The sequence below is a fragment of the Streptomyces sp. R41 genome (assembly GCF_041053055.1).
In the GTDB taxonomy this organism is placed as follows: Bacteria; Actinomycetota; Actinomycetes; order Streptomycetales; family Streptomycetaceae; genus Streptomyces.
In genome coordinates, this window is record NZ_CP163443.1 from 9,974,735 (window position 1) to 10,428,095 (window position 453,361).

The 453,361-nt window shown below is 69.9% G+C and carries 416 protein-coding genes, 20 pseudogenes and 1 riboswitch (2 of these 437 cut by a window edge); of the genes and pseudogenes, 226 read left to right on the forward strand and 210 right to left on the reverse strand.

Annotation, left to right across the window (positions count from 1 at the left end; translation table 11 throughout):
* A protein-coding gene (locus tag AB5J53_RS45395) for an APC family permease (protein WP_369251413.1) crosses the window boundary here: on the reverse strand, positions 1-414 show its 5' portion. 1,080 nt of this gene lie to the left of the window's left edge; only the first 414 of its 1,494 coding nucleotides appear in the window; it begins with the start codon at positions 412-414; its stop codon lies off the left edge, out of view.
* 118 nt (positions 415-532) lie between these two features.
* Between AB5J53_RS45395 and AB5J53_RS45400 the strand changes: the two genes are divergently transcribed.
* The 3 genes from AB5J53_RS45400 (at position 533) to AB5J53_RS45410 (ending at position 2,319) form a co-directional block, all read left to right on the forward strand.
* On the forward strand, positions 533-1,297 hold the full coding sequence (locus AB5J53_RS45400) for a TetR/AcrR family transcriptional regulator (RefSeq protein ID WP_369251414.1): 765 nt from the start codon (positions 533-535) through the stop codon (positions 1,295-1,297).
* Positions 1,298-1,379: 82 nt separating this feature from the next.
* Positions 1,380-1,841 carry a pyridoxamine 5'-phosphate oxidase family protein gene (locus AB5J53_RS45405; protein WP_369251415.1) on the forward strand — a complete coding sequence of 154 codons (462 nt, stop codon included), beginning with the start codon at positions 1,380-1,382 and terminating at the stop codon, positions 1,839-1,841.
* 82 nt (positions 1,842-1,923) lie between these two features.
* Positions 1,924-2,319, forward strand: a complete 396-nt coding sequence (locus AB5J53_RS45410) for a VOC family protein (protein WP_369251416.1) — start codon at positions 1,924-1,926, stop codon at positions 2,317-2,319.
* Between the two features lie 29 nt (positions 2,320-2,348).
* Here AB5J53_RS45410 and AB5J53_RS45415 read toward each other — a convergent pair whose 3' ends face one another.
* Positions 2,349-2,654: a DUF4235 domain-containing protein gene (locus AB5J53_RS45415; RefSeq protein WP_369251417.1), complete on the reverse strand. Its 306-nt coding sequence runs from the start codon at positions 2,652-2,654 to the stop codon at positions 2,349-2,351.
* A 218-nt stretch (positions 2,655-2,872) separates the two neighbouring features.
* Between AB5J53_RS45415 and AB5J53_RS45420 the strand changes: the two genes are divergently transcribed.
* Positions 2,873-3,868 carry a cation diffusion facilitator family transporter gene (locus tag AB5J53_RS45420; protein ID WP_369251418.1) on the forward strand — a complete coding sequence of 332 codons (996 nt, stop codon included), beginning with the start codon at positions 2,873-2,875 and terminating at the stop codon, positions 3,866-3,868.
* 195 nt (positions 3,869-4,063) lie between these two features.
* Here the strand turns inward: AB5J53_RS45420 and AB5J53_RS45425 are convergent, their stop codons facing one another.
* Positions 4,064-4,696 carry a response regulator gene (locus AB5J53_RS45425; protein WP_369251419.1) on the reverse strand — a complete coding sequence of 211 codons (633 nt, stop codon included), beginning with the start codon at positions 4,694-4,696 and terminating at the stop codon, positions 4,064-4,066.
* Complete coding sequence (locus tag AB5J53_RS45430) at positions 4,684-6,642, reverse strand: histidine kinase (RefSeq protein ID WP_369251420.1); 1,959 nt, start codon at positions 6,640-6,642, stop codon at positions 4,684-4,686. The genes AB5J53_RS45425 and AB5J53_RS45430 overlap by 13 nt, the downstream gene beginning before the upstream one ends.
* Before the next feature lie 142 nt (positions 6,643-6,784).
* On the opposite strand from AB5J53_RS45430, the gene AB5J53_RS45435 reads away from it, so the two are divergent.
* A complete protein-coding gene (locus AB5J53_RS45435; protein ID WP_369251421.1) occupies positions 6,785-7,474 on the forward strand; it encodes a DUF4386 family protein in 690 nt (229 codons plus the stop codon).
* Positions 7,475-7,553: 79 nt separating this feature from the next.
* Here the strand turns inward: AB5J53_RS45435 and AB5J53_RS45440 are convergent, their stop codons facing one another.
* Positions 7,554-7,997 carry a nitroreductase family deazaflavin-dependent oxidoreductase gene (locus tag AB5J53_RS45440; RefSeq protein ID WP_369251422.1) on the reverse strand — a complete coding sequence of 148 codons (444 nt, stop codon included), beginning with the start codon at positions 7,995-7,997 and terminating at the stop codon, positions 7,554-7,556.
* 163 nt (positions 7,998-8,160) lie between these two features.
* Between AB5J53_RS45440 and AB5J53_RS45445 the strand changes: the two genes are divergently transcribed.
* Complete coding sequence (locus AB5J53_RS45445; protein WP_369251423.1) at positions 8,161-8,652, forward strand: nuclear transport factor 2 family protein; 492 nt, start codon at positions 8,161-8,163, stop codon at positions 8,650-8,652.
* On the opposite strand, the pseudogene AB5J53_RS45450 reads toward AB5J53_RS45445, so the two are convergent.
* Positions 8,621-9,081 (reverse strand): annotated as a pseudogene (locus AB5J53_RS45450) (carboxymuconolactone decarboxylase family protein). The gene AB5J53_RS45445 and the pseudogene AB5J53_RS45450 sit on opposite strands and share 32 nt — an antisense overlap.
* A 128-nt stretch (positions 9,082-9,209) precedes the next feature.
* On the reverse strand, positions 9,210-9,842 hold the full coding sequence (locus AB5J53_RS45455) for a LysE family transporter (RefSeq protein ID WP_369251424.1): 633 nt from the start codon (positions 9,840-9,842) through the stop codon (positions 9,210-9,212).
* A gap of 358 nt (positions 9,843-10,200) precedes the next feature.
* Here AB5J53_RS45455 and AB5J53_RS45460 point away from each other — a divergent pair, with 358 nt between their 5' ends.
* Positions 10,201-11,418, forward strand: a complete 1,218-nt coding sequence (locus AB5J53_RS45460; protein ID WP_369251425.1) for a cytochrome P450 — start codon at positions 10,201-10,203, stop codon at positions 11,416-11,418.
* Between the two features lie 18 nt (positions 11,419-11,436).
* Complete coding sequence (locus AB5J53_RS45465; RefSeq protein ID WP_369252875.1) at positions 11,437-11,631, forward strand: ferredoxin; 195 nt, start codon at positions 11,437-11,439, stop codon at positions 11,629-11,631.
* 75 nt (positions 11,632-11,706) lie between these two features.
* Here AB5J53_RS45465 and AB5J53_RS45470 read toward each other — a convergent pair whose 3' ends face one another.
* Positions 11,707-12,591: a sigma-70 family RNA polymerase sigma factor gene (locus tag AB5J53_RS45470; protein ID WP_369251426.1), complete on the reverse strand. Its 885-nt coding sequence runs from the start codon at positions 12,589-12,591 to the stop codon at positions 11,707-11,709.
* 81 nt (positions 12,592-12,672) lie between these two features.
* Between AB5J53_RS45470 and AB5J53_RS45475 the strand changes: the two genes are divergently transcribed.
* The gene (locus tag AB5J53_RS45475; protein WP_369251427.1) at positions 12,673-13,365 is read left to right on the forward strand and encodes an FMN-dependent NADH-azoreductase; all 693 of its coding nucleotides are present in this window, start codon (positions 12,673-12,675) and stop codon (positions 13,363-13,365) included.
* A gap of 18 nt (positions 13,366-13,383) precedes the next feature.
* Here the strand turns inward: AB5J53_RS45475 and AB5J53_RS45480 are convergent, their stop codons facing one another.
* On the reverse strand, positions 13,384-13,962 hold the full coding sequence (locus AB5J53_RS45480; protein WP_369251428.1) for a TetR/AcrR family transcriptional regulator: 579 nt from the start codon (positions 13,960-13,962) through the stop codon (positions 13,384-13,386).
* A 134-nt stretch (positions 13,963-14,096) separates the two neighbouring features.
* Between AB5J53_RS45480 and AB5J53_RS45485 the strand changes: the two genes are divergently transcribed.
* Together AB5J53_RS45485 and AB5J53_RS45490 are read left to right on the forward strand one after the other, a co-directional pair.
* Complete coding sequence (locus AB5J53_RS45485; RefSeq protein ID WP_369251429.1) at positions 14,097-14,555, forward strand: nuclear transport factor 2 family protein; 459 nt, start codon at positions 14,097-14,099, stop codon at positions 14,553-14,555.
* Between the two features lie 46 nt (positions 14,556-14,601).
* Positions 14,602-15,135, forward strand: a complete 534-nt coding sequence (locus tag AB5J53_RS45490; protein WP_369251430.1) for a flavoprotein — start codon at positions 14,602-14,604, stop codon at positions 15,133-15,135.
* Between the two features lie 32 nt (positions 15,136-15,167).
* On the opposite strand, the gene AB5J53_RS45495 is transcribed toward AB5J53_RS45490, so the two are convergent.
* Both AB5J53_RS45495 and AB5J53_RS45500 read right to left on the reverse strand, forming a co-directional pair.
* Positions 15,168-16,715 (reverse strand): phospholipid carrier-dependent glycosyltransferase, encoded by a 1,548-nt coding sequence (locus AB5J53_RS45495; RefSeq protein WP_369252877.1) that lies wholly within the window; start codon positions 16,713-16,715, stop codon positions 15,168-15,170.
* Positions 16,716-17,125: 410 nt separating this feature from the next.
* On the reverse strand, positions 17,126-17,551 hold the full coding sequence (locus AB5J53_RS45500) for an organic hydroperoxide resistance protein (protein ID WP_369251431.1): 426 nt from the start codon (positions 17,549-17,551) through the stop codon (positions 17,126-17,128).
* Positions 17,552-17,804: 253 nt separating this feature from the next.
* On the opposite strand from AB5J53_RS45500, the gene AB5J53_RS45505 reads away from it, so the two are divergent.
* On the forward strand, positions 17,805-18,857 hold the full coding sequence (locus AB5J53_RS45505) for an alpha/beta fold hydrolase (RefSeq protein ID WP_369251432.1): 1,053 nt from the start codon (positions 17,805-17,807) through the stop codon (positions 18,855-18,857).
* A 135-nt stretch (positions 18,858-18,992) separates the two neighbouring features.
* A complete protein-coding gene (locus AB5J53_RS45510) occupies positions 18,993-19,553 on the forward strand; it encodes an ABATE domain-containing protein (RefSeq protein WP_369251433.1) in 561 nt (186 codons plus the stop codon).
* Between the two features lie 11 nt (positions 19,554-19,564).
* Here the strand turns inward: AB5J53_RS45510 and AB5J53_RS45515 are convergent, their stop codons facing one another.
* Positions 19,565-20,194: a TetR/AcrR family transcriptional regulator gene (locus AB5J53_RS45515; protein WP_369251434.1), complete on the reverse strand. Its 630-nt coding sequence runs from the start codon at positions 20,192-20,194 to the stop codon at positions 19,565-19,567.
* Positions 20,195-20,302: 108 nt separating this feature from the next.
* Here AB5J53_RS45515 and AB5J53_RS45520 point away from each other — a divergent pair, with 108 nt between their 5' ends.
* A complete protein-coding gene (locus AB5J53_RS45520) occupies positions 20,303-21,073 on the forward strand; it encodes an SDR family NAD(P)-dependent oxidoreductase (protein WP_369251435.1) in 771 nt (256 codons plus the stop codon).
* A 250-nt stretch (positions 21,074-21,323) separates the two neighbouring features.
* Here AB5J53_RS45520 and AB5J53_RS45525 read toward each other — a convergent pair whose 3' ends face one another.
* From AB5J53_RS45525 to AB5J53_RS45560, 8 genes are all read right to left on the reverse strand, one after another.
* Positions 21,324-22,061: an HAD family hydrolase gene (locus AB5J53_RS45525; RefSeq protein ID WP_369251436.1), complete on the reverse strand. Its 738-nt coding sequence runs from the start codon at positions 22,059-22,061 to the stop codon at positions 21,324-21,326.
* Positions 22,058-22,861 carry a DeoR/GlpR family DNA-binding transcription regulator gene (locus AB5J53_RS45530; RefSeq protein ID WP_369251437.1) on the reverse strand — a complete coding sequence of 268 codons (804 nt, stop codon included), beginning with the start codon at positions 22,859-22,861 and terminating at the stop codon, positions 22,058-22,060. The genes AB5J53_RS45525 and AB5J53_RS45530 overlap by 4 nt, the downstream gene beginning before the upstream one ends.
* Before the next feature lie 144 nt (positions 22,862-23,005).
* The gene (locus AB5J53_RS45535; protein WP_369251438.1) at positions 23,006-24,040 is read right to left on the reverse strand and encodes a zinc-binding dehydrogenase; all 1,035 of its coding nucleotides are present in this window, start codon (positions 24,038-24,040) and stop codon (positions 23,006-23,008) included.
* A 29-nt stretch (positions 24,041-24,069) separates the two neighbouring features.
* Positions 24,070-25,077, reverse strand: a complete 1,008-nt coding sequence (locus AB5J53_RS45540; protein WP_369251439.1) for a zinc-dependent alcohol dehydrogenase family protein — start codon at positions 25,075-25,077, stop codon at positions 24,070-24,072.
* On the reverse strand, positions 25,074-25,874 hold the full coding sequence (locus AB5J53_RS45545) for a carbohydrate ABC transporter permease (protein ID WP_369252879.1): 801 nt from the start codon (positions 25,872-25,874) through the stop codon (positions 25,074-25,076). The genes AB5J53_RS45540 and AB5J53_RS45545 overlap by 4 nt, the downstream gene beginning before the upstream one ends.
* Positions 25,875-26,166: 292 nt before the next feature.
* Positions 26,167-27,045, reverse strand: a complete 879-nt coding sequence (locus AB5J53_RS45550; protein ID WP_369251440.1) for a hypothetical protein — start codon at positions 27,043-27,045, stop codon at positions 26,167-26,169.
* A gap of 282 nt (positions 27,046-27,327) precedes the next feature.
* Entirely contained in the window at positions 27,328-28,857 is a 1,530-nt protein-coding gene (locus tag AB5J53_RS45555; RefSeq protein ID WP_369251441.1) for an APC family permease, read from the reverse strand.
* Between the two features lie 865 nt (positions 28,858-29,722).
* Entirely contained in the window at positions 29,723-30,388 is a 666-nt protein-coding gene (locus tag AB5J53_RS45560) for a class I SAM-dependent methyltransferase (RefSeq protein ID WP_369251442.1), read from the reverse strand.
* A 68-nt stretch (positions 30,389-30,456) separates the two neighbouring features.
* On the opposite strand from AB5J53_RS45560, the gene AB5J53_RS45565 reads away from it, so the two are divergent.
* From AB5J53_RS45565 to AB5J53_RS45585, 5 genes are all read left to right on the forward strand, one after another.
* Positions 30,457-30,705 carry a transposase gene (locus AB5J53_RS45565; RefSeq protein WP_369251443.1) on the forward strand — a complete coding sequence of 83 codons (249 nt, stop codon included), beginning with the start codon at positions 30,457-30,459 and terminating at the stop codon, positions 30,703-30,705.
* Between the two features lie 176 nt (positions 30,706-30,881).
* Positions 30,882-31,853 carry a nitronate monooxygenase gene (locus AB5J53_RS45570; RefSeq protein WP_369251444.1) on the forward strand — a complete coding sequence of 324 codons (972 nt, stop codon included), beginning with the start codon at positions 30,882-30,884 and terminating at the stop codon, positions 31,851-31,853.
* A 191-nt stretch (positions 31,854-32,044) separates the two neighbouring features.
* Complete coding sequence (locus AB5J53_RS45575; protein ID WP_369251445.1) at positions 32,045-32,857, forward strand: class I SAM-dependent methyltransferase; 813 nt, start codon at positions 32,045-32,047, stop codon at positions 32,855-32,857.
* 155 nt (positions 32,858-33,012) lie between these two features.
* Positions 33,013-33,156, forward strand: coding sequence for a hypothetical protein (locus tag AB5J53_RS45580; RefSeq protein ID WP_369251446.1), 144 nt, complete (start codon positions 33,013-33,015; stop codon positions 33,154-33,156).
* Between the two features lie 177 nt (positions 33,157-33,333).
* Positions 33,334-34,494 carry a hypothetical protein gene (locus tag AB5J53_RS45585; protein ID WP_369251447.1) on the forward strand — a complete coding sequence of 387 codons (1,161 nt, stop codon included), beginning with the start codon at positions 33,334-33,336 and terminating at the stop codon, positions 34,492-34,494.
* Positions 34,495-34,881: 387 nt separating this feature from the next.
* Here AB5J53_RS45585 and AB5J53_RS45590 read toward each other — a convergent pair whose 3' ends face one another.
* The 3 genes from AB5J53_RS45590 to AB5J53_RS45600 form a co-directional block, all read right to left on the reverse strand.
* Complete coding sequence (locus AB5J53_RS45590) at positions 34,882-35,187, reverse strand: DUF2716 domain-containing protein (protein ID WP_369251448.1); 306 nt, start codon at positions 35,185-35,187, stop codon at positions 34,882-34,884.
* A gap of 497 nt (positions 35,188-35,684) precedes the next feature.
* Positions 35,685-36,350 (reverse strand): histidine phosphatase family protein, encoded by a 666-nt coding sequence (locus AB5J53_RS45595; RefSeq protein ID WP_369251449.1) that lies wholly within the window; start codon positions 36,348-36,350, stop codon positions 35,685-35,687.
* Between the two features lie 142 nt (positions 36,351-36,492).
* The gene (locus AB5J53_RS45600; protein ID WP_369251450.1) at positions 36,493-37,728 is read right to left on the reverse strand and encodes a DUF418 domain-containing protein; all 1,236 of its coding nucleotides are present in this window, start codon (positions 37,726-37,728) and stop codon (positions 36,493-36,495) included.
* Positions 37,729-37,902: 174 nt separating this feature from the next.
* On the opposite strand from AB5J53_RS45600, the gene AB5J53_RS45605 reads away from it, so the two are divergent.
* A complete protein-coding gene (locus tag AB5J53_RS45605; RefSeq protein WP_369251451.1) occupies positions 37,903-38,568 on the forward strand; it encodes a response regulator in 666 nt (221 codons plus the stop codon).
* The gene (locus AB5J53_RS45610; protein ID WP_369251452.1) at positions 38,565-39,668 is read left to right on the forward strand and encodes a sensor histidine kinase; all 1,104 of its coding nucleotides are present in this window, start codon (positions 38,565-38,567) and stop codon (positions 39,666-39,668) included. Before AB5J53_RS45605 ends, AB5J53_RS45610 begins: the two co-directional genes overlap by 4 nt.
* Positions 39,669-39,846: 178 nt before the next feature.
* Here AB5J53_RS45610 and AB5J53_RS45615 read toward each other — a convergent pair whose 3' ends face one another.
* Positions 39,847-40,047: a hypothetical protein gene (locus AB5J53_RS45615; RefSeq protein WP_369251453.1), complete on the reverse strand. Its 201-nt coding sequence runs from the start codon at positions 40,045-40,047 to the stop codon at positions 39,847-39,849.
* An 11-nt stretch (positions 40,048-40,058) separates the two neighbouring features.
* Positions 40,059-41,006, reverse strand: a complete 948-nt coding sequence (locus AB5J53_RS45620; protein WP_369251454.1) for an endo alpha-1,4 polygalactosaminidase — start codon at positions 41,004-41,006, stop codon at positions 40,059-40,061.
* A gap of 284 nt (positions 41,007-41,290) precedes the next feature.
* Here AB5J53_RS45620 and AB5J53_RS45625 point away from each other — a divergent pair, with 284 nt between their 5' ends.
* The 3 genes from AB5J53_RS45625 to AB5J53_RS45635 are packed head-to-tail and all read left to right on the forward strand — an operon-like array spanning position 41,291 to position 45,609.
* Positions 41,291-41,896 carry an NADPH-dependent F420 reductase gene (locus tag AB5J53_RS45625; protein WP_369251455.1) on the forward strand — a complete coding sequence of 202 codons (606 nt, stop codon included), beginning with the start codon at positions 41,291-41,293 and terminating at the stop codon, positions 41,894-41,896.
* Positions 41,897-41,917: 21 nt separating this feature from the next.
* Complete coding sequence (locus AB5J53_RS45630; RefSeq protein WP_369251456.1) at positions 41,918-42,829, forward strand: alpha/beta fold hydrolase; 912 nt, start codon at positions 41,918-41,920, stop codon at positions 42,827-42,829.
* The gene (locus tag AB5J53_RS45635; RefSeq protein ID WP_369251457.1) at positions 42,826-45,609 is read left to right on the forward strand and encodes an AAA family ATPase; all 2,784 of its coding nucleotides are present in this window, start codon (positions 42,826-42,828) and stop codon (positions 45,607-45,609) included. Before AB5J53_RS45630 ends, AB5J53_RS45635 begins: the two co-directional genes overlap by 4 nt.
* 9 nt (positions 45,610-45,618) lie before the next feature.
* Here AB5J53_RS45635 and AB5J53_RS45640 read toward each other — a convergent pair whose 3' ends face one another.
* Positions 45,619-46,422, reverse strand: a complete 804-nt coding sequence (locus AB5J53_RS45640) for a phytanoyl-CoA dioxygenase family protein (RefSeq protein WP_369251458.1) — start codon at positions 46,420-46,422, stop codon at positions 45,619-45,621.
* A 64-nt stretch (positions 46,423-46,486) separates the two neighbouring features.
* Here AB5J53_RS45640 and AB5J53_RS45645 point away from each other — a divergent pair, with 64 nt between their 5' ends.
* Entirely contained in the window at positions 46,487-47,428 is a 942-nt protein-coding gene (locus AB5J53_RS45645) for a helix-turn-helix domain-containing protein (RefSeq protein WP_369251459.1), read from the forward strand.
* Here the strand turns inward: AB5J53_RS45645 and AB5J53_RS45650 are convergent.
* From AB5J53_RS45650 to AB5J53_RS45660, 3 genes are all read right to left on the reverse strand, one after another.
* The gene (locus AB5J53_RS45650) at positions 47,394-47,882 is read right to left on the reverse strand and encodes a universal stress protein (RefSeq protein ID WP_369251460.1); all 489 of its coding nucleotides are present in this window, start codon (positions 47,880-47,882) and stop codon (positions 47,394-47,396) included. The genes AB5J53_RS45645 and AB5J53_RS45650 overlap by 35 nt on opposite strands.
* Before the next feature lie 5 nt (positions 47,883-47,887).
* Entirely contained in the window at positions 47,888-49,108 is a 1,221-nt protein-coding gene (locus AB5J53_RS45655; RefSeq protein ID WP_369252881.1) for an arsenic transporter, read from the reverse strand.
* Positions 49,109-49,327: 219 nt separating this feature from the next.
* Entirely contained in the window at positions 49,328-51,706 is a 2,379-nt protein-coding gene (locus tag AB5J53_RS45660; protein ID WP_369251461.1) for a SpoIIE family protein phosphatase, read from the reverse strand.
* Positions 51,707-51,960: 254 nt separating this feature from the next.
* Here AB5J53_RS45660 and AB5J53_RS45665 point away from each other — a divergent pair, with 254 nt between their 5' ends.
* Positions 51,961-55,056, forward strand: coding sequence for a glycoside hydrolase family 2 TIM barrel-domain containing protein (locus AB5J53_RS45665; RefSeq protein ID WP_369251462.1), 3,096 nt, complete (start codon positions 51,961-51,963; stop codon positions 55,054-55,056).
* On the opposite strand, the gene AB5J53_RS45670 is transcribed toward AB5J53_RS45665, so the two are convergent.
* Entirely contained in the window at positions 54,967-56,526 is a 1,560-nt protein-coding gene (locus AB5J53_RS45670; protein ID WP_369252883.1) for a cytochrome bc complex cytochrome b subunit, read from the reverse strand. The two genes, AB5J53_RS45665 and AB5J53_RS45670, sit on opposite strands and share 90 nt — an antisense overlap.
* 56 nt (positions 56,527-56,582) lie before the next feature.
* Positions 56,583-57,623, reverse strand: coding sequence for an RNA polymerase sigma factor SigJ (gene sigJ, locus AB5J53_RS45675; protein ID WP_369251463.1), 1,041 nt, complete (start codon positions 57,621-57,623; stop codon positions 56,583-56,585).
* A gap of 172 nt (positions 57,624-57,795) precedes the next feature.
* On the opposite strand from sigJ (AB5J53_RS45675), the gene AB5J53_RS45680 reads away from it, so the two are divergent.
* Together AB5J53_RS45680 and AB5J53_RS45685 are read left to right on the forward strand one after the other, a co-directional pair.
* Positions 57,796-59,409: an MFS transporter gene (locus AB5J53_RS45680; RefSeq protein ID WP_369251464.1), complete on the forward strand. Its 1,614-nt coding sequence runs from the start codon at positions 57,796-57,798 to the stop codon at positions 59,407-59,409.
* A complete protein-coding gene (locus AB5J53_RS45685; protein ID WP_369251465.1) occupies positions 59,406-60,014 on the forward strand; it encodes a hemerythrin domain-containing protein in 609 nt (202 codons plus the stop codon). Before AB5J53_RS45680 ends, AB5J53_RS45685 begins: the two co-directional genes overlap by 4 nt.
* A gap of 32 nt (positions 60,015-60,046) precedes the next feature.
* Here the strand turns inward: AB5J53_RS45685 and AB5J53_RS45690 are convergent, their stop codons facing one another.
* Both AB5J53_RS45690 and AB5J53_RS45695 read right to left on the reverse strand, forming a co-directional pair.
* Positions 60,047-60,505, reverse strand: coding sequence for an SRPBCC family protein (locus tag AB5J53_RS45690; protein WP_369251466.1), 459 nt, complete (start codon positions 60,503-60,505; stop codon positions 60,047-60,049).
* Entirely contained in the window at positions 60,502-60,813 is a 312-nt protein-coding gene (locus tag AB5J53_RS45695) for an ArsR/SmtB family transcription factor (RefSeq protein WP_369251467.1), read from the reverse strand. Before AB5J53_RS45695 ends, AB5J53_RS45690 begins: the two co-directional genes overlap by 4 nt.
* Before the next feature lie 128 nt (positions 60,814-60,941).
* On the opposite strand from AB5J53_RS45695, the gene AB5J53_RS45700 reads away from it, so the two are divergent.
* The 3 genes from AB5J53_RS45700 to AB5J53_RS45710 all read left to right on the forward strand — a co-directional run bounded on the left by AB5J53_RS45700 (position 60,942) and on the right by AB5J53_RS45710 (position 62,342).
* Positions 60,942-61,358, forward strand: coding sequence for an SRPBCC domain-containing protein (locus AB5J53_RS45700; RefSeq protein ID WP_369251468.1), 417 nt, complete (start codon positions 60,942-60,944; stop codon positions 61,356-61,358).
* A 97-nt stretch (positions 61,359-61,455) separates the two neighbouring features.
* On the forward strand, positions 61,456-62,028 hold the full coding sequence (locus AB5J53_RS45705) for a TIGR03086 family metal-binding protein (RefSeq protein ID WP_369251469.1): 573 nt from the start codon (positions 61,456-61,458) through the stop codon (positions 62,026-62,028).
* A complete protein-coding gene (locus tag AB5J53_RS45710; RefSeq protein ID WP_369251470.1) occupies positions 62,028-62,342 on the forward strand; it encodes a hypothetical protein in 315 nt (104 codons plus the stop codon). The genes AB5J53_RS45705 and AB5J53_RS45710 overlap by 1 nt, the downstream gene beginning before the upstream one ends.
* A 33-nt stretch (positions 62,343-62,375) precedes the next feature.
* Here AB5J53_RS45710 and AB5J53_RS45715 read toward each other — a convergent pair whose 3' ends face one another.
* Positions 62,376-62,855 (reverse strand): MarR family winged helix-turn-helix transcriptional regulator, encoded by a 480-nt coding sequence (locus AB5J53_RS45715; protein ID WP_369251471.1) that lies wholly within the window; start codon positions 62,853-62,855, stop codon positions 62,376-62,378.
* Positions 62,856-62,991: 136 nt separating this feature from the next.
* On the opposite strand from AB5J53_RS45715, the gene AB5J53_RS45720 reads away from it, so the two are divergent.
* The 4 genes from AB5J53_RS45720 to AB5J53_RS45735 all read left to right on the forward strand — a co-directional run bounded on the left by AB5J53_RS45720 (position 62,992) and on the right by AB5J53_RS45735 (position 67,660).
* Positions 62,992-64,023, forward strand: coding sequence for a zinc-binding dehydrogenase (locus tag AB5J53_RS45720; protein ID WP_369251472.1), 1,032 nt, complete (start codon positions 62,992-62,994; stop codon positions 64,021-64,023).
* Between the two features lie 96 nt (positions 64,024-64,119).
* Complete coding sequence (locus AB5J53_RS45725; RefSeq protein WP_099501331.1) at positions 64,120-64,365, forward strand: hypothetical protein; 246 nt, start codon at positions 64,120-64,122, stop codon at positions 64,363-64,365.
* A gap of 3 nt (positions 64,366-64,368) precedes the next feature.
* Entirely contained in the window at positions 64,369-64,746 is a 378-nt protein-coding gene (locus AB5J53_RS45730) for a toxin Doc (RefSeq protein ID WP_075028158.1), read from the forward strand.
* A gap of 1,033 nt (positions 64,747-65,779) precedes the next feature.
* Positions 65,780-67,660 carry an RICIN domain-containing protein gene (locus AB5J53_RS45735; protein WP_369251473.1) on the forward strand — a complete coding sequence of 627 codons (1,881 nt, stop codon included), beginning with the start codon at positions 65,780-65,782 and terminating at the stop codon, positions 67,658-67,660.
* Between the two features lie 2 nt (positions 67,661-67,662).
* On the opposite strand, the gene AB5J53_RS45740 is transcribed toward AB5J53_RS45735, so the two are convergent.
* Together AB5J53_RS45740 and AB5J53_RS45745 are read right to left on the reverse strand one after the other, a co-directional pair.
* A complete protein-coding gene (locus AB5J53_RS45740) occupies positions 67,663-68,640 on the reverse strand; it encodes a 2-hydroxyacid dehydrogenase (protein WP_369251474.1) in 978 nt (325 codons plus the stop codon).
* The gene (locus AB5J53_RS45745; RefSeq protein WP_369251475.1) at positions 68,637-69,806 is read right to left on the reverse strand and encodes a lactate 2-monooxygenase; all 1,170 of its coding nucleotides are present in this window, start codon (positions 69,804-69,806) and stop codon (positions 68,637-68,639) included. Before AB5J53_RS45745 ends, AB5J53_RS45740 begins: the two co-directional genes overlap by 4 nt.
* Before the next feature lie 113 nt (positions 69,807-69,919).
* Here AB5J53_RS45745 and AB5J53_RS45750 point away from each other — a divergent pair, with 113 nt between their 5' ends.
* Positions 69,920-71,110 (forward strand): PucR family transcriptional regulator, encoded by a 1,191-nt coding sequence (locus AB5J53_RS45750; protein ID WP_369251476.1) that lies wholly within the window; start codon positions 69,920-69,922, stop codon positions 71,108-71,110.
* 27 nt (positions 71,111-71,137) lie between these two features.
* On the opposite strand, the gene AB5J53_RS45755 is transcribed toward AB5J53_RS45750, so the two are convergent.
* Positions 71,138-71,569 (reverse strand): PPOX class F420-dependent oxidoreductase, encoded by a 432-nt coding sequence (locus AB5J53_RS45755; RefSeq protein WP_369251477.1) that lies wholly within the window; start codon positions 71,567-71,569, stop codon positions 71,138-71,140.
* Positions 71,570-71,788: 219 nt separating this feature from the next.
* On the opposite strand from AB5J53_RS45755, the gene AB5J53_RS45760 reads away from it, so the two are divergent.
* Positions 71,789-73,012, forward strand: a complete 1,224-nt coding sequence (locus AB5J53_RS45760; protein ID WP_369251478.1) for an MFS transporter — start codon at positions 71,789-71,791, stop codon at positions 73,010-73,012.
* Here AB5J53_RS45760 and AB5J53_RS45765 read toward each other — a convergent pair.
* From AB5J53_RS45765 to AB5J53_RS45785, 5 genes are all read right to left on the reverse strand, one after another.
* Positions 73,009-73,557 (reverse strand): hypothetical protein, encoded by a 549-nt coding sequence (locus AB5J53_RS45765; RefSeq protein ID WP_369251479.1) that lies wholly within the window; start codon positions 73,555-73,557, stop codon positions 73,009-73,011. The genes AB5J53_RS45760 and AB5J53_RS45765 overlap by 4 nt on opposite strands.
* A complete protein-coding gene (locus tag AB5J53_RS45770) occupies positions 73,554-73,853 on the reverse strand; it encodes a metal-binding protein (RefSeq protein WP_369251480.1) in 300 nt (99 codons plus the stop codon). The genes AB5J53_RS45765 and AB5J53_RS45770 overlap by 4 nt, the downstream gene beginning before the upstream one ends.
* Positions 73,850-74,581, reverse strand: a complete 732-nt coding sequence (locus AB5J53_RS45775; protein ID WP_369251481.1) for a 2OG-Fe(II) oxygenase — start codon at positions 74,579-74,581, stop codon at positions 73,850-73,852. The genes AB5J53_RS45770 and AB5J53_RS45775 overlap by 4 nt, the downstream gene beginning before the upstream one ends.
* 74 nt (positions 74,582-74,655) lie before the next feature.
* Positions 74,656-75,168, reverse strand: coding sequence for a methylated-DNA--[protein]-cysteine S-methyltransferase (locus AB5J53_RS45780; protein ID WP_369251482.1), 513 nt, complete (start codon positions 75,166-75,168; stop codon positions 74,656-74,658).
* A gap of 140 nt (positions 75,169-75,308) precedes the next feature.
* On the reverse strand, positions 75,309-75,830 hold the full coding sequence (locus AB5J53_RS45785) for a methylated-DNA--[protein]-cysteine S-methyltransferase (protein WP_369251483.1): 522 nt from the start codon (positions 75,828-75,830) through the stop codon (positions 75,309-75,311).
* Positions 75,831-75,860: 30 nt separating this feature from the next.
* Here AB5J53_RS45785 and AB5J53_RS45790 point away from each other — a divergent pair, with 30 nt between their 5' ends.
* Both AB5J53_RS45790 and AB5J53_RS45795 read left to right on the forward strand, forming a co-directional pair.
* Complete coding sequence (locus AB5J53_RS45790) at positions 75,861-75,995, forward strand: hypothetical protein (protein ID WP_369251484.1); 135 nt, start codon at positions 75,861-75,863, stop codon at positions 75,993-75,995.
* Positions 75,996-76,231: 236 nt separating this feature from the next.
* Positions 76,232-77,413 carry an aminotransferase class V-fold PLP-dependent enzyme gene (locus tag AB5J53_RS45795; protein WP_369251485.1) on the forward strand — a complete coding sequence of 394 codons (1,182 nt, stop codon included), beginning with the start codon at positions 76,232-76,234 and terminating at the stop codon, positions 77,411-77,413.
* 61 nt (positions 77,414-77,474) lie between these two features.
* Here AB5J53_RS45795 and AB5J53_RS45800 read toward each other — a convergent pair whose 3' ends face one another.
* The 5 genes from AB5J53_RS45800 to AB5J53_RS45820 form a co-directional block, all read right to left on the reverse strand.
* Entirely contained in the window at positions 77,475-78,155 is a 681-nt protein-coding gene (locus AB5J53_RS45800) for a cyclase family protein (RefSeq protein WP_369251486.1), read from the reverse strand.
* Positions 78,156-78,178: 23 nt separating this feature from the next.
* Positions 78,179-79,762 (reverse strand): cytosine permease, encoded by a 1,584-nt coding sequence (locus AB5J53_RS45805; RefSeq protein WP_369251487.1) that lies wholly within the window; start codon positions 79,760-79,762, stop codon positions 78,179-78,181.
* A gap of 224 nt (positions 79,763-79,986) precedes the next feature.
* A complete protein-coding gene (locus AB5J53_RS45810) occupies positions 79,987-80,484 on the reverse strand; it encodes a TIGR03668 family PPOX class F420-dependent oxidoreductase (protein WP_369251488.1) in 498 nt (165 codons plus the stop codon).
* Positions 80,485-80,517: 33 nt separating this feature from the next.
* Entirely contained in the window at positions 80,518-81,345 is an 828-nt protein-coding gene (locus AB5J53_RS45815; protein WP_369251489.1) for an LLM class F420-dependent oxidoreductase, read from the reverse strand.
* A gap of 51 nt (positions 81,346-81,396) precedes the next feature.
* A complete protein-coding gene (locus AB5J53_RS45820) occupies positions 81,397-81,948 on the reverse strand; it encodes a hypothetical protein (protein ID WP_369251490.1) in 552 nt (183 codons plus the stop codon).
* A gap of 309 nt (positions 81,949-82,257) precedes the next feature.
* On the opposite strand from AB5J53_RS45820, the gene AB5J53_RS45825 reads away from it, so the two are divergent.
* A complete protein-coding gene (locus AB5J53_RS45825) occupies positions 82,258-82,692 on the forward strand; it encodes a protease inhibitor (RefSeq protein ID WP_369251491.1) in 435 nt (144 codons plus the stop codon).
* Between the two features lie 177 nt (positions 82,693-82,869).
* Here AB5J53_RS45825 and AB5J53_RS45830 read toward each other — a convergent pair whose 3' ends face one another.
* The 3 genes from AB5J53_RS45830 to AB5J53_RS45840 form a co-directional block, all read right to left on the reverse strand.
* Positions 82,870-83,262, reverse strand: a complete 393-nt coding sequence (locus AB5J53_RS45830; RefSeq protein WP_369251492.1) for an STAS domain-containing protein — start codon at positions 83,260-83,262, stop codon at positions 82,870-82,872.
* Between the two features lie 231 nt (positions 83,263-83,493).
* Positions 83,494-84,504 (reverse strand): Ppx/GppA family phosphatase, encoded by a 1,011-nt coding sequence (locus AB5J53_RS45835; protein WP_369251493.1) that lies wholly within the window; start codon positions 84,502-84,504, stop codon positions 83,494-83,496.
* A 199-nt stretch (positions 84,505-84,703) separates the two neighbouring features.
* Positions 84,704-85,201 (reverse strand): isoprenylcysteine carboxylmethyltransferase family protein, encoded by a 498-nt coding sequence (locus AB5J53_RS45840; RefSeq protein ID WP_369251494.1) that lies wholly within the window; start codon positions 85,199-85,201, stop codon positions 84,704-84,706.
* Between the two features lie 264 nt (positions 85,202-85,465).
* On the opposite strand from AB5J53_RS45840, the gene AB5J53_RS45845 reads away from it, so the two are divergent.
* Positions 85,466-87,064 carry a bifunctional phosphatase PAP2/diacylglycerol kinase family protein gene (locus AB5J53_RS45845; RefSeq protein WP_369251495.1) on the forward strand — a complete coding sequence of 533 codons (1,599 nt, stop codon included), beginning with the start codon at positions 85,466-85,468 and terminating at the stop codon, positions 87,062-87,064.
* A gap of 64 nt (positions 87,065-87,128) precedes the next feature.
* Here AB5J53_RS45845 and AB5J53_RS45850 read toward each other — a convergent pair whose 3' ends face one another.
* Positions 87,129-88,640 carry an MFS transporter gene (locus AB5J53_RS45850; RefSeq protein ID WP_369251496.1) on the reverse strand — a complete coding sequence of 504 codons (1,512 nt, stop codon included), beginning with the start codon at positions 88,638-88,640 and terminating at the stop codon, positions 87,129-87,131.
* Positions 88,641-88,850: 210 nt separating this feature from the next.
* Between AB5J53_RS45850 and AB5J53_RS45855 the strand changes: the two genes are divergently transcribed.
* Positions 88,851-89,288 (forward strand): ArsR/SmtB family transcription factor, encoded by a 438-nt coding sequence (locus tag AB5J53_RS45855; RefSeq protein ID WP_369251497.1) that lies wholly within the window; start codon positions 88,851-88,853, stop codon positions 89,286-89,288.
* Between the two features lie 6 nt (positions 89,289-89,294).
* A complete protein-coding gene (locus AB5J53_RS45860) occupies positions 89,295-89,831 on the forward strand; it encodes an SRPBCC family protein (RefSeq protein ID WP_369251498.1) in 537 nt (178 codons plus the stop codon).
* 4 nt (positions 89,832-89,835) lie between these two features.
* Here AB5J53_RS45860 and AB5J53_RS45865 read toward each other — a convergent pair whose 3' ends face one another.
* The 5 genes from AB5J53_RS45865 to AB5J53_RS45885 all read right to left on the reverse strand — a co-directional run bounded on the left by AB5J53_RS45865 (position 89,836) and on the right by AB5J53_RS45885 (position 96,894).
* Positions 89,836-92,664: an NHLP bacteriocin export ABC transporter permease/ATPase subunit gene (locus AB5J53_RS45865; protein WP_369251499.1), complete on the reverse strand. Its 2,829-nt coding sequence runs from the start codon at positions 92,662-92,664 to the stop codon at positions 89,836-89,838.
* Position 92,665: 1 nt separating this feature from the next.
* Positions 92,666-94,888, reverse strand: a complete 2,223-nt coding sequence (locus AB5J53_RS45870; protein ID WP_369251500.1) for an NHLP family bacteriocin export ABC transporter peptidase/permease/ATPase subunit — start codon at positions 94,886-94,888, stop codon at positions 92,666-92,668.
* Positions 94,885-95,694, reverse strand: coding sequence for an HlyD family efflux transporter periplasmic adaptor subunit (locus AB5J53_RS45875; protein WP_369251501.1), 810 nt, complete (start codon positions 95,692-95,694; stop codon positions 94,885-94,887). The genes AB5J53_RS45870 and AB5J53_RS45875 overlap by 4 nt, the downstream gene beginning before the upstream one ends.
* A gap of 90 nt (positions 95,695-95,784) precedes the next feature.
* A complete protein-coding gene (locus tag AB5J53_RS45880; RefSeq protein ID WP_362023982.1) occupies positions 95,785-96,000 on the reverse strand; it encodes a type A2 lantipeptide in 216 nt (71 codons plus the stop codon).
* A gap of 480 nt (positions 96,001-96,480) precedes the next feature.
* Complete coding sequence (locus AB5J53_RS45885; RefSeq protein ID WP_369251502.1) at positions 96,481-96,894, reverse strand: PaaI family thioesterase; 414 nt, start codon at positions 96,892-96,894, stop codon at positions 96,481-96,483.
* Between the two features lie 194 nt (positions 96,895-97,088).
* Between AB5J53_RS45885 and AB5J53_RS45890 the strand changes: the two genes are divergently transcribed.
* The gene (locus AB5J53_RS45890; protein ID WP_369251503.1) at positions 97,089-98,444 is read left to right on the forward strand and encodes a S1 family peptidase; all 1,356 of its coding nucleotides are present in this window, start codon (positions 97,089-97,091) and stop codon (positions 98,442-98,444) included.
* 185 nt (positions 98,445-98,629) lie between these two features.
* On the opposite strand, the gene AB5J53_RS45895 is transcribed toward AB5J53_RS45890, so the two are convergent.
* On the reverse strand, positions 98,630-100,789 hold the full coding sequence (locus AB5J53_RS45895) for a SpoIIE family protein phosphatase (RefSeq protein WP_369251504.1): 2,160 nt from the start codon (positions 100,787-100,789) through the stop codon (positions 98,630-98,632).
* A 221-nt stretch (positions 100,790-101,010) separates the two neighbouring features.
* On the opposite strand from AB5J53_RS45895, the gene AB5J53_RS45900 reads away from it, so the two are divergent.
* The 3 genes from AB5J53_RS45900 to AB5J53_RS45910 all read left to right on the forward strand — a co-directional run bounded on the left by AB5J53_RS45900 (position 101,011) and on the right by AB5J53_RS45910 (position 104,965).
* Complete coding sequence (locus AB5J53_RS45900; RefSeq protein ID WP_369251505.1) at positions 101,011-103,443, forward strand: SpoIIE family protein phosphatase; 2,433 nt, start codon at positions 101,011-101,013, stop codon at positions 103,441-103,443.
* A gap of 64 nt (positions 103,444-103,507) precedes the next feature.
* Positions 103,508-104,014 carry a metallophosphoesterase gene (locus AB5J53_RS45905; RefSeq protein ID WP_369251506.1) on the forward strand — a complete coding sequence of 169 codons (507 nt, stop codon included), beginning with the start codon at positions 103,508-103,510 and terminating at the stop codon, positions 104,012-104,014.
* 33 nt (positions 104,015-104,047) lie between these two features.
* The gene (locus AB5J53_RS45910) at positions 104,048-104,965 is read left to right on the forward strand and encodes an aminoglycoside phosphotransferase family protein (RefSeq protein WP_369251507.1); all 918 of its coding nucleotides are present in this window, start codon (positions 104,048-104,050) and stop codon (positions 104,963-104,965) included.
* 5 nt (positions 104,966-104,970) lie between these two features.
* Here the strand turns inward: AB5J53_RS45910 and AB5J53_RS45915 are convergent, their stop codons facing one another.
* The 7 genes from AB5J53_RS45915 to AB5J53_RS45945 form a co-directional block, all read right to left on the reverse strand.
* Entirely contained in the window at positions 104,971-105,648 is a 678-nt protein-coding gene (locus AB5J53_RS45915) for an SRPBCC family protein (protein WP_369251508.1), read from the reverse strand.
* Between the two features lie 69 nt (positions 105,649-105,717).
* On the reverse strand, positions 105,718-106,836 hold the full coding sequence (locus AB5J53_RS45920) for an XdhC family protein (RefSeq protein ID WP_369251509.1): 1,119 nt from the start codon (positions 106,834-106,836) through the stop codon (positions 105,718-105,720).
* Positions 106,837-106,941: 105 nt separating this feature from the next.
* Positions 106,942-108,063 (reverse strand): VWA domain-containing protein, encoded by a 1,122-nt coding sequence (locus tag AB5J53_RS45925; protein WP_369251510.1) that lies wholly within the window; start codon positions 108,061-108,063, stop codon positions 106,942-106,944.
* A gap of 4 nt (positions 108,064-108,067) precedes the next feature.
* Positions 108,068-108,958, reverse strand: a complete 891-nt coding sequence (locus tag AB5J53_RS45930; RefSeq protein WP_369251511.1) for an AAA family ATPase — start codon at positions 108,956-108,958, stop codon at positions 108,068-108,070.
* A gap of 16 nt (positions 108,959-108,974) precedes the next feature.
* Positions 108,975-109,829 carry a xanthine dehydrogenase family protein subunit M gene (locus AB5J53_RS45935; RefSeq protein ID WP_369251512.1) on the reverse strand — a complete coding sequence of 285 codons (855 nt, stop codon included), beginning with the start codon at positions 109,827-109,829 and terminating at the stop codon, positions 108,975-108,977.
* The gene (locus tag AB5J53_RS45940) at positions 109,826-112,207 is read right to left on the reverse strand and encodes a xanthine dehydrogenase family protein molybdopterin-binding subunit (RefSeq protein WP_369251513.1); all 2,382 of its coding nucleotides are present in this window, start codon (positions 112,205-112,207) and stop codon (positions 109,826-109,828) included. The genes AB5J53_RS45935 and AB5J53_RS45940 overlap by 4 nt, the downstream gene beginning before the upstream one ends.
* Positions 112,204-112,674: a (2Fe-2S)-binding protein gene (locus AB5J53_RS45945; RefSeq protein WP_369251514.1), complete on the reverse strand. Its 471-nt coding sequence runs from the start codon at positions 112,672-112,674 to the stop codon at positions 112,204-112,206. The genes AB5J53_RS45940 and AB5J53_RS45945 overlap by 4 nt, the downstream gene beginning before the upstream one ends.
* 247 nt (positions 112,675-112,921) lie before the next feature.
* Between AB5J53_RS45945 and AB5J53_RS45950 the strand changes: the two genes are divergently transcribed.
* Both AB5J53_RS45950 and AB5J53_RS45955 read left to right on the forward strand, forming a co-directional pair.
* Positions 112,922-114,901, forward strand: coding sequence for a GTP-binding protein (locus AB5J53_RS45950; RefSeq protein ID WP_369251515.1), 1,980 nt, complete (start codon positions 112,922-112,924; stop codon positions 114,899-114,901).
* Between the two features lie 105 nt (positions 114,902-115,006).
* Positions 115,007-116,875 carry an endoglycosylceramidase gene (locus tag AB5J53_RS45955; RefSeq protein ID WP_369251516.1) on the forward strand — a complete coding sequence of 623 codons (1,869 nt, stop codon included), beginning with the start codon at positions 115,007-115,009 and terminating at the stop codon, positions 116,873-116,875.
* Here the strand turns inward: AB5J53_RS45955 and AB5J53_RS45960 are convergent.
* Positions 116,868-118,133 carry a YncE family protein gene (locus tag AB5J53_RS45960; RefSeq protein ID WP_369251517.1) on the reverse strand — a complete coding sequence of 422 codons (1,266 nt, stop codon included), beginning with the start codon at positions 118,131-118,133 and terminating at the stop codon, positions 116,868-116,870. The genes AB5J53_RS45955 and AB5J53_RS45960 overlap by 8 nt on opposite strands.
* Positions 118,134-118,328: 195 nt before the next feature.
* Between AB5J53_RS45960 and AB5J53_RS45965 the strand changes: the two genes are divergently transcribed.
* Positions 118,329-118,982 (forward strand): TetR/AcrR family transcriptional regulator, encoded by a 654-nt coding sequence (locus AB5J53_RS45965; RefSeq protein ID WP_369251518.1) that lies wholly within the window; start codon positions 118,329-118,331, stop codon positions 118,980-118,982.
* A gap of 168 nt (positions 118,983-119,150) precedes the next feature.
* On the opposite strand, the gene AB5J53_RS45970 is transcribed toward AB5J53_RS45965, so the two are convergent.
* Positions 119,151-120,383 carry a glycosyltransferase gene (locus AB5J53_RS45970; RefSeq protein WP_369252885.1) on the reverse strand — a complete coding sequence of 411 codons (1,233 nt, stop codon included), beginning with the start codon at positions 120,381-120,383 and terminating at the stop codon, positions 119,151-119,153.
* Between the two features lie 238 nt (positions 120,384-120,621).
* Between AB5J53_RS45970 and AB5J53_RS45975 the strand changes: the two genes are divergently transcribed.
* On the forward strand, positions 120,622-121,635 hold the full coding sequence (locus AB5J53_RS45975) for a polyprenyl synthetase family protein (RefSeq protein WP_369251519.1): 1,014 nt from the start codon (positions 120,622-120,624) through the stop codon (positions 121,633-121,635).
* Between the two features lie 10 nt (positions 121,636-121,645).
* On the opposite strand, the gene AB5J53_RS45980 is transcribed toward AB5J53_RS45975, so the two are convergent.
* A complete protein-coding gene (locus AB5J53_RS45980; protein WP_369251520.1) occupies positions 121,646-121,999 on the reverse strand; it encodes a hypothetical protein in 354 nt (117 codons plus the stop codon).
* Positions 121,996-123,336 (reverse strand): annotated as a pseudogene (locus tag AB5J53_RS45985) (cbb3-type cytochrome c oxidase subunit I); the annotation flags it as partial. The gene AB5J53_RS45980 and the pseudogene AB5J53_RS45985, both read right to left, overlap by 4 nt.
* A gap of 62 nt (positions 123,337-123,398) precedes the next feature.
* On the opposite strand from AB5J53_RS45985, the gene AB5J53_RS45990 reads away from it, so the two are divergent.
* The 3 genes from AB5J53_RS45990 to AB5J53_RS46000 all read left to right on the forward strand — a co-directional run bounded on the left by AB5J53_RS45990 (position 123,399) and on the right by AB5J53_RS46000 (position 124,991).
* Positions 123,399-123,938, forward strand: a complete 540-nt coding sequence (locus tag AB5J53_RS45990; RefSeq protein ID WP_369244355.1) for a winged helix-turn-helix domain-containing protein — start codon at positions 123,399-123,401, stop codon at positions 123,936-123,938.
* On the forward strand, positions 123,935-124,501 hold the full coding sequence (locus tag AB5J53_RS45995) for a transposase (RefSeq protein WP_369252050.1): 567 nt from the start codon (positions 123,935-123,937) through the stop codon (positions 124,499-124,501). Before AB5J53_RS45990 ends, AB5J53_RS45995 begins: the two co-directional genes overlap by 4 nt.
* A gap of 94 nt (positions 124,502-124,595) precedes the next feature.
* Entirely contained in the window at positions 124,596-124,991 is a 396-nt protein-coding gene (locus AB5J53_RS46000) for a hypothetical protein (RefSeq protein ID WP_369244356.1), read from the forward strand.
* 125 nt (positions 124,992-125,116) lie between these two features.
* On the opposite strand, the pseudogene AB5J53_RS46005 reads toward AB5J53_RS46000, so the two are convergent.
* A pseudogene (locus AB5J53_RS46005) lies at positions 125,117-125,473 on the reverse strand (cbb3-type cytochrome c oxidase subunit I); the annotation flags it as partial.
* A 105-nt stretch (positions 125,474-125,578) separates the two neighbouring features.
* Between AB5J53_RS46005 and AB5J53_RS46010 the strand changes: the two are divergent.
* Entirely contained in the window at positions 125,579-126,142 is a 564-nt protein-coding gene (locus tag AB5J53_RS46010) for an RNA polymerase sigma factor (protein WP_369251521.1), read from the forward strand.
* On the forward strand, positions 126,135-127,109 hold the full coding sequence (locus AB5J53_RS46015; protein ID WP_369251522.1) for a CU044_5270 family protein: 975 nt from the start codon (positions 126,135-126,137) through the stop codon (positions 127,107-127,109). The genes AB5J53_RS46010 and AB5J53_RS46015 overlap by 8 nt, the downstream gene beginning before the upstream one ends.
* Positions 127,110-127,119: 10 nt before the next feature.
* On the opposite strand, the gene AB5J53_RS46020 is transcribed toward AB5J53_RS46015, so the two are convergent.
* The 4 genes from AB5J53_RS46020 to AB5J53_RS46035 all read right to left on the reverse strand — a co-directional run bounded on the left by AB5J53_RS46020 (position 127,120) and on the right by AB5J53_RS46035 (position 132,121).
* Positions 127,120-127,968 carry a bifunctional 5,10-methylenetetrahydrofolate dehydrogenase/5,10-methenyltetrahydrofolate cyclohydrolase gene (locus AB5J53_RS46020; RefSeq protein WP_369251523.1) on the reverse strand — a complete coding sequence of 283 codons (849 nt, stop codon included), beginning with the start codon at positions 127,966-127,968 and terminating at the stop codon, positions 127,120-127,122.
* Between the two features lie 23 nt (positions 127,969-127,991).
* Positions 127,992-128,078: riboswitch (ZMP/ZTP riboswitch) on the reverse strand.
* 255 nt (positions 128,079-128,333) lie between these two features.
* Entirely contained in the window at positions 128,334-130,562 is a 2,229-nt protein-coding gene (locus tag AB5J53_RS46025; protein WP_369251524.1) for a molybdopterin cofactor-binding domain-containing protein, read from the reverse strand.
* Between the two features lie 9 nt (positions 130,563-130,571).
* Positions 130,572-131,555: a xanthine dehydrogenase family protein subunit M gene (locus AB5J53_RS46030; RefSeq protein WP_369251525.1), complete on the reverse strand. Its 984-nt coding sequence runs from the start codon at positions 131,553-131,555 to the stop codon at positions 130,572-130,574.
* Positions 131,552-132,121: a 2Fe-2S iron-sulfur cluster-binding protein gene (locus AB5J53_RS46035; protein ID WP_369251526.1), complete on the reverse strand. Its 570-nt coding sequence runs from the start codon at positions 132,119-132,121 to the stop codon at positions 131,552-131,554. Before AB5J53_RS46035 ends, AB5J53_RS46030 begins: the two co-directional genes overlap by 4 nt.
* A gap of 136 nt (positions 132,122-132,257) precedes the next feature.
* Here AB5J53_RS46035 and AB5J53_RS46040 point away from each other — a divergent pair.
* Positions 132,258-132,584, forward strand: a pseudogene (locus AB5J53_RS46040) (MarR family winged helix-turn-helix transcriptional regulator); the annotation flags it as partial.
* 24 nt (positions 132,585-132,608) lie between these two features.
* Here AB5J53_RS46040 and AB5J53_RS46045 read toward each other — a convergent pair.
* Positions 132,609-132,974, reverse strand: coding sequence for a nuclear transport factor 2 family protein (locus AB5J53_RS46045; RefSeq protein WP_369251527.1), 366 nt, complete (start codon positions 132,972-132,974; stop codon positions 132,609-132,611).
* Positions 132,975-133,145: 171 nt separating this feature from the next.
* On the opposite strand from AB5J53_RS46045, the gene AB5J53_RS46050 reads away from it, so the two are divergent.
* Entirely contained in the window at positions 133,146-133,439 is a 294-nt protein-coding gene (locus AB5J53_RS46050; RefSeq protein ID WP_369251528.1) for a hypothetical protein, read from the forward strand.
* A 69-nt stretch (positions 133,440-133,508) separates the two neighbouring features.
* Here the strand turns inward: AB5J53_RS46050 and AB5J53_RS46055 are convergent, their stop codons facing one another.
* Together AB5J53_RS46055 and AB5J53_RS46060 are read right to left on the reverse strand one after the other, a co-directional pair.
* Entirely contained in the window at positions 133,509-134,873 is a 1,365-nt protein-coding gene (locus AB5J53_RS46055) for an MFS transporter (protein WP_369251529.1), read from the reverse strand.
* A gap of 114 nt (positions 134,874-134,987) precedes the next feature.
* Entirely contained in the window at positions 134,988-135,896 is a 909-nt protein-coding gene (locus tag AB5J53_RS46060) for a helix-turn-helix transcriptional regulator (protein WP_369251530.1), read from the reverse strand.
* A gap of 117 nt (positions 135,897-136,013) precedes the next feature.
* Here AB5J53_RS46060 and AB5J53_RS46065 point away from each other — a divergent pair, with 117 nt between their 5' ends.
* Positions 136,014-136,883 carry a prolyl oligopeptidase family serine peptidase gene (locus AB5J53_RS46065; RefSeq protein ID WP_369251531.1) on the forward strand — a complete coding sequence of 290 codons (870 nt, stop codon included), beginning with the start codon at positions 136,014-136,016 and terminating at the stop codon, positions 136,881-136,883.
* A gap of 4 nt (positions 136,884-136,887) precedes the next feature.
* On the opposite strand, the gene AB5J53_RS46070 is transcribed toward AB5J53_RS46065, so the two are convergent.
* Entirely contained in the window at positions 136,888-138,642 is a 1,755-nt protein-coding gene (locus tag AB5J53_RS46070) for an ABC transporter ATP-binding protein (protein WP_369251532.1), read from the reverse strand.
* A gap of 21 nt (positions 138,643-138,663) precedes the next feature.
* Here AB5J53_RS46070 and AB5J53_RS46075 point away from each other — a divergent pair, with 21 nt between their 5' ends.
* The 4 genes from AB5J53_RS46075 (at position 138,664) to AB5J53_RS46090 (ending at position 141,780) form a co-directional block, all read left to right on the forward strand.
* Complete coding sequence (locus tag AB5J53_RS46075) at positions 138,664-138,981, forward strand: glycosyltransferase (protein ID WP_369251533.1); 318 nt, start codon at positions 138,664-138,666, stop codon at positions 138,979-138,981.
* A 41-nt stretch (positions 138,982-139,022) separates the two neighbouring features.
* Complete coding sequence (locus tag AB5J53_RS46080; protein WP_369251534.1) at positions 139,023-140,108, forward strand: S-(hydroxymethyl)mycothiol dehydrogenase; 1,086 nt, start codon at positions 139,023-139,025, stop codon at positions 140,106-140,108.
* A complete protein-coding gene (locus tag AB5J53_RS46085) occupies positions 140,108-140,737 on the forward strand; it encodes an MBL fold metallo-hydrolase (RefSeq protein WP_369251535.1) in 630 nt (209 codons plus the stop codon). Before AB5J53_RS46080 ends, AB5J53_RS46085 begins: the two co-directional genes overlap by 1 nt.
* 128 nt (positions 140,738-140,865) lie before the next feature.
* On the forward strand, positions 140,866-141,780 hold the full coding sequence (locus tag AB5J53_RS46090) for an SDR family oxidoreductase (protein WP_369251536.1): 915 nt from the start codon (positions 140,866-140,868) through the stop codon (positions 141,778-141,780).
* Positions 141,781-141,782: 2 nt separating this feature from the next.
* On the opposite strand, the gene AB5J53_RS46095 is transcribed toward AB5J53_RS46090, so the two are convergent.
* Positions 141,783-142,319: a hypothetical protein gene (locus AB5J53_RS46095; protein ID WP_369251537.1), complete on the reverse strand. Its 537-nt coding sequence runs from the start codon at positions 142,317-142,319 to the stop codon at positions 141,783-141,785.
* A 50-nt stretch (positions 142,320-142,369) separates the two neighbouring features.
* Between AB5J53_RS46095 and AB5J53_RS46100 the strand changes: the two genes are divergently transcribed.
* Positions 142,370-143,167, forward strand: coding sequence for an SDR family NAD(P)-dependent oxidoreductase (locus AB5J53_RS46100; protein ID WP_369251538.1), 798 nt, complete (start codon positions 142,370-142,372; stop codon positions 143,165-143,167).
* Here the strand turns inward: AB5J53_RS46100 and AB5J53_RS46105 are convergent.
* Complete coding sequence (locus AB5J53_RS46105; RefSeq protein ID WP_369251539.1) at positions 143,145-144,539, reverse strand: aspartate aminotransferase family protein; 1,395 nt, start codon at positions 144,537-144,539, stop codon at positions 143,145-143,147. The two genes, AB5J53_RS46100 and AB5J53_RS46105, sit on opposite strands and share 23 nt — an antisense overlap.
* Positions 144,540-144,599: 60 nt before the next feature.
* Between AB5J53_RS46105 and AB5J53_RS46110 the strand changes: the two genes are divergently transcribed.
* Both AB5J53_RS46110 and AB5J53_RS46115 read left to right on the forward strand, forming a co-directional pair.
* A complete protein-coding gene (locus AB5J53_RS46110; protein WP_369251540.1) occupies positions 144,600-145,976 on the forward strand; it encodes a PLP-dependent aminotransferase family protein in 1,377 nt (458 codons plus the stop codon).
* A 135-nt stretch (positions 145,977-146,111) separates the two neighbouring features.
* Complete coding sequence (locus AB5J53_RS46115; protein WP_369251541.1) at positions 146,112-146,807, forward strand: L,D-transpeptidase family protein; 696 nt, start codon at positions 146,112-146,114, stop codon at positions 146,805-146,807.
* A 30-nt stretch (positions 146,808-146,837) separates the two neighbouring features.
* On the opposite strand, the gene AB5J53_RS46120 is transcribed toward AB5J53_RS46115, so the two are convergent.
* Genes AB5J53_RS46120 through AB5J53_RS46135 form a run of 4 tightly spaced genes read right to left on the reverse strand, consistent with a single transcriptional unit; the run spans position 146,838 to position 151,304 of the window.
* Positions 146,838-148,040 (reverse strand): Gfo/Idh/MocA family protein, encoded by a 1,203-nt coding sequence (locus tag AB5J53_RS46120; protein ID WP_369251542.1) that lies wholly within the window; start codon positions 148,038-148,040, stop codon positions 146,838-146,840.
* A 14-nt stretch (positions 148,041-148,054) separates the two neighbouring features.
* Positions 148,055-149,398, reverse strand: a complete 1,344-nt coding sequence (locus AB5J53_RS46125) for a sugar ABC transporter substrate-binding protein (protein ID WP_369251543.1) — start codon at positions 149,396-149,398, stop codon at positions 148,055-148,057.
* Between the two features lie 10 nt (positions 149,399-149,408).
* On the reverse strand, positions 149,409-150,326 hold the full coding sequence (locus tag AB5J53_RS46130) for a carbohydrate ABC transporter permease (protein WP_369251544.1): 918 nt from the start codon (positions 150,324-150,326) through the stop codon (positions 149,409-149,411).
* A 15-nt stretch (positions 150,327-150,341) separates the two neighbouring features.
* Positions 150,342-151,304, reverse strand: a complete 963-nt coding sequence (locus AB5J53_RS46135; RefSeq protein ID WP_369251545.1) for a carbohydrate ABC transporter permease — start codon at positions 151,302-151,304, stop codon at positions 150,342-150,344.
* Between the two features lie 165 nt (positions 151,305-151,469).
* Between AB5J53_RS46135 and AB5J53_RS46140 the strand changes: the two genes are divergently transcribed.
* Positions 151,470-152,630 carry an ROK family protein gene (locus AB5J53_RS46140; RefSeq protein ID WP_369251546.1) on the forward strand — a complete coding sequence of 387 codons (1,161 nt, stop codon included), beginning with the start codon at positions 151,470-151,472 and terminating at the stop codon, positions 152,628-152,630.
* Between the two features lie 71 nt (positions 152,631-152,701).
* Positions 152,702-152,890, forward strand: a complete 189-nt coding sequence (locus tag AB5J53_RS46145; protein WP_369251547.1) for a hypothetical protein — start codon at positions 152,702-152,704, stop codon at positions 152,888-152,890.
* Between the two features lie 111 nt (positions 152,891-153,001).
* Here the strand turns inward: AB5J53_RS46145 and AB5J53_RS46150 are convergent, their stop codons facing one another.
* Positions 153,002-154,387: a S1 family peptidase gene (locus AB5J53_RS46150; RefSeq protein WP_369251548.1), complete on the reverse strand. Its 1,386-nt coding sequence runs from the start codon at positions 154,385-154,387 to the stop codon at positions 153,002-153,004.
* Between the two features lie 140 nt (positions 154,388-154,527).
* Between AB5J53_RS46150 and AB5J53_RS46155 the strand changes: the two genes are divergently transcribed.
* A complete protein-coding gene (locus AB5J53_RS46155) occupies positions 154,528-155,289 on the forward strand; it encodes a type 1 glutamine amidotransferase domain-containing protein (RefSeq protein WP_369251549.1) in 762 nt (253 codons plus the stop codon).
* 28 nt (positions 155,290-155,317) lie between these two features.
* On the opposite strand, the gene AB5J53_RS46160 is transcribed toward AB5J53_RS46155, so the two are convergent.
* Positions 155,318-156,664 (reverse strand): NAD(P)/FAD-dependent oxidoreductase, encoded by a 1,347-nt coding sequence (locus AB5J53_RS46160; RefSeq protein WP_369251550.1) that lies wholly within the window; start codon positions 156,662-156,664, stop codon positions 155,318-155,320.
* Between the two features lie 232 nt (positions 156,665-156,896).
* Here AB5J53_RS46160 and AB5J53_RS46165 point away from each other — a divergent pair, with 232 nt between their 5' ends.
* Positions 156,897-157,532: an HAD family acid phosphatase gene (locus AB5J53_RS46165; RefSeq protein ID WP_369251551.1), complete on the forward strand. Its 636-nt coding sequence runs from the start codon at positions 156,897-156,899 to the stop codon at positions 157,530-157,532.
* A gap of 55 nt (positions 157,533-157,587) precedes the next feature.
* Positions 157,588-157,965 (forward strand): PPOX class F420-dependent oxidoreductase, encoded by a 378-nt coding sequence (locus tag AB5J53_RS46170; RefSeq protein ID WP_369251552.1) that lies wholly within the window; start codon positions 157,588-157,590, stop codon positions 157,963-157,965.
* A gap of 35 nt (positions 157,966-158,000) precedes the next feature.
* Here the strand turns inward: AB5J53_RS46170 and AB5J53_RS46175 are convergent, their stop codons facing one another.
* On the reverse strand, positions 158,001-158,282 hold the full coding sequence (locus AB5J53_RS46175) for a hypothetical protein (protein WP_369251553.1): 282 nt from the start codon (positions 158,280-158,282) through the stop codon (positions 158,001-158,003).
* A 458-nt stretch (positions 158,283-158,740) separates the two neighbouring features.
* Here AB5J53_RS46175 and AB5J53_RS46180 point away from each other — a divergent pair, with 458 nt between their 5' ends.
* Complete coding sequence (locus tag AB5J53_RS46180) at positions 158,741-159,265, forward strand: hypothetical protein (protein WP_369251554.1); 525 nt, start codon at positions 158,741-158,743, stop codon at positions 159,263-159,265.
* Between the two features lie 43 nt (positions 159,266-159,308).
* Here AB5J53_RS46180 and AB5J53_RS46185 read toward each other — a convergent pair whose 3' ends face one another.
* Complete coding sequence (locus tag AB5J53_RS46185; RefSeq protein WP_369251555.1) at positions 159,309-159,524, reverse strand: alkylphosphonate utilization protein; 216 nt, start codon at positions 159,522-159,524, stop codon at positions 159,309-159,311.
* A gap of 162 nt (positions 159,525-159,686) precedes the next feature.
* On the opposite strand from AB5J53_RS46185, the gene AB5J53_RS46190 reads away from it, so the two are divergent.
* The 7 genes and pseudogenes from AB5J53_RS46190 (at position 159,687) to AB5J53_RS46220 (ending at position 165,721) form a co-directional block, all read left to right on the forward strand.
* Entirely contained in the window at positions 159,687-160,028 is a 342-nt protein-coding gene (locus tag AB5J53_RS46190) for an ArsR/SmtB family transcription factor (protein ID WP_369251556.1), read from the forward strand.
* Positions 160,025-161,242, forward strand: a pseudogene (locus AB5J53_RS46195) (SulP family inorganic anion transporter); the annotation flags it as partial. The gene AB5J53_RS46190 and the pseudogene AB5J53_RS46195, both read left to right, overlap by 4 nt.
* A gap of 217 nt (positions 161,243-161,459) precedes the next feature.
* Entirely contained in the window at positions 161,460-162,614 is a 1,155-nt protein-coding gene (locus AB5J53_RS46200; RefSeq protein ID WP_369244394.1) for an RNA-guided endonuclease InsQ/TnpB family protein, read from the forward strand.
* Between the two features lie 76 nt (positions 162,615-162,690).
* Complete coding sequence (locus AB5J53_RS46205) at positions 162,691-163,089, forward strand: anti-sigma factor antagonist (protein ID WP_369251557.1); 399 nt, start codon at positions 162,691-162,693, stop codon at positions 163,087-163,089.
* Positions 163,090-163,235: 146 nt separating this feature from the next.
* On the forward strand, positions 163,236-163,586 hold the full coding sequence (locus tag AB5J53_RS46210; protein WP_369251558.1) for an ArsR/SmtB family transcription factor: 351 nt from the start codon (positions 163,236-163,238) through the stop codon (positions 163,584-163,586).
* A gap of 317 nt (positions 163,587-163,903) precedes the next feature.
* Positions 163,904-164,884 carry a polysaccharide lyase family 1 protein gene (locus AB5J53_RS46215; protein WP_369252887.1) on the forward strand — a complete coding sequence of 327 codons (981 nt, stop codon included), beginning with the start codon at positions 163,904-163,906 and terminating at the stop codon, positions 164,882-164,884.
* Between the two features lie 30 nt (positions 164,885-164,914).
* Complete coding sequence (locus AB5J53_RS46220; protein WP_369251559.1) at positions 164,915-165,721, forward strand: pectate lyase; 807 nt, start codon at positions 164,915-164,917, stop codon at positions 165,719-165,721.
* A gap of 81 nt (positions 165,722-165,802) precedes the next feature.
* On the opposite strand, the gene AB5J53_RS46225 is transcribed toward AB5J53_RS46220, so the two are convergent.
* The 5 genes from AB5J53_RS46225 to AB5J53_RS46245 all read right to left on the reverse strand — a co-directional run bounded on the left by AB5J53_RS46225 (position 165,803) and on the right by AB5J53_RS46245 (position 170,156).
* On the reverse strand, positions 165,803-166,099 hold the full coding sequence (locus AB5J53_RS46225) for a hypothetical protein (RefSeq protein ID WP_369251560.1): 297 nt from the start codon (positions 166,097-166,099) through the stop codon (positions 165,803-165,805).
* On the reverse strand, positions 166,096-166,311 hold the full coding sequence (locus AB5J53_RS46230; protein ID WP_369251561.1) for a hypothetical protein: 216 nt from the start codon (positions 166,309-166,311) through the stop codon (positions 166,096-166,098). The genes AB5J53_RS46225 and AB5J53_RS46230 overlap by 4 nt, the downstream gene beginning before the upstream one ends.
* Positions 166,312-166,434: 123 nt before the next feature.
* The gene (locus AB5J53_RS46235; protein WP_369251562.1) at positions 166,435-167,436 is read right to left on the reverse strand and encodes an NAD(P)-dependent oxidoreductase; all 1,002 of its coding nucleotides are present in this window, start codon (positions 167,434-167,436) and stop codon (positions 166,435-166,437) included.
* Between the two features lie 92 nt (positions 167,437-167,528).
* The gene (locus AB5J53_RS46240; RefSeq protein WP_369252889.1) at positions 167,529-169,169 is read right to left on the reverse strand and encodes a SpoIIE family protein phosphatase; all 1,641 of its coding nucleotides are present in this window, start codon (positions 169,167-169,169) and stop codon (positions 167,529-167,531) included.
* Positions 169,170-169,475: 306 nt separating this feature from the next.
* Positions 169,476-170,156, reverse strand: a complete 681-nt coding sequence (locus tag AB5J53_RS46245) for a class I SAM-dependent methyltransferase (protein WP_369251563.1) — start codon at positions 170,154-170,156, stop codon at positions 169,476-169,478.
* A 232-nt stretch (positions 170,157-170,388) separates the two neighbouring features.
* Here AB5J53_RS46245 and AB5J53_RS46250 point away from each other — a divergent pair.
* Positions 170,389-170,505 (forward strand): annotated as a pseudogene (locus AB5J53_RS46250) (aldehyde dehydrogenase family protein); the annotation flags it as partial.
* A gap of 55 nt (positions 170,506-170,560) precedes the next feature.
* Positions 170,561-171,655, forward strand: a complete 1,095-nt coding sequence (locus AB5J53_RS46255) for an NAD-dependent epimerase/dehydratase family protein (RefSeq protein WP_369251564.1) — start codon at positions 170,561-170,563, stop codon at positions 171,653-171,655.
* A 48-nt stretch (positions 171,656-171,703) separates the two neighbouring features.
* Here AB5J53_RS46255 and sigJ (AB5J53_RS46260) read toward each other — a convergent pair whose 3' ends face one another.
* The 6 genes from sigJ (AB5J53_RS46260) to AB5J53_RS46285 all read right to left on the reverse strand — a co-directional run bounded on the left by sigJ (AB5J53_RS46260) (position 171,704) and on the right by AB5J53_RS46285 (position 177,123).
* On the reverse strand, positions 171,704-172,636 hold the full coding sequence (sigJ, locus tag AB5J53_RS46260) for an RNA polymerase sigma factor SigJ (RefSeq protein WP_369251565.1): 933 nt from the start codon (positions 172,634-172,636) through the stop codon (positions 171,704-171,706).
* Positions 172,637-172,643: 7 nt separating this feature from the next.
* Positions 172,644-173,396 carry an SDR family oxidoreductase gene (locus tag AB5J53_RS46265; protein ID WP_369251566.1) on the reverse strand — a complete coding sequence of 251 codons (753 nt, stop codon included), beginning with the start codon at positions 173,394-173,396 and terminating at the stop codon, positions 172,644-172,646.
* 37 nt (positions 173,397-173,433) lie between these two features.
* A complete protein-coding gene (locus AB5J53_RS46270; protein WP_369251567.1) occupies positions 173,434-173,859 on the reverse strand; it encodes a hypothetical protein in 426 nt (141 codons plus the stop codon).
* Positions 173,860-173,864: 5 nt separating this feature from the next.
* Positions 173,865-175,595, reverse strand: a complete 1,731-nt coding sequence (locus AB5J53_RS46275; RefSeq protein ID WP_369251568.1) for an FAD-dependent monooxygenase — start codon at positions 175,593-175,595, stop codon at positions 173,865-173,867.
* Between the two features lie 317 nt (positions 175,596-175,912).
* Positions 175,913-176,293 carry a Zn-ribbon domain-containing OB-fold protein gene (locus AB5J53_RS46280; protein WP_369252891.1) on the reverse strand — a complete coding sequence of 127 codons (381 nt, stop codon included), beginning with the start codon at positions 176,291-176,293 and terminating at the stop codon, positions 175,913-175,915.
* A gap of 161 nt (positions 176,294-176,454) precedes the next feature.
* Positions 176,455-177,123 (reverse strand): TetR family transcriptional regulator, encoded by a 669-nt coding sequence (locus tag AB5J53_RS46285; RefSeq protein WP_369252893.1) that lies wholly within the window; start codon positions 177,121-177,123, stop codon positions 176,455-176,457.
* 462 nt (positions 177,124-177,585) lie between these two features.
* Between AB5J53_RS46285 and AB5J53_RS46290 the strand changes: the two genes are divergently transcribed.
* Positions 177,586-178,512 (forward strand): LAETG motif-containing sortase-dependent surface protein, encoded by a 927-nt coding sequence (locus AB5J53_RS46290; protein ID WP_369251569.1) that lies wholly within the window; start codon positions 177,586-177,588, stop codon positions 178,510-178,512.
* Positions 178,513-178,711: 199 nt separating this feature from the next.
* Here the strand turns inward: AB5J53_RS46290 and AB5J53_RS46295 are convergent, their stop codons facing one another.
* Positions 178,712-178,894, reverse strand: coding sequence for a hypothetical protein (locus tag AB5J53_RS46295; RefSeq protein WP_369251570.1), 183 nt, complete (start codon positions 178,892-178,894; stop codon positions 178,712-178,714).
* Positions 178,895-178,897: 3 nt separating this feature from the next.
* On the opposite strand from AB5J53_RS46295, the gene AB5J53_RS46300 reads away from it, so the two are divergent.
* Positions 178,898-179,452, forward strand: a complete 555-nt coding sequence (locus AB5J53_RS46300) for a hypothetical protein (protein ID WP_369251571.1) — start codon at positions 178,898-178,900, stop codon at positions 179,450-179,452.
* A 13-nt stretch (positions 179,453-179,465) separates the two neighbouring features.
* On the opposite strand, the gene AB5J53_RS46305 is transcribed toward AB5J53_RS46300, so the two are convergent.
* Both AB5J53_RS46305 and AB5J53_RS46310 read right to left on the reverse strand, forming a co-directional pair.
* Positions 179,466-179,822: a luciferase family protein gene (locus tag AB5J53_RS46305; RefSeq protein WP_369251572.1), complete on the reverse strand. Its 357-nt coding sequence runs from the start codon at positions 179,820-179,822 to the stop codon at positions 179,466-179,468.
* A 136-nt stretch (positions 179,823-179,958) separates the two neighbouring features.
* A pseudogene (locus tag AB5J53_RS46310) lies at positions 179,959-180,507 on the reverse strand (cytochrome P450); the annotation flags it as partial.
* A gap of 381 nt (positions 180,508-180,888) precedes the next feature.
* Here AB5J53_RS46310 and AB5J53_RS46315 point away from each other — a divergent pair.
* Together AB5J53_RS46315 and AB5J53_RS46320 are read left to right on the forward strand one after the other, a co-directional pair.
* Positions 180,889-181,515 carry an SDR family NAD(P)-dependent oxidoreductase gene (locus AB5J53_RS46315; RefSeq protein WP_369251573.1) on the forward strand — a complete coding sequence of 209 codons (627 nt, stop codon included), beginning with the start codon at positions 180,889-180,891 and terminating at the stop codon, positions 181,513-181,515.
* Positions 181,516-181,678: 163 nt separating this feature from the next.
* On the forward strand, positions 181,679-183,181 hold the full coding sequence (locus tag AB5J53_RS46320) for an amino acid permease (protein ID WP_369252895.1): 1,503 nt from the start codon (positions 181,679-181,681) through the stop codon (positions 183,179-183,181).
* Between the two features lie 72 nt (positions 183,182-183,253).
* Here the strand turns inward: AB5J53_RS46320 and AB5J53_RS46325 are convergent, their stop codons facing one another.
* On the reverse strand, positions 183,254-183,934 hold the full coding sequence (locus AB5J53_RS46325; protein ID WP_369251574.1) for a DUF6445 family protein: 681 nt from the start codon (positions 183,932-183,934) through the stop codon (positions 183,254-183,256).
* Between the two features lie 191 nt (positions 183,935-184,125).
* Between AB5J53_RS46325 and rpmF the strand changes: the two genes are divergently transcribed.
* The 3 genes from rpmF to AB5J53_RS46340 are packed head-to-tail and all read left to right on the forward strand — an operon-like array spanning position 184,126 to position 185,666.
* Complete coding sequence (gene rpmF / locus AB5J53_RS46330) at positions 184,126-184,296, forward strand: 50S ribosomal protein L32 (protein ID WP_369251575.1); 171 nt, start codon at positions 184,126-184,128, stop codon at positions 184,294-184,296.
* A 1-nt stretch (position 184,297) separates the two neighbouring features.
* Entirely contained in the window at positions 184,298-185,254 is a 957-nt protein-coding gene (locus AB5J53_RS46335) for an ATP-binding protein (RefSeq protein WP_369251576.1), read from the forward strand.
* Positions 185,255-185,273: 19 nt separating this feature from the next.
* On the forward strand, positions 185,274-185,666 hold the full coding sequence (locus AB5J53_RS46340; RefSeq protein WP_369251577.1) for an SCO5389 family protein: 393 nt from the start codon (positions 185,274-185,276) through the stop codon (positions 185,664-185,666).
* Between the two features lie 32 nt (positions 185,667-185,698).
* Here AB5J53_RS46340 and AB5J53_RS46345 read toward each other — a convergent pair whose 3' ends face one another.
* On the reverse strand, positions 185,699-188,161 hold the full coding sequence (locus AB5J53_RS46345; RefSeq protein WP_369251578.1) for a SpoIIE family protein phosphatase: 2,463 nt from the start codon (positions 188,159-188,161) through the stop codon (positions 185,699-185,701).
* A gap of 206 nt (positions 188,162-188,367) precedes the next feature.
* Between AB5J53_RS46345 and AB5J53_RS46350 the strand changes: the two genes are divergently transcribed.
* From AB5J53_RS46350 to AB5J53_RS46380, 7 genes and pseudogenes are all read left to right on the forward strand, one after another.
* On the forward strand, positions 188,368-189,459 hold the full coding sequence (locus tag AB5J53_RS46350; RefSeq protein WP_369251579.1) for a substrate-binding domain-containing protein: 1,092 nt from the start codon (positions 188,368-188,370) through the stop codon (positions 189,457-189,459).
* Positions 189,460-189,574: 115 nt separating this feature from the next.
* Entirely contained in the window at positions 189,575-190,882 is a 1,308-nt protein-coding gene (locus tag AB5J53_RS46355) for an ABC transporter substrate-binding protein (protein ID WP_369251580.1), read from the forward strand.
* A 151-nt stretch (positions 190,883-191,033) separates the two neighbouring features.
* A complete protein-coding gene (locus AB5J53_RS46360) occupies positions 191,034-191,996 on the forward strand; it encodes a carbohydrate ABC transporter permease (protein ID WP_369251581.1) in 963 nt (320 codons plus the stop codon).
* The gene (locus tag AB5J53_RS46365) at positions 191,993-192,913 is read left to right on the forward strand and encodes a carbohydrate ABC transporter permease (protein ID WP_369251582.1); all 921 of its coding nucleotides are present in this window, start codon (positions 191,993-191,995) and stop codon (positions 192,911-192,913) included. The genes AB5J53_RS46360 and AB5J53_RS46365 overlap by 4 nt, the downstream gene beginning before the upstream one ends.
* A gap of 2 nt (positions 192,914-192,915) precedes the next feature.
* Positions 192,916-193,971 (forward strand): hydroxyacid dehydrogenase, encoded by a 1,056-nt coding sequence (locus AB5J53_RS46370; RefSeq protein WP_369251583.1) that lies wholly within the window; start codon positions 192,916-192,918, stop codon positions 193,969-193,971.
* A gap of 13 nt (positions 193,972-193,984) precedes the next feature.
* Complete coding sequence (locus AB5J53_RS46375; protein ID WP_369251584.1) at positions 193,985-196,858, forward strand: glycoside hydrolase family 2 TIM barrel-domain containing protein; 2,874 nt, start codon at positions 193,985-193,987, stop codon at positions 196,856-196,858.
* Positions 196,859-196,908: 50 nt separating this feature from the next.
* Positions 196,909-197,730: pseudogene (locus AB5J53_RS46380) on the forward strand (alkaline phosphatase family protein); the annotation flags it as partial.
* A gap of 116 nt (positions 197,731-197,846) precedes the next feature.
* On the opposite strand, the gene AB5J53_RS46385 reads toward AB5J53_RS46380, so the two are convergent.
* The 3 genes from AB5J53_RS46385 to AB5J53_RS46395 form a co-directional block, all read right to left on the reverse strand.
* The gene (locus AB5J53_RS46385; RefSeq protein WP_369251585.1) at positions 197,847-198,272 is read right to left on the reverse strand and encodes a VOC family protein; all 426 of its coding nucleotides are present in this window, start codon (positions 198,270-198,272) and stop codon (positions 197,847-197,849) included.
* 222 nt (positions 198,273-198,494) lie between these two features.
* Positions 198,495-198,884, reverse strand: coding sequence for a VOC family protein (locus AB5J53_RS46390; protein ID WP_369251586.1), 390 nt, complete (start codon positions 198,882-198,884; stop codon positions 198,495-198,497).
* Between the two features lie 45 nt (positions 198,885-198,929).
* On the reverse strand, positions 198,930-199,124 hold the full coding sequence (locus tag AB5J53_RS46395; protein ID WP_369251587.1) for an integrase core domain-containing protein: 195 nt from the start codon (positions 199,122-199,124) through the stop codon (positions 198,930-198,932).
* A 472-nt stretch (positions 199,125-199,596) separates the two neighbouring features.
* Between AB5J53_RS46395 and AB5J53_RS46400 the strand changes: the two genes are divergently transcribed.
* On the forward strand, positions 199,597-199,821 hold the full coding sequence (locus AB5J53_RS46400; RefSeq protein ID WP_369251588.1) for a hypothetical protein: 225 nt from the start codon (positions 199,597-199,599) through the stop codon (positions 199,819-199,821).
* Between the two features lie 41 nt (positions 199,822-199,862).
* Here AB5J53_RS46400 and AB5J53_RS46405 read toward each other — a convergent pair whose 3' ends face one another.
* Positions 199,863-202,319, reverse strand: coding sequence for a polysaccharide lyase 8 family protein (locus AB5J53_RS46405; RefSeq protein ID WP_369251589.1), 2,457 nt, complete (start codon positions 202,317-202,319; stop codon positions 199,863-199,865).
* A 164-nt stretch (positions 202,320-202,483) separates the two neighbouring features.
* Between AB5J53_RS46405 and AB5J53_RS46410 the strand changes: the two genes are divergently transcribed.
* Entirely contained in the window at positions 202,484-203,221 is a 738-nt protein-coding gene (locus AB5J53_RS46410; protein ID WP_369251590.1) for a peptidoglycan-binding protein, read from the forward strand.
* Between the two features lie 167 nt (positions 203,222-203,388).
* Here the strand turns inward: AB5J53_RS46410 and AB5J53_RS46415 are convergent, their stop codons facing one another.
* Positions 203,389-204,252 (reverse strand): alpha/beta fold hydrolase, encoded by an 864-nt coding sequence (locus tag AB5J53_RS46415; RefSeq protein WP_369251591.1) that lies wholly within the window; start codon positions 204,250-204,252, stop codon positions 203,389-203,391.
* Between the two features lie 199 nt (positions 204,253-204,451).
* Here AB5J53_RS46415 and AB5J53_RS46420 point away from each other — a divergent pair, with 199 nt between their 5' ends.
* Positions 204,452-204,751 carry a hypothetical protein gene (locus AB5J53_RS46420; protein WP_369251592.1) on the forward strand — a complete coding sequence of 100 codons (300 nt, stop codon included), beginning with the start codon at positions 204,452-204,454 and terminating at the stop codon, positions 204,749-204,751.
* Positions 204,742-204,945 carry a DUF418 domain-containing protein gene (locus AB5J53_RS46425; protein WP_369251593.1) on the forward strand — a complete coding sequence of 68 codons (204 nt, stop codon included), beginning with the start codon at positions 204,742-204,744 and terminating at the stop codon, positions 204,943-204,945. Before AB5J53_RS46420 ends, AB5J53_RS46425 begins: the two co-directional genes overlap by 10 nt.
* A gap of 196 nt (positions 204,946-205,141) precedes the next feature.
* On the opposite strand, the gene AB5J53_RS46430 is transcribed toward AB5J53_RS46425, so the two are convergent.
* The 3 genes from AB5J53_RS46430 to AB5J53_RS46440 form a co-directional block, all read right to left on the reverse strand.
* Positions 205,142-205,642: a methylated-DNA--[protein]-cysteine S-methyltransferase gene (locus tag AB5J53_RS46430; RefSeq protein ID WP_369251594.1), complete on the reverse strand. Its 501-nt coding sequence runs from the start codon at positions 205,640-205,642 to the stop codon at positions 205,142-205,144.
* 168 nt (positions 205,643-205,810) lie between these two features.
* Positions 205,811-207,751, reverse strand: a complete 1,941-nt coding sequence (locus AB5J53_RS46435) for a phosphatase PAP2 family protein (RefSeq protein ID WP_369251595.1) — start codon at positions 207,749-207,751, stop codon at positions 205,811-205,813.
* Positions 207,752-207,932: 181 nt separating this feature from the next.
* Positions 207,933-208,832 (reverse strand): N-acetylglucosamine kinase, encoded by a 900-nt coding sequence (locus AB5J53_RS46440; RefSeq protein ID WP_369251596.1) that lies wholly within the window; start codon positions 208,830-208,832, stop codon positions 207,933-207,935.
* Positions 208,833-209,146: 314 nt separating this feature from the next.
* On the opposite strand from AB5J53_RS46440, the gene AB5J53_RS46445 reads away from it, so the two are divergent.
* The 5 genes from AB5J53_RS46445 to AB5J53_RS46465 all read left to right on the forward strand — a co-directional run bounded on the left by AB5J53_RS46445 (position 209,147) and on the right by AB5J53_RS46465 (position 215,643).
* Entirely contained in the window at positions 209,147-210,280 is a 1,134-nt protein-coding gene (locus tag AB5J53_RS46445; protein ID WP_369251597.1) for an ROK family transcriptional regulator, read from the forward strand.
* A 271-nt stretch (positions 210,281-210,551) separates the two neighbouring features.
* Positions 210,552-211,883 (forward strand): ABC transporter substrate-binding protein, encoded by a 1,332-nt coding sequence (locus AB5J53_RS46450; protein ID WP_369251598.1) that lies wholly within the window; start codon positions 210,552-210,554, stop codon positions 211,881-211,883.
* Between the two features lie 45 nt (positions 211,884-211,928).
* Positions 211,929-212,906, forward strand: coding sequence for a carbohydrate ABC transporter permease (locus AB5J53_RS46455; RefSeq protein WP_369251599.1), 978 nt, complete (start codon positions 211,929-211,931; stop codon positions 212,904-212,906).
* 19 nt (positions 212,907-212,925) lie between these two features.
* Positions 212,926-213,804 carry a carbohydrate ABC transporter permease gene (locus AB5J53_RS46460; RefSeq protein WP_369251600.1) on the forward strand — a complete coding sequence of 293 codons (879 nt, stop codon included), beginning with the start codon at positions 212,926-212,928 and terminating at the stop codon, positions 213,802-213,804.
* A 6-nt stretch (positions 213,805-213,810) separates the two neighbouring features.
* Positions 213,811-215,643, forward strand: coding sequence for a hypothetical protein (locus tag AB5J53_RS46465; protein ID WP_369251601.1), 1,833 nt, complete (start codon positions 213,811-213,813; stop codon positions 215,641-215,643).
* On the opposite strand, the gene AB5J53_RS46470 is transcribed toward AB5J53_RS46465, so the two are convergent.
* On the reverse strand, positions 215,573-216,268 hold the full coding sequence (locus tag AB5J53_RS46470) for a nucleoside/nucleotide kinase family protein (protein ID WP_369252897.1): 696 nt from the start codon (positions 216,266-216,268) through the stop codon (positions 215,573-215,575). The genes AB5J53_RS46465 and AB5J53_RS46470 overlap by 71 nt on opposite strands.
* A 50-nt stretch (positions 216,269-216,318) precedes the next feature.
* The gene (locus AB5J53_RS46475) at positions 216,319-216,639 is read right to left on the reverse strand and encodes a DUF6191 domain-containing protein (protein ID WP_369251602.1); all 321 of its coding nucleotides are present in this window, start codon (positions 216,637-216,639) and stop codon (positions 216,319-216,321) included.
* 64 nt (positions 216,640-216,703) lie between these two features.
* Between AB5J53_RS46475 and AB5J53_RS46480 the strand changes: the two genes are divergently transcribed.
* The 3 genes from AB5J53_RS46480 (at position 216,704) to AB5J53_RS46490 (ending at position 220,256) form a co-directional block, all read left to right on the forward strand.
* Positions 216,704-217,102, forward strand: a complete 399-nt coding sequence (locus AB5J53_RS46480; RefSeq protein WP_369251603.1) for an SgcJ/EcaC family oxidoreductase — start codon at positions 216,704-216,706, stop codon at positions 217,100-217,102.
* A gap of 71 nt (positions 217,103-217,173) precedes the next feature.
* On the forward strand, positions 217,174-217,914 hold the full coding sequence (locus tag AB5J53_RS46485; RefSeq protein WP_369251604.1) for an HAD family hydrolase: 741 nt from the start codon (positions 217,174-217,176) through the stop codon (positions 217,912-217,914).
* Positions 217,911-220,256, forward strand: coding sequence for a glycoside hydrolase family 65 protein (locus AB5J53_RS46490; protein WP_369251605.1), 2,346 nt, complete (start codon positions 217,911-217,913; stop codon positions 220,254-220,256). The genes AB5J53_RS46485 and AB5J53_RS46490 overlap by 4 nt, the downstream gene beginning before the upstream one ends.
* Before the next feature lie 16 nt (positions 220,257-220,272).
* Here the strand turns inward: AB5J53_RS46490 and AB5J53_RS46495 are convergent, their stop codons facing one another.
* The 6 genes from AB5J53_RS46495 to AB5J53_RS46520 all read right to left on the reverse strand — a co-directional run bounded on the left by AB5J53_RS46495 (position 220,273) and on the right by AB5J53_RS46520 (position 226,211).
* Positions 220,273-221,520, reverse strand: a complete 1,248-nt coding sequence (locus tag AB5J53_RS46495) for a serine hydrolase domain-containing protein (RefSeq protein WP_369251606.1) — start codon at positions 221,518-221,520, stop codon at positions 220,273-220,275.
* Between the two features lie 188 nt (positions 221,521-221,708).
* The gene (locus AB5J53_RS46500; protein WP_369251607.1) at positions 221,709-223,073 is read right to left on the reverse strand and encodes a CAP domain-containing protein; all 1,365 of its coding nucleotides are present in this window, start codon (positions 223,071-223,073) and stop codon (positions 221,709-221,711) included.
* A gap of 35 nt (positions 223,074-223,108) precedes the next feature.
* Positions 223,109-223,423, reverse strand: coding sequence for a DUF1232 domain-containing protein (locus AB5J53_RS46505; RefSeq protein ID WP_369251608.1), 315 nt, complete (start codon positions 223,421-223,423; stop codon positions 223,109-223,111).
* 99 nt (positions 223,424-223,522) lie between these two features.
* A complete protein-coding gene (locus tag AB5J53_RS46510) occupies positions 223,523-224,434 on the reverse strand; it encodes an MBL fold metallo-hydrolase (protein WP_369251609.1) in 912 nt (303 codons plus the stop codon).
* Between the two features lie 52 nt (positions 224,435-224,486).
* Positions 224,487-224,864 carry a hypothetical protein gene (locus AB5J53_RS46515; RefSeq protein WP_369251610.1) on the reverse strand — a complete coding sequence of 126 codons (378 nt, stop codon included), beginning with the start codon at positions 224,862-224,864 and terminating at the stop codon, positions 224,487-224,489.
* 423 nt (positions 224,865-225,287) lie between these two features.
* Positions 225,288-226,211, reverse strand: a complete 924-nt coding sequence (locus tag AB5J53_RS46520; protein WP_369251611.1) for a MurR/RpiR family transcriptional regulator — start codon at positions 226,209-226,211, stop codon at positions 225,288-225,290.
* Between the two features lie 186 nt (positions 226,212-226,397).
* On the opposite strand from AB5J53_RS46520, the gene AB5J53_RS46525 reads away from it, so the two are divergent.
* Together AB5J53_RS46525 and AB5J53_RS46530 are read left to right on the forward strand one after the other, a co-directional pair.
* Positions 226,398-226,796, forward strand: coding sequence for a hypothetical protein (locus AB5J53_RS46525; protein WP_369251612.1), 399 nt, complete (start codon positions 226,398-226,400; stop codon positions 226,794-226,796).
* A complete protein-coding gene (locus AB5J53_RS46530; RefSeq protein WP_369251613.1) occupies positions 226,793-227,632 on the forward strand; it encodes a DUF1206 domain-containing protein in 840 nt (279 codons plus the stop codon). Before AB5J53_RS46525 ends, AB5J53_RS46530 begins: the two co-directional genes overlap by 4 nt.
* 392 nt (positions 227,633-228,024) lie before the next feature.
* On the opposite strand, the pseudogene AB5J53_RS46535 reads toward AB5J53_RS46530, so the two are convergent.
* From AB5J53_RS46535 to AB5J53_RS46560, 6 genes and pseudogenes are all read right to left on the reverse strand, one after another.
* Positions 228,025-229,775: pseudogene (locus AB5J53_RS46535) on the reverse strand (RICIN domain-containing protein).
* A 201-nt stretch (positions 229,776-229,976) separates the two neighbouring features.
* Positions 229,977-232,160: a beta-galactosidase gene (locus AB5J53_RS46540; protein WP_369251614.1), complete on the reverse strand. Its 2,184-nt coding sequence runs from the start codon at positions 232,158-232,160 to the stop codon at positions 229,977-229,979.
* A 49-nt stretch (positions 232,161-232,209) separates the two neighbouring features.
* Positions 232,210-233,091, reverse strand: coding sequence for a carbohydrate ABC transporter permease (locus tag AB5J53_RS46545; RefSeq protein WP_369252899.1), 882 nt, complete (start codon positions 233,089-233,091; stop codon positions 232,210-232,212).
* A 65-nt stretch (positions 233,092-233,156) separates the two neighbouring features.
* Entirely contained in the window at positions 233,157-234,101 is a 945-nt protein-coding gene (locus tag AB5J53_RS46550) for a carbohydrate ABC transporter permease (protein WP_369251615.1), read from the reverse strand.
* Positions 234,102-234,183: 82 nt separating this feature from the next.
* The gene (locus AB5J53_RS46555) at positions 234,184-235,569 is read right to left on the reverse strand and encodes an ABC transporter substrate-binding protein (RefSeq protein ID WP_369251616.1); all 1,386 of its coding nucleotides are present in this window, start codon (positions 235,567-235,569) and stop codon (positions 234,184-234,186) included.
* 413 nt (positions 235,570-235,982) lie between these two features.
* Positions 235,983-237,050 (reverse strand): LacI family DNA-binding transcriptional regulator, encoded by a 1,068-nt coding sequence (locus AB5J53_RS46560; protein ID WP_369252901.1) that lies wholly within the window; start codon positions 237,048-237,050, stop codon positions 235,983-235,985.
* A 448-nt stretch (positions 237,051-237,498) separates the two neighbouring features.
* On the opposite strand from AB5J53_RS46560, the gene AB5J53_RS46565 reads away from it, so the two are divergent.
* The gene (locus AB5J53_RS46565) at positions 237,499-238,647 is read left to right on the forward strand and encodes a glycoside hydrolase family 88 protein (protein WP_369251617.1); all 1,149 of its coding nucleotides are present in this window, start codon (positions 237,499-237,501) and stop codon (positions 238,645-238,647) included.
* Positions 238,648-238,708: 61 nt separating this feature from the next.
* Here AB5J53_RS46565 and AB5J53_RS46570 read toward each other — a convergent pair whose 3' ends face one another.
* The 5 genes from AB5J53_RS46570 to AB5J53_RS46590 form a co-directional block, all read right to left on the reverse strand.
* Entirely contained in the window at positions 238,709-240,001 is a 1,293-nt protein-coding gene (locus tag AB5J53_RS46570; RefSeq protein ID WP_369251618.1) for a ThuA domain-containing protein, read from the reverse strand.
* A gap of 26 nt (positions 240,002-240,027) precedes the next feature.
* Complete coding sequence (locus AB5J53_RS46575) at positions 240,028-242,157, reverse strand: RICIN domain-containing protein (protein WP_369251619.1); 2,130 nt, start codon at positions 242,155-242,157, stop codon at positions 240,028-240,030.
* 121 nt (positions 242,158-242,278) lie between these two features.
* Positions 242,279-243,658 (reverse strand): ricin-type beta-trefoil lectin domain protein, encoded by a 1,380-nt coding sequence (locus tag AB5J53_RS46580; RefSeq protein WP_369251620.1) that lies wholly within the window; start codon positions 243,656-243,658, stop codon positions 242,279-242,281.
* Between the two features lie 365 nt (positions 243,659-244,023).
* Positions 244,024-244,542: a DUF2231 domain-containing protein gene (locus AB5J53_RS46585; protein ID WP_369251621.1), complete on the reverse strand. Its 519-nt coding sequence runs from the start codon at positions 244,540-244,542 to the stop codon at positions 244,024-244,026.
* Between the two features lie 182 nt (positions 244,543-244,724).
* Positions 244,725-246,452, reverse strand: coding sequence for a cholesterol oxidase substrate-binding domain-containing protein (locus tag AB5J53_RS46590; RefSeq protein ID WP_369251622.1), 1,728 nt, complete (start codon positions 246,450-246,452; stop codon positions 244,725-244,727).
* 159 nt (positions 246,453-246,611) lie between these two features.
* Between AB5J53_RS46590 and AB5J53_RS46595 the strand changes: the two genes are divergently transcribed.
* Positions 246,612-247,595, forward strand: a complete 984-nt coding sequence (locus AB5J53_RS46595; RefSeq protein WP_369251623.1) for an aldo/keto reductase — start codon at positions 246,612-246,614, stop codon at positions 247,593-247,595.
* Positions 247,596-247,658: 63 nt separating this feature from the next.
* On the opposite strand, the gene AB5J53_RS46600 is transcribed toward AB5J53_RS46595, so the two are convergent.
* On the reverse strand, positions 247,659-248,336 hold the full coding sequence (locus AB5J53_RS46600; RefSeq protein ID WP_369251624.1) for a DUF2238 domain-containing protein: 678 nt from the start codon (positions 248,334-248,336) through the stop codon (positions 247,659-247,661).
* Between the two features lie 151 nt (positions 248,337-248,487).
* Here AB5J53_RS46600 and AB5J53_RS46605 point away from each other — a divergent pair, with 151 nt between their 5' ends.
* The 3 genes from AB5J53_RS46605 to AB5J53_RS46615 all read left to right on the forward strand — a co-directional run bounded on the left by AB5J53_RS46605 (position 248,488) and on the right by AB5J53_RS46615 (position 253,234).
* On the forward strand, positions 248,488-249,195 hold the full coding sequence (locus AB5J53_RS46605; protein WP_369251625.1) for a TetR/AcrR family transcriptional regulator: 708 nt from the start codon (positions 248,488-248,490) through the stop codon (positions 249,193-249,195).
* Between the two features lie 79 nt (positions 249,196-249,274).
* Positions 249,275-250,429, forward strand: a complete 1,155-nt coding sequence (locus tag AB5J53_RS46610; protein WP_369251626.1) for an FAD-dependent oxidoreductase — start codon at positions 249,275-249,277, stop codon at positions 250,427-250,429.
* 375 nt (positions 250,430-250,804) lie between these two features.
* Positions 250,805-253,234, forward strand: a complete 2,430-nt coding sequence (locus AB5J53_RS46615; protein WP_369251627.1) for a GH92 family glycosyl hydrolase — start codon at positions 250,805-250,807, stop codon at positions 253,232-253,234.
* A gap of 206 nt (positions 253,235-253,440) precedes the next feature.
* Here AB5J53_RS46615 and AB5J53_RS46620 read toward each other — a convergent pair whose 3' ends face one another.
* Positions 253,441-254,364 (reverse strand): LysR family transcriptional regulator, encoded by a 924-nt coding sequence (locus AB5J53_RS46620; RefSeq protein WP_369251628.1) that lies wholly within the window; start codon positions 254,362-254,364, stop codon positions 253,441-253,443.
* A 71-nt stretch (positions 254,365-254,435) separates the two neighbouring features.
* On the opposite strand from AB5J53_RS46620, the gene AB5J53_RS46625 reads away from it, so the two are divergent.
* The 6 genes from AB5J53_RS46625 (at position 254,436) to AB5J53_RS46650 (ending at position 263,469) form a co-directional block, all read left to right on the forward strand.
* Positions 254,436-255,323, forward strand: a complete 888-nt coding sequence (locus tag AB5J53_RS46625; RefSeq protein ID WP_369251629.1) for an SDR family NAD(P)-dependent oxidoreductase — start codon at positions 254,436-254,438, stop codon at positions 255,321-255,323.
* 1,023 nt (positions 255,324-256,346) lie between these two features.
* Positions 256,347-257,456 carry a PLP-dependent cysteine synthase family protein gene (locus AB5J53_RS46630; RefSeq protein WP_369251630.1) on the forward strand — a complete coding sequence of 370 codons (1,110 nt, stop codon included), beginning with the start codon at positions 256,347-256,349 and terminating at the stop codon, positions 257,454-257,456.
* On the forward strand, positions 257,453-258,823 hold the full coding sequence (locus AB5J53_RS46635) for an MFS transporter (RefSeq protein WP_369251631.1): 1,371 nt from the start codon (positions 257,453-257,455) through the stop codon (positions 258,821-258,823). The genes AB5J53_RS46630 and AB5J53_RS46635 overlap by 4 nt, the downstream gene beginning before the upstream one ends.
* 195 nt (positions 258,824-259,018) lie before the next feature.
* Entirely contained in the window at positions 259,019-259,210 is a 192-nt protein-coding gene (gene tgmA, locus AB5J53_RS46640) for a putative ATP-grasp-modified RiPP (RefSeq protein ID WP_369251632.1), read from the forward strand.
* A 15-nt stretch (positions 259,211-259,225) separates the two neighbouring features.
* Positions 259,226-260,179 (forward strand): ATP-grasp ribosomal peptide maturase, encoded by a 954-nt coding sequence (gene tgmB / locus AB5J53_RS46645; RefSeq protein ID WP_369251633.1) that lies wholly within the window; start codon positions 259,226-259,228, stop codon positions 260,177-260,179.
* A 101-nt stretch (positions 260,180-260,280) separates the two neighbouring features.
* A complete protein-coding gene (locus AB5J53_RS46650; protein ID WP_369251634.1) occupies positions 260,281-263,469 on the forward strand; it encodes an amidohydrolase family protein in 3,189 nt (1,062 codons plus the stop codon).
* 97 nt (positions 263,470-263,566) lie between these two features.
* Here AB5J53_RS46650 and AB5J53_RS46655 read toward each other — a convergent pair whose 3' ends face one another.
* From AB5J53_RS46655 to AB5J53_RS46665, 3 genes are all read right to left on the reverse strand, one after another.
* Positions 263,567-265,168, reverse strand: coding sequence for a serine/threonine protein kinase (locus tag AB5J53_RS46655; protein WP_369251635.1), 1,602 nt, complete (start codon positions 265,166-265,168; stop codon positions 263,567-263,569).
* Between the two features lie 160 nt (positions 265,169-265,328).
* Positions 265,329-266,540, reverse strand: coding sequence for a 4-hydroxybenzoate 3-monooxygenase (locus AB5J53_RS46660; RefSeq protein WP_369251636.1), 1,212 nt, complete (start codon positions 266,538-266,540; stop codon positions 265,329-265,331).
* 93 nt (positions 266,541-266,633) lie between these two features.
* Positions 266,634-267,605 carry an LLM class F420-dependent oxidoreductase gene (locus tag AB5J53_RS46665; RefSeq protein WP_369251637.1) on the reverse strand — a complete coding sequence of 324 codons (972 nt, stop codon included), beginning with the start codon at positions 267,603-267,605 and terminating at the stop codon, positions 266,634-266,636.
* Between the two features lie 163 nt (positions 267,606-267,768).
* On the opposite strand from AB5J53_RS46665, the gene AB5J53_RS46670 reads away from it, so the two are divergent.
* The gene (locus AB5J53_RS46670; RefSeq protein ID WP_369251638.1) at positions 267,769-269,208 is read left to right on the forward strand and encodes a serine hydrolase domain-containing protein; all 1,440 of its coding nucleotides are present in this window, start codon (positions 267,769-267,771) and stop codon (positions 269,206-269,208) included.
* A gap of 157 nt (positions 269,209-269,365) precedes the next feature.
* Positions 269,366-269,833 carry a hypothetical protein gene (locus AB5J53_RS46675; RefSeq protein WP_369251639.1) on the forward strand — a complete coding sequence of 156 codons (468 nt, stop codon included), beginning with the start codon at positions 269,366-269,368 and terminating at the stop codon, positions 269,831-269,833.
* Here the strand turns inward: AB5J53_RS46675 and AB5J53_RS46680 are convergent.
* Positions 269,820-270,104 (reverse strand): hypothetical protein, encoded by a 285-nt coding sequence (locus tag AB5J53_RS46680; protein ID WP_369251640.1) that lies wholly within the window; start codon positions 270,102-270,104, stop codon positions 269,820-269,822. The two genes, AB5J53_RS46675 and AB5J53_RS46680, sit on opposite strands and share 14 nt — an antisense overlap.
* A 197-nt stretch (positions 270,105-270,301) precedes the next feature.
* Positions 270,302-270,517: a hypothetical protein gene (locus AB5J53_RS46685; protein ID WP_369251641.1), complete on the reverse strand. Its 216-nt coding sequence runs from the start codon at positions 270,515-270,517 to the stop codon at positions 270,302-270,304.
* Positions 270,518-270,751: 234 nt separating this feature from the next.
* Here AB5J53_RS46685 and AB5J53_RS46690 point away from each other — a divergent pair, with 234 nt between their 5' ends.
* The 3 genes from AB5J53_RS46690 (at position 270,752) to AB5J53_RS46700 (ending at position 271,987) form a co-directional block, all read left to right on the forward strand.
* The gene (locus AB5J53_RS46690; protein ID WP_369251642.1) at positions 270,752-271,111 is read left to right on the forward strand and encodes a DUF308 domain-containing protein; all 360 of its coding nucleotides are present in this window, start codon (positions 270,752-270,754) and stop codon (positions 271,109-271,111) included.
* On the forward strand, positions 271,084-271,404 hold the full coding sequence (locus AB5J53_RS46695; protein ID WP_369251643.1) for a DUF308 domain-containing protein: 321 nt from the start codon (positions 271,084-271,086) through the stop codon (positions 271,402-271,404). Before AB5J53_RS46690 ends, AB5J53_RS46695 begins: the two co-directional genes overlap by 28 nt.
* A 91-nt stretch (positions 271,405-271,495) precedes the next feature.
* Positions 271,496-271,987, forward strand: coding sequence for a VOC family protein (locus AB5J53_RS46700; protein WP_369251644.1), 492 nt, complete (start codon positions 271,496-271,498; stop codon positions 271,985-271,987).
* A gap of 100 nt (positions 271,988-272,087) precedes the next feature.
* On the opposite strand, the gene AB5J53_RS46705 is transcribed toward AB5J53_RS46700, so the two are convergent.
* The 11 genes from AB5J53_RS46705 to AB5J53_RS46755 form a co-directional block, all read right to left on the reverse strand.
* Positions 272,088-273,047 (reverse strand): threonine/serine dehydratase, encoded by a 960-nt coding sequence (locus AB5J53_RS46705; protein ID WP_369252903.1) that lies wholly within the window; start codon positions 273,045-273,047, stop codon positions 272,088-272,090.
* 75 nt (positions 273,048-273,122) lie between these two features.
* A complete protein-coding gene (locus AB5J53_RS46710) occupies positions 273,123-273,473 on the reverse strand; it encodes a UBP-type zinc finger domain-containing protein (protein WP_369251645.1) in 351 nt (116 codons plus the stop codon).
* Positions 273,470-274,912, reverse strand: coding sequence for an ATP-binding protein (locus AB5J53_RS46715; protein WP_369251646.1), 1,443 nt, complete (start codon positions 274,910-274,912; stop codon positions 273,470-273,472). The genes AB5J53_RS46710 and AB5J53_RS46715 overlap by 4 nt, the downstream gene beginning before the upstream one ends.
* Positions 274,909-276,585, reverse strand: coding sequence for an FAD-dependent oxidoreductase (locus AB5J53_RS46720; RefSeq protein WP_369251647.1), 1,677 nt, complete (start codon positions 276,583-276,585; stop codon positions 274,909-274,911). Before AB5J53_RS46720 ends, AB5J53_RS46715 begins: the two co-directional genes overlap by 4 nt.
* Before the next feature lie 122 nt (positions 276,586-276,707).
* Complete coding sequence (locus tag AB5J53_RS46725; RefSeq protein WP_369251648.1) at positions 276,708-277,958, reverse strand: DUF4032 domain-containing protein; 1,251 nt, start codon at positions 277,956-277,958, stop codon at positions 276,708-276,710.
* Between the two features lie 72 nt (positions 277,959-278,030).
* Complete coding sequence (locus AB5J53_RS46730) at positions 278,031-278,855, reverse strand: amidohydrolase family protein (protein WP_369251649.1); 825 nt, start codon at positions 278,853-278,855, stop codon at positions 278,031-278,033.
* A gap of 73 nt (positions 278,856-278,928) precedes the next feature.
* Positions 278,929-279,735 (reverse strand): N-formylglutamate amidohydrolase, encoded by an 807-nt coding sequence (locus AB5J53_RS46735; protein ID WP_369251650.1) that lies wholly within the window; start codon positions 279,733-279,735, stop codon positions 278,929-278,931.
* A gap of 67 nt (positions 279,736-279,802) precedes the next feature.
* Positions 279,803-280,255, reverse strand: coding sequence for a Crp/Fnr family transcriptional regulator (locus AB5J53_RS46740; protein ID WP_369251651.1), 453 nt, complete (start codon positions 280,253-280,255; stop codon positions 279,803-279,805).
* Positions 280,256-280,331: 76 nt separating this feature from the next.
* Positions 280,332-280,796: a hypothetical protein gene (locus AB5J53_RS46745; RefSeq protein ID WP_369251652.1), complete on the reverse strand. Its 465-nt coding sequence runs from the start codon at positions 280,794-280,796 to the stop codon at positions 280,332-280,334.
* Between the two features lie 35 nt (positions 280,797-280,831).
* On the reverse strand, positions 280,832-281,635 hold the full coding sequence (locus AB5J53_RS46750) for a VOC family protein (protein ID WP_369251653.1): 804 nt from the start codon (positions 281,633-281,635) through the stop codon (positions 280,832-280,834).
* A gap of 196 nt (positions 281,636-281,831) precedes the next feature.
* Positions 281,832-282,047 carry a DUF4177 domain-containing protein gene (locus AB5J53_RS46755; protein ID WP_369251654.1) on the reverse strand — a complete coding sequence of 72 codons (216 nt, stop codon included), beginning with the start codon at positions 282,045-282,047 and terminating at the stop codon, positions 281,832-281,834.
* A gap of 222 nt (positions 282,048-282,269) precedes the next feature.
* On the opposite strand from AB5J53_RS46755, the gene AB5J53_RS46760 reads away from it, so the two are divergent.
* Complete coding sequence (locus tag AB5J53_RS46760) at positions 282,270-283,892, forward strand: aminotransferase class V-fold PLP-dependent enzyme (RefSeq protein ID WP_369251655.1); 1,623 nt, start codon at positions 282,270-282,272, stop codon at positions 283,890-283,892.
* Between the two features lie 125 nt (positions 283,893-284,017).
* On the opposite strand, the gene AB5J53_RS46765 is transcribed toward AB5J53_RS46760, so the two are convergent.
* Positions 284,018-284,851, reverse strand: a complete 834-nt coding sequence (locus tag AB5J53_RS46765; protein ID WP_369251656.1) for an ABC transporter permease — start codon at positions 284,849-284,851, stop codon at positions 284,018-284,020.
* A complete protein-coding gene (locus AB5J53_RS46770; protein WP_369251657.1) occupies positions 284,770-285,726 on the reverse strand; it encodes an ABC transporter ATP-binding protein in 957 nt (318 codons plus the stop codon). Before AB5J53_RS46770 ends, AB5J53_RS46765 begins: the two co-directional genes overlap by 82 nt.
* A 165-nt stretch (positions 285,727-285,891) precedes the next feature.
* Here AB5J53_RS46770 and AB5J53_RS46775 point away from each other — a divergent pair, with 165 nt between their 5' ends.
* The 3 genes from AB5J53_RS46775 to AB5J53_RS46785 all read left to right on the forward strand — a co-directional run bounded on the left by AB5J53_RS46775 (position 285,892) and on the right by AB5J53_RS46785 (position 289,223).
* The gene (locus AB5J53_RS46775; protein ID WP_369251658.1) at positions 285,892-286,521 is read left to right on the forward strand and encodes a DUF6629 family protein; all 630 of its coding nucleotides are present in this window, start codon (positions 285,892-285,894) and stop codon (positions 286,519-286,521) included.
* 162 nt (positions 286,522-286,683) lie between these two features.
* Positions 286,684-287,382: a response regulator transcription factor gene (locus AB5J53_RS46780; RefSeq protein WP_369251659.1), complete on the forward strand. Its 699-nt coding sequence runs from the start codon at positions 286,684-286,686 to the stop codon at positions 287,380-287,382.
* Positions 287,379-289,223 carry a sensor histidine kinase gene (locus tag AB5J53_RS46785; protein ID WP_369251660.1) on the forward strand — a complete coding sequence of 615 codons (1,845 nt, stop codon included), beginning with the start codon at positions 287,379-287,381 and terminating at the stop codon, positions 289,221-289,223. The genes AB5J53_RS46780 and AB5J53_RS46785 overlap by 4 nt, the downstream gene beginning before the upstream one ends.
* A gap of 214 nt (positions 289,224-289,437) precedes the next feature.
* Here the strand turns inward: AB5J53_RS46785 and AB5J53_RS46790 are convergent, their stop codons facing one another.
* On the reverse strand, positions 289,438-291,339 hold the full coding sequence (locus AB5J53_RS46790; RefSeq protein ID WP_369251661.1) for a long-chain fatty acid--CoA ligase: 1,902 nt from the start codon (positions 291,337-291,339) through the stop codon (positions 289,438-289,440).
* Positions 291,340-291,621: 282 nt separating this feature from the next.
* Positions 291,622-292,071, reverse strand: coding sequence for a hypothetical protein (locus tag AB5J53_RS46795; RefSeq protein ID WP_369252905.1), 450 nt, complete (start codon positions 292,069-292,071; stop codon positions 291,622-291,624).
* Between the two features lie 278 nt (positions 292,072-292,349).
* Here AB5J53_RS46795 and sthA point away from each other — a divergent pair, with 278 nt between their 5' ends.
* Together sthA and AB5J53_RS46805 are read left to right on the forward strand one after the other, a co-directional pair.
* Positions 292,350-293,753 carry a Si-specific NAD(P)(+) transhydrogenase gene (sthA, locus tag AB5J53_RS46800; RefSeq protein ID WP_369251662.1) on the forward strand — a complete coding sequence of 468 codons (1,404 nt, stop codon included), beginning with the start codon at positions 292,350-292,352 and terminating at the stop codon, positions 293,751-293,753.
* A gap of 214 nt (positions 293,754-293,967) precedes the next feature.
* Positions 293,968-295,230 carry an epoxide hydrolase family protein gene (locus AB5J53_RS46805; RefSeq protein ID WP_369251663.1) on the forward strand — a complete coding sequence of 421 codons (1,263 nt, stop codon included), beginning with the start codon at positions 293,968-293,970 and terminating at the stop codon, positions 295,228-295,230.
* A 24-nt stretch (positions 295,231-295,254) separates the two neighbouring features.
* On the opposite strand, the gene AB5J53_RS46810 is transcribed toward AB5J53_RS46805, so the two are convergent.
* From AB5J53_RS46810 to AB5J53_RS46825, 4 genes are all read right to left on the reverse strand, one after another.
* Entirely contained in the window at positions 295,255-296,274 is a 1,020-nt protein-coding gene (locus tag AB5J53_RS46810; protein WP_369251664.1) for an LLM class flavin-dependent oxidoreductase, read from the reverse strand.
* 287 nt (positions 296,275-296,561) lie between these two features.
* A complete protein-coding gene (locus tag AB5J53_RS46815; RefSeq protein WP_369251665.1) occupies positions 296,562-296,930 on the reverse strand; it encodes a low affinity iron permease family protein in 369 nt (122 codons plus the stop codon).
* Between the two features lie 229 nt (positions 296,931-297,159).
* Positions 297,160-297,336: a CsbD family protein gene (locus AB5J53_RS46820; RefSeq protein WP_369251666.1), complete on the reverse strand. Its 177-nt coding sequence runs from the start codon at positions 297,334-297,336 to the stop codon at positions 297,160-297,162.
* A 285-nt stretch (positions 297,337-297,621) separates the two neighbouring features.
* Positions 297,622-300,408 (reverse strand): alpha/beta hydrolase family protein, encoded by a 2,787-nt coding sequence (locus tag AB5J53_RS46825; RefSeq protein ID WP_369251667.1) that lies wholly within the window; start codon positions 300,406-300,408, stop codon positions 297,622-297,624.
* A gap of 568 nt (positions 300,409-300,976) precedes the next feature.
* Here AB5J53_RS46825 and fusA point away from each other — a divergent pair.
* Positions 300,977-303,076, forward strand: coding sequence for an elongation factor G (gene fusA / locus AB5J53_RS46830; protein WP_369251668.1), 2,100 nt, complete (start codon positions 300,977-300,979; stop codon positions 303,074-303,076).
* A 255-nt stretch (positions 303,077-303,331) separates the two neighbouring features.
* Here the strand turns inward: fusA and AB5J53_RS46835 are convergent, their stop codons facing one another.
* Complete coding sequence (locus AB5J53_RS46835) at positions 303,332-304,432, reverse strand: hypothetical protein (RefSeq protein ID WP_369251669.1); 1,101 nt, start codon at positions 304,430-304,432, stop codon at positions 303,332-303,334.
* A 352-nt stretch (positions 304,433-304,784) separates the two neighbouring features.
* On the opposite strand from AB5J53_RS46835, the gene AB5J53_RS46840 reads away from it, so the two are divergent.
* From AB5J53_RS46840 to glpK, 3 genes are all read left to right on the forward strand, one after another.
* Complete coding sequence (locus tag AB5J53_RS46840) at positions 304,785-305,216, forward strand: hypothetical protein (protein WP_369251670.1); 432 nt, start codon at positions 304,785-304,787, stop codon at positions 305,214-305,216.
* 218 nt (positions 305,217-305,434) lie between these two features.
* A complete protein-coding gene (locus AB5J53_RS46845; RefSeq protein ID WP_369251671.1) occupies positions 305,435-306,280 on the forward strand; it encodes an MIP/aquaporin family protein in 846 nt (281 codons plus the stop codon).
* Positions 306,281-306,304: 24 nt separating this feature from the next.
* Positions 306,305-307,822: a glycerol kinase GlpK gene (glpK, locus tag AB5J53_RS46850; RefSeq protein ID WP_369251672.1), complete on the forward strand. Its 1,518-nt coding sequence runs from the start codon at positions 306,305-306,307 to the stop codon at positions 307,820-307,822.
* A gap of 79 nt (positions 307,823-307,901) precedes the next feature.
* Here glpK and AB5J53_RS46855 read toward each other — a convergent pair whose 3' ends face one another.
* Together AB5J53_RS46855 and AB5J53_RS46860 are read right to left on the reverse strand one after the other, a co-directional pair.
* Entirely contained in the window at positions 307,902-309,065 is a 1,164-nt protein-coding gene (locus AB5J53_RS46855; protein WP_369251673.1) for a PP2C family protein-serine/threonine phosphatase, read from the reverse strand.
* A gap of 188 nt (positions 309,066-309,253) precedes the next feature.
* Complete coding sequence (locus AB5J53_RS46860; RefSeq protein WP_369251674.1) at positions 309,254-309,439, reverse strand: hypothetical protein; 186 nt, start codon at positions 309,437-309,439, stop codon at positions 309,254-309,256.
* A gap of 410 nt (positions 309,440-309,849) precedes the next feature.
* Between AB5J53_RS46860 and AB5J53_RS46865 the strand changes: the two genes are divergently transcribed.
* A complete protein-coding gene (locus AB5J53_RS46865) occupies positions 309,850-310,614 on the forward strand; it encodes a YqjF family protein (RefSeq protein ID WP_369251675.1) in 765 nt (254 codons plus the stop codon).
* A 288-nt stretch (positions 310,615-310,902) separates the two neighbouring features.
* Here AB5J53_RS46865 and AB5J53_RS46870 read toward each other — a convergent pair whose 3' ends face one another.
* Complete coding sequence (locus AB5J53_RS46870) at positions 310,903-311,958, reverse strand: glycoside hydrolase family 5 protein (RefSeq protein ID WP_369251676.1); 1,056 nt, start codon at positions 311,956-311,958, stop codon at positions 310,903-310,905.
* Between the two features lie 730 nt (positions 311,959-312,688).
* Here AB5J53_RS46870 and AB5J53_RS46875 point away from each other — a divergent pair.
* The 5 genes from AB5J53_RS46875 (at position 312,689) to ykgO (ending at position 315,440) form a co-directional block, all read left to right on the forward strand.
* Positions 312,689-313,738 carry a permease gene (locus AB5J53_RS46875; RefSeq protein WP_369251677.1) on the forward strand — a complete coding sequence of 350 codons (1,050 nt, stop codon included), beginning with the start codon at positions 312,689-312,691 and terminating at the stop codon, positions 313,736-313,738.
* Positions 313,735-314,529, forward strand: coding sequence for a TIGR03943 family protein (locus AB5J53_RS46880; RefSeq protein WP_369251678.1), 795 nt, complete (start codon positions 313,735-313,737; stop codon positions 314,527-314,529). The genes AB5J53_RS46875 and AB5J53_RS46880 overlap by 4 nt, the downstream gene beginning before the upstream one ends.
* Before the next feature lie 280 nt (positions 314,530-314,809).
* Positions 314,810-314,974, forward strand: coding sequence for a 50S ribosomal protein L33 (gene rpmG, locus AB5J53_RS46885; protein ID WP_369251679.1), 165 nt, complete (start codon positions 314,810-314,812; stop codon positions 314,972-314,974).
* 47 nt (positions 314,975-315,021) lie between these two features.
* Positions 315,022-315,282, forward strand: a complete 261-nt coding sequence (locus AB5J53_RS46890; protein WP_369251680.1) for a type B 50S ribosomal protein L31 — start codon at positions 315,022-315,024, stop codon at positions 315,280-315,282.
* A 35-nt stretch (positions 315,283-315,317) separates the two neighbouring features.
* On the forward strand, positions 315,318-315,440 hold the full coding sequence (gene ykgO / locus AB5J53_RS46895; RefSeq protein WP_369251681.1) for a type B 50S ribosomal protein L36: 123 nt from the start codon (positions 315,318-315,320) through the stop codon (positions 315,438-315,440).
* 119 nt (positions 315,441-315,559) lie between these two features.
* Here the strand turns inward: ykgO and AB5J53_RS46900 are convergent, their stop codons facing one another.
* From AB5J53_RS46900 to AB5J53_RS46910, 3 genes are all read right to left on the reverse strand, one after another.
* Positions 315,560-316,405, reverse strand: coding sequence for a DUF817 domain-containing protein (locus AB5J53_RS46900; protein WP_369251682.1), 846 nt, complete (start codon positions 316,403-316,405; stop codon positions 315,560-315,562).
* Complete coding sequence (locus AB5J53_RS46905; protein WP_369251683.1) at positions 316,402-316,560, reverse strand: hypothetical protein; 159 nt, start codon at positions 316,558-316,560, stop codon at positions 316,402-316,404. Before AB5J53_RS46905 ends, AB5J53_RS46900 begins: the two co-directional genes overlap by 4 nt.
* A gap of 109 nt (positions 316,561-316,669) precedes the next feature.
* Positions 316,670-318,208: a carboxylesterase/lipase family protein gene (locus tag AB5J53_RS46910; protein ID WP_369251684.1), complete on the reverse strand. Its 1,539-nt coding sequence runs from the start codon at positions 318,206-318,208 to the stop codon at positions 316,670-316,672.
* Between the two features lie 148 nt (positions 318,209-318,356).
* Here AB5J53_RS46910 and AB5J53_RS46915 point away from each other — a divergent pair, with 148 nt between their 5' ends.
* Positions 318,357-318,518, forward strand: a complete 162-nt coding sequence (locus tag AB5J53_RS46915) for a recombinase family protein (protein ID WP_369251685.1) — start codon at positions 318,357-318,359, stop codon at positions 318,516-318,518.
* Positions 318,519-318,582: 64 nt separating this feature from the next.
* On the opposite strand, the gene AB5J53_RS46920 is transcribed toward AB5J53_RS46915, so the two are convergent.
* Both AB5J53_RS46920 and AB5J53_RS46925 read right to left on the reverse strand, forming a co-directional pair.
* The gene (locus tag AB5J53_RS46920; protein ID WP_369251686.1) at positions 318,583-319,104 is read right to left on the reverse strand and encodes an HPP family protein; all 522 of its coding nucleotides are present in this window, start codon (positions 319,102-319,104) and stop codon (positions 318,583-318,585) included.
* Between the two features lie 433 nt (positions 319,105-319,537).
* Positions 319,538-320,527: an aldo/keto reductase gene (locus tag AB5J53_RS46925; protein ID WP_369251687.1), complete on the reverse strand. Its 990-nt coding sequence runs from the start codon at positions 320,525-320,527 to the stop codon at positions 319,538-319,540.
* A gap of 440 nt (positions 320,528-320,967) precedes the next feature.
* Between AB5J53_RS46925 and AB5J53_RS46930 the strand changes: the two genes are divergently transcribed.
* Positions 320,968-321,315 carry a hypothetical protein gene (locus tag AB5J53_RS46930; RefSeq protein WP_369251688.1) on the forward strand — a complete coding sequence of 116 codons (348 nt, stop codon included), beginning with the start codon at positions 320,968-320,970 and terminating at the stop codon, positions 321,313-321,315.
* 367 nt (positions 321,316-321,682) lie between these two features.
* Here AB5J53_RS46930 and AB5J53_RS46935 read toward each other — a convergent pair whose 3' ends face one another.
* Positions 321,683-324,412: a SpoIIE family protein phosphatase gene (locus AB5J53_RS46935; protein WP_369252907.1), complete on the reverse strand. Its 2,730-nt coding sequence runs from the start codon at positions 324,410-324,412 to the stop codon at positions 321,683-321,685.
* 394 nt (positions 324,413-324,806) lie between these two features.
* Here AB5J53_RS46935 and AB5J53_RS46940 point away from each other — a divergent pair, with 394 nt between their 5' ends.
* Both AB5J53_RS46940 and AB5J53_RS46945 read left to right on the forward strand, forming a co-directional pair.
* Entirely contained in the window at positions 324,807-325,925 is a 1,119-nt protein-coding gene (locus AB5J53_RS46940; RefSeq protein WP_369251689.1) for a PP2C family protein-serine/threonine phosphatase, read from the forward strand.
* 401 nt (positions 325,926-326,326) lie between these two features.
* The gene (locus AB5J53_RS46945; RefSeq protein ID WP_369251690.1) at positions 326,327-326,938 is read left to right on the forward strand and encodes a hypothetical protein; all 612 of its coding nucleotides are present in this window, start codon (positions 326,327-326,329) and stop codon (positions 326,936-326,938) included.
* A 263-nt stretch (positions 326,939-327,201) separates the two neighbouring features.
* Here the strand turns inward: AB5J53_RS46945 and AB5J53_RS46950 are convergent, their stop codons facing one another.
* A complete protein-coding gene (locus tag AB5J53_RS46950) occupies positions 327,202-328,092 on the reverse strand; it encodes an NAD(P)H-binding protein (protein WP_369251691.1) in 891 nt (296 codons plus the stop codon).
* 124 nt (positions 328,093-328,216) lie between these two features.
* Between AB5J53_RS46950 and AB5J53_RS46955 the strand changes: the two genes are divergently transcribed.
* Entirely contained in the window at positions 328,217-329,062 is an 846-nt protein-coding gene (locus tag AB5J53_RS46955; protein WP_369251693.1) for a LysR family transcriptional regulator, read from the forward strand.
* Positions 329,063-329,557: 495 nt separating this feature from the next.
* Positions 329,558-332,020, forward strand: coding sequence for a SpoIIE family protein phosphatase (locus AB5J53_RS46960; protein ID WP_369251695.1), 2,463 nt, complete (start codon positions 329,558-329,560; stop codon positions 332,018-332,020).
* Between the two features lie 165 nt (positions 332,021-332,185).
* Here the strand turns inward: AB5J53_RS46960 and AB5J53_RS46965 are convergent, their stop codons facing one another.
* On the reverse strand, positions 332,186-333,370 hold the full coding sequence (locus AB5J53_RS46965) for a PP2C family protein-serine/threonine phosphatase (RefSeq protein WP_369251697.1): 1,185 nt from the start codon (positions 333,368-333,370) through the stop codon (positions 332,186-332,188).
* A 303-nt stretch (positions 333,371-333,673) separates the two neighbouring features.
* Here AB5J53_RS46965 and AB5J53_RS46970 point away from each other — a divergent pair, with 303 nt between their 5' ends.
* Complete coding sequence (locus AB5J53_RS46970) at positions 333,674-334,603, forward strand: hypothetical protein (protein WP_369251699.1); 930 nt, start codon at positions 333,674-333,676, stop codon at positions 334,601-334,603.
* A gap of 250 nt (positions 334,604-334,853) precedes the next feature.
* Here the strand turns inward: AB5J53_RS46970 and AB5J53_RS46975 are convergent, their stop codons facing one another.
* Entirely contained in the window at positions 334,854-335,573 is a 720-nt protein-coding gene (locus AB5J53_RS46975) for an SDR family oxidoreductase (protein WP_369251701.1), read from the reverse strand.
* A gap of 305 nt (positions 335,574-335,878) precedes the next feature.
* Here AB5J53_RS46975 and AB5J53_RS46980 point away from each other — a divergent pair, with 305 nt between their 5' ends.
* The 20 genes from AB5J53_RS46980 to AB5J53_RS47075 all read left to right on the forward strand — a co-directional run bounded on the left by AB5J53_RS46980 (position 335,879) and on the right by AB5J53_RS47075 (position 355,789).
* A complete protein-coding gene (locus AB5J53_RS46980; RefSeq protein ID WP_369251703.1) occupies positions 335,879-336,193 on the forward strand; it encodes a DUF6400 family protein in 315 nt (104 codons plus the stop codon).
* Positions 336,180-336,431, forward strand: a complete 252-nt coding sequence (locus AB5J53_RS46985; protein WP_369251705.1) for a hypothetical protein — start codon at positions 336,180-336,182, stop codon at positions 336,429-336,431. The genes AB5J53_RS46980 and AB5J53_RS46985 overlap by 14 nt, the downstream gene beginning before the upstream one ends.
* Before the next feature lie 445 nt (positions 336,432-336,876).
* Positions 336,877-338,658 carry an enoyl-CoA hydratase-related protein gene (locus AB5J53_RS46990; RefSeq protein ID WP_369252909.1) on the forward strand — a complete coding sequence of 594 codons (1,782 nt, stop codon included), beginning with the start codon at positions 336,877-336,879 and terminating at the stop codon, positions 338,656-338,658.
* A 64-nt stretch (positions 338,659-338,722) separates the two neighbouring features.
* Entirely contained in the window at positions 338,723-339,811 is a 1,089-nt protein-coding gene (locus tag AB5J53_RS46995) for a hydrogenase expression protein HypE (RefSeq protein WP_369251707.1), read from the forward strand.
* 82 nt (positions 339,812-339,893) lie between these two features.
* The gene (locus tag AB5J53_RS47000; RefSeq protein WP_369251709.1) at positions 339,894-341,678 is read left to right on the forward strand and encodes a nickel-dependent hydrogenase large subunit; all 1,785 of its coding nucleotides are present in this window, start codon (positions 339,894-339,896) and stop codon (positions 341,676-341,678) included.
* Positions 341,675-342,208, forward strand: coding sequence for a hypothetical protein (locus AB5J53_RS47005; protein WP_369251711.1), 534 nt, complete (start codon positions 341,675-341,677; stop codon positions 342,206-342,208). The genes AB5J53_RS47000 and AB5J53_RS47005 overlap by 4 nt, the downstream gene beginning before the upstream one ends.
* Positions 342,208-342,876, forward strand: coding sequence for a DUF5947 family protein (locus AB5J53_RS47010; protein WP_369251713.1), 669 nt, complete (start codon positions 342,208-342,210; stop codon positions 342,874-342,876). The genes AB5J53_RS47005 and AB5J53_RS47010 overlap by 1 nt, the downstream gene beginning before the upstream one ends.
* Positions 342,873-343,565 (forward strand): DUF6084 family protein, encoded by a 693-nt coding sequence (locus tag AB5J53_RS47015; RefSeq protein WP_369251715.1) that lies wholly within the window; start codon positions 342,873-342,875, stop codon positions 343,563-343,565. Before AB5J53_RS47010 ends, AB5J53_RS47015 begins: the two co-directional genes overlap by 4 nt.
* Positions 343,562-344,989, forward strand: coding sequence for a hypothetical protein (locus tag AB5J53_RS47020; RefSeq protein WP_369251717.1), 1,428 nt, complete (start codon positions 343,562-343,564; stop codon positions 344,987-344,989). The genes AB5J53_RS47015 and AB5J53_RS47020 overlap by 4 nt, the downstream gene beginning before the upstream one ends.
* Positions 344,986-345,537: a hydrogenase maturation protease gene (locus tag AB5J53_RS47025; protein WP_369251719.1), complete on the forward strand. Its 552-nt coding sequence runs from the start codon at positions 344,986-344,988 to the stop codon at positions 345,535-345,537. Before AB5J53_RS47020 ends, AB5J53_RS47025 begins: the two co-directional genes overlap by 4 nt.
* A 248-nt stretch (positions 345,538-345,785) precedes the next feature.
* A complete protein-coding gene (locus AB5J53_RS47030; protein ID WP_369251721.1) occupies positions 345,786-346,181 on the forward strand; it encodes a hydrogenase maturation nickel metallochaperone HypA in 396 nt (131 codons plus the stop codon).
* A gap of 3 nt (positions 346,182-346,184) precedes the next feature.
* Complete coding sequence (gene hypB / locus AB5J53_RS47035; RefSeq protein WP_369251723.1) at positions 346,185-346,955, forward strand: hydrogenase nickel incorporation protein HypB; 771 nt, start codon at positions 346,185-346,187, stop codon at positions 346,953-346,955.
* 35 nt (positions 346,956-346,990) lie between these two features.
* Positions 346,991-349,342 (forward strand): carbamoyltransferase HypF, encoded by a 2,352-nt coding sequence (gene hypF / locus AB5J53_RS47040; RefSeq protein ID WP_369252911.1) that lies wholly within the window; start codon positions 346,991-346,993, stop codon positions 349,340-349,342.
* Positions 349,343-349,383: 41 nt separating this feature from the next.
* Positions 349,384-349,704: a HypC/HybG/HupF family hydrogenase formation chaperone gene (locus AB5J53_RS47045; protein ID WP_369251725.1), complete on the forward strand. Its 321-nt coding sequence runs from the start codon at positions 349,384-349,386 to the stop codon at positions 349,702-349,704.
* Positions 349,701-350,828 carry a hydrogenase formation protein HypD gene (hypD, locus tag AB5J53_RS47050; RefSeq protein WP_369251727.1) on the forward strand — a complete coding sequence of 376 codons (1,128 nt, stop codon included), beginning with the start codon at positions 349,701-349,703 and terminating at the stop codon, positions 350,826-350,828. The genes AB5J53_RS47045 and hypD overlap by 4 nt, the downstream gene beginning before the upstream one ends.
* Positions 350,821-351,900, forward strand: coding sequence for a hydrogenase expression/formation protein HypE (gene hypE, locus AB5J53_RS47055; protein WP_369251729.1), 1,080 nt, complete (start codon positions 350,821-350,823; stop codon positions 351,898-351,900). Before hypD ends, hypE begins: the two co-directional genes overlap by 8 nt.
* 667 nt (positions 351,901-352,567) lie before the next feature.
* Positions 352,568-353,806 carry a sensor histidine kinase gene (locus AB5J53_RS47060; protein WP_369251731.1) on the forward strand — a complete coding sequence of 413 codons (1,239 nt, stop codon included), beginning with the start codon at positions 352,568-352,570 and terminating at the stop codon, positions 353,804-353,806.
* Positions 353,778-354,473 carry a response regulator gene (locus tag AB5J53_RS47065; protein ID WP_369251733.1) on the forward strand — a complete coding sequence of 232 codons (696 nt, stop codon included), beginning with the start codon at positions 353,778-353,780 and terminating at the stop codon, positions 354,471-354,473. The genes AB5J53_RS47060 and AB5J53_RS47065 overlap by 29 nt, the downstream gene beginning before the upstream one ends.
* 147 nt (positions 354,474-354,620) lie before the next feature.
* The gene (locus AB5J53_RS47070) at positions 354,621-354,998 is read left to right on the forward strand and encodes a zf-HC2 domain-containing protein (protein WP_369251735.1); all 378 of its coding nucleotides are present in this window, start codon (positions 354,621-354,623) and stop codon (positions 354,996-354,998) included.
* A gap of 419 nt (positions 354,999-355,417) precedes the next feature.
* Positions 355,418-355,789 (forward strand): acetyl-CoA synthetase, encoded by a 372-nt coding sequence (locus AB5J53_RS47075; RefSeq protein ID WP_369251737.1) that lies wholly within the window; start codon positions 355,418-355,420, stop codon positions 355,787-355,789.
* Positions 355,790-355,954: 165 nt separating this feature from the next.
* Here AB5J53_RS47075 and AB5J53_RS47080 read toward each other — a convergent pair whose 3' ends face one another.
* A complete protein-coding gene (locus tag AB5J53_RS47080; protein ID WP_369252967.1) occupies positions 355,955-356,218 on the reverse strand; it encodes a hypothetical protein in 264 nt (87 codons plus the stop codon).
* Positions 356,219-356,640: 422 nt separating this feature from the next.
* On the opposite strand from AB5J53_RS47080, the gene AB5J53_RS47085 reads away from it, so the two are divergent.
* From AB5J53_RS47085 to AB5J53_RS47095, 3 genes are all read left to right on the forward strand, one after another.
* The gene (locus AB5J53_RS47085) at positions 356,641-356,862 is read left to right on the forward strand and encodes a hypothetical protein (protein ID WP_369251739.1); all 222 of its coding nucleotides are present in this window, start codon (positions 356,641-356,643) and stop codon (positions 356,860-356,862) included.
* Between the two features lie 197 nt (positions 356,863-357,059).
* A complete protein-coding gene (locus AB5J53_RS47090) occupies positions 357,060-357,182 on the forward strand; it encodes a hypothetical protein (RefSeq protein WP_369251741.1) in 123 nt (40 codons plus the stop codon).
* A 336-nt stretch (positions 357,183-357,518) separates the two neighbouring features.
* Entirely contained in the window at positions 357,519-358,583 is a 1,065-nt protein-coding gene (locus tag AB5J53_RS47095; protein ID WP_369252913.1) for a LacI family DNA-binding transcriptional regulator, read from the forward strand.
* Here the strand turns inward: AB5J53_RS47095 and AB5J53_RS47100 are convergent.
* Genes AB5J53_RS47100 through AB5J53_RS47115 form a run of 4 tightly spaced genes read right to left on the reverse strand, consistent with a single transcriptional unit; the run spans position 358,546 to position 363,156 of the window.
* The gene (locus AB5J53_RS47100; protein ID WP_369251743.1) at positions 358,546-359,934 is read right to left on the reverse strand and encodes a glycoside hydrolase family 32 protein; all 1,389 of its coding nucleotides are present in this window, start codon (positions 359,932-359,934) and stop codon (positions 358,546-358,548) included. The genes AB5J53_RS47095 and AB5J53_RS47100 overlap by 38 nt on opposite strands.
* Positions 359,931-360,785, reverse strand: coding sequence for a carbohydrate ABC transporter permease (locus AB5J53_RS47105; protein WP_369251745.1), 855 nt, complete (start codon positions 360,783-360,785; stop codon positions 359,931-359,933). The genes AB5J53_RS47100 and AB5J53_RS47105 overlap by 4 nt, the downstream gene beginning before the upstream one ends.
* A gap of 14 nt (positions 360,786-360,799) precedes the next feature.
* Complete coding sequence (locus AB5J53_RS47110; RefSeq protein WP_369251747.1) at positions 360,800-361,750, reverse strand: carbohydrate ABC transporter permease; 951 nt, start codon at positions 361,748-361,750, stop codon at positions 360,800-360,802.
* On the reverse strand, positions 361,747-363,156 hold the full coding sequence (locus tag AB5J53_RS47115) for an extracellular solute-binding protein (protein ID WP_369251749.1): 1,410 nt from the start codon (positions 363,154-363,156) through the stop codon (positions 361,747-361,749). The genes AB5J53_RS47110 and AB5J53_RS47115 overlap by 4 nt, the downstream gene beginning before the upstream one ends.
* A gap of 168 nt (positions 363,157-363,324) precedes the next feature.
* Between AB5J53_RS47115 and AB5J53_RS47120 the strand changes: the two genes are divergently transcribed.
* Positions 363,325-364,869 (forward strand): glycoside hydrolase family 32 protein, encoded by a 1,545-nt coding sequence (locus AB5J53_RS47120; protein WP_369251751.1) that lies wholly within the window; start codon positions 363,325-363,327, stop codon positions 364,867-364,869.
* Here AB5J53_RS47120 and AB5J53_RS47125 read toward each other — a convergent pair.
* The gene (locus AB5J53_RS47125; RefSeq protein WP_369251753.1) at positions 364,859-365,224 is read right to left on the reverse strand and encodes a hypothetical protein; all 366 of its coding nucleotides are present in this window, start codon (positions 365,222-365,224) and stop codon (positions 364,859-364,861) included. The two genes, AB5J53_RS47120 and AB5J53_RS47125, sit on opposite strands and share 11 nt — an antisense overlap.
* A 275-nt stretch (positions 365,225-365,499) precedes the next feature.
* Here AB5J53_RS47125 and AB5J53_RS47130 point away from each other — a divergent pair, with 275 nt between their 5' ends.
* From AB5J53_RS47130 to AB5J53_RS47155, 6 genes are all read left to right on the forward strand, one after another.
* Entirely contained in the window at positions 365,500-365,778 is a 279-nt protein-coding gene (locus tag AB5J53_RS47130) for a carboxypeptidase-like regulatory domain-containing protein (RefSeq protein ID WP_369251755.1), read from the forward strand.
* The gene (locus tag AB5J53_RS47135) at positions 365,775-366,326 is read left to right on the forward strand and encodes a MarR family winged helix-turn-helix transcriptional regulator (RefSeq protein ID WP_369251757.1); all 552 of its coding nucleotides are present in this window, start codon (positions 365,775-365,777) and stop codon (positions 366,324-366,326) included. The genes AB5J53_RS47130 and AB5J53_RS47135 overlap by 4 nt, the downstream gene beginning before the upstream one ends.
* A gap of 163 nt (positions 366,327-366,489) precedes the next feature.
* Positions 366,490-366,945, forward strand: coding sequence for a universal stress protein (locus tag AB5J53_RS47140; RefSeq protein WP_369251759.1), 456 nt, complete (start codon positions 366,490-366,492; stop codon positions 366,943-366,945).
* Positions 366,946-367,452: 507 nt separating this feature from the next.
* The gene (locus AB5J53_RS47145; protein WP_369251761.1) at positions 367,453-368,052 is read left to right on the forward strand and encodes a sulfite oxidase-like oxidoreductase; all 600 of its coding nucleotides are present in this window, start codon (positions 367,453-367,455) and stop codon (positions 368,050-368,052) included.
* A 2-nt stretch (positions 368,053-368,054) separates the two neighbouring features.
* Positions 368,055-368,765, forward strand: a complete 711-nt coding sequence (locus AB5J53_RS47150) for a ferredoxin reductase (RefSeq protein ID WP_369251763.1) — start codon at positions 368,055-368,057, stop codon at positions 368,763-368,765.
* Positions 368,766-368,796: 31 nt separating this feature from the next.
* Entirely contained in the window at positions 368,797-369,069 is a 273-nt protein-coding gene (locus tag AB5J53_RS47155; RefSeq protein WP_369251765.1) for a DUF6510 family protein, read from the forward strand.
* Positions 369,070-369,130: 61 nt separating this feature from the next.
* Here the strand turns inward: AB5J53_RS47155 and AB5J53_RS47160 are convergent, their stop codons facing one another.
* The 3 genes and pseudogenes from AB5J53_RS47160 to AB5J53_RS47170 all read right to left on the reverse strand — a co-directional run bounded on the left by AB5J53_RS47160 (position 369,131) and on the right by AB5J53_RS47170 (position 371,710).
* Positions 369,131-370,339 (reverse strand): carbohydrate-binding protein, encoded by a 1,209-nt coding sequence (locus tag AB5J53_RS47160; protein WP_369251767.1) that lies wholly within the window; start codon positions 370,337-370,339, stop codon positions 369,131-369,133.
* Positions 370,340-370,769: 430 nt separating this feature from the next.
* A pseudogene (locus AB5J53_RS47165) lies at positions 370,770-370,971 on the reverse strand (WYL domain-containing protein); the annotation flags it as partial.
* A gap of 4 nt (positions 370,972-370,975) precedes the next feature.
* Complete coding sequence (locus tag AB5J53_RS47170) at positions 370,976-371,710, reverse strand: DUF899 domain-containing protein (RefSeq protein WP_369251769.1); 735 nt, start codon at positions 371,708-371,710, stop codon at positions 370,976-370,978.
* A gap of 407 nt (positions 371,711-372,117) precedes the next feature.
* Here AB5J53_RS47170 and AB5J53_RS47175 point away from each other — a divergent pair, with 407 nt between their 5' ends.
* The gene (locus AB5J53_RS47175) at positions 372,118-372,570 is read left to right on the forward strand and encodes a flavodoxin family protein (protein WP_369251771.1); all 453 of its coding nucleotides are present in this window, start codon (positions 372,118-372,120) and stop codon (positions 372,568-372,570) included.
* A gap of 665 nt (positions 372,571-373,235) precedes the next feature.
* Here the strand turns inward: AB5J53_RS47175 and AB5J53_RS47180 are convergent.
* Entirely contained in the window at positions 373,236-374,141 is a 906-nt protein-coding gene (locus AB5J53_RS47180; RefSeq protein WP_369251773.1) for a serine hydrolase, read from the reverse strand.
* 387 nt (positions 374,142-374,528) lie between these two features.
* Between AB5J53_RS47180 and AB5J53_RS47185 the strand changes: the two genes are divergently transcribed.
* Positions 374,529-375,125 carry a hypothetical protein gene (locus tag AB5J53_RS47185; protein WP_369251775.1) on the forward strand — a complete coding sequence of 199 codons (597 nt, stop codon included), beginning with the start codon at positions 374,529-374,531 and terminating at the stop codon, positions 375,123-375,125.
* A 179-nt stretch (positions 375,126-375,304) separates the two neighbouring features.
* Here AB5J53_RS47185 and AB5J53_RS47190 read toward each other — a convergent pair whose 3' ends face one another.
* Positions 375,305-375,508 (reverse strand): cold-shock protein, encoded by a 204-nt coding sequence (locus AB5J53_RS47190; protein ID WP_369251777.1) that lies wholly within the window; start codon positions 375,506-375,508, stop codon positions 375,305-375,307.
* Positions 375,509-375,714: 206 nt separating this feature from the next.
* Here AB5J53_RS47190 and AB5J53_RS47195 point away from each other — a divergent pair, with 206 nt between their 5' ends.
* Positions 375,715-375,861, forward strand: a complete 147-nt coding sequence (locus tag AB5J53_RS47195) for a hypothetical protein (RefSeq protein WP_369251779.1) — start codon at positions 375,715-375,717, stop codon at positions 375,859-375,861.
* Positions 375,862-375,872: 11 nt separating this feature from the next.
* On the opposite strand, the gene AB5J53_RS47200 is transcribed toward AB5J53_RS47195, so the two are convergent.
* Complete coding sequence (locus AB5J53_RS47200) at positions 375,873-376,865, reverse strand: aldo/keto reductase (RefSeq protein ID WP_369251781.1); 993 nt, start codon at positions 376,863-376,865, stop codon at positions 375,873-375,875.
* Positions 376,866-377,013: 148 nt separating this feature from the next.
* Between AB5J53_RS47200 and AB5J53_RS47205 the strand changes: the two are divergent.
* A pseudogene (locus tag AB5J53_RS47205) lies at positions 377,014-377,262 on the forward strand (Tn3 family transposase); the annotation flags it as partial.
* A gap of 13 nt (positions 377,263-377,275) precedes the next feature.
* Here AB5J53_RS47205 and AB5J53_RS47210 read toward each other — a convergent pair.
* Complete coding sequence (locus AB5J53_RS47210) at positions 377,276-377,749, reverse strand: carboxymuconolactone decarboxylase family protein (protein ID WP_369251783.1); 474 nt, start codon at positions 377,747-377,749, stop codon at positions 377,276-377,278.
* A 523-nt stretch (positions 377,750-378,272) separates the two neighbouring features.
* Between AB5J53_RS47210 and AB5J53_RS47215 the strand changes: the two genes are divergently transcribed.
* The 4 genes and pseudogenes from AB5J53_RS47215 to AB5J53_RS47230 all read left to right on the forward strand — a co-directional run bounded on the left by AB5J53_RS47215 (position 378,273) and on the right by AB5J53_RS47230 (position 381,102).
* Positions 378,273-379,232, forward strand: a complete 960-nt coding sequence (locus tag AB5J53_RS47215; RefSeq protein WP_369251785.1) for an NAD-dependent epimerase/dehydratase family protein — start codon at positions 378,273-378,275, stop codon at positions 379,230-379,232.
* Positions 379,229-380,149, forward strand: a complete 921-nt coding sequence (locus AB5J53_RS47220; RefSeq protein ID WP_369251787.1) for an RNA polymerase sigma-70 factor — start codon at positions 379,229-379,231, stop codon at positions 380,147-380,149. The genes AB5J53_RS47215 and AB5J53_RS47220 overlap by 4 nt, the downstream gene beginning before the upstream one ends.
* Positions 380,150-380,330: 181 nt before the next feature.
* Positions 380,331-380,525 (forward strand): annotated as a pseudogene (locus tag AB5J53_RS47225) (hypothetical protein); the annotation flags it as partial.
* Positions 380,526-380,568: 43 nt separating this feature from the next.
* Positions 380,569-381,102, forward strand: coding sequence for a putative immunity protein (locus AB5J53_RS47230; protein ID WP_369251789.1), 534 nt, complete (start codon positions 380,569-380,571; stop codon positions 381,100-381,102).
* 428 nt (positions 381,103-381,530) lie between these two features.
* On the opposite strand, the gene AB5J53_RS47235 is transcribed toward AB5J53_RS47230, so the two are convergent.
* The gene (locus AB5J53_RS47235; RefSeq protein ID WP_369251791.1) at positions 381,531-382,262 is read right to left on the reverse strand and encodes an SDR family oxidoreductase; all 732 of its coding nucleotides are present in this window, start codon (positions 382,260-382,262) and stop codon (positions 381,531-381,533) included.
* A 152-nt stretch (positions 382,263-382,414) separates the two neighbouring features.
* On the opposite strand from AB5J53_RS47235, the gene AB5J53_RS47240 reads away from it, so the two are divergent.
* From AB5J53_RS47240 to AB5J53_RS47295, 12 genes are all read left to right on the forward strand, one after another.
* Positions 382,415-382,891, forward strand: coding sequence for an Rrf2 family transcriptional regulator (locus AB5J53_RS47240; protein ID WP_369252915.1), 477 nt, complete (start codon positions 382,415-382,417; stop codon positions 382,889-382,891).
* Between the two features lie 309 nt (positions 382,892-383,200).
* Positions 383,201-384,070, forward strand: coding sequence for a helix-turn-helix domain-containing protein (locus AB5J53_RS47245; RefSeq protein ID WP_369251793.1), 870 nt, complete (start codon positions 383,201-383,203; stop codon positions 384,068-384,070).
* Positions 384,071-384,275: 205 nt separating this feature from the next.
* A complete protein-coding gene (locus AB5J53_RS47250; RefSeq protein ID WP_369251795.1) occupies positions 384,276-386,216 on the forward strand; it encodes a maleylacetate reductase and hydroxyquinol 1,2-dioxygenase domain-containing protein in 1,941 nt (646 codons plus the stop codon).
* Positions 386,217-386,230: 14 nt separating this feature from the next.
* A complete protein-coding gene (locus AB5J53_RS47255; RefSeq protein WP_369251797.1) occupies positions 386,231-387,994 on the forward strand; it encodes an FAD-dependent oxidoreductase in 1,764 nt (587 codons plus the stop codon).
* 8 nt (positions 387,995-388,002) lie between these two features.
* The gene (locus tag AB5J53_RS47260; protein WP_369251799.1) at positions 388,003-388,761 is read left to right on the forward strand and encodes a CoA transferase subunit A; all 759 of its coding nucleotides are present in this window, start codon (positions 388,003-388,005) and stop codon (positions 388,759-388,761) included.
* A gap of 40 nt (positions 388,762-388,801) precedes the next feature.
* Complete coding sequence (locus AB5J53_RS47265) at positions 388,802-389,464, forward strand: CoA transferase subunit B (RefSeq protein WP_369251801.1); 663 nt, start codon at positions 388,802-388,804, stop codon at positions 389,462-389,464.
* Positions 389,464-390,654 carry an acetyl-CoA C-acyltransferase gene (locus AB5J53_RS47270; protein ID WP_369251803.1) on the forward strand — a complete coding sequence of 397 codons (1,191 nt, stop codon included), beginning with the start codon at positions 389,464-389,466 and terminating at the stop codon, positions 390,652-390,654. The genes AB5J53_RS47265 and AB5J53_RS47270 overlap by 1 nt, the downstream gene beginning before the upstream one ends.
* Positions 390,655-390,844: 190 nt before the next feature.
* Positions 390,845-391,297, forward strand: coding sequence for an SRPBCC family protein (locus AB5J53_RS47275; protein WP_369252917.1), 453 nt, complete (start codon positions 390,845-390,847; stop codon positions 391,295-391,297).
* Positions 391,294-391,647 (forward strand): ArsR/SmtB family transcription factor, encoded by a 354-nt coding sequence (locus tag AB5J53_RS47280; protein ID WP_369251805.1) that lies wholly within the window; start codon positions 391,294-391,296, stop codon positions 391,645-391,647. Before AB5J53_RS47275 ends, AB5J53_RS47280 begins: the two co-directional genes overlap by 4 nt.
* 47 nt (positions 391,648-391,694) lie before the next feature.
* Entirely contained in the window at positions 391,695-392,138 is a 444-nt protein-coding gene (locus tag AB5J53_RS47285; RefSeq protein WP_369251806.1) for an SRPBCC domain-containing protein, read from the forward strand.
* A gap of 127 nt (positions 392,139-392,265) precedes the next feature.
* Positions 392,266-393,678, forward strand: coding sequence for an alpha/beta hydrolase family protein (locus AB5J53_RS47290; protein ID WP_369251808.1), 1,413 nt, complete (start codon positions 392,266-392,268; stop codon positions 393,676-393,678).
* A 294-nt stretch (positions 393,679-393,972) separates the two neighbouring features.
* On the forward strand, positions 393,973-394,953 hold the full coding sequence (locus AB5J53_RS47295; protein ID WP_369251810.1) for a phosphotransferase enzyme family protein: 981 nt from the start codon (positions 393,973-393,975) through the stop codon (positions 394,951-394,953).
* 177 nt (positions 394,954-395,130) lie between these two features.
* Here the strand turns inward: AB5J53_RS47295 and AB5J53_RS47300 are convergent, their stop codons facing one another.
* Entirely contained in the window at positions 395,131-395,709 is a 579-nt protein-coding gene (locus AB5J53_RS47300; RefSeq protein WP_369251812.1) for a TetR/AcrR family transcriptional regulator, read from the reverse strand.
* Between the two features lie 162 nt (positions 395,710-395,871).
* Here AB5J53_RS47300 and AB5J53_RS47305 point away from each other — a divergent pair, with 162 nt between their 5' ends.
* The 3 genes and pseudogenes from AB5J53_RS47305 to AB5J53_RS47315 all read left to right on the forward strand — a co-directional run bounded on the left by AB5J53_RS47305 (position 395,872) and on the right by AB5J53_RS47315 (position 399,318).
* Entirely contained in the window at positions 395,872-396,918 is a 1,047-nt protein-coding gene (locus AB5J53_RS47305; protein WP_369251814.1) for a hypothetical protein, read from the forward strand.
* 79 nt (positions 396,919-396,997) lie between these two features.
* Complete coding sequence (locus tag AB5J53_RS47310; protein WP_369251816.1) at positions 396,998-397,903, forward strand: NmrA family NAD(P)-binding protein; 906 nt, start codon at positions 396,998-397,000, stop codon at positions 397,901-397,903.
* Between the two features lie 411 nt (positions 397,904-398,314).
* Positions 398,315-399,318 (forward strand): annotated as a pseudogene (locus AB5J53_RS47315) (IS5 family transposase).
* A gap of 67 nt (positions 399,319-399,385) precedes the next feature.
* Here the strand turns inward: AB5J53_RS47315 and AB5J53_RS47320 are convergent.
* The gene (locus AB5J53_RS47320) at positions 399,386-401,656 is read right to left on the reverse strand and encodes an MMPL family transporter (RefSeq protein ID WP_369251818.1); all 2,271 of its coding nucleotides are present in this window, start codon (positions 401,654-401,656) and stop codon (positions 399,386-399,388) included.
* A gap of 175 nt (positions 401,657-401,831) precedes the next feature.
* On the opposite strand from AB5J53_RS47320, the gene AB5J53_RS47325 reads away from it, so the two are divergent.
* Positions 401,832-403,004: a sensor histidine kinase gene (locus AB5J53_RS47325; protein ID WP_369251820.1), complete on the forward strand. Its 1,173-nt coding sequence runs from the start codon at positions 401,832-401,834 to the stop codon at positions 403,002-403,004.
* Positions 402,979-403,641, forward strand: coding sequence for a response regulator transcription factor (locus AB5J53_RS47330; protein WP_147977719.1), 663 nt, complete (start codon positions 402,979-402,981; stop codon positions 403,639-403,641). Before AB5J53_RS47325 ends, AB5J53_RS47330 begins: the two co-directional genes overlap by 26 nt.
* A gap of 617 nt (positions 403,642-404,258) precedes the next feature.
* On the opposite strand, the gene AB5J53_RS47335 is transcribed toward AB5J53_RS47330, so the two are convergent.
* The gene (locus AB5J53_RS47335; RefSeq protein ID WP_369251823.1) at positions 404,259-405,491 is read right to left on the reverse strand and encodes an FAD-dependent oxidoreductase; all 1,233 of its coding nucleotides are present in this window, start codon (positions 405,489-405,491) and stop codon (positions 404,259-404,261) included.
* Positions 405,492-405,597: 106 nt separating this feature from the next.
* Here AB5J53_RS47335 and AB5J53_RS47340 point away from each other — a divergent pair, with 106 nt between their 5' ends.
* A complete protein-coding gene (locus AB5J53_RS47340; protein WP_369251825.1) occupies positions 405,598-406,824 on the forward strand; it encodes a cytochrome P450 in 1,227 nt (408 codons plus the stop codon).
* Positions 406,825-406,852: 28 nt separating this feature from the next.
* Positions 406,853-406,963 (forward strand): annotated as a pseudogene (locus tag AB5J53_RS47345) (leucine zipper domain-containing protein); the annotation flags it as partial.
* Positions 406,964-407,453: 490 nt separating this feature from the next.
* Here the strand turns inward: AB5J53_RS47345 and AB5J53_RS47350 are convergent.
* The gene (locus tag AB5J53_RS47350) at positions 407,454-407,624 is read right to left on the reverse strand and encodes a hypothetical protein (RefSeq protein WP_369251827.1); all 171 of its coding nucleotides are present in this window, start codon (positions 407,622-407,624) and stop codon (positions 407,454-407,456) included.
* Between the two features lie 505 nt (positions 407,625-408,129).
* Here AB5J53_RS47350 and AB5J53_RS47355 point away from each other — a divergent pair.
* The 3 genes from AB5J53_RS47355 (at position 408,130) to AB5J53_RS47365 (ending at position 412,475) form a co-directional block, all read left to right on the forward strand.
* Positions 408,130-408,384 (forward strand): hypothetical protein, encoded by a 255-nt coding sequence (locus tag AB5J53_RS47355; protein ID WP_369251829.1) that lies wholly within the window; start codon positions 408,130-408,132, stop codon positions 408,382-408,384.
* A 247-nt stretch (positions 408,385-408,631) separates the two neighbouring features.
* Positions 408,632-409,648 carry a DNA-directed RNA polymerase subunit alpha gene (locus tag AB5J53_RS47360; RefSeq protein WP_369251831.1) on the forward strand — a complete coding sequence of 339 codons (1,017 nt, stop codon included), beginning with the start codon at positions 408,632-408,634 and terminating at the stop codon, positions 409,646-409,648.
* Between the two features lie 442 nt (positions 409,649-410,090).
* Positions 410,091-412,475, forward strand: a complete 2,385-nt coding sequence (locus AB5J53_RS47365; RefSeq protein ID WP_369251833.1) for a transposase — start codon at positions 410,091-410,093, stop codon at positions 412,473-412,475.
* 310 nt (positions 412,476-412,785) lie between these two features.
* On the opposite strand, the gene AB5J53_RS47370 is transcribed toward AB5J53_RS47365, so the two are convergent.
* Both AB5J53_RS47370 and AB5J53_RS47375 read right to left on the reverse strand, forming a co-directional pair.
* On the reverse strand, positions 412,786-413,382 hold the full coding sequence (locus AB5J53_RS47370) for an NADPH-dependent F420 reductase (protein WP_369251835.1): 597 nt from the start codon (positions 413,380-413,382) through the stop codon (positions 412,786-412,788).
* Positions 413,383-413,422: 40 nt separating this feature from the next.
* The gene (locus tag AB5J53_RS47375) at positions 413,423-414,241 is read right to left on the reverse strand and encodes an inositol monophosphatase (protein WP_369251837.1); all 819 of its coding nucleotides are present in this window, start codon (positions 414,239-414,241) and stop codon (positions 413,423-413,425) included.
* A 139-nt stretch (positions 414,242-414,380) separates the two neighbouring features.
* Here AB5J53_RS47375 and AB5J53_RS47380 point away from each other — a divergent pair, with 139 nt between their 5' ends.
* A complete protein-coding gene (locus AB5J53_RS47380; RefSeq protein WP_369251839.1) occupies positions 414,381-415,286 on the forward strand; it encodes a LysR family transcriptional regulator in 906 nt (301 codons plus the stop codon).
* Between the two features lie 135 nt (positions 415,287-415,421).
* A pseudogene (locus AB5J53_RS47385) lies at positions 415,422-415,604 on the forward strand (hypothetical protein); the annotation flags it as partial.
* Between the two features lie 52 nt (positions 415,605-415,656).
* On the opposite strand, the gene AB5J53_RS47390 reads toward AB5J53_RS47385, so the two are convergent.
* Positions 415,657-416,790, reverse strand: a complete 1,134-nt coding sequence (locus tag AB5J53_RS47390) for an FAD-dependent oxidoreductase (RefSeq protein WP_369251841.1) — start codon at positions 416,788-416,790, stop codon at positions 415,657-415,659.
* Positions 416,791-416,902: 112 nt separating this feature from the next.
* Between AB5J53_RS47390 and AB5J53_RS47395 the strand changes: the two genes are divergently transcribed.
* The 3 genes from AB5J53_RS47395 to AB5J53_RS47405 all read left to right on the forward strand — a co-directional run bounded on the left by AB5J53_RS47395 (position 416,903) and on the right by AB5J53_RS47405 (position 419,377).
* Complete coding sequence (locus AB5J53_RS47395) at positions 416,903-417,631, forward strand: TetR/AcrR family transcriptional regulator (protein WP_369251843.1); 729 nt, start codon at positions 416,903-416,905, stop codon at positions 417,629-417,631.
* 497 nt (positions 417,632-418,128) lie between these two features.
* A complete protein-coding gene (locus AB5J53_RS47400) occupies positions 418,129-418,449 on the forward strand; it encodes a hypothetical protein (protein ID WP_369251845.1) in 321 nt (106 codons plus the stop codon).
* Positions 418,450-419,092: 643 nt separating this feature from the next.
* A complete protein-coding gene (locus AB5J53_RS47405; protein WP_369252919.1) occupies positions 419,093-419,377 on the forward strand; it encodes a hypothetical protein in 285 nt (94 codons plus the stop codon).
* Here AB5J53_RS47405 and AB5J53_RS47410 read toward each other — a convergent pair.
* A pseudogene (locus AB5J53_RS47410) lies at positions 419,374-419,466 on the reverse strand (transposase family protein); the annotation flags it as partial. The gene AB5J53_RS47405 and the pseudogene AB5J53_RS47410 overlap by 4 nt on opposite strands.
* Before the next feature lie 9 nt (positions 419,467-419,475).
* Here AB5J53_RS47410 and AB5J53_RS47415 point away from each other — a divergent pair.
* A pseudogene (locus AB5J53_RS47415) lies at positions 419,476-419,658 on the forward strand (kinase); the annotation flags it as partial.
* Here AB5J53_RS47415 and AB5J53_RS47420 read toward each other — a convergent pair.
* The 3 genes and pseudogenes from AB5J53_RS47420 to AB5J53_RS47430 form a co-directional block, all read right to left on the reverse strand.
* A pseudogene (locus AB5J53_RS47420) lies at positions 419,659-420,237 on the reverse strand (class F sortase); the annotation flags it as partial.
* Positions 420,238-420,409: 172 nt separating this feature from the next.
* Complete coding sequence (locus AB5J53_RS47425) at positions 420,410-420,850, reverse strand: sortase (RefSeq protein WP_369251847.1); 441 nt, start codon at positions 420,848-420,850, stop codon at positions 420,410-420,412.
* A 561-nt stretch (positions 420,851-421,411) separates the two neighbouring features.
* Complete coding sequence (locus AB5J53_RS47430; protein ID WP_369251849.1) at positions 421,412-422,050, reverse strand: HD domain-containing protein; 639 nt, start codon at positions 422,048-422,050, stop codon at positions 421,412-421,414.
* A gap of 111 nt (positions 422,051-422,161) precedes the next feature.
* Between AB5J53_RS47430 and AB5J53_RS47435 the strand changes: the two genes are divergently transcribed.
* Positions 422,162-423,130: a GlxA family transcriptional regulator gene (locus AB5J53_RS47435; RefSeq protein ID WP_369251851.1), complete on the forward strand. Its 969-nt coding sequence runs from the start codon at positions 422,162-422,164 to the stop codon at positions 423,128-423,130.
* Positions 423,131-424,040: 910 nt separating this feature from the next.
* Here the strand turns inward: AB5J53_RS47435 and AB5J53_RS47440 are convergent.
* Positions 424,041-424,655 (reverse strand): ATP-binding protein, encoded by a 615-nt coding sequence (locus AB5J53_RS47440; protein ID WP_369251853.1) that lies wholly within the window; start codon positions 424,653-424,655, stop codon positions 424,041-424,043.
* Between the two features lie 199 nt (positions 424,656-424,854).
* Here AB5J53_RS47440 and AB5J53_RS47445 point away from each other — a divergent pair, with 199 nt between their 5' ends.
* Both AB5J53_RS47445 and AB5J53_RS47450 read left to right on the forward strand, forming a co-directional pair.
* Positions 424,855-425,085 carry a DUF397 domain-containing protein gene (locus AB5J53_RS47445; RefSeq protein ID WP_369251855.1) on the forward strand — a complete coding sequence of 77 codons (231 nt, stop codon included), beginning with the start codon at positions 424,855-424,857 and terminating at the stop codon, positions 425,083-425,085.
* A 98-nt stretch (positions 425,086-425,183) separates the two neighbouring features.
* Complete coding sequence (locus AB5J53_RS47450) at positions 425,184-426,104, forward strand: helix-turn-helix domain-containing protein (RefSeq protein ID WP_369251857.1); 921 nt, start codon at positions 425,184-425,186, stop codon at positions 426,102-426,104.
* 44 nt (positions 426,105-426,148) lie between these two features.
* Here the strand turns inward: AB5J53_RS47450 and AB5J53_RS47455 are convergent, their stop codons facing one another.
* On the reverse strand, positions 426,149-426,967 hold the full coding sequence (locus tag AB5J53_RS47455) for an SAM-dependent methyltransferase (protein WP_369252921.1): 819 nt from the start codon (positions 426,965-426,967) through the stop codon (positions 426,149-426,151).
* Between the two features lie 631 nt (positions 426,968-427,598).
* On the opposite strand from AB5J53_RS47455, the gene AB5J53_RS47460 reads away from it, so the two are divergent.
* Complete coding sequence (locus tag AB5J53_RS47460; protein ID WP_369251859.1) at positions 427,599-427,826, forward strand: hypothetical protein; 228 nt, start codon at positions 427,599-427,601, stop codon at positions 427,824-427,826.
* A 31-nt stretch (positions 427,827-427,857) separates the two neighbouring features.
* Here the strand turns inward: AB5J53_RS47460 and AB5J53_RS47465 are convergent, their stop codons facing one another.
* Together AB5J53_RS47465 and AB5J53_RS47470 are read right to left on the reverse strand one after the other, a co-directional pair.
* Positions 427,858-428,067, reverse strand: coding sequence for a hypothetical protein (locus AB5J53_RS47465; protein WP_369252969.1), 210 nt, complete (start codon positions 428,065-428,067; stop codon positions 427,858-427,860).
* Positions 428,068-428,089: 22 nt separating this feature from the next.
* Positions 428,090-428,305 (reverse strand): annotated as a pseudogene (locus AB5J53_RS47470) (hypothetical protein); the annotation flags it as partial.
* Between the two features lie 19 nt (positions 428,306-428,324).
* Between AB5J53_RS47470 and AB5J53_RS47475 the strand changes: the two are divergent.
* The gene (locus AB5J53_RS47475) at positions 428,325-428,471 is read left to right on the forward strand and encodes a hypothetical protein (RefSeq protein WP_369252971.1); all 147 of its coding nucleotides are present in this window, start codon (positions 428,325-428,327) and stop codon (positions 428,469-428,471) included.
* 465 nt (positions 428,472-428,936) lie between these two features.
* On the opposite strand, the gene sbnA is transcribed toward AB5J53_RS47475, so the two are convergent.
* Positions 428,937-429,923, reverse strand: a complete 987-nt coding sequence (gene sbnA, locus AB5J53_RS47480; protein WP_369251861.1) for a 2,3-diaminopropionate biosynthesis protein SbnA — start codon at positions 429,921-429,923, stop codon at positions 428,937-428,939.
* 653 nt (positions 429,924-430,576) lie between these two features.
* Between sbnA and AB5J53_RS47485 the strand changes: the two genes are divergently transcribed.
* The 4 genes and pseudogenes from AB5J53_RS47485 (at position 430,577) to sbnB (ending at position 437,780) form a co-directional block, all read left to right on the forward strand.
* Positions 430,577-433,135 (forward strand): Pls/PosA family non-ribosomal peptide synthetase, encoded by a 2,559-nt coding sequence (locus AB5J53_RS47485; protein ID WP_369252923.1) that lies wholly within the window; start codon positions 430,577-430,579, stop codon positions 433,133-433,135.
* Positions 433,136-433,171: 36 nt separating this feature from the next.
* Positions 433,172-435,646, forward strand: a pseudogene (locus tag AB5J53_RS47490) (amino acid adenylation domain-containing protein); the annotation flags it as partial.
* A gap of 62 nt (positions 435,647-435,708) precedes the next feature.
* The gene (locus AB5J53_RS47495; protein WP_369251863.1) at positions 435,709-436,713 is read left to right on the forward strand and encodes a TauD/TfdA family dioxygenase; all 1,005 of its coding nucleotides are present in this window, start codon (positions 435,709-435,711) and stop codon (positions 436,711-436,713) included.
* On the forward strand, positions 436,710-437,780 hold the full coding sequence (gene sbnB, locus AB5J53_RS47500) for a 2,3-diaminopropionate biosynthesis protein SbnB (RefSeq protein WP_369251865.1): 1,071 nt from the start codon (positions 436,710-436,712) through the stop codon (positions 437,778-437,780). The genes AB5J53_RS47495 and sbnB overlap by 4 nt, the downstream gene beginning before the upstream one ends.
* A 276-nt stretch (positions 437,781-438,056) precedes the next feature.
* On the opposite strand, the gene AB5J53_RS47505 is transcribed toward sbnB, so the two are convergent.
* From AB5J53_RS47505 to AB5J53_RS47515, 3 genes are all read right to left on the reverse strand, one after another.
* Positions 438,057-438,266 carry a hypothetical protein gene (locus AB5J53_RS47505; protein ID WP_369251867.1) on the reverse strand — a complete coding sequence of 70 codons (210 nt, stop codon included), beginning with the start codon at positions 438,264-438,266 and terminating at the stop codon, positions 438,057-438,059.
* Positions 438,263-438,892 (reverse strand): hypothetical protein, encoded by a 630-nt coding sequence (locus tag AB5J53_RS47510; protein WP_369251869.1) that lies wholly within the window; start codon positions 438,890-438,892, stop codon positions 438,263-438,265. Before AB5J53_RS47510 ends, AB5J53_RS47505 begins: the two co-directional genes overlap by 4 nt.
* A gap of 331 nt (positions 438,893-439,223) precedes the next feature.
* On the reverse strand, positions 439,224-439,817 hold the full coding sequence (locus AB5J53_RS47515; protein WP_369251871.1) for a dihydrofolate reductase family protein: 594 nt from the start codon (positions 439,815-439,817) through the stop codon (positions 439,224-439,226).
* Between the two features lie 153 nt (positions 439,818-439,970).
* Between AB5J53_RS47515 and AB5J53_RS47520 the strand changes: the two genes are divergently transcribed.
* Positions 439,971-440,981, forward strand: a complete 1,011-nt coding sequence (locus AB5J53_RS47520; RefSeq protein WP_369251873.1) for a sigma-70 family RNA polymerase sigma factor — start codon at positions 439,971-439,973, stop codon at positions 440,979-440,981.
* 180 nt (positions 440,982-441,161) lie between these two features.
* Here AB5J53_RS47520 and AB5J53_RS47525 read toward each other — a convergent pair whose 3' ends face one another.
* The 7 genes from AB5J53_RS47525 to AB5J53_RS47555 form a co-directional block, all read right to left on the reverse strand.
* Positions 441,162-443,153 carry an acetoacetate--CoA ligase gene (locus AB5J53_RS47525; protein WP_369251875.1) on the reverse strand — a complete coding sequence of 664 codons (1,992 nt, stop codon included), beginning with the start codon at positions 443,151-443,153 and terminating at the stop codon, positions 441,162-441,164.
* Between the two features lie 30 nt (positions 443,154-443,183).
* Entirely contained in the window at positions 443,184-443,762 is a 579-nt protein-coding gene (locus tag AB5J53_RS47530; protein ID WP_369251877.1) for an RBBP9/YdeN family alpha/beta hydrolase, read from the reverse strand.
* Positions 443,759-445,108, reverse strand: coding sequence for an MFS transporter (locus tag AB5J53_RS47535; protein ID WP_369251879.1), 1,350 nt, complete (start codon positions 445,106-445,108; stop codon positions 443,759-443,761). Before AB5J53_RS47535 ends, AB5J53_RS47530 begins: the two co-directional genes overlap by 4 nt.
* A gap of 31 nt (positions 445,109-445,139) precedes the next feature.
* Entirely contained in the window at positions 445,140-446,054 is a 915-nt protein-coding gene (locus AB5J53_RS47540) for a TauD/TfdA dioxygenase family protein (protein WP_369251881.1), read from the reverse strand.
* A 39-nt stretch (positions 446,055-446,093) separates the two neighbouring features.
* Positions 446,094-447,068 (reverse strand): quinone oxidoreductase, encoded by a 975-nt coding sequence (locus AB5J53_RS47545; protein WP_369251883.1) that lies wholly within the window; start codon positions 447,066-447,068, stop codon positions 446,094-446,096.
* Between the two features lie 106 nt (positions 447,069-447,174).
* A complete protein-coding gene (locus tag AB5J53_RS47550) occupies positions 447,175-448,227 on the reverse strand; it encodes a 3-keto-5-aminohexanoate cleavage protein (RefSeq protein ID WP_369251885.1) in 1,053 nt (350 codons plus the stop codon).
* A 336-nt stretch (positions 448,228-448,563) separates the two neighbouring features.
* Complete coding sequence (locus AB5J53_RS47555; protein ID WP_369251887.1) at positions 448,564-449,574, reverse strand: AraC family transcriptional regulator ligand-binding domain-containing protein; 1,011 nt, start codon at positions 449,572-449,574, stop codon at positions 448,564-448,566.
* 164 nt (positions 449,575-449,738) lie between these two features.
* Between AB5J53_RS47555 and AB5J53_RS47560 the strand changes: the two genes are divergently transcribed.
* Together AB5J53_RS47560 and AB5J53_RS47565 are read left to right on the forward strand one after the other, a co-directional pair.
* The gene (locus AB5J53_RS47560; RefSeq protein WP_369251889.1) at positions 449,739-450,851 is read left to right on the forward strand and encodes a TauD/TfdA family dioxygenase; all 1,113 of its coding nucleotides are present in this window, start codon (positions 449,739-449,741) and stop codon (positions 450,849-450,851) included.
* A complete protein-coding gene (locus AB5J53_RS47565; protein WP_369251891.1) occupies positions 450,848-452,341 on the forward strand; it encodes a long-chain fatty acid--CoA ligase in 1,494 nt (497 codons plus the stop codon). Before AB5J53_RS47560 ends, AB5J53_RS47565 begins: the two co-directional genes overlap by 4 nt.
* Positions 452,342-452,690: 349 nt before the next feature.
* On the opposite strand, the gene AB5J53_RS47570 is transcribed toward AB5J53_RS47565, so the two are convergent.
* Positions 452,691-453,361 carry the 3' portion of an SAM-dependent methyltransferase gene (locus AB5J53_RS47570; protein ID WP_369251893.1) on the reverse strand. Its footprint extends 151 nt past the window's final position, so only the last 671 of its 822 coding nucleotides appear in the window; its start codon lies beyond the right edge, outside the window; the stop codon is at positions 452,691-452,693.

Sequence of the window (453,361 nt, forward strand, 5' to 3'; positions counted from 1 at the left end):
GAGCGCGAGGCCCGCCACCTCGTGCAGCCCCGCCTCACCGGCGAGCTGGAGCATCGCCGAACCGGTCACGGCCGTGGTGTACGCGAGGAACGCCACGGTGGCCACGATGTTCACCCAGCCGACCAGGAAACCGAGCCACGGAGTGAGCGAACGGCCCACCCACACATAGCCGTTGCCCGCGTTCGGCTCGACCCGGTTCAGCCGGGAGTAGGCGCCCGCGATCCCCAGGATCGGCAGGAACGCCAGCAGCATGATGGCGGGCAGATGCAGCCCGACCACCCCGGCCGTCACGCCGAGACCGATGCCGATGCTCGTGGTCGCCGCCGTACTCGAGGCGGCGATCGCGACGCCGTCGACGACGCCGAGGGTCTTGCGCAGGGACGGGGGATCCGCACCGTACGGCTTCTGCGTCATGGCCTGCTCCGATCGCACCCGGGGCCTGATTCCGGCCCGATGACCGGAAATGAAACTGCCCGGGCCCTTAACAGGTCAACGCTGTTGACATAAGGTGCCCGCACCGGAGGGAGAGCCCATGACGCCCACGAACGACCGAGTCGTCCCGCCCGCCGCCCGCCGGCGCAGACGCCCCACCAAGACGGGCGTCGTACTCTCCGAGGAACTGATCGTCGAGACGGCGCTGCGGCTGCTCAAGGAGCACGGCGCCGACGCCCTCACCGTCCGCCGCCTGGGCCTCGCCCTGGGCGCCGACCCCAGCGCCCTGTACCGGTACTTCCGCGACACCGACGACCTGCTGCTCGCCATCGCCGACGAACTCATCGGCCGTACGCTGCGCACCTGGCACCCCACCGGAGACTGGCGGGCCGACCTGCGGGACCTCGGCCTGCGGATGCACTCCGGTTCCCTCGCGCATCCACAGGCCGCGGTGCTCAGCTCCTACCGCGTGACGGGCCGGGTCCACGAGATCGAGGCCGTCGAGACGATCCTCGGCGTGCTGCGCGGCGCCGGCTTCCCCGACCCCGAGGCCGTACGGATCTACCACGCGTTCGTCGACCAGGCGCTGGCCTTCGCGGCGCTCGACGCGGCGAGCGTCGCCCTTCCCCGGGCCGCCCGCGAGGCGGAGGCGGGGGTGTGGCGGGCGACGTACGCCCGGCTGCCCTCCGACACGCACCCGCACATCGCGGCGACGGCCCGCCACCTGGTGAGGGACATGCGGCACAGCGCGTATCCGGCGGCGCTGGACATGCTGTTGACCGCTGCGGCTGCCCGGCTCGAGGAGCTCAAGGAGGAAGGGAACGCACAGACGCTGCCTGTGAGAACGCCCGGCGCGTCACACTGAGGAGCGCTCAGACGTCATCCCCGTAGAGCTGTCCGTATGACCGCGCCTTTTCGTACGACGCCCACCAGGAGGCCGCCCGACCATGAACCCGCCCGCCCGCACCACGAAGCAGCGCAAGCTGGATACGCTCAACCGGCTGGAGAACGACGAGGACGCGTGGGTGTCCACGGCCGACGGCGACGGGGGACCGCCGTATCTGATTCCGCTGTCCTTCCTCTGGGACGGGTCGACCCTGCTGCTGGCCACCCCGGCCGCCAGTCCGACCGGCCGGAACCTGCGGACGACCGGAAAGGCGCGCCTCGGCATCGGCCCGACCCGTGACGTGGTCATTGTCGAGGGCACCGCGGAGACGCTGGAACCGGCCGAGCTGCCGGACGGAGTCGGCGACGCCTTCGCCGAGAAGACCGGCTTCGACCCGCGTCAACTCACCGCCGCGTACCTCTACTTCCGCATCACCCCGCGGCGCGTACAGGCCTGGCGCGAGGCCAACGAGATCTCCGGACGCGACCTCATGCGCGACGGCGCGTGGGTGGTGGCCGACTGAAATCGCCGGACGGGGTACCCGGTAGCGCGGGGCAGTCGGCGGCAGGAGGCCGCCCGCGCCCGGGAACCCGTACGGAGGACACATGGCACTGGTCACGGCAGGCGTCGTCGTGCTGGACTGCGCCGAGCCCGAGAAGCTCGCCACCTTCTACAAGGACCTGCTCGAAGCCGAGGAGACGGGCGCGACCGCGAACCGCGTGGAGATCAGGGGTGCCGACGGCATGCGGATGGCGTTTCGTCGCGACGTGACGGCGACGCCGCCGAGCTGGCCGCGCCCCGAGAACGCCCTCCAGGTCCATCTGGACTTCCATGTGTCGGACCTGGACGAGGCGGAACGCCGGGTCGTCGGCCTCGGCGGCCGCCCCCTCGAGACCAAGGACGCGGCCGGCCCGTACGAGGAACGCGGCTACGCCGACCCGGCCGGACACTCCTTCACGCTGCGCCGGGCGATGCGCCCGACAGCGCCCAAGCAGGGCTGACTTCTCCCGGGCTTCGCTCTCGGCGGGCTTCACTCCCGGCCGCCCTTGTCCGAGGAAGGCCACACCCCCGTGGAGCGCTCGATGGCCTTCGCGCCCGTGCGGTCCACCGCGCTGCGCACGACCGCGAAGATCGCTCCCTGGAGGGCGGCGGCGAGCAGCACCTCGCCCCAGCCGCGGTCCTGGTCCAGCGCGTCCGGCGCGTCCTCCTCGTGACGTATCGCCTTCCAGGTCTGCTGGAAGGCGAGTCCCGCGAGGGCACCGCCCGCCCAGCTCAGCACCAAGCCCAGAGGCTTGTAGGCGAGGGGGAGTTTGAGCTTCTTCCGCTTCTGGGACACCTGGTCTCCTTTGCCTCTCCGGTCAGGGACGCCCCGCGCCGGAACCTCTCCACCCTCCGGCACCGGTCGCGGCGCGGTCCCGTCGACGGTGTCACCGAATCCGGGCGTCTGGTAGAGGTCGCGAGCGTACGCCCACAGCGCCTGGTGCCCCGGAGAGCATCCCCCGATTCCCGCCGTCTGCACGGTGTGAGTCGGGCGGGCCTGGGAAACCGGGCGGTGTGGGCAGCGACTCGACGGACCGGCCGAACCGGTCGGACCGAAGGACCCGCGTCACCGTCTTGGTGGCCCTGGGCGCCAACCTGCTGATCGCCGTCGCCAAGACGGTCGGCGGCCTCATCGCGGGCTCGCCCGCGCTGCTCTCGGAGGCGGCGCACTCCGTGGCCGACAGCACGAACGAGGTGTTCCTTCTGGCCGCGCTGCGGCGCAGCCGCCGCCCCGCCGACCGACAGCATCCGTTCGGTTACGGCAAGGAGCGGTTCTTCTGGTCCCTGCTCGCGGCCGTCGGCATCTTCGTGATGGGCGGCTGTTTCTCCTTCTTCCAGGGCTTCGAGGCCCTCAGGCACGGCGCCGAGGAGTCGTTCCACGGCTATGTGGCGGGACTCGTGGTCCTCGCTGTGGCCTTCCTCGCCGAAGGTGCCTCGCTGCTGCGCGCGCTGCACCAGGTGCACCAGCAGGGCGGTACGGGCGGCATACGGGATCCCGCGCTGCGCACGGTCGTCGCCGAGGACGGCACGGCGGTGCTCGGCGTGACCCTCGCGGGCGTCGGCATGGCGCTGCACATGGTCACGGGTCAGGTCGCGTGGGAGGCCTCCGCATCCCTGGCCATCGGGGTGCTGCTCGTGTACGTCGCCTACCGGCTTGGCCGTGACGCCCGCGACCAGCTGATCGGGCAGGCCGCCGACGAGGAGCAGAGCCGCAGGATCCGCGCCCTGCTGGAGGCGCAGCCCGAGATCGACAGCGTGGAGGCGCTGCTGACCATGCAACTGGGCCTCGACTCGACCCTGGTGGCCGCCCGGATCGACCTCGTCCCGGGTATCGACAGCGAGGAGGTCGAAGACGTCGCCGTCCGCATCAAGCGCTCCGTCGCCCACACCGTCCAGGAGGCCGACCAGATCTTCCTCGACATCACCGACGCACCGACGGCACGGGCGGCCGCGCGGGGCGACGCGGCAGGGGGAAGCCCCGCCGCGACGGGGGAGCGCGGCGGGGCCTGACGCTCGGGTGCCCGGGGGGCGGCGGATCATGCGCGCGAAACCCGAGGAAATTTTCGGCGGCCCGGAATGTTCATGGCCGACGGCTCGGGAACCGCGTGTCGTGGGAGGCGCTCCTTGCTCGCGATCCGCACGCCGTGAGTGCAAACCTGCGGCTCGGTACCCCACCCCGCGCGAAGTGCCGACCGCTCGGCCCCCTCACCCCGTGAGATACGCCAGCACCGCCAGCACCCGCCGATTGTGCTCCTCGCCCGTCGCGAGCCCGAGCTTCGCCATGATCGAGCCGACATGGGTCTCCACGGTCCGCTCGGTGAGCCACAGCCGCCGAGCGATGCCCAGGTTGGTGCGTCCCTCGGCCATCAGCCCGAGCACCTCCGCCTCGCGGGCGGTGAGGGAGGCGAGGGGATCCCGGTGCGCGCCGATCATCCGGGAGACCACCTCGGGGTCGAGGGCGGAGCCGCCGGCGGCGACCCGCCGCAGCGCTTCCAGGAAGTCCTCGACATCGAAGACGCGGTCCTTGAGGAGATAGCCGAACCGTCCCTGCGCGACCAGTTCCACCGCGTTGCGGGTCTCGATGTGCTGCGAGAGGAGCACGATGCCCAACTCGGGAAACTCGTCGCGCACCCGCCGCGCTGCCCGCGCCCCGTCGTCCGTGAGATCCGGCGGCATCCGGATGTCGATGACGGCCAGATCGGGCCGCGCCTCGGCCACGGCGGCCACCAGCGAGGGGGCGTCCCCCGCCCGCCCGACGATCTCGTGCCCCGCGTCCGCGAGCAGCCGCGCGAGTCCTTCCCTGAAGAGCGCCGAGTCCTCGCCGATCACGATACGCATGGCAGCACCGCCTCCACGGTCGTCCCGGCACCGGCCCCGCTGGTGATGTGCAGCCGCCCGCCGAGCGCGGCCACCCGATCGGTCAGACCCGAAAGTCCGGAGCCCGTACGGGGGTTGGCTCCGCCCCGCCCGTCGTCGCGCACGGTCACGCGCACCGCGCCGTCCGCGTCCTCGCGTACGACGACTCCGATGCTCGCGGCCTGTGCGTGCTTCACCGCGTTGGTGACGGCCTCGCTCGCGACGAAGTACGCGGTCGTCGCGACGTCGTCGGGCAGCGCCCGTCCGTCGAGCCGCCAGTCCAGCCGCACCGGCGCCCGCGCGGCGAGCGCCTCCAGCGCGGGGCCCAGTCCGTCGTCCAGCGAGCTGGGCCGCAGGCCGTGCGCCAGCTCGCGCAACTCCGCGACGGCGGTGCCGAGTTCGGCCACGGCCTGGTCGAGCAGCCCGTCCACGTCGACCGTGCCGTCGTCGAGGTGGCGCTGGGCGAGCCGCAGCGCCATGCCGAGCGTGACGAGCCGTGACTGGGCGCCGTCGTGCAAGTCCCGCTCCAGGCGTCGCCGTTCGCGGTACCCGGCGCGCAGCAGCCGGCTCCGGCTGGCCTCCACCTCGCCGAGCGCGCCCGCGAGTTCGGCCCGCAACCGTACCGTCTCCACGAGCGAGGCACAGGCGGTGGCGACCTCGCGCGGACACGGCCCGTCGATCACGCCGATCACCCGCCCCCCGGCCCGGACGTCGAGACCCCCCGCGAGCCGTACCCCGTCGGTGTCCCTGAACTCCGTTCCGCCCGGCAGCAGATACCCCACGCGCAGCCCGGGAGCCCGCAGCGCGCCCCGCAGCACCTCCTCCAACTGCTCGGGGTGCGCCCGCCCTTCGTGCACCGAGCGTTCCAGCGACCGTACGGCGGCCAGCGCGGCCTGGCGCACGGGATAGAAACGCCGGTCCACCCGGCGACGTACCCGGTTCTTGACGGGCACGAGGACCACGGCGACCAGCGCGGTCACGGCGGACGCCACGACGGCACTGCCCCGGCCGAGCGCGAGCCCACCGGACGCGGACGCCGCGCTGTACACGGCGAGCAGCCCCGCCGTGACCACGGCCCAGGTGACCACCGCGCTGGCGGCGCGGTCGACGTCGTACAGGTCGTGCCGCAGGATCGCCAGCGCGGTCAGCGACGGCACGCCGAGATAGAGCGCGAGGAGCCCCAGCCAGATGAGGACGCCGACCTCGCCGAACAGCAGGTAGTCCGTCCAGCAGAACAACAGCGTGCCCGGGAGCGCGACCGCGCCGAGGGCGAACCACTTCACCTGGGCCCGCTGCACCGGTTCGGCCGTGCGGTAGCGGCGCCGCATCACCAGCATCGAGGCGACGAGCAGCACCATGAGCAGCCCGAGCGAGGCGTACGCCACCCACATCAGCGAAGGGGGCACCGTCGGCAGTGGGTGCCCGAAGTCCTCGAAGGGCGGGTCGTACGGGGTGGGGTCGAGTGCGGCGAGCACGTCGAAGACGACCGGGTCGAGCAGGACTCCGTACAGCACCAGGCGCGGGAAGCGGCCGGCCGGCAGACGTCCGTCCGGGAAGACCAGCACGAGGAGCATGACCGGCACGTACCACAACGTCCAGAGACCGGCGCTGAGTTGGTGGACGGCCTCGGCGCCGGGCAGCAGACGCGAGCGGTCGACGCTCACGGAGCCGTGGGTGTCGCTGAGCATGATCAGCGGGGGTACGAGGCCGATGAGCGTGAGCAGGAAGCCGACCGGGTTGGCCGGACGGCGGCCGGACACGAACAGGCCGAGGCCGGTCGAGAAGGCCCCCACCACGGCCGCTCCGACGACGGTGAGCACGTCCCCGGCGGCGGGGTCCGGATCCAGGAACAGCAGCGCGCAGCCCCCTGCGGCCACGAGCGCCGTCGACGACGCGGTGACCAGGGAGAGTCGGCGGGGCCAGGGCATGCGCTCACGGTAGGACCGGAGGGCGCGCGTCGGTATCCGTACTGACACGCAGGATCTGCCCGTGGCAGCTCCGATGTGGCGCCAACCCGCCTCGCGCGACAGTGCGGTGACGCACCATCACGTCGGACGTCGGGAGACCGCCATGACCGCCCACACCACCACCGCAGAACGCCCCGCGCACACCCTGCCCTCGCCCCGACTGCGGCCCTTCGCCACGCTCGCCCTGGTCGCGGTCGTCGTCGGACAGGTGATGAACTTCCTGCTCACCTGGCTGGCACCGGGCGGGGACCCCAGCAACGGCAACTCGTACGACAAGGTCGCCGACAACCGCGGCGCCTTCTGGACGCTCTACGCCTACGGAGGCGTGGGCATCGCCGTGTTCACCGTCGGCCTCGCGGTCGCCGTCTGCATACTGGTGCGCGAACGCGGTGCCGTACTCGCCCGGATCGGCTCCGTGGTCGCGGTGCTCTCGGGGATGTTCCTGGCCGCGGGACTGGCCTCGATCGCCGCCGTGTACTCGTACGCGACCGACACCGCCGCCCTCAACGAGCCGGCCGGACGCGCCTTCGTGCACTACGTCAATGCCCACGACGGCCAAGTCATGGGCCTGGTGGCCCCTGGCGCACTGGCCACCCTTCTGGCGACGCTTCTCATCACCGCAGCCCTGCTGCGCTCGCGCGTGCTCCCGTGGTGGATCTCGGTGCTGTTCCTCGTCGGCGGCCCGCTGGGCTTCGTCTTCTCGTCGGGGACGTCGGGAGCGGTGGCGGCGCTGCCGGGCGCGGTGTCGGCGATTCTGATCGCCGCGCACGCGTGGCGGCGCACTGCCGCCTGACCAGGGGGAGTGGCCCGCACCGGCGCGGGGGGCCGGTGCGGGCCACCGCTGTGCGTGTGCGCCCGTCAGTCGGCCGGTGTCAGTCGGTCGGCTCCAGTACGAAGACGGGGATCTCCCGGTCGGTCTTCTTCTGGTAGTCGGCGTACGGGGGATACGCGGCGACCGCGCGCTCCCACCACAGGGCCTTCTCCTCGCCGGTGATCTCACGGGCGATCAGTTCCTGGCGCACGGGCCCGTCCTGAAGCTCCACGTGCGGATCGGACTTGACGTTGAAGTACCAGACCGGGTGCTTGGGGGCTCCGCCCAGTGAGGCGACCACCGCGTACCGGCCCTCGTGCTCGACACGCATCAGAGGGGTCTTGCGGATCTTGCCGCTCTTGGCGCCACGGGTCGTGAGAATGATGACGGGCAGACCCGTGTCCATCAGGGTCGTCCCCTTGGTGCCGCCGGAGCTCTCGTACAGCTCCACCTGATCCCGCACCCACTGCGTCGGGCTGGGTTCGTACTCGCCCTCAAGAGGCATGACTTCCGTCCCATCGTCGCGTCGTACTGGTCGTGTCTCGGCACGATTCAACACCAGGGCGGACTCGAAACTTCCGCACCAATACCTCGCGTGTAATCGCGTGCCGAGGACACGTGCGGCACGGTGGAGCCGTTCCGCACACCGACGACGAAGGGGCGGCTCCATGTCCGTATCCACCGATGACCCCTCGACGACGCGCGCCGTGGCCGAGGAGTTGCTGCGCCGGATGGGGGAGGGCGATCCCGAGTGGATCGCCGAGCTGTACGCGGAGCGGAGCGACTGGAAACTGAGCTGGCCTCAGGACGAGCACGGGCGCGCGGCGACCCCGTGGATCCGCCACCGCTCCACACGGGCCGACGCCGCGGCCCACTACCGTGCACTGGCCGAGCACCATGTGCCCGGACGGGCGGCCACCGAGATCGAGCGGATCCTCGTCGACGGCGACGAGGCCGTCGTCCTCGGGGAGATCCGCCAGACGGCCGCGCCGACCGGGCGCGCCTACCGCGCCCGGTTCGCCCTGCACCTCACCATCGAGAACGGCCTGGTCGTACGCCACCACGTGTACGAGGACAGCCTGGCCGTGGCCCGTGCGTTCGGGTCCGGCGCCGACTCGGACGGAGCGCTCAGCCCCACGTCGCCCCGGCCGGCTCCTTGATCGTCGCGTTGAGCCGGTTGAAGAAGTTCGTCGTCGCGATCCAGAGGATGAGCGCCGCGAGCTGCTGCTCGTCGTAGTGGTCGGCGACCTCGTCCCACAGCTCGTCGCGGACCGCGTCGCGGAGCGGTCGTTCAGCCGGGTCATCTCCTCGGCCAGCGCCAGCGCGGCCCGCTCGGCATCCGAGTAGTACGGCGCCTCGCGCCAGGCCGCGACGGACCACAGGCGCTCGTCCGTCAGGCCCGCCTTCTGCCCGCCCCGCCCACCGGCGTCGACACAGGCGCTGCACCCATTGATCTGGCTGGCTCGCAGGTGCACGAGCTCCAGGGTCTGCTGGGGGACTCCGCCCTTGCTGGTGGCCTTGTACAGGCCCTGGATCGCCTCCATGGCGCCAGGAAGGATCATCGCCGGGTTCTTCATCCGTGCCTGCATGACGGTCTCCTCGAGAGTTCGCAGCGTTTCTGCTCTGTCACCGCACCGGTTTCTGCGCTGTCACTGCACTGACGGAGCCCGGCGGGGAAATGTGACAGGCCCGGCGAGGAGAACCGACAGATGCTCCGTCATCGCGGCGCCACCAGCATCCGTACGGCCAGCAGCGTGATCACGACGCTCGACGCGAGCGCCGTCACCAGCCGTCCCCGACGCCCCGTCAGGGCACGGCCGAGCAGTGCGCCGCCCCCGGCGAGCAGGATTTGCCAGCTCGCGGACGCGACGAAGGCGGCGAGGACGAACACCCCCTGCTCCAAGGGGCGCCCCGCCTCGGCGGTACGGCTGCCGAGCACCAGCGCGGCGAAGTAGATCACCGTGGTGGGGTTGAGCAGGGTGATCCCGAGCAGCGCCAGATACGCGCGCGCCGGGCGGTGCGGATCCTGTCCGGAGCGGGCGGCGAGCCGTCGCCCGCGGTACTGGCGGAACGCGGTGACCGCGCCCCGTGTCGCCAGCGCGGCCAGCACCAGTCCCGAGGCCCAGCGCAGCGGGAGCAGGATCGGCTGCAGCGCGGCAGCGAGCGCCGAACCGCCGAGCGCGGCGACCAGGGCGTACAGCCCGTCGGCGGTCGCCACCCCCAGCGCCGCGCAGACGCCGATGCGCAGGGATGTACGAGCGGTGAGGGAGACGAGGTAGGTCGCGACCGCTCCGACGGGCACGGCGATGCCGAAGCCCGCGAGAAGCCCCGCGACGAGCGCGGCGGTCACGACCGGGGAAGCGCAGGCCTCCGCGGTCGGCCGGGCTGCTGCTGGACCCGCACCGGAGTAGCGGCGGTGGAGGTCAGCGTCAGGAAGGCTTCGATCGTGGACATGGGCAGATCCTGGGGCCACCGGATTTGCCCACGCAAGCGAATTACCGCGGAGCTACGCTGGAGGAGATCAAGCCATGTGTGCCGCCACCTGGGCGACGACACGCATGGGAAACCCGAGGAACTCGGCGGCGGTCCCCCCACGCTTCGGCCAGATCGCGCGTCCGGCGCATCTGGCCGAACTTTGTGTGGTCGTCTAGGTGCCTGGGGCATCTAATGAAGATCGGCAAGAGGGAACCAGCGCTTGCGAGGTCACCATGACAGAGCCCCTCACGACTGAACCCCCCACCACGGAACCGATTGCCTTCCCCCAGGACCGTACGTGTCCCTACCACCCGCCCACCGCCTACGACCCCTTGCGCGAGGCGCGCCCGCTCTCGCGGATCTCCCTGTTCGACGGGCGCGCCGTGTGGGTGGTCACCGGCCACGCCACCGCCCGTGAACTCCTCGCCGACCCGCGCCTGTCGTCGGACCGCACCCTGCCCGCCTTCCCGGCGCCCACGGAGCGGTTCGCGGCGGTCCGCAACCGCCGCGTCGCGCTGCTCGGACTCGACGACCCCGAGCACCGCGTCCAACGCCGCATGCTGGTCCCGAGCTTCACCCTCAAGCGGGTCGCCACGCTGCGCCCCCGCATCCAGGAGACCGTCGACCGCCTCCTCGACCGGATGGCGGAGCAGGGCCCGCCGGCCGACCTGGTGAACGCCTTCGCGCTGCCGGTGCCCTCCATGGTGATCTGCGCCCTGCTCGGCGTCCCATACGCCGACCACGACTTCTTCGAGGAAAAGTCCCGCAGACTGCTGCGCGGCCCCACCGCGGCCGACATCGAGAACGCGCGCGACGAGCTGGACGCGTACTTCGGCTCGTTGATCGACCGCAAGCAACAGGAGCCGGGCGACGGACTCCTCGACGAGCTCATCCACGATCAGCTGCGCGAGGGCACGGTGGACCGCGAGGAGCTGATCTCACTGGCCACCATCCTGCTCGTCGCCGGGCACGAAACGACGGCGAACATGATCTCGCTCGGTACGTTCACCCTGCTGAGGCACCCGGAACAGCTGGCCGAGCTACGCGCTGAGCCGACGCTGATGCCCGCCGCCGTCGAGGAGCTGCTGCGCTTCCTGTCCATCGCGGACGGGCTGCTGCGGGTCGCCACCGAGGACATCGAGGTGGCCGGGAAGACGATCCGCGCCGACGAGGGCGTGATCTTCTCGACCTCCGTCATCAACCGCGACGCGCACACCTTCCCCGAACCGGACGCCCTGGACTGGCACCGCTCGGCCCGCCAGCACATAGCGTTCGGCTTCGGCATCCATCAGTGCCTGGGTCAGAACCTCGCCCGGGCCGAGATGGAGATCGCGCTGCCGTCGCTCTTCGACCGGTTCCCCGGGCTGCGGCTCGCCGCACCGGTCGACGACATTCCCTTCAAACCCGGAGACACGATCCAGGGGATGCTGGAACTCCCCCTGACCTGGTAAAAGGCTGCGGCCATGAGCATCGACATCTCCATCGACAAGGACGTCTGCATCGGCGCGGGCCAGTGCGCCCTCACCGCCCCGGGCGTCTTCACCCAGGACGACGACGGCTTCAGCGAGCTGCTGCCGGGCCGCGAGGACGGCGGCGGCGACCCGATGGTGCGGGAGGCGGCCCGGGCCTGCCCGGTCGGCGCCATCACCGTTTCCGAGACCTGAAAGCCGGGCGGGACCTGTCAGCCCAGCGGGACCTGAAAGTCCTGCGGGACCTGAAAGTCCTGCGAGGCCTGAAGGTCACTTGTCCAGGACAGCCAGATCGAGGCGGCGCAGGCGTACGGGGTCGGCGATCACCTCGTACGCCGTGATCCGCTCGCCCTCGACCGTGAGGGTGAGGGCGATCAGCAGCCGGCCGCGCGGGGCGACGACCAGGCCCACCTTTCCGTCGACCAGTGCCAGTGCCGCATGGCGCGCCCGCTCCCGCAGGAGCACCGTCTCCTCCGCCACGGCCCGCGCACCGCGGACCTCCGTCGCCGTGCCCGCCGGCACGGCGACGGGGTCCGCCCGACGGACGACATCGGGGTCGAGCACCGCGAGCAGCGCGCCGAGATCACCGCCCCGGGCGGCCGTGAGGAAGGCGTCGACGACGTGCCGGTGCCGGTCGAGCTCCGCGCCGGACACCGCCGGCGTGCCCCGCACCTTGAGGCGCGCACGGCTGGCGAGCTTCTTGGCGGCCACCCGCGAGCGGCCCACCACCGGAGCGACCTCCTCGAAGGGCACCGCGAACATGTCGTGCAGCACGAACGCGATCCGCTCGGCCGGGCTCAGCGTGTCGAGGACCACGAGCAGCGCCAGTCCCACGGAGTCGACCAGCAGGGCCTCGTCCGCGGGATCGCCCGCGTCGTCGGCCTCCCCGATCCGGTCCGGGATCCGCTGCCCGACGAGCTCCTCCCGCCGCGAGGCGCGGGAGCGCAGCATGTCCAGGCACACCCGGGACACCACCGTCCGCAGCCAGCCGGTCAGATTCTCGACCTCGGCGGCGTCGACACGGCCCAGCCGCAGCCAGGTCTCCTGGACGGCGTCCTCCGCCTCGCTGAGCGAACCGAGCATCCGGTAGGCGACCGCCCGCAACTGACCGCGGTGCGCCTCGAACCGCCGCGCCAGCTCGTCGTGCCCGTCCATGGGTCACCTTTCCTCGTCGCGTTCCGTCACTCCTATGACGTACACGATCAAGTCGAGGTGACACAGACGATGCACACGTCGATGAGCCAGTCGCAGGGTGCGACCCTGCTCCATCTGGATTCCAGCGTCAGCCGCTCCACCGACTCGGTGAGCAGGCAGCTGACCGCGCTGTTCGCGGACGCCTGGAGCGAGGCGCACGGCACGGACGGATACCGCCATCGCGACCTGTCCGCCGATCCCGTACCGCTGATCGGGCCGGCCTACGCGGCCCTCGGCCAGCGTGTGGAGCGCCAGGGTGTCGTCCCGCCGAGCAAGGTGGCCGCGCTGGTCGAGGGCGCGGCCGAGGAACGGGAATGGGCGCTCACCCGCCCGCTGATCACCGAACTGCTGGCCGCGGACACGGTGTTGCTCGGCGTCCCGATGTACAACTTCTCGGTCCCCGCCACGCTGAAGGCGTGGATCGACCGGGTGTCCTTCCCCGGCGCGTTCACCGACCCGGACAGCGGGGAGAGCCTGCTGCGGGACACGCGCGTGGTGGTGGTCATGGCGCGCGGCGGCGGCTACGGTCCCGGCACGCCCCGGGAAGGGTTCGACTACCAAACCCCTTATCTGCGGGCGTACTTCGGCAACCTCGGCGTCGCCGACGAGCATCTGCATCTGGTGGCCGCCGAGTTGACCCGGGCGGAGGACATCCCCCACCTGGCGGGCTTCAAGGGGCTTGCGGCGACCTCGCTGGCGGCGGCACGGGCGGAGGTGGCGGCGCTGGCTGCCTGAGCGGTGTAAGCGGACGCCCTATCGCCGGGCTTCCACCAGCGCTCGTGCCGCTTCCGCCGCTTGCTCGGCAGGCTCCGTGGTCCGCGTGATGCCCGCGGTGACCATGGCGCCCTCGGCGAGCAGATACAGGTGGTCCGCGAGCGGGGAGGGAAGCCCGGCGTCGGCCACCAGCCCCCGCAGATATTCCTTGAACGCCCTTTTGTGGGCGCGGACTTGGGCGGTCACGCGAGGCGAGGTGGCGCCCAGTTCCCCGTAGGAGTTGATCCAGGCGCACCCTCGGAAGTCGGGCTCCGCGAACCACTGTCGCAGCCAGTCGAAGACGGCCTGGATCCGCTCCTCGGGATCCTCGCACCGGTCCACGTGGTCGGCCAGTCGCTGTCGCCAGCGGATGTCGCGCCGCTCCAGGTAGGCCTCGACGAGTTGCTCCTTGGCCGGGAACAGCTGGTAGAGCCGCTTGAGCGAGACGCCGGACGCGCCGCGGATGTCGTCCATGCCGACGGTCTGTATACCGCGCCCGTAGAACAGCTCCTCCGCGGCGTCGAGCGCCTGTTCCCGAGCGAGGGCCAGGGCCTGGTCCCGGGCGGCCGTGCTGTCCATACGGGGGACTCCTTGACGTGAGAACGGTCGTTCTCTATGGTAGCAGTCATGACGGAGAACGCTCGTTCTCTCTCACTCTGGATTGTCGAGACCGCCGAGAACACTGCCGACACTGCCGAGAGCAAGGAATCGCCATGACCGACCGCCCGCCCCTGCCGCCGTTCACCCGTGAGACCGCCGCCCAGAAGGTCCAGGCCGCCGAGGACGCCTGGAACACCCGCGACCCCCACAAGGTCTCGCTCGCCTACTCCGAGGACTCGATCTGGCGCAACCGCGACACCTTTGTCACGGGCCGCGCCGAGATCGTGGAACTCCTGACCGCGAAGTGGGCGCGCGAGCACGAGTACGCCCTGCGCAAGGACCTCTGGGCGTTCGACGGCAATCGCATCGCCGTCCGCTTCCAGTACGAGTCCCGCGATGCCGACGGCCAGTGGTGGCGGTCGTACGGCAATGAGCTGTGGGAGTTCGACGAGCACGGTCTGATGACGCGGCGCGAGGCCAGCATCAACGACGTACGGATCGAGGAGAAGGAGCGCAGGATCTTCGGCCCGCGTCCGCAGGCGGAGCGCGGGGACACTTTCCCGGTCCAGTAGAAATCCCCGACTCAGTGGAAGCCCGTGTGTTCATTAGGGTTCCCGGGTGAGCGAACATGCCGAAAAGCCCTTCCTCTACGTCGTCGTCTGCGCGGCGGGCATCGCCGAGGACATCAGCAAACTGATCACCGCGGCCCAGGAGCGGAAGTGGGAGGTCGGCGTCATCGCCACCCCGCAGGGCCTCGGCTTCATCGACGCGACGGCCGTCGAGGCGCGGACCGGCCGCCCGATCCGGTCCGCCTGGAGGTCCCCCGGCGACCCGCGTCCCTTCCCGGCCCCGGACGCGGTGGCCGTCGCACCGGCCACCTTCAACACCGTCAACAAGTGGGCGGCCGGGATATCCGACACCCTCGCCCTGGGAACCCTGTGCGAGGCGTACGGCCTCGGCGTCCCGATCGCCGTACTGCCGTGCGTGAACGAGGCGTTGGCGGCCCACCCCGTCTACCGCGCGAGTGTCGAGCGGCTGCGCGGGATGGGTGTCCGGTTCGGTGACCCGTACTCCGGGGAGCCGCAACAGGACGGCGGGCGCGCGGAGTTCCACTGGGAGCGGGTGCTGGACCTGCTCACTCCTGGCAGCTGACGGCGGGTCGGGGGCGCAGGAACCCGCTTGGCCTAGGGCCGACGGAAGATCGTGATCGAGTGGCCGACCTCGTCGATCGGCGTGCTGGTGGCGAGCAGCGCCGCCAGCCGGCCGTCGGCCTTGGCGATCGAGGAGTCGGACACGACAAGCAGCCCGTGCACCTCGCCCGGTGGTGCCTTGCGTGGGTCGGCCGCGTCGATGCCGTAGTACGACGGCACACCGGCGCCCTTGTAGACGAGCCAGACGTCTTCGTGCGGGTAGCGCCGGTCCAGGCGGTCGGCGAGCCGGCCCAGGTCCTGTCCCCAGTCGACGTTCGAGTCGTGCAGTCGTAGGTGGGTCTTCGCAGGTCCGCCGAACGCTTCGTTGGAGTACGGCAGGTAGTACGGGTAGGCGAGCAGCGAGCTCACGGCGACGAACAGGACCAGCGCCGCCGTGGCGAGGTGGGCCCACCGCCGCCGCAGTGCGACGACACCGGCCGCCGCGACCGCGAGGAACACCGGTACGGACAGGGCGTAGCGCACGCCGAGGTCACGGGAGCCGTGCATCGCCGCGGCCAGCAGCACGGCCGGGGGGATGAGAACGTAGGGGGCGGCGGCCCGCAGCCGGGGGACGGCGGCCATCGCGACGGCACCGGCGAGCCACAGCGCCAGCATGCCCAGTGGCGTTTTCACCAGCAGTGCGGCCGGCAGGTAGTACCAGAGCGACCCGCGGTAGAGCCGGCCGAAGAGAAAGCCTCCCCACGTCGCGTTCTCGAAGCCGAACTGGACGCGCATCCCGTCCCGGTACGGCTGCGGGAAGGGCAGCCAGTCGATGAGCAGCCCGCGCAGTCCGTGGACCGCCGGGAGGTCGGCCGGCGCTGTCCAGCGCAGCCGCGGGTCGACGGCGAGGTAGCTGGCCCACACGACGACGAGAGCCACCAACGCCGTGCCGGCCGCGGCCGCCGCGCCGAGCCGAACCTTCCTGACCACGCTGAGGTCGCGCCCGTGCCACACGGACACCACCGCCAGGAGCAGCAGCACCGGAACGGCCGGAAGCGTGCTCATCTTCGTGGCCACCGCCGCGCCGAGCGCCGCCCCGGCGAGCGGCAGATGGAGGAGCGGACGCCGCCGCGCCCGCCACAGCAGCCACACCGACGTCAGCAGGAAACCCGACGCCGGTACGTCGAGCGTGGCCAGCGAGCCGTGCGCGATGACGTCCGGCGAGAACGCGTACAGGGCGAGGGCCACCAACCCGCCCGCGGAGCCGACGAGTTCGCGCGCGAAGGCGAGGACGACAAGGCCGAACAGCAACGTCAGCACGATCACCGGCAGTCGCGCCCACAGCATCACCCGCCCCGGATCGTTGCCCGACTCGTACAGCAGCCGCCGCCCGAGCGCCGTCTGATCACCCGTGAAGCCGGCGTCCAGATGCGGATGGGCGAACACCAGCCCGCTCGCGATGATCAGCTTGCCCAGGGGCGGATGCTCGGGGTTGTAGCGCAGACTGTGCTGCTGCACGTAGACCGTCGCCGTACCCGCGTACACGGGTTCGTCGATGGTGGGGGTCTGCTCCACGGCCGTCGTGACCATCGCGATCGCCATCTCGGCCAGCAGCGCGACCACGGCCACCACGAACACCCACCGCCGGTGCCGCCGAAGCCACTTCAATCGCCTCGACGGCTCCACGCTGCTCACCGGCACGCGGTCCCCGTGCCTGCTGGCCATGAATGTCGGCATGCCCTTTGTTACGTCCGCTCCGTACGAGCCTGCTCATCCGGTGGGACCCCACTTCGGGCGCACGTTCATCCGCCGAGTCGAATCCGCAAACCTGTCACGATCATCCGGCCGGAAGCACGACAGGGGAGTCCTGAGTATGCACCGCCACAGGTCGGGGTCCGTACGAACCACGACATCTGTCGTCGCGCCGGCCCTGGTCGAGCGGTTCAGGCAGCGGAAGTGCCCACCTGCCGGCGGTTACGGCACCGAAGTCTTCTGCGACCCGGCAGGTCCCCTTAGACAGCGGTGGCGTTGACGGTGACCGGGATGTTGCCGCGTGTGGCCTTGGAGTAGGGGCAGATTCGATGGGCGGCGGCGCCCAGTTCCGTGGCGGTTTCCTCGTCGACGCCGCCGAGCTCGACGTTGAGAACGGCAGCCAGGCCGAACTCACCGTCGTCACCGTGATTGAGCGAGATCTCGGCGGTGATGGCGGTGCTCGCCAGCCTGATCTTGCGCTCCGCGGCGGCGCGGCGCACGGCGCCCAGGAAACAGGCGGCCCAGCCCGCCGCGAACAGCTGCTCGGGGTTGGTGGCGTTGCCGGCACCTCCCAGCTCCTTCGGGATGGCCAGAGTGGTCTGCAGAAGTCCGTCCTCGGACTGGACGCGGCCGCCGTTGCGGCCCTCCCCGTCGACGTTCACGACGGCGGTGTAGCTGACTGCCATGACTGCTCCCTCTTTCGCGTCACCGGTTCAGGTGGTGACTGGATACTTGCAGCTTCTTGCGTCACTGGTCAAGACGGTGACGAAAACGGGATCTGAGTCGAACGCGGTGCCCTTTGGCTATGTGTTGAGCAGGTGCCATGGGAGCTAGGGGGTGGGCAGCGAAGTCGTCGTCACCGGGTTGACCGGTGACGACCTTTGTGTGACAGTCAGTCATCGCACAAGCCGGTACACGCAGACGCGCGGAGGGGTTCACATGATCAACAGGCGTAGTTTCAGCAAGGCTCTGGGGCTGGGCACGGGCGCGGCCGCCGTTTCACTGAGCGGCCTGCAGGCCGCGTCCGCCGTCCCCCGGAGCGCATCCGCGGCGTCGACCGTTCCCATGGTCACCCCCGGCGCGCACACCACGTTTGCGCAGCTGAAGCAGATCAGGGCCGGCCTGCTGAACGTCGGTTACGCCGAACTCGGCCCCGCCCACGGCCCCGCGGTCATCTGCCTGCATGGATGGCCGTACGACATCCACAGCTACGTCGACGTCGCCCCGTTGCTGGCCGAAGAGGGCTACCGGGTGATCGTCCCGTATCTGCGCGGCCACGGCGCGACGCGCTTCCTCTCCGACCGGACGATCCGCAATGCCCAGCAGTCGGCCATCGCCCTCGACATCATCGCCCTGATGGACGCCCTGAAGATCGAGAGGGCCGTGCTGGCCGGCTTCGACTGGGGCTCGCGCACCGCCGACATCATCGCCGCACTCTGGCCCGAACGCTGCAAGGCCCTCGTGTCGGTGAGCGGCTACCTCGTCACCAACCGCGCGGCCAACCTGAAGCCGCTGGCCCCCAAGGCCGAACATACCTGGTGGTACCAGTACTACTTCGCCACCGAGCGAGGCCGGCTCGCCATGGAGGACAAGACCCTGCGCCACGACCTGACCAGGCTCGTCTGGGACACCGTGTCCCCGACGTGGGACTTCGACGACGCCACGTTCGAGCGCACCGCGGCAGCCTTCGACAACCCCGACTACGCGGCCGTCGTCATCCACAACTACCGCTGGCGGCTGAGTCTCGCCGACGGGGAGCGCCGCTACGACGGCCTCGAGAAGCGGCTCGCCACGCGACCGGTCATCGAGGTGCCCACCATCACCCTCGACCCCGAGCGGGATCCCTTCACCGCTCCGGGCGACGGAGCCTCGTACCGGGACAGGTTCACGGGAAAGTACGAGCACCGCACTCTTACGGGCATCGGCCACAACCTGCCGCAGGAGGCACCCACCGCCTTCGCCCAGGCCGTCATCGACGTGGACCGGTTCTGACCCCTCGGGGGCTCTCAGTCGCCTTCTTGGCAGGTGACTGACCCGTTCCATCAAAGTCCAAACGGAGTGCGACCATGGAAAGCCAGAACACCGCGGACGGCGCTGCGGACCGCAGTCACCTGTCAGAATGGTGACGTGAAACTCGACCATGTCTTCGTTTGCGGAGACCCGGCGCTGGACTTCGCCGCCACGCTCCGAGCACGCCGTACGGTGCGCTTCGAGATGTTCGCAGCGCCCGACAGTCTGAACGCTTGGTACGTGGAGTCCGGCATCGTCGATGCGGTCTCCCCCAGTCAGGAAGCCGACGTCGAGCAGGCGACGACCGTACGGGAAGCCATCTACCAACTGGTCACCGCCCGTCGGCTCGGGGAGGAGTGCGACGGGGCGGCGCTGACCGTGGTCAACAACGCGGCACGCAAGCCGCCCGCGGTGCCGCAGCTGACTCCGTCGGGGCGATGGACGCAGGCGACGCCGGAAGAAGCCCTTTCCCTGGTGACGCGCCATGCCATCGAGCTCCTGAGCGGGCCGGACGTACCCCTGCTCAAGGAGTGCGGCAACCCGGAGTGCACGCGCACCTACATCGACCGCTCGCGGGGCATGCGCCGGCAGTGGTGCGGGATGGAGTCATGCGGCAACAAGATCAAGGCAGCCGCGTACCGGGCCCGCAAAAAGACCGCGCCCGCGGCGGCCCACTGACCGCGAGACCGTCAGGTCCGTACCGGCCTATGTGCCGTCGGCACACTCGCCGTCGCGCGCAGATGCTCGATCCCGGTGTCGAGCGCCGCCTTGAGGTGGGTCGAGTCGCCCGTGGACATCATGATGGTCACGCCTCCCTGGATGCCCGCCAGCAGTGCGGCGGCCGTCCGGTCCACATCGAGGGCCGGCGACACCAGCCCGTTTGTCTGAAGGGCGCGCATACCGCGGGCGAGTTGCTCCTGCCATTGACGCATCAGCTCCGTCACGATCGCCCGTGCACCGGGCCGGGACCGCCCGACCTGCAGGAACAGTGCCCCCAACGGGCAGTTGTCGCCCTGGATTTCATAGCGCTCCACCACAACATCCCGCCACTGCTGCCAGGACTCCCACGAGTCCAGCCGCCCCAGATGCGGCTGCTGGTCCTCCAGGACACGGTCCGCCTCGAACTGGGCCACCGCCAGCAGCAGTTCGTCCTTGCCGTCGGGGAAGTAGTGGAAGAGCTGGCTCTTGCTCGTGCCGGTGCGGCTGCGGATGTCGTCGAGTGTCGTGAAGGCGACACCCTGCTCGCGCAGCACCTCGGCCGCCCCCTCGACGATGCGGGCTCGTGTGGCGCGGCCCTTCGCGGTCGGCGCGTTCGGCATCCGGCCTCCTCTCCTCCTCCGCCTCGGCGGACTTTCATTCTGGACTTGCGGGTCCATTTTCCACGACGCACAGTTGTCCGCACACTGCGAGACAAGGGAGATCGCGTCATGGGTGAACGACTGCGGAACAAGACGGCGCTGGTCACGGGGTCGACCAGCAATATCGGGCAGGCGATCGCCGAAGCGTTCGCCGCCGAGGGGGCACACGTCATCGTGTCCGGGCGCAACCGGGAACGAGGGGCACAGGTCGTCGAAGGGATCCGTGCATCCGGCGGCCGGGCCGATTTCCTGGCGGCGGACCTCGACGGCAGCGTGGAGGCTTCCCGAGACCTGGCCCATCGGGCCCGTGAGACCTTGGGCGGGCGGATCGACATCCTGGTGAACAACGCCGGCATCTACCCGGCCCCCGGCACCACCGACACCGACGAGAAGACGTTCGACAAGGTCTACGGAGTGAACGTGAAGGCGCCGTTCTTCCTCACTGCTGCCGTCGTCCCGGTCATGACGGAGTCCGGTGGCGGGGCGATCGTCAACCTCGGCTCGTGGATCGCGCGCCTGGGCGTTCCTCTCGGCGCGCTCTACAGCTCCACCAAGGGAGCCATGGAGACGCTCACGCGGGCATGGGCCGCGGAGTTCGGCCCGATGGGCGTGCGAGTGAACGCCGTCTCGCCCGGCGTGATCCTGCCCCCCGCTCCGGAAGGCGGCGAGCCCCATCCGGGCGAGATCATGATGAAGGGCACCCCGGCCGGCGACGTCGGCACGCCGGACGCCATCGCGCATGCCGTGGTCTGGCTGGCCAGTGACGAAGCGGCCTTCGTGCACGGAACCGTGGTGGACGTCGACGGGGGCAGGACAGGGGTCGCCGTCATCGCCGCGTAGCGTGCGGATCCGGAGCCTTCCCGTCTCTGCCGCGCTTGCCGTCGGCGGCTCACGCCAGGCGTGTCATCTGTCGGACACCCCCGTGTTGGCCCCCCAGCTTGGGAAGCTCGGATGATCCAGAGGCGGGAGCCTTGCTGATCTGCGGCGGAACGGTGCTGGCGTCCGATGGCCGCGGACTGCGTTCCCCGGTATCCCAAGGGATCCCTTGGGATACCGGGGTGGGACCGTGCGCTGGCGCCGACCACTGCTGTCAGGTCACCAGCCGCAGCACGTCCGTCAGGCCGCGCTCGCCGGTGCGGTGTTCCGCCGGCAGGATGTAGGTGCGCAGGCCGCAGGCGGTCGCGCCGCCGTCGCGGACCGGGTTGTCGCCGACCATGAGGGTGGCGCGAGGGTCGGTGCCGAGGTCGGCGCAGGCTTTGAGGAAGAGCTGCGGGTCGGGCTTTTCGCGGCCCTGCTCGTAGGAGATGACGCAGGTGTCGATCAAAGCGTCCAGCCCGTGGTGGGCGAGGTGGGTGCGCAGGTCCCAGGCGAAGTCGCTGACGATGGCGATGCTCAGTCCGCGTTCGCGCAGGGCGCGCAGGACGGGTTCGGTGTCGGGATAGGGGACCCAGGCGTCCGGGGCGGTGAGTTCCCGGTAGGCGGCCTCCTCCGCGCCGCGCAGGAAGTCCACCTGCTCCCACCAGCCCCGCATGGCGCGGCGGTGCTGGTCGGAAGTGAGGTCCCGGCCTTCTTGGAGGGCGACGACGGAGGGCAGCCGGAAGGCCGCGCGCAACTGGTCGCAGATCTCGGCCACCGCGCCGGGCTCTTCCAACACGGCGAGGCGGCCGCACGCGGCGCCCACCCGGTGCAGCCACGTCTCCAGGTCGATCATCTGGAAGATGGTGTTGCTGAAGTCGAACAGCACGGCCTGGACCGGGGGCACGGGCGCGGCCATCTCGGCGTCGCTGGGGTGGAAGGCGCTCGGTGTTTCGAACAGGGTATGGATCACAGGGAGGGCTCTTCGGGTTCGACCGTCTCGACGGGGACTCCGAGTTCGCGTATGGCCGCGAGTTCCGCCTCGGGGGTGCCGGTGTCGGTGATGACGGCGTGGTAGTCGGCCACGGTGCCGTACGCGTACGTGGCGGCGCCGAACTTGGAGTGGTCCGCGAGGAGCAGCGCCTGTTCGGCGGAGGCGAGCATGGCCAGCTTCACCTCGACGTAGTCGTTCAGGGGGTGGAAGAGACGGCCCTCCAGGACGGCGGTGGCGGACATCAGGGCGACGTCGGCCCGTATCCGGGACAGAGCGCGCGTGACGGTGGGACCGGTGCAGGAGTTGAAGTCGCCGCCGTAGTGGCCGCCCAGCAGGGTGACGCTCACGCCGGGCGCGGACCCGAGACGCTGCGCGAGGCCGACGGAGTTGGTGACGACGTGGAGCTGGTCCAGCCGGGCCAGCGCGGGCACCAGGGGGAACAGGGTGGTCGAGTCGTCCATCAGCACCGTGCTGCCCGGCCTGATCCGCTCGGCGACGGCGGCGCACAGCGCGTTCTTGGCCGCGAGTGCGCTGTTCTCACGGAAGCGGGTGGCCGTCTCCATGGTGAGGGCTGGGAAGGCGACGGCCCGTCCACGCTCCTTGCGCAGCAGATGCCGCCCGGCGAGGTCGTCCAGGTCCCGGTGCATGGTCATCAGACTGACGTCGAAGTGCTGGGCGAGGTCGTCGATGCGGGTCTCGCCGTGTTCGGCGACGTACCGCAGCACGGCCTGGCGCCGCTCCTCGACGGCGGCCTGTGACAGTCGCGTACGGGCGGTCACAGCGCCCCTCCTTCCCGGTTGCTCCGGTCTCGCAGTTTCGCACACGGGCCGGTGGGGTCCGGGGCCCGTCCGGCCCCCGGACCTCGGGTCTGCCGTGCGGCGACGGCTGCGGCGTACGACGTACATACCTGTGCGGCCGCGGGCCTATTGACCGTCAACCGTGACCAGCACCTTGACCTGCTCGGGGTCGACGGATGCGGCGAAAGCCTTGGCGGCGTCCTCCAGCGGATAGGTGGCGGTGACGATCTCGGCGGTGTCGACGGCACCCGAGGCGATCAGGGACATCGCGTTGCGGTAGTCCTCGCCGGTGTACATCAGGGTGCCCTCGATACGGATCTCCCGGTCCTGGACCAGGTCCAGACGGATCGGGGTGGGGCCGGCGGCGCCCACACCCACCACCACGATGCGGCCGCCCTTGGCCACCAGCTCGGTGGCCTGGGCCATGGACTGCTCCCGCGACACGCAGTCGAAGACGACGTCGACCGGACCGCCGAGCGCCGCGTGGGCCTGCTCGACCAGGTCGGGGGCGTCGGCGGGCAGGGCCATGTCGGCGCCGAGGCGCAGCGCCCTCTGCCGCTTGCCGTCCAGCAGGTCGGTGACGGCGATCCGGGCGGCGCCCGCGTGCCGGGCGGCGAGGAGGGTGAGCAGGCCGATGGGGCCGGCGCCGAATACCGCGACCGTGCGGCCGGTGAGATCACCGGCCTTCGCCACGGCGTGCACCGGGGTGGCCAGGGGCTCGACGAGGGCGGCCTCGATGTCGGTCATGCCGTCGGGGACGCGGTGGACGCGGTCGGCCGGGATGGTGAACAGGTCGGTCATGGCGCCGGGCGTCTGGCAGCCGAAGACCTTCAGCTCCTGGCAGATGTTGTAGCGGCCGGAGCGGCACTGGGGGCACCGGCCGCAGTACAGGTTGGGTTCGATGATCACCCGGTCGCCGGGCGCGAAATCCTCGGCTCCCCTCCCTGGCGCGGCGACGACACCCACCGCCTCGTGACCCGGGCGGTAAGGGAGGTCTATGAAGGGATGGTGGCCGGCCGCCGCATGGGTGTCGGAGCCGCACACCCCGACGACCGTGGTGCGGACGAGGAGTTCGTCGTCCTCGGGAACGGGTGCGGGCACCTGCTCGATGGTGATGTCGTCGAGAGAGCGGACGAGAACGCGGCGAATCTGCTCGGTCATGGTGGCGGAGTTCCGTTCGGTTCGGGCGTTCACGCGGTGGCGAGGCCGGGCTGGATCTGGATCTTGCGGCCGAGGCCCGCCTGGAAGCGGGCGATCGCGTCCGGGAACGCCGCCAGGGGGAGGCGGTCGCTGATGAAGACGTCCGGGTCGATGACGCCGGTGGCGAAGAGGTCCGCGGCGCGTTCGAAGCTGTGCAGGACGGCCATGGAGCCGGTGATCGTGATCTCCTGGTTGTAGATCTTGTACGGCTCGACGGTCGCGCGGGCGGCGGGGGAGGCGGCCGGGAACTGCAGGTACGTACCGCCCTTGCCGACCCGGCCGAGGGCGTCCTGGATGGCCTGGGCGTTGCCGGTGGCGTCGACGACCAGATCCCAGCCGTAGGGCGGTCGGTCGAGCTCGTCGGCGGACGTGGCACCGGCGGAGCAACCCAACTGCCGTGCCGTGGCCAGGCGTTCGGCGTTGATGTCGACGACGTCGACGCTCGCGGCGCCGGTGGCCTTGGCGAGCTGAAGCATCATCAGCCCCATGGTTCCGGTGCCGTAGACGAGCACGCGGGAGGCGAGACGGCTGCGCAGGACGTCGTAGCCGCGTACCGCACAGGACAGCGGTTCGATCAGGGCCGCGTCCTCGGTGCGTACGCCGTCGGGGAGCAGCACGCAGTTGGCGACCGGCGCGGCCACGAACTCGGCGGCGGCGCCGGGGTGGGTGACGCCGATGGCCGCGTACCGCTCGCACAGGTTGTTACGGCCGAGGCGGCAGTAGTGGCACTCGGAGCAGTACAGGTTCGGGTCGACCGCGACGCGGGCGCCCACCGTCACCTCGGTCACCCGGGAGCCGACGGCGACGACTTCCCCGGCGAACTCGTGGCCGGGGACGATCGGCAGGCTGGGCGCGTGCTCGCCCTGCAGGATGTGCAGGTCGGTACCGCACAGCCCGCACGCGGTCACCTGGACGACGACCTCGCGGGGGCCGGGGGCCGGGTCGTCGACGGTGGCGAGTTCCACCTTGGCCGGTGCCGCGATGACGGCCGCCCTCACTTCACGGCTCCCAGGGACAGGCCGCGGACGAGTTTGTCCTGGGCGGCGAATCCGGCGATGAGGACGGGCAGCGACACCAGTGTGGCCGCCGCGCACAGCCGGGCCAGGAACAGGCCCTCGTTGGTGATGAAGCCGACGAGGAAGACCGGTGCGGTGGACGCCTGTGTCGCGGTGAGGTTGACGGCGAACATGAACTCGTTCCAGCTGAAGATGAAGCAGATCAGTGAGGTGGCGGCGAGTCCGGGCATGGCGACCGGTGCGAAGACCCGCCAGAGGACGGTGAGGAGGCCCGCGCCGTCGACCTCGGCCGCCTCCAGGATTTCCTTGGGGACCTCGGCGAGGAAGGAGCGCATCATCCACACCGCGATCGGAAGGTTCATGGCGGTGTAGAGGACGATCAGCGTCCATACGTTGTCCAGCATCCCGATGTCCTTGACGATCAGATACACCGGCAGCAGGGCCGCGATGGCCGGCAGGAACTTCGTTGAGAGGAAGAAGAACATCACGTCGGTCCACTTCTCGACCGGCTTGATGGACAGCGCGTAGGCCGTCGGCACCGCCAGCAGGAGGACCAGCAGGGTCGAAATGACGCTGGCCATGGCCGAGTTGAGGAGGAAGGGGGTGATGTCCCGGCTGAACAGCAGTTTGTACTGGTCGAAGGTGAGCGGGGCGAAGGGGGTCGGCGGGTTGGTCGCCGCGTCCGCCTCCTGGTGGAAGGAGGTGAGCACCATCCACGCCACCGGCGCGAAGAACGCCAGCGTGGCCAGCCAGGCGACGAAGGTCCACAGGGGCGACAGCCGGGGCGCACCGGACGATCAGGTCGGCGAGCTGCGTGCCTGCGGGGGTGCCGACCGGGAGCGCGACAGGTGTGAACTCCCTGCCATCGGACGCCGATCGGCAGATCCTTTCGCCGGCCCGCCCGGCAGCCGGGTCGATCCGGTTATCGGGCTGGGATGCCAGCACCGGGGCAGAGGCGTCACGTTGCGAGGCCGCCGGCGGTGAGGGGGTATTGCACCGTCCGTTGTGCAGGAAGCCACCTGGCTCCACGGAGCGAACAGTCCTATCGCGACGCAGTGGGCGCCGCCGGGCTCACAGGTCGGCGAAGTTCAGGGCGACAACCGCGGGGGTGTTGCTGCTGGTATACCCGTCACGCACCGGCTGCTGGGTGCGGAAGCTGTCCGGCGTCCACCACAGCCGCTCGTCGCCGTACGCCCCCTTCCACACCATCACGACGCGTTTGTCCAGTCGCCCCAGCGCGGGGCCGTGGCTGGACCGGCCGATGGCGAGCTGCTGGGCCGACCAACCGCCGTTGCCGTAGCCGGCCCGCCAGAGCCTGTCGTCGTCGCCGGAACCCTTCCACGCCATCACCAGAACCGCGCCGTTCGAGGCCAGCGCCGGACCGTGGGTCGAACCGCCGGGAAACGCCTTCGGCGCGGTCCAGGACTGGCCGTCGTACGTGCACCAGTAGAGGTTCTGATTGCCGCCGGAACCCTTCCACGCCATGACGAGGCGGCCGTCGTGCTGGGCCAGCGCCGGCCCGTGGCTCGAGCTCGCCGTCCCGTCGCCGGCCAGCTGCTGCGGGGTCCAGCCGCCGGGCCCGAGCACGGAGTACCAGATGTGCTCGTCCTGGCCGGCCCCGCGCCACGCCATGACCACCCGCTCGCCGAGCACACCGAGTGCCGGCCGGTCTTCGGTGCGGGGCACCCCGGTCGGAAGGGACTGATCGCCCCAGACATCGCCGGTGAAGTTCGCCCCGGCGGTCCAGATCCGGTTGTCGTTGTCCGCTCCCCGCCATGCGGCGCGGATCCCGTGCCCGAGTGGCTCGACCACCGCGGCGATCCCGCGGCTGCCGGCGAACCAGCTCACCCGCCGGGCGTTGTTGAAGTCCGTGCCATGGTCGTTGCGCGCCGAGTAGATGCCCTGGTCTGAGCCGTGTCCTTTCCAGATCACGAATGCGCGGTCGTTCACGTTTCCCCCAAAACGTTGCGCCAGTGATGATCAGTGCGAATCGGACAGCAGAAGCCTGGGAATCGTAGGGCTCCGGTCCTGTCTGAGCAAGGCGTTGACGGGCATATCGACCAGCCGTTGCCGCTCGCTGGTCGACATGCCCGTCCATTTCGGGAGCGTGCCGTGTGGCTCCTCGATTCACATGACCGGTCGTCAGGCGGCTGTATGACTCAGCTCTTTTCGACCTCGCCAGGGGTGCTGACGCGGGGCACCCCTGGCTGAGCCGGGCGGAGGCGCTGTGTGCTACTCCTCGGCGGCAAGTGAAGCACGGGTCGGCTTGCCCAGTGCCCAGAAGAGCACGCCGAGGAGCATGAAGCCGACGAGCGGGACGGCCTCCGTCAGCAGGTACTTCCAGCGCTCGCCGTAACTCCAGCCGTCCGGCGCGTAGTCGGAGCCGAACCAGTGGTCGCCGAGTCCGGGGGCGACCAGCTGCACGCTGGCGAACAGGACGAGCAGGGTGAGCACCACGCTGATGGTGCGGGGGAAGGGCGCCTTGTACGGGCGGGGGACGTCCGGGGCCTTGCGGCGCAGTACGGCGAGGGCCGGGAAGATGCCCAGGTAGCTGACGAGGGTGGTGGAGACGGCTAGGCCGAGGACGGCGCCGAAGAGCTTGGCGGCACTGCCGTCGGTCAGTTCGTGGGCCAGCACCAGGACGACGGTGGAGACCACGCCGCTGAGGATGTTGACCCGTACCGGGGTGCCGAACCGACTGGAGATGACGCCGAGGAACCGGGGCGCGGCGCCGTCATAGCCGGAGACGGCGAGGGCGCGGTCGGAGCCCATGACCCAAGTGACGCCGGAGGACAGCACCGTGAGGATGAACATGATCGCGGCGAGGTCCCCGAGCAGGCTGCCCGCGCCGCTGAGCGTGGCGGTGCCGTCGGCGGCGACGTGGCCGCCGTACACGGTGAAGACCTGCCGGATCGCGTCGATGAATCCGCCGAGGCCGGTAATGGCCTTGACTGGCAGGACGAGCAGGATGCCGAGGATCGGCAGCGCGTACAGCAGAACGGCGAGGAAGGCGCTGCGGAAGATGGCGAAGGGCACGTCCTTCTGGGCGTCGGTCATCTCGTCGCCCGCGGTGTTGGGCAGCTCGAAACCGACATAGTTGAACATCAGGACGGGAACCAGGCCGACGAATCCCACGTACGTCGGGGAGAAGTCGCCGATCCCGAATCCGTGCAGGCCGTGCTTGATGCCGTACACCACGACGGTGACGGTGAAGAGGCCGAGGAGGACGAAACGGCTCCAGGCGCCCACGGTGGGAATCCACTTGCCGACGTCGAAGGAGAGGATCGCGGCGAGCACGCCCACCCAGACGAACACGAGGGTGAAGGCGTAGAAGGCCGGGGTGCACAGGTCCTTACCGTCGTTGAAGAAGGTGGTGTAGGCCGTGACGGCGGAGACGGAGAGCGTGCCGCCGAGCCACACCGGATTGGTGATCCAGTACAGGAAGTTGTTGACGGCACCGGTGAGGCGCCCGAAGGCCCGGCTGGTCCAGATGTAGGGACCGCCCTCGTCGGAGAACGCGGCCCCGAGTTCGGCGGTCAGCAGCGCGGAGGGCACGAAGAACACGACGGCCAGCACGATGAGCCAGGTGAACGCCTCGGCACCGGACGAGGCCACGGTGCCGATGGTGTCCACGCCGACGATGGTGCAGAGGAGGAAGAAAAGGATGTCGAAGCGGCCGAAGTGCTTGCGCAGCTTCTGTCGCTCCGTCTGGGCTGCTGCCGACGTGTCTGCCGGCTCGTAAGTTATTTGGTCAGCGGCCACCGGGAGCTCCTGCGTGCTCGTGGTACGGGCGGGATCCGGCCAATGATCGCCGCCGCCGCAAAAGCCCACAAGCGTTCGTGTACAAGTCTTGACCATCGCTTCTTCGCCCGAATGCAACGGAAACCGCACCGAAACATGGGAGTGACAGCAGCAACCGTTGCCCAGGGCTGCTGTTACCCCTGATTCCGTTTTATGAGAGTGGCAGCGCGAGTCGCTCCGGGACGTCTCAGGACCGGGAGACGGCAAGTGACAGCCGCCGAGCCACGGCAGGATCGCCTTGTGCGGCCGTCGGCGCGTCAGGTGATGCTGGGGTCCCCGATCCGACCACTCGTCGTGCTGATGCGGAGATGGCGAAGACCGGCCGGTTGGGCCCGTGGGGGGGGCAAACGTCGGCGCAGGGGAGCGGATCTCCCGTCTGTATCGCTCCTCACGCCGCGCACTGACGTCCTGCCCGTCGCTCATAGGATCTAATGGGGCTGCCGCGCGCGGGGCAAACACATACCGGTGGTCACCGGTCGACGGCTCCGCAACGAATCCGCGCGGCTCCCGACTCCGGATGGTTGTGCATGCCTGACTCTCCTTACCGCGATCCCGCGCGTCCCGTACAGAACGCATCAGGCTCGCCGGCTGTGCCGCAGTACAGTGATCTGTTTCTCCAGCCGCGCTACACCGTCGACCTGTCGCCCCTGGAAGACGAGGAAGACACGTTCTCTCCGCCTCCGCCCGCACAACGGCGGCGCGGCACAACCCGAAGCCGTTGACTGCCGCCTGTCCTGCCCCGCCAAGCCCGGCGATCTCCCGTACCGGCTGCGCCATCCGGGGGCTGCCGTAGACGGTGACGCCCGGCGCCGACTGTCTGACGGCGTCAGCGGGGCAGGGTCTGGGTGATGCGCCACAGGCGACGGGGCAGGTCACCTTCCTCGAACGCGTGGACCTCTTCCAAGCTCCAGCCGTCGGCGAGGGCCTCGACCAGATCGCGAGGGAAGAAGTGCACGGCAAAGCCGCCGTGTTCGTAGATGTCGTCGCCATGGGAGGTTCCGGCGCCGTAGTGGGCGTCTCCGGTATGGCGGACGGTGTAGACGAAAACGCCGCCCGGCCGCAGAACTCGGCGGATCTCGCCGACCGCAGCATGGATCTCCCCGGTGGACAGCGCCATGCACAGCAGCATGTGCGCGAAGACCGCGTCCACCGAGTCGTCGGGCAGCGGCAGGGGCTCACGCACGTCGTGCACCACGGTGGTGACCCGCCCGGCGACGCCCTGGTCCCGGGCGGAGCCGCGCAGCTGCTCCAGGCCGACCGGGCTGAAGTCGGTGGCCCGGACGGTGAAGCCCTCGCGTGCGAAGTACAGGGCGTCGCGGCCGTGGCCGGCGCCCAGCTCCAGCACATCGGTTGCCCCGACCGCTCGGAAGACGGCGGCGGCGTGGACCGCGGGGGCGGAGGGTTGCTCGCCGTACATGCCCGGGTGGGCGGTATACGTCTGCTGCCAGTGCGCCCGCTGGGCCTCGCCCAACTCCTGCCCGTCGTCCGCCACGGTTGTCCGCCTCTCGGTTCTCTGCGCAGGTCAGCCTTGGAGGGCATCTGATCTACGTAGTTGGTGCTTTGGGATGTTCTTGCAAGCCGCATCTGATCATGGACACCCTCGGCCTGGTCCTGGCCGTCATTGACACGGCCGCATCGGTTCACGACTCGACAGGCGGTAGGCAGTTGCCGACCGAGCCGACGGCGGCCCGTCCGCCTGTGACGAAGGTCTGGGCCGACGGGGGTTATCAGGGGCGTGTGTCCAACCACGGTGCCGCGTTGGGGATCTGGCTGGAGGTCGTCAAGCGGCCCTCGGCCACCCGCCGCTGAACTGCTGGGCGAGTTGGGGGAGATGCCGTCGGCGCGTTGACGCCGTGAGTATCGGTGGCCCGTTGTGTTCCCCGCTCGCGGCCACTTGGCGGGGAGCCATCTGGCCGTGAATGTGCACAGTGAGTGATTCGTGTGGCAAGAGTCCTGAGGGCTGCTCCTCGGTGACGGCCAGGGTCATGATGGTGGTCATGACGTTGGCGACGGGGTTCACGAAGTTGTTCGGTGTGCGGCATCCGATCGCGCTGGCGCCGATGGGGGGTTCGGCCGGTGGCGAGCTGGCGGCGGCTGTCTCGCGCGGCGGCGGGCTAGGGCTGCTGGGTGCCGGGAATGGGGATCCGGACTGGCTGGCCCGTGAGCTTCCCATCGTGAGCCGGGGCACCGGGCCTTGGGGTGTCGGTTTCCAGACCTGGGCGATCGACGCGGGCGTGGTGGAGCGGGTGCTGGAGCACAGTCCGCGGGCGGTGATGTTGTCGTTCGGGGATCCGAGCCCGTTCGCCGAGCGCATCCGCCAGGCAGGTGCGGCGCTGATCGTTCAGGTCACCGACCTGGAGGAAGCGCGGCAGGCGGTGGACCTGGGCGCCGACGTCATCGTGGCGCAGGGCACTGAAAGCGGTGGCCATGGAGCCCGGCATGGACGCTCGACCTTGCCGTTCGTGCCGCTGGTGGTGGACCTGGCGGCACCCGTGCCGGTGCTGGCGGCCGGCGGGATCGCCGACGGCCGCGGTGTGGCCGCGGCCCTGGCCCTGGGGGCCGCGGGCGCGGTCATCGGAACCCGCTTCCAGGCCACGGCAGAGGCCCTGGTCCATCCGTCGATCGCCACCGCGCTCGTCGAGGGACGCGGACAGGACACCGAGCGCAACCGCGTCCTGGACATCGCCCGCAGCTCCCAGTGGCCCTCGCGGTACACCGCTCGCACCCTGGGCCATCGCTACCTTGACCAATGGCGCGGCCGGGAAGCGGAACTCGCCGCCGATCGCCAGGCGCAACGGGCATATCAAGAAGATGTGGCACGGGGAGAGGTGCCCCCGCTGCCGGTCTGGGCCGGCGAGGCGGTCGACCTCATCACCGACCTGCCCCCCGCCGCCGATCTCGTCGTCGCCCTGGCCGCCCAGGCCGAGGACGCCCTGAAGCGAGCGGGAAGACACTGACCGAAACGCCCGCCAGGCTCGGGCACGGCCGGTCCCCACCGCCCACGGGCCATCCGGCAGTTGGTGGAGCTGTCCCCGCACATGCGTCCGGAGTCGGAATTTCGAGAGCCGTTCGAGCTGTTGGTGGCCACCGAATGGGTGGCGTCCGGCAGCGTAGTGCGCCAGTCCGCCGCCATGTATCGTCCGGATTCATGGGTGACCTGGCAGGGCGCTGGCGGGAGTTGAACAAGGCGTACTGGGACGAGCGGGTGCCCATTCATCTGAGCGGGGCCTTCTACGACATGGAGGGGTTCCGCGCCCGGCCCGATTCGCTGAAGGACTTCGAGACGGCCGAGGTGGGGGATGTCAGGGGCAAGCGCCTGATCCATCTGCAGTGCCACTTCGGTCGGGACACGCTGTCGTGGGCGGCACGGGGAGCACAGGTCACCGGGCTGGACTTCTCTCCACCCGCGATCGAAGCGGCTTCACTACTTGCGACCGAACTCGGCATCGACGCACGCTTTCTGACCGCGGACGTCTACGACGCGGTCTCGGTGGTCGAGGGGGAGACCTTCGACATTGTCTACGCCAGCTTCGGGGCGCTGAACTGGCTTCCGGACATCAGCCGCTGGGCGTCGGTGGTCGCTGAACTACTCGCTCCCGCTGGGTGCCTGTACCTCGCGGAGTTCCATCCCTTCAGCTTCGTCCTCGACGACGAGACCGGAAGCACGGTCACGCACGACTACTTCGATGAAGGTCCGGAGGTCTCGGGAGGCCCTGGCACCTACGCCGACGAGTCGGCCATGACCGAGCACGACGAGACCGTCGAGTGGCGGCACAGTCTGTCGACCGTCGTCTCGGCGATCGCCGGAGCTGGGCTACGGATCCGGTTCCTCCACGAGCACGACCACACCTTCTACCTCCAACGCCAGTCGCTTGAGCGCCACGACGGCGACATCTACCGGCATCCTGAGGGCGCTCCGCGCATCCCTCTCACCTATTCGATCCGCGCCGAGAAGGCTTGAACCACTCGATCCAGCGCGGACCGGATATGCGGGGCCGTGCTCGGACAGATGTGAAGCCCCTGGTAGGACAGGTCTCTCCCACAAGATCGTCTGCTGAGCCAGAGGCCTCACTTCGGTCACCTGTGCTGCCACGCTCGGCGTCCCACGCCACGTGTATGACGCACGTGATACTCGACGGCACGCTGATCGAGTCCGGCCGCCTCGCCGGGGTCCGCGGCAACGGCGACGACCTGTGGTCGTCCATAGGCCATGGACTTCACGGACAGCGACGGGATCTCCTGGAGACGCAATCCGGCTGAGCTGCTTCGGATCGAGCGGCATCCGGGCCAACTGGCGTCCACGCGCTACACCATCCGGTGGCTTATGACCGCCGCAGCGTTATGCATGTAAACCGATTTCCTATTCATTCCACTATCCAGCTCTTGGTGCTGACCAACCGTCACGATCCCTGAACCAAGTCGAGGAGAGTGGAGAAATTGACGACATCGCCGCGATGGCGATCTGTTCTGGCGTCAGCCGCCGTGGCTGCTGCCGCGCTCGCTGCAGCCCCGCTGGCGAACGCGGGGACCGCCTACGCTCAGGACCACACCACTCCGCACCCGCCGTATCCGGAGAAGCTTGCTCACCCGGCGTATCCGGAGAAGCCCGCCTACCCGATGAAGCCTGCGTATCCGGAGAAGCCCGCGTATCCGGCGAGGCCGGAGAAGCCTGCCTATCCGGAGAAGCCCGCGTATCCGGCGTATCCGGAGAGGCCCGCTTACCCTCAGAAGCCCGCGTATCCGGCGAGGCCGGAGAAGCCTGCCTACCCGGAGAAGCCCGCGTATCCGGCGTATCCGGAGAGGCCCGCTTACCCGGAGAAGCCCGCCTACCCGGCGAGGCCGGAGAAGCCTGCCTATCCGGAAAAGCCCGCGTATCCGGCGTATCCGGAGAAGCCTGCCTATCCGGAGAAGCCTGCGTATCCGGCGAGGCCGGAGAAGCCTGCTTACCCGGAGAAGCCCGCGTATCCGGCGTATCCGGAGAGGCCTGCTTACCCGGAGAAGCCTGCGTATCCGGCGAGGCCGGAGAAGCCTGCTTACCCGGAGAAGCCCGCGTATCCGGCGTATCCGGAGAGGCCTGCTTACCCGGAGAAGCCTGCGTATCCGGCGAGGCCGGAGAAGCCCGCTTACCCGGAGAAGCCTGCCTACCCGGCGTATCCGGAGAAGCCTGCTTACCCGGAGAAGCCCGCGTATCCGGCGAGGCCGGAGAAGCCTGCCTATCCGGAGAAGCCCGCGTATCCGGCGTATCCGGCGAAGCCTGCCTACCCGGAGAAGCCCGCGTACCCGGCGAGGCCGGAGAAGCCTGCTTACCCGGAGAAGCCCGCGTATCCGGCGTATCCGGAGAAGCCTGCCTACCCGGAGAAGCCCGCGTACCCGGCGAGGCCGGAGAAGCCTGCCTATCCGGAGAAGCCCGCGTATCCGGCGTATCCGGAGAAGCCCGCCTACCCGGAGAAGCCTGCCTACCCGGCGAGGCCGGAGAAGCCTGCTTACCCGGAGAAGCCCGCGTATCCGGCGTATCCGGAGAAGCCCGCCTACCCCGAGAAGCCGTCGAAACCGCACCATCCGCACGAAGAGAAGCCGGAGCACGGGCACGGCTGGTAGCACTCGCGAACACCGGTGACAACGAAAAGGAGAAGCTGATCCTGGGTGGTGTGGCCGTCGGCGGTCTCGGCGAGAAGTGCGGCGAAGGCCAGGTCTGGTCCCTGCGCGGCACGGCCACCGGCCCGACGACGGGTGGACTCTCCTTCGGCCCGGCGGCTACCGGGATCTCACGATGGGCAGCCCGCGGTACGGCTCGGACCTCAACAGCCGAGGTCGGCCGACGCTTCCGTGGCCGCCGCCGGGAAACCCGGGAAACCCCCGGAGGGTCCCCGGGCGGGCCCTGACGGTCCCTTGGGGGATGTCACAGGTCGGTGGTGTGCCGGGCCCGAACACCGGGCCCGGCACACCACTGTCCGGGACCAGGTACGGTCGATGACGTGGCTGGATTCAGGATCGGACGCGGGGACCGGGACGACCGCGCCCCGCAAGCACAGCAGGCGCCCCAGGGACCGTCGTACGGGCAGCCCGGTCAGTCAGACCCTGTTCGACAAGCGTGACGAAGCGTTCGAGACGCACATAGCCCGGGTCTTCATCCAGCGACGCCAGGCTCCATGTGATCGAGTCCGCCAGCTCCTTGATAGCGGGCCACTTGGCCGGGTCAACACTCTGACGGAACGCGAACTCCGCGTAGAAGCGGTCGCAGACACTTCGGTACTCGGCTTCCGGCAACTCGGTTACAGACTCGCTCTTCACACGCGGAGACTACTGAGCGAGCCCAACATGACCCCGTGGAGGTGCATCTCTCGCGAGATCGCTGACAGAACCTTGAAAATCCCCACCTCCTTCCCAGGGCCGTGGTCGATGTACGTCCTCAACGCCCGCTGGACGCAGATGTAACTGCCCGTTGCCGGCGACGCGCTGCATGTGGCCGGAGGCGCCGCCTCCGTCCCGGAACTCCAGCCTGCTCCTCACGACCGCCGCCTGCTGTGGGGGTGGTTACGGATCTCGATGTTGCAGTCGGTAGCCTTCGAGTAGTCCCTGGGGGTCACGGCGGCGCTTTGCCGGGCAGCGCCGCGCACACGTCGGCAGGAAGTCGAGGGCCACCACCCGGACCGAGCGACGCGTCGAGCAAGACCGGATCAGTGAGCCGCCCGGAACCGCCCGGAGCCGTCCCTGAGGACCGGGCCGAGGGCCCTGTTCTCCGGGCCGCTCAGCCTGTTCGCGCTTGTCCGACCGGTGTGGCCGGGGGGTCACACCCGGGCGATGAGGTCGTACCGCTCGTCGCGCACCGCGTCGCCCAGCAGGAGCACAGTGTGACCCTGTGCAGCGTCACGAGGCAGTACGAAAGGCACTGCGCGACTGGTGCCGGCTCCTTCAGCGGTGACGTGGCCGGGCCGAACGTGCCAGCGGCCACCACGCAATGTGAGGGAGACCGCGGACAGGGGTGGCACCTCGAAATGCCAGAAGGCTGTTGCTGGTGCGGACAGGGCATGGACGAGCGAGGCCCGGACAACGGCTGGTTCGGTGATGACCAATGCGCGGCCCGTGTCAGACGGCACACTGCTCAGCCACTCGGCGGTCCGACGGCAGAGCCGGCGTACGGACTCGCCTCCGGGCGGCGCGGCATCCGGGTCGGTAAGCCAGGCCGCGTACCTATAGGGGTCGTCCGCGGCGACTTCGCCGAGCGTGCGGCCGCGCCACACGCCGTAGTCGAAGTCGCGCAGTGCGGGCTCGAGCGTGGTCTCCAGGCCGAGAGCACCTGCGGTCTGCGCGCAGCGGGTCGACGGTGCGCGGATGGCCAGCGAGTACGGGGGGAGCGTTGCGCGGGCGGTACGTGCCTCACGCAGGCCGCGCTCGCTGAGGAGACCGTCACCGAAGACCGCATCCCTGGTGGTGTCCCCGGCTGGCGTGCACATGAATGTCAGGCTGACTGACATCGGCTTGCCTCCTTCCTGGCCCGGCATGACGCCGGATGGGGCGAGGCCGTCGAAACCGTGGGTGCCGTGGAATCGTCGGCGCAAGTTGTGTCCCGTAAGGGCTTTGGTCGTCCGCCGCCGGTCAGTTGATCAGTCGGGCGGGTGTGGTGACGGCGTGCAGCATGTATTCCAGTGGTCCTCGCCGGAAGGTCCGGGTCCAGGCGAGGGCCAGCAGCATGGCAGTTGCGGCGAAGCAGACGAGGGCCGTCAGGGCAGCGGAGGTCGGCAGGTCGTCGATGCCCAGGGCCTTGATGGCGATGATGTGGCCGGCGTAGGCGGTCAGGGAGACCGAGCCGACCGCGATGACGGGCGTGGCAAGCCACCGCAGGCGCGCCGACCGGTCCGTCGCGATGAGGCAGGCGGCGAGGACCACGAGGCCGACGCCGGTGTTGCCCAGGATCGACCATGTCGTCTGGCTGTGCGGCGCGGCCACCAGCAGCCAGTCCGGGGTACTGGTGGTGGGGTCGCCCACGGCGTCGGACCACCAGGCCGATGCGGCCGACCCGCCGTCCGTCGTTGCGCTCACGGCGGCCTGCGCGCCCGGGACCAGGTGCAGGGCTAGCCAAGACCCGCCGTAGCCGAATGTGGCCAGCGCGCCTCCGACGAGGGCGAGCTTGGCGTGTATGCCGGGCCGGGTGAGGTCGAGTCGGGCCACCGCCATTCCGGCGATGACGAAGGGCAGCCAGGTCAGTACCGGGTACTCGCCGGTGGTGAACAATTCGACGATCCCGTCCGAACCGGTGATCCGGGACAGCGGATCGTGGGCGATGACGGCATCGGCCCAGCTTCCGCCCTGGACCGCAGTCTGAAGCAGATACAAGACCTGGGGCAGTACGAGCGCGGTCGCCGCGGCGATGACGGCCAGGGTGAGAGCCCGCAGCCGGTACAGCGGAAGGGCGAGGACGAAGACCATTCCGTAAGCGGCAAGGATCACGTCGACCTGGGTGTCCAGGGAGGTCAGGGCGTATCCCAGGGCAATCAGGGCGGCGGAGCGGATCAGTACCCTGCCCATGGCCTGCCGCCCTGCGCGCCCGGTCCGCGGCTGCGGGCGGCCGGTGAGAAGGACAAGGGTGAACCCGGCAAGCAGAGCGAACAGGGCAGAGGACCGGCCACGTGCCACCTCCATCGCCCAGCCCAGCGGGCCGCCGACCGAGGGGTCGGGGCCGATGTGGGCTGCGTACATGCCGAAAACCGCCAGGCCGCGGGCCAGGTCCAGGCCGATCAGCCGTCCTGCTGACGACGTACGGGAGCGGAAGGGGCCGGCCCGGGCAGCGGATGCCGCCCGGGATGGCCCAGCCTCTGGCACGTCGTGTGTCATGTGATCCAGGGTCGGAGACGCTGCCGGTCAAAACTATCCGGCAGGTGTCCGGAACCGCCCCGCCGACTGGCTGGCACAGCCCCCGCCACCCGGCCGGATCGGATGTCCGAAGAGTGCAGGGTGTCCCTCGGCGTGGTACGAATCGGACAGTGGTCCGAAGCGAGTGGAGCACGCGTGATCCGGGTATTGGTGGTCGACGACGAGGCCCTGATTCGTACGGGTTTTCAGCACATCCTCGACACGGCGGACGACATCGAGGTCGTGGCGGCGGTTCCCGGCGGCCAGGCGCTTGAGACGGCGCAGAAGACACGTCCTGATGTCGTGCTGCTGGACATCCGGATGCCGGACGTCGACGGCCTCACCGTCCTGGCGGGCCTCCGCCTGCTGCCCCATCCTCCGGTGGTGGCCATGCTCACGACGTTCGACATGGACGAATACGTGGCCACGGCGCTTCGCTCGGGCGCCGCGGGCTTCCTGCTCAAGGACACCGACCCCGAGGGACTCCCGTTCCTGGTGCGGGCCCTGGCCGACGGCGGCACCGTACTGTCGTCCAAGGTCACCCGGACGGTCGTGGACCGCTACCTGAACTCCGGCCCCCAGGAACCCGCTGCCCGCAGCCTCGACCAGCTCACCGACCGCGAGCGCGCCGTACTCGTCCTCATCGCCGAGGGACTGTCCAACACCGACATCGGCACACGGATGCACCTGAGCACCGGCACGGTCAAGGACCATGTGAGCGCCATCCTCACCAAACTGGAGGTGGACGGACGCGTCCAGGCCGCCCTGCTCGCCGAACGGGCCGGCCTTCTCAAACCGCCGCGGGACCAGGAGCGGGGATGATCCCCCGCCGCCTGCAAGGCCCGCTGCTGGACACCGTCGTCGTCGCGGTCGTTCTGATCGACGTCTGGGTCCATTTCGTCACGGACGAGCCGCTGCGCATGGCGTGCGCCGTGGCCGCCGCGTTCGCTCTTGTGCTGCGCCGTCGCCTGCCGCTGCTGACCTTCCTGCTCACCCTGCCCGCCGTCCTGTTCTCCGACGCGATCCTCGCCGCGCTGGCCGCGCTGTACACACTCGCCTCACTCACCCGCCACCGCTCCCTGCTGGCCGTCTGCGCTGCGGCGTTCACGATCAGCGACATGACTTCATGGCCGTCGCCGAACTTCGACTTCACGGCCTCCTCGACCCTCATCACTCTGGGTTACACCGCCGCGACGGCGGCCGCTCCTGTCTTCCTGGGCCAACTCGTCCAGGCCCGACGTGATCTGTCGCTCCGGATCGCCGAGATCTCCGAGGCGCGCGACAACGAGCGGCTGCTGACCGCCCAGACCGTACTGGCCAAAGAACGCGCGCAGCTCGCCCGGGAGATGCATGACGTGGTCTCCCACCAGGTCAGCCTGATTGCGGTGCGGGCCGGAGCACTCCAGGTCGGCACCCGGGACGCCGAAGTCAAAGAAGCCGCCGCCACCATCCGGCGGCTGAGCGTGCAGACCCTGGACGAACTGCGGCACATGGTCAGCGTCCTGCGCGCCTCCGGCGGTCGCCCCACGGAATTGACACCGCAGCCGTCCCTGGCCGACCTCGAGCGGCTGGTCACCAACAGCGGCATCGAGGCCGAGCTCCAGGCGGACATGCCTGACGACCTGCCGCCCACGGTCCAGCGCGCCATCTACCGTGCCGTCCAAGAAGCACTGACCAACACACGCAAGCACGCCCCCGGCACCACCGCGACGGTACGCATCAGCCACGAGGACGGCGCCGTCCGTGCCACCGTCACCAATACCGCACCGACCCGGCCCCCTCTCCCGCTGCCCAGCGCCCACCACGGGCTGGTCGGCCTGCGTCAGCGCGCCGCACTCCTCGGTGGCACCGTCACCTCCGGCCCAACGCCCGACGGCGGCTACGAACTGCGCCTGGAGCTCCCCTCGGAAGGCACGTCGTGACGGACTGCTGGCCACCGCCTCGGCCGAAGCAGCCGAGCAAGACGTCGAAACCATTCAGTCCAGCGAAATCTCCCCATCCGGCAGCCCTGGGGTAGAGCTGGAGGCGCTCCGCCGTCAGCGGCCCAGCTCCGCCCGCTGTTGCGGCTGGAGGAGCTCACCGTGGGCGCGCACGCGGCCGTTACGCGGATGCGTCCGGTTGAACTCGGGCCACCAGCGCCTCCACGGCTTTCTTGTCGGTGTCGTTCTGGCCGTGCCACAGCCCGATGGTGACCTTGCCGGTGCCGCCCACGCCGTCGGAGGCGTCACCGGCGCAGGCGGCGAGGAGTGGTGCGGCGGCCGCGCCGACAAGCAGAGTGCGGCGTGCGATCGCTGAAGTCATCACGCTTCCCGTCAGCGGGTCCTGCGGACGTAGCCGGCGCTGCCGGGCGTCGACACCATCACATCCCGGCGCACGATGCTCAGCCGGTCGCCGAAGCCCGAACGGGCCTTGCGCAGACCGCTGTCGGTGTACTCGATGACGACCACCCGGTCGTGGAAAGCCTTCGCGTACTCGCCGCACTCGTCGTACTCGCCGCACTCCTCCGCCACCGCGAAGTCGAGCTCGGTCCGGGCCCTGAGCCCCGCCAGCTCCACGGTGTTCTTCTGGCCGATGGCAAGGTGCCGGGCGTGCGCGTGCGTCGAGAGCAGGGTGATGAACGCGGTGGCGTCGTCGGCGGTCAGCAGGTGCCGGGAGCGCGTGTAGCTGTCGTAGTTGTCCGGCTCGACGGCGTCGAAGCCCTTGTCGGCGCAGCCGTCGATCCACCGGTTGATCCGCGCGGCCACCCGCCGGCGCTTGACCGGCGTGCTGATGTCGAGCAGCGCCTCGCCCCAGTCGCGGTCGACCACGACCTTGCCGTGCGCGTCCCGCAGCAGCAGGTCGGCGGGCCACTCCTTCCGCTCGTCGGGCTGTGTCTGGAAGGCGTTGACGTAGCAGATGTTGTAGAGGCCGGGCGCGGGGGACGCGGCACGGTCGCGGCTGACGATGCGGACACCGGAGGGCGGGGGATAGGCGCCGCCGATCTGGTAGTCGAAGCCGGCGTGCAGCGGCGGGAGTTCGACACCCCTCGGGGCCGAGCCGGGCTTCGGTTTCGAAGAGGTGGCCGGGGCCGTGGAGGACGCCGGCGAGGGGGCCGGGCCCTTGGACGGCGACGACGTGGCCGGAGCGCGGGAGGACCCGGACGGGCGGTGCGGCGAGGCTCCGGTGTCCCTCCCCGAACCGCAGCCGGCCAGCGTCAGGAGGCTCGCCAGGACAACGGCTGTCCCCAGACCTCCGACGCGGGAACCACGCTTGACGGGCATGTCCGCTCCATCAATCGCGAGTACGACCCCGCCTCGGACGCTTCCCGCGATCCTGGCGACTTTGGCCGGACTTGAACCGAGTCCGCTACCGGCTGGGCGCACCTCTGCGTGCCGGGTCGCCCCACGGCACGCCATGATCAAAGCGTGTGGGCACGCGCACGTCAAGGGCTCGCCGTTCAGAACGGAGGCCGGTCACACGACAGATGCCCGACTCCGGGCCGGGGTCCGATGCTGGCCGAGGCGCGGATCCAGAACACGGGCACATCGAGGAAAGCAGGCACTCCATGCCCATCGGAATCATCGGTGCCGGAGCCATCGGGCAGGCACTCGCCGGGCGGTTCGTGGCCGCGGGCGAGCAGGTCGTCATCAGCAACAGCCGTGGCCCGCGGTCCCTGCGGGGCCTCGCCTCCTCGATGGGGCCGGGGCTCAGGCCCGCCACCGTCGGCGAGTCGGCCGACGAGGAGATCGTCGTCCTCGCCGTGCCATGGCGACGGCTGCGCGAGGCGGTGGCAGCGGCGGACGTGCCCGACTGGCAGGAGCGGATCGTCATCGACACCACCAACCCGCTCGGCCCACCCGACTTCGAGGCCGCCGCCCTCGGCGGCCGCACCTCCAGCGAGCTCGTCTCCGACCTGGTGCAGGGCGCCCGGCTGGTGAAGGCCTTCAACACGCTGACGCCGGACGTGCTCGGAGCCGACCCCCGGACCCCGGCCGGACGGCGGGTGATCTTCCTCTCAGGGAACCACGCCGGCGCCAACGAGCGCATAGCGCGGCTGGCCGGGCGGGTGGGCTGGGCAGCCGTCGACCTCGGCCCCCTGGCGTCCGGCGGACGGCTGCAGCAGTTCCCCGGTGGACCCCTGCCCACGCTCAATCTCCTCATGGAACCCTGATCCGAGCTCTATTGTCAGGACATGACCGGAGACCGCATCGCACTGGCCGTCCACGACCACGGGGGCGACGGCCCGCCCCTGCTTCTTCTCCACGGCGCGGGACGCACCCTTGCCGACTGGGCTGCCGTCGCCCCGTTCCTCGTACCCCACCACCGGGTACTCGCCGTGGACCTCCGCGGACACGGTCTCTCACCGTCCGGCACCTGGGACTTCCCCCACGTGCTCGCAGACATCGAGGCGGTATTGGAGGAGCACGCAATCCCCGGCGCGCTGCCCGTCGGACACTCCCTCGGCGGGATGATCGCCGTGCTCCACGCGCTGCAGCACCCGGAGGTCACGCCCGGCGCGGTGAACCTCGACGGATACGCGTGGGGCCGCCTCGACCAGTACGTGGGGCTGGAGCCGGCGTACGTCGAGGAGCGGCTCACCGAGGTGCGGAAGCTGGCGGCGACGGTGTCGGGCGAGCCTCTTCCCGCCGAGGGGCTGAAGGCAGTGCTCGCTCAGCAGCGCGCGATGTCCGAACAACTGGGCATCCCCTACGAGCTGTTGGAAGCCGGCGTCCTGCGTTCCATGCGCGAAAGACCGGACGGGCGGCTGGAGTTGGGGCCGGAGCGCGAGCACGCGCTCGAGATGCTGGACGCGATCGACTCGCTCGACCTCTTCGCGCTCTTCCACCAGGTGCCCGTACCGCTGCTGCTCGGGCGCGCGCTGCGGCCCCTGCCGCCGGTCCCCGGCATGGACTGGCTCGACGAGCTGATGGCGGCGTACGCCAAGGGACTCGCCCGAGACCTCGCTCGCCTCGCCGACGAACGCGCCGAGGTGACGGTCGCCGAGATCGACGGCACCCACGCGATGCTCCTGGAGAACCCCCGGGCGGTCGCCGACGCGATCCTCGGCTTCACCTCCCAGACGATTCCCGGGGCCACCGCATGACGCCGGCCGGTGACGAGTGGATCGTCGGGCGAGACCATGAACTGGCCCTGCTGGCCCGTCTGGTGGACGAGCTCGCGGCGGGGGAGACGGACTCCCTCGTGATGGCGGGCGGCCCCGGCGCGGGCAAGAGCGTCCTGCTGGACGCCGCGGCCCGGATCGCCCGGCGGGCGGGGGTGCGGGTGCTGCGCTGCCGCGGCAGCGAGGGCGAGTCCGGCCTGGCGTTCGCCGGACTGCATCAGCTGCTGCGGCCCGTCCTGGACCTGGCCGATGGGCTTCCCCTACGCCAACGGGCCGCGCTGCTCGGCGTGTTCGGACTCGACGACGGTACGGAGACGGCGCCCGACCCGCTGTTGACCGCGCTCGGCGCCCTGACCCTGCTCTCCGACGCCGCCGGGCAAGACCCCCTGCTGCTCGTGGTCGATGACGCGCACTGGCTGGACCTCGGCACACTTGACGCCCTCGCCTTCGTCGCCCGACGCCTCGAAGGCGAGCCGGTGGCCCTGCTTCTGGCCGCCCGCGACACCGTCGTACCGGAGCAATTCGCCCGAGAAGTACGCCGGTTGACCGTGGAGCCGCTCGACCCCGCGGCAGCCGGACGGCTCCTCGACCTGCAGCCCCAGCCACCGGCCGGACGAGCCCGCTCCCGCATCCTCGAACAGGCTGCGGGCGTCCCCCTGGCCCTCGTCGAACTCGCCCGGGCCGTGGGACGCGACCCCGCCGCGGCCGAGGACGGAGCACTGCCCCTCACCGACCGCCTTGAGGCCATATTCGCGGCGGACCTCCCCGAACTCCCGAAGAGCACAAGGCAATTGCTGCTCCTCGCCGCCGCCGCGGAGAGCGCCGAACTGCCCGTCATCCTCTCCGCGGCCGGTGATTCCACGACCCCCGACGACTGGCTCCCCGCCGAGCGCGCCGGACTCGTCCGCATCGACGACGACCACATCCGCTTCCGACACCCGCTGATCCGCTCCGCCGTCTACCAGGCCGCGACCTACGCGGAACGCCACACGGCCCATCGCGCTCTCGCCGACGTGCTCGTCGCTGACCCCGACCGCCGTGCCTGGCATCATGCGGCCGCCGTGTCAGGGGTGGACGAGGAAGCCGCCCGTGAACTGGAGGACAGCGCGGCACGGGCACAGCGCCGCGGCGGCTACGCGGCCGCGGCCACCGCCCTCGAACGCGCGGCCCGGCTCAGCCCCGACCCCGCCGTCCGCGCACGGCGCCTGGTGCGCGCCGCGACCATGGCGATGTACGCCGGTCATCCGCGCTGGGTCGGCGAGATCAGCGCCCGGGTCGCCACCCTCACCGACGACCCCGAGGTTCTTGCCGAGGCCTCGTTGCGAGCGGGCTGGGCGCTCGCCGTCACCACCCAGTTCGCGAGCTCGCTCGGCTTCCTGCTGCCGGTCGCCGAGGCCGCGGTCGAGTCGAACCCCGGCCTCGCCCTCGACGCCGTCAGCACGGCCACCACTCCCGCGTACAACTCGGGGGCGCCGGAGCACCGCGAGACGATCCTGCGGATCGTGGAGCGCGTGCCGCCCCAGGAGGACGAGACGGGCCGCCTCTGGGCCCTGGCGGGCTGCGATCCCGTCCGGAACCGCACACGGGCCCTCGACCTGCTCGCGGCCACCTGGAGCGAACCCCCACCGGAACCCGGTTCGGGGCACGAAGGCGACCTCCCACTGTCCCGTATGGTCGTCTCGGGCGGCGCCGCCTGGGTGCTCGACGAGACGGCCGAGGCGATACGACTGCTCGGCGCGGCCCTGGAGCATCTGCGGCGCTCCCCGACCGCCGGGGCGAACGCGACCGTCGCCCAGGCGCTCGCGCTGGCCCTCTACGAGAGCGGAGCCTGGGCGGAGTGCCGCAGCGCGCTCGACGAGGCGTACCGCACGGCCGCCGAAGCGGGCCTGGAGAACGTGGCGGTCGGCTCGCCCGTCCTGCGCGCCACCCTGCTCGCCCTGCGCGGCGACACCGAAGCGGCCCGCGCGGCCGTGCAGCGCGCCGCCCACGGCATCGACCTGCCCAACTGCCGCAGCCTGCACGTGCGCACGCACTACGCACTGGGCGCCGCCGCGCTCGCCGAGGGCGACCACGCGGCGGCGTACGACCGCTTCCGCGCCGTCTACACGCAGGAACCGGAGCCCGCGCCCCTGCACTTCCACGCCTCCGACTACTACCTCGCCGACCTCGCCGCGGCCGCCGTACGCACCGGACGGACCGAAGACGCGCGGCTCGTCCTCGACGCGGCAGTCCGGCGCCTCGCGGCGGGCGAGGTGTCCGCACGGCTCGACGCGATCGTGCACCGGGCCCGCGCGCTGCTGGCCGAACCTGACGACGCCGAACGGCACTTCGTCGCGGCGCTCGCCGATCCGGCGGGCGACCAGTGGCCCTTCGAACGGGCCCAGGTCCGCCTCGACTACGCCGAGTGGCTGCGCCGTCGGCGCCGTGCGGTGGCGGCGCGTCCGCTGCTCGGCGCGGCGCTCGACGTCTTCGATCGGCTCGGCGCGCGCCCGTGGAGCGAACGCGCCCGCGCGGAACTCCGCGCCGCGGGCGTGACCCCCGGCGCCTCGCCGACCACGTCCCTCGACGCGCTCTCCGAACTGACCTCGCAGCAGCTCCAGATCGCCCGCCTCGCGGCCGGGGGCCTCACCAACCGCGAGATCGGCGAACGCATCTTCCTCTCCCCGCGCACGGTCGGCTTCCACCTGTACCGGATCTTCCCCAAGCTCGGCATCACGTCCCGCGCCCAACTCCGGGACGCGCTGCCGGAGGCGCCGGAGTGAGCGGTGCGCTCAGTGGGGACCACTCGCCGCGAACTCCGTGCCGCACGGCCCCGCGCCCTCGCTCTCGGGCAGGGCGACGGGGTCCCCGCTCATCGTCAGCGTCCGGTAGAAGCCGCCGATGCGCTCGGTGGAGCGGCCGACGTAATGGCCGATGAAGGAGCGGCGGAAGCGGTCGGGGCTGCGGTTGGGGCCGGAGCCGTGTACGAGGCTGCCGTTGAAGAACAGGACGTCGCCCGGTTCCATGTCGACCGGTACGGAGGTGAGGCCGGGCGGCGGCGGAACGTACTCGCGTGCGAAGGACAGGGCCGCGTCCGCCTCCTCCGGGCAGAACAGGTCCATGCGGTGCGTGCCCGGCACGACCTCCAGACCGCCGTTCTCGCGGTCGATCGCGTCGCAGGCGATCCAGGCGGCCACACAGGTACCCGGCTCGACGCGCAGATAGAAGTTGTCCTGGTGCAGTGCCTGACCACGGGCGCCGGGTGGCTTGAAGTAGAACATGCTCTGCGCGGCGAGGGGTTCCTCGCCCAGCAGGGTCTCCAGGATGTTCCGCAGCCTCGGATCGAGGAGGCAGCGCCGGGACATTGCGTTGATGCGGTGCGGGTGCAGGACGCGGGGATGGGCGTGCAGCGGATCGGCCGGCCCGTCGGTCTCTGCGGCGCGCGGTTCGAAATGTCCGGGGATCGGCCCGGCGGCGTGCAGCGTCGTGAACTCGGCGCAGAGTGCGTCGATCTCGGCGCGGGCGAACAGTCCGCGCACCACCGCGAATCCGCTCTCCTCGAACTGCCGAAGGCCGTCCCTGTCCGTGACTGTCATCCGACCGCCCCTTCTCGCCGGTGTCCCAGGTGCCTCACGCTAGGTCGGTGCGCCTTTCGGGAGGATGCCTGTGCGTGCTGACGAGTTGTCCAAGGCTGCTGTTCCGTCGCCGCCGCCCGGCCTGGTGACCATCGGACGCTTCGACCAACGGCCGGGATACGCCGTCAACCGGCCGCGCGGGGCGGACAGCTGGCTGTTCACCTGGACGACGGGCGGACGCGGGCGGCTCGCACAAGGAGCGTCGCACGTGGTGGCCGGAGCCGGCGATCTCGTGGTCCTTGGGCCCGGAGTGGCGCACCGGTACGCCGTCGAACCCGGCGCCGGGCACTGGGCGTTCTGGTGGGTGCACTGCCAGGCCAGGGCGGCCTGGTCGGGATGGCTGCGGCCGTACGCTCTCGATCACGGGCTGTACGTCGTCGGACCCGCGCCGAGCCAGGGACGTACCCGGCGGAGCGAGGACCGGATCGATGCCGCCTTCCGCCGGATGCTCGCCGACGCCCGCTGGACGGGAGACGGCCCGCCGCCGGGCCCCGCGGAGCCCACCGACGGCGAGGTCGCCGTCGCGCACGGCACCGCCGCCCGCGAGCTGACCCTCTGCTCCCTGGAGGAGGTCGTCCTGCTCACCACCGCGCGGGCGGAGCGGCGCCGACCCGACCTCGACGCGCGCATCCGGCGGGCCGAGTCCCTGATCGCGGCCGACCCGAGCGCGCCGCACACCGTACGGTCGCTCGCCGGCGCCGTCTCCCTCTCACCGTCACGTTTCGCCCACCTCTTCACCGAGCAGCTCGGCCGCTCCCCGATGCGCGCCGTGCGCGACGCCCGGCTGCTGCACGCGGCCCGGCTGCTGGAAGCCACCGAACTCCCGGTGGAGCGGGTCGCTGCGGCCTCCGGCTTCACCAGCGCCTTCCACTTCAACCGGGTCTTCCGACAGCGCTACGGCACACCGCCGGGCGCCTACCGGAGCGGAACCGCTAGGGGTGAGGGGGAGGGGGCGGGATGGTCGTGACGTCCGGCGCCGCTTCGGGCCAGACCAGCAGCACCGGGCAGGGCGCGTGGTCGACGACGAACCGTCCGGCCCGTCCCAGACTGTGCGGTCCGAGACGGGTGCGGTCGCCGTCGCGGGCCAGCACGAGCAGGTCGGCGCCCTCGGCGGCGGCGACCACCTCCCGCTCGACACGCCCGGCCCGCTCAACGCGCGCGCTGGGGCGGCCCAGCCGTTCGGCTGCCGCGTCGAGGAGCTGCGCGGCCGAGGTGGTGCCGAGGGTTTCCAGCCGGTCACCGGGGTCGGGCTCGGAGTGTCCGCGACCGAGCAGGCCTGCGAAGGCGCCGTGCGCCAGGCCGGGCACGCCGGGTTCGGCGACGTGCAGCAGGACCACGTCCGTCGCGTGCGGCGCGTGCGTGCCCACGGCGTCCACGCACGCGGGCCATGTTCCCTCGACCAGCCAGACGATCACCCGCATGCCCATCAGCCTCCGATGACGTGGAGCGAGAACCACAGTGCCAGCACGGCAGGGACCAGTGCGGCAGGCACGGCGATCAGACCGAGCCGGGTGAACTCCTTGAGGTCGACGCCGTGTTCGTGTTGGTGCACGATACGCCGCCACAGCAGGGTGGCCAGGGAGCCCGCGTAGGTCAGATTGGGGCCGATGTTGACCCCCAGCAGCACGGCCAGCACCGCGCCGGGGCCGGACACCGCGGCCAGCGGCAGCAGGACGAGGACCGCGGGCAGGTTGTTGATCAGATTGGCGAGCACGGCGGCGAGAGCCGCGATGCCGAGCAGCGCGGGCAGGCTGCTGCCGTTGGGGAGCAGATGGTCGAGGGCGTCGGCGAGCCCGTTGTCGACCACCGCCCGTACGACGATGCCCAGCGCGAGGACGAAGGCGAGGAACGACGGCGCGGCGGCCCGTACCACGGTCAGCGCAGTGGTGCGGCGCCGGACGAGAGCGCGGGTGGCGAGCACGAGCGCCCCAGCCGCCGCGGACCACGCCGGATCGATGCCGAGCGCCGAGGCGACGACGAACCCCGCCAGCGTGCAGCCCACGGTGATCAGAGCGAACAGCGGTACGTCCGGCGGCTCGTCGGCACCCGGTGTTGGCGCCGCCACGCCCAGTTCGTGGGCGAAGAAGCGGCGGAAGACCAGGTACTCGGCGCCGATCGCGACCAGCCACGGGAGGACCATCAGCGCGGCGAACCGGGTGAAGCTCAGACCGCTGGTCGTGAACGCGAGCAGATTGGTGAGATTGGAGACCGGCAGGAGCAGCGAGGCCGTGTTCGAGAGGTGGGTGCAGGCGTACACATGCGGTTTGGGGCGGGCGCCCATCCGCGCCGCGGTGGCGAACACGACGGGTGTGAGCAGGACGATGGTCGCGTCCAGGCTGAGCACCGCCGTGATCGCCGAGGCGAGCGCGAAGACGGCGGTCAGCAGTCGGCCGGGCTGCCCCGCCGCCCAGCGGGCCATCCACACTCCACAGGCCTGGAAAAGTCCCTCGTCGTCGCAGAACCGGGCCAGGACGAGGACCGCCGCCAGGAATCCGATCACCGGCCCCAGATGGCCGGCCTCCGCGCGCACGTGGTCCCAGGAGATCGCGCCGGTGACCACGAGCAGACCGGCGGCCGGAACCGCCACGACCGCCTCGGGCCAGTTGAAGGGGCGGATCACCGCGCAGAGGAGCACCGCGACGAGCAGAACGACGGAGAGGGCTTCGGCGAGCGGGGTGTTGGGGGAGGCGGAGACGGTTTCTGCGAGCGGGGTGCTGAGGGGGGCGGCAACGGTTTCGGCGAGCGGGGTGTTCCGCGCGGCGGAGAGGCCTTGGGCGAGCAGGGTGTTCAGGGTTCGACCCTCCGGGGGTGATCGTGGCGCCCGTCCATCACATCAGACGCCGGGCCGGCCGCCCCGCCGAGGCCGTCAGTCCTCGCCGAGCAGCGACATCTCCGCCCAGATGGTCTTGCCCTCGGCGGTGTGCCGACTCCCCCAGCGCTGGGTGAGCTGGGCGACGAGAAGCAGTCCGCGGCCGCCCTCGTCGTAGGTCTTCGCCCGGCGCAGATGCGGGGCGGTGTGGCTGCTGTCGGAGACCTCGAAGATCAGGGTCCTGGCATCGTGAATGAGGCGCAGCCGTATGGGCGGCTCGCCGTACCGGATCGCGTTGGTGACCAGTTCGCTCACCACGAGTTCGGCTGTGAACGTCGCCTCGCTCAGCCCCCAGACGTCCAGCTGATCCGCCACCTGCTTGCGGATCGGCGCGACGAGGGCGGGGTCGGCGGGAATGTCCCAGGTCGCCACCTGGGAGGGAGGCAGGCCGTGTGTGCGGGCGAGCAGCAGGGCGATGTCGTCCGGGGCACCGCCGACCGGAAGCAGCGCCTGCAGGATCGCATGACACGCCCATTCCAGGGACTGGGACGACTGCTCCAGGGCTCGGGACAGCAGCTGGTGGGCGACGTCGAGATCCCGCCCGCGGCTCTCGATCAGCCCGTTGGTGTACAGCGCCAGCACCGTGCCCTCGCGCAGCTCGAGTTCCACGGACTCGAACGGCAGGCCGCCCAGGCCCAACGGCGGTCCGGCCGGGAGCTCGATCTGCCGGGGCGGACCGTCCGGAGGGACGATGTACGGCGCCGGATGCCCTGCCCGGGCGAAGGTGGAGCGCCGGGAGACCGGGTCGTACACCGCGTACAGGCAGGTGGCGCCGACCTCCCCGGTGGTGCCTTCGACCCCGGCATCCTCGGACAGCCGCACGACGAGGTCGTCCAGGTGTGTGAGCAGCTCGTCCGGGGCCAGATCGATGTCGGCGAGCGTGCGGACGGCGGTGCGCAGCCGCCCCATGGTCGCCGAGGCCTGGATGCCGTGGCCGACGACGTCGCCGACGACCATGGCGACCCGCATGCCGGACAGCGGGATCACGTCGAACCAGTCGCCGCCCACCCCGGCACGCGCCGCGGGCAAGTAGCGCGAGGCCGCCTCCAGCGCCGCCGTCCGGGGCAGTGACTGGGGGAGCAGGCTGCGCTGCAGGGCCAGGGCGGTCTCACGCTCGCGGGAGAAACGCCGGGCGTTGTCGATGCAGACGGCGGCCCTGGCCGTGACCTCCTCGGCGAGCAGGACGTCGTCGTAGGTGAAAGAACCGGGCTGCCGGAACCGGGTGAGCACCGCGACGCCCAGGGTCTGGCCCCGGGCCCGGATGGGCACCGACATGGTGGCGTGGATGCCGTACTTCGCGATGCGCTCGCTCCTGCGTTTGTCCCAGGCCAGCCATTCCTCCAGCGAGGTGGTCGCGTCCGGCGCCACGATCGTCCGGCCGGCGATCAGGGAGTCGGCCTGCGGTGAGGAGGCGGGGTAGACGTCGACCGCGCCGAGTGTGACGACCGCCTCGGGGGAGCCCGGGTTCACCGATCGATGGGCCGCGCGGCGGAGCGTGATCGGGGTGCTCGGCGGCTCGGAGTGGTGCTCACCCCCGTGCTCGGGCGGATCGAGCAGGTCGACGCTGACGAAGTCGGCGAGTGTGGGCACGCAGACATCGGCGAGCTCCTGCGCCGTTCGGGTGACGTCGAGGGTGCTGCCGATGCGCACACTGGCCTCGTTGACCAGTTGCAGCCGCTCCCGGGCCCGGTACTGCTCGGTGAAGTCGTGCGCGGCCAGGCACACGCCGCGCACGCGACCGTCGGCGTCGGTGAGCGGGGCGATCCGCGCCATCCAGGCGTGCGGGCGGTCCCTACCGCCCGTGCGCATGTACACCTCCACATCGCGCCCCTCGCCCGAGACGAGCACGCCGTACAGGTTCTCCTCGAGCCGCTCGCTCTCCCGCTGGCCGCCTATCTCGGAGATCCGCAGACCCCGGACGCGGGCCTCCGGGAGACCGATCACCTCGGCCATCGCGTCGTTGATCCCGTACAGGCGCAGCCGTTCGTCGTAGATCGCCATGGCGCACGGCGACTGCGTGAGCACGGCCCTGATCAGCGGGTCGTCGTAGGCGCGCCGGTCCTCGCCCTCGAGCGGGGTGACCAAGAGCCATTCGCCCTTCGTTTCCCTGCGATGAGCGAGCAGCCACACGGAGAGGGTGCGTCCGTCGCGGTGACGCAGGGGAAGGGTGCCGCTCCAGCGGTTACCGGTGGGTTCGGACAGCACTGACTCGCCCGAACCGGGGTCCAGCAGGTCCGCCGCGGGGCGGCCCTCGACCTCCTCCGGCGCGTACCCCAGCAATCGGCGGGCCCCCTCGTTCCAGAGGACCAGGGTGCCGTTCCCGTCGATGACTGCCCGTGCCGTGGCGGCCTCGTCGAGGGGGTGGACCGGGCTCATCGTCGCCACTCCATTGCGCACACTGACAGTGAACAAGCGCGTCACTCGGGTTCCAGCCTAGTGGCTGGGCGCCCTGCGCACCCTGGAACCAGGACGCCGACGCGGCACATCCGCAAGGTGGGTTTTCGGCCGAAGTGAGGTGCGGGGCGGAAGTGAGTGCCGCACCCTTGACGGCCGTGTGTGTCACCCCGTCAGAATCTGTTTGTTCACGATCAGTTGTGATTACTTATGGGCCCTGATGATGGAGAGCCGCCATGACGGTCACTCGAAGATCGGTATTGATCGCAGGAACGGCCGTACCCGCGGCCGGCGCACTCTCGGGCGCCGCCGACGCCTGGGCGGCGCCCTTTGGGCGAGCCCCGGGGCGACGCACGGTCGAGCTGCGCGACGGCTGGCGCTTCGCGCTGGTCAACCCGGGCGGCATCACCGACCCCACGGGCGCGTACGAGGGCGCGGCGCAGCCCGGCTACGACGACTCGGCGTGGCGCCAGGTGGCGGTACCCCACGACTGGAGCATCGAGCAGACACCCACCACGGAGCACGGCACCACCAGCGGCACCGGCTTCTTCCCCGGCGGCCTCGGCTGGTACCGCACCGCCTTCACCCTGCCGCCCGCCCTCGTCGGCAAGCGGATCTCCGTGGAGTTCGACGGCGTCTACATGGACGCGTACGTGTACTGCAACGGCAAGGAGGTCGGCCGCCACCCCTACGGATACACGGGGTTCGCCTTCGACCTCACCGACCTGCTGCACACGGACGGCACCACCGTCAACGTCATCGCGGTCAAGGTCCAGAACCAGCTCCCCAGCAGCCGCTGGTACTCGGGCAGCGGCATCTACCGCGAGGCCCGCCTGGTCGTCACCGAGCCGGTGCACGTCCGTCGGTGGGGTACGTACGTCACGACGCCGGACATCACGGCGGAGCGGGCGGCCGTACGGGTGCGAACGACCGTCGTCAACGAAGCCGGTACCTCTGCCGACGTCCAGGTGGCATCACGGATCGTCGACCCCGACGGCCGTACGGCCGCCCGTACGGTCACCACGGTCACGGTCGGCGACCAGGTGGACGAGACCCATGAACTCACCGTCGAGAAGCCGAAGTTGTGGGACTTCGCGACCCCCGACCACCGTTACACCGTGGAGACGGAGCTGCGCGTCGGCGGCGAGACCGTCGACACCTACCGCACCCCCTTCGGCATCCGGCAGTTCCGCTTCGACCCGGACGAGGGCTTCCACCTCAACGGCGCCTACGCCAAGATCAAGGGTGTCGACCTGCACCACGACCAGGGCGCGCTCGGGGCGGCGATCAGCATCGACGCCGTACGCCGGCAGATGACCATCATGAAGTCGATGGGCGTCAACGCCTTCCGGACCTCCCACAATCCGCCCTCACCGCAGATGATCCAGGTCTGCGAGGAACTGGGCATCGTGATGATGGTGGAGGCGTTCGACTGCTGGCGGACGGGCAAGACGACCTACGACTACGGCCGGTTCTTCGACGAGTGGTGCGAGAAGGACACCACCGAGATGGTCCTCGCGGCCCGCAACTCGCCCGCCGTGGTCCTGTGGTCCATCGGCAACGAGGTCCCCGACTCCACGTCCACCGCCGGGCTCGCCATGGCCGACCGGATCATCGGCGCCATCAAGGCCGTGGACGACACCCGACCGCTGGTCATCGGGTCCGACAAGTACCGCCGCGTCCCCGCGAAGGGCTCCGCGGCCGACCTCATGCTCGCCAAGCTGGACGGGCTCGGCCTCAACTACAACACCGCCAAGTCGGTGGACGCCCTGCACGCCGCCTATCCCCACCTGTTCCTCTTCGAGTCGGAGTCGTCGTCCGAGACCTCGACCCGCTCGACGTACCAGGAACCGGAGCACCTCAACACCGGTGAGAATCACACCCCCGGCAAGCGCGCGACCTCCTCGTACGACAACAACCTCGCCTCCTGGACGATGAGCGGCGAGTACGGGCACAAGAAGGACCGGGACCGGAAGTGGTTCGCCGGCCAGTTCCTGTGGTCGGGCATCGACTACATCGGCGAGCCCACGCCCTACGACGTCTTCCCGGTGAAGGCATCCTTCTTCGGCGCGGTCGACACGGCCGGCTTCCCCAAGGACATGTACCACCTGTTCAAGAGCCAGTGGACGGACGAGCCCATGGTCCATCTGCTGCCCATGAGCTGGAACCACGAGGCGGGGGACACGGTCGAGGTCTGGGCCTACGCGAACGTCGACACCGTCGAGCTGTTCCTCAACGGCAAGTCCCTGGGCACCCGGGGGTTCGACACCAAGAGGACCGCCGACGGGCGCCCTTACCTGGAGACCACGGAGGCGACCGGCGATGACAAGACCTTCACCGGCGGCCCCTATCCCGGGAGTTACACCAGCCCGAACGGCAGCGCGGGCAAGCTGCACCTCAGCTGGAAAGTGCCGTACGAACCAGGTGAGTTGAAGGCGGTCGCCCGCCGTGACGGCAAGGCGGTGGCGACGGACGTCCTGCGCACCGCCGGGGCGCCCCGTGCGATACGCCTCACGGCGGACCGCAAGACGTCGGCGGCGGACGGCCGTTCACTGTTGTTCGTGACCGCGGAGGTGGTCGACGCCCACGGTGTCGTGGTGCCCGACGCCGAAGACCTGCTCACGTTCGAGGTGGCGGGCGGCTCGCTCGCCGGTCTCGACAACGGCCGGGAGGAGAGCGCCGAGCGCTATCAGGCCAGTACCCGAACCGCCTTCCACGGCAAGGCGCTCGCGATCGTCCGGTCCGGGACGAAGGCGGGCACCTTGAAGGTGACCGCCCGCGGTGAAGGACTGCGCGCGGCCTCCACGACCGTACGCACCACCCCCGCCGAGTCGAAGGCGGCCACTCCGCCGACGGCGTTCAAGCCCGACCACCCCGCGGCCCCGAACTACCCGTACGCGGACGCCAGTTACTCCGGCCGCACCGACACCCTGCCCGCCGCCATGCTCGACGGCGACGCGGCCACCGGCTGGTCCAACGCCTTCTACAAGTCGGCGACGGCCCTGCTGCCCGCGTTCAACGGAGCCCGTCCCGAGGACTGGGTCTCGGTCACCTGGGCGCGCCAGCGCACCGTCGACCGGGTCGAGGTCTCCTTCACCGTCGACGCGACGCACGCCCTGCCCGCGTCGGTCGAGGTCTCGGTCTGGGACGGCAAGGAGTATGTGCCGGTGAAGGACGCGGCCATCGACTGGGCCACCGCGTCCGACACGCCCACGGTGATCACCTTCGACGCGGTACGCGGCTCACGGCTCCGTCTCCTCATGACCAGCGGGCACCCGGGTGCCGCCGACGGCGGGCTGCGGATCAGCCGCCTGGAGGTCCCGGTCGGCTGACGGCAGCCGTCGCGTGTGCTCGGTCAGCGTGTGCAGTTCGGCACGGCTGAGCGGGCGGTGCACCTCGACGTACTCGCCGTGCGGCAGGCGTTTGATCACGCCCGTCGCACGGCCGTGCGCCACCAGTTCGCGATCCCGCCGCTGCAGTCCCAGGCAGATGCGGCGGGTCACCACGAAGACGACGACCGGCACCACGAACAGGGCGGTCCGCACGGTCCAGGTCACGGTGTTGATCGACAGATGGAAGCGTGTCGCCACGATGTCGTTGCCGCCGCCCGCGAGCAGGATCAGATAGAGGCTGATCCATGCCGTCCCGAGCGACGTACGGATCGGCCGGTTGCGCGGGCGGTCCAGCAGATGGTGCTCGCGCCGGTCCTTGGTCACCCACGCCTCCACGAACGGGTAGACACCGATGGCGACGAGGAGCAGCGGGAAGACGACGACGGGGATGAGTACGCCGAGCACGAGCGTGTGCCCCGCCACGGTGATCTCCCAGCCCGGCATGACACGGACCAGCCCCTCCGCGAAGCCCAGGTACCAGTCCGGCTGAGCGCCCGTCGACACCTGGTCGGCGCGGTAAGGGCCGTACGCCCAGACCGGGTTGATGGTCGCGACCGCCGAGATCAGCGCGATGACGCCGAACACCAGGAAGAAGAAGCCGCCCGCCTTCGCCATGTAGACCGGCATGAACGGGGTGCCCACGACGTTGCGTTCGGTCTTTCCCGGTCCGCCGAACTGCGTGTGCTTGTGATAGACGACCAGGATCAGATGGGCGACGACGAGTGCCGCCATGATGCCCGGAATCAGCAGGACGTGCAGTGAGTAGAAACGGGCCACGATGTCATGACCGGGGAACTCCCCGCCGAAGAGGAAGAACGACAGATAGGTGCCGACGATCGGCATCGACAGCAGGGCCCCGTCCACGAACCGCAGCCCGGTGCCCGACAGCAGATCGTCCGGCAGCGAGTAGCCGAACAGGCCCTCGAACATGCCGAGGAGCAGCAGTGTCCAGCCGAACAGCCAGTTCACCTCGCGGGGCCTGCGGAACGAGCCCGTGAAGAAGTGCCGCATCATGTGCGTCAGCATCCCGGCGAGGAAGATCAGCGCGGCCCAGTGGTGGATCTGCCGGATCAGCAGCCCGCCGCGCACGTCGAAGCTGATGTCCAGCGTGGAGGCGTAAGCCTCCGACATGCGGATGCCGTTCAGCGGGACGTAACTGCCGTGGTAGACCACCTCGTTCATCGACGGGTGGAAGAACAGCGTGAGATAGACGCCGGTGAGGACGAGGACGACGAAGCTGTACAGGCATATCTCACCCAGCAGGAAGGACCAGTGGTCCGGGAAGACCTTGCGCAGGTACTGCTTGCCGAGCGAGTAGACGCCGAGACGGCCGTCGAACCAGTCGGCCACCCGCTCGCCGGACGACGCCTTCTCGGCTGTGCCCGCGCCCGAGGACGGCTTCTCGGCCATGCGCTCGCCGGACGACGCTTTCCCGGGTGGGCGCGAGGCGGGCCCTTCGACGGTGGTCACGGGTGCTCTCCCTCCGGCTCCTCGGCGCCCTCGTCCCTTCGTACGTGCGCGAGCTTCTCGGGATTGGTGACGATGTAGACGTCGGACACCCGCTCGCCGTCCGGGGTGAGGTCCATGACCATGACGGCGTACGGGGACTCGCCCTCGAAGATCACCGCGGAGTCGTCGCCGTTGACGCGGCGATAGCGGATGTCGAGGTTCGTCGCGCGGCGCGTGGCATAGCCGGCGAACAGGCGTGCCGCCTTGTCCCGGCCGTGCACAGGGCGCAGCCCGGCCGAGCGGGCCTTGCCGCCGCCGTCCGTCCACACCGTCACGTCCGGCGCGAGGATCTCCATCAGCGCGGCGATGTCACCGCCGAGCGCGGCCTCCACGAAGCGTTCGGTCGCCTGCCGGCGTACGCGGGGATGGGCCCGGTACAGCGGACGGCGGGCGTGGACGTGCTCACGGGCGCGGTGCGCGAGCTGGCGCACCGCGGCGGGGCTGCGGTCGAGGACCTCCGCGATCTCGGTGTGCGGGTAGCCGAACACCTCGTTGAGGACGAACACCGCCCGCTCCAGCGGGGTCAGCGACTCCAGGACCACGAGCATCGCGAGCGACACCGACTCGGCCCGCAGGGTCCGGTCGTCGGCGGAGCCGGCGGGGGCGGGTTCGTCGAGCAGGGGCTCCGGCAGCCAGGGGCCGACGTACGTCTCGCGGCGGCGGGTGATGGCGGCACGGCGCGCCAGCGCGTGGTTCACGGCGATGCGGACGAGATAGGCGCGCGGGTTGGTGATTCCGTCGAGCGGAGAGCGGTCGGCGCGGCCCTGCCAGGACAGCCAGGTCTCCTGGAGCACGTCGTCGGTGTCCGCGACGCTGCCGAGCATGTTGTAGACGATCGCGAACAGCAGCTCGCGGTGGTCGACGAAGACCTGCGTCGCGCCATCGCTCCGGGACGTCGCGCCGTCGCTCCGGGACGTCGCGCCATCGCTCCCGGACGTCGCGGCGACGCCGCCGGATGCCGTGCCATTGGTGGTCCCGGACACGGGGCTTTCGGACATGCCTTGCCTCCCTTGTTGCGCTCACTACTGCGAGGGGAAAAGGGGGCCCGAATGTGACATCGGACGACGAAATGTGACGTAGGTCTCAGGGGGCTTCCTGCGCGTCACACCGGCCGTCGCGGCCGCCCTCTTGAACGCGAGTCCGATGTTTCGGCACAAGGAGACACACATCGTGTTCAAGAAATGGCACGGCAACCCATGGGCGATCCTCATCACGCTCTCCCTGGGTTTCTTCATGACGCTGCTCGATCTGACGATCGTGAACATCGCGATCCCCGACATGGGGCAGGATCTGGACGCCTCCCTCGACGAGATCCTGTGGGTCGTCAACGCCTACTCCCTCGCCCTGGCCGTCCTGCTGATCACCGCGGGCCGCCTCGGTGACCTGCGCGGCAAGCGCAACCTGTTCATCGCGGGCGTCGCGCTGTTCACGCTCGCCAGCCTGGCCTGTGGCCTGGCCCAGGACCCGGCTCAGCTGATCGGCTTCCGCGCGGTGCAGGGCCTCGGCGCGGCGCTGCTCATGCCGCAGACCCTGTCGATCATCGCCGAGGTGTTCCCGGCCGACCGGCGCGGCGCCGCGATGGGCGTGTGGGGCGCGGTCGCGGGCATCTCCGGCGCCCTGGGCCCGATCATCGGGGGCGCGCTGATCAACCGTCTCGACTGGCGGTGGATCTTCTTCGTCAATCTGCCGCTCGGGGTGCTGGTACTGGGGCTCGCCGTGGCGATCATTCCCGCTTCCCGGCGCACGGTACGGCACCGCTTCGACACCTTCGGCGTGCTGCTCGCCTCAAGTGCCCTGTTCTGCCTGGCCTTCGCTCTGACGGAGGGGCAGCGCTACGACTGGAACGGCTGGATCTGGGCGCTGTTCGGCGCGGCGGTCCTGCTCTTCGCCGGTTTCCTGGGGCACGAGCGCGGCCAGCAGGCCGGCGACCCGCTCGTCCCGTTCTCGCTCTTCAAGGACCGCAACTTCACCTTCATCAACTTCGTGGGCATCACCGTGTCGTTCGGCGTCATCGGGATGTTCCTGCCGCTGACGATCTATCTGCAGTCCGTCCTCGGCTTCAGCGCCCTCAAGTCCGGGCTGGTCCTGCTGCCCCTCGCGCTCGGCTCATTCGTGATGGCCGGGCCCGCCGGAGTCCTCGCGGACAAGATCGGCGGCAAGTTCATCCTGATGACCGGGCTGCTCGCCTGGGCGGCCGCGCTGATCTGGATCGTGGCCGCGGCCGACGTCGGATCGAGCTGGACGGCGGTCGCCTTCCCGCTCTTCCTGGCCGGACTGGGCGCCGGCTGCACCTTCGCGCCGATGGCCACGGAGGTCATGCGCAACGTACCCGCACGCCTGTCCGGTGCCGCCTCTGGCGTCAACAACGCGCTGCGGCAGGTCGGTTCGGTGCTCGCGGGCGCCGTCGTCGGCGCCGTGCTCCAGGCCCAGCTCGCGAGCTCGCTCACCGACCAGGCGCGGCAGCGCGCCGGACAGCTCCCCGCCGCCTACCGCGACGGCTTCGTCGCCGCCTTCTCCAAGGCGGAGTCCGACGTGAACGCCCGGCAGTCGGCCGGTACTCCGTCCGGGGTGCCGCACGACGTCGCCGACCGCATGCGAGAGCTCGGCGGCCAGGTATTCGGCCACGGCTTCGTGGACGCGATGGGTCCCGCGATCCTCGTCTCCGCCCTGGTCCTGCTGGCCGGCGCGCTCGCCTGCCTTGCCGTACGCCGTCACCGCGGGCCGTCCGCCAACCCGCACGCCCTGCCCGTGTACGAACCCGAACTGGAGGATGCCACCTCATGAGCATCGACCTCACCGCCATGTACGCCTCCCACGACGCGTTCCGGCGCGACCTGGTACGTCTCGGCAAGGCCGCGGCGGACGGCACCGCCTTCACCCCCCAAGTCCGCGCCGGCTGGGACAACTTCACCCACCAGCTGCACATCCACCACACCGCCGAGGACAGCGACCTGTGGCCCCGGGTGCAGCGCAAGGTCGAGGGCCGGCCCAAGGACATCGCCCTCCTCGCGGAGATGGAGGCGGAGCACGCCCGCCTCGACCCGCAGCTCACCGCCGTCGACGCGGCCCTCAGGAACCGGTCGGCCGAACTCGCCGAACTCGTCCACGCGTTGGCCACGACCCTCGACGACCACCTCGCGCACGAGGAGGCGAGCGCCCTGCCGCTCATCCAGGAGGTGCTGACGCCCGCGGACTGGGGTGCCTTCACCGGACGTATCCGCGAGACGCAGGGCCTGCGCGGGGCGGCCGTCTTCGTGCCGTGGATCGTCGACGGCATCCCGCCCGCCGACCGCGCCGCGTTCCTCGGCGCGCTGCCCCCGCCCGTCCGCGTCCTCAACCGCCTGTTCTGGGAGGCGGGTTACCGCAGGCGCGGGCTGTGGCGAACCTGACCGGGCGCTCGGCGGCCCTCGTCCGTGGGCGCTCAGGCGGGCTTCGGTTCCATCCAGCTGTCCGGGCCGGGGTCACCGCCGGGCGCCCGTACGGCGAGCCGGTCGAGGTAATGGTCCCAGCCCTCCTGGTGCGGCTCGCGGGCCGGCTCGGGCAGGCCGGAGTGGGTGAGCGTGAGCAGCGTGCCGTCCGGTTCGGGGGCGAAAGTGACCTCGACCCGGCTGCTGCCGGGCGGCACCGGGTCGCCCTCGTTCTCCCAGCCCCAGGTGAAGACGATCCGGGTGTACGGCTCGACCTCCTCGAAGCGTCCGGAAGCGGTGGCGTCGCCGACGACTCGCATCCGGTACGCGCCGCCGGGCGTCGGGTCGAGCGTGCCCTCGATGCCTTGCCAGGACAGCCATCGCTCGGTGTCGGTGAAGAAGGAGAACACGGTCTCCGGGCGGGCCTTGATGTGCCGCTGTACGACGACGGAGCCGTCGGGGGTGATGGTCACTTCTGCTCCTCCTCCCGCTCGGCCTGTTCGGCGAGCGCGGCCAGGGCGTCCAGGGAGTCGCCCCACGTGGACTCCAGGTAGGCAGCCAGCGGTCCCATCCCAGCACGGTCCGCGCGGTAGTACCGCTTGGTGCCGTCCTTTCGGACGACGACCAGGCCCGCCTCGCGGAGCACCTTCAGATGCTGGGAGACCGCGCCGAAGGTGACGTCGAAGCGCTCGGCGATCTCTCCGGCCGACAGCTCCTCGTGCCACACGAGCTGCAGAATCGCCCGCCGCCGCGGCTCACTGATCGCCTTCACCTGATCCACGCTGCTTATTTTAGTCACGGCTTTAACTTGCGCCGCGTTCGGGCTTATTTTAGTGTCGACTAAAGGAAGAGCTTCGGGGCATTCCCGGACACTCACGAAAGATCTTGACGATCCCGAGAGGACATCCGATGCCCGACATCGCGATGCAGCTGACCATCGAGGCCGAGGCGGACACCGTCCGCGCGGCCATCACCACCGAGACCGGCGTACGTGGCTGGTTCACGGCGGACGCCGAGATAGGGGAGGGTGTCGGCGCGGAGCACGCGCTGAGCTTCCCCGGTGTGCCGGAGCCCTGGCGGCTGCGGATCACCGACTCAGGCGACCGGCGCCTGGTGCTGGCGGGGGAGAACGGCCCGTGGGCCGGCACCACGCAGACCTACGAGATCCTCGACGTCCCGGAGGGCGGTGTCCTGCTGCGCTTCACGCACGCTGGATTCCCGGCGCAGGACGAGGCCTATCGCAACTTCACCTACGGATGGGCCACCAAGTTCACGGCGCTCAAGTCGTACGCGGAGACGGGCAAGGCCGATCCCTTTTTCGGCTGAGCCGGGTCTGTCCTTGTAAGCCATCCCTTTCCGTGTAAGCCGTCCCTTTCCGTCTTCTCTATGACGGTCCAAACCCTTCTGAACGGGAGCACCTCTGATGAACGCCACTCCCGCCGAACTCACCGACCAGCTCGCCCGTGCCGCCCGCAATCTGCAGGCGTACGCCCAGCAGCCCGCCCTCACCGGCAAGCGTGAACTCCCCACGCCCTGCTCCGGCTTCGACGTCCACCGGCTCAGCGAGCACCTGCTCGGCGCGCTCGTCATGGGCGGATACGCCGCAGCGAAGGAGCCGCTGCCCGCCGACGCCCCGATCACTCTGACGGAGGCGCCCTGGGTGGCCTTCCCGCCGCTCGTCGACCGGCTCGCCGCCGCCTGGGCCGAGCCGGGCGCCTGGGAAGGGGAGACACCCTTCGCGTCGAGCACCTACCCGGCGCCCTTCGCCGGGATGATCACCATCATGGAGCTGACCGTGCACGGCTGGGACCTCGCCGCCGCCACCGGTCAGTCGTTCACGGCCGACGACGACGTGGTCGCCACCGCGACTGCCATCGCCGGACAGATCGCCGAGGGCGCCCGCGCAGGCGGAGCCTTCGGCCCGGAGGCCGAACCCGCCGCCGATGCCACCCCGCTGGAGCGGCTGCTCGCCCTCACCGGACGGAAGGTCGCCTGATGGCGGACGCGGACCAGTTGTTCGCGCGTCTGGCCGAAGACCTCGAACCACGCGGGGCGAAGCTCTCCAAGATGTTCGGGATGCCCTGCCTCAAGGACCCGAACGGCAAGGCGTTCGTCGGCCTCCACAAGGGCGAACTGGTCGTCCGCCTGCACCGGGACACCCCCGAACACGCCGAGGCCCTCGCCCTCGCCGGCGCGCACCTCTTCGACCCCATGGGCGGTCGCCCGATGAAGGACTGGATCTGTGTGCCGCTCGCCGCGTCGGCGCACTGGCTGCCCCTGACGGAGGCGGCGCGCGCCCAGCCACGCTGAGTCCGGACGCGACGCCGCCCGGCGCGGGGCCCGCTAGGGTGCTCCGGTCGGGGCTGTGGCGCGCCCCGCGCGCAGGGCCACCGCCTCGCCCGCGCTCTGGCCCGCCACCAAGGTGCGCAGGAAGGCGAGCACCGCGTCGACGTCGTGACCGGCCGCCGCGGTCTCGATGCGGGCGTGCAGTTCCGTCTCGACGGCGGCCACCGCGCGGGCCGTCTCATGGCCCGCGGGAGTGAGCGTCAGCTCCACATGACGCCGGTCGTGGCTGCCCTCCTCGCGGCGTACGAGTCCCGCGGTCACCAGGCGGTCCACCAGACGGCTGGGATTGCCGCCGCTCTCGCACACCAGCAGGGCCCCGAGTCCGGACATGCTGAGCGGCTGCCGCTCCGAGAGGAGCCGCAACACCTCGGCCTGGGCGGGCGTCACCCCCAACGGGCGCAGCCCTTGGGCGAGTTGGCGATTTCCCTCACGCTGCGCGGCCAGGATGAGGAAGCGGACTTCTTCGGCCGGCTCCATCGTGCTGCACTCCCGGATCGATAGACGACGGAACTACGTTACACGGCACCTATTCACTCCGCCGTTGCCCCGGGGCCTGGTCGGACCAATATATGTCGTGTAACTTAATGACACGACACAGGAAACGGTGAGGTTCATGAGCGAGATCGCGTACCGAAAGATCGTCGTGGAGCGGTTCGGCGGCACCGAGACCATGCGGCCCGTCGAGGCCACCCTGGCGGAGCCGCCGCCGGGGTATGCCCGACTGAAGGTGCTGGCCTCCGGAGTGGGTTTCACGGACCTGATGGCACGTTCGGGCGACTATCTGCTGCAGCGCAAGGTGCCCTTCACGCCCGGCTACGAACTCGTCGGCGAGATCGTGGACTTCACGCCCGACGGCCCCCGGCCGGCCGGGCTCCGGGAGGGTGCGCGCGTCGCGGGCGCCCTGACGAAGATGGCCGCGTACACCGAGTACATCTGCCTGCCGCTGTGGCAGCTCGTCCCGCTGCCCGACGGTCTCGACCCGGTCCTGGCCGCCGCGATCCCGCTCGACCACCTGACAGCACTCAGTGTTCTGGAGACCCACGGCCGTCTCGTGGCCGGGGAAACGGTGCTCATCCAGGGTGCGAGCGGGGGAGTGGGGCAAGCGCTCAGCCGCCTCGGTGCGCTGCGCGGACTTCGGATGTACGGCACCGCCTCGGCGCCCGGTGCCGAGGAACTGCTCGCCCAGCACGGCGTGACCTTGATCGACTATCGTCGGCAGGACTTCGAGGCGGTCCTGCGCGAGCGCGAACCGGGCGGTGTCCAGGCGGTGTTCGACCACATCGGCGGGGCCGGGCTGCGCAAGGCGTACCGCGTCCTGTCGCCCGGGGGAGTGCTGGTCAGCTACGCGTTTTCGGGCCGCCCGGGACGCATGGTCGGCGACACCGTGCGGGGCGCGGCACGCGTGAAGCTGATGAATCTGCGGCCGGGCCGGCGCACCGCGCTGAGCATGGTGCCGGCCGAGATCAAGGGCGATCACGCCTGGTACCGGGCGGGTCTGGAGCGCGTGCTCGACATGGCGGCGCGCGGTGAGATCGCGCCGCGGATCGGTTCCGTCCACCCGCTGATGAAGGCCGCCGACGTGCATGCCGCGCTGGAAAGGCGGGAGATCACCGGGAAAGCGGTCCTGGTGACGGACCAGGCGTGACGGACTGGGGTGTGCCTCCGTTGGTTTGGTACCGCCCTGCACTGCCCTTGAACTGGGAGTATTTACGGGTAAGTACCCGCGCGGTACCGTGAGGGCATGCCAGCTCTCAACGTGGAGTTCAGCGACCGCGAGCTAGAGGACCTGCGGCAGATAGCCAAGGAGCGCGGTACGTCGATGAAGGCCCTGGTGCGGGAGGCGGCCGCGGCCGACATCGTGCGGCACCGGGCGCTGCAGGAAGGCGCGGAGGTGTTCCGCCGGTTCTTCGCCGCGCACGCGGACGAGTTCGCCGCCGCCTTCCCGGAGGACGAGCCACCCGCCAAGGGCGAGGGGCGGGTCGCCTGACCGATGGCTCCCGTCATCCATATCGACGTGCCCTGGCTGCTCCAGCGCCACGAAGAGGTACTGCCCGACCAGCCCACGGTCAACGACTTCTCGGCGCTCGTCGCCGCCGTGGCCCGCCACCGCGTCGACCCGCCCAGGCTCGGCGTCGACTCCGACCCGGCCTGGCGCGCCGCCGCGCTCCTGCACACCCTTGCCCTGCTGAAGCCGTTACCGGCGGCAAACGCCCGCTTCGCCTGCTCGGCGGCGGTCGCGTACATGTTCGTCAGCGGCGTCGGCATCGACCCGCCGTACGGCGCCCTCGTCGATCTCGCCCGCGATCTGATCTCCGGCAAGACGGACGTCTACGGCGCGGCCGACCGGCTGCGCTCCTGGCAGATCTGAAAGAGCGTCCCCATATGGGGTCGTTGTCACCAGGCCGTTGTCACCGGATGACCCGTGGTGCGCGCGGGTTGCGGGCGGCGGTGAGGGCGTGCCCCGCGATCGCACGGTGCCGCCGGCGATGGGCAGGGGGGCCGGCCGTGAACAAGGCCTCGTCGAACGCCTGTCCATCGATGGGCTTCCTGCCGACCGACAGGGTGCTGACCACCGCGGTCGTACCGGGTGGGCGACCAGCCGGTCGGGCTCCCGGTCTCGAAGCCGCCGTAGCCCAATCGGCCTGAACTCGTGGCCCTCCCGGCCGGCGTGAGAATCCCTGGCGCAGGCAGCCGCGGTGCCCTACGACAGCCGCCGTACCCACGGCCAGGTCCGATGTCCGTGGAACCCGAAGCGGCGTCCTGCGTTCTGGCGAGCTTCGCCCACGGCCGACCGACGAACGTGACCACCGGCAACGCCGTCACGGCGGGGCCCAATTGCGGTACGCCGTCCAGCCTCGCGCCATCCGTCCGGAAGTCCGGCAAGGGGCCCCGCCCTCGGGGCCGCCGACCGAGGGCGGGAGGATCGGGGCCGGCGGCCGGTTTCGCGCGGGAGAGCCGCCGTCCTGCGCGGGGCCTCCGAGAAGGGCCGGTTCCAGTGGACTACGCAGCCCCGTGTGCCGGGAGCGTGCGCGGGCCGCCGGCGTGTGCGCGCGGTTCACACGGGGCGCATCGAATTTCGAAAGTCGGTGCGAGTGGCGCGAGTTGCCGCAGGATCTGACTTTATTTCAATGATGCAGATGTTGCTCAAGTGCCTTGTTGGTCATGAGCGTGTTGTGCGAGGGTGAACATCCTGCGCAGGGTCAATGACCGGGTCTGAATCGCCGTTCGTTATTCCGGTCCGTCGTCGAGCTCATGAGGCTCTTGACCGACGGTCGCCGTACGGTCTTCGCCCCCGACCGTTTTCCCGGCGCTCCGTCAAAAAGGTACGCACCAATCAGGGCTCCTTTTCGGCGGACAAGAACTTCTGTGTGCCACCTTGCACCTTGGAAGGAACCCGCTCAGTGCACACCCCCCACCCCCCTCGTCCCCCTTATCCGCCCAGTGGCGTTCCCGGCGAATCCGACGAGAGTCTCGCCGCCCTGCTGAGAGGCCGGCCGGAGAGCGATGCCGCCCATCCCGTCGCCCTGTTGATGGCCCGGCACTGGCAGCCGACGTACGACTACGCGGTCATCTGCCTCGCTTCCTCTGCGAACGTCGCCTCCATGGTCGCCGCGACCTCCTTCCACCGGATGCTCGATCGTCTCGTACAAGGGGAGTCCGGTCTCGCGCTCCGGCCCCAACTCCTCGTGACGGTAAGGGACACCGTCAAGGAGTGGTCCCCGGACGATCGGATATCCGGTGTTCTGCCGGACTTGAGGAAACCCGCCGGAGGCCGCGGTATGCGCGCGGCGAAGTCCATGACGGCCGAAAATCGGAAGCTCGCCGAGCGCGCATTCCACGGCCTCCCGGCACTCGCCCGGTGCTTGCTGTGGCACACCGAGGTCGAGGCCGAGCCCATATCCGTACCAGCCGGTCTGTCGGGCATGGATACCGACATAGCGTCGGCGGCTCTGGAGCAGGCCCGCGAGCAATTCCGGGAAGGCTGTGTACGCGCCCACCGGGAACTCGCGCCGAGCAAGGAATGCGGCTTCCACAACCGGTTGCTGGACGTACCGATTCGCCGCGGCGGCGCCTTGCTGCCCGATGTCCAAGAGCATCTGATGGAGTGCCCGTACTGTCGTTACGCGGCCGAGCAGCTCAGCCATTTCGAGGGCGGGCTGGGCGTGCTGCTCGCCGAGTCGGTACTCGGCTGGGGCGCACGGCGGTATCTCGACTCCCGTCCAGGACGCGCGGGGCGAGCTGTGCGCCCCCGGGGCGGATCCCCCTTCGCCGGCAGGCGGCAGGGGAGTGGCGGCGGTCCCGGCAGCGGCGGCCGTCCGGGAAGCGGTGGACGTCATCGCCTGCTGTCCCAGATCCCCGCTCCGCGCCGTCGCGCGGCCCAGCCGGGGCAGCGGCCCCCGAAGGCCCTGCTCACCGGGGCGGGCCTGTCGGCCGCCCTGCTCGTGACCGTCCTCGCCACCAGCCTGTGGTCCCACGACGACGGCGGCGCCGACCCCACGGCCTCCACCGGCGCGAGCAGCAGCCGCACCCTGTCACCCACCCCCGGCTCCCAGGCCCCGCCCGCCGTGTCCTCGCCGCCCACCTCGGCCGGACTCCCGACGACCACCGAGCAGACCCGGCTGCGCAACCTCGCCGCCGATCTGTGCCTCGACATCCGGGGCGGCACGGCGAAGGCGGGCGCCGAGACCAAGCTGGCGGTGTGCTCGTCCGCCTGGACCCAGCAGTGGTCCTACGAGGGAGACGGTCTGCTGCGCAGCATCGCCAACCCCGAGCTGTGCCTCGACTCGCACGCTGACAACGGTGTCGTCTTCCTGGACCGCTGTGCCGCCAAGAGCGCGGCCCGCGGCGACGACGAGCGCTACGACCTCACCGTGCGGGGCGAGTTGCTGCCCCGATGGAACGACGGACTCGCCGTCGCTCCCGCGTCCACCGACCCCGACGCCGACATCGTCGTGAAGGTGCGCGACGGCTCCGATCTGCAGCGGTGGCGGACCGACGCGGCCTCGGCCGGCCCCCAGTCGCTGTCGATCGCGGGCACGACCAGCCCCTCGACACAGCCCGCCGGCGACCCGCCCTCGGCCGACAGCACGCCCGAGGCGCCCGGCGAGCCGCAGGACGAGCAGCCGACGGGCGTGCCCGATGCCTCGGAGGCCACTCCGTCGGACACTTACCAGGAGCCGCGCGCCGTGGCCGTCAGCGACGACGACGGCGACGCGAGCCCGGCGCCCGCGTTGCCGCTGCCCCTGCAACTCCCCGACGTCGCTGCGGGAGTTGGGCTGTGACGCTACGAGACGACATCGCGCGGCGGTTTGCCGGCCACGAAATCGGCGGCGTTCTGGACGGCCGCCAGCGCGATCCGTACGAGCGTCTCGCGCGTCACGCCCGCGACATGCGGTGAGAGCACCACGTTCGGGGCCTTGAGCAACCGCAGGGCCTCGGTGGGCGGTTCGGGGTCGAACACGTCGATGCCCGCTCCGGCCAGGGCGCCCGCCTCCAGCGCGTCCGCGAGGGCGTCCTGGTCGATCAGGGCGCCCCGCGCGGTGTTGATCACGAACGCGGTCGGCTTGAGGAGCGCGAGCCGCTCGGCGTTCAGCAGGTGCCGGGTGTCATCCGTGAGCGGCGCGTGCAGCGTGATGTAGTCCGACGTGCGCAGCAGTTCATCGAGCTCGACATGGCGCGCACCGCCGAGCCGAGCCGCCGTCTCCGCGTCGACGGGCTGCGGACCGGCGTACACGATATTCATGTCGAACACGACCGCGCGGCGGCCGACTTCCTCGCCGATGTGCCCGAGTCCGACGATGCCGAGCGTCTTGCCGGACAGTTCGGTGATGGACTGCTGCAGTCGCGGCAGCGCCCAGTCGGCGTCGACGAGCGCGGTGTGCGCCGGCACCAGCTGCTTGGCGAGGGCCAGCATCAGTGCGAAGGTCTGCTCGGCGACATTCTGCTTCTCGGCGCCACTGGAACCGATGTTGCAGACGGGCACGCCCTTGGCGCGCGCCGCGTCCAGGTCGACGTAGTCGAAGCCGTGACTGGCGCACTGGATGAGTTCCAGGTCCGGTGCGGCGGCGATGTGTTCGGCGGTCACCGGGCCGAGTCCGGTGATGATGACGTGCGCCTCGCGCAGCGCGGCGGGATCCTCGCCGGTCGCCTCCACGACGGTGACGTGGGCCTGCCCGGGGAAGACGGTGGCGAGCGCCGCGCCCGCCGTGCGGCCCCCGACGTGCGGCGAGACGACGGCCAGGACGTTCTTCGTGTCGGTCATGCGGATTCCTCGATCAGGTCGTCGGAGCCGATGGTGGCGGGACTGGCATGCCCGGACAGGGCGAGCGTGAGGTCGAACTCGGCGAGCAGACAGCGGATGACGTGCTCGACGCCCGCCTGCCCGTCGAGGCCGAGTCCGTAGGCGTACGGGCGTCCGACGAGGACGGCCTGGGCACCGAGCGCGAGCGCCTTGAAGATGTCGTCGCCCGTACGGATCCCGCTGTCGAAGAGGACGGTCAGCCGGTCGCCCGCCGCCTCGACGACGCGGGGCAGCGCGTCGGCGGCCGCGACCGACCCCGCCACCTGTCGGCCACCGTGGTTGGAGACGACCACACCGTCCATTCCGGCGCTGGCGGCACGGCGGGCGTCGTCCGGGTGCAGGATCCCCTTGAGGACGATCGGCCCCTCCCAGTTCTCCCGCAGGAACTCCAGGTCCGGCCAGGTCTTGCCGGGGTCCGCGAACATGCCGACGAAGTGCATCACGGCCGCGTTCGGGTCCTCGTGCACCGGCTTGGCCAGGCCCGCCTGGAACGCCGGGTCGGTGAAGTAGTTGGCGGTGCCGACGCCGTGCAGGAACGGCAGATACGCCTGGTCCAGGTCGCGCGGGCGCCAGGCCAGCAAGGGAGTGTCGAGGGTGACGAGCAGCGCGGTGAACCCGGCCGCCTTCGCCCGGTTCAGGAAGCTCCGGGTGACCTCGCGGTCCTTCGCCCAGTACAGCTGGAACCAGCGCTCCGCGTCACCCATCGCCTCCGCGACCTGCTCCATGGGGGTGCTGGAGGCCGACGACAGGATGTACGGGACGCCCTGCGCCGCCGCGGCCCGCGCGGCGGCGGACTCCGCGTCCGGGTGCATGATCGACAGCACGCCCACCGGAGCGAGCGCCAGCGGCGCGGGCAGCGGACGCCCCAACACCTCGACGGACAGGTCGCGTTCGTGCACATCGCGCAGCATGCGCGGCACGATCCGGCGCCGGTCGAGGGCGGCCCGGTTGGCGCGCGCGGTACTGCCGTTGCCCGCGCTGCCCGCCACATAGCCGACCGGACCGGGCCCGAGCCGCTGCTCGGTGAGCTCCTCCAGCCGCGTCAGATCGGTGGGCAGCCGCGGCACGGCGCCCGTCATTCCGTTCAGATAGATCTCGTACTGGAAGTCGGCCCAATGCTTCGCCATCCGTACGTCCCGCCTCTCGTCCCTGAGACCGCGCTGTACGACGTCGATCCTGGCGACTGTGACAAGGTCCGTCCACTGTGGTGCGCACATCGCGCGGCTGGGATTATCACCCTGTGACAAGCAAGCCCGCACAAGGCCCTGCCGAAGCCAGGGAGCGCATCTGGCAGGAGATGATCGCCGATCCGCGTGTCGTGGAGGCGATCGTCGCCGCGGTGCACGAACAGGTCCCGGTGTACGCCGCGCTCGACGACAGCCGGCTGCCGGAGGTACGGGCCATCGCGGCCTGGGGGCTGGAGCGGCTGTTGCACCTCTGGGCGACCGACGGCACGCTGGAACCCGCCGATCTCAGGCGCTTCCGGGGCATCGCCGCGGCCCGCGCGGCCGACGGACGCCCCGTGCAGGCGGTGCTGCGCGCCTACCGGGTGGCGGGGACCGTCCTCACGGACGAGATCGCGGCCCGCGCGCCCCGACTCACCGCCGAGGACGCCTTCGCGCTCGCCCGGATGCTGCTGACCACGCTCGACACGCTCTCCGAGGAGATGGCCACGGCGTACGCCGCGACCAGCGAAGACCTCACAGGGGACCGCGACCGCGCACTGCGACTGCTGCTCGACGACCTGATCGCCGGGCGGCACGCCTCCGTGGGCGCGCTGACGGACCGATCGGCCCGGCTCGGCATCCAACTGCCGGACCCGTACTGCTTGTTGGTGGCGGAGCCGGTCGGCGCGGACCGCCCCGACATGGCGCACGACGCGGCGGCGGGACTGCTCGACGCGCTGGCCGTTCCGGGCGGCGAGGTCACCTCATTGGCGACGGTACGCGGCTCCCGTGCCGTCCTGCTGCTGCCGGCCGGAGCGGCCGCCGGGGCGGGAGCGGTCCTGGGCGCGCGGTCCTGGCGGGGTTGCGCGATCACCGGTGAGAGCCTGGACCGGGTCGCCGTCGCCCACCGCCTCGCCGCCGACGCCCTCGACACGGCACCCGCCCACGCCCACCGACCGGGCCGCCTCCTCACCGACGCCGACGCACACGTCCTCGCTCTGCTCGCCGGGCACCCGGCCGCCGCGCCGGACCACATCGCCCGCCTGGTCCTCGGCCCCCTCACCGACCCGGGCCGGCAGCACCTCCTGGAGGCGCTCACCGCATACATCGACACGGGCTCGGCGAACGCCGCCGCCCGCGAACTGCACCTCCACGCCCAGTCCCTGCGCTACCGCCTGCGCCGCATCCACGAACTGACGGGCCGCGATCCCCGCGACCCCTGGCAACGGCTGACGCTGGACATCGCTCGCACGGTCAGGCCCTGACACCTCGCGGGGGTGCACGGACAGGACCTAGTCACCGGACGGGGTCTCGTGGACCGTCCGCCGCGACGGGTACCACTCCTTGCCCGCCGGGCGGCCTTCCAGGTTCCAACTCCAGGAGACCGTCGGCGTGATGCGCATATAGAGGCCCGGGCCGACCATCCCCACGCGCTCGACCGGCTCTTCGGCGCGGCCGTAGACCCGTACGCCTCGGGCGATGAACGGGTCGAGGGACACCAGATCGTCGATGACGAGGGCCACCTCGTGGTGGCCAGCCATGACATTGCGGAACTTGCGGGTTCCGGCGACGGCCGCGCCGGTCCCGCCTACCCAGAAGTACGTGCCGTCGTACTCGAAGGCGAGCGGCACCACATCGGGCTGCCGACCGTCGGGAGCCAGCGTGGCGACACGGGTGAGCGGCTGTGACCGCATGTAGGCGATCTCCTCGTCGGTGAACGACATGACATCCTCCGGGCGTACGGGCGAAGGGGGGCCTCCACCGTCCATACGAACGGCGACCGTCCGGATCGACACGATCCGACATGCCCGGAGGGGAAATCCGACAGCCGGTGCGCCGCGCGAGGCCGTGCGTCGAAGTAATCGCAAGAGCCTTGTTATTGAAAGTAATATGCAACAAGCTGGTGCGGCCCTTACCGCCTGCCCAGGACGCGGAGCCATGTCATGCCCCACCTGATGCCGAACGCTGGACCACAGCGCGTCATCGCCGTCTCGAACTTCGTCTACACCGTCGGCAGCGGCCTCTTTCTGACCGCCGGGGTGCTGTACTTCACCCAGGCGGTGCACCTTCCGGCCGGCCAGGTGGGGCTCGGACTGGGCATCGCCGGTTTCGTCTCGCTGGCCGCGGGCATCGCCGTCGGCCATCTCGCCGACACGCACGGAGCACGCGGCGTCTACGCGACCACTCTTGTCGTCCAGGCGCTGGCAACGGCGGGCTTCGTGCTGGCGGACAGCTTCTGGCCGTTCGTCCTTACGGTGTGCACCGCCACCGGGGCCAAGGCGGCCGGACTGGCCGCACGCAGTCCGCTCATCAGGCACTACGGAGGGGACCGGCCGCAGGAGTTCCGTTCCTACCTCCGGGCTGTCAGCAACGTCGGCATCTCCTTCGGTGCCCTGCTGGCGGGCTGGGCCGTCCAGGTGGGCACGCTCACCGCCTACCAGCTGCTGGTCGTCGGCAACGCGATCGCCTTCGCGGCCTCCGCGGCGGTCCTGGTCCTCCTGCCGCCGGTCACGCCCGCGCCCACCGTCGGCGGCCCACGCTGGATCGCACTGCGGGACCGGCCGTACCTGCTGATCACCGCCCTCGACGGCATCATGGCCATCCAGTTCAAGGTACTCACCGTGGCCATTCCGCTCTGGCTGGTCACGGCCACCACGGCACCGCGCTGGCTCGTTTCGGGCACCATGCTCATCAACACGGTCCTTGTCATCGCGGTTCAGGTACGAGCCGGCCGCTCCATCGATTCCCCCGCCGCCGGCGGAGGCGCCTACCGTCGATCAGGCCTGGCCTTCCTCGTCTCCTGCTCGCTGATCTCGTTGTCCGCGGGGATACCGACGTGGGCCGCCGCAACGCTGCTCATGACCGCGGTGATCATCCATACGGTCGGCGAACTATGGCACTCCGCCGCGGGCTTCGAGGTGTCCTTCGCCCTCGCTCCGCAGTACGCCACCGGCCAGTACCTCGGCGTGTTCGGCCTGGGCGCCGGCCTGGCCGAGGCCCTCGGCCCCACCCTGCTCATCTCGCTCTGCATCACCTGGGGCCGCCCCGGCTGGTACGTCGTAGGAGCGTTGTTCGCTCTCACGGGCCTGGCGGCACCGCTCGCCGTCCGCTGGGCACAACGCCGGCAGCACGCCCGGCAGCCGCCTCCGGAAGCCGCGTGGGTCTAGGGCAGGACCTGGGTGACCCAGTCGCGATCGATGTGCCAGGTGGTGCCGTCGGTGTTCGCGCCGCGCAGGCCGTGCAGGGTGCGGGCGCCCGCGAGTGCCGGGACGCGGGAGTCGCCGAGTGCGGCGAAGGCGTACGTGCGCCGAGGGTCCCAGTCGGTGGAGTGGCGCAGACGGCGGGCCAGTTGGGCGAAGCCGAGCGGGGCGGCCGCGATCACCCAGGCGTCCGGCGCCTGGGCGGTGAGGCGCTGGGCGGGCCGCAGCCAGGAGGCGGCCTGCTCGGGCCAGTCCACGATCGCGAGGACGTCCTTGCCGGCCACCCTCCACACGGCGGTGAACGCCTTGGCGGCCGCACGGGAAGCGGCGTCGCGGCTGTGACCGATGGCGATGGACTGGACACGCGAGCGCGGCCCGGTGAGCAGGGCGAGCAGCGCGGTGAGTTCCGCGTCGGTGTGGGAGGGCGGGACGGGCAGGTCGCCGAGCGCGGCCAGTTCGGTGGGTTCGATCAGCGGCGAAACGGACTCGTCCGCGCTGCGGAAGGTGTTCATGACGTGCTGCCCTTCCGGCTCTTGTGGGCGGCTTTCCACCGCTGGTATTTGGCGGGCAGGCACACCGCGCACGGCCGGTACCCGGCGGCGATCGCGGTGCCTTCGTCGGCGAAGAAGACCCGGTACCGCACGTAGCGGCCGCGGGCCATCGCACACAGCGCCGAAGGGCAGTCCAGGAGCCCGTACAACTTTCCGCGCCGATGCCCGCCGAGCGTGCCCGGCGTGCCGCTCCGGCACGGCTTGTTGTCGGGGCCGCGCAGCGTGTACGTGGGCTGCCCGCTTGTCCGGTCGGTCATGTGGCGTCGTGAAAGACGAGGCCGAGGGTGTGCCGCCGACCGGAGCGGACGGTGCTCACCCCGTGTCGCACGGGGCCGATGGACCAGCCGCGCTGGGAGGCGACGGGCCGGTCGCGAGTGGTGAAGATCAGCCCGTGACCCCGCGGCAGCGTGGTGGAGGATCCGCGGGACTGGGCGCGGGGGCGCTGCTCGGTCATGATGAACTCACCGCCGCTGTAGTCGACTCCGGGTGCGTCGAGGCCGATGACGACCTGGAGCGGGAAGACGGCATCGCCGAACACATCGCGGTGCAGGGCGTTCCAGTCTCCGGCCCCGTAACGCAGCAGGATCTGCGCGGACTTGGCCTGTCCGGCCTCATGGCAGTGCGCCAACCACTCCCGCAGGCTGTCCGGCCAGGGTGATGGCTGACCGAGCTTGGCGGCCCAGTCCCGCGCGATGGGCAACAGGTGCGGGTAGAGCGCTTCCCTCAACTTCCCGACAGCATCCGGTAGTTCGTGAGTGAAGTAGCGGTACTGTCCGGAGCCGAACCGGTGGCGGGCCATGTCGACGGTGGTGCGGAAGCGCTCCGGCTCGTCATAGAGGCCTGCCATCGCCGTGCACTCGTCGGGGGTGAGCAGCCTGCCGGTGAGGGCGTGGCCGTACTCGTTGACCTCCGCGGTCAGTGCGTCCCAGTCCTGCGAGTCGACCCGCTCGGTGAGCGTGCCCGCAGGTTGAGTGGTGTCGATCATGGTGCCCTCCGGGGAGGTGGAAGCCGCAGGGCCGCTTTTGTGATGTTGCGAGCCCTGCGACTGATGGGGGCCGGTCATGCGGCCTGACGGACGTTCTCGAGGTCCAGCAGCCGCCGCTTGCGCTCCAGGCCGCCGGCGTAGCCGGTCAGCGCACCGCTGCTGCCCAGCACGCGGTGACAGGGGCGGACGACGAGCAGCGGATTCGCGCCGATCGCGGTGCCCACCGCGCGCGAGGCCGAGCGTGGGATGCCGACGCGGTCGGCGACCTGCGCGTAGGTGAGGGTGGTGCCGTGGTCGATGCCGATGCCCTCCAGGGCCTGCCACACCTGCTGCTGGAAGGGCGTGCCGCTGGTGGTGTACTCGATGTCGAAGCGGGTGAGCTTGCCGTCGAAGTACGAGCCGAGTTGGCGGATGATGTCGGCGAAGGCTTCGGTGTCCTCGCGCCAGTCGCGCTGGACGGTGACGCCGCGCTTCTGGCCGGGCATCGACAGCGAGGTGAGCGCCGTGCCGCCCTTCGCGGTCGCCGACTCCTCGCCCACCAGCAGGAGTTCACCCAGTGGGCTGTCGAGCGTCGCGTAGATAGTCATGACTCTTCCTTCTTGTTGCTGTTTCTGGCTACATGCACGAGTCTGCGGCTCGTGCGGCGTCATGTCTGGCGGCATTCGGACGTCATATTTCCGCTGGCGTGACGGTGCGCAGGCCACACCCTCGGCTCGACGGGGGTGGTTCAGCCGAGCGGCAGCTGAGGCGGCAGCGCGCCTTCGAGGACGAGGAGTTGCTCCTTGCGCTCCACGCCGCCGGCGTAGCCCTTGAGAGTGCCGTCCGCCCCGATGACACGGTGGCACGGGCGCACCACCAGCAGGGGGTTCTGCCCGATCGCGATGCCCAGGTCCTTGACCTCGGCGCGGGGGATGCCGAGTTGCTCGGCGATTTTGCCGTAGGTGGTGGTGGCGCCGTACGCAATCGCCTCCAGCGCTTTCCACACCCGCTGCTGGAAGGCGTTGCCGCGGGCGGTGAACTCGATGTCGAACGCCGTGAGTTCACCGGCGAAGTAGGCACTGAGCTGCCGCTCGATCTCGGTGAAGGCGTGCGGGGCGTGTGTCCAGTCGTCGCGCACCCTGGCCCGGTTGCGCTGCCCGGTCATGGACAGCGAGGCCAGCGCGGTACCGCCCTTCGCGGTCTGCGACGCCTCGCCCACCAGCAGCAGTTCGCCGAGCGGGCTGAGGAGCGTCGCGTAGAGGGTGTTCATAGTTCTCCTTTCACCCTCCATGCTGCGGGGGTGCGATGCCATGCGCTGGCGGTATTCGGACGTCACACTGCGGTGGCGGTGGCGGTGGCGGTGGCGGTGGCGGTGGCGGTGGCGGTGGCGGTGGCGGTGGCCGGTCGGACCGGCTGTGTCGCGCCCGATGTGTGAAGTGTGGAAAGGAAACTGCCCATTGTCTGGCCGGCGTGCCGACGGTTTCCATCACCCAAGGGCTCCCGGACAGGTCGGACAGCCCTTGGACGGCGGCTCCCGCAGCGGCGCGCCGACCTCGGACACCAGCAAGGTCAGTTGCTGGGAGACGGCGGACGGGCTGCACGACATGGCGGACGGCGCTTTGGGAACGTAAGAGAGGCAAGCGAATCTCGGGCAGATGGGAAATCACCGGCATGGACATCGACGCGCTCCGCAAGGACACCCCGGGCACGGCGAACCGCGTCCACCTCAACAACGCCGGGGCCGGTTTGCTCTCCCGGCAGACCCTCGAGGCGATGACCTCCCATCTGGAGCTCGAAGCGGCCATCGGCGGATACGAGGCGGCAGGCCAGGAGCGGGAGAGAATCGACGGCACCTACACGAACATCGCCCGGCTGGTGGGCGGACGGGCTGACGAGATCGCGCTGTTCGACAACTCCACCCACGCGTGGAACGCCGCCTTCTACTCCATGACCTTCGAGCCCGGCGACCGCATCCTGACCGGCCGGGCCGAGTACGGCAGCAATGTGCTGGCCTACCTGCAGGTCGCCCAGCGGACCGGCGCCGAGATCGTCGTGGTCCCCGACGACGAGTCCGGACAGCTCGACACTGCGGCCCTGGCCAACCTGATCGACGAGCGCACCAAGCTGGTCGGCGTCAGCCACATCCCCACCAGCGGCGGCCTGATCAACCCGGCGGCCGACATCGGCAGGATCGCTCGGGCGGCCGGCGTGCCCTTCCTGCTGGACGCCACACAGTCCGTGGGGCAACTCCCCGTCGACGTCGCCGAGATCGGCTGCGACATGCTCACCGCCACCGGCCGCAAGTTCCTGCGCGGACCGCGAGGAATCGGCTTCCTGTGGGTTCGCCCGGAGGCCCTGGAGTACCTCGACCCGTTCGTCACCGAGATCGAGGCCGCCACCTGGGACGGCGATCGTGGCTTCACCTGGCACGACGGCGCGCGGCGCTTCGCGACCTGGGAGGTGAGCTACGCCAACGTCCTCGGGCTGGACGCGGCCGTGGTCCAGGCCCTTGACCTCGGCCTGGACCAGATCGGCAAGCGAGCCGTCGCCCTCGGCGCGTACCTGCGCGACCGGCTTGAGGCGTTGCCCGGCGTCACCACGTACGACCTGGGCCGGGACCGGTGTGCCATCGTGACCGCCAAGGTCGACGCCGTACCCACGGCCGACGTCGCCTCGGCACTCGCGCAGCGCGGCATCAATGTCACCACGACATTCCCTGAACACACTCAGTTCGACACCGAGAACCGGGGCGTCCACCCCCTGGTGCGCCTCTCCCCGCACTACTACAACACCGATGGCGAACTCGACCGGGCTGTCGAGGTCTTCGCCGAACTCGCCCACGCGGCCGGCTGACCGAGTGCCATGTCCCATTGGTCGCAACTGTTAGGGATACGACACACCGTGCCAGGGGCGCCTACGCCAACCCCGCCCGGCCCCCGATGCGTGCCGTCGCCCGGACCGGGGCTCCGTCCGCCCCGGGCAGGTGCAGCGGGAAGAGGAACACCTCCACCAGGCTGCCCGCAGCCTGCGCGTCGGCGACGTGGCCTAGATGCGTCAGGTTCTCGGCGATCACGCCTTCCGTGCCGCACAGGATGCGGTGGGCCGGAAGATCGGTGCCGCCCGTGGGGTCCACGCTCAGCGCGTCGATGCCGACGGTGCGGACGCCCGCGTTGACGACGGCCTGGGCCGCCTCGGGTGTGAGCCAGGGATGCGCCAGGTAGTGGTCCGTTCCCCAGTACGCCGACCAGCCGGTGGCCAGCAGGAGGATCGCGCCGGGCCACAGGCGCAGGAGGGCCAGCGCGGGCGCGAGCAGGTCGGGGGTGATCGGGGCCCGCGCCGGGAGGCCGCGGACGTCGGCGACGACCGCGGGCCCCGCGAACCGCTCCAGCGGCAGTTCGTCCAACGTGGGCCATGCCTCGTCCACGTGGTACGGCGCGTCGACATGCGTTCCGGACTGCGAACCCATGTGCAGCCGCAGGACGTTGACGCCGTGCTCGGCGACCCGCAGCGCGCGGTCCACTTCCACCTGCGGGTCACCGGGATAGACGGGCATCCCGGTGACCAGGGGGACGGAGAGATCGAGCCAGGACTCCATCACATTCATGTCCTTCGCGGGCTTCAGTTGCTCTCGACGGCGAGCACCGGCTGCGTGCCGTCGGTCTCCGTGCCGGGGCCGGTGATCGGCGGCACCGGCACGTCGACCGTACGGGCCAGCCGCGCACCCTCGGGTCCGTAGACGGCCCGGGGTTCGGGGAAGAGCCGCAGCAGGGCCAGGAACAGGACGGCGGCGACGGCCAGCGACAGCGGCAGGCTGATGTCGATGCCGTTCGCCAGGTCGCCCAGCGGACCGACGAACTGCCCGGGGATGTTGGTGAACAGCACACCGATCACCGCGGACACCCACCAGGCGGTCATGCCCCGCCAGTTCCAGCCGTGTGTGAACCAGTAACGGCCGCCGCGCTGGCGGCGGTTGAAGACCTGGAGCGCGTCCGGGTCGTACCAGCCGCGCCGGGTGTAGAAGCCGAGGATCATCACGACCATCCACGGAGTCGTGCAGGTGATGATCATCGTGGCGAACGTCGAGATGGACTGCACCAGGTCGAAGCCGAAGCGCCCGACGAAGATGAACGCGATCGACAACACGCCGACCAGGAAGGTCGCCTGGACCCGCGACAGACGCGGGAACACCGACGAGAAGTCCAGCCCGGTTCCGTACAGCGACGTCGTTCCGGTCGACATGCCGCCGATCAGCGCGAGCAGACACACCGGCAGGAAGAACCAGCTCGGCGAGATGGCCAGCAGCCCGCCCACGAAGTCGGGGGCGGCCGGGTCGACGTACTTCGGAGCCTTGGTCGCGATGATGCTCGCGGTCGCGAGTCCGAAGACGAACGGCAGCAGGGTCGCGATCTGGGAGAGGAACGCGGCGCCGACGACCTTGCGGCGCGGCGCGTTCGCCGGGATGTAGCGCGACCAGTCGCCCAGGAAGGCGCCGAAGGAGACCGGGTTCGACAGCACGATCAGCGCCGAGCCGATGAAGGAGGGCCAGAACAGCGCCTGCGTCGCCGAGTCGGCGGAGGCCGTGAAGACACCGGCGTACGACGGGTCGAAGTCGCCGGCGAAGGCGATCGCGCCGAGCAGGAACAGCACGGTCGCCGAGGTCACCGCGATCTTGTTGACGAACAGCATGAACCGGAAGCCGTACACGCACACCGCGAGCACCAGAGCGCCGAACAGTGCGTACGCGACGACGTACGACAGCGTGCTGCGCTCCAGGCCGAACAGCCGGTGCGCGCCGCCGACCAGGGCGTCGCCGGAGCTCCACACCGAGATCGAGAAGAACGCGATGGCCGTGAGAAGCGAGAGGAACGAGCCGACGACTCGGCCGTGCACACCCAGGTGCGCGGAGGAGGCGACCGCGTTGTTCGTGCCGTTGACCGGGCCGAACACCGCCATCGGGCACAGGATCAGCGCGCCGACGACGACTCCGAGGAGTGTCGCCGCGAGCCCCTGCCAGAAGGAGAGGCCGAAGAGGATGGGGAAGGCCCCCAGGACGCAGGTGGAGAAGGTGTTCGCACCGCCGAAGGCGACCCTGAACAGGTCGAGCGGCGATGCGGTGCGGTCGGCGTCGGGGATGCGCTCGACGCCGTAGGTCTCCACCTCGGTGAGGGACGGCGACGCTGTGGCGGGGGAGTTCTCGGACAAGGGGGCTCCAGCGAAGTGCCTGTATCGGAAGGGCGATGGAGCGCGTCGTGGCGCCGGGGAGGGATGGCCGGTTGTCGCTGCTGGGGTGTGCGGCGTGAGCGGATGCCGTCCTTGTGGGATCTGCCGACGCTATGGCGGTGCGGCCGCCTCGCAACAGGAGGCGAATCATCCATCTTTCCCGCCCGAGATGGAGGATTGGTCCACCGGGTGGGATGGTCGGCGGCTCAGCCGGGCCGGTCGGCCTCCCGTGCGGCGCGCCAGCCGTGCCACCGGTGGACGGTGATCGCGATCACCGGGCCGTCCGGTGGCTGCGAGCGGTACGGCGCGTACTTCTCCCGCAGCAGGGCGATCGCCGCGGCGTACTCGTCCCGGACGCGGAACTCCGACGCGTCGGGCGGCAGGATACGGGCGTCGCCGTCCGCCCGTACCCACCACAGCCGGTCCCAGTCCTCGTCGTACGCGTCCACGAGCAGGCAGACGGCCGGGTGGGCGGCGATGTTGCGCAGCCGCTTCAGTCGCGCTGATCTCTTGGGCTTCCGGTCGACGGCGGTGACGATCTCATCGCCGCGCCGCGCGAAATCGCCGTACCGCGCGCAGACGCCGTGCTGCGCGAACACGACCGGCACCAAGTGGGGGCGCCCCTCGGCGTCCACCGTCGCCAGGCGCGCCACCCGTGCCGTCAGAAACCGGCGGCGCGCCTCGTCCTCGTCCATGTCCGGCACGGTGGGCTCCGTATCCCCGGCGACCGGGCGCGGTCAGCGGTAGGCGGACGCGGCTTCGGCCAGCTCGTCCAGCGTGCCCAGCGTCTGGTCCTTCGGCCGGGTCGGCAGATAGAGCAGTACGCGTTCGACGCCGAGTTCCGCGTAGATGTCGAGGGACTCACGGTCGTGCCGGGCCGCGTACACCACCACGGCCGGCCGGTCACCGGCGATCTCGCGCATGCGGTCGATCCGCGCGCCGAGCTCCTTGGGCGGTACGCCGCTGGGCATCCACGCCGTCCCGTACTCGGCGACGCGGGCGAAGGCGCGGTCGCTGTTGCCGCCGACCCAGAGCGGTGGGTACGGCTGCTGGACCGGCTTGGGCCAGCTGTAGACCGGGTCGAAGTCGACGAACTCGCCGTGGAACCCGGCCTCGTCCTTGGTCCACAGTTCGATGATCGCGCGGATCCGCTCGTCCATCAGTCGGCCGCGCTTGGCCGGATCCGTCCCGTGGTTGCGCATCTCCTCCCGGTTCCAGCCGGCGCCGACACCGAACACGGCACGGCCGCCGGAGACCAGATCGAGGCTGGCCACTTCCTTCGCGGTGATGATCGGATCACGCTCGACCACCAGCGCGATCCCGGTGCCCAGGAGCAGTTCGCGGGTCACGGAGGCGACCGCGGCGAGTGCCACGAACGGGTCGAGCGTGCGGTAGTACACGCGCGGCAGATCACCCCCTGCCGGGTACGGCGTCTCCCGCTTCACCGGAATGTGCGTGTGCTCGGCCAGCAGCAGCGCGTCGAACCCGCGCTCCTCCAGGGCCGGTCCGAGCGCCGCCGGACCGATGCCCTCGTCGGTGAGAAACGTCGACACCCCGAACTTCATTCGCGACCACCTCGTCTCGTCGGCACCTTGGTGCCAGTGTGGCGCGGTTCGTCACTCCTCGTCGGACGGAGCGTCTTCCGGTTCGGCGTCGGGGCCCTGTGCCCGGACCCGCTGGACGTGCTCGAGTGAGTCGCGCAGCTCGGTGAGCCAGTCGTCGGTGTGCCGCTGCACGAGGCGTACGCACCAGGCGAGGGCGTCGCTGCGGCTGCGGGCGACACCGGCGGCGACGAGGGTGTCGAGGACCTGGCGTTCGGGCTGGCGCAACCGGGTCATGACCGGCGCGGCGATGTGCGTGAACAGCGCGCGCTCGTCGCCGCACTCCACACCCCAGGAGACCTTCTTGCGGAACCGGTGCTCGGCCTCGCGCGCCACCGCGACCCGGCTCTCGCGGGTGCGCTCCCGGAATTCCTGGATGCGTGACTGGACGGCCGCCTCCTTCTCGGCGTCCGAGGCGCCTTCGGTGAGCCGGGGCTCGGGGATGCGGCCGATGACCGTGATCTCCTCACGGTCGACCGTCACCTCCGCGAGGCTCTCGAAGAGATCGTCGGGCAAGCGGCCGGCGAACCAGCCGCGCAGCTTCTCGTGCTGCTCCGTTGTAATCATGTAATCACCATTACTCCGTTGCTCGGCATATGCAAGGGCCTCCGCCATGGGCTGAAGCGGAATGTTTCAGGCCTATTGCCGAGCCAGGGGAATCCGGCCAGGAAGGCGCTTCCTGTGATCAACAACCGCCCAGTTCTGGGGCTTGAACTTTCGAATTCCGTAACTTCGCGCCACTGTTTCAACACTCAAAGTTACCGAAACGCATGGGGTCGATGTGTGTTTCCGGTGCGGACTCGGCAGACTCGCGCTCGCCGATCCGGCAATCAACCGAGCCGGTATGGCATTCAATCGAGCGGAAGGATGCACACAATGCCGACCACCGCGCGCTGGGCAGCGACTCTCACCCTGACGGCCACCGCCGTCTGTGGACCCATGGTCGGGTCCGCCCACGCGGCCCCGAGCCTCGGTCCGTCCGGGCTCTACGCCCCCTCGGCCCTGGTGCTCACCACCGGCCACGGCAACAGCGCGGCCACCGTCACTCCGGAACGGGCGGTCACCCTGAACTGCGCCCCGACCGCCTCCGGCACCCACCCCGCCGCCGGCCTGGCCTGCGCCGAACTCCGTGGAGCCGGCGGCGACTTCGACGCCTTGACCGTCAGAGACGGGGCCTTCTGTACGAAGCAGTTCGACCCCGTGGTCGTCACCGTCGACGGCGTCTGGCAGGGCAAGCGCGTCTCGTACGAGCGCACCTTCGCCAACGAGTGCGTGAAGAACTCCTACGGGATGACGGTCTTCACGTTCTGAGGGACCGGGATCGCGCGGTTCTCGTGAACGTCGATCGAGGTCCGTAACTGGGGAGTGCGGGCCCCGTCGCGGGGCGCCACGCGATTTCGCACCGGGGGTCGGCCGGACAGAGTGGGGCTGTCGGCCGGCCCTCGGCATTTGTATGTGCTCTTCGCGTTGCCTTTTGCGGCAGGTCTGTCAGGGCGGTTCCGGCAGCGGTGGGAAACGGTCGAGCAGGCCCGAGGCGTGCAGCAGACGGTGGATGCGAGGGTGGTCGCAGACGATGCGGAGGCGCCCGCCACGTTCCCGCGCTCGGGTGTCCGCGCGGCACAGCACCCGCAGGCCGGAGCAGTCGAAGAAGTCGACCCGGCGCAGATCGACCAGCACGTCCGGCCCGGGGCCGGTGGTAGCGGCCACCAGGTGCTCGGCCAGGAAATCCGCCGTCGCGATGTCCATCTCGCCGCAGACCTCGACCACGGTGAACGAGCCGCGCCGAAAGCTCCTTGCGTAGGCATTGGCCGGAGGCGGCCCGGATTCGGCAGCCGTGCCCTCGGGAGGATCGGCGGCACGATCGCGGGACTCCGGCGGCATGGTGGCTCCACCTCGGCGGGGGAGGGGCTGTTCGATCTCGGTAATTACCCCGACACGGCCGGAACCATCCACACGGCGCCGCCCTCAAGATCTGGTTCACTCGACCAGGTGAATTCAGCGGCGGATGTATTGACTCTCGAAGGCGCTACCGCCTCGACAAGCCCTGTTCAAGCAGCTGTTGTTGCGGTGGAGACCGGGAGGGATCGGGAAGGGTGCCTCGGAGGCATCCGCTCAGCGCACCGGGGTCGCGATGCGCAGATGGGCCCCACCGGACGGCTGCGCGGCCTCGTCGCTGTGCCGGGTGATGTCCGCCCACCACGAACCGCCCTCCTCCATGTGCCGCAGCAGGATGCCCTCGCGGATGGCCCAGGGGCAGATGGAGACCTTCTTCAGGCCCGTCAGTTTCATCGCCGTGTGCCCGACCACCGCACCGGCCAGGCTCTGGGCGGCCCGTGGCGCCGAGATGCCCGGCAGCAGCGCACGCTCCGCGGCCGTGAGCCGGGCCAGGCGGTCGAGTGAGCCGCGTAAGTCCGCCCGGTGCAACTCCCGTTCCACGAACGGGCCGTGACGTCCGGGCGATGCGCCGCACAACCGCGCCAGCTGCTGGAAGGTCCGTGAGGTCGCCACGGCGGTGCGCGGCCCCTCCCACCGGATCCGTGCGGCCACGTCCCGCAGCTGATGGCGTACGTTGCGGCGCAGCGCCTTGACGCTCTCCTCCGACGGCGGGTCCTGGCCCTCGAAGAACTCGCGGGTGAGCCGGCCCGCGCCGAGCGGCAGCGACGCCACGAAGTCCGGCAGCCTGCCCCGGCCGAACGCAACCTCCAGCGAACCGCCGCCGATGTCGAGGAGCGCGAGTGGCCCCGAACGCCAGCCCATCCAGCGGCGCGCCCCGAGGAACGTGAGCTCGGCCTCCACCTCGCCCGGCAGAGTGCACAGCCGCACTCCGGTCTCCGCGCGTACGGCGCGCAGCACCTCCTGACGGTTCGGGGCGTTGCGCACCACGGTGGTCGCGAAGGCCAACGGGCCCGCCGCGCCCCATCGTTGGGCCATGCCGCCCGCCGCACGCACAGCCTCGACCAGTTGCCCCACCGCCTCGTCGGGGATCGGGCCACCGTGCGCCATCCGCTCGGACAGTCGCAGCCGCCACTTGGCGGTGTGCACCGGCAGCGGCAGCCCGCCCTCGGCATCCGCCACCACGAGCCGCACCGTGTTCGACCCCACATCCAGCACACTCACCCGCATGCCGCTGCATGTACCCCCGGTGCTCCAGCGGCACGCCCCGCGTGCACCTTCGCGCCGTGCGAGCTGCGGATCGCGGAGATGCGATCGTCCTCGCCGCCGGCCCGGGGGCCGGCTCCCCGCTGGACACCCGTCTCCCGCCCGCCGTGCCCTGGCTCGTCCTCGCCGCGATCCCCCTGATGCCGATCGCGCCGCTGCCGTGTCACTCCGGGGCGCGCCAGGGGCGGAGCCTGGGCCACCAGCCGGGCACCGCTCGTCGGTAGCGCTCGTACTCCGCGCCGAATCTGTCGATCAGTTCCGGTTCCTCGTACCAGCGCGCGAACGCCGCCATCACGAGCCCCGCGATCGCGCCGTACCCCAGGAGTACCGGCCGGGCGAGCAGCAGGGCCTGCCCGGCGATCGCCGCGACGACGGCCACGTACATCGGATTGCGGACATGCCGGTAGAGCCCGCCCACGACCAGGTGCTCCGTGGGCGCGACCGGCGCCGGGGTGCCGAGGCCCTCGGCGACGAACCGCGCGAAGGCGGACAGCAGGACCACCGCGCCCGCGACCAGTGGCACCAAGCCCAGCACGCGCACGGGCAGCCACCAGTGGCCGGCCCGCCAGCCGGTCAGCCACCAGGGGAGGAGGACGGCCACGGTGCCGGGAGCGAGCACCAGGAAGAGCGAGCTGCCGACCGCCGCCGCGGATCTGCGCATACGGCCACCATGGCGGCTGCGCGGCACGACGTAAACGGGCGCGGTCGGCGGGCGGCCGGTCACTGACCAGTGGCGCCGGCGGGCAGTCGGTCACCGGCGTCGGCGGACAGCCCGTGACCGGCGTGTGCCGCCGGTCGGCAGCCCCTCTCCGGCCTTCGCCGGCCGGAGCGGACACGTCGCTGACATGCGCCGCCCGGAGCAGACACGTCACCGGTCCGAGTCGCCCGGGATGCCGACGCGGCCCAGGACCCGTAGCGATGGAGCATGCGTGTACTCGGCGAGCTGGACCAGCGGCTGTTCACACGGGTGGCCGCCGCGCGGGTGCCCGGAGCCGATCCGGCGCTGCGGCGGCTCAGCCACTCCGCCGACCACGGGCGCCTGTGGCTGGGAACGGCGGCCGGGCTCGCGGCGATCGGCGGACACCGGGCCAGAAGAGCGGCACTGCGCGGTGTGGGCTCGCTCGCCCTGGCCTCGCTGACCGTCAACACCGTCGTGAAGTGGAGCGCCCGGCGCCCCCGCCCGCTGCTGGACCTCGTACCGCAGATCCGGCACCTCAGGCATCAGCCGCAGACCACGTCCTTCCCTTCCGGGCACTCCGCCTCCGCCGCGGCCTTCGCCACCGCAGTGGCCCTGGAGTCCACCCGCTACGGCGCCATGGTCGCGCCACTCGCCGCCACGGTCGCCTTCTCACGCGTCTACGTGGGCGTGCACTACCCGGGGGACGTGCTGGCCGGTGTGGCGATCGGGGCCGGAGCCGCCGCGCTCACCTGCCGTTGGTGGCCACCGCGCGCGACTGCCCCGGAGCGGGAACGCCCCGCGGCACACGCGCCCGCGCTGCCCCGTGGCGAGGGACTGGTCGTCTTCGTCAACAGCCGGGCCGGCACCGGCGCGCCCGCCGCGCCGTTGCCGCACGTCGAGCGGCTGCGCGCACTGCTGCCCGGGGCCGAGCTGATCGAGCGCGGCCCCGGCGACGACTTCGCCGCGCTGCTCGCCGAGGCCGCCGACCGGGCCTCGAGGGCGGGCGGCGCGCTGGGCGTGTGCGGAGGCGACGGCAGCGTCAACGCCGCGGCCCGTGCGGCGGCCGAACGGGGGCTCGCGCTGGCGGTGTTCCCCGGCGGCACCCTCAATCACTTCGCCCAGGACGTGGGCGTACCCGACTTCGAGGACACCGCCGTCGCGGTCGCCCAGGGCGAGGCGGTGGCCGTGGACTTCGGTGTGGCGAGATCGGGGGCCGGGCAGGACGTGCGGTTCCTCAACACCTTCAGCATCGGCCTCTACCCCGAACTCGTCCGGCTGCGCGAGCATTTGGAGGAGCGGTGGGGCAAGTGGCCCGCCGCGGCCTTCGCTCTCATCCGGGTGCTGCGCACCGCGACCCCCATCGAGCTGAGCGTCAACGGTCACCCGCGCCGGCTGTGGCTGCTCTTCGCGGGCAACGGCCGCTACGTGCCCGAGGGCTTCGCCCCTGCCTTCCGGCCGCGCCTGGACGACGGACTGCTCGACCTGCGGCTGGTCGACGGCGACCACCGGCTCGCGCGCACCCGCGTCATCGCCTCCGCGCTCGTCGGGGGGCTCCGCCACTCCCGGGTGTACAGCGCCGAACACGTCCCGTGGGTGCAGTTGGAGGGTCTCGCCGGTGCGGACAGCCTCGCGTACGACGGTGAAGTCGCCGTCGGCTCATCGGAGTTGAGGCTGGAGAAGGCGCACCGGGCCCTCGTCGTGTACCGGCCCGCGCAGCCGCAGAACGAGCTGGCTCAGCAGGCCCGCCTGGCCGCCGACACGGCCCGGTACCGGAGACGGACGAGACAGTCCGCCACTGGAGACGCGGGAGACGCCGGAGGTGCCGGAGACGCCGGACAAGGATGAGGGGCCGCCGTCTCCCTGCAGACGGCGGCCCCTCGGCCTGGCGGGTGATCGGATCAGGAGCCGGTCACATGTGGACGACCGGAGCGGCGTCCGCACCGTTCTCGGCCCGCTCCAGCTTCCCGCGGCGGTAGAGCAGGAAGCCGATCAGCGCGCCCGCGACGAAGAAGCCGGCCGACCACCAGAAGGCGGTGGTGTAGCTCTCGATCGTCGACTGGGCCTGGACCAGCTTGTCGGTCGCGTCCTTGCCGGACAGATAGCTCGTCGCGGCGCTCGCGGCGAGAGTGTTCAGCAGCGCCGTACCGATCGAACCGCCCACCTGCTGCATGGTGTTGACGGTCGCGGAGGCGACACCGGCGTCCTCCGGGGCGATTCCGCTGGTGGCCAGCGACATGGCCGGCGGCATCACGATGCCGAGGCCCGCGCCGATCAGGAGCAACTGCGGCAGTACGTCGGTCGAGAAGGACGAGTCGAGGCCGATGCCGGTCAGCCATGCCATGCCCACCGCGGCGATCGCGAAGCCCGCGGGGATGACGGCCTTCGGCCCGATCCGCGGCACCAGCATCGTGGTGGAGACCTGGGCCATGACCATCAGGGCCGCCATCATCGGCAGGAAGGCGACGCCGGTCCTGGTCGGACTGAAGCCCAGGTTCAGCTGCAGGTAGTAGGTGAGGAAGAGGAAGACGCCGAACATGCCCGCGCCGGTGATCAGGACGGTGAGGAACGAGGCGGCGCGGTTGCGGTCGAGCAGTACGCGCATGGGCAGCAGCGGGTGCTTGGCCCGGGTCTGCCACCAGGTGAACGCGGTCAGCAGGACACCGCCCGCGGCCAGGAAGCCCCAGGTGGCGGGCGAACTCCAGTCGTGCGTCTCGGCGTTGGAGAAGCCGTAGACCAGGGCGAAGAGACCGGAGGAGACCAGCAGCGTGCCCGGCAGGTCGAGCTTGGAGTTCGCCGCGTCACGGTGATTGGTCAGCAGCACCCAGCCACCGGCGAAGGCGACGATCGCGAAGACGATGTTGACGAACAGTGTCCAGCGCCAGTCGAGCGCGTCGGTCAGCACACCGCCGAGCAGCAGACCCACCGCGCCACCGGCGCCGGCGATCGCGCCGTACACGCTGAACGCCTTGGCGCGTTCCCTGGCGTCGGTGAAGGTCGTGTTCAGCAGCGAGAGCGCGGCGGGCGCGAGGAGCGCGCCGAAGACGCCCTGGAGGGCGCGGGCGGTGACCAGCATCCCGAAGCTGGTGGACGCGCCACCGAGCACGGAGGCCGCGGCGAAACCGGCGACACCGATCAGGAAGGCGGGCTTGCGCCCGAAGAGGTCCGCGATGCGCCCGCCGAGCAGGAGGAGCGAGGCGAAGGCCAGGGAGTACGCGGTGACGATCCACTGCCGGTTGCCGTCGGAGAAGCCCAGATCCGCCTGGGCGGACGGCAGGGCGATGTTCACGATGGTGGCGTCGAGGACCACCATCAGCTGCGCGATGCCGATGATCGCGAGGATCAGCCAGCGCCGCTTCGACGCCTCTGCGGGCGGTGCGTCGACCGCGCCCGCTCGGGTGCCGTCGGTCAGGGTCTGAGACATGGGAGAACCACTCCAGGGAAGTCGCTCAGGGAAACGGACGTCGCTCGAGGTAACACGTACGTAAACGAAACTGTTTCGTACACATCGAGCCTAGACCACCCTCAGCGAAACGGCAACGTTTCGCTGAGGGTGCGGGTGAGGCGCCCGTCACACCTGCCGACGCCCGCGTATTCCTTGACGGGAATATAACTGCAGAGGCATATTGGAGCCATGTCCGACGCCTCTCTCTGGGCCGCGCTCGCCGACTCGCACCGCCGCGCGATCGTCGCGCTGCTCCTGGAGCGGCCGCGAGCCGTCGGTGAGATCGTCGAGGCGTGCGGTCTGAGTCAGCCGAGCACCTCGAAGCATCTGCGAGTGCTGCGGGACGCGGGACTCGTGCGGGTACGGCAGGACGCGCAGCGCCGTGTCTACGCCCTCGACCCCGCGCCGATCGCCGTGCTCGACGCCTGGCTGGCCCCGTACCGCAAGCTGTGGAACGAGAGCCTCGACGCCCTCGGCCGTCGCCTGGACGAGGCGGTGGGGGAGCCGTCGGACGACCCCGAAGGACTCTTCGCGAACGCCGAAGGACTCTTCCCGAACACCGAAGAATTCTTCCCGATCGACGAAGAGCCCCTCCTGAACGACGAAGCCCCCTCCCCGAAGGACTGAGCCGCCATGTCCGCCGAACCCATCGCCCTGACGGGCACCTACCTCACCCTCGACGACGGGCGCCCCGCCGTCCGCTTCAGCCGGACCTACGACCACCCCGTCGACCGCGTCTGGCAGTTCGTGACCGACCCGGACGAGCTGGCCGAGTGGTTCCCGTCCCGCGCCGAGATCGAACTGCGGCCCGGCGGCACCATCACGTTCAGCGGCGATCCGAACATGGAGGAGTCGACGGGGCGCGTCATCGCGGTCGACGCGCCGCGCCACCTCTCCGTCGAATGGGGCGGCGACGAGCTGCACTTCGACCTCGAAGCCCTGGACGAGAAGCGCACGCACTTCACGCTGACCAACGTGCTGGTGGCGGAGAACACCGCCGCGCGCAACGGGGCGGGCTGGGAGGTGTGCCTGGCAGCCCTCGACGCGAAGGCGCGGGGCGAGCGCTTCGAAGGCCCGCACGCCGGTGCCGGTGCGCCCTGGAAGGAGATCTATCGCGGCTACATCGAGGCCGGCGTCCCCTCGGGCGCACCGGTCCCGGGCCTCGACTGACCGCTCACCGCATCTGCCGCCGCACCAGCTCGTGCAGCCGCCCGCCCGTGTCCGCCAACAGCTGCGCGGGCGGGCCCTGCTGGGCGACCCGGCCGTCCTCCATCACGATCACACGGTCCGCGTCCATCACCGTGGACAGGCGGTGCGCGATCACGACCCTTGTGGCGTTGAGCGCCCGGGTGCTCTCGATGACCGTGCGCTGCGTCTCGTTGTCCAGGGCACTGGTCGCCTCGTCGAAGAAGAGGATGCGAGGGCGGCGGATCAGCGCCTGGGCGATCATCAGACGCTGGCGCTGACCGCCGGAGATCGCACCGCTGCCCGAGACGATCGTGTGCAGACCCATCGGCATGCGCTTGATGTCCTCGGCCAGGCCCGCCATCTCGGCCGCCGCCATCGCCTCCTCGGGGGTGTACGGCTCGGTGCCGCAGATGCAGTCCAGGATCGAGCCGGTGAACGGCTGCGCGTGCTGGAGCACCACACCGCACTGACGGCGTACGGCGGACTGGTCGAGGGCCGCCAGATCCTGGCCGTCGTACAGCACGCTGCCCGAGACCGGCTTGTCGAAGCCGATGAGCAGCCGTAGCAGCGTGGACTTGCCGCAGCCGCTGGGGCCGACGATCGCCACGAACTCGCCCGGCCTGATGTCGAACGACACGTCGTCGAGGACGAGCGGGCCGTCGTCGGTGTACCGGAAGGAGAGCCGTCGGGCCTCGATGCCGCCGGACAGGATGCCCGGACGGGTGCTCGCCACGCGTACCTCGGGCGTCGCGTCGAGCACCGGCCTGATCTCCTCGAACATCGGCAGCGCGGCCGCCGCCGAGACGAACGCGCCGGTGATCTGGGTGACCGAGGTCAGCAGCATCGTCATCGACGTGTTGAAGGTGAGGAAGTCCGCGGCCGACAGCGAGCCGTGCGCCGGGCCCGCCAGCAGCATGAACATCAGCAGGGAACAGAGCGGCAGATACACCGCGCCCATCACCGTGGTGAGGTTCTTGATGCGGCCGACCTTCTGCTGGAGCTCACGGCTGCGCGCGAACTCGCTCGCCCAGGCGGCGTACGCGTAGTTCTCGGCCGCCGCGACCCGCAGCTTGGGCAGTCCGCGCAGGGTCTGGAAGGCCTGGTTGTTCAGCTTGTTGCTGAGCACGACAAGCCGTCGCTGCCAGCGCACCTGCCACAGGCCGAGGCCCAGGAACACGGCGGCGATGACGACGAGCATGCCGATCGCGGCCAGCGCCATCGGCACGCTGTACCAGAACAGCAGCCCCAGGTTCATCGCGCCGACCGTGCCCGCCTGCGCGACCGTCGGGCCGACACCGGCGAGGAGCCGGCGGATCGCGCTGATGCCCATGGCGGCACTGGCGAGTTCACCGGTCGAGCGGGAGGTGAAGAACTTGGTCGGCAGCCTGAGCAGCCGGTCCCACACGGCCGGTTGGAGGGTGGCCTCGATCCGGCCCTCCATCCGCAGCATCGTGAGGTTCTGCAGCAGCATGAACGCCGCCGACACGATGCTGGTGATCATGATGGCCAGGCAGACCTGCACGATGAGGCCGTGCTGGGCCCTCGGCACGTACTCGCCGAGCACCTTGCCGGTGGCGATCGGCACCAGCGCGCCGATCGCGACGGTCACCAGACCGCTGATCGCGAGGTTGCGCAAGTCGCCACCTGTGCCCTGAAGGCAGAAGCGCAGCAGCCGCAGCGGGCTCAGCTTCCGCTCGGGCAGCGGACGGTAGAACATCACGGCCCGCGGCTCGAACTCCGCCGCGTTCGCCTTCTCGACCGGCGTCTCGCGCCCCGAGGACGGCTGCACGGCCACATATCCGCCGCGCCGCCACAGCAGCGCGACCGGCGCACCGGACACGGCCCGGTGGCCGATCAGCGGACCGATGTTGTCGCGCCACCAGCGCCCGTCGAGGCGTACGGCACGGGTGCGGACGCGCGAGGCGAGCGCGATCCGTTCGACCGGGTCGAGCCGGTCGCTCTCCGTCCCGCTCTGCGCGGACTCCGCGAGAGTGATCCCGGCCTCGCGCGCGACCAGCTTGCACGCCGCGTACGAGGCGTCCGCGTCGGCCGCTGTGGGGCGCTTGGCCGACGACTTGCCGATGGAGGCGAGCAGGGTCCGGTCGGCCTGGGCGCGGACGGCCTCACCCGCCTTGATGCCGGCCGCCGTACGGTCCTCGTGGCTGGCCTCCAGCTGCTCGATCCAGCGGTCGAGCGTGGTCAGCAGCCGGTACTGCTGATCGACCATGCCCTGCCAGACACCGGAGTCCATCAGCAGATCGGCTGCCGCTTCCGCGCCGTACAGCGAGCCGTACTGCACACTGCCCGGCGGCACCTGCATCCAGAAGACGTCGTCGTCCGTGAGCGCGGCGGCGTTCTCCGTGGCCATCGGAGCCTGGAACAGAACGGAGAGGCTACGGCCGACGCCGAGGGCGAGGGCGTACTCCAGCGGGCTCGACGTCGGCGGAACGTACTGGGGGTTGCCGTAATCGTCGTACGACCAGGTCTCGGTGTTGACCGGCTGGTACAGCTCGCGCAGCACGATCCGGTGCACCACGCAGTCGCGCAGCGGCCGTCCCACGAGCGTGTGTTGGGGTCCCGCGACCGGGCCGAGGAGAAGGGAGCCCGCCTCGAGGCGGCCGAGGTGGTGCCAGTGGCCCTGCTGGGCGGCGTCGACCGCGAACAGGTCCATGGCGCCCGCCGCGACGAGCCAGAGGACTTGCGGGCCTTCCAGATCGAGGCGGTTGAGGCCGGAGCAGTCGATCGGCGTGCCCATACCGCCGAGCGCGCCGAGGACGAGGTCTCCCTCGTGAACGCCCTCGTGAACCGTGGTCATCTCATCGCTCCTTGACCAGCTCGGCGTACGGGCCGCCGGCCGCCACCAGGGCGTCGTGCCGCCCGCGTTCCACGATCGTGCCGTGCTGAAGTACGACGATCTCGTCGCTGTCGCGCACCGTGCTGAGCCGGTGCGCGATCACGACACAGGCGCAGCCGCGCTTGCGCAGGTTGTCCATGACGGTCTGCTCGGTCTCCGCGTCCAGCGCGCTGGTCACCTCGTCGAGCACGAGGATGCTGGGCCTGCGGACCAACGCCCGTGCGATCTCCAGCCGTTGACGCTGGCCACCGGAGAAGTTGCGCCCGTCCTGCTCGACCTGGCTGTGGATGCCGCCGGGGCGGCGCATGACCACGTCGTACAGCGCCGCGTCCTCAAGGGCCGCGACCACGGCGTCGTCCGGGATCGACGGGTCCCACAGCGCGATGTTGTCGCGGACCGTTCCCTCGAAGAGGAAGACGTCCTGGTCGACGAAGGAGACCGAGGCCGCGAGGGCGCCGCGCGGGATGTCCTCCAGGCGCTGTCCGTCGATACGGATCGTGCCTTCCCAGGGGGCGTACAGGCCCGAAATCAGCCTGGAGACCGTGGACTTGCCGCTGCCCGAGCCGCCGACAAGGGCGACCTGCTGCCCCGGGCCGACCGTCAGCGAGAAGCCGGTGAGGAGCGGCTTGTCGAGCGGGCTGTAGCCGAACGTGATGTTCTCCAGCTCGACATGGCCGTGCAGACGGCGGGTGGACTCGCCGGTGCCGGAACGGGCGTAGAGCGGGTCGGCCTGGAAGTTCTCGACGTCCTTGAGGCGGGCGACATCGGCCGCGAAGTCCTGGATGCGGCCCGCGACCCCGTTGAGGCGGGTGATCGGCGCGGTGAAGCGGGTGACGAGGGCCTGGAAGGCGACCAGCAGACCCACCGAGATGTGCCCCTCGATGGCGCGCATACCGCCGATCCACAGGATCAGCGCCGAGTTGAGCGTGGCGAGCGTCGGCGCGACCACGCCCAGCCAGGCGCTGGGCACACCGAGGCGCTGCTGCTCCTCCAGAGTGGTGGCGTGCTGTCCCGCCCACTTGCGGAAGTAGCCGTCCTCGCCGCCGGTGGCCTTCATCGTCTCGATCAGCTGGAGTCCGGTGTAGGCCGTGTTGGTGAGCCGGGCGGTGTCCGCGCGCAGCTTCGCGGTGCGGGTCGCGCGCAGCCGGATCACCACCCGCATGGCCACCACGTTGAGCAGCGCGACGCCGATGCCCACGGCGGTGAGCTGCGGGTCGTAGGTGTAGAGCAGCACGGCGTAGAGCACGACCACGACCGCGTCCACACCGGCCGCCGCGAGATCGCGGGCCAGGGTCTCGGCCACGGCGTCGTTCGACTGGAGCCGCTGCACCAGGTCGGCCGGGCTGCGCTGGGAGAAGAACGTCACCGGCAGCCGCAGCAGATGCCGCAGGAAGCGGGCGCTGGAGAGCGTCGAGGAGATGATGCGGCCGCGCAGCAGATTCGCCTGCTGCAACCAGGTCAGCACCACCGTGAGCAGCACGGAGGCACCCATCGACGCGAACAGCACGCCGAGCAGCGAGCTCTGGCCACCGATCAGATACTGGTCGATGTACGTCCGGCTGAGCGCGGGCACCGCCGCGCCGACCGCCACCAGCAGCAGACTCGCCAGCACCGCTGCGGGCATGGTGCCCGACGTGCCGCGCAGCCGGGCCGGCATGGCGCCCAGGACCCCCGGTTTGCGGCCGCCCTTGCGGAAGTCGGGCCCCGGCTCCATGACCAGGACGACCCCGGTGAAGCTCGTGTCGAAGTCCTCCATCGGCACGAAACGGCGGCCCTTGCCGGGGTCGTTGATGTGCACGCCGCGTCGTCCGAAGCGGCGCCCCATGCCGTCGTACACGACATAGTGGTTGAACTCCCAGAACAGGATCGCGGGCGCCCTCACCTCGGCGAGCGCGGCCGTGTCCATCTGCATGCCCTTGGCCGTCAGGCCGTAACTGCGCGCCGCCTTCAACAGGTTGCTGGCGCGTGAGCCGTCCCGCGAGACACCGCACGCGATGCGCAGCTCTTCGAGCGGGATGTGCCGGCCGTAGTGGCCGAGGACCATGGCGAGGGAGGCCGCGCCGCACTCGACGGCCTCCATCTGGAGCACGGTGGGCGTGCGGACGGTCTTCCGCCTGCCCTTGGGAACCGTGCGCTTCGGTGGGGCGGCCCGGCGTCTGCCCCGGGTGTCGTGTGCGGTGGTCACGGCAGGAGCCAATCGATGGGGCGCTGATCGGCCATGCGGATCGAACCCGTGGCCAGGGTCATGGAGGTGAGCGCGAACGGCGGCCCGTCAGCCGAGGACCACTTGAGGCCGCTCTTCGTGCCGGAGGAGCGGTCGAGGCGGACCAGGACGGCCACCGGCCTGCCCTTCTTGGTGAACTGCTCGCCCAGTTGGCTGTCACCGAGGAAGGAGGCGATCTGCTGCTGGGTCTGCACGGTCCGGTCGACCGACTTCACATGGCCGCGCAGCACCCCGTACTGCTGGGTCGGCACCGACTGGACGGTGAGGTCGACGGCGGCGTTCGCGGGAATCGTGGAGGCGTTCTCGGCGGGGACGTACACGGTCGCGTACAGCGGATCGTCGGCATGCGCGACTTTTTCCACGGCGGCGACATTCGCGCCGGTCGAGATGATCGCGCCGATGGTGGCGGCGAGCGCGGTGATGCGGCCGGCGGCGACCGTCCGGACGACGGCCGTTTCCCCTTGCGCCGTACGGACCTTCAGTACGGGGGCGTTCGCGGCGAGCCGTTCGCCCTCCTTGGCGAGGACCGCGGTGACCTGCCCCGCGACGGGGCTCTGCAGGACGTAACTGCCCTCCCCGTGCGTGAGGATGGCGGGTGCGCCGACCGTGGACGCGACGGTGCCCGTCACGGCCCACACCGACGCGGCCGCCATGACGACGACCGTCACGGACAGCACGAGCCAGCCCTGAGGGCGGGCGAAGCGCACCGGAAGGTCCAGCTCTTCGGGTGATTGCAGCTTGGCGAGGGCCTGTTGGCGGAACTGCACGGGACTTCCCTCACCTGTTCGAGAGATTTACGACATCCGAGAGTCCCGGAACCGGGAAGCGGTTCCGGGACTCAACGGCATGAAATGCGATCAGAGACCGGCAACCAGGCCGGTGACCGGGGCGGTGTTCAGGCCGGTCACACCCTCGACGGTGCCGACGGCCGTGCCCACGAGGCCGGAGACCGGGGCAACGCTGTCGACCAGGCCGGTGACGGTGCCAACGGCGTTCAGCGACAGGCCGCCGGAGACGTTGTCGAGGTCGGCGTCCGAGATCTCAGCGGTCTCAACACGGGGGGTGGAGTTCATGGTGGAACTTCCCTTCGTCTGGATATTTCATAAGGGGGGAGCGGCCCCCTCTGGGGGACAGATGACGGCCGCCACCGCGAGCGCGCGGCGCCCGTTTCCGGGAGCCTTGGTGCGACCCCCGCGGTGCAACGGATCAAAGCACGCCCGCATGGCGCGTATCCAATCAACCAGGGCTCTCACCTGGGCACTTGAGCACTTCCACCGTCCAACCGTGCAGGCGTGCACACGTCTTTGCGGCGACTTCTTCACATGCTGCGCGGCATCGGTTCGTGCGCACCCTTGCCGACCCGGGATCGAATGGGACAGTCCCGTCGCAATGGCGCGGAGGGGGGCGCGCGACTGTGCAGATCTGTCGCGCGCCGTGGCTTCGTTGCGTATTCGATGTGCAGATTCGCTGAAGCCAGGATTCCGTTCTTGGTCGGGAACGGACCGTTACCGATCAGTAGCGGACTGTGTCGTGCGCGGAGGTGCGCGGACCGCTCAGCCCAGGAGCGCGTACACCGTGCTCGCCCGCGCCGCGATCTCCTGCGACCCCTCGGCGGTCATGGTGATGTCCGCGAAGGCCATCCGGCGGCCCAACTTGGTGAGGACCGCCTCGACCAGCACGTCCGCGTCCGTCACCGCCCGCTGGAAGCTGGTGGACTGCTGGACGGTGGTCATGGGCACGAAGGCGCCGCGCGCCGCGGACACCGCGATCACGGTCGCCGTGTCGGCCGCGGCCATCAGCGCCTGGCCGGACAGCGAGCCGCCCTCCCGGGCGAGTCGCGCGGACCACGGCAGCCGCAGGACGGCGCGCTGGTCACCCAACTCCACCACGGACAGGCCGAGGTCGAGCACCCAGGGGGCGAAGTGGTCGGCGAGGATCTTGTCGGCTTCGGCGAGGTTCAGCGTCATACGAGGCATTGTTCCCCGGTCACTCGGCACAAGGGCGGGATTGCCTGGTAATCCATGCCTTTCGCCGAGGTAACTCCTGCCTTTCTTAAAGGCAGTTGAACAACCCACGTGGCTCACGCGTATCAACAACCATCCAGGCGCCCCCAGTCAGCTGCCGGACGGCGGCATCGACCCCGTCCCCAGGAGGTCAAGAGTTGAGTCACAAACGGATACCCAAGCGCAAGGCCGCCCTCGCGGCAGGAAGCGTGGCGGCGCTCGGAGCGGCGGCACTTCTGCTGCCCAATGCCAACGCGTCCCAGACGAACTCGGACGACGCCACCCCGAAGACGTTCAAGGCGACCGATGTCGCGGACGTCGCCTCGCAGCTCGCCTCCCAGTTGGGTGACGCCTTCGCCGGGTCGTACTACGACGGCTCGAAGCAGCAGCTCATCATCAACGTCGTCGGCGACAACAGCAATGTCGTCAACCAGATCGAGAAGGCCGGCGCCGTCGCCAACGAGGTGCAGAACAGCACCTCCACGCTCCAGGCCGCCGCCAAGACGCTGAAGACGGACGCGACGATCCCGGGCACGGCGTGGGCCGTCGACCCGAAGACCAACAAGATCCAAGTCACCGCCGACAGCACGGTCACGGGTGCCAAGTGGAACAAGCTGACGTCGACCGTCGACTCGCTCGGTTCCGGTGTGGCAGCCGTCAAGAAGTCCGCCGGCACGTTCAAGACGTTCGTGTCGGGCGGTGACGCCATCTTCGCCCAGGCGAACGGCGGCGGCGTCCGCTGCTCCCTCGGCTTCAACGTCACCGCGAGCGACGGCAGCCCCGCCTTCCTCACCGCCGGGCACTGCGGTGTCGCGGCCGCCCAGTGGTCGGACTCGCAGGACGGCCAACCGATCGCGACCGTCGACCAGGCAACCTTCCCCGGTGCCGGCGACTTCTCACTCGTGAAGTACGACGACCCCAACACGCAGGCGCCGAGCGAGGTCAACGTCGGCAACGGGCAGACCGTCCAGATCACCCAGGCGGCGGAGGCCACGGTCGGTCAGCAGGTCCTCCGGATGGGCAGCACCACCGGTCTGCACGATGGTTCGGTCACGGGTCTCGACGCCACCGTCAACTTCCAGAGTGAAACCGACCCCAACGGTGTCGACACCGTCACCGGTCTCATCCAGACCGACGTCTGCGCCGAGGCGGGCGACAGTGGCGGCTCCCTGTTCACCCAGGACGGCAGCGCGATCGGCCTGACCTCGGGCGGCAGCGGCGACTGCACCACCGGCGGTGAGACCTTCTTCCAGCCCGTCACGACCGCGCTGGCAGCGGTCGGTGCGACGCTCGGCGCGGGAGACGCAGGGGCAGGGGCCGGGGCCGGGGCCGGGGCCGGCGACGACGGCGCGGCCGACCCGAGCGCCGGCGCCAGCGACCCGGCGGGCGCGGGCGACCAGGCCGGTGGCGCCGACGATCAGGCCGGTGGCGCCGCGGACCCGAGCGGAGCCGCGGACGACCAGTCCGGCACCGGCGTGGACGACGGCTCGGGCCTGGTGACCACCACCCCCTGACGGCCGGTCACCAAGAACCACTGACCCGGCCGCGGAACAGCGGTCCCGGTCGGCAGTGGACGGGTCCGGCCCTCCGGCGGGAGGGCCGGACCGCCCGGCGTACGGACCGCCCGGCGTACGGACCGCCCGGCGTACGGACCGCCCGGCGTACGGACCGCCCCCCCCGGGCGGCGCCCGAGGCCTGTTCAGTCGTGTGGGCACGCCCGCAGCAGGAGCAGCGCGACATCGTCGGGCCGCTCCTGCGTCGCCGTCTCGCCATGCTGTACGAGGCTGTCGGCCAGCGTGTCCAGGGGCTGGTCGCCGGTCTCGGCGAGCTGCCGGCCGAGGTCGGCGAGGGCGTCCTCGATGTCGACGCCGGGGGACTCGATCAGACCGTCGGTATAGAGGGCGAGCACGGAGCCGGGGGTGAACGGCACCTCGGTCGTCGGATACGTGGCCGACGCGTCGATCCCGAGCAGCGGCCCGCCCGCCAGGTCGAGCACCCTGACCTTGCCGTCCGGCCGCCGCAGCAACGGCGGCGGGTGGCCCGCGCGCGCCATGACGGCCACCTCGCGCGCGGGGTCGAGACGCAGATACAGACAGCTGGCGAAGAGGTCGGTGCCCAGATCGATCAACAGGCGGTTGGTGCTGCGCATCACTTCCTCCGGTGACTGACCGACGGTCGTGTACGCCCGTACTGCGGTGCGGATCTGCCCCATCAGGCCCGCCGCCGTCACGTTGTGGCCCTGCACGTCGCCGATCACCGCCGCGGCCCGGCCGCGCGAGGGCATCAGGTCGTAGAAGTCCCCGCCGATGTCCATGCCCTGCGAGGCCGGGAGATAACGCGCGGCCGCCTCGATCGAGGGCAGCGACGGCAGCGAGTGCGGCAGCAGCGCGGCCTGCAGACCGTGCGCCAGCTTGAACTTGGCGTCGTAGAGGAGGGCACGCTCCAGCGCCTGCGCGATCAGCCCGCCCAGACTCGTCAGGACGGCACGCTCATCGGCGGGGAAGGCGTGCGGCTGCGCGTACGCCAGGACGCAGGTGCCCACCGGCCGCCCGGACGCGATGAGCGGCAGATACGCCCACGCGGCCATGCCGTCCGGTGTCGCGTTCCGGGACGGGTAGACGCGCTCCAGCTGCTGAAGCGAGTCGAAGAAGGCGGGAACGCCGGAGTTCAGCGCATGGGTACCAGGAGTCTGCGCGCTGAGCGGCATCCCGTCGAAGCGCTCCACGATGTGCGCGTCCGGATACCCCCGATGCCCGAGCACATGGAGGCGCCCGGCCTGCGTGCCGAGGACGACCAGGGCCTGGCTGCCGACGGCGGGCGCGATCTCGTCCGCGACCAGCTGCACCACGTCCTGCACGCCCGCCGCCTCCGTGAGCGCGCTCGCCAGACTCAGCACATGGGAGATGGTCACCAGGCGAGGGGTGTCGTCACCGCGCTGCGGCTCGGTACGCGTCATCTCGGCCACCGCCCGGGCCCGCGAGATGCGCACGCTCAGCCCGTTCGTACTGGGATAGAGGCGGAACGACAGCCAGTCGCCGGGCGGCCGCAGCGCCACGAACGAGGTCACCTGCTGGCTGAGCAGCGCGGCACGGTAGCGGTCCTCGTAGACGGGGTCGTTGAGCCAGGGCACCGCCGCCCACAGCTGGGTGCCCAGCAGTGCGCTGACCGGGACGCCGAGCAGCTCGGCCGTCGCCGTGTTCGCGTAGCTGATCCGCCCGTACAGATCCAGCGCGCACAGCCCGTACGGCAGCCGCGCCGCCATCCGCGCGGCCTCCACCGTGCCGAGTGTGCCGGCCACGGTCGCTGCGGCGGCGGGTGCCAGCAGGTCCGGCTCGGGGTGTACGGGACGATGCTCCTCGGCGGCCCGTTCCAGGCGCAGCGCGAGCCGGTCGCAGGCCGCGGTGAGATGGTCGCGTTCCCGGTCGGACAGCTCCGGCGGGTGCGAGCCGGGCCAGGTCACGAAGACGGCGCCGTACGCCTTGTTCGCGGTCGCCACGGGGAGCGCCGCCAGCGCGAAGGGATAGGGGAGCACCACGGCGATCCGCGGATAGCGGCTGGCCATCTGCTCCTCGCCGCTGACCCAGATCAGCCGCCGCTCCCGTACCGCCTCGGCCACCGGGATCGGCGCGCTCAGCCCCACCCGCTCCCACGGCGCGGCGAAGGCCCTGGGCAGCCCCGCCATGACCGCCATCTCCAGGACCGGCTCGCGGGGCGCCAGCAGATAGACCGCGCCGGAGTGGGCGTGGACGTCGTCCATCATCGCGGCCAGCGTCAGCGACAGCAGCGGCCGTCCGACCGGCGCCGGTCGACCCCCCGCCGGCGCCTGCCCGGACCCCTGCCAGTCGGACACGCCGACCACCTCCTCGCAGGGCCGCGCGACGGATCCCAGGGATCAAGGCTCTCTCCTGGCGGCCCTTCCCGCACGGCGAGCGGACCCGTCGTACGCGCCGCACGGTGGAAGACCCCCCGGGGTCCCCCGACGCTCGGATACCACGCCGTGACAGCGATGTCGCAGGCCCGACAGGCTCGGAACGGTCACAGGGGCTGCGCGAGCGTCCCGGAAGCGCTGTAATTGCGGACGTGGTCAGTGAGGGCGCGGCGGAACGCAGAACGAGAACGCTGCGTGCCGAACTTGCCCTCAAGACGCTCACCACGGACCTGGACCCGCGCGAGCGGCTGCGCCGCGTCCTGGAACAGGCGCTCGTCTTCACCAGCGTGACCCTCGCCGCGGTGTACTCACCGAGCGAGAGCGGCGACGAACTGCACCTGGCCGAGTCCGCCGGGCTGCCGAGGACGCTGTACGGGCTGCGCGACAGCTATCCCCTCTCCGGCGGGTCCCCCGCGGCGGACGCCCACCGCTCGGGCCGGCCGCTGTGGCACGGCCCCGAGGAGCTCGGCCGCTGGACGGACGCCCGGCGGCTGCCGTCGCAGGAGTTCTCGCTGGGCGTGCTGCCGCTGCGGGACGACGGTTGCCTGGTAGCCGTCACCGAGAACCCGGGCGGCTTCGGTTCCGAGGACCGGGAGTATCTGGGCCTGCTCGCCGAGGCCGTCGTCTGCCCCTCGCCCGCCGAGGCGCAGGACACCGAGGCCCTGCCCGCCAGCTCCTTCAGCCTCGCCATGGACACCGGGCAGGTCGAGGTCGACGACGAGATGCTGGAGCTGTTCGGTCTCAGCCCGGACGACTTCGACGGCAAGGTGGAGACGCTGCTGTCGATGACGGTGCCCGAGGACCTCCCCTCGCTGATGTCCGCGGTGGAGCCGGACCACATGTCCGTCGGCGACCGTGAGCTGGAGTTCCGGATTCTGGGGCCCTCCGGCGGGCAGAAGTGGCTGCGTCTGCGCGCCCGCCTGCTGCCCGGCATCGAAGGCCGGCCCGCACGACTCGTCGGCACGGTGTCCGAGGCTTCGAAGCTGCGCACCGGCGTCAATGACGTGGCGCGCGTCCAGCGGCTCGCCACCGCCCTCGCCACCGTGGGCACCGTCCGCGATGTGGGCCGCGCCGTGGTCACCGCCCTCCGCAAGCCCCTCCAGGCCGACCGGATCGCCCTCGCCGAACTGGAGGGCGACCGACTCGTCGTCACGGTCCTGGACCCGCCGGAGCCCGAGGCCTGGCCCGAGCTGTGGCGCACCGAATGGCGCTCGGAATGGCCCGACGCACCCGTCCGGGCCATGCCGACGCTCGCCGCGGCCCTCAGCGAGGGGCGCTCCGCCATCTGGCCCGCCGGGGCGCCCCTGGAACCCGCTCTCGCCGAGGTGGGCCCCGGCGGCCTCGCCGTCCTGCCGCTGCCCGCCGGCGGACGGATGGCCGGCGCGTGCCTGATCGGCTGGGACACCCCGCACGACTTCGGCCCCGACGAACGCACCCTGCTCACCGCCGCCGCGGCGCTCACGGGCCAGGCCCTGGTGCGCGCCCACGCCTTCGACGCCGAACACGAGCTCATCGGCATGCTCCAGCGCTCTCTGCTCCCACGCCGGCTGCCTCGGCTGCCCGGCGCGGTCGCCGTCGCCCGCTATCTGCCGACCACGGCCGGTCTGGAGGTCGGCGGCGACTGGTACGACGTGATCCCGCTGCCCGGCAATCATGTCGCCCTCGTCATCGGCGACGTCCAGGGACACAACGCCTCGGCCGCGACCCTCATGGGCCAGATGCGTACGGCTCTGCGCGCCTACGCCATCGAAGGGCATCCTCCCGACGTGGTGGTCTCGCACGCCAACCGTCTCCTCATGGACCTCGAGACGGACCTCTTCGCCACCTGCTGCTACGTTGACGTGGACATGGAGGAGGGCTCCGCCTGGTACGTCCGCGCCGGACATCTGCCGCCGGTGCTGCGTCACCCGGACGGCCGCACGGAGATCCTCGAGTCGGACGGCGGGCCGCCGCTCGGCGTCGTCACCCAGGCCGACTTCCCCATGAGCCCGCTGCGGCTCCAGCCCGGCTCGATCGTGGCCCTGACCACGGACGGTCTCGTCGAGTCCGTCGAGGTCGACATCGAGGACGGCCTGAACCGGCTCGCCTCGGAGCTGGCGGCCTCCGACCCCGCCCACCTCGGACTCGTGGCCGACGGACTGCTCACGAGCGCCAACCGCAGCGACGACGTGGCCCTGCTCCTGATGCGCTACGACGGCCTGGCGACGCGTCCGCTCCGCGAGAGCTGGACCGTCTGGCGCGTCCCCGAGGCGGTCCGGCACGCCCGCCGCTTCACCAGGCGCACGCTGCGCACCTGGGGCGTGAGCGACAACCTGGACGCCGTACTCCTCGTCGTCTCCGAGCTCGTCACCAACGCCCTCGTGCACACCGACGGCCAGGTCCGGATGGACCTCACCCTGATCAACCACCGTCTGCGGGTCGCGGTCGCCGACAACTCGCCGCGCTCGCCGATCAAGCCCACCAGCATCGGCTGGGAGGCCACCGGCGGCCGCGGCATCCTCCTGGTCGAGGCCATGTCGGCGGCCTGGGGGACGGTGCCGGTGAGCGGCGGGAAGCAGGTGTGGAGCGAGGTCCTGCTGGAGTGACCGCGTGCGCGGTCGGGCCATGGGCGCGCGACGCGGAATCGTGGGGGAGTGACACCCTGAGGGTGTGCGTCTGCTGCTGATGTCCGACACCCACCTCCCGAAGCGGGCCAGGCAACTGCCTGCCCAGCTCCTTACCGAACTCCCGCTCGCCGACGTGGTCATCCACGCGGGCGACTGGGTGGACACCGCCACTCTCGACCTGCTGGAGGACCGCTCCCGCGCGGTCGTCGGCGTGTACGGCAACAACGACGGTCCGGCACTGCGCGCCCGCCTTCCCGAGGTCGCCCGCGCCGAACTGGGCGGCCTGCGCCTCGGAGTCGTCCACGACACCGGTGCCGCCCAGGGCCGCGAGCACCGCTGCGCCGAGCGCTTCCCCGACCTCGACGTCCTGGTCTTCGGGCACAGCCACATCCCCTGGGACACGACGACGGAGACCGGCCTGCGCCTCCTCAACCCCGGCTCGCCGACCGACCGCCGCCGCCAGCCCCACTGCACGTACATGACCGCGACAGCGGCGGACGGCCGGCTCACCGATGTGACACTGCACCGACTGCCGCCGCGGACCGGCTAATCGACTGGACGGCCGGCACCCGCTCCCACTGAGATGGACGGCGTGTTGATCGACGCCGATCTCGTACGCCGTCTGCTGGCGGCGCAGTTCCCCCAGTGGGCCGAACTGCCCCTGTCGCCCGTCCCGTTGTCGGGCATGGACAACGCCACCTTCCGGCTGGGCGACGACCTGTCCGTACGGCTGCCGCGCTACTCCCACTGGGTCGGCCAGGTGGAACGCGAGCACACATGGCTGCCGCGTCTCGCGCCGCACCTGCCGCTGCCCGTGTCCGAACCACTGGTGAAGGGAGAGCCGGGGGAGGGATACCCCTACCCCTGGTCCGTCTACCGATGGCTGGAGGGGGAGACGGCCACGACGCAGGGCCTGGCCGATCCGGTCGGAGCGGCCGTGCAGCTCGCCGAGTTCATCACCGCACTGCAGAGGCTCGACGCCTCCGGCGGTCCCGGCCCCGAGCCGAGCAACGCGTTCCGCGGTGTGCCGATGGGGGACGCGCGGGACTCCCTGGCCGCCGACGCACGCGTCCGCCCCAAGATCGAGGCGCTCAAGGGCATGGTCGACACCGACGCGGTGACGGAGGTGTGGGAAGCGGCGCTCGCGGCGCCGGCCTGGGACGCTCCGCCGGTGTGGATCCACGGCGACCTGGCGACCGGCAATCTCCTCGCCGTCGACGGCCGGTTGAGCGCGGTCATCGATTTCGGAACGCTCGCCGTGGGCGACCCGGCCGTCGATCTGCTGCCCGCGTGGATGTTCCTGCCCGCCCGGGCACGCGGCGCCTTCCGTGCCGCGCTCGATCTGGACGACGCGACATGGGCCCGGGGTCGCGGCTGGGCGCTCGCCGGATCCCTGCCCGTGTCGGACGATCCGTTCTTCCAGAAGGATCCGGCTCGGGTGACCGTGGCGCTGCACCACCTGGAGCAGGTGATCGCCGATCACCGCGACGCGGCCGGCTGACCGGCTCAGGGGCGCCGACGGCGTCGTAGGCGCAAGAACACCAGCGCCGCGGCGACGGCCGCGGCGAGCGCCACGCCCAACCGCTTGGCGACCGGTACCCCCGCCGTCCGGAGCAGGTCGATCGGCTCAGCCTCGGAACGCACCGAAACCGAAGGCTCGTGGAGCAGCTCGGATTCTTCGAGGCGGACGGGCTCCTCTGCTCGTGCCTCGGGTCGGTGGGACGCTTCCTCGGGCCGGCCCGATTCTTCGAGGCGCTCGGAGAGACAGTCCGCGAATTGCCCGACCAGCTTGTCGCCCACCTCCGCCATGACTCCGCGCCCGAACTGCGCCGGACGCCCCGTCACCGTCAGATCGGTGTCAACCGACACGGCCGTGCCGCCGTCGCGTTCGGCGAGTGTGCCCGTGACCCTGGCCCGCGCCGTGCCCTGGCCGCGTGACTCCTTGCCGCTCGCGATCAGCACCATCCGGTGCACCGTCTCGTCCTGCTCCTCGAAGACGGCGGTGCCCCGGTACGTCAGCGTGATCGGGCCCACCTTCACCTTCACCGAGCCGGTCACGGTCTTGCCGTCGTAGTCCTCGACCGTCGCGCCCGGCATGCAGGGGGCGACCCGCTCGATGTCGAGGAGCACCTGCCAGGCGTCCTCGACCGGGACGGGGACCGTGAACTCGTGGTGCAGATCCATCATTTCCTCCTGGGTCGAGCTGGCCGGCAGACTCCTGGATCGGGCTCCTGCGACTGCTCCTGGATGGGACTACCTCGGATGGATCGCCCCGCCCGTGGCTGACAGGGGCGCTCCGCTGCCGCCCCACCGCAGCGCGACGATCTCCGCGGCGACCGACACAGCGACTTCCTCGGGCGTACGGGCCCCGAGGTCGAGCCCGACGGGCGAGCGCAGCCGGGACAGATCACGCTCCGAGAGACCGGCGTCGGTCAGCCGTTTCATCCGCTCGTCGTGCGTACGACGGCTGCCCATCGCCCCGATGTACGCGGCCGGGCGGCGCAGAGCCTCCTCCAGCAGGGGCACGTCGAACTTCGGGTCGTGGGTGAGAACGCAGATCACGGTGCGCGCGTCGGTCGTCGTACCGCCCAGATAGCGGTGCGGCCAGTCGACGACGACCTCCACGCCCTCCGGGAACCGTTTCGGTGTGGCGAAGACCGGCCGGGCGTCGCACACCGTGACCCGGTAGCCCAGGAAGGCGCCGATCCTGGCCACCGCGGCCGCGTAGTCGATCGCGCCGAAGACCAGCATCCGGGGCGGTGGCGCGAAGGAGTTGAGGAAGACCGTGACCGCGTCTTCGCGGCGCTCGCCGTGCGGCCCGTAGTGCCGCCGGATCGTGGCGCCCTGGGCCAGCTCGCCGCGCGCGTCGGCGGCGACGGCGACGTCCAGACCCGTCGATCCGAGGGAGCCCGACACCCCACCGGACGGCCCCGACTCCTCGTCCGGCCACACGGCGAGCGTGGCCCCGAGCGGCGCCGGTCCGTCGATCACCGTCGCCACCGTCACCGGGCGGCCCGCGGCCACCGACTCGGCCACCGCACCGAAGGACGGGTCGTCGGCGGGGGACACCCGGCGGACGAGCAGCGTGATCTCCCCGCCGCAGGTGAGCCCGACGGCGAAGGCGTCCTCGTCGCTGTACCCGAAGGTCTCCAAACGTGCCTCGCCGGACTCCACGACCTCCTGGGCCAGCTCGAAGACCGCGCCCTCCACACAGCCGCCGGACACACTGCCCACGACCTCGTCGGCCGGGCCCACGGCCATGGCCGCGCCCGGGTCGCGGGGCGTGCTGCGGCTCACCGTCACCACCGTGGCGAGCCCGAACGGCGACCCCGCCGCGTACCACTGGTTCAGCGCCGGGAGGATGTCACGCATCGCTCGCTCCCTTCACCGCGGGGTGCGTCTGCCTCAAGGGTCCGCCCTTTCCGTAGGGGCCGGTGCTCCTCAAGGCCCCGCCCTCTTCGCAGGATCCCGTTCTCCTCAAGGGTCCGCTCCTCTCACCACCGCCGCCAGACGCTCCAGCGCGGCCAGGCTGTGCCCCTCGACGAAGGCGTCCACGCTCGGCAGCGCCGCCGCCATCCCGCCGGCCAGGGGTGCGTAGCCGGGGCGGGCCTTGCGCGGATTGGCCCAGATCACCCGGTGCGCGAGCCGGTGCAAGCGTCGCATCTGTGCCGCGAGCAGAGCCGGATCGCCACGCTCCCAGCCGTCCGAGAGCACCACCACGACCGCGCCGCGCGCCATGCCCCGCCGGCCCCAGCGGTCCAGGAAGCCGCGCAGCATCTCGCCGAGCCGGGTGCCGCCGCGCCAGTCGGGGACCGCCGCCGCCAGTGCCGCCATGGCCGCGTCGGGGTCGCGGTGCGCGAGCTCGCGGGTCACCCGGGTCAGCCGGGTGCCGATGGTGAACACCTCCGTGCCGGTGCCGTGCGAGGCCGCGTGCGCGAACCGCAGCAGCGCGTCCGCGTACGGGGCCATCGAGCCGCTCACATCCACGAGCAGCACGACCCGGCGCGGGCGCTCGGCCCTGTCGTGCAGCCGCAGCCGGGCCGGCTCACCGCCGCGCCGCAGCATCTCCCGTACGGTGCGCCCCGGATCCACGCTGCCACGCCGAGCCGGGTGCCGCCGCGCGGAGCGCCGCACCTCGCCGCGCAGCCGGAACGCGGCCAGCAGCCGCCGCAGTTGCTCCCGCTCGGCCGCGGTGAGCCCGGCGAAGTCGCGGTGGCGCAGCACGTCGGTGGAGCTGGCGAGCGTGGCCGTCGGTACGGCGTCCTCCCGGGCCTGGGTCGCCGTGGGAGGAACGGGACCGGCGTCGCGGACGACCATGCGCAGCCGTGGCGCGGGCGTGGACCGCGGCGGGGCGCCTTCCGCCTTCGCGCCGAAGTAGGCCGCGAAGACCCGTTCGTAGCGTTCGAGATCGTCCTGGCTCCCGCACAGGGTGAGCCGTCCCGCCCAGTACACATCGGATCGCACGCCTGGGTCGAGGAGACCGAGCGCGCCGAGGAAGGCCTGCACGCGGTCGGGCGCGGCGTCGACACCGGCCGTGCGCAGGGCTCGGGCGAACCCGACCAGGACGGCGGACGCGTCGATGGTGTCCTCGCGTCCCATGCTGCTACGCCCCCCGGGCGGAAAGGATCGACGTCAGGTCGAGACCCCGGGCACGCTCGGCGTCCTCCCGGTACTTCAGTACCGACCCCAGCGTGGCCACCGCCAGCTCGGCGTCCACCTCGGTCGCACCAAGGGCGTGCAGGGCCTCGGCCCAGTCGATCGTCTCGGCCACGCCGGGCGGTTTGAGCAGGTCCTCGCCGCGCAGGGCCTGGACGAGCGCGGTGACCTGCTCGGCGAGCCGTTCGGTGACCTCCGGCAGCCTCCGTCTCACGATGGCGAGTTCGCGGGCGAAGCCGGGGTGGTCGAACCAGTGGTAGAGACAGCGCCGCTTCAGCGCGTCGTGCACCTCGCGGGTGCGGTTGGAGGTGAGGACCACGACCGGTGGCGACTTCGCGCGCAGCGTGCCCAGTTCGGGGATCGTGACCGCGTACTCCGACAGCAGTTCCAGCAGGAACGCCTCGAACTCGTCGTCCGCGCGGTCCACTTCGTCGACGAGCAGCACCGACGGATGGGTCTCCAGGGCCTGCAGGAGGGGCCGGGTGATGAGGAACCGCCGGTCGTACAGCTCGCCTTCGAGCCGGTCGGCGTCCGTGACGCCCGCCGCCTCGGCGGCCCGCAGGTGCAGGAGCTGGCGCGGAAAGTCCCAGTCGTACAGGGCCTGCGACGCGTCGATGCCCTCGTAGCACTGCAGCCGGATCAGCGGAGCGCCGGTCGCCTCGGCGAGGGCGGACGCGAGCGCGGTCTTGCCCACGCCCGCGTCGCCCTCGCAGAAGATCGGCCGGTGCAGCCGCAGCGCCAGGAAGCAGGCCACGGCCAGCCCGTCGTCGACGAGGTACCCCGTCTTCTCCAGGCGGGCCCGCACCTCGTCCGGACCGCTCAAGCCGTCCACGGCCATATCGGTGATGGGCTCCTCACCCCATCCCGCCGGCGGCCAGCACCGCCCGCTTGGTCAGGACCTGGGCGAGGTGCGCGCGGTAGGCGGGTGAGCCCGACGGATCGGACGACGGGTGTGTCCCGTCCGCCGCCACCTCGGCGGCCCGCTGCACCGCGCCCGGCGCCGCGGCGCCCACGAGCGCCTCCTCGGTGGCCCCGGCACGCAGCGGCGTCGAGCCCATGTTCGTCAGCCCGATCCGGGCCTCGGCGATGTGCCCGTTGTCGCGCCGCACCAGCGCCGCCACGCCGACCACGGCCCAGGCCTGCGCGACGCGTTGGAACTTCTCGTAGTGGAAACCCCAGCCGCCGACCGTCGGGATCTCCACCTCCACCAGAAGCTCGTCCGGCCGCAGTGCTGTCTGCAGATAGTCCACGAAGAACTCGCGCGCCGGGATGGCGCGCCGCCCCGCCGGCCCCTCCGCGATCAGCGTCGCGTCGAGCGCGAGGATCACGGAGGGCAGGTCACCGGCCGGATCGGCGTGCGCGAGCGAGCCGCCGAGGGTGCCGCGATGGCGTACGGCGGGATCGGCGACCGTCGCCGTGGCCGCCGCGAGCAGCCCGGCGTGCCGGCGTACCCGTGGGTCGCGGATGACGTCATGGTGCGAGGTCATCGCGCCGATGATCAGCGTGCCCTCGTCCTCGCGGATCCCGCGCAGCTCCGGAATCCGGCCGACGTCGACGACCAGTTCGGGAAAGGCGAGCCGCAGCCGGAGCAACGGCAGCAGGCTCTGCCCGCCGGCCAGCACCTTCGCGTCCTCGCCCGCGTCCGCGAGGGTGCGCACGGCCTCCTCGACGCTCGCGGGCCTGGCGTACTCGAATGCCGGGGGAATCATGCTGAGCCGTCCTTTCCGGAACGAGCCTGCTCGATGGCCTCCCAGACCCGCTGAGGCGTACAGGGCATCGCCAGCTCGGTCACCCCCAGCGGGCGCAGCGCGTCCACGATCGCGTTGACGACCGCGGGCGTCGAGGCGATGGTGCCCGCCTCGCCGACTCCCTTGGCACCCAAGGGATTCGAGGTGGCCGGCGTCTCCGTCCGGTCCGTCACGAACTCGGGCAGATCGGCAGCCGAGGGCACCAGATAGTCGGCCATCGTGCCCGACACCAGGTTGCCCTCGTCGTCGTACACCGCCTCCTCGTACAGCGCCTGCGCGATGCCCTGCGCGACCCCGCCGTGCACCTGCCCCTCGACGATCATCGGGTTGATGACACGGCCGACGTCGTCGACGCAGACGTACGAGCGGATGGTGGTCCGTCCGGTCTCGGTGTCGACCTCGACGGCGCACAGGTGGGTGCCGTGCGGGTAGGAGAAGTTCTCCGGGTCGACCAGGTGCTCGGCGTTGATGGTGGGTTCCATGCCGTCGGGCAGGTCGTGCGAGGAGAACGTCTCGAAGGCGATCTCCTGGATGGTCTTGCGCGCCTCGGGCGAGCCCTTCACGGAGAACACGCCGTGCGTGAACTCCAGGTCGTGCTCGCTCGCTTCGAGCAGGTGCGCGGCCACCTTCCGCGCCTTCTCCACCACCTTCTGGGCGGCGTGATGCACGGCCGCCCCGCCGACGACGAGCGACCGCGAGCCGTAGGTGTCCATGCCCTGCGGCGCCGCCTTGGTGTCGCCGTGCAGCACCTCGACGTCCTCGAAGGGCACCCCCAGCACGTCGGAGGCGATCTGGCTCCAGCAGGTCACATGCCCCTGCCCGTGCGGGCTGGTGCCGGTGACCACCTCGACCTTGCCGGTGGGCAGCATACGGATGCTCGCCGCCTCCCAGCCACCGGCCGCGTACCGCAGATCCCGCAGCACCCGGCTCGGCGCGAGCCCGCACATCTCGGTGTACGTGGACACACCGATGCCGAGGCGCACCACGTCGTCGTGCTCGTTGCGCTTCTGCTGCTCGGAGCGCAGTTCGTCGTACCCGAAGAGCGCGAGCGCCTTGTCGGTGGCGGCCTCGTAGTTGCCGCTGTCGTACGTCAGTCCCGCGACGGCCGTGTACGGGAACTCCTCGTGACGGATCCAGTTGCGCCGCCTGAGCTCGATCGGATCCAGGCCGAGTTCGACGGCCAGCTCGTCCATGATCCGTTCGATGGCGTACGTCGCCTCGGGGCGTCCGGCGCCGCGGTAGGCGTCCGTGGGCGTCCTGGTCGTGAAGACGCCGGTGCAGGTGAAGTCGTACGCGTCCATCTTGTAGATCGCCGGATACATGAAGGCGCCCAGGATCGGGATGCCCGGAGTCACGAGCATGAGGTACGCGCCCATGTCGGCCAGCAGATCGACCTTGAGACCGAGCAGCTTGCCCTCGTTGGTGGCGGCGACCTCGATGTCCTGGATCATCCCGCGTCCGTGATGGGTGGCGAGATACCCCTCGGACCGCGACTCGGTCCACTTCACCGGGCGGCCGAGCCGCCTCGCCACGGCGAGCGCGAGGGCCTCCTCGCCGTACACCTGGAGTTTGGAACCGAAGCCGCCGCCCACGTCGGGGGCGATCACCCGCAGCTTGTGCTCGGGGACGCCGGTGACCATGGAGAGCATGATCCGCAGGATGTGCGGGATCTGGGTGGCGGAGTAGACGGTGTACTCGCCGGAGGCGGCCAGCGGCGTCACGACCACCGCCCGTGGTTCCATCGCGTTGGGGATGAGCCGCTGCTGGACGTATCGGCGCTTGAGGACCACATCCGCGCGCTCCCGGACCGGGGCGTAGTCCTCGCCGGTGGCGAGGGGCCAGTCGTAGCAGCGGTTGGTGCCCTTGTCGGAATGGACCAGCGGGGCGTCCTCGGCGAGGGCGGCCTCCAGGTCGAGGACCGGGGGCAGCGGCGTGTAGTCGACCTCGATGGCTTCCAGGGCGTCGGCGGCGGCGTACCGGTCGCGGGCCACCACGACGGCCACCGGGTCGCCGGCGTAGCGGACTTCGTCGACCGCGATCGGCGGGTGGTCGGGGAGGACGATGTCCTCGGTGACGGGCCAGGCGCACGGCAGGGAGCCGAGGCCTTCGGCGAGGTCACGGCCGCTGAACGCGGCGACCACGCCGGGGCGTTCGCGCGCGGGTGCCACGTCGACCCGGTCGATGCGGGCGTGCGCCATGGGGCTGCGCAGGATCGCCAGGTGCAGCAGTCCGTTGACGCTGATGTTGTCCGTCCAGTTGGTCTGGCCGGTGACGAGTCGGGCGTCCTCCTTGCGCGGCCGGGAGCGGCCGACCTCGCGCTCGGTGACCTGGTCGGTCATGTCGTGACCTCCTGCCCGGAGGCGGCCAGGACCGCGCGCACGATGTTCTGGTAGCCGGTGCACCGGCAGAGGTTGCCCTCCAGGGCCTCACGCACTTCGTCCGAGGTCGGGTCGGGGTTCTCCCGGAGCAGATCCCGGGCGGCCATGATCATTCCCGGTGTGCAGTAGCCACACTGCAGGGCGTGCCGCTCGTGGAACGCCGTCTGCAGCGGATGCCACTCCCCGTCCCGGGCGAGCCCCTGGACCGTCGTCACTTCGCTCCCGTCGGCCTGGACGGCGAGCACCGAGCAGCTCTTGACGCTCTCCCCGTCGAGGTCGACCGTGCAGGCCCCGCAGTTCGACGTGTCGCAGCCGATGGGGGTGCCGGTCAGGCCCAGGCGGTCTCGCAGGTAGTGGACCAGGAGGAGGCGGGGTTCGACCTCGTCCTCGTACGTGGTGCCGTCCACCTTCACCGATATACGGGTCATGTGCCCTCCCAGAGAGCCAGGTGAGGGGTATCAGCCATTTTACGTGACGTGCGTCACTCTAGGGCCGAGCGTCGAGGGGGGCGAGCGGTGCGGCACGCATTTGTTGAGCGTTAATCCGTTGCTGTCGCACGCCGCCGACTGCTGCACTACGGGGGACGCGTCCACCAAGATCGAGGAGCAGCAATGCGCACACCGCTCATGTCCACCCAGGAAGGAATCACTCCCACTTCAAAGGACATGACGCCCGGTGCATATGCTCAACCTGGGAATTCTGGCGCACGTAGACTCCGGTAAGACAAGCCTGACCGAGCGGCTGCTGCACTCGGTCGGGGTCATCGACGAGATCGGCAGCGTCGACGACGGAAACACCCAGACCGATTCCCTCGCGCTCGAACGACAGCGTGGCATCACGATCAAATCCGCCGTCGTCTCCTTCGCGATCGACGACATCACCGTCAACCTGATCGACACCCCCGGCCACCCGGACTTCATCGCCGAGGTGGAGCGGGTGCTCAGCGTGCTCGACGGCGCCGTACTCGTCGTCTCGGCCGTGGAGGGCGTACAGGCGCAGACTCGTGTGCTGATGCGGACGCTCCAGCGGCTGCGGATTCCCACGCTCGTCTTCGTGAACAAGATCGACCGCGGCGGAGCGCAGTACGACCGTGTACTTGAGGGCATCTCCACGCGGCTCACCCCGGCGATCGTCCCGATGGGCCAGGTGGGTGAACCGGGCACGCGGGACGCTCGCTTCACCCCGTTCGACGACGCCGGGCTCCAGGCGTCCCTCCTCGATCCGCTCGCCGAGCACGACGACGACCTGCTGGCCGCGTACGGCCGGGTGTCGTACGACCGGCTCCGCGCCGCTCTTGTGCGGCAGACCGGGGAGGCCCTGGTGCACCCCGTGTTCTTCGGCTCGGCCATGACGGGAGCGGGCATCGCGGAACTGATCTCCGGGATCAAGGAGTTGCTGCCCTCGGCCGAGGGCGATGCCGATGGTCCGGTCTCGGGCACCGTCTTCAAGGTCGAGCGCGGACCCGCGGGGGAGAAGATCGCGTACGCGCGGATGTTCTCCGGGACACTGCGGACGCGCGACCGGTTGACCCTCCGCGACGGTGCGGAGGGCAAGGTCACCGCGATCAGCGTCTTCGACCAGGGCTCGGCCGCCCGGGAGGAGGCCGTGGCGGCGGGGCGGATCGGCAAACTCTGGGGGCTGAGCGACATCCGCGTCGGCGACATGATCGGCGCACCGCGGAAATCGCCGATCGAGGAGCACTATTTCTCCCCGCCGACGCTCGAAACCGTCGTCGTCCCGTGTCATTCGGCCGACAAGGGCGCCCTGCATGTCGCGCTGACTCAACTCGCCGAACAGGACCCGTTGATCAATCTTCGGCACGACGAAGTGCGCAAGGAGATCTCCGTGTCGCTCTACGGCGAGGTGCAGAAGGAGGTCATCCAGGCGACGCTGGCGGACGAGTTCGGTATGGACGTCATGTTCCGCGAGACGACGCCCCTGTGCATCGAACGGCCCGTGGGCACCGGTGCGGCGGTCGAGTTCAACAAGAAGGACGCCAATCCGTTTCTCGCGACCGTCGGACTGCGCATCGATCCGGCGCCGGTCGATTCCGGTGTGGAATTCCGGCTGGAGGTCGAACTGGGGGCGATGCCGTACGCGTTCTTCAAGGCGGTCGAGGACACCGTGAAGGAGACGCTGGGGCAGGGAATCCACGGATGGCAGGTCACCGACTGCACGGTCACCATGACCCATTCCGGCTATTCACCACGGCAGAGCCACGCCCACCAGGGCTTCGACAAGAGCATGTCCAGCACCGGAGCCGACTTCCGGGGCCTGACACCGCTGGTGGTGATGAGCGCGCTCCGGGAGGCGGGCAGCCAGGTGTACGAGCCGATGCACCGGTTCCGTCTGGAGGCCCCGGCGGACACACTCGCGGCGGTGCTGCCCGTGCTCGCCCAACAGCGCGCCGTGTCGCAGACCACGGAAATTCGCGGCGCCTCATGTGTGCTGGAGGGCGTCGTCCCGGTCGCCCACGTGCATGAACTGGAGCGACAGCTACCGGGGTTGACGCGCGGCGAGGGCGAGCTGGAGTGCGCCTTCGACCACTACGCGCCGGTCGTGCGAGGCACGGTCCCGGACCGGCCGCGGACCGACCTCAACCCGCTCGACCGGAAGGAGTACCTGCTGAACGTGACGCGACGGGTCGGCAGTTGAGATCTATGGGGCGTACGAGGCCCATGAGACGGATGGAAGAAGTAGAAACTTACTCATAAGTCAGAACCATTGACGCGTCCTGATGCGAACGGGACTGTAGTGGACATGTCGAAGTTACGTGCGCGTCTGCTCGGCGTTCTCGTGCTGATCACCGGCCTGCTGACGGCCGCGGGCACACAGCCCGCGGCCGCCGACCCCCTCCCCGACTCGCTGTGGTTCGACACCCAGGCGTCGACCACGCTCACCGTCGCGAACGGTCGTTTCACCGACGGCCTCGGCCGCGAGGTCGTGCTGCGCGGCTACAACGTCTCCGGCGAAACGAAGCTGGAGGAGAACAGCGGGCTGCCCTTCGCCTCGGTCGCCGACGCCAAGAAGTCCGCGACCGCGCTGCGCGCCCTCGGCGGTGGCAACTCCGTGCGTTTCCTGCTCTCCTGGGCGCACGCCGAACCCGTACGCGGACAGGTCGACACCGCCTATCTCGCCGCGGCCACCGACCAGTTGCGCGCCTTCCTCGACGTGGGAATTCGCGTGTACCCCGACTTCCACCAGGACCTCTACTCCCGTTATCTCTTCAACACGGGCAGTTGGTACAGCGGCGACGGCGCCCCCAAGTGGGCTGTGGACGCGGGCAATTACCCCCAGGAGTCGTGCGGGATCTGTCTCTTCTGGGGCCAGAACATCACCCAGAACGGGGCCGTCAAGCAGGCGTCGTACGACTTCTGGCACAACGCCTACGGTGTCCAGGGCGCCTTCCTCGACACGGCCCAGGCCACCATGACGTACGTCAAACAGCACCTCACCACCGCCCAATTCGCGGGCGTCGTCGGCTTCGACCCCTTCAATGAGCCGTACGCGGGCAGCTACGACTCCGGGCAGACCAGCCGCACGTGGGAGCGAGACGTCCTCTGGCCCTTCTATGTGAAGTTCCGGGCCCGCATGGACGCGGCCGGCTGGCAGGGCAAGCCCGCCTTCGTCGAACCGAACCTCTTCTGGAACGCCAATATCGACTCCCAGAAGCAGGAAGGCGGCCTGCTGGACGCGGGCACGCTGGGCTCGCGCTATGTGTTCAACACCCACTTCTACGACCAGAAGGCGATCTCGGGCATCCTCATGTGGGGCAAGGCGGGGGACGGCCAGTACGCCACCGACTTCGGGACGGTACGCGACCGGGCCTCGGCGGCGGGGACGACGGCGATCGTCAGCGAATTCGGCCACCCGCTCTCCGGAACGGTCTCGGACAAGGCCCCGACGGTCGTCAAGGCGATGTACCAGGCCCTCGACTCCCGGTTGCCGGGCTCCAGTTGGTGGTCGAAGGCGGCATCCTCCGGACCCGTCCTCTCCGGGGCCCAGTGGCAGTGGGACATCTACAACGGCCGCCACCACGAGCTGATGAACGACAACCCCGACAAGGTCCTGACCTCCGGCGACGCCTGGAACGACGAGGACCTCTCCGCCGTACGCCTGGACGACTCGGGCACCGCCGCCCTGCGCCAGGACGCGCGCCTTCTGGACCGGCTCTACCCCAGCGCCACCGCGGGCACCACGGTCGCCTTCACCTACGAGGACCGCTCACGTGACGGCTCCACCACGCTGACCTGGAATCCGATCCCGTCGTCTCTGCCGCATGTCTCCCAGCTGGTGGGAGCGGGCCAGTACGGGCTGCTGCTCTGGCGCTCCGACGGCAGCGCGGCCCCCACGGAACTCCACCTGCCGGCGTCCTTCCCGACCTCGGCCACGACGGTGGTGTCCGACCTCGGGGCGACGATCTCCCCGCCCGCCTACACCACGACCACCCCGATCGCGGTGGCCCCCGAGCCGGGCGGCACCGGCAGCCGCCGTCTGCTGCTCACCGCACCGGGCTCGGGGACTCTGCACTACGCGCTGGTCACCAACGGGGCGACGGCGCCGTCCGCCGATCTGTTGAGCGCGGCGCGGACCGAACTGGCGTCGTGGGCCGCGACGGCGGTCAACTAGCCGAAGGGCCCGTCCAGTTCGCCCCCACATGGCCGAGACGAACGCGCTGGGGGTGGTCGCCGACCGGCACCGACACCGTCTTCTGCCCGGTGGCGAACTCGATGGCGGTGACCTGGTCGGCGCCGCTCTCGGAGACGATGCAGTCCTTGCCGTCGCCGCTGACGGTCGCCCAGTACGGCTTGGAGGCGGTGACGAGCGGCCCCTCCTGGAGGGTGGCCCGGTCGACGACGGTCGCGTAGTCGTCCATCGTCCCGGCGACGCACAGCTTCGTCCCGGCCGGGTTCATCGAAATGCCGTGATGGCGGGAGTCGTTGACCCAGGTCGTGCGGTCGGTGCTGGTCGCCGGGTTCTTCGGCAGGGTCTTGACCCGGGTGATCTTGTCGGAGGCGACGTCGTACTCGAGGAAGCCGTTGAAGAACGACACCTGGAAGTACAGCTTGGACTCGTCGGGGCTGAAGACGGCGGGCCGGACCGCGTCGGAGTAGTCCGTGAGACCGATCGCGTCGAGCCGTTGCCGCATGTCGATCACCTTGACCTGCTTGAAGGTGGTCGCGTCGACGACGGTGATGTGCCGGTCGCCCTTCGTCCAGTCCAGCCACGGTTCGTCGAGAGCGGTGTTGACGTCACCGATCGCCATGTTCCAGATGTACTTGCCGTCGCGGGTGAAGATGTTCTCGTGCGGCTTGTCGCCGGTGGCGAAGGAGCCGAGCTGCTTGCCAGTGTTGATGTCCAGGACGTGCACGGTGTTCGCGGTCGAGGCCGAGACCGCGACGCGGGTGCCGTCGGGGGAGACCGCCATGTGGTCGGAGCGATAACCGGACACGGGGAAGCGCCAGTTGATGTGTCCGCTGGCGAGGTCGATCGAGACGACGTCCGCGAAGCTCGGACGGGACACGACCACCGACGTGCCGTCGGGGGTGGAGTACATGTCGTCGACGAACTGGTCGTGGCCCTCGCCGACCCCGTTGCGGATGGCCATGAAGTAGGCCCACTTGATCGGATCGGCGTTGATCGCGGCCAGCCGTTCGTCCTTGTCCGGGATGACGTTGATCCGGCCGATCTTCGCGAAGTCGCCGGTGGACTTGATGACGTCCGCGGTGCCGTCCCAGTTGTTGCCGACGAACATCACCTCGCGCAGATCGGCGGCGGCCTGTGCGGTGGCGGCGGTCGCCGTGCCGCCGAGGGTGAGGGCGAGGGCGGCGGCGAGGGAACAGAGGTGTCTGGGTCTGAGAGCAGACCTGGTGGGCCGGACAGACATGGTGGGTCCTTGTCGTAGGCGGGGGGTGCGAGTGCCGAGGGCATGACAAGAGATGGCGACGGGAAATCTGAACACGACCGCGTTCAGAATGACTTACTGGAAAGTAAGGAGGGGGCGGCTCTCTCCACAAGGGTCCGTACACGACAAAATCGTCGGAGGGTCGAACAGTTCGTCGGACCGGCAAGGGAGGAACGTGTGGCGGGCAGGCTCAAACAGCCGACCGGCCGTTACGGGGGCAGGACCGCCGAGGAGCGGCAGGCCGAGCGGCGCGCACGCTTCCTGGACGCCGCGCTCCAACTCTTCGGCGACAGCCCCGGGTTCCGGTCCACCACCGTCGCGTCGCTGAGCGAGGCGGCGGGTCTGTCGACGCGGCAGTTCTACGAGGAGTTCCGCACCCTCGAAGACGTCCTCGCCGCGCTGCACCTCCAGGTCAACGACTGGGCCGAGGAAGCGGCTCTGGCCGCGCTCGCCGACGCGCAGGACTTGCCGCTCGCCGAGCGCGCCACCGCGATCTTCCGCGCCTACGCCGCGAACGTGACGAGCGATCCGCGGCGGATCCGCATCACCTTCGTCGAAATCATCGGCGTCAGCCCGCGGTTGGAGGAGCAGCGTCTCGCTCGCCGGGCCCGGTGGGTCGACTTCATCTGCGCCGAGGCGGCGGTGGCCGCCGCCCGGGGCGAGGCGGCTCCGCGCGACTATCGCATCGCGGCGACCGCGTTCATCGGCAGCGTGAATGGACTTCTGCACGACTGGCGTGCCGGGTGGGTGGACGCGACGCTCGATGAGGTGGTGGAGGAGTTGGTGCGGCAGCTGTTGGGGATCTTGCGGCCGGAGGGGTGGTGCGGGTAGTCGTTTTTCGCCCCCGCCCCCAGACCCGCTGCTCCTCAAACGCCGGAGGGGCCGATTTCAGCCCGTCCGGCGTCTGAGGACGAGCCCGCCAAGGCCGATGGGGGCTTGGGGGCGGAGCCCCCAAGGTCGGGAATGGGCAGGGGTTGAGGGGGCGGAAAACTCCTCACCTCAGCCCGACACCCGGTGCACCGCCTCGGCCACCGGGCCCACCCCGTCCTCGGCCCGGATCCGCGCAGCCAGAGCCTGCGCCCGCCGCCTGTACGAGGGGTCCGTTGTCGCCCCTACGAGAGCGGACGTCAGCCGAGCGGCACTGAGCGCCCGCAGCGGCACGGCCCCCGGCGACACGCCGAGGGACACGAGCCGGTTGGCCCAGAACCCCTCGTCGAACTGGATCGGCACGGGCACGGCCGGCACCCCGGCCCGCAACCCGGCCGCCGTCGTCCCCGCCCCCGCGTGATGGACTACCGCGGCCATCCGCGGAAAGAGCACGGAGTGCGGCACCTCGCCGACCGTGAACATGTCGTCCCCGGTGGCCCGGAGTTCGCCCCAGCCCCGCTGAATCACCCCGCGCAGCCCGCTCGCCCGCAGGGCGCGTACGACCTCTGCGCTGAGCCGCTCGGGATCGGGCACGGTGGCACTGCCCAGGCCCACGAAGACCGGGGGAGGCCCGGCGTCGAGGAAGTCCCGCAGCGCGGAGGGCAGTTGGGCGTCCGTGCCGTCGTAGGGCCACCAGTACCCGGTGACATCGAGGCCGGGCCGCCAGTCGCGGGGGCGGCGCACCACGAGGGGGCTGAATCCATGGTGCACGGGCCAGCCCTGCCGCTCACGGGCGCGGCGCGCGGCGCCGGGGCCGATGCGCGGCAGGCCGAGCCGGGCCCGCAGGGTGTGCACGGTCTCCGCGAAGACCCGCTCGACGGCCATGTTCACGCCGTGCCCGGCCGCCCGGTTCACCGCGGGCCCCCATGAGCGCACGCCGGTCACCGGAGGCGCGAACTCCCTTGTCGGGGCGAGTGGTTGGAGATAGACACCCATGCTGGGCAGCGACAGCCCTTCGGCGACGGCATGCCCGAGTGGCCCCAGGGAACTGGACAGCAGGAGAACGTCACTGGAGTGAGCGGCCTCGATCAGATCGTCGGTCATCCGCCCGACGAGCGCCCGCGCCATCTCGACGACCCGGATGAGCTTCCCGGCGCCGGTGGTACTGCGGTGCAGCCCCTGCCCACGCTCGGATTCCAGCTCCGCGCGGGGATCCACGGGCAGCGCGTGAAATCCCACGCCCGAACCGGCCACCAGCGGCTCGAAACACCCGTGCGTCACCAGAGTGACCTGGTGCCCGGCCCGGACCAGGCCGTGCCCGAGCCCGGTGTACGGCGCCACATCGCCCCGCGATCCCGCGGACATGATCGCAACTCGCACGACGGTCAGTATGCCCGGGTTCACGGCCGGTGGCCCGCGGCTGTGCGACTCGTTTTCGCGTCCAGGGCGTTCCGGCGGCGAGCGTCGCCCCACGAGTGGCGACGGTCGTATCCGGCGCCGCGTCGGCGGGCACACTGACTTACGGTGATCCGGTCATGGCCGGAAATCGCTCTAGCTCACTTCAAGCCAGAATGATCGAATCGATGCTCGATTGATCTCGAGGGTGGGGTGGGGCTACGTGAAATCGATATCGTACTTGGATCTGCATCGCCGGGTTTCCGCGGATATCGAGGCGGAGACGGAATCCGCGCTCGAACGACTTGGCCCCTCGGCGAAATCCGTCAGGGCGACCGTCGCCAAACTGCTGGAGCACCGCACGTTCACATACCCCCTGTCGGTGCTGCCGATGATCGTCCATGCCGTGGAGACCGGCACGCCCGAACCTGCTGTTCCGCTGGCTGTCGTGCATGAGCTCTGGTGGACCTCGGCGTGCTATCTCGACGATCTCGCCGATGGGCAGGGCGCGTTCGTCGCCGGTGACCTCAGCGAGAGCGAGGCTCTGCTCGCCGCCGTCATCAGCGGAAATCCACTGCCGCTTCTGGTCGTTCAGTCTCCCCGGATTCCCGAATCGGTGCGCGGCGTTCTGTCGGCCGAGACCGTGAAGTGCTGGATCCTCGCGACCGAGGGCCAGTTGAGTGACCTTCGCGGAGATGTGGCCGCCACGACGCGTGATGCGGTGGTCACGGCGTACAGAGGGAAATCGGGTGCCCCCTTCAGCATGGTCACGGCCATGGCTGCCGAACTGGCGGGCGTTGAGAAGGGGAGAGTGGAGCTCTGGCGCGAGTTCGGCAATGTCTTCGGCATCCTGTGGCAGATCTTCAACGACCAGGAAGACATCCTGTCCGGCCGCAATGAAGACCTCCTGAACGGCACGGTGACCTACCTCCTGGCGTGCGCCCTCGAGGAGGCGGCTCCTCAGTCCACGGAGCGGGTTCTGGAGCTTCATTCCGCCGCGAGGAATTCTCGGCACGCCCGCGCGGAACTCACCGACGTACTTCTCTCACCTGCCGTTCTTCGCCGGTATGAGAAGGACATCAACGAGTTCCGCGACGAAGCACGCCGCATTCTGGACGAATTGGGCGGTGAGGCGGCGTATCTGTCCGCGCTGCGGCACCTCGTGGACGAATCCTCCCGGATGCTGCTCCAGACCGATCCCACCGACTCCGGCGCGGTGTAGAAGTGCCGAGCTAGCCGCTCGACACGGTCGTCACTACGGCCGCAGCCAGTACGAGGGCGGCGCCGAACAGAAATCCCGCGCACAGCCGCCGTCGAAGCGAGCGGTACCGCTCCTCGTACTCCGCCCGCAGTTCCCTGCCGCGTTGGGCGGTGCGCTCCCAGGAAAGCCGGGTGAGCGCAAGGTAGTTCTCCTGGAAGCGTGCCTCTACCTCCTCCCGCTGGGAGTCCGTCAGCCAGGCCAGCGAGCGTGTGAAACGGGCGGCTTCGGCGCGTCCCTCGGCGCGGGTGGCCTCGATGAGCAGATGGCCTTCGAGCTCGCTGATCAGGGCCCCCGCCTCCAGGGGACGGTCGTCCATCGCGGTCATCGGAGCTCCTTTGTGGCCGTCACCAACTGTGGGCCCGCGGCGGTGATTTCGGGGTGGTGCAGGTCGAAGGCCGGGGACTCGGAGCGGATGCGCGGGAGGGTGAGGAAGTTGTGCCGCGGTGGCGGGCACGAAGTGGCCCACTCCAGCGAACGGCCGTACCCCCATGGGTCGTCGACCTCGATCTTCTCGCCGTACTTGGCGGTCTTCCAGATGTTGTAGAAGAACGGCAGGAGCGAGAGGCCGAGCAGGAAGGAGGAAATGGTCGACACCGTGTTGAGTGTGGTGAGGCCCTCCACGGCCAGGTAGTCGGGAATCCGGCGCTGCATTCCATTGGCGCCCAGCCAGTGCTGGACGAGGAATGTGCCGTGGAAGCCCACGAACAGCGTCCAGAAGGTGATCTTTCCGAGGCGTTCGTCGAGCATCTTGCCGGTGAACTTCGGCCACCAGAAGTGGAATCCGGAGAACATCGCGAAGACGACCGTACCGAAGATCACGTAGTGGAAGTGCGCCACCACGAAGTACGAGTCCGAGACGGGGAAGTCCATCGGCGGCGAGGCGAGCATCACGCCGGTCAGACCCCCGAAGACGAACGTGACCAGGAAGCCGGTGGCCCACAGCATCGGGGTCTCGAAGGACAAGGACCCCTGCCACATCGTGCCGATCCAGTTGAAGAACTTCACGCCCGTAGGCACGGCGATCAGGAAGGTCATGAAGGAGAAGAAGGGGAGCAATACGCCGCCGGTGACGTACATGTGGTGGGCCCATACGGTCACGGACAGCCCCGCGATCGCGATCGTCGCACCGATGAGACCCATGTAGCCGAACATCGGCTTGCGCGAGAACACCGGAATGACCTCACTGATGATGCCGAAGAACGGCAGCGCGATGATGTACACCTCTGGATGGCCGAAGAACCAGAAGAGGTGTTGCCAGAGCAAGGCTCCGCCATTTGCCGCATCGAAGATGTGGGCGCCGAACTTGCGGTCCGCCTCCAGGGCGAACAGCGCGGCCGCGAGGACCGGGAAGGCCAGCAGGACCAGCACACCGGTCAGCAGCACGTTCCACACGAAGATCGGCATACGGAACATCGTCATGCCGGGAGCGCGCATGCAGATGATGGTCGTGATGAAGTTGACCGAGCCGAGGATCGTGCCGAAGCCGGAGAAGGCCAGACCCATGATCCACATGTCGGCGCCGATGCCCGGCGAATGCACGGCGTCGGACAGGGGCGCATACGCGAACCATCCGAAATCGGCGGCTCCTTGGGGAGTCAGAAACCCGCCGACGGCAATCAATGAGCCGAAGAGATAGAGCCAATACGCCAGCATCTGAACCTGAAAGCGTGATGTCGGTCCCGTTCGTCGGACATCGGGCCCTCCGAGCCGGTAGTCCAGTGCGGGTGAGGTATGCACAGGGCGGCGGGTTGACCGACGCTGGGAGGACAGCGCGGGAGCGTTTGCGGCTGCAGGCCGTCGAGCGTTTCGAGGGCGGGCAGAAGAACGCGGAGATCGCGGTCGCGTTGCGGGTGAGCCTGCGTTCGGTGGAGCGGTGGCGCCGGGCTTGGCGCGAGCAGGGCGAGGCCGGCGTGCTGTCGAAGGGCTCGCCGGGGCGCTCGAAGCTCAGCGAAGCCCAGGTCGTGAGACTGGAACGGGAGTTGGAGCGCGGTCCGCTGGCTCATGGGTGGGTGGATCAGCGGTGGACGTTGGCGCGGATCAAGACGTTGATCGGTCGGTTGTTCCACGTCTCCTACACCGTCGAGGGCACCTGGCAGCTGCTGCGGCGGCACGGTTGGTCATGGCAGCAGCCCACGCGGCGGGCGATCGAGCGTGACGATGACGCGGTCGAGGTGTGGAAGAAGGAGATCTGGCCGCGGGTAAGAGCACCGCGGCGGAGCGCGGCGCCTACCTGGTCTTCGAGGACGAGGCCGGGCAGTCGATGACTCCGCCGCGAGCCAGGACCTGGGGCCGAGTCGGCCAGACACCGGTCGTACGAGTGCGCGGCCGCGGTTCCGGACGGGTGTCGATGGCCGGGATGACCTGCTACAAGCCCGGCGAGCGATCCCGGCTGATCTACGCGATCCGCGAGTACCGGGGCCGCAAGGGCGAGCCGAAGGGGTTCGGGTGGCGCGACTTCCGCGACCTCATCGTCCGTGCTCACATCCAGCTCGGCACCCCGATCGTGCTCGTGTGGGACAACGTACGCCTCCACCTGACCGCTGGCATGAAGGACTTCATCGCCGCGAACTCCGACTGGCTCATCGTGTTCCAGCTGCCGACCTACGCCCCTGATCTGAACCCGACCGAGGGCATCTGGTCGCTGGTGAAGCGCGACCTCGGCAACCTCGCGGCCGCCGACCTCGGCCAGATCACCCGCGCGGTCAAGCGCAAGCTCAAGATGTTGCAGTACAGGCCGCAGGTGATTGACGGCTGCTTCGCAGAAACGGGACTGAGGTTCAGCGAAGCACCCTCGACCGCTGCCCCCGCCTTCGCGACGACGCGGTGAGCGTGCCCATCTTGATCCTGGGCGGCCGGGATGGGCATGGGCAGGGGTAGCGTGTCGTCGTCGTAGAACGACGTGGGCACCAGGGAGGTCTCGGATGCGGGCGGACTATCGCAGCTTGCCGGGCTTCGAGAAGATCCAGCTCGAGGGCAGCTACGTGTTGGGGATCGAAGCCCGCCCGGGGAAGCTGATGTTCAGGCTGGACCTGATGCTCGATCCAGGGCATCCCAACTTCGGCCCGCCGCTGGGAGACGATCGGGCCTGCTTCCGTCCGGCTCTGCTCTGTTTCGACGCCGTCCGCGGCCTCACCTGGACTGACCAGGGGACTCCGCCGGCCCGGGATGCGAGCGGGGAGATCGACTACGGCACCATCGACGAGTTCACGTGGATCGCCGGGGAGTTCGCGCTCGTCGGAGACTGGGGCCGAATTCAGGTGAACTCCCATCAGACCCCGAAGCTGGAGATCGAAGTCGTCCACGGCCCGCGGCCATGACCGCTCCCGGGTGTCTCCGTGTCGGCCAGCCCACCGCCCGGCGCCACTCGTAGATCGTTGAGCTACCGCACCAACACGCGCGCGTCGGCTGGGTGATCGTCACCGACATCACGCTTTCAAGTTCAGATGTTGAGCCGCGGGAACGCCACATCGGGCGCGCCGATCTGCAACGGCATGATCCAGTTCGCGAAGCCGGCGAAAAGCGGGGTGGCGAACATCAGCAGCATCACGGTGCCGTGCATCGTGAAGGCCTGATTGAACTGCTCGTTCGACATGATCTGCAGTCCCGGCCGGGCCAGTTCGGCGCGCATCAGCAGCGCCATGACCCCGCCGACGCAGAAGAACCCGAACGACGTGACCAGATACAGCGTGCCGATCGTCTTGTGGTCGGTGGTGGTCAGCCACTTCACCGCGGCGAGTCCAGGACGCCGCGCACGCACGGGAGGGGGTGCGGGCGGCGCGGTAACAGTGTTGCTCTCCATGCCCCGCCTGTGTCCGGCGCCCGCCCCACCGTCACACTGGAGCGGAGCGACGAGCGTCACATCGGCGGGTGTGACGATCACGAACCTGCCGGACACCTACGGATTATGAGCAACGACGAGACCTTCGCCGCTGCCTATCGCGAGCACTACTGGGCGGTCAGCCGCTACGTTGCGCGGCGACTGGACGGCCGGAGCAGCGATGTCGAGGAGGTGGTGGCGGAGGTCTTCACCGTCGCCTGGCGGCGGCGGTCCGACCTCCCGCCGTCCCCCCTTCCCTGGCTGTACGGCGTGGCACGTCACTGTCTGGCCAATGCCGTACGCGGCTACGGGCGCCGCCGCAGGCTCGTCGACCGGCTCGGCAACGACGAGAGCGCGCACGGCAAGCAGGTGGTGGCGGGCCCCGACTCCGAGTCGCCGGGCGACTGGGTGCACGAGGCCCTGGCCCGGCTCTCCCCGGCCGACCAGGAAGTGCTGCGGCTGACGGCCTGGGAGGAGCTCGGCATCGACGAGGTCGCCGTCGCCCTCGGCTGCGGCAGCCGCGCCGCGGCGATGCGTCTGCACCGTGCCCGCCGCCGGCTCAGAGCCGAGATCGACCGCCTGCAGATCACCGTGGCCGCCGGCACCGAAACGCCCCGCCGCGACACCCCGAAGGAGCACGGCCATGGCTGACGAACTCGAATTGCTGCGCCGCGCCAACCCGGTGCCGTCCGCCGACCCGCGCTTCCACGAACGCCCGCTGGACCAGCACGCCGAGCGCCGCCTCAACCACCTGCTGCACAGCGCGCGCCCCCGCCCTTGGCGCCGCTGGGTCTGGAGCGCCGGGACCGCGGCGGCCGTCGGCATGGTCGTCCTCGCCCTCACGCTGTCGGGATCGACCACCACCCCCGCCGTGGCCGCCCCGCGCGCGCTGGTCGTCGAGGCGGGCTCCGCCCCCGTACCCCTGGACCGGCTCGCCGACCGCGCGGCGGCATCCGACAGCTCGCTCCCGCTGCTCCAGGGCACCCACGTCCAGACCTGGAGCCTGGGCATGACCTCAGGACCCGAGGCCCGGCCGCCGATCACGCTCCCCGAGGAACGCGTCGTCCGCTGGAAGTCCGACGGCAGTCACACCGAACTCGTCGTGGCGACCGACCCGCGCCACCCGGGCAGGCCGGTCATCACCGACGCCGGCCCCGTCCCGCGCACGGTCGAGGACGGCCATGTCCTCAGCAGGCAGACGTACCCACCCAGTTGGAGCGACGCACCGCCCCAGGCGCGACCGCCGCACGACGCCGAGCGGCTGCGCGCCTATCTTGAGGAGATCGACCCGATCGAGGCGATGGACACGCCGCAACTCCTTGACGCCGTCGCCCAGTTGCTGGACCACTGGACGCTCGGTGCCCGCGAGACCGCCGCGCTGACCCGTGTCCTCGCCGACGCGAAGGGCCTGCGCCCGGCCGGAGCGGTCACCGATCGGCTGGGCCGCCAGGGGCAGGCGTACGTGTACGACGACAAGGCCCACTCAGGCCGCAGGATGCTGATCCTGGACCCGGCGACCGGAGCCGTTCTCGGCCTTGAGGACACGGTCACCAAGGCCGATCCCGAGTTCGGCGTCAAGGCCGGGGACGTGATGTCGTACAGAGCCTGGATGCGCTGAACCGGGAACGTCAGACGCCGAGTTGGAGCTCGGCCCCCGTGACGGTCTGCTCCAGCAGGACCGCGATCGTCATGGGGCCGACGCCACCCGGCACGGGCGTGATCAGCCCGGCCCGGGTGACGGCGGTGTCGAAGTCGACGTCGCCGACGTTCCCAGGGTTGTAGCCCGCGTCGATCACGACGGCTCCCGGCTTGATGTCCTCGCCGCGGATCAGCCGGGGGCGTCCCACGGCGGCCACCACGATGTCCGCCTCGCGCACCACCGAGGACAGATCCGTCGTACGCGAATGGCAGTACGTCACCGTCGCGTCGCGCCCGAGCAGCAGCATGCCGACCGGCTTGCCGAGGATCGCGCTGCGGCCCACGACGACGGCCCGCCGGCTGGCCGGGTCCACGTCGTACTCGTCGAGGAGCCGCATGATGCCGCCGGGCGTGCAGGACACGAAGCCGGGCAGGCCGTAGCTCATCGCCGAATAGGAGCTCAGCGTCACACCGTCGACATCCTTCTCAGGGGCGATGGCCTCGAACGCCGCGCGCTCGTCGATGTGCGGTCCGACCGGGTGCTGGAGCAGGATGCCGTGCACGGTCGGGTCGCCGGAGAGGGCTTCGAGCGTGGCGACCAGTTCGGCCGTCGTGGTGTGGGCGGGCAGGGCGACGTGCCGCGACTCGATGCCGGCCTTGCGGCTGCGGTTCTGCTTCATCCGCACGTAGGTGACCGAGGCGGGATCCTCGCCGACCAGCACCGTCGCCAGACACGGAGCCGCACCCGTACGGTCCTTGAGGTCGGCCGCACGCTTGGCGGTCTCCTCGACGATGCGGCGGGCGAGACCGGCGCCGTCCATGAGCTGGGCCTGGGACATGTGCTCCTCCTGAGCGCTGCTGACACAATCGCCCAGGCGCGCGGCAAAGACCCCTTCGTCGGACCGCTCCCCGGTGGTACTCCACCTCAGCGCCAGTCACGGCCCGCCGACCAGGGTAGCTCGTACGATTACCGGCTCGAACCGCCCCCCGAAGGTGGTGCCGTGGGGTCGGCGCCGGTCAGGAACCCGTCGGCCTGCGCCTCGGTCGTCACGGCTCCGCCGGCTCCGGCCCAGCGGGCGCTCTCCCGGGCCGGTTGGCAGCGGAACTCGGCCGGAGCCGGGCCCAGCGGTGCGAGCGACGACGATGGGGCCGTACACCGCCGCCTCACGCCAACTGGCCGGTCAATGGCACTGTCGTCGAAGCGTCAGGTGTCCATCGGTGGTAGACCGGGCAACACCTTCTCCAGGGTGATGGGGAAGTCGCGCACGCGCACCCCGGTGGCGTTGAACACCGCGTTCGCGACCGCCGCACCGGCCCCGCAGATGCCCAACTCACCGACGCCCTTCGCGCCCAGGACGTTGGCCTTGTCGTCGTACCCGTCGAGGACGACGGCGTCGACGTCGGGGATGTCGGCGTGGACCGGCACCAGATATTGCGCGAGATCCCGGTTGACGAAGGCGCCGGATCGCGGGTCCACGACGGCCTCTTCTTCGAGGGCCGCGCCGGCTCCCCAGACCATGCCCCCGATCAGCTGCGAGCGGGCCGTCTTCGCGTTGAGCACGCGGCCCACCGAGAAGACGCCGAGCATCCGCCGCAGACGGATCTCGGCGGTGTCCGCGTCGACCCCCACTTCGGCGAAATGGGCCCCGTAGGTGTTGATCGAATAGGCCGTGTAATTCGGATCGTCGCCCATGAAGCGGGTCCCGCCCTCTGCCTCCACACCTGCCGGATGGTTGCGTGCGACGATCTCACTCAGCGCCTCGGACGCGCCACCGATACTCACGTTGCCATCGGAGATCACGGCGTCTGCCGGGTCCAGGCCATGCAGCGGAGAGCGCGTGTCGTCGCGCGCCGCGGCCAGGAGCTGCTTGCGCAGGGTCATACACGCACCATGCACCGCATTGCTCGAGTTGGTGGCGCCCCACGAGCCGCCGGACCCCCAGCTGGTGGGAAACTCGGAACGCCCGAGCTCGATCCGCACCCGATCGGGCGGCAGTCCGAGCCCGTCGGCCGCGACCTGGGTCAGGACCGTGTACGTGCCCGTGCCGAGGTCGGTCATGTCCGTCTGGACGACGGCGGTGCCGTCCGCCTCCAACCGCACCCGCACCGCTGTCGGCCCCTGGAAGTGCCCGCGGATGGCCGCCGACATGCCGTAGCCGACCAGCCACCGCCCGTCGCGCACACTCGCCGGGGTGGCGGGGCGGTGCTCCCAGCCGAACCGGCGCGCGCCCTCGCGCAGGCACTCCACCAGGTGCCGGTCGCTGTACGGCACGTCTCGCTCGGGATCGACGGTGGGCTCGTTGCAGATCCGCAGCTCGACCGGGTCCATCCCGAGCGCATGGGCCAGCTCGTCCATCGCCGACTCGACCGCCAGCATGCCCGGTGCTTCGCCCGGCGCGCGTACGTCCGACCCGGGCGGCAGATCGAGCGGCGCCAGCCGGTGGCTGGTCAACCGGTGGGGCGCGGCGTAGAGGCTGCGGGTCGTGGCGGCGGTCTGCTCGGCGTACTCCACGTCGGGGTTGGTGTGCATGGTGACGTCATGGGCGATCGCGGTCAGCCGTCCGTCCTGCTCCGCGCCCAGTCGAACCCGCTGCCTGGATGTGGGACGGTTGCCGACGAGCTGGAAGATCTGCTGCCGGGTCATTGCGACCTTGACCGGTTGGCGCAACTCGCGAGCGGCGAGCGCCGCCAGGATCGTCTCGGAGTGGATGCCCAGCTTGGAACCGAATCCCCCGCCGACGAAGGGGGTGACGATGTGAACCCGCTCCGGGTCGATCCGAAGCGTGCCGGCGACCGAGGCCCGCGCCGCGTCGACGATCTGGCAGCTGACGTAGACGACCAGGTCCTCGTCGCGCGGTTCCACCAGACACGCGTGCGGTTCCATCGGCATCGAGAATTCGTACGGCGTCGTGTACTGCTGGTCGACCTTGACCGCCGCGCTGTCGAACCCGGCATCGAAATCGCCCACCGCAGTGTTGGTGGGGAGACCGGCATTGACCACTTTCGGGATGTACACCTCATCTTCCTGCTCGGCGAAGTTGAAACGTCCCCGGCCACCGGCGTATTCGACTTCGACCAGATCGGCTGCCGCTCGGGCCTGTTCGAGGGTCGTGGCGACGACGAGTGCCACCGGCTCGCCGTAATAGTGAATGTCGGGGCTGGTCAGCACCGGCTGTGCACGCCAGTATTCGAACGTAATGGACTCATCACGGACACCCTGCGCCGGGGCATTGTGATGGGTCATCACCATCTTTACGCCGGGCGCGCGTTCGGCGCTCTCGGTGTCGATCCGGGTGATGCGGCCTTTGCCGATCGTTGCGCCGACGATGAACCCGTAGAGCGGTTGGCCGGCCTCCCAATGCTCGTAGGCGTAGGTGGCCCGGCCGGCGACCTTCAACGGGCCGTCGACGCGGTTCAAGGCTTGCCCGATCATGTCGCCTCCTCAGCTCGACTGGGCCGCTTGCGCGAGCGTTCGGCACAGCGTGCGCTTGGCCAGCTCGATCTTGAAGTCGTTGTGCCCCTGCCCCACGGCGTCGCGCATCGCCGCCTCGGTGGCGGCGCGATAGGTGGCCATCGTGGCCGGACGGCCGGTCAACGCGGCCTCCGCCTCGAAGGACCGCCACGGCTTGTGCGCCACACCGCCGAACGCCACCCGTGCCTCACCGATCGTTCCCTGATCTGCCGAGACGACAGCCGCCACGGAGACCAGCGCGAACTCGTAGGACGCCCGATCGCGCACCTTGCGGTAGATCTGCCGGCCGGGCGGGGACGCGGGCAGGATCACGCCCGTGATCATCTCGCCAGGCCGCAACACGGTCTCGATGTGCGGCGTATCGCCCGGCAGCCGGTAGAAGTCCGTGATGACGACGCGGCGTACCGACTCGTCGGCGTCGAGCAGCTCGATCTCCGCCTCCAACGCGGTCATCGCGACGGCCATGTCCGAAGGATGGGTGGCGATGCAGGAGTTGCTGGCGCCGAGAATCGCGTGTATCCGGTTGAACCCGCCGATCGCCGAGCATCCCGACCCGGGATTGCGCTTGTTGCAGCCCGCAGCGGTGTCGTAGAAGTAAGGGCAGCGAGTGCGCTGCAACAGATTTCCCCCGGTGGACGCTTTGTTGCGCAACTGGCCCGAGGCGCCGGCCACCAGCGCCTGCGACAGCACCGGATAGCGGGTGCGCACTCGGGCATCGGCGGCCACGTCGGAATTCGCCGCCTGGGCGCCGATGCGCAGTCCGCCGTCCGGCAGCTCCTCGATGTCCCGCAACGGAAGCCGACTGATGTCGACCAGATGGCTGGGATGCTCGATGTCGAGTTTCATCAGATCGAGCAGATTGGTGCCGCCACTGATGAACTTGGCGCCGGTTCTGGACACCGCGGCGACAGCGGCCTGTGCGTCGCTCGCTCGCTCGTAAGTGAAGGACCTCATTCCAGGCCGCCCCTCGCGATGCCGCGGATCGCCGCGATGATGTTCGGATAGGCGGCGCATCGACAGATGTTGCCGCTCATCCGCTCGCGGATCTCCTCATCGGTCAACGCGATGCGCGGCGAGGCCACGTCAGCGGTGGCGTGACTGGGCCAACCCGCCTCGACCTCGGCGAGCATGCCGACTGCCGAACAGATCTGGCCGGGAGTGCAGTAGCCGCATTGGAAGCCGTCACGCTCAACGAAGGCGCGTTGCATGGGGTGCTGGGCATCGGGATCGCCCAGGCCTTCGATCGTCACGATCTCGTCGTCCTCATGCATCACGGCCAGCGTCAAACAGGAGTTGACGCGCCGGCCGTTGATCAGCACCGTGCAGGCGCCGCACTGTCCGTGATCGCACCCCTTCTTGGTCCCGCTCAGGCGCAGATGCTCGCGCAGGGCGTCGAGCAGCGAGGTCCGCGGATCCACCTCGAGCCGCCGCATCTGATCGTTGACGCTCAACGTGATCACCGAGAGTTGGGCCATCTCGCCCTGGCTCAGCCCCGCGGCGCCCGTGTCCGAAGCGCTCATCACAGCCCGCCTTCCTCGCTAGGCGCGGGTGTCACCCGGATATGCGTCGCCGCTGTCGGGCGCGCTCCTTCGTCCCCAGGCTCTCGCACAAACTTGACCGTCGCACCGCGAGAGCTTCTTCGGTGAGGCGAGCCCGTCGCAGCTCGCCGACGTGCTCGGACTGACCCGGGGCGTCCTGTCTGCGCGGCTCGGGCCGCTGGACGAGGCGGGGCTGATCAGCCGTGTGAATGAGCGAGGGGACCGTCGCCGCGTACGGCTCACCGACGCCGGATTCGACGCCTTCGAGCGGCATGCGGTGTCGGAGGACGAGGGTGAGAACGCACTGCTCGCAGTGCTGAGCCCAGCAGAGAAGCGGTGGCTCGCAGACCTGCTGCGGAAACTGGTCGTGGCAGCCGAGTCCGGCGCGGACGCGACCGGCCCATTGCCGCACCCGCCGAAAAGGTCCAGGTCACACGGGACCTGACCTGGACCCTCGGCCAGTTCCTTCCTACTCGTCCCATGCCTGGAGCAGTGTCTGTTCGACGATCTTGCCGTTGCGCAGCGACATCATCGAAGCTGCCAGCACCCGCACACCGTCCGGGTACTCGCAGGACTCGGTGAACGCGACGTGGTCGCCCTGGATGACGCACTCTTCCAGCTTGTGTGTCATGTCCCGGCTGTAGACGTCGTTGAGCATGTCGGCTATCTCGCCGCGACCGTGTTTGACCATCGGGTGGCTGGGCTGGGTGTTGCGGTCGATGATGCGTAGTTCCGCGTCGTCCGCGTAGAGCGACAGCAGATCTGCCGCGCTGTGTCCTTCTATGCCCCGGCGTAGCACTTCGGTGTCGAAGGCGGGGGCTGCCGCGGTGCCCATGGTGACCTCCTTGGAAGGCCGCGGCCCAGCGAGGAGTGGGCCGCGAAGGGCCTCTCCTCCGAGACTCCTCCGACGCGGGGCACACGGCAAGCGGAGCGGCCCGATGCGCCTGACGGGTGAGCGGTGGAGGAGGCCCGTGTCCGTCGGGGGCCCGGGTCCGTTGCTGAAAGCATGATCTCAACACGACGTATGGTCGCCGCCGTTGGCCTCGCCATCGGTGTCACCGGCCTTGCCGCGCCGATGGCGAGCGCGGCGGGCTCCGAGGCCCAGGACGCGGGGAAGCTGAACCCGATGACCCAGCTCGACTCCCTCGCGCTGAGCGGCATTCCCGCGGAGCGCCAGGGTGAATTCCCACTGCCCTCCCGCCAGCTGGCAGGACTCGACCGTCTGACCGAACTGAACGAGTTGCGCCCGGTGACCGACTTGCTCGCGCCGGCCACCGGGCTGCTCTCGGGCATTGGTTAAGACGCACCACACGGGTCGGTAGGGCGAGCCCCGGCAGAACATCGACGTTCTGCCGGGGCTCGCCGTCTCTTACGCGTCGGCCGCGACGACGACGGCTGCCGAGGTCCGCTCCCGCCGGCTCGTGCGCCGGGCCAGCGGTACGAGCGCTATCGCCGCCGCGCCGAGCAGCCCGGCCAGGGCGAAGGTGGTGAAGCCCCAGCTCTGGTTGCCGTTCGCGGCGAGCGAGCCGATCAGCCAGGGCCCGACGACGGCGCCGGTCCGGCCGACCCCGGTGACCAGGCCGAGCCCGGCCGCGCGCTCGCTCTCGCGGTAGACGGTGTTGGCGGCGGCGTACACCATCACCTGCGCGCTGAAGAGCCAGATGCCCGTGACCGCGACCACGGCGTACGTCACTCCCAGCGGGAGATGTGCCTTGAGCAGCAGCGCTCCGGCCGCGGTGAGGACGAACCAGACCGCCGAGACGCGGACGGCGCCGAAGCGGTCGGCGGTGCGGCCCGCGATCAGCAGGCCCACGATGCCGCCCGCGTTGATGACGAGGAGGAAGCTCACCGAGGAGCTGAGGCCGTAGCCGGAGGCGCGCATCATCTGCGGCAGCCAGGTGCTGACGCCGTACACGAGCAGCAGACCCGAGAAGGAGGCCACCCAGAGCAGGGGAGTGGCCCAGCGCGACTCGGGACGGAAGAGCGCCTGGACCGCGGCGAGCCTGCCCTTGGCGCCCGCTGCCGGAGCGGCGACCGGGGTGGGGCGGGACAGACCGTAGCGGTCGGCGACGGCGTCGGCCTTCGCCCGTTCACCGCGGGCGAGCAGCACACCGGGCGACTCGGGCAGCAAGTTCAGCAGCAGCGGTACGGCGATCACGGCGGGCAGCACGCCTGCCCAGAACACCCAGCGCCAGCCCGCCGTCGGCGCGAGCGTCAGCCCGAGCGTCGTGGCGAGCATGCCGCCCGCGTGGTACGAGGTCATCAGCAATCCGGTGGTGAGCGCCGCGCGGCGCGGCGGAGCGAACTCCATGACCATGGCCAGGCACAGCGGCATCAGGCCGCCGAGCCCGAGCCCCGCGATGAACCGGCCCGTTCCGAACAGCGTGGGGTCCCCGGCCGACGCGCAGATCGCGGAGCCGACCGAGAAAAGCGTCACGCTGGCGACGAGCATCGGGCGGCGACCCAGCCAGTCGGTGATGTTTCCGGCGGTCAGTGCGCCGATGAGCATGCCGAACGTCGTCCAGCTGCCGATCGTGCCCGCGCTCGCCGGCGTCAGTCCGAGCCCGGAGTCGTCGAGCATGTGCGGCATGACCGCGCCGTAGATGTTGACGTCCATGCCGTCGAAGAAGACGGACATCCAGCACAGCGCCAGGACAGGGAAGACGGTGCGGAAGGTGTGCGGCGGGCGATCGGGTGACGGGTGCTGCGCACCGGATATACCGGGAGAAATCATGTTCAAGTCCCTGGAAAGCGAGCGGGCTCGTTCGCATAGTGAAGTTGTGTTCACTGGATGAATGGCATGAGTGTCGGGGTGGGACGCGCGGGTGTCAATGGTTCGGGCCCAGCGCTACCGGAGGCCGTCGGCTCGTCCGCGTACGGCACCGCGGAACGCGATGGGGGCCTGTCCGGCGCGCTGGTGGAAGTACTTGGCGAAATTCGTGGCGCTGGAAAATCCCAGCTGGGCGGCGATACGGGCGGCGGCCAGGTCGGTGTGTGCCAGTAGCCGCTTGGCCTCCAGGACGACCCGGCGGTCGATGAACTCCTTGGCGCCGACGCCCGCCGCCTCGAGGGTGGCCCGGGACAGTGTGCGGGTGGAGTACCCGAGCGCGGCGGCGTAGTCGTCCACGCGGTGCGTCCGGGCGAAGTCCCGTTCGACGGCGGCACGGAAGCGCAGGAAGGTCTCGCTCGGCCCATCGGCCGGGCCGCCGGGCACCTCCAGATGAGCCACGCGCAGAACCAGGACGTCCAGGAGATGGCGCAGTACGGCGACATGCGCGTCGAGCGGCAGCCGCCCCCGGGCCCGGAACTCGCGCTCCAGGTGCGTCGCCGCGAGGCGCAGCGCCTCGGCGTCCTCGGCCGCCGGGGTGCGCAGCACGGGCGCCTCCGGATCGTCCACCCGGGCCGCACCGACGGTGGCCGGGTCCGGGAAGTCCCGCTCGAAGACGATCAGGATGCCCTCGGCCTTCTCCAGGTCGCCCCACTGGAGCACCTGACCGGGGCGCACCCACAGCCATGAGTCCGGGTCGAGGACGTACTCCGTGAAGTCCACGGTCTGCCGCAGCGCGCCGGAGGTGAGCGTGAGCACGTGGTGAAAGCCGGGGCGCTGCGGCGCGCCGAGATCCACCCCGCGGCCGTCGGCCCTGGAACGCAGGTCGGCCAGCGAGATCACTTCCAGGCCCGCCGGAGTGCCGACCGGCGCCGCGAACGCGACCTCGGGGATGGCCTGCCCGGCCGAGTGTCGGTTTTTGACCATCATCAGTCGCCTGTGTATCCGGGTCGGACGTACCTCCCCGCCTAGTTTGGAGTGGTCGCCGAGTGGACGACCGCCCGTCGTGGCGGAAAGAGAGCATCACCATAGAAGGAGAGCTGATCCATGGCCAAGGAACTCAAGGACATCGCATACGGCGACGGACTCGACGGCCGACTGATCGACCTGTACGTCCCGGACGGTGACGGCCCCTGGCCGCTGGTGATCTGGAGCCGCGGCTCGGGCTGGCTCGCCGACTCCGGGCGGGACGACGCCGAGGTGGTCGCCCGGCGGCTGAATCCGCGTGGCTTCGCCGTGGCCGGGCTCGCCATCCGCTCCAGCGCGCAGACCGTCTTCCCCGGACAACTGCGCGACATCGAAGAGGCGATCCGCCATCTCCGGACGCACTCCACGTCGTACGGCCTCGACCCCGATCGCATAGGGATGTTCGGCGAGTCCTCGGGCGGCTGGGCCGCGGCGCTGACCGCGCTGACCGTCGACGGCATCCGCGCCGCCGTACCCGTGTACCCGCCGACCGACCTGCTGAGCATGGACGAGCAGATGCTCCCCGGCACGCTCCAGGAGTTCACGCGCTTCCCCGGCAGCCCGTACGGCCATGACGACCCCGAGTCCGCGGAGTCCCGCCTGCTCGGCGGCCCCCTCCAGGAGCGGCCCGAACTCGCCCGCAGCGCAAGTCCGGTGACGTACGTCGGCGAGGACGCCCCGCCCTTCCTGATCCTGCACGGAAAGGCCGACCGTATCGTCCCCTACGGCCAGGGCGAACTCTTCTACGAGGCGCTCGCGAAGGCGGGCGCCGACGTCGAGCTGATCACCCTGCCGCACGCCGACCACGGCCCGTGGAACGACTTCCTGACCGACCCCACCGTGAAGCGGGACGCGTTCACGGTCTCCTCACGCGAGGGCAAGGAGACCGAGGCGCGGCCGTGCGATCCGACCTGGGATACCGTCGTCGACTTCTTCCACCGGCACCTCTAGGCGATCAGCCGGCGGTCGCGAGGAACTGCGTCGCGGCCAGTTCGGCGTAGAGCGGGTCCGCGGCCACGAGTTCGCGGTGGGTGCCCACGGCGCGGACGCGGCCCGCGTCCATGACCACGATGCGGTCGGCCATCGTGACGGTGGACAGCCGGTGCGCGACCACGAGGACCGTGGTCGTGCGGGCCACATCGGCGACCGTGTCGCGAAGCGCGGCTTCGTTGACGGCGTCGAGCTGCGAGGTGGCCTCGTCGAGGAGCAGCAGCCGGGGGCGGCGCAGCAGGGCGCGGGCGATGGCGACGCGCTGGCGCTCGCCGCCCGACAGCTTGGTGCCGCGGTGGCCGACGAGCGTGTCCAGGCCGCGCGGCAGGCGGGCGATCAGGCCGTCGAGTCGGGTCGTCTTCAACACACGGGTGAGGTCCGTGTCGTCGGCGTCCGGATTGCCGAGCAGCAGGTTGTCGCGGAGCGAGCCCGACAGCACGGGGGCGTCCTGCTCCACATAGCCGATGGCGGAGCGGAGTTGGGGCAGATCCCAGCGCTCCAGTTCACGGCCGTCGAGCGTGATGACGCCCGCCTCGGGGTCGTAGAACCGCTCGATGAGCGAGAAGACAGTGGTTTTGCCCGCCCCGGAAGGGCCGACGAACGCGGTCATGCCGCGGGCCGGGACGGCGAAGGTCACACCGTGATGGACATACGGCAGATCGTCGGCGTAGCGGAAGCGGACGTCCTCGAAGGCGAGCGCGGCGGGCTCGGCGCCCGGAGTCGGCAACGGGGCGGGCAGGGCCGCCGGTTCGGCGGGCAGCCGCAGCGCCTCCTGGATCCGGGTGAGCGCGGCGGCACCGGTCTGGTACTGCGTGATCGCGCCGACCACCTGCTGGATGGGCGACATCAGATAGAACACGTAGAGGAGGAAGGCGACCAGCGTGCCCACGTCGATCGAGCCGGTCGCGACCCGCGCGCCGCCCACCGCGAGGACCGTGATGAAGGCGATCTGCATTGCCAGACCGGCCGTATTGCCCGCGGCCGCGGACCACTTGGCGGCCCGCACGCTCTGCCGCCACGACTCCTCGGCCGCCGCGTGGATGGTCTGCTCCTCACGGTGCTCGGCACCGGACGCCTTGACCGTGCGCAGGGCGCCGAGGATCCGTTCCAGCGAGGCGCCCATCACGCCGACGGCGTCCTGTGCCTGCTTGCTCGCCCGGTTGATGCGCGGCACGATCACGCCGAGCACGGTGCCCGCGCAGAGAATCACCCCCAGGGTGACGCCGAGCAGCACCCAGTCCACCAGCCCCATCATCACGACCGTCGCGACGAGAGTGAGGCCGCCGGTGCCCAGGCCGACGAGGGAATCGGTGGTGACCTCACGCAGCAGGGTCGTGTCCGAGGTGATCCGGGCCATCAGGTCGCCGGGCTCGCTGCGGTCCACGGCCGGTATGCGCAGCCGCAGCAGATACGACGACAGCGCGCGCCGCGCACCGAGCACCACCGACTCGGCGGTGCGCCGCAGCACATACGAACCCAGCGCCCCCACCGCCGCGTTGGTGACCACCAGCACCGCCATGCCGAGCAGCGCGCGCCCGATGGGCCGGTCGTGCGACAGGTCGTCGATGAGCCCCCGCGCCACCAGCGGCAGCACCAGGCCGGTGGCCCCGGTCGCGAGTGCCAGCAGCGCACCCGCCAGCAGCGCCCGTCGATGCGGTCGTACGTACCCGAGCAGCAGGCGCCACGTGGGCACGACGGGCTCGGCGTCGGTGAGGCTCACGGCGCTCCTTGCGGGAGTTCGGTGCGGAGCATTCAGGCTACGTGGGCGCGGGGTCGGACCGAGACCGCCGGCGTCAAGGGGGGCTTCGGGCTCGCCGCGATGGAGGCGCTCGCCGCGGGCGTCCCGCTGGTCGTGCGAGATCTGCCGGTCCTGCGCGAGGTGTTCGGCCCGGCCGCCCGTTTCGCGGACACCCCTGAGGGCCTCGCCGCGGCACTCGGCCGCGCCCTCACCTCCTACGATCCGGTGCGCGCGGCGGCCGGCAGGCGGCTGGCCGCCCGGCACACCCGGGGCGAGGCCACCGAGCGCCACCTGGCCTTCTACCGGTCGGTCACACCGTAGGGTCGGTTGACGGAACGTCGACCTACGGAAGGGCTCATCACATGGCGCAGGAAGTACGGGGCGTGATCGCACCGGGCAAGAACGAGCCGGTGCGCGTCGAGACCATCGTCGTGCCGGATCCAGGGCCGGGAGAGGCCGTGGTGCGGATCCAGGCGTGCGGGGTCTGCCACACCGACCTGCACTACAAACAGGGCGGCATCAACGACGACTTCCCGTTCCTGCTCGGCCACGAGGCGGCCGGCATCGTGGAGTCGGTCGGCGACGGTGTCACGGACGTCGCACCCGGCGACTTCGTCGTCCTCAACTGGCGCGCGGTGTGCGGGCAGTGCCGGGCCTGTCTGCGCGGGCGGCCCTGGTACTGCTTCAACACGCACAACGCGCGGCAGAAGATGACCCTCACGGACGGCACGGAGCTGTCCCCGGCCCTTGGCATCGGTGCCTTCGCCGAGAAGACGCTGGTCGCCGCGGGACAGTGCACCAAGGTCGACCCGGCCGTCTCCCCGGCGGTGGCCGGGCTCCTCGGCTGTGGAGTGATGGCCGGGATCGGGGCCGCCATCAACACCGGGAACGTCGGCCGGGGCGACACGGTCGCCGTCATCGGCTGCGGTGGTGTCGGCGACGCGGCGATCGCCGGGTCCCGTCTCGCCGGCGCGGCGAAGATCATCGCCGTGGACATCGACGACCGGAAGCTGACGACCGCGGAGAAGATCGGCGCGACCCACACCGTCAACTCCCGGCAGACCGACCCCGTCGAGGCCATCCGCGAGCTCACCGGCGGCTTCGGCGCGGATGTCGTGATCGAGGCCGTGGGCCGTCCGGAGACGTACAAGCAGGCCTTCTACGCCCGTGACCTGGCGGGCACGGTCGTGCTCGTGGGCGTACCCACGCCGGACATGAAGCTCGAGCTGCCGCTGATCGACGTCTTCGGACGCGGCGGCGCCCTCAAGTCGTCCTGGTACGGCGACTGCCTGCCCACCCGCGACTTCCCGATGCTGATCGATCTGCATCTCCAGGGACGCCTCGACCTGGACGCGTTCGTGAGCGAGACGATCGCCCTGGACGAGATCGAGCCCGCCTTCGAGCGGATGCACCACGGCGATGTGCTGCGCTCGGTGGTGGTGCTCTGATGACCGCGCGCATCGAGCACCTCGTCACCTCGGGGACGTTCTCGCTCGACGGCGGCAGCTGGGAGGTCGAGAACAACGTCTGGATCGTCGGCGACGACCACGAGGCCGTCGTGATCGACGCCGCCCATGACGCCGACGCCATCGCCGAGGCGGTGGGGGACCGGCGGCTGCTGGCGATCGTGTGCACACACGCTCACAACGATCACATCGACGCCGCTCCCGCCCTCGCCGAGCGCACCGGCGCCACGATCTGGCTGCACCCCGACGACCTGTCGCTGTGGAAGATGACCCACCCCGACCGCCTCCCGGACGCCTGGCTGCAGGACGGCCAGGTGATCGAGGCGGCCGGCGCCGACCTGACCGTCCTGCACACCCCGGGACACGCCCCGGGCGCGGTCTGCCTGTACGACCCCGGCCTGGGCACCGTCTTCACGGGCGACACGCTCTTCAAGGGCGGCCCGGGAGCCACCGGCCGCTCCTTCTCCCACTTCCCGACGATCGTCGAGTCGATCCGCGAGCGCCTGCTGGGCCTGCCGGCCGACACGGTCGTCCGTACGGGGCACGGGGACTCGACCACGATCGGGGCCGAGGCGCCGCACCTGAAGGAGTGGATCGCGCGCGGCCACTGACGCCGACGCGCCGGGACACGACTGAACGGACCGAAGAAACCTGACAGAAGATGTCCGACTTCCGGGAGACGCTCGGAGCAACCACCGACGGGAAGGCACCGTCGGTTTAACGAGCACGGAGGTCGGACATGTCAGGGCCGCTGGAAGGCAAGGTCGCACTGGTCGCGGGGGCGACTCGCGGAGCGGGCCGCGGGATCGCGGTGGAGCTCGGCGCGGCCGGTGCGACCGTTTATGTGACGGGGCGCAGTACGCGCGAGCGGCGTTCGGAGTACGACCGTCCGGAGACCGTGGAGGACACCGCGGACCTGGTCACGGCGGCGGGGGGCCGGGGCATCGCGGTCCCCACCGACCATCTCGTCCCGTCGAAGGTCGAGGCCCTGGTTACCCGCATCGCCGACGAACAGGGCCGGCTCGACGTCCTGGTCAACGACATCTGGGGCGGCGAAAAGCTCTTCGAGTGGGACACCCCGGTCTGGGAGCACGACCTCGACAACGGCCTCAGGCTGCTGCGCCTCGCGGTCGAGACGCACGCGATCACCAACCACCACGCGCTGCCCCTGCTGCTGCGTCATCCGGGCGGCCTGGTCGTCGAGATGACCGACGGCACCGCCGAGTACAACCGGAGCACCTACCGCGTCTCGTTCTTCTACGACCTCGCCAAGTCGTCCGTCCTGCGCATGGCGTTCGCCCTCGGACAGGAAGTCGGCCCGCGCGGAGCCACCGCCGTGGCGCTCACCCCTGGATGGCTGCGCTCCGAGATGATGCTCGACAACTACGGCGTCACCGAGGAGAACTGGCGCGACGCGCTGGAGCGCTCCCCGCACTTCGGTATCTCCGAGACGCCGTACTACGTCGGGCGAGCCGTCGCCGCCCTCGCCGCCGACCCGGACGTCGCGCGCTGGAACGGCGACTCGCTGTCCAGCGGGCAGCTCGCCCAGGTGTACGGCTTCACCGACCGCGACGGCAGCCGCCCGGACGCCTGGCGCTACCTCGTCGAGGTCCAGGACGCGGGCAAGCCGGCGGATACGACGGGGTACCGGTGAGCTCAGGTGTGATGCACCGGCGGCAGCGGCCAGCGCGCGGAGTGGCCCGGCGGCAGCGCCAGATCGTCCCGCACGGCCGCGTAGTAGCCCTCGCGCCCGGCGCGCTGCCGCTCCAGCAGGGCCTGCCAGGCCTCCGGGTCACGCGTCCCCTCGCGCAGGAACTGCTCCATCTCCATCACCCTGACCACCCACACCCGGGCCCGCTCCACCACCTCCGGACTGCCCAGCAGGATCAGCGCCTCCCCGGAAGGATCCCGCGCGACGGTGGCCTCGGCCAGCAGCGGCGCGGCCTCCTGCGGGGACAAGGGGTGCGGGTGCGGGTCGTTGCCCAGGTACGACGCCACCCGGTACGTCAGAGTGACGCTCTTCTTCAGCGACCGCGCGTAGTCGGCGTACACCGAAAGCCGCCGTTCCTCCCAGCGGGCCGCCCGCTCCCTGCGGAACCGGGCCTGATCGCCCCGCACGATCGCCAGATACGAACCGAGGGCACCGATGACCACGCCGATCAGCGCCGGGAGTTGTTGTACGAACGCGGACATGCGCGCACGGTATCTGTCCTCGGGACGATCATGGCAGTACCTTCCCTGCCATGACTGCGATGAGGCGATTCGAGGGACACGGAGTTCTGATCACGGGCGCGGCTCGCGGCATCGGCGCGGCCACCGCCCACCGGCTGGCCGAGGAAGGTGCTCAAGTACTCGTCACCGACGTGGACTTGGCCGAGGCGGAGAAGACAGCGGCTTCGATCCGTGAACTCGGCGGGCGGGCCGAGGCGTTGGGGTGCGACGTGGGCGAGCGTGCACAGGTCGAACGGGCCGTCGCGTACGCCGTGAACGCCTTCGGCTCGATCGACGTCCTGGTCAACAACGCGTGCTGGTGCACGCCCGACGCGCCGCTCTTCGAGGACGAGCCGGACGAGGTGTGGGCCCGCGACCTCGACATCACGCTGACCGGCGCCTACCGCTGCGCCCGAGCAGCGCTCCCGCACCTCGCGGCCTCCGGTCGCGGCGCCATCGTCAGCATCGGCTCCGTCAACGGCCTCCAGGACTTCGGCAACCACGCGTACAGCGCGGCCAAGGCGGGTCTCATGTCACTGACCCGCACCCTTGCGGGGCACGCCGCCGAGCGTGGCGTGCGCGTCAACCTGGTGGCGCCGGGCACGGTCCGCACCACGGCCTGGGAAGGCCGTGAGGACGATCTCGCCCTGGTCTCGGACGTCTATCCGCTGGGGCGGGTCGGCGAGCCGGAGGACATCGCTGCAGCCGTCGCCTTCCTCGCCTCCCGGGACGCTGCCTGGATCACCGGGACGACCCTGTGCGTCGACGGGGGCCTGCTGGCGGTCAACACCGGTTTCCGGCAGACGGTCAAGCGCCACAAGAGCGTCTGATGGCGTCGAAGACGCGGTCCAAGTCCTCTTCAGTGGTACGCCAGTTGCTGAACGCCGCCCGCAGCGCGTGCGTCCCGCCGTAGAACGTCGGCGTCACGAAGGCCTCGCCCGAGGCGGCGACCGCGTGGGCCAGCGCGTGCACCCGCTCCTCGCTGGGCTCGTCGGCGAGCGTGAAGCAGGCGACGTTGAGCCGCACGGGCGCCAGGAGCCGCACCTGAGGAATCTCCTCCGAGATCCGCTTGCCCAGCCGCCGGGCGAGCGCCACGTTCCGCTCGACGATCTCGCGGTGCCCCTCGCGCCCGTACGCCGTGAGGGAGAACCAGGCCGGGAGCGCGCGCAGCCGACGGGAGTTCTCCGGAGTGAGGTGCAGGAAGTCGGGGTCGCCGCCGGGCAGTCCCAGATACGGTGACGCGTTGTGGAAGACCCGGACCTGGAGGTCCTGGCGCCGGGTGAACTGGACGGCCGCGTCGTAGGGGACGTTCAGCCACTTGTGCAGGTCGACACAGACGGAGTCGGCCGCGTCCAGGCCCTCGACGAGATGCGCGTACGAGGGTGACAGCGCGGCGAAGCCGCCGAACGCGGCGTCCACGTGCAGCCAGAAGTCGTACCGTTCCTTGAGCGAGGCGATGGCCCGCAGATCGTCGAAGTCGACGGTGTTCACGGTCCCGGCGTTCGCCACGACCACGGCCGGCTGTCCGTCGAGCGCGTCGAGGGCGGCGGCGAGCCGCTCGACGTCGACGGCCTCCCGGTTCCCGGACAGCACCGGCACCGGACGCAGCCGGTCCCGCCCGAGGCCGAGCACGGACAGTGCCTTGGCGACGCTGGAGTGCGGGCTGCCCGAGAGCACGTCGACCGGACCGAGCGCGCCGACGCCCTCCCGCGACACCGACACACCTTGGCGCTCACCGAGCCACTCCCGCGCGATCGCCAGGCCCACCGTGTTGGAGACGGTCGCCCCGCTCACGAACGCACCGCTGTGCGCCTCGCTCAGCCCGAACAGCTGGCGCAGCCAGCCCAGCGTCTCGTGCTCCAGGGCGGACGCGGACGAGCCACCGCTGCCGGACACGTTCTGGTCGTACGCGCTGGTCAGCCAGTCCCCGGTGAGCGAGGCAGGGGTCGCGCCACCGGTGACGAAGCCGAGGTAACGCGGGCCCGCGGAGCCGGAGAACCCCGGCGACCAGCGCTCGGCGAACCGCGCCAGCGCACCCTCGGCACCCGCTCCCTCGATGGGAAGGGGCTCCGGGGCGGGCGCTTTGTCGAGGCGGGCGACGCGGCGTTCGTCGAGACCGCTCATCTCCCGCGCGGCGAAATCTCGGGCGGACTGCAGGAGCGCGGGGAGCCGGTGGAGGTCGTCGGCGAGAGTGGGGTGCATGGCGGCAGCGTAGGCGGGCGGCCGGCGGAAATCCTGGTCCACTTGAGGGAAACTGGACCAATGCAGAGGGGATTCGCCGCCGCGCTCGGCACCTGGCGCACGAAAGAGGGGCCGCTCGCGCGGTCGCTGTCCGCCGCGGTACGCGAGGCGGTGGTCGACGGCCGTCTCCCCGCCGGAACCCGGCTGCCCTCCGAGCGGGAACTCGCCCGCACCCTCGACCTCAGCCGCGGCACCGTCGTCACCGCCCTCACCCTGCTGCGGGACGACGGCTGGCTGCACACCCGGCACGGCAGCGGCAGTGTCGTACGGCTTCCCGCGCGTCTCACCGAGCGCACCACACCGTGGTCACTGGACCGGGGCGGATCGGGTGACGCGGACCTCGACCTGACGCTCGCCGTCACGGCGGCGCCCCACGAGGCCTACCTCGCCGCACTGGGCCGGGCCGTCGAGCGCAGCGCGGCCCTGCTGGTCGACTCGGGGGTGGCGACACCGGGGTTGCCCCACCTGCGTGAGCTCCTCGCCGAGCGGTACACACGCTCGGGCCTGGCAACCCGCCCCGAGCAGATCCTCGTCACCTCGGGCGCGCAGGCCGCGCTGACGCTGCTCCTCGACCACCTGCACACCGATCGCAGAGCGCCGGTCGTGGTGGAGAGCCCCACCTATCCGGGGGCGCTCGCCATCCTCCGACGGCGCCGGGCCCGCCTGCTGCCCGTCCCGGTGACGGCCGCGCACGGCTGGGACACGGAGCGTCTCGCCGAGGCCGTACGCGGACAGGGGCCCCAACTCGCCTATCTCATCCCCGACTTCCACAACCCCACCGGTGCGCACATGACCGCCCCGACCCGGGCCGCGGTCGGCGCCCTCGCCGAGCGCCACGCGCTGACCGTCGTCGTCGACGAGACCATGCGCGACCTGGACCTGCGGACGCCGCCCCGACCGGGGCCCCATCTCCGCGGAGCACGAGTGATCCAGATCGGCTCGGCGAGCAAGGTGCTGTGGAGCGGCCTGCGGGTCGGCTGGATCCGGGCGGGCGGGGACCTCGTACGCGAGCTGGTGCGCAATCCGCTGCAGCCGCAGTTGTCGCCGCCGCCGCTGGAGCAGCTGATCGCCGCCGAGCTGTTCGGTGACGGCCTGGACGAGGTCCTCGCCGACCGCCGGACCCGCCTTCGGGCTCAGCGCGACCATCTGGCCGGACTCCTCGCGGAGACGGAGGCCGGATGGACCTTCACCGTGCCGAACGGCGGGCTGTCGATCTGGCTGCACCTCGGTCCGACCACGACGGCGACGGAGCTGGCGGCGCGCGCCGCGGCTCGGGGTCTCGCGGTCTCGCCCGGCCCGTTGTTCGCCGCCGACCGCGCGACCCTGGCCCACCATCTGCGTCTGCCGTTCACGGCCACGCCGGACGTGCTCACGCGGGCCGTGGCGCTGCTGCGGTAGCCGCGTGGAGGAATCCGCGCGGCCGGCCGGTGAATGTCACCGTTTGGTCGCAGCCCGATCACCCGTACAACGCACACCCCCCGACGCGGGTCTACCAGGCAGGAAACGCGAGAAGCATGAGAGGGAAGGCCCGCCATGGGGGACATACGCAGACGAGGCGCCGTCGCGCTCGGGATCACCGGACTGGTCGCACCGCTGACCCTCGCGCTGGGCACGACGCCCGCGCAGGCCGCGAGCTGTACGACACAGACCGGCCCGTATCAGAAGCAGGTGGAGAAGTTCCTCGGCCGACCGGTCGACGGACGGCAGTCCTCCGCCGACTGCCAGGCGATCCAGGCCTTCCAGACCAAGCACGGCATCACCCCGAACATCGGGTACGCGGGACCCGTCACGTGGGGCGTGATGGACCTGATGAACAAGCAGAAGGCCGTCGGCAGCAACCCCAACAGGAACGGCACGTGCCCGGTCAACAAGGGCCGCATCGCCTGCGTCAACCTGACGCTCCAGCTCAGCTGGATCCAGGACGGCAGCACCCTCGTCTACGGGCCGGTGCCGGTCCGCACCGGGCGTGACGGATACGAGACCCGTACCGGCCTGAAGAAGATCTACTGGCGGGACATCGACCACGTCTCGACCATCTACAACGTGCCCATGCCCTACAGCCAGTTCTTCGACGGCGGCCAGGCCTTCCACTCGGTCGGCGTCAGCATGTGGAACCCGCCCGGCTCGCACGGCTGCGTCAACATGACCACGGCCACCGCGAAGAAGTACTGGTCGCTGCTGAAGACCGGCGACGACGTGTTCGTGTACGGCCGCAAGCCGGGCACCTGACGGCGCCCGGCTCCCCAACGGGCCGAAACGTTACGCCTCCGGAGCGTCCCCGAAGTCCGGGATCTCCAGCCTGACCCCGCCCTGCCGCGCCGACTCGTGCGCGACGATGCCCGGCAGGGTGTAGCGGGCCGCGACCCACGCGTTCACCGACGGCACTGTCCGGGTGTTGACCGCGGTCACGAAGTCGTCCACCAGGAAGTGGTGGCTGCCCTCGTGCCCGTTGTGGAGCTGGTCGAACTCCCGGGGCAGCCGCGCCCGGTCGTGCACCGGCGCCGATCCGGACGTGAAGGCGGCCCGCAGCGCGGGCGCGATGTGCTGGAGCGACGGGTCGTCGGGCGCCAGTGTCGGCTTGGGCTCCAGCAGTTCGGTGATGTCCTTCACCCCCTTCTTGTCCTGCCAGAAACTCACCGTCGCGAGCTGCTCCATGCTGGCGTCCGTGCCGAAGAACCGGAATCGTGACTCCCTGATGTGCGAGGGATAGCCGACGCGGCGGAACTCGTTGGTACGGAACGAGCCGCCGCCCGCCACCTCGAACAGCGCGGTGGCATTGGAGAAGTCATTGCCGAACTGGCTGATCTCCTTGTCGAACACGCCGTCCCCGCGCTCGTCGCGCACCCCGATCGCGGAGACGCTCACCGCGTGCGTCCGCCACGCCCCGAGCACCCCGCCCACCGAGTGCGTCGGGTACAGCAGCGGGGGATAGCTGGCGGTCGCCTTCCAGTTCTCTCCGCCGCTGTACTGGTACGCCTCGTAGAACCCGAGATCCATGTCGTGGACGTAGTCGCCCTCGGCGTAGAAGAGCCGTCCGAAGGCGCCCTCGGCGATCTGGTTGCGGGCATGGACCGTCGCCGGGTTGTACTGGCTGGTCTCGCCCATCATGTACGTCAGCCCGGTCGCCCGTACGGTGTCGATGATCGCCGCGATCTCCTGCGTACTGATCGCCATCGGCACCGCCGAGTACACATGCTTACCGGCGTTCAGCCCCTGGAGCACCAATGGCCCATGGGTCCAGCGCTGGGTGAAGATCGCGACGGCGTCCACCGCCGGCGACTCCAGCATCGCCTCGTACGAGGGAAAGGTGCCCGACAGCCCTTCGGCGGCCGCCAGTTCGTCGGCGCGCTCGGGGAGCAGATCGGTGACGTGGACATCGCCGACGCCTGGATGGGCGAGGAACAGCTTGGCGAACTGGCCGGAGAACTGCCCGGCGCCGACGATGCCGAGAGAGAACGTCATGGAGACAGCATCCTTCACTGGTCGAGAATGAGATTGATCTGGCTGTTGGTCCTGCTCAGCCCGCTGACCGGCGCGTCATTGGCGAAGACGTCCTGCATCGCGGGATGCATCAGCGCGTAGACGTCCGCCGCGTAGTTGGTGATCGGGTAGGAGAAGGTCGTGAAGTCCTTCTTGTCGGCGACCGGCCGGGTGAAGGCCGTGACGTCGATACCCTTCTTCTTGTAGGCGGCGACCGCGGCCTTCGTGCCGTCGGGTGTCGCGGGGAAGACGATCCCGTAGGAGCCGACCGTCTTCTGGCACGCGTCCGAGGCCAGATACGCCACCCACTTCTTCGCGCCCTTCTTGTCGCGGGCGTTCTTGGTGATCGAGTCGGCGAGGCCGTTCATCATGGTCGAGCGTTTGCCGGTGGGGCCGACGGGGGTGAAGGCGGTGCCGACATCGAGGCCCTTGGCCCCGTAGTACGTGGAGATCATCCAGGCACCGTCGAAGGCTGCCGCCGCCTTGCCGGAGGCGAGCTGTGCGTTGGCCGGGTTGGCGCCCTCGCTGTAGTCCGTGAAGGGCGCCAGATATCCCTTCTTCGCCAGGCCGAAGTACCACTGGACGACGGACTGGAAGGTCTTGCTGTCGTAGTGGTAGGTGGTGCCCCACCGCTTCTTGTCCGTATAGGTCCAGCCGGCGGAGCCCGTGAAGGGGCTCCACTGGGTCTGGCCGTCGCCGTCGCCCGCGCCGCCGGTGGCCAGCCCGTACACCTTGACGTGGTGCTTGTCGAAGCCGGGTTCGTCGCCCCGCCTGCCGTTCTGGTCGACGGTGAGATGCGCGATGGCTTTCTCGAAGGTGCCGCCGTCCTTCGGGTTCCAGGAGAGGCTGTTGAGTCGTCCGGCGGAGATTCCGGCCGCCCTGGCCATCTTCCGGTTGTAGAAGAGGGCGACGGTGTCCCAGTCCTTCGGGGCGCCGTAGCGGTGGCCGTCCTGGCCGGTCCAGTTGGCGGCGAGCCCGGACTGGTAGGCGGAGTCGTCGATGTCCAGGCCGTCCAGTGGCTCCAGAACCTTGAGGTCGGCGAACTGGCCGAACTTCTGGATGTGGTCGGTGAACACGTCCGGCTGGGTGCCGGCGATGAAGCTCGCGGTGAGCTTGGTCCAGTAGTCGTTCCAGCCCATCTGGGTGATCTTGACGTGCAGACCCGGGTTCTCCTTCTCGAAGCCCTTCGCGCACGCCTGGTAGGCGGGCAGCTGGTTGGCGTCCCACAGCCAGTACGTCACCGTGTTCGCGGACGAACCCGCCGAGCCGCCCTTCGCGCACCCGCTCACCAGGGACAGCGCCAGCGCTCCGGTCAGCGCCACGACCGTACGAAATCGCATTCCTGTCCCCTTACTTGATCCCGGTGAAGCCGATGGAGCCGACGATGCGCCGCGCGAAGAGGCCGAAGAGAACAAGCATCGGAAGCGCCGCGATGAGCGTCGCCGCCATCAGCCCCGACCAGTCCGTGCCGGTCTGCGGGGTCTGCGCCCGGAAGACGGCCAGCGCCACGGTGAGCACACGCGAGCTGTCGCTGTACGACACCATCAGCGGCCAGAAGTAGTCGTTCCAGGAGGTGATGTACGTCAGGACGGCCAGGGTGAGAACCGGCGTGGACGCCATCGGCAGCAGCACCCGGAAGAAGATCCGCACCTTCCCGGCGCCGTCGAGCAGGGCCGCCTCCTCGACCTCGCGCGGCACGTTCATGAAGAACTGCCGCAGGAAGAACACCGCGAACGGAGTCATGAACATCGTCGGCAGGGCGATTCCCAACAGTGTGTCCACCAGGCCGAGTTGCTTGATCAGCACGAAGTTCGGCAGCAGGGTGAAGATCGCCGGCACCATGAGCCCGGCCAGGAACAGCCCGAACACCTTGTCCCGGCCGCGCCACCTCAGTCGCGCGAAGGCGTACGCGGCCATCGAGGAGAAGAAGATCTGGCAGACGGTGATCAGCGTCGAAACGATCACCGAGTTGAGCAGATAGCGCCAGAACTTAAGGCCTCCGCCCGAACCGCCCTGCGCGATCGCCTCCTTGGTGGACTGGACGCCCAGGGCCCGTGCGAAGCCGCCGCCGGTGAAGTCCACGGGCAGGGGATTGCCGGGGTCGGCGGTGAGCGCCGCGTTGGAGGAGAGCGCGGTGCGCAGGATCCAGTAGAACGGCAGCAGGGTGATCAGCACGATCGCGGCCATCACCGTCCACGCCGCGGCCCGCCCGAGGGAAGGCCTGCGCCGGATCGGTCGTACACGGGTCGTCGTTGTCACGGCAGCCATGGCGACTCCTCCCGCTCAGCCGAGGTCGGTGTGGCCGGCCTGGGTGAGCCGGTACTGGACGAAGGTGATCGCGCTGAGCACGACCAGCAGGGCGACGGACATCGCCGAGGCGTAGCCGAACTGGAAGCGGCCGAAAGCCGAGCCGTAGATGTAGTACTGGAGCACGTTGGTCGCGTTGGCGGGACCGCCCGCGGTCGTTACCGCGACTGTGTCGAACACCTGGAACGAACCGATCACCGTCATGATCAGAACGACCGCGAGCACCGGCCGCAGCAGCGGCATGGTGATCCGCCAGAACATCCGCCACTCGCTCGCCCCGTCGACCTTGGCCGCCTCGTACATGTCGTTCGGGATCGCCTGCAGACCCGCGAAGAGCAGCAGCGCGGTATAGCCGACGTGCCGCCACACGTTGATCAGAGCGATCGTCGGGATCGCCCAGGTCTCGTCCGCCAGGAACGGGATGCGGTCGAAGCCGAGGCCCTGGAGGATCTCGTTGCCGATACCGAGCTGGGTGTCGAGCATCCAGAGCCAGACGATGCCCGCGACCACGTTCGACATCAGATACGGCGTCAGCACGATTCCGCGCAGCACCGCCGACTGGGTGAGCCGCTGGAGCAGCACGGCGATGGCGAGGGCCGAGACCGTCTGCACGCCGATGTTGATGAACACGTACTCGACCGTGACCTTCAACGAGTCCCAGAAGATGGGGTCGTTGACCATGCGTGTGTAGTTGTCGAGGCCGACCCATCGCGCGGGAGTGAGCAGATTGAAGCGGGTGAAGCTCAGGTAGATGCCCCGCAGCGTCGGCCAGAGCAGGAACACCAGGAAGCCCAGCATGGCCGGGGCGATGAACAGGGCCGCGAGGGGCCCGTCGCCCTGGCCCTCACGTGCTCGGGCCCTACGGCTCTTCGGCTCGGTCTGTGCCCTCTCGGCGCCGCGCAGTGGCAGACGCGATGGAGGGCTGGAGGCGACGGTCATCGGGAGACTCCCTCGGCTGCGGCTCGTCCTCGGGTCACTTACTTTTGACGCGAAAGAATCCTGGCGTCAAGAGTCGTGCACACATCTTCTCAATGGCAGGATCGAGGCATAGAGTGGCGTTATTACTTCCAACGCAAAAGAAAATCTTGTGGGAGTCTGACGGTCATGACCACACTTGCCGCCAGCTGGCTGCCGCTGAGTCCGGGGGAACGTGCGGTGGCGATCGAGGTGCTCGTCCACGGCCCGCTGTCGCGCAGCGAGATCGCGCGCCGGCTGGACCTCTCGGCGGGCAGTCTCACCCGGCTGACCAAGCCGCTGATCGAATCGGGCCTGCTCGTCGAGGCGGCCGAGGACCCCGTGCCCCCCGAGGTGCGTCAGGGGCGGCCCTCACAACCCCTCGACATCGTCGCCGAGTCCCGTTCCTTCGCGGGGTTCAAGATCACCGAGGACATGGTCTACGGCGTCGTCACGACCCTCAGGAGCGACATCGTGGCGCGGCACGACCGTCCGCTCACCACGCACGACCCGGACCAAGTGGCCGACCTGCTACGGGAGATGACGGACGAGTTCACGCGCGACTTTCCCGCGCTGGCCGGAATCGGCATCGGCGTGGGCGGCCGGGTCGAGAAGCGGGCCCTCGTTGCCGAGTCGGCCTTCCTCGACTGGCACGAAGTCCCGCTCGCCCAACTCGTCGAGGAACGCACCGGGTTGCCCGCGGTCCTCGAGAACGACGTCGCCGCCCTGGTCGAGGCCGAGATCTGGTTCGGTGCCGGTCGCGGTCTCGACCGCTTCGCGGTCCTCACCATCGGCGCCGGACTTGGCTACGGCCTCGTCCTCGGCGGCAGCCGGGTCGCCTCCGCCGAGGACGGCCGGGGCGTCGGCTGCCGCTGGATGGTGAACCCCAACGGTCCGCTCACCCCCGAGGGTGAGCGCGGCAGCGCCATCTCCCTGCTCACCATTCCCAGCATCCGCTACCAGGTCCGTGCCGCGACCGGCCACGACATGACGTACGAGGAGATCCTCGCCCTCGCCGCCGAGGGCCACCCCATGGCCTCCCGCGTCGTCGACGACGCGGCGCACGCGCTCGGCACCCTCGTCGCGCAGATCGCCAACTTCGCCATGCCCCAGAAGATCCTCCTCGCCGGAGAGGGTGTCGGCCTCGTCGACGTGGCGGGCCCGCTCGTCGAGGAGACCATCCGCGCGAACCGGCATCCACTGGCGGATCCGGTCAACCTGGAGACGAAGGTGTCTGACTTCCATGACTGGGCGCGCGGGGCCGCGGTGTTGGCGATCCAGGTACTGGTGCTGGGGACCGCGGACGTGTAAGTGATGAGCTTCACGGTCCGTAATGTCGTCCGGCGTACCTTTACTCACATCGTCTTCACGCCAAGGCCCGTATGCTTCACACCATGTCCACCACTCCTGAAGCCGACTCCGAGCGCTCCGCCGCCGAGGTCAACGAGGAGATCCGGGCCCTCTGGTTCCGGGCCGGCGGGACGCTGAGCATGGAGGAGCGGCGGGAGTACCAGCGGCTCGTCCTGGAGTGGTCGGAAGCCTCTCCGCAGTCACCCACCCAGGCGGCGTGACGACAGTCACCCGACCCGGGCGACCTGACGACGCTCGCTCACCTGGCGGCGTGACGCTCCGGGGCTCAGCCTCCGCTCTCCGGGCCCCGATGAGCCGCCGTCCTCGATAGCTCAGCCCCAACTCTGCGAATACTGCCGTCGATAGGCCTTGCGGTCCTGTTCCGTACGGATATAGCGCGTCGCCACCAGCGCGATCAGACTTCCCGCGACGACCAGCAGTCCAGGGCCGACGTTCCTCGGGTTCGTGAGCCGGGAGACGAGCGTCTCGGCGTCTCCGGTCGTCCCCACCGGCTCGACAGCGCCCGGTGCGGCGGAGCCCGGCGCGACCGCGGCTCCCTGCGAGGCCGAGACCGACGGCGCGGGGGAGGCCTGAGCCGGGGAACTGGCGGAGGCCTGCGGCTGTCCCGCGAGCTGCACACCCAGCGCAGTCAGGGCCTTGGTGACCGGCTGGAAGAATGTCGTACCGCCTGACGTGCAGTCCCCGTTGCCTCCCGAGGTCACCCCGAGCGCGATGCCCTCGGAGAACAACGGGCCGCCGCTGTCGCCGGGTTCGGCGCACACCGTGGTCTCGACGAGCCCGGTGACCGTGCCCTCCGGATAGTTGACCGTCGCGTTGAGCGCCGTCACCTTCCCGTCGTGCAGCCCACTGGTGCTGCCGCTGCGGAAGACCCGCTGGCCGACGGTGGGATCGGCGGCGCCCGTGATCCGTACGCCGTTTCCGCCACCGATGGCCACGACATTCGCCCCCGCCGTGGTCTGCTGACCGTTGTCGTACTGCACGAGGGAGAAGTCGCTGCCGGGGAACGCCGTGGTGACGGTCCGGCCCACCTGCTTCGAGCCCTGGTTGTCGGCGAACCAGACGGACCCGGCAGGACCGCAGTGCCCGGCCGTGAGGATGAACTCACTCTGCCCGTTGGTCACATTGAAGCCCGCCGAACAGCGCCCGCCCGTCGAGAAGATCGGCTGCGCGCCGTTCAGCCGCGTGGTGAACGTGCCCTGGGTGCGCTGCATGCGCACGGAGTCGCCGATGCCGTCGGCCAGCTTCGTCATGCGCGACCAGTCGGAGGAGGAGACCGTGCTGTCGGCCTGCACCACCACCTCGTTCTTCGTGTAGTCCACGGCCCAGGCGGTACCCGCCACCCTGGGTGCTGAACTCAGGCTCGCCGTCGCGGACTTGAGATCGGCCATACTGTGCCGCACGACCTTGGCGCGGGCACCGGCCTCCTTCACCTCGGCGGCCGCGGCCGTGTCGGTCACCGCGACGACCGGGCGCCCGTCGGAGGCGATCCAGCTGCCGGCGGTACGCGAGGTGCCGAGACGTGAGACCAGTTCGGAGCCTGTGCCGGCCGCGGCCTGTGCCGAACTTCCCGTGGCACGCGACGTGCCGGACGGCTCGCTCGCCATCGCGTGCGTCACCATCAGCCCTCCGCAGAGCAGTCCGCCGACGGCCGCGAGTCGCGCCCCCCGTCGGACGATCCGTCGTCGTGCGTGCCTCATCCATGGGCTCCCGAAGCCGAACGGCGCGGCGTCACCACCGCCGAGGGCCCCGGTCGAGAGCCCTTCCCCTCATACGTGCGCCCGCGCCCGCGCGTTCACCGCCGGGTAACTTGACCGACCGCCCTGCCATGATGGGCGACATGCGCGTGCTGATTCCGGTTCCGGACCGCGATTTCGACGTCACCGAAGTGGCCGTACCCTGGCGGATTTTGACGGAGGCGGGCCACGAGGTCGTCTTCGCGACCGAGCGGGCCCGCACGCGGCCGGAGGCGGACCCGAAGCTGCTGACGGGCGTGCTCTTCGGGCAGCTCGGCGCCGAGGCGGAACCCCGGCGGTTCTACCAGGAGCTCACCGAGGCTGACGAGTTCCACGCCACCGTTTCCTGGGCGGACGTGGACGTCGAGGAGTTCGACGGCCTGCTGCTGCCCGGCGGGCACGCGCCCGGCATGCGGCAGTACCTCGGCTCGTCGGAGTTGCGGCAGCGGATCGCGCGCTTCTGGGCCCTGGAGCGGCCCGTCGGCGCGATCTGCCACGGTGTCCTCGTCCTCGCCCGCGCCCGGGACACCGCGACGGGCCGCAGCGTCCTGGCCGGCCGGCGTACCACCTGCCTGCCCAAGTACATGGAACGCACGGCCTACTTCACCACCGCCTGGCGCCTCGGCCGCTACTACCGCACCTACCCCGCCTACGTCGAGGACGAGGTCAGGGCGGCCATCGCCGACCCGGACACGCAGTTCGAACGAGGCCCCCGCACGCTGACGCGGCGCGGCACCGCCACCGACGACACGCACGCCTTCGTCGTCCAGGACGGCCACTACCTTTCGGCCCGCTGGCCGGGAGACGCCTACCTCTTCGGCCGCCGCTACCTCGCCCTGCTGCGGAGCGCCGCCGCCGGGCGTTAGGCGCGTGCGGGGCGCTGTGGCGCGAGCGTCACGCGCGCGTGCGGGCGGCCACCTCCTCCGGAGTGAGGTAGACGTCGGTGTGCTCGAAGTCCCGCAGGGTGCCCTTCTTGTCGGCGAGGAACCCGGTGCGGACGAAGTCGTCGCCCGCGACCGCGTTGAGCAACCAGTTGGCGCTGGTACGGAACCGGGCCGCGCCGGTGCGCAGCGCGTACAGGTGGTATCCGCGGGCCACGACCTGCGCGGCCACGCCCTTGAGGCCGACACCGAGCGGCTTGGACACCGCGTCGTGGCCGCCGAGGTCGACCACCAGACCGAGGTCCTTGTGCCGGTACGGCGTCGTGGGCTGCCCGCGCAGCAGCGCCGTCAGGTTCTTGGCGGCGTGCCTGCCCTGCCGGGCGGCGTGCTGGGCGGTTGGAGGACAGTACGAGCCGTCGTCCTTGGCCAGGTTGGGCACGGCCGCCGCGTCGCCCAGTGCGAACACGCCGTCCAGGCCCGGCACCTTGAAGTCGGGTTCCGCGAGGATCCGGCCGCGCACGGTCTCCGCACCCAGCGAGTCGACGAGCGGGCTCGCCGCGACGCCGGCCGTCCACACCAGCGTCCGCGAGGGCAGCACCCGGCCGTCGGTGAGAGTGACCTTGTCCCCGGTGACGGAAGCGACGGACGTCTTCAGGGAGATCTGCACCCCGCGTTCGCTCAGCATACGAAGCGCGCTCGCCCCCAGTCTGTCGCCGAGCTCCGGCAGCAACTTGGGGGCGACGTCGATCAGATGCCACTTGATGAGGCCGGGGTCGAGGCGGGGGTGGTAGCGCTTCGCCGCCGCGGTGGTCAGACGCTGCAGACAGGCTGCGGTCTCGGTGCCCGCGTAACCGCCGCCGACCACCACGAACTGCAACCGCGCCGCCCGCTCGTCCTCGTCCAACGTGGCGGCCGCCAGGTCGAGTTGGGCGATCACATGGTCGCGCAGATACACGGCCTGGGCGAGCGTCTTCATGCCGCGCGCCTCGTCCAGCAGACCGGGGATGTCGAAGGTGCGGGTCACGCTGCCGGGGGTGAGCAGCAAGTAGTCGTACGGCAGGTCGACGACCTCCCCGGTGATCTTGCGGACGACGCACATCTTGGACCCCGGATCCACGCCGATCACCCCGCCCGGCACCAGCTCGGTGCGGCGCAGGATCCGGCGCAGCGAGGGCGCGACGGACTGCGGGGTGACGACCCCGGCGGCGACGTGCGGCAGCAGGGGCAGATAGAGCTGGTAGTCGGTCGGGCTGATCAGGGTGATCCTGGCGCCTGTGGGAGCGAGCGTCCGCTCCAGCCCCCGCGCTGCCTCGACCCCGGCGAATCCAGCGCCGACGATGACGATGTTCGGTGCGTCCATCCGAGCAGCCTCTCTCCTTGAGCCGACACCGCGGCCCGCCGACCGCGAGCCCAGGCTCACACGGGACGCCCGAGCCTGCCACCCCACAAAAGGGGGCGGAGGATCGCCGCCGCACGATTCTCTACCGAGTAGTAACTTCTCCTTCGCCATCCGTACATCAGTGGGCGTGATCATGTCAGGCGCGGCGAGTGCCGAGGCGCGCTCGCCGCTCCGGCGTGAGAAGGGGACGGGCATGACAGGACGCGGTGTAGGGCGCAGGATAGGCGCGGTCTCGGCGGTCGTGGCGCTGAGCATCGGGGGGACGGTCACCGCGGCCGGGTCCGCCGCCGCGGCCCCGGTCCAGGCGGTGGCCGGCACGACGGCGGCACAGGACGTCGACTACGCCACCTGGCAGCGTGACGTCCAGGCCGTCATCGACCAGGCGCTGCCCTACGTCGACCAGCGCACCGCGCACGCCGACGGGCAGAAGCTCGCTCTCGTCTTCGACATCGACAACACCACGCTGGAGACGGACTTCCACCCCTGGTACGAGCTGCCCACCCCGGCGGTCAAGGCCTCCCTGGAGCTCGCCCGCTACGCGCACTCCCGGGGCGTCGACATCTTCTTCGTCACCGCACGCCCGGGCATCATCGCCAGCGAGACCAAGTGGAACCTGAAGACCGTCGGCTACCCGGTCTCGGGACTCTACGTGCGTGATCTTCCGGACCTCTTCGACGAGGTCAGCGCCTACAAGACCAGCAAGCGGGCGCAGATCGAGTCCCTGGGCTACACGATCATCGCCAACGTCGGCAACAACACCTCCGACCTCGTCGGGGGCCACGCCGAGCGCACCTTCAAGCTGCCGGACTACGATGGCCAATTGTCCTGAGCCGGGCGGTCCGGGCTCCCTCGGGTTCCCGGACCCGGCCGCTTAGACTTCCGCCATGGACGAGGCCTCGCTGGACACGCTCGGTTCGGGCAAGTACCTGCTGATCACCACCTACCGCAAGAACGGCACGGGAGTCGCGACGCCGGTGTGGGTGGTGCGCGACGGCGCGGCGCTCGGCGCCTGGACCGCCGCGGACACCGGGAAGGTGAAGCGCATCCGCAACCGGGCGGACGTCCTGGTCGGGCCCTGCGACATGCGGGGCAGGCCGACCGGCGACCAGATCCCCGCCACGGCCGAGATCGTCGACGAGGCCGCGACCGCCCGCTATCGGCAGCTCATCGCCCGGAAGTACGGCCTCATGGGCCGCCTCACCCTCTTCGGAAGTCGCCTGCGACGCGGCGAGCGCGGCACGGTGGGGATCCGTATCACCTGACCCCGTGACGTGCCGCGCACCGTTCCGGGGGCAATTCACCTGTACGGCGGGGTAGTTGAGGCAGAAGGCGGGCCGAAGGCCCGGTCGGGGTAGCGTGCGAACTGGCCGAGGAGCCAGTTGCCGTCCGGCTCGTAGTACACGCCCGAGAGCGGGGTCTGCTCGGTGCGTACGACGAAACTCGTGCTGTGGTCGAAGGTGCCGTCGGACCGCAGGCAGCCGAAGCTGCGCGCGGTGTCCGCGTACGCACTGAAGTAGCCCCCGGTACTGCTGAGCCCGGCCAGATAGCCGGGCTGGTTGCGCACGTTGTGCAGGGTCACGCCCAGCTCGCAACCGGCGCAGCCGGGTGCCGGGTCGAAATCGTGGTGGATGAGCTGGCACTTGCGGTCGCCGAAGGCGGCGTTCGGGGCTGGGCCAGGCGGTTCAGCGCTCGGGAACGCGCCAAGCGGTCAGCCACGCCGGAGCGGCGGCCCGCCCGGCAGGGGACTGGCCCGTCGGCCACAGGACCAGCGGGGCGCTGCCAAGTCCGCTGCGGGTGAGGGGGCTGGGGCACATGACGGTCCCCGCCCGCTGAACTACCGCCCTCACGCGAAGGTCATCCGCCCTCAACAACCAAGCCCAGGCCATGACTTCACATGGGGGAGTCAGGGCATGGATAAATCTTCAACCAAGGGTCTCCCGGTCAAGTCAAAGGGTCTACCCGCATAGATGGCCCCGATGCTGTCATGCGCACGACCGCTCGGAATTCTGCCGGGCACCACATCGGGAGACCCCCACGATGTCCCGCATATCCCGTCCCCTCGTCACCAGTCTGTCCGCGCTGGCCCTTGCCGCCGCCGGGCTCACCGTCACCGCCGGTACGGCGCACGCCGCCACCTGCAGCCAGGACTACCTTCCCCTGCCCGACCCCAGCTGCCAGCCCGGGGACCTCAACCCGGACGTCACCCAGGACACCATCGACTCCACGATCTGCGTCTCCGGCTGGACCGCGACCGTACGGCCTTCCAGCTCGTACACCACGGCCCTGAAGAAGCAGCAGATCGTCGAGTACGGCTACACCGACACCTCCACCTCCGACTACGAGGAAGACCACTTCGTCCCGCTCGAACTCGGCGGTTCCCCCAAGAGTGAGCTCAACCTCTGGCCCGAGCCCGAGTACGGCACGAAGACCGCCGCCAACAAGGACACGGTCGAGAACAAGCTCAAGAAGGCCGTCTGCGCCGGCACCGTCACGCTCACCGACGCCCAGGACGCCATCATCACCGACTGGACGACCGCCCTCTCCACCCTCGGCCTCAGCTGACGTACCGCCATCGGGCCCGACCTCTTCCGGGTCGGGCCCGATGTCATGCCTTCTTCAGGAAGGCGGTCTTCAGCACCAGACCCTTGACCTTCTTGGTGTTGCACTCGATCTCGTCGGGCTTGCCGGTCAGCCGGATGTTCTTCACCAGCGTCCCGCGCTTGAGGGTCTCCGAGGTGCCCTTGACCTTCAGGTCCTTGATCACCGTGACGGAGTCGCCGTCCGCCAGGAGGTTTCCGTTGCTGTCCTTCGTCTCGCTCACCGCTGCTCCTCGATCCCTGTGTGGAGCACCAGGATCGTCGGCAGATGCGGAATTGCAAAATTTCGCAATTGATTAGATGCTGTGTTGGCTGCAGTCGCAGGTGGCCGGGGCGCAGCGTCCGCGTGCTCCGAGCAGGTGCTCGAGTGGGGAGGTCGAGAGGTCGTGTCGGTTCCGCTGTACCAGGCCAAGGCCGAGTTCTTCCGGATGCTGGGGCATCCCGTACGCATACGGGTCCTGGAGCTCCTGCAGGAAGGACCGACGCCGGTACGGGAGCTGCTGGCCGCGATCGAAGTGGAGCCGTCCGGCCTGTCGCAGCAACTGGCGGTGCTGCGCCGCTCCGGCATCGTCACCTCGACGCGCGACGGCTCCACGGTGGTCTACGAACTGGCCGGCGGAGATGTCGCGGACCTCATGCGGGCGGCCCGGAGGATCCTGACCGAGATGCTCGCCGGCCGCAACGAGCTGCTGGCCGAACTGCGAGAAGCCGAGGTCACCACGCGATGACCCCGGCGTTCGACCGGGCCTGGACCCGGATCACCACGCTGCTGCCTGCCCGCGCCGACCTGGCGGAAATGGGACGCGCCCCACGACGGGATCTGCTCGCCGGCCTCACCGTGGCCATCGTCGCGCTGCCCCTCGCCCTGGGCTTCGGGGTCTCCTCCGGTCTCGGCGCCGAGGCGGGTCTGGCGACCGCGGTCGTCGCCGGATCGCTCGCCGCGGTCTTCGGTGGATCGAACCTGCAGGTGTCCGGGCCGACCGGTGCGATGACCGTGGTGCTGGTGCCGATCGTCGCCGCACACGGGCCGACGGGCGTCCTGACCGTCGGGTTGATGGCGGGCCTGATGCTGCTCGCCCTGGCTGCGCTCAAGGCCGGCAAATACATGCAGTACGTGCCCGCGCCGGTCGTCGAGGGCTTCACGCTGGGCATCGCCTGCGTGATCGGGTTGCAGCAGGTGCCGAACGCGCTGGGCGTGGCCAAGCCCGATGGCGACCGCGCCCTGGTGGTCACCTGGCGTGCCGTCGAGGAGTTCGCCCGGCATCCGAACTGGACGGCCGTTGCCATCGCGGCCGCCGTGGCCCTCGTCATGCTGGTGGGAGCCCGCCGGCGGCCGACTCTCCCCTTCTCCATCATCGCGGTGGTCGCGGCCACGATCGTGGCCCAGCTCGCCGGGCTCCACGCGGCCACGCCGATCGGCGCGCTCCCGTCCGGGCTGCCCGCTCCCTCGCTCGGCTTCCTCGACGTGAGCTCGCTCGGCTCGCTGCTCGCCCCCGCCGTGGCGGTGGCAGCCCTGGCCGCTCTGGAGTCGCTGCTCTCGGCCTCCGTGGCGGATGGCATGACGGTCGGTCAGAAGCACGATCCGGACCGGGAGTTGTTCGGCCAGGGCCTGGCCAACATCGCGGCACCGCTGTTCGGCGGCGTACCCGCGACGGGAGCGATCGCGCGCACCGCGGTCAACGTCCGTACGGGCGCGAGTTCCCGGCTCGCCGCACTCACACACGCCGCGATCCTCGCGGTGATCGTCTTCGCTGCCGCCCCGCTGGTGGCCAGGATCCCGCTCGCCGCCCTCGCGGGCGTCCTGCTGGCCACGGCGATCCGCATGGTCGAGGTCGGCTCGCTCCGGGCGATGGCGAGGGCCACCCGCTCCGACGCGTTGATCCTCGTCCTCACCGCCGTCGCCACGCTCGTCCTCGACCTCGTCTACGCCGTGATCATCGGCCAAGGCAAGAGCATCTGGATCACCCTGCCCCTGTGAAGGGGCGGACCGCGCAAGGAAGTTCACCCGCATCTAGCCAGGATGCCCCGGTCTTCAGGCTGGGGAGGAATGGCTTCCTCGGTCCTGCGGCGCGGAGCGCCGCAGGACCGCTGCGTAGCACAAAGCCCCCAGGGCGCCCCGGAGTTGACCTGCTCCGTTCGGGCTTACTACGGTGATCTGTGTGAAGATTGTTGCGCAGGTGAAATTGCGGCCCCGGTCGGCTTATGACGCCGACACGCTGGCCGCGACCCTGCGTGCCTGCAACCGGGGTGCCAACTGGGTCTCCACGGTGGCGTTCGACAAGGGCCTCAAGCGCCGCAACGAGTTGCAGGACGAGGTGTACTACGACCTCAAAGCCACCTTCGATCTGTCGGCGCAACCGGCGGTGCGAGTGGTGAAGAAGGTCGTGGACGCCTACGCGACGATGGCCGGGAACATCAAGGCCGGCCACCTGACCGGCAAGGCCAGGCGCAAAGCGGAGTCCAAGCCGATCGTCTTCCGCGAGGACGCGGCCCAGCCGTTCGACGACCGGTGCCTTACCTGGAACCTGGACGAGAAGACCGTCTCCATCTGGACCGTCGCGGGCCGGATCAAGGGCGTGCCGTTCGTGTGCTCGCCCGAGGCACTGAAGATGCTCCAGTACCGCAAGGGCGAGTCCGACCTGATGCTGCGTGACGGGACGCTCTATCTCGTCGCCACCATCGACCTGCCCGAACCCGCAGCGTATGAGCCTGACGGCTTCCTCGGCGTGGACCTCGGCATCGTCAACATCGCCACCACGTCGGACGGAAAGATCATGTCCGGGCGGAAGGTGAACCGCTACCGGCGGCGCATGAACCGCCTGCGCCAGAAGTTGCAGGCCAAGGGCACCAAAAGCGCCAAGCGCAGGCTGAAAGGCATCCGCCGCCGCGAGGCCCGGTTCGCCGCCGACACCAACCACCACATCGCCAAGACAATCGTCAAGACCGCTGAACGCACCTCGCACGGGGTCGCCCTGGAAGAGCTGAAGGGCATCCGGCAGAGGGTCACGGCCAAGAAGGAACAGCGGTACCGGCTGCACTCGTGGGCCTTCGCCCAGCTCGGCGCGTTCGTCGAGTACAAAGCACGGCGGGCAGGTGTGCCCGTGGTCTTCGTCGACCCGCGCAACACCTCCCGCCAGTGCTCCGAGTGCTGGCACACCCACCGCACCAACCGGGTGTCCCAGGCCTGGTTCGCGTGCCGCTCCTGCGGAGTGGTGATGCACGCGGACCGCAACGGCTCCCGCAACATCGCCCACCGTGGCGAGGCTGTGTGGCAGCGGGGCGCAGTCAACCGCCCCAACACCGTCAAGGTGTAGGACGTAGGCCAGACGCCACAGCCAGTGGCGGACAGGACTTACAAGCCCCGGGCTTCAGCCCGAGGTAGTTGACGACATGACCATTGAGTGGCGCTACACCGCGCACCAGGACCTGGGCGTCCTTTCCGTCGCCGGATACCTCGGCCGCGACGCAGCGCGCCGGTTCACCGGCGCCATCGGCTGGGTCCTCGCCCGGGGTGCCGGACCCGTCCTCGTCGACCTGACCGAGCTGCGTGGCTGGTCCACGGAGGGACAGTTCGCCATCAGCGAGGCGGCCCGGCTGTTGGCGGAGCACGGACGCGTCCTTGAACTGGCCGCGATTCCCGCCGACGGCTCGCTCGTCCCGGACGCTTCGTGCCCGCCCGTCACGGTGCACCTGGATCTGGCCTCCGCGCTCGCGGCTCATCACGCCGAGCACGATGACGGTGACGGTGAGGATCGGCAGCAGTGGCGCACCGCCGACTGGCCCGTCTGACCGGGGGTGCGGCGGGCGGACGCGAATTGGGTCCTGCCGGTCGGACGGGCGAGGATGGTCCGCATGGGTGTGACAAGTGGGCGGGTGCGACGCGCCGAGGAGTGGTCGGTACGGCCGTGCCGGTGCGTCGGAGAGGGGGCGGCAGCATGAGTACGCCGCTGTACCAACTGAAGGCCGAGTTCTTCAAGACGCTCGGGCATCCGGCCCGCATCCGAGTCCTCGAGCTGCTGAGCGAGCGCGAGCACGCGGTGGCGGAGATGCTGCCCGAGGTGGGGATCGAGCCAGCGCACCTGTCCCAGCAGCTGGCCGTGCTGCGGCGGGCGAACCTGGTCGTCACCCGCAAGGAGGGCTCGACCGTGTACTACTCCCTGACCAGCCCGCACGTGGCGGAGCTGCTCAGGGTCGCGCGGACCATCCTCTCCGGAGTCCTGGCGGGGCAGGCCGAGCTCCTTGCCGACCTGAAGGCCGCTCAGGGGAAGGCGAAGCCGACCGCGTAAACCTGGGCTCACCGCCGTGTCAGCACGTTTCACGGCGGTGCGGGCACCCGCGTGGTACGGGAGTTGGCCGGATGTCTTCTGTGTGAAGCGTTGACTAGAAAGCGCTTGCCCCTTACGTTTCCCGTTCAGCAGCGTGACTCGCGTGTGACATCTCGTATACGAGACACCAGATCTTCGAGCCGCACCACCTGGGCAAGTAGCCGCACCAGGGCCAGTGAATCCCCGTACGAGTGTTGCCGCGCGCCACGTGCTGTTCAACATGAAGTCCAACGTTCGAGTACATGACCCCCACGGACATCCCGAAGGGACACACCCGCATGCGTACTCGCCCCCCACAAAGGCACTCCCGCCGACTGGTCCTGACGGCGACGGCGACAGCCGCCCTGGCCTTCACCACGGCACTCGTGCTGCCGCAGTCCGCGGGAGCCGCCGAGACCTCCCCGGTCGGCTTCGGCGCAGGGACCACCGGCGGTGGCAGCGCGACCGCCGTCACCGTCAGCACGCTCGACGCCTTCAAGACGGCCGTCACCGGTGACGCGGCCAAGGTGATCAAGGTCAACGGACTGATCCCGCTGAGCGGTCAGGTCGACATCGGCTCCAACACCACGGTCCTGGGCGTCGGTTCGTCGTCCGGGTTCACCGGCGGCGGACTGCGCCTGAAGAAGGTGACCAATGTCGTCGTCCGCAACCTGAACATCAGCAAGCCGGTCGCGCCCGCCGACGGCATCACCGTGCAGGCGTCGACGAAGGTGTGGATCGACCACAACTCGTTCTCGGCGGACCGCGACCACGACAAGGACTACTACGACGGCCTGCTCGACATCAATCACGGCTCCGACTACGTCACCGTGTCCTGGAACACCTTCAAGGACCACTACAAGGGTTCGCTCGTCGGCCACAGCGACAACAACGCGAGCGAGGACACCGGGCATCTGCGGGTGACGTACCACCACAACTACTTCAGCAACGTCTACTCGCGCATCCCCAGCCTGCGCTTCGGCACCGGCCACTTCTACGACAACTACGTCGTCGGGGCCGAGACGGCCGTCCATTCGCGCATGGGTGCGCAGATGCTCGTCGAGAACAACGTCTTCCGCTCCACGAAGGTCGCCGTCACCACGAGCCGCGACAGCGACGTGGACGGTTACGCCAACCTGCGCGGCAACGATCTCGGCGGAGCCGCCACCGAGATCTCTCAGGTGGGCACCCTCACCACCCCGCCCTACAGCTACACCGCCGAAGCGGCCTCGACGGTCGTCGCCTCGGTGACCTCCGGCGCGGGCGCCGGGAAGCTCTGACCACTCCCATCTGGAAGAAGGCATCGGGACATGACTTCACCAGCACCCTCGCGCGCTCGTCGGCGCGCACTCACCGGCACGCTGGCCGCACTTGGCCTCTCGGGTGTCATGATCATGGCGGAAAGCTCCCTGTCTCCGGCAAGCGCCGCCACCTGGCCCACCGCGAACGGCAGCCAGGCGGTCTCCTCCACCATCTCGGTCTCCGGCACCAAGGACTACGGGATGAAGCGCCTCTACGGCACCGGTGACCTGGGCAGCGGTAGCCAGGACGAGGACCAGGGGCCGATCCTGGAACTGGCCGCGGGCACCGTCCTGAAGAACGTCATCATCGGCTCTCCCGCCGCGGACGGCATCCACTGCCTGGGCAGCTGCACGCTGCAGAACGTCTGGTGGGAGGACGTCGGCGAGGACGCGGCGACGTTCCTGGGCTCCTCGTCGTCCAACGTGTACACCGTCTCCGGCGGTGGCGCGAAGGAAGCCAGCGACAAGGTGTTCCAGTTCAACGGCGCCGGAACGCTGAACGTCTCGAACTTCGCGGTGCAGAACTTCGGCACCTTCGTCCGGTCGTGCGGCAACTGCAAGACGCAGTACAAGCGGACGATCAACCTCAACACCATCGAGGCGACCCACAAGGGAAGCCGGATCGTCGGCATCAACACCAACTACGGCGACAGCGCGACCCTGAAGGCCATCAAGATCGTCGGGGACACCAGCAAGAAGATCATCCCCTGCCAGAAGTACATCGGCAACAACACGGGTGCGGAGCCGACCAAGAACGGCACGGGCCCTGACAGCACCTACTGCAAGTACGCGACCTCCGACATCACCTACAGCTGATTTCTCTTCCCCGGCGACTGAACGAACCGGCCCCGCGCGCCGGTTCGTTCAGTCGCATGCCGGCTTCGGACCCGGGGCACGTCACCGGGCCTCCCTCGCCAGTGCCGCCAAGTCCTCGTCCGTGAGCAGGCGGTTGTCGCGAGCCGTCAACTCCCCGGCCCTGACGAGTACTTCGTCGACCTGGGCGTGGGTTGGGTCGATCCCGAGTGCCGCCAGCCTGTCGGGCAGGGCGTACGGGCCGCTGTCGGGGGTGAAGGGGACCTTGCGGTCGTTGCCGACCAGGGTGGGCTCCAGGCCGTTGTGCAGAAGGATGTCGACCTCCGTCTCCTGGGTGATGAGGCCCATGCCGACCCAGCAGAAGGCGTGGGTGCCGGTCACCGGGTGATTCCATGCGTGTGATAGCCCGTCAGGGACTCGCCGGCCCAGGCCAGTTCCGTCAGCCGCCCGGTCCTGATCCCGGTCCGTACGCCGTACAGCGCCTCGAAGGCGAGGGCCGTCGGGGCCGGATCGGCGTTGCCGGGGCCGCCGCAGTAGCCGTTGACCGAGAGCTCGGCCATCACCCCGGGCACCACGTACACCGGGGCGCTCACGCTGACCGTGGTTCAGCGCCTTGACGTGAAGAACCGGCTCCCGGGAGGAGCTGACGCGAAGCCCTTCCCGGGGGCCGGAGTCTTCTCGGGCATTTCCGCTGGTGGCGGTCGGCTCCTCGGTTCTCAGGCGGAGGGCTGCTCGTCGAAGCTGGCGAAGTAGGCGGCGGCCATGTCCTCGTCGGCGTGGCCCTGGGCGGCGGCGCGCTCCAGCCGCTGTGCGCTCGCGGCGGCCACGTCGAGCCGTACACCGTGCCGCTCGCCGGCTTCGACGATCAGGCGAGCGTCCTTGGCGGCCGTGGCCACCGCGAACTGGGCCGGCGACAGACGCTGGTTCAGCACGAGCTCTGCCTTGGCATGCAGATACGGCATGTCGAGCGGGCCGCCGGCGATCGCGTCGAAGAAACTCTGCGGGTCCACGCCGAGCGCGTGGGCCAGGGCAAGGGCCTCGCCGCCGGCGTTGGTGGACGCGATGACCCAGCTGTTGGCCACCAGCTTCAGCCGTGTCGCGCTGCCCGCCCCGCCGTCCTCGCCGGTCCACACCGTACGGGCGCCGACGGCCTCGAGGACGGGCGTCACGGCAGGTCGGTGCTCGCTCGGGCCGGCCGCCAGGACGAGCAGCTGCCCCGCCTCGGCGGGCTGGCGGGTGCCGAGGACCGGGGCGTCGAAGAAGACCAGATCGTGTTCGCGGGCGAAGGCGGCCAGTTCGCCGATGCCGTCGATGCCCGCGGTGGTGGACTGCACCCAGGCCATGCCGGGGCGCAGGGCACTGGACGCCTGGTTCATGGCATCCAGGGCGGCGGGGCCGTCGTAGAGCATGGTCAGGACGACGTCGGCGCCCTGGACCGCCTCGGCGGGGGAGCCGGAGATGTGGGCGCCGTCGGCGGCCAGAGGCTCGGCCTTGGCGCGGGTCCGGTTCCAGGCCCGGACGGTGTGCCCGGCCCTGGCGAGATTGCGGGCCATCGCGGCCCCCATGATCCCGGTGCCCAGGACACTCACGGTGAGTTCGTCGGTCATGATGTCGACTTCCTGTGGTGCTCGCTGCCATCGGCCAGGGGCCACCGGTCGGCGCCAGGCATCACGAAAAGGATCTTCGTCATGCGCTCTCCTCGGTGCTCCTGGCTGCATCGTTGCCGCTCGCGCTTCGGTCCGCCATTTGGCGACGCCCTCGTGAACAGGGCGTCTGAGTGGATCGGACAGCAAGCACTTGGGTGGGTCGGCTACTTCTTGGGGATCTGCTGTTCGAACCAGACGACCTTGCCCCTGCTCAGCCGCGTCGCCCCCCAGCGCTGCGCGAGTTGATCGACCAGGAACAGGCCGCGGCCGCCTTCGTCGCCCGGTGCGGCCCGCCGCATCCGGGGCACCTGGGGCGAGTCGTCGGTCACCTCGCAGCGGAGCACGTCGGTGCGGAGCAGCCTGAGTGAGATGGGCCGTGAGGCGAAGCGCACGGCGTTCGTCACGACCTCGCTGACCATGAGCTCCGTGGAGTCGAGCAACGATTCCAGGCCCCAGCGGCGCAGTGTCCTGCGGGTCAGGCGGCGTGCCCGTCCCGCGGTCAGCGGGTGGGGGTCCAGGAACCAGTATCCGACGCTGTCCGGGGGAAAACCCTCGAACCGCGCGGTGAGCAGCGCGACATCGTCGTCTCGGGCGCCCGGTGCCATGGTGCCCAGCACCTCGTCGCACAGCAGTTCCAGTGAGGGGGTGGCGCGCCCGTGCAGGGTGGCTTGGAGATGGGCGCGCAGGGCCTCGACGCCTGTTCCCACGTCCGTGGCGCGGGACTCGACGAGCCCGTCGGTGTACAGCAGAAGCGTCGCGCCGGTGGGCGCGGGCATCTCCACCGATTCGAAGACGACGCCGCCGACACCGATCGGTGCGCCGGGCGGGATGCGCAGTACCTCCGCGTGGCCGTCCGCGTGCAGAAGAACCGCGGGCGGGTGGCCGGCGCTCGCCATGAGCAGTCGGTGCGAGATCGGGTCGTAGATCGCGTAGAGGCAGGTCGCGATGTGGTCGCTGCCAAGGCGCTGGGCCTGCTCGTCGAGGTGGTGCAGGACCTCGTCCGGAGGCAGGTCGAGCCCGGCGAGGGTCTGCACGGTGGTGCGCAGCTGGCCCATGATCGCGGCGGAGGTCATGGAATGCCCCATGACGTCGCCGACGACCAGCGCGATGCGGTTGCCGGACAGGGGGATCGCGTCGTACCAGTCGCCACCGACCTGGGCGGTCTTCGAGGCCGGCAGGTAGCGGCTGGCCAGCCGGACGCCGGTGGGCTCGGGCAGCGACGACGGGAGCATGGTGTGCTGCAACGTGTCCGCCACGGAGGCCTCGTGTCCGTACATCACCGCCTTTTGGACGCCGATGGCGGTGTGTGTCGCGAGCTGTGAGGCGACGAGCAGGTCGTCACCCGTGAAGGCGAGTCGGTCGGGCCGGCGCAAGAGAATCACGGTTCCCATGACGTGGTGACGGCCGTGCAGCGGGGCGATGATCAGCCTGCGCCCCGGCGGCAGCGTCCCCGGCACACTCGCCACGGGCCCGAGCAACTCGGCCACTGCGGGCGGGACCCCCGGTGTGTCGCCGAATGCCGGCCGCCCGGCGACCAGCAGCTTCATGAGTCGCCCGTTGCCGGCCGGCCGCACGCGCTCGGCCACATCCGAACGCAGGGGAAGCGTCTTCAGCACAGACGTCCGAGATCGTTCGGCGTGCGGAGTCTCCTCCGCGCTGTCGATGCTGTGCAGTTGCAGGACGACGGGCGCGGTCGACTTCTCGTCTCCGACGGGCAACGGATCGTGCAGATGGATGATGATCGCGTCCGAGAACGCGGGAACGGCTGACCGGCGCAATTCCCGGAGAGTCTCGTCCAGGTCCATCCCGCGCGCGATCCGCCGAGTCGCCACGTCGAGATATCGAAGCCGGTCGGTCTGCGGCCCGGGGCCGCCTGTTGCCGCGTCCTGCCGTCCATGGCGGCCGGCGGGAGGGGGAGGCTGGGACGTCCGGGTGACCTTCGAGCCGGTCGGCGTGACGGGTGCGACAGCCCCCAACCCGCTCAGCGGGCCGCCGGGCCGCCGGGCGCCCTCGGCGGGGCCTTCGTGGGGGTCGTGGTGCTCCGTCACGCCTTTCGTCCTATTCATCCCGTTCAGTGGTGCCGCAGGTCCGCCGTGATGGCTCGCGGGTTCTCAGTCACGCCGCCTGCAGCAGAGGAAGACCTGTTCCTCGGGCGGGACGTCGGCGACCGCCGGGGCGTAGGTGTAGGAGAACTCCTTCACGATCTCGAAGCCTCCGGTCTCGATGACCTGGTGGAGGTCCTCCTGCAGGTAACCGGAGACCCGGATCGTGTTTCCGAGGAACGGGATCGCGAAATCGTCCACATCCGCTTCCACCATCGAGAGGGCGAACAGACCGCCGGGAACCAGCAGGTGGTGGATCGTTCGCAGTGCGAGGGGAATCTCCCCGCGCGGCAGCATCAAGAGAGAGAAGAACGCCGCGACGGCGTCGAAGCGGCCCAGGTCGCGAGGTCCGCCCGGTCGCAGGTCGGCGAGGTCCAGCTGATGGAACGTCACACCCGGGACGTACTCCCGGGCGAGTCTCACCATCCCGCCGGACAGGTCGACACCTACGACCTCGAAGCCGGCGGCCGCCAGCTGGCGCGCTGTCGGAACTCCGGTGCCGCAGCCGAGGTCCAGCACGCGGGATCCCGCCTGGAGGGATTCGATGAGCCACTGGCCCGCCGAAACCTGGCCCTCCTTGTGGGGGAAGGCCTCGTCGTAGCGGTCCCCAATGGCGTCGAAGGCCTCGGCCTGACCTTCGCGGTCGGGCCGTATGGTCTCGTAATCCGTCCCATGGTCACTGTCGGTCACGAACGTAACCTTTCGTTGCGCATAGTGGATTGTCCCACAATCCAATGAATAGCGGCTTTGGCTGAATGTCGACACTCCACCGCGCTGCCTTACAGAGGCCGTGAGCACCAGGAAAGTAGCGGGTCGGTGCCCCGTCCGACACAGCGGGTCCGTCGAGGCAGCCGTCCGGCCGTTGAAGTCCCCTCCGTGACCGCCCGGATCGAATTCGGCGTCGAGGTCGCCCAGCGCAGTTGACATCACCACTCCCTTCGGCGGCTGGAAGCAGTCCGGATTCGGTGGCGTGGAGAAATCGACGAGCGCCTTCGACCAGTGGAGCCGGCAGAAGACGGTCTGGATTCGCACCCGTTGACCCGGTACGGTGCGCGCTGGGCGCCGCCGGGGGTCTCGCGTGATCGGAGCCATGGATGAGTAGCGTCGATGGGCCTGTTCTGGTGACCGGCGGCAGCGGATTCGTCGGCAGTCATCTGGTCCGGCAATTGCTCGAGCGCGGTTACCGCGTGCGCACTACGGTCCGGGCCCTGGCCAACCGGCCGAAGGTGAAGCCTCTTCGGGCCATGCAGCATCGATTTCCCGGTTCGCTGGAGCTGTTCGAAGCCGACCTGTTGAGGGAAGGCTCCTTCGACCGGGCCATGGACGGCTGCCGCGTCGTCTTCCACGTCGCCTCGCCGTTCCTCATGCCCGAGAAGATCAAAGACGGTCGCAAGGACGTCGTCGAGCCGGCGCTGTCCGGTACCCGGAACGTCGTGGCCGGCATAGAACGAACACCCACGGTCGAAAGACTGGTCTTCACCTCGACCGTCGGCGCCATCTTCGGGGACTACACCGACGTCAGGAACATGGCCGACCAAGTCCTCTCGGAACGCTACTTCAACTCCACCAGCACGGTGGAGAACAACCCGTATCACTATGCGAAGACAGTCGCGGAGCAGGCGGCCTGGAAGGCGGAACGGGCCCAGGGCCGTTGGCGCATGATCGCCGTCAACCCCGGCCTGGTACTGGGCCCTTCACTGACTCCCGCCTCGGACTCCGGGAGTCTGTTTCTCCTCGACGAGCTGTTCAAGGGATATTTCTTCTACGGGGCGCCCGACTTCAGCTTCACGGTCGCGGACGTAAGGGACGTCGCGAGCGCGCACATCGCTGCGGCGGAGAGCCCCGGCGCGCAGGGGCGCTATATCGTCGCGGCGGCAGAGATGGTGTCCTTTCTGGACATGTCGAGAGCCATCCTGGAGAGATTCCCCCGGAATGTACGGCTGCCCCGACATGGCCTCCCGCACTGGCCGGTGAGGATACTGGGGCCGGCGTTCGGCCTCACGCAGGACTACATCCGCAAACACCTCGGAATCAGATTCAGGGTGGACAACCGGAGAAGTGTCGAGGAGCTGGGCGTCACCTACCGGCCGATCGGAGAGACGCTCATCGATCACTACACGGCCTGGCGCATCAACAGGCAGGCGCCACCGCAGTCCGGAGCTTCCCGGGAATCCACGACGACCGGTTGACCCCCCTGCTCGACGCGTTCGCGGCGCTTTGGCGCGGCGGTGGTTCATTCAGTGGCTGTCATCGCCGGTCCACGCGTGGAGCTTGTCCGGGTTGACCACGAGCCACAGGTTGGTGATCACGCCCTCGTGCACGTCCATGGCGAGGACGGCGATGGTGGCGCCTGCGAAGCGGACCGTCATGCCGGGGGTGCCGTTGACATCGTCCTCCACTAGTTCCACGTCGGGCTCCTTGCGCATGAGGCCGAGGAGGAAGCGAGCCACCTTGTCCCGGCCGATGATCGGACGCAGGGCCGCCCGCACCTTGCCGCCTCCGTCGCTGCGCGACTCGACGTCCGGATCCAGCAGGGCGACCAGCGCGTCGAGGTCGCCGGTCTCGCACGCCTCGCGGAACGCGGAGACGACCTGCCGGTGCTCCTGCGCCGTACCGCTGTCCGGCCGCTCGTGGGCGAGGCGTCGACGGGCGGAGGAGGCGAGCTTGCGGCAGGCCGCGGGGGTGCGGCCCACCGTCTCGGCGATCTCGGTGAACGGCATGCCGAAGACGTCGTGCAGGACGAAGGCGACGCGTTCCGCGGGCGTTATCGCCTCCAGGACCACGAGCATCCCCATGCTGACGGACTCGTCGAGGGTGATCCGGTCGGCGGGATCGGCCCCGCCTTCACGACCCGCGCTCGTCCACGCCGGGCCGTCCCGGACGGGCTCGGGCAGCCATTCACCGGTGTAGCGCTCACGCCGGACCCGCGCCGAGGCGAGATGGTCGAGGCAGATCCGCGAGGCGACTCGGGTCAGCCACGCCAGCGGCGCCTCGATCTCCTGCTGTGCCCGCTCGGGCATCGCGTACCAGCGGGCGTACGTCTCCTGCACGACGTCCTCGGCGTCCTGCACCGAACCGAGCATGCGGTAGCCGAGGTTGAGCAGCCTGCGCCGCTCGGCCATGAGGGAGCCGATGGTGGGGCCCTCGGCGGGTCCGGGTGGCGTGGGCACGGCCCGTTCATCCTCCCTGTGTGACGTTCTCGGCCAGCCATTCGTCGAAGGTCCGGCTGCCCCGGGACCCCGGTCCGGTCGGCAGCTGACCGTCGCCCGCCATGGCCGCGCCTGTGGCGCCGGGGAGTTTCACCGGCAGCAGCAGCCGGTGCTCGTGCCGGGCCCGCAGCAGTCGGCGCGCCATGTCGACGAGCTGCTCGACGCGCGGTCCCGCGAGTTCCGGTGCCATGCCCTGCGGCGAGGAGAGGGCGAGTTGCACGAGGTGCTGGGCCACCTCCCGGGCCGCGACCGGCTGGGTACGCATACGGGGCACCACCGCGAGCGGGCCCGGCACCCGGTCGAGGATCTGCTGCGCGAACTCGTGGAACTGCGTGGCACGCAACACCGTCCACGGCGTCGGCCCGCCCTTCACCACTTCCTCCTGGCGCAGTTTTCCCTGGTAGTAGCCCATGCCGACGCGGTCGATGCCGACGATCGACAGGGCAACATGGTGCCTTACTCCGGCTTGTGCACCGGCGTCCAGAAGGTGTCGGCCGACGCCTTCGAAGAAGGCGATCGACTTCTTGGCGCTGGTGGTCGTCAGGTTGCACACGTCGACGACGGCCTCCACGCCCTTCATGGCCGCGTCGAGTCCCGCGCCCGTGACGAGGTCCACGCCCCGCGACCGGGCCAGCACGGCCGGCTCGTGCCCCGCAGCGGCCAGCTCCTCGACCACATACCGTCCGACCAGTCCGGTCCCGCCTGCCACCGCTACTCGCATGCCGAGCCTCCTTCCGCCCTCGTGTTCGTGCTGTACGTCATCGTGTGTCGTCCCGTCGCACGGGGAGCATCGGTACCAACAGAAGCGCCGGCAGCAACACCAGCGCGGACAGGGTGACGACATTGAGCACCTGGTCGCGCGTCCCGTACATGTCGAGGTGCTGCATGTGGTAGCTGAGGTGCAGCACGCTGAAGACCAGCCACACCGCGCCCGTGGTCTGCACGACCCGGTTGTCCCGCACATGGCGCAGGGTGATGATCGTCAGGGCGGACAGCGCCAGGAACATCGCCCCGGCGTCCTTGGCGAGGTGTTCGTTGTCGGGACCCAGCTGAGGCAGCCAGCTCAGTCCGAAGCCGGGGAAGTTCTCGTGCCACTCCTTCGGAGAGAAGTAGGCCCAGGCGCCTGTGTACAGCCCCGTCAAGGCCAGGAGGCCGAGACTGACGTATCGGAGTTTCGTGTTCATACCCCTTATGACGAGACAGCGCCCGCCGATGTGAGGTGAGCCGTCATGTGGCTGCGGGCGAGGTAGCCGGACACGGCCGCCGCGGTGGCGGAGAGTGGGAAGCGGGCGCCGAGTTGCCCGTCCGGGCGGATGACGAAGCCGGTCGGACCGTCGGGGCGGTAAAGGCGGGCGAACTCCCCGGCGGCGTCGCGGTATCCAGGGACGGTCAGGGTGTCGGGGGTGGTCGGTGCGGCTTCGCGGGCGAGGACGGCGATGGTCTGCAGGCCGGCCCTGAGGGCCGGGCCGTCGGGGGTGCCCGGGCTGCCGTTGGACATACGCGGTACCCCGGCAGACCCAGCCGCTTCTGCGGCCTCGGCCAAGTCGGCGGTGTCGCTCGCGTACAGGAGCAGCACGTGCCCCGTCCGGCCGCGCAGGACGTCGAGCAGGCGCAGCGAGTAGGTGGCGATGGGAGCGGTCAGGCCGGCGCAGTCGGGGGCCCGGTCGCCCGGCTGGGGCGCGTCGGCGGGCCCGTACGGGCTGCCGGAGAGCGGGCCTCCCCGGTAGCCGACGAGGAGTTGGGCCTCGCGGAGCATGACGGTCCGCGGGTCGTCGTGATCGGTTTCGATGCCCTGGGTGGCGTGGCGGACGGTGCGGCCGACGACCTCTTCGCCGACCGGGCGGCGTTCGGCGTCGTAACTGGCGAGCAGGGCGGGTCCGGCCTCACCGCGGACGGCGAGGGCGAGTTTCCAGGCCAGGTTGCAGGCGTCCTGGATGCCGGTGTTCATGCCCTGGGCACCGGTGGGCGGGTGGATGTGGGCGGCGTCGCCCGCGACGAAGACCCGGCCGTCGCCGTAGCGGTCGACGATCCGGTGGCTGATACGGAAGATGGAGGACCAGCGCATTCGGGAGAGGGCGGTCGGCCTGGGGGCCAGCCGGTCGACGACGGCCTGGATGTGGGCCAGTTCCGGGGCGCGGTCGCCCTCCAAGCCGTGCGCGTCGCCGTCGCCCCGCGCGGGTGCCCCGTCCGTCGCCAGGGCGGTGAGTTCGGGCGGGACCAGCATCGACATGCGGTAGCGGCGCGCGCCGGGCAGCGGGATGCAGACCAACAGGTCGTCGGTGGAGCCGTCGTCGGTGCGGTGGCTGGAGCGCACGCCGTATCCGTGCGGCAGGTCCCAGTCGGCCTCGACATCGGCCAGCATGTACTCCTCGGGGAAGGCTCCGCCCTCGTAGGTGAGTGCCAGTCCCTTGCGGACGATGCTGTGCGCGCCGTCGCAGCCGATCAGGTAGCGGGCGCGGACCTCCTCGTCGGCGCCCGAGGCGGTGCTCAGCCGTGCGGTGACCCCGTCCGCGTCCTGGGTGAACGACAGCAGTTCGGTCTCGCGCTCGATGGCGGTGCCCAGGCCCGCGACGTACTCCTCCAAGAGGCGCTCGGTCTCGTACTGCGGCAGCGCGGCGAATCCGTAGGGCACCTCGGGCGGCAGCGCGAGGTCGATCCGCGCCTGTTCCCGGCCATTGACGTAGATCAGCTGGCCGCGCATCGCAACGGCGGCCTCCAGGACGGCGTGGGCGAGGCCCATCCGGTCCCAGATCTCCAGGGTGCGGGGCTGGATGCCGACCGCCTTGGCGTACGGGAGACGGGCCGGCAGCCGGTCCACGAGCCGGCAGCGCACCCCGTGGCGGCGGAGTTCGGAGGCCGCGCTCAGTCCGACCGGGCCGGCGCCCGCGATCAGTACGTCGGTTGTGTGGGTGTGCGCCACGGGTGTCTCCCACTGCCTGGCCCCCGGACCGGTCCCGTACTCCATGGTCGCCCGGCGGGGCACGGGCGGCGAGCCGGGGTCCGGGTGCTCATGGCAAGGGGACTGCGCGGGCCGTCCGCGGGTGGCGTACCGCCGAGTGCGGGGACGCACCCGCATGCGAGGCAGGTCGGGGCAGCGATCGGCGAGCCCGGACGTCTGCCCGGCGGAGCGCCTGCGCCCCGATCACGTTGTGGCACCCGGAGAGGTGGACGTTCAAGGGCGCTTGCACGTAGCGGGGTGCTGGGGGAGGGGTGCGGCGGTGAACCGGCCCGCCGCCGTCACCAACTCCCGTAGGGGCCGTCGACGAGCTGGAACACGGGCTGCTGGCGCACCGGGTCCTGCGCGGTGGCGAGTTGAACGCGGTCACCGCTGTGGATGGCCGCGGGCGGGCCCATGACCCTGCCCCGGACGGTGAACCCCTCGGTCATCTCGATGAGGGAGACGTTGCGCGCCGCCGGGGTGTTGCGGTGGATGACCGTGGAGTGGCGCACGATGCCCGTCCCCGCGCTCGCTTCCGTCCGCAGATCGCTGCCCGCGCAGACCGGGCAGAGGAGGCGGTGGTACATGGCGGTGCCGCACCAGTTGCACCGCTGGAAGAGAAGGGCGTCCGTCTTGTGCTCCGCGGGGGCCGCGGCGAGCCCGTCCGGCGCGGCTGCGATCCCCGGATGAAGGGCGATTCCTGGGTGGTACACGATGTCATCTCCCTGCGCTCGGCCGGAATCTGAATGTGCCCGGATCGCCGTGCACGACCACAGATTATGGCACTGAGTGCCACCCGTAAAGGCACTCGGTACCCTCAATCCGGCTGAGTGGGGCGTGATCAGTCCCGTCCGAGCGTGGACTCGATCTCCTGGACGACGCGCCACATCGGGGCGCCACGCCGGGAGATGACGACGACCACGTCCTCCCGCTCCTCGTCGGGAGTGTCGAGGGGCGGGCTCCCGAAGGTGTCCCGCACATACCCGAGCGCGTGGTCCACGGCCGCGGTCGCGTCGCCCTGCCCGTCCGAGCGCAGCCAGGAGCGCAAGCCGTTGTTGTGCGCGGCGACCACGGCGGCGGCGATGACGTCGGCCTGCAGCGTGCCGCCGCGCCGGCCGGCCAAGCGTCCGCGCAGATACTCCGCGAGAGCGCGCTCGTAACGCCAGACGACCGACAACTCGTACGCGCGCAGGCCCGGGACCTTCTTGGTGAGTCGGTAGCGCTGGACGGAGAACGTCGGGTTCTCGGCGTACATGCGCAGCACGAGCCGGGCGGCGTCGCAGACCCGCTGCACCGGGTCGTCCGCGTCGGCGCCGTCGCTCAGGAATGCCGTCATGTCGGCCAGGCAGCGCTCGTGGTCCGGGAAGACCACGTCCTCCTTGGACGGGAAGTAGCGGAAGAACGACCGGCGGCCGACTCCGGCGAGCGCCACGATGTCGTCGACCGTGGTCTGCTCGTAGCCGCGCTCCAGAAAGAGCTGGAACGCCGCCGCGACGAGGGCGTCCCGCATGGGCGGCTTCGCGGTCGGCGCGTCGGCGGCCTCGCGGCGCCGGGGTCCCTCGTTCATGGACGGGAAACTAGCATCGAAGCGGGCGGGATGGCACTCAGTGCGCATTCCGGAGGGAACTGAGTTCCTTGCCCAGGTTCTGCGCAGGTGAGGGGCGCGAAGGGTGCCATCGAGGGCGGCGAGGTGTGCGTGTGCGACGCCCTCACGCCCTCCGCTCGGGGCGCGGACGATCACTCCGGATCCTCTGATTCCTCATGTGGCTGAAATGTGACCACCCGTGAAGTCCTTGTGTATTCAACGAGGTTGACAGCCTCTGCACGGTGATCGACTATGTGGTCGCACTGTGGCCCATGTGACCAATGAGCCCAGTGTTTCTTCGACCACTTACCCCCGGTGCGGCCCCCGGCTGCTTCGTGCTGCCCTGCCGCCGTCGACCGGGTCTCGCATCATCAAGATGGGATCTGCATGTCCATAGCGAGACGTGTCACCCTTCGCTGCCTGCTGGGGACGGGCGCGGCGGTGCTCGCCCTCTCCGCGGCCACGACCACCGCGTCGGCCACCGACAAGCCCGGTGGCGACGGATGGGACAAGGCCGCCGGCGGTTACGCGCCCGGGCAGGGCGCGGGCACGGCGACCGCGACCGATCGCTGCCAGTTCTCCCTGGACGGGACGAACTTCTACGACTCGGTCCGCGTCGACGACGAGAACCTCAAGCCCACCGACGACGGCAAAGTCCACATCAAGGTCCGTACCGCGAGCGACGCCGGCACCTGCACCGCCTCGCTGGCCGCGTACCGCACCCACGGCGCCACCTTCAAGACCTCCGGCGTCCAGGTCTTCCACGACTTCGACACCGTCACGGTCAAGCCGGGCGCCACCGACTCGCTCGACATCTCGGTGCCCGACGCCGGCTGCTTCGCGCAGATCGACCTCTACCGTGGCGCCGTCAAGTTCGACGGCAAGTACGACGCCAATGACGGCTTCGAGCACGGTGACCTGCCCGCGGGCCCGGACCACGCGGTCATCAAGGACAAGCTGATCATGGCGTGGAACGGCGGCAAGAAGGACTGCACGACGCAGCCGACCACTCCGGAGACCCCGCCCGCCTCGACGCCTCCTGCGGAGACGCCCGGTACGCCGAGCGAGTCGACGCCCGCGACCCCGACGTCGCCCTCGGCGCCCGAGACGTCCGCGACCCCCTCGGCATCCGAGTCGACCACGCCGCCGGCTCCCTCGCCGGCCGGTGGCGAGTCGACCCCGCCCGGCGACCTCGCGGAGACCGGCGGCGGCAACACGCTGCCGATAGCGGCCGGCGCCGTGGTGGTCCTCGCGGCCGGTGCCGCGATCACCGTCACCACCCGCCGTCGGCGCGCCGCGGGCGGCCGCTCCTGACGCCCGGCGTCATCGTCATCGGCCCTCGATGACCTGCTGACGAGCCCCGGCACTCACCCGTGACTGAGTGCCGGGGCTCTTTCATGGCCTGGCTCTGAGCCCTCATGCTCGGCGCACCGGCCGTGAGCGGTACCGCTCCGTCGCCGCGAGCCGCACCGCCCAGCAGAGAGGCACCCAGGACTGAGCTCGCCCCTGGTGATCACGCGGGGAAAGCCGATCGCGCGAGGTCCCCGAAGTCCACCACTTGGGCAGTGGCGTTGACGCCTCTCGCCAGGTCCGAGACGAGATAGCGGACAGCCGCCGCGATCTCCTCGGGCCGGTGCACCGGGAAGGGTGCGCCGTCGAAGCCCATCTCGGTGAGGCCGAGGTCGGCACGGGACATCGGGTGTCGACGATGCTGGGCGCCACGCGGTTGACCCGGACGCCGTACTGGTCGAGGTCGGTGGCCAGCGCCTTGGCCGCATCGGCGCGCGTGGAGATCTGGGCGAAGCTGTGGGGCCCGTCCCCGGTCTCCCACACGGGCGCGTCCTACACCTTCGGGGACGTGTACTTCGAGCCCAAGGCGTTCCGTCCGGACGGCCCGCGCCTGTGCTTAGGCGGCGCGGGCATGCACGACGCGATGGTCCGCCGGATCGTGGAGCACGGGCATGCCTTCAACCCGCTGGGAAGGCCCACACCCGAGGAGATGGGCATGCTGGCCGACGCGACGTGGGCCGCGGGACGGGACATCGCCGACGTGGAGATGACCGGCGGCACCCGCGCGGTCTTCCCTGACGACGACTCGTGCGCGGACCTCGGCCGGGCGCTGGAGTCGATCCCGCAACAGATGGCGCAGGGCTTCACGACCTCCTGTGTGAAACCGTCGCAGTGCACCGGTGATCCGCACGGGGCCGCCGCGTTCTGCCGTGGCGTCATACGACGGGTGGAGGGGCGGGTGTGACGCCGCGGCGGGCTCAGTGATCGTTGCAGCCCGGCGACGGCGCATCGCCTGGAAGTGGCCGGCTCTGGTGGGCCTGCAGTGCGACACTTACCAGGGTCAGCAGCAGGTCGATGTCCGAGTCGACTTCGAGATGGATGGTGACCCAGCGCGAGCCGGGCACCATCCGCACCGCGGTCGCGCCCTTGAGGTGGTCCTCGTAGCGCCGGATGGCCCGGTCCGTGAGGTGCAGGTCGACGTCGTGGTCCGTATGGAAGTGGACGATCTCGCCCTGGGCCGAGCACAGCGCCCGCCCCGTGCCACAGCTCGGCCGGGCCTCCGCCAGGTCCGGCCAACCCGCCAGTCGCGTCATGGCTCTCAGGGCCATCGTCATGCGCCCATCATGACCAGCTCACCACCCGGCCACCAGAACTTGAGGAAGACGTAACCGAGCCGTAGCACCGGAATGTCCGGATACTGACCCGAAAGCCGAAGCCACTCGGCATCGGACTCCCTGGCCCACCGGGTCGGGCAAGGGTGACCTCGACCGGCAGCCGCTTGATGCCGTTGACGAAGTTCGAGCGGACGCGCGGGACCTCGCCGGCGAGACGGATGCCGGCGAGGCGCGGGATCAGCTCCTCGAACATGCTGCGGATCTCGGTGCGGGCCAGCAGATTGCCCAGGCACAGGTGGGGGCTGCCCTCGCCGAAGGTGACGTGGTCGTTGTTCTGCCGGGTGACGTCGAAGTCGTACGGGTCGGCGAAGACCTTCTCGTCGCGGTTGCCGGAGGCGTACCCCAAGACGACCTTGTCGCCCTCCTTGAGCTGCTTGCCGCCGAGTTCGAGGTCGCGGATCGCGGTGCGGCGGAAGTGGTGGATGGGGGAGGCCCAGCTCAGGAACTCCCCGACCGCGGTCGGGGTCAGGGAGGGGCTTGGAGACCAGGTCCGTTCCGTCGACGCCGCGCCGCTGCCCGGCCAACTCCCACCCGTACGCGAACACTTCGAGCGAAGCGGGGAGCGGAAGTGCAGGTCGCGGTACTTCTCGCTCTCCTCGCTGTGCAGCAGGACGTCTGCGTAGTCGGCGGCAGTGCGGATGTTGCCCTGATGCTCCAGCCGGGCGTGCAGCGTCGGGACGTAGTCCGTGCCGTGGGCCGCGTCCTGCTCGCGCAGGCGCCACAGCGGTGTCACTCCACGACCGCCTGCCCTCCACGGCTCAACCGTCCGGGCGGTCGGTGAATTTTCCACGCGCTTCTGCTTCCCCCGGCCCGCCACGCGATCGGAAAGAGACTCCATGACAACTCCGGCCTCCTCCCCCGCCGTTCCGACCGGCCGCGTCGCGGACAAGGTCTGCATCGTGACCGGCGCGGGATCCGGCACCGGCAAAGCGATCGCCCACCGGCCGGCGGAAGAGGGCGGAAAGGTTCTGTTCCCAGACCTTTACGAGTCGACCGGCGGGAGACGGTGGCGGAGATCATCGCGGTCGGCGGGGTGGCCGAGGGGCGATCGGTAGATGTCTCCTCCGGTGCCGAGGTCGATGCGATGGTCGATGCCGCGGTCTCCCGCTGGAAAGGCGTGGATGTGCTGGTCAACAACGTGGGCGTCAACCTGCCGGGACTGCTGCACGAGGTCCCCGACGACATCATCGACAAGACCCTCGACGTGAACGTGAAGGGCCGGCTGTACGGTTGCCGCGCGGTCATCCCGTACATGCTCGCCATCGGCGGCGGCTCGATCGTGAACATCTCCCGTGTCAATGGTCTGGTCAGCGAGCCCTTTCTCACTGTTTACTCTGCGTCCAAAGGTGCCGGCGTGATGCTCACCAAGGGCGTCGCGCTGGACTACGTCAAACACGGCATCCGCTGCAACGTGATCTGCCCGGGATGGGTGGACACCCCCATCAACCACGCGCACGCCAAGCTCCTCGGCGGCCTCGACCACATCTACGACACCATCGACTCCTTCCAGCCCATCGGGCGTCCGGGGCAGCCCCGCGAGATCGCGAACGGGGCCCTGTTCCTCGCCTCCGACGAGGCGAGCTTGATGACCGGAGGCGTCGTCGCGGTCGACGGCGGCATGACCTCCCAGTAGCCGATCCCCGCCGTCCACACCCGCCCGCGCCGTACACCCTCTCCACCGGCCCAGCCGCCCTTCCTCCCGAGCGGCCCAGCAGACAAGGGGACCACCCGTGGCTTCGGACAACGCCCTGGACAAGACCGGCTCACCCGGTCCGGTCGACACCGCAGCGCCTCAGATGACCGACGACGAGGCCCGGCTCCACGAGCTCGGCTACGCGCAGGAACTCGAGCGGAGCATGTCGCCGTTCTCGAACTTCGCCGTCTCGTTCACCATCATCTGCATCCTCTCCGGCTGCATGACGCTCTACGGCTTCGGCATGAACACCGGCGGTCCGGCCGTCATGGTGTGGGGCTGGCCCATCGTCGGTGTCCTCACCCTCACCGTCGGCCTGGGCATGGCCGAGGTGTGTTCCAGCTATCCGACCGCGGGCGGCCTCTACTACTGGGCTGCCAAGCTCGCCAAGAGCAACGGGCCGGCCTGGGCCTGGTTCACCGGCTGGTTCAACTTCCTCGGCCAGGTCGCCGTCACCGCGGGCATCGACTTCGGCCTGGCGCAGTTCCTCAACGCCTTCCTGGACCTCCAGTTCGGCTTCGCCGCCACCCCAGGCCACACGGTGCTCCTCTTCGGGATCACCCTGCTGGTCCACGCGTTGCTCAACGTGCGCGGCGTCAAGCTCGTCGCCCTGCTGAACAACATCAGCGTGTGGTGGCAGGTCATCGGCGTGGCGGTCGTCGTCCTCGCGCTGGTGTTCCTGCCCGACCACCACCAGTCGGCGGGCTTCGTCTTCGGACACTTCGTCAACAACACCGGATGGGGATCCTCCCTCTATGTCTCCCTGCTCGGCCTGCTGCTCGCCCAGTACACCCTGACCGGCTTCGACGCCTCCGCCCATATGACGGAGGAGACCCACGACGCGGCCCGCTCAGGACCGCGCGGCATCGTCAACTCGATCCTCGTCTCGCTGGTCGCGGGCTGGATCCTGCTGATCGGCGTCACCTTCGCGATCCAGAGCTACGACGGCGCCCTCGGCAGCAGTACCGGAGTGCCCCCGGTGCAGATCTTCCTCGACGCCCTGGGCGAGACCGGCGGCAAGCTGCTGCTTCTCATCGTCATCGGTGCCCAGTTCTTCTGTGGAATGTCCTCCGTGACCGCCAACTCCCGCATGATCTACGCCTTCTCGCGGGACGGCGCCCTGCCCGGCTCGAAGATCTGGCACCGGATCAGCGACCGCACCCGCACCCCGGCCAACGCGGTCTGGCTCGCCTCCGGCGGCGCCTTCCTCCTCGGACTGCCCTACTTGATCAACCCCACCGCGTACGCCGCCGTCACCTCGATCGCCGTCATCGGACTCTTCATCGCGTACGTCATCCCGATCTATCTGCGGCTGCGCCAGGGCGACGACTTCGCCGCCGGACCGTGGAACCTCGGCCGATGGAGCAAGCCCATCGCGGTCGTCGCCGTCGGCTGGGTCGCCTGTGTCACCATCTTGTTCATGCTGCCGCAGGTCAGCCCGGTCACGGCCAAGACCTTCAACTACGCGCCGGTCGCCGTCGCGGTGGTGCTCGGCTTCGCCGGCGCCTGGTGGCTGCTCTCCGCCCGCACGTGGTTCAGCGGCCCCAAGGTCCAGGGCAGCGCGGCCGAGCTCGCCTCCATCGAACGTGAACTCATGGGCGGCTGACGCCCGTCCGTAACGCCGAGCGGCCCCGGACTCTACGGTCCGGGGCCGCTCGGCGTTGTACGCCCTCTGGGATCACGCCATCCAGAAGAAGACCGCGGTCATCCGCTTGTCCTCCATGGTGCTGCCGCAGTACTCGGTGGCGCTGTGCATCAGGTTGGCGTTGTAGAGCAGCAGCCGGTTGTACCGGTGCGGTACGGCGATGTCCTCGACGAACGAGTCCGGCGGGACGAAGCGCGTGCCCAGCGCCTCGACCAGATTGTTGTGCGGGGCGGCCACCACGTTGCCGCCCAGCCGTCCGCCGGGCAGGTTCTGCCGGTAGAAGCTGGTGCCGCAGTTCTTGGGAACGTTCGGATTCAGGTAGAGCACCGCGGCGTAACGGCAGAGCGCGCGTGAGTCGGTGTGGGGGCGCGGCTCTCCCTCGTCCTTGCCGACCACCTGGATGCAGTTGTGGTTGAGGGTGGCGCCGGACGGCGTCGTCTGCTGCCACAACTTCTGGGCACCGGTGGCCTTCTTCACCAGCCGCTCTACGCGCGTCAAGTCCTCCGGCTCCAGCCCGGGCATCGTCCGCAGGCCGGGCCAGCTCTCCGACGTGTACGGGTGGCCCTTGACCCAGTCGTCCTTGGCGACGCACCGGGCCCGGACGGTATCCACGTCGGGCAGCACATTGTCGAAGACCCAGTAGTCCCGATCGCGGGTGGGTTTCCGATAGGGGAGGACCGGGAGCGCCGGTGTTCTTGGAGGTTGTGGGGGCATGCGGCAGACCCTATAGATGCCCGTGTCAGCGATCTCCAGAGATTTGGTCAATCTTCCGTCAACTCGGCGTGTTCGTAGGGCTGTCGACCAGCGAGGGATCGCGGCGGCGCGCCGGCCATCCTTGCTTGGTAATGAGATCCATTTTCATATAGCGTGGGGTCCTGCCGCCTCATCCATCCCAGGAGATCCTCATGGCCGTCCCCAAGCGGAAGATGTCCCGCAGCAACACCCGTCACCGCCGCGCGCAGTGGAAGGCGGCCACGCCGCAGCTCGTGCCGCTCACCGTCGATGGCTCGTCGTACCTGGTCCCGCAGCGGCTGGCCAAGGCGTACGAGCGCGGCCTGCTGCGCCCGGAGGGCTGACGTGCGCGCCGCCTTCGTAGGAAAGGGCGGCAGCGGAAAGACCACGCTGTCGGCCCTCTTCTCCCGCCATCTCGCGCACTCCGGAGCGCCCCTCGTCGCCATCGACGGCGACATCAACCAGCATCTGGCCCAGGCCCTCGGCCTCGACGACGACGCACTGTTCACCGCGCCGCCCCTCAGCGCGCGCCTGGGCGAGATCAAGGACCATCTGCGCGGCGACAACCCACGCATCACCTCGCGCGAGGCCATGATCAAGACCACCCCGCCCGGACGCGGGTCACGCCTGCTGCGTCTGCTCGGCGACGACGCGGTGCACACCCACCACATCCAGGTGGTGGGCGGCGTACCGCTGATGGTCACGGGCGAGTTCGACGAGCGCGACCTCGGGGTGGCCTGCTACCACTCCAAGCTCGGAGCCGTGGAGCTCTACCTCAACCATCTCGTCGACGGGCCCGGCGAGTACGTGGTCGTCGACATGACCGCGGGCGCGGACGCCTTCGCCTCCGGGCTGTTCACCCGCTTCGACATGACTTTTCTGGTTGCCGAACCCACCCGCAAGGGCGTCTCGGTCTACCGCCAATACCGGGACCACGCCGAGGAGTTCGGCACCCCGATCGCGGTCGTCGGCAACAAGGTCACCGGCGAGGACGACCTGCTCTTCCTCAAGGAACAGGTCGGCGATCATCTCCTGACGTACTTCCAGCACTCCTCCTGGGTACGCGCCCAGGAGCAAGGACGCCCCCAGGGCGAGCTGGAACCGCACAACATCCACGCGCTGCGCCAACTGCGTACCGCCCTCGACGCGCGCACCAAGGACTGGAAGGCCTTCCAGGGGCATGCCGTCGTCTTCCACCTCCGCAACGCCGCTGCCTGGGCCGACCGGGCCACCGGCAGCGACCTCTCCGCCCAGGTCGACCCCGACTTCCGGCACGGCCCGGCCGCCCTCCGCACCACCTAGCGACAGGAACCCCCTTTTCATGTCACTCGACGTCTCCCCGAAGCTGCTCGCCGAAGCCGAACGCGGTCAGGTCCGCGAAGAGGACTTCGTGGAAACGGTTCGTACGTCCCTGCCGTACGCGTACGACCTCATCGCCGGCCTGGTCGCCGAACTGCGGGACGAAGCACAAGAGTTCACCGACAACCACACCCCGCCGCCCACCGAGAAGGAGCGCGGGCAGCTGCTGCGGGCGCTGGCCAGTGACGCGATCCGCGGCAGTCTGGAGCGGCACTTCGGGGTCTCGCTGGCCTTCATGAACTGCCACCGGGTCGCGGTCTTCCGTTCCGAGGCCCACGGCGGAGAAACTCACACCCGCTTCACCTCGCTGCGGTCGCAGATCCTCAACCAGTCGCCCGAGTTCCGCGACTGCTGACGTGGTGAGCCACGGGTTCGTCGCCGTGTACGTCAGATCGCCGGCTGCGTGAGGGACTGCTCGGCCCAGATGATCTTTCCCTCGGGGGTGTAGCGGGTGCCCCAGCGCTGAGTGAACTGGGAGATCAGGAACAGCCCACGGCCGCCCTCGTCGGTCGTCTTCGGATGGCGCAGGTGCGGGGCGGTGGTGCCGCCGTCGAACACCTCGCAGATCAGGGCCTGTTCGGTGATCAGCCGCAACCGGATCGGGCCGTCGGCGTACCGGATGGCGTTGGTGACGAGCTCGCTCACGACCAGTTCGGTGGTGAAGGCGAGCTCGTCCAGGCCCCAGACGCCCAGTTGCTGGGTCGACGCCTTCCGGGCCTCGGCGACGACCGCCGGGTCGACGCGCAGGTCCCAGGTCGCGACCTGCTCGGCCCCCAGCCGCCGGGTGCGCGCCATCAACAGCGCCACGTCGTCGTAGGGACGCGTCGGCACGAGATCGTCCACGATGGTGCGGCACAGTCCGTCCAACGGCTGCCCATGCGCCTCGAGCGCGCGGCGCAGCCGCTCACGGCCGGCCTGCGGATCCCGCCCGGTACGGGGTGTGGCGATGAGCCCGTCGGTGTGCAGGGCCAGCACGCTGCCCTCCGCCAGGGGCAACTCGACCGATTCGAAAGGCAGTCCGCCCACGCCGAGCGCGGGACCGTCGGGGAGTTCGGTGAACGTGACGGTGCCGTCGGGGGTGACGATCGCGGGCGCGGGATGGCCCGCACTCGCCATCGAGCACTGCCCGCTCACCGGGTCGTACACCGCGTACAGACAACTCGCGCCCACCGCCTGCATGCCGCTCGTGAGGGTGTCGGCGCCCGAGCCCTCCTCCCGGGCGGCGCGGCTGACCAGGTCGTCGAGGTGGGCGAGGACCTCCTCCGGGGACAGATCCAGGTCGGCCAGGGTCTGCACGGCGGCCCGCAGCCGTCCCATCGCGGCCGCGCCGTCGATGCCGTGCCCCGCGACCTCGCCCACCACCAGGGCCACCCGGGCCCCGGACAGCGGAATGACGTCGAACCAGTCCCCGGCGAGCCCTGTCAGCTCGTCGGCGGGCCGGTAGCAGGCGGCGACCTCCACCGCGTCCTGCTCGGGGAAGCGGTGGGGGAGCAGATTGCGCTGCAGGACGAGGGCCGCGTCGCGCTCGCGGGTGTAGCGGCGGGCGTTGTCGAGGCACAGGGCCGCCCGGCCGACGAACTCCTCGGCGAGGCTCAGATCGTCCTCGTCGAACGGGTCCTGGCGGCCGCGCCGGAAGAACGTGGTGATGCCCAGCGTGACGCCGCGGGCACGGACGGGCACGATCATCACGCTGTGCAGCCCGAGGTCGAGGAAGGTGGCGGCCCGACCGTCGGGGGTACCCGTGGCCCACTCCCCGGACAGCGGGTCGAGCCGTTCCTCGCGCCAGGACTCGCCGTCGACCAGGCACCGGATCGGGGGAGACCCGGCCCGGTAGGACGCCACTTCGCCGATCTCGACGGCGGTTTCGGGGACGCCGCCCTGCACCGACTGGTGTCCGGCGCGCCGCAGCGGCACCGCGTCCGTGTCCTCACCCGGACCGGGTGTCGGCTCCCCTCCCTTGAGTACGGACTCCAGCAGGTCCACGGTGACGAAGTCGGCCAGCCCGGGCACCGCGACGTCGGCCAGCTCCTGCGCGGTCTGCAGGACATCCAGGCTGCGGCCGATGTGCTGACCGGCCCGGTCCAGCAGGGCGAGCCGCCGGCGGGCACGGAAGCGCTCGCTGACGTCGACGACGGTGTAGTAGACGCCGATCGGGTGGCCGTGGGGGTCCTCCAACCGGACGAACGACATGGAGTGGGCCGTCTCGCGGTGTGGCGCGGAGCGAACGCGGCCCACGTGCTCGTATGCGACCACCGACTCGCCGCTCTCCAGCACCCGGCGCATCTGCGCTTCGAGTCGCTCGGCGTCCAGACCGGGCTGTACCTCGGCGAGCCGTCGTCCCAGCCGCGACTGCGGTGGGCCCCCGCCGAACTGCTCCAGAGCGGCGTTCGACCACACGTACCGCAGGTCGGTGTCCACGATCGCGATGCCCACCGGGGAGCGCGCGGTCATCTGCTCCAGCACGGAGCGGCTCATGTCCCAGCCGGGACCGCCGGCCAGATCAGCGAGCAGCACCACCCAGTGCGCCGGGCCGCTGCTGCGCTGTACCGGAACGACCCGCACCATCGAGAGGACCGGGTGTCCGTCCCGGTGGCGCACGGAAAGCAGTCCCGTCCAGCCGCTGTCTTCCTGGCACCGCTCGACCAGCTCCGGGATCCTCGCCGCGTCCTCCGGGACCAGCAGATCGGCCGCGGGCCGTCCCAGCACCTCGGCGGCCGGATATCCCAGCAGCCGCTCGGCGTCCGCGGTCCAGCTGGTCACCGCCATCCGGGCATCGAGCAGCAGTGGCGCGGCGTCCGCCATGTCGAAGCGCTGACGGGCCAGCACGTCTCGTTCCTCGCTCGCACCCACTGCGACCCTCTCCGCTCCCCGAAGGTGGTCTTACCCCCCTCGTGCCCATTCATCACGTTGTACGACCAGAGCGCGGGTCGTTCGAGCCTGGTCGATCGTATTGATCGAAAGCGATCGATACGATTGTGGGCGTACAGTGAGCACACGGGATCACGCTCCGCGTTCGCCCGCATTTCGTCCGTCCGGCCTTGCCTCAGGGGGAGCCCATGCGACTGCACGTCGACCAGCGTCATGAGCGGGTACTCGAACTCGTCCGGGAGCGCGGCAGCCTCCGGGTCGCCGATCTCGCGGCCGAACTCGGCGTCTCCGCGGTGACCTTGAGGCGTGACGTGGAGACGCTCGCCGCACAGGGCCGGGTGCAGCGGCTGCACGGCGCGGTGGTCTGGCCGGGCGACGCGGCCGCGGAGCCGCAGCCCCGGCAGGAGTCCGCCGAGGGTGCCGTGATCGGAATGATCGTGCCGACCACCGTCAACATCTTCGCGGACATCGTCCGCGGGGCCCGCGAGACCATCGGCGCCCAGGGCGGCCGCCTGGTCCTCGGTATGACCGGATATGTCGACTCCGAGGACGCCGTACAGGCGGAACACCTGATCGCGGGCGGTGCGGAGGGGCTGCTCGTCGCGCCCAGCTGGTTCGGTGGCGTGCCCGTGGGGGGCCAGGAGAAGTGGCTCCTCGAATGCGCGGTGCCGACCGTCCTGGTCGAGCGCTCCGCACCGGCCGGGAACCCCGCGGCCGGCCTCGACCGGGTGCGCACGGACCGGGCGCACGGAGCGGCCGTGGCCGTGGGTCACTTCGCCTCCTTGGGGCACCGCAGGATCACCGCGGTGCTCCAGGAGGGCCCGCACGCCGCGCAGATCTCGGCGGGCTATCTGGCGGCCGTGCAGTCCTTGGGCCTGGACGTCGATTCCGGCGCGCCGTCGGTCCGCGAGCACGGTGACTACGAGGCCAGCATCGACTACCTCGTCGAAGCGGTGGAGAAACGCGGAGTGACGGCGGCGCTCGTGCACAGCGACGAGGACGCGATCGTGCTGGTGCCCAAGCTCCAGGCGCACGGCATCAGCGTTCCCGAGGACCTCGCGCTGATCGCGTACGACGACGAGGTGGCCGGCCTCGCGGACGTCCCCCTGACAGCCGTCGCCCCGCCCACGCGCTCGGTGGGGGAACTGGCCGCGAATCTGCTGCTCCAGCGGCTCGCGGAACGCGCGAGCGGACAGCGCCCGGCACCCCGTCAGCACCTCGAGCTTCTCCCCGAGTTGAGGATCCGTTCGTCCTGCGGTGGCGAAGCGCTCGATTCATGAGCGTTGTTCGATCGTTTTGATTGTCTTGGTCGAACGCTCTTGACTCTGATCGTGTGCGCACAAAGGATGTCCTGCATCCGCCTCTTCCCGTACGAGGTCTCGTAGGAGCCGTGCCATGTCGCGCACTTCACGTACGTTCCGCACAGCCGCCACCGCCACCATCGCCGCCCTGGGCATGCTCGCCACCGCATGTGGCGGCGAGAATGGCTCGACCGACTCCAAGTCGGACGGCAAGCCGGTCACCATCCAGTACTGGACCTGGACCCTCGGGGCCAAGTCGACCGTCGAGGCGTTCAACAGGACGCACAAGGACATCCAGGTCAAGTTCACCGAGATCCCCAGCTCCGCCGAGGGCTACAGCAAGCTCTCCAACGCGGTGAAGGCGGGCAACGCGCCCGACGTGGCGACCATCGAGTACCAGATGGTCCCGGAGTTCGCGAGCCAGGGAAACCTGATCGATCTGACCAAGTACGCCGGTGAAACGGTCAAGTCGAAGTTCCCCGCGTCCGTCCAGAGCCTGGTGACCTTCGGCGGCAAGACCTGGACCGTCCCGTACGACGTCGCGCCGCAGCTGTACTACTACCGCACCGACCTGTTCAAGAAGTACGGCATCGAAGTCCCCAAGACCTGGGACGAGTTCAAGACCGCCGCCGCGAAGGTCAAGAAGAAGGACAAGAACGCCCGGCTGGCCTCCATGCCGAAGTCCGACCCGGCGCTGCTGGCCGCGCTGTCCTGGCAGGCCGGCGGCAAGTGGTTCGCCACCGAGGGGGACGCCTGGAAGCCCGGCGTGAACGACGCGCCCACCAAGAAGGTCGCCGCCTACTGGGACGGCCTGATCAAGGACGACCTGGTGCAGTCCTTCACCGCGTACAGCCTCGAGGAGACCAAGGCCCGTACCTCCGGCAAGACCCTCTCCTTCCTCGGCGCCTCCTGGTCCGCGGGCGGCATGAAGACCGCGATGTCCGACCTCAAGGGCAAGTGGGCCGCCGCCCCCATGCCGAACTGGGGAACCGCGGCAAGCGGCAACTACGGCGGCACCTCCTACGGCGTCCTCAAGGGCAGCAAGCACGCCGAGGCCGCGACCGAGTTCATCAAGTGGCTCACCACGAACAAGGCCGGCGTCGAGGCCCGGCTCGCCGACCTGGAGTCGCCCAGCAGCGCCCTGCCGGCCAACCCGGAGATGCGCGAGGTCGCCGCGGCCAAGTTCGACACCTCGTACCTGAACGGCCAGGACCTCTATCAGCTCGCCTCCGCACAGGTCGACACGATCGTCCCCGGCTGGACGTGGGGCCCGAACCAGTTGGACGTCTACACCGCGGTCCAGGACGCGACGGCCAAGTCCGGCTTCACCTCGGGAGTCGACGCGGGCCAGCAGAAGGCCGAGTCGGGGATCACGGAGCGCGGGCTGAAGCTCGCCAAGTGACCTGACGGGTCCGCCAGATCGCGGCCCCTGTCCGAGCGGGACTCGGACACGGGCCGCGGCCGGACCCCGTCACTCCGGGGCTGTTCCCGTCGCCCCGGCACTCCCGTCACCGATCGTCTCCCCGAAGCGCCCAGCCCGCCAAGGAGCCACCGTGGCAGTACCTCTCGCCCCCGCCGTGAAGGCCCGGCCCCACCCCTCGACGAAGCCCCCGGGCACCTCGAAACTACGGCGCAGTCAACGTCGGGCCGCCGCCCTCCTGATCACCCCGTTCTTCGTCCTGTTCGCCGCGGTCATGGCCGCGCCCATCGGCTACGCCGTGTGGATGAGCCTCTTCCAGGAGCACTCCTCGGGGCTCGGCTTCGGCGGCACAGAGCGGGTGTTCTCCGGAATCGGCAACTACACCAAGGCCCTGTCCGACGCGGGCTTCAGGGACTCCTTCGTCCACATCGCGCTCTACTGCGCGCTGTACATCCCGGTGATGATCGGCGGCTCACTCCTCCTCGCGCTGCTGGTCGACTCCGCGATGGCCCGGGCCAAGCGCTTCTTCCAGCTCGCGCTGTTCCTTCCGCACGCGATCCCGGGACTGATCGCGTCGGTCATCTGGATCTACCTGTACACCCCGGGACTGAGCCCCGTGCTCGACTGGATCGGCGCCCTCGGCGGCTCATGGAACTTCTACAGCAACGACCATGTGCTCTCGTCCATGGTCAACCTCTGCGCCTGGCAGTGGATCGGCTACAACATGGTCATCTTCTACGCCGCCTTGCAGGCCGTTCCGCGCGAAATGATCGAAGCGGCCGTCGTCGACGGGGCGGGCGCCATCCGCACCGCCCTGCGGATCAAGGTGCCGATGATCGCCTCCGCGGTCGTCATGACCGTTCTGTTCACCTGCGTCGGCGCCATCCAGATCTTCACCGAGCCCAAGCTGCTCAACCAGCGCGGAGCGCCCTCCATCGACACCGAGTGGTCGCCGACCCTGTTCATCTGGAAGGCCGGCTTCGTCCAGCACGACTACGGCCTCGCCGCCGCCGCGTCCCTGCTGCTCGCCCTGCTCGGCGTCCTCCTCTCCTACATCGTCACCCGGCTCGGCAACCGGTGGAAGGCGGCGTCATGAGCACCCTCACCCACACGACAAGCCCGGCCGAGGCACCGGCCGAGCGCACGGCCACCCGGGCCACGCGCCGCCGGACCTCGCCCAACGCGCTGCTGTCCAAGGGCGTCGTCAACGGACTGCTGATCGTCGCCGCCTTCTACACCCTGATGCCGGTCAGCTGGCTGCTCCTCGCCGCCACCAAGAACGACCGCGACCTGTTCTCCACCTCCGGCTTCGCCCTCGGCGACTTCAACCTCTTCGCCAACCTGCAGCACGTCTTCACCTTCAACGACGGCATCTATCTGCGCTGGTTCGGCAACAGCATCCTGTACTCGGTCGTCGGTTCGGCCGCCTCGACGTTCCTGTGCATCGCCACCGGCTACGCCTTCGACAAGTACGACTTCAAGGGCAAGGAGAAGCTGTTCGGCGCGGTGCTCGGCGGAGTCCTGGTCCCCACCACGGTGATCCAGCTGCCGATGTATCTGCTCGCCACCAAGGTCGGGATCGTCAACACCTACTGGGCCCTGCTGCTGCCCGCCCTGGTCAACCCCTTCGGCGTCTACCTCGCCCGCGTCTTCTCCGAGGGTTATGTGCCGAACGAGGTCCTGGAGGCCGCCCGTGTCGACGGCGCCGGCGAGCTGCGCACCTTCGCCCGGATCTCCCTGCCGATGCTCGCCCCCGGCTTCATGACCATCTTCCTGTTCTCGTTCACCGCCAGCTGGAACAACTTCTTCGGCGCCCTCGTGATGCTGAACGACGAGAATCTCTACCCGGTCAACCTCGGCCTGTTCATGTGGAACAGCGTCACGCAGCAGCAGCCCGAGTACTACTCGCTCGTCATCACCGGCTCGCTCGTCGCCGTCGTCCCACTGATCGTCGCCTTCGTCTGCCTCCAGCGTTTCTGGCGCTCGGGACTGACCGCCGGCGCGGTGAAGTGACCATGCTCGTACCGGAAGGCACCCTCCTGAACAGCTCGGACCGATCGGCCGCGGCGCACCGTCCGCGGACGGCCCTCGCCATGGGACCGGAGATCCACCGCTCACTGCAGGCCGAAGGCGCGCTCGACCGGCTCCGGTCCATCGCCTCCGTGGACACCTCGGTGCCCATCACCGACTTCGCCGCGGCCGGCGAGGTCGAACTGGCCGCCGTGGAGGTCCTGTTCACCCACTGGGGCGCACCGCTGCTGACCGAGGACGCGCTGCGTCGTATGCCGCGGCTGCGGGCCGTCGTCCACGCGGCCGGCTCCATCAAGCACCACGTCACCGATTCCGTCTGGAAGCGCGGCATCACCGTCTCCTCCGCGGCCGCCGCCAATGCCCTCCCCGTCGCCGAGTTCACGCTCGCCGCGATCCTCTTCGCGAACAAACGCGTCCTCGACATCGCGCGGACCTACGCCCACTCACGCGAACAGCCCGCGCTGCTGCCGTACTTCACCGGCTACGGCAACTACCACCGCACCGTCGGCATCGTCGGCGCCTCCCGCATCGGCCGCCGCGTCGTCGAGCTGCTCCGCCCGCTCGACCTCCACGTCCTCCTCCACGACCCCTACCTGGACCGGGACGATGCCCGAGCCCTGGGCGTGGAACTCGTCGGCCTCGACGAACTCGTCCGGCGCAGCCATGTGGTGTCCATCCACGCTCCCCAACTCCCCGAGACGCGCCATATGTTCGACGCGCGCCGGCTCGCGCTTCTTCAAGACGGCGCGACGCTCATCAACACGGCGCGCGGTTCGCTCGTCGACACCGACGCGTTGACCGAGCGTCTCGTTTCCGGGCGCCTTCACGCTGTACTCGATGTGACCGAACCAGATGTACCCCCCGCCACCTCCCCGCTCTACACGCTCCCCAACGTCCTGCTCACCCCGCACATCGCCGGCTCCCTCGGCAACGAACTCGGCCGCATGACGCACTGGGCCGTGGACGAGGTGCAGCGCTACGCGCAAGGACTCCCGTTCACGTACGCAGTCGGCCCCGACGAGCTGACCCGCTCGGCCTGAACAGGAGCACCACATGGCTGACTTGGACACCGACTACGTCGAGAGCCGCTCACCGGGCCACGGCCGCCGCGCACCCCGCGCCTGCTTCGACTCCGACGCCCCGCGCCTCGAACTCGACGGCCCCTGGCGCTTCCGCGCGGCCGCCGGACTCGGCGACCTCACCCCCGGATTCGAAGCGCCCACCTTCGACGACACCCACTGGGACCGGCTGCCGGTCCCGTCCTGCTGGCAGCTGCACGGCGTCGGCACCCCCGCCTACACCAACGTCACCTACCCCTTCCCGATCGACCCGCCGCGCGTACCCGACGACAACCCGACCGGGGAGTACCGCCGCGAATTCACCCTCCCCGGCGACTGGCCCGCGGGCCGGAGCGTGCTCCGCTTCGACGGCGTCGACTCCTGCTTCGCGGTGTGGCTGGGCGGAGTACGCCTCGGTGACGGCAAGGGCAGCCGGGTCCCGACGGAATTCGACGTCACCGACGCGCTGCGTCCCGGCCGCAACATCCTCGCCGTACGCGTCCACCAATGGTCCGCGGGCAGCTACCTGGAAGACCAGGACATGTGGTGGCTGTCCGGCATCTTCCGCTCGGTACGCCTCCTGTCCCGGCCGGTCGGCAGCCTCGACGACTTCTTCGTGCACGCCGACTACGACCACACCACGGGCACGGGCACCCTGCGCGTCGAGACGAGCGGCGCGGCCCGTCTCACCGTGCCCGCGCTCGGCCTCACCGACGCCGAACCGGCCGGACCGCACACCTTCGAGGACGTGGTCCCGTGGAGCGCGGAACAACCCCACCTGTATCTCGGCGAGTTGACGACGGAGAGTGAGCGCGTACACGTACGCATCGGCTTTCGCACGGTCGCCGTCGAGGACGGTCTGCTGAAGGTCAATGGCCGCCCCCTGCTGCTGCGTGGCGTCAACCGTCACGAATGGGACCCGGAGACCGGACGCACGCTCTCGGACGCGACGATGCTGTGGGACGTCCTGCTGATGAAGCAGCACAACATCAACGCCGTACGCACCAGCCACTACCCGCCCAGCAGCGAATTCCTCGCCCTGTGCGACGAGTACGGGCTGTGGGTCGTCGACGAGTGCGACCTGGAGACGCACGGCTTCGAGCAGGTCGACTGGCGCGGCAACCCCAGCGCCGACGACCGCTGGCGCGAGGCCTGCCTGGACCGGATGCGCCGCGTCGTCGAGCGCGACAAGAACCATCCCAGCGTCATCATGTGGTCCCTCGGCAATGAGAGCGGCAGCGGCGAGAACCTCGCCGAGATGGCCGCCTGGACCCGCGACCGCGACCCCTCCCGCCCGATCCACTACGAGGGCGACCGGGACGGCGGATACGTGGACGTCTACAGCCGCATGTACGCCGACCACGCCGAGACCGAGCTGATCGGCCGCGGCGAGGAACCCGCCACCGACGACCCGGCACGGGACGCGCACCGACGCCAACTCCCGTTCATCCTCTGCGAGTACGCCCACGCCATGGGCAACGGTCCCGGTGGACTGGCCGAGTACCAGCGGTTGTTCGAGGCGTACCCACGGCTCCAGGGCGGCTTCGTGTGGGAGTGGATCGACCACGGCATCGCGCGGCACGCCCCCGACGGACGTCAATTCTTCGCGTACGGCGGCGACTTCGGGGAGCCGGTCCACGACGGCAACTTCGTGGCCGACGGCCTGGTCCTCCCCGACCGGACGCCCTCGCCCGGCCTGGCCGAGTACAAGAAGGTCGTCGAGCCCGTACGGATCAGCCTCGACGCGGACGCCCGGATCATCGAGATCCGTAACGGCCACGACTTCCGTGACACCTCTCATCTGCGCTTCCGATGGCAGGCGCAGGACGACGGCGAACCCCGCGCCAAGGGCACCCTGGACGTGTCCGTACTGGCGGCAGGCGAGTCCACCGTCCTGCCCTGGCCCGAACTGCGTTCCACCGGGGAGGGCGAGCGCCTCTTGACCGTGGTCGCGGAACTCGCCCACAACGAACCCTGGGCCAGGGCCGGTCACGAGATCGCCTGGGGCCAGGTGCTGACGGGCGAACCATCGAAGGCGTACGAGCCAGGACTGCGCGCGACCGCGCGGCGCACCGCCGACCGGCTGGAACTCGGCCCGGCCCGCTTCGACCCCGCCACCGGCACCCTGCGCCGTCTCGGGGACCTCCAACTCGAGGGGCCGGGGCTGGATTTGTGGCGAGCGCCCACCGACAACGACGTCCTCGGCCCGCGTCTCGCCGACCGCTGGCGGGCCTTCGGACTGCACCGGCTCACCACCAAGGTCCTCGCCGTCGACCCGAACGGGGACGGCCTGACGGTCGTCACCCGAGTCGCACCCGCCGGCAGCGACTCGGCGATGACCGCGACCTACCACTGGCGCGCCGACGAGGCCGCGCTGAGCCTGGACCTCGCCGTCGACCCGGTCGGAGACTGGCCGCTGCCCGTCCCCCGGATCGGACTGCGCCTCGCGCTGCCCGGCTGGATCGACACCGTCGACTGGTACGGCAGGGGCCCGGGCGAGGCCTACCGCGACACGACCGCCGCGGCGCGCCTGGGCCGCTTCCGCCGCAGCGTCGACGCGATGCAGACCCCGTATGTCCGCCCCCAGGAGAACGGCAACCGCCACGAAGTGCGCTGGGCCCGGCTGACCGGCGACGGCGGAGGCTTGGAGGTGACCGGCGCCTTCGACCTCACCCTGCGCCGCTGGACGAGCGAGCAACTCGACGAGGCCCGGCACACCACCGACCTCACGCCGGACGACACGGTGTACGTCAACCTCGACGCGGCCCACCACGGCATCGGCACCGCCTCCTGCGGCCCCGGCACCCTGCCGGAACACACTCTGCACGCCGGGCCGACCACCCTCCACCTGACCCTGCGCACCCTGTGACCGTCGCACGAAGCGGTCAGTCCGTGACCGCCTCACCGAAGGGATCACCCATGCCCGACGCCGTCCACCGCGTCCTGGTCGTCGGCATCGACGGCGTACGCCTCGACACGCTGCGCCGGCTGCCCACCCCGCACCTGGACGCCCTCGCGGCCGAAGGCTTCCTCACGCCGATCGAGGTCGACGACCGCACACCCACCATGTCGGGCCCCTGCTGGGCGACGATCGTCACGGGAGTGGGCGTCGAGAAGCACGGCGTGTGGAGCAACGACTTCACCGGCCACCGACTCGACGTCTTCCCCGACTTCGCCACCCGCCTCGCCCGGCAGAACGGCCGCCGCACCTTCGTCGCGGCGGGCTGGCAGCCGCTCATGCAGGTCCGCGACGGCGGCCCGCTCTTCCGCGCCCCGTCCAGGACCGCGTACGTCTCCCCGGCCGAGGACACCCCCGAGGCCTGGGAGAGATGCGACGAACAGATCACCGAAGAGGCGGTACGCGTCCTCGCGGGCGACGACATGGACGCGTCCTTCGTCTACCTCGGCTCTCCTGACGAAACCGCGCACTTCCTCGGCTGCGGCGACGCCTACGACGCGGCGGTGGATCGCGCCGACGCACGCGTGGGCCGCCTGCTGGACGCCGTACGCGCCCGGCCCGCGTACGACAGTGAACGGTGGACGGTCCTCGTCGTCACCGACCACGGCCATGTCGACACGGGCGGCCACGGCGGCCGCTCCCCGCAGGAACGCACCGCATGGCTGATCGCAACCGGCCCCGACCTGCGCTCGGCGCCTGCGCGGGTACGCCATGTCGACGTCGCCGCCCAGGTGTTCGCGTCGCTGGGGTGTGACACCGACCCGCACTGGACACTCGATGGCCGTCCGTTCGCGGCCATCGGGACCGCGGGTCTCCGGGCGTCGGAGGGGACGCCCGGAGACCCGCACGTTATTGTGGGAGTCGACGCCATTGTGTGAGCGAGACCGTGGTGGTCCGCTCAGAAGACCGGCTCGCCGATGCCCAGCAGGTTTCCCTCGCTGTCGCGGAACCAGGCACCGCGTTCACCCCGTGCGCCCTTGCTCGGGTAGTTCCCGTCGATCTCGGCGATCCCGTCCTTCGTTCGCAACCCAGGTACATCGACCTCTTCGAACACCACACCGCGCCGCTTGAGTTCCGCGACCACTGACTCGATGTCGTCGACCTTCCACGCCATCTGCGTGAAGGTGCCGGGAGACGCGCCCGTCGACTGGAACACGACGAACTCCACTCCGCCGCACCGATACAGCAGCCCGCCGGGCCGTTCATCCACGGGGTCGAGACCGAGCTGCTCCGAGTAGAAACGTCGCGCCCGGTCCAGGTCCTGGGCCGGAAGCCTGGTCGCCACATCGGCCCGGGCCAGAGGGTTCCTGTCAGCTGCGTTCATCTGAATCCTCCGCGGATACTCCGCCATTCAGGGCGGAGAGGAAACGGACTCCTGCGGAGCAGGACAGGGGAAGGCTATTGGCCGCCGGTGCGGATCGGCGTCCACCGACCAACTGTCCGCGGGGAATTACACGATGGGGTGTACGGTCGAGGCTCCTCATCGTGTTCGCGTGAGCGTGGGGAGGCGACCGGAAGTACGTCTGGCGCGGTGTGCGGCCTCCGATCAGGGGCGGCGGCCCGCAAGGACGCAGAACTCGTTCCCCTCTGGGTCGGCAAGCGTGACCCAGCTCTCATCGCCGGTTTGGCCGACGTCGGCGTGTCGAGCACCTAGGTCGAGCAGGCGACGGACCTCTTCGTCCTGCTCCCTGTCGGTTGGGTTGACGTCGAGGTGGAGCCTGTTCTTGACGGTCTTGCCCTCGGGCACACGCGCGAAGGTCAACGTCGGTGGCACTGGACCAAGGCGGTTCTTGCCTTCGGGCACCATAGGGGAGCCAATGATGACAATGCCGTCGTCTTCGTCTTGTACCTCGTAGTCAAGGACCGAGCACCAGAACCGGGCGAGACCGTGGGGATCGGCACAGTCGATCGCAAGCTCGGTGAACTTACTGGCCATGTCAGGACCTCCCAGTCACGTAGCGGGTCCACCAGAGGCCACACGTCAATCGCAGTGTTCGACGGCGAGGGCGTTGCCGTCGCCGTCGGCGATGGTGGCGCGGTAGAGATGTGCGTACTTCAGCGTGCCGAAGAAGCGCTCGACCACGCCATTGGTTTGTGGGCTCTTCACCCGTGTGCGGACGAGCCGGAACGGCGGGTCGTCGCCGGCGAACGCGTCGGCGAACTCGGAGAAGTCCATCTGCCGGGCCCGGTTCCGCCGGCGTGGTGGGTCTCGGAACACCCGCTTCCGCAGCCGCGCCAGCGATCTACGGTCTGCCCGGAACCCGGTCGGCAGCAGCAGTCCGCGCCGGCGGAGGGCCCGCTGAAAGTGGAGGTGGACACCTGGTGGCCGTCGGCACGCATGATCGCGGCGATCTTGCGGTGCCCCCAGGCGGGCCAATCCACTGCGTGCTTCGCGGCGACTGCCTCGATCGCGTCCGCTCTCGGTGGGCCATGGCCCCTTCGGCGGGGGACTCACCCCAGAAACGAAATCGAACATGTGATTGAATTTCTGCCATGGTGTGCTCTCACTTCCTTGACGACCGGATCGGCACCCTCGGTTGTGACGAAGCACCGCGGCGAGCGCCGAGGGCTCTGGGTCCGGCGAGGCCCGGTAGTCCCGCATGCGCAGTCCGCGTGCAAGCCCGAATCGCACGAGTGAGGCTGGAAACATGCCCGAACTGCATCCTGTCGTCGTGTCTCCGCCTTCACCGGCGGGTGGCCGCCGGGTTCGAGTCCATGGCGAGAGTCTTGGTCTGGCCCACAGCCTGGAGGACCTGTCCGAATTCCTGAGGCGTGCGGGCCTGGACATTGACCCGGTGACCGTGGCCGTGTCCCCACTGATCGACTGGCGCGGCGTCGGGCCGGAGCAGTGGGGCACACAGGCGCGCGAGTGAATGCCCTCGAGGGCGGCAGGTCCGGCCTGGCGACCCTCCGTTCAGCCGAGCTTGACGGTGATCTTCTGCGTGACGCCCGCGGTGGTGCTGAGGTCGCCGAAGGTGAGCTTCAAGGAGGAACCGGTGGTCGCAGAAGTGACGGTGGACGGCTTGGAGGTCACCGAGGAGACCGCCTTGTTCCAGGTGAGCGTCAGGCTCGTCTGCATGCGCATCGGGTCGCTGACGCAGATGACCGCGGTGCCGTCGCTCTTCTCGTTGATCATCACGCAGCACGGATTGCTCGCCGTGAGATCGCCGACCGTGCCGCCGAACCAGAAGTTGACCCCGGTGAAACCGAGCGAAGGAACGCTGACGCCCTGCTGGTTGTCCGTGTTGGCGAGGATCGTCAGCCAGCTCGTCGCGGCGGCGCGGGTCTGGGTCTGGGTGGCGGTCGCGCCCGGCATGACCAGACAGGCGTACGAGGCGTTCGTCGGGTCGGTGCCGTGGTCGACGTACATCGTCAGGTATTTGCGGTTCAGGACGGTCGTGGCACCCCCCTTGTTGATGTCGCTCCACTTGCCGTCACGCGCCTCGCGCAGCGCCTTCACGGTCGCGCCGCCGGGGAAGACGTAGCCGCCGTGGCCGCCGATGTGTGCCCACTTCGTGCCGGTGAGCGTCTCGGACCAGGGGTACGTGGTGGGCTTCGCCGTGCCGTCCACGGTGAAGGTGGTGGTGCCGGTGGGCCCGAGGTTGCGGTTCTCGACCGTCGACTCCACGGCCGTACCGTCCGTGCACTTGATCCCCGCGCCGAGACATACGATCGAGTCGTCCAGACAGAACCACGCCTTCTTCGCCAGCAGCGTGCTTTGCAGGCCCTTGAGGTACTGGCCGATCGCCGCCCGCTGCCCGTCGGTGGCGCCCCCGACCCAGTTGACGTCCGGCAGGGAGGCACCCCAGTCACCGCCCGCCGCGTCCGCGAGCACCTTGCGGGAGGCCGTGATGCCAGGCAGCCGGTAGGGGTCGACGGTGGGCCAGAAGGCGTCGCTGTACTGGCCGTTGCAGAACGTGTCGCCCCACCAGTAGAGCATTCCGGAACCGGTGTGCCAGCCGTGCAGGTTCTCGCCGTTGCCGGTCTCGTAGTACGTGATCCGCCGGTCGGCCATGCTGATCGACGCGGCCCAGCCGGGGCGGCGGTGGGTGGCCCTGGACATGTTGGTGAACAGCCGGTGCCCGGTCGGCTCGGCGATCGCGGAAACCGCGGTGTCGTCCTGAACCCCCTTGAGCCGGGCGAGGCTTGTGAGCCCGAGTGAGGGGTTGCTCATCGGCGGGCTGTAGTAGTCGCGCTGCATCCAGCCCTTCACCAGGCCGCGCCAGCGCGCGTTCTCCGTGCCGCTCGCGCCCTGTCCGAGCAACACGATCGACGCGAGGATCGGATGACCGCGCAGATGGTCGTCCTGCTGGATCTGCTTGGCGTCGGACGCGGACAGGCCCCGGCTGATGGCCCGCCCAGACACGCCGTCCATGACGAGACCGTTGTAGAGGAACGGCGCCCAGGCGTTCTCCACCGCGTCGAAGACGATCTGCCGGTTGGAGTCGGTGACCGCCCATGTGGACCCGGCGAGCAGCGCGAAGAGCATCCCGAGCCCGCCGAGCATCACAGAACCGTACGAACCGGTGTAGGGGACGGTGGTGTGCTGGATGAACGAGCCGTCCGTGTACAGCCCGTCTCCGCCGCTCACGTACGGAAAGACGGGAGAGAGCGCGTCGCGGGCAAGGGCGATCTTCGCGGAGCTCGCACCGACGACCCCGCGCAGCGCCAACACCCGGCACAGATCGACCCTGTTGGCGCCCGTGCTCGTCCCGCTGTAGCCGGCGACCGCAGAGTCCGGCACGAAGTGGTCGACCGCGGCCAGGTAGTCGGCGATCCGCGTGGCCGACAGCTGGTCGTACATGAGGACGCATACGTCCAGCAGGGCCTGCGGTGCGCCGATCTGCCAGCTGTACCAGTTGCCGTAGCGGGCCTGGTTCTCGTTGTAGACCTCGGAGTAGAGGTGATCCAGGCCGGTCAGGATGTCGTCCCGTAGACCGGTGTCGCCGGTCAGTCCGGTGCCTTGCTGGGAGTAGGCCTGGGCCAGCGTGTTGAGCCTGTTGTAGCTGGTGTTCAGGTTGCCGGAGTAGCCGTACGACTCCTGGTCGGTGTCGGGTTCCGGGTCGGCGTACACCAGATCCGGCCACAGTGAGCCCGACGTCGGTGCCATCGTGGACTGCAACTGGCCTGCGGTGGTGCCCAGTTCGGTGAGCCGGGTCTTGAAGGGCTCGGCGGTGGGGCTGAAACCCTCGCCCAGGATCAGGGTGCGCCACTTCGCACGCAGGGTCGCGAACTCGTCCGCGGCCTCGAAGGTCTCGGTGATGTCGGTGGAGGTGAGAGGGGTGGCATCGGCGGTGGTGTGCACCCCGAGCGCGAGCGCGGTACCGCTGCTTGCGGCCAGGAAGCCACGGCGTGACCAACGAGTCGTCATGACGGCGGTTTCTAGCACGCTGACGTTCAAACGCTCAATGATTCTAACCGAATTGAACATTTCGATCGTTTGCTGAGGTGTGGCGCTCGCTGAACCAGCGGGCTCCTGCCCTCGTATCACTTCACGGGGATGGCGGGAGACCGCGCGCACGGAAGGAGAGCAGTGTGTCGATACCGCCCGAGCCCGGGCAGCCGGAGAGGCGCCCGGCGCTCGAACCCACCCATGTCCAGCGCCGCCGCCGCTCGGAGGCGCTGGCCGAGCTGCTGAGGCAGGTGCGCGAGGACGACGGGGGAGCCGACTCGGACGAGGGGTACGAGTCGGTCGCGGTTCCGTCGACCGCGACAAGGCTGCTGCCGCCACCGGAGGAGTACGGGGCCGAGGAATACCAGACTCAAGAGCTGCCGCCGGTTCTGCCGGGGGAGGACTACGCCAGGGGCACGGGAGGGCGGTCCCCTGCACCCGGGAGGCGGTACGGGGGCGGCCATGGATTCGGGCGCGCTTCCGGCCTGCGGCGCGCCGCGATCGTCGTCGCCGTGACAGCGGCGGCCCTGGTCGGCTTCGCCCTCGCGCTCCTGTTGCCGCGCGCCGAGCAGGACGACGCACCTCGGACCGGAGCCCAGCCCTCGACCACGCCCGCCGCCCAGGTCCCGTCCCGGGCCGCCGACCCGGACGGCGCGGGCACCCTCCGCGAGGGAGACACCGGCCCCCAGGTGACGGAACTCCAGGAACGGCTCCTCCGCATCCCGAACGTGTACGACAACGGCACCACGAGCGGCACCTACGACGCCACGCTCACCGCCGCGGTGGCCCGCTTCCAGCTCTGGTACGGCATCCGGGGCGACGAGAGCGGCGTCTACGGCAACGACACCCGCGCCGCCCTCGAATCCCGTACGACGTCGTGAAACGGCCGCGAATTGAAACGGCCCTGCCGTAAGCCGCGTGCAACCGCTTGTTGTACATGTCGATGACGAGGAGGGCGAAGGTGCGCGGCACGGCGTCACGTCAGCGGCGCTCCTCCATGCGGTGAGGTGATCCGGCGGACAACACCCGGATTCCGCGGGCGGGATGGTCAGTTCGTGTGCGGCGCGTGGGTGAACTCCCGGATCAGCCGGGCGAGTTCCTTCGGCTGGTCCAGGGGAATGAGGGTGTAGCTGTCCGCGACCTCGGCCAACCGGGCGTACGGAAGGAGTTCGGCGAGGCGTCGGCCGTGCTCGGGTGGCATCACGCGGTCCTCGCCGGCCCAGACGACGAGGGCGGGCCGTTTGAAGCCGGGCAACCGTTCGGCCGCGGCCAGCAGGATGCCGGGGTCGGCCCCCACGGCTCGCAGGACGCGTACGGCGTCGCGGCGGATCTCGGGCTGCCGCAGGACCGGCGCGATCCAGCGCGCTGTCGCCGCGTCCCCACGTCGGGTCAGCCATCCGAAGGCGATCGGGAGCCGTCGGAGCATCCTCAGCCGCATCTGCTGCATGAACAGCCCGAACAGCCGGGGCGGGAGCTTGCCGGAGAGCACGAGCGTCCTGCCCGTCAGCCCGGGCGGGAAGTTGTCGAACGCGTCGCACGAGACGAGGACGGCCCGTCCCACCCGATCCCCGCCGTCGCACATCAGCAGCTGGACGAGCGCCCCACCGGTGTCATTGCCGACGAGGACGACATCGCGCAGATCGAGGCGGTCGAGGAACTCGGCGACCAGCCGGGCCACCCCGGCCGGCGAAAGATCGGCGTCGGCGCGCATCGCCCGGCGATGCGCGCCGAGAGGGAGCGTCGGCACGACGCATCGGTGGTCCGCGGACAGGTCGGCGACCGGTCCGTCCCACAGCGAGGCATCCATCATCAGACCGTGCAGCAGCACCAGCACGGGACCGTCGCCGCCGGTGTCCTCGTACTCGATCGTCCCGGCGGACAGCTCGATCGCGGCCTGGACCTTCGCCTTCATACGGGCCTCCTGTGAATGTCGGCATCCCCAACCAAGAGGGCTGCAGAGGGCGGGGTGTGACATCGCCGTAGAACTCACCGCTCATCGAGGCCGAAGTCCTCTGGAAGTGGCTTGAGTGGGAACAGCCGGGCAGGGAACGGCATCGGCGAGGAGCCGGCAACCGCTCGGGTTCAGGTGCAGTTGGTCGCCGTCGTCGATCGTGGCCAGGCTCGCCCTGCACCTCGTCCCCTGCGCCGCCCCCGCCACCAAGGCCGCCGACCGGGGCGACGGCGGATCGGCCATGTCCACCTGGTGGTCCGACACCGCGGGCCACCCGACCGGAGACACCCCCGCCTGGCTGCCGGCGACGTCCCCGCACAGCGAGACGACGCTCGCCACCGTGGCCGACACCGGGCCGGCGATGGCGATCCTGACCGCCTGCCTCGCCGCCACTGACGCCTCCCCCCCCGCTCCCGCGGGCTCGCCCGCCCGGTCATTGCCGTCGGCACGGTGTTTCTGACCGCGCACGTCTTCCGCGTCATCGGCATCGGCGTCCTCGGCAGGAAGGAACTGCCGGGCTCGCCGCCGCACGTCCCGCTCGGCTTCATCGCTACCGTGACCGTGTTCGCGACGCTCTGGTCGCGCTCCTTCCGGCGGGGTCCGCTGGAGTGGCAGCTCGGCAGGGCCACCAAGGTCGGGGAGTGCGTGCGGTGAGGGCCCCCGCGGCCCTGGCTGCTCACGGCGGTCGCCGCGGCTGCCGTCCTGGCCGTGTTGCGCCCGGACTTGTACGCCGACGGCCTGCGCCACGTCGTCAACGCCGCCGTGGGCTGACGCCACTGACCACGCGTCGCGGCATGGCACCGTCCTGGCCGCCCGCCACCCCGCGCGCGCTGCTCAAAAGCCGTACCCCTCACGAACCCACGTTCTCCAGATCCAGCAGCTGCCGCTTGCGCTCCAGACCGGCGGCGTAGCCGGTGAGTGCTCCGTTCGCGCCGATCACCCGGTGGCAAGGGCGCACGACCAGCAACGGGTTCGAGCCGATCGCCGTACCCACGGCACGCACCGCGGCCCGCGACGCGCCGATCCGCGCGGCGATCTCGCCGTAGCTGGTCGTGGCCCCGTACGGGATGGTCTCCAGGGCCTTCCACACCCGCTGCTGGAAGTCGCTGCCGCCCGTGACGTACTCGATGTCGAAGTGGGTCAGCGTGCCGTCGAAGTAGGAGCGCAGCTGGGCGGCGATCTCGGCGAACGCCTGCGCGTCCTCGATCCAGTTGTCCTGGACGACGGCTCCGTGCTTCTGGCCGGGCATGGACAGCGAGGCCAGCGCCGTGCCGCCCCTCGCGGTGGCCGACTCGTCGCCCACGAGCAGCAGCTCGCCCAGGGGGCTGTCGATGGTCGTGTAGACCGTCATGGGAAGGGTCCTCTCAAGAGTGCTTCAAGCGCTGCCGGGATCGCTCCACCAGCAATTTTGCCGCTTGTCCGGCGCTCCGTCCGGCGGGAATCGGACACCGACCTGGCGCAGGACATGCGAAGGGCCGACGGCGCCGGCCGTCGGCCCTTCACACACTCGCTGCGAGGATCAGTGCTTGGTCAGCCGTACGGACAGCCCGTCGGCCGTGTACACCGGCACCGCCCGGTACCCGTCCGCCCGCACGTCGATCCGTCCGAACCGGCCCCGCAGCGCCGACGTCCGGATCACCGGAATCGTGGTCCCCGCGGCCGGCGGACGTTCGGTGTCCAGCCGCAGCGCGAGCGTGCTGCCCTGGCCCAGCAGCACCCGGCGGTCCACCTGGAGAGCGGGGGTGCGGCCCTCGCGGAGCGTCACCTCCAAGGTCGCGGACGCCTGCGCGTAGGCGCCGCGCACATGGGCGCTCGTCGCCGGAGTCACCCGCAGCGTGCCGCCCTCCACCTGGACGTCACCGTGTCCCAGCGCACTCGAGGAACCGGCGGTCAGTACGCCCTCCTCCAGCACCGTGCCGCCCGTGTGACGGTTGGCTCCCGTCAGGGTCAGCGAGCCGCTGCCGCGCTTGACCAGGCCTCCGCAGCCCGAGATGTCGTTGCGCCAGGTGTCGGCCGCGCCGAAGCCGCCGTCGGCGGCGTCCAGGGTGACGGTCACGTCCGAGTCGAACGCGCCGTACCCGTCGGCGGCGGCGAACAGGTTGAGGCGTCCCCACTGCTCGAAGCCGTCGAGCAGCACGTATCCGGAGGGAAGCGCGGTCGTCCGCAGCACCTCGCGGCGCTGCGCGGCGTCGAGGTAGGGGAGGCGCGTCTCCAGCAGGACCTCGGCCCCCTTGGGCACGGTCATGTCCTCGGAGCGGCCGTGCCGGGTCAGGACGTACGTCAGACGCGGCTCGAGCGCGCGGGCGTTGGCGGTCCGGTCGGCGTACGGGTCGGTGTCGACGCCGGCCGCGTGCGCGTAGGCGTACAGCGTGTCCGCCGTCGTACCGGTCTGCTGCTCGAAGTACGCGGCGGCCTGGGCGCGCGCCGCGGCCTTGAGGTCCGCGTACTGCGGATCGGCGAGCGTGGCGGCGGCCAGGGCCGTGGCCATGATCCGGCCGCCCATGACGTCGACGGGGGAGTGCATGCCCGCCATGATGCGGGTGTGGCTGAGCTCGAACGCGCGGGCCACCAGTTCCTGGAAGCGCTCCGGCACGGCGTACGCGTATGCCAGGGCCGCCAGGTGGAAGGCATTGGTGTGCCCGCTGGGGAAGCCGCCGTCGTCGGTCGGCGTCGTGCCGCGCTGCCACAGCAGTTGAGGGGCGACGATCACCTCGGAGTCGTAGACGGGGAAGCCGAGCGCGTCGACCTTGCCCGTGTCGACGACCTCGCTGTCCTCGTTCATGCGCCACGGACGCGGGTACTGGTAGGCGTACTTGGCCGGGTTGCCCGACGCGAACTGGCCACGCACCGTGTCGACCAGCTCGGCCACCTTGCCGAGCGCGGAGGTGTGCGAGCCCGCGCCGAGCGCGGAGCCGGCCGGGGCGTCGGCGGGCACCGCGTCGTTGATCTTCCCGGCGGGGGTGCCGTCGGGCGCGCTGTTGATCGACGTGACCGCCTGGGCACCCGACTTGTACAGATCGGCCAGTGGACCCAGGCCCGCGATCATCGCGTAACTCTGGTGCTGGCGGTCGTAGATGAACGCTTCCTTGGCCTGTGCGTCGGTGCGGGCGGCGGTGATCCGGGCGCAGTAGCGCATGTTGGCGCGCAGCACCTCGGGCAGCAGCGGCGTGCCGGTGTTCCAGGCGCCGCCGGTCTTCCAGACCTTGGCCATGCCGCCGAGGATCCGGACCACCGCGTTGGTCTCGGGCGTCAGGTTGGTCAGGACGTTCGTCGTGTAGTCGTCGACGAACGCGGAGGGGCCCGTGGCCGCCTTCGCGTCGGCGGCGGCGAGCCAGGTGACGACGGTCGGAGCGGCCAGCAGACCGGCCGACGCGCCGAGAGAGGTTGTGAGGAACCCCCGCCTGTTGACGGTGAGGTGACCGGCCGACGAAGTGGCGCGGTGCCCGGCTGGTGACGGCATGGGTGTGCCTCTCTTGAGCTCTTCGGCCGTGCGGCCGGCGGGAGGTCGTTCGATGGACCGGACGTCAGGGAGCACATGAGACGTGTCAGTCGCAGGTGTCCCGTGGCGAGGGTGTGTCCTACGAGCGAAGATCTACGGCCGAGTCATGTCGGGCCGGGTTTGGCTCGGCGTCCGAGGCGTGTCATACGAGTGAACGGGCCAGCGCCACCGCCCCCTCGACCGGTGGCACCTCGAGTGGCCTGGGCCGCGCTCCCGGAAGAGCTTCGGTGAGGGACGCCACGAAGGCGTCGTACAGGGCGGGTTGGGCGAGCGCGGTACCGCCCGCGACCACGACGTCGTCGACGGCGACCCCGCGTTCGGCGAGGCGCACGACGAGCGCGGCGAGCGATCGTCCGCCCTCGGCGATGACCCGGCGGGCGAGTGATGAGCCCGCCTCGGCGGCCGCGAACACGACCGGTGCGTGCCGCCCCCACTCGGCAGAGACATCCGTGGCGCCCTCCAACGCCGCGCCGAGCGCGGGCACTTCGCTCACCTCGAACGCGGCGATGAGTCCCCGGGCCAGCTCGTCCGGGTCCTCGCCCCGATCGTGCGCGGCCCACACGGCCCGCGCCGCCTCGCGGACGAGACCGGCCGAGCCGCCCTCGTCACCGAGCACCGCACCCCAGCCACCGACCTGAACGGGACTGCCGTCGACGAGCCGGCCCACCGCCACCGAACCGGTACCGGCGACCAGCCCGACCCCCTTGTCCAACCCGGCGGCGGGCACGAGGAGTTCGGCGTCGCCGACGACCAGCGCGGGCGCGTCGAAATGCAGTTGCAGTGCGGTACGTATCTGGGCGCACTGGCGAGGGGTCTCGCAGGCGTGCCCGCCCACGGCCAGGGCGGACGGGCGTGCGAAGGTCGGCACGGCGTCGGCGACCAGCTTGGCCAGCCAACCGGCGGCGGCCACGGGATCGTGCGGCCGCCAGCCACTGCTCGTCCGGACGTGGTCGGCGACAAGGCCGTCCCCCGCGTAGGCACGGAGATGCGCCTTGGTGCCACCCACGTCGATGCCGATCACGAGGGGCGTGAAGTCCTGCACGGAACCTCTTTCGTCGTTGCGCTGAGCTGCGACGGTGGGCGAACCGTGCCTTTGGTGAACAGGAGTTGGTGAGCTAGGGAAGCCCCGGGACGGGCCTCTGACGGAGCACGGCAGGCGAGTACCGTGAAGTTCGTTAGGAAGTTAACTAACGAAGTAGAGTGCGTCAAGAGGCATCGCGTACCCGACCACCGGGACCACCGTCCGGGCCGCCGCGTGGCGGGAACGTGTGATGCCGGGCATCCCATCGCCGCATCCCGTAGACACCCTCGTCCCGGGAGCGGCCCGTGACCTGTGGGAGAACTGTGGAACACGATGTGGCGGAAGCCCACCGCCTGACCGAGAGCGCGAGCGCGGTGTTCGCCGTGCTGGCCGGGGCGGGCAGCGCGACCCGGCCGCAGCTCGCGAGCCTGGCGGGCCTGTCCAAGCCGACGGTGTCCTCCGCCGTCGCGGAACTGGAGAGCGCCCGGCTCGCCGCCCACTCCGGCACCGCCTCCAGCGGCACGGGCCGGAACGCTGCCGTTTACCGCCTCGGACCGGCGGCCGGGGCCGTGCTCGCCGTCGATCTCGGCCCCGCCCACACCCGGGTGCGCGGCTGCGCCCTGGACGGCACCCTGCTCGCCGAGGCCACCGGCTCCCGGGCGGAGGCCGCCGACGCCGTACGCCAGGCCCTTGCCGCGCTGCCCGCGGGTGCTCCCCTGCGCACCATCGTCGTCGCCGTCGGCGACGTCACCGCGCGGGACCGGGAGGGCACCGGCATACGCCCCGCCACCGCCAAGGCCGGGCCCGTCTTCGACGCCATGGCCGTCTCGCTGCCGCCGGGCGTTCCGCTCCACCTCGAGAACAACGTCAACTGCGCCGCGCTCGCAGAGCTGCACGAGGGCGCCGCCCGAGGTCGCGACACCTTCGGCTATCTGCGGATCGGCGTGGGTATCGGCCTCGGTGTCGTCATCGGCGGTCAGGTGCTGCGCGGAGCGAACGGAGCCGCCGGAGAGGTGGCCCGGCTGCCCTACCCCTGGGACGCCGGCCGTGAGCCGCGCCGCGAGGCCCTGGAGGAGCACGTCGGCGCCCGCTCCCTCCTGCGGAGGGTCGCGGAGGCCTGGCAGGACGCCGACGGCCCGTGCCCCGGCACCACCGAGCGGCTCTTCGCCCTCGCGGGGGAGGGCTCGGCCACGGCCTGCGCCGTCGTCGGCCGCCATGCCGCCGACGTGGGCCGGCTCGCCGCCGCCGTGGCCGCCGTGCTGGATCCGGGACTGATCGTGCTGGGCGGCAGTACCGGCGCGGATCCGCAGATCCTGCCCGGTGTACGGGCCGAACTGGCGCGACTGAGCTGGCCCACCGAAGTGGTCAGCAGCACGCTCGGGGACCTGGGCACCGTCGTCGGCGCCGCCCGGCTCGCGGTCGCCCGGGGAGTCCAAACCGTGACCGAGACCGCGGGGGCGAAGGATTGACGGCCTCCGACTCGGTCTGCCAATGTCCGGACAAGCGCTTTCTAAGCCGGCCGGGACGCCGGCTTGGGGTGAGCGTCCCGGCCGTACGCGACGTACGGCAACCGCACGAGGGCGTGCTCGTGCGGCGACGGCCCTGGAGGCCGGGGATCCCACCCGTCAGGACGGCGCGGCCGGGCGAGGCCGTGCCCCCGGGAGGCGTATTCCGAGCACCATGCACCCGTGCCGCAGCGACCGGCCGGGAAATCTTTCACGCACATCCAGGGAGGACCCGGTGGGTCACCAGATCTCGCGCAGAACCCTCTTCCGCACCGCGAGCGGTCTCGCCGTCGCCGGCGCGCTCGGCAGCATCCTCAGCGCCTGTGGTGGAGGCACCGGAGCCGGTACCACCAGCGGCAAGCTGACCATGACGTGGTGGGGCAGCGACGACCGTCACAACGCCTATAAGAAGGCGCTCAAGTACTTCCAGGAGAAGAACTCCAAGATCAAGATCGAGGAGCGCTACCAGGGTTACGACGGCTATTTCGACAAGTTCAACACCAACGTCGCCGGCGGCAGCGCCCCCGACCTGCTCCAGATGGACACCGCGCTGGTCGCCCAGTACGCCCGTAAGGGAGTCCTCGCCCCGCTCGACTCCTACGTCGGCAAGACCCTGGACCTCACCGGCTTCTCCAAGACGCTCCTCGCCGCCGGCACCGTCGACGGCAAGCTGTACGGCGTCCCGTCCGGCATAGGCGTCAACCAGCTCACCGTCAACCGCAGTGGCCTGGAGAAGCTGGGTCTGAAGCTGCCGGACCGTGAGTGGACCTGGGCCGACCTGAAGAAGATCGCCCAGGACGTCTACAAGAAGAGCGGCGGCAAGATCTACGGCGTCGACGACGGCGGCGGCTCCACCCTCCAGTGCTTCGAGATCTTCGCCCGGGAGAAGGGCCAGACCTTCTTCTCCGACGACGGCAAGAAGCTCGGCTTCACCTCCGACACCCTTCAGGAGTGGTGGGAGTACTGGGCCGAGATGCGCAAGACCCACGCCTCGCCGCCGCCGGCGATCACCTCGGCCGCGCACAACGACCTCACCAAGAACGCGGTCGTCATCGGCAAGGCCCTGTTCACCTTCGACTCCGGCGTCTACGGCGCGGGCGGCTCCATCACCGACGCGCAGCTGGACTTCCTGCCCACCCCGCAGGGCGACTTCTCCGGCGCCCGCGAGGGCAACTTCGTCAACGGCGGTGTACTGCTGAGCGCCACCAAGGCCAGCAAGAAGGTCGCCGACTCCGTCAAGATCATGTCGTTCTTCGCGCAGGACGCGACGGCGATCAAGGACATGCAGTTGCTGCGCGGCATCCCGCCGACGGACAAGGCCCGCAAGCTCATCTCCTCGGGTCTGACCGAGACGGACAAGCTGAACATGGAGAACGCCGACTACATCTCCCAGCGCGTCTCGAAGGCGGCCAACGCCCTGCCCGCTCCGGTGCCCCCGCCGCAGGGCGCCGACCAGATCTGGGATCTGCTGTTCCAGGCCAACCTCGCCGTCGCCTTCGGCAAGAAGTCGATCAAGGCGGAGCTCGGCGAGTTCTTCGACCAGGCGGCCGGCGTCCTCGCGCAGTAGAGGCGCGGCGCATCCGAACATCGGGAGAGGGCCAGGGAGATGAGTATGACCACCGCGAAGACCGACGAGGTCGTGAAGGAGCCGCCGGCTCCGGCGACCCCGTCCGACCAGCGGGAGCGCGACCGCATGCGCCGCCGCCTCGCCCGACGGCGGGGCGGGGGGTGGTGGCCCTACCTCTTCCTGGCTCCCTGGTTCGTCGGCCTGTTCGGGTTGACGATCTACCCGATGCTCGACTCGCTGTACCTGTCCTTCACCAACTTCGACCTGCTCACCCCCGCCAAGTGGGTCGGCATGGACAACTACGACCGCATGTTCACCGACGACCCCGTCTTCTGGGACTCGGTGCACGCCACGCTCCTGTACGTCGTGGTCTCGGTGCCGCTGAAGCTCGCACTCGCCCTCGGTGTGGCGATGCTGCTCAACCGCGACCTGAAGGGCATCGGCCTCTACCGGGCTGCCTTCTACCTTCCCTCGCTACTCGGTGGGGCGGTGGCCGTCGCCATCGTGTGGCGGCAGGTCTTCGGCGGAGACGGCCTGTTCAACGACTTCCTCGCCTGGTTCGGCATCAAGGGCCAGGACTGGATCTCCAGCCCCGACACCGCGCTGTACACGCTGATCCTGCTGGCCATCTGGCAGTTCGGCACCCCGATGGTCATCTTCCTCGCCGGTCTGAAGCAGCTGCCCAAGGACGTCTACGAGGCGGCCGCGATCGACGGTGCCAGGCCCGTCACCCGGTTCTTCAAGATCACCCTGCCCCTGCTGACCCCGATCGTCTTCTTCAACGTCGTCCTGCAGATCATCGACGCGTTCAAGACGTTCACGCCCGCCTTCGTGATCAGCAACGGCTCGGGCGGACCGCTCAACTCGACCATGCTGTACTCCCTCTACCTGTACAAGAAGGGCTTCACGGACCTGCAGATGGGGTACGCCTCGGCGCTGGCCTGGGTGCTGTTCCTGGTCATCGCGGGCTTCACGGCGGTCAACTTCATCGCCAGCCGCTACTGGGTCCACTACGACGACTGAGCGAGGAGTCCTTCACCCCATGTCCGCCATCACCCCGTCCACGTCGCCGTTGCAGAAGCTCCGCTCGGCCACCGGCACCCGCCGCATCTTCATCCACACCGTGCTCATCGGTGTCGCGGTCGTCATGCTGTACCCGCTGCTGTGGATGCTGAGCAGCTCGCTCAAGCCCGACACCGAGATCTTCACCCACCCCGGGCTCATCCCGAACGCGCTGCGCCCGGACAACTACTCCGAGGGCTGGAGCGGCTCCGGCAACTCCTTCTCCCTCTACATCACCAACTCGCTGATCGTCACGATCGGCGCGGTGATCGGCAACGTGATCTCCTGCTCGCTGGCTGCCTACGCCTTCGCGCGCTTCGAGTTCCGCGGAAGGAAGATCTGGTTCGGCCTGATGCTCGGCACGCTGATGCTGCCCACACAGGCCGTCCTGATCCCGCAGTACACGATCTTCTACAACCTGACCTGGATCAACACCTACCTGCCGCTGATCGTGCCGAAGTTCCTCGCGGTGGACGCCTTCTTCATCTTCCTGATGGTTCAGTTCATCCGCTCCATCCCGCGCGAGCTGGACCAGGCGGCCATGATGGACGGTGCCAATCCCTTCCAGATCTACTGGAAGATCATCCTGCCGCTGATGAAGCCGGCTCTGGTCACCACCACGATCTTCACCTTCATCTGGACGTACGACGATTTCCTCCACCAACTCGTCTACCTCCAGCAGAACGACAAGTTCACCGTGCCCCTCGGCCTGACCCTGTTCCTCGACCAGACCAGCGGCTCCTCGTACGGCGCGATGTTCGCCATGTCGACACTCGCGCTCCTGCCCACGCTCATCTGCTTCCTCGTCTTCCAGAAGAGGCTGGTAGAGGGCCTGGCGACCTCCGGTATGAAGGGCTGAGAGCACGTGCATCTCCTTCACCAGCGCGGGCCGTTGCACGACCTGCCGGACACCCCGGAGGCCTACGACGCTGTCCTGGCCGACGTCGCCGAGCAGGCCCTGGCCCGGCTGACGCCGGAGGGCAACCTGGAACACCCCGACTGCCTGGACGACATCGGCGACACTTCGCTCGGGATCACGTCCCTGCTGGTGCTCGCCTGGCAACGCACCAGGGACCCGCGTCTGCCGGAGGCGGTGCAGCGCAGCCTCGCCTTCCATCTGCGCGAGCGGGTGTACCGGGACGACAACCCCGGCTACCCGAATCTGAAGGTGCGCAACTCCGGCCTCCCGTACGCCCGTTACGTCCTTCAGGCCGGGGCACACCCCATCGGTGACTGGCCGAGCACGGTGTGGGCGCTGCTCCAGGCGGTCAACGTCCTCGACACGGCGGACGGCCTGATCGACGAAGACCAGCGTGCGGAGCTGCTGGAGGTGGCGCGCGGCTACTGGCGCTGGCTGAGCGAGGCGACCTTCTTCAACCCGCAGGAGGCCGGCAACCAGGCCATCGGCTGCGTGGTCGGCGGACTGATGCTGGCGCGTCATCTGCCGTCGCCGCAGGGCGAGTCGGTCCGCTCGCGGGCCATCGGCCTGTACCTCGACGAGATCCGCGCCCACCGCGTCCGCGACCGGGGTGCCCTTCTGCCCCCCGAGCACGGCGGCGCCTACGACAACAACTACGGCCCGATCTCCCTCTCCTTCCTCGCCCAGGCCCACCGGGTCAGCGGTGAGGAGGTCTTCGCCGAGGACGGTGACGCGCTCGCCCGTTACATCGACGCCCGCCTCACGGGCGGCGGCTTCGACAACGGCGGCCCCCGCTACAGCGAGCAGCACTCCGGCTTCGAGTCGGTCCTGGGCCTGCGCTACTTCAGTGCCCGCATCGGCTCCGACCTGGGCCGCTACCGGGGCGACACCCGCTGGGGCCGGCACGCGGTCAAGGCCGACGGCGGGGTCGACGGCCACTTCGCCTGGATGCTGGTCTGGCAGATCCAGGACCAAACACGCTGGCACCGCACACCGTCCACCTCGGCCGCGCGCCACCAACTGCGCGCGGGCACGGTCTCGGTGGCCTTCGACGACCGGATGACCCCGTCGCTGGTCGAGGCCGCGGGCACGTACCACCTGCCCGCCGCGGTCAACCGCCAGCACGGCTTCGGACCGGTCGCCGACGGCTTCCTGCTGTGCCGCCCCATGGGCGAGGTCCGCGTACGCGACCTCCGTACCGACACGCTGACGGCCAAGCTGGTCACCAAGCCGGTCGTAGGCCGCGACCACGTCCTGCGCCACCTCAGGTCCCTGTACGTCACGGACGGCACGAGCCTGTGGGTGACGGTCGCCGTGGAACGGCTCGACGGGACTCCGTACCTGCTCGCCGGGCTGCCGTACGCCACGGACGACGGCGACCGGGTGCGCCGAACCGCGGAGTCCGACATGACGTCCGCCGGTGCACTGCGGTTGACGCACCCGCGGGCGGAGAGCGTGGACCACTTCGACGCGCGCTCGGAGACGACCCAGGAGCTGGCGGCCTTCGCCCTGGCGGCCGACCCGCGCGGCTACGGCAACCCGGACGACGGCTGGCGACACCTCGTCGCCTCCACGGCCCTCGAGGCGGACCCGGCTCCCGGCGCTCCGGAGGACCTGCACGTCTTCGCGGTGCGTTATGGCCCCGGCGGCTCCTTCACCCCCGCCTTCGAGCGGGACTCGGTCGAACTGACCATCCGCACCGAGGCGTTCACCGCACGGATCGGCGATCCCGCGGGCGATCCGCGAGGGGAACCCGAACTGGAGCTCCACCCTCGATGACCGCCGCATCGACGACCAGGTCGGCGCGCTCCCGTGTCGCGGCGACCAGGTCGGCGTTGCGCTGGTCCGTGCCGAGCACCCACGCCACCGCCGTGTCGTGGTCCTTGCCGAACTCCTCGTGCCGTGCGACCAGACGCCGTACGCGTTCGGCTTCGTCCAGCTCGCAGAACCAGACCTCGTCCAGCTGCGCCCGCGCGCGAGCCCAGGCGGCATCCCGAAGGAGCAGGTAGTTGCCCTCGGTGACAACAAGGCGGGCGGTGCGGGGCACGGGGACGGCACCCGCGATCGGTTGTTCCAGGGTCCGCTCGAAGCCGGGCGCGTAGACGAGGTCGTCCCCGTCCTCGCGCAGCCGGCGCAGCAGTGCCGCGTAGCCCGCCGTGTCGAACGTGTCGGGGGCACCCTTGCGGTCGCGGCGGCCCAGGCGGTCCAACTCGACGTCCGCGAGATGGAACCCGTCCATCGGCACATGGGCGACCCAGGCGGGCCCGGCAGCGTTCAGCCCGCTCACAAGGCGTTCGGCGAGCGTCGTCTTGCCCGCGCCCGGGCTGCCGGCGATACCGAGGAGGGCGCGCTGCCCCGGACGCACGAGCGATGCCGCGCGCTCCAGGAGATCGTCGAAGGTCATGCGGGCCCCGGTCTCCCCGGCTTCCTGTTCCGCTTCCACCGACGCCACTCCTACCGGCCGGCCCGCGGCATCCGCACGACCGCGGTCCCACCGTCCAGATCGACCGTCGTCCGGTTCGGCGGCGCTCCGTCCTCCGCGTCGTCCCGCATCAGCAGCGCCGACTGCCGTTCCTTGAGCTCGTTCTGCTTGCCCGGCGACAGACTCGCGTGCAGCTGCTCGAACCCGGTCGCGGATATCTGGCCCTGCCGCGCACTGTTCCGCCAGGGCAGCAGTCCTGCCCGCCCGGCCCGGAGCAGCAGCTGATCCGCGAAGGCCACCACGGTCAGCAGGATGACCAGGCCGGGCAGGGTCATGAAGACGGCGAATTGCATGGCCCCAGTATCCGTGTCGAGCAGTGGTTGAGAAGTCCCGGACGGGACGGGGCATGCATGGACCATGAACGACAATGACCAGGAACAGATCCGTACCCTGATCGAGCGCTGGGCCGCCGCCGTTCACCAGCGTGACCTCGACGGCGTGCTGGTGGACCACACGGACGACATCGTGATGTACGACGTGCCGCCGCCCTACGAAGGCGTACACGGCATCGACGCGTACCGCGACACCTGGCCGCCGTTCTTCGAGTGGCAGGCGCAGGGCGCGTCGTTCGAGATCGAGTCCCTCGATGTCACCGCGGGCGAGGACGTGGCGTACGCGCACGCCCTGCTGCGCTGCGGAACCGCGAAGGAGTTCGCCGAACAGCCCGACCTCCGCCTGCGGCTCACGCTCGGACTGCGCAAGGAACAAGGGCGTTGGAGGGTCGCCCACGAGCACCATTCGTATCCGCACGACTGATCCGACGCGATGCGGAGTGGCGCTCGCCCCCGCCACCCACTGGCCGCGGGCCCCCGGGGCACACTTCACGTATGACAGAGCTCGGTCTTCCCAAAGAAATCCAGGCCTGCCTCTTCGACCTCGACGGGGTCATCACCAAGACCGCCGTCGTCCACGCGGCGGCCTGGAAGCGGACGTTCGACGACTTTCTGCGGCAGCGCGACGGCGACGATTTCCGTCCCTTCGACGACGCCGCCGACTACGACGAGTACGTGGACGGACGCCCCCGCGCCGACGGCGTCCGCACCTTCCTCGCCTCGCGCGGCATCGAACTGCCCGAGGGAACGCCCGACGACCCACCCGACCGCACGACCGTCCAGGGCCTGGGCAACCGCAAGAACGACCTGCTGCTGGAGCTGATCCGCAGCGACGGCGTCGAGGCGTACGACAGCACGCTTCGTTACGTCGAAGCGGTGCGCGCGAGCGGGCTGCGGACCGCGGTCGTCTCCTCCAGCACCAACTGCCGCGACATCCTGCGCTCGGTCGGCGCCGAGTCCCTCTTCGACGTAACGATCGACGGCGTCGTCGCCGCCGAGCGACGATTGCCCGGCAAGCCGCACCCGGACACCTTCCTGGCCGCCGCGCGGGACCTCGGCGTCGAGGCCTCGGAAGCCGCCGTCTTCGAGGACGCGCTGGCCGGCATGGACGCGGGCCGCTCCGGCCACTTCGGGTACGTCGTCGGAGTCGACCGCGTCGGACAGGGCGCCGCCCTGCGCGCGCACGGCGCGGACATCGTCGTACGGGATCTGGCGGAACTGGGGGAGCGGGCGTGATCACCCACACGTCGTACGGCGTCGAGCCCTGGACCCTGCGCGAGAACGACCTCCACCTCGACCTCCTGCCGCAGAGCGAGTCCGTGTTCGCCCTCTCCAACGGCCATGTCGGCTGGCGCGGAAACCTCGACGAGGGCGAACCCCACGGCCTTCCGGGCTCCTATCTGAACGGCGTCCACGAAGTCCACCCGCTGCCCTACGCCGAGGCGGGATACGGCTACCCGGAGTCCGGCCAGACGGTCATCAACGTCACCAATGGCAAGATCATCCGTCTGCTGGTCGACGACGAGCCGTTCGACCTGCGCTACGGACGACTGCGCTCCCACGAACGCGTACTCGACCTGCGCACCGGCCTGCTCACCCGGACCTGCGAGTGGACCTCGCCGGCCGGCTCCACGGTCCGGGTGCGCTCCACCCGGCTGGTGTCCTTCACCCAGCGGGCGATCGCCGCCGTCGCGTACGAGGTGCAGGCCGTCGACGCCCGGGTCCGCGTGGTCGTGCAGTCGGAACTCGTGGCCAACGAGCAGTTGCCCGACCGCAACGGCGACCCGCGGGCCGCGGTCGCCCTGCAGGCGCCGCTGGAGGCGGAGGAGCACTTCGCGGCGGGTCGGCGGCTCCGGCTCGTGCACCGCACCCGGCGCAGTGGACTGCGGGTCGCCGCGGCCGCGGACCACGTCGTCCATGGGCCCGAGTCGACGACCACGAGCAGCGAGAGCGGCGACGACGTCGCCCGGCTCACCGTCACCTCGCTCCTGGCACCCGGCCAGAAGCTGCGTCTGGAGAAACTCGTCTCGTACGGCTGGTCGAGCACCCGGTCACTGCCCGCCGTACGCGATCAGGTCGACGCGGCGCTCGCGGCGGGCGAGCACGGCGGCTGGCAGGCGCTCGTCGACGAACAGCACGCCTATCTGGACGACTTCTGGGCGCGCGCCGACGTCGAGGTGGAGGGCGACGAGGAGATCCAGCAGGCCGTCCGCTTCGCCCTCTTCCACGTCCTGCAGGCCGGCGCCCGCGCCGAACAGCGCGCGATACCCGCCAAGGGGCTCACCGGCTCCGGATACGACGGCCACGCCTTCTGGGACACCGAGACCTTCGTCCTGCCCCTGCTCACCTACACCTCGCCCGGCGCCGTCGCCGAGGCACTGCGCTGGCGCCAGAACACCCTGCCCGCCGCACGCGAGCGGGCGGTCCAACTCGGCCTGCGGGGCGCCGCGTTCCCCTGGCGGACCATCGAGGGCTCGGAGGGCTCGGCGTACTGGCCCGCCGGCACGGCCGCCTTCCACGTGAACGCCGACATCGCCGACGCCGTGGTCCGCTACACAGCCGTCACCGGCGACGCGCGCTTCGAACGCGACACCGGGGTCGAGCTGCTGGTCGAGACGGCACGCCTGTGGCGCTCGCTCGGCCACCACGACCACCAGGGGAAGTTCCACATCGACGGGGTGACAGGACCCGACGAGTACAGCGCGGTCGCCGACGACAACACGTACACCAACCTCATGGCCCGTACGAACCTCCTGGCCGCCGCGGACATCGTCGAGCGTCACCCGCGGCGGGCCGCGGAACTGGGCGTCGACTCCGAGGAGAGCGCGACCTGGCGCGACGCCGCCGACGCCATGCACATCCCCTACAACGACGACCTCCGGGTCCACGAACAGCACGCCGGATTCACCCGCTACCAGCGCTGGGACTTCGCCGCCACCCGGCCCGACCAGTACCCGCTGATGCTGCACTTCCCGTACTTCGACATCTACCGCAAACAGGTCGTCAAGCAGGCCGACCTGGTACTCGCGATGTACAAGTGCAGCCCGTTCTTCGACGAGGAGCACAAGGCCCGCAACTTCGCCTACTACGAGCCCCTCACCGTCCGGGACTCCTCCCTGTCGGCCTGCTGCCAGGCCGTGATCGCGGTCGAGGCCGGCCATCCCGGTCTCGCCTACGACTACTTGGTGGAGGCCGCGCTCATGGATCTGGAGGACCTGGAACACAACACCCGCGACGGCCTGCATATCGCCTCGCTCGCCGGGACCTGGATGGCCCTGGTCGCCGGTTTCGGGGGCATGCGCCACCACGGCGACACCCTGGACTTCGCGCCCCGGCTGCCGGAGCGGTTCAGCCGCCTCGCCTTCTCCCTGGAACTCCTCGGCCGCCGTCTGCGCGTGGAGATCGAACCCGGCGTCGCCACGTACACGCTGGTTGCCGGAGAGCCCCTGGAGATCCGCCACTACCGTGAAACCGTCACCGTCGACGGCGACAAGCCCCGGGGCCTGCCCATCCCGGCCCAGAGGCTGCGCCCCGCCCCCGACCAGCCGCCGCACCGGCGGCCGAACCGTCAGGGGTGAGGCGCGGCGCGAGCGGTCAGTAGCCGGCGTCGTCGGGTGCGATGTCCTCGCTCCGCTCCACGGTCGCGGCGTTGTGCGGAGCGTCCTTGGCCGCCGGCTTGCCGCAGAACGCGGATTCCAGGGTGCGGTACATGGTGTTCAGCACAGCGGTGTTGTTGGAGGTGTTCGCCAGCGCGGTGAGGCTGCGCTTGCCGTCCTTCGAGGTGAAGGCGTACGAGTAGTAGCCCTGCACGGTGCCCGTGTGCCCGTACACCGAGACCCCGCACGACAGGTCACGGCGACGCAGTCCGAGACCGTAGCCCGTGGTGCTGTTGACCGTCGTCCACTTGCGCATCTGCGTCAGCTGGGCGGCGGACATGAGCTTTCCGCGGAGCAGAGCGGAGTAGAAGGTGTCCAGGTCATGCGCGGTGGAGATGATCGCGCCCGCGCTCTGCGCCCAGGACACCGTCTGCCGGGTGGCGTCCACCAGGGCGGCACCGGCCGTGTCGGGGGTCAGATAGCCGTTGGCGTGGCGGCCCGGGATCGCGGTGCCGGGGTGGACGTAGAAGGTCTCGGTGAGCTTCAGCGGCTTGAAGACGCGGTTCTGATATTCCGTGGCCACCAAGTGGCCGGTGAGCTTCTCGATGAGCATGCCCGCGACCACGAAATTGGTGTTCGAGTACGAATAGGCCGCGCCCGGAGCATTGGTGCGCGGCTTCTTCAACGACAGCTTCACCAGGTCCCGGTAGCCGAACACCTTGTTGCGGACGGACTCGAAGCCGGGGACCGTCTGGGCGAACATGTCGTTGGTGTAGTCGTACAGGCCGCTGCGGTGGCTCAGCACATGGCGCACGGTGATGGCGTTGTCGGGCAGCAGCCCGGGCAGATAGCTGTTGACCGACCGGTCCAGCTTCAGCTTGCCCTCGTCGACCAGTTGGAGCAGCACCACGGCGGAGAAGGTCTTGGTGATGCTGCCGACGCGGAACCGGTCGTTGGTGCTGATGGCCCGGCCGCCGGCCCGGTCGGCGACTCCCTCGGTCAGCCGGTGCACCCCGCCATTGTCGTCGATCCGCGCCATCGCGCCGGGGGCTCCCTGCGTCAGGGCCGTACGCAGTACCTTGCGCAGCCCCGCGTCGTCCGGCGGCGCCAACGCCCCGGCCGCCGCGACCTTTTCGGTGTCGGTGCCGCCGGTGCCCGCGGGTGCCGCGGCCTGCGCGGGGGCTGCCAGGAGGGACACCAGAACCGCGCCGAGCGCCGTACCCGTGCCCACCGTTCCTGAGACCATCTGATTTCTCTCCCGAGTTCCGTCTGCCGGTGTGCGTCCCCGGCACGAACCGCGCCGCGGATGCGGGCGTCGGCACCATCTCTACGCGCCGGAAGGGCGCGCGGGTTGCATTGCCCCGGGATGCATCAGAATCGGTGAATTCGAATCGGTGAATTGGCGGAAAGGCACTGCCGGGCAGCACGCATGGGTCAGCCGCCGAAGAGCTGCGTCCAGTACGTGCCCGCCTTGCCGCCTCCGGCGAGGCCGATGCCTATGTGGGTGAAGTCGGGCTTCAGGATGTTGGCGCGATGGCCGGGGCTGTTCATCCAGCCGCGGACGACCTCGGCGGGCGAGCGCTGCCCGCAGGCGATGTTCTCGCCGATGGTCCGGCGGGTGCTGCCAGCGGCGGCGGCCCTGTCCCAGGGCCGGCTGCCGTCGGGAGAGGTGTGGGAGTAGAAGGCGCGGGCCACCATGTCGGCGCTGTGCGCCTGGGCCGCGGTGGTGAGGAGGAGGTCGCCGGACAGGGGCGGCAAACCGGCCGTGGTCCGTTCGGCGTTGGTGAGCGCGATGACCTCATTCGCTGTCCGGGACAGCTCCGCGGGGCTGAAGGGCCGCGCCCACAGCGCCGTCCAGTACATGTCGCCGGAGCGGCCGTCGGCGACGTACGCCAGACCCGCCTGACTGAACACCGGGTCGCACAGCGTGCGCCGGGACTGCTCGGCGGAGAGGCAGTACTCCACGAACTCGCCCGGTGTGCGCGGGCCGGAGACCAGGTGCTCGCCGACGGTGAGATACGGGTATCCGGCCGAGGTGACCCGCTGGTAGACGGAGATGCCGTCCGGACTCTCGGAGCCGAGGAGTCCGCGAGCGGCCATGGCGGAGGCATGGGCCCGTGCGGCGGCCGTCAGCCGCGCGTCGAGCGACACGGGCGGGGAACCGGCCGCGGCGCGGGCGGAGTTCACCAGGCCGAGGAACCCGTCCGTGTCAGGCAATCCACCCGGCGCCGCACCCGGCATTCCGTCCGGCGGTGTACGTCGCGCAACGCCCGGCGCCGCACCTGGCGTGGCTCCCGGCGGAGTGCCCGGCATCGCGTCGTCCTCGGTGACCTCGACCCCGAAGTCCCGGGCGATGCCCGCCAGTCCGTCCGCGTACCCCTGGCCCAGGGCGCGGAGTTTCCAGGCGGTGCCGCGCCGGTACAGCTCGGCGAGCAGCAGCAGCGTCTCCCGCTGTGGTCGTGGCGGGGTGAACCGGGCGAGGTGACGACCGTCCGGTGCGCTGACGTGCAGGGTGGGCGCGGGCAGGTGACCCAGGGGCATCGCGGGGTCGGCGGGGCTGACGACCACGGTGACGCGGCTCGCGCCCGGCCGCAGCCTCGGTGGATCGATCGTCAGGTGCTCGCCCTGAAGTCGGGCGCCGGGCGCGGTCGGCTGGTTGTAGAACACGAAGTCGCCGTCTCCGCGCACCTTCCCGCTGTCATCGGTGATGAGTGCCGACACGTCGAAAGGGCCCGGCACCCTGAGGGTCAGGATGCCGCCCGGCAGGGGCATGTTGCCCCCGGGAACCAGCTCGCTCATGGTGCCGCCCGTCGACGTGGTGCTCGATACAGACGTCAACGTCCCGTCGGCGCACGCGGGTTCCCGTGTTCCGTGGCCAGCGGTTCCTTCGGTACGGCGCGCAGCGACCGCAGGGCCAGCAGCAGCACGCCGATGTCGTCGAGATAGACGGGGTCGGGCAGCAGGTCGGCCGGGAGCACGAGGTAGAGGACGGCGCCCCAGAAGACCCAGCGCGGCCCGGACGGCAGTCCGGCCCGCCGCAGGTCGCGGCGTGCGCGGACGAGCCGGACCAGAAGCGCGATCGCCACCGCGAGCGCGGCGGCACCCAGCGCCGCGACGACGAGGATCAACGTCCACGCTGTGGAATCCATGAGACCGTCCAGTCCGCTCGTCGGGCTGTTCGCTCTCCGTCTTCCCGCCCACGCCGTTTCCTATCGTGCCCGCTTGGGCCATTCGCGGGCATCGGCGCCTTAGTCTCCGTCCGGAGTGTCGCGGTGGCAGATCACGAAGTCGTCGAACACATGGCGTCCCGGCCGGTCGCCGACCGTCTCGATCGCCGCTCGGATGTCACGCAGTTGATCCGTCGTCATCTGCAGCGGCGGCTCGTCGGGCTGATAGGTGGTGCGCACCGGATAGTCCCGGCCCTGCTGCCGGGTCATTTCGATGTGGCATCCGAGGACGTGGGTGACCGGCCGGGTGGCACAGAAGTCGATCAGGCGGTCGATGGTGCGGGTGAAGGCCGGCCAGTCCTCGACGTACAGGCGGCCGGGATAGACCGTGTCGCCGGTGAGCAGGAACCCGGTCCAAGGGTCGAAGAACGTCACCGCCGCCTTGTGATGCCCCGGCGTCGCCAGGCATTCGAGGACGCGGCCACCCAGGTCGACCCGGGCGACGACCTCGGAATCGTCGCGGAAGCCGAAGAACTCCCATGCCCTGTCCAGGGCCCCGTCCACGACTCTGGTGCCGGGACGGTCGGTGAACTGACCGTCCCCCGCGATGTGGTCGCCGTGCGGATGCGTGTGCAGCACCAAGAGTTCGTAGCCGTCCCGGGGGTGTGCGGTCAGCCAGTCCTCCATCACCTCGTCGACCACGCGACGCAGCGGGAAGTACTCGGCCGATGCGGTGGCGCCGGTGTCGATCAGAACGGCTCGTTCCTCGCCGAACAGCAGGAACATGAAGGGCGCTTCGTAGTCGATCGCCATGTTCTGCCGAAGGATCACCGTGTGCGCGTCGTACGCGTGGACCTGGATGTCGGGATCGGTGTTGTGCTTGGCCGACGGCGAGCCGTGAATCCACCGTACGTCGAGGGTCCGCGCCGGTACGGATCCCCCGGCTTCCCCCGCTCCACCTGCGACAACATGCGGCGGCCTGTGCGTGTCCACGGCGACTCCTCGGTGACGGTCCTGCCGGAACCATCACACAGGCCCCGGGACCTCAGTTTCGCGCGGCGTTGCCGTCCGTCAGAGCGTGGGTCACCGCGCGGATGCTGCGGGCGATGTGCTGGAGCTGCATGACCTCGGCGGCGTACAGCTTGATGGTGTGCTCGATGACCCCTTCGTGCAGGCCGAGAGCGGGGAGTTCGGCCCGGGCGGTCTGCAGGGCGGTGCGGGCGACCCGTATCTCGTGCTGCACCTGGATCTGGGCGTGGCGGGCGAGGAGCACGGGGTGCTTGAGCAGGACGGGGTAGCTCGCGTAGCGGCTCGGCACGAGCTCGCGCAGCCATCTGACCGCGGATCGCTCCCAGTCGAAGCTGCCGGGGGTCTTGACCTGGCACGGCCAGTCCGAGGTGATCGGTGAGTATGTCAGGGCCATGTTCATCGCTTCCGGGTTACGTCGGCGGGAAAGGGTCGTGGGGGGTCTGGGGCGGCCCCGGTCTAGGGGATGACCGGGGCCGCCACCACGGGCGCTCGCGCAGGCGGGGCCCGTCTGAACACCCGGGACCCGATGCGGGTAGGAGCGGACGGTCCCGGGTGGTCGTCGGACGTGACCCGGAGGCCTCCTGGTCACGATCCGCGAGAAGTATTTATATATACCGCCGGATGCGCAAGAACATGAAAACATTCATGCGCGAATTGATGTGAATGATCCCGTGATGCCGTGGTGACAGGCGGTGCGGGGAAGGGCTTTCTGCAAGGGTCGCGCGGCAGCCCCCTACGGCCGCGGCCAGGGGACGCCGCCGCAGGAGGCACGCCTCAGCCGTTGAGGAAGCAGCCTCACCCTTTGACGAAGAAGGTCTCAGTCCTTGAGGAAGAACTGGTGCTGCTCGGCGACCTGCTCGTACTCCTCCAGGCGGGCCTGCGTCCGCTCCGGATCGGCGTCGGTCATGGCCTGCAGCAGCGCCGCCGACATCACGACCGGCGCCGCGTAGGAGTCGAAGACGAGGCGTGACCCGGTGCCGATGGTGAAGGTGACGTCGGCCTCGTCCGCCAGCGGTCCGAGCCCCAGGTCGGTGATCAGGGCCACCTGCAGCCCCGCGCTGCGCGCGACCCGCAGGGCCGTGAGCGTCTCCTGGGCGTGCCGCGGCATCCCGAAGGCCAGTACCCAGGTGCCGCCCGCCTCGCGCGACTGCAGCAGCGCGTCGTAGGCGACGCTGCCGCCCCGGGTCACCAGCCGTACGTCCGGGTGGATGCGCCGCGCGGCGTACGCGAAGTACTCGGCCAGCGACACGGAGATCCGCAGCCCGAGGACCGTCAGCGGCGTCGACTTCGACAGCGCCCGGCCGACACGGATCACCTCGTCCGGATCGGCGAAGTCCCGCCGCAGGTTCTCCAGGTTCTCGATCTCGGCGTCCACCGCCGCCTGCAGCTCGTTGCTCGTGGCCTCCGCGAGCGCGGGCGGCGTGCTGCCGAGGACGCTGAGCGCGATCGACTGGAGCCTCTCCCGTAGCGCGGGGTAACCACTGAAGCCGACCGCCGCCGCGAAACGGGTGACCGAGGGCTGGCTGACGCCGACGCGCTCCGCGAGATCCGTGATCGACAGGAACGCCGCCTCGGTGATGTGCTCGATCAGGTACTGGGCGATGCGCCGCTGTCCCGGGGAGAGCCGTGGTCCGTCGAACAGTTCCCTGAGCTGGGACGTGGGAGCCACGCTCGCCTCCGGAGCCTTCTTGCCCGAGGTGATCGCGGATGCCTGTGCGCGTGACTGCTGCGGCGATGGCACCGGTGCGCCTCCTTCATGTCCCACGAGCACTCAACATAGCTCACGGAACGTGTTGACCTGGGGGTGTCTCACCACACGTGGCATGCGCGCGAGGCCGTTTCACTCGCGCCTGCGGGGTACCCGCGACAACGCAAGGACTCGCCTGTTCGAAGGTGAGATCCCCGTGCGAGAGGGGAGAGGATTTCCATGAGCGCGCATCCGCTGCCCGGATCGCAGGTCCAGGTGGTGCTCAGCGACTGTTCGGCGGCCGACGCCGGGCACCTGTTCGCCGTCCTGTGCAGTCGCTTCGCCTCGGACCGGTGTGCCGAGGACGAGGTCCGAGAGGCCGAGGGCCACCACCCGACGGTGTGGACCGGCACCTTCGACACGGAGGACGCGCCCGAGAACGCGGCCATACCAACGGGCCGGCTCTCGGGACCGGTGACGGCGGAAGTACAGGGCACGCCCCACGCGGTGCAGCTCGTGCGGGAGACCCTGCGCGGGGCCTTCGCCGTGTCCGAACTGGGTGAAGACGCGGGAGACCAGGAGGTTCAGGTCCAACTGCGGCTGGAAGCTGTCCCGGCGCACGAGTCCGAGTCCGTGTGAACGCCGACGCGGTGACCCGGAGCGGTCGGCTCCGGGCCCGTCGGGCCGCGACGGGATCGGCCTTGGAGGGCGCGGCCAGGGCGGGGCTGGTCGCACGAGGCGCGATCTATCTACTGGTGGGCGCACTGGCGCTGCGGATCGCCTTCGGGGACGGCGGGCGCCAGGCGGACCGGAGCGGCGCGCTCGAAGAGATCTCGACGAAGCCCTTCGCGGCCGTCCTGCTGTGGGCCCTGGGCGCGGGACTAGTCGGTATGGCGCTGTGGCGGCTGTCCGAGGCGCTCTTCGGTGCGGCCGGACGGGACGGCGGTACCGCGCGGAAGCGACTGCTGTCGGCCGTGCGCTGTGTCTTCTACGCGTTTGTCGCCTACTCCGTGCTCTCCTTCGCCGCGGGCGCGGGCGCGGGCGGCACAGGCTCCAGCGACCGGCAGTCCCGGGATGTGACGGCCAGGGCGCTGGAGCGGCCGGGAGGTCAGTGGATCGTGGGCGCGGCGGGCGCCGCCACCGTCGTGGCGGGTGTCTGGATCGCCGCCCGAGCCGTGCTGCGCAAGTACCGCGACCAGCTGAAGCTCGGGGAAATGTCGCGGCGCGTGCGGCGAGCCGTCGACACGACGGGCGTGGCGGGCGGGGTCGCGCGCGGGCTGGTGTTCGCCGCGGCGGGGGCCTTCGCGGTGCGGGCCGCCGTCGACTACGAACCCGACAAGGCCAAGGGCGTGGACGACACGCTCCGCTCATTCACCGACACCCCGTTGGGCCCGTGGCTGCTGGCCTGTGTCGCCGTGGGGCTCGTCCTGTTCGGGACGTTCTCCTGCGCGATGGCGCGGTGGCGGAGGGTGTGAGAGGCGCGGTCTGAGCCACCGTGGCAGCCGGGCTGTACGAGGCCGGCCGAGGACTCCCAGGGGCGTGGTCCTGGTTCTGCGACGTGAATGGATTCCGATTTGGGTTGAACTCCACCCCGTTCAGGAAAAGTTGACGGCAAGCCATGGACGAAGCGTGGGGCGGGAGTTGAGGCGGTGAGGCCGCCTGTCCGTAGGAGCTCACACGGACAGGCGACGCCTGCGTGTCCGGCGAGGCCGCTCTCACCGCCTTCGCCGCCGTCGTTGCCTCGCCGACCGGCACCGCGCAGGCCGTCGCCTTCGCCGCCTCGCTCGGGCGTCTGGCGAGGGCCGAGATCACCGCCGTGCTGGGGGCGTCACGTTTCACTTTTGTGAGGTTCCCGGGGGGTGGGCGCCTACCGGACGAGCTCCCAGTCCTGCGAGCCGTCCGCGACCGCGTTCCGTAAGGTGAGCGCTGCCCCGTCGGATGCACCGGTCAAGTACAGACTCGTGTTCTTGGCTGCTTGCAATGTGTAGAACCCGTCGTCGGTCTTGATGAGGTTCCAGCTGCCGGTGGCGCTGTCGTCGACCCATTGGCCGATCTTCTGGCCGGCCGTCGCGTTGCCTGTCCAGATGGCTGCGGCGCGTCCGCCCGACTTGTTGAGTAGCGTCACGCCGCCCTTGGGTGAGGTCACCACGTGCCAGTACTGGGTGTCCGTGTTGGTCGCCGAGCCGGGGTCCTCCAGGACGACGTCAGGGCGTCCCCGTTGCCGATGTTCGCGTCGTTGGTGTTGTTTCCGGTGCCGATCACCTGGTCGGTCTTCCGGTTGACCAGCTGGTAGTAGGCGCCGTCCGAGTGACCGAGATCGACCTCGGCGTACGCGAGCGTCGATGTGCCCTGGTTGCGGAGGATCGCGATGCGGCCGGTGCCCTCGACGTACTGCAGATTGCGGCTGTATCCGGGTCCCAGGGTCGTCTGGTATTCCTTCCACGCGCCGTTGCTGCGTCCGCTCTCGTTGACCCAGACGTTGCCGCTGCCGGCGGCGTTGTAGACCAGGCGTCCACCGGGAAGCCTGATGATGACCGGACTGCCCCCGGTGGCGAGGGCACGGGAGCCGGCGTCGATCGGCAATGAGATGATGGACTCGCCCGTGGGGGAGCCGCGGTAGAACTCCAACGGGTTGTCGGCGAGCGTGTACCTGGTGTTGGCTCCGCCGCCCCAGTACTCGTAGGTCAGGAGCCACTTGCCGTCCGTCGTCCGGACGACGTTCGTCATGCCCGGCCGCCCGCCGCCGATCTCCGTCTTCCCGCCTCCCATGTCCTGGGTCAGTCCCGCGAGGTCGACGACGGGCGCGCTCCACGTCGCGCTGCGGCCGTCCCAGGTCTTGTGGGCGAGGATCTGGCCGTGCGAATCCGGGGCGGTGTCGTTCGCGGGGTCCAGTGTCGGGACGCCGGTGGCCGGATCGAAGCCGGTGTAGTCGTTCTCGTCCGAGTAGTAGCAGACGAGCTTGCCCTTGTAGACCGTCAGGTACGGCTCCCAGAGGGGATCCACCTGCTTGTTCGTGTTCGCGCCCGCGATGTTCTGGCCGGTCGCGCCCGCGCTGCCGCCCTGCCAGCCGCCTGTCGCGACGACGTTGACGACCTTCCACGTCGTGCCGTCGTCGGTGCTGGAGTACAGGGCGATCGCCAGATCCTTGCGGTCTCCGTCGTTGGCCGGCGTCCAGTTCGGATCGGCTGCCTTGTGCTCGCGGTAGTAGTAGTCGTCGCCGGACACGACACTCGCGAGGAGGAGCGTGCCCTGCTTCAGGTTCCCGACATCTTGCGGAAGCGTGTAGAGGTACGGGTTCGTCCAGTTGCTCGTGTACCTCGCGTACGTGGGGTCGCTGGAGAGGTACGCCGGAGCCTTGACCTGCGACAGCGGCTGCCACGTCGTTGCGTGGTCGTCGCTCTTGTGGACCGGGAGGGTCTGTCCGTCGGCGCTGCCCGTCTCCGGTACGACAGTGGACTTCTCGAACGACGCGACCAGGCGTCCGCTCGGCAGCTGGGCCGACTTCGGGTAGATCGCGCAGTTGCCCCGCCCTTTCAGGCACGGTTCGTTTCCGAGCTGGTAAAGGATCCCGCCGGTCGGGTTGTATGCCTGCGCACTGCCCATGGGTATCGCCAGCATCGCGGATGCCGCGATGAAGGTTCCCAGCGCTCTCGCCGGCCTTCCTGTCTGCATAGCTTCTCCTTCGGGGACGACCGCGGTGATGCTCGGGTTCTTCGGTCACCGTTGCGGTGACGAGGTCTGCGGGTTTCGCGCTTCGTCGGCTCGGCAATCTGCTCAGGCGCTCAGCTGACGCGGTGCTCCGTCCCGTGCTGGGCTGCGTCAGGAGCGATGGCCCGCTTCAGGTGCCGAGGCGCCGTCGGCCAAGGCGGAGACGAGCACGCGTACATCCCACGGGCCGAGGTCCAGCGGCGTGCCCACGGGAAGGGACGTGCCGTTCAGGGCGTCGGAGAGCTCTGTCGGGGCGGGAACGCTCGCGGGTTCCCAGCTCCAGTTGTGGACGATGTGGACGCGGCGTCCGTCCTGGGAGGTGCCGGTCGTGGCGGTCACGGACGCCGGGAGGTCCCGCCATCCGCTGCCCGCGGTGGGCACCAGCCACTGGGCGATCGCCTGGGCCAGGTCGCGCCCGGGAACCGTACCGACGTACGTGACGCGGCCCTCCCCGTGTGGCCGGGTGGTGAGGGCCGGCCAGCGGCCGAAGTGCGGGTGGTCGTACGAGGCGAGGATGTCTGCGTCGGCGACGATCAGGCCTTCGGCCCAGTGCGTTGCCGTCGCCGTCTCCGGCAGCGTCAGCGGGCTGCCGGGCTCGGGGCACAGGGGAACGTCGCGTACAAGGTTGCTGAACTCGTCGTAGTGAACCCCCGCGGCGTCGACCAACCGTCCGGGGGCCGACTCGTGCCGCGCGCGGGCCTCGTGGTCGGCATAGCCGGTGCGCGGGCCGAGGACCAGGTGGCCGCCGGCGTGGGCGTAGGCGGCGAGCCAGTCGAGGGTCGTGTCGGCGGCGATGTAGAGAGCTGGGACGACGAGGACGGGGTGGCGGCGGGCGGCCTCTTCCGGTGCCACGCCTTCCCGTTCGCCACGCGGGTCGTGCAGTTGACGGCTGTGGACGATGCGTACCTGGCGGCCTGCGTCGAAGGCGCCGCGGTAGAACGGGTCGAAGATGCGGTGATAGGCGGCGGGATCGGGTTCACCGTCGGGGGTGGAGAGCGGCGGGTGGTTCTGCATGAGCCACTTGCTCGGCATCGAGTAGACCATCGTGATGTCGGCGTCCGGCTCGATCCCGGCGACGAGCGGGCCCGCAGTCTCGAACTCCGCGCCGAGACGGGCGATTTCGGCGTACGTGCGGCCCGGTCTGCCGGTGTGCGGGAGGACGCCGCCCCAGTAGGTCTCCGCGCCGAAGCGCAGCGTCTGCCACTGCCAGTACTCGATCATTCGTGCCCCGCGCCCGACATGGGCCCAGGCGGCCTGCCGCCATTGGCCGTCGTAGCCGGGCCGGTTGTCCCACGCGAAGCCGATGGAGTTGGCGTTGGTCTCGGTGACCAGGAACGGCTCCTGGCGCGAGGAGAACATCGAGTCCGCCGTCCGGTACATCGACCAGACCCCGGTGGTCTTCCAGATCTGCTCGTGGTCGTCGGGCGTGGGGTCGGGCAGCAGGAGGCCGTCCTGCATGTCGTAGTAAGGGTTGCCCGAGGCGATGTCGAGGCGGTCGGTCAGCTCATCGTCCTCCACCCCTTGGCGGGTGTAGGAGATGCAGGTCGTGACGAACTGCTCGGGGGTGGCGTACTCGCGGACGATGTCGGCCTGCCAGCCGATGAACTCGGTGACCTGCCGGGCCTGGAATTCCCGCCAGGCGACGTCGTACTGCGGCTGGGCGTTGCCATCGGGCGTCCATAGGTCGGCCCAGGTGGAGAGCCGGTGGGACCAATAGACCAGTCCCCACTCGCGATTGAGGGTCTCGACGTCGCCGTACTGGGCGCGCAGGTGGTCGGTGAAGCGCTGGAAGACGCCGTGGTTGTGGAAGAGGTGCAGGCCGGGCTCGTTGTCGACCTGGAAGCCGATGACGGCCGGGTGGTCGGCGTACCGGGCGACGATCTTGCGGATCACGCGTTCGGCGTGGAAGCGGAAGGCGGGGTGGGTGAAGTCCGCCTCCTGGCGGGCGCCCAAGCCGAGGCGATGCCCCGTGGCCTGCTCGCCCGTGATCTCCGGGTACTGGCGGGCCAGCCACGGCGGCACCGCGTACGTCGGCGTCCCGAGGATCACCGATATGCCTCGCTCGTGTGCGCCGTCCAGCACCGGCTGGAGCCAGTCCAGGTCGAACCGCCCGTTCTCCGGCTCCCAGGTCGACCAGACCGACTCGCCGACCCGGATCACGGTGAAGTGGGCCTCGGCCATCAGGTCGAGGTCGGTCTTGAGCTGTTCGTCGGGCAGCAACTGGGCGTCGTAGGCCGGTTGGTACTCGTGGTAGTACGCGGCGCCGAACAGGACGCGGGCGGGCAGAACCGCCATGGAGAAACCTCCGGTAGGTAGAGGGACAGGAGCAGCGCGCGTAGGCGCGTCACTGCTTGACGCCGCCGGCGGCCAGCCCGCTCTGCCAGTACCGCTGGAGCAGGAGGAAAGCGATGACGAGCGGGAGGATCGAGATGAGGGAGCCCGTTACGACGAGCGCGAGCATGTCGCTGCTGCTACCCGCCCCTCCGTTCTGGGCCTGGGCGGCCCAGGAGGACAGCCCGACGGTGATCGGGTACAGGCTCGGGTCGTTGAGCATGATCAGCGGCAGGAAGTAGTTGTTCCACGTCGCGACCAGTGTGAAGAGCAAGACCGTCACCAGACCCGGTGCCAGGAGTCGCAGGGCGATCGTGAAGAAGATCCGGGCCTCTCCCGCGCCATCGATGCGAGCCGCCTCGAGGATGCTGTCGGGGACGGCGTCCTGGGCGTAGACGCGCATGAGGTAGAGACCGAAGGGGTTGACCAGGGAGGGCAGGATGATGGCCCAAGGCGTGTTGACGATGCCTGCCTTGGCGAACAGCAGGTAGGTCGGGATGGCCAGGGCGGTTGCCGGGACCATGACGGCGCCGAGGACAAGGTTGAAGGCGGCGCGGTCGCCGCGGAAGCGGAACTTGGCGAACCCGTACCCGGCGGCGGCCGCGAGCAGGGCGGCGCCGACGGCGCTGACGACGGCGTACATGACCGTGTTCAGCAGCCAGTGCGCGAACACCCCGTCGTCCTGGGTGAAGGTCTCCCTGATGTTCGTCAGCAGCTGCGGGGCGTGCGAGAACCACAGGCCGAAGCTGTTGAACAGGTCCTGCGTGCTCTTGGTCGAGGCGACGGCCAGCCAGAACAGCGGCAGCAGGAAGTAGGCCAGGGCGGCCAGCATGGCGATCGTCAGGGGGGTGCTGCGGCGCCGGGACGCCGACGGACGGCGACGGCCGTGCGCCACGGATGTCCGACCCCTCGCCGCGGCGCTCGCGGTCGCCGCGGGCGTGGCTGTCGCAGTGGTGGTGGTCACGGGGTCCTCCTGCGGTTCGCGGTGAGCAGCACGGCGTAGGAGGCGATCACGATGACGAGGCCGAGCAGGAAGGACACCGTGGCCGCGTAGTTCAGCTGCTGGCCGGTGAAGGCGAGGGAATAGGAGTACAGGTTGGCGGTGTAGGAGCTGCTGATGACGGCCGGGGCGATCTTCATCAGCAGGTTCGGCTCGTTGAACAGCTGGAAGCTGCCGATCACCGAGAACAGCAGGGTGAGCATCAGCGCCGGGCGGAGAGCGGGCAGTTTGACGGACCAGGCGACCCGCCAGGCGCCCGCTCCGTCCACCGCGGCCGCCTCGTAGAGTTCCTGCGGAATGGTCCGCAGGGCGGCGTACAGGATGATCATGTTGTAGCCGACGAACTCCCAGGTCACGATGTTCGCCAGGCTGCCGAGCATCCAGCCGTCGCTGAGGAAGTGCGGAGCCGGCAGGTCCAGCTTCCGGCTCAGCTGGGCGAACGGGCCGAAGTCCGGCCCGTAGAGGTAGCCCCACATGAGGGTGGCGACCACGCTCGGGACGGCGTAGGGGACGAAGATGCCCAGCCGGATGACACGGGCGAGGCGCAGCAGGCCGCTGTCGAGTGCGAGGGCGAAGAGCAGGGCCAGCACGAGCATCAGCGGGACCTGGATCACGAAGAACAGCGCGACGCGTCCGACGCCGTGGATCAGGAGCGGGTCCTGGAGGGCCTGGACGTAGTTGTCCAGGCCGACGAACACGGTCCCGCCGATGAGGCGTTGCTCGAACAGGCTGAGGTAGGCGGCATAGCCGAGTGGGGCGAGGAAGAGCAGGAGGAAGAGCACCAGGAACGGCGCGACGAACAGCGGCCCCGCCGCACCCTGGCGGCGCACGCCAGCGGGCCCGCGGCGCGTCGGTCCTGCCCGGTGTGGGCCCTTGGGGGAGGCCGCGGTTGTGGCAGTCATCATCGGGCCTTTCTGAGGGGTGGGACTGTCCCGGCGAGGGGACGGGTCCCGCGCCGGAGCGCGGAAGCGCGGGACCCGTCGGCGGTCACGATGACTTGACGGTGAAGCCCTGGTTCTTGGCGTATGTGGTCAGCCGCGACTGCCACGTGCCGAGGGCGCGGACCGTGTCGGATTTGTCGGCCAGGGACTTGCCGACGGTCTCGGTCCAGTCCGTCGCCGCCTGGTCGAGGAACGGCGGCCACTGGAAGGAGGAGTTGACGGTGCCGCCGATGTCGGCGAAGAGCTGGTTGACCTTCTGGCCGCCGTAGAAGGACGGCGCGTCCCCGACGAACTCGGGGTCCGTGAGCAGGGCTTTCGTCGCCGGAAAGAAGAACTGCTCGGTGGCGAACATCTTGGCGCTGGCGGGGTTGCTGTTGAGGAACTGCGCGAACATGGCCGCCGCGATGGGGTTCTTGGTCGACCGGATGACCGCTGTGGTCGAGCCGCCCCAGTTACCGGAGCTCGGCTTGGCGGCGTCCCACTGCGGCAGCGGGGCCGCCCGCCACTTGCCCGCGGTGGCCTTGGCCGATCCGGAGAGGAAGACCGGGCCCCAGGCCGCGGTGAGCCAGGTGGCGTACTTGCCCTTGTTCAGTGCGGCGTACCAGGCGTCGGTGAAGTCCGGTTCGACGCCGATGACTCCCTCATCCGCCAGAGCGCCCCAGTACTCGCCGAGCTTCCTGGAGACCGGGTCGTCGACGCTGATGGTGATGTCGCTGCCGGAAGTGACGTAGGGCTTGGCGCCCGCCTGCCACAGCAGCCCGTGCCAGGCGGCGACCTGGTTGGCCGCGAGGTTGGTGAGGTAGACGTCCGGATCGGTCTTGTGGAGCTTCCGGGCCGCCGAGGCGAACTCGTCCCAGGTCCCCGGCACTTCGATGCCGTGCTTGTCGAAGATGTCCTTGCGGTACAGCATGCCCATCGGACCGGTGTCCTGCGGGATCGCCCAGACCTCGCCCTTGGGGCCGCTGACTTGGCCCCACGTCCAGTCGACGAACTTGTCCTTCAGCGCGGATGCGCCGTACGGCCGCAGATCCAGCAGGCTGTTGGTGATGGTGAAGGTCGGGATGGCCTGGAACTCGACCTGCACCATGTCCGGGGCCCCGCTGCCGGCCTTCAGCGCCGTGCGCAGCTTGGTGTACTGCGGGGTGCCCTGGCCGGCGTTGACGACCTTGACCTTGATGGCCGGGTACTTCTCCTCGAAGAGCGCGATCTCCTGGGCGATGTTCGGGACCCAGGTCCAGAACATCAGCTCGGTCGGGGTCGTCATCGCCTTGTCGATGTCGGCCTGGCTGACCGGCTTGGAGGAAGAGGACGCGCCGCCCGAGTCGCCGCCGCACGCGGACAGCGCGGCGCCGAGGGACACGGCCCCCGTCGCGGTGAGAAAGAGCCGACGGCTCATCGGGGTGGAACTGGCAGAGGATCCGGATCTGGGCATGGTGAACTCCCGCCGTGGCGAAGGTGACGGCACGCCTGGCGAGGGCGTGCGGAACAGGGGTGAAGACGAGGAGAGGGAGGGAAAGCGCGGGCGTGACGACCATGCGGTGGAGACTTACGCGGTCGGGGGCACGTCCTCGCGGACCGGGACCGGTGTGCGTTCCACGTGCTGCGGAGGTGGAACGCCGCGGCCGACAGGAGAAGGCGGTATGGGGCAGAGACCGGCGCGGCAGTCTGGCTCAGGGCCGACTGGCGAAGGAGAGGTCCCGCGTCGCTCGTGATTCGGGGTCGTCCGGCAGAGCGGTGCGCGGCAGTAAGAAGGGAGTGACCAGCGGCCGGTACGGCGGCTCGCCTTGGGATCACACGTCAGCCATGAGTTCTGTTGGCCGGGGTGATCGGGCTGGTCAGCGTTCGTCAGTGGTCAGTGGAACGAGCCTCCCTTCGGGAACGCGGGGCACTGCGCTGTCCGCGGCCCGGGGTCGTCCGGGGCGGCGGGGGCGCGGTCGAGGCACGGATGATGAGGTCGACCGGTGGGTCAGTCGCCGGCAAGGGATCTGCCTGCGGATTCTCGATGGAGTGCACGAGACGCTTGAGTCCCTCCCGCGCCACGGCGTCGAACGGCTGACGCACCGTGGTCAGCGGAGGACTCACATAGCCGGCGACCGGAATGTCGTCGAAGCCGACGACGCTCACGTCCTCCGGCACCCGTCGGCCGGCTTCCGTCAGCGCGCGGATGAGACCGATGGCCATGTCGTCGTTGGCGGAGAACACCGCGGTCACGTCGGGGTCGGCGGCCAGGGCGCGGCCTGCCTCGTATCCGGACGCGGCCGACCAGTCGCCCTCGACGACCGGCGGGACGTCCCTGCCCCGTTCGGTGAGCGCGGCTCGCCATCCCTCGAGGCGGTCCCGGGCGGCGTACCACCGCTGCGGACCGGCGAGGTGGTGCACGGTCGCGTGGCCAAGGTCCAGCAGATGATCGGTCGCGGCCTGCGCCATCAGGTCGGCGCCGCCGCCCGCGACCAGCACCGTGGAAGCGGCGAAGGGCGGCGGCGCGCCGATGACCAGGATCGGCACCTCGACACGGACGGACATGTCCTCGCCGTCTCCGTCCTCGTCGATGGGCTCGGAGATGACGATGCCGTCCACACCCTGGTCGAGGAGTGAGTCGAGGGCGCCGGCGATGCCCGCCGGGTCGCCTTCCATCGTGTTGACCACGCGCAGCGCGTACCCCGTGTCCCGGACGATCCTCTCGACACCCATGAGCAAGGTGGCCGGCCCGTACAGCGCCGTGCCCAGCGTCACCACACCGATGGAGCGGGTCCGTCCCGAGGCCAGCGCCCGGGCCGCGTTGTTGCGCCGGTAGCCGAGCTGCTCCGCGGCGTCGAGGACGCGGCGGCGCACATCGGCGGAGACATACGGCTCGTCGTTGAAGACCCGTGACACGGTCTTCTGCGAGACCCCCGCCAGCCGGGCCACGTCCACGCTGCGCGGCGCGGCGGAGCTCCCGCCTCGCTCCGTCCCTCGCGTCATGGTGTCTCCCGGTGGCCGACGGTCGAGCCCGATTGTGTCAGACCTACGCTGGGCTGACTGCGCAGTCATGTCTACGCAGTCATACGGCGGCCGTCAAGAGTCCGGACCGTATCCGTGACGTCACGCCGGGGGCGGGAGCGCGGGGACTCCAGGGATCAGCGTTCCGGGGAGTAACCGCGGTGCGAGAGCGTGACCCGGCCCGAGGCGCGCCGAAAAGGGCGCGGCTCGACGTGGGACGCAACTACAGAGCTGCCGGGGTGTGCGCGACCATGGTTCTAGGGTCTGAACCAGGTTTGGTGACCTGAACTCCCTTTGATTCGCGACAAGTTGATGACGAGCCATGGACAGCCTGTGAGGCGGGAGTTGAGGATGGGAGTCCCCATCCGTAGGAGTTGTTCACATGCATAGACGACGCCTGCTCTCCGGTGCTGTCGCGCTCGCGGCCTCCGCATCCCTCCTGCCCTCGCTGACGGGCACCGCACAAGCCGCCCCGCGCGCCGCCTCGCCCGGACTGCCGCCGAGGGCCGAGATCACCGCAGTCCTGCGGCGCGTGGCCGACCAGTGGATCGGCGCCCACACGGACCCCGGTGACAACGGCTGGGCCAACGCCACCTTCTTCAGCGGGCTGCTCGCCCTCCAGCGCCTGACGGGCAGCGCCCGCTACCTCTCCTACGCCCGCGGCTGGGCCGAGAAGCACGCGTACGGCCTCAACGGCGGCGTGACCACCCGCCACGCCGACAACCACAATGCCGGGCAGGCCTACCTCGATCTCTACGAGAGAGAACCCGAGGAGCGGAAGCTCACCGCGATAGAAACGTCCCTGCACCGCATGGTCTACGAGGATCAGCCGGACAAGAACGACGACTGGTGGTGGGACGACGCCCTCCACATGGCCATGCCGCCCTTCGCCCGCCTGGGCGCCCTGCGCAAGGACACCCAGTACTGGGAGAAGCTGTACGCCCTCTACAACCACACCAAGCGCATCGAGGGCGGCCCCGGCCTGTACGACCCCACCACGGGCCTGTGGTACCGCGACAAGCGTTTCCTGCCCGGCGGGATCGCTTCTCCCACGGGCAAGCCGGTCGTGTGGTCGCGAGGCAACGGATGGGTGACCGGCGGACACGTCAAAACCCTCAAGGCCCTGCCGCCCGGCGAACGGCACACCGCCGAATACCGCGACACCCTGACCCGTCTGGTGACGGCCGTGGCCGGCGTACAGCGCGGCGACGGCTTCTGGAACGTCAACCTCGCCGACGCCGCGCACCTGCCGGGCCCCGAGACCAGTGGCACGTCCTTCTTCCTGTACGGCACGTCGTACGCGATCGGCGCGGGCCTGGTCGACCGGGCCACCTACCTCCCGGTGGCGGCCCGGGCCTGGAACGGCCTCGTCACCAGCGCCGTCCATCCCGACGGCTTCCTGGGATACGTCCAGAACGTCGGTGACCGCCCGGAGTCCAGCCAGCCCGTCACCTACGAGAGCACCGCGAACTTCGGCGTGGGTGCCTTCCTGCTCGGCGGCAGCGAACTCGCCCGCGTGGCTGGCTACTGACACGAGGACACACAGGGCCCCCGTCGCTGGAATGCGGCGGGGGCTCCCTTGCGCTGATCGGTCAGGGCTGTGCGGTGAGCGTGAAGCTCTGTGCCGCAGAGCCGTCGCAGGTGCGCTGGGTGAGCTGCACGCTGTTCGTCGAGGCGCTCGCCGCGGTCAGACACTTGCCGCTGTGCCGGGCCGTGAAGTGGTAGCGCCCGGTGCTCTCCTTGACCGGGAGCCACTGCTGGTTCTGCCCGCCCCCGTAACTCCACAGCTGGAGCGGCGCGTTGTCGGCAGTCGAGACACCGGTCACGTCGATCACCTGCTGCGGGTTGCCGCGGATGCCGACCTGGCGGTAGCCGCTGTCGGTCGAGCGGAACTGGAACTGCTGTGCCTGAGTGCCGTTGCAGGCGTACTGCTGGATCGCGGTCCCGTTCGCCGTGGCGGCCGAACGGGCGTCCACACAGGTGCCGTTGCCGGCATTCGTCAGCGAGTACCAGGCGGTCTCGGAGATCGAGTCCGCCGGCGGGGTGGTGGTGTCGGCCCCGCCCAGCCACTTCAGCCCGTCCAGCAGGAACCGGTTCTGTGTCTCACTCGCGAAGGTCGACGACAGACGCGTGTTGGTCGAGTAGTCCATGGCGTTGTGGCCGAAGTTCGCGTACAGCATCTTGTACTTCGTGTTGGTCCACAGAATCGGGTAGTAGCCGCTGTACCAGGTCTGGTTGGGATCGGTGCCGACCGGGAAGCTGCTGGGGTCGATCGAGGCCAGGATCTTGATGTCCGGGTTCTGCCGCAGGTCGTTGGACCAGCTGTACCACTCGCTGACCGACGAGGTGAACGCGGCCGGCAGATTCTTGGTGGACGGGTGTGTACGGTCCTCGACCTTCAGGACCGCCGTCGTCGGACCCCAGGTGTTGGTCCGGAAGTTGCCGCTGCCGAGGAACTGGTTGTGGTACCAGGGCCAGCCCGCAGCGTTGGTCGTGAAGGCCGCGACATGGAAGCCCATCCAGGCACCCCCATTGCGCATGTACGTCTCGAAGCCTGTCCGTTGGGCCGATGTCTGCGGCAAGTCGTCGAGAAACAGCACGACTTGGTACGCGTTGACGCCGCCGCTGCTGAGCAGGTCCCAGTTGTTGCTGGCCGTGTAGGTGAAGCCGTTCGCCGCGGCCTGCTTGGGGAACCAGTCGTTCGCCTCCTTGACGAAGTCGATGTGCGCCGCGTCCCAGGTGCCGTTGTAGAGCGCCAGCACCTTGAACGGGGTCGCCGCCGTGCCGGCCTGGGCGGCGGGTGGCGCCGCCAGGCCGAGCAGCGTCGCCAGGAGGAGGAGAACCCGCAGGGCCGAGCGCGCCGGACCGGATCTGATCGTGTGCATGGGTTGATCGATCCCTTCTGTGCGGGTCACGGGTAGCTGACGAGGTTGGCGACGTTGGTGGAGGAGTTGGACGGGCCGCCCTTGTCGTTGATGACGTGCCGGATCGTGCCGACGCCGCCCAGGGAGACCGTCACCATGTCCTTGAACTTCACGTTCGCGGTGTTGGGTGCCTCGATGGCGTGCTCGGCGGCCACGCTCGAGTTGGTGCTGAAGTAGCAGTAGCTGCCGAATCCGTACACCTGATGACTCGTCACCGAGTTCGCGACCTTGTACGCGGCGTAGCCCTGGGTCGAACCGTTCATCCAGGACGACTGGTTGGGCGGGTCGTACGGCATCTCGTTCTGGTAGAAGTACGTGCGGCCGCCGTTGCCGTTCCAGATGGTCTGGTACTTCTGGTAGTGCTCGACGAACAGGCCGTACATGGTGACGTCGTCACCGTTCACGACGAGCCCGGTGTCGGCGGTGTTGCTGGTCCAGCCGACGCCACTGCCGTGGTCGGCGCGCCACAGCCACAGATGGTCGCCGATGACGTCGTCGCTGTTGATCGTCAGGCTCGTGGTGGCCTTGCCGACGCCGGCGCCGCCGATGCGGAAGAACACGTCGTGCAGGGAGCTGGGGTCGGCGCTGTGGTCGGCGGAGGAGCCGCTCGGCCCCATCTCCATGAGCTGCGACGAGTTGGTGGTGCCGGCGTCGATCAGCAGACCGGCGAGCTGGACACCGTTCACGTCGGCGACGGACATCGCGGTGATCCCGTTGTCGGGGATGAGCGTGGCGAGACCCAGGCCCAGGACGACGGTGTCCGCCCTGGTCACCTTGAGCGTCTGGTCGAGGTGGTAGACCCCCGGAGTCACCAGCAGGTTCTTGCCCTGCGCGAGCGCGTCGTTCGTCTGCGCGGCCGTCGCGCCCGGCTTGACGATGAAGAAGTCGGCGAGGGGCAGCGACGTGCCCGCCGGGGTGCCGGAACTCCACGTGGTGCCGCTGGTGTTGGTGCGCACGGAGGGCACGAACACCTTCCAGGCGCCGGCCGAGTCGACGTACAGGAAGGGCTTCTCACGGGTGACCGGCGCCTGGTCGACCGTGGTGTACGGCGGGCTCGGGAAGCTGTTCGCGGGAGCGTTCCTGGAGCCGACGAAGACCATGTTCCAGTTGGAGCCGGTCCAGCTGCCCCACTCGGTGTTCCGCGACAGCCACTGCTGCTGGGAGCCGGAGTTGACCTGCCCATCGACCTTCGTGTCGGCCATGTAGCCACCGCTGGACCAACCGCCGTCGTCCAGCGCGAGGTTGCCCTTGAGGTGCATGCGCCGGTAGGGCGCGGCCTGCGACACCGCCCAGCGGTCCGAGCCACCCGTGGGAGTCACCGACAGGTTCTCGGCCGACCGCCAGAAGTTCTGGGTGGCGTTGCCCTGGAACCAGTCGGCCTCGGCGTGCACCGAGCCCTTGATGTTCACGTCGTCGGGCGAGAGACCGAGACCGGCGACCTGCGTGTAGAAGCCGACGTTGGCGTTGGCGCTGTACGTACCCGGCTTGAACAGGAAAGCCTTACGAGCCGTGCCGAACTGGTTGGTCTCCTGCTGCGAGAAGGCCGAGTCGAGGCTGCTCTGGATGGTGGTGGCCGGGGTCGACGGGTCGAAGACGGTGACGTTCGGGCCGAGGTCCGGGGTCCCGGGCGGCGGCGTCGCGTCGACGGGGTTGACGTAGAAGGACTGGGCTGCCGTTCCGTTGCACGTGTACTGCGTCAGCTGCACGCTGTCCGCGGTGGAGGCGCTCGGCACGTCGAGGCACTTGCCGCTGTTGCGGTTCACGAAGTGGTACGCGCCGCTGGACTCCGCCACGGCCTGCCACTGCTGGTTGTTGCCGCCGCCGTACGTCCACAGCTGGACCGGCGCACTGTCCGCCGTCGAGACGTCGGTGACGTCCCACGCCTTGGTGGCGTCGGCGCGATTGTCGACCTGGGAGTATCCGCCGGACGTGGCCGCGAACTGCCACTGCTGGGCCTGGCTGCTGTTGCAGGCGTACTGCTGGACCGCGGTGCCGTTCGCCGTCCCGGCGGCGCGCGCGTCGACGCACTTGCCGCTGCCGACGTTGACGACGGTGGCCCAGCCGGTGGGCAGCGCGGCGGCCTGCGCGGACGCCTTGTCCTGCGAGGCGATCGCCACGGCTGACAGCGTTGTCGCCACCAGTGCGCACACGGTCAGCACTTTCGGTATCCGGTGACGGCTGGACTGTCTCCTGAATCTGGACACGGGGCTCTCCTGCGCTGGTGGGGGGTGGGGAAGGTCAGCCGGTGTACTTCGTGAAGACGCGCGTGTAGTCCCAGTCCTGCTGGCTCACTCCGGAGCAGCTGTCGGCGACACCGCTCGTGCACGGCCGGTCGCGGTTGACGGACCAGAAGGTCAGCCGCGCCAGGTGGTGCTGCTGCGCGTAGCCGAGGATGGTCTGGAAGTCGGCGACGGTGACCGTCTCGTTCTGGTCGGTGATCCCGTTCATGGAGGAGATGCCCATGTCCCGGTACGCCTGGTCGTCGCTGTAGCCGTAGGCGTTCTTGAGCGCGGTCTTCAGGCCCTCCGCGGCCCGCTGGGTGAGCGTGCCCATGTTCTGCCCCGCACCACCGAAGTCGAACGGCATGATCGTCCAGCTGTCCACGGTGAGCCCGGACGCGGCTGCCCGGTTGATGAGGCCCGTGTCGGGGCCGCTCTGGCCCGTGCCGATGGTGACGTACACCTTGATGCCCGGGTTGTTGGCCTTGACGGTCTTGAGCGCGTCCACCGTGCGCTGCTGGACCGTCGTGTTGCTGTAGGCGTCGGCCTCGATGTCGATGTCGATCGCCTTGAGCCCGTAGGCGTTGATGACCTTCTGGTACGCGGCCGCCAACTCCCCGGCGCTGGAGCAGGAACTCTCCAGCTTGTTGCCGCTGTAGCCGCCGAACGACGGGATGATGTCCCCGCCGTTCGCCCGCACGGTGTTGACGGTCTGCTGGTCGACGCCGCCGGTCAGCGCACGGCTGCCGTCCCACTGCGGGTTGCAGTATCCGTTGCTGAGCACGAAGGCCAACGTGAACCACTTGACGCCGGTGGCGTTCATGACCGTGGTGGGGTTCGGAGGGCTGCCCCAGCCGTTGTAGATGTAGGGGGCGACGGCCATCGGCGCGGAGGGGGTCGTACCCCCGTCGGCGGCGGGCGCGGTCCACTTCTGGTTGGCGCCGCCGGTGCAGCTCCAGATCTGTATCGGGGTGCCGTTCGCCGAGGTGTTGCCTGTGACGTCCGCGCACTTGTTGGCCTGCGGATTGACGATGTCGCGCGCCGAGGAGACCGTCCACTTCTGGTTCGCGCCGCCCGTACAGTCCCACAGCTGGAGCTTGGCCCCGTCCGCGGTCGAATTGCCGGTGACGTCAAGGCACTTGCCGAGAGCCCGTATCGTCCCGTCCGAGCCGACGGTCCACTGCTGGGCGGCCGTTCCGTTGCAGTCGTAGAGCTGTACGGCCGTGCCGTTCGCGGAGTTCGCGCCCGCCACGTCGAGGCACTTGCCCGCGAGGCCCGTGATCGTGCCGGTGGCGGCGGAGGCGGGAGCCACGCTCAACGCACTCGCGGAGAGAGCGAGCACGGCGGTGGTGAGGGTGCCGCGCAACGCGGCGGAGCGCGCAAGGGATTGTCTGGCCATCAAGGGGGATCACAGCCCTTCACTGGAGGCTGATGGTGGGGGTGTGTTCACGTTCATGAACAACGAGCGCATTCATGGAGCCGTGGTGATCGGGAACCTAAAGGTCTGCACCAAAGTCGTCAAGAGATGAAGCGAAGGAGCCCGTGAATTGGGCGGTATTCACAAGGAGTTGAACGCGCGGAAGCCCAGGGGTGACGACGAAGAGCCGAGGCTCTGCCTGTGCAGAGCCTCGGCTCGGTGATGCGGTGATGCGGTGATGCGGTGATGCGGTGATGCGGTGATGCGGTGATGCGGTGATCGGGGAAGGCGGCCGTGCCCGTTGACCAGGTACGGCGGATCAAAGCCTCCGGCGGTGCCGCGGCCGGTCAGCGGCCCTGGCTCTGCGCGGTCTTCGAGAAACCGTCGTGCCAGGCGGCTTTGGCGCCCGAGTCGCCTATCCGGTACACGTCGACCACGGCACCTGTCGCCACGGCCAAGGACAGGACGACGGCGGCGACCCGGATCGGCGTGGAGGGCCGGTGTGCCGCCGTACGGCGGGTGCCCTGCTGGACGGTGGCCGCGCTCCGGGCCGTCCACCACACGGCCGCCGACAGCACGAAGAGTCCAAGCGCCCACGGCAGGAGACCGTCACCGAGTTCGGCGTGCCTGCGGACCAGGGAGGAACTGTCCACGTGCGCCTCAAGCCACTCGCCCGCATGCGTGGTGAGGGGCACGCTCGCCAGCGCCACCAGGGCCAGCACCGGCAGCAGGACGCCCAGCCGCCGTGCGACGCGTGGCCAGATGGCGCAGACGACGAGCGCCAGCGCGCTGAGCGGCACGAGCACGATGACGACGTGCACGAACAGGATGTGTGCGGGCAGACCGTTGACAACGGTGAAGCTCATCAGACTCGTCTCCCGGAGACGCCGAGTTGTGGAGGGCGGATGCGGGGGCGGGTTCGTTGATCGTCCGCCGCCCGGCGGCTCGCAGCCTGACACAGGAACTTCTCAGCTTCTTCTGAGGTGGGAGTGCCGGGGGTTGTCCGTACGGTGACCGCGCGGCGCCCCCCTGCGGACGCCGCGCGGAGTCACGAGAACAGCTGCTTCAGGAGGGCGTTGTCGAACACTCGGTGCGGGTCGAGCCGGTCCAGTACGGCGGCCGCCGTGTCCCAGTGGGCTCCTTCAGCGTCGTCGAACGAGGCGGGCACGGCGCTGCCGAGCACTTCCGGATCGGACCATGCCGCCCGGTCCGTGTAGGCCCAGCCCTTGGACCACTCCACGCGCGTGAGGGCGTACCCGCCGTCGAATGTCGTGAAAAGGAAGCGCTCCAACTCCCGGTAGAACGCCTCGGCATCGGCAGTGCCCGGCAGGGTGAGGACATCCAGCCAGACGGCCGTGTCCCACTCGGGGTGGTCGGCTCGGGGACGCAGCGCGGACAACAGTGGGGCGCGGGCGCCGGACGACTCGACGTCGGACGGGTCGTCGAGGCCGGTCACGCGGATCTCGACCTGGCCGTTGACGGGGTAGCGCCCACGGGCGGCGTACGCGGCCAGCCGCTCCCGGTAGAAGGTGGTGAACTCCGAGACGACACGCTGCACTTCGGCCCGTGAGGTGAGCACGGCGTAGCCGTTGGCGGTCACCCGCAGTGTGGTGGGCTTGATGTAGAGCAGGGTGTTCTTGGACGGCCCCCAGATGTCCGCCGACAGCGTGGCCGTCAGGCCCAGGGTGGCCGCGGTGAGCTGTGCGGTGCCCAGGACCGGAGCGAGATACCAGGCCGCGTCGGACACCATCCGCCCCGCGAGATCGGCCACGACCGTGGGGATGTTGTCGGAGAAGGGATAGTTGTACGGCGATGTCACGCGGCGCGAGGTGAGCGGCCGGGTGGGGGCGACGCTCCACACCTTCAGCCAGGGAAACTCGGTGAACGCGAACCAGATCGCCTCGGCCCGCCCGGATTCGTCGAGGAAGCTCGCGAAGGTACGCCCCTCACCGCCCGGCGCCGCGAAGAGCTCGGCGGCGGGTATGTCGACGCGGCTGACGCAGCGCAGGTTGGTGTTCGCGCCCACGCGCAGTACGACTTCGGTGACCAGGGCACGGCCCAGATGTGTGAGGAGTGCCGCGCCGTCCGCGTCGGCACGGTCGTAGGTGCGCAGCACATACGCGTCGGTGTCGGGGTCCCAGACCACCGCCGTCAGCGACAGCACGAGATTGCTGAGCGAGCCGTACGTGTGCCCGGGCAGCCGGCTCTCGCCGTCGGCCGGTACGGCGGTGCCGTGCGCGTCGATGGCCAGCGCGCCGCCGAGCGTCAGATCGCCCGGCGCGGGCGTCGCGGTGAGACCGAGGCCGCGGTCCTCCAGGAAGGCGAGCAGCGTTTCCAGGGTGACGCCGGCGCCGGCTCGTACGGCGGCGGGCTCGGTCGACTCCAGCGACAGACCGGTCAGCCGGGTGGCCGTGTCGACCAGCAGGACGTGGGCGTCCGCCCCCGTCCCCGCGGGGATCGTCAGCGGCGCCCAGCCGTGTGAGCAGCCACGCGCGCGGACCGTCCAGCCCTGCTTCCTGGCCCAGTTGACCACCTGGACGACCTGGTCCGCGTCGCGTGGAGCGCAGGCCCACAGTCCGTCCGCGGTGATCTCCCCGACCCAGTTGCGGTAGGCCGAACGGTAGACGTCGACGCCGGTGGGGAACCCGGGCAGATCGGCCGCCGCGGCACTGCCGTGCACCGCGAGCGGCGGTCCGGCGACGAGCGCGGCCGCACTCAGCAGGAAACCCCGGCGAGACCAGGCGGGTCGCCCTTCACTTCTTAAACGGTCGGTCATGCGCTGCACGCTAGGTGGCAGTTGACACGAATCAACCAATCGTCGAAGCGCTTCACTCGTACGAGTGACAAACCCGCACAGGAGGTTCCTTGCGGACGCACAGCCGCAACGGGGCGGGTGCAGTCCTGCGCCAGGGTGGAGAAGTGTCAGACTGACCGCATGGACGAGCGCGTATTCGGCAGGTCGGGTCAGCATGCTTCGGTGATCGGTCTCGGCACATGGCAGTTGGGTGCCGACTGGGGTGATGTGAGTGATCGGGACGCCCTGGCCGTGCTGGAGACGGCGGCCGAGTCGGGGGTGACCTTCTTCGACACGGCCGATGTGTACGGCGACGGGCGGAGCGAGGAGACCATCGCCACCTTCCTGCGCGGCAGGCCGGACCTGCATGTGCTGGTCGCGACCAAGATGGGCCGCCGCGCCGAGCAGATCCCGGAGAACTACGTCCTCGACAACTTCCGAGCCTGGAACGACCGGTCCCGGCGCAACCTCGGAGTCGACCGACTCGACCTGGTCCAGCTGCACTGCCCGCCGACGCCCGTCTACTCCTCGGACGAGGTGTACGACGCCCTCGACACCCTGGTCGAGGAAGAGCGGATCGCCGCGTACGGCGTGAGCGTCGAAACATGCGACGAAGCGCTGACGGCGATCGCCCGCCCGAACGTGGCGAGCGTCCAGATCATCCTCAACGCCTTCCGCATGAAGCCCCTGCGGCAGGTGCTCCCGGCGGCCCAGGAGGCGGGCGTCGGCATCATCGCCCGCGTACCGCTGGCCTCCGGCCTGCTCTCCGGCAAGTACACCAAGGAGACGGTCTTCGCCGCGAACGACCACCGGACGTACAACCGCCACGGTGAGTCCTTCGACCAGGGCGAGACCTTCTCCGGCGTCGACTTCGCCACGGGCGTGGAGGCGGCGGCCGAGTTCTCCGCCCTCGCCCCGGAGGGTTGTACCCCGGCCCAGCTGGCGCTGCGCTGGATCATCCAGCAGCCCGGTGTGACCACGGTGATCCCGGGAGCCCGCTCGCCCGAGCAGGCCCGTGCCAACGCGGCGGCCGCGAGGCTGCCGGAGCTGTCGCAGAAGACGCTGGACGCGATCGAGGATCTGTACGAGCGGCGGATCAAGGAGCAGGTGGAGAGCCGCTGGTAGGGGCCGGCGACGTAACGTACGGCCGGGCGGTCGCACCGATGGTGCGGCCGCCCGGTCCGTTTGCTACCGCCGGTCCTCCGCCGTGACCGCGTCGAGCTGCCGGTCGTGCAGGCGGCTCAGCAGCAGTACCGAGACGGTGGCCCCGATGAGCGCGCAGAACATGTCCCACTGGGTGTCCCACACATCGCCCTGGGTGGCCAGGAAGTCATCGGCCGCGTGTCCGCCGATCACCGCGGCCGCCCACTCGAACAACTCGAAGAGCGCGCTGAAGGCGAGACAGGCACACACGGTCAGCGGCGCCAGCCAGCGACTGCCGCGCAGCGGCGAGGTCCTGCTGAGCAGCTCCCGCACCAGGACGGCGGGCACGAAGCCCTGCATGAGGTGCCCGAACCGGTCGTAGGGATTGCGGTCGAGTCCGAACCAGTCCCGCACCCAGTCGCCCAACGGCACCTGCGCATACGTGTAGTGGCCGCCCACCGCGAGCACCAGCGCGTGCGCCGCGAGCAGACAGCACAGCAGATTCGTGAGCGGGAACCGCCGTCGGGTCAGGACGGCCAACGGCAGCCCGACCAGCACCCACACGGTCTCCAGCAGCCACGTCGTCGGGTCGTGCGGGTGCCAGGCGGAGAGCGCCATGCCCGCGACGACGACCACGACGAGCACGGTCGGCAACGTCCGCCGCGGTACGCGCTCCTCGGGCACCGACTGATGGGTGAGCGAGGCGAGGACGGGCTCGGGCATGAGTGGGCTCCTTGGTCCAGATGGCCCCATCGTGCTGGAGCGCCGGGGGTCAGGGCATGAGTACGGCTACTCAGCCTGGCATCTGGGTGGATGTGACGAACATGTTCGTGCCGTACTTGTTCGTGACGAACATGTTCGTTACCTTGGAAGGGTGACAGCACATTCCACTCCCCGCCCCAGCCGTCGCGAACGTCCGGCGAAACCAGCCCTGACCAGGGACGGCATCATCGAGACAGCGGTCGCGCTCATGCGGGCCGAAGGCCTCCAGCGCGTCACCATGCGCCGCCTGGCGCAGGAGCTCGACACCGGTCCGGCCTCGCTCTACGTCTACGTGCGCAACACCGCCGAGCTGCACGCGGCGGTGCTCGACGAACTGCTCGGCGCCGTCGATCTGAGCCCGGCCGCGGCGACCGGCGACTGGCGTGACCGGCTCGTGCGGTTGCTCACCTCCTACACGGACGTCCTGTTCGAGCACCCGGGCCTCGCCCGCTCGGCGCTGGTGGCGCGCCCGTCCGGCGAGCGCTACCTGGACCTGGTCGAAGCGTTGCTGTCCCTGCTGAGCGAGGGCGGCATCCCGGACGCGCGGGCGGCATGGGCGATCGACCTGCTGCTGCAGTTCGGCACCGCGACCGCGGCCGAGCACGCCGCGGGAGAGAAGGACCCCGCGGACGCCGAGGGCGAGTGGGCGGCGCTCGCGGCGGCGCTGCGTGACGCCTCCGAGGACCGGCACCCACACATCGCCGCGCTCGGCACCGAACTGCTCTCCGGCCCGGGCGAGGCCCGCCTGGACTGGGGCTTCCATGTCCTGATCAACGGCGTCCTGCACACGCCCAGGCCGGACACGCCCGACACGCCGTGACGGTCGTTCACGTCCCACCGTCATCAGCGCCCACGGTCGTCGACCGTCGACCGATATCAACTCGCCAGGAGAACCTGCCATGTCGACCTCTCACCACCACCCGATAGCCGTGATCGGCGCCGGTCTCGGCGGCCTCACGCTCGCACGCGTACTGCACGTGAACGGCATCGCCGCCGCGGTCTTCGACCTCGACGCCTCACCGACCGCCCGCACGCAGGGCGGCATGCTGGACATGCACGAGGAATCAGGCCAGGCCGCACTGCGGGCCGCCGGACTCTACGAGGAGTTCCGCGCGATCATCCACGCCGGCGGCGAGGCCATGCGCATCCTCGACAAGGAAGCCACCGTACGGATGGAGGAAGACGGCGAGGCCGGCGATCGGCCCGAGGTCTCCAGGGGCGCCCTCCGCCACATCCTGCTCGGCTCCTTGCCCGAGGGCACCGTCCGCTGGGGTGCCAAGGTCACCGGCACACGGACGCTCGAGGACGGTCGCCACGAGGTGACGCTCGCCGACGGGGAGACGTTCACCGCCGAACTGCTGATAGGGGCCGACGGCGCCTGGTCGAAGGTGCGGCCCCTGGTCTCGGACGCCACCCCCCTCTACTCGGGAATCTCCTTCGTCGAGGTGCACCTCCTCGACGCCGACGCCCGGCACCCGGAAAGCGCCGCCGTCGTCGGCAGGGGCATGCTGTTCGCGCTCGCCGCGGAGAAGGGCTTCCTCGGCCACCGCGACCCAGACGGCTCGCTGCACATCTACGTCGCCCTGAGGACGCCGGCCGACTGGGCCACCTCCGGTGCCATCGACTTCGCCGACACCGAAGCGGCCAAGGAGAGCCTCCTGGAGTACTTCGACGGCTGGGACGAGCGGCTGCGGTCCCTCATCGCCGACGCGGACGGCGCGCTCGTCCCCCGCCCGATCCACGCGCTGCCCGTCGGCCACCGCTGGGACCGCACCCCCGGCGTCACCCTGCTCGGCGACGCCGCCCACCTGATGTCCCCGTTCGCGGGCGAAGGCGCCAACCTCGCCATGCTCGACGGCGCTGAGCTCGCGACCGCGATCGCCGCCCACCCCGACGACATCGAAAAGGCCCTGACCGCGTACGAGGAGGCCCTCTTCCCACGCGCCGAGGCGGCGGCCACCGGGTCCGCGGTCAACCTCGACATCTGCTTCAGCCCGGACACCCCGCAGAGCCTGGTCGACCAGATGGCCGCCTACCGTGCCGAGACCGACTGACGCCAGCGGGTGCCCGCGTACGGGCGCCTGCCCCCGGCCGCCGCGGGGCGGCGGATGCCCCGCAACGCGCCGCCTCCGGCGCTCCGCGTTCGGCGCTCCGCGTTCCGCGATCAGCCATCAGCGACCAGCGATCAGTGATCGGTCTCTGCATTCCGCGCGCCGCGTCGGGGTAGCCCCAACGCCTGGTCGGCAAAGGCGACTTGGACGATCCGCACGCTTCACCACCCCGTCACCCTCCGGACGCGTACGCCACTTCCCGCCCTCCTGACCGCCTTCTATCCTCGCGCCCGGGCCGGGGTCCGAGGCAGGTCGCCGGGCACAGCCCGGCCCGACTCGTCCTCGTACCCCTTCGTCCGTCGGAAGGTGACACCTCCCATGCGCCCCCAATGGCTGCGCACAGCAAGACGGTTCGGCGGCAGATCCGCCGCCGTGGTCGTGACCACGGCGCTCGCCGTGAGCGTCCCGTTCCCGGCCGGCTCGGCTCCCCGGGCCGCGGACCGGCCGGTCTCCCTCGTGGACCCGCTGATCGGATCGGCGAACGGCGGCAACACCTATCCCGGCGCCACCCTCCCGTACGGGATGATCGCCTGGTCCCCGACCAGCACCACCGGCGACCAGACCGGCACCGGGGCCGCCAACGGCTACCAGTACGACACGACCCGCATCCGTGGGCTGAGCCTCACCCACGTCAACGGCGCCGGCTGCAACCCGGGCGCCGCCGGCGACGTGCCGATCATGCCGTACGTCGGTGACATGACGTCCTCGCCCTCGGCGGACGCCAAGGACGCGGTCTACGCCGCCGACTTCACGCACGCCGAGGAGAAGGCCGTACCCGGGCGTTACACGCTCGGCCTCAAGTCCGGTGCCACGGCGGACCTGGCGGTGAGCAAGCGGGCGGGCGTCGCCGACTTCAGCTTCCCGAGCGACCGGCCTGCCAACCTGCTCTTCCGCGTCTCCAACTCCCTCAACGGCAGCGAGAACGCGCACGTCGACATCGACACCGCACACCGCAAGGTGACCGGATGGGTGCTCACCGGCGCCTTCTGCGGCCGCCGCGCGAACGGCGGCACGAACAACCGCAAGAGCTACTACAAGCTGTACTTCAGCGCATCCTTCGACCGTGCCTTCTCCTCCGTGGGCACCTGGAAGGACGGCACGCTCTCCGCGGGCTCGACCTCCGCCTCGGGTGGGGAGGGGTACGCCACCGGTGCGGACCGCGCGGGCCGCGGCTCCGGAGGATACGTCGGCTTCGACCCGAGCGCTGACAACGATGTCCACATGCGGATCGGCATCTCGTACGTCAGTCTCGACGGAGCCGAGACGAACCTGCGCGGGGAGATCGCACCGCACGCGAGCGTCGCGGAGGTGGCCGACGCCGGTGAGCGCGCCTGGGACCGCGAACTGAGCACCGTCCACGTAGACGGCGGCAGCGCCGCCCAGCGCACCACCTTCTACACGGCGCTCTACCACTCCCTGATGCAGCCCAACCTGATCAGCGACAGGGACGGCCGCTACTACGGCATGGACGCCGCGGTGCACCGTCTGGCCCGCGGGCAGCGGGCGCAGTACAGCAACTTCTCGGGCTGGGACCAGTACCGCGCCCAGATACAGCTCCTCGCCCTGCTGAAGCCGAGGATCGCGGGCGACTTCGCCCAGTCCCTCTACAACTTCTCGCGGCAGAACGGCGGTGTCTGGGACCGCTGGGTGCACCTCAGTGGCGCCACCCACGTGATGACGGGCGACCCCTCGGCGGCGACGCTGGCCACCTTCTACGCCATGGGAGTCCGCAACTTCGACTACGAGGGTGCCTTCGACTCGCTCGTGCACCAGGCCACCGTCCCCCACCCCGACGAACTCTCGGACGCGGGCTGCCCCGGCCAGTGCGTGGGCCAACGGCCCAACCTCGCGCAGTACTTGACCTCGCACTACGCCGCCCAGGACGTCTGCCACTGCTGGGGCGGCGCCGCCGAGACCCTCGAGGACGCCGTCGCCGACTCCGCGCTGGCGAAATGGGCGAAGCTGCTCGGCAAAGACCAGGAAGCCGCCGTCTTCTCCGAGCGCGCCGCCTATTGGCGCAACGTCTTCAACCCCGACGCCACGGCCGATGCCGGCTACATCCAGGCCCGCAACCTCGACGGCTCCTGGGTGTACCCCTTCAGCCCGGGAAGCGACCGCGGCTTCGCGCAAGGCACCAGCGCCACGTACACCTGGATGGTTCCGCAGGACGTCCAGGGCCTGGCCGCCGCCATGGGCGGCCGAGACAAGGCTGCCGCCCGCCTCGACGGCTTCTTCCACACGGTGGACGGGTCCTGGTCGGTGCGTGGCGGTGACCCGCTCCGCTACGACCCGACCAACGAACCCGGCATCCACGCGCCCTGGCTCTACAACGCTCTCGGTCAGCCCTGGAAGACCCAGGCGACGGTGCGTCAGATCCTCGACACCGTGTACGGCACCGGGCCTTCGGGCCTGCCGGGCAACGACGATCTCGGCACCATGTCCGCCTGGTACGTCTTCTCCGCGCTGGGCCTGTATCCCCAGACCCCGGGCAGCGCGTCCATGCTGCTGGGCGCCCCACTCTTCCCGAGTGCGGTCGTCGACCGTCCGGGCGGTACCGGGATCACGCTCGGCGCGCCCGACGCGGACGCCACTCATCCGTACATCGACGCCGTACGAGTCAACGGCCGTCCCACACAACGCTCCTGGACGGACGGCGACCTGACCACGAAGGGCGGCACCCTCACCTTCGAGCTCGCCGAACAGCCCGACACTCAGTGGGCCACCGACCCGGCGGACCTGCCGCACTGACGCCCGGAGGCCTCGCGAGAACGGTGGGTTCTCGCGAGGCCGCAGGGGCCGCTCACTGCGACGTCGAAGCCGCCAAGGGCTCCCACGGGTCGCCCACCGCGGCCAGGAACTGTCCGGCCGATCACGGTGGAGGCAGTGGTGCCCTCGCCGGTGTCGCGTCTGCGGCGTGATCGGAAAAGCGACGCCGGTTGCGCGGGCGTCGAGGGTCAGGCCGGTGTGTCGGCGTCGAGGGCCGCGGCACGGAGGGCGGCTGCCACGCGGGTGACCGGTTCTGTCGGTGGGTGGGGGAGACGGGCCAGAAGCAGGCGCCGCTGCTCTTGAGGCCCGCCGCGGACCGGCAGGATGCGTACGCCCGTTGGGGCCGCGGGGGCGAGCGTGGCGGGCACGGTGGTCAATCCGCAGCCGGTGGCCACGAGATGGAGCTTGGCCAGCCAGTCACGGGCGGTGTGGGCGATCTCTGGCCGCTCGTCCAGGCCCGGCCACACCCCCATCAGCCCGTCTTCTCCGGTGGAGGAACCGGCGATCCAGCGCTGCCCACGCAGGTCGGCCACGTCGATGAAGTCGCCACGGGCGAGCGGATGGGTGGAGGGCACCGCAAGGCACAGCGCACGTTCGGTGAGCGTCTGCATCGCCAGCGGGGGCGATTCGGTGTCCGGTGGGCGGAACGGCGGTGCCGACGCCAGCAGGGCCAGGTCCAGACTGCCGGCCCGCAGTGCGCGTACCAGCGCCGGGGTGGTGCCTTCCCGGCTGACGACGTGGAGGGCAGGGTCCGTGCGGCGCAGCGCGGCCAGGGCCCTGGGCAGCAGGACGGCTCCGGCGCTGGGGAACCAGCCCAGGCGGACGGTTCCGGCCTGCCCGGGCAGGCCGGACAGCTCGCGCGCGGTGGCGTCGATCTCGTCGAGCACGACCTTCGCGCGGCGCAGCACGACACGGCCGGCCGTGGTCAGCCGCACGCCGTCGCGCCGCCGCTCCAGCAGCTCCGCGGCCGCCGCCCGCTCGATCGAGGCGATCTGCCGGGACACCGCCGACTGGGTGTAGCCCAGCGCGGTCGCGGCCGCCGTGAAGGTTCCCTGCTCGGCCACCGCGCGGAAGACGCGCAGCGCGGTGAGCGACACATCCGTGAAGTCCATGACGATTACGCATACTAGCCGTGCCTCAATGTCGTTGGACTCATGGCGCCGGCGTTTCTAGCGTGGCAGGCATGAACGCTTCTCGTATCGCCCTCGTCACGGGCGCCAACCAGGGGCTCGGCCGCGCTCTCGTCGAAGGGCTGGCGGCCCGCATGGGCCCGGAGGACCTGGTACTGCTCACCGGCCGCAGCCACCAGCGGGTCGCGGACGCCGCCCGCGAGGTGGCGCAGGCGCCCGGCACACGCAGTCAGGTTCAGGGCCGGGTCCTGGACGTCACCGACACCGACGCCATCGCCCGACTCGCCGACGAACTCCGGGCACGGCACGGCGGGGTGGACGTGGTGATCTCCAACGCCGTCGCCCGCGTGCTGCCCGGGGAATCGCAGGCCGAGCGGGCCGACGAATTCATCGACGTCTCCAATACCGCCACCCACGCGATCCTGCGCTCGTTCGGCCCCATCCTGCGCCCGGGCGGCCGCCTGATCGTCGTGGCCAGCAGCCTGGGCACGCTCGGCCACCTCGACCCGAAGCTGCACCACCTGTTCGACGGCGCGAGCCTCGACCAGGTCGACTACGCCGTCGAGTCCTGGCGCAGCGCCGTCCACAACAAGACCGCGGAAGAGGCGGGCTGGCCTCGCTGGCTGAACGTGCCCTCGAAGGTCGCCCAGGTCGCCGCCGTCCGCGCGGTCGCCGTCGAACGCCGCGAGCGCGACCTCGCGGCCAATACCCTGATCGCCTCCGTGTGCCCCGGCATGGTCGACACTGCCACCTCCCGGCCCTGGTTCAGCGACTACAGCCAGGCCCAGTCACCCTCCCAGGCCGCCCTCGCCGTCCTCGACCTGGTGTTCGCCGAGCACGTCGATGCCGCCCTCTACGGCGAGTTGGTCCGTTTCGGCAAGGCCCTGCCCTGGCACGGCGGCACACCCCCGATGGAGCAGGACCAGATGCTCAGGCCCTGACCGCAGGACGGCGGCCCCCCTACGCCGTCGACCCGGACGACGCGCGACGGCTGTGGACGCTGTCGGAGGTCTTGCTCGCCAACGCCCGCTGAACCGCCTGGCTGCCATTCCACGAGGTTGGACCGATCGGGTGGCGGCAGGTGGCTCTTCACGCGGTGTTCTCGTCGTTCGAAATGCCAGGCTTTCGGCGTCGGGTTAGCATCGCGGCGTGATTACGGCCTGGTCGCCTTTCCGTACGCCACGGAGTCGCTCATCAGCGACTCCGTGGCGTGTGCTCGGACTGGGCCTGTTCCTCTTCGGTCTGCTGTACGCGCACGCCGTCAGCCCTGAGGCCACGGTGAGTCACCTTGCTGTGGGCGAGGGCGTGTCGGTATCCGGCGTTCATTTTGAGCTCGCCGCTCAGAACGAGAGCGTTGCGAGTGGCACGCCGGCTCGGCCGGCGGAAGAGAAGTCGGCGGGTCACCGGGACGGCCACGGACACCAGCATGCTGTCGAGGACTGCGCGCTCGGGCAGCCTCCGCAGAGCCCCGACGCAGCGGTGCCCTGTCTGTCTCCGCTGCACATGGCGAGCGGCGGCAACGAGATGCTTCGGCCGGTGCGGGCTGATCACGCCGCAGCGCGGGACGTCGTGGCCCCGATAACGCATGCGGCGGACTCCGCGGTTCTACGTATCTAGGTCAGCGCTTCTCGAACCGGTCGACGCTTCCTCGGATGCACCGGCTCGGCTCAAGGCCGAGTTCGCGCCTGCCTCCGGGCGGCCGGTTCATGGCGTCTGACCTCCTGCGCATCGCGCTCTCCGGCACGGCGCGGGGATGGTCACGAGTCGTTCCCCCACTGATCCCCGTCCCGACCGCGAGTGTTCCGGCAGGGGCAGCCGCCGGGCGGAGGATCTGTGCCGCTCACCCCTGCCAGCCTTCGGACCCGTGCCTCCGGTCGGCTCCGGCCGACCCGCCGTGTGCCGCTTCCGCGGCGGCACACGAGACGGGCATCCGCACGCGTCCACACCGATCGAGAGCGAAACGCATGCACTCCCTGACCACGAGTGATTTCACCCCCGTCGGCTCCAGCCTCCTGGGCCTCGTCGGCAACACCCCTGTCCTGCACGTGTCCCAGCCCTTCACCCCGTCCGACCGCGGCTTCTGGGCGAAGCTGGAGGGCTTCAACCCCGGTGGCATCAAGGACCGCCCCGGACTCCACATGGTCGAACGGGCCCGTACCCGCGGCGAGTTGCGGCCGGGCCGCCCGATCGTCGAGTCGACCAGCGGCACACTGGGCCTCGGTCTGGCCCTGGCCGCAATGGTGTACGGGCACCCCGTCACGCTCGTCACCGACCCGGGCCTCGAACCCTCGATGACCAGGCTCCTCGTCGCCCACGGCGCCACCGTCGACGTGGTGTCGCAGCCGCACCCCACGGGCGGCTGGCAGCAGGCTCGCCGTGACCGGGTCGCCGAGCTGCTGACGGAGCATCGGGGAGCGTGGTCCCCGGATCAGTACAACAACCCCGACAACGTCGCCGCGTACACCCCGCTTGCTCTCGAACTCGCCTCGCAGATGGGCCACATCGACGTACTCGTCTGCAGTGTCGGTACCGGGGGCCACTCCGCGGGCATCTCCCGCGTGCTGCGCCAGCTCTGTCCGGGAATGCGTCTGGTGGGCGTCGACACCATCGGCTCGACCATCTTCGGCCAGCCCGACCGGCCCCGACTCATGCGGGGACTCGGATCGAGTATCTATCCGCGCAATGTCGCCTACGAGAACTTCTCCGAGGTGCATTGGGTGGCCCCGGCCGAATCGGTCTGGGCGTGCAGACAGCTGGCCGCCTCGCACTACGCCACGGGCGGCTGGAGCGTCGGTGCGGTCGCGCTGGTGGCCGGCTGGCTCGCCCGTACGACTCCTCCCAGCACCCGCGTCGTGGCGATCTTCCCGGACGGGCCCCAGCGCTATCTGGAGACCGTCTACGACGACCAGTTCTGCGCCGAACACGGGCTGTTGCACGGGCCTCCGGCGCCCGAACCCGAGGTCGTGGGCCACCCGGACGAGAAGGAAGTCACCCGCTGGACGCGCTGCACCTCGGTCCTCGACCCACTCGCCGCGACGGCGGCGACGGTCGGCGTGGAAGGCGACGCGAAGTGAGGACGACGCTCGCGCAGGTCCGCTCGTACGACCGCAGCGTCCAGCTGCTCCTGGTGAACCAGTTCACCATCAATCTCGGTTTCTACATGCTGATGCCGTATCTCGCCCAGCATCTGTCCGGCACTCTCGGCCTGGCCGGCTGGCTGGTCGGACTCGTCCTGGGCGTACGGAACTTCAGCCAGCAGGGCATGTTCCTCGTCGGCGGTACGCTCGCCGACCGTTTCGGCTACAAACCCCTGATCGTCGCCGGATGCGTGCTGCGTACGGTGGGCTTCGCCGCGCTCGGGCTGGTCGACTCGGTCCCGGCGCTGGTCGCGGCCTCGGCAGCGGCCGGCTTCGCGGGCGCTCTGTTCAACCCGGCTGTACGCGCCTACCTCGCCGCCGACGCGGGCGAGCGCCGCGTCGAGGCCTTCGCCCTCTTCAACGTCTTCTATCAGGCGGGCATTCTGCTCGGACCGCTGGTCGGGATGGTACTGACCGGCTTCGACTTCCGTTTCACCTGCCTCGTCTCGGCAGCGATCTTCGCGTTGCTGAGCGCGGTGCAGATCCGCGCCCTCCCCGCCCGCAAGGCGGACCACGCCGTGGACGCGGACGCCGGTGACCGCAAGAGCGTGCCGGCGCAGTGGCGAGGCATCGTGCGCAACCGCGCGTTCCTCCTTTTCGCCATGGCCATGATCGGCTCGTACGTCCTGTCCTTCCAGGTCTATCTGGCGCTGCCGCTGGAGGTACGACGCCTGGGCGGCGAAGGGGAGTTCGGGACGGCGGCCGTCGCGCTGCTCTTCGCGGCCTCGGGACTGCTCACGATCTTCGGACAGACTCGCGTGACCGCGTGGTGCAAAGCACGGCTGGAGCCCGGTCAGGCCCTGGCCTGGGGGCTGTTGGGCATGGGTTTGGCCTTCGTGCCGCTGCTCGCGGCCACGGTCGTGCCCGTGCCTGACGAACAGGTCGGGCGCCGGCTGCTCGCCGCCCTGCCGCCGACACTGGCGGCGCTGCTCCTCGCAATGGGCACGATGATCGCGTACCCCTTCGAGATGGACACGATCGTCCGCCTCTCCGGGGACCGCCTCGTCGCCACTCACTACGGGCTCTACAACACCATCTGCGGGATCGGCATCACGCTGGGCAACCTGCTCACCGGAGCGGCCCTCGACGCCGCCCGGGCGGCCGGCATGTCCGCACTGCCATGGCTCGTGCTGTTCGTCCTGGGCGTGGTGTGTGCCGCGTTCCTCCATGGCCTGTATCGGGCCGGTCTTATGGCAACCATGGCCGCTGAGCCCGCGTCCGTCACTGCGGAGGGAACCTCCCTGCTTCAGCGAGGAGAGCAAGTCGAAGTCGCCGGGAACTCTCCTGGGATGGTGGGGCGTTGAGGTCACTGAGGATGAAGCATTGGCCGAAGCTTTTGGCCGGGACCAAGCAGACACACGAGCAATACGGCAATAGGCAAGCTTGAAACGACGCGATGTGATGACCTTCACCCCGATGTGGCGGAAAGTGATGAATTCCTTACGGCCATGACACGTACGGGTGGACGTAGAGCATCGTGAAACCGGGGAGGATTTTTCATGCGACCGTTCACCCTCAACTACGCCATGCCCACGGGGCAGTCGGCCGCAGTAACCCCGTACCACTTCGATGTGGCGCTGCAGTTGAACGTCCTGCCCGACGGCCGCCCGGCCGTCAGCGACCGTGCGCTCCTGATGGCCACCGGTACCACGACGTCCACGGCCGGCTCCCAGACGCACTTCGACGACTGACGGCCGCCCGCGCGCATGACCGTACTCATTCTCACGGCCGAGCAGGACGTCACCGCCGACATGGTGGTGGCCCAACTGCACGAGCGGGGCGTGCCCATGGTGCGCCTCGACCCCGCCGACCTGCCGGGCAAAGCGGTGCTGTCCGCCGACTACGCCCACGGTGACTTCGACGGCTATCTGTCGGTCAACGGCCACGTGCTCAGCATGGGCGGTCTGCGATCCGTGTGGGTGCGCCGGCCGGGGGAGCCGGCCGCCCACGCCGCCGAGCCCTCGCCCTGGCTCACCGCCGAGACCCGACAGGCCCTGTTCGGCATGCTCTACTCCGCATCGACCCGCTGGATGAACCATCCGCGCCGCGCCGAGCAGGCCCGGCACAAACCCTGGCAGCTGCGGGTCGCCCACAGCAGCGGCTTCGCGGTGCCGCCCACCATCATCACGACCGCCCCGCGCGTGGCCCAGGAGTTCGTCGAGGAGTACCGGGAAGTGGTGGTGAAGTCGGCTTCGGGGCCTCCGCCCGGCGAGCCGCCGGTGGCCCTGCCGACCACGCTCATCGGACCCGACGCGGACTTCTCCGGCGTCGCGGCCGGCCCCGCGCTGCTGCAGCAGTACATACCCAAGCGTGCCGACATCCGGCTGACCAGCATCGGCCCCCGCATGTTCGCCGCCAGGAAGGCCGCCGTGCCCGGACAGGTCGACGGGCGGTTCGGCGACACCGGACACGCCTGGGAGGCCATCGCCGTGCCCGGCCGCATCGCCCGCTCGGTCCACGAGTACCTCGCCTTCACCGGACTCGCCTACGCCGCCTTCGACTTCGCCGAGGACGAGGACGGCGTCTGGTGGTTCCTGGAGGGCAACCAGGGAGGCCAGTTCGGCTTCATCGAGCTGGAGACGGGACAGCCCATAGCCGACGCGGTCGCCGAGTGGCTGTCGCAGCGAAGACCCGCGCACCGTATCCCGGAGGGGCACTGACACTCCTTCACCACAGTTCCGGGACCGGCAGGCGGCCTTGCCCGTTTGGCGCGAATGGCACTGTTGCTCACGGGCTTTGAGATGCGTAAGCGTGCTCTGTCATGGAACGTGACCGGAGCAGCACCGCTCTTCCCCTCTCCCGCCGTCAACTGCTCGCCGCAGCAGGCGTCGCCGGGGCCGCCACCGCCCTCGGCACGGCCCCGGCGAAGGCCCGGACCAGCGCCGGTCTCTCGCTCTCCTTCACTCGGGCCACCAACGGTTCGGCGACACTCTCACCCGCGGGCGACCGGTTGATCGCCGAGCTGCAGAACGTCCTGTGGTCGCTCCCGCGCACCGGCGGCCGTGCCGTACCCCTGACCCCGGCCGACCTGGAACCGAACAGGCCCACGCACTCCCCGGACGGCAAGCTCATCGCGTTCTGCGCGTACCGGGGCGGCGGCTTCCACGTGTGGACGATGCGCCCCGACGGATCGGACCTGCGCCGTCGCACCGACGGGCCCTGGGACGACCGGGGCCCGGCCTGGTCACCCGACGGCACCCGTATCGCCTTCGCCTCCGAGCGCTGCGGCGACCCGGTGCAGGGCAGCCCGTACCGCATCCACGTCCTGGACCTCAACAGCGGCGAACTCACCCGCGTCACCGGGCTCTTTGGGCAGGACGGGCCCCTGCAGGACGGTCCCTGGGAGGACTTCGACCCCACCTGGTCGCCGGACGGGAAGCGCATCCTGTTCGTGCGGGCCAAGGCAGTGACCACACCTTTCGGACTGGGCGTGGACGCCCGCACCGTGGCCGCAGTACCGGCCGACGGTGCGGGCCCGGTCGCCCTCGAGCACACCGAGACCGAGGCCGCGCAGGTCATGACCCCGGCCCTCGCCCGGGACGGCCGCCGTCTGGCCTATCTGCGGACCACGGCATCACCCAACGGCTCCTGCACCCTCGTCGTCGACGGCAAGCCGGTCGCCGTGGCCGGAGACATCGCTCCCGTACCTCCTCGCTGGACCGCGGCGGGGGAGCTCCTTCTGACAGTGGACGGCCACTTCACGCTCCTACGCCCCGAGAAGCCGGGGGAGGCGGAGCCGATCGCCTTCGAGGGCGTGCTGCCCGTCGAGCGGCCGCGGTACCAAGTCAAGGAGTACGACCTCGGCGACGCGCGTGTGCGCCCGGTGCGGGGCATCCACCTGCCCGCGCTGTCCCCCGACGGCCGGCGCGTCGCCTTCGCCGCCCTCAACTCGCTGTGGCTGGCGGACACTTCGGGCGGCCGTGCGCCCGAGCGGCTCCGGCAGTCACCGGCCACCCGCTACCTCCTCGCACCGGTCTGGGCGCGTGACGGACGGTCGCTCGTGTACGCCGACGACCGCGACGGACTGCTCGGGGTGTACCGGCGGGATCTCGATACCGGTGAGGAGACCGCGCTCGCGACGGGCGGGCGGGTGCATCCGGTGCTGTCGCCGGACGGCGAGCGGCTTGCCTGCCTCGACATGACGGGGCGGCTCGTCGTGCGCGAGCTGAGCGCGGGCACGGAACGCGTGCTGGTGACGCCGCTCGGCGGGGGCGGGCTGCCCGGCCGTCCGAGCTGGTCGCCCGACGGCCGGTACATCGCGTTGTGCGACCGCAATCGCCTCAACCTGCGCTTCCGCGAGGGCTACAACGTCATCCGGATCGTCGACACGACGACCGGTGCCGACCGCCTGCACGCCGTCGCGCCTCATGTCTCCCTCGCCGACCGCTACGACTCCGGGCCGGTCTGGTCACCCGACGGGCGCTGGATGGCCGTAGTCGTCGAATCCGCGCTGTGCCTGCTGCCCGTCGCCGCCGACGGCACACCGCAGGGCGAACCGCGCACCCTCACCACCGAACCGGCCGACCACCCCTCGTGGTCCGCGGACTCCAAGACGCTGCTGTATCTGTCGGGCGGCCGCCTGAGACTGATCGGCGTCGACGGACGGGACGCCCGCACCGTGCGTGTCCCGGTCGACCGGCGGGGCTCCGTCCCCGTCGACACCGTGGTGCACGCCGGACGGCTGTGGGACGGCACCGGCGATGTGGTGCGCGAGGACGTCGACATCGTCGTACGAGGTGGCCGCATCGACTCCGTCGAACCGCACCGGGCCGCCCGCCGCGACGCACGGCGGCGGGTCGACGCCTCGAACCGCACCGTCGTCCCCGGGCTGTGGGACACCCACACCCACCCGTGGCAGAGCACCTACGGCGGACGCCAGACCGTCGGCCAGCTGACGTACGGGATCACCACCGCCGTGTCCCTCGGCGGCTTCGCGTACGAACAGGCCCGCATTCGCGAGGCGGTGGCAAGCGGCGAGCTCGCCGGACCCCGGCTGCTGACGACCGGCGAACTGCTCGACGGATCCCGCGTCGCGTACAGCATGGGGCGGGCCCACCGCACCAGGGACGGGCTGCGACGCTCGCTGGAACGGGGTGCAGCGCTGGACTGGGACTTCGTCAAGACCTATGTGCGGGCGCCGGGTTGGGTGATGGAGGAGGCCGCGCGGTTCGCTCACGAGCGCCTCGGGGTCCGCTCGGGAAGCCACCTCCTGTCTCTGGGCGTCCAGCTGGGGCAGGATCTGACGACCCATCTGCAAGCCACGCAGCGCGCCGAGTTCGGGCACGCGATCACCGCGACCGGGCGCGCCTACGACGATGTGGTGGAGATATACAGCGCCCGGGGCGTCAACTTCGCCCTGATCGCCACGCCGTTCACCTCCGCCCCGCTGCTCGGCGCCGATCCCGCTCTCGGCGACGACCCCCGTGTCACCGTCGTGATGCCGCCCTGGGACTCCGCCGCGGTACGGCAGTCGGCGGGCGTGCCGCCCACGGCGGCCCAACTGGCCACGCTGCGCACGGAGACCGACATCTACCGGCGTGTGCTGGCCGCGGGCGGTCTCGTCGCCCTCGGCACGGACCAGCCGCTCGTCCCCGTCGGGCTCTCCCTGCACCTGGGCCTGCGCGCCCTGCACCGCGGCGGACTGTCCCCGGCGGGGGCCCTGCGCACCGTGACCGTGCTGCCGGCCCGCCTGTTCGGAGTCGACCGTGACCTGGGCACTGTGGAGCCGGGGAAGCTGGCCGACCTGACCGTGGTGGACGGCGACCCGTTCACCGACTTCGACACACTCCTGCGCACGGTGTCGGTGCTCAGGGGAGGGACACCCTACGAGACGGCTGACCTGGTGGCCGCGTTCGAGCCGTCGTCGCGGCCCGCGGCGACACGCGACGACTGGCTCGAAGTCGGGCGGCTCATGCGGAGGGACGGCTGCTGCGGCTCGGAATCACTCTGAGGCCGGCCGAAGGGCGTGGATCGGGGTTCACTCTCGAGCCGCCCAACTGGAGCGTATTCGCGATCACTTCGGATCCGTTGTCGCTTCGGATCCGTGATCACTTCGAACTCGGCCGAAAGGACTGGAGGAAGACGTCCAGCGCCTTCCGGTTGGCGGAGGTGTTCCAGTCGTCCGCCGGGGTCGTCCAGCGCAGCGAGAAGCCCCGGTGGTCGCCGATGAGGAAACCCCGTCCGAACGTGTGCTCGCGGAGTCCGCCGTCGGTCACGGAGTACCACTCCATGTCGGCACCCTCGCGGCCGCGATAGTCCACGGCACGGATGTCGCCCACCCGCTCGTAGCCGGTGGAAGCGGCCCGCAGGGACGGCTCCAGCGCGCTCCAGACCGCGACGGGATCCGGGCCCAGCCGCGTGCTGTAGGTGACGGCCAGCGTGCGTGGGTCACCACTCGCGCCGAAGGTGACCCGGTAGGACAGGTCGGCGGAGCTTGTGGTCCGCAGGCGTTCCCAGCCCTTGGGGAGGTCGATGGAGAAGCCCTCGGGTGCCTGATAGCGGGAGAAGCCGGACGGCACCTTCTCTCCGACGGTGAAGGAGGGGGAAGGCGTGGGGGACGCCGACGGTGTCCGCTCGGGGAGCGTGGCGGGATCGGTGGGGTCGGCGGAGGGGACCGAGGACGTCCGTGAGGGAGCCGCGCCGGATGCGGACGTGTCCCCGTCGGGCAGGCCGCCCGCCGCGGTGAGCACGGCGAAGCAGACGACGGTGACGGCCAGCGCTCCGCCCAGCAGGACCGGCCGGCTGACCGGCAGTCCGCCCCGGGTGCGTCCCGTGCGCCGGGCGACGGTGCCCGGATCCCGGTAGAGCGGCAGGGGCGCCGCGGCCGTCGCATCGTCGAGGTCCTCCTTGAGGATGCGCGCCAGGGCCTCGCGTACGACCGGCTCGGGCACCCGCTCCAAGTGATCCCTGCGCAGGAGACCCTGAATCGCCGGTGCGAGCGGTCCTGCGCTCAGCGGCGCCCGGATGGGCAGCCGTTCCACGGCACGCAGCGTGGCGTCGAGCCGTCCGCGGTCGCGGATGGGCGGCCAGCCCTCCACCATCGCGTACATCATCGCGCCCAGCGCCCACAGGTCCGCCGCCGGTCCGGTGCCTTCGCCCCGGGCCTGCTCCGGGGAGGCGTACGACGGTGCGGTGACGCGTGGCGAGACGGTGGCCCCCATGAGGCCGAAACCGTTCACCGTGACCGCGTCCCGCTCGTGCACGCGCACCTGACCGGGGCTGAGATCGCCGTGCGTCACCCCCGCGTTGTGGGCGGCGGCGAGGACGTCGAGGAGGCCGAGCCCGATGCGGGCCGCGCGGATGTAGTTCATCGGGCCGCGCCCGAGGAGTTCGGTCAGCGGGATGCCCGGGGACCGCTCCGTGACCGTCCACACGAAGTCGTGCTCCTCGATCACGTCGACGACCGCGGCCACCCGGCCGGGACAGACGAGCCCCAGGCGCTCGGACTCGCGCAGGATCCGCGCCGCGGTACGGTGCTCCGTCTCCTCGTGCCGATGTTCCGGGAGCCGCGACCGGGTCAGGGTGACGGGCCGCTCGAAGTCGACGTCCTGTCCGTGCCAGCCGACGCGGCCCTCTTCCCGGTGGGCGACCTCGAGCAGTCGGTATCTACCGGCGACCAACTCGCCCGTGGAGTCTTGCACCTTGACCATGGTCATCCCTCGCTGTGCACCGGGCTCTCACCTTTCCCGGAAGTACGGAGGGTGTGACGTTGAGTGTTCAACGGGGAGCGGTTCTCGAGGCCTGTTTTTTCTCAACTCTCCGACGGTCGCCCACTCGTGCGAAAGGTTCAGGCCGGCGGCGCGTGACGGTTCAGCGCACGGGCACCTTGCCGATGTAGGAGTCCGCGAACGTGGCCGCCGCGGCGGGCGAGCCCAGCAGTCGCCGCAGCCGCGCACCCGCGGACCCCGCCCGGAAGGGATCGCCCGACGACGGCCCGTGCAGCAACTCCGCGAACCACTGAGAGAATTCCTGGTACTCCCAGACGCGCCGCAGACAGGCCGCCGAGTAGTCGCGCAGCCCGCTGCCGTCGCCCGTCCCGAAGTAGGAGACGAGCGCGTCCGCCAGGAGCAGCGCGTCGTACAGCGCCAGGTTCATGCCCTTCGCCGCGATCGGCGCCACGAGATGGGCGGAGTCACCGGCCAGGAACAGCCGTCCGTACGTCATCGGCTCCACGACATAGCTGTGCATGTCGAGCACCCGCTTCTCGATCAGCCGTCCCTCGGTGAGCGGTGGGGAACCCGTCACCGACAGCCGGGCGCGGAGTTCGGACCACACCCTGTCGTGCGGCCAGTTCTCCGGGTCGTCGCCGGGCGTCACCTCCAGGTAGTAGCGGGTGACCTGGGGGCTGCGGGCCATGTGGGCGGCGAATCCACGTGAGTTGACGCCGAAGACGACACAGTCGGACGACGGGGGTGCCTCGGCGAGCAGCGCCAGCCAGCCCACTCCGTAGTCGTAGCGGGCCAGGGAACCGCGCTCCGGCGGCACGTGGGTGCGGGTCACTCCGCGCGCGCCGTCGCAGCCCGCGATGATCTCGCACTCGATGCGCCGGCGCTCGCCCGTGGCCGGGTCCGTGTACAGCACCGAGGGCCGGTCGCCGTCGATGGCGTGCAGAGCGACATCCTGTACGCCGAACCGGATGTCGCCGCCGCGCACATCGGCGTACTCGCGCACCAGGTCGGTCACCAACAGCGGCTGCGGATAGACGAAATGGCGGTCCCCGGTCAGCTCGGCGTACCGGAACCGGTGACGTTCGCCGTCGATCCGGAACTCGCACTCGCTGTGCGGCTGGGCCCGCTCCACGAGCCGGTCGGCCAGCCCCCGTTGCCGCAGGGCGCGTACCGCCCATTCCTCGATGAAGCCCGCCCGGGGCCGCTGTTCGATGAACTCCCGACTCTCGTTCTCCAGGACCACGCAGTCGACGGACGCGGCGCGCAGGATGTTGCCGAGGGTGAGACCGGCCGGTCCCGCGCCGACGATGACGACGGGGACGCGCTGTACGGATGTGGGGGAGGGGGAAATCACTCGATCATTATGACGGTGACCCTTCAACGCCGGATATCCGCTCGTGTGTTGATGCCGCAACGGGATCCGAGGCCCGCCCGGGCGGCCTGCGCCTCACGCGAAGGCAGCCCGCAGCTCGGGCAGCAGCGTCTTCGCCGACCAGTCCAGGAAGTCGGCCTGGGCGTCGCCGCCGATCTGCACGAGCGCGATCTCGGTGAAGCCCGCCTCCGCGAAGGGCCGTACGGCCTCGACGAAGGTGTCCGGATCGTCGCCGCACGGAATCGACCCGGCGACGTCGTCCGGCGTGACGAACTGTGTGGCACCGGCGAAGGAGTCGGGGTGCGGCAGCTCCGCGTTGACCTTCCAGCCCCCGCCGAACCAGCGGAACTGCTCGTGCGCCCGGTGCACGGCGGTGTCCCGGTCGGGGTCATAGCTGACCGGCAGCTGCCCCACCCGGGGCTTGCCCTGTCCGCCGTGCCGGTCGAAGGAGGCGAGCAGTTCCGGATCGGGTTCCGTGGCGATGACGAGGTCGGCGAGGTGACCCGCCAGCGCGCAGGACTGTTCGCCGGAGACGGCGACGCCGATCGGCGGCGGCTGGTCCGGCAGATCCCACAGCTTGGCCGACTCCACGTCGAAGTGGGTCCCACGATGGTTGACGTGGCCCCCGTCGAACAGTGCGCGGATGATGCCGATCGCCTCTTCGAGCATCTCGTGCCGCACATCGACCGAGGGCCAACCGCCGCCCACCACATGCTCGTTGAGGTTCTCTCCCGAGCCGAGCCCGAGCCGGAACCTGCCCTGAGACAGCAATTGCAGGGTTGCCGCCTTCTGGGCCACCACCGCGGGGTGATAGCGGAAGGTCGGGCACGTCACGTACGTCATCAGGGGAATGCGCGAGGTGGCCTGGGCGGCCGCGCCGAGCACACTCCACGCGTACGGGGAGTGCCCCTGTGCGCGCAGCCACGGAAAGTAGTGGTCCGACGTCACCGAGAAATCGAAGCCGACCTCCTCGGCCCGCACGACATCGTCGACGAGGTCACGCGGGCCGGTCTGTTCCGTCATCATCGTGTATCCGATTTGCACCATAAAGTGCGAGTAACCCGCTCGCGTGCCACGTACACCACCACTCCAAGCCCGACATCACTCATGGACACGCGGGCGCCCGCACGGGAAAGATGGCGTACGCATGTACACGGTGTCCGTCTGCCGCGCCACAGCCACTGTCCCGAGCCGTCCGGAGGTCACTCGTATGAGTGCTCGTCCCCTGCCTGTCAGCACGCCCGGCGAGCAGGGTGTCGACGCGTCGGGCATTCACGCGTTCCTCGATGCCGTCGAGGTCGCCCCGGACATCGAACCGCACAGCCTGATGATCCTGCGCCACGGTCACGTCGTCGCCTCCGGCTGGTGGGCGCCGTACACACCCGAGCGGCGTCAACTGCTCTACTCGCTGAGCAAGAGCTTCACGTCCACGGCCGCGGGATTCGCCGGCGCAGAAGGGCTGTTGCGCCTCGACGACCCCGTGATCTCGTACTTCCCCGAATTCGATGCCGACATCACCGACCCACGCAGCCGCGCCATGCTCGTACGGCATGTGGCGTCGATGGCGAGCGGTCACCTCGCCGAGACCTACGCCGAGGCGTTCCGGCTCGACCGCAAGGAGACCGTACGCGGCTTCCTGCTGATACCGCCTGAGCGAGACCCCGGCACCGTGTTCGCGTACAACCAGTCCGCCACCTACACGCTCGCCGCGATCGTCCAGCGCGTGACCGGCCAGTCGCTGACGGCGTATCTGCGGCCCCGGCTGTTCGACCCCCTGGGCATCGGCGAAGCCGCCTGGCGGCAGGGCCCGGCCGGCCGCGACCTCGGCTTCAGCGGCCTGCACGCCACGACCGACGCGATCGCGCGGCTCGGCCAGCTGTACCTGCAGGACGGCGTCTGGGAGAGGCGGCGGCTCCTGCCGTCCTCGTGGATCGCGGAGGCCACCCGTGCGCACATCTCCACCGCGGACGGTACGGCCGAGGGGGCGCTGTCGGACTGGCAGCAGGGGTACGGATTCCAGTTCTGGAGGTCGCGGCACGGGTACCGCGGCGATGGGGCGTACGGGCAGTTCTGCCTCGTGCTGCCCGAGTACGACGCGGTGATCGCGACGACCGCGGCGACCGAGCAGATGCAGGACCTGCTGAATCTGGTGTGGCGCCACCTGCTGCCCGCCTTCGGCACCGCTCCGCTCCCGGGCGAGGGGGACGACACACTGCGGAGCCGTCTCGCGCGGCTCGCCCTGCCGCCGGTCGAGGCGCATCTCGAGCCTCCCGCCCGGGGCGAAGCCTGGGCGGGCGCCGAGTTCCTTCCGAAGGGCGGTGCCTGCGCGGAGCAGCGGACTCTGGCGGGAGTCGCGGTAGCGGCGGGGGACAAGGGCTGGCGCCTGTCGCTGGACGAGGGCGACCGGCGAATCGACCTGATGCTGGGTATCTCCGACTGGACCGTCGACCCGGGCACCATCCCCACGGCCGTGACCGGCGGATGGACCGACCCGGAGACCCTGCGCGTCGACGTGCTGTTCCTGGAGACCCCGCACCGTTTGACGGTGACCTGCTCGCTCCCTGAGCACACGTTCACGGCACGGTGGCACACGGTCCCGCTGCACGGCGGCCCACTGCACAAACTCCACGCACCGTCGCACCTGCCGTAACCGGCCGACGGAAACGCCACACCGCGCCACCCCTTCCGCCACGTAGAAATATCTACCAACATGCATATGCCTAGGGGCTGATGGGCAGTCGCAGGCCCCGCTGGCTGCGTCTTTCTCCGCGCGTGCCGAGCGGAGCGGAATATCCCCGGAGTGGGCCATGACGAACGCGATGTGGATGCAAAGTGTGGAGTGGCTCGCCGCGGCAGCCACCGACCCCCGGGCGTGCAAACGGGAGTGGGATCAGGGCAGCGGCGGCGTGCTCCTGGAAGCCGGGCGCTTCTGGGACGTGCTGAGCGTTCCCGAACAACTGGGGCTGCTCGCCCTGGACATACTGTGGTCCGACCCGCTTCAGGTGCCGGGTCCCACGCTGGTGGACGCCGCGGCCCACCGCGTCGGCTTCTTCCTGCCGCCCGATCCCGCCAGCCGCTGGGTGGGGTCGGGGCTCCGCCACCTCGGCAAGGGCTCCTGGGTCGCCGTACCGCCGCCGTACCGGTCCGCGGGATTCCTGGAGTGGATCATCCCTCCGGACGGGACCGGAGCCCTGCATCCGGCCCTCCCCCTGGAGCTGGCGCTGCGTCAGGCCAACGGAACGCTCGCCGTTCTGGCGCCCCTCAGCGAGGACTGACCCTCACCCAGCCGGGGAGCCCGCGGGGCACGGGAACCGCGGGCACGGTTTCGGCTTCGTCCGCCTCCGGAGCCGGTGCGGCGAAGGACGCCCACAGCACTTCGCGCACATCGCGACGCTCCGGAACCACGCGGCCCTTGGCCCGCCACTCCGAGACGAGCTGAGCGTAGATCGGCGGATTGCTCCGGTAGTCGTTGGTCAGTTCGGCATACGGGCCGCCAACGCGCGCGCGGGTCGGAACGCGGCGCAGTGCTGTCTGAGTGCTGTCCATGTCGGAGCAACGTCTTCGTGCACGCCGGTGGTACGCGCCCCGGCCGCCGCCCACCGGGTTGGGTGAGCGCGCCCCCCGTTCGGAGCAACGGGGGGACCGAACCGTCGTCGCATGGCACCACCCTGAGCGGAGGCACGGTTTGCCGCCACCGGGCTCAACGGCAACCGCAGCCCGGTGTTCGGGGCGTCGTCCGCCTACTATGCGGCCCCGTAGAAGTGCGCCTGGCCTCCACGCCACTTCACCCACGCGGGATCGTCCAGGAGGTCTTCCGCGTCGGGCAGACCCGCTCGGCCGAGGAATTCGATCAGGTCCTCGTCGGAGAACGCCACGCCGAGGTTCTCGCCCCGCGCGGTCACCTGGCGACCGCCGGTGCCCAAAGTGGGATGCACGACCAATGGAGCCCGTCCGGACATGTATCCAGGATCGTCCTGAGCGCCGCAACCCGCATCCGGACGGACGCAACCCGCATCCGGGCGAGACCGGCGACGAGCTCGCGTGCGGACCCGGCGACGAGGCCACGTGCCGGCGGTGTCCTCACCTCTCGTCGCGGGCATGGGCGGGCGCCACGTTGGGCTGCGGCAGGACGGCCCACCCCCCCTTCACCGGATCAGTGCACGCGGCGTGTTCCCTCGGGGAGGCGGAAGCCCATGGGTTCCTCCCACGCACCGCATCCGCCTTCGTATCCGCATCCGCGTCCCGTACCGGCGGGTGCGCAGGACCTCGATCAAGATGTGTATCCCGGAGTGCTGGGTCTCCTGGCCCGTTTCGCCTGGCAGCGGCAGGTGGCCATGGGGGTGGTCACGCTCGTCCTGGGTGTACTCGCCCTGGCCTGGCCCGGTGCCACTGTGCTGGTGGTCGGCGTCCTGTTCGGGATCTATCTGCCGGCGTACGGCGTCGTCCAGCTGACGGTGGCCCTCCAGCCGGCGAGCGTACGCGGCCGGCATACCCGGGCACCTACGTGCGGTGAGCTTCTTCAGCGGTGCGCTCAGCGTGCTGCCTCGGCCTGATCTGCTTCCGCGGCGCGGCCCAGTCGATCCTGCTGCCGCAATTGTGGATCGGCTTCGGCCGGCTGACCCACGGATTCATGATCTCTGCGGCGGCGATCTCCGCGGAGGACCTGCCGACCCGCGGCCGGCAGGCCGTGCTCGGCATCCTCACCTCCCTCGGCGGCATCGTGCTGATCGTGTCGCCCTTCCGCTCCGTCGCCGCGCTGACGCTGGTCGCCGGACTCTGGCTCACCGCGCTCGGCGTCATCGAGATCGCGGACGGCATCCGAGTACGGGCGCTCCTCGGCAACTGACCTGGACTGGGATCGGGGGAGGTCTAGAGTGGCTGCAAAGTGGTTGAATTCAGCACCAAGAGCGGCTACTTCCCTACCTGACGAGCTCTCGATGGATGCGGTGGACCTGGCAGCGATCGAGGCGGAGCGTCAGCGGATCCGGGACGCGTATCTGACCGAGGAGAGGCCGGCGAGCTCGGCCCGCGGAGTGCACCATGTCGCGCTGCTCTCCTCGGACGTGGAGCGGACCGTGCGGTTCTACCAGGACGTCCTGGGTTTCCCCCTCACGGAGATGATCGAGAACCGCGACTACAAGGGCTCGACCCACTTCTTCTTCGACCTCGGCAACGGCAACCTCCTGGCCTTCTTCGACTTCCCCGGCCTCGACCTCGGCCCGTACGCGGAGGTGCTCGGCGGACTGCACCACCTGGCCATCTCGGTCGACCCCACCACCTGGCAGCGGCTGCGCGAGCGGCTCGACGCCGCCGGAGTCGAGTACGTGCAGGAGGGCGGCTCGTCGATGTACTTCCGCGATCCCGACGGCGCCCGCGTCGAACTGCTCGCCGAGCCGCTCGGCGAGATGTATGGCAGGTCGGTGCGCTGAGAGCCCACCTCATGGTCCGCACTGGCTGAAACCCAGAGCACGCGTCGGAACGCACAGAGCAGACCGAAAATCTCAGCGCAGATCGAGCAGATCGAAACGTTCAGCGCAGATCGAAACGCTCCGCCCAGGACATGACGTCCCCGGTGGTCGCGTTGCCCCCGCACAGCACCAGCCCCAGCCGGGCCTCGTCCCCGACGCGCTCCAGCACCCGCCGGGCCGCGGGCAGCAGACAGCCCGCGGCCGGCTCGGCCCACACCTTGGCGTGGTCGGCGAGATCGAGGGTGCCCCGTACCGCCTCCCGGTCCGGGACCACGAGCACCTCGTCGACCAGGGCGGACACATGGTCGTACGTCAGTTGCGAGACGGCCGGCGCGCTGAGCGTGGTCACGATCGAGGACAGCGGCACCGGCACCGGGCCGCCCGTGGCCAGCGCCTCGGACATGGCCTGCGCGCCTTCCGTCTCCACACCCCAGATCCGCACCCCCGGCCGCAGCGCCCGCAGTGCCGCGGCGACACCGGAGATCAGCCCGCCGCCGCCGATACTGACGAGCACATCGGTCAGTTCTCCGGCGTCCTCGGCGAACTCCAGGCCGACGGTGCCCTGCCCGGCGATCACGAGCGGATCGTCGAACGGGTGGACAAGCGTCAGTCCCTCGGCCCGCAGCCGCGTCATGAGCGCGAACGCACCGGCCATGTCATCGGTCAGCCGCAGTGAGGCGCCGGACGATTCCACGATCTCGGCTGCACGCGTCGACGCCGACCGTGGCATCACCACGGTCGCCTTCACATCGAGCGCGGCGGCCATCACCGCGAGCGCGATCCCGTGGTTGCCGCCGCTCACCGCCACCACACCCGCCGCGCGCTCGGCCTCGCTCAGCGCGAGCAGCCGGGCCGTCGCCCCACGCGCCTTGAACGACCCGGTGCGCTGCAGCAGTTCCAGCTTCACCGTGACCGGCGCATTCAGCAGCGACGACAGTCCCGGGCTCGGCACCGTGGGCGTCCGCACGACATGTCGGGCAATCCGTTCGGCCACGGCACGGATCTCCCGGACACCGATCAAGACAGCCAACCTTCCCCCCTCGGACGCGGCTCAGTAAGGCGCTGTCCCCGGCACCGCTCGGACGCGTTGTTCCCGTCAGCGCAGTGTCTCGGCCCAGTTCGCGGGCACCCGTCCGGCGGGGCCGGGCGTGGGCTGGTCGGCCGGGTGGCTCAGCGGGGGAGCGAGGTCGGGCCCGGACTCGTACAGCTCGGAGGTCTCGTAGTTCCAGAACCAGTTCTCGCCGGGTTCGAAGCTTTGGATGATGGGATGCCCGGTGCTCTGCGCGTGTGCGGTGGCGTGCTTCGCGGGAGAGTCGTCGCAACAGCCGATGTGACCGCACTGGGCACAGCGCCGCAGATGGAACCACCATCCGCCGACGGCGTCGCACTCGGTGCAGCCGGTACCGCTCGGAGGAACGGCGGGGTCGATTCCGGTGGGCGTGGTCATGACGGCTCCTCGGAGGTGTCCGTGGCGGTCAGGGGAAGGCGTACCTGGAAACGGGTGTCGCCGGGCGCGGACTCCACGTGGATGCTTCCGTGGTGCTTGTTGGCGACGATCCGCCAGGAGATGTCCAGGCCCAGCCCGGTGCCCTCACCCACTGGCTTGGTGGTGAAGAACGGGTCGAAGATGCGGTCGCGGATCTCCGCGGGCACCCCGGGTCCCGTGTCACGGAATTCGACGAGCAATTGGTCCCTGTCGAGCGCGGTGCGCACCGTCAGTGTCCCCTCGCCGTCCATCGCCGAGACGGCGTTGTCGATGAGGTTGGTCCATACCTGGTTCAACTCGCTCGGATAGGCGGGAATCGGGGGCAGCGTACGGTCGTACTCCTTGACGACCTTGATGCCGGAGCCCATCTTCCCAGAGAGCATCATCAGTGTGCTGTCCAGCAGTTCGTGCACGTCGGCGACCTGGTAGGGCGCGCGGTCGATCTGTGAGTACTGCTTGGCCGCGTCCACGAGGTGCGAGATTCGGGATGTGGAGTCCTCGATCTCGTTCATGAGGAGCTCGGTCTCCACGGTGTAGTTCAGCCAGTGGACCGCGCCTTGGAGCGTCTCCTCGTCCACGGCCGCGGCGACCTGGTCCAGCCAGTCCGTGTCGAGGCCCGCCTGCACGAACGTCGGTGCCAACTGCCAGCCGCCCGCGATGTCGTGGTCGTCGAGCCAGTCGGCGAGGGCGTCCTCCCGGTCGGAGGCTTCGAGCGGGGTGAGCGGAGTCGCCTTGGCGACCTGCTCGGCGGTGCGCTCCTGGATCTCGACGAGCGTTTCGAGCGTGTCGCGTTTGTACGGGCCCGCGGCGATCGCCCCGAGCTTCTGCCGCATCTTGGCGACCCGCTCCCGCAGCGCGGACGTGGCCCGAACCGCCGCCGCGGCGGGGTTGTTGAGCTCGTGCGTCAGCCCGGCCGACAGTGAGCCGAGCGCCAGCAGCCGCTCGCGCTGGCCGATCGCCCGCTGGGTGTTCTGGCTGCCGAAGAACAGCCCTTCCAGCAGATGGACGGCCATGGGATACCAATCCCGCAGGATCGCGGAGAACGTCTCGGCGGGCAGGACGAAGAACCGCGAGGGCTCGGTGACCCGTGCGGAGCCCTTGTAGCGGGCGTGGTCCGGTGTGGCCAGATAGGCCTGCATGGCTCCCGCGTACACCCCGCGCTGGGAGGTGCGGCTGATCTCCACGTCGTCGCCGCCGACCCGGCGCGACATCACGATCGTGCCTTCGAGAAGCACGAAGAAGCAGGTGGCCGGCTCGCCCTCCTGGTACACATAGCCGGGCTCGAACAGTTCCACCCGGCCTTCCCGGCAGAGGCGGCCGAGCTGGTCGGCGTCGAGCTTCTCGAAGAGGAACAGTGTGCTGAGCTCCGCCGGGCTGCACGGCATCGGCTGCCCGCTCATGACTGCTCCAGATAACGGTGGACGAGCATGACGGCCATGGCTCCCTCTCCGACCGCGGACGCGACCCGCTTCGCGGACTCGGCGCGCGCGTCGCCGGCCACGAACACACCGGGCACATTGGTCTCCAGGTGGTACGGCGGCCGGTCCAGCTCCCAGCTCGCGGGCGGCTGCCCGTCGGGCGTCATGTCCGGGCCGGCCATGATGAATCCGCGCGCGTCCCTGAGCACGGTCCCCTCCAGCCAGTCGGTGAGCGGCGCCGCGCCGATGAACACGAACATCCACTGCGCGTCGACGAGTTCGGTGTGCCCGCTCGCCACATCGCGCAGCGTGAGCTGTTCCAGATGGTCCGAGCCGTGCGCGGCCTCGACGACCGTGCCGGTGCGCACCGTGATGTTGGGCGCTTGGTCGATCTGCCGGATCAGGTAGTGCGACATCGACGCGGACAGCGAGGAGCCGCGGACGAGGATGGTGACGGACTTCGCGCCCCGCGCCAGGTACATGGCGGCCTGCCCGGCCGAGTTCGCCCCGCCCACGATGTACACGTCGTGGCCCTGGCAGGCGGCCGCCTCGGTCAGCGCCGAACCGTAGAAGACCCCGCACCCGGTCAGGTCCGCGAGCCCCGGAGCCTCCAGCTGCCGGTAGGACACACCGGTCGCCAGGATCACCGAGTGCGCGGCGATCGCGGAGCCGTCGGAGAAGCGGATGGTCCGCGACGGCCCGGTGACCTCGAGCCCGGTCACCTCGCGCGCGGTGAGGATCTCGGCGCCGAACTTCGACGCCTGCCGTCGCGCGCGGTCGGTGAGCTGAGCCCCGGACACGCCGTCGGGGAAGCCGAGGTAGTTCTCGATCCGCGAGCTCTGCCCCGCCTGTCCTCCGGTCGCGGACCGCTCCACGAGCACGGTCCGCAGCCCCTCGGACGCGCCGTACACCGCCGCCCCGAGCCCCGCCGGACCGCCGCCGATGACGACGAGGTCGTAGAACTCCTCCGTCGGCGTCGTGGCCAGCCCCACATGGGTCGCCAGATCCGGATCCTCCGGCTCCACCAGCGGCGTACCGTCCGGTGTGATCACCAGCGGCAGCCGCTCCCCGTCCTGCCCGGCGGCCGACAGCAGCCGCTGCCCCTCCGGGGTGTCGGACGAGTACCAGCGGTAGGGCACCTGGTTGCGGGCCAGGAACTCCCGTACGCCCGACGAACGTGCCGACCACCGGTGCCCGACCACCTTGCAGGTCGGCACGGGCCGGTAGTCGCTGGCCCGCCACGCGTCCAGCAGATCGTCCACGACCGGATAGAGCTTCTCCTCCGGCGGATCCCACGGCTTGAGCAGGTAGTGATCCAGGTCGATGACGTTGATCGCGTCGATCGCCGCGTTCGTGTCCGCGTACGCGGTCAGCAGCACCCGTCGCGCGCCCGGATACACGTCGAGCGCCTGCTCCAGGAACTCGATGCCGTTCATCTGCGGCATCCGGTAATCGGCGAGGATCACCGCCACCTGGTCCCCGCGCAGCTTCAGCTCCCGCAGCGCGTCCATCGCGGCATCCCCGGACTCGGCGCGCACGATCCGGTGCGCCTCGCCGTAGCGGCGCCGCAGGTCGCGGGCGACGGCGCGCGACACCCCGGGATCGTCATCGACGGTCAGAATGACGGTCCGCGCCTGACTGGCGGCCTGTGCCATACGTCTCCCACCCCGAGCAGGTCAGTTTCGTCACGGCCGCGCGGACGCCGCGGCGAGCCGTTCGGCCGGTACAGGCTTCAATCGTATGTACGATCGGTCACCTTTGCTCAGGAACCGGGTTCTCACGCGGGTGACGCGGGGGCGTCGGCCCGTGGCGGCAGGGCGTCGCGGACCTTGGGGAGGATGTGCGTGACGTAGTCCTCGACGGCCGTGTCCAGGCCGATGTCGTGCTGGGCGCGCTCGGACAGGAACCAGCGGTGTTCGAGGAGCTCGTGGTACAGCTCGGCCGGGTCCACGGAGCCGCGTAGGTCGGGCGGCACGGCCCGGACGGTCGGCCGGAACACGTCCCGCACCCACCGGTGGGCCAGTACCTCCGGGCGGGCGGCGAGGGGGTCTCCGGGTGCGTAGTCGTCCTGGGTGGCCATCCAGCTCTCCAGGTCGTTCAGGAGCCGGCGCGCCTGGTTCTCCTCGGTGTCGAGCCCCGTGAGCCGCAGCAGCTGGCGCTGATGGTGGCCCGCGTCGACGACCTTGGGCACGAAGGTGACGGTGTCGCCGCCCGCGGAGTGCGCTATCTGCATCTCGGCGACGTCGAAACCGAGGTCGTTGAGGCGGCGTATGCGGCGGTCGATGTAGTGGTACTTGCCCGCCGGGTACACGGAGGTGCGGGTCAGCTCCTCCCACAGGCCCCGGTAGCGCGCGCAGATCTCCATGCCGAACTCGATCGGGTCCACCGAGGGGTGCAGGGCGCCGGACGCCTCCAGGTCCAGCAGCTCGCCGCTGATGTTGACCCGGGCGAGATCGAGGTCGTACTCGCGCTGTCCGTTGCTGAGTTGAGGGTGGAGATCCCCGGTCTCGGCGTCCACCAGATACGCCGCGTACGCCCCGGCGTCACGCCGGAACAGCGTGTTCGACAGTGAGCAGTCGCCCCACGCGAACCCTGCCAGATGCAGCCGCACCAGGAGCACGGCCAGCGCGTCCATCAGCCGGTGCATGGTGGCCGGCCGCATCGTTGTCTCGAACATCGACCGGTACGGCATGGAGCCGCCCAGGTGCCGGGTGATCAGTACGGGCTCCAGCGGCGCGCCCTCGGCGTCGGTGCGCCCCGTCACCACGGCGAGCGGATCGACCGCGGGGATGCCGAGCCGGTCCAGGCTGCGCAGCAGCTCGTACTCGCGCACGGCGGGCCGCTCGGCGAGTTCCTTGACGGCCACCACCTCGTCCCCGGCGCGCGCGTAGCGCACCACGTGCCGCGAGATGCCGCGCGGCAGCGGCACCAGATGGTGCTCGGGCCATTCCTCCAGGGGCAGCTGCCAGGGCAGTGCGAGCAGGAGCGCGGGATGCTCGGGGTTGGTGGCGCTGATCTGCAAAGCCATTACTGGGCTGCCTCACCTCAGGGTCGAAACGCGGTCCGGACCTCGGGGTCGCACGATGTCCGGCTCCAGCATCTACGACTGGTCCGGGAGGTGGAAGACGCGGCGGGCATTGCCCGACAGGAACAGCTCGGTGGTCTCGTCGTCCAGGCGCAGGTCGGGGAGGTGTTCCAGTGCCCGAGCCGGCGTGATCATGGGGTAGTTGGTGCCGAAGAGAACCTTCCGCCGTCCCCTGCCGCGCAGATACTCCACCAGTTCGGGCGGGTAGCGGCGCGCGGTGTAGGCGCTGGTGTCGATGAAGACGTTCGCGTGCTTGTCGGCCACGGCGATCATCTCGATGGTCCATGGGTAGCCGATGTGCCCGCAGACGATGGTCAGTTCGGGGAAGTCGAGCGCGACCTGGTCGATGTACGGGATGGGCCGGCCTGTCTCGGAGGGGCGCAGCGGTCCGGTGTGCCCGACCTGGGTGCAGAAGGGGACGCCGAGTTCGACGCAGGCGGCGTACAGCGGGTAGTAGAGCCGGTCGGTGGGCGGCAGCTGCCACAGCCACGGCACGATCCTCAGCGCCACGAAGCCCAGCTCCTCGACGGCCCGCCGCAGCTCCCGCACGGCCGCCACCGGCTTGGTCAGATCGACGCCCGCCACGCCGCGCAGCCGCCCGTCGGACCGGTCGACGAACTCGGCGACCTCGTCGTTGCTGATGAGCGGTCCCTGCGGGCCGTACCAGGCCGCGGAAAGGCCGATCTCCACGTCGGCGGCAGCCAGCGCGGCCACCGTGGCCTTGACCGGCAGCGGTTCCTTGAGTAGCTCCATGCCCGTCCAGCGGCGCAGCGACTCGAACATCTCGTGGTTGGAGTGGCGGAGTGTGGGGTGCTGCATCCACGCGTCGACGACCGGCATGATCCCGTGCCCTCCCTGAGGCCAAGACTAAGCGTTTGCTTACCCGGATCGTAGGGGTGCTCGCGTCGGCCGGCTAGCAGTGCACGGAATCGACCAGAGCCGTCAGCGCCGAGACGAGGCGCGAGAAACCCGGACCCGGCGGGCCTCCCGGTTCGGTCATGTAGGTGTCCCGACGGATCTCCACCATCAGGGCGGTCACCCGCGGCTCCCTCTCGTAGTACCGCAGCGGTACGTACGCCCCGGAGAACGGGCTGTCGATCCCCACACCCCCCACGCCCGCGAACGCCTTCTCCGCGAAGGTCACCAGCTCGGGCGGCGTGTGAAAGGAGTCGGTTCCCACACAGATCGGCGGCCGCGGTCCGTCGCCGTGCAGCTCGTACGGCAACCGAGCCGTCGGATACGAGTGGACGTCGATGATCACGGCCTGCCCGGTCGCGGCCAGCCTGTCGGCCACCGCCGCCGTCATCGCCCGTGCGTACGGGTGGAAGTAACGGTCGATCAGCGGACGCGGGTCGTCGTCCTTGGGCCGCAGCGGCGCCCGGTGCGTGGTCCGCGTGTAGACCGCGCCCATCCCCACGGCCAGCATCTCCTCCCGTTCGTCGGGGAACCGCTCGGGGTCGACCACCAGCCGGGACAGCCGGTTGACGAACCGCCACGGCGTGACCCCGGCCTCCTCGGCCACGGCCGCGGCGAGCTCCGCGGTGTGCGCGTCCGTGATGTGGTCCAACTCGCTCTCCAGCGCCGCGTCGTCGAGAGCGATACCCTCGCGCACCGGAGCGGGCATCCGCCGCGAGGAGTGCGGGACATGCAGGATCACGGGCGAGTGGGCCGCGCCGGGGAGGAGTTCGAAGGAGTCCAGGGCATCCAGGGTGTCGTCCATACGAGATTCCTATCCCAGCCGGGCTTGCGCGCGGGCTTGCCCGGGGGACGTGCCGGGGTGCCTGCCCTCATCCGTTACCGCCGTGGCGTGCGTAGTGCTCGATCAGCGCCGCTCGTGTCGTTTCCAGCCGGTGGGCCAGGATGGCGCCGACCGTCCGGGTCAGGGACAGCTCCAGCGTCGGATCCGCGTCGAAGAGTGTCCGCACCTGAGCGGCGTCGAACTCGTAGGCGCGTACGGGGCTGAAGGCCTCGGCGCCGAAGTCCCACGTGTGGGGCCGGAACAACCACGACCAGCCGAGCAGGTCACCGGGCCCCAGCGTCGCGACGGAGATCCGTCTGTTCGCGATCACCTGCTGGAACAGTGAGACCGTGCCGGAGCGGATCACCCAGAAACGGTCCGCGACCCCTCCTGCCTCGAAGATCCTTCCGTCCGCGGGGAACGAGACCTCGCGGGCCACGCTCATCAGCCGTTCGCGATGGTCGGGGGAGAGGGCGGGCAGGAGCCGGAGAGCAGTGGGCATCGCGGACCTCCATCGCGCCGCCGCGGGAACGCGGGGTTCGGCGGCACCTGTCGTACCGGTTGTATCCCGTCACCCTCTATTGGAGCCCGATCCGCGGCTTCCGTCGCGTCGTGGGCGAGGCGACTTCGTCCGGAGGCGTGTGCACGGGCCACGTCAGTACCCCGAGGGTCCGCAGCCCGCCGAACAGAAAGGTGCCGCGCTCCCCGACGGCGGACAGCAGCGCGCCCCCGGTCAGCGCGCCCGCCGCGACGCCCGCGTTGAAAGCCGCCGAATTCGCCGCGAGCGCCACCACCGTCCGCCGGCGCGACAGGGAGCACCTGACTATGCGTGGCCATGAAAACCGGGCCCACCGACGCGCCCGAGCAGCATCAGCATGGCGACGGCCCCCCGCGAAGGCCCCGGTCACGGACAGCGCGGTGGTGGCCGGCAGGACGGCGAACCGGCGGACGTCGGGAGCGGACCCGTACGCCGCATGCCTCTCCTGCGGACGCGAGGCCGGCAGCAGGACGGCGATCGCCACGAGCGCTACGAGACCGAGCACGCCCAGCGCCAGAATGCCGGCGGCCGGGGTCTGAGCTACTCGCCGATCTTGGAGGTCACGGTGAAGTGCGCCCCGTCGGGGTCGCTGAGGACCGCCTCCGTCGAGCCGACTCCCTGTTGGTGGGCCGTGCCGCCGTGCGCCCGCGCGGCACGGGCGCAAGCCTCCACGTCCGGGACCGCGAAGTGGATCTGCCAGTGCGGCCTGATGGTGGGATCGGGCGCCGCCCCCACCGCACCCGAGTGGATCCGGGCCACGACGTCCCCCTGGCTGCGCAGCACGACCTCGTTCTCCTCGTAGTCGACTTCGCAGCATCCGGGCTCCGAGGTCGCCCAGCCCAGGACCTGCCCGTAGAACATGGCGGCGTCGAAGGCGTCGCGGGTGTGCAGCCGAATGAAGGCCGGTGCCGCGCGCCGCCATGTCTCCCAGCCGGCCACCAGCTCGCCCTCCCAGATACCGAACACCGCTCCGTCCCGGTCGGCCAGCAGAGCCGCCCGCCCCGGCGGGAACGAGATCGGCCCCACGGCGGTCGTACCGCCGCGTTCCTGGCTGCGGGCCACCGTCTCGTCCGCGCTGGCCACGGCGAAGTAGGGGGTCCAAGCGACAGCCGTCTTCGCGACGAAGTCGACCTGAGCGACTCCCGCGACGGGGACTCCGTTCACGCGCGCGATCCGGTACTGGTCGCCCATCTTGCGGCCCGAGTGCCAGCTCCAGCCCAGCACCGCATGGTAGAAGGCCTCCGCGGCCTTCAGATCACGCGTGGACAGACTGACCCAGCACGGTGCGCCGAACACCGAGTGACTGGTGAGGACCTCACTGCGAAGCGTTCCGTCGCTCTTCATTGCCGTACCGTCCTGACATCACTGGCCGGCAGCGGTCGGGAGCGGGTGCCAGGCCTTCGCCAGGTCTCCGGGACCAACCCAGCCGTGAGAGGCCTCCCGGGCCGGAAGGCCTCCGACGGCATCAGTAGCACCTGCGGATCCGCTGTCCCATCAGCTACAGCATCCCTCGCCTCGGCACACCGCGCACCACAGTGGGCTACCGGCGCGGTCGCTCCAGGGTCAGCAGCAGCCCCTCGACCGCGCCGGGACCTATGCGGCCCTTGACGTCGGCGGAGGTGATCGCCTTCAGCGCCCACCCGTCCTCGGCGTGCTTGTTCAGGACCTTCTCCAGCTTGCCGCTGTCCAGCGCGTCGCCGATCAGCGACTCCCGGAAGGTGACGACCTTGTACTCGTACGTGTAGGGGCTGCTCATGGCTGTGACGCTCTCCTGCGGTTCGATTGGCGTGGCCGGGCCCACCCAATCACTCATCGACGCCGCGGCACAGGGGAGGGGCCCGCCTGAGACAGGGCTTTGTTGAGGCTTCAGCGATTGTTGGGAAGTCCTGTCGCATGGACCGCGCCGGCGGATGATGAGGGCCGGTCGGCAGCCGGTCCGTCGGGCAGGGGACGGGACCGGCCGGGCGGAGGGGGAACGATGGGAAAGGCACGGACCACGGGCCACATAGGCGGCGCCGGAGACACCTCCGGCGCGGTCGGGAAGGGCGGCTTCGCCGAGTTGCGGGCTCGAGAGTTCGGCTACCTCGACGAGGGCGGGCACACCTACCTCGACCACACGGGCGCCGGACTCCCTCCGCGCTCGCTCGTCACGGGGAGCGCCGAGCGGATCACCGGCGGATTATTCGGCAACCCGCACTCCGAGAGTCCGGCTTCCCGCGCCTCAGGGCAACTGCTTGCCGAGGCCCGCCGAGCGGTCCTGCGGCACTTCAACGCCGACCCCGCCGAGTACGCCGTCATCTTCACCCCCAATGCGACCGGAGCCCTGCGCCTGGTCGGCGAGGCGTATCCGTTCGCGCGCGGCAGCAGACTGGTGATGTCGCTGGACAACCACAACTCGGTGAACGGGCTGCGCGAGTACGCGCGGGCGCGGGGAGCCGCGACGGCCTATGTGCCGGTGGGCGGGCCCGGCCTGCGGATCGACGAGCGGCGACTGCGAGCCGCACTGTCGGCGCGCGACAGGGGGCTCGGCCTGCTGCGGGGGCGCGACGGTGCACGCTTGCGTGGACCGATACCAGGGCGTGCGGGTGGCGCTCGCTCGCGCGGGCCGGGGGAAGCTGGCGGTGCCCGCTCGCTCGGACTGCCGCGATGGAGTGTGGGCGGCACACGCTCGCGTGGACAAGGGCATGGCGGCGCTCGCTCGCGCGGTCTGCTGGCGTACCCGGCGCAGAGCAACTTCACCGGTGTCCAGCACCCGCTGGAGTGGATCGCCGAGGCCCAGGAACGCGGCTACGACGTACTGCTGGATGCCGCCGCCTTCGTACCGACCAACACCCTGGACCTGGCCCGGTTCCACCCGGACTTCACCGTGGTCAGCTGGTACAAGGTCTTCGGCCATCCCACCGGCGTCGGCAGCCTGATCGCCCGCCGGGAGGCACTCGCCAAGCTGCGTCGCCCCTGGTTCTCGGGCGGCACGATCTACGCGGTCAGCGCCCAGGCGCAGTGGCACGTCCTCGCCGAGGACGAGGCGGCCTTCGAGGACGGCACGGTGAACTTCCTGTCCATACCGGACGTGACCGCCGGGCTGGAGTGGATCGACGGCATCGGCATGGAACGCGTGCACGCCCATGTCACCGCGCTGACCGGCCAACTGCTCGCGGGCCTGCGGACATTGCGGCACAGCGACGGCTCCCCGATGGTCCGGGTGTACGGCCCCGAGGGCGGCGGCGGGGCGGCCCGCGGCGGCACGGTCGCGCTGAACCTGCTCGGAGCGGACGGCCGGATCGTCGACGAGCGGATCGTCACGCGCGACAGCGCCGCGCGCGGCATCTCCCTGCGCAGCGGCTGCTTCTGCAACCCGGGCGCCGGAGAAGCGGCGTTCGCCCTGCCGCTGAGCCGGCTGCGCTCGGCCGCACGCAGGCAACTCGGCTCCCTGGAGGACTACTTGGAGCTGCTCCGGCTGCCGTCGGCGGGCGCCGTGCGCGTCTCGCTGGGTCTGTCGTCGCAGCCCAGCGACATCGAGACGTTCCTGGCCTTCGTGGCGGAGACCTACCGGGACCGGGTGCCGGGGGCGGCGGGGCTGGCGGCGCGGGTGGGCTGCTGAGGCGGGAACCAAAAGGGGACTTCGCAGACCCGTCGTTGGGGACTTAGCACACCCGTCGGCGGGGACTTTCACGGCCCTTCGGCGGGACTTCAAGGACGTGGCAGCCGCGGCTGCCGGGCGAGCACTCAGCGCCCCTCCCGGCTCCGCACCGTCCCCTCCCGGCACTTGCGCACCAGGACCACCCACGTCACCGCCATGAAGACCAGCGCGAAGGCCGTCAGGATCACCCAACCGCGGCTCGCCGGATGACCGAACGAGTCCCCGTACGAATCCAGCAGCGGCGGACCCAGCGGCGAGCCGCCGCCACGCCACAACGACTCCAGGCCCACCCCGCTGCCCAGCGCCTCGAACGCCCAGCGGTTGGTCATCGCCCAGCTGATCGCCGCTCCCGCGCCCGTCATCCGGGGCACCGGCACGAAGGCGCCCGAGAACAGCACCTGCGGGAAGCAGAGCAGCGGAAGCATGAGCGTCGCCTGCCCGGGCTCGGACACCGCTGCCGACGCCAGCAGCCCCAGCGCCAGGGCGGCCGCCGAGGCCAGCACGCTCGACACGAACAGCGAGCCGTAGGTGCCCCACCCCGCCGAGGGCAGCCGGTCCAGAGCCCGCAGCACGACCAGCAGCAGGGCGTCCGCGACCGCGAGCACCGGGAGCATGGTGGTCAGCTTCGAGGCGACGTACGGCCCGATCCGCAGCCCCGCCAGCCATTCGCGACGCAGCACGGGCAGCTCGGTACAGATCTGGAGCAGCCCGTACGTCAGCCCGAAGAAGAACGCGCCGAACGCGATCCAGAACATGATCATCGCGGTCGATCCGGGGTCCGGCGCCGCACGGTCGAACGCGCCCGCCCGGAACAGCACCGCGAACATCGCCACGATCATCACCGGCGAACCGGCCAGGACCGCGACCGAGAGCCGGTTGTGCACCAGCAGGGCCGCACCCGCCGGGTCAACAGCGCCCACTGGCGTACGGCACCAACGCGGAGCCTCGGCAGGGGAGTTGACGAGGGTTCCGGTCGGCATACCTCCTGAGGAGGGGCCTGCGGGACGCGTACGCCCTCGGCCACAGCCTCATACACCTCCTCGACCGTGCCGACCCCGAACGCCCCGCACAGGGCGTCCGGTTCACCGGCGAACGCGACCTCGCCGCCGGGAGAGAGGAACACCACCTGGTCGCAGCGGAGCAGGTCGGCGAGGACATGGGTGGTGAGCACGACGGTGGTGCCGTCCTCGGCCAGCGCACGCAGGGTCCGCAGCAGGGCCGCCCCGGTGACCGGGTCGAGCCCGGAGGTCGGCTCGTCGAGGAAGAGCACACGCGGCCGCGTGAGCAACTCGACCGCTATGGAGGCCCGTTTGCGCTCTCCGCCGCTCAGCGCGCGCACGGGCGTCGCGCCCCGATGGGACAGGCCGAGGGTCTGCAGGACCCGGTCCACACTCGCCGCGACACTCTCGGCGGGAGGTCCCGGAGGCATGCGCAGGCCCGCCGCGTACACCAGCGTCCGGTGCAGCGGAAGCTCACGGTGGATGATGTCCTCCTGCGGCACGAACCCGAACTCCGGCCCGGGCGGCCCGGGTTGAGCTCCGTCGTGCAGTACCTCACCCTCGGCCGGCCTGCGCAGCCCCGCCAGCGTCTGCAACAGAATCGTCTTGCCCGCCCCGCTGCTCCCCGCGATCACGGTGAGCCGCCCGGGATCGACATCCAACGACACCTCTTGCAGCACCCGCCCCGCCCCACGCACCTGCCGGCTCACCCGACGCGCCTGTACGCGCAGGCCGTTGACCGGGGTGACGTGGCCATGTGCTGCAGCGGACGGGCTCGGGCGCATGGGAGTCGGCATGGGGGCAGCATGCCAGGGGGATGGTTTGCGTGACCCGTTGCGCGTGAGGAAAGCCATGAACGACGTAAGGGAGGCTTTCGTGTCCACGACGGGCATCGCTTCCCGGCGCCGTAGCGTTGTGCACCGTAAGGCGGGATCTCGTGACGGCGGACCCATGGTGACGCGATGTGTTGGAGTGCGACGGCCGATCTGGCAGCCGGTGCCGGTATCGCCGCTGTCGGAGTGGCCTGTGTGACGCAGGTGCGCAGGACGGGAGATCTCCCGGCCGCGCTGCCGTTGCTGCTCGGCGCCCACCAGATCATCGAGTCCGTGGTCTGGGACTCCGGCGGAGGCAGTGGTCCCGCGACGGTCGCCTGGGCCGTGATCGCCCTTCCGCTGCTCGCGGTGTGGGTACCGGTGGGTGTCGTGTGCGCGGCGCCGCGGCACGCCCGGCGCCGGCTGGCGTTCCCTCTCGTGTCCGGCCTCGCGACCGCGGCGGCACTCGCGTACGCCCTCGCCGCACGTCCCGTCACGGCCGAGATCCGCGGCCACACCGTGGGCTACGTCGTCGACCTGTCCCACGCGGAGTGGCTCATCGCGGGCTACCTCCTCGCCACCGTCGGCGCGTTGTTGCTCTGCGGCGATCGCGGACTGCTGCTGCTCGGCGTCCTGGTCGCCGTGGGGGCGCTGATCTGCTGGGCGCTGTGGGAGCTGGAGTTCGTCTCCACGTGGTGTGCGTTCGCGGCGGTGTGCTCGGTGGCTCTTTGGGGGTGGGTGGGCGGACGCCGGCGGCCAGGGGAGGGCACACTGCGGTAATGGCCCGGGCACGGGCGGGCACACGGTAGTGCCCGCGGGCACGGGCCGGCGCACAGCGGTCATGACCGCGAGCGTCGCAGGCGGATGTGAGGAAGGTGTCAGGGTGTGGCAAGCCCCTCTCACCCGCACCCTTCCCGGCCCTGGGCGCTTAGCATCGGCCGCGTGTGCGCATATGTGCTGGTCGCGGAGGACGACGAGAAGCAGGCGGAGCTGATACGTCGCTCATTGCTGAAGGAGGGCCACACCGCCACCGTGGTCCACGACGGCGGGGCCGCGCTCGACGAGGCACGCCGCCACCGGCCGGACCTCGTCGTCCTGGACCTGATGCTCCCGGTGGTCGACGGCTTCGGGGTGTGCCGGGTACTGCGGCAGAGCGACGACATACCCGTCCTCATGCTGACCGCCCGCTCCACCGAGGACGACATACTGCTCGGCCTGGAGCTCGGCGCGGACGACTACATGACCAAGCCGTACAGCCCGCGTGAGCTGATGGCCCGCATCCGCACGGTACTGCGGCGCAGCGGACGCCCCGCCTCCGAACAGCGCGACGATCCGGTCGTACGGGCCGCCGGAATCGCGGTGGACCCGGCCCGGCACGAGGTGACATGCGACGGCTCGCCCGTGGACTGCACACCGGCGGAGTACGAGATCCTGCTGGCCATGGTCGCGGAACCCGAGCGGGTGTTCTCCCGCCGGCAGTTGCTGCACCACACCCGGGGGATCGACCGGGCGTCGACCGAGCGGGCCATCGACGTGCACATCATGAACCTGCGCAAGAAGATCGAGGCGGACCCTCGCAGACCGGTCCGCCTGCTGACGGTCTTCGGCGTGGGCTACAAGCTCAAGGGTGACCGGACGTGAGCCGCGGCATCCCCCTGCGCAAGAGCCTTCTGGTACGGCTGCTGATCACCTCCGTGCTCATCGCCCTGTGTTCCGTGGCCGCGACCGCCTGGCTCGCCGTGCAGACCACGACTCGGGCCATCCAGGAGGAGCAGGGCCAGGTGCTCGCCGACGACATGGACGTCCTCCGGCAGCTCAGCGGATACGCGGCCACTCATCCCGACTGGTCCGGCGTCGAGAAGACCGTACGCACGCTGTCGGACAGGACCGGCCGTCGTATCGCGCTGACGACCCCCGACCGCACGACGATCGCGGACTCCGCGGCGAGGAAGTCCGCCCTGCCGCCGCGTGCCGCAGCCACGGTGGACCCGCTGCACACCGACACTTTCACGGAGCCCGGAGCGCAGCTCAGCGGCATCGATCCGCGTGCGGTGGGCCCCTACCGGCTGACGGCCAACGAGCGCCTCCGGGTGGCCAAGCTGGCCGTGGTCCGCCAGAAGTGCTTCGCGCGCAACGGAATCGACATGGGCATCACGCGGACGCCCAGCGGCCGTTCCGTCCTCACGAACGCGGACGGGAGCACCGAGTCCGGCTATGTGCCGCAGGAGTGCGCGGACGGGCAGCTCTATTCCGCCACCCCGACGGAGGAGAAGGCCCTGGCGGCACTGACCGGGCGCGCCGACGCGTGCCTGAACCGCCATGACATACACCTCGCCTCGCCCACGGGCATCACGGTCGACTACATGGCCATGACCATGAAGCCCCGGTTCATGCTGGGAAAGACGCCGAGCGATGAGCGGGGCGCCGCGACCACGACGACGAACGCGTGCGTCGACAGCGCACGCCGGGAACAGCTCGCTGCGTATGTCGCCCCTGCCGCCGAGCTGTTCCTGGGCACGGGGGACAGCGCCGTCCCGCGCTTCGACATGTCGACGGCCAACAAGGCCAAGGTCGTGGGGGTCGCCGGTCTCGTCCTCGCCCTCACCGTGGCCGTGACCGCGCTGGTCGCCACCCGGCTCGTACGCCCTCTGCGCGCGCTGACACAGGCCGCCCAGCAACCGCCGGAGCAGCACGTACGGGTTCCCGTCACCACCCAGGACGAGACCGGCATCCTGGCCGTGGCCTTCAACGACCTGACCGAGCGACGCGAACGCATGGAGGCCCAGCGCAAGGCGATGGTCAGCGACATCGCCCATGAACTGCGCACCCCGCTCACCAACATCCGTGGCTGGCTGGAAGTGACCCGCGACGGCATCGTCGACCCCGACCCGGACCTGCTCGCCTCGCTGCACGAGGAGGCGGTTGTCCTCCAGCGCGTCATCGACGACCTCCAGGACCTCTCAGCGGCCGACGCGGGCGCCCTCCGGCTGCACCGCGAGGAGGTCAGCGCCGACGAACTGCTCGAACAGGTCGCCGCGGCACACCGCGTGGGGGCGGATGCGGCGGGCATCCGGCTGCTCACCTCGGCGGACGGCACACCGTGGCTCGACGCGGACCCGGTACGGATGCGACAGGCGCTCGGCAATCTTGTGTCCAACGCGATACGCCACACGCCGGCCGGCGGCATGATCACCCTCGCCGTTCGCGGCCACGCCGGTCAGGTCGTCTTCGAGGTGGCCGACACCGGTACCGGTATCGCCCCGGAGGACCTGCCCAGCGTCTTCGACCGGTTCTGGCGGGCCGAGAAGTCCCGCAGCCGGCGCACCGGCGGCAGCGGCCTGGGCCTTGCCATCGTCCGCCAACTGGTCGCCGCCCACGGCGGAACCGTCACGGTGACCAGCGAACCCGGTGCCGGCTCGGTCTTCATCCTGCGGCTACCCTGCACGATGGCGCCCCTCACTCCTGCCGCCGAGGCCGACTGACCCGAGACCGGCGTATTCCCGCCGACCCTGGTGGCGCCGGTACCAGGACCAGCGGTCCTGCTCACGGGAGGGATCTGGTTGCCCCGACTCCCTCGGCGCAAGGTGTACGCATGAACACCACCACCAAGCACCCGGAAGCCAGGAGCCGCGTCACCCCTCTGAGGTCCCTCCTGGGAGGCACGTACATTCCGCGCCGAGGCGGCACGCGACCGGTTCACCGGAATACGTTGTCCGAGTCCTCCCACATCGAGGGCTCACTGGTCGAGTACTCCCGCGGGACCCGCGAAGACGTCTGATACATCGCCTCGATCTCGGCGGCGAACCGCCGAACGATGGCGTCCCGACGCAACTTCATCGAGGGCGTCAGCAGTCCATTGGCCAGATCGAAGGGCTCCGGGAGAACCCGGAACACCCGAATGGATTCCGAGCGGGACACGCTGCTGTTGGCCGCGGCGACCGCGCGTCTGACTTCCTCCCGCAATTCGTTCTCCTCGCGCGCGTCCCGGACCGGTGTTTCACCCTTGGCCCGGGACGCGCGCCAGTGCGCGACGAATTCGGGATCCAGAGTGATGAGGGCCCCTACACACGGTCGGTTGTCACCCACCACCACGGCCTGGTGGATGAGGGGGTGGACACGCAGCCGCTCCTCGAGAGCCGCGGGGGCCACACTCTTTCCGCCGCTCGTGATGATGATGTCCTTCTTGCGGCCGGTGATGGTCAGATATCCCTCGGAGTCCAGACGCCCGATGTCGCCCGTGGCCAGCCAACCGTCCAGGAACGAGGCCTGGGTGGCCTGTGCGTCGTTGATGTATCCCTGGAACACCGAGGGCCCCGACACGAAGATCTCCCCGTCGTCGGCCACATGAATGTCCGTTCCCGGCAGCGCGCGTCCGACCGTTCCGAACTTCTCACGCCCCACAGGCTGTGCGGTAATTCCTCCGCTGGTCTCCGTCAGACCGTATCCGTCGTGGACGAGGATCCCGATTCCCGCGTAGAAGAGGGTGAGTTCACGATTCAGCGGCGAGCCACCCGACACCGCGCCGCACACCCTTCCGCCCAGCGCGCCGCGCAGCTTCTTGTACACCGTCTTCTCGTAGAGGGAGTGCTGCAGCCGCAGATCGAAGCCGGGTCCCGGGCCCCTGCCCAGCCGACGACGTTCTTCGGCCAGGGCGAAATCCTGCGCGGTGCGGACGGCACGCTCGAACAGCGCGCCACGGCCCGTCTGCTGGGCCGTCCGCAGGAAGTTCTTGTAGATCTTCTCGAAGACGAACGGAACGGCGTACAGGAAGGTCGGCCGGAAGGACAACAGGGCCGCCGAGAGCGCTTCCTCGCGCAGATCGGGTTCGTGCCCCATCAGGATGCCGCCCCGCAGACAGAGTCCCTGGATCATCAGGCCGTACACGTGGGAGAAGGGGAGAAACGCGAGGATGGCCGGCTGTTCGCCCGGTGGAGCCGCCGTGTGTCTCCAGCCTTCGAGATACGTGTCGCAGGGGCTCGCCAGGCTGCGATGCGTCAGGGCGCAGCCCCTGGGCGGTCCCGTCGTGCCGGATGTGTAGGCGATGACCGCGGTCGAGTCGGGCAGCACGATCCGGCGGAGCGAGTCGACCGTCGTCGCCGGAATCGCCCGGCCCCGCTCGACCAGATGCGCGAGCGCCCCGGTGTCCAACTGCCAGACGTGGCGCAGGAACGGGAGCGCGGCACACGCCGAGCCGACCGTCATGACGCCCTGCTCGTCCTCGACCACCACGGCGACGCAGTGCGCGTCCTTCAGGATCCACGCGACCTGCTCGTGCGAGGAGGTCGGATAGATCGGAACGATCTCGGCGCCCACCGCCCACAGCGCATAGCAGAGCACGGTCCACTCGTAGCGCGTACGCGCCATGATGGCCACGCGGTCACCGGGGCGGATGCCGGACGTGACCAGCCCGCGCGCCAGATCGACCGCCTCGCCCCACAGCTCGGCGGCGGTCACCGGCGTCCAAGCCGTGGTGGATGCGTCGGGGCGGCGCGCGATCTGCGGAAGGCCGGGCGTGTGGCGGGCCGCGTCGAAGAGACTGTCGGCGAGTCCCCCCTGCATCAGTGCGGTAGCCGGTGGAGAAGGTTCGGACTGGTGCATTCGCCGCTCCGGAATTCTCCTCAACGTGGCTTCACCCAGAGCCGCCGGTGTCGAGGATTCCCGAATGTAGCCCACACCGGCGACAGCCGTACACGATTCCCCGAGCAGCTCGCCGGCCGCCCGGATTCCGTTTCACGGACCGTCGCTTTCGGCGGGCGATCCGGCCGGATGAGCGAGGGTTCACGGCGTCGCCGGAGCGTCGGCCAGTTCGGTCCGTTTGCCGCTCATCCGCGAGAGACGCTTCCTGTCCCGCAGCCGAGTCCCGTGACCGTCGCCCAGGCATCACTCGGATCGACGGCGAATCGCTGAGAGCAGGCGCCGCATGCCCACCGCATGCCCGCCGGTCCCGATCACGAGCCGTCGATAGAAGCCGCCCGCCAGGCCGGGAAAGGCGGCTCGGGTCTCGGCCCGCAGCCGCGATCGGTCCGCGGCGACCTGTTCGAGGCGGAAGATCAGGGCGTAGGACGAGAAACGATGACTCCCCTTGAGGACCAGCTCTCGTCCCGGCACCGCGGTCACCACCCGGAAACCGGGAATCGTCGAGCCCTCGGCAAGGGGCCGCGGCCCGGACGCCGTGCGGTCGGTGGAGCCCACCAGCCTCGCGTAGCCGACGGCACCAGGGCGCAAGAAGGATCGGTCCAAGGTCTCGCCCAGGCTGCGCCAGACGTCGTCGGTCCCCGCCGCGATGACCGTCGCGTGCTCATCGACGTACGGCAACGAAGCGATCTGCATCATGGCCTCCGGGAGGTCGGATGGCGGTCGGCGAGCGGGCCGTTGGGTGGCGTCGGGTGCGGCGTCGATCGGGACGACCGTGTTCGATACACCGCTTCAACCGATGATGCCACTGGCACCCCGTACGCCAGGCGACCGGGTCAGGCACCGCAGGTCGATGGGTTCCGCTCAACGAGCCCCCTGGGGTGACGCCTTGGACCGGAGTCGTTTTCACGCATCGTGAAAGATCCCCGGTTCACCCTTTCGAGGGAAGGCCTCGGGCTGACAGACTCCGGAGGGTGCCCGACTTCGACATGCTCGTCATCGGATCCGGCCCGGGCGGCCAGAAGGCCGCCATCGCCGCGGCCAAGCTCGGCCGTCGGGTCGCTGTCATCGACCGCCCCGACATGGTCGGCGGGGTCTCCATCCACACAGGGACCATCCCTTCCAAGACCCTGCGTGAGGCGGTCCTGTATCTCACGGGTCTCACCCAACGGGATCTGTACGGCCAGAGTTACCGCCTCAAGGAGGACATCACCGTCGCCGATCTGACCGCGCGCACCGAGCACGTGGTCGGCCGCGAGGTCGATGTCATCCGCAGCCAGCTGTCACGCAATCACGTCTCCCTCTTCGCGGGCACCGGCCGCTTCGTGGACGATCACACGATCGCCCTGCGCGAAGTGAACGGCGACGAAAGGCAGTTGAGTGCCGAGCACATCGTCATCGCCACCGGCACCCGGCCGGCCAGGCCCGCGACCGTCGAGTTCGACGAGCGGACGATCATGGACTCGGACAACGTACTGAACCTGGAGCAGGTGCCACGCTCCATGGTCATCGTCGGGGCCGGCGTGATCGGCATGGAGTACGCCTCCATGTTCGCCGCCCTCGGCAGCAAGATCACGGTGGTCGAGAAGCGGCCCGGGATGCTCGACTTCTGCGATGTCGAGGTGATCGAGTCGCTGAAGTACCACCTGCGGGACCTGGCCGTCACCTTCCGGTTCGGCGAGACCGTCGCCGCGGTCGAACGGCATCCCCGAGGCACGCTCACCGTCCTGGAGAGCGGTAAGAAGATCCCCGCGGACGCCGTGATGTACTCGGCGGGCCGGCAGGGTCTCACCGACGAACTCGACCTGGACAAGGCGGGCTTGTCCGCCGACCGGCGTGGCCGCATCACGGTCGACGAGCACTACCGCACCGAGGTGCCGCACATCTATGCCGTCGGCGACGTCATCGGCTTCCCCGCGCTGGCGGCGACGTCGATGGAGCAGGGCCGCACGGCGGCTTATCATGCCTGCGGCGAGCCGGTGAACCGGATGCACGACCTGCAGCCGATCGGCATCTACACCATCCCGGAGATCAGCTTCATCGGGCGGACCGAGGATCAACTCACCGAAGAATGCGTGCCGTTCGAGGTCGGCATCTCCCGCTATCGCGAACTGGCCCGGGGCCAGATCATCGGCGACTCGCACGGCATGCTCAAGCTGCTGGTCTCGCCGGAGGACCGCAAACTGCTCGGCGTCCACTGCTTCGGTACCGGCGCCACCGAACTCATCCACATCGGCCAGTCCGTCATGGGCTGCGGTGGCACGGTCGACTACCTGGTCGATGCGGTGTTCAACTACCCCACGCTCGCGGAGTCCTACAAAGTCGCCGCCCTCGACGCGACCAACAAAATCCGCCAAATCGATCGCCTCAGGGACTGAACCCCGCCATGTCGCCTCCCACGGGAGGGAGCGGGGGAGGCGACGGTCGGCGGCAGGACCGCGTGCGCCGGTTTGCAGCTGCTCGAGGCCCTGACCCCCGAGGAACGCCGGGCCATCGGCGCCGCCCTGCCCGCGCTGGCACGGATGGCCGCGCTCATGAACACCGAGCCCTGATCGCCGGCGCGGCCACTTCTCCCGACTCGGAAGGAACCTCATGGCAGCCACAGCGCGCTTCCCACTGGAACCGGCTCCCCTCCACGTCCCCGACGCCGTCCTCCACGACCTCAAGGTGCGGCTACGGCTTACGAGATGGCCCGACGACGCGGGCAACGAAGACGGGTACTACGGCGTCAGCCGCAGCTACCTCCAGGAGCTCGCCGACCACTGGCTCCATCACTACGACTGGCGCAAGGCCGAAGCCGCGATCAACGCCTACGAGCACTACAAGGTGAACGTCCAGGGCGTTCCGGTCCACTTCATGCGCAGGCCGGGCGTCGGCCCCGACCCCATGCCGCTCATCCTCACGCACGGCTGGCCCTGGACGTTCTGGCACTGGTCGAAAGTCGTCGACCCCCTCGCCGACCCCGCGGCTTTCGGCGGCGACCCGGCCGACGCCTTCGACGTCATCGTCCCCTCCCTGCCCGGCTTCGGCTTCTCCACCCCGCTTCCGGACCACCCCGACATGAACTTCTGGAAGGTCGCCGACCTCTGGCACACCCTGATGACCGGCACGCTCGGCCACGAGAAGTACGCCGCCGGCGGCTGCGACGTCGGGGCCCTCGTCACCGGCCAGCTCGGGCACAAGTACGCCGACGAACTGCACGGCATCCACATCGGCTCCGGCCTGAAGCTCACCTTCTTCAACGGCGACCGGGCCTGGGACCTCAGCGGCGGGCAACCGATCCCCGAGGGCCTGCCCGAGTCCGTGCGCCGGCAACTGGTCGCCTTCGAGCGGCGTTTCGCCGTCCATCTGGCGGCCCACGTCCTCGCCCCGAGCACCCTTGCCCACGGGCTCTCCGACTCACCGGTCGGGCTGCTCGCCTGGATCCTGGAGCGCTGGGCGAAGTGGAGCGACAATCACGGCGACGTGGAGAACGTCTTCTCCAAGGACGACCTCCTCACCCACGCCACGATCTTCTGGGTCAACAACGCCATCGGAACGTCGATGCGCTACTACGCCAATGCCAACCGCTACCCCTGGACCCCCTCCCACGACCGCCACCCGGTCATCGAGGCACCCACCGGCATCACCTTCGTCGGCTACGAGAACCCACCCGGCGTCACCACCACCGAACAGCGCCTGCAGAACTGGCTCTCCAGCGACCGCGCCGACTGGTACAACCACGTCAACCTCACCGCCCACGACAGCGGCGGCCACTTCATCCCATGGGAATCCCCGGACGCCTGGGTCGACGACCTGCGCCGCACGTTCCGCAACCGACGCCACACGACGGCGTCGGAAGGAGGAGGCGGCTGAGCCGGCTGTCCTGACACCCGGCGCTCATGCCACCGGGCGCCAGCCCAGTGCCGGGCCGAGCCGGGTGGCGATGTCGGTGAGGATCTGGACGTAGTCGGCGTGGTCGAAGGTGAAGGGGAGTGCGAACGCGACCTCGTCGATTTCCCGGAACGCCACGTGGGAGTAGAGCTGTTCTGCGATCTGGTCCGAGGTGCCGACGAGATCGGGCGCGAACATCATGCGCGCCGGCCCCTGCGGCGTGGCGGTACGCGGCATCCGTTTGCGGGCGAACTCCTCGTACTTCGCGCGCTGCTCGGGCGAGGCACTGTCCGTGGGGATCACGACGAGTCCCTGGGAGACGCGGGCGCGATCACCGTCGGGATGGTGAGCGCGAAAGGTCCGTACGTGAGAGAGCTGGACCTCCGCGAAGTCCTCGGACTCCTCCGCCTTCACGACGCTGCTGGTCAAGAAGTTCATCCCGTGCTCCCCGGCCCACTGTGCCGACCGCAGGCTTCCGCCGCCGTACCACATGCGGCGGCCCAGGCCGGGGGAGTGCGGCTGGACGCGGTCGGAGAACACCTCGAAGCCCTCGGTCCCGCTGAAGTCGGTGGCCGCTTTGCCGCGTACGAAGTCCAACAGCCGTTCCACGCGCTCATAGCCGAAGTTCTCGGCGTCGGCGGTGTCGGGATAGAGCGCGTGTCTGACCTGCTCGTAGTGCATCGGTGGGCCGACGCTGACACCCGGATTGAGGCGGCCCGAGGACAGGACGTCGACGGTTGCCAGGTCTTCGGCGAGCCGCAGCGGGTTCTCCCATCCGACCGGGATGACCGCGGTGCCCAGTTCGATAAGGCTGGTGCGCTGTGAGGCCGCCGCCAGGATGGCCACGGGGGACGAGATGCCGTACTGGAGATGACGGTGGCGCACCCACGCGCTGTCGAATCCCAGCCGTTCACCCAACTCGATGATCTCGAGTGTCGATTCGTGGCCGCGGCCGGGGTTCTCCTGGTCGAACAGCCCGATGGTCAGGAATCCCAGCTTCCGCAGGGGGTCCGAGGGCAGTGGCACAGGCTCCTCCATCGTCCGCGGCACGTTCTGCCGAACACCAGCGCTGGTTGAATTGTCGCAGGCGATCACCGGGCGCCGAATGGGGACGGCCTTCCGGGTGCCGGGCGGCGACCTTACGGTGCGGCGACACGGTCGCCGGTCGGTGCCGCACACGCAGGTGTACGCGCAGTGCGACCGTCTGCCGGAGGTGGGACTGCTGTCGCTGCTGTGCGACGGGCTTCCTGCTGACGGCGCCCCTGCTGCGGCTGGATCGGGGGACCCGCGAGTCGGCTCGTGCTCACCGATCCTCAGATCTCGTCCTCTATTCGGTTCACGGACTTGAGGTCCTCGTATGCTTTCCCGGGAGCGCTTTCGTGTGCTTCGAGCAGGGCGGCGGCGAGGGCGTCGAGTTTGCGTTGGATCGCTCGCTCGGCCCGTAGTTCCGAGTTCTTCAACAGTGCGAGAAGCAGCAGCGTCACCGCCGTCATGGCATCGCCGGCGAACAGTAGCCACGGCAATCCGAGTCCGGCGAGATGGACGGCCACGGTGAGTGCGACCAGCCCGAGGCAGAACATGAAGAAGGCCGGTGAGCTGGTCAGCTTCGATACGGACTCCGCAAGCCGCTCGAACCTGCCGCGTCTGCCTCCGCCGCGATCGGCCGGATGTTGAAGAGTCATGTTCCCCGCATTCTTGTTGCTGGGTGCCCGTTGCGGCCCTGCGGAGAGTGGCCGCGGCCTGACCCGGCGGAGCTGCTCGCGCGCAAGCCGGAGGACGCGCCCACCGCGTCGCGAATTTTCCGCGGCGGGGTGGGCGCCTACGCCACCGAGGTCAAGGCTTTGGTGCTGGGCGCGGAGCGTCGGGTGCCCGGCCTTCAGGAGGTGCGCCGCGCCGCCCGCACGCCCGCGGTCAGTGCCCGGTCCGCTTGCGGAGCTGGGCGGCGGCCTTGTCGGTCATCTTGTGTGCCTTGGCGCGCAGCTGGTCTCCACGGCCGGCCCGCTGCATGGACGTGTCGCCCATGGCCTTGCCGAGGGTCTCCTTCATCTTGCCCCTGATCTGCTGCACCTTCGGATTGACCTTGGCCATCAGAATCGCCACCCTCTCGACGACGCCGGGGAACGCGGCCCGTCCAGGACGGACTCGTCTTTATTTCACCGTGCGCCCGTCCGCGGGACGCGGCAATCGGCACGGCCATCTGGAGCACCTCGGCGTCGGCAGTGTCGACCTCGACCATGCGTGGCGCGGGCACCTCGGCCCGGGGAAGCGCGTCGACCAGCCGCAGGAACGTGCTCCGGCTGAAAGTGGACCATCCGGAACAGACGCCGACCGGGCCCTTCACTCGGGGCCCGGTCGGCGCGGGGTGGGGCGGACCTACGAAGCGTCGCGCACCTTTCCGGTGAACACGGGCCCGTCGTGCGGCTCACCGGAGTCGTCGTAGACGGTCTCCTGGAGACGCACCGCCTCCTCCGGCTCGGTCAGGGTGTCCGCGACGGTGGGGATGGCCACCTCGGCGCTCGACTGTCCGGCGGGGACGGTGGCGTAGAGGGAGAGTCCTTGCACCGCCGACAGCGGCCGCGACGGCTGCGGCGACTCGCCGGAGTTCTCCAGCAGCCACTGGGGGTCGACATCCGTGGTGGACAGTTCGGTACCGCCGGTGACCGGCAGGACGCCGAAGTAGCCCTGGATGTCCGTGTCGGCCACCGCGGACAGGGACATCCGCCAGGTCAGGCTCTGGCCTTCGGTGACCTGGTCGGCGACCGGCGTCACCTTGATGGTGGGCATCGGGTCGTCGTTTTGAACGGTGACGCCGCCACGATGCGCGCCGACCACCGCACCGTGGACCGCCTTCACGAAGACGTCGTGCGACACGTCGTATCCGAAACGGGTGTTGCCCCGCACCTGGACCGGTACGTCGATGCCCTGGCTCCCGGGCCGCACCGTCACCTCGCGGGCCGTGGCCTGGTCCGACGCCGGATCGGCGACGAAGAGGCGGACGGTGCCGCTGCCGTGCCCGGAGACCCGCACCGGGACGTGGTAGGTACGGACTCCTGAGTCGCCCTCCTTGACGGTCAGCCGGCCGATGTCGACACGGGGCAGTACGGCGGGCCGGACCGTCGCCATGCCGGGGCCCCAGCCCCAGGCGTCCATCAGCCAGGCCTGTCCGGACCGGCTGCGCGGGATCAGCTCCAGGGCCGTCACTCGGTGCAGGTCGAGTCCGGCGCGGGCGGCGGCGGTCAGCGGTACGCGGACCTCCTGCCCCCAGAAGGAGGCGGTGCGCTCGGTTCCGGGCAGACCGTCGAGGTGGACGCGCCCCAGGGTGGCCCGGCGGCCGGAGGCGTCGGCGAGGATCACGTCGAGCCGGGTGTCCTTGGTGTTCGGCGGCACGATCACGCGCAATGCCAGGGCCTCGGCTCCGTCGACGGAGACGGCCCGCGTCGGCCGGACGCGCACCGCGGAGCCGGGAGCCGTCCAGCGCAGCGCGACGGCGCGTCGGCCCGGCTCCTTCGAGGTCTCCCACTGGGCGAAGTGCGGCGAGACGCCTCCCGCGTCGGGGCTCAGGCAGGCGGCGGCCGTGTCGGTGTCCACCTCCGCGCACAGTCGGCCGCCGTCCACGGCGACCGAGCCGTCCGGCAGGAACGCCGGCGTACGGCGTGCGCCCACCGCGTGTGTGAGCACCCGCGCGGGGTCGGCCGAGGGCGCGCGCCGGTTCGAGCCGTCCAGCAGCGGACGCGCCCGGTCGTCGTCCGCGACGAACACCCGCGCCGCGGCGGCGATGTACGTCGCACCGGCGGCCTGCTGCTGACGGGCCGTCAGCCTGGTCGCGGTGCCCGGCGAGCACACCTGGTCCGGCTGGTCCCCGGCCCAGAAGTCGTCCTCCGCCGGTGCCTGGGCCTGTCCCGGTGTCCACTCGCTGTTGAAGAAGTTGTGGTTGGCGCCGACCATGTAGACGCCGCTGTGCAGGGCGGCGCCGCGGCTGACACCGCGCGTGCCGTCCACGTACATCTCGCCCTGCAGATCGGACACATCGCCGTCGCAGCCGGGCAGGATCGTCATCGACGGTACGTCGGGGGTCGGGTTCTGCCCGAAGATGGTCGGGCCGATGAGGACGGTGCCGCGGATGTGCCAGCGCACCGGACCCCGGTAGCCGTCCTGGTCGGCCGGCGGGGCGTACAGGCTGTCCATGGCGGCCCGGTTCACGCCCTCGCCGCCTCGGGAGTGGCCGACGAGCAGGACGCGCGACAGATCGGCAGGAGCCGAGGCCCGTACGATCCGGGGTGCCGAGGCCGGGTGCGCGGTCCAGTCCGCCCAGCGGGCCAGGTGCTGTCGCACCAACGACGATCGGGCCTGTGCACCGCCGTCCTCCGCGGCGTAGTCCTGGCCGTTGATGCCGTTGGCGGAGATGGACACCGTCACGTATCCCTGCGAGGCCAGCAGTTTCTGGTCGCGCAGATAGCCCCGGTAACTGGGGATCGGCTTCGAACCGGTGGGGCAGGGCCACTCACCGGTCACGTCGTCGCCGTGGCCCGTGAAGCAGGTGGCGTGACGGCCGTGCAGGAACAGTGCCAGCGGGCGGTGCCCTGGGGCGTCGGCGGGCGCGACCACGACCGCGCGCATCTCCACGGGTGCGGAGAACCCGGGCAGCCGGACCGAGTTGAGCGCGTACTCGCCGGTGACCGTCCGATACGAACCGGGCTTTCCGGGGTCAACCGCGTTGGCCGGAAGCCGGGTTGGCGGCTTGGCCGCGACCCTCGGTCGTCGGCTCGGCCGGTCCTCGTCGGCTCCCGCAGCGTCCAGACGGCGTTGACCGGTCCGGGCCTGCAGGTCGGACAACTTCCCGAGCCGTGCACCGTGCAGCGCGAGTCGGAACGTACGACCGTCGTGCGCGCCGATCGGTCGGCCGAGGAACCGGTCTCCGGCGTAGAACTTGACGCCGGAGTCACTCACGGGCACGGGATCGTCCGAGCGCCAGACCAGTTGTCTCGCCGCCCCCTCGCCGGTGATCTGCCAGCCCGCCGGAAGCTCTCCGCCGGAATCCGCGACCGGCGCGGACGGCGCCGAGCCGACAGCCACCGGCTGAGCATGGGCCAACCCTGGCGATCCTGCGACCACCGCGAGCAACGCAGCGGCGGCGATCCCTATTCGTGGGACTCGGATCAAGGTTCTTCTCCTTCGGTCGGCGTGCTCCCCGTGCGCCCCGGAGACATCCCGGAGCACTCCCCGTCCCACGAGGACGGCAGCCGAGCCCGAGGGGTTGCCTGACGTCACACACGTATCGCCGCCTCAACAGCCGCAGGATCACTGCTTGCTGGAGCGCGCCTCCGTGGGAAAGGACGTACGACCTCGCAGCCGGGCCCCGGGATGAAAATGCGATGCCCCACCCGGGCGGGAGTCCCTACACTCGCCACGAACCGCGCGCCGCAACGACACAGCGGCGCGCGCCGTGACGAGTGAGGGGAGCCGGGCCGTGCGTTACCGCACCGCTGTCGTCGTTCCCCCGTCGCGCTACGAGGTGATCCTCGTGTCTACGTTTGCCCGGTGCCGGCTGCGCGGCCGGAACCGGATGCCCGTGACGAACTCCTGACCTCTGCCTGCTCGGGATCGAGTCGGCCGCACGTGCCATGTCTCGATCCGGTGCGCTGCCCCAGAGGTCTCACCGCTGCCTGACCACAGGCCTTTCGTCCGGGAATTGCGCCGCCCGTTCCGGATCACCGAAAGGCCATGGGCCGTGCGTACCGACCTGCACCGTCATCTCACCAGTCCGCTGACCGCCGTCCGCAACCTGGGCATCCTCGCCCACGTCGACGCCGGCAAGACCACTGTCACCGAGCGGATCCTGTACCTCACCGGGACCACCCACAAGCGTGGTGAGGTCCACGACGGCACCACCGTCACCGACTTCGACTCCCAGGAGCGCGATCGTGGAATCACCATCTTCGCCGCGGCCGTGAGCTGCGCCTGGGACGGCCACCGGATCAACCTGATCGACACGCCCGGCCATGTCGACTTCTCCGACGAGGTGGAGCGCTCGCTGCGGGTCCTCGACGGTGCGATCGCGGTGTTCGACGCCGTGGCGGGCGTCGAGCCGCAGAGCGAGTCGGTGTGGCGGCGGGCCGACCGGCACGGCGTGCCGAGGATCGCCTTCGTCAACAAGCTGGACCGCGCCGGTGCCGACCTCGACGTCGCGGTCGAGTCGATTCGGGAGCGGCTCCATCCGGCCCCGCTGGTCGTCCAGTTGCCGATCGGCACCGAGGACGGCTTCACCGGGGTGGTGGATCTGCTGCGGATGCGGTCGTTGGTCTGGGCCGATGGCAGCGACACGGTCGAGGAGGGGCCGGTGCCGGAAGCCCTGCGGGACGAAGCGCACCGTCGGCGCGGGCTACTGCAGGAAGCCGTGGCGGAGCTCCATCCGGTCGCACTCGAGGAGTTCTGTGCCCGGTCCACGGTCTCCGCGGCGACACTGACCTCCGCGCTGCGCGACCTGACCCGTACCGGTGAGGGCGTCGTGGTGCTGTGCGGCTCGGCCTACCGCAACCGCGGGATCGAGCCGCTGCTGGAGGCGGTCGTGGCCTATCTGCCCTCGCCGCTCGACGTGCCGGCCGTACGCGGCACCGGCAGCGGCGCGGCGCAGGAACGGCTCGCCGACACCGAGGCGCCGTTCGCGGGCCTGGTGTTCAAAGTGAACGCGACCGCCACCGGGCGGCTGACGTATGTGCGGGTGTACTCGGGAACGATCGACAAGGGAGAGGCGGTGTTGGACGTGGGCGCTCGGCGCACGGAGCGCGTCAGCCGGATTCTGCGGGTCCAGGCCGACCGGTACGCGGAGCTGGACCGGGCGGTGGCCGGTGACATCGTCGCGCTGATCGGCCCGAAGTCCGCTCGCGTTGGGGCGACCCTGTGCGCACCCACGGCTCCCTTGCTGCTCGAACCGCCGGTCGTCGCGGATCCGGTCGTCTCCGTGGCCGTCGAGGCCCGCAGGAGCATCGATACCGACCGCCTGGTGTCGGCGTTGGCACGTCTGCGAGAGGAGGATCCTTCGCTGACGGTGCGGACGGATCCCGAGACCGGACAGACCGTGCTGTCGGGGATGGGCGAGCTGCACTTGGAGGTGGCGGTCGAGAAGATCCGGCGCGCCCAGGGGCTGGAGGTCGCCGTCGGTCGGCCGAAGGTGGCCTACCGGGAGACGGTGACCCGAGGGGTGTCGGGGCTCGTGTACCGGCATGCCAAACAGGACGGAGGCGCCGGTCAGTTCGCCCATGTCGTCCTCGATGTGGAGCCGCTGGAGGCCGACCCGAACAGCGTCGAGGCGAGCGCGACCGGCTTCGAGTTCCGCTCGGCGGTCATCGGTGGCCGGGTGCCGACGGAGTACGTCCGCGCGGTGGAGGCCGGTTGCAGGGACGCGCTCGCCGAGGGACCGCTCGGCGGCCACCCGGTGACCGGGCTGCGCGTCACCCTGACCGACGGGGCGACCCATCCGAAGGACTCCTCGGAGATGGCGTTCCGCACGGCCGGCCGACTCGGGCTCCGCGAAGCACTGCGCGCCGGCGCTATGGAACTCCTGGAACCGGTCGTCGAAGTCACCGTCACCGTGCCCGACGACGCCGTGGGCGGAGTGCTCGGCGACCTGGCGGCACGGCGTGGCCGGGTCTCGGGATCGCTCACGCGAGCCGGTGCGGCGGTGATCACGGCCACCGTTCCGCTGGCCGAACTGTTCGGCTACGCCACGCGGTTGCGCAGCCGGACCCAGGGCCGGGGAGTCTTCACGGCCCGCCCCACCGGATACGCTCCGGCACCGTCCGGGGCGTCCAACGGGACGGCGTCCTGGTAGGCCCGAGGACGACTGGGACGGCGTCCGGGTAGGCCCGAGGACTCCCAAGCTCAACGGCCGGCCCCGCTCGAAACCTGAGCGGGGCCGGCCCGGCCGCACCATGCCCGTGCTCGGAGGCAGGCCGGCGGACGTGGCTCAAGCTCCACGCGTCCACGGACAAGCGAGCCCCGAGGCGTTGGCATCGGACACCCTCGACGCCCTGACTCTCCCACGCGCTCGAGCCAGTGCTCTCGCCGGACAAGCTGAGCCTCGGGATCACTTGGAGCGCGCTCTGATGCTGTCCGCGACCCGCTGAAACGTCTTCGTCAGCTGGTGCCGCGCGTGCCCGTCGTACTGACGGGGTTCCGTGCGTGCGGAGGGATCCGTGCCCTGGAAGTCCTTGATCTCGGCCAACGCGGCGTGAGCGAGGTCGGCTGCCTCGCGGTACCGGTCGCGCGACTTGGTCATGGCGTCGAGCGCTTCGGCGTAGGCACTCACGAGCGCGCGTGCGTGGGCGAGTTCTTCCTCGAGAGTCAGCAGATGCCAGTTCTGCCGGAGAGCGGTGAAGGCCTCTTCCGCTGCCTCCGGCAGAGGCCAGGGCAGCGCGGCGTACCGTACGACCTTGTCCAGGAGCTCCGTCGGCTCCGAGCCGTCGAGGAACACGCTGCGCACCGTGAAGTCCTGCTCCTCGTAACCCAGTCGGGCAGGAGTGCCGGGCAGAATCACGGCGCCGCCCCGGGGCACCCGAACGCCCAAGTCGTACAGCGCCCAGTTGACGGCCTGGAGTTGCTCAGGTGCGGCGCGGTGTTCCACGACGCGGTGCCGCAGTGCGGGCGGTAGCAGGCGCGCCAGCGGGAGGCGACCGCGCTGGTCGGGAGTCATCGCCTCGTGGACGACGATGTTGATGCTCCAGCTGTGCCGCCCGGCGTCCTTGAGCAGACGCCGGAGGGCCTTGTCGTCCTGTGGCAGCCGGTTGACGTCCTGCAGACGAAGGCCGGCGACGATGTCGTGGTCCCAGGAAATATCGCTCTTCTCGGGCCAGAACATGGTCGCGGGGGAGGGCCACGCGGGGTCCCAGGGCCGCTCCGCCTCGGCCGCCAGAGTCCAGCGCCGCTCTCCGTCCACGTGGTCGCGCCCGTCGGTGGCGAGCCGTGCCCGCACCGTGACGGCCTCGTCGACGAGCCACCGGGCCTCGAATATGTGGCCGTCGGCTTCCGTGGAGTTCTCCGTCTCCAGGAAGTCGTGGATCGTTTCCTCGGCCTTGAGCTTGCGCAGGTTCTCCCGTAGGGCCTGTTGCGGGGCGGGCCCGGCGTGACGCCCGCCGGCCAGCCAGAGGGTTTCGGGGGCCGTAGCGCGGACGGTGGGGGACTTCGACATGGGTCACTTTGCATCTGGAGGGCGGCGTGCGTGTGTCCCAGTATGGTCAGTCCTGCTCGCGGGCCTGGAGGCGAGGTCAGCAGAGATCACAGACCTCCCCTCTCGGGTGGCTATGGGTTGATTTATGCATTTCCCATGGGTGATTTGTTCCGTTGCCCATGGATGGCCGGTCCAGGTGCCTACGGATGGCCGGACGGGTGCCTGTGGATGACCGGACGAGGACCCGTCTTCTTGAACGTCCAGCGTCCGCTCGCGTAGTCCTGCCGGAAGCCCTGAGCGGCGGCGGACGCGAAATCCCATCATTCTGGATGCAGATGCGATCACGTCGCCGACATCGGGGAAGTCGAATCCCATGAGCGAATCAGAGCTTTCGCCGGAAGGCCGGCCCGTGGACCAGTACCTCGACCTGCTCCGCCTCCGCATGGCCCCAGCGGACTTCGCGTTGCTGCGCCGCATGGTCGACCCCGTACTCGAAGCGATCCAGGAGCAGCGCGCGGGGCCGATCGAGCTGAGCCTGGAAGGCGCGGACGCGGACAGCGTCTCGCAGGAGGTGCGCGACGAGGCGTCCCTCGTCGTCGCGGTCGCCGTAACGGGACGCCTGGACAATCAGATCGTCGAGATCGAGACCGAAGAGACCGGGCCCGTCAGGGTCGTCACGGATTCGGGCACCGCGGCCGATCCCGCCCGGTGCCAGGAGATCGCCGATTTCATCGGTGAACGGCACCGCCAGGACGAGGAGCTGCGCGGCATCGCGGAAGTGAGTGGCCTGCCCACCGATGTCTGACGCCCGCCACCGTGCCGGGTCGGGCAGTCGGGAACGTCGGCGTCGCGGCGTACAACGCACGCACGGGCGGGGTGCTCGGCCTGCGGATCGTCGGCTAAAACCGCCCTAAAGGGTGATATTCCGCTTCTTATGCGCTTGTTTCTAGATCGTCCTATGCTGATGTCCGGAGGACTCGGGGACTCAACGCTGGTCCTGAGCCGGCGGGAAAGCGGGCTTCCATGGCTGAGCGACTCAAAAGGCTGGGGCTCATCGGCGAGGTGTCTGCCGAATTCCTCGGCACCATGATTCTCATCCTCTTCGGTGTCGGCGTGGTGGCCCAAGTGGTCGCCGGTGGAGCCCTCACGACGCCACCCGGTGGCCTCGGCAACCACGACAGCATCGCCTGGGCGTGGGGTATCGGTGTCACCATGGGCGTCTATGTCGCAGCACGGCTGAGCGGTGCGCATCTCAATCCCGCGGTGACCGTCGCCCTGGCCACGTTCAAGGGGTTCCCCTGGCGCAAAGTGGTGCCCTACGTGCTGGCCCAGACGGCCGGCGCCTTCGTGGCGGCTCTCATCGTGCGCTGGAACTACACCGAGGCGCTGGCGAAGGCAGACCCCGGACACACCATCAAGACACAGTTCGTGTTCTCGACGCTCCCCGCCAACGGCAATACGAACCTGCCGGTCTACGAGTGGGGCGCGTTTCGTGACCAGGTCATCGGCACGGCGATTCTGCTGCTGCTGATCCTGGCGATCACGGACCTGCTCAACACGCCCCCCGGCGCCAACATGGCCCCGTTCATCATCGGCCTGGTCGTCGTGGGGATCGGCATGGCATGGGGCACCCTCGCGGGCTACGCGATCAACCCGGCACGTGACTTCGGTCCCCGGCTGGCCAGTTTCATCACGGGGTACGGCGGAGCATGGCGAGATCAGTACGGGAACCTCTACTACTGGGTGCCGATCGTCGGTCCGCTGATCGGTGGTGTGCTCGGCGCCGGCCTGTACAAGCTCTTCATCGGTCGGTTCCTGCCCACGGCAGAGCCCGAGCCCCCCGGACGTGTCCCCGCCCCCGAGGACTGACACCCACCAGAGAGGCGAGACGCCATGGCGGACTTCGTGGGCGCGGTGGACCAAGGGACCACCAGCACTCGTTTCATGATCTTCGACCACGCCGGCAACGAGGTGGCGAAGCACCAGCTGGAGCACGCCCAGATCCTTCCGCGCTCGGGCTGGGTCGAGCACGACCCGGTGGAGATCTGGGAGCGCACCAACTCCGTGATGCAGAACGCTCTGCGGCACGGGAACCTGTCGGCGGAAGACCTGGCGGCGATCGGCATCACCAATCAGCGTGAGACCACCGTTGTCTGGGATCCGCGCAACGGCCGCCCCTACTACAACGCCATCGTCTGGCAGGACACGCGCACCGACTCCATCGCCGCGGCCCTGGAACGCTCGGGCCAGGGCGACGTCATCCGCCGCAAGGCGGGGCTGCCGCCGGCGACGTACTTCTCCGGCGGCAAGATCCAGTGGATTCTGGAGAACGTCGACGGCGTCCGCGAGGCGGCGGAGCAGGGACACGCCCTCTTCGGCAACACGGACTGCTGGGTCCTGTGGAACCTGACCGGCGGCCCCCACGGCGGCATCCACGCCACCGATGTGACCAACGCCAGCCGCACCATGCTGATGGACCTGGAAACCCTCGACTGGGACGACGAGTTGCTGGGCTTCTTCAACATCCCACGGCAGATGCTGCCCACCATCAACCCCTCGTCCCACCGGGAGGCGTACGGGGTTACGCGCACCACCCGGCCACTGCAGGCCGCCATCCCCATCGCCGGGGTGCTCGGCGACCAGCAGGCGGCCACCGTCGGACAGGTCTGCTACGCGCCCGGCGAGGCCAAGAACACCTACGGCACCGGCAACTTCCTGGTGCTCAACACCGGTACGGAACTGGTCCGTTCGCAGAATGGCTTGCTCACCACGGTGGCGTACCAGTTCGGCGACAGCCCGGCGATCTACGCCCTGGAGGGATCCATCGCGGTCACCGGGTCCGCGGTGCAGTGGCTGCGCGACCAAATGAAGATCATCAAGAACGCGGCCGACAGCGAGACCCTGGCCCGCACCGTCGAGGACAACGGCGGCGTGTACTTCGTCCCCGCGTTCTCGGGCCTGTTCGCCCCCTACTGGCGCTCCGACGCCCGCGGCGCGATCGTCGGCCTCGCCCGGTACAACGACAACGGCCACCTGGCCCGGGCGACTCTGGAAGCCATCTGCTACCAGAGCCGTGACGTCGTCGAGGCCATGGAACAGGACTCCGGCGTCCACCTCGACGTGCTCAAGGTCGACGGCGGCGTCACCGCCAACGACCTGTGCATGCAGATCCAGGCCGACGTCCTCGGGGTACCGGTCAGCCGCCCGGTCGTGGCCGAGACCACCGCGCTCGGCGCCGCCTACGCGGCGGGCCTGGCCACCGGCTTCTGGCAGGACACCGACGAACTGCGCACCCACTGGCAGGAGTCCAAGCGCTGGGAGCCCGAGTGGTCGGACGACCAGCGCGCGGAGGGTTACGCGGGCTGGAAGAAGGCGGTGGAGCGCACGCTCGACTGGGCCACGGTCGAATAGACCGGTCGAAGGTCCTCCATGGGAAGGTCCTCCGGTGACCGGAGGACCTTCCCATGTGCGCGTTCTTGTGGGGAGGGGGTCAGCCCTCTGTGGGTAGGGCGGGTCCCTTGGAGAGCCGGTGGTGGCCGTCGGCAGGGCGGGTGAAGTGCGGTCGGTGGAGGTGGTGGGAGGCGGTGCGTTCGATGATCAGGAGGGCGGCGTCGTCGGCGGGTTGGTCGCCGACGTGGGCGAGCAGGTCGTCGTGAATGTGGTGCAGCAGGGTGTCGGGGCTGGAGGTGGGGAAGGAGGCGACCCGGTCGGCGAGAGGGTAGAAGGCACCCGCCGGTGAGCGCGCTTCGATGACGCCGTCGGTGTAGAGCAGCAGGATGTCGCCGCATTCGAAGGTGAACGGGTCGGGCCGGTGGCTTGATGCGGGCAGTGCGCACATGCCCAGCGGGGGTATGGGGTGGCGGGCCTGCAGGACCGTGACCTTGCCATCGTGCAGCAGCAGGGGCGGTGGATGGCCGCAGTTGATCAACTCGATTGGTGAGTCGTCGTCGGGGATGTCCAGTACGAGCGCGGTGATGAAGTGTTCGCCGGGGTCGTTCCTGGTATCGGCCACGTCCTCCAGATCGCGGCACACGCTCACCTCCAGAGCCGCCGTGAGCTCGGGCAACGTGGCGTACCGATGGGCACCCTCTCGAAACGCGCCCAGCACGACCGATGCCTCACCGATCGAGGCCAGGCCCTTGCCGCGCACGTCTCCGATGATCACCCGGGTGGAGGCATCCTCGGAGCGGGCGACCGCGAACAGGTCGCCTCCGATCTGGGTCTCGTCCTCGGCGGCCAGATACAGCCAGGCCACCCGCAACGGTCCGATCCGGCGGGGCGGAGGCCGCAGCAGAACCCGCTGCGCCGTCTCGGCGACCGATCGTGCGCGGCTCAGCTCCCGAGCACGCCGCTCCTGTACGTAGCAGACGAAAACCACCAGTGACGAGAGCACGAAAAGGGCGATGATCTGCGAGATGTGGTTGGTCGTCGTCAGCCCGCCGTGCAACACCGCGATGAATGCCTGGGCAGCCACCGCCAGAGCCCCCACCGCAGCGGTCAGCCGTGGCCCGGAGAAGGAGGCGGTGAGCGCGGGGGCGATCACCAGCAACGGCCCGAGATGGACATCGGCAGGAGAGCGGATGTCCACCACGGTGATCACTACGATCAGCGCGAGCGGAATCGCCACCAGCCCGCGGCCCGACGACTGCTCCACGAGGCGGTCCACTGACACACGCCGGACGCCCACATCTCCCATATTGCCCCTGGTACCCGGGCGCCCGCTCCCCGGCGTCCACGCGATGGCGTGGTCGGCTGGTGAGCGGGGGGCTGCCGGCTGACATCTCGTGGCCATCGCGCATAAGACCCACCGCGGCTGTGCAGGTGCCCGCCTCGCTCCGGCCGTCAGCCGGCCTGCGGACGGCCGAGCGCTTCGGTCCCATCGCGGATCGCCTCGGCCGTCGTCCGGGCGTGTACGCCGACCACGCTCAGATGAGTGCCGGGGACGTCCACCGTGTCGTGGGGTCGAGGCCAGGACGACCACGACGACCAGTGCTCCGGTCTTTGCGGCAGCGGCTGCGTGGTGCGCACCAGCAGGGTGGGAACCTCGGTCGGTTCAGGCTGCCGGCCCCGGAACGTCCGGGGTACGCGCCCAGCGTCAGCAGCGTCCGGTCGTCCACCATGGTGGCGAACCGCTCACCCACCGCCAGCGGGATCCGGGCGGGCAGGGCCGGCAGCGACGGCTCGGCTTCCCGGTCCGGGGTGATGCGATAAGCGTCCACCAGGACGATTCCGGCCGGAGGAGCGCCCTCGGCCGCCAGAGGCGTCGTGACCGCGTGCGCGGCCGCACCGCCCATGGAGTGGTCACGACGACGTACGGGCGGTCGCCGAGATGGCGCCGCACGGTCCGCGCCGGCGAGGGAGCCGGTGCCGGAGCAGGCTGGTTCACGTCCAGGGCCGCGGTCGACGGTCGGCATACGCCGGTCTGGGATGCTGGTGTGGTGTCGACCACCGCGCGGATATCCGAGCCCGTCACCCCGGACGCCCCCACGGCCTTGAAGCGGCCGTTGCTCACTCAGCAGTGGCTCGATCTCGCCTTCGTCCACTGGGCTGTCGACCCGGCCGATGTCGCCGGGCTGTTGCCGGACGGAACCGTCCCCGACGTGCTCGACGGGATCACCTACGTCGGCCTGGTCGCTTTCCGGATGCACCGGGTCGGCTGGCTCGGGTCGCCGGGGGTGCCGTATCTGGGCACGTTCCCGGAGACGAACGTGCGCCTGTACTCCGTGGACGCACATGGCCGGCGCGGCGTGGTCTTCCGGTCGATGGACGCCGCCAGGCTCGTGCCCGTAGTGATGGGAAGGGCCGGCTTCCGGCTTCCGTACGTGTGGTCCCGCATGGCCGTCCATGCCGACGACGACCTCATCACCTACACCAGCTCCCGGCGCTGGCCCGGGCCGCGCGGCGCGTACAGCCGGATCGTCGTGCGCCGGGGTGAACCGGTAGCGGAACCCACCGAGTTGGAGCACTTCCTGACCGCCCGCTGGGGCATGCACAACACGTTCTTCGGCGACACCGGATATCTGCCGAACGAGCATCCGCGCTGGCCGCTGCACCGCGCGGAGCTCCTCGCGTGCGAGGAGAACCTGCTCGCAGCGGCCGACATGCCCACGCCGCTGGGCGAACCGGTCAGCGTCCTGTACTCACCGGGCGTCCCGGTCCGGCTCGGGCGTCCGGCCCGGCCGGGTGGCATCCCGACCCCCTGAGCGCGCCGACCCCGGGTCCTTCTGGAGCCTGAGAGGGCCCTGGGCCAAGCTCTTCGATCACGTCAGGGCAAATCCCCAAGTGGCCTTTGAACACGTGCCGGAGGCGACGGCACCACCTCCGCCCCGATTGCCGGGGCGGAGCCTCGATGCGTGGGAAGTGCGCTCGGGTGCGGGCGAGTGCAGACCATGGGGGTGCGGCGGACCGGGTACGGCGAGCCGATCCGGTCGCCGCCAGGGCGGGGTGGCAACCGTATTCGGTTGCCGGTCGGCGGTTACGCCGAAGGCCTGTCAGGGTCGGACAGGCTTGCCCCGTCCCCAGCCCCAGGCGAGCCGGTCGGCGCCTGACTGGTTGGTGGTGGCCAGCCACGGCCGGGCGGGATCGCCTGTCAGGGTCTGCAGCGAGTAGGTGTCGTCGGTACGCAGGCCGGGCCAGTAGACGGAACCCATCTTGAGCTGGCGGAAGGTGTCGGTGACGGCCTGAACGTAGTTGATGTAGTTGTTGGAGGGAGCCGGCTTGTTGTAGTCGAGGCCGGTGGTCATCGGGGCGCCGAACTCGTCGGCGACGGTCCGGCCCGCGCAGTCACCGATGCGCTCCTTGAGGTCGGCCACCCACTGGTCGTAGGTGGCGTAGTCCTTCCAGAACCCGTAGTGGTGCAGCGACAGGTAGGTGCCCTTCAGGCGCGGATCGGCGCAGACGGAGGTGACGTGGTCGTTGTAGCCGGCGCCGCTGACGAACACCCGGTTGCGGGGGACCGAGGGGTAGGTGGCCAGCCATCGCGCGGCGATGTCGGCCCACTCGGCGTCGGTGTAGCCGTGGGGCTCGTTCATCGGCTCGAAGTAGACCCGCGGATCGTCCTTGTACGCGTCGACCACGGTGTTCCACATGGGCCAGTAGGTGGCAGGGTCGTCGATGAAGCCGTCCTTGCGGGAGCCCGTGCCCTCCCAGTAGGAGACGATGACCTTGAAGCCCTTGGCCGACGCCGCGTCGATGACCGCGCGATACGACTTCCAGTAGGCGCCGTTGACGGTGTACGGGTTGATGGGCAGCCGTACGGTGTTGGCGCCGAGGTTCGCGCGGAATGCCGAGATCACCCGGCTCGCCTTGGCGTAGGTCTGTGCGTAGCTGTCGGAGGTCGACAGGCCGGACAGCACGACGGGGTCGTCGGCGAAGTTGTCGCGGGGATCGGCCCAGTTGACCCCCTTGAACTGGGTCGTGTCTCCGCTCGGCGCGGCGTAGGCGGGGCTGCCGGCGATGGTTGTGCCGCTGGTGCCCGCGATCAGGATGGCCACGAAGGCGGCCCGCAGCCGCGGGGTGAAGCGGGTTCTGGCGGGGATTTTGCGCATCGACTTGCCCTTTCAGAGGATGGCGACTCGGCGCATGGCGGAGCCTGCGCGTGGCTGAGCGGCCGTCGGAAGGTGTGCCGGGCCGGACGGATGGTGTCGGCTCGCCGTTGGTGGGCCCTGCGATGACCGGGTGGTGTACCGGTTGGCGGCGTGGGGGAGTGCTGCGTGTGGTCCTGGCGCCCGCGCCCCCGGCTCTACTTGATGGAGGCCTCCTGCGAGGCAGCTTGTTCTGGAGGTCAAGTCCTCTCTGCCTCACCAACCTCCCAACAGCATGTTTACGTAAACACGCTTCGGCAGAGCTTCGCCAGGACTCGGCTCGGATGGATGTTTACGTAAACATGGCGGCGCCGGAATCGTGGCATCCGGCACAGCGATCGTCAAGGTTTCCCGCGCGTTACGTCGTTGCGTTGTGTGGCAGGTTCTCGGACCCGGGTTCGAGGGAGCGGATGGCGGGGTGATGGACCGGAACGGGCGGGAGCACGGGGTTCCATGCTCAACACCCGGCGCACGCAGTCGCATTGACTGCTCGTCACGCCTGCTGGGATGGTTCGGTTCCGCCGCCGGCGAATCAAGGTCGTTCGCGAAGTGCAGACCCCTTTGCGGTCTCGGCAGGTCACCCCTGCGCCCCCCGCCACCCGCGACATACCGGTCATAGTTACCGACTTGAACCAAGTCCTGCTAGTACGGTCCGCGTTGTATTCGGTGGGAATGTCTGCACGGCGGAGTGATGATGCATCAGACGGATGAGTCGGTGGGGGCGACGCCCACGGCCGTGCTGCCTGCGGGCCCCAGCGGCGCATCGCAGACCCGCGTCCCCCGCCGCCGTCTCCTCGTCATCGGGCTCGGGGCGGCGGTCGGGTGGGGCTTCGCGTCCGCGGCGGCCGAGCTCGCCCGCTCCGGGTGGCTGGGCGCCCCGGCCTTCGGGGCCTGGCGCACGGTGTGTCTCGCCATCACGGTCCAGGCCCTGCCGTTCCTGCTGCTCGGCACCGCGCTGTCCGGCGCGATCAACGCGTTCGTGCCGGCCTCTGTGTTCAGCAAGGCCCTGCCCAGTCGCCCCGCACTCGCCGTCCCGGTCGCCAGCGCCGCCGGTGTCGTCCTCCCGGGCTGCGAGTGCGCGTCGGTGCCGGTGGCGAACAGCCTGATCCGACGGGGCGTCACCCCGGCCGCGGCCTTCGCGTTCCTGCTCTCCGCCCCCGCCATCAACCCGGTCGTCCTGACCGCCACCGCCGTCGCCTTCCCCGGCAGCCCCGCCATGGTGGCCGCCCGGCTGCTCGCCTCGCTCGTCACCGCGGCCGTGATGGGCTGGCTGTGGCTCTGGCTGGGGCGCGAGGAGTGGCTGCGGCCCGCGGCCCGCCACACGGGTCATCACCCGGGGCACAGCCGCTGGAACGAGTTCCGCCGCGGCTTCCAGCACGACTTCCTGCACGCGGGCGGTTATCTCGTCCTCGGCGCGGTCGCGGCGGCCACCTTCAACGTCACCGTGCCGCGTTCGGTCCTCGACACGTTCTCCGGCTCGCCCTGGCTCTCCGTGCTGTTCCTGGCCGGGCTGGCGATCGTCCTCGCGGTCTGCTCCGAGGCCGATGCCTTCGTCGCCGCCTCGCTCGCCGGTTTCTCGCCCACCGCACGGCTGGCCTTCCTGGTGGTCGGCCCCATGGTCGACCTGAAACTGATCGCCCTTCAGGCGGGCACCTTCGGCCGGGCGTTCGCCCTCCGCTTCTCCACCGCGACCGTTGTCGTGGCGGTTGCGTGCAGCGTGCTGATCGGAGGAGCCCTGCTGTGAGACACCGCGTACAAGTACTGCTCCTGGTCCTCTGCGGGCTCGGCCTCCTGCACGCCTCCCTCTTCTCGGACCTGTATCTGCGTTACGTGAAGGCGGGCCTGCGTCCGGCGCTGATCGCCTCCGGCGCACTGCTCCTCGTACTGGGCCTGCTGGCGGCGGTCCTCGACGGACGGGCGGACGCGCACGAGCCCGCGTACGACGGCCGTGAAGGCGAGCACGAGCACGAGCGCGACCACGACCGTGTCGGCGGTCATGGTCATGGCGGTCACCACGACCACTCCACCACGCCCCGGATCGCCTGGCTGCTGTTCCTTCCCGCCCTCAGCCTGCTCCTCTACGCGCCTCCCGCACTCGGCGCGTACACCGCTTCACGGGCCAACGAGAAGGCCGTCAAGGAGCAGAGCCGGTTCGACCGGCTGCCGGCGACCTCGCCGCTGCCCATCACCCTCACGGACTTCACCCAGCGGGTGCAGCAGGACCGGGAGCGGAGCATCGAGGGCCGCAGCCTGCAGATGACGGGTTTCGTCACGCCGGCGCGGCAGGGCGGCGGCTGGTATTTGACCCGGATCATCTTCAATTGCTGCGCCGCGGATTCGCAGTCCATCAGGATCCGGATGTACGGGGCGCCCGCACTGCCCCACGACACCTGGGTCTCCGTCACGGGAACCTGGCACCCGCAGGGCACGCTCGGCACCAAGTCGGCGGCCCCGGCTCTCGACGTCCGCGCCACCAAGCGGATCTCTCCACCGGTGAACGCCTATACGGACACCCTTCCGCTCACACCGTCGTGACCCTGGGCGACCGGGCCTGCCCGTTGCCCCGAGAAGCTCATTCCTCCAGGATCGGTCCGGTCACTGACCGCGCCCAGCGCGGTGCTGACGGTGGCGATGATCGCCCCGTCGGTCCCGATGGAGGCGAAGGAGCGGAGGAGCCGGTGCTGAAGAAGAGGCACCGAATCCGGGCCAGGACCTTCCGGCAAGGCGGGAATGCGGTGACCGGGGCCGCTGTTACAGCACACGTAGCTGACATGCGCGAGTCAAGACCGCGTGATGTGGGCGGAAGGAGGACCTCATGGCACGCAACAGTGCGCGTCCCGTCGTCACGCTGAGGTCGACGGCCGGGACCGGCGTCACCTACGTGACGCGCAAGAACCGTGTGAACGACCCCGACCGGCTCGTACTGCGCAAGTACGACCCGGTGGCCGGCGAGCACGTCCCGTTCCGCGAGGAACGCTGAACCAAGCCCGGCGCCACCGGGCGGACAGTCGCAGGGAAGGAAACCGTATGAGGCCCCGTATTCATCCCGTATCCGGGCCGGTCGTCTTCCGTGACCGCGCCGCGGGTGTCGCGTTTCTGACTCGTTCGACCGCGCACTCGGCGAGGACGATCGAGTGGGAGGACGGCACCAGCTACCCGCTGATCGATGTCGAGATCTCGTCGGCGAGCCATCCGTTCTACACCGGGACCTCGCGGGTCGTGGACACCGCCGGCCGTGTGGAGCGCTTCGAGCGTCGCTACGGCCGCGTGGCCTCGGCCCGGCGCTGACCGCGGGTCGTGTCCAGCAGAAGGAGAGCAGAGCCATGAAGGTGCGCAAGTCCTTGCGATCGTTGAAGTCCGAGCCCGGGGCGCAGGTGGTCCGCCGGCGGGGCGTGGTCTTCGTCGTCAACAAGAAGAACCCGCGGTTCAAGGCCCGCCAGGGCTGACACCCGGGGAGATGACGGCCGGCCCGGTCCTCGCACCGCGCGAGACCGGGACGGCCGTCCGCACGGTGTCACCCATCGTCGTCACGCCGATGGCGCCCGGACGGGGCATCACATCGCCTTCATCCGTGCTTCGTCGTCGTCAGGCCGGTGCCAACGCCCTGCGCAGAGGATGCTCGGCCTCGCTCGGCCGGAGCGGGCCGACCGGCTCCACAGATGACGAAGGTGACGCTGATCAGCAAGGCCCAGGAGATCGACTTCGACACCGAGACCGGTTCCCAGCCATGGAGCTGGTACGGGTATGTCCAGGCCCCGAGATAGGTGGCGATGTTCTCGGCCGGCCACAGGAAGAAACCGATCAAGGCGAAGAACAGCGCCAGTGGCATTCGGTGCCGCCTTCTGCCTACCGAGTAGTGCACCCATGTCCCTGTGGTCACGACCAGCAGCAGGGCGCCGAGTGGCAGGCGAAGGTCCGGCAGCCAGTGATGGCTCACGAAGTTGACGTACAGACCGACGGCCGGCACGGCGGTACCGCGGGCTCGGTAGCCGGTGAGCGTCAGGTCGAACAACCGCCAGGACCGGCAGACACAGCTGCCGACCGCGGCATACATGAAGCCTCCGTACAGCGGTGCGCCGGCGACCTTCGCCACTCCTGGTTCGGGACAGCTCCACGATCCCACCCGCACTTTCACCAGTTCGAAGGCGAGCCCCAGGATGTGGCAGACGGCCACGACGACCATCTCCCGCCTGGTCTCCCATCCCAGCACGTAGCCCACGCCGGTGAGCAGGACGCCGTACGCGAGCAGCAGGTCATAGCGCGCCACCGGCAGCGGAGGGAGGAGTTTCGAGGCCGCCATACCGGCGAACAGGGCGACGGCGAACGCGCAGCAGCGCGCCTGCAGCCATCCGAACCAGGCCAACTGCCGACTGATCATTCCGGCGCCGCACATGATCGTGTGCATGCTCATGGAGAGTGGTCCGGCAGGGCCAGGCGTTGGTCCGTCTTCACGGTCTTGACCGTGCTGTAGTGGGCGGCGCCGGCCTTCTTGAACTGGAGCTCGACCGGCTGGCCCATGAACCCCTGGTAGGCGAGGTCTTGTCCTGCCGGAGAGCGACGGCGCACGCCGTGAAGAGGTCCTGCTCCCGCTCCGGCGGCGGGACCGGTTGTCAGTGCCCGGCGGTTCGGAGCCTGATGCGATGCTCACGCGGCTCTCTGTCCGGGCCGGTTGACGCTACCGGCCGAGTAGCGGCAGTACGGGAAAGGCGTGGTCCTGCCAGATGAGGCGGGAGGTCTCCTCCGGGTAGGCGGTGACGGCCGGCCGGGTGTCGAAGAGCTGTACGAGGCGTTGTCCGGTGTCGTACGCGGGCCAGCCGGGGTCGCCGTGGGCGGCGAACGCCGTCCATGCGGCGCGCATGCGGGTGGACAGCGCCTCTGCCTCCGGGGACGGGCCTTCGCCGATCAGCACGGCAGGCTGGCCGCGGTCCAGGTTGCCGAAGACGAGCGGCACGTCGAGGCCGTGGCAGGCGCCGAGGCCGCCGCCCATGCCCGGGGCGGGCCATGTCAGCTCGTAGACGTGGGCGCGGCCGCCGGCGGCGGTCTGGGCCTCGGCGAGGTGCAGGCTCGGCATGCGGAACAGCCGGTCGGAGTGGACCAGTTCGTACAGCTCGTCGGGGCCCGCGGCCGGAAAGCCGTCGAGGTAACGGCGTGCGCCGTCCTGGCCGGGGCCGAAGACGTGCAGGGCTGTCGCCGCCTGCTCCTGTGTCACCTGGCCGAGCAGGCCGTCGAGCGCGGTGAGCAGCCGCTGTTCGTCGCGGGTGTGGCCGACGAGGAGTTCGATGTCCCGGCCGGCGCCGTTGGTCAGGGCCTGCCATGGAGTGACCGGCAGAGCATCACCCTCGACGACCGGCGAGAACAGGATCGACCTGTGCGCGACCTGACCCCAGCGGTCCGCCCACTGGGCCATCTTGGCGCCGACCGCATCACCGGCGGCGGACAGCCGGGCCGGGTCCACCGTGGACAGGTCGGCCACCGTGGGCCTCAGCCCCAACTCGGCGGCGCAGGAGGCGGCGATGTCGGCGGCGAGCTCCGGCGAGAAGAACGTGCCCTGCACACTCTGCGCGACGGCCCGGCCGAAGAGCCCGGCCGCACTCGGCATCGCCAGCAGCGCGGCGACCGACCCGGCGCCCGCCGACTGGCCGAAGACCGTGACGCGGTCCGGGTCGCCGCCGAAGGCCCGGATGTTGTCACGCACCCACTCCAGAGCGGCGACCTGGTCAAGCAGACCCCGGTTGGCGGGCGCCCCCTCGATCTGCGCGAAACCCTCAAGACCCACACGGTAGTTGAACGTCACCACGACGACGCCGCTCTCACGCGCCAGGCGGCCGCCGTCGTACTCGGGAAGACCGGACATGCCGATCGTGTAGGCGCCGCCCTGGATCCACACCATCACCGGCAACCCTGCGCCGGGGCCCGGCTCGGGCGACCAGACGTTGACCGTCAGCCAGTCGTCGCCCAACGCGTCCTGCGCCAGCGCGTCCATGCCGAAATGGCCGCCCTGAGGGGGCGGCGGTCCGTACGACACCGCCGCCCGCACCCCGTCCCATCCCCGTACCGGCCGCGGCGCGGCGAAACGCAGCGAGCCGACCGGCGGCCCGGCGAACGGGATGCCGCGGAAGACCGTCACATCCGCCTCCCGGGTGCCGCGCAGCGCCCCGGCCGCCGTGCGGACTTCGGGCTTAGCCCCGGACGACTCGGACGCGACAACGGTCATCACAACTCCCTCTCCGGCAGGCGGAGCGCGATCACAGGGGTTCGCGTCGGCCCGGACACTCCGGATCGTCCCGTTGCATCAAGATGCGCGCCAGTCATTTACGGATGGCCCGGACTCATGGAACAGGGCGCCACCGACCAGAACCCCGATGATCAGGTCGACACCCTGCTGTGGGCACCACGAGAACATCCACATCGACAAAGTGAGTGGCGGCGCGAAGGCGCCGCGGCCGACGGTCGACCTCGTCGTGCAGCTGCTGCGCGACGGCGACACGTTGAAGGTCAGCCGGCTCGACCGGCTCTCCCCCTGACCTGCTGACGGTGCCTCAGAGGGCCTTGCGCGTCACCACCTTGCCGGTTCACGACCGTGTCAGCTCACCACCAGGAGATGGGGTAGATCCCTCGCTGCAGACGGGCGGAGACCATCTGCACCACGACGAGCAGCACCGCACCGGCGGCCAAGAGGGGCACGAAGCGGCCTGCAGGCGGACTGGTGAGCATGATCATGACGGCGGTCGCCATGGCTGGCGGATGGGCCGCCTTGAGTACGAGCACAAGTCCATAGGCGATCCCGCAGGCCACGGCAGCGGCCCAAGGGCCGTGCCAACCGAGGGCGAGCACCGCGAAGCAGACGAGGCAGGACAGCATGTGGCCGCCGATGACATGGCGGGGCTGCGCCAGAGGCGAGTCGGGAGTCGCGGTGACGATCGCCATCGTGGCCGCGAGCGGCGGTACGAGCACCGTCTGGTGCGTGAGCGTCCCCGCGGCCACCAGTACGGCCAACCCGACCGACGTAGTGATGGCCGCCGACGCGACCGTGCGCCAGGGCAGCCGGAGTTCGTCGGATTTCCACCGGCGAATCGCGGGCCGCTTCGCCGGGCGGGCCAGGGTATCCACGGTTTCCGGTATCCCGGGCGCGTCACATGCCATGAATGGGGCATTCTGCTCCGGATGGAAGGCCGAGAGCCCCTGAGCGGCCCGACCGCCCGGTAGCCTGCGTCCGCGTCAGGCGGAGAGGGGACGCGATCCCTGGACCGGCCGGCGGTGTGCACACCTGCGGGGCGCACGGAATCAGCATGCGAACTCCTCGGAAACATCCCCGCTTCCGGCCACGGCGGCTCGTCGTCCGTGAAGACGGAGATCATGCCCAGCATCCTGACCTTGCCGGCCAATGCCTGTCCAAGCCCGCTTCCTTATCGTTCGATCGAGGTCCTCTATCGAACGGCTCCCGCGGGTGCTGGTGCCCGTTCGAGTCGTCCTTCGGGTGCTTGGAGCCCGCCCGCCCGGAGCCATCGCCCCGGGCCGGTGCCCGTGTCCGGATAGGCGAGTGTCAGAGGTTCACGGACTTCATGCCGGCCTCGTCGTAGCGCTCCCCGGCGGGCTTCGGAAGTTCGGCCTCGATTCGGGCCAGGTCCTCCTTCGTCAGCTCCACGTCCACAGCGCCGGCGTTCTGATCGAGATAGGTGCGGCGCTTGGTGCCCGGGATCGGGACCAGGTCGTCGCCTTGCGCCAGCACCCAGGCGATCGCCAGCTGCGCCGCCGTCACGTCCTTCTCCGCGGCGATTTCCTTCACCTTCTCCGCGAGCCTGAGGTTCGCCTCCAGGTTGCCGCCGGTGAAGCGGGGGCCACTGCGGCGGAAGTCGCCCTCCTCGAGTTCGTCGGGGGAGGAGAACCGGCCCGCGAGGAAGCCGCGGCCCAGGGGCGAGTAGGGGACGAACCCGATTCCGAGTTCCCGGCAGGTGGGCAGGACCTCCGCCTCCGGATCGCGTGTCCACAGGGAGTATTCGGTCTGCACCGCCGTGATCGGGTGAACGGCGTTCGCACGGCGGATGGTCTCCGGCCCCGCCTCGCTCAGACCGATGTGGCGCACCTTGCCCTCGGCGACCAACTCCGCCATGGCGCCGACGGTCTCCTCGATCGGCACGTCAGGGTCCACGCGGTGCTGGTAGTAGAGGTCGACATGGTCGGTTCCGAGCCGCTTGAGCGAGCCGTGAATCGAGCTGCGCACATGCTCGGCGGAGCCGTCCTGGCGCCCGATCGTGCTGATGTCGCCCGCAACGGCGTCGTCCATCCGGTAGTTGAACTTCGTGGCGATCACGTACTGGTCGCGGTGTCCCTTGATGGCCCGACCGACAAGTGTCTCGTTGGTGAGCGGCCCGTAGAGTTGCGCGGTGTCGAGGAAGTCGATGCCCAGATCGAGGGCGTGTCGGATGGTCTTGATGCCCTCGTCCTCGTCGGTCGTGCCGTAGAAGGCGGACATCCCCATGCAGCCGAGGCCGATGGCTGACACCTGGAGGTCTCGCAGCCTGCGCTGGTCCATGTGAGTTCCAACCTTTCCTGCAGAGTTGATCTTCGCTCAGGGAAGTGCGCGGCGGACGCCGCGAACTCCCGACGGCCTCTCCGCCCCTTCATCCATTTAGCTGTGGATTCCCTGCGTCGGCATCTCGATGCCGCGGACCCCGCGAGGACGATCGCCCGTTGCAGCATCTGGGCTTGAGGGCAGAGTGGGCCATCACGGTGTTTCGCGACGGCGAACGGACCCTTCTTTCATCGTGTTCGGCTGCCGAGTGCGGAGCGGGGACGTCGGGCGGCCATAAGCGTGGCGTATACCCGATGTACGCGATGCGACTGCGCAAAAGCTGCGTGACAGCTCGATGCGGTGGTTGTGTGGAAGGGCGGTGCGGGGCAGCGCCAACCGACACAAGGAGCCTTGATGCCCGCCAGAGCCCCGGCGATTTCGGCGCTTTCCAGAACATCGCGATGAGCCGCAGTGAATCGGGCGTGCTCACCGTCCGCTTCCACACCGACGGCGGTCCGGCGACGTTCACCGGTCAACTGCGCACCGACCTCCCGTGGGCGCTTTTCGAGATCGGTGAGGACCGGGACGACCGAGTGCTCGTCCTTCAGTTCCTCCCGCCGAGACAGCTCTGCTGTGGGAGCGGATCGACGTGTCTGCTCTACGGCCGCAACCACCTCCAGGACCCACCGACCACAGACGGCCCAGTCACCGGTGACGACCTGGCACCCTCTTCCCGGGCTTTTGACCCATGGACACAGCAGCTCCGCCGCTTGGTGCCACCGGCACCCAGCAATTCCTTGAACGAATGAATGATCAACCCGATCGCCCCGGCCCGGATCCCCGATGCTCACCGCCTCGGCACCGACATCCTGATCCTGCCGACAGCGCGGGAGGCGCCAAAGCATTCCTGACACACCTGCGTACCTTGCACGTCCGCGGCGGGTGGACCGGCCGGTATCCCGTCCGGCGGGGGATCGTTCGTGCCGTCGGTGCCGTCCGGGGTCCCCTTCGTCCCCTCTCCTGCGGTGGGAGGCACCGTCCGCCGGAAGACACCCCACAGGTCGTCATGTACGAACCGCTCACTCAGTCAGACCCCGCCAGGTAGTACTCGACGAGTCGTCGGCGCCGAGAGAGAAGGCGCCAAGAGCAACGGCGTCGTCCTGGGCCGAGCCGTCGTCACGCCGGGGCTCCCGGGTCGGCTGCCCCGTCGTCCGGGAAGAGCGCCTCCGCGTCGGCAAGCGACAGGCCGGGCCCCTCATTGGCGTCCGGCAGTGCCTGTTCGGCCCAGATCACCTTGCCCTGGGGCGTGTACCGGGTGCCCCAGCGCTCGGTTATCTGCGACACCAGGAACAGGCCCCGGCCTCCCTCGTCCATCGTCGCGGCGTAGCGCAGATGAGGCGAGGTGCTGCTGCCGTCGGCCACCTCGCAGATCAGCGTACGGTCGAGGATCAACCGCACGTGGATCGGCTCGGTGCCGTAGCGGATGGCATTGGTGATGAGCTCGCTCAGGACGAGTTCCATGCTGAAGCCGAGCTCGGATAGACCCCACTCGTCGAGCTTTTGGGACACGGCGTCGCGCATCCCAGAGACGGCGGCCGGGTCGAGCGGCACATCCCAGTCGGCGATCCGGTCGGGCGGCAGCCCCCGGATGCGGGCGATGAGCAGAGCGACGTCGTCCTTGGGACGCCCGGGCAGCAGTTCGTCCAGGACAGCCTGGCAGCTCTCCTCGGGCGGCCGGTCGGGGTGGCCCGCCAGTGCCTGGCGCAGCATTTCCATTCCCACGTCCAGGTCACGCCTGCGGTCCTCGATGAGGCCGTCGGTGTACAGGACGAGTTGGGCGCCCTCCGCGAGCTCCAGTTCGGCGGTCTGGAACGGCATGCCGCCCAGGCCCAGAGGCGGCCCGGTCGGCACGTCCGGGAAGGTGACGGTTCCGTCGGGTTGGACGAGCGCGGGCGCCAAGTGCCCCGCCCGCGCCATGACGCAGCGGCGCGTCACGGGGTCGTAGATCGCGTACAGACAGGTGGCGCCCAGGATGCCCGCGGCGCCATCCGTACTCTCCTCGTCCAGGTCGATACGGCCGACCAGGTCGTCCAAATGGCTCAGCAGCTCATCGGGCGGCAGATCGAGCGTGGAGAAGTTGTGCACCGCGGTCCTCAGACGGCCCATCGTGGCGGCCGCATGCAGGCCGTGGCCGACCACGTCGCCGACGACCAGTGCCACCCGGCTCCCCGGCAGGGGGATCACGTCGAACCAGTCCCCGCTCACGCCCGACTGGGCGGGGAGGTAGCGGTAGCCGACCTCGACGGCGCTCTGCTCGGGCAGGGCCCGCGGCAGCAGGCTGCGCTGAAGGGTGACCGCCAGGGCGTGCTCGCGTGTGTAGCGGCGGGCGTTGTCGATGCTGACCGCGGCACGGGCCACCAGTTCCTCCGCCAGCGACAGCTCTTCCTCGTCGAAGGGTTCGTGCTCCTTGGAGCGCCAGAAGTTGGCCATGCCCAGCACGACGCCGCGGGCCTGGATCGGGGCGGCGATGAGGGAATGGATGCCGTAGTCGATGATCTCCTTGGTGCGCTCCGGGTCCTGCGCGTGCCAGCCCGTGGCGGTCGACAGGTCGGTCACCAACTCGGCGTGGCCGCTGCCGTAGCCGCGCGCCTGGGGCGTGGACGGCAGAAAGTCGATCAGCCGGCCCTTTTCGTAGAGCGGATGGTCGTCCCGGATGCCGTAGACGGCGGTGCGTCGGATGTCAGTTGCCGTGGGGGCAGGCTCCTCGCCGTGCAGGACGGCGTCGGCCAGGTCCACGGTGACGAAGTCGGCGAACCGGGGGACCGGAACCCGCGCCAGTTCGTCGGCGGTGCCCAGCACGTCCAGAGTCGTGCCGATGCCGAGCCCGGCGTCGTAGAGCAGTTTGAGACGTTCCCGCGCGATCTCAGCCCTGCCGGTCAACGCCTGCAGCTCGGTGGAGTCGCGCAGCGTCACCACCGTTCCCCTGGGACCTTCGTAGCGATCCATGGGGCGCTGGTTGACCGCCAGCAGCCGCTCTCCGGCGAAGTGCACCTCGTCAGTGGCCTCGCGCCCGGAGTCGAGCAGCGCCACCGTCTCGGGGTCGAGGCTCGACAGCTCCGACACGCGCCGTCCCTCGGCGTCCGGGGGCAGCTCCAGCAGCCGTCGCGCCTCGTCGTTCGCCAGCAACAGCCGCCCGTCGTCGGCGACGATGAGCACCCCTTCGCGCACGGAGTGCAGCACCGCGTCGTGGTGGTCGTACATGCGGGTCATCTCGTCCGGGGCCAGGCTGTGGGTCTGCCGCCGCAGCCGCCTGCTCACCAGTGCCGTCCCGCCTGTGGCCAGCACGAGCGCCCCGGCCCCGGTGCCCAGGATGATCGGTAGTTGCCGCCAGACCTGATGGGTCACGTTCTTGACCTTCAGCCCGGCGGAGACGAGGGCCACCACCTTGCCGTTCTCGTTCTCGATGGGGACGGTGGCCTGTACCTCGTGGCCCAGCGGGCCGTGGACGCTTTCCGTGTACACCTTCCCCGCCAGCGACGGCGCGATGTTGCCCACGAACCGCTTTCCGATGCGATTCGGCAGGGGATGGGTGTAGCGGATGCCCTTGGTGTCCATGACCACGATGAAGTCGACACCGGCAGCCTTGCGCCCCGCCTCGGTGAGCGGCTGGAGAATCTTGGTCGGTTCAGGGGTCTGCAGTGCCGCAAGGACACCGGGAGAGTGTGCGAACGTCTGCGCGACGGCTATGGAGCGGCGTATGGCCTCGGCGGTGGTGTCCCGTTTCGACTGCAGGGCGAGGGCGAACACGCCGCAGGCCACGAGCAGCACTACCAGGGCCACCTGGAAAACGAAGACCTGCCCGGCTACGCTTCGCGGGCTCTTTGTGACCAGTGGCCTCAGCGACATGCGTCGAAAACCGGCGAAACGATTCGCCATGTGACCTTTCTAGCACTGGCGATCCCGAGTGGCCATGCCCCCGTCGAGGAGCGATCCCCGCCTGGCTCGGCCTCGGACGCGTGCTCAGGCATGCGTTGCGCGGCCTGCGCCGCGGTGGCCGGGTCGGCGGGATCCTGTGCGCGCCTGCCTCGCATCTCCCGGAAATGGGCGGAGGTGAGCTGCGCGGCGAACCATGATCGGATCGGCGGGTGCGAGGTCGTTTCACTCCCGGCGGTCTTCGTCGCGCTGCCGTATCTCTCGATCGAGCGGACCGCGCTTCCGCGGTTCGATTGGTCGATCGCCACGCATGAAGTGCATGATCCACCAAAGCTCGATGCCCGCTTTGACCGATATGATGCACTTTGTGATCATGTCTGGACGGCTGCGGCACCGTCGTCCCTCCTACGGCGGCCGGTGGGAGGTCGCCCGGCTGTCGCCGTTGATCCTTACCGCCCTCATCGCCGGCCTGGCGTTCTCCACCCCCAGGGAGATCGCCTTCAGCCGCCTACTGCCCGCCGCGCCGGCTCTTGCCGCCGCAATGTGGCCCGTGCTCCCCACGATCCTGTTGGGGACGTTCTGCCTGCTGGTCATGATCAGCCTCAGCTTCTTCTACACCGACCTGGGGACGCAGTACACATCGGCTGCGATCATCGCGGTCACCTTGGCGGCCGCATACGCAAGCCATGTCCGACTCCAGCGGGAGGAAATACTCCTCCAGGTCCGGCTCGTCGCGGACGCAGCCCAGAAGGTGCTGCTGCGCCCCCTGCCGCGCCGCATCGAGGACGTCGAGATGGAGTCGCTGTATCTGGCGGCCCAGGAGCAGGCCCGGATCGGCGGCGACTTCTATGAAGCGGCCGGCACACGGTACGGGGTCCGGTTGCTCATCGGCGACGTTCGGGGCAAGGGTCTGTCCGCCGTGGGGGCGGCCTCGGCAGTGATCAACTGCTTCAGGGAGGCCGCGTACGACGAGCCCGATCTGCGGGACATCATCCATCGCCTCGAGACCAGCATCGCCCGCCATAGTGCTGCGTTTCCGACCCAGGATCGGCCGGAGCACTTTGCCACCGCTCTCATCGCCGAGATCCCACGCGGTGGCGGCCACGTCAAAATTCTCAATTGCGGGCACCCCCCGCCACTGCTTGCGCATCGCGGGAAGATCCGCGTCCTGGAGCCCACCATCGCCTCGCCGCCTCTCAATCTCGCAGCGCTCATCGGCGAGCACTATTGCGTCGACACCGTCGCCTTCGTCCCAGGTGACCAGTTGCTGCTCTACACCGACGGCGTATCGGAAGCCCGGGACCGCACCGGCGAGTTCTTTCCGCTGCCGGAGTGGATGCGGCGCCAGGGCCCGGAGCCGCCGCGCGAGCTGCTCGACCGGCTTCACCGGGACCTGCTCGACTACAGCGGCGGAAGGCTCGACGACGACATCGCGGCCCTCGCGGTGAGGTGCCCGAACACCCTGGGCCAGGAGCACAGACCCTAGGTGGCTGGATGCCGTGGGTGGGACGTACTGATCGGCCGGGCACAGCACCCGGGTCACAGCCCGTAGGACTGGATCACAACCCGTACGACTGAGCGAGGACGAAGCAGAGGGCGCCGGCGGACATGTTCGCCGGGCCATAGTGACCGTGGGGGCTTTGGCTTCAGCCTCACGTGTGCCGGCCGTTCCCGCGGAATCCGTTCGCGTCGGCGTGAGCTCGTACGCCACCACTACGGCGCTATGGGATGATCACGGCACCCGGACAGAACTCCGGACCCCGCGTTTACGAGTCGTTGCTCGCGAGCGCCTGCGACGCAACCGATGGATGACAGGCCGGAGGGCGGGGTACGTATGGTGCCGCGCGCCGTCGCGCACACCACCCCTTTGCTGAAGGACTGCCGACCTTGGATCTCGCGCACCCCGAAATTCCCGCCGCACGCCGCCCGGGACGGATGTGGACCATCAGGGTCTCCGGCCACAGCGACCGTACCGCCTCCGTGACGTGCTCCTCCCCATGCGGCATGCCGCCCCGCTCCCGTGACCTGGGAGCGCTGCGCCGCTTTGCCGAAGCCCACGCGGCCGCGCACGCCCGGGCGGCCAGCGTGCACCCGGACGCCGCCTGTGCCTGCCGGCAGGCAGAGTGCGCAGCCCACGAGGGGAGTCAGGTGCACTGCGCGGGCAGCGTGGTCCTGGTCCTGCGCCACGACCCGGCCGTCGGTCAGGTCTGGACTCTGCTGGAAGTGTGCGCGGCGTGCGCCCCGTTGATGACCCACACCCGTGTCGTCGGCCGCGCCCTGCCCCGTACGCGCGAGCCGGCCACGTCGGCCGCGCAGACGTCGGCGCCTGCCGCCGCGGCGACGGCACCGGTGGTGCCCAGCGGCTTCAGCGCCCCGACCGGGCCGGGCTTCAGCAGTGCCGAGACACCCTCTGTGCCGTCGCGTCGTCGCTCGGGTGGCCGTGGCGGCCGTCCTCAGCCCCGGCGAGGCCGACGGGACCAGGACGGGTTCAGGGGCTAGGGCGGGCTTTGGGATCCTCCCGGGAGAGCGGGGTTTGGAACGCACGCCCCCAAGCTGGGCTTGCTCGAGCAGGGAGGTGCTCACTCCGGCGTTGTCGTCGGTTGCCGACCCTCCGAGTTCTCGACTGCGCTCGAACGGGGGGTGGACCAGAGGGACCCCATGGCGTCGACGTCCTCCTCCACCGTGCAGCCGCACGCGCCAAGCCCCGCTCACCGGCACTGGTCAGGCCCCGCGGCTCAAAGCCGGCCTGATCCGAAGGCGCTCTAGGTCAGGACAGCCGGCTTGAGTACCTCCTCGCACCACTGGCGGAAGCCGGTCGGCGCGGACTCGGGTGTGCTCGGCTCGAGGTCACCGTAGAAGCCCTGGTCGTTCAGGGCTTCCGCCATGTCGGCCAGTCCCTGCGCCCAGGCCTCGCTCGCCCCGAAGCGCAGCGCCGTCGCCTTGTAGTCCGCGCTGCTGGTCCGTTGGACGCGTACCGGGCGGTCGAGCACCTCGGAGACGACCCGTGCCATGCCCTCGGGAGACAGGTCGTCGGGTCCGACCAGCGGGACGTCGTCCTGCCCGGTCCAGGAGCCGTCGAGCAGCAGCCGGGCCGCCGTGGCGGCGATGTCGCGGGTGGCGCAGGTGCGCAGAACGCGGTCCTCCGCCAGTGCCAGGAAGAACACACCCGCGTTGCGGATCGACTCCGCCTGGCCCAGCAGGTTGTCCATCAGGAACGGCGGGCACAGCGCCCGGTAGTGCGCACCCGTGGCCGCGATCGCCTCGTCCATGACGAGCGACGCCGATATCTGCCCGGCGTTCTTCGCCACTCCGCGGCCCAGGGTCGAGACGCCGACGACCCGCTCGACGCCGTGGCGCCCGATCACCTCGCGCAGTGGCTCGGTGAAGTCGTGGAAGTGGCCCTCGACGCTGTCGGCCGCGGGTGTCGGGGGCACCAGCCAGAACAGGCGGTCGGCGCCGGCGCATGCCTCCTTCAGGACGGCGGGATCGGCGTGCGATCCCTGTACGACCTCGACGTGTTGGCGCACTCGCGCGGAGAGGCGAGCGGGGTCGCGGGCGATCACCCGGATCCCCGCTGTGCCGTCCGGAGCGTCGAGGAGACGGTCGAGGACCTGTCGGCCGATCTGGCCGGTCGGGGTGGTGACGACGATCATGAACAACTCCAAGAGGGATGCTTCACTGGATGTCGTCGAGCCTGCTGCGTGGCGCGCCCGAACTGAAGGATCGATCCGCTCCGGCTTGTTACCCTCAAGGTAATACCGATCGGAGGGGGAGAGCGTGGAATCCCGCCCGCTGCGCTACTTCGTCGCCGTCGCCGAGGAGCTCAACTTCGCCCGCGCCGCCGAGCACCTGGGCATCTCCCCGCCACCCTTGTCGCGCGCGATCCGCCAGTTGGAGTCGGAGATGGGCGTCACCCTCTTCGAGCGGACGACCCACCGCGTGGTGCTGACCCGGGCCGGAACGGTGCTCCTCGCGGAGGCGAGGATCGCTCTGGACGCCCTGCAGGCCGCCGGGCGGCGGGCACAGCGCGCGGCCGCCCCGGAGCCGCAGCTGGTCCTGGCGGTCAAGGCCGACGGGGACGCGGGACTGCTGGAGCCGATCCTGGCACGCTTCGAGTCCGAGCCTGCGGCCGTACCGGTCGCCGTGCGGCTGTGCGACTGGCAGGAACAGCCGCGACTCCTGCGCCAGGGGGAAGCCGATGCGGCCCTGGTCCACGAGCCCTTCGACCACACCGGCCTGGACACCGAGACGCTGGCCACCGAACCGCGCGTCGCGGCCCTCGCCGCGACCCACCCGCTCGCCGCCCGGGACCGCCTGACCCTCGCCGACCTCGGCCTGCGCCCCGGCGACGTGCATCGGTACCTGGACGAGATCCGCAGTGCGGGCCGCGACCTCGCCCAACTGCTCACACTCGTCGCACTGGGCGACGTCGTCCCCCTGCTGCCCGCCTCCGTCGCCGCCCGCTACCCGCGCCCGGGCGTCGTCTACCGGCCGATCCCGGACGCCCCGCCCGCGGTCCTCGTCATCGCCTGGCCGCAGCAGTCCCGTTCGACGGCCACGGCGGCGCTCGTGCGCGCCGCGGCGTCCGTGGCCGATGCCGTGCGGGACCGGCACGCGGGTTAGTACTCCAGCACTACCTTGACGTTTTCCCTGGTCAAAGATGATTCGGGTGAGTGTGGCGGCTGATGTCCCGTCAGTACTTGCTGCTGGGACCCCCTTCCAGCATGCGGTCGGCCGCCACTCCTTGCCGTAGGCGGCATCCGCGGTCACCCAGGCGATCGGCAGCGGAGGGGCGAGCGCCCGCAGCACCATCGCCTTGGCCAGGTCGGGCTTGGCGGCGAAGGCCGGTTCGTCGGATGTCCCTCCGCTTTCGAGCCGGCATGCCGTCCTCGGCCGGCACAGCACCCACCGCGGGAAGCGAGTCTCCCGTGGCGCTGCCGTCATGACGGCAGGCGCGACGACGTGGATCACTTCGGTCCGGTCCCAGGTCCGTGGGCGTGTCCAGAAGCACGGTAGGCGCCGGCCGGGGCCCGCCGGGGCGGCTCGGCCGCCGTCCGCCCAGACCGTGCACATCGGGCGGGCAAGCAGGAACATGGTCACGTGTAAGGGATGGAAACGATGGCTTCTGTGCGCAAAGGTTCCGACGGGCCCACTTCCGCGGGGCCGCGCGATCTCTTCGATGCGTCCGTTGACGCGGCAGCGGTGGTATCCGCAGACGGCGTCGTGGTCGGCTGGACCAGGGGCGCTCAAGCCCTTCTCGGCTACCCCGCTGCAGAGGTTGTCGGCGGCTCCGCCGCGTGTCTGCTCGCGATGCCCGGGGATCCGGCACGTGTGGCAGGCGTCGCAGAGCGGTGCCGCGCGGGAATGGGGTGGAGCGGTCTCATCCCCGTACGGCACCGAGACGGCAGCCGTATCGAAGTCGACCTGCGGGTGTCCGCGTCCTTCCGCCTCGGCGGAGACGAGTGTTTTCTGATCTCGGCACGGGAGCAGAGGCCGCAATGGGCGGTGGGCCAGTCCGTCCTCGACGGCTTCCTGACTCGCTCGCCGGTCGGCATGGCGCTGATGGATCTGCAGCTGCGCTACGTCTGGCTGAACGACACCCTGGAACGATTCGGCGGTGTGCCCCGTGAGCAGCGGTTGGGCCGTCGTCTGAGCGAGTTGCTGCCGGGGCTGCAGGCGGACACCCTCGAGGGCATCATGCGAAAGGTGCTGGCGACCGGAATCCCGGTCACCGACTACGAGTACGTGGGATGGAGTTGGGCCGACCCACACCGCCAACGCGCATACTCCACTTCCTTCTTCCCCCTGGTGGACGCCGACAACTCCGTCACCGGGGTCTGTTACATGGTCCTGGACGTCACCGAGCGGTGGAGTGCCCGCCGGCTCTTGTCGATGGTCAATGAGGCCGGGACCAACATCGGCACAACATTGGACGTGATGCGGACGGCCCAGGAGCTGGCCGACTTCGCTGTTCCCCGCTTCGCGGACTTCGTCATCGTCGATCTGCTGGAGCCGGTCCTCAGCACGGAGGGACATGGAACGTGGTTGAGCGATGCCGGACCGGCACCCACCAGGCCGGCGATGCGCCGGGCCGGACTGAGCTCAGTGCGCGAGGGCTGCCCGGAGGCCGTGGCGCGGATCGGGGCCAAGGTCGATTTCCTGCCCCCGCCGCACGACGTGAGCCTGCTCATCAACGGCGATCCGATCTTCATCCCCGTCCTCGACCCGGCGGACGCCCTGTGGGTTGCCGAACAGCCTGCCAGGGTGGCACGCATCCGCGAGTTCGGACTGCACTCCCTCATCTCCGTGCCGATGCGAGCGCGGAACACTGCCCTGGGCCTCACCACGTTCGCCCGTTCGCTCAATCCCGTCCCGTTCCAGCCGGACGATGTCCTATTGGCCCGCGAGTTGGTGGCGCGAGCAGCGTTGTGCGTCGACAACGCCCGCCGCTACAGCCGGGAACACGCGGCAGCAGTCACCCTTCAGCGCAGTCTGCTGCCCCACGCCCTGACGGGCGGAACCGCGCTGGAGGTGGCCTCCTACTATCTGCCGGCGGACGCGACAGGCGGGGTCGGCGGCGACTGGTTCGACGTGATCCCTCTGTCCGGCGCCCGTGTGGGCCTTGTCGTCGGCGATGTGGTCGGCCACGGCATCACCGCGGCCGCGAGCATGGGCCGGCTGCGCACCGCGGTTCAGACCCTGGCCGCCATGGATATGCCCCCTGCGGAGTTGCTGGCCCACCTCGACGACCTCGTGCTCCGGCTGAGCGAGGAGGAGACCGGCAACGAGTCGTCCAACCGGGCTCTCACGGCCTTCCTCGGAGCGACCTGTCTGTACGCCGTCTATGATCCGGTCACGCGACGTTGCACGATGGCCCGGGCCGGACATCCGCCTCCTGTCGTCGTCGCCCCCGACGGACACGTCCACTTCCCGGAGCTTCCCGCTGGGCCTCCGCTCGGGCTGGGAGGGTTCGCGTTCGAAGCCACCGAGATCGAGCTCGCCGAGAACAGCCTGCTCGGTCTCTACACCGACGGCCTCGTTCAGGGAGCCGACCGCGCCATGGACCCCGGCATGTCACGTCTCGGCGATGTGCTGTCCCAGCCCGACTCCAACCTCCAAGCACTGTGCGCGTCCGCCGTGGAGCAGCTCGTGCCCGTGCCTCAACCCGACGACATCGCCCTTCTCCTGGCGCGCACGCACGCTCTGGGGGCCGACCATGTCGCCTCGTGGGATGTGCCCTCGGACCCGGCCGCCGTCGGTGATGTCCGAGCCCGGGCGACCCGCCAGGTGGCAGCTTGGGGCCTTGAGGAATTGGCCATGACGACGGAGCTCATCGTGAGCGAGCTGGTCACCAACGCGATCCGCTACGCCTCACCGCCCGTACGACTGCGGCTGCTTCGGGACTCTCGCTTGACCTGTGAGGTCGCCGATGGCAGCAGCACCGCTCCTCGGCTGAGGCATGCCCGGAGCATGGACGAAGGCGGCCGTGGCCTGTTTCTCGTAGCCCAGCTCACCCATCGCTGGGGTGCCCGCTACACGGCTGGAGGAAAGGTCATCTGGGCCGAACAGGAGATCCCGTAAACGTAACCAAGGCCGGCAGGTGCCGCCGGCCCAAGGCGCCGTGCTTCGGCACCGGGACCTCCTTCGTCGGCGGGGTGACAGGGACCTGCTCGTCCGGCTGCGGGCGCGCGTCCGTACAGGCCGAGACCGGACCTCCGTCCCCCTCGGGTCACCCCTATGCGCAGATCAGTGCGAGGACGGTTCGGTCTCCGAGCGGTGCAGAACCCGTCGGTGCGGATGATCCTTCCGTGGCGCGGGGCTCGGGTGCGCGGCCGATGTGCGGCGGACCGCGATCAGGGCGGCGTCGTCGCCGAGGCGTCCGCCGCCGTGGGCGAGGAGATCGCGCCGGATGTGGTGCAGGAGGGTCTCTGGGCTGTGGCCGGTCCACTGGGCGGCCCGTTCCGTGAGCGGGTAGAAGCGGCCGTCCGGACCGCGGGCTTCGATGACGCCGTCGGTGTACAGCAGGAGAGTGTCTCCGGCCTCGAAGGAGAACACATCCACGGTGTAGTCCGCCTGCCCTGTCCGGCCGACCCCCAGCGGGGGCGTGGGGTGCAGGGGAACGGTGACGGCGTCCCCACTGCTGAGCAGCAACGGCGGAGGATGGCCACAACTGGTCATACGGGTGATGGGGTCCTCGTCAGGGATCTCCATCAGCAAGGCGGTCACGAAGCGTTCCCCGGCTTCCTCCTCCGGCTCGAAGTCCTCCAGATAGCGGGCGACGCTCTGTTCCAGGGAGGCGGCCAGTTCGGGAAGGGTGGTGTGCTTGTGGGCGGCCTCGCGGAAGGCGCCGAGCAGGAGGGCGGCTTCTCCAATGGCGTCCAGGCCTTTGCCCCGCACGTCGCCGATCATCAGGCGGGCCCCGCCGTCGACGCGGGTGGCCGCGTACAGGTCGCCGCCGATCTGAGCCTCGTCCTCCGCGGCCAGATACAAGCAGGCAATCCTCAGCGGGCCGATCTCCTCCGGCAGCGGCCACAGCAGGACATGCTGGGCGGCCTCGGCGACCGAGCGCACCTGGGCCAGCTCCTTACGGCGCCGCTCGCGCACCACGCAGAAGAACACGGTCAGCGACGACAGCACCGTCAGGGCGAGGATCTGCACCAGCACATTCCGGGTGAACAGCGCACCGAAGTGCCAACCGATGAATGCCTGCGCCACCACCGCCAGGGCCCCGATGAGCCCGGTCAGGCGAGGGCCGGCAAACGACGCAGTGATGGCGGGCGCGATGACCAGCAGCGGCCCGAGATGGACATCGGCCGGAACCAGCAGGTCCACCCCCGTGATCACCACGATGAGCGCGAGAGGGATCGCCAGCAGCGCGTGGCTCGACTGCCATGGCTGCCGCAGTGCGGCAAAACGCTGCCGGGGGCCCACGTCTCCAGCCTGCACCGTTCGTGCATCGCTGACCAACGCGCTCCAGGCCGCCGACCGGGCCTTGGCCGACCCGGCCGACCCCGCGGGCACCAGCGCCGATGCGGACGACGCCCGGGATCATGCCGCACCCCGGCGTGATCCGTGCGCCTCGTCGCGAGCCGACCATCGCGAAACGCGCGCATCCGCGCTGGGGAGGCCCACCGCCACGGTCCAGGTCTGATGGTCGAGGTCGGGCGCCGGGGCATATCTGCCCCAGATGGTGTGAAACTTGAACAAAGCGGCATGGCGTGGAGAGGGGCACCAGTGGACCTGGACGCTGTCGCCGACGAGCTGTACGGGCTGCCGCCGGAGGCCTTCACCGCCGTCCGTGACGCCCGTGCGGCTGCGGCCCGCAGCGCCGGCGACCGCGCCCTCGCGGAGAAGATCCGCAAACTGCGTCGCCCCAGCTCTTCGGCCTGGGCGGCCAACCTCCTCGTACGCGAACGGCCCGACGAGATCAAGCCGTTGCTCCAGCTCGGCCAGGCCCTGCGCCAGGCACACCGCGACCTGGACGGCGCGCAGTTGCGCGAGCTCAGCCGCCGGCAGCACCTGCTGATCAACGCGCTGTCGCGGCAGGCCGGTCAACTGGCGAAGGAGGCCGGTCACCCGATCAGCGACGACGTCCAGCATGAGGTCGAAGGCACCCTCCATGCCGTCCTCGCCGACCCCTCGGCCGCGCAGACGTGGGCCGCGGGTCGGCTGGTGAAGCCCTTGAGCCCGACGCTCGGCTTTCCCTCGGCCGACGACACGGCCCTGCGCCGCGCACCTGCCGCACGCACTCCATCAACCGCGTCACGCCCCGCACCCCGGGCGCGCGGGGACCGCGCAGCCGACGAGGAGCGCCGCCGGCGTATCGAAGGGGCCCGTCGGGAAGCGGCCGACAGCGAAGGGGAACTCCGTGCCCTCGAGGACGAGGCGGCCACAGCGGGCCGGGAAGCCGACGAAGCCGCAGAACACGAGAGCGGCCTCCAGCAGCGCGTTGGCGAACTCGCCGATGAACTGAAGCGCCTGGAGAACGAGCAACGGCAGGCCCGGACAGCCACGCAGAAGGCTCGCGAGCGCGTACGGGCGGTCGACCGGCAGGTTCGTGAGGCACGGCGCCGCGCTGAGTCCACTGCCGCACAGGTTGAGCGCCTCGGCGGACAGGATCCTGGCCATGGCCGCACCAAAGAAACAAAGAAAGGAGATGTGTAGCGCCGACCGGGCCCCACCGAGCCGCGAGGCCGGCATTGCGCGCACCGGCGTTGTGAGCCTCTGGGATCGACTTCCTCCTGGTTGGTCTGCCGGCGGCTCGTCGCGCGCGTCTGCGGGACGCGTGGGCGCACCGCGTAGGGCCGCGCCGCCGACGATCGGCCGCGCGCCAGGTGATAGAAGCGTGGAGTCCGTCGCGCTGAGTGGAGGGCGATCATCCACACGCGGACCGTACGACCTCTGGGCAGATGGATCAGATCAGCGTTGGCCGGCCGGCCAGTTGTGGGTACAGCGCCTCCGGGCCCCTGGCCAGCGCGGTTTGGACGTGTTTGCTGACGTCGTCGGCGAGCACCTGGTACACCCCGGCCTCGACACCGTCGAGGGTCGCGCGGGCGACCACGGCGGGATCGGACTTCGGAGCTGTCACCGTCGCGGCCATGTCCGTCGAGAGGTAGCTGACGTGCAGGGCGGTGACCTGCGTGCCCTGTTCCGCGAGGGCCACCCGCAAGGCGTTGGTCACCGACCATTCGGCAGACTTGGCCGCGGCGTATCCGGCGCTGGCCGGGATCGATATCCAGGACAGCACGGACAGAACATTGACTATCGCGCCGCCGGCGTTGCGCCCGAGAACGGGGGCGAAGGCCCTGCTCATGGCGAGGGTGCCAAGGACATGCGTCTCGAATTCCGTCCGGAACGAGTCCAAGTCGGCCGCGAGCACGTCGGCCCGGGTCGTCGAACCGGCGTTGTTGACAAGAAGTGTCACGTCCTGTGCTTGGTCGGCTGCCGCGCGCACGGTTTCCTCGTCGGTGATGTCCACCGCGACCGGGATCGCCCCGGGCACGGTGACCTTTGTGGGGTCGCGTGATCCCGCGTAGACCTTGGCCGCGCCGGCATCGAAGAGCGCTCGCACGAATTGCTCACCGAGCCCGCGGTTTGCTCCGGTGACGAAAGCGACAGACCCCTGGACCTTCATGGGAGTACCTCCCGGCGACGGGTTGTAGGGCCGAAGAGCGGCGGTCGTGCATACCGCGCGTCAGCGCGGCGCCATCCGCTTCGAACGTATATGGCCCGCTTCGAACGTATATCGCCTGGGTTTCCGTCTCCACCTGACCTCTGCCCGGCCCGGCGGTCCGCGCGGTGTCCCCCAGTGATCTTGAGGCCGGCGGGTGGTGGGGGAGCGGCAGGTGCGGCTCTGGGTGCCGTCGCGGTCGCGGACGTCTTGTGACTTCTCCCACCTGCTCTTGCCGCAGCGAGGACGGCTTACCTACGTTCGGTCGCATGTCCTCCCACGGCCCCACCCTTCCCGGCGAACCGGACGAACCCGCCGCAGTGAGCAGGCGCGCGGCGGACCGACCCGGCACCCCCGCACCGGTCGACCTGGCCGTGGACCTGAGCTCACACGAAATGCTCCGGCGGGCTCATGTCCTGGCCGCTCTCGGCCCCGACTGGGACCCCATCGCGGCCCTGCGCGGCGAGGAAGAGGCCCATGAGCTGCTGTACTCCGGCCTCAGCGCGGAGCAGCAGCGCCTCTACGACGAACTGGTCTCGGCCGGTGTGCTCCCGCGGAGAGGGGGCGGCCATGCTGCCGCTTGACCCGCAGGCCGACATCGGGCGCCGCGCCTGGGTGGCCTGCCCGAACTGCGACGACCGTCGCGGGTGCGCCACCTGCGAGCAGGGGCGTACGTGCTCCGAGCACTGGCGCTACCTGCTCTCCAACACCGGCAGCCTGCTCCACCTGCAGTGCTCGTCGTGCACCCACATCTGGACACACGAGACCCATTTCGGCGCCACCCGCTCCCGCTGGGAGCGCATGACCAGCCGCCTGTGGTGACGCTGATCGTTTTCAACGACTGACACAGTGAGCTGAGCTGTCGGTGGGCGGCGTGGCAGCGGGCGCCGGGTCGGCACTGGCGCCGGCGGCTGTTGTCCCTCGGTGAGATCGGCGGCGGGTCCGGCGACCCAAGTGCACTCGTTGGCGCGGTGGCCGAAGAAAGCGTGCCGACGGGCTTGTGGAGCGAACGGATCGTGCCCTTGTGGAAGAGGGCTTGTCCGTAAGCCGTGCTCGATGAACTCTGGGCGGATGGTGCTGACACGGCTGTCCCGCGTGAGGAGACCCTCCTCCCACGACAGTCGTGTCCGTGGCGAGGCCGGACGGCGGATCGACGCCCGCTTTCGGATGACCTCACCGTCTGTCGCCGGTGCCGGCCGGCCGCCGTACTCGAGGATCGCAGTCGGTGGGTCATCCCTGCCTGCCGTTCGTCCGCCTGGAGTCAGCTGTGCACATCCTGCTCGTAGCCAGCGCGTTCAACAGCCTCACCCAGCGTGTCCACGCCGAGCTGCGCGACTGCGGCCACTCCGTGGCGGTGGAACTCGCCCTGGCAGGCAGCTCGTTACTGGAAGCCGTGCGGCGGCATGCTCCGCAGCTCATCGTGGCGCCGATGCTGAAGACGGCGATTCCCGAGGAGGTGTGGGCAGCGCACACGTGCCTCATCGTCCATCCGGGGCCCGTGGGCGACCGCGGACCGTCATCTCTCGACTGGGCGATCCACGAGGGCGTCGACCAGTGGGGCGTTACCGTCCTGCAGGCCGATGGGGAGATGGACGCAGGTGACGTGTGGGCCACCGTAGCGTGCCGGGTTCCTGCGGTGTCCAAGAGCGACCTGTACCGGGGCGAGGTCGCCGACGCCGCGCTCACCGCCGTCATGCTCGCCGTGGAGCGCTTCGCCGGCGGAACCTACGTTCCGCGCAAACAGGGCGTGGGACGCTCACAGGACGCCCACCTGCGCGCCCGTCCATACCTCGACCAGAGCGTCCGGCGGATCGACTGGGCCGAGGACTCCACGCAGACTGTCATGCGCAAGTTGCGGGCGGCGGACTCGCAGCCCGGTGTGCTGGATGTGCTCCTCGGCGCTGAGTGGTACCTGCACGGCGGCCACCCAGAGAGCGTGTTGCGCGGCCGCCCGGGCGAGCTCCTGGCCTCCCGGGCCGGGGCCATCTGCCGGGCGACCAGGGACGGCGCCGTGTGGATCCCCGAGTTGAGGCCCCGGCGCAGGCCCGGGCAGCCGCCCACGTTCAAACTGCCGGCGGTGCAGGCCCTGGGCGACCGGCTGCCGCCGCTGCGCGAGTACGCCCTGCCTCTGCTGCCCGATGCGCGGCACCGTACCTGGACGGACATCCGCTACCGCGAGGACGGGAGCGTGGGCTTCCTCTCGTTCTCCTTCCCCGGCGGCGCCATGAGCACCGAACAGTGCCGGCGCCTGCTGGACGCCTACCGGGAAGCGTGCGCGCGACCCACGTCGGTGCTGGTGCTGGGCGGCGAACGGGACTTCTTCTCCAACGGGATCCACCTCAATGTCATCGAGGCCGCCGACGACCCCGGTGCCGAGTCCTGGGCGAACATCAACGCCATCGACGATCTGGTCGAGGCGGTCCTGACGACAACGGACCGGCTGGTGGTCTCGGCCGTGGCGGGCAACGCCGCGGCCGGCGGGGTGATGCTCGCCCTGGCGGCCGACGAGGTGTGGTGCCGCTCGGGAGCCGTGCTGAACCCTCACTACCGTCTGATGGGCCTGTACGGCTCGGAGTACTGGACGTCCACCCTGCCGAGCAGGGTGGGTCCCGTCGTGGCGGAACGGCTCATGCGCGAGGCTCTGCCGGTGAGCTCGGCGAGTGCCCTGCGCCTCGGACTCGTCGACCGGGTGATCGCCTGCGGCCCGCAGGAGTTCGCGCGGGAGGTCGGCGGCTTGGCGGCGCGTCTGGCGTCACTGCCGGCGACAGCGTCACGGATCACCGCGAAGAAGACGGCGCTGGACCGGCAGGAGAGCGTGACCCCGCTGGCCGGCTTCCGGGAGCGGGAGCTGGCCCGGATGCGCCGGACCTTCGACGACCCGGACACCCCGTATCACGCTCTGCGTCGAGCGTTCGTCGGCAAGGAGCGGCCCGTGTGCACCCCGCCGCACCTCGATCCGGCCGCGATGGCGCAAACCGGTCCGCCCCCCTCTGCCGCGCACGTCACCGGAACGGCTCTCGATGGCGTGTCACCACGGCCGACCTGCTGATACGAAGAAGTCTGACGGTCGAAAACGCAGGCCCTCATCCCTTACCTCCCCAGGAGGCGGTCCCATGACTGAGGCGACGCCGGACACGGTCGGCGCTGCGGACGCCACAGGCGCGCCCGCCGACGAGACACCCACGATCCACATTCTCTGGATCAACGCGGGGCTGAGCTGCGACGGCGACTCGGTCGCCTTGACGGCGGCCATGCAGCCGAGCATCGAGGAAATCGTGCTCGGCGCTCTGCCGGGACTGCCGAAGATCGCCGTCCACTGGCCGCTCATCGACTTCGAATGCGGTCCGGTCGGCGGTTCGGACACGTTCATCGAGTGGTTCTTCAAGGGGGAGCGGGGCGAGATCGACCCGTTCGTGCTGGTCGTCGAGGGATCCGTCCCCAACGAGGCGATCAAGCCGGAGGGTTATTGGTGCGGCTTCGGGGACAACCCGGAGACGGGCCAGCCGATCACGACCAGCGAGTGGATCGACCGGCTCGCGCCGAAGGCACTGGCGGTCGTCGCCATCGGCACCTGCGCCACGTACGGCGGTATCCACGCCATGGCGGGCAACCCGACCGGCGCGATGGGCGTGCCGGACTACCTCGGCTGGGACTGGAAGTCCAAGGCCGGCATCCCCATCGTGTGTGTCCCCGGCTGTCCGATCCAGCCCGACAACTTCTCCGAGACGCTCACGTATCTGCTCTACCAGGCGGCCGGCGCCGCACCGATGATTCCGCTGGACGACAAGCTGCGTCCGACCTGGCTGTTCGGGGCCACCGTGCACGAGGGCTGTGACCGGGCGGGCTACTACGAGCAGGGTGAGTTCGCCCTGTCGTACGACTCGCCGAAGTGCCTGGTCAAGATCGGCTGCTGGGGCCCCGTGGTCAAGTGCAACGTGCCCAAGCGTGGCTGGATGAACGGGATCGGCGGCTGCCCCAACGTCGGCGGCATCTGCATTGCCTGCACCATGCCCGGGTTCCCCGACAAGTTCATGCCGTTCATGGACGAACCGCCCGGCGCCCGGGTGTCGAGCACGGCCAGCGGTGCCTACGGCGCCGTGGTCCGCAGGCTGCGTTCGATCACCGCCAAAACCGTGGACAAGGAGCCCAAGTGGCGCCGTACCGGAGACAAGATCACCACCGGATACCGCCCCCCGTGGTGAAGTCCCGCCGCAAGTGATCCGCCCCCTGCTTCGTGCACCCCCCCCACGAACCTCCCGCGCAACGAAGGGCACGGCACAAACGATGGCACCGACGACGAAGGCGGCCGGCGACGGCAGTGGCCTGGTGGAGATGGCCTGGGACCCGATCACACGGATCGTGGGCAGCCTGGGCATCCACACCAAGATCGACTTCAAGCAGAAGCGGGTGGCGGAGTGCTACAGCACCTCGTCGGTCTTCCGCGGCTACAGCGTCTTCATGCGCGGCAAGGACCCCCGCGACGCGCACTTCATCACCAGCCGCATCTGCGGGATCTGCGGCGACAACCACGCCACGTGCTCGGTGTACACGCAGAACATGGCGTACGGCGTGAAGCCCCCGCATCTCGGCGAGTGGATCATCAACCTCGGTGAGTCCGCGGAGTACATGTTCGACCACAACATCTTCCAGGAGAACCTGGTAGGGGTCGACTACTGCGAGAAGATGGTCAAGGAGACCAACCCCGGCGTCCTCGAACTCGCCGAGCGTACCGAGGCGCCGCACGCGGCGGAACACGGCTATCGCACGATCGCCGACATCATGCGGTCCCTGAACCCCCTCGAGGGCGAGTTCTACCGCGAGGCCCTCCAGGTGAGCCGATACACCCGCGAGATGTTCTGCCTGATGGAGGGCCGCCATGTGCACCCCTCCACGCTCTATCCGGGCGGCGTCGGAACCATCGCCTCCGTACAGCTCTTCACGGACTACCTCAGCCGCCTGATGCGGTACGTGGAGTTCATGAAGCGCGTCGTGCCCCTGCACGACGACCTGTTCGACTTCTTCTACGAGGCGCTGCCCGGCTACGAGGAAGTGGGGCGCCGACGGGTCCTGCTCGGCTGCTGGGGAGCGCTCAACGACCCCGAGTACTGCGACTTCACCTACGCCAATATGACGGACTGGGGCCGGCGCATGTTCGTCACCCCGGGCATCATCGTGGACGGCAAACTCGTCACCAACGACCTCACCGAGATCAACCTCGGTATCCGCATCCTGCTGGGCAGTTCCTACTACGAGGACTGGCAGGGCCAGGAGCAGTTCGTCACCCACGACCCGCTCGGCAACCCGGTCGACCCGCGCCACCCCTGGAACCAGCACACCATCCCCGCCCCGCAGAAGCGGAACTTCGACGACAAGTACAGCTGGGTGATGTCGCCCCGCTGGTTCGACGGCAAGGACCACCTCGCCCTGGACACCGGCGGCGGCCCCATCGCCCGCCTGTGGTCGACCGCCCTGTCCGGACTCGTCGACACCGGATACGTGAAGGCCACCGGCCACAGCGTCGTCATCAACCTGCCCCGCACGATGACCAGGCCCGAGACCACCTTCGAGTGGAAGATCCCGAAGTGGAGCAACGCGCTCGAACGCAACCGCGCGCGCACCTACTTCCAGGCCTACACCGCCGCCGTCGCGCTGCACTTCGCCGAGAAGGGGCTGGAGGAGGTCCGGGCCGGACGCACCCAGACCTGGGAGAAGTTCGAGGTGCCGGACGAGAGCATCGGCGTCGGTTTCACCGAGGCGGTACGAGGCGTCCTCTCCCACCACATGGTGATCCGCGACGGCAAGATCGCCAACTATCACCCCTACCCGCCGACCCCCTGGAACGCGAGCACCAGGGACTCCTTCGGCACGCCCGGCCCGTACGAGGACGCCGTGCAGAACACCCCGATCTTCGAGGAGAACACTCCGGAGAACTTCAAGGGCATCGACATCATGCGTGCCGTGCGCAGCTTCGACCCCTGTCTGCCCTGTGGCGTCCACATGTACGTCGGGGGCGGCCGGACGGTGAAGACGATGCACGTTCCCACCGGCCTGAGCGGACTGGGCGGATGAGCGCGGTGACGGCGGTGCGGCCGGTGAACGCGGAGCAGACCGGACGCCGCATCGAGGAGGTACTGGACCGCCTGGCCGCCACCGGCGACCCGGCGGCCGCCGCGGCGGCCGAGGAACTCGTCCGGTCCCTCATGGAGTTCTACGGCTCCGGCCTGGCCCGGATCCTCCAACTGCTGTCCGCCTCCGGCGAACCGACGGCGGGACTGCTCGGCGACGAACTGGTCGCGAGCCTGCTCGTCCTGCACGACCTGCACCCCGAGGACCGCGACGCCCGCATCGCCCGGGCCCTCGACAGCATCCGGGACCATGCGCTGGAAGTGGTGGACTTCGACGAGGACACCGGCACCCTGACGCTGCGGGCCCCGGCGAGCGGCGGTTGTGGCTGCGATTCCGGCGCGGGAACCCGGCAGGCCGCCGAGCAGGCGCTCGCCTGCTTCGCCCCGGAGGTCACAGCCGTCGACGTCCAGGCCGCCCCCGCAGAGCCCGCTCTGCTTCAGATCGGCGCCGCCCCGGCACAGGCGAAGGCCTGATGAGCCCGTCGCCGGTGCACCTCAGGCCACCCGGCCCCAGACCGCGTGCCTCGGGCCTGCGGAGGTTCCTCACGGAGCGTCAGCCGCAGCCGGAGCGGTGCGAGCTGTGCGCGGTGGCGGTGGCCGAGGCGGACCACCGTCACCTGGTCGACACCGAGAAACGCGCCCTCGTCTGCGCCTGTGCCGCCTGCGCGCTGCTGATGGAACAGCCGGGTGCCGCCGCGGGCCGCTTCCGCGCGGTCCCGGCCCGCTACCTCACCGACCCCGGCCATCGCCTCGACGAGCGCGCGTGGGAGGCGTTGCAGATCCCGGTCGGCGTCGCCTTCTTCTTCCGCAACGCGGCGCTCGACCGGCTGGTCGCCCTCTACCCGAGCCCGGCCGGAGCCACCGAGAGCGAACTCGAACCGTCCACATGGACGGAGGTCCTCGGCGGCAGCCGCCTCGCCGACCTCCTCGAACCCGACACGGAGGCGCTGCTGCTGCGCCGCACCGACGGCCGGTGCGAGTGCCATCTCGTACCGATCGACATCTGCTACGAACTCGTCGGCCGCATGCGTCTGTTGTGGCAGGGCTTCGACGGCGGAGCCGAGGCCCGTGCCGCCCTGGACGCGTTCTTCGAGGACGTCGCGCGACGCGCCCGGCCCGTGGACGAGGTGGGGCGGCCGTGACTGAGTTGTCCTTCGCCTGCACCGGCGTCCGCGCCGACCGGTACGCCGCCGGACCGACCCTCGTCTTCCGGCTGCGCGTCACCGCCGCCGACAACGCGCGCGTACACGCCCTCGCACTGCGCTGCCAGATCCGCATCGAACCCGCCCGCCGCGGCTACGGCTCCGCCGAAGCCGACGGGCTGAGGGACCTCTTCGGCGAGCGCTCACGCTGGAGCAGCACGCTCCAGCCGGTGCAATTCGCCCAGGTCTCGCTCATGGTCCCCGGCTTCACCGGAGAGACCGAAGCCGATCTCGTCGTGCCTTGCACCTACGACATGGACGTCGCCGCGGCCCGCTACCTCGCCGCGCTCACCGGTGGCGAGGTTCCGCTGCTGATGCTCTTCTCCGGCACGGCGTTCACCGGAGCCGGCGGTTTCCGGATCGAGCCGGTCCCCTGGGACCGGGAAGCGGCCTTCCGGATGCCGGTCGCCACCTGGCGGGAGATGGTCGAGCAGCACTTCCCCGGGTGCGGCTGGATCCGGCTGCCGCGCGACACCATGGACGCCCTCCTCGCCTACCGCTCACGACGCGCGCTGCCCTCCTGGGAGGCGACCCTTCGGGCCCTGCTCGACGAGAGCGGCGCCGCGGACCCGCCCGGGAGCGACCCGTTCCGCGCGCTCACGAGCACCACCGGAAGGACGGATCCGTGACCGTGACCGCGTTCGCCCCTCAGACGGAGGAGCGGTTCGCCCTCGCCCGGCAGGTGGCCGACGCCGTTCTCTTCGAGGGCTACGTGCTCTACCCGTACCGCGCTTCGGCGGCCAAGAACCGGCTGCGCTGGCAGTTCGGGGTGCTCGTGCCGCCCGCCTGGGGCGCCGAGTGCGAGGAGCACGACTTCCAGCACACCGAATGCCTGATGGAGCCGAAGGCGGGCGCGACCCTGTCCGTCGAGCTGCGCTTCCTGCACGCCAGGCGGCGTACCGTGCAGCAGGCCCGTCCGGACGGCGGCTTCGACACGGTTGCCGAACTCCGCCTCGCCGACCGGGTGTTGGTGCCCTGGGACGAGGGCGGCGAGGAGCGCGTCGAGGTGGTCGCGTCGATGGTCGAGCTGCTCGGGGACGGCGTCACGTTTCCCTTCCGGCGCCCCGCCCGGGAGGACACCGAGCCGGTCCTGGACGCGGCCGGACGGGCCGTCGGCCGACTGGTCCGGCGGTGCGAGGAGATCAGCGGGACGCTACGGCTGTCCGCTCGCGAACTCGACGGTCCCTACCGGGCCATGCGGCTGACCGCCGTCGTCGAGAACACCACCCCCTGGACACCCTCCGAGGGCCACAGCGCCGACCGGGACGCGGCGCTGCCGCACTCCCTGGTGGCCACCCACCTCCTCATGGCCCTCGACGCCGGATCGTTCCTGTCGATGACCGATCCGCCCGAGTGGGCCAAGTCCGCGGTCACCACCTGCCGCAACCTGCACACCTGGCCCGTACTCGCGGGCGAACCCGGCCGCGCCGACCTCGTGCTGTCCTCGCCGATCATCCTGGAGGACCACCCGGCCATCGCGCCGGAAAGCCCGGGCGCCCTCTATGACGCCACCGAGATCGACGAGATCCTCGCGCTGCGCACCGCGGCCCTCACCGACGAGGAGAAGCGCGAGGCCCGGGGCACGGATGAGCGGGCGGCCGCCGTGATCGACCTCGCGGACTCGATGCCGGCCGAGGTTCTGGAACGCCTGCACGGGGCGGTGCGCGGCCTGCGTGAGATCACCGGTCCCGCATCCGTCGCAGCCGACGGGTTTCCCGACGCGTACGGAGTGCGACGCCCGGACACCCCTTGGTGGGACCCGGCGAGTGAAGCCGGCTTCGACCCGGCGCAGGATCGCGTCGTGGTGGACGGCCGGTCGCTCGGGGCGGGCAGCCGCGTCGTACTGCGTCCGGGCCTGCGGCGCACGGACGCGCAGGACCTGTTCCTGCAGGGCCGCACCGCGAAGGTCGAGGCGGTGCTGCACGACGTCGACGGTGGGGTGCACCTGGCGGTGACGGTCGAGGGCGATCCGGGTGCCGACATCCGCAGGGAGCAGGGCCGGTTCCTGTACTTCCAGCCCGACGAGGTGACACCGCTGGAGGACGACGCATGAGCCTTCCCCGACAGGCAGGCCCGAGGACCCTCGTCGCCGGCATCGGCAACATCTTCCTCGGGGACGACGGCTTCGGCGTGGAGACCGCGCGCAGGCTCGCCGAGCGGCAACTGCCCAGTCACATCGAGGTCGTGGACGTCGGTGTGCGCGGGGTGCACCTCGCCTACCAGCTCCTGGACGGCTACGACACCCTCGTCCTCGTGGACGCCACGGCACGCGGCGAAGCCCCCGGCACGCTGTACGTGATCGAGCACGAAACCCGCCGCGGAGGCGAGACCCCGGGCGTCCCCGCGCTCGACGGGCATCGGATGACCCCCGACACCGTCCTGGCGTTGCTGGACACGCTCTGCGCCGGGACCGGCGGCGAGCCGCTGCGGCGCACCCTGATCGTCGGGTGTGAACCGGCCTCGGTCGAGGAGGGCATCGGTCTCAGCAAGCCGGTGTCCGACGCCGTACCGGAGGCCGTTCGGCTGATCGAAGAGCTGCTGCGGGGCGACGAGCCGGAAGAATCCGCGCCGCGCGCCGCGGCCGGCGAGGCTTCGAAATGAGGAGAGACGGGATGAAGAAGACCCTCATCAGCGGCGCGGCCATGGTCGCCGTGGCTGTCTTTGTCGCCGAGTTCCTTCCGGACATCAGGCGCTACCTCCGGATCCGAAGGATGTGAACCGGCGCTCCGGTCGAGCACGCCGTGAGGTTGCGTCGAACGGCGTATGCGGCGGCCGGTAACGGCGTGCCTGGGCGTCGTGCCGGGGAGCCTCGCCTCTAATGGAGGCTGGCCCTGGGAGGACGGAGACCGATGCACGAGATGTCCGTCGCGCTGGCCGTGATCGACCAGGTGGAGAAGGCCGCTGCGCGGGCCGGCGACGTCACGGCGGTGCGATCGGTACGGCTCCGGGTGGGCGAACTGGCCGGTGTCGTACCCGACTCGCTCTCCTTCTGCTTCGAACTGGCCTGCGCCGGAACGGTGCTGGAAGGCGCCGATCTGGTCACCGAAACGGTGACGGGGCGGGCCCGCTGTGGGCCCTGTGCGCACGAATGGGCAGTCGGCATGCCGCCCCGGCTGAGCTGCCCCGAGTGCGGCGGGGCGGACACCGACCTGCTCTCGGGCCGGGAACTCCAGATCGTCAGCGTGCACTGGGACGACGGCCGGGCGCGCGCACACACCCGCGAACCGATCTCCGAGGAGCGCTGAACCATGTGCCGTGTGGTCGACCTGCAGCAGGCCGTACTCGCCAAGAACGACGCGAGCGCGCACACTCTGCGCGCCCGCCTCGCGGCACGCGGCATCGCGGCCGTCAATCTGCTGTCCAGTCCCGGCAGCGGAAAGACCGCGCTGCTGGAACGCGAACTGCTGCTGGCACGGGAGCGGTCCATCCCCGTCGCCGCGCTGACCGCCGACCTCGCCACCGAGAACGACGCGGCGCGCCTCGCGCGTTCGGGCGTGCCCGTCAAGCAGGTCCTCACCGACGGGCTGTGCCATCTGGAGGCAGGGATGCTCGCCGGGCATCTGGAGGGATGGCTGCCCGACGACACCCGGTTGCTGTTCGTGGAGAACGTCGGCAACCTGGTCTGCCCGGCCTCCTACGACCTGGGGGAGACGCTGAGAGTCGTCCTCGCCTCCGTGACCGAGGGCGAGGACAAGCCGCTGAAGTACCCCACGGCCTTCGGTCTGGCCCATCTGGTCGTGGTCACCAAGACGGACATCGCCGAGGCCGTCGAATTCGACGAGGCCGCGTTCCGCGACCACGTCGAGCAGGTCAACCCGGGCGTCGAGGTACTCCTGACCTCGGCACGCCGGGGACAGGGCATCGGCGAGCTGCTCGACAGGGCGCTGGCCGCCGCGGACGGCGCGCCCCTCCACACGCCGGTCATGGCCCGGCGGCCGGACACCTCCAATCCCGCACATCAGCACGGTCATACGCACACGCACGGTGCCGACGCCATGGCCCCCGCCACACGCTCGTGAGCGGTCCGCCGCCGTCGGCCGTCGTCGCCGGCGAGATGCCCCGGCGCCGTCGGGTCGTCGTCCGGGGCGTTGTGCAGGGCGTGGGTTTCCGGCCGTATCTGTACGGGCTCGCCACCGAACTCGCCCTGGCCGGACACGTGACCAACACGTCGGAGGGCGTCGTCGCCGAAGTCGAGGGCAGCGCCTCGGCCGTGGCCCAGTTCTGCGACCGGATCGCCGTCCAGGCACCCCCGCTGGCCCGGGTGGAGTCCGTCCGCCACGAGGAGGTGCCCGCCATGGGCGGCGACGCGTTCACCATCCTCGCCTCCCGCACCGACGGGCCGGCCCGCACCCTGGTCTCCCCGGACACCGCCACCTGCGCCGACTGCCTCGACGAACTGGCCGACCCCGCCGATCGGCGATACCGCCACCCCTTCGTCAACTGCACCCACTGCGGCCCGCGCTTCACGATCGTCACCGGCGTTCCCTACGACCGGGCCAACACCACCATGGCCGGCTTCGCGATGTGCGCCGACTGCGCCCGCGAGTACGCGGATCCGGCCGACCGCCGCTTCCATGCGCAACCGGTCGCCTGCCCGGCCTGCGGCCCGAGTCTGCGACTGCTCGTCCCCCAACCGTCCCTCGACGGGGGGCTGAAGAGCGTCGAGGGGTCGGAGGCGGTCACCGAGTCCCGGGTACTTCTGGCACGCGGTGCGATCTTCGCCGTGAAGGGCCTGGGCGGCTACCACCTGGCCTGCGACGCCTCGCACCCCGCGGCCGTCGCCCTCCTGCGGCACCGCAAGGGCCGGGGGGACAAGCCGTTCGCCGTCATGGCCAGAAGCGCGGACGACGTCGAGCACCTCGTCCGGCTGAGCCCCGAGGAGCGCAGCCTGCTCGAAGGCGGCGTCAGGCCCATCGTGCTGTTGCGACGGCGCCCGGACCCGTCGTACGCGGCGAGAGCACCGAGGCCTGCCGAGGCCGTCGCGCCCGGCAGCCCGGACTTCGGCGTGATGCTGCCGTACACGCCCCTGCACCATCTGCTGCTCGGTCTGCCCGGTGACGCGGACGGTCCCCGGCTGCTCGTCATGACCAGCGGAAATCTGGCCGGTGAGCCGATCGTGACCGACGACGCCGAGGCGCTGGAGCGGCTGGGGCGCCTGGCCGATGCCTGGCTCACGCACGACCGGCCGATCCATGTGCCCTGCGACGACTCCGTGGTCCGCGTCATCGACGGGAAGCCCCTGGTCATCCGCCGCTCCCGCGGCTACGCCCCGCTCCCGGTCCCGCTCCCCGTACCCGTCCGTCCGGCCCTCGCCGTCGGTGGAGACCTCAAGAACGCCTTCTGCCTCGGTCAGGGCCGTCGGGCCTGGCTGTCCGCGCACATCGGTGACATGGATGACCTTGGCACGCAGCGCGTCTTCGAGCGTGCGACCACGCAACTGGAGTCCATCACCGGAGTGCGGCCCGACATGCTGGCGGCCGACCGGCATCCCGGCTACCGATCCGTCCGGTGGGCCGACCGGAACGCGGTCGGCCGGCCCGTCGTGCGCGTCCAGCACCATCACGCCCACGTCGCCGCCGCGATGGCCGAACACGGGCGGGACGGCACCCGGCCGGTGATCGGCGTCGCCTTCGACGGCACCGGCCACGGCGACGACGGAGCCGTGTGGGGCGGGGAGTTCCTGCTCGCGGACTACGACGGCTTCACCCGGTTCGGGCACCTCGCATACGTCCCGCTCCCCGGCGGCGACGCCGCGGTGCGCAGACCGTACCGCATGGCACTGGCCCACCTGCGCGCGGCCGGGATCGGCTGGTCGGACGACCTTGCCTGTGCAGCCGTCTGCCCTGCCGACGAACTCCGCGTCCTGGAACGTCAGTTGGAGCGCAACCTGAACTGTGTCCCCACCTCCAGCATGGGCCGGCTCTTCGACGCCGTGTCCTCCCTCGCCGGCGTGTGCCACCGGGCCGGATACGAGGCGCAGGCGGCCGTCGAGCTGGAGAACGCCGCACTGCGGGCACCGGCCGACGACACCACCACGTACACGTTCGCCCTTCACCCGCCAGGGGCGGGCGGGAGCGGGGTACGGGCCGACCCCGCGCCCGTCCTCAGGGCGATCGTCGGCGACCTGCGGGCGGGCATCGAGCCGGCCCTGGTCGCGGCCCGCTTCCACCGGAGCGTGACCGAGCTGGTGCACCGGATCTGCGTGCGGGCGCGAGAGAGTCACGGGCTGGACACGGTCGCCCTGACGGGAGGTGTGTTCGCCAACACGCTGCTCTCCTCGGCCTGTGCCGCGGCCTTGCGCGGGGAGGGCTTCACGGTCCTGCGGCACCACTTGGTCCCGCCCAACGACGGCGGCCTGGCGCTGGGCCAGCTCATGGTGGCCGCCCGTGCCACCACCACCGATTGAGCAATGCGCGACCCGCAGCAAGGAACAGCGAGGAGAGGCCCATGTGCCTGGCGGTACCCGGCAGAGTGCTGGACATCGAGGAACGCGACGGCACCCGCATGGCCACCGTCGACTTCGGCGGCGTGGTCAAGGAGGTGTGCCTGGAGTACCTGCCCGACCTCCAGGTCGGCGAGTACGCCATCGTCCACGTCGGGTTCGCCCTGCAACGCCTGGACGAGGAGTCGGCGAAGCGGACGCTCGAACTCTTCGCCGAACTCGGCCTGTTGCAGGAAGAGTTCGGCGACCCCTGGGAACCGGCGGCGGAAGCCGACGGGACCACCCCGTTCGCGGGCGAGGACTTCATCCCGGAGGTGCGGAAGTGAAGTACATCGACGAGTTCCAGGACCCGGAACTGGCACGCCGGCTCCTCGACGACATCCACGCCACGGTGACCAGGCCATGGGCACTGATGGAGGTCTGCGGAGGACAGACGCACAGCATCATCCGCCACGGCATCGACCAACTCCTGCCGGAGGAGGTCGAACTGATCCACGGGCCGGGCTGCCCCGTGTGCGTGACGCCGCTGGAGGTCATCGACAAGGCTCTGGAGATCGCCTCCCGACCGGAGGTGATCTTCTGCTCCTTCGGTGACATGCTGCGCGTGCCGGGTACGGGCCGCGATCTGTTCCAGGTCCGAGGTGAAGGCGGTGACGTGCGTGTCGTCTACTCGCCGCTCGACGCTCTGCGGATCGCGCAGCAGAACCCGGACCGCGACGTGGTGTTCTTCGGTATCGGCTTCGAGACGACGGCACCCCCGAACGCCATGACGGTCCATCAGGCCCGCAGGCTCGGCATCCCGAACTTCAGCATGCTGGTGTCCCACGTCCGCGTGCCGCCCGCCATCGAGGCGATCATGGCGTCGCCGAGCTGCCGTGTGCAGGGCTTCCTCGCGGCCGGGCACGTGTGCAGCGTGATGGGCGTGGGGGAGTACCCGGACCTGGCCGAGCGCTTCCGCGTCCCGATCGTCGTGACGGGCTTCGAGCCGCTGGACATCCTCGAAGGCGTGCGCCGGACCGTTCGCCAGCTGGAACGCGGTGAGCACACGGTCGACAACGCCTACGCCCGTGCCGTCCGCCCGGAGGGCAACCCTGCGGCGAAGGCCATGCTGGAGGACGTCTTCGAGATCACCGACCGCGCCTGGCGTGGCATCGGAGTGATCCCCGACAGCGGCTGGCGGCTGTCGGCGAAGTACCGCGACTACGACGCCGAGCGCCGCTTCTCGGTCGACGGGATCCAGACGCGTGAACCGGCCGAGTGCCGCAGCGGCGAGGTCCTGCAGGGGCTTCTGAAGCCGCACGAGTGCGAGGCCTTCGGCACCCTGTGCACGCCCCGCACGCCTCTGGGAGCCACCATGGTCTCCAGCGAGGGCGCCTGCGCCGCGTACTACCTCTACCGGCGCCTGGACCTGACCACGCCTGCCGGCCGGGAGGTGAGCCCCGTTGTCTGACATCACCGATCTGCCCGTCCCGGCACTGGACCCCGAGGCGTGGACGTGCCCGGCACCGCTGCGCGACCGGCCGCGTGTCGTCATGGGCCACGGCGGCGGGGGAGCCCTCTCCGCCGAACTGGTCCAGCAGGTCTTCGCCCCCGCCTTCGGGGGAGAGGTGCTCGCCCAGATGGGTGATGCGGCCGCTCTCTCCCTGGGCGGTGTCCGGCTGGCGTTCTCCACCGACTCCTTCGTGGTGCGGCCACTGTTCTTCCCCGGCGGCAGCATCGGCGACCTCGCTGTCAACGGAACCGTCAACGACCTCGCCATGAGCGGCGCTCGCGCCGCCTACCTCTCCTGCGGGTTCATCCTGGAGGAGGGTGTCGAACTGGAGGTGGTCGGCCGGGTGTCCGAGGCTCTGGGCGCGGCCGCGCGCACCGCGGGCGTCGAGGTGGCCACCGGCGACACCAAGGTGGTGGAGACCGGCCACGGTGACGGGATCTTCATCAACACGGCGGGCATCGGCCTCATCCCGGCGGGCGTCGATCTTCGGCCGCAGCGGGTCGTCCCGGGGGACGTGGTGATCGTCAGCGGCGCCATCGGCGTCCACGGGGTGGCGATCATGAGCGTGCGCGAGGGCCTGGAATTCGGAGTGGAGATCGAGAGCGACTGCGCGGCGCTCGGCGACCTGGTCGACGCCATGCTCGCCGTCACACCGGATCTGCACGTGCTGCGCGATCCCACCCGAGGCGGTCTGGCGGCCGCGCTCAACGAGATCGCGGCGGCCTCCGGCACGGGGGTGGTCATCCGGGAACGCGACGTCCCGGTCCCGCCGACCGTGGCCAATGCCTGCGCCATTCTCGGCCTGGACCCCATGTACGTCGCCAACGAGGGCAAGCTGGTGGCCTTCGTCCCGCGCGAGCACGCCGACGCCGTCCTCGAGGCGATGCGGGCCCATCCTCTGGGCGCGGACTCCGTGATCATCGGCGAGGCCGTCGAGGCGCATCCCGGCATGGTGGTGGCCCGGACAGGGCTGGGGGGAACGCGGGTGGTCGATCTGCCGATCGGGGAGCAACTGCCGCGGATCTGCTGATGCGGGACTCGCCCGTTGAGGAGCCGGCCGAGGAGGCGCCGAGCGGACCGCCGAGCCGGTCGGTGCCTGGTGGCAACACGCTGAAGAACAGGGCACGCAGGCGCCCGGTCGCAGACCTGGTGCGGTGGACCAAGATGCGCCGGCGCATCGAGCACGACCACTGTGAACTCGAACACGGCCTGCGCCTGGACCATTGCGAAGGCCGCACGTGGCGCGGTCGGCACCACCGTGTGACCCCTCGTCACCCCCCAAACCTTAGAGAACCTGGAGCTGGTGGTGGGGCGCTTGGGGCGCCCCGCCCTCAACTGCCGTGCCGCGTCACGCCTTCAGTCGGTCGCACGCGCAGCATGCGTCGCGGCGGCGTGCAGGACGCCCCCACACGAGGACGAAACCGCAGGCGGTAGCGGCTGCTCACGCCCACCCGGGCAGCCCTCCGGCAGGTGTGCCGGTCTTGCCGCCCAATGGGACCATCACCGGGCAGGCTGCGAGGCCCCCGTGCCCAGCCCCGCCGGAGCCGTGCGCACGCCTCAGCCTTGGTCCGTCCCGAGCCTGGCCACGTCCCGCAGGGACACAGCCCGAAATCCGCCGATCAGGCACAGGCGCCCCGGGGCACCCCCTGCCGTGGCGAGACGATGCCCGACCCGGCCGGCGACCCTACGGTGATGGCATGACGGTGCTCAACAGTTGGAGGCGGCAGGGGCGAGCCCGGAACCGCGCGGTCGACGCCTTGGGCGTGGCTGTGCTGTGCGTACTGTCGGTCGTGGCTGCCTCGGTCGACCCGCACCAGCACCAGTTCGTGTTGCGCTGGCCCGCCGTGGTGCTGGCTGCCGTCGGCTGCTCCGCGTTGCTCTGGCGACATCGCCACCCGTTCGGCGTACTGGCCGTCGCCGTTGGCTGCGGTGTGATCTTCCCGGTGCTCGGGTTTCGGGAGAGTCCACTGGTGACAAGCCCGGTTCTGGTGTCCGTCTACAACGTCGCCGTGCGGACCGACCGGCGCACCGCCTGGACCGCGGCGGCTGTCTCGGCTGCCGTCATGGTGGGCGCTGTCGCGGTGTGGTCCTCGAACTCCTGGCTGGACCCGGACAATGTCGCGACGCTGGCCTGGACGGCTCTGCCGGCCGCCGTCGGGGACGGGCTGCGCTCACGGCGCGCCTATGTGGCGGCCGTCGAGGAACGGGCGGAGCACGCCGAGCGCACCCGCGAGCAGGAAGCACAGCAGCGAGTGGCGGCCGAACGCGTCCGGATCGCACGCGAGCTGCACGACATCGTCGCCCACCACATCGCTTTGATCAACGCTCAGGCAGGCGTCGCCGTCCATCTGGTGGACCAGCGCCCGGAACAAATCCTGACGGCACTGGAGAACATCCGGGACACCAGCCGCTCCGCGCTGGACGAACTACGGGTGACCGTAGGCTTGCTGCGGCAGTCCGACGATCCGGTGGCGCCCCGCGACCCGATGCCGGGCCTTGCGCAAGTACCAGCACTTCTGGCGTCGTTCGAACGCGCCGGGCTGGCCGTGAGCCACACGCGGCGGGGCACCACCGAAGCGCTGGAGCCGGCGGTCGACCTGGCCGCGTACCGCATCGTGCAGGAGTCCTTGACCAATGTGCGCAAGCACGCCGGGGCCGACCATGCCCGGCTGTTCCTGCACTACGAGCATGAACGGCTGACGATCACTGTCGAGGACGACGGGTGCGCCCGACCGCACCATCCTCACCCGGGGGCCGGTCACGGGCTGATCGGGATGCGTGAGCGGGCCACCACGATCGGGGGCACGCTGTATGCGGGACCGCGCCCCGAGGGCGGGTTCACCGTGACCGCCGAACTGCCGCTGCGCCCCGGCTGCCCCAGCCCGGCACTGGATCGGAGAAATGAGCATGACGATTCGCGTACTGCTTGCCGATGACCAGGCGCTGCTGCGGGGCACCTTCAGAATGTTGTTCGACGCCACGGACGACATGGAGACCGTGGCCGAGGCGTCCCACGGCCGCGAGGCAGTCGAGCTGGCGGCCACACAGCGCCCGGATGTGGTTCTGATGGACATCCGCATGCCGGAGATGGACGGCCTCGAGGCGACGCGGCTCATCACCGAGTCCGAGGACCTCGCAGATGTGAAAGTGCTCATCCTGACCACCTTCGAAGATGACGAGCACGTCGCCGAGGCACTGCGTGCGGGTGCGAGCGGCTTTCTCGGCAAGGGTGCGCGACCCGAGGAACTCCTCGATGCCGTCCGCACGGTCGCAGACGGCGAGGCGCTGCTGTCCCCGTCAGCGACGCGAGCGCTGATCACTCGATTCCTGGCCCAGCCGGATCCGTGCCCGGTGGCCGTACATGAGCGGCTGGAGAGCTTGACGCCACGGGAACGCGACGTCACGAGCCTCGTCGCACTGGGCCTGTCGAACGACGAGATCGCCGAGCGCCTGTTCGTCAGCCCGCTGACAGCCAAGACCCACATCAACCGGGCCATGACCAAGCTGGCAGCCCGTGACCGCGCCCAGCTCGTGGTCATCGCCTACCAGTGCGGGCTGGTCAGTCCGGCCACGGAACCGGATCGCTCCCAGCACCCCGCATAATCGTCGGCACAGTGCGTCCATCTTCTGTCCCAGCCGTAGGCCGACGCACCTCATACCGCAGCCGTGGTAGCCGGAAGTCGCTGCGTGGGGACGACGCGCTGAGGGGCGTTCCTGGGCGAAGGTGAAACCCTGAACGGAGGTTTCGCCATGATCGAAGCCCTTTGCCTGACCAAGAAGTCCGACGAGAAGACGGCCGTCGAGGAATGCCGCACGGTCCGTGAACTACTGGCCGGACACGGACTCAAGACCCTCGCATCCGATGAAGCAAGCGGGGTGCGGGCTCACCTGGCAAGCTGCGACGCATGCCGGGACGAGTACGAGTGCCTCGCAGCCGTCCCTGCGCATCTATCTCTTCTGCGCGACGCCCTGGCCTGCGGCAAAGGCCGAAACACGCGGACGCACACGGCCACCCGTGCCGACTGCAGCCACGCATCCCGCCGCCACCGCAGGCCACACCGCGCGACCCTGACCACGCAGCTCACGCTGTCTCAATGGGTCAACAAGACCACGTCGTGCCTCGGGTGAGCAGACCTCCCGCCCACCGGAGCCGTACCGGTCACCCGCGCTCGCCACCACGGTGCGGGAGGGTGAACCCGAGGGGCTCACCGTGCGGTTCGCGGACGGCTGTGGGGAGGAGCGCACTTCGGACGCGCTCGGTGACTGCGTCACGCAGGCCGCCGACCCGGCAACAGGCTGGAGCCCCTGCGGGGCATGCTGGTATCCGCAAGAGCGGGCCGGGAGGTGCTGGGATGCGGTGGTGGGCCGGTGGGTGGATGGTCGCCGGGATGGTCGTCCTGGCAGCGTGCGGCGCGTCTGCGGGCGGAGGTTCGGCGGGAGGTCCGTCCGGGAGCAGTTCGGCGGGGCCGTCGACCGGTGCGCCGACGCACACATCCGCAGCCCCGTCCGCGAGCGCGCCCGCGAGCCCGACCGGGGGAAGCTCGTCGGTGCCGGGCACCACGCCCTCCGCTTCGGCGGGGAGCTGTGCCGCCGGGCACACGCAGGTCACCGTCAGCCCCGGTGACGCGGTCGAACAGCGGCTGTGCGTGCGGCCCGGGACCGTGGTGTCCCTCGTCCTGCGGCCGCGAACGGACGACAAGCGGTGGACGGCCGTGCAGAGCTCCGCGCCGGTTTTCGTCCTGGCGTCCGGATGGCAGGTGGCCGCGGACGGCACGGCCCGCGCCTCGCTGCGGTGCGCGGGCACCCGGGGTGGTACGGCCGTGATCACCGCGCTGGCGAAGGCGCCGGACGTGGCGGGCGCGGCACGCGCCGCCTTCACCCTTCACGTGAGTGTGGTCCCGTACCCGACGAATGGGTGACCGCGTAAGCCGAACCCGATGAAGGGGGTGACCCCGAGAACCGGGATCATCCCTCCGCATCACTTTCAGCCGCGCATGTACGTCAGCCGCAGTCACGCACCTTGATCGTGTAGAGACAACGGCCGTGCGTGGCCGCGTACAGCGTGCTGCCGTCCGGGCTCGGCTTCAGCTCGAGCACGGTGACAGCCGGGAGCCGGCCCAGCGCTGCCACGTCGTACGGCCTGGCGCCCAGTAGACGACACCGAGGCCGGTGGCGACGGCGAGGCCGCCGTTCGCCGTGACGACCCCGGAGTTGGCCGGCACGTCGGGGAGGTTCGCCGAGATGTCGGTCCAGGTGGTGCCGCCGTCCTCGGACTCGAAGACATGGCCGACGCCGGCGCCGCGGCCCTCGGTTCCGTGCCGGCAGAAGCCCTTGACGGCCCGGTACACGTGGTCGGCGTCCTCGCCCCGCCCTCGGTCCCGAAGCTGTACTCCTTGTCGACCGGAACCCAGGGCAGCTCGCGCCGCTGCCGGGCGAGCTCATCACCCATCCGGGTGAGCTCCTTCGCGCGCTAACAGCTCGTTGCGAGCGGCGAGCGCTTCCTCGCGGGTGCCGATCTTGCGCTCCGTCATTGGTTCCTACGTCGTGTGATCCAGCGTCTGGGCTCATACGCGGTTCGCGGACCCCCAGCGGCCACCGCGCTCAGCTCGCAGGGGTATGTGACGATGCCGCGCAGTGGCGCCCTTTGCGTTTCATGAAGGCCGCACCACACAACCACGCCCGGGATTCCCTCCCCGTGGCCGCCTGGCCAGGTGAGTATCCACGTGGCCGTCGAGCTGCACGCCGACCGGTTGCGGCGCAGGGTGGTGCCATGGACGATGATCGCCCCCCTGTGGTCGTGTACCCGCCCTCACCGGACGGCGGGCGACACGTGACGATCCACGGCGAGCCCGTGGGCACCGCCAACAGCCTCTTCGACGTGCTCGAGTTCCTGCGCCGCGCGGGCCTGCCCGCCGAGGACACGGCCATCGACGACCCCGAGCTGATCGAGTGGCGCGGCGGCGGACCGTACGACTGGAACAACACCCCATAACCGCGCGCCGGCCGTTGCCACGGCTAGGTGTGGGGCCTTCCATCTCACCCCTCGCCGGAGAGCCGGCCCACGGGGAAGGAGGCAGCCGCAACGGCGGTGGCTGTGCGAACGAAGGCCGCGACGGCCGGTGACCGAGAGTTCTGTGGCCAGGCCAGGGCGGTTCACGTGAGACTCCTTTGGGGGGAAGCCGTCCCGGCATGTTCACGCACTTCGAGCCAAACCAGCCGCCCGCTTTCACCAACGCGTTCTTCGACGAGCAGACCGCCCTGGTCGACACCGAACTCGCCACCCTGAAGCGAGTGCTGGAAGCCGACGTATGAGCATGTCCCATGGGGCAGAGCCCGTCTGTCGCCGGCATCCAACGGGCGCACGCCGAGTATCGATGCCGACTTCGTGGCCGCGGTGACCGCTGTCAGCGCCGGTGGGCGCCGGAGACCGGGACCTTGCGAGTGCGTGCCGGCCGTTCCGAGACTCTCGTGAGGGAGCGAGTCTTCTCCGCGGCGGTGTGGCCGTTCCCATTGACTGCGCCGTGCACCCGGTAGGCGAGCCCGCTTCGCCCGCGCCCGGATGTCCACGCGGACACCGCCGCCGTCCTGGTCGCCGATAGGGTGGGGAGTGATCAAGCGGGCGGTGGGGGGATGAGGGCAGCGGACGGCATGGGCAGCACCGAGGACAGGCGCATGACGGGTACCGGGCGTCCCACGTCCCGGGACGTCGCCCGGCTCGCCGGTGTGTCGCACACCGCGGTCTCCTTCGTGTTCAACGGCCGCGCCGAGGGCAACCTCTCGCTCGCCACCCAGGAACGCATCCGCCAGGCCGCGGCCCAGCTCGGCTACCGCCCCGACCCCGTTGCCCGCGGCCTGCGCCGCCGTCGTACCGCCGTGATCGGCCTGATCACCGACGAGATCGCCTCTTCGCCCTTCGCGGGCCGGCTGCTGCGCGGCGCCATGGAGACCGCGTGGGACAGCGAGCACCTGATCCTGACCGTCGACTCCGGCGGCGACCCGGCCAAGGAGGACGCGGCGGTCGCCGAACTCCTCGACCGCCGCGTGGACGGCATCATCTACGCGGCCATGTCCCTGCGGCGCGTCCGCGTCCCCGAGGGACTCCACCGCACCCACTCCGTCCTCGCCAACTGCCTGCCCGAGGACAACTCCCTGCCCGCCGTCATCCCCGCCGAACGCGCCGGAGGCCGTACGGCTGCCCGCCTGCTCCTCGACCAGGGACACCAAAGGATCGCTCTGGTCGGCGGTCTGGACGACATCGCGTCGGTCGAGCGCCTGCGCGGCTTCCGGGACGCGCTGCGGGCGGAAGGGATCACCGTCCCCAAGGAATGGGTCGTACGGACCGGAGGCGAGATCTCCAGCGGCTACGAGGGCGCGGCGCGGCTGCTCGAGGGGGCCGCCGTCGACCGGCGCCCCACCGGAATCTTCTGCTACAACGACCGGGTCGCGGCGGGTGTCCTGCACGCCGCGACCCGGCTCGGGATCGCCGTTCCCGACGACCTCTCGGTGGTGGGCTACGACGATCAGGAGCACATGGCAGCCTTTCTCGCGCCGCCCCTCACCACGGTCGCGCTGCCGCACCGCGCGATGGGCGAGGCCGCCGCACGGCTGCTCCTCGACGCCATCGACACCGGCCGGACGCCCCCCACCGCCACGCGGCGCATCGCATGCCCCGTGATCAGCCGCGCGTCGGTGGGACCTGCTCCCACCCCATGACGGCCGCCGATCCCGTCACGACGAGCTCCAGTACGTCGTCGGGGCGCCGGTAGACCCGCTCGGTGATCGTGGCCCGGTCGTCGACGAACAACTCGTACAGGGAGCCGTCGACGAGGACCCGCAACCGGAGCTCGTCCCCGGGTGGCACCCGTACCTCGATCGACGGGGCCGCCTCGGCCCCCGTCCGGGGCCAGCCGCCACGGTCCAGCGTCACGGTGCCCGCCTCCGGGTCCAGGAGGACAGTCAGCTCCTGGCCGGCGGCGGACCGCAGCAGACTTACGGTGGTCCGGGCGCGAGCGGTGACATTCAGGTCGTACGCCTCCGGGAGCGCGGCCCGGCCCGGTGCGGTGACGAACGGCTCGGCGGCGCGCAGCAGTTCGAGCTCCTGGGCCGGGGCGACCCGCAGCGCCCCGTCCGGGTGTACGTCCACCACCCGGGGCGCTGTCAGGACGCCGGCCCATCCGGCGCGCACGGCCTCGCTCTGTTCCCGTGCCTCCCAGGACCAGCCCCACAGCAGGGCCCGGTCCGCCTCCTGGAGCACGGCGGGCGCGTAGAAGTCCCGGCCGTGGTCGAGGAGGCCGCCGGCCCGCGCGTCGAAACGCAACTCTCCCTCGCCGTATGGCTGCAGACGTCCCGTCAGGTAGCCCGTGGCGCACGGATCTCCGTCCCACAGTGACACCACCAGCGCCCATTCCCCGCTCGCCGTCGCGTACATCTGCGGGCACTCCCAGCCGACCGGCTTGTCGCCGAACGCCGCGGCCGCGACAGGGTCGTTGCCGTCGGCCAGGACCCGCGCGAATCGCCAGTCGGCCAAGTCGTCGCAGTCGTACAGCAGCACCGACGGCGTACCGTCGGCGTGTCCTGCCCCCACGAGCGCCCAGCGCCGGCCGCCGCTCAAGAAGACGAACGGGTCGCGGAACATCACCACGTCCGTACCGGGCGGCGGGCCGGTCACCACCGGCGTGGGCAGCGGCTTCCACTCGGTGAGCGTGGCGTCGTCGGGGTCCGCCGCCCGCGCCAGGCAGATCGTGCCGAGGCCGGTGTGGTGGCGGTCGACGCCCGTGTACACGGCGGTCGGCACACCCCCGTCGTCGACCACGCACCCGGACCAGCAGCCCGCCTCGTCCGGGCCGCCGGGCGTCGGGGTGAGTGCGACCCGGTGGTGGTCCCAGTGGGCGAGGTCGGGGCTGGAGACGTGGCCCCAGTGGATGTTCGCGTGCAACGGTGCGTCCGGGTTGTGCTGGTAGAAGAGGTGGTGGCGGCCGCGCCAACGGAAGGGCCCGTTCGGGTCGTTGATCCAGTTGGCGGGCGGACGGACCCGGAAGCGAGGCGCATGGGGGTCGTGGTTCAACGGTTGACTCCTGCGGAGGTGATGCCCTCGCGGAGAGGGCGCTGGCCGACGACGAACACCGCGACGGCGGGGATCATGGAGAGGACGACACCAGCGAGGACCACCGAGATGGAACCGGTGCCGAGGTTGCCCTGGAGGGAGACCAGGCCCAGCGGCAGTGTGTAGTTCTGGCTGGACGTCTCGAGGATCAGTGGCCGGAAGAACTCGTTCCAGTGGTAGTTGAAGGCCAGCACACCGACGATGGCGAGGCCGGGTGCGGCAAGCGGCGCGTATACGGACCGGAAGATCCGCCAGGGCCCGGCGCCGTCGAGCATGGCCGCTTCGCCCAGGTCCTTCGGCATGCCGAGGAAGTACTGGCGCATCAGGAAGGTGCCGAACGCGGTCGGGAAGGCCGGGACGATCAGGCCGAGCAGGGTGTCCGTGAGACCCATCGACTTCAGGACCAGGAACACCGGCACGATGGTGACCTGCAGCGGCACCATCATGGTCGCCAGCACGAGCCCGAACAGCGGCTTCTTGAAACGGAATTCGAGGCGTGCGAAGGCGTATCCGGCCAGCCCCGCCGTGATCATCTGGCCCACGGCGATCAGCGCGGTCACGAGGGTGGAGTTGAGGGCGAGCAGCCATACGTCGATCTGGTCGAAGACCCCGTGGTACGCCTCGGTGGTGGGATGCGTCGGGATGATCCTCGGCGGCAGGTCGAAGGATTCGGCCGGGGTGCGCAGCGAGGTGGAAACGGTCCAGATGACCGGCCCGAGCGTCAGCAGGGCGCACACGGTCAGCCCGGCGATCCGTGCCCAGGGCGCGAGTGAGTGCCGCGTACGGCTCAAGGACAGCGTTGCTTGGCTCATGGGACTCACCCGGCTCACTGGTAGTGGACGAAACGCCGGCTGAGCCGGAACTGGAGGGCGGTGACCGCCATGATCAGCACGAACAGCAGCACGCCCACCGCGGACGCCTCGCCGAACCGAAGCTGCTCGAAGGCGTTCTCGTAGATGACCATCACGACGGTCCTGGTGGAGTCGCCGGGCCCGCCGTTCGTGAGGACGTACGGCTGCTCGAAGACCTGGAGCGCGTTGATGATGCCGACGACCGACGCGACCAGCAGCGTGGGCGACAGCAGGGGCAGTGTGACGGTGAGGTGTTTGCGCAGGCCGGTCGCGCCGTCCAGGGCGGCGGCCTCGTGGATTTCCTTGGGGATGTTGTTCAGGCCTCCGACGAACAGCAGGAAGGAGAAGCCGAACTGCTGCCAGACGTAGACGAGGATGACGGCGGCCATCGCCGAGTTCTCCGACGTCAACCACGGCACCGGGGCGATCCCGATGAGACCGAGCAGCCAGTTCACGACCCCGAAGTCCTGGTTGAACAGGTACTTCATCACCACTGAGATGGACGCCGCGGACAGCACCAGCGGGAAGAAGAACGCCGAGCGGAACACCGACCGCAGCCACACCGGCATTCGCCCGTTGACGGCCAGGGCCAGCACCAGGGCGATCAGCAACTGCAGTGCCACCGCGAACACCATGAACACCAGGGTGTTGCGGAAGGAGACCAGCACGGTCGAATCGCCCAGCACCTCACGGTAGTTGGCGGCCCCGGCGAAGCTCGGTGAGTCGATCACGTTCCAGTGGAAGAGGCTGAGGACGACCGAACCGGCGATCGGGACGACCGTGAAGACGACGATGCCGACGATCGTCGGCGCCAGGAACAGCGCGGCCAGCAGCCGGGTGCCGCGGTCGCGCGCGGAGGGCCGTGGCGCGACGGCGGCAGGTGCCGCGGGGCGTGGCCGTACGGCCGGGATCCGGGTGTTCGTCATACGTCACGCTCCATGGCCTTCTCCAGGTCGTCCTGCATCCGGCGCAGCGCGGGACGCACCGTCCGCGGGGAGGCCAGGGCGGTACCGGTGTGCTTGAGAAGCACCTGCTCGACCTCGGCGACCTGTGGCGGCGCGGGGATGGGCCCGGTGTCGGGGAACTTGTCGAGGGTGTCGTAGAAGACCTGCCAGTGCGCCGGGCCGGTCTCCTGGTAGCGGGCACCGGTCAGCATCGAACGGCGCGCCGGGGTGGTCTGGTTGCCCTGGAAGAGCTGGGTCAGGGTGTCCTTGCGGGCGGCGTACTTGATGAACTGCCAGGCCTCGTCCTGCTTCTTGGACGTGCGCAGCAACGCGTAGCCGGCCGCGCCGAACTGGTGGCGCTGGGTGCGCCAACGCGGGAAGTACTGCACGTCGTAGCCGGTGGGCTTCATGCCCGCCAGATGCAGACCGCCGGCCCAGAATCCGCCCGCGGGCGTGACGCCGACCCGGCCGGTGGAGAACACGCCGACGAGGTTGCTGCCGTTGCCGCCCTCGGGGCGGGTGCACAGGTCCTCCTGGATGAGGGAGGCGAGGTAGTCGTACGCCTCCTCCACGCGAATGCCGGTGGCCTGCGGGGTGGTCCATCGGAAGCCGCCTCCGCGCCCGCGTCGCTCGGCGGCCGGGTAGAAGGTGTCCCAGAGCCAGGAGCCGCCGGGCGCCTTGGACTCGGCGAGCAGGTTGGTGCCGTTCGCGAACAGCCAGGGCACCACGCCGCCCCACAGCCGGTTGGTCCAGAAGTACGGCGTGAAGTGGGAGCCGCTGGAGCGCTTCATGTCCCGCAGCAGCGCGGTGAAGTCGTCGTGCGTCCAGTCGGCGGGCGGGAGGTCCGCGCCCGCCCGCTTCAGCACCTGCTTGTTGAGATACATGTCGGCCGCGTTGAACTCGACCGGCAGCTGGTACAGGCTCCCCTCGTACATCATCGACTCCACCAGCGAGGGGTGGACATCGGCGAAGTACTCGCGCAGCTCGGCCGCGTCCCGCTTCACCCAGCGGTCCAGCGGCACGCCGAGGCGCTGGGCGAACAACTGGACGCCCTCGGTGGCGACGTAGACCAGGTCGGGGGCGCTGCCCGCCGCGATCTGGGTGAGGATCTTCGCGAAGAAGTCCGACCAGTCGACGGCCTGCACCGCGTTGATCCGGAGCCTGATGTCGGGATGCAGCTTCCGGAAGCCCTCGCTGAGGGTGCGGACGGCGGCCTGGTCGAAGGCGGAGCCCAGCGTGGCGACGACGAGGGAGCCGTCGTCACGGCCGGGGATGTCGGCTCCGGTGAGCCGGTCCCAGCTCGCGGCGGTGCCGGCCAGGGCGGCGGCACCCGCGCCGTAGGCGCCGTACCGCAACAGAGTGCGGCGGGGGAGGTGCGAGTCGGTCATCGGACAGGCCTAACTCGTGTTAGTTCAGGGATGATGCCCCAGATGATGTGAAGCGGGTCAGGGCCCTGTCAAGGGTCGCGAACGCTTGACCTTTAACGAGTTAGGTCTACAGTCCTGGTTCCACATGAGCCGCCGTTTCCATGACTCGCACGAGAGGAACGATGCGTGATGCGTGGGTTGTCCAGGAGAGCCTTGTTCGCCGGGTCGGCCGCGGGAGCGGCAGCCGTGGCGCTGCCCGCGGCGCCGGCCGCAGCCCGGCCCAAGGGCGCGAGATCCGGCGTGAGTTACCGCGCCGAGTACCACTTCACGGTCCCCGACGCGTGGAAGAACGATCCGCAGCGACCGGTCTGGATCGAAGGCGAGTATCACTACTACTACCTGTACAACGCGGACTACTTCACCGGAGCCGTCGGCACCGCCTGGCGTCTGGCCACCAGCACCGACCTGGTTGCCTTCCGGGACCGCGGGGTCGCTGTCCCCAAGGACACGACCCCCAACGGGGACGTCTGGTCGGGCTCCGCGGTTCTCGACGCGGACAACACCGCGGGCTTCGGCGCGGGCGCAGTCGTCGTCATCGCGACGATGTCCCACGACGACGGTCCCACCTCACAGGCGCAGTACCTGTACTACTCCACCGACGGCGGCCGCACCTTCACCAACCACGGCACCGATCCGGTCCTGCCCAACCCAGGCGTGCGCGACTTCCGTGATCCCAAGGTGATCCGGGACGAGGAGCGCGACCGGTGGTTGATGGCGCTCGCCGAGGGCACGAAGATCGGCTTCTACCACTCCGAGGACCTCAAGAAGTGGACGTACGCGGGCGGCTTCGTCAAGGAGGGGATCGGGACGCTGGAGTGCCCCGACCTGTTCCGCATCACGGCGGCGGACGGTACGGCGACGTGGGTCCTGGGCGTGAGCGCGAACGGCAAGGGCTCGGGGCTGCCGAACACATACGCGTACTGGACGGGCTCCTTCGACGGAAACGCCTTCACCGCCGACGCCGCCGACCCGCAGTGGCTCGACCACGGCTTCGACTGGTACGGAGCCGTCACCTTCGAGAAGCGGCACGCCGACGGCTCCGTCGACCCGCGCATCCGGTACGCCATGGGCTGGCTGAACAACTGGGACTACCCGAACATCACGCCCACGATCGACTGCGACGGCTTCAACGGCACCGACTCCATCGTCCGCGAGATCACGCTCGAGCGTGCCGGTTCCGGCACGTACTACCTGGCCTCGCGGCCGATCGCCGCCCTGGACGACCACGTCTCGCGCACGGTGCGCCTCGGCGACCTGAAGGTCGACGGGAGCCGAGTGCTGGACTACGCCGGCGTCGCCTACGAGCTCACCTGCGAGATCAGCTGGGACCAACTCGCTGGAGCGGGGGTGCAGTTGCGCCGCTCTGCCGACGGCAGCCGGCACATCGACGCGGGCGTCTACGGCGACTACGCGTTCGTCAATCGGCGCGGCGCCGTCAACCCCGACACCTCCGGCAAGTGGCAGGAGAGCCACACCCCGTTCGACCCGTCCGCGCGCAAGGTAAAGCTACGGATCTTCGTGGACCGCACGTCCGTCGAGGTGTTCGTCGACGACGGCCGGTACGTGCACTCGATGGAGGCGTTCCCCTACCTCGTCGACACCGGCCTCGCGCTGTTCACGATCGGTGGTGCGGCAGTGTTCCGGAACACGGTGATACGGGAGTTCACGGTGTGAGGCCTCCTCCGCCTACGACGTGTGCACGCGGCGAATGCGCTGCGGGTGGCGGCACCAGGTCAACGATCTCCCGGTAGGTGCTCACGACATAGCTCCTGGGCTCCTCGCGCACCACGGCCGGGTGGCGAGGAGCGCCGGGCCACATGGACCCGGCGAAGTCGAAGTCGAGGTCCGGCGTCGGTGAGGTCGCCTTGATCGCGGGGACGTTTCGCTTGCAGCCTCCGCTGGTCGGGCGGGGGCCGTCTCGTTCCCAGTCGGCGCCCGCCATCGCCGCCTGCCTCATCGCCGCCGTCGCCTCCTGGCTGCGCGGCGGCAAATACGTGCACACCGACCAGCCGATAGCCGTCGGCGGCACCGATTGCGCACCCGTAGCGCCGATCCTGGGGACGATACGCGGCGGCGTGGCACCGGAGCGAGCGGTCGTCCCTGTCAGAGCCGACGGCGTCCCTGGCGTCCCACGATCTGCCCCGCCGTTTGTCGGCCCCGGCACTGCTCGGGCCAGGCCGCGCGACGACAAACGCCGGCCTGCCGGGGGTGCATCCCTCGATGTGTACACGCTGATCGTCACTGCCCATGGTTACCGCCCGGCCACGTACGCGATGACGACCAGCGGCAAGGGCAGAACCGCCGGTGCGGACGCCACCCCCCGGGGCGAACGGGCAGATCACCGGCGTGGTCTGCGGACCGGGCCCGGACAGCCCACTGCCCGGGGCGGTGCTACGAGCCGTCGATCCGAGGGGCACGGTGGTGGCGTACGCGACCACCGGCCACGACGGCCGGTTCCAGCTGGCCGGCCTGCCCCACCACCTCTCCACGGCAACCAGGGCCGAAGCCTCGCCGGACCCGCCGGACCCGCACGTCCGGCCAGGCGCCACATTGCACCTCGAGCTGGACGGCACATGGTCATGAGCGAGTCACAGCGAGCAGTGTCCGGACCGTCAGCGCCGCCCTCGGGCCGTGACGAGATCGTGGCCCCACTGCGGACGGCAGTCCTGCGTCTGGCCCATGGGCAACGCGCACCGGCAGAACGGCACGACCTGACCCCAAGTCGTCTGACCGCCCTGGGTGTTCTGTCCGCACACGGCCCCCTACGGGTCGGCGACCTGGCCCGCGGCATGAGCATCAGCATGCCCAGTGCCTCCCGACTGGTCGACATCCTGGTGGCCGCCGACCTGGTGGGCCGCCGTCCCGACCCGCACGACCAGCGCGCTTCTCTCCTCGCCCTCACCCCGACCGGCACAGCCGTCCTGGACAGCATCCGCCGCGAGAGTCTCCAGGCCCTGGCCACGACCATCGCCACGCTTCCCGACGACCAGCTCGACACGCTCGCCGCTGCCGTGCCCCTACTGGACACGCTGGCTCAGCGATTGGCCCCCGGCGACCTCCCGACCCACGAACTCGCCACGCCCGCCGCGCACCGACGGCATCACCGCGCAGGGAGTGACGAGCCTTACTGACCCCAACTGTGCCGAAGGCGTCTTTTTCTGCCTGAGCACGACTTCGCCCACCCCACCTATGAGTCGCAGTCGCACCCGGGCCGGCCGACCAGATCCCAGAGGTCGTCCACGCCTCCCTCGACCGTGAAGGGTGCACCTGGCCATACGGTTGAGGTGTTGGGAGGTGGGCGCCGTGTTCGAATACGGAACGGACGGCCCGAAGGTGATCGTCGTCGGCGTGGACGGGTCCGAGTCGTCGTGGCGCGCCGCTTCTTATGCCGGGGGCCTTGCCCGACGGCAGGGGTCGCTGTTGGCCGTCGTGTACGTCCAGCCCCTGCCCACGATGGCGTTCGCGCCCGGCCTGTCCGCGGCGATGGCGGAGACCACCTCTCAGATAGCCGAGGACATCGTCTCGCAGGTACGGGAAAGGGCCGAGCTCCTGGGCGACGTCTTCCGGGTGCGGTGGGAGTTCCACACCGTCGCCGGCGACGCGTTCGGCGGCCTTGTGCGGGCGGCCGACGAGTTGAAGGCCGACGCTGTGGTCGTCGGCGCTTCCGAGCACGCGGGTCATCGCTTCATCGGCTCGCTCGCCGTGCGCTTGGTCAAGGCGGCTCGGTGGCCGGTCACCGTAGTTCCGTAACCGTTTCGAGGGACCGGTGTTCCGTTCGCTAAATGTCACCCGCTGCCCGCCCACATCGCCACTGGCGAGCCGGGATACCTGTAGTGATGTTGGCCTCCGCCGAGAAACCGGCACTGACGTTCCGGTGGCTGGTTCCGCGCCGCGCCTTACGCAGCGACGCATCGCCTGTGGGGGCGGCACCGATGGTGCCGCTGCACACGTTGCCCGCTCGGCACGGGCCGAGCAGCGCCGAACGATCCGAAGCCGGGAGGTGACGGTGAGCAGCGAGAACCGGCACACGGAACGAGGCGCTCCACACATCGCCTGCGGAAGCGAGGCGGGAGAGAAGAAGGCTCTGACTGGACGAGCAGCCGCCCCGCTCCGACACTGGCTGGTGGATCTTAGTACCAGGCGCAGAATGACCTGCTCGGCATCAGCAGGCTCTGCCATCACTCACACCCGCGACCGGACACACAGGCGACAGCCGCTGCCGGTTCTTGACTTCCCGCAAGTCCAGGAGATGACGCCATGAGCTCCTTCTCACCCGGTTTCCGCGGGCGTGCCCGTTCGCTGGCGGACCGTCTGCCTCCCGGCCAGTACCCCACGGAGCAGTTTCCCGTGCTGTCGGCGGGCCCTACTCCACGCGTCCCCACCGAGACGTGGGCCTTCACAGTGACCACGGAAGAGGGACGCGCGCACCAATGGACGTGGGAGGAGATGATGGCCCTTCCGCAGCAGGACACGGTGACAGACATCCATTGCGTGACCCGCTGGTCCAAATTCGACACCGAGTGGCGCGGTGTCTCGCTGGACGCCTTCTTCGAGGATGTCGAGACGGCCGCGGAGTACGCAGTGGTCCACAGTCACGGCGGTTACACCACGAACGTGCCGCTGGAGGACCTCCTCGATGGCAAGGCCTGGATCGCCCACACCTACGACGGCTACCCCCTCTCTCCGGAGCACGGCGGCCCGGCCAGGCTGCTCGTGCCGCACCTGTACTTCTGGAAATCGGCCAAGTGGGTGAGCGGACTGCAGCTCACACTGGAGGATGAGCCGGGCTTCTGGGAGTCGGTCGGGTATCACAATTACGGCGACCCGTGGCGCGAGCAGCGCAACTGGGGAGACTGACCATGACCCTCGCCTGGCGCAGGGCCCGGCTCGTCGAGCGCCATCCGCAGTCCGCCACCGCCCGCTCCCTGGTCTTCACCGTGCCGGGGTGGCCCGGCCACCTGCCCGGCCAGCACGTCGATGTGCGGCTCACCGCCGACGACGGCTACCAGGCGGTGCGCAGCTACTCCCTCGCCGCGCCCGCCGACGGCGACCGCATCGAACTGGGCGTCCAAGCCGTGCCCGACGGCGAGGTCTCGCCCTACCTGGCCGACGAGCTACCGCCGGGCGCCGAGGTGGAAGTGCGCGGTCCGCTGGGCAACTGGTTCGTCTGGCGCAGCGAGCAGACGGAACCGGTGCTGCTGGTGGCGGGCGGCTCCGGACTCGTACCTCTGGCGGCCATGATCCGTGCCCACCGCCAGGCGGAGTCAGGCAGCCCTTTTCATCTGCTGTATTCGGTGCGCACCCCCGACGACGTCTGGTACCACGACCACCTGGCCGACGGGGATCCCACCCTCGACGTCCGCATCGTGTACACGCGGCAGGCTCCGCCCGGCAGCACCCGCCCGCCCGGCCGTCTCACGCCGAAGGACCTGGACGCTTGGTCGAACCGACTGGAGCCGGTCAGCCCCGTCTACGTCTGCGGACCCACCGGCTTCGTCGAGACCGCAAGCGACCTGCTCGTCGACCTGGGGCGCGACCCCGCCACCATCCGCACCGAACGCTTCGGCTGACCCGCCGACCAGAACCGCACGGGAGGTCCTCATGACAGACGCTTCCACCCACCTGGACGGCAACTGTCTCGCCGGCCCGCTTTCGGAGATCCTCTCCGTGGAACCCACCACGGCCTGGTGGCGCTGCCCGGAGTGCGCCCGGACGGGCCCACTTGCCCAACTGCACGTCTACGGCCCCGAGCCGGGTCTGACCGCTCGGTGCCCAGGATGCGCGTATGTCGCCCTCAGGCTGGTCAGGGAGGGGGAGCACATCTGGCTGACGATGGGGAGCGGCACCGGCGCGTTCCGCTTCTCCATCACCTAGGTGACGTTCGCGGCGGACACGAACTGGCGTCGTCGTGTCCGCCGCGACATCTTCTCGTGCGTCAGCAGGTCCCCTCGTCCTGCCATGGCCCCCACTCCGAGGCGCTCGGCACCTCGTTCTGGGTCCACCACTTGGCCTTCCAGTTGTGCTTGTTGTACGAGACCTCGTTGCCGGCGGTATAGACCGCCGTCGAGCTCCAGGCGGTCTTGCACGCGGTGCTCGGAGGGGTCGGGGTAGGGGTGGGGGTGCTGGTGGGCGGGGTGGCTCCGGCGAACTTCACCGAGTACTTCGCGAAGTCCCAGGAGTTCTGCGCCACGCTGGAGCACGTGCCCGACGTGCGGCCGCCGTTGTCGGCGGGAGTGCACTGGCGGTCGCGGTTGAGGGACCAGAAGGTGAAGCGGTCCATGTTGTGGCTGGTGGCGTAGTCCAGCACCGTCTGGAAGTCGGCCTGTGAGAAGAACTCGCCGGTGTCGCTGCGTCCGTTCATCCCTGAGAAGCCCTCGTGGGCGTAGGCGGTCGCCTGGTCCCAGCCGAAGGTGGACTGGAGGATCGTGTTGAAGTTGGTGAGCGCGCTGGTCTGTGAGGCCGCGCCGTTGAAGCCGCCGTCGAACGGCATGATGGAGAAGTTGTTGGGCGTGAACCCCTGTGACTTCGCCTCCAGGAGCATCTGCTTGCCGAACCAGCCGGTGCCGTCCGCCGTGCCGGCCGTGGTGACGGAGACGTAGAGGCCGGGGTTGTTCTGCTGGAGGATCTTGGCAGCGCCGATCTCGTTCTTGATGGCCGCCGTGTTCTCGTACTCCGGCTCCTCCAGATCGAAGTCGATCGCGTGCAGGCCGTACTTGGTGATGACCTGCTGGTACGCCGCGGCGGTGGCGGCCGCGTCCGAGCAGGCCTGCCCGAGCTTGGTGCCGCCGTACCCGCCGATCGAGACGGAGACATCGCCGCCCTTGGAGCGGATGGTGTTGATGACCGACTGCACGGCGGTGTCCGAGGAGACGGCGGCCGTGCCGCCCCAAGTGGGGGAGCAGCCACCGCCGTTGGGGGCGAGGATGAACGCCAGCTGGAATGCCTTGAGGCCGGTTGCGTCCATGATGGCCGCCGGGTCCGGCGGGTCGTTGTCCAGTGGCATCAGGTAGGGAGCGGCGGCGTACCAGCGATTGCTGAGCGCGGTGGTCGCGCCCGAGGCATGGCCCGCGACCAGGGCGGTCGTGCCGACTGCGGCCAGGCTTACGGCGGCGGCCGCGCTCAGACATGCGCGAAGACGTCTCACTGTGCCTCCAGGGGAGTGGGGGAGTGGCCCCAGCTTCTGGGGGCTGTCGCGATCACGTCAATAAGTTGGACTAGACCAGACAGGTCTTTGGACTAGACCAGACGTTTCCTTTACCTTGACTGCGCGAGCTTGCCCAGGGTGGCCGGTTGCGCCGCCAGAGAGGTCGGCGCGATCCGGCAGAACGGCCGCCGGCTCAGCGAGTCAGGGACACTCTGACCAGCTCCACCGTCCCCGACCACACGTCGTCATCTGGATCGCGGATCCCGACAGCTCCTCGGAACAGGGACTTCGCCGCCTGGCAGCAGACACGGCCGCACAGGAAACCGACCAGTCTCCCACTCACCGATACGTCTCTCCTGAAAGCCTCGCATCGGACGCCACCGGCAGACGCACTACCAGCCGCGTAGCGGCGGGCCACGTGCGTGAAGGCGACGACCTCGATGTCGGCGTCGTACTTGTCGATGGTGACGGCCAGGCCGGGCCATGACCAAGAGCCAGGACCAGCCGGCAGCGGTTCGGGCCGAGTTCCTCGACTACTCCGTCGCGGGTGTAGCGGTACAGGGCGCCGGCGGGCAGAGCCAGTCGCCGGAGCCGTCGGAGCCCCGGAACCTGCCGGTCATGCAGGCGGCCAGATGATCAGTGCGTCGCGTACTCGTCGTGGCGGCGCAGCCAGAAGATCTCCTCGCCGTCCTCGTGGCGGCCCAGCGGCGTCCGGTCGAGGAGACCGTAGTAGGCCATGGCAGGCTCAAGCCCGCGAGCGGTGGTGACGTATGTCCGGTAGACGGTGCCGTCGGAGAGCGCGTAGGCGCTCAGCCCGGGCCCCTCGGTGACGTACCCGAGCACGTCCGTGCCGCACGCCTCCGCGTTCTGACTCACGGCCGGCGGCATCTCGCCCTCGAGGAACGGCCTCAGCTCCTCCTCGGTGTGCAGAAAGCCGAGGTCGCGGTGGAAGTCGCTGCCGGCGGTGGAGACCCAGTCGAAGCTCCAGCCCATCCGCTCCCTGTAGGCGAGAAGCTTGTCGAGCGGCGCCCGCGAGGAGCAGATCAGTGTCACGTCGCGGGCCTTGAGATGGACCGCGTTGGGGCTGAGGGTGTCCGCGATCGAGGAGCAGACCGGGCATCCGGCTTCGTACGGCGGGCCGAACATGAAGTGGTAGATGAGCAGCTGCGAGCGCCCGTCGAAGAGGTCCGCGAGCGACTGGGTCCCGTCCGAGGTCTCGAAGCCGTAGTCCTTCTCGACCGGCACCCAGGGAAGCTCCTGCCGCTTCCGCGCGAGCTCGTCGCCGCGTCGGGTGAGTGCCTTCTCCTCCGCGAGCAGCTCCAGGCGGGCCGCCTCGAATTCCTCCTGTGTGCCGATCCTGTGCTCGGGCATGGCCTTTCCCTCCTGTGTGGGAGCAGAGCACCGCATCGCGGCGGGCGGTCGCCCGCAGCATCTGCCTGCAGTGCCTGCACAGGCGTACCCGTCCGGCTATACGTCCACCGTACGCGCGCGGCGGCGGGCCTTCGAGACGAGCCAAGGGCCCTCAGCCCTACAAGATCATTCCCCTGGCGCCAATGGTTTCCGTTGTCCCCGAGGCCGGATGCCGGCAGAGGATCCCCCATCCGCATTCAGCGGTGGCTGTCGCCGGGCGCTAGCAGGCTGGTGACCTCAATGATCGCCTCGGTGGAGTGCAGATCCTCGCAGTCGCCAGTGACATCGCTCGGCCGCGCCTTACACGGCCTCTCACAACGGACAACGCCGGTTGCGGCACACAGGGGCGCCACGGCAGGGTTCGGGGTGTGCCCACTTTGCTGATCGTGCATCACACACCCTCGCCCAACTGTCAGGCGATGTTCGAAGCCGCCGTCTCCGGCGCGACGGCACCGGAGATCGAGAACGTCCAGGTCGTGCGGCGGGCGGCGCTGTCAGCCACCGCGTCGGATGTACTCGCCGCCGATGGATATCTGCTCGGCACTCCGGCGAACCTCGGCTATATGTCAGGAGCCCTCAAGCACTTCTTCGACCAGATCTACTACCCCTGCTTGGACGAGACGCGCGGCCGGCCCTTCGGCTACTACGTGCACGGCGGGAACGACGTCACGGGCGCGGTGCGCGGCATTGAGTCGATCACGACGGGCCTCGGCTGGCGGCGCGCGGCCGAGGCTGTGAAGGTGACGGGTGAGCCCGGCAAGGCCGACGTCGAGGCGTGCTGGGAATTGGGAGCGACGCTCGCCGCCCAAATGATGGGCTGATCCGACCGCAGCGGCGCACGAGCCCGGTCAGCCCATGACCTTACGCGGTACGAGCTCCCTCAGAAGTTGTAAGGCTTCGCCATGGTGGGCGTTCGCGCTGTCGGTGAAGAGGTTCACGGCGGAATGGACCTTGACCAACGCGGTTGCCTCGCACGCCGGTTGCCGGCCCGGGCGGTGAGTACGGCGGCGGCCCCCAGGTGGGCGAGTACTTCCGTGGTGCGGCCCTCTTCGGCCGGGACCCACCCGACCAGGGCAGGACCTGTGACTCGCCGCGAGTGCCCGCCTCGGCTCGCGCTGCCTCAAGTGCCGTCTCCAGTGGCGGAGTCCGGCCGTCACCGCCGTACCATCTGCGCCCTGCCATGCCTGTATGCCCCAGTCCTCCACGTCCAGCAGGCTCAGGCGACGTGACTCGTCGGACAGATTTTTGCTCAGCGCGCTGAGGGGCAACCGGGTCAGCGTCGCCGGTGGACGGGGGAGTCCCTGTCCCTGAGCGGTCGTGGCGAAGATGAGCGCCAGGCGCGGCGCGGTCGGCGGGGAGAAGCGGGCGCTCTCATACACGTCGGGACTTGACGAAGAGGGGCACCGAGGCAGGCCCTCCTCGGGCTCGTCCGGTTCCAAGCCGACCCACAAGTCGGGGTGGAGAAGGCGCGTCGACGGATGTGCCGTCAGCGGGCGGTCGCCGAGGTGACAGCCGCACGGGCCTCACGTTCCACCAGTGCGATGCCGTCCTTCATCGACGTGTTGCCGTCCGAGAGGACGGCGACGAGGTAGTGACGCCCGCTCGCCGTGACCTGTCCGACGCTGTTGACGTCCCACAGTCCGGTTGTATTGCGCTGCAGCCAGCCGTTCTTCAATGCCCATCCGGAACCGGCGGCAGCGGAGACGCCCCACGCCTGCTCGCCGACGATGCGCGTCATCAGCGTGCGGATGTACGTTCGGGACGCTTCGTTGAGCGCCGTGGAACCCGCGTGTGAGACCGGTCCGGTGTCGAACACCGCCCGTAGCAGCCGTATCTGGTCGCTCGCCGTCGTCCGCGTCAGCCCCCACTTGGCGCCGGGGCCGCCCTTGGTCGAGGTCAGCCCCAGCCGCTTGTTCGCCGCTTCCAGGCCCGGCGCCAAGCCGATTCGCCGCCACAGCGCGTTCGCCGCCGTGTTGTCGCTGCGCTCGATCATCGCCTCCGCCTGGGCCCGCTCCAGCGTGGTCAGGTCGTGTCCGGCGTCCTGCGCCTGGAGCAGTGCCGCGGCAAGGATGTCGACCTTGACGATGCTCGCGGTGTCATAGGGAGTGTCGTCGCCGTACACGGCGGGCTCGCGGCCCGTGCCGTCCAGGTCGAACACCGCAGCCGTCACCCGCGCCTTCCGCTGGGGCTGCACGAGTGGGGCGAAGTCAGTCGTGGCGGCGTCGGGCCGCACCGACGCCGGTGCCGCGGCCGCCGGGTCGAGCGATGCGGCCGAGAAGAGCGTTGCCAGCGAGGCCGCGAGAACGCCGGCGCGGACCGCGGCGCGCCTGCCTTGCGGCCTGCGCCTCCCCGCGCTCTGCGGGTGCGGCAAGGGGGACAGTCGGTGCGGCATGGTGAGGAGCCTCGGCAGTTCATGGGGGAGGCGTACAGAACTGCGAACGTACACAAAACGCCCGCCCCGCGACGTGACCGCTGCCACGGCAAGGCCCATTGGGTATGAAATGTGGCGAGAACCACAGGTCCGGGCGGGGGCGACTCCACAGTGGCCCGCCGCCGCGATCTTTGACCCGGAACCCGACGGCTGAGGCGTCACCAGTAGCAGTCGCGCACGTCTCAGGTGCCGGACGTACTTCACCGGCGTCAGCCACGTCAGGCTTTTCGTGTGCATCTGGCACGTCCCCGCTCGGCGCATCAGATGCGATGGCCTGTGGCGGAAGTCACGATGGAACGTGGAGGGGGGCAGCGTGTCCATCAGCCCAGGCACGACGGGAGGTGCCCAGTGGCAGGCACCGGATCGGCCAAGCGAACGGGCAACCTCTTCTTCGCGTTCGCCCCCTGGATCATCTTCGACGTCGTGGCGAGCCCCAGTACGTGGGAGTACGCGGCCCTGGCGGCCCTGCTGGCCTCCATCGTGCTGAGTCTGGGCGACATGCGACGGGGCAGCTTCAAGATCCTCGAGGTGACCGGGATCGTCTTCTTCGCGGTCCTCAGTCTGCTCGCGCTCGCCCTCGACCGGCACGACCTCATGTGGCTCGAGACCTACGCGCAGACGCTCGCGAACGGTGTCATCGCCCTCGTCTCGCTCGTCTCCCTCGCGTTCGTGCCGTTCACGACTCAGTACGCCCGCGAGTCGACGCCGCGTGAGTACTGGGATTCGCCAACGTTCCGGCACATCAACTTCGTTCTCACCGCGGTCTGGTCCGCCGTGTTCGCGGCCACTGCTGTGCTCGGCCTGATCGCCGTACACACCACAGGCATGTCGGACTGGCTGAACTGGATCGTTCCCGTGGCTCTTCTGGTCCTGGCCGTCCGGTTCACGGAACGCTATCCCGATCAGTACACCGCGAAGCAGGGCATCAAACACGCCGTTGTGTGAGCGCGGGGAGATCGTCGTGACCACACGTACCACCGCTTTCTTTCGACCCGGCACGGTTCGGTCATGTGATGACGATCTGCCCGATGGGGCGCCTGACGCCTCGCCCGTCGGACAGCCCCGAGAGCTCGGCTACGGCAAGGCGCCCCGCACCGTCTGGTGCGGGGCGCCGAGACGGTCGGTCAGACCGGCGTGACGTTCTCCGCCTGCGGGCCCTTCGGGCCCTGCGTGATGTCGAAGTTGACCTGCTGGTTCTCCTCGAGGGATCGGAACCCGGCGGCGTTGATGGCGGAGTAGTGGACGAAGACGTCCGGGCCGCCGCCGTCCTGGGAGAGGAATCCGAATCCCTTTTCGGCGTTGAACCACTTCACGGTGCCGGTGGCCATGTTTGTCCCCTTGTCCAGGGTCGGGGGGTACTGGCTTGTCAGTACCCCTGGGTTGAGGTGATCGCCCTGGTCCTCGGGTACTGCTGCACAGCACGACGCCCGCGGGGCGTCCGCGGGCGCTGAGACTTCGGAACCACGACTGCTAGCAAGGAAGTTATCCGATCCGCGGTCGCCTGGCTACGCGGCGCAGCGAAACCGGATGCGTCTTGGGACCTGCTCTCCTCGTCGGCGACGAGCTCGGCACGGGTCTGGACATCGCTGCCGGCATCCTCAAGGAGCTGCACCGCGGGGTTGCCCGTCACGGGCTGATGATCGCCTCTACCAACAGTGAGCGGGAGAAGCCCGAACTGTGAGGCTTCGTGGATCACCACTGGTTGTGGATCTGCGGACGGATCAGTTCGTCGTAGACGTCTTGGACGGCCTTGTGCGTGTCCTGATCCAGCGGCGCCAGCGCGGCCGCGGCGGCGTTCGCGTGCGCCTGATGGGCGTTGCGCGCGCCCGGTATCACGACGCTCACCGCCTCCTGGTCGACGATCCAGCGCAGCGCAAACTGAGCCAGCGTCACACCCTCGGGCACCAGCGGACGCAGCCGCTCCACCGCCTCGAGCCCGGTCGCGTAATCCACGCCCGAGAAGGTCTCGCCGACGTCGAAGACCTCGCCGCGCCGGTTGTAGTTGCGGTGGTCGTCCGCGCCGAAGACTGTCGCGGCCGTGTACCGCCCCGAGAGCAGCCCGCTGGCCAACGGCACGCGCGCGATGACGCCGACCCCTGCCCCCGCCGCGGCCGGCAGCACCTTCTCCAGCGGCTTGGCGCGGAAGGCGTTCAGGACGATCTGGATCGTGGCAAGGTTCGGGCGGCGGATGGCGGCCAGCGCCTGCTCGCAGGTGCGGACGCTGGCTCCGTACGCCGCGATGGTCCCGTCCTCGACCAGCGCGTCGAGGGCGTCGAACACCTCGTCGCTCGCGTACACCGGGCCCGGCGGGCAGTGCAGTTGCACCAGGTCGAGCCGCTCGACCCCGAGGTTGCGCCGCGAGCGGTCGGTCCACGCGCGGAAGTTGGCGGCGTTGTAGTTCTCCGGCTCCTGCGCCATCCGCCGGCCCATCTTCGTCGCCACGGTCGGTTTCCTCGTGCCCGTCCGCGCGTGCGACCGCAGGAGTTTGCCGATGATCTGTTCGCTTCGTCCGTCCCCGTACTCGTCGGCGGTGTCGATGAAGTCCACGCCCGACTCGAGCGCCGCGTGCAGCGTGCCGAGGGCGTCGGCCTCGTCCACCTGCCCCCAGCCCGCGCCGAGCTGCCAGGCCCCGAGCCCGATGATCCCCACCTGCCTACCCGTACGCCCCAGCATCCTGATCTCCATGATCACGACTCTAGAGGGAGGGCGAGTCCGGGCGCCGGGACTTTGGGGCCGGGGCCTTGCACACATGCTGTGATGGGCCGCCGATGGTGCCATGGTCGTCCAGTCTGTACCGGACCGACGACCTGCCTGACCGGCCCTCGGCGGCTCGCTGACCCGCGCGATCCGCTGGGACGTGATCGCTCAGCAGTACGACCAGATGGTCGAGTACGCCACCGCGCTGCGCCTGGGCACCGCGGAGGCCGAACAGGTCCTGCACCGCTTCCCCCGCGGCGGCCCCAGGCACTCCAACTGCCGGGCGCTCGAGGAACTCGGCCGCGCCGTCCGCACCGTCTTCGCGTGCGACCGCCTGGCCAGCCCGGACCTGTGCCGGGAGACCCACGGCGGCCTTCGGGTCGTACGGCTACTCCTGGTTAACCGAGCCGGCCGACCTGGTAGTCGCCGGCGGGCTGCTGGATGATGACGTTCAGGCGGTTGAAGGCGTTGATGAGGGCGATGGCGCACACGAGGGTGGCGAGCTGATCTTCGTCATAGTGCTTGGCAGCATTCGCCCAGGCCTCGTCGCTGACGCCACCGGCCGCATCCGCGATGCGGGTGCCCTGCTCCGCCAGCTCCAGGGCGGCGCGCTCGGCGTCGGTGAACATCGTGGTCTCCCGCCAGGCCGCGACGAGGTTGATGCGCGTCGAGGTCTCCCCGGCGTGCGCGAGCTCCTTGGTGTGCATGTCGACGCAGCCACCGCAGCCATTGATCTGACTGGCGCGGAGTTTCACCAGTTCCTGCGTCGCGAACGGCAGTGTCGAGTCCGCGAGCACCTTGCTGGCCGAGATGATGTGCTTCAGGGACTTGGCTGCGGCCGGGATGCCGAGGGGGTTCAAGCGTGCTTCCATGGTGCACTCCTGTGTCGTCGTTGTTGGTTGCACCCCCTGTGACGAGACAGCTCCGCGAGCTGTGACATGGACGAATGTGACGCGCCTCTCCCGTGGCGCACCGTGGCGCGGACCCACGACGACGTTCCGTCGACCTCGCTCCGCCGCCTCCGTGCGCCCGGCCCTCGCGCCCCGGCGGCCGCCGCCCGTCCCCGTCCGACGGACACACAACATAGGGAACACCGGCCATGGCACGAGCCGAGCCCGGCACGCCGCGCCGTGAGTTGCCGACGTACGAGACCTGCGAGCCCGATACTCCGCCGACTGGCCGACTGGCTGGCGCAGCCACGTCGACAGCGAGCTGACCCCGTGATTTCTCCTGAGCCCCGCTGAGCGCTCCCCCAGTGGCCAGGATTTGGGTCGGCGGGTGGCGAGCTCATCCTCGTCTCAGGCTTTGCCCAGGCGGCACCAACGACTTTCTCCCCACCTTTCTTGCCCTCCGATGTCACAGACGGCGGGGCTGTCTCGTCTCGGAGGTGAGTTGATGGGGGAATCAGGACGGGTGATGATCATGCGGGTGTTCGTGGCAGGTGGGACTGGGGTCCTGGGGCAGCGGCTCGTGCCGCAGCTCGTGGCCAGGGGGCATCAGGTGACGGCCACGACGACGAGCGCGGCCAAGCTGGGCCTGCTGGAACAGCTGGGCGCGGAGGGGGTGGTGATGGATGGGCTGGACGGGGTGTCGGTCGGTGAGGCGGTGGCTCAGGCGCGGCCGGATGCGATCGTGCACCAGATGACCGCGATTTCCATGGCGCACGCGGGCAAGCCCGACATCAAGCACATGGACCGCTGGTTCGCCGCCACCAACCGGCTGCGTACCGAGGGAACGGACCACCTGCTGGCCGCCGCCGAGGCGACCGGCGTATCCAACTTCGTCGCGCAGAGCTACGCCAGCTGGAACGGCATCCGTGAGGGCGGCTGGGTAAAGACCGAGGAGGACGAGCTGGACCCGATGACGGGGACGGTGGCACAGCCGGGGATCGAGGCGATGCGGCACGTCGATGAGGTGGTCGTCAAGGCCGGTGGCGCGGCCCTGCGCTATGGCGGGTTCTACGGGCCGGGCGCTACCGACGATTACGTGGCGCTGCTGCGCAAGCGGCAGTTCCCGCTCGTCGGGAGCGGTGCAGGCCACAGCTCGTGGGTGCACCTCGACGACGCGGCGAGCGCCACCGTGCTGGCCGTGGAGCAGAAGGCGAAGGGCGTGTTCAACATCGTCGACGACGAACCGGCCCCGGCCAGTGAGTGGCTGCCCTGTCTGGCCGAGTGCGCGGGAGCGAAGCCGCCGATGCGCATCCCCAAGTGGCTGGCCCGGCTGTTGGCCGGGGAGGTGGTGGTGGCGATGATGACGGAGGGGCGGGGCTTCTCCAACGCCAAGGCCAAGCGGGAGCTCGGCTGGGAGCTGCGCTACCCGTCGTGGCGGCAGGGCTTCAAGGAGGAGCTGGCGTGACCCGGGCCGAAGAGTTCGAACAGCTGCGGCCGCTGCTGTTCTCGATCGCCTACCGGATACTGGGCAGTGTGAGCGAGGCCGAGGACGCGGTCCAGGAGAGCTGGCTGCGCTACGAGGCCTCCCCGACACAGCCCGCGTCGACCAAGGCCTTCCTGTCGGCGGTGGTCACCCGGATCTCGATAGACGTCCTGCGTTCGGCGCGCGTGCGGCGGGAGGAATACGTCGGGCCGTGGTTCCCCGAGCCGGTGCTGACCGACCCCTACCAGGACCCGGCGCGGTCGGCAGAGCTGGCCGACTCGCTGTCGATGGCGGCGCTGCTGCTGGAGCGGCTCTCGCCGCTGGAGCGGGCGGTGTTCGTGCTGCGGGAGGTGTTCGCCTTCGACTTCCCGGAGATCGCCTCGGCGGTGGGGCGCTCGGAGGCGGCCTGCAGGCAGCTCGCCGTGCGGGCGCGCCGCCACATGGACGCGGGCCGGCCCCGATTCGAGGCCGACCGCAAGGAACGCGAGGAACTCGCCGAGCGATTCTTCGGCGCTTTCAGGGAAGGGGACGTCGACGGGCTGCGAGAGCTCCTCGCCGTCGATGTGCACATGGTCGGCGACGGCGGCGGCAAGGCACCTCAGTTGGCCAAGCCCATCTTCGGCCACGAGAAGGTGGCCCGGGTGCTCGCCGCGACGTTCCCGCTGCTCGCCCGGATCGGCGTAGTCGTGGAGCTGCACGAGGTCAACGGCCAGCCGGGCGCGGTCTTCCGCGACCGGGACGGCAAGGTCATCAACACCTGGACGCTCGACATCCTCGACGGGCAGATCCAGACGATCCGCACGGTGAGCAACCCCGACAAGCTCGGCCACATGGGGCCGGTGGCGGACGCCTGGGCGCTCAAACGCGAAGCGAACCAGGCTCGCCGGTCCACGGACTGACCGGAAGGTGCGCCTGCGCTCCAGACCTGTGGTGCCGGGAGCGCAGGCGGGCGGGGGAAGCCCACCGCAGCGGCAGGGTCTCGGGCACCGGCGATAGGGATCTCGACATCGCGGACCTGCACGCCGCGGTCGAGACAGCAGGCTACGAGCTCCCACCGGCGTCTTCGCCCCCCGCTCACCCGACCGCCCCAACCCGATCGGCCTGCACACCGTCCGCCACGATGCCGAGGATGTTGAACAGCAGTCCTCCGACCGCGTCGGTGGGTGTTACGCGCATGCGCATGTCCCGCGTCGTCGACTGTCAGCTGCTGCCCGCTGGATGCACGGTGAGGGACCGGCTCGCGGGCGGTGGGGGACGGTGAGCGGAGATGCGTGAGAGCGTCTCCGCGCCGATGGGCGACCTGCGGCAAGATTGAGCCGTGCCAACCGAGTCGGACAAGATTGAGCTGAGCGAACACGAACTTCGTGAGATCGCGGGCTACGCGGCTGATTGTGCGCGCAGGGCGCTGTCGATCTTCGAACAGAATCTTCCTGCTGACACGCGCCCTCGCGACGCCATCGACGCAGCACACGCTTTCGCTGGGGGCGGCCGGCGCACGGGCGCTCTGCGGCAGAGCGCGTGGGCGGCATACAGAGCGGCACGAGAAGCCGCCTCACCCGCTGCGGTCGACGCGGCACAAGCGGCGAGCCATGCGGCCGCCGCTGCGTACCTTCATCCCAAGGCAAGCGCTCATCAGGTGAAACACATTCTCGGTGCGGCAGCTCATGCGGCACGAGCAGAAGAGTTGGCATCCGGAGAAGACCAGCGTGTCACTGCGGGGACCCTTGAATGGGCGCGTCATCACGCACCAACTGCGGTCACCGCGGTGCTCGGCCGTCTGCCCGCCGCGCCTCCCGGAGGCGGGCGCGTGGGAGAGCTCATCCGCGATCTCGACGCCGCTCTCCGCGCCTGAGGGCGATCAGATACCAGAGGCCCGCAGATGGATTCCCTTCCGTGACCGTCCCGGGCCGGACGTTGAGCCAGTAGAGCTCGGCTGCGGTGGCGCCGTTGAGGATGCGGCGGGGGCGGGTGCGCGGTCGAAGCGGTCAGTGGAGAGGGGCGGTTCGACCGGATGACTCTTGGAGAACAACCTCTCCGGCCCCGCCGCTCACGCGGCGGGGCCGGAGTTCACGTCATGTCTGGGCCGGTCTCCCCGTGGGATGAGCGTGATCGCTGCGGGCATGGGGATCGTGCAGGGAGGAGAGCCAAAAGGTGCTCACCTGTTCAGCGGCGCTCAAGGCTTCCGGGGCTACGCGATCGCCGGACCGGGGCCGCCGGGGCACGGCGCGGGTCACTCGGCCACGGAAAGATGGCGCTGCAACGGGCGCGCGAGGGCGGGACTCAGGCGAGCCAATCGGCGTAGTGGGTCGGGGCGATGCGGGCGTCGCCGTGGGCAATCAGGACGTCACCCTGGACGGCCGCGAACATGCCGGCGGTGTCATCGATGACGACCGAGCGCCCGTCGCCCTTGGCGGTGAGGGTGATCCGGCCGAGTTGGTCGAGGGTGTAGACGTCAGGGCCTGCGATGTTGAGGATGCCGTTCAGTGGGGTGCCTGCGGCGACCCCGGCCACGGTGGCGGCGACGTCGGCGGCGGCGATCGGCTGGATGGGCGTGCGCGGCAGGCGGACCGTCTCGCCGTCGGCCGTCCATGACAGGACCGCGTCCATGAACTCCATGAACTGCGTGGCGCGGACGATGGAGTACGGGATCGGGCCGCCGGCGAGGATGTCCTCCTGGAGCGCCTTGGCTTGGTAGTAGTCCAGTTGGGGCACCTGGTCCACGCCGACGATGGAGAGCACGACGAAGTGGCCGACGCCGCCCTTCTCGCTCGCGGCCAGAAGGTTGGTCATGGACGTGCGGAAGAAATCGGGCGAGGCGTCGTCGAACGTCGGGGAGTTGGTCAAGTTGACGACGACGTCGGCACCGGCCACGGCATCCTCCAGGCCCTGGCCTGTGATGATGTCGACGCCCGTGGACAGGGAGTGCGGTACGGCCTCGTGTCCGGCTGCTTTCAGGTTCTCCACGACCTGTGACCCGATCAGTCCGGTTCCCCCGACAACTGCGATCTTCATGGCTTGCCCTTACCCTCGACTCTTAGTGTCCGATATGCACCTTATGAATCCAGGTGGCACCCCGGACTCAAACTCGGACATCTTTCATCCGAGACAATACTCGGACATCATGTGTCCGAGTCAAGAGGCGTTGTTACGATGACGACGTGAAGATGTCTGGCGGTGTGGAGTGGGCACTGCACTGCTGTGTCGTGCTGACATCTGTGCAAGAACCTGTGCCCGCCGCGCGGCTGGCGGAGTTGCACGACGTTTCGCCCACATACCTCGCGAAGCAGCTCCAGGCCCTCTCGCGGGCCGGACTAGTGCGATCAGTACAGGGAAAGTCGGGCGGCTACGTCCTCACCCGATCCCCCTCGCAGATCACGGTGCTTGACGTCGTCGAGGCGGTGGACGGGCCCGGCGAGGCGTTCGTGTGCACGGAGATCCGCCAGCGCGGCCCGCTGGCGGCCCCGCCCGAGTCGTGCACCGCGCCCTGCGCCATCACCCGGGCCATGGCCGCGGCAGAGTCTGCGCGGAGGGAAGCCCTGCGGGCTGTCACCATCGCCGACCTGGCCGCCGACGTCGAATCCGACTACGGGAACGGGGCGCTGGCCGGCATCGGCGCCTGGCTGAGCGCAGCCGACGCGTAACGCGAGCCCGGACACGCGACACCCGCCCCCCGCCGTGCGGACGGCCGCGACACACGACATGCCTCGGGTAATGCGTGCGGTTCCCTTGCGCGCAGTCCGCTGAGAGTTGCGGCCAGGCTGCGGCGGGCCGGCGGCAGGCACGGCAGTAGGCGGTGGGAGCGGTGCCCACGACGTCACGGAACCGGGCGCGGAGCTTGGTGCTGCTGCCGAGGCCGCTTTGGGCGGCGATCTGCTCGCGGCACGTGACGGAGCCCAGCATATGTGGTTCAATATTCAATTATGTAGGTTGGTGCACAAGGAGGTCGCACCATGGCGGAGCTCGGCCTGACGGACACGGGTGGCATCCTGCGGCAGCCGGGAGTGAGGCCGCGCAGAAGCAGTTCCGGCCTCGGCTGGGAGCAGCTGTACCTCTCGGCGCAGGAGGAGCAGCCTTACCGCGCGGAGTTCGGCCCGGCCCCCACGCATCTGTTGATCCTGCACCTCAGCGGGCCCGTCACCGTACGCCGAGGAAAGGGCAGCGGCGTACGGTCGCGGGCGGTGCCCGCCGGTGGGATCTTCCTGCAGCCGGCCGGCCGCACCCTGGACGTCGAGCTCGGCGATCGGCTCGACACGATCCACGCGTACCTCACGGACGAGGCGCTGCGCGAGGCCAACGACGGCCGGTCCGTCGAGCTCTCCGAGGAACTCGGCGCCACGGATCCGCTCGTCGAGCAGCTCGTACTGGCGCTGGAGGGCGCGGTGCGGCAGTGGGAGCCGTCCGCGCGCACGTACACCGACCACCTGACCGGGATGCTCGCCGCGCAGCTCGCCCGGCGGCACCGCGCCGGGGCACTCGAGCCGGAGCCGACGGGAGGCGGGCTGTGCACCCGGCAGCTGAACGCCGTACGCGACCTCATGGCACAGCGTCTGGCCGAACCGCTGCCGATCGCGGACCTTGCCGCGGCGGCCGCGCTGAGCGTCAGCCAGTTCACACGGCAGTTCCGGGCGAGTACCGGTCAGTCGCCGCACCAGTTCCTGCTCGGGCTGCGCCTGGAGCAGGCCTGCCGGCTGCTGCGCACCCAGACCTCTCCCATCGCCGAGATCGCGGCCGAGTGCGGTTTCTCTCATCAGGAACATCTCACGCGCGTGATGCGCAACCGCCTGGGCACGACCCCGGCGGCCCTGCGGCGCGCGGGCTGACGCGCCCGCCGCTGGGCGGCTGCTCGTGCGGTGACTCCTGTGCCGCGGTGAGGCATGGGCGCTCGCGCTCTCCGCTCGCGCGTTTTGTGCAGCAAAGCGAGCCGAACGTGCAGGCGTTCACGCGTACGTAACTTCCATACTCGGTGGCCAAGCAGCCCGGACAACACGGCTGACATGCATCACCGACATGCGAAGGCGGAACGCGATGCGGACTTTCGTCCACACCTCCCGGCCGTCCCGGGTGGTCTTCGGGGCCGGCACCGTCGGACGGCTGCGCGACGAGGTCGAGCGGCTCGGCCGCTCCCGGGTGCTGCTCCTGTCCAGCCCGCTCCTGGCACAGGCCTCCGCTCGTGTCCGCGAGGCGCTCGGCGACCTGGTGGCCGCCGAGTTCGACGGCGCGGTGATGCACACGCCGGTGGAGGTGACCGAGCGGGCGCTCGACGTCCTGCGGGACGCGGACGCCGACTGTCTCGTGGCGGTCGGTGGCGGCTCGACGACGGGTCTGTCGAAGGCCCTCGCGCTGCGCACCGACCTCCCCCAGGTGGTCCTGCCGACCACGTACGCCGGCTCCGAGGTGACTCCCGTGCTCGGCGAGACCCGCGACGGGCAGAAGGTCACCCAGTCCTCCCCGGCGATCCTGCCGGAGACCGTCGTCTACGACGTCGACTTCACCCGAACCCTTCCCCTGGCCATGTCGGTCACGAGCGGTATCAACGCACTCGCGCACGCCGTCGAGGCGCTGTACTCCGCCGACGCCAACCCGGTCACCGACCAGCAGGCCCTCGACGCGATCTCCCGTATCGCCCGCGCGCTGCCCCGACTCGCCGCCGATCCGGGCGACGTGGACGCGCGCGCCGATCTGCTGCACGCGGCCTGGCTCGCCGGCACGTGTCTGGCCACGGTCGGCATGGGCCTGCACCACAAGCTGTGCCACACGCTCGGCGGCAGCTTCGACCTGCCGCACGCCGAGACGCACACCGTCGTCCTGCCGCACGCCATGGCCTACAACGCGCCCGCGGCTCCGGACGCCATGCGCCGTATCGCCGAGACCCTCGGCGCGCCCGACGCCCCCGGCGGCGTGTACGACCTGGTCGCCTCCCTGGGCGGGCCCACCTCGCTGCGCGATCTCGGCATGCCGGAATCCGGCCTCGCGCACGCGACCCAGCTGGCGGTGGCGACGCCGTACCCCAACCCGCGCGAGCTGACCTCCGAGGGCATCGCGGGCCTGCTGGCCGACGCCTGGCACGGACGCCGACCGGCCCCCACGGCACATCAACTTCCCTCCGCCGACCCCAAGTTGGCGCGCCTGACCGAACAGGTCGTTGCCGGCTTCGCCCAGACCCCCGATCCCCGCGTACGGGAGCTCCTGTCCGACCTCGTCCGCCATCTGCACACCTTCGTCGCCGCCAACGACGTCACCGAGTCCGAATGGCAGTACGCGATCGACTTCCTGACCCGCACCGGGCAGCTGTGCAGCCCGACCCGGCAGGAGTTCGTCCTGCTCTCGGACACCCTCGGCGTCTCCAGCGCCGTGGACCTGCTGACCAACTCGCGTACGCCCACCACCACTCCGTCCGCCGTCCTTGGCCCCTTCTACGTCGACGGACCGCCCGAGACCGCGCACGGCAGCGACATCGCCGCGGGGCTGCCCGGCACCCCGCTCTGGGTGGACGTGCGCATCACGGACACGGACGACGCGCCCGTCAAGGACGCCGTCGTCGACGTGTGGCAGTCCAACGAGGACGGCTTCTACGACGTCCAACTCCCCGATCTGGACGGGCCGGTGCTCCGCGCCCGGCTGCGCACCGACACCGAGGGACGGCTCACCTTCTGGTCGATCCTGCCCTCCGAGTACCCCATCCCCGACGACGGGACGGTCGGCGGGATGCTCGCCGCGGTCGGCCGCCACCCCTACCGGGCACCCCACCTCCACTTCATGATCGACGCGCCCGGGCACCGCAGGCTCGTCACCCAGCTGTTCGTCGCAGGCGGCGCCTACCTGGACAGCGACACCGTCTTCGGGGTCAAGGACGAACTCGTCGTCGACTTCGCGCCCCACAGCGGCCCCACCCCGGACGGCCGCCGCGTCGACGGCGACTGGCGCCGCCTCGACTACACCTTCCGCATCGCCCCCCAGGCCGACTGACCGAGGAGCGCCTCATGACACGTACAGACACCTACGACACCGACGTCCTCGTTGTCGGCAGCGGCCCCGCCGGCGGCTCCGCGGCCCTGCTGCTCGCCACGTACGGGATACGCACCCTGCTGGTGACGAAGTACGGCTGGCTCGCCAACACGCCGCGTGCGCACATCACCAACCAGCGCACCATGGAGGTCCTGCGCGACCTCGGCGTCGAGGCAGAGGCCCTCGCCGCCGGCAGCCCGTCGCACCTCATGGGCGACACGGTCCTGTGCACCTCGCTCACCGGCGAGGAGATCGGCCGGATCCGCAGCTGGGGCACGGGGCCCGGCTCGGCCACCGAGTACGCCTCGAAGAGCCCGTGCCAGATGATCGACCTGCCGCAGACATATCTGGAACCGATCCTCGTCAACAACGCTGCGGCCCGCGGCGCCAAGGTCCGCTTCGACACCGAGTTCCTGAGCCTCACGCAGGACGAAGACGGCGTCACCGCGTTGCTGCGCGACCGGGTCCGCGGGGACGAATTCACCGTACGAGCACGCTACTTGATCGGTGCGGACGGCGGGCGCAGCACGGTCGCCGAGCAGATCGGGCTCCCCATCGACGGGCGCATGGGCAAGGCCGGCTCCATGAACGTCGTCTTCAAGGCCGACCTGTCCCGCTACTGCGCCCACCGGCCGAGCGTCCTGTACTGGGTACTGCAGCCCGGCGCCGAGACCGGCGGCATCGGCATGGGCCTCGTCCGGATGGTGCGGCCGTGGAACGAGTGGCTCCTGGTGTGGGGATACGACATCGAGCAGCCGCCGCCCGACGTGGACGAGGAATCCGCGCGGCAGATCGTGCGCGACCTCATCGGCGACCCCGAGCTGCCCGTCGAGATCACGTCGACCTCACTGTGGACCGTCAACCACAGCTACGCCACGGCGTATTCGTCGGGCCGGGTCTTCTGCGCGGGCGACGCCGTGCACCGTCATCCGCCGTCCAACGGACTCGGCTCCAACACCTCCGTCCAGGACGCGTACAACCTCGCCTGGAAGCTGGCCATGGTGATCCGGGGCGAGGCGGGTGCCGCGCTGCTCGACAGCTACACGGCCGAACGGGCCCCGGTCGGGCGGCAGATCGTGGAGCGGGCCAACCTCAGCCGCGACCAGTTCGGCCCCATCTTCGCGGCGCTCGGTGTCGGCGACGGCCTCGACGAGGAAGCCATCGCCGAGGGGCTCGCGGCCACGCGCGCGAAGACCACCGAAGGCGCCAAGCGGCGCAGCCTGCTCCAAGAGGCCATCCAGCTCAAGAACTACGAGTTCAACGCGCACGGCGTCGAGATGAACCAGCGTTACGCGTCGGGCGCGGTCCTCGCCGACGACGCCCCGGCCGAGACCTGGGAGAACGATCCCGAGCTGATCCACCAGCCGACGACACGGCCCGGCGCCAAAGTTCCGCACGCCTGGCTCGTCGACGCACAGGGACAGCGGATCTCCACACTCGACGTCGTCGGCAAGGGCAGCTTCACCCTGGTGACCGGTCTGTCGGGCGTCCTGTGGGACAAGGCCGCGAAGGTCTGCCGGGACGAACTCGGCGTCCCGCTGCGGCTGGTGCGCATCGGAGCCGACGACACCCGTGACGCGTACGGCGAATGGAGCCGCGTCTGCGACATCGCCGAGGACGGTGTGCTCCTTGTCCGCCCGGACGGTCATGTCGCCTGGCGCCGGACCGTGGCCCCCGAGACCGCGGCGTCGGCGCAGGACGAACTGCTGGCCGCCCTGCGGCACGTGCTGCAGCGATAGGGGAAGCGATGGACAAGCAGGTGGCCACGGCCGAGGAGGCCCTGGCGGGCGTGACGGACGGACAGTCGTTCGCCGTCGGCGGATTCGGGCTCAGCGGCGTCCCGGACACCCTGATCAACGCCCTGTACGCCACCGGGGTCTGCGGGCTGAGCGTTGTCTCCAACAACTGTGGCGTGGACGGCCGCGGCCTCGGCATCCTGCTGGCCGCGGGCCGCATCGCCCGGGTCACCGGCTCGTACGTGGGCAACAACAAGGAGTTCGCCCGCCAGTACCTCGCCGGCGAACTCGAGGTCGAGCTGACCCCGCAGGGCACCCTCGCCGAGCGGCTGCGCGCAGGCGGCAGCGGCATCCCCGCCTTCTTCACCCCGGCCGGTGTGGGGACGCAGGTCGCGGAGGGCGGGCTGCCCTGGCGGTACGCCGCCGACGGCAGCGTGGCGGTGGCGTCGCCGCCCAAGGAGGTGCGGGACTTCGACGGCACGCCGTATGTGCTGGAGCGTGGCATCACCACCGATTACGCCCTGGTCCGGGCCGCGCGCGGGGACCGGCACGGCAACCTCGTCTTCAACCGCGCGGCACAGAACTTCAATCCGCTCGCCGCGATGGCCGGACGGATCACGGTGGCCGAGGTGGAGGAGCTGGTCGAACCGGGAGTGCTGGATCCCGACGAGGTCCACCTGCCGGGCGTATTCGTGCAACGCGTCGTGGCGCTCACGTCCGAGCAGGCGGCGGACAAGCCCGTCGAGCGCAGGACGGTGCGACAGCGATGAACCCGAACAGGGCCACAGAGCAGAAGGCGGCGTGTACGTCATGAGCTGGAGCAGGGACGAGATGGCGGCGCGGGCCGCGCGTGAGCTGCGCGACGGCGACTACGTGAACCTCGGCATCGGACTGCCCACGCTGGTCGCCGACTTCCTGCCGCCGGGCGTGGATGTCGTACTGCACTCGGAGAACGGGCTGCTCGGCGTCGGCCCCTACCCGGCGCCGGACGAGGTCGACGCCGATCTGATCAACGCCGGCAAGGAAACCGTGACGGTCAGGCCGGGCGCGTCGTTCTTCGACTCCTCGCTCTCCTTCGGCATGATCCGCGGCGGCCACATAGACACCGCGGTCCTCGGCGCGATGCAGGTCTCGGTCCGCGGCGACCTGGCCAACTGGGCGATCCCCGGCAAGATGATCAAGGGTATGGGCGGCGCGATGGACCTCGTCCACGGAGCGCGCCGGGTCGTGGTCGTGATGGACCACACGGCCAAGGACGGCAGCCCGAAGATCGTCGAGGAGTGCACTCTGCCGCTCACGGGCCGCGCGTGCGTGGACCGGATCATCACGGATCTGTGCGTCCTCGATGTCACCGCCGACGGACTCACGCTGGTCGAGACGGCACCCGGCGTGAGTGCGGCCGAGGTCCTCGCGCTCACCCCCGTCGCCGCCGTCGACCTCCCCTCCCAGACGAGTACGCGAAGGAGCCCTTGATGATCGAGCGACCCCGTGACGTCTACATCGTCGACGCCGTCCGCACCCCCTTCGGCCGTTACGGCGGCGCCCTGTCCGGCGTACGTCCCGACGACCTCGCGGCCGGAGTCCTGCGCAGCCTCCTTGACCGCAGCCCGGATCTGGACCCGGCGCGCATCGACGACGTACTGCTCGGCAACACCAACGGCGCCGGCGAGGAGAACCGCGACGTGGCCAGAATGGCCGTGCTACTGGCGGGACTTCCCGTCAGCGTGCCCGGCGCCACGGTCAACCGGCTCTGCGGCTCCGGTATGGAGGCCGTCATCCAGGCGGCCCGCGCCATCGCGCTCGGCGACGCGTCCATCGCGATCGCGGGCGGCGTCGAGTCCATGAGCCGCGCGCCCTGGGTACTGCCGAAGCCGGACCGTGCCTACCCCGCCAAGGACCAGCAGCTGTACTCGACGACACTCGGCTGGCGGATGGTCAACCCGCGGATGCCCCAGGAGTGGACGATCCCGCTGGGCGAGAGCGCCGAACTGGTCGGAGCCAAGCACGGCATCACCCGCGAGGCCCAGGACGCATTCGCGCTCGCGAGTCACCGCAACGCCGCCCGCGCCTGGCGGGATGGCCTGTACGACGCCGAGACCGTCCCCGTCGAGGGCGTCGAGCTGCCGCGCGACGAAGGCATCCGCGACAACACCTCTCTGGACGCTCTTGCGAGGCTCAAGCCGGCCTTCGTCCAGGACGGCACCGTGACCGCGGGCAACGCGTCACCGCTCAACGACGGCGCTGCCGCGCTGTTGCTCGCCGACGAGGCGGGCCTCGCGGCGATCGGCCGCGAGCCGCTGGCGCGGGTGCGGGCGGCGGCGGTGACCGGCATCGAGCCGCAGTACTTCGGTCTCGGCCCGGTGGACGCGATCCGCAAGGTACTGGCGAAGGCGGGGGTGGACGCGGCCGACCTGCACACGGTGGAGCTGAACGAGGCATACGCGGCGCAGGCGCTGAGCTGCCTCGCCGCCCTGCCCGAACTCGACCCCGCCGTCGTCAACCCGCGCGGCGGCGCGATCGCGATCGGCCATCCGCTGGGCGCGTCGGGCGCGCGGATCACCGCGGCTGTGGCCCACCAGCTTGCCTCGGCGGGCTCGGGGACGGGCCTGGCGGCCCTGTGCATCGGTGTGGGCCAGGCCCTGGCACTGGTCCTCGAACGCTGACGAAGCCCAGGGCGGTGTGGAACACCGCCCTGGAGCAAGGTGGGGGACGCGTCACCCAGGACCAGCGGTCGGGGCGGGGCCTCGAACAGTCCCTCTGTCCGGCAATGTGCAACTGATGGTTGCGCAACAGCGGACTGCGCGCTAGCGTGATGTGCAACCAAACGTTGCGCATGGAGGAAGAGTGAAGACTATGGAGTACGGCAGCATCGAACGCGAGATCCACGTCGACGCCTCGCCCGAGGTGGTCTTCGAGGTGGTCAGCCGCCCTGAGCACATCTCCGAATGGTGGACCGACGACGCCGACATCGAAGCGACTCCTGGCGCTGTCGGTGAGCTTGTCTGGGGCGACAGGGCAGAAGTCGTCCCGATCACCGTGGTGAACGCCGAGCCGCCTCGATTGTTCTCGTTCCGCTGGTGCTATCCCGATGGCAAGGTCGACGAATCCGCCAATTCTCTGCTGGTCACCTTCGAGCTCACCCCGTCGGGCACGGGCACCACGATTCGGCTCACCGAGACCGGATTCCGGGAGATGGGCTGGGAGGCCGCCAAGGTGGCGGAGCAGTACCGCGAACACGGCGTCGGTTGGGACACCTTTGTCCCCCGACTCGGGGCGTACCTCGCGCGACTGGTGTCAACCCCATGACAGCCGCCGTCGACGACGACCTGTGGTCCGCGGTCGGGGACCCGACCCGTCGGCGGATGCTCGACCTGCTCCTGGCGGACGGCGATGGCACCGCCACCAGCCTCAGTGAGCAGCTGCCCGTGACACGGCAGGCCGTCGCGAAACATCTCGGCGTGCTCGACCGCGTCGGCTTGGTGCACGCCACGCCTGCCGGGCGAGAGCGGAGATACCGCGTGGACGAGGCGCAACTAGCGCGCGCGGTCGCTCAGTTGTCCTCGGTGGGGGCGGCGTGGGACGCCAGGCTCCGGCGCATCAAGCGGATCGCCGAGGCGATTCAGCGCAGCAAAGACGAGCGCGGCCCACAGCAGTGAATTCATGAAGGTCATAGGAGAACCAACACGGGAAGGAAGACTCGAAAATGGTGGACATCCTGCACAGGGTCGGAATCAAATCGTCGCTGGCCGAGGTCTACGCGGCCTTGACCACCGCCGAGGGGCTTGCCGGCTGGTGGACGACCAACACGCAAGGCGAAGGCAACGACCTCGGCGGCGTGCTCCAATTCCGGTTCGGGGCCGGCGGGTTCGACATGAAGGTCCTCGAGCTTCACCCGGGCAAGCGCGTGCTGTGGGAGGTGGTCGACGGACCCGAAGAATGGATCGGCACCCACGTGGACTGGGACCTCGATCAGGTCGACGACTACACCATCGTTCTCTTCAAGCACGAAGGCTGGAAGGAGCCGGTGGAATTCATGCACCACTGCAGCACCAAGTGGGCGGTCTTTCTGATGAGCCTGAAGTCGCTGATCGAAACCGGGAAAGGCGCTCCGGATCCCCACGACGTCAAGATCGACAACTGGAACTGACGCTCCGCTCCATTCGGAAGCGAATCGCCCCGTCGAGGCACCCAGGGGCCGTCTGAAGCGCCGTTCGGGGGAACGGCGGGTTGTCGCGGAGAGGGGGCGGGAGGCGCGGCTCGTACGTTCGGCCGACGTGACCTACGAATCGAGTGACCGTGCATCCGGCCCCACCCGCCGCGCCGCGCTTGCCGGACTCGTCGGTGGGGCCGGGGCCGCGCTGGCCGCTGGCTGCACCCCGTCGGGCGCGTCGACCGCGGCGGCGCCCACTCCCAGCCGCACGGCCTCGCCCTCCGCCCCGGCGGGCGATCCCACGCCCGGGGTGATGACCCTCTTCAAGGACCCCGCCTTCAACTTCAGCGGGCTCCTAGCACTCGGCGCGTCCGGCTACGGCGCCGGTGAGGTGGGTGAGGTGCTCACCACCGTGAACGCGATCAACAAGGCCGGCCTGTCCGCGCAGACGTATACCGAGACCTTCAAGAAGCTCGGCGATCAGTTGATGGAGGCGCCCCAGGGCAGCAAGCCCGAGGCGCAGACCACACGCTTCCGTGTGCTGCGCGCCGCCCAGTACTACGGCCAGGCGCTGTTCTTCGTCCTCGGCTCCGACGACCCCGGCAGCGAGGAACAGCTGTACAAGGCCGGGCGCGGCGCCTGGGACAAGTTCTGTGAGCTGTGCGACCCGGCACCGGTGACGGTGAAGGTCCCGTACGGGAAGACCCCGCTGCCTGTGTGGTTCTTCCGGCCGAACGACTCCGACGAGCGGCGCCCCACCGTGATCCTCACCAACGGCAGCGATGGACAGAACGTCGACATGTGGACCTATGGCGTCTCGGCCGCTCTGGAGCGCGGCTGGAACGCGCTCGTGTACGACGGGCCCGGCCAGGGGCAGTTGCTCTTCGTGGACCAGGTCGTCTTCACGCCGCGATGGGAGACCGTGGTCACGCCGCTCCTCGACTGGTTGGCCGCCCGCCCGGACGTGGACATGGGCAAGATCGCCCTGACCGGGCTGAGCATGGGCGGGAACCTGGCCCCCCGGGCCGCGGCCTTCGAGAACAGGATCGCCGCTCTGGTGGCGATGCCCGGCACGCTGTCGTCGTGGCTGGGCTTTCCTCCGGAGATCCGGGAGATCCTCACCCCGGACAAGGAGGAGACCAACAACATCTGGAACAAGAAGGTCGTGCCCGAGCTGCCTCCGTCCGCGGCCGCGACGATGAAGAAGCGCATCGAGCCCTTCTCCGTGCCGGCGATGCTCGACGCCCGCGAGGGCAAGATGTTCACCGACTTCTACACCCCCGCCAAACTCATCGAGTCTCTGGACATCACGAACGTCGTGAGCCGCATCAAGATGCCGACGCTGGTCCTCGACTACGACGACGAGCAGTTCTATCCCGGTCAGCCGCGCCAGATGTTCGACAAGCTCACGGCTCCCAAGGACTACGTGAAGCTCACCAAGGCCACCGGCGCGCAGCTGCACTGCTCCCCGATGGCCCCGCAGCAGCACTGCGCGGTCGTCTTCGACTGGCTGCAGGGAAAGCTGTCAGGCAGCTGACTTCTGCGGCGACCGCCCGAGCGCCTCGCACGTCCGCTACTACCGGCTGAGCCCGCGGCCATCCGAACTCATCAACAAACGAGACGTGTTGAGGGATCAGGCACACATTCGTGAGGACGATCACCGTGTGCCCTCGCTGATTACACACTGCCAGGACCTGTCCGGGCGATCACGTGCGGATTCGGATGACCAGGGCTGCCGCGGTGGCATCCGTCTCACCCCACCGTGCCGCAACGAAATCCGCAAGGACCCCTAAAGTCGGTGGCGGCCATCAGTACTTGGAGAGGCACCTGCATGCATGACACAGCCGACTTCATAGCGGACATCTACGCCCTCGGCACCGGGCCGTGGAGGATGACGCCCGTCACCCGCGGCGCACTGGGCCAGATCTGGCAGTTAACCGGAAACGGCTCCTCATGGGCGGTGAAGGAACTTCTCTTCGGCTGCGACAAGCAGCAGGTCCGCCGGGAAGCCGCACTCCGCAACGCCACGGAGAAGCTGGGGATCGTGTCGCCGCGATTCATCCCGAATCGCGAGGGCGAACACGTCTCACAACTCCCTCCCTCGTTGGGCGGCTCCTATGTAAAGCTGTACGACTGGGTCAGCGGCAGTGAGGCAGACGCCTCCGATCCGGAAATCCTGAGCTGGTTCGGCCGGACCCTGGCACTCCTCCACATGGCCGGAGCCGGCGCGACCGCGACACCGAACTCCTGGTACGAGGAGTGCCACCAGGATGCCGACTGGACAGAGCTGCACCAGCAGATCCGCCGGGCCGGCCTGCCGTGGTCGGACGCTCTGGGCCGATTCGTCTCCACCTCGGCGGCAGAGCTGAGGCACCATGTGACCGCGTCGGACTCCGGTGATTTGGTGACGTCACATCTCGATCTGCAGCCCCAGAATGTTCTGGTCGGTCCGGCCGGTCCTGTTCTCCTCGACTGGGACAACGCGGGATCCACCTCGGCGGAACGCGAGCTCGCAAGAGCCGTTTATGTATGGTCGGGCGGAAACCAGTTCAACGCGGATTCCGCTCGGCGATTGACGCGCGCGTATGTGGATGCAGGAGGTCGTGCGGCCATCAAAAGTCTGGATTCGTTCTCAATGCTTTTCGCCACGGCCCTGAACTATCTTTACGTGCAAGCCGAGTGCGCGATCGATCCGACGGTGACCGCCGCGCAGCGGGAGTTCGCGAGCGGCCAAGTCGTCGCCTCCTTGCGGAACGCGCCGGACCTGGCCGCGGCCTCCCGATTGATCAAGGCCCTTGAGACCGAGTGGTGACCGGTCGGTCATCGAGGTCGTCGCAGATCACTCCGAAGACCTCAACCACCCACGGCTGAGATCCACTTGGCGAGGACCCACCACAGAGCGACCGACTTTGCGGACACGACCCAGGGCGTGCCGACGCAGCCGGTGCCCCTGATCTGCCTGTACGTGGCGTAGCGGTCCGATGCGTGATCACGCTGCAGGCGGAGAACTGCGGGCTGGGGAGAGTGCCGCGCGTGCGGCGGTGAGGATCTCGTCCGACAGCGGCGAGTCTTGGACGGCGCGGGCCAGTACGACGGCACCGAGCATGGTGCACAGCCGCGTGATGCCGTCCTGGTCGTCGGTGGCGAGCCAGGCGGCGAAGTCCCGTACGCCTTCGGAGTAGGCGCGGTGGGCGTCGTGATCACCTCTGTCGCGGGCCATGTCAGCGGCGAGCGCCGCGGCGGGGCAGCCTGTGGACGCGTTGTCGCGGTGGCGGGGGGACAAGTACGCGTCGATCATGGTCTGCTGTGCCTCTTCGCGCCGCCCCTCGTTCTCCTCCAGGGTGGCCGTGCGCCACTGGGCCAGTTCGTCGAATGCATGCCTGACCGCCTCGTCGATCAGGGCTTCCTTGGAGTCGAACTGCTTGTAGAAGCCGCCGTGGGTCAGGCCTGCCGCCTTCATCAGATCCGCGACGCTCACGCTCGTGCCCTGCTCGCGAAAGAGGCGAGAGGCCGCCTCCACGACCCGCTTGCGGTTCTCCCGCGCCTGCGCCTGCGACACGCGGCCCATGGCACCTCCTTGATGGATGAGGGCTGGCATCTATCATAGCTCTGGAATAAATTACTTTAATAATCTATTGAGCGGGCGTCGCAACCGCGACTCGGCCACCTCGCCGACCATCGCCCGTCCCCTTCCCGCGCCGCACGTCCCTTCCACCAGAAAGCCCCCGTCATGGAAACCCCCGTCGGATCCGCTCCCGAGCGTGAACAGGCACCCTCAGCAGCGGTCGAGCTCTCCCTCCAGCCGAACCAGGCCGCCCGCCGTCGGCCGCCGGTGAGGGCCTGGCTCCAACCGACAGTGATCGCCCTGATCGTCGCGGCGGCCTTCATCGGCTGCTACGTGGGCCTGCAGCGCGACCCTCAGCCCCATCAGATCCCCATCGCTGTCACCGCACCGGACCTGTCGGGCCGGATAGGCCAGGCCCTCGGCGACAGTGTCGATGTCCACCGGGCCGCCGGCGCCGAGGACGCGCACCACGCACTGGAGCGCCACGACGTCGTCGCCGCGCTCAGCACCGACGGCCCGGGCCGGCTGCGCCTGGAGATCGCCGGGGCAGTCGGCGCGTCCACCACATCGGCCGTGAAGAACCTCGTCGGCGCCTACGCAACCGGTGCGGGCGAGCACGTCACCATCGAGGACGTCGTGCCCCTGACCCACTACGACGCCCGGGGACTGGCCGGCTTCTACATGGCCTTCGGCGTGACCCTGGCCGGTTTCGTCCTCGGCTCGAACGCTCTCGGCCTGGCCGGTCTCCTGCGCCTGCGCCACCGGTTCTGGCTGCTGGCCGGCGCCTCCATGGCCATCGGCACGGTCGCCGCGATCATCGCAGGCCCGGTTCTGGGAGCGGTCCCGGCCCCGGTCGTTCCGCTGGTCTTGACGCTCACCCTGCTGGCAGCTGCGGCCGCCTTCACCACCAAACTGCTCGGCACCTATCTCGGCCCGGTCGGGCTCCCAGTTGCCACCCTGGTGCTCCTCACCGCCGGCAACGCCACCAGCGGTGCCACCATCGGCGCCGATCTGCTGCCCGCCGCGGCCCGAGCCGTCTCCGCACTGCTGCCGCCCGGCGCGGCCGTCCGCGCCATCACCGGCCTGAGCTACTTCGACGGCGCTCACACGGCAGGCCCTGTGATCACGCTCGCGCTGTGGGCCGTCATCGCCGGGGTCCTGGTCGGTCTGCGCCCCCGCCTGATGCGGCGGCGCACCACAGCCGTCGCCTGACCCGTGTCACACGCCGAAGGCACATGTGATCACACCACCACTCAACTGCTCAGCTATCCCGTCAGAAGGAGATCGACCGATGGTTGCCCGCAACCTTGTTCTCATTACCGGCGCCGGTGGCGTGGGCCGCACGGTCCTCGACCAACTGCGCGCGCAGGACGTGCCGGTGCGCGTGATGGTCCGTCGCGACGACGAGCGCGCGGCCGAGTTTCGTGCGCTCGGTGCGGAGGTCGTCGTCGGCGACCTGACCCGACCCGAGACGGTAGCGGCCGCGCTGCAGGGCGTGGCGCGGATGTACTTCGCGATGCCCGTGTCGCCGGACCACCTGCTGGCGGCGACCGTGGTGGCCACTGTGGCGCGCGAGTACGGGCAGTTGGACGGCCTGGTCGACATGTCACAGATGACGGTGTCGCAAATGACCGCCACCAGCACCGCGGAGTCCCACCAGCAGCGCTTGCACTGGCTGGCCGAGCAGGTACTGAACTGGTCGGGCCTGCCCGTAGTCCACATCCGGCCGACGTCGTTCCTGGACAATCCGCTGTTCACCACGGTGGCGGCGCAATCGATCCGGGAGAGCGGCACGATCGCGCTGCCGTTCGGCACCGGACGCACCTCGCCGGTCGCCGTGGGCGACGTCGCCCGGGTGGTCGCCACCGTGCTCCGCGACCCTGCCCCGCACATCGGGCACGTCTACGAGCTGACCGGGCCACGCACGGTCGACATGACGGAGATGGCCGAGGAGTTCTCACGGGCGCTGGGGCGTCCGGTGACCTATGTCGACGTGCCGCTGGACGAGTGGCGGACCGAGGTGCTCGCCAAGGTGGGCCTTCCGCCTCACACCGAACAGCACATCGCCACCATGGCCCGACTGCACCACGAGAACCGCTACGACCGCGCATCCGACGACGTCGAACGTGTTACGGGTGTACCTGCCCAAACCATCGAGGCGTTCGTGGCCGCTCGCAAGGACCTCTACCTGGGCTGAGCCGCTCCGGCCGGGGCCGGACCCGCCGCAGAGGCATCGCCCCTTGTGCCGCGGCGGGAATGATCCCGGCCTTGTCCTGGTTGTGGAGGACGTGGTTGTGGAGGGGACAGTGTCCCCGGGCCTCACCTATTGCCCACGAGGACGATCGTTCGGCTGAAGCCTCGTGGAGCCTTTCGCCGCGTAGGCGACCGCCCTTCACGACCATGTGGACGTGCAGCTCCGACCGGATCCCGGTCGGAGCTGCGTGCGTTTGAGTCTTCGGCGGGTCTGCCGGGCAAGCCCGGGGGTGAACGCAGCGATACGTGCCTACCGGGGGCAGCTGGTGCCCATCGAACTAGGGCGCGTATCGAGTCGTGATCAATTTGCGGGATGTGCCTTCGTGGCACGGTCCGGTCCGATAGACGGTCTTACGTGACGCGAGTGCAACTGACCGATCCGGATTGGGAGTTCATCGAGCCGTACCTGCCGATCGGCGAGTACGGCCCGTACCCCGAGCGACTGCGGCAGCAGTTCGAGGGCGTGATCTGGCGGTTCAAGACGGGCGGGCAGTGGCGGGAGATGCCGACGGAGTTCGGCGCCTGGTCGACCGTCCACAACCGCTTCCGGCAGTGGCGTGACGCCGGCGTCTTCGAGGCCCTGCTGGAGGGCCTGATCACGGAAGCCGCGAAGCGGGGTGAGGTGGACCTGTCCCTGGTCACCATCGACTCCACCACCGCCCGAGCCCACCACGACGCGGCCGGGATGCACCTCGACGAGGACGTCGTCACCGCCCTGGAGAAAGCCGCGGCCGAGGAGGAGAAGGCCAGGTCAAAGGGGGCGGCCTCGAAGAGCAAAACGGGCAAGAGACCGAAAGCGATCCCGCGCTGGAAGAACGACGACGCATCCGGCGTCGGCGGAAACTCCGGCTGAAGGCCGCCCTCCTCGGACGTTCCAGAGGCGGGCAGACCAGCAAGGTCCACCTCGCCGCCGACCGCAAGTGCCGCCCGCTGGCGTTCATCCTGACCACGGGCCAGGCAGCGGACAGCCCGCAGTTCATCCCCGTCCTGAAGAAGGTACGGGTACGCGGGCCCGTCGGCCGACCCCGCATCCGGCCGGACGCGGTCGCCGGGGACAAGGCGTACTCGTCCCGCGGAAACCGCGCCCACCTGCGCAAACGCCGTATCAAGGCGGTCATCCCGGAGAAGAAGGACCAGGCCGCCAACCGGAAGAAGAAGGGCTCCAGAGGTGGCCGACCCGTCAGCCACGACGCCGATCTCTACAAGGAGCGGAACACCGTCGAACGCCTGATCAACAAGCTCAAAGCATGGCGAGGCATCACCACCCGATGCGACAAGACTCCCGACAGCTACCTCGCCGGTCTCCACCTGCGCGCCTCGATGATCTGGATCAAGGACCTCACCAGGACCACCCGATGATCACGACTCGATATGCCCCTAGGTGACGCGCTGAGGTGCCGGACGCCAAGGGCGGGCAGGAGTTGAGTCAACGGTCAACCAGCCGTGGACGCGGGGCCTCACCCGTGGATTCCGCGTCGGTGTCGTCGGTGCCGACCGGGCCGCGGGGAAGCATCCAGTCTAGCCACTTCGGCAGCCACCAGTTGGTCCGGCCGAGGAGTGTCATGGTCGCCGGTACCAGCACCATGCGTACGACCGTGGCGTCGATGAAGATCGCGGTGGCCAGGCCGAGCCCGAACATTTTGGTGGAGGGGTCCTCGGCGACGGCGAAGGACAGGAAGACCGCCACCATGATGAGGGCGGCCGAGGTGATGATCCGGGCGGTGCGCGAGACGCCCTCAACGATCGCCGTGCCGTTGTCGCCGGTGCGCAGGTACTCCTCGCGTACGCGGGAGAGGAGGAACACCTCGTAGTCCATCGACAGGCCGAACAGGATGGCGAAGAGGAACATCGGGATGAACGACACGATCGGAACCGTCGCTTCCAGCCCGATGAGTGCGCCTCCCCAGCCCCACTGGAAGACCGCGACCATGATGCCGTAGGCCGCGCCGATGCTCAGCAGATTCAGCAGTACCGCCTTGAGCGGTACGAGTATCGAGCGGAAGACGAGCATCAGCAGCAGGAACGACATCGCCAGCACGGCGGCGACGAACACCGGCAGGCGTTGGCTGGTGCGTTGGCCCACATCGGACAGGCTCGCGGCGGCGCCGCCGACGTGGGCCCTGGCCGGGCCGTGCCCGATCGCCGTGGGCAGCACGTCGGTGCGCAGCCGGGCGATGGTGTCGGCCGTGGCCTTGTCCTGAGGGCTGGTGGTCGGGAACACCACGAGGGTCGCGATGCCGGTGGCCCGATCGATGTGCGTCGGCGCGACGGATGCGATGCCCGGATCCGCCGCGACCGTTGCGACGAGTCGGTCCAGCACTCCCGGATCACCGGTGGGGTCCGCGGCGATGACGAGGGGACCGTTGGTGCCCGGGCCGAACCCCTCGGCGACGAGGTCGTAGGCCCGGCGCTCGGTACGGCTGTGGGGCAGTGAGCCGTCGTCGGGCAGGCCGACGCGCAGGCCGAGCACGGGCAGCGTCGCGGTCAGCAGCAGCCCCGCCGCGCCGACCGCGTACGGCACCGGGTGCTGGCTGACGTGCCCGATCCAGCGACGCCACCCGGCGCCGTGGGCGGCGCCTGCCGCCGGGTCCCGCCGCCGTGCGAGTCGGCCCAGCTTCCTGGTCTGCAGAGCCCGGCCGATCCGGCCGGCCCGGGCCAGGCGTGGGCCGGCGGCGCCGAGGAAGGCCGGCAGCAGCGTCACCGACGCGACCACCATGGTCAGAACGACGATCGAGACGGCGAGCCCGCCCACCGTCATGAACGGTACGTTCGCGACCGCCAGGCCGAGGATCGATACGACGACGGTGCCGCCGGCGAAGACCACGGGCCTCCCCGCCGTGGCCACCGCTCGCCCCGCCGCCTCGCGGGGATCGAGCCCGCGCGCGAGGTACTCCCGGTGCCTGGCGAGCACGAACAGCGCGTAGTCGATGCCCACTCCGAGCCCGACCATGCTGCCCAGGACCGGTGCGAAGGTGGGGACCTCTGTCACCCCCGCCAGTACCGTCATCGTGGCGACCCCGACGGTCAGCCCGAAGACCGCCATGCCGATCGGCAGCGCGGCGGCGACGAGCGAACCGAACGCCAGGAACAGGATCGCGGCCGCGGCGAGGAGGCCGATCAGCTCGCTCGCGCCGCCGTCGGGGTCGGAGAAGACGTAGAAGAGGTTCCCGCCCATCTCGATGCGCAGCGGCAGCTCGGCGCGCAGCCGGTCGCCGAGATCGACGAGGGCGTCGAGGTCTTCGGCCGACAGCAGGCTCTGGTCGGGGTACTGCACCCGGACGACCGCGATCCGCCCGTCGGCCGAAACGAGGCCGCCGCGCACGGCGGTGTCCCCGCCCGCGTCGAGCGCCCCCGCCGGGTCGCTCGTGCCGAGCACGTGCGGCAGCCGCTTCACCTCGGCCCGCAGCCGCGTGAGAGCGGTGCGCGCGCCGTCGTCGTCGAAGAACGTCGCACCGTCGTCGAGGGGGGTGACGACCACTTGGGCGGTCATCCCCTCCTGGCCGGTGCCTGCCCGCTCGATCAATTCCGCGGCCCGTCGGGAGTCCAGTCCCGGAGCGGTCATCGAGTCCGCGGTCCGCCCGCCGAAGGCGACGGCGGCGAGGACGGCGAGCGTGGCGGCGATCAGCCATGCCGCGATCACCCGCCAGGGATGGCGGGCGGCGCTTGCGCCCAGGCGCAACAGGGCTTTCGAGAGCATCGGGTCCTCCAACCACCTCGTCGGCCGTCCTTGTACGGCCGCCGATGCCGAGGCTCGTCGCCACGGCGCTCCGCGGCATCGGCCCGCGGGCCGCGGATCCGTCGGCCCCGGGGCGGAGTGACGACCCGTCCTTTCGGCTGATGCGCGGCACGCCGCGGTCCCTAGGCTGAGAACCGTGCTCCGAGACGACCTGCGAACCCTGTGGACCGAACCCCGGCCGCCCGACGCGCCCGCCCGGGTGCGCCGGGACTGGGCGCTGCTCGCCGCGGGCCTTGCCGGTGTGGCGCTGGAGGCCACCCTGCGCGAGAACGTCGTGTGGCGGCCGGTGGCGGTGGTGTTCGCCGTATGGCTGTGCCTGCTGCCCCTGTGGCGCCGGACCCGCCCGCTGGCGATGGTGACGCTGGCGTTCGGCTCGGTGATCCTGCTTCAGGTGGCCTCGCTCGTCGCCGCACCGCGCGAGCCCGTCGGCCTGTACACCGGCGCGGTCGTGCTCGTGCTGGTGTACGCGCTGCCCCGGTGGGGATCGGGACGCGAGATCGTGCTGGGCGGCGCGGTGATCCTCGCGGCCAGCGCGCTGTGTTCCGTCACGGACGAGACCCCGGTCGTCGAAAATGTCGTGGGCTTCGTCTTCCTGCTGCTGCCCGGCGTGGTCGGGGCTGCCGTGCGGTTCCGGGTGACCGCTCGCGAGCGGCAGTTGGAGCAGGTGCGCTCCCGCGAGCGCGAGCAGCTCGCCCGGGAACTGCACGACACGGTGGCCCACCACGTGTCGGCCATGGTGATCATCGCCCAGGCGGGCCGGGTGCTCGCGGGCACCGACCCGTCCGCCGCCGTCGAGGCGCTGGAGGGGGTCGAGGAGGAAGGGGCGCGCACGCTGGAGGAAATGCGCGCCATGGTCGCCGCGCTGCGCGACCGCGGGGTCGGCGCCGAGCTGGCGCCCCCTGCCGGAGTCGCGGATCTGGAGCGCCTGGTGCGCACCCCGGGTGGTCGCCTCAGGGTCGACCTGGGGCTCGACGGCGAACTGGACGCGCTGCCCCCGGCCGTGGACGCGGCCGTCTACCGGATCGTGCAGGAGTCGGTGACCAACGCGCTGCGCCATGCGGTCGACGCGACCGAGCTCGTCGTTCGGGTCGCCGCGCAACGGCACACGGTACGGGTGAGCGTGCGCGACAACGGCCGGCGCACCGGCCGGGGTCGCGACGGATACGGACTTACCGGACTGCGCGAGCGCGCGACCCTGCTCGGCGGCACACTACGAGCCGGCCCGGGTACCGACCGGGGCTGGCATGTCGAAGCCGAACTGCCGAGAGCGAGGAGCGAGAGCGGTGTCCATTCGCGTCCTCGTCGCTGACGACCAGACGATCATCCGCACCGGGCTGCGGATCATGCTGAACGCCCAGCCCGGCATCGAGGTGGTCGGCGAGGCCGCCGACGGGCGGGAAGCGGTACGTCTGGCTCGCGAACTACGCCCCGACGTCTGCCTGTTCGACATCCGCATGCCCGTACTCGACGGGCTCGAGGCCACCCGGCTGGTCGCCGGCCCGGGCGTCGCCGACCCGCTGGCCGTGGTCGTCATCACCACGTTCGACCTCGACGAGTACGTCTACGGCTCACTGCGTGCCGGCGCCCGCGGATTCCTCCTCAAGGACACGGGACCAGACCTTCTGGCGCAGGCCGTACGGTCGGCGTCCGACGGTGAGGCGCTCATCGCGCCCAGCGTCACCGTCCGCCTGCTCCAGGCATTCGCGGACCTGCCCGCCGGCCGGCCCGCGGCCCAGCCGGTCTCACCCGTCACCGCCCGCGAGGAGCAGGTGCTCCTCGCCGTCGCCCGCGGGCTGACCAACACCGAGATCGCCGACGCGCTGCACATCAGCCTCAGCACGGTGAAGACGCATCTGGCCAGCCTGATGGCCAAACTCGGCGCCCGCAACCGGGTCGAGATCGCGATGTGGGCCTACGAAACGCGCCGTATCCTCCCCGGAACCTGAGCCGGGTGCCGGGCCATGTCCCATGAGTCCCCGCCCGGACATCAGTGCACCGGTCGGCTCACGTCGGCTCCACGTGCCTCACCCGCCCCAGAGCGTGGCGTACCAGGAGGCCGGAACTGGGACGGTGAGACACCCGATACGACAAGACTCCCGACAGCTACCTCGCCAGTCTCCACCTGCACGCCTCGATGATCTGGATCAAAGACCTCGCCAGGACCACCCGATGATCACGACTCGATACGCGCCCTAGTAGCCGGCCTGAAGACGAACGCGGTCTCCGAGCCGCGCGGCGGATCTCGGTACCTGGATCGCCTTCGCCGACGAGACCGGGCAGTCGAGGCGCCGCGCGCCAGGCCGTGGGGACGGGTCGGCCGCACGCCGGTCGTGCGGGCTGGTGGCCGGGGCTCCCGGCGCGTATCGATGGCCGGGATGGTCTGTTACAGGCCAGGCGAGCGGTCCCGGCCACGGAGTGGCTGGTGAGCTGGTTGTAGCTGCTTGTCTTGATGCGCGTGGTGGGGGGCAACGCTTGCCGCTGCCACCCCGCACTCGCAGGCCGGCCACCGGTCAACCGTGTGAACTAACGTGTCAGGTCAATGCACCCGGCCGTGCGCCGCAGCTCACCGCACCGACTCGGCCGGCGGACGCTCGCGCACGGCGCCGTAGCCGATGAAGTACGCGGGCACGCGCTTGAGCCACGGAGAAGTGGTGAGCAGGTTGCTCATCCGCTCCGCCCGCCTGGCATTGCCGAAAGGCGGGCGTCCCGCGAGTGCGGGCGCGATGACCCTCGCGTGAGCGAACCGCTGCAGTGCCTGCGTCGCCGCCGTGGTCGGCCACCGGCGCCGCTGGACGCCGCGTACGTCCCGCAGGCCGACCACACCCCTGCGCAGCGGTTCGACGAGATACCGCGCGGCGGCCACTGCGTCTTCGACGGCGAGGTTGATGCCGATGCCGAAGACCGGTGACATCGCGTGCGCCGCGTCGCCGATGCACAGCAGTCCCGGGCGGTGCCAGCGCCGGAGGCGGTCGAGCCGTACGTCGAGCATCTTCACCTCGTCCCATGACCGCAGCGCATGCGCCCGGTCCGCGAGCCAGGGCACGGCGGCGGAGAAGTCGGCCATGAACCGCTCGAGACCGGCCGCGCGGCGCTCGGCGTCGGACCCCTTGGGAATCAGCGCCGCGCACTGCCAGTACTCCCCACGGTCGATCAACGCGGTGAGGAGCCGGTCGCCGGCGCCTCCCACAAGCCCGTGCGGGTCGCCTTCCCGCCGTGGCACCCGGAACCACCAGGCGTCCATGGGGCAGGTGAACTGCCGCAGCCGCAGTTCGGGCCGCGACCGGGCCAGCGAGCCCCGACCGTCGCACGCCACCGTGAGGGTGGCCCGCAGTTCGCCGGTACGGCCGTCGGACGTTCGGTACCGCACCCCGGCGACCCGTCCGTGCTCCACGAGGAACGACGTCGCCTCAGTGCTCATCCGCACGGAGAAGGACGGCTCCTTTCGGGCCTCGTCGGCGAGGAGGTCCAGCAGGTCCCATTGCGGCACCATCGCCACGTAGTTGTACGGGCCCGGTAGTGCGCTGATGTCCGAGACGGTGATCAGCGAACCGTCCGCGCCGAGCGGCAGCTGGACCGTGGTCACCCGACGTTGCTGCAGACGGGCGAAGCGCTCGGCCAGACCGAGATCGTCCAGCAGTGCCAGGGTCGAGGGATGCACTGTGTCGCCGCGGAAGTCACGCAGAAAGTCGCCGTGTTTCTCCAGGACCGTGACGGCCACGCCGGCCCGGGCCAGCAGCAGGCCGAGGACCATTCCCGCGGGGCCGCCGCCCACCACGCAGCACGTTGTCCGCTCCATCGCAGCCCATCCCTTCGGTGACATCCGCGATCGGGTTAATTGGGACATATACCATCAGAAATGAACAACTCCGCCGTGTGGGTTCGTGACGCCCCCTGGAGGCCTGATGAGCCAGCAGCCGGTCCTACTGCCGTACGCCGATCCGGCCTTCATGGCAGATCCCTTCCCGCTCTACCGGCAGCTGCGCGAGGACGGCCCGGTACGGCGCGCCGTCATCGCCGGCGGCCTCGAGGCATGGTTGGTCACGCGCTACGAAGACGGCCTCGCGGCCCTGTCCGACTCACGGCTGAGCAGCGACGTCCGCGATGCCTCGGACCCCCGCCTCCTCGAGCGGCTGCCCGCCACGGAGCGCGAGTCGATGCTGCGCACCATGCTCCGCACCGACCCGCCCGACCACACCCGCCTGCGCCGCCTGGTCTCCAAGGCGTTCACCGCCCGCAGGGTGGCCGAGCTGCGGCCGCGCGTCCAGGAGATCACCGACCGGTTGCTCGACGCGATCGAGCCCGCGGGCAAGGCCGACCTCGTCGAGGACTTCGCGCTGCCGCTTCCCGTCACTGTGATCCGCGAACTGCTCGGAGTGCCCGTCGCCGACCGGGACGACTTCCAGCGGTGGACCGACGACATGATCCTTCAAGGAGACGAGCCGCCGGACCCGGCCCGGATGGACCGAGCGTGGCGGCAGATGCGCTCGTACCTGACCCGACTCCTCGAGGACAAGCGAGCCCGGCCCGCTGACGACCTGCTCAGCGCGCTCATCGCCACCCGGGACGAGGAACACCGGCTGGACGAGGATGAGCTGATCGCCATGGCTTTCCTGCTGCTGGTGGCCGGGTACATCACCACGGTCAACCTGATCGGCAGCGGCATCGCCGCACTGCTCGCCCACCCCGACCAACTGCGGATGCTGCGGGACGATCCGGAACTGCTGCCCGGTGCGATCGAGGAGTTCCTGCGCTACGACGGACCGGTCAACCCGGGCATCGCCCGGTTCGCGCGCGAGGACGTCACCATCGCGGGAGTGACCATCCCGCGCGGAGCGACCGTGCTGGTCGCCTCCGCCATCGCCGACCGCGACCCGGCGCAGTTCCCGGACCCCGACCGCCTGGACATCACCCGGCAGGACAACGCGCACCTCGCCTTCGGGCACGGCATCCACTACTGCCTGGGCGCGCCACTGGCCCGGCTCGAGGGGCAGATCGCCATGGGAACCGTCCTGCGCCGCCTGCCCCACCTCAGCCTGGCCGTGCCGCCCAGCGAACTGCGATGGCGTTCGGGCGGTCTGCGCGGCCCCGAACAGCTGCCCGTCACGTTCACCTCGGGCGACTCCGGCTGACTGCACCACACGGAGGCGTTCGTGTCCCACCGTTCACGGCGGACGGCTGCTCGTTGCACGTGTGCTCTCCGGCCGCCCAGTCGCTCATGAGACGGGCATCTCGCGTGCCACCGCACACAAGTGGGTGCGCCGGTGGCGGCGGAACGCTGCCCCTACCGGTCGCAGACTGCAATTGCTGCCACACCGCACTCGGCGGCAAGCCACCCGTCAGCCGTGTGAACAACCCTTCGGGTCAATACACCTAGGACACCCATGGCCCTTAGCGAGCAGCACAACGTCGGCACAGGCAGGCAGATCATCTTCCTGCTGGGGCGTGCCTTCAGGCGAGAAACGCATTTTTCGCACAGATTTGTCCACCGCGCCGCGCAAGCGGCGTCGCCCAGCGTTGATGGTCCAAAGCGTGAATGGTGAGGCCCTGTCACTGCCCAGGCGTCCACTTCACGCCCGCCGACGTGACCAACAGCCCGGCCGCCCCACCACTCCCAGGACCAGGCGCTAAAGTCCGGCGATCAGCAGCAGAACGAGGACCGCAGCCGAAATCACCGCGACAGGCGACGCCTTCGGGACGGCCGTCCGGGGCCGAGCGGCAGTGAGCCGGGCCCAGTAACTGCCAGTCCGGCTCACCGCGGTCATGTGGTCTTGATGTCGTCCACCCGCTCGCCCTCCGCCTGGGACGGCTCGGTCCTGGGGACGTCCGGGTGCTGGGCTGCACGCTCAGCCGGGTCGTCGCGCTCGCCCTCAGCTTGGGAGGGTGTGTGAGAGTACAGCCAGGTGTCGTAATCCGAGGCTTCGGATGTCATGGCGGGCCTCCCTCGGTCGCTCATCTCCCATGCTCCTCCCTCGACCCGTGCAGGGCGAGACCAGCCGGGGCCGCACCTCGCGGCCCATGCCACCGAAGCTGCAGGATGCGCAGCCCAGCCGATCTTCGGTGGCACTGAAACTCGCCCACATCTCTGCAGTCGACCACGTACGTCGCCGACGACGCGCTCCCCGACCGCGGAGGCCCCACGGCGACCTGATGCGTGCCGCCCTGTTCGAGGCCGCGCGCCGGCATGGTGCTCTCCCGGCGGCCTTCCGATCAAGATCAGGTTCAGGCGAAGATCACCAAAGGCTGCCGTCGAAGGGTTCAGAATTCAGGCGTCGCCGAGAGAGGCCGCCATTCGGACCACCGGCTGGACCCTTCCAGTGATTGCCACACGACTCGCGAGCGGAGCACACGGCGTAGGGGTAGGGCGTCTGCGCAGCAGATGCACCGGATTCGTGAGGAGATCAGCCGTGTACGCAGCCGTCAGACGATACGAAGGGGTGACCGATCCGGCTGAGGCAGGGCGTCGGGTGAACGAGGGATTCGTGCCGCTCATCCGTCAGATCCCCGGCCTCCTGGCCTACTACTGGGTCGACGCCGGGAACGGAGTCATGCTCTCGACCAGCGTCTTCGAAAGCGAGGCCGGGGCCGAGGAATCAATCAAGCAGGCGGCGGTCTTCGTGCGGGACAACCTTGCTTCGCTGCTCCCCAACCCTCCCCAGGTCATGTCCGGCCAGGTCGTGGCTTCCGCATAGCGAGGATGCTCAGGCCACCGAGCCGATGCTGCGCACCCTCGGCGGCCTGCCGGCGGCGCGCCTACTCCAGGTACCCGAGCTCTCTGCCCGGCCGGCAGTGCGTGCACGCGTCCAAGCTGGGCCCGCCGACTGGCCGGCAGGCGGGCGGAGTCGGGAGGTTCGGACCTTTCGGAGGCCGTATCGCCCGTACCCTTCGTGGTGTCTACGGCGTCACATACTGGGCGCCAAACACTGGAGGCAACACCTCGTGCTCATTGCTCAGCGTCCGTCCCTGACCGAAGAGGTCGTCGACGAGTTCCGCTCCCGGTTCGTGATCGAGCCGCTGGAGCCGGGCTTCGGTTACACCCTCGGCAACTCCCTGCGTCGTACGCTCCTCTCCTCGATCCCGGGTGCGGCGGTCACGTCCATCCGCATCGACGGCGTTCTGCACGAGTTCACCACCGTGCCGGGCGTCAAGGAGGACGTCACCGACCTGATCCTCAACATCAAGCAGCTGGTCGTCTCCTCGGAGCACGACGAGCCTGTCGTGATGTACCTGCGCAAGCAGGGCCCGGGCCTGGTCACCGCCGCCGACATCGCGCCCCCGGCCGGTGTCGAGGTGCACAACCCCGACCTCGTCCTCGCCACGCTCAACGGCAAGGGCAAGCTGGAGATGGAGCTGACCGTCGAGCGCGGTCGCGGCTATGTCTCCGCCGTTCAGAACAAGCAGGTCGGTCAGGAGATCGGGCGCATCCCGGTCGACTCGATCTACTCGCCGGTGCTGAAGGTCACGTACAAGGTCGAGGCGACCCGTGTCGAGCAGCGCACCGACTTCGACAAGCTGATCGTCGACGTCGAGACCAAGCAGGCCATGCGTCCGCGGGATGCCATGGCGTCGGCCGGTAAGACTCTGGTCGAGCTGTTCGGTCTGGCCCGCGAGCTCAACATCGACGCCGAGGGCATCGACATGGGCCCGTCCCCCACGGACGCCGCCCTTGCCGCCGACATGGCGCTGCCGATCGAGGAGCTGGAGCTCACGGTCCGCTCCTACAACTGCCTCAAGCGTGAGGGCGTCCACTCGGTGGGGGAGCTCTTGGCGCGCTCCGAGGCCGACCTCCTGGACATCCGCAACTTCGGTGCGAAGTCCATCGACGAGGTCAAGGCGAAGCTGGCCGGCCTGGGCCTGGCCCTCAAGGACAGCCCGCCCGGATTCGACCCGACCGCCGCGGCTTTCGGCGCGGACGATAACGCGGACGCAGGTTTCGTCGAGACCGAGCAATACTGAACGCCGCGCGAGTCGCGCGGGAGCCACTCCTGGAGCGGCCAGGCATATGACGAGCCCTTCCGGCTCGCCCCGTCGAACTATCGCGTCCTCGCCGAGGCCGCTGCGGCCGACGGCACGGCCTGAGCCGGGACGCACGAAAGCCGTCCCGGTGGCACGGGGGAAGCCACCGGGACGGCTCCGCTCGGCGTAGAGCCTCAAGAGCCCTACAGGCCAACCGACTTGAGTAGGTTCAGCAGCACGTCGGTGTTGCCCATCGCATTCTGTAGCGCCACGCCTGCCACACCGCCGGGAGGTCGCCGGCCAGGGCCCGGATCTGCTCGCGCTCGTCGGCGGTGAGGAGGCGGGGTCGGGCCGCGGCGACGCGGTCATACTCCTCGCTCAGCTACAGGGCAGGCGCCGGTCGCCCACGTTCCAATCGGCGATGTTTCCTCCGTGGATCCGAATGGGGCAGGCGCGGATGCGGGCCCGCGACGACCTGACCACGATGTTCTGCAAGCGGGTCGCGTTGCAGGTCAAGCGGGCCAAGGCGGAGCTGGAGAGCATCCGGGAGCAACAGCAGGCCATCGTTGAGGCGTTGATCGGGAACTACCGCACCGTGCTCCAGCACATCGACGCCGACAGTCCCGTCCAGGCCGCCCGGGAGAAGGCGGCTGTCATGACGGCCGAGATCCTGGAGGCGGTCGGGGAACTCGACCAGGACGCGGAGGCCGACGCCGTCGCCGCGCGGCTCGGCGAAGGGTTCGGGCCCGCCGTGCACACTATGGCGAAGGCCCTGTACGTGCAGTCCGGCGCCTTGGGAGTGCCCGCGGCGGCGGTGGACGACTTTGGCGGGTTCGAAGGCCAGTACGAGCAGGTCGAGAAGGTCGCCGCGCACCACGGCAACTACTGGGAGGTGCTGCCGTACGGGCACCTGCTCAAGGACCGCTCCACGATGTACGACCTGACCAGCCGCCTGGAGCTGCGGGCCACCTCCGAGGACAACCGCGGGCTGGACGCGCTCGCGCACGCCCGCCGGTACAAGACCTCCCGCGACTACATCCCGGAGCGGCACGAGGACGGCCGCCCGGTCGACATCTCCTTCGCCACGCTGAACTGGCAGAAGGCCGTACGCGACAAGAACCGGCCTGGTGTCTTCGTGCGCAAGCACTTCGAGGCGATGGTCTTCGCGGCGCTCGCTGAGGAACTGCGTACAGGCGACGTCGCGGTGGCCGGGTCGGAGGAGTACGCCGACTGGAGCGAGCAGCTGCTCCCCTGGGAGGACGTCGAGGCGAAGCTGGGCGACTACCTGGCGGAGGTCGGGCTTGCCGAGCCCGGCGACGCGGTGCCGTACGATGCCGTGTCGTTCAGCCGGCAGCTGGAGGACAAACTCACCGCGGCCGCCGCGACGGCGGACGCCGGGTACTTGGACAACGAGGGCCTGGTCATCGACCCGGAGACCGGTATTCCCTCGCTCAAGGCGCGCCGCTCCGAGGGGCAGCGGGCCTCGGCCAGGGTGCTGGAGCAGGAGATCAAGGCGAGGATGCCGGAGCGCTCGCTAATCGGGATCATCTCCCGCACCGCGTACTGGGTGGAGTGGTGGCGCCGCTTCGGCCCGTCGTCCGGCAACGAGCCGAAGCTGAGGGACCCTTTCGGCCGGTACGTGATCATCATGTTCGTGAAGGGCACCAACATGGGCCCCTACGAGGCCGCCCGCCACATCCCCGGCGTCACCGGACACGAGCTGTCGCTGGCCGCGAACCGGCACTTCTCCATCCCGACGCTGAACGAGGCGATCGCCGACCTGGTCAACGCGCACGCCCGCCTGGACATCTCCCAGGCGTGGGGCGACGGCTCCGCGGTCGCCGCGGACGGCACCCACATGGACACCTACCTCAACAACCTGCCGTCCGAGACCTCGGTGCGGTACGGCAAGCCGGGCGGCATCGCCTACCACCACATCTCGGACGCGTACATCGCGTTGTTCACGCACTTCATCCCGTGCGGGGTGTGGGAGGCCGTCTACATCATCGAGGGTCTGCTGAAGAACACCTCCGAGGTGAAGCCGACCACGGTGCACGCGGATACGCAGGGCCAGAGCTTCCCTGTCTTTGCGCTCGCCCACCTGCTGGGCTTCGACCTGATGCCCAGGATCCGGAACTGGAAGGAACTGACCTTCTACCGGCCCACGCAGCAGACGGAGTACGTGCACATCGATGCCCTGTTCGGCGAGCCGGGCCGCAACGTCATAGACTTCGACCTGATCGAGTCCCAGTTCCGGCACCTGATGCGGGTGGCGATCTCCGGACGCGAGGGCGCCATCTCCTCGACGATGCTGCTGCGTCGCCTGCGCGCGGGCTCACGCGAGAACGCCACCTACAACGCCTTCCGTGAGGTCGGCCGTGTGATCCGTACCGTCCAGCTGCTGCGCTACCTCTCGGATGCCCCGCTGCGCCGGCGGGTCACCGCGGCCACGAACAAGGTCGAGGCGTTCAACGGCTTCTCCCAGTGGATCGGCTTCGGCAACGGTGGCGTCATCACCGACAACGACCCCGTCGAGCAGGAGAAGACCGCGAAATTCAACGCTCTGCTCACGAACGCGGTGATCTTCCACAACGCCCTGGACATCGCCGAGATCGTGCGCCAGCTCCAGGAGGAGGGCCACGTCGTCGACCCCGAGGACCTGGCCCACATCTCGCCCTACCTGACCGAGCACATTCGCCGCTTCGGCGAGTACTCCACCCACGAACTCGGCCTTGAGCCCGAGGCGTACGACCCGCGCCTGGACGTCGACTTCGGCCCGCTGCGCGGCGACGGCCCCGGCGCGGACGGCTACGGCCAGGCAGCCTGACCATCGATGCCAGGTCACGACTTCAGCGGCAGCGTGATGCCGTCCGGCGCCAGCGCCATGCACACGCACCCGCACTTGGATCGGCGAGTGTGAGGCCGGTGCCGGCGGCCGCCGCGGGTATCGGCGGGCAGATTCGCCACCAGCTCCGCAAGCGCGTCCGCCGTGAGATGGGCCGATTCCTCGGTGCGAGGCCGACGGCCCCGGGAAGGGTGGCCACAGGTCGCCGTCCGGCGCTGAATCGCTGGCCCTGGCTGCGTTGTCGTATCCGTTCTGGATGTGGGCCCGCCGGGGGCGGTGCACTGTGTGCGGATCAGCGGGCGATCGAGATCGCGAAGGGTGTGAATCCGGTGGACCGGATGACGTGCGGGACGAAGAGGATCGCGGCCTCTGTGGCGCGGGCGGTCTGGATCCCGCCGAGATCAGTGATCCACTCCTTGCGCCAGCCGAGGTTGATGAGCAGTTCACGGACGGTCTGCTTGGCCTGCGGGTCCTCGCCGGAGAGGAAGGCGTCGGGCGCCTGGGTGAGCGTGGCTGGCGCGGTCATCACCGGGAAGAGCATGGTGTTGAGTGTCTTGACGACGCGCGTTTCGGGGAGCGCTTCCTGGAGTTGCTCGGCGAGGCTTGAGCCGGGGTAGATCAGGTCGGCGGGCAGTCCGTCCGGTCCGTCGGTGGTGGCGTTGGAGACGTCGACGAGGATCTTGTCGCGCAGTTCCTCGCGCAGGGCGACGAGCCGGTCCAGCGAGCCGGTGCCCGGGGTGGCGTTGATGACGACCTGGGCTGTCCGGGCCGCGTCGGCGGCGGCGCCCGGGGCGCGGTCCGCCACGGTCACCTCATGCCCTGCCCGGGTGAGGGCTGTGGCCAGGTTGCCGCCGACGCGGCCGTTTCCGAGAACTGCGATCGTGGTCATGATGATCTGGTCCTTCCGTGCTGCAGGTATTGGTGCGCGGTCAGCGTGAGAGCGTGGCGACGGCCTCGGCGTGGACGCCGGGCGCGGCGGCCAGGAAGCTCTCGCTCTGCGGGGTCCAGGGGCGGCCCTCGGCGTCGGAGATCTGTCCGCCGGCCTCGGTGACGAGCAGCGCCCCGGGCAGCAGGTCCGCGCGGGCGCCGGCGAACTGCCAGAAGGCGTCGATCCGGCCGGCGGCCACGTTCAGCAGGTGCAGGGTCGCGGGCACGGCGGTGCGGACGACGAGCGCGTCGAAGAGCATCGCGGTGATCGAGGAGCCGACGCGCCGTACGACCTTCTCGTCCTCGTCCGGCCGGGCCTGGCTGGTGGCCACGATGCTCAGGCCGAGGTCCGCGGTCTGGGAGACGCGCAGCGGCCGGCCGTCGAGGTGGGCGCCCGCGCCGGTGAGCGCGGTGTAGGTCTCGCCGGTCAACGGCAGGTGGACCGCGGTGAGCACCGGCTGGTTCTCACGCACGAGGGTGGCGGTCACCGCCCACTCCGGCAGGGCGTGCAGGTGGTTGACGTTGCCTTCGGCCGGATCCACGACCCACCATTCGCCGGGCGGCAGCGCCCCGCCGTCCAGTTCGTCCTCCACCCAGCCGGCGTCCGGGCGCAGGCGCGTGAGGCGGGGGCGCAGGATGTCGAGGGCCATCTCGTCGTTGGCGGCGAGCGCGCGCATCAGCTCTTCGCGGGTCTGGTAGCGGACCACCTCGCCGAAGCGCTCGCGCAGCGCCGAACCCGCCTCACGCACGGCGTTCGCGGTCTGGGCGAGCACGTCGGCGTCGGAGGCGGCGACTGCGGTGGTCTGAAGCGTTTCGGACATGGTGGTATTCCCGTCTGAGGAGGGGTGCTGTGGCCGGTCGAGGGCCGAACTGCGCGTTACTTCTTGCGCTTTCGCCTCAACGGTATGCAGCCCCGCAATTAACTTCAAATGCATGTCAGGCACGCCTAGGATTACTCGCATGCAATTGGATTTGAACCTGCTCGCCGCGCTCGACGCGCTGCTGGAGGAGGGAAGTGTGGCCGGGGCGGCCGCGCGCCTGCACGTCACCGCCCCCGCGATGAGCCGGAGTCTGGGCCGAATCCGGCGCACGACCGGGGATCAGATCCTGGTGCGCACCGGCCGCACGATGACCCCGACGCCGTATGCGATCGCCGTCCGGGAACAGGTGCACGAGCTGCTGCACCAGGTCCAGGGGGTGCTGGCACCGAGCCGTGAACTCGATCTGGCAACGTTGGAGCGCACTTTCACACTCCGCTGGCACGATTCCCTGGTCGCCTTGAGCGGCCCCGCACTGCTCGCGGCCGTGCGCGGACAGGCGCCGGGCGTGCGATTGCGCTTCGTCGCGGAATCGAGCATCGACACCCCCGAGTTGCGGCGCGGCGAGGTCGACCTGGAGGCGAACGCCAACCGCCCGAGCGCACCGGACATCCGTGCCGAGAACGTGGGCGAGACCCGCCTCGTCATCGTCGTGAGGCAGGGGCACCCCCTCACCCGCGTCAGGACCGTCACCGCAAAGCGGTACGCCGCGGCTGAGCACGTCACCGTCTCGCGACGTGGAAACCTCAGCAATGCCCTCGACGACGCCCTCGCGCGGCTCGGCCTCACCCGCCGCGTGGTGGCGACCACGCCCACGGAAGCGGCCGCGCTGGAGTTCGCGCGCGGCTCCGATCTCCTGATCAGTGTCCCCGAAGCCACCACGCGGTCAGCGGTCGCCGACCTCGGCCTGGTGGTGCTCCCGCTCCCGCTCGAACTGCCGTCGGCACCGATATACCTGTCGTGGCATCAGCGCTACGACACCGACCACGCCCACGCCTGGCTGCGCGGGCTGGCGCGAACCGCGCTGGCCATGTGCGGAGCGTCGTAGTCGGCGCCGTCCGGCCGCTTCACCCATACGTCCACGCGACCACCTTGATGCCGCACGGCCGGCCGCTGTGCGGACCCGCATCAGATCACCAGCCCCCGAGGGGGGCGTACACGACCAACCTGAACGCGGTCGCGAAGCCTGCTGCGCGCTCTGAGCGGCGTCCTCATCGGGGAGGCCGGCGTCCACGGGCGCCCCGGCGGCAAGCCCACCTGGGGTCCACCCGCCACCGCCGCGTTGCGACGACTCGTCGCAACGGTCCGCCGGCCTGGTGAGCACGGCCCGGCGGCCTACGTCACCGACGCGCGTCGCCCGGCGTAAGCAGACTACTGACTTCGGCTCGTTAACTCCCTCTCCCCTCCGGCGACCTCGCTCACGCGGTCGACTCCTGGCCGATGAGCAGGTCGAGCAGGCTGGCGGGGGCGTTGTCGCCGAAGATCAGCTGGTGATTCTTGTCGGATTCGGCGGCGAACTGGGCACTGCGGGGAAAAAGGGCCTGCTCGTACTTCGCAAGGGCGGCTTCGACATCGTCGGGATGTGCGGCGATGGCTTTGCCGAGTTCAGCGCCGTCGAACATGGCGAGGTTGGCGCCCTCCCCGGCGAACGGTGACATGAGGTGGGCGGCGTCGCCCAGCAGCGTCACGCCGGGAACGCGGTCCCAGCGGTGGCCGATCGGCAGGGCGCTGATCGGGCGCGGGGCGAGGGCGGTTTCCCCGTCAGTGATGAGTGCGGTGAGTTCAGGCGCCCATCCGGTGAATTCTGCCGCGACCTGGGCCGCCGCCGTTTCGGGACTGGCGACAATGGCGGCGATCCAGTCCTGCGGCTTGTTGAGCGCGACGTAGGTGTGAAGAACGGCGTCGGCCTCTCGATGGCCAAGGATCCCCTTGCCGGCTGTGACGGCGAACAGGGAACCGTCGCCGGCGGCCTTGGCCGCTGCGGGGTGGCGCTGGTCGGCGTCGTACAGGTAGGTCTCGATGAACGACGTGCCGACGTACTCGGGCTTGGCGTCGGAGAGCAGCGGCCGGATCCTCGACCAGGCGCCGTCCGCGCCGACGAGGAGGCCGGTCGTCACGGTTGGCCCGTCGGCGAAGGTCAGCTCGTGCCTACCGTCTCCGAGGGGGCGGACACTGGTGACCTTGTGTCCCCACTGGATCATCTCGTCGGGCAGCGAGTTGATCAGAATCCGACGCAGGTCTCCGCGGAGCACCTCAGGGCGACCGCCCGTGCCGTCGTCGGGCTGGTCGAGCAGTACCGCGCCGTGCTGGTCGAGCACGCGCAGGGCCTCGCCGCCTTCGTGGATGATCGCGCGGAACTCGTCGGTGAGGCCGGCCGCTTCGAGGGCGAGCTGCCCGTTGTACTCGTGGATGTCGAGCTGACCGCCCTGCGTGCGGGCGTCCGCCGATATCTCGGCTTCGTAGATGGTCGCGGGGATGCCGTGCAGGTGCAGGACCCGTGCGAGGGTCAGGCCGCCGAGCCCGGCACCGACGATCGTGACGGGAGTGGTCATGGTGGTTTCCCTTTCGCTTGGACACCGCTCTACTGCGATACAGTGTTCGCAGTACCGGCGCCACGATAGCACTACTGCGAACAGTGAGCGCAGTAGTGAGGAGGAAAAACCGATGGACGACGCCCACACGGTGATCTGGAACCGGCCGGAGCGGGCCGCGAAAGGCCCCGCGCCGTCACGCACGCGGGCGGAGATCACCAGCGCTGCTATCGCGATCGCCGACGCCGAGGGCATCGAGGCACTGTCCATGCGGCGCGTCGCCAAGGAACTGGGAACGGGCACAGCCTCGCTCTACCGCTACCTGGCGTCCAAAGACGACCTGCTCGACCTCATGCTCGACGCCGTAGCGGCCGAAGACGGCGGCCCGCCTGCCCCCACCGGCGACTGGCGCAGCGACCTGCGAGGCCTGGCCCATCGTTCCCGGGCCGCCTTCCACCGGCATCCCTGGATGACCTCCCTCGCAGCAGGGCGCCCATCACTTGGACCGAACTCCCTCGACGCCATCGAACGCGCACTCGCCGCCCTCGATCCCCTCGGCTTCGATATCGACGTGATGATCACCGTCGTCGACACGCTGCAGGCCTTCGTCCGCGGCTACGCCATCGGCGAGCTCGCCCAACAGGAAGCCGTCCGACGCTCCGGAGTCGGCATCCAGCAATGGATGGACGCCCATGCGCCCTACCTCGACAAAGTCGTCAAGAGCGGGCGCCATCCACTCCTCGCCCGGGTCATTCGTGATGCCGAGCTTCCCCACGCGGCCGACAGCGCCGAGCGCGGGTTCGAACTGGGACTCGAACGACTCCTCGACGGATGGGAGGCCAACCTCCCGGTCCGGCCCTGACTATCCGGCAGCGTCATCTGGCGGTTCATCGGGGAACCTCCACACCCCGACGCCGGCCTCCGCGCGCCGAACCCCCGACGCAACGCGATTCCCCGAAACGACCCGCCAGGGCTTGCACGGATCGGCGGACGCCTCGTCGTATCTGCTTTTGGGCCAGCTCGGCGACCAGCCCCGGGGAAGTCGATCCGCTACTTCAAGCCCTCTCCCGAGGCCCTCGACCTCGCCGTGCCAGCCCTCGCGTTCGGCTTCCGCTATGCGGTCGAGCAGGCTGTCGCGGGTCTGCACGATACGGTCGCGCTGGGCGGGATCGGGCCGTAGGAGACTGCATCTGAGGCAGCTGTGCTCATGGACGCAACCGGTCCCGTAGGCTCGGCCGCAGTCGCCCAAGGCGACCCGGCGGCGTTCGAAGTGGCCGAGGAACTCCTCCCACTCCTCGTCGGTCGGGTTCGGTATTCCTCGCTGGGGCGGGTGGTGCGGCGGCGGGCGATGAAGGCCCGGTGGCCGTTGATGACCTCCTCGGGATAGACCGCCTTGTATCCCATGGTGGTGTTGATGTCGCCGTGGCCTACCACGAGTTGGGCGATGTGGAGTGGCATCCCGTTCATGATCGCGTCCGTGATGAACAGCCCAGCCTCCGGAAGTCATGGGGGCTGAAGGTCAGCGGTCGGCTGGTGGCGTCGGTGAGACCGGTGCGGGCAAGCGCGTCGTTGAGCATGTCCCTGATCCCGGCAGCCGGGATCGGCCGCTTCTCCACGCCGATGTGGCGCTGGAACAGAAGCGGCATCGGCGGGTTCCAGACGCGTTCGTGGTTGTCGTAGGAGACAACAAGTGGGACGGCGCCGTTCGCGTCGCTGCCGTACGGCGGTTCGCTGTCGTTCCGCCGTACGGTTCACCGCCCTCGGCACCGTGCCTTCCGGCCGCTCGACCGCGCGGCGGACGCAGTCGACGACCGTATCGGGGATCTCGTCCAGCTTCGGGAAACACCCCATGCGCTGATACGACTTCATCGCGAGCAGCTGGGCCAGCAGATGCGCGTCGCAAATCGACACGGGCAGCAGCCCACTCGACCTCGTCACGGCTCGGCGCGAAGAACAGATGCAGCTCATGCGCGGTGATCAGCCGCTTGAACCACGGATACGCGGTTCTCTCGATCGAGGTCACAACCCACCCCGCCCCGGACGACATCCAACGTCACCACCAAGGATGCCGAGCCGAACGGGTGACGGGCGGACCTGCCCAGGGGCCAAGATCATTCCGTGGCGGGCTTCTGGCGTATCTGGGTCATGCCCCCGAATGTCTGCCTGAATGCCCCCTCGTCCACTCTCCTGTCAGTCTCGTCGGACACGGAAGGTACTACTCGGGATCATGGCGGGCGCACGCCAGCGCCGCCCCAGCCGCGATCTGAGCCTGCCGCCGCACGTTCCGGGGCAGACGCTCACCGCGCTGCAGGCGCTGCGGGGGATGACTGTCAATGCCGCGTACACGGCGGCCGACGAGCACGAGGCGGGCCGCCTGGCGCCCGGCTTTCGTGCGGACCTCAGGGTCTTCGCCGACGATCCGCTCACCACCGGCCGCGACCGAACTGCCGGATCTGCCGGTGCGGTTGACCGTCCTCGACGGCAAGGTCACGTACCGGGCCGAGGACTTGTAGGACAGGCCCTGCGGCGCGCTCGCGTCCGAGGTACTCCTCGTCGGTCATGGGACCCACGATCCACATCCGGCCAGTTGCGTTGGCCGGGCGGCTGACGGGGGCGCGCGAGCAACGGCCCCAGCCTCTGGACCGCACGGCACACCGTGGACGACGAGACGCCGAAGAGCGGGCCGAGCTGCCGCAGCATCGTCAGGTGGAGGGCACGGAAGAAGCCCGGCTGATCGTCCTGCGCGGCAACTCGGCTTCAGGCAAGTCGAGCGTCGCGGCCGGTCTCCGTGACCGCTCCGGCCGCTGCGTGGCCCTGGTCGGCCAGGACAACCTCCGCCGTATTGTGCGGCATCAGAGGGATCGGACCGGCGCTGTGAGCAGCGGCCTGTTTCACTGCGGTGAGCGTCGCGTACACGACGACGTTGGCCTGGTATCCGGTGCCACTGACGTAGCCGCCGCAGGTGATGACCCGTAGTTCGGGCTGGTCGGAGTTGCCGTAGACCTTTTTGCTGGGGAATTTCTTCTTGTCGTAGACCTCCACGGCGTCGACGGTGAATACGGCTGTGCGCCCGTCAGTCCGGCTGATCTCGATCGTGTCGCCCTTGGTCAGATCGCCGAGTTGGTAGAAAACGCCGGGGCTGCCGCCGGGCATGTCCACATGCCCGGCGGTGACGGCTGTGCCTGCCGAGCCTGGTGCGGTGCCCTGGCCGTACCAGCCGGCGAGGTTGGAGTTGTCGGCGGGCGGGGGCCGCAGCGCTCCCGCCCTGTCGAGGTCCAGCTCCGTCATGGGGGCGTTCACGTCGATGGCGGGGATACGAAGGCGAACGGGCTGTGCGGCGGGCAGTGGCCGGACGGCGGGGGGCGTTGCTGAGGCGGCGCGGCCGGGCGTGGGACCTGCCGAGGGAGTGGAGAAGGCCTGGCCGGCCGAAGGCTGCGGCGGCTGCCTGTCGTGCATCGCGCCGGTCATCAGCACGGAACCTGTCACCAGTGCCAGGGCCAGGTGCGTGACCGGGGGGACGAACGTGTGTGGGGGCGCGTTGGTTTTGTGTGCGGGTTCCATCGCGGTGGGGCCTCTTGCCTGCAGCCGGGTGGGGTTCATTCCCGCGGCCCCGGGGACCGGTGCGGCGGGAGTGGGGCGGTCAGGTTCGGTTGCCGTGTGAGCGGCGGCGCATCCTGACCAGGCACCCGGCGGCGGCCGCGGCGAGCAGTGCGCCGCCGACAGCGAAGGGTGTATCGGTGTCCTTGGTGTCTCCGAAACCGGCTTCGACGGCGCCGTTCGGCTCGCGGCCGGCGATCTGGTACGTGTCGGTGATCTTGGTCAGTGGCGGGCACTTGACGGTGACGGTGTCGGTGTCGGGACTTCTGTCTTCCGGGAGCTGGAACTCGCCGGTGAGCTCGCCCTCGTGGTCGCCTTCGAAGAGGTGGAACGTTCCTCCTGCCTCCGACTCGCCCTTGCCGTACGTGACGTCCGGGCCGCAGGCCGTGGTGCTGACGGTGACGGTAGAGCCCGGGGAGGCATCCCCCGGGCGGATGTGGAGCTCTGAGTCATCGGCGGCGGCTGGACTCTGCAGAACTAGCACGCCGATGACCAGGCCGATACCAACGCCAACGTGTGTGTTTCGCAAGGGAATCCTCCAATGGAGCAGTGACCGGCCGGTCTGCGCGGTGCCCCTGTTGTGCTCCACCGACGAGGCAACCGACACTCCGTCAGCTCCGCAACAGGAGGCATCGGCACAGGTGTCACCCGGGCAGGCGTAGCGACTGCTCTCGGATGAACATTTACGCAGGTCGCTGCGGCAGAGGTCGACGCAGTGGAGGAATCGCCGGCGGGGCAGCGGATGGGCTAACGGCCCACGTCCCCAAGTGGGCCCCGGCGCACGGTCCTATGCGCAGCCGCCCTGCGGGACCCGCTCACCGGCGCTTCACCAGACGTCCAGCAGCTCATTGCCCAGGAGGCGAAGACGCCTCCACAGCCTGCCATCCTGCGTGCCAAGGGCCTCAAACAGGTGATCGGGGCAGGATTAGCTGATGCGGCGGATGGCCTTCCACGCCATGCGAGGTGGGCGTGAGATGTCCCTGAGTCGTCATCGTGCACTCCCCGTTGTGATGCGAAATGGGTTGTGAGGAAAATGGCGACCGCCTCATTCCGGCCAGCCCGAGTTCTTGATGACTTCGACGAAGTCGCCGCGCACGAAGCCGGGTACGAAGTGAGCCAGCACGTCCGCCTTGACGTTGCCGAACGTGGTGCCGGGGCGATCCTTGATGCCCTCGGTGAACGCGGCGAGGATCCGGTTCTTGAAATCCGGGCGGGGGTGTGCCGCCACGACGGCGGTGCGCTGCTCGTCGGAGACCGCGTCGTAGCCGATGCCCAGGACGTCCAGCTCCACACCTCGGGTGACCAGGGCGATCTCGGCTGCCATGTGCAGCGGGATCTCAGGCGTGGTGTGCAGGGCGATGCTCGTCCAGACCCGCTGGGCGGGCTCGCCGGTGATGCCGTGGGCGTGCAGGAACCGGCGGGCCTCATCGGCGCCGTCGATCTCGAAACGCTGGTCGGTACGGCGGAACCGCTCGGTGAGCCCGAGGTCGTGGAACATCGCGCCCACGTACAGCAGCTCGGGGTCGAAGTCGAGCTGCTGCTCCCGGCCGCGCAGGGATCCCCACAGGAACACCCGTCGGGAGTGGGCGAACAGCAACGGCGGTGCGGCCTCGCGCACCAGCTCGGTTGCCTCCCGCACAAGGGCGGTGTCCGGGATCTCCACGCCTGCGATCACTTCACTCATGGCTTCTCCGTCTCCTTGGTCTCCTTGCTGGACCGTTGGTCTGCCTCCAGGGTCATCTGCGGCGTACGCTGGAGCCATGTCCTCACGGCCAGGAAAACCACGGATTCGGACATGACGCACAGGGTCGGATTCGTCGTCTTCGACGGCGTGACCATGCTCGACGTCAGCGGCCCTTCCGAGGTGCTGCACCAGTCGGGCAGGTTCGGTCACCCCTACGAGCTGGTGCTGGTCTCCCCGCGCGGTGGCACAGTCACCACCTCTACCGGGCTGGCGCTGACCGGCACGGTGACCGCGGTTGACGCCGGGCCGGTCAACACGGTCGTGGTCGCCGGGGGAGACCGGTTGGCCCAGCAGCCCGCCGAGAAGGAGCTGTTGGCCGTGGCCCGCGATCTTGCCGACCAGGCGGCACGGGTCACCTCGGTCTGTACCGGGGCCTTCGTCCTCGCCGAACTCGGCCTGCTCGACGGCCGCAGGGCGACGACCCACTGGCGGCACGCCGAGACACTCGCCCGCCGCTACCCCCGGGTGCGCGTCGAGCCGGACGCCATCCACATCCGCGACGGGCACTACGTCACCTCTGCGGGCATCAGCGCGGGGATCGATCTGACCCTCGCCCTCGTTGAGGACGACCACGGAGCAGAGGTGGCCAGGGACATCGCGCGCGAGTTGGTCGTGTTCATGCAACGTCCCGGCGGGCAGTCGCAGTTCTCCGCGGCCAACACCACTCCACCACCGCGCAATGACCCACTGCGCTCGCTGATCGCCTCGGTGCTCGCCGACCCGGCCGCCGACCACAGCCTGCCCGCCATGGCGGCAGCCGCGGCCGTCAGTCCCCGGCACCTGACGCGGCTCTTCCGAACCGAACTCGGCACCACACCCGCCCGCTGGGTCGAACGGGTCCGCCTCGACCGCGCCCAGCAACTCCTCCTCGAAGGCCACAGCGTCACCTCCGCAGCGCACCACAGCGGGCTGGGCACCGACGAAACCCTCCGCCGCGCGTTCGCTCGCCACCTGGGCACCACACCGACCCACTACCGCAGCCGTTTCACCAGCACGCGTCGGCAAACACCCATGCATTGAGCCGTGACCTCTTGGCTTCGACCTCTTGGCTTCTTTCGGGGAGCGTCGCGGACCGGGCCGAACAGCCTGATGCCCCACTTCTGGGCCGCGCGTGCATGCTGTCCGGGGTGCTGCAGTCGCCGTCCACCGCATGTTCCAGCGACCGAAATCCTTGTTCTGTCAGGCCCTGGTGGACGTGGTCCAGGGCGTCGATGTCCTGCTCCGGGGCCGGCCGACTCGCCACTTGGACGATCACGTTTCGGGCCGGTGTCGGCGCAGGTTTCGGTCTGGTGGTCGCGGTAGCCGATCCAGTCGCGCTGCCCAGAAGCAGTGATCTTCTGGTTGTACCGGGCCTCGGGATCGTGTGGGGGGACGATCTCCATGCTCGACCAGGGCACCCGCGCGCTGGCCGCATCCGGCCTGCCGTCCGCCGAGGACTTCCCGGTGTTCCGCTGCTCGGGCGCCCGCCGACTCGGGCCCGCTGCTCGGCGCGAGTCATGCCGGGGACGAGGGCCCGTTCGGCGTCTGGGAGGACGAGCCGGAGGAGGCAGACCGGGGTGGGACCGTCGCGGACCTGTCCTCCCGCCCCCGGGAGTGGGCCGCCCGCGCCTCAAGCGGCTGGCAGAAGCGGGGTCTTGGGGCCGCCTCGGCTGGGCAGCCTTGAGGAGCGTGCCGCTCGCCGTCTACATCCCCGTGGCGGCGAGGGGCCGTTTCAGCCCTTCCTGACGTCCTTGAGGTAGGCCCGGACCAGCTCCTGGCCGTCGGGGCACCGGCCTGATCCCCTCGCGCACTCCCGGCATAGCCGTATGTGTTCCAGGTATGCGTCGTAGCTGCCCTGGGCAGCGGGCCTGATGAAAGTGTCCTGCATCCGGTGCCTCCCCGCGCCCGTCGGCGCACTCCTTGTTGACCGATTGTCAGCGCAACACCCTCTTCACCAAGAACGCGTGCCTTCCTCTGCGGCGGTCGGGTCACGTGCGAGGCAGGTCGGCAGCATGGCCCAGACGGTCTTGCCCGCGGGAACGGTCCTGCCCGCTCGGTAGCGCCAGGTCCAGCCCCAGTGTTCGGACAGAGCGTCGACGATGCGCAGGCCCCGGCCGTGCTCGTCCAAGAGGTCGCTCGTGCGCGGGTATACGGGTGGGCTGTCGCTTGAGTCCGTGACGGCGCACACCAGGTGGGACGGTCGCTGGGTGAGCTTCAGCCACACCTCGGCCTCGCCGTCCGGGGCGTGCTCCATGGCGTGCACCACGGCGTTGGCGGCCAGTTCGGCGACGACGGCGAGGGCGTCGGCGCTGCAGTGGTCCAACGCCCAGTTGCCCAGGGTGCGATGGGTGAAGTCACGCGCCTGGGGGCACGCCTGTGTGGTGCCGATGAGGCGCAGTACGGCGGTCCTGGATGAGCCGGGCGAAGGCCCCTGGCGCGTGAACTCTCGAGGATTCGAGGCGCTGGAGAGGGCTCCGCGATCGAGGGCGTCGGGCGGCGCGGACCGCTCTGGCAGTGGCGCAGCCGCGCTGGGAAGCCGGGGCGCTTGGTGCACAGGTAACGACACAGCGTCTCCCTGATGGGACGTCAGCATGCGCCAACACACGGGTTGGCGTCACGGGCTATTATCCACAACCGAAGGCGCCGTCGTGCAATTTCACGGGAAATTGTGCGTATGGGTGCCGAAGGCACGCGGCACGCGGTGTGATCCGACCCAGTAGGTGGCGAGGTTGCAGGCGTGGCGGAACGTGAGCAAGGAGAGTGCGGTGCCATCAGTTCCGAACGGAGTGCGGGCGAGTTCACTGGGCGTCCGCTGGATCAAGAGCCGGCACAGCAATGCCGAAGGCAACTGCGTCGAGGTGGCCGCCCTGGGCGAGGAGGGTATCGCGATGCGCAACTCCCGGGACCCCGACGGCCCGGCCCTCATCTACACGCCGGCCGAAGTTGCCGCCTTCCTGGCCGGTGCGAAGGACGGAGAGTTCGACCACCTGCTGTGAAGCGGAGCCGGTCGTCCCCACTTCTGTGGAGGCCTGCAGAAGGAGAGAGCGGGATGCGACAATGCGGTCTGTCGTCTGCCGGTCTATGGGGAGTCAGGATGTCCGCCGAGTCACCTCTTATCTCCCGTCTCGAACCGTATCTGAACCGGACCGAGCCCGCTCCGACCTTGCTGAAGATGCTGGTCGGTGTCCAGCTGACGGGCATCCGCGAGGACCTTGGTCTCTCCCAGGACCAGGCAGCGCGAGCCGTGGGATTCAGTCCGGCGAAGCTGTCGCGCATCGAGGCGGGCAAGGGTCGCCGACCCCCCACGGAAGCCGACGTCCGCGCGCTGCTGGAGCTGTACAAGGCCGACGACTACGAGGCGCAGGTGCTGCTGCAACTGCTGCGGCGCGCCGGCGAGCCGGGATGGTGGCAGCGCTACGACAAGCGCCTGATGCCCGAGTGGTTCGATCGGCTGGTCGGCCTGCAGGAGGCGGCCGTCGCCATCCGTACCTTCGAAATCCAGTACGTTCCGGGCCTGTTGCAGGCTCCGGCCTACACCCGGGCGGTCGTGGAACGGGGTCTGCCGACGGCACCGGCCCGCGAAGTGCAGCGCCGCGTCGAGCTGCGCATGCGCCGCCGGGAGCTGCTGCAGCGCGCGGATGCCCCGAAACTGTGGGCGATCATCGACGAGTCCGTCCTGCTACGCGTCCTGGGCAGTCGGGAGGTGATGCGCGAGCAGCTCCAGTACCTCGTCGATATGGCTCAGCGCCCCCATGTGACCGTGCAGATCGTGCCCCTGGACGTGACGAACGCCTCCGCACCCGCCATCCCCGTCACATACCTGCGCTTCGGCGGCGTCGATCTGCCCGACATCGTGTACCTGGAGCACATCAAGAGTGCCGCGTTCCTGGAAGACCGCGACGAGACCGAGGAGTACCGGCTGGTCCTGGACCGGCTGGGTGACGAGGCGCTCAACCCGCGCGAGTCCCTGGTGCGGCTGCGCGACACCATGGAACAGCGTTACGCCGCTCCGTAACCCGTCACCCGGCGAGCGCCTCGGACCCGGGGTACGGCCCCGCTCTAGTGGATGCGGCCCACGCCGCCGAACTCGATCCACTCCTGGGTGAGCTGACGGGGAGCCACCTCACTGTCCGGCCGCCAGGTGGACACCTCCACCAGCCCCGGTTCGATGATGTCCAGGCCCTCGAACCACTTCGCGACGTCCTGCTCCTGGCGTACGCGGCCCCAGTGCCCCTGCGTCGCTTGATCCATGAAATTGGTCACGAAGTCGCGGACCTCGGGATCCTCACTGACCAGCTGACACATCACCATGCAACTGCCGGGGACCAGATGTTCGGCTACACGGCGCACCACAGCCGACGGGCCGTCGGTGTCGCTGTCCGGGATGCAGTGGAAGACCGAGTTGAACAGCACGGCCACTGGCTGCGAGAAGTCGATCAGGCGCTCGGTGTCGGGGTGGGAGAAGATCCCGTCGGTGTCCCGCAGGTCGGCCTGGATGACGGCAGTGCGCTCGTTCTGCTCCAGCAGGGCCCGGCCGTGCACCAGGACCATCGGGTCGCTGTCGACGTACACGACGCGGCTGGCCGGGTCGATCCGCTGCGCGACCTGGTGCACGTTGTCCTGGGTAGGCAGACCTGAGCCGTGGTCGACGAACTGCCTGATGCCGTAGTCGGTGGCCAGTGTCCCGACCACCCGCTGCAGGAAGCGCCGGTTGTTCACCGCCAGGGCGCGTGTGCTGGGTACGACCTTGTCCAGCTCCTCACAGGCCGCCCGGTCGGACGCGTAGTTGTCCTTGCCGCCCAGGTAGTAGTCGTACATGCGTGCGGCCGTCGGAACCGCGGCATCGATCTTCGTGGACACCTGCTTGCCAGGCTGCATCATTCCCCCAGCTCCGAGACGCGCCATGTGGACTGGCCCGACAGACAATACATCCTAGGGATGCGGCAGTTGGCGACACCAGCCCCCGAGTGAACCCGGACCGAACGAGATCGTCCACATGTCAGAACTGCGTCGGTGCTTCGGCCTCCTCGCAGTTCTCGCCGCCGTCGCCTGCCTACTCCGCCACCGCAGCTTCGAAACCCTCTGGCCACATGCCGCAACCGTCCGTGTCCGGACCGGAACTGTCCGGTAGGGATGTCCTGTTGGCGGCAACCGGCCGCTCTGCGTCGTGATATTGGTGCGCCGTTGGCGCTGAGATCGATCAGGGCTGTCAGCCACGTCACCCTCACGCTGACCGAGTCCACGGCCCAGTCCTCCAGCGGGACGTCCACCGACAGCGGGTAGACCTTGCTCACTTGAACAGCCTGGAGAACGCGGCAGCCTCTCGGTCCCACTTCGTTCCGCCGATCCGGGGCTTGAGACTGGTGAGCTCGCATGTTGAGGTGTCGCGTATTCCCGCTTGGACGGCCGTGGTTGGTCACTCCGGGTGGTATCGGAGTTCGGGGTCCGTCCTTGGGCCGGTGAATTCACCGTGGTGCGTTCGAAGCACTTCTGGAAGGGGAGACCGCCGGTGGACGTCGTCGCAATTATGGAAGCGTTGGCCGAACAGGGCATAACAGTGCTGTTCAAGGCTGACGCCGAGCGGATGGCAGAGAGACGCATGCCTTGGACCTTTGTAGCCAGCGGTGCCCCGTTGCGTGAGGACGTCCTTGTGCGAACCGATGCCGCGTCGGTGGAGCAATGCCTCGCAGTGTGCTTGCCCCGCCTGCGCGAGCTGGGCTTTTCGTTTCCCGAGTGACGGAGCAGTCAGGGGAGCACATCGCGGCAGCTCACCGTGTGTGGTCGCCAGGGGCGTACCGGCTCCAGGTCCCGTCGGCCGCGGTCAACAGGCGGGTGGCGGTCTTGTCGTGGTAGCCGAGGGCCTTCGCGATGACGGGTGCTGGGGCCTGGAGGACGAGCTGTCGGATCGCGGAAGTCCTGCCGCGTCGCGGAGGGACGCCGATCTCGCGTAGCTGGGCCTGGAGACTGCCAGAGTTCATGGGTATCGGTCTTCCCTGCGCCGGGTTGACCGGCGACGACGACCATCACCGGCCGACACTGCGGGACCGCACCCCGCGCCCCCGCCGGGAGGACCACCGCTGCAGGACGTCGAAACTCTTCTGCCCGGGGCGCACGACTGGGGCGAGTTCTCCTTCTGCCACCGCTCCTTCGAGAGGACTCTTGCGAGCGATGACCTGCGGAAACGTGAGCGCGTCCGGGCCTCTCGCAGATGACCATTTGTGAGAATCAAAGGAAGTTGCTCGACACCACAGCCTGGCCCAGCCGGGCCGCCACCCGCACCGCGATCTTCGACTTCATCGAGGGCTGGTACACCTTGCACCGACTGCACAGCAGCCTCGGCTTCCGCAGCCCCGTCGACTACGAGACCGCCCTCGCGGCCTGACCACCACACCGATGGTGTCCGTCAAAGCGGAACAAGCTCATGGCGGGACCGGGGGCCGACAGCGCGGCCGAGGTCCCCGCCCAGAAACGACGAGCGGCAGGCAGAGCTGATGGCCTGAGCCACACTCCAGCTGAACGAGGCACAGACAGGTTTGGCTGGGCGGCCGGCGATCGCCCTCTATGCCCCGATGGCCTGCTCTCCGTCCCCTTCTGGTGGGATGAGCGGGTACCGCGTGGATATTGGGCGGCGCTGGCGGACGCCACTCGCTGGGACACCGGCGCGCGGACGGCGCGCGAGGCACCAGGGCGAAACACTGTCGGTGCGCAGTGTCAGACGCCGCGGCCATCGGGCTGCGAAACCGGCGCGGCGCCCTATGGCGGCGCAAAGGTCCGGCCTTCGGATTTATTGATCTCAGCAGCCGGCCGCCGGGTCTGCGCGATGTGCGGGCCGCTTCCGTGTGCGGCGTCAGGCTGCCTGGGACGCGGTGGTCAGCGGCTGGGAGCCGAGAACGTCCTCGCCGTACAGGTCCTGCACCCAGTTGGTCTGGTAGACGGTCTCCAGATACCGCTCACCCAGGTCCGGGGCGATGGCCACCGAGGTCAGCTGCCGTCCCTCCTGCCCCGCCAGCCAGTCCATCGCGCCGCTGACCACTGTGCCGGTGGAGCCCCCGAACAGAAACCCACGCCTGGCCAGCCGGTGACAGGCCCGAATGGTGTCGGCCTCCGCCACGCGCACCACATCGTCGACGTAGGACTCGTCCAGCAGCGGCGGGCGCCTGCTGGTGCCCAGGCCGGGAATCATCCGCCGGCCAGGGGCGCCTCCGAAGGTCACCGAGCCCACGCTGTCGACGGCCACGATGCGCACCGGCCGGTGCCACTCGCGGAAATAGCGCGCGCAGCCCATCAGGGTCCCGGTGGTGCCGGCCCCGACGAACAGCACATCCAGGTCTGGGAACTGCCGGGCGATGGCCGGGGCGGTCGTTCGGTAGTGGGCCATGCCGTTGCTGGGGTTGGCGTACTGGTTGAGCCACACATAGCGGTCGTCGGAGGCGCACAGCGCGCGGACGTGGTCGATGCGCGCGCCGAGGAAGCCGCCGACGGCGTCGGGCTCGGTGATGACGTGCACCTGGCTGCCCAGGGCCTCCATCATCATCCTGGTCGCCAGGTTGCAGCGGGAGTCGGTCACGCACAGGAACTGGTATCCCTTGCTGGCCGCGATCACGCTCAGGGCCACGCCCAGGTTGCCCGAGGACGATTCGACCAGCACCGAGCCCGGCGTCAGCAGGCCGTCGCGTTCGGCGGCCTCGACCATTTCCGTGGCGGCCTTGAGTTTGATCGAGCCGGCGAAATTGAAGCCCTCGCACTTGAGGAACAGGGGGTGCCCGAAGATTCCCTCAAGGTCGACGTAGAGGTCGTCCTCGTTGAAGGCCTGGGGGGCGGATATGACGGGCATGGTCGTCTCCTCGACTGGAAGGCTCCCGGCTGCTGAACCGTCTCGGTGCGGCCCGGGGAGGAATTCGGTGGCGAGCTGCGGCTCGCCCGAATGCCTCCAGTACGCCCAATTCGCGGCAGTCGTGTCATGCCACCGAAATTCGGGGCTTGACGCGCACCCTGTTCGCGCATATGCGTCCGTGGCCGTGCCCGGGAGTGGGGCTGAACCTCCCACCGGCATCAGGGTCATCCGCCGCTTCCCGGCACGGCAGCGACCTTGGCCTGCCCCCCCGTGATCCTGCCGCACCGTGGTACCTGTCCCCGCCCGGAAAACGCCGGGTCGGACGGGCAACGCAATTCCCGGCCGATTTCCCGGCGGATTGAGACGGGTTCCTGTGATACGCGGTCGTAAGTCGGGCGATGCGCACAGAAAGCAAGGGGACACAGGGAGATGACCGGCGAAGCGGTCGGGCTATCAAGACCGGCGTGTTGCGTCAAGCCCCGAAATTCAGGGGCAGGACGGGAAGTCCCCGGCCGGGCCTACTGGAGAGGCGGGCATCACGAATCCGTCCGCACCGACCGGTGCCGAACTGGCGCCGACCGAAACGCAAACGTCTTCAAGGAGCTCACGTGCCAGGGAAATCTGTCGAAGTCTTGACGGCCGATCCGGCTGATATATCGGCCCTCCAGGACGGCGGGGACAGCGGCCCGGCGACCGGCACCGAAAGGCTTCTGGCCGAGGTTCTGGCCGGCGTCGTGCGCGTCCAGCAGGTGCCGGTCGACAGCCACTTCTTCAACGACCTGGGCGCCGATTCCCTGGTGATGGCCCAGTTCTGCGCGCGGGTCAGAAAGCGGGCGGACCTGCCGACGGCGTCGATGAAGGACATCTACCGGCACCCCACCATCCGGAGCCTGGCCACCGCGCTCGCCGACGCCGCGCCCACCCCCGTCCCGTCCCCGGCTGCGGAGGTGCCGCCACCGGCGCACACACCGACCGCCGTGGGGGCATCGACCGAGGTGGCCGCAGCCGCCGGTACACGGCGCTTCGTCATCTGCGGAATGCTGCAGTTCCTGATCTTCCTCGGCTATTCCTGCCTCGCCGCCCTCGCCGCCGCGGAAGGCCACGAGTGGATCTCCGCAGGCTCGGGCCTGTTCGACGTCTACCTGCGGTCGGTCCTGTTCGCCGGCGCCGGCTTCCTGGGCCTGTGCACCTTCCCGATCGTGGCGAAGTGGACACTCATCGGCCGCTGGCGATCGGGCGAGTTCCCCCTGTGGGGCATGGCCTATCTGCGTTTCTGGGTCGTCAAGACCCTGATCCGCACCAGCCCCCTACGCCTGTTCACCGGTTCACCGCTCTACGTGCTCTACCTCAGGGCGCTCGGCGCACGGATCGGCAAAGGTGTCACGATCCTCTCCCACACGATCCCGGTCTGCACCGACCTGCTCACCATCGGTGAGGGCACGATCATCCGCAAAGACGTGCTTCTGTCCTGCTACCGCGCCCACGCCGGCGTGATCCAGACCGGCCCGGTCACCCTCGGCAGCAACGTGCTCGTCAGCGAGCACACGGTCCTCGACATCGAGACCTCGATGGGCGACTGCGCCCAGCTGGGCCACGCCTCTTCTCTGCACACCGGACAGCGGGTGCCCGACGGCGAACGCCGGCACGGCTCGCCGGCGCAGCCGACCGAGGTGGACTACCGGACGGTCGGACCCGCCGACTGCCCCACCTCCAAAAGGACCGCCTACTGCGCTCTGCAGCTGCTCAATCTGCTCGTGGTGTATCTGCCGCTGGCGATGGGCGGCGTGAGCGTCCTGCTCACCGGCGTTCCGCAGCTTCAGGGGCTCCTGAACCCCAAGCCGGTGACCAGCCCGGCGTTCTATGCCGATGCCCTGGCCACCTCCCTGGTCTTGTTCTTCGGCTCCCTGCTCGCCGGCCTCCTCGTCGTGGGCATCGTGCCGCGTGTCCTCAACCGGGCCATCACGCCCGGCAAGGTCTATCCGCTCTACGGCGTCCACTACGGCATCCAGCGGGCGATCGCGCTGATGACCAACAGGAAGTCCTTCAACACGCTCTTCGGCGACAGCTCCGGCATCGTCCACTACCTGCGCTACCTCGGATACGACCTGTCACGCGTCGAGCAGACCGGGTCGAACTTCGGCACCGAAGTGCAGCACGAGAACCCCTACCTGAGCGCTGTCGGCACCGGCACCATGATCGCCGACGGACTGTCCCTCATGAACGCCGACTTCTCGAGCACGTCCTTCCGTGTGTCCCGCACGTCGATCGGGCCCCGTAACTTCCTCGGAAACCGCATCGCCTACCCCTCACGGGGCAAGACCGGCGACAACTGCCTGCTCGCGACGAAGGTCATGGTTCCGATCGACGGACCGGTGCGCGAAGGCGTGGGCCTGCTGGGCTCACCCAGCTTCGAGATCCCGCGCACGGTGATGCGTGACAGCCGGTTCAACCACCTTCAGACCGGCGACGAGCTGCGCCGCCGCCTGGCCGCGAAGAACAGGCACAATGCCGCGACCGCCGGCCTGTACCTGCTGGCGCGGTTGATCCACTTCTTCGTGATCACCCTCATCACCATGGGCGCGGTCGATCTCTACCCCTCGCTCGGCGCACTGGCGATCGCACTGGCCAGCGTCCTCGCCCTTGCCTTCACCGTCGTCTACTTCGCGCTGATCGAAAGGGCCTCCACTGGATTCAAGCCTCAAAAGCCGCTGTACTGCTCGATCTACGAGCCTGCCTTCTGGCGCCATGAACGCTTCTGGAAGTTGGCCTCGATCGACTACATCCAGGTCTTCGACGGCACCCCCTTCAAGAACGTGATCTGGCGGCTGCTGGGAGCCCGGATCGGCAAGCGGGTCTTCGACGACGGCTGCTTCTTCCCGGAGCGCACCCTCGTCACCATCGGCGACGACAGCACGCTGAACGCGGGGACCGTGGTCCAGTGCCACTCGCAGGAGGACGGCGCCTTCAAGTCCGACTGCAGCGCCGTCGGCAGCGGCTGCACCCTCGGGGTCGGCGCCTTCGTCCACTACGGCGTGACGATCGGCCACGGCGCCGTGCTCGCCCCCGACTCCTTCCTCATGAAGGGCGAGGAAATCCCCTCACGCGCCCAGTGGGGCGGCAACCCGGCCCGGGAAATGCCGGACCACATACCCCACCTCGAGGGCCGTCCAGAACACAACGCCGCTCACGCCTCCCCGGCACGCGGCAACTGACACCGCGACACCAGCAACAAGCAAAGGAACGACCCGATGGCAACGCATGTGAGTCGCACCCAGACCGGCCGGGAGTACTGGCGCGGCGTACTGGCAGCCGGCGGATTCACCCCCGCCCCACGCTGGACCCTCCACCCGGTGACCGGCGTGGGGGAGTACGAGACACAGGCCCCCCACGACACCGTGACCGGGCTGCGCCGGCTGGCGGACGAGCTGGCGGTGCCGCTCAGTTCACTTCTGCTGGCCGCGCACGCCAAGGTGCTCGCGGCGCTGTCCGGGGAGCAGGAGATCACCACCGGCTACGTCGGCGAGGGCGGCAGCGCGCTGCCGTGCCGGCTCACCACCGCACTCGCCTCATGGCGGGAACTGCTGCACCACACCCACCAGGTCGCCGCTGAATTGCTGGCACACCAGGACGTCCCGGCCGAGGACATTGACGCTCTGCGGCGCGAACTGGGCCTGACCGGACCGTCGTTCGAGACCGTCCTCGATCCCACCACCATCGATGGAGACCTCACCGGGGACACCGCGCTGCGGATGGGCATCGGCCACCGCGACGGCCGGCTCGTACTGCGGCTGAACTACCGCACCGACAGGCTCGACACCGACAGCGCCGCCCGCATCGCCGGCTATCACCTGACCGCGCTCGCGCTGATGACCGCCGGCCCCGATGCCGAACACGCACGCCAGAGCCTGCTGTCCGCCGAAGAGCTGCGCTTCCAGCTCGAACAACTGGCTGGACCGGACCGGGAGTTGCCGAGTGCGCGGGTGCATGAGCTGTTCGAGGACCGGGTGCGGACGCATCCCGATGCCGTTGCAGCCGAGCAGGCCGGCCGGCAGTGGACCTATAGGGAGCTCAACGCCCGGGCAAACCGGCTGGCACGCGCCCTTGCAGCCCGGGGGCTTGCCCGCGAAGGCGTCGTCGCGGTGGTGACCGAACGCAACCTCAACTGGCTGGCCGCCGTCATCGCGGTCTTCAAAGCCGGAGGGGTCTACCTCCCCATCGAGCCGCACTTCCCGGCCGCCCGCATCGCCGCCACCCTCTCCCGCGCCGAATGCTCCCTGGTGCTGACCGAACCCGGCAGCACCACCACCCTCGACCAGGCACTCGATTCCCTGCCCGGCGTCGAGAGGCTCTTCGTCGACACGGCCTACGAAGAAGACCACGCCGACGACGACCCCGGCATCCACGTCACGCCCGACCAGCTCGCCTACATCTACTTCACCTCCGGTTCCACCGGTGAGCCGAAGGGAGCCATGTGCGAACACGCAGGCATGCTCAACCACCTGTACGCCAAGATCGACGACCTCCAGATCGGCGAGGGACAGGTGGTCGCCCAGACCGCGCCGCAGTGTTTCGACATCTCCCTGTGGCAACTGCTCTCCGCGCTACTGGTCGGCGGGCAGATCCTGCTGGTCGAACAGGACGTCATCCTCGACGTCCCCCGCTTCCTCGACACCATCACCGACGGCAGGGTCACCGTCCTGCAGGTCGTGCCCTCCTACCTCGAAGCCGTCCTGACCGAGCTCGAACAGCGCCCCCGTACGCTGCCCGACCTGCGGTACGTGTCGGTCACCGGGGAGGCGCTGAAGAAGGAACTCGCCGAGCGCTGGTTCACCGCTCAGCCCCGGACCCGGCTGGTCAACGCCTACGGGCTCACCGAAACGTCGGACGACACCAACCACGACGTGATGGACCGGGCGCCGGAACGCATCCTGCTCGGCCACGCGGTCAACAACGTGCACGTCTACGTCGTCGACGAACACCTCACACCGGTGCCACTGGGTGCCCCGGGCGTGATCGCGTTCTCCGGGGTCTGCGTCGGCCGCGGCTACATCAACGACCCCGAACGCACCCACGCGGCCTACCTGGCCGATCCGCACCGCGCCGGCACGCGGCTCTACGTCGGCGGCGACTACGGCCGCTGGCACCCTTCGGGGAAGCTGGAGTTCCTCGGCCGCCGTGACGCCCAGGTCAAGATCCGCGGGTTCCGCATCGAGATCGGCGAGATCGAGAACACTCTGCTCCGCCTCCCCGGTGTCCGCGACGGCGCGGTGGTGGTCGCCGAACGCGCCGACCAGAGCAAGCACCTGGTCGCCTTCTACTCCGGCCCCAAGCCCCTCGACACCGGGACCCTCGCCGACCGGATGGGGGCCTCGCTGCCCGACTACATGGTCCCGGCGGCCTTCCACTGGCGCGAAAACCTGCCGCTGACCGTCAACGGCAAGATCGACAAGAAGGCACTGACGGCGCTCGCCGCGGACCTCGCCACCACCGAGGACGACCACGAGCCGCCGGCCACACCGACCGAGCGGCGGCTGGCGGCCGCCTGGGGACACGTCCTCAGCGTCCCGCAGGACCGGATCGGACGCCGAGACCACTTCTTCGACCGCGGCGGCACCTCCCTCTCGGCGGTGAAGCTCGCCGTCGCCCTGGACCGCGCCGTGTCCCTCAAGGACGTCACCGCACACCCGGTCCTCACCGACCTCGCCGCCCTGGTCGACAACCGACCCGAGCGTCGCGCAACCGAACCGATGACCTCCTCCTGAACCGCATCGAAAGGAAAAGCACCATGTCCTACCCGACCACGGCGTCGCTCCTCAAGCTGGACCTGAACCCCGGCAAGCCCGCGATCCTGTACACCGAGACCCCTGACGACGTGTCGACCTGGGCGGCCGAACACCATCGCGCACTGCGCACTCTCGTCACCGAACATGGCTCGGTCCTCATCCGCGGCCTGCGACTGCGCGACGCGGACCGGGCGTGCGCCCTTCTCCAGCGCCTGGCCCCGGCCCTGATGACAGACAAGGAAGCCTTCGCCCCCCGCCAGACCTACGCCTCGGGCGTGTACTCCTCCTCGGCATGGCCACCGAACCAGCCGATGTGCATGCACCACGAACTCAGCTACACCCTCCAGCCCCCCGGTCTCATGCTGTTCGCCTGCCTGACCGCACCCACCACCGGCGGAGCCACCGCCCTCGCCGACGCCCCCACCGTCCTCGAGGCACTGCCCACCGAGCTGGTCCACCGCTTCGAACAGGAAGGCTGGCTGCTCACCCGCACCTACAACGACGAGATCGGCGCCCCTTACGCCGAGGCCTTCGGCACCGACGACCGGAGGGCCATCGAGGACTACTGCCGCACAAACGCCATCGAATTCGCCTGGCAACCCGACGGCGGCCTGCGCACCCGCCAGCACCGCCCCGCCGTGACGGTCCACCCGCTCACCGGCCGCCGCTGCTGGTTCAACCAGATCGCCTTCCTCAACGAATGGACGATCGAACCCGAAATCCGCGAATACCTCATCGACGTCTACGGCGCCGAGCAACTGCCCTTCAACACCCGCTTCGGAGGCGGCGACCCCATCGGCCCCGACATCATCCAACTCCTCAACGACACCTACACCGCCCACACCGCCCGCGAGCCGTGGCAGGCCGGCGACCTCATGCTCGTCGACAATGTGCTCACCGCCCACAGCAGGGAGGCCTTCCAAGGACCACGCGAGGTACTCGTCGCCATGGCCGAGCCGCTGCGCCCGGCCGAGTGTCCGCCGACCGCCGAGGTGAGCGCCGGATGACCACCGTCCGTTCCAACGCAATCGAGCCTGCCATGTCCCAGCCGCACACCGTGCCACCGTTCGCAGTGATCTCCGGCGCCCAGGTCCAGCACGCCCTGCGGGACCGGGAAAAACAGATCGTGGAGCTCATCGAGGCCACCTACCAACTGCACGCCGCCGGAGAGTCGGTCAACCCGCCCTCGTACTTCCTGCGGTTCCCCGACCGCCCCTCCTCCCGGATCATCGCGCTGCCCGCCTCGATCGGCGGGCAGGTGCGGGTGGACGGCCTCAAATGGATCTCCAGCTTCCCCGACAACGTCCAGGCCGGCATCCCCAGGGCCTCCGCAGTCCTGATCCTCAACGACCACGACACCGGCTACCCCTTCGCCTGCCTGGAAAGCTCCATCATCAGCGCCACCAGAACGGCCGCATCCGCGGCACTGGCCGCCGACCGCCTCACCCGCACCCGACAACGCCCCACGCGCATCGGGTTCTTCGGCACGGGCCTGATCGCCCGCTACATCCACACCTTCCTGACCGCCGTGGGCTGGTCCTTCGACGAGACCGCCGTCCACGACCTGTCACCCGACAGCGCCGCCGGCTTCCGCGACTACCTCCAACAGACCTCCGCCGCCGGACAGATCACCGTGCACGACAGCCCCGAGGAACTCATCCGCTCCAGCGATCTCGTCGTCTTCGCCACCATCGCCGGCGAGCCACACATCAGCGACCCGGCCTGGTTCGACCACAACCCCCTGGTCCTGCACGTGTCCCTGCGCGACCTCGCGCCCGAGATCATCCTCGCCTCGACCAACATCGTCGACGACGTCGAACACTGCCTCAAAGCCAACACCTCCCCCCACCTGGCCGAACAGCTCACCGGCAACCGCGACTTCCTGCACGGCACACTCGCCGACGTCATGACCGGACGGGTGACACCCCCCACCGACCGGCCACTGGTGTTCTCGCCCTTCGGCCTCGGAGTACTCGACCTCGCCGTCGGCAAATACGTCTACGACGAGATCGCCCGCTCCGGGCAGCTCCACGTCATCGAGGACTTCTTCCACGACCTGCGCCGGCACGGATGACCGGCCAGGACTGTTGGAGCCGGCAGCGCTGAAGTGCCGCTCGTGCCAGACGCGCAAGGTCATCGGAGTCAGTGACGTGGTCGTGGACGGTGTGCCAGAGGGAAGGCCGGAGAGCAACCCGAGGCCACGTTCGGGACGGCTGTCGGGAGACGTCCGGCCGCGGTAGGGAAGCGGCCAAAACCGCCCGACGGTTCGCCGGGGCCGATGGTGCGCCCCGGCCGATCGAGGCCCCCGCTTCGCCGGTCACCAGCGTCACCCGGCTTACGGGGGTGCTTCTCAGGGTCGCAGTACTGCGGCGCCGGCGCGCAAGAGCGCGGATACCGGTGGTCCCACCCATCGGGTCAGGTCGCGCGGAAAGGCAGGGTCGAACTCGATGGTCACTCGGACGTATCGGGTGTGCAGCTGAGTGATCTTGGTGTGACGGGGTGCGGCGACGTCCGGCACGCGCTGCAATGCGGCCCGGTAGGTGTCCTTGCGCTGATTCACACCATCTCCTGACGCTTGATGAGCTCGTCCGCGAGGTCCATGTACGCCGTGCCCTTGACCTGCACCGGGCTACCGAAGGACTGGGCGTACAGGTCGAGCCGCGGAATATGGGTGGACAACACGTCGAAGCCCCGCTCGGTGAGAGCTTCGCGGGCGTCGGCATCGGGACCGGTGCGCGTGGCGTCGGGACGGTTTGTGCGGTTCAGCAGGACAGTGGCGCGGGCCGGCTGGGCGCGCAGGGACTGTACGTCGCCCATCTCGCCGCCGATGGGTGCCATGCGATCCAGCTCGATGGGGGCCGGGGTCACCGGCACGATCCACTCGCTCGCGTACCGCATGATGCTCCGGGCGATGTGGGCGTGGTCCTCCATCTGCGGGGCGTCGAACACGACGGCCTGCCGGTTTCCGAGGAAGTCGTTCACGCGCCGGTGCACGTCGCCCACGGGAAGGGCGATCACAGGGAACGGGAAGCCACCTGCCAATTCGCTCCACCGCAGCGCGGAGGATGCGGGGTCACTGTCCACCAGCAGCGGTGAGATACCCGACTCGTGAAATGCGTGCGCCAGCCAGACTGCGCTGGTCGTCTTTCCCACTCCGGGCTTCAGGTTCACAAAGGCATGGCTCATCGACACAAGCGTCAACGCTAATGATCGCGAGCGGCTGGCTGCCGTCGGCGCGGGGCACACGGCCTCATCGTTCACCCTGGGGCGCCGGTGAATCATTCGTATGGGTCAATGCGGAAGTCGCCAGGCCACGAAGGGACCTTGCGCGGCGGCGGGCACGGCACGAGCACCCAAGCGCCGGTCTGCCACCCCGGCTGCCTCTGCCCACGGTCAGGTTGTCGGGACCTTGCGGCCCACCGTCGGCTGAAGCGGGCCTCACCCTGCACCTCTGGTGAGGCCCGCCCCGCACGGCGAGCCGAAGTGGGCTCTCGCCGGCCGTCATCGACGCAGGGGGCTACGCGTCTCGGACGGGCTGGTAGGTGAGGAAGGCGAGGCCGTCACCAACGGTGCGAGTGTCGATGAGGCGCATGGGTTTCCTGTCGCTGATCTCGCCGAAGAGGCGCTCGCCGGCCCCGAGCACGACCGGCAAGATGGTGAGCCGCAGTTCGTCGACGAGGTCGTGCTCCATCAGCGTGTGCACGAGCTGGGTGCTGGCGTAGACGACGATGTCGCCGTCCAGCTCCTGCTTCAGGTTCGAGACCTCGTCCACCACGTCGCCCTTGAGAACCCTGCCCTTGAATGCCGTCGAGTTGCTCCACTTGGGCTCTTGGAGGGTGGCGGACACGACGTACTTGGGCAGGCTGTTCAACCTGTCCGCCCACTCGCCACTGCGCGACAGCCATCGCGCGGCGAACCATTCGTCGCTCCGCCTGCCAAGCAGCAGGGCCTCGGCGCCCAGGGCCTCGTCGAGCTCGAGCTTGGCCCATGCATCGCGGTCCGCGTCCCCCATCTGGAGGAACCAGCCGCCGCGGCTGAAGCCCTCCTCACCGGTCGGGTCCTGGACGACTCCGTCGAGCGAGACGTTCTCGCTGATGATGATCTTTCCCATCGTGGTGCTCCTTGGTCGGCGTTGTCAGCTACCACTGGGGTAGACACGGCGGCGTCGGGAAAGGGGGCGCGCGCCGACCGCCCCCTTCGCCCTTCGGCCGGTGTCCATACACGATGGAAGTGCCAAAGGGTGTGGGAAGAAGGTGAGGCGAGGGTGGTAACCGGCGACCTGATGTCCCAGGCGCGGGCCGGGGATGGCGAGGCGTTCCGGGAGCTGACCGAGCCGTACCGCCGGGAGCTGCAGGTGCACTGCTACCGGATGCTCGGCTCGTTGCAGGACGCCGAGGACGCCCTGCAAGACACGCTGCTTGCCGCCTGGCAAGGCTTCGCAAGGTTCGAGGGGCGCGCCTCGCTGCGCACCTGGCTGTATCGGATCGCCACCAACCGGTGCCTCAACGCGCGCCGGTCGGCCGGCCGACGGAAGGCCAAGGAATGGGATGTGCCCAATGTTGAACCGCCGGAGCCGACCCGGCTCGGCGAAGTCGTCTGGCTCGAGCCCTACCCCGACGCGCTCCTCGAGGGTGCCATCGACGCTCCGCTCGGCCCGGAGGCCCGCTACGAGCAGACCGAATCCATCTCCCTGGCCTTCGTGACCGCCCTACAGGTCCTGCCGCCACGCCAGCTCGCCGTGCTCATCCTGCGTGACGTCCTCGGATTCCACGCCGGCGAGGTGGCCGAGATGCTGGACTCGAGCGTCGAGTCGGTCAAAAGCGCCCTCAAACGGGCGCGCGCCGGCCTGCAGCAGCGACGGCCCACGACCGACGACCGCGAACCGCCGCCCGCCTGCGAGTCACCCTCGGAGGATGCGATCGCCGCGAAATTCGTCCGCGCATGGGAGTCCGCCGATCTCGATGCGCTGGTGGCCCTGCTGACCGACGACGTCTTCATGTCGATGCCACCGATGCCCTTCGAATACCAGGGCCGAGACGTCGTGGCCCGCTTCTGCGCCAGCATCTTCCGCGCAGGTCGCAGGTTCGACCTCATCCCCACGCGAGCCAACGGCCAACCGGCGTTTGGAGCCTACCTGCGCGCCCCCACCGGCATCCGCCATGGGACCGGCCTCTACGTCCTCACCCTCACCGGCGACCGGATCTGCGCCATGACCCGCTTCGACAACAGCGTGCTCCCATGGTTCGGGCTACCGCGATCACTCCCCAGCCGATAACCAGCTTCCCCGCGGCTGCGGATGTGCGCGGCAGCGAAACATACTCCGGCGGATGTACTGGTGCAGCTGCCAGCATCCAACGTGCATTCCTTCAGGTGTCGTGGGAAGAGGCCCGCCCCGGCGAGCGGCTGGGCATCGGCCTCGTCGGCGTGACGCGAGCGTGCCGGCACCTGGATCCGCTCACCGACCCGGCGTCGTACGGCCTGCGAAGTCGGCGAACCAGGAGAGCATCTGTGGGTGGGTGACGGCTCCTTCGCTGCTGACATCGGCGACCCGGGCACCCTGCAGGATGCGCTTGACCGGTACCTCGAGCTTCTTGCCGGTCAGCGTGCGCGGGACGGCGGAGATCGGGACGATGACATCGGGCACGTGCCGCGGCGACAAGTGGTGCCTGATGGCGGTGACGATGCGTTGGCGCAGACCCTCGTCGAGCGTGGCGTCCTCCGTCGTCACGACGAACAGCGGCATGAAGTAGCCACCGTCGGGTTGCTCCACGCCCAGGACGAGACTGTCGGTGACTTCGGGGAGCTGTTCGACGACGGCGTAGATGTCGGCGGAGCCCATGCGCACGCCCATGCGGTTGAGCGTGGAGTCCGAGCGGCCGGCGACGACGACCGACAGGTCGGCGTCGATGGTGACCCAGTCGCCGTGTCGCCAGACACCGGAGTAGGTGTCGAAGTAGCCCGCCCGGTAGCGGGTGCCGTCGGGGTCGCCGACGAAGTGGAGCGGCATGGACGGCAGGGGCGCGGTGACCACCATCTCGCCCTGCGCCCCGGTCAGGGGCTGCCCGGACGCATCCCAGGCGGCGAGTGCGACGCCGAGCGCCGGGCCTGGGATGCGGCCCACCCGTACCGGCAGCAGTGCGGAACCGCCCGCGAGGACGGAACAGACATCGGTGCCACCGCAGATCGACTGCAGCCAGACGCCGGGGGCGAGTCGGTCGTGGACCCAGCGCCAGGTGCTGGGGGGCAGGGCCGAGCCGGTCTGCAGGATGGAGCGCAGCCGACTGAGGTCGAAGGCGGCCGCGGGGTGGGTGCCGGACTTCTCGACGGCGGCGAGGTAGGCCGCGCCCAGGCCGACCATGGTGGCGCCGGTCCGTTCGGCGATCCGCCAGGCCCCGTTCACGTCGGGGAAGGTCGGGCTGCCGTCGTACAGAACGATCGTGCTGCCGTGCAGCAGACCGCCGACCATGAAGTTCCAGACCATCCAGCTCGTGGACGTGATGAACAGATAGCGGTCGTCGGGGCGCAGATCGGCACCAAGTCCGAGGGCCTTGAGCAGTTCGACCACGATGCCGCCGTGACCTTGGACGATCCCCTTGGGCAGTCCGGTGGTGCCCGATGACCAGAGGATCCACAACGGGTGGTCGAAGGGCACGTCGGCGAACTCCAGCGGCTCTTCGGCGGCCGGCAGCGCTGACCAGACATGGTGGTCCACCCCGGGCGGCGCCGGCCAGGCTTCGGCCGACGCCGGGAAGAGATGGTCGACAGCGAGGACGTGGCCGAGTGTGGGCAGCCCCTCGGCGAGCTCCGCGACCGCGGGGCGCCGGTCGTACTCCTTGCCGCCGTGGCGGTAGCCGTCCGCTGCCACGAGCACGACCGGCCGTGCCTGCCGGAGCCGGGCGAGGACGCTCGGAGTGCCGAAGTCCGGGGAGCACGCCGTCCACACGGCGCCGACGGCGGCGGTGGCCAGCAGCGCGACGACGGCCTGCGGGAGGTTGGGGAGGTATCCGGCCACGCAGTCGCCGGGCTCGACGCCCATGCGGCGCAGGGCCGCCGCGACGTCGGCGACCTGTCGGCGCAGCTCCTCCCACGAGGTCTCGACGGGCGTGGCGTCGCCCTCGGCCAGGCTGACCAGCGCCGGGCGGGCGTCGGTGGCCTGGGCCAGGCACCGCTCGGCGAAGTTCAGCCGGGCGCCGGGGAACCAGCTGGCGCCGGGCATCGACGCCTCGGCCAGCACCTCGTCGTAGCCGGTGACCGCGTCCAGCCCGTAGTACTCCCACACCGCCGACCAGAAGCCGGGCAGGTCGGTGGAGCTCCACTGCCACAGCGCGGCGTAGTCGGCGAAGTGCAGCCCCCGCGCCTCGTCCAGCCACTTCATGAAGCACGCGACGTTGGAGTCCTCCAGCTCGCGGCGACCGGGAGACCACAGCAGGTCGGTGTCGGTGTTCATCGTTGCCTTCCGGGGGTTGCACTAGGGAGCTCAGCCGAGCTCGAGTTCGCGGAGGAGTTCCTCCGCACGAGGCCACGGGCCGTGGCCGGAGGCGGGGTTGAGGTGACCGACTGCGCCCAGTTCCACGAGGCGGCCGCACCAGGCGCGGGCCAGATGGGCGACCCGTTCGACGGTGCCGAGAGGATCGTTGGAACTGGCCGCGACGATGCTCGGGAAGGGCAGCGGCGACCGGGGGACCGGGAGCCAGCCGTTGGCGTCGAGCACCTCGCGGGCGGGGTAACCCTCCGGCAGCGGCGTCTCGAAGTCCGGCGGGGTGACCAGGAGAGCGCCCCTGACATCGGCCTCGTGCCACTGCGACCAGTGCACGGTGGTGATCACGCCGGCGCTGTGGGCGACCAGCACGACCGGCCCGTCCACCTCCGAGATCACCTTGGCGAGGGCGGCGACGCGGGCCTCCCGGCTGAGCTGGTCCTGTGTCAGCGGGGGAACGGTACAGACCGTGCGCCCCGCTTCTGTGAGCCGGTTCGCCAGCAGGGTCTGCCAGTGCTCCTCGACGTGGTCGCGCAGACCGGGGACGATCACGACCACTGGCTCGGTCGTACGGCTCATGAGGACGCCTTCGCTTCCGCCGGCTCCGCCACCGGGGCGAGCCCGGTCAGACGGCGCAGATCACGGTCGTAGTAGTGGCGGCCGATCAGGAAGGCCGCGGTGGCGGCGAGCGCGGTGAGCGGGACGACCCGCATCGCGCCGAGCAGGCCCCACCGGTCAGCGAGCGCGCCGGTGAGCGCGGGCCCGGGGGCGAGCCCGAGCAGGCTGTTGGCCAGGGTGAGGGTGGCGAAGGCCGTCGCGGAGATGGAGGCCGGGGTCAGATTCGCCACCATGGCGGCGGCGGGACCGGCCGTCCCGGCCGAGAGCAGGGCCCCGGCTGCCAGGACCAGCAGCTGCGTCGGACCGGTCGGCAGGTGGAACGCCGCCATCAGCAGGACGAGCGAGCCGATGCTGCAGGTGATGGCCACGGCCCACTTCCGGATGGGCAACGCCCGGCTGATCCGGTCCGAGGCGATCCCGCCGACGATCATGCCCATGCCGATGATCAGTACGAAGACACCTGCGGTCGCGCCCGCCTTCGCGGTGGGCATGTCGTAGTAGCGGTTGAAGTAGCTGGGCAGCCAGGCCATGAGCGCGGCGGCGATGAACAGCTGGAGTCCACTGCCCACGTAAGCGCTGATCACCGAGACGGAGGAGAACAGCCGCGGCAGGAGTGCGCGCAGCCGGTCGCGAGCGTCGGCGTCGGCCTTGGCGACGGTGGAACTCGCCTGTGGTGCCAGCCTCTTCTCCGTGACCACGACGCCGTAGACCGCGGCCAGCACGAGGCCGAAGATGCCCATGACGCCGAACGCCCAACGCCAGCCGAACTGTTGGGCCACGGCGCCGCCGATCGACACGCCCAGGACCGAGCCGAAGGCCCCGCCCGCGATGAAGGCGCCGGAGAGGGTGGCTCGCAGGGCGACCGGGAAGATGCTCAGGACGACGGCGATGCCGACGCTCCCGTACGCGGCCTCACCGATGCCGACGAAGAGGCGGCCGACAAACATCTGGCCGTAGCTCGCCGACACGGCGCACCCCAGGGTCGCCACGCTCCACAACACCGCGGCGAGCAGGAGGCTCCTGACCCGGCCCCAGCGGTCCGCCATCAGCGACATGGGGAAGGTGAGCAGGCCGACCGCCAGCGCGACGACACCGCTGAGCGAGCCCAATCTCGCGTCGGAGAGCAGCCATTCGGCCTTCAGCATCGGGAAGACGGCGTTGAGCACCTGCCGGGACATGTAGTCGGACAGCAGCAGGCCGAAACTCAGGGCGAAGACCACCCAGGCATAGCGCCGGGACACCGGCCATCCGGACGAGGACGTCGTCTCCGTCTCCGGAAGGGGCTTCGCAGTGGTGTGCAACTCCATTGTCATCACCTCACGCGCTGTTGAAGGAAGGTCAGAAAGGTCTGTCGCCGACGATTCCGGCGCGTTCCATCCGGCGGACGGCGGGCCAGTAGTCCTGCACGGCGTAGTGCTGAGTGGAGCGGTTGTCCCAGATGGCGACGCTGTTCGGCGTCCAGCGCCAGCGCACCTGGTACTCGGGGACCGCGGCCTGGCCGGCCAGGTAGTTCAGCAGGAGGCTCGCGCCCGGGGCGAAGTCCTGCCCGAAGCGCACCCGCTCGGGCGTGTGGTAGTTGACGAAGTGCGTCGCGAAGCTGTTGACGAAGAGGATCTTCTCGCCGGTCTCGGGGTGGGTGCGCACCACCGGGTGCTCCGCGTCGGGGAACCGGGCCTTGAGCGCGTGGCGCCGCTCCTGCGGCATGACGGCACCGAAGGTGGCCTCGATGCTGTGCCGGGCCCGCAGGCCCTCGATCTGCGTCCTGATGTGCTCGGGCAGCCGGCGGTAGGCCTCGGCCATGTTGACCCAGATCGTGTCGCCGCCCACCGGGGGCGATTCCACGCACCGCAGTACGGCGCCCATGGACGGGTTCTCGCGCCATGTGCCGTCGGTGTGCAGGGCGTTCTCGTAGTGCTCGGCGGGGCTGTCCAGGTCCTTGTAGATGCGGACCAGGCCCGGGTGGTCGGGGTCGCTGCCCGCCACGGGGTGGTCCTCCAGCGGGCCGAAGCGCTCCGCGAAGGCGACGTGCTCGGCACGCGTGATGTCCTGGTCCCGCAGGAAGAGGACCTTGTACTGCAGCAGCAGGGCCTTGATCTCGGCGAACAGATCGTCGTCGCGTGAGGCGTCGGCGAGGTTCACGCCGAACAGCTCGGCGCCGATGGCGCAGGTCAGTGGTTCGGCCTTGAGGGAGTTGCGGGAGTTCGGGCGCACCAGCGCGGGCGCGCCCTCGACTGGGCTGAGAATCTGTTCCATGGTGCTTCCTCCTGGAGAGGGTGGTGATGCGCGTGGTGCTCAGGGGAGGAGGACGGACGATCCCGTGGTCCGCCCGGCCTCCAGCGCGCCGTGCGCCTCGGCGGCCTCCTCGAGCGCGAAACGCTGATTGATCTCGATGCGGATACGTCCGTCGGCGACGTGGCCGAACAGCTCGCCCGCCAACTCGGCGCGCTCCGCAGGGTCCGCGATGTAGTCGGCAAGCGCGGGGCGGGTCACGAAGAGGGAGCCGCCGATGGCCAGTTGCATCGCGTCGATCGGCGGCACCGGCCCGGAGGCCGTACCGAAGCAGACCAGCAGGCCGCGGCGGCGCAGCGAGGCGAGGGAGGCGGCGAACGTCGTCTTGCCGACGCTGTCGAAGGCGACCGGCACCCCGGCGCCGTCGGTGAGCTCGCGCACCCGCTGGGCGACGTCCTCGCGCCGGTACTGGACGACGTGGTCGCAGCCGTGGGCGCGGGCCAGCTCTGCCTTCTCCTCGCTGGAGACCGTTCCGATGACCGTGAGGCCGAGGAGCTTCGCCCATTGGCACACGATCAGGCCGACACCGCCCGCCGCGGCGGTCAGCAAAATCGTGTCACCGGCCGTGAGCGGGTGGATCCTGCGCAGCAGGTAGGCGGAGGTGAGGCCGCGCATGGTCATCGCGGCGGCGGTCTCGCAGCTGATCCCGTCCGGCAGTCTGATCAAGGAGTCGGCGGGCATGACGCGTTCGGTGCTGTACGCGCCGAGCGGGCTGCCGGTGTAGGTGACGCGGTCGCCCTCGGCGACGTGCGTCACGCCCTCGCCGACCGCCTCGACGACCCCCGCGGCCTCGACGCCGAGTCCGGCGGGCAGCGGCGCCGGGTAAAGGCCGGTGCGGAAGTAGGTATCGGCGAAGTTGAGTCCGACGGCCTCGTGCCGGATCCGCACCTCGCCCGGGCCCGGGTCGCCGACGACGACCTCCTCCCAGTGCAGGACCTCGGGACCGCCGGTCTCCTTGAAGCGAATGGCGTGCGCCACGGTTGTGCTCCGTTGTTCGTGGGGCGAGAGGAAGAACGGGGCCGCCGGTGCCGGGGGAGGGCCCCGGCGGCCGTGTGGTTGTCGCGCGGACGCGGGTACGGCGAGATCAGACGTCGCGCAGCATGAAGCCACGCCGACCGGGCCGGCGGTTGGGCACCATGCCGAGCTGGGCCAGGGTCTCGTCGGCGTCCGCGTAGTACTCGCCGAGCTTGTAGATCTTCTTGGCCTCGGCGCCGGTCGCGATGTCGCGGCCGAGCGCTTCGGAGATCTGGACCATCTGCTCGACCTGCTCGACGGTGGTCATGCGCTCGCCCTTGCGGCGCCAGAGGTTGTCCTCGTTGCCGACACGCACGTGCGCGCCGAGCGCGATGCCGATCGCGTTCATCGGTGCGACGGCACGCATCGAGCTCTCGATGGTGAGGACGGCGCCGTCGGGCGTGCGGCGGACGAATTCGATCAGGTCGGCGGGGTGCCGGCCCGCGAAACCGCCGCCGATGGCGACGTAGTTGAGGATCAGCGGGCCGGTGTAAATGCCGGCCCGGATGAGCCGCTCGACGGTCTCGAGCTGGGCCAGCGTGGCGAGTTGGAAATGGGGCTGGATGCCGCTCGCGCGCAGGCGCTCGAGGTGCTCGAGGTAGAAGTCCGGTCCCGCCTCGACGACCATGTCGCGGTAGGCCTTGTAGTACTCCGGTTTTGCGATCGAGGTGCCATCGAGGTCGTCGTCGGTCATGATCTCGACGATGTTCATCTGGCTGGTGTTGATCGCGATGGTCACCTGGTCAGGCGCCGGCGTGAGGTCGGCCAGCAGGTGGCGGGTGTCGTAGCTGAGCCACTTTGCCTCGCTGCCCTCGTCCTCGGGGGCGAAGGAGATCGACCCGCCGATCTGCAGCACCATGTCCGGCACCGCCTCGCGCAGCCGGCCCAGCAACTCGTTGAACATGGACATCCGCTTGGAGCCCTTGCCGTCGAGCTCGCGGACATGGATGTGCAGGACGGTGGCGCCCGCGTTGTGGCAGTCGACGGCTGCCTGCACGTGCTCATCCATGGTGAGGGGCAGGTCGTCGGCGTCACCGGGCAGCCACTCGGGCCCGTAAGGAGCGGCCTGGATCACCAGCTTTTCCTGGTTCTCAGGGAAGAGTGAGTCGTCATGGAAGTGCACGGTCCGTCTCCTTCGTGGGATCGGCGATCACTCGCTGGGGCATCGCGGAGTGCGACGCGAGGGGCTGGGACGCCCGGCGAGGATCGGAGCGGGGCAGCGGAGGGACACCGGGCCCACTCGGCCCCCGTACGATCGGCTGGTCCGGAGGGAGCGTGCTCCAGGGGGAGTTGCACGGCCCTCCGGAGGCCGACCGCCTCCGCGGTGCTGCCAAGGTAGGGCCGAGCGTGGGCGGACGTTTGACCCCTCGTGACGGTTGACTTGTCATTTGGGGACATGGGTGTGAGCCCGCCATGCCGGTCGGCATATGCCGACCGGCGGATCTCGTGCCCGGCGGCGTCAGCCCTGTCGGGAGCTCCTCCGGTTGCGCCACTCCCGCGCGCTGCATCCGAAGTGCCCGCGGAACCAGCGTGAGAACGCGCTGAGTGAGGAGAAGCCGAGCAGATCGGAGATCTCCGTCAGGGAGCGGCGCGGATTGGCCACGAACTGCTCGGCGAGTCGTGCACGTGTGGTGTCGAGCAGCGAGGAGAACGTCTCGCCCGACGAGGCCAGATGCCGGTGCACGGTGCGGCGGTCGACACCCAGACTGCGCGCGACCTGGTCGACGGAGCAGCGCCCGGTGGGCAGCAGGGCTTCGATCAGTTCGCGCACCCGGTCCGGCTCGGACGTGTCGCGGGGGACCGCGATGGCTTCGAAGTACTGTCGGGCGTAGGTCCGCAGCTGCGGGTCCGCCATCGCGTTGGGAGCGTCGAGATCGCCGGCGTAGAAGACGATGCCGTCGAACTCGCGGTCGAACTCCACTCCGAGGCCGAACAGGCGTCGGTGGGTACCGGAGTCCGCCGGGGCGGCGTGGGTGAACCACACGGACAGGGGCTGCCACCGGGGCTCGAGGAATCCGCGGAGTACCCGGAGGTAGGCGCCCACCGCCAGTTCGGTGGCCTGCCGGGCCCGCATCGCCTCACCGAGTCGCACGTCCACCTTGAGCGTGGCCAGGCCGTTTCCTTCGGACAGCCGGGTGTGCAGGGCCTCGTTGTACATGTGCTCGTGCCGCAACAGCACCCCGAGCGCGCTGCGCACGTCGGGCTCCTCGCGGACGACCAGGCTGATCGGGCCCAGATTGGAGAAGCGGCGGCGCTCCGCCAGGAGCAGGCCGAAGTCCTCGTGATGCGAGGCGGCTGCCGAGAGCTCCAGAAGATGTGCCGTGGCCGCGCCGGAGATCCACCGGTCCTGGACCGCGAGATCCGCGGTGTCCAGCCCCACCCGCTTCATCAGGGCCTGCGGGTCGATGCCGAGCGAACGGCTCAGCTCGACATAGCCGCTCAACGCCGCGGTGCGGACAAGAGGCTTCATGGGCGTTGCTCCCGCCGTGCGTGTGTCCCGAAAAGCTAAATCCGGAGTCACCTGAGGTCAAGCATGGGGGCGCGGCGCGACCTAGCATGACACCCGCTGAACAGCCCCGGACCCCCGCGGCGGCGGGTCCGGGACCGGCGCGGCTGGGCGATACGGAGGTGGACATGACCGGCAGGACGGGAGCGGGTGACGTGTCGCGCGAGTCCCGGGAGGGCCCGGCGGGATGGCGGGGCGCGGACCTGAGAGGAACCGAGGAGTGGCTCCTGCGTCTGTCCCCCCGGCAGCAAGCCGAACTCGCCGAGGCGCTGTCCACGGCACGCCGGCGCGGTGCCACCCTGCTGAAGCTGACCGCCGCAGATTTTCCGCTGCCGACCCTCGCCGGCCGGCTGCAGCGGATCGGCGACGTACTGGAGCACGGACACGGGTTCGTGCTCATCAGGGGCATCCAGGTCGACCGGCTGAGCGAGGCGGCCGCGAGCGCGGTCTTCTGGGGCCTGGGCCAGTACCTGGGACGGCCCGTCTCGCAGAACGCGGACGGGCACCTGCTCGGCCACGTCAGGGACACCGGCCGCACCATGGCCGATCCGGCAACGCGCGGGTACCAGACGCGGGCAGCGCTGCCCTTCCACACCGACGCCGCGGATCTGCTCGCGCTGCTGTGCCTCAGGACGGCCCGCTCCGGCGGCCGCACCTCGCTGGTCAGCTCGGCGGCGGTGCACCATGCGGTACTGGAGATCCGCCCGGATCTGGCGGAACGCCTTTGCCGTACGCACTACTTCGACCGGCGCGAGGAGCATGCCCTCGGCGAGCCTCCGTACCTCACCGCCCCGCTCGCCACTCGATCCGCAGGGTGGCCGAGCCTCCGCTACCACCGCTCCTACCTGGAGTCCGCGCAGCGCTTCCCCGAGGTGCCCCGGCTGGAACCAGCGGACCTGGAGCTGTTCGACCTCATCGACGAGCTGGCGGGCTCCGCGGAGTTCCGTCTCGACGTCGACCTCGAGCCCGGCGACATGCTGCTGCTCAACAACCACGCGATCATGCACGCCCGCTCGGAGTTCGAGGACTTCGAACCGCCCGGGCTCAAGCGCCACCTGCTGCGCCTGTGGCTGGACGCCAGGGACGGCCGCGGCTCCGACGCAGGCCGCCACGGAGTCGCGCCGCGCGACGTCGTCCGTCCCCGCAGTCCGCTCACGACGCGGCACTCCCAGGCGGCGGTCACGGCTGTGCCCGGCACTGCGCGGGGCGCCCGAACAAAACCAAGGAGACTGCCTACATGACCAACCTCGCCACGTTCCTGGTGGACTCCGCCGCCTCCAGGGGCGACCACATCGCCGTGCGCCACGACGGCACCACGCTGACGTACGCTCAGCTGAACGAGGCCAGCGCCCGTGTCGCCGCACTCCTGAGCGCCCGGGGGCTCAGGCCCGGCGACCGCGTCGCGCTGACCATGCCGAACGTCCCGCTCTTCCCGGTGCTCTACTACGCCGTCCTGCGGGCCGGCGGCGTGGTGGTGCCGATGAACCCGCTCTTGAAGGCACGCGAGGTGGCCTTCACCCTGCGCGACTGCGGGGCGCGGATCGCACTGGCGTCCCCGCTGTTCGCGGACGAGGTCGCGAAGGCCTGCGCCGAGACCGGGACCGTATGCCTCTTGACCGAGCCCGGGACCTTTGAGGACATGCTGCCGGCCTGTGAACCCATGCCGGGCATCGTCGACCGGTCAGGCGACGACCCCGCCCTGATCCTCTACACCTCGGGCACCACCGGGACGCCGAAGGGCGCCGAACTGTCGCACTTCAACCTGACGACCAACACGGCCACCACAGCAGGGACACTCCTTCAAGTCGGCCCCGACGACGTGCTCTTCGGTGGCCTCCCGCTCTTCCACGCGTTCGGCCAGACCTGCGCGCTCAACACCGCCGTCGCCGCGGGCGCCACGCTGACCCTGCTGCCGAGGTTCGAGCCGCGGCGGGCCCTGGAGATCATGGCCCGGGACGGCGTCACCGTCTTCCTCGGCGTGCCGACGATGTACGCCGCGCTCCTGCACGCCGAGTTCCCCGAAGGCTTCGACGCCGCCCGGCTGCGCCTGGCGGTCTCGGGGGGCTCCGCGCTCCCCGTCGAGGTGCTGCACGGCTTCGAGCGGCGCTTCGGCGCCACGGTGCTGGAGGGTTACGGACTCTCCGAGACGTCCCCAGTCGCCGCCTTCAATCACCCGGGCCGCCCGCGCAAGGCGGGCTCGATCGGAGTGCCCATCCGTGGGGCGGAGATGAAGCTCGTCGCCGAGGACGGCGGCCCAGTGCCGCCGGGCGAAGTCGGCGAGATCGCGATTCGCGGCGAGAACGTGATGACGGGCTACTGGAACCGTCCGGAGGCGACGGCCGAGGCGATCCGCGACGGGTGGTTCCACAGCGGCGATCTGGCCCGTGTCGACGAGGACGGCTTCTACTTCATCGTCGACCGCAAGAAGGACCTGATCATCCGCGGCGGCTACAACGTCTACCCGCGTGAGATCGAGGAGGTGTTGTACGAGCACCCGGCCGTCGCCGAAGCCGCGGTTGTCGGCGTGCCGGACGCAGTTCACGGTGAGGAGGTCGCCGCGGTGATCACGCTGCGGCCCGGCGCCGACGCCACGGCCGAGGAGATCCGCGACCACGTCAGGGAGCGGGTGGCGGCCTACAAGTACCCGCGGATCGTCACGTTCACCGACGAGCTTCCCAAAGGCCCCACCGGAAAGATCCTCAAGCGCGAGATCGTCGTCACCGGCCCGTGAAGCACCTCAACATACGTATCGTCACCGACGAGCCGCCGGTGACGATACGCGCCACGATGGGCCGATGAGGACGTTCCTCATGCGTACGGGAAGCGCCCGCTCGGCCCCCCGCTGGACCAGATGTGCGCGTGACGAGGACCGCCTGGCGGTCGAGCACCGTGACGTGCCGGGTGTGGTGCAGCAGGGGCAGCCGCTTGCCCGCGCACGGGCGCTTCAGCGGTACGGTGCAGGCTCCCTCTCGCGTTCGCTGTGTGGCGTTGACCGCTGAGGCGGTGCTTGGGTGAGGTAGGCCGCGCAGGAGTGCCGGGCGAACGCTTTGCCGGAGTGCTCGGGCGCGGGCAGAAGGTGATCAGGCCTTGCGTCCCACGCCACCGAACATGGCCACCTCATCAGGCAGATCGGAGTCGCCTGCGCCGTCCGGACGCCACCGGTTGCAGGAGACCACGCCGGGTTCGAGGAGTTCCAGCCCGCCGAAGAACTCGGCGACGGCGGCGGGGGTGCGCTGCGTCAACTTCGGCGTGCCGTGCTCGTTCCAGAACGCCACCGCGGCGTCGACATCGGGCATGTCCGGCCGCGTGATGGTGTGCGAGAGGACGAGGTGGCTTCCCTGGGGCAGCGCGTCCATGAGGCGCCGCACGATGCCGTACGACTCCTCGTCGTCCTCGATGAAGATGACGACGCCGAGCAGCACCAGCGCCACGGGTTCAGTGAAGTCCAACGTCCGGGCCGCCTGCTCCAGGATCGCGTCCACGTTGCGCAGATCCTCGTCGAGGTAGTCCGTACGCCCTTCCGGCGCGCTGGTCAGCAGGGCGCGGGCGTGCGCGAGCACCAGCGGGTCGTTGTCGACGTAGACGATGCGCGACTCCGGTGCCACGCGCTGAGCGACCTCGTGTGTGTTGTCGGCGGTGGGCAGGCCGGTGCCGATGTCGAGGAACTGCCGTATCCCGCGCTCGCCCGCGAGGTGCCGTACGGCGCGCCCGAGGAACAGCCGGTCGGCGCGGGCGTAGTCGCCGATGCCGG

Coding starts and splice junctions, on each gene's coding strand:
- AB5J53_RS46135 (WP_369251545.1), bottom strand. CDS start 151,304: ATGACCGTCGCCTCCAGCCCTCCATCGCGTCTGCCACTGCGCGGCGCC.
- AB5J53_RS47300 (WP_369251812.1), bottom strand. CDS start 395,709: ATGGGCCGCGTGTCGCAGGCGCAGGCGCGGGAGAACCGCAAGCGGGTC.
- AB5J53_RS45960 (WP_369251517.1), bottom strand. CDS start 118,133: ATGTCTGTCCGGCCCACCAGGTCTGCTCTCAGACCCAGACACCTCTGT.
- AB5J53_RS46555 (WP_369251616.1), bottom strand. CDS start 235,569: ATGCCCAGATCCGGATCCTCTGCCAGTTCCACCCCGATGAGCCGTCGG.
- AB5J53_RS45615 (WP_369251453.1), bottom strand. CDS start 40,047: ATGACTTCAGCGATCGCACGCCGCACTCTGCTTGTCGGCGCGGCCGCC.
- AB5J53_RS45600 (WP_369251450.1), bottom strand. CDS start 37,728: ATGACACACGACGTGCCAGAGGCTGGGCCATCCCGGGCGGCATCCGCT.
- rpmF (WP_369251575.1), top strand. CDS start 184,126: ATGGCCGTCCCCAAGCGGAAGATGTCCCGCAGCAACACCCGTCACCGC.
- AB5J53_RS46320 (WP_369252895.1), top strand. CDS start 181,679: ATGACCGACGACGAGGCCCGGCTCCACGAGCTCGGCTACGCGCAGGAA.
- AB5J53_RS46950 (WP_369251691.1), bottom strand. CDS start 328,092: ATGATCGTCGTCACCACCCCGACCGGCCAGATCGGCCGACAGGTCCTC.
- AB5J53_RS46540 (WP_369251614.1), bottom strand. CDS start 232,160: ATGGCGGTTCTGCCCGCCCGCGTCCTGTTCGGCGCCGCGTACTACCAC.
- AB5J53_RS46480 (WP_369251603.1), top strand. CDS start 216,704: ATGAACGACAATGACCAGGAACAGATCCGTACCCTGATCGAGCGCTGG.
- AB5J53_RS46845 (WP_369251671.1), top strand. CDS start 305,435: ATGGCTGAGCGACTCAAAAGGCTGGGGCTCATCGGCGAGGTGTCTGCC.
- AB5J53_RS45475 (WP_369251427.1), top strand. CDS start 12,673: ATGAGCCAGTCGCAGGGTGCGACCCTGCTCCATCTGGATTCCAGCGTC.
- AB5J53_RS46725 (WP_369251648.1), bottom strand. CDS start 277,958: ATGGCTTTGCAGATCAGCGCCACCAACCCCGAGCATCCCGCGCTCCTG.
- AB5J53_RS45410 (WP_369251416.1), top strand. CDS start 1,924: ATGGCACTGGTCACGGCAGGCGTCGTCGTGCTGGACTGCGCCGAGCCC.
- AB5J53_RS45500 (WP_369251431.1), bottom strand. CDS start 17,551: ATGGCAGTCAGCTACACCGCCGTCGTGAACGTCGACGGGGAGGGCCGC.
- AB5J53_RS45425 (WP_369251419.1), bottom strand. CDS start 4,696: ATGCGTATCGTGATCGGCGAGGACTCGGCGCTCTTCAGGGAAGGACTC.
- AB5J53_RS46210 (WP_369251558.1), top strand. CDS start 163,236: ATGAGTACGCCGCTGTACCAACTGAAGGCCGAGTTCTTCAAGACGCTC.
- AB5J53_RS47350 (WP_369251827.1), bottom strand. CDS start 407,624: ATGACATCCGAAGCCTCGGATTACGACACCTGGCTGTACTCTCACACA.
- AB5J53_RS46550 (WP_369251615.1), bottom strand. CDS start 234,101: ATGATGACTGCCACAACCGCGGCCTCCCCCAAGGGCCCACACCGGGCA.
- AB5J53_RS46110 (WP_369251540.1), top strand. CDS start 144,600: ATGCAGAGGGGATTCGCCGCCGCGCTCGGCACCTGGCGCACGAAAGAG.
- AB5J53_RS46750 (WP_369251653.1), bottom strand. CDS start 281,635: ATGAAGAGCGACGGAACGCTTCGCAGTGAGGTCCTCACCAGTCACTCG.
- AB5J53_RS45940 (WP_369251513.1), bottom strand. CDS start 112,207: ATGACCGACCAGGTCACCGAGCGCGAGGTCGGCCGCTCCCGGCCGCGC.
- AB5J53_RS45620 (WP_369251454.1), bottom strand. CDS start 41,006: ATGCCCGTCAAGCGTGGTTCCCGCGTCGGAGGTCTGGGGACAGCCGTT.
- AB5J53_RS45595 (WP_369251449.1), bottom strand. CDS start 36,350: ATGTGCACGCCAGCCGGGGACACCACCAGGGATGCGGTCTTCGGTGAC.
- AB5J53_RS47280 (WP_369251805.1), top strand. CDS start 391,294: ATGACAGCCGCCGTCGACGACGACCTGTGGTCCGCGGTCGGGGACCCG.
- AB5J53_RS45685 (WP_369251465.1), top strand. CDS start 59,406: ATGAGCATCGACCTCACCGCCATGTACGCCTCCCACGACGCGTTCCGG.
- AB5J53_RS46675 (WP_369251639.1), top strand. CDS start 269,366: ATGACGAACGCGATGTGGATGCAAAGTGTGGAGTGGCTCGCCGCGGCA.
- AB5J53_RS45430 (WP_369251420.1), bottom strand. CDS start 6,642: ATGCCCTGGCCCCGCCGACTCTCCCTGGTCACCGCGTCGTCGACGGCG.
- AB5J53_RS46835 (WP_369251669.1), bottom strand. CDS start 304,432: ATGTCGAAGTCCCCCACCGTCCGCGCTACGGCCCCCGAAACCCTCTGG.
- AB5J53_RS46385 (WP_369251585.1), bottom strand. CDS start 198,272: ATGAACGCAGCTGACAGGAACCCTCTGGCCCGGGCCGATGTGGCGACC.
- AB5J53_RS47025 (WP_369251719.1), top strand. CDS start 344,986: ATGAGCCTTCCCCGACAGGCAGGCCCGAGGACCCTCGTCGCCGGCATC.
- AB5J53_RS46700 (WP_369251644.1), top strand. CDS start 271,496: ATGGATGCGGTGGACCTGGCAGCGATCGAGGCGGAGCGTCAGCGGATC.
- AB5J53_RS45505 (WP_369251432.1), top strand. CDS start 17,805: ATGATCAACAGGCGTAGTTTCAGCAAGGCTCTGGGGCTGGGCACGGGC.
- AB5J53_RS45535 (WP_369251438.1), bottom strand. CDS start 24,040: ATGACCGAGCAGATTCGCCGCGTTCTCGTCCGCTCTCTCGACGACATC.
- AB5J53_RS46805 (WP_369251663.1), top strand. CDS start 293,968: ATGGCAGCCACAGCGCGCTTCCCACTGGAACCGGCTCCCCTCCACGTC.
- AB5J53_RS47245 (WP_369251793.1), top strand. CDS start 383,201: ATGGCGGAGCTCGGCCTGACGGACACGGGTGGCATCCTGCGGCAGCCG.
- AB5J53_RS46975 (WP_369251701.1), bottom strand. CDS start 335,573: ATGAAGGTCCAGGGGTCTGTCGCTTTCGTCACCGGAGCAAACCGCGGG.
- AB5J53_RS45435 (WP_369251421.1), top strand. CDS start 6,785: ATGACCGCCCACACCACCACCGCAGAACGCCCCGCGCACACCCTGCCC.
- AB5J53_RS46095 (WP_369251537.1), bottom strand. CDS start 142,319: ATGTCCGCGTTCGTACAACAACTCCCGGCGCTGATCGGCGTGGTCATC.
- AB5J53_RS45980 (WP_369251520.1), bottom strand. CDS start 121,999: ATGACCGCGATGGACGACCGTCCCCTGGAGGCGGGGGCCCTGATCAGC.
- AB5J53_RS46060 (WP_369251530.1), bottom strand. CDS start 135,896: ATGATGGTCAAAAACCGACACTCGGCCGGGCAGGCCATCCCCGAGGTC.
- AB5J53_RS47375 (WP_369251837.1), bottom strand. CDS start 414,241: ATGTCCGAAACGCTTCAGACCACCGCAGTCGCCGCCTCCGACGCCGAC.
- AB5J53_RS47215 (WP_369251785.1), top strand. CDS start 378,273: ATGGGGGAATCAGGACGGGTGATGATCATGCGGGTGTTCGTGGCAGGT.
- AB5J53_RS45495 (WP_369252877.1), bottom strand. CDS start 16,715: ATGGCGATCGCGATGGTCACGACGGCCGTGGAGCAGACCCCCACCATC.
- AB5J53_RS46735 (WP_369251650.1), bottom strand. CDS start 279,735: ATGGACGACACCCTGGATGCCCTGGACTCCTTCGAACTCCTCCCCGGC.
- AB5J53_RS47275 (WP_369252917.1), top strand. CDS start 390,845: ATGGAGTACGGCAGCATCGAACGCGAGATCCACGTCGACGCCTCGCCC.
- AB5J53_RS46475 (WP_369251602.1), bottom strand. CDS start 216,639: ATGCAATTCGCCGTCTTCATGACCCTGCCCGGCCTGGTCATCCTGCTG.
- hypF (WP_369252911.1), top strand. CDS start 346,991: ATGCCCCGGCGCCGTCGGGTCGTCGTCCGGGGCGTTGTGCAGGGCGTG.
- AB5J53_RS46020 (WP_369251523.1), bottom strand. CDS start 127,968: ATGTCCCAGGCCCAGCTCATGGACGGCGCCGGTCTCGCCCGCCGCATC.
- AB5J53_RS46170 (WP_369251552.1), top strand. CDS start 157,588: ATGGACGAGGCCTCGCTGGACACGCTCGGTTCGGGCAAGTACCTGCTG.
- AB5J53_RS47530 (WP_369251877.1), bottom strand. CDS start 443,762: ATGAGCCGTACGACCGAGCCAGTGGTCGTGATCGTCCCCGGTCTGCGC.
- AB5J53_RS46775 (WP_369251658.1), top strand. CDS start 285,892: ATGTGTTGGAGTGCGACGGCCGATCTGGCAGCCGGTGCCGGTATCGCC.
- AB5J53_RS47565 (WP_369251891.1), top strand. CDS start 450,848: ATGACCAACCTCGCCACGTTCCTGGTGGACTCCGCCGCCTCCAGGGGC.
- AB5J53_RS46665 (WP_369251637.1), bottom strand. CDS start 267,605: ATGGTGCAAATCGGATACACGATGATGACGGAACAGACCGGCCCGCGT.
- AB5J53_RS46165 (WP_369251551.1), top strand. CDS start 156,897: ATGACAGGACGCGGTGTAGGGCGCAGGATAGGCGCGGTCTCGGCGGTC.
- AB5J53_RS46155 (WP_369251549.1), top strand. CDS start 154,528: ATGCGCGTGCTGATTCCGGTTCCGGACCGCGATTTCGACGTCACCGAA.
- AB5J53_RS46595 (WP_369251623.1), top strand. CDS start 246,612: ATGGACGAGCGCGTATTCGGCAGGTCGGGTCAGCATGCTTCGGTGATC.
- AB5J53_RS45725 (WP_099501331.1), top strand. CDS start 64,120: ATGCCAGCTCTCAACGTGGAGTTCAGCGACCGCGAGCTAGAGGACCTG.
- AB5J53_RS46305 (WP_369251572.1), bottom strand. CDS start 179,822: ATGACGATGGCCCTGAGAGCCATGACGCGACTGGCGGGTTGGCCGGAC.
- tgmA (WP_369251632.1), top strand. CDS start 259,019: ATGCGACCGTTCACCCTCAACTACGCCATGCCCACGGGGCAGTCGGCC.
- AB5J53_RS45800 (WP_369251486.1), bottom strand. CDS start 78,155: ATGGAGTCCTGGCTCGATCTCTCCGTCCCCCTGGTCACCGGGATGCCC.
- AB5J53_RS46570 (WP_369251618.1), bottom strand. CDS start 240,001: ATGCACACGATCAGATCCGGTCCGGCGCGCTCGGCCCTGCGGGTTCTC.
- AB5J53_RS46915 (WP_369251685.1), top strand. CDS start 318,357: ATGATCAGGTCGACACCCTGCTGTGGGCACCACGAGAACATCCACATC.
- AB5J53_RS46505 (WP_369251608.1), bottom strand. CDS start 223,423: ATGGATTCCACAGCGTGGACGTTGATCCTCGTCGTCGCGGCGCTGGGT.
- hypB (WP_369251723.1), top strand. CDS start 346,185: ATGTGCCGTGTGGTCGACCTGCAGCAGGCCGTACTCGCCAAGAACGAC.
- AB5J53_RS45405 (WP_369251415.1), top strand. CDS start 1,380: ATGAACCCGCCCGCCCGCACCACGAAGCAGCGCAAGCTGGATACGCTC.
- AB5J53_RS47190 (WP_369251777.1), bottom strand. CDS start 375,508: ATGGCCACCGGCACCGTGAAGTGGTTCAACGCCGAAAAGGGATTCGGA.
- AB5J53_RS47060 (WP_369251731.1), top strand. CDS start 352,568: ATGACGGTGCTCAACAGTTGGAGGCGGCAGGGGCGAGCCCGGAACCGC.
- AB5J53_RS47005 (WP_369251711.1), top strand. CDS start 341,675: ATGAGCGCGGTGACGGCGGTGCGGCCGGTGAACGCGGAGCAGACCGGA.
- AB5J53_RS46025 (WP_369251524.1), bottom strand. CDS start 130,562: ATGATCGGGCAAGCCTTGAACCGCGTCGACGGCCCGTTGAAGGTCGCC.
- AB5J53_RS47465 (WP_369252969.1), bottom strand. CDS start 428,067: ATGAACTCTGGCAGTCTCCAGGCCCAGCTACGCGAGATCGGCGTCCCT.
- AB5J53_RS46980 (WP_369251703.1), top strand. CDS start 335,879: ATGTCCTCCCACGGCCCCACCCTTCCCGGCGAACCGGACGAACCCGCC.
- AB5J53_RS46290 (WP_369251569.1), top strand. CDS start 177,586: ATGTCCATAGCGAGACGTGTCACCCTTCGCTGCCTGCTGGGGACGGGC.
- AB5J53_RS46790 (WP_369251661.1), bottom strand. CDS start 291,339: ATGCACCAGTCCGAACCTTCTCCACCGGCTACCGCACTGATGCAGGGG.
- AB5J53_RS46485 (WP_369251604.1), top strand. CDS start 217,174: ATGACAGAGCTCGGTCTTCCCAAAGAAATCCAGGCCTGCCTCTTCGAC.
- AB5J53_RS45855 (WP_369251497.1), top strand. CDS start 88,851: ATGTCCGACGCCTCTCTCTGGGCCGCGCTCGCCGACTCGCACCGCCGC.
- AB5J53_RS47085 (WP_369251739.1), top strand. CDS start 356,641: ATGGACGATGATCGCCCCCCTGTGGTCGTGTACCCGCCCTCACCGGAC.
- sbnA (WP_369251861.1), bottom strand. CDS start 429,923: ATGCCCGTCATATCCGCCCCCCAGGCCTTCAACGAGGACGACCTCTAC.
- AB5J53_RS47135 (WP_369251757.1), top strand. CDS start 365,775: ATGAGCGAGTCACAGCGAGCAGTGTCCGGACCGTCAGCGCCGCCCTCG.
- AB5J53_RS46030 (WP_369251525.1), bottom strand. CDS start 131,555: ATGAGGTCCTTCACTTACGAGCGAGCGAGCGACGCACAGGCCGCTGTC.
- AB5J53_RS46500 (WP_369251607.1), bottom strand. CDS start 223,073: ATGAGCGAGCTGGTTCCCGGGGGCAACATGCCCCTGCCGGGCGGCATC.
- AB5J53_RS46690 (WP_369251642.1), top strand. CDS start 270,752: ATGGGTTCCTCCCACGCACCGCATCCGCCTTCGTATCCGCATCCGCGT.
- AB5J53_RS45775 (WP_369251481.1), bottom strand. CDS start 74,581: ATGATCGACACCACTCAACCTGCGGGCACGCTCACCGAGCGGGTCGAC.
- AB5J53_RS47095 (WP_369252913.1), top strand. CDS start 357,519: ATGGGCAGCACCGAGGACAGGCGCATGACGGGTACCGGGCGTCCCACG.
- AB5J53_RS47250 (WP_369251795.1), top strand. CDS start 384,276: ATGCGGACTTTCGTCCACACCTCCCGGCCGTCCCGGGTGGTCTTCGGG.
- AB5J53_RS47200 (WP_369251781.1), bottom strand. CDS start 376,865: ATGGAGATCAGGATGCTGGGGCGTACGGGTAGGCAGGTGGGGATCATC.
- AB5J53_RS46890 (WP_369251680.1), top strand. CDS start 315,022: ATGAGGCCCCGTATTCATCCCGTATCCGGGCCGGTCGTCTTCCGTGAC.
- AB5J53_RS46015 (WP_369251522.1), top strand. CDS start 126,135: ATGGCTGACGAACTCGAATTGCTGCGCCGCGCCAACCCGGTGCCGTCC.
- AB5J53_RS47455 (WP_369252921.1), bottom strand. CDS start 426,967: ATGCAGCCTGGCAAGCAGGTGTCCACGAAGATCGATGCCGCGGTTCCG.
- AB5J53_RS46265 (WP_369251566.1), bottom strand. CDS start 173,396: ATGCGAGTAGCGGTGGCAGGCGGGACCGGACTGGTCGGACGGTATGTG.
- AB5J53_RS45820 (WP_369251490.1), bottom strand. CDS start 81,948: ATGATTACAACGGAGCAGCACGAGAAGCTGCGCGGCTGGTTCGCCGGC.
- AB5J53_RS46925 (WP_369251687.1), bottom strand. CDS start 320,527: ATGGACCAGCGCAGGCTGCGAGACCTCCAGGTGTCAGCCATCGGCCTC.
- AB5J53_RS46375 (WP_369251584.1), top strand. CDS start 193,985: ATGGCTGACTTGGACACCGACTACGTCGAGAGCCGCTCACCGGGCCAC.
- AB5J53_RS46055 (WP_369251529.1), bottom strand. CDS start 134,873: ATGATTTCTCCCGGTATATCCGGTGCGCAGCACCCGTCACCCGATCGC.
- AB5J53_RS46715 (WP_369251646.1), bottom strand. CDS start 274,912: ATGAGCGGGCAGCCGATGCCGTGCAGCCCGGCGGAGCTCAGCACACTG.
- AB5J53_RS45995 (WP_369252050.1), top strand. CDS start 123,935: ATGACTCCGCCGCGAGCCAGGACCTGGGGCCGAGTCGGCCAGACACCG.
- AB5J53_RS46125 (WP_369251543.1), bottom strand. CDS start 149,398: ATGCGATTTCGTACGGTCGTGGCGCTGACCGGAGCGCTGGCGCTGTCC.
- AB5J53_RS46710 (WP_369251645.1), bottom strand. CDS start 273,473: ATGACCACGCCCACCGGAATCGACCCCGCCGTTCCTCCGAGCGGTACC.
- AB5J53_RS45440 (WP_369251422.1), bottom strand. CDS start 7,997: ATGCCTCTTGAGGGCGAGTACGAACCCAGCCCGACGCAGTGGGTGCGG.
- AB5J53_RS46145 (WP_369251547.1), top strand. CDS start 152,702: ATGCTTCACACCATGTCCACCACTCCTGAAGCCGACTCCGAGCGCTCC.
- AB5J53_RS45845 (WP_369251495.1), top strand. CDS start 85,466: ATGCGTGTACTCGGCGAGCTGGACCAGCGGCTGTTCACACGGGTGGCC.
- AB5J53_RS45570 (WP_369251444.1), top strand. CDS start 30,882: ATGATGGTGGTCATGACGTTGGCGACGGGGTTCACGAAGTTGTTCGGT.
- AB5J53_RS45730 (WP_075028158.1), top strand. CDS start 64,369: ATGGCTCCCGTCATCCATATCGACGTGCCCTGGCTGCTCCAGCGCCAC.
- AB5J53_RS47395 (WP_369251843.1), top strand. CDS start 416,903: ATGGACGACGCCCACACGGTGATCTGGAACCGGCCGGAGCGGGCCGCG.
- AB5J53_RS46770 (WP_369251657.1), bottom strand. CDS start 285,726: ATGCCGACTCCCATGCGCCCGAGCCCGTCCGCTGCAGCACATGGCCAC.
- AB5J53_RS45630 (WP_369251456.1), top strand. CDS start 41,918: ATGACCGGAGACCGCATCGCACTGGCCGTCCACGACCACGGGGGCGAC.
- AB5J53_RS46340 (WP_369251577.1), top strand. CDS start 185,274: ATGTCACTCGACGTCTCCCCGAAGCTGCTCGCCGAAGCCGAACGCGGT.
- AB5J53_RS45715 (WP_369251471.1), bottom strand. CDS start 62,855: ATGGAGCCGGCCGAAGAAGTCCGCTTCCTCATCCTGGCCGCGCAGCGT.
- AB5J53_RS45915 (WP_369251508.1), bottom strand. CDS start 105,648: ATGGATCTGCACCACGAGTTCACGGTCCCCGTCCCGGTCGAGGACGCC.
- AB5J53_RS45520 (WP_369251435.1), top strand. CDS start 20,303: ATGGGTGAACGACTGCGGAACAAGACGGCGCTGGTCACGGGGTCGACC.
- AB5J53_RS45945 (WP_369251514.1), bottom strand. CDS start 112,674: ATGACCCGTATATCGGTGAAGGTGGACGGCACCACGTACGAGGACGAG.
- AB5J53_RS47030 (WP_369251721.1), top strand. CDS start 345,786: ATGCACGAGATGTCCGTCGCGCTGGCCGTGATCGACCAGGTGGAGAAG.
- rpmG (WP_369251679.1), top strand. CDS start 314,810: ATGGCACGCAACAGTGCGCGTCCCGTCGTCACGCTGAGGTCGACGGCC.
- AB5J53_RS47010 (WP_369251713.1), top strand. CDS start 342,208: ATGAGCCCGTCGCCGGTGCACCTCAGGCCACCCGGCCCCAGACCGCGT.
- AB5J53_RS47265 (WP_369251801.1), top strand. CDS start 388,802: ATGAGCTGGAGCAGGGACGAGATGGCGGCGCGGGCCGCGCGTGAGCTG.
- AB5J53_RS47305 (WP_369251814.1), top strand. CDS start 395,872: ATGGAAACCCCCGTCGGATCCGCTCCCGAGCGTGAACAGGCACCCTCA.
- AB5J53_RS47320 (WP_369251818.1), bottom strand. CDS start 401,656: ATGCTCTCGAAAGCCCTGTTGCGCCTGGGCGCAAGCGCCGCCCGCCAT.
- AB5J53_RS45770 (WP_369251480.1), bottom strand. CDS start 73,853: ATGACCGACCGGACAAGCGGGCAGCCCACGTACACGCTGCGCGGCCCC.
- AB5J53_RS46430 (WP_369251594.1), bottom strand. CDS start 205,642: ATGACGGTCTACACGACCATCGACAGCCCCCTGGGCGAGCTGCTGCTC.
- AB5J53_RS45650 (WP_369251460.1), bottom strand. CDS start 47,882: ATGCGGGTGATCGTCTGGCTGGTCGAGGGAACATGGCCCGCGTGCGTG.
- AB5J53_RS45860 (WP_369251498.1), top strand. CDS start 89,295: ATGTCCGCCGAACCCATCGCCCTGACGGGCACCTACCTCACCCTCGAC.
- AB5J53_RS46755 (WP_369251654.1), bottom strand. CDS start 282,047: ATGAGCAGCCCCTACACGTACGAGTACAAGGTCGTCACCTTCCGGGAG.
- AB5J53_RS46400 (WP_369251588.1), top strand. CDS start 199,597: ATGCCCGAACTGCATCCTGTCGTCGTGTCTCCGCCTTCACCGGCGGGT.
- AB5J53_RS46270 (WP_369251567.1), bottom strand. CDS start 173,859: ATGAACACGAAACTCCGATACGTCAGTCTCGGCCTCCTGGCCTTGACG.
- AB5J53_RS47295 (WP_369251810.1), top strand. CDS start 393,973: ATGCATGACACAGCCGACTTCATAGCGGACATCTACGCCCTCGGCACC.
- AB5J53_RS46720 (WP_369251647.1), bottom strand. CDS start 276,585: ATGGCACAGGCCGCCAGTCAGGCGCGGACCGTCATTCTGACCGTCGAT.
- AB5J53_RS46105 (WP_369251539.1), bottom strand. CDS start 144,539: ATGCACCCCACTCTCGCCGACGACCTCCACCGGCTCCCCGCGCTCCTG.
- AB5J53_RS45935 (WP_369251512.1), bottom strand. CDS start 109,829: ATGATTCCCCCGGCATTCGAGTACGCCAGGCCCGCGAGCGTCGAGGAG.
- AB5J53_RS45835 (WP_369251493.1), bottom strand. CDS start 84,504: ATGCGGGTGAGTGTGCTGGATGTGGGGTCGAACACGGTGCGGCTCGTG.
- AB5J53_RS46840 (WP_369251670.1), top strand. CDS start 304,785: ATGAGCGAATCAGAGCTTTCGCCGGAAGGCCGGCCCGTGGACCAGTAC.
- AB5J53_RS47370 (WP_369251835.1), bottom strand. CDS start 413,382: ATGACCACGATCGCAGTTCTCGGAAACGGCCGCGTCGGCGGCAACCTG.
- AB5J53_RS46090 (WP_369251536.1), top strand. CDS start 140,866: ATGTCAGGGCCGCTGGAAGGCAAGGTCGCACTGGTCGCGGGGGCGACT.
- AB5J53_RS46455 (WP_369251599.1), top strand. CDS start 211,929: ATGACCACCGCGAAGACCGACGAGGTCGTGAAGGAGCCGCCGGCTCCG.
- AB5J53_RS45710 (WP_369251470.1), top strand. CDS start 62,028: ATGGCGGACGCGGACCAGTTGTTCGCGCGTCTGGCCGAAGACCTCGAA.
- AB5J53_RS46435 (WP_369251595.1), bottom strand. CDS start 207,751: ATGCCGTCACCAGCCGGGCACCGCGCCACTTCGTCGGCCGGTCACCTC.
- AB5J53_RS45880 (WP_362023982.1), bottom strand. CDS start 96,000: ATGAACTCCACCCCCCGTGTTGAGACCGCTGAGATCTCGGACGCCGAC.
- AB5J53_RS47000 (WP_369251709.1), top strand. CDS start 339,894: ATGGCACCGACGACGAAGGCGGCCGGCGACGGCAGTGGCCTGGTGGAG.
- AB5J53_RS46050 (WP_369251528.1), top strand. CDS start 133,146: ATGATCTCAACACGACGTATGGTCGCCGCCGTTGGCCTCGCCATCGGT.
- AB5J53_RS46365 (WP_369251582.1), top strand. CDS start 191,993: ATGAGCACCCTCACCCACACGACAAGCCCGGCCGAGGCACCGGCCGAG.
- AB5J53_RS45640 (WP_369251458.1), bottom strand. CDS start 46,422: ATGACAGTCACGGACAGGGACGGCCTTCGGCAGTTCGAGGAGAGCGGA.
- AB5J53_RS47045 (WP_369251725.1), top strand. CDS start 349,384: ATGTGCCTGGCGGTACCCGGCAGAGTGCTGGACATCGAGGAACGCGAC.
- AB5J53_RS46350 (WP_369251579.1), top strand. CDS start 188,368: ATGCGACTGCACGTCGACCAGCGTCATGAGCGGGTACTCGAACTCGTC.
- AB5J53_RS47405 (WP_369252919.1), top strand. CDS start 419,093: ATGACTGTCAATGCCGCGTACACGGCGGCCGACGAGCACGAGGCGGGC.
- AB5J53_RS47560 (WP_369251889.1), top strand. CDS start 449,739: ATGACCGGCAGGACGGGAGCGGGTGACGTGTCGCGCGAGTCCCGGGAG.
- AB5J53_RS45700 (WP_369251468.1), top strand. CDS start 60,942: ATGCCCGACATCGCGATGCAGCTGACCATCGAGGCCGAGGCGGACACC.
- AB5J53_RS46995 (WP_369251707.1), top strand. CDS start 338,723: ATGACTGAGGCGACGCCGGACACGGTCGGCGCTGCGGACGCCACAGGC.
- AB5J53_RS45745 (WP_369251475.1), bottom strand. CDS start 69,806: ATGGCGAAGCATTGGGCCGACTTCCAGTACGAGATCTATCTGAACGGA.
- AB5J53_RS45635 (WP_369251457.1), top strand. CDS start 42,826: ATGACGCCGGCCGGTGACGAGTGGATCGTCGGGCGAGACCATGAACTG.
- AB5J53_RS46600 (WP_369251624.1), bottom strand. CDS start 248,336: ATGCCCGAGCCCGTCCTCGCCTCGCTCACCCATCAGTCGGTGCCCGAG.
- AB5J53_RS46220 (WP_369251559.1), top strand. CDS start 164,915: ATGACTTCACCAGCACCCTCGCGCGCTCGTCGGCGCGCACTCACCGGC.
- AB5J53_RS46100 (WP_369251538.1), top strand. CDS start 142,370: ATGACTGCGATGAGGCGATTCGAGGGACACGGAGTTCTGATCACGGGC.
- AB5J53_RS46670 (WP_369251638.1), top strand. CDS start 267,769: ATGAGTGCTCGTCCCCTGCCTGTCAGCACGCCCGGCGAGCAGGGTGTC.
- AB5J53_RS45830 (WP_369251492.1), bottom strand. CDS start 83,262: ATGCCGCCGGAGTCCCGCGATCGTGCCGCCGATCCTCCCGAGGGCACG.
- AB5J53_RS46795 (WP_369252905.1), bottom strand. CDS start 292,071: ATGCAGATCGCTTCGTTGCCGTACGTCGATGAGCACGCGACGGTCATC.
- AB5J53_RS47120 (WP_369251751.1), top strand. CDS start 363,325: ATGCGTGGGTTGTCCAGGAGAGCCTTGTTCGCCGGGTCGGCCGCGGGA.
- AB5J53_RS46295 (WP_369251570.1), bottom strand. CDS start 178,894: ATGTCCCGTGCCGACCTCGGCCTCACCGAGATGGGCTTCGACGGCGCA.
- AB5J53_RS47555 (WP_369251887.1), bottom strand. CDS start 449,574: ATGAAGCCTCTTGTCCGCACCGCGGCGTTGAGCGGCTATGTCGAGCTG.
- AB5J53_RS47155 (WP_369251765.1), top strand. CDS start 368,797: ATGACAGACGCTTCCACCCACCTGGACGGCAACTGTCTCGCCGGCCCG.
- AB5J53_RS46565 (WP_369251617.1), top strand. CDS start 237,499: ATGCATAGACGACGCCTGCTCTCCGGTGCTGTCGCGCTCGCGGCCTCC.
- AB5J53_RS46525 (WP_369251612.1), top strand. CDS start 226,398: ATGAGCGCGCATCCGCTGCCCGGATCGCAGGTCCAGGTGGTGCTCAGC.
- AB5J53_RS45865 (WP_369251499.1), bottom strand. CDS start 92,664: ATGACCACGGTTCACGAGGGCGTTCACGAGGGAGACCTCGTCCTCGGC.
- AB5J53_RS46610 (WP_369251626.1), top strand. CDS start 249,275: ATGTCGACCTCTCACCACCACCCGATAGCCGTGATCGGCGCCGGTCTC.
- AB5J53_RS45755 (WP_369251477.1), bottom strand. CDS start 71,569: ATGTCGTTCACCGACGAGGAGATCGCCTACATGCGGTCACAGCCGCTC.
- AB5J53_RS45460 (WP_369251425.1), top strand. CDS start 10,201: ATGACAGAGCCCCTCACGACTGAACCCCCCACCACGGAACCGATTGCC.
- AB5J53_RS47515 (WP_369251871.1), bottom strand. CDS start 439,817: ATGGGAAAGATCATCATCAGCGAGAACGTCTCGCTCGACGGAGTCGTC.
- AB5J53_RS46620 (WP_369251628.1), bottom strand. CDS start 254,364: ATGGACTTCACGGATGTGTCGCTCACCGCGCTGCGCGTCTTCCGCGCG.
- AB5J53_RS46585 (WP_369251621.1), bottom strand. CDS start 244,542: ATGAGCTTCACCGTTGTCAACGGTCTGCCCGCACACATCCTGTTCGTG.
- AB5J53_RS47235 (WP_369251791.1), bottom strand. CDS start 382,262: ATGAAGATCGCAGTTGTCGGGGGAACCGGACTGATCGGGTCACAGGTC.
- AB5J53_RS47340 (WP_369251825.1), top strand. CDS start 405,598: ATGAGCCAGCAGCCGGTCCTACTGCCGTACGCCGATCCGGCCTTCATG.
- AB5J53_RS46820 (WP_369251666.1), bottom strand. CDS start 297,336: ATGGCCAAGGTCAATCCGAAGGTGCAGCAGATCAGGGGCAAGATGAAG.
- AB5J53_RS45485 (WP_369251429.1), top strand. CDS start 14,097: ATGACCGACCGCCCGCCCCTGCCGCCGTTCACCCGTGAGACCGCCGCC.
- AB5J53_RS47070 (WP_369251735.1), top strand. CDS start 354,621: ATGATCGAAGCCCTTTGCCTGACCAAGAAGTCCGACGAGAAGACGGCC.
- AB5J53_RS45840 (WP_369251494.1), bottom strand. CDS start 85,201: ATGCGCAGATCCGCGGCGGCGGTCGGCAGCTCGCTCTTCCTGGTGCTC.
- AB5J53_RS46900 (WP_369251682.1), bottom strand. CDS start 316,405: ATGAGCATGCACACGATCATGTGCGGCGCCGGAATGATCAGTCGGCAG.
- AB5J53_RS46870 (WP_369251676.1), bottom strand. CDS start 311,958: ATGCGCAAAATCCCCGCCAGAACCCGCTTCACCCCGCGGCTGCGGGCC.
- AB5J53_RS45815 (WP_369251489.1), bottom strand. CDS start 81,345: ATGAAGTTCGGGGTGTCGACGTTTCTCACCGACGAGGGCATCGGTCCG.
- AB5J53_RS45885 (WP_369251502.1), bottom strand. CDS start 96,894: ATGACGCTGAACCTCGCCGAAGCCGACAAGATCCTCGCCGACCACTTC.
- AB5J53_RS45665 (WP_369251462.1), top strand. CDS start 51,961: ATGACGGTCACTCGAAGATCGGTATTGATCGCAGGAACGGCCGTACCC.
- AB5J53_RS45795 (WP_369251485.1), top strand. CDS start 76,232: ATGGACATCGACGCGCTCCGCAAGGACACCCCGGGCACGGCGAACCGC.
- AB5J53_RS46045 (WP_369251527.1), bottom strand. CDS start 132,974: ATGGGCACCGCGGCAGCCCCCGCCTTCGACACCGAAGTGCTACGCCGG.
- AB5J53_RS47115 (WP_369251749.1), bottom strand. CDS start 363,156: ATGACCGACTCGCACCTCCCCCGCCGCACTCTGTTGCGGTACGGCGCC.
- AB5J53_RS47065 (WP_369251733.1), top strand. CDS start 353,778: ATGACGATTCGCGTACTGCTTGCCGATGACCAGGCGCTGCTGCGGGGC.
- AB5J53_RS45705 (WP_369251469.1), top strand. CDS start 61,456: ATGAACGCCACTCCCGCCGAACTCACCGACCAGCTCGCCCGTGCCGCC.
- AB5J53_RS46930 (WP_369251688.1), top strand. CDS start 320,968: ATGAGCCGCAGTGAATCGGGCGTGCTCACCGTCCGCTTCCACACCGAC.
- AB5J53_RS46630 (WP_369251630.1), top strand. CDS start 256,347: ATGCACTCCCTGACCACGAGTGATTTCACCCCCGTCGGCTCCAGCCTC.
- AB5J53_RS46935 (WP_369252907.1), bottom strand. CDS start 324,412: ATGTCGCTGAGGCCACTGGTCACAAAGAGCCCGCGAAGCGTAGCCGGG.
- AB5J53_RS47435 (WP_369251851.1), top strand. CDS start 422,162: ATGACGCACAGGGTCGGATTCGTCGTCTTCGACGGCGTGACCATGCTC.
- glpK (WP_369251672.1), top strand. CDS start 306,305: ATGGCGGACTTCGTGGGCGCGGTGGACCAAGGGACCACCAGCACTCGT.
- AB5J53_RS45825 (WP_369251491.1), top strand. CDS start 82,258: ATGCCGACCACCGCGCGCTGGGCAGCGACTCTCACCCTGACGGCCACC.
- AB5J53_RS46405 (WP_369251589.1), bottom strand. CDS start 202,319: ATGACGACTCGTTGGTCACGCCGTGGCTTCCTGGCCGCAAGCAGCGGT.
- AB5J53_RS47090 (WP_369251741.1), top strand. CDS start 357,060: ATGTTCACGCACTTCGAGCCAAACCAGCCGCCCGCTTTCACCAACGCG.
- AB5J53_RS45445 (WP_369251423.1), top strand. CDS start 8,161: ATGTCCGTATCCACCGATGACCCCTCGACGACGCGCGCCGTGGCCGAG.
- AB5J53_RS46470 (WP_369252897.1), bottom strand. CDS start 216,268: ATGACCTTCGACGATCTCCTGGAGCGCGCGGCATCGCTCGTGCGTCCG.
- AB5J53_RS47535 (WP_369251879.1), bottom strand. CDS start 445,108: ATGGAGTTGCACACCACTGCGAAGCCCCTTCCGGAGACGGAGACGACG.
- AB5J53_RS46150 (WP_369251548.1), bottom strand. CDS start 154,387: ATGAGGCACGCACGACGACGGATCGTCCGACGGGGGGCGCGACTCGCG.
- AB5J53_RS47110 (WP_369251747.1), bottom strand. CDS start 361,750: ATGACGAACACCCGGATCCCGGCCGTACGGCCACGCCCCGCGGCACCT.
- AB5J53_RS45765 (WP_369251479.1), bottom strand. CDS start 73,557: ATGAACACCTTCCGCAGCGCGGACGAGTCCGTTTCGCCGCTGATCGAA.
- AB5J53_RS47255 (WP_369251797.1), top strand. CDS start 386,231: ATGACACGTACAGACACCTACGACACCGACGTCCTCGTTGTCGGCAGC.
- AB5J53_RS45580 (WP_369251446.1), top strand. CDS start 33,013: ATGACGCACGTGATACTCGACGGCACGCTGATCGAGTCCGGCCGCCTC.
- AB5J53_RS45780 (WP_369251482.1), bottom strand. CDS start 75,168: ATGACTATCTACGCGACGCTCGACAGCCCACTGGGTGAACTCCTGCTG.
- AB5J53_RS47525 (WP_369251875.1), bottom strand. CDS start 443,153: ATGAACACCGACACCGACCTGCTGTGGTCTCCCGGTCGCCGCGAGCTG.
- AB5J53_RS46495 (WP_369251606.1), bottom strand. CDS start 221,520: ATGGTCTCAGGAACGGTGGGCACGGGTACGGCGCTCGGCGCGGTTCTG.
- AB5J53_RS46160 (WP_369251550.1), bottom strand. CDS start 156,664: ATGGACGCACCGAACATCGTCATCGTCGGCGCTGGATTCGCCGGGGTC.
- AB5J53_RS46590 (WP_369251622.1), bottom strand. CDS start 246,452: ATGACCGACCGTTTAAGAAGTGAAGGGCGACCCGCCTGGTCTCGCCGG.
- AB5J53_RS45610 (WP_369251452.1), top strand. CDS start 38,565: ATGATCCCCCGCCGCCTGCAAGGCCCGCTGCTGGACACCGTCGTCGTC.
- AB5J53_RS45760 (WP_369251478.1), top strand. CDS start 71,789: ATGCCCCACCTGATGCCGAACGCTGGACCACAGCGCGTCATCGCCGTC.
- AB5J53_RS46760 (WP_369251655.1), top strand. CDS start 282,270: ATGGGAAAGGCACGGACCACGGGCCACATAGGCGGCGCCGGAGACACC.
- AB5J53_RS45625 (WP_369251455.1), top strand. CDS start 41,291: ATGCCCATCGGAATCATCGGTGCCGGAGCCATCGGGCAGGCACTCGCC.
- AB5J53_RS45920 (WP_369251509.1), bottom strand. CDS start 106,836: ATGCGTGACATCCTCCCGGCGCTGAACCAGTGGTACGCGGCGGGGTCG.
- AB5J53_RS45955 (WP_369251516.1), top strand. CDS start 115,007: ATGTCGAAGTTACGTGCGCGTCTGCTCGGCGTTCTCGTGCTGATCACC.
- sbnB (WP_369251865.1), top strand. CDS start 436,710: ATGACCACCGTCCGTTCCAACGCAATCGAGCCTGCCATGTCCCAGCCG.
- ykgO (WP_369251681.1), top strand. CDS start 315,318: ATGAAGGTGCGCAAGTCCTTGCGATCGTTGAAGTCCGAGCCCGGGGCG.
- AB5J53_RS47270 (WP_369251803.1), top strand. CDS start 389,464: ATGATCGAGCGACCCCGTGACGTCTACATCGTCGACGCCGTCCGCACC.
- AB5J53_RS45970 (WP_369252885.1), bottom strand. CDS start 120,383: ATGTCCGCGGGATCGCGGGGCGATGTGGCGCCGTACACCGGGCTCGGG.
- AB5J53_RS45925 (WP_369251510.1), bottom strand. CDS start 108,063: ATGGGACGCGAGGACACCATCGACGCGTCCGCCGTCCTGGTCGGGTTC.
- AB5J53_RS47210 (WP_369251783.1), bottom strand. CDS start 377,749: ATGGAAGCACGCTTGAACCCCCTCGGCATCCCGGCCGCAGCCAAGTCC.
- AB5J53_RS45575 (WP_369251445.1), top strand. CDS start 32,045: ATGGGTGACCTGGCAGGGCGCTGGCGGGAGTTGAACAAGGCGTACTGG.
- AB5J53_RS45645 (WP_369251459.1), top strand. CDS start 46,487: ATGCCTGTGCGTGCTGACGAGTTGTCCAAGGCTGCTGTTCCGTCGCCG.
- AB5J53_RS46080 (WP_369251534.1), top strand. CDS start 139,023: ATGGCGCAGGAAGTACGGGGCGTGATCGCACCGGGCAAGAACGAGCCG.
- AB5J53_RS47145 (WP_369251761.1), top strand. CDS start 367,453: ATGAGCTCCTTCTCACCCGGTTTCCGCGGGCGTGCCCGTTCGCTGGCG.
- AB5J53_RS45910 (WP_369251507.1), top strand. CDS start 104,048: ATGGACGGCGTGTTGATCGACGCCGATCTCGTACGCCGTCTGCTGGCG.
- AB5J53_RS47380 (WP_369251839.1), top strand. CDS start 414,381: ATGCAATTGGATTTGAACCTGCTCGCCGCGCTCGACGCGCTGCTGGAG.
- AB5J53_RS46205 (WP_369251557.1), top strand. CDS start 162,691: ATGACCATTGAGTGGCGCTACACCGCGCACCAGGACCTGGGCGTCCTT.
- AB5J53_RS46650 (WP_369251634.1), top strand. CDS start 260,281: ATGGAACGTGACCGGAGCAGCACCGCTCTTCCCCTCTCCCGCCGTCAA.
- AB5J53_RS45740 (WP_369251474.1), bottom strand. CDS start 68,640: ATGACCGACACGAAGAACGTCCTGGCCGTCGTCTCGCCGCACGTCGGG.
- AB5J53_RS45470 (WP_369251426.1), bottom strand. CDS start 12,591: ATGGACGGGCACGACGAGCTGGCGCGGCGGTTCGAGGCGCACCGCGGT.
- AB5J53_RS45660 (WP_369251461.1), bottom strand. CDS start 51,706: ATGAGCCCGGTCCACCCCCTCGACGAGGCCGCCACGGCACGGGCAGTC.
- AB5J53_RS46235 (WP_369251562.1), bottom strand. CDS start 167,436: ATGCAGCCAGGAGCACCGAGGAGAGCGCATGACGAAGATCCTTTTCGT.
- tgmB (WP_369251633.1), top strand. CDS start 259,226: ATGACCGTACTCATTCTCACGGCCGAGCAGGACGTCACCGCCGACATG.
- AB5J53_RS46240 (WP_369252889.1), bottom strand. CDS start 169,169: ATGGACCTGGACGAGACTCTCCGGGAATTGCGCCGGTCAGCCGTTCCC.
- AB5J53_RS47105 (WP_369251745.1), bottom strand. CDS start 360,785: ATGAGCCAAGCAACGCTGTCCTTGAGCCGTACGCGGCACTCACTCGCG.
- AB5J53_RS47335 (WP_369251823.1), bottom strand. CDS start 405,491: ATGGAGCGGACAACGTGCTGCGTGGTGGGCGGCGGCCCCGCGGGAATG.
- AB5J53_RS46875 (WP_369251677.1), top strand. CDS start 312,689: ATGCATCAGACGGATGAGTCGGTGGGGGCGACGCCCACGGCCGTGCTG.
- AB5J53_RS47495 (WP_369251863.1), top strand. CDS start 435,709: ATGTCCTACCCGACCACGGCGTCGCTCCTCAAGCTGGACCTGAACCCC.
- AB5J53_RS46910 (WP_369251684.1), bottom strand. CDS start 318,208: ATGACCGTTGTCGCGTCCGAGTCGTCCGGGGCTAAGCCCGAAGTCCGC.
- AB5J53_RS46370 (WP_369251583.1), top strand. CDS start 192,916: ATGCTCGTACCGGAAGGCACCCTCCTGAACAGCTCGGACCGATCGGCC.
- AB5J53_RS46685 (WP_369251641.1), bottom strand. CDS start 270,517: ATGTCCGGACGGGCTCCATTGGTCGTGCATCCCACTTTGGGCACCGGC.
- AB5J53_RS47240 (WP_369252915.1), top strand. CDS start 382,415: ATGTCTGGCGGTGTGGAGTGGGCACTGCACTGCTGTGTCGTGCTGACA.
- AB5J53_RS46815 (WP_369251665.1), bottom strand. CDS start 296,930: ATGACTCTTCAACATCCGGCCGATCGCGGCGGAGGCAGACGCGGCAGG.
- AB5J53_RS46625 (WP_369251629.1), top strand. CDS start 254,436: ATGAACGCTTCTCGTATCGCCCTCGTCACGGGCGCCAACCAGGGGCTC.
- AB5J53_RS47540 (WP_369251881.1), bottom strand. CDS start 446,054: ATGGAACAGATTCTCAGCCCAGTCGAGGGCGCGCCCGCGCTGGTGCGC.
- AB5J53_RS45785 (WP_369251483.1), bottom strand. CDS start 75,830: ATGAACACCCTCTACGCGACGCTCCTCAGCCCGCTCGGCGAACTGCTG.
- AB5J53_RS46515 (WP_369251610.1), bottom strand. CDS start 224,864: ATGGCCCTGACATACTCACCGATCACCTCGGACTGGCCGTGCCAGGTC.
- AB5J53_RS45850 (WP_369251496.1), bottom strand. CDS start 88,640: ATGTCTCAGACCCTGACCGACGGCACCCGAGCGGGCGCGGTCGACGCA.
- AB5J53_RS46255 (WP_369251564.1), top strand. CDS start 170,561: ATGAGTAGCGTCGATGGGCCTGTTCTGGTGACCGGCGGCAGCGGATTC.
- AB5J53_RS47285 (WP_369251806.1), top strand. CDS start 391,695: ATGGTGGACATCCTGCACAGGGTCGGAATCAAATCGTCGCTGGCCGAG.
- AB5J53_RS47365 (WP_369251833.1), top strand. CDS start 410,091: ATGGGGCAGGCGCGGATGCGGGCCCGCGACGACCTGACCACGATGTTC.
- AB5J53_RS47260 (WP_369251799.1), top strand. CDS start 388,003: ATGGACAAGCAGGTGGCCACGGCCGAGGAGGCCCTGGCGGGCGTGACG.
- AB5J53_RS45930 (WP_369251511.1), bottom strand. CDS start 108,958: ATGGCCGTGGACGGCTTGAGCGGTCCGGACGAGGTGCGGGCCCGCCTG.
- AB5J53_RS47430 (WP_369251849.1), bottom strand. CDS start 422,050: ATGAGTGAAGTGATCGCAGGCGTGGAGATCCCGGACACCGCCCTTGTG.
- AB5J53_RS46035 (WP_369251526.1), bottom strand. CDS start 132,121: ATGAGCGCTTCGGACACGGGCGCCGCGGGGCTGAGCCAGGGCGAGATG.
- AB5J53_RS46740 (WP_369251651.1), bottom strand. CDS start 280,255: ATGCCCACTGCTCTCCGGCTCCTGCCCGCCCTCTCCCCCGACCATCGC.
- AB5J53_RS46730 (WP_369251649.1), bottom strand. CDS start 278,855: ATGCCGGTCGTCGACGCGTGGATGCAGCACCCCACACTCCGCCACTCC.
- AB5J53_RS46010 (WP_369251521.1), top strand. CDS start 125,579: ATGAGCAACGACGAGACCTTCGCCGCTGCCTATCGCGAGCACTACTGG.
- AB5J53_RS46655 (WP_369251635.1), bottom strand. CDS start 265,168: ATGGTCAAGGTGCAAGACTCCACGGGCGAGTTGGTCGCCGGTAGATAC.
- AB5J53_RS47390 (WP_369251841.1), bottom strand. CDS start 416,790: ATGACCACTCCCGTCACGATCGTCGGTGCCGGGCTCGGCGGCCTGACC.
- AB5J53_RS47310 (WP_369251816.1), top strand. CDS start 396,998: ATGGTTGCCCGCAACCTTGTTCTCATTACCGGCGCCGGTGGCGTGGGC.
- AB5J53_RS46325 (WP_369251574.1), bottom strand. CDS start 183,934: ATGCCCCCACAACCTCCAAGAACACCGGCGCTCCCGGTCCTCCCCTAT.
- sigJ (WP_369251463.1), bottom strand. CDS start 57,623: ATGTCCGAAAGCCCCGTGTCCGGGACCACCAATGGCACGGCATCCGGC.
- AB5J53_RS46415 (WP_369251591.1), bottom strand. CDS start 204,252: ATGAAGGCGAAGGTCCAGGCCGCGATCGAGCTGTCCGCCGGGACGATC.
- AB5J53_RS46580 (WP_369251620.1), bottom strand. CDS start 243,658: ATGGCCAGACAATCCCTTGCGCGCTCCGCCGCGTTGCGCGGCACCCTC.
- AB5J53_RS47170 (WP_369251769.1), bottom strand. CDS start 371,710: ATGCCCGAGCACAGGATCGGCACACAGGAGGAATTCGAGGCGGCCCGC.
- AB5J53_RS47450 (WP_369251857.1), top strand. CDS start 425,184: ATGTCCGCCGAGTCACCTCTTATCTCCCGTCTCGAACCGTATCTGAAC.
- AB5J53_RS45720 (WP_369251472.1), top strand. CDS start 62,992: ATGAGCGAGATCGCGTACCGAAAGATCGTCGTGGAGCGGTTCGGCGGC.
- AB5J53_RS46130 (WP_369251544.1), bottom strand. CDS start 150,326: ATGGCTGCCGTGACAACGACGACCCGTGTACGACCGATCCGGCGCAGG.
- AB5J53_RS47150 (WP_369251763.1), top strand. CDS start 368,055: ATGACCCTCGCCTGGCGCAGGGCCCGGCTCGTCGAGCGCCATCCGCAG.
- AB5J53_RS46960 (WP_369251695.1), top strand. CDS start 329,558: ATGGCTTCTGTGCGCAAAGGTTCCGACGGGCCCACTTCCGCGGGGCCG.
- AB5J53_RS47180 (WP_369251773.1), bottom strand. CDS start 374,141: ATGCCGCACCGACTGTCCCCCTTGCCGCACCCGCAGAGCGCGGGGAGG.
- AB5J53_RS46085 (WP_369251535.1), top strand. CDS start 140,108: ATGACCGCGCGCATCGAGCACCTCGTCACCTCGGGGACGTTCTCGCTC.
- AB5J53_RS46065 (WP_369251531.1), top strand. CDS start 136,014: ATGGCCAAGGAACTCAAGGACATCGCATACGGCGACGGACTCGACGGC.
- AB5J53_RS45670 (WP_369252883.1), bottom strand. CDS start 56,526: ATGGCCGAGAAGCCGTCCTCGGGCGCGGGCACAGCCGAGAAGGCGTCG.
- AB5J53_RS45400 (WP_369251414.1), top strand. CDS start 533: ATGACGCCCACGAACGACCGAGTCGTCCCGCCCGCCGCCCGCCGGCGC.
- AB5J53_RS46395 (WP_369251587.1), bottom strand. CDS start 199,124: ATGGACTTCTCCGAGTTCGCCGACGCGTTCGCCGGCGACGACCCGCCG.
- AB5J53_RS46355 (WP_369251580.1), top strand. CDS start 189,575: ATGTCGCGCACTTCACGTACGTTCCGCACAGCCGCCACCGCCACCATC.
- AB5J53_RS46390 (WP_369251586.1), bottom strand. CDS start 198,884: ATGGCCAGTAAGTTCACCGAGCTTGCGATCGACTGTGCCGATCCCCAC.
- AB5J53_RS46285 (WP_369252893.1), bottom strand. CDS start 177,123: ATGCGGGACGCCCTCGTCGCGGCGGCGTTCCAGCTCTTTCTGGAGCGC.
- AB5J53_RS46680 (WP_369251640.1), bottom strand. CDS start 270,104: ATGGACAGCACTCAGACAGCACTGCGCCGCGTTCCGACCCGCGCGCGC.
- AB5J53_RS45515 (WP_369251434.1), bottom strand. CDS start 20,194: ATGCCGAACGCGCCGACCGCGAAGGGCCGCGCCACACGAGCCCGCATC.
- AB5J53_RS46115 (WP_369251541.1), top strand. CDS start 146,112: ATGGGGGACATACGCAGACGAGGCGCCGTCGCGCTCGGGATCACCGGA.
- AB5J53_RS46460 (WP_369251600.1), top strand. CDS start 212,926: ATGTCCGCCATCACCCCGTCCACGTCGCCGTTGCAGAAGCTCCGCTCG.
- AB5J53_RS46120 (WP_369251542.1), bottom strand. CDS start 148,040: ATGACGTTCTCTCTCGGCATCGTCGGCGCCGGGCAGTTCTCCGGCCAG.
- AB5J53_RS46140 (WP_369251546.1), top strand. CDS start 151,470: ATGACCACACTTGCCGCCAGCTGGCTGCCGCTGAGTCCGGGGGAACGT.
- AB5J53_RS46615 (WP_369251627.1), top strand. CDS start 250,805: ATGCGCCCCCAATGGCTGCGCACAGCAAGACGGTTCGGCGGCAGATCC.
- AB5J53_RS46985 (WP_369251705.1), top strand. CDS start 336,180: ATGCTGCCGCTTGACCCGCAGGCCGACATCGGGCGCCGCGCCTGGGTG.
- AB5J53_RS47510 (WP_369251869.1), bottom strand. CDS start 438,892: ATGAGCCATGCCTTTGTGAACCTGAAGCCCGGAGTGGGAAAGACGACC.
- AB5J53_RS46215 (WP_369252887.1), top strand. CDS start 163,904: ATGCGTACTCGCCCCCCACAAAGGCACTCCCGCCGACTGGTCCTGACG.
- AB5J53_RS45480 (WP_369251428.1), bottom strand. CDS start 13,962: ATGGACAGCACGGCCGCCCGGGACCAGGCCCTGGCCCTCGCTCGGGAA.
- AB5J53_RS46000 (WP_369244356.1), top strand. CDS start 124,596: ATGCGGGCGGACTATCGCAGCTTGCCGGGCTTCGAGAAGATCCAGCTC.
- AB5J53_RS46180 (WP_369251554.1), top strand. CDS start 158,741: ATGTCCCGCATATCCCGTCCCCTCGTCACCAGTCTGTCCGCGCTGGCC.